At 71.7% G+C, this 443931-nt stretch carries 453 protein-coding genes, 6 tRNA genes, 3 pseudogenes and 1 riboswitch (2 of these 463 running past the window's edge); of the genes and pseudogenes, 304 read left to right on the forward strand and 158 right to left on the reverse strand.

Annotated elements, in window-relative coordinates:
• Both QSJ60_RS04510 and hutH read right to left on the reverse strand, forming a co-directional pair.
• On the reverse strand, positions 1-219 hold the 5' end (the start) of the coding sequence (locus QSJ60_RS04510) for a peptidoglycan DD-metalloendopeptidase family protein (RefSeq protein WP_285462775.1). The gene continues 1263 nt to the left of window position 1, outside the view; only the first 219 of its 1482 coding nucleotides appear in the window; its start codon is at positions 217-219; its stop codon lies beyond the left edge, outside the window.
• A 233-nt stretch (positions 220-452) separates the two neighbouring features.
• Complete coding sequence (gene hutH, locus QSJ60_RS04515; protein ID WP_230763683.1) at positions 453-2015, reverse strand: histidine ammonia-lyase; 1563 nt, start codon at positions 2013-2015, stop codon at positions 453-455.
• Between the two features lie 150 nt (positions 2016-2165).
• Here hutH and QSJ60_RS04520 point away from each other — a divergent pair, with 150 nt between their 5' ends.
• The 3 genes from QSJ60_RS04520 to QSJ60_RS04530 all read left to right on the forward strand — a co-directional run bounded on the left by QSJ60_RS04520 (position 2166) and on the right by QSJ60_RS04530 (position 5893).
• Positions 2166-2948, forward strand: a complete 783-nt coding sequence (locus QSJ60_RS04520; protein WP_230763685.1) for an IclR family transcriptional regulator — start codon at positions 2166-2168, stop codon at positions 2946-2948.
• Positions 2949-3038: 90 nt separating this feature from the next.
• Positions 3039-3698 carry a DedA family protein gene (locus QSJ60_RS04525; RefSeq protein ID WP_230763687.1) on the forward strand — a complete coding sequence of 220 codons (660 nt, stop codon included), beginning with the start codon at positions 3039-3041 and terminating at the stop codon, positions 3696-3698.
• Positions 3699-3994: 296 nt separating this feature from the next.
• Entirely contained in the window at positions 3995-5893 is a 1899-nt protein-coding gene (locus tag QSJ60_RS04530) for a hypothetical protein (protein ID WP_285462776.1), read from the forward strand.
• A gap of 73 nt (positions 5894-5966) precedes the next feature.
• Here QSJ60_RS04530 and QSJ60_RS04535 read toward each other — a convergent pair whose 3' ends face one another.
• Positions 5967-6545 carry an antibiotic biosynthesis monooxygenase gene (locus QSJ60_RS04535; RefSeq protein ID WP_189083354.1) on the reverse strand — a complete coding sequence of 193 codons (579 nt, stop codon included), beginning with the start codon at positions 6543-6545 and terminating at the stop codon, positions 5967-5969.
• Between the two features lie 300 nt (positions 6546-6845).
• On the opposite strand from QSJ60_RS04535, the gene QSJ60_RS04540 reads away from it, so the two are divergent.
• Positions 6846-7043 (forward strand): hypothetical protein, encoded by a 198-nt coding sequence (locus QSJ60_RS04540; protein ID WP_285462777.1) that lies wholly within the window; start codon positions 6846-6848, stop codon positions 7041-7043.
• 20 nt (positions 7044-7063) lie between these two features.
• Here QSJ60_RS04540 and QSJ60_RS04545 read toward each other — a convergent pair whose 3' ends face one another.
• The 5 genes from QSJ60_RS04545 to QSJ60_RS04565 are packed head-to-tail and all read right to left on the reverse strand — an operon-like array spanning position 7064 to position 10734.
• The gene (locus QSJ60_RS04545) at positions 7064-7300 is read right to left on the reverse strand and encodes a helix-turn-helix domain-containing protein (protein WP_230763693.1); all 237 of its coding nucleotides are present in this window, start codon (positions 7298-7300) and stop codon (positions 7064-7066) included.
• Entirely contained in the window at positions 7300-7929 is a 630-nt protein-coding gene (locus tag QSJ60_RS04550) for a hypothetical protein (RefSeq protein WP_230763695.1), read from the reverse strand. Before QSJ60_RS04550 ends, QSJ60_RS04545 begins: the two co-directional genes overlap by 1 nt.
• 49 nt (positions 7930-7978) lie before the next feature.
• Complete coding sequence (locus QSJ60_RS04555; protein ID WP_285462778.1) at positions 7979-8881, reverse strand: arginase family protein; 903 nt, start codon at positions 8879-8881, stop codon at positions 7979-7981.
• A gap of 34 nt (positions 8882-8915) precedes the next feature.
• Positions 8916-10031 carry a sensor histidine kinase gene (locus QSJ60_RS04560; protein WP_352230681.1) on the reverse strand — a complete coding sequence of 372 codons (1116 nt, stop codon included), beginning with the start codon at positions 10029-10031 and terminating at the stop codon, positions 8916-8918.
• Positions 10024-10734 (reverse strand): response regulator transcription factor, encoded by a 711-nt coding sequence (locus QSJ60_RS04565; RefSeq protein WP_230763701.1) that lies wholly within the window; start codon positions 10732-10734, stop codon positions 10024-10026. Before QSJ60_RS04565 ends, QSJ60_RS04560 begins: the two co-directional genes overlap by 8 nt.
• Positions 10735-10821: 87 nt before the next feature.
• On the opposite strand from QSJ60_RS04565, the gene QSJ60_RS04570 reads away from it, so the two are divergent.
• The 3 genes from QSJ60_RS04570 to QSJ60_RS04580 are packed head-to-tail and all read left to right on the forward strand — an operon-like array spanning position 10822 to position 12135.
• Positions 10822-11280: a VanZ family protein gene (locus QSJ60_RS04570; RefSeq protein ID WP_230763703.1), complete on the forward strand. Its 459-nt coding sequence runs from the start codon at positions 10822-10824 to the stop codon at positions 11278-11280.
• Between the two features lie 31 nt (positions 11281-11311).
• Complete coding sequence (locus QSJ60_RS04575; RefSeq protein WP_285462780.1) at positions 11312-11662, forward strand: hypothetical protein; 351 nt, start codon at positions 11312-11314, stop codon at positions 11660-11662.
• A 2-nt stretch (positions 11663-11664) separates the two neighbouring features.
• Positions 11665-12135, forward strand: coding sequence for a hypothetical protein (locus QSJ60_RS04580; RefSeq protein ID WP_230763705.1), 471 nt, complete (start codon positions 11665-11667; stop codon positions 12133-12135).
• 45 nt (positions 12136-12180) lie between these two features.
• On the opposite strand, the gene QSJ60_RS04585 is transcribed toward QSJ60_RS04580, so the two are convergent.
• Both QSJ60_RS04585 and QSJ60_RS04590 read right to left on the reverse strand, forming a co-directional pair.
• Positions 12181-12801, reverse strand: a complete 621-nt coding sequence (locus tag QSJ60_RS04585) for a TetR/AcrR family transcriptional regulator (RefSeq protein WP_230763707.1) — start codon at positions 12799-12801, stop codon at positions 12181-12183.
• A complete protein-coding gene (locus QSJ60_RS04590) occupies positions 12801-13295 on the reverse strand; it encodes a hypothetical protein (protein ID WP_230763709.1) in 495 nt (164 codons plus the stop codon). Before QSJ60_RS04590 ends, QSJ60_RS04585 begins: the two co-directional genes overlap by 1 nt.
• A 106-nt stretch (positions 13296-13401) precedes the next feature.
• Here QSJ60_RS04590 and QSJ60_RS04595 point away from each other — a divergent pair, with 106 nt between their 5' ends.
• Complete coding sequence (locus tag QSJ60_RS04595; RefSeq protein WP_285462781.1) at positions 13402-13839, forward strand: iron chaperone; 438 nt, start codon at positions 13402-13404, stop codon at positions 13837-13839.
• 60 nt (positions 13840-13899) lie between these two features.
• Here the strand turns inward: QSJ60_RS04595 and QSJ60_RS04600 are convergent, their stop codons facing one another.
• A complete protein-coding gene (locus tag QSJ60_RS04600) occupies positions 13900-15492 on the reverse strand; it encodes a purine-cytosine permease family protein (protein ID WP_285462782.1) in 1593 nt (530 codons plus the stop codon).
• Between the two features lie 135 nt (positions 15493-15627).
• Here QSJ60_RS04600 and QSJ60_RS04605 point away from each other — a divergent pair, with 135 nt between their 5' ends.
• From QSJ60_RS04605 to QSJ60_RS04620, 4 genes are all read left to right on the forward strand, one after another.
• Positions 15628-16152 (forward strand): RidA family protein, encoded by a 525-nt coding sequence (locus tag QSJ60_RS04605; protein WP_189083370.1) that lies wholly within the window; start codon positions 15628-15630, stop codon positions 16150-16152.
• Between the two features lie 32 nt (positions 16153-16184).
• Positions 16185-16913 carry a FadR/GntR family transcriptional regulator gene (locus QSJ60_RS04610; protein WP_189083371.1) on the forward strand — a complete coding sequence of 243 codons (729 nt, stop codon included), beginning with the start codon at positions 16185-16187 and terminating at the stop codon, positions 16911-16913.
• A 93-nt stretch (positions 16914-17006) separates the two neighbouring features.
• Positions 17007-17414 (forward strand): DUF4383 domain-containing protein, encoded by a 408-nt coding sequence (locus QSJ60_RS04615; protein WP_189083372.1) that lies wholly within the window; start codon positions 17007-17009, stop codon positions 17412-17414.
• Positions 17415-17421: 7 nt separating this feature from the next.
• Complete coding sequence (locus tag QSJ60_RS04620; RefSeq protein WP_285462783.1) at positions 17422-17979, forward strand: hypothetical protein; 558 nt, start codon at positions 17422-17424, stop codon at positions 17977-17979.
• 15 nt (positions 17980-17994) lie between these two features.
• Here the strand turns inward: QSJ60_RS04620 and QSJ60_RS04625 are convergent, their stop codons facing one another.
• The gene (locus QSJ60_RS04625; protein WP_230763713.1) at positions 17995-19623 is read right to left on the reverse strand and encodes an MFS transporter; all 1629 of its coding nucleotides are present in this window, start codon (positions 19621-19623) and stop codon (positions 17995-17997) included.
• Entirely contained in the window at positions 19620-20720 is a 1101-nt protein-coding gene (gene glsA, locus QSJ60_RS04630; RefSeq protein ID WP_285462784.1) for a glutaminase A, read from the reverse strand. The genes QSJ60_RS04625 and glsA overlap by 4 nt, the downstream gene beginning before the upstream one ends.
• A gap of 142 nt (positions 20721-20862) precedes the next feature.
• On the opposite strand from glsA, the gene QSJ60_RS04635 reads away from it, so the two are divergent.
• Positions 20863-21996, forward strand: coding sequence for a hypothetical protein (locus QSJ60_RS04635; RefSeq protein ID WP_285462785.1), 1134 nt, complete (start codon positions 20863-20865; stop codon positions 21994-21996).
• 188 nt (positions 21997-22184) lie between these two features.
• Here the strand turns inward: QSJ60_RS04635 and QSJ60_RS04640 are convergent, their stop codons facing one another.
• Genes QSJ60_RS04640 through QSJ60_RS04670 form a run of 7 tightly spaced genes read right to left on the reverse strand, consistent with a single transcriptional unit; the run spans position 22185 to position 29759 of the window.
• Complete coding sequence (locus tag QSJ60_RS04640; RefSeq protein WP_285462786.1) at positions 22185-23222, reverse strand: LacI family DNA-binding transcriptional regulator; 1038 nt, start codon at positions 23220-23222, stop codon at positions 22185-22187.
• 42 nt (positions 23223-23264) lie between these two features.
• Entirely contained in the window at positions 23265-24545 is a 1281-nt protein-coding gene (locus QSJ60_RS04645) for an amidohydrolase family protein (RefSeq protein WP_285462787.1), read from the reverse strand.
• Positions 24535-25290, reverse strand: a complete 756-nt coding sequence (gene allE / locus QSJ60_RS04650) for a (S)-ureidoglycine aminohydrolase (RefSeq protein ID WP_285462788.1) — start codon at positions 25288-25290, stop codon at positions 24535-24537. Before allE ends, QSJ60_RS04645 begins: the two co-directional genes overlap by 11 nt.
• Entirely contained in the window at positions 25287-26372 is a 1086-nt protein-coding gene (locus QSJ60_RS04655; RefSeq protein WP_285462789.1) for an aminopeptidase, read from the reverse strand. The genes allE and QSJ60_RS04655 overlap by 4 nt, the downstream gene beginning before the upstream one ends.
• Positions 26369-27754: a dihydroorotase gene (locus tag QSJ60_RS04660; protein ID WP_285462790.1), complete on the reverse strand. Its 1386-nt coding sequence runs from the start codon at positions 27752-27754 to the stop codon at positions 26369-26371. The genes QSJ60_RS04655 and QSJ60_RS04660 overlap by 4 nt, the downstream gene beginning before the upstream one ends.
• Positions 27751-29073, reverse strand: coding sequence for an amidohydrolase family protein (locus QSJ60_RS04665; RefSeq protein WP_285462791.1), 1323 nt, complete (start codon positions 29071-29073; stop codon positions 27751-27753). The genes QSJ60_RS04660 and QSJ60_RS04665 overlap by 4 nt, the downstream gene beginning before the upstream one ends.
• On the reverse strand, positions 29070-29759 hold the full coding sequence (locus QSJ60_RS04670) for a pyroglutamyl-peptidase I (protein ID WP_285462792.1): 690 nt from the start codon (positions 29757-29759) through the stop codon (positions 29070-29072). Before QSJ60_RS04670 ends, QSJ60_RS04665 begins: the two co-directional genes overlap by 4 nt.
• A gap of 260 nt (positions 29760-30019) precedes the next feature.
• On the opposite strand from QSJ60_RS04670, the gene QSJ60_RS04675 reads away from it, so the two are divergent.
• The 6 genes from QSJ60_RS04675 to QSJ60_RS04700 are packed head-to-tail and all read left to right on the forward strand — an operon-like array spanning position 30020 to position 36812.
• Positions 30020-31657 carry an ABC transporter substrate-binding protein gene (locus QSJ60_RS04675; RefSeq protein ID WP_285462793.1) on the forward strand — a complete coding sequence of 546 codons (1638 nt, stop codon included), beginning with the start codon at positions 30020-30022 and terminating at the stop codon, positions 31655-31657.
• Complete coding sequence (locus QSJ60_RS04680) at positions 31654-32610, forward strand: ABC transporter permease (protein WP_285462794.1); 957 nt, start codon at positions 31654-31656, stop codon at positions 32608-32610. Before QSJ60_RS04675 ends, QSJ60_RS04680 begins: the two co-directional genes overlap by 4 nt.
• Positions 32607-33485, forward strand: coding sequence for an ABC transporter permease (locus tag QSJ60_RS04685; protein WP_285462795.1), 879 nt, complete (start codon positions 32607-32609; stop codon positions 33483-33485). The genes QSJ60_RS04680 and QSJ60_RS04685 overlap by 4 nt, the downstream gene beginning before the upstream one ends.
• Positions 33482-34327 (forward strand): ABC transporter ATP-binding protein, encoded by an 846-nt coding sequence (locus QSJ60_RS04690; RefSeq protein WP_285462796.1) that lies wholly within the window; start codon positions 33482-33484, stop codon positions 34325-34327. Before QSJ60_RS04685 ends, QSJ60_RS04690 begins: the two co-directional genes overlap by 4 nt.
• The gene (locus tag QSJ60_RS04695) at positions 34324-35139 is read left to right on the forward strand and encodes an ABC transporter ATP-binding protein (protein WP_285462797.1); all 816 of its coding nucleotides are present in this window, start codon (positions 34324-34326) and stop codon (positions 35137-35139) included. Before QSJ60_RS04690 ends, QSJ60_RS04695 begins: the two co-directional genes overlap by 4 nt.
• Positions 35140-35177: 38 nt before the next feature.
• Positions 35178-36812: an ABC transporter substrate-binding protein gene (locus QSJ60_RS04700; protein ID WP_285462798.1), complete on the forward strand. Its 1635-nt coding sequence runs from the start codon at positions 35178-35180 to the stop codon at positions 36810-36812.
• A 179-nt stretch (positions 36813-36991) separates the two neighbouring features.
• Here the strand turns inward: QSJ60_RS04700 and QSJ60_RS04705 are convergent, their stop codons facing one another.
• Both QSJ60_RS04705 and QSJ60_RS04710 read right to left on the reverse strand, forming a co-directional pair.
• Positions 36992-38035 (reverse strand): alpha/beta hydrolase, encoded by a 1044-nt coding sequence (locus QSJ60_RS04705; RefSeq protein WP_285462799.1) that lies wholly within the window; start codon positions 38033-38035, stop codon positions 36992-36994.
• A gap of 13 nt (positions 38036-38048) precedes the next feature.
• The gene (locus QSJ60_RS04710) at positions 38049-38588 is read right to left on the reverse strand and encodes a GNAT family N-acetyltransferase (RefSeq protein ID WP_285462800.1); all 540 of its coding nucleotides are present in this window, start codon (positions 38586-38588) and stop codon (positions 38049-38051) included.
• 279 nt (positions 38589-38867) lie between these two features.
• Between QSJ60_RS04710 and QSJ60_RS04715 the strand changes: the two genes are divergently transcribed.
• Positions 38868-41192: a DEAD/DEAH box helicase gene (locus QSJ60_RS04715; RefSeq protein ID WP_502871378.1), complete on the forward strand. Its 2325-nt coding sequence runs from the start codon at positions 38868-38870 to the stop codon at positions 41190-41192.
• 130 nt (positions 41193-41322) lie between these two features.
• Positions 41323-42429 carry a hypothetical protein gene (locus QSJ60_RS04720; protein WP_285462801.1) on the forward strand — a complete coding sequence of 369 codons (1107 nt, stop codon included), beginning with the start codon at positions 41323-41325 and terminating at the stop codon, positions 42427-42429.
• A gap of 57 nt (positions 42430-42486) precedes the next feature.
• Here the strand turns inward: QSJ60_RS04720 and QSJ60_RS04725 are convergent, their stop codons facing one another.
• Entirely contained in the window at positions 42487-44619 is a 2133-nt protein-coding gene (locus QSJ60_RS04725) for a RecQ family ATP-dependent DNA helicase (RefSeq protein ID WP_285462802.1), read from the reverse strand.
• Positions 44620-44931: 312 nt separating this feature from the next.
• On the opposite strand from QSJ60_RS04725, the gene QSJ60_RS04730 reads away from it, so the two are divergent.
• From QSJ60_RS04730 to paaZ, 5 genes are all read left to right on the forward strand, one after another.
• Entirely contained in the window at positions 44932-46251 is a 1320-nt protein-coding gene (locus QSJ60_RS04730; RefSeq protein ID WP_285462803.1) for an MFS transporter, read from the forward strand.
• 162 nt (positions 46252-46413) lie between these two features.
• On the forward strand, positions 46414-47610 hold the full coding sequence (locus QSJ60_RS04735) for a thiolase family protein (RefSeq protein WP_285462804.1): 1197 nt from the start codon (positions 46414-46416) through the stop codon (positions 47608-47610).
• Positions 47607-48356 (forward strand): enoyl-CoA hydratase/isomerase family protein, encoded by a 750-nt coding sequence (locus tag QSJ60_RS04740; protein WP_285462805.1) that lies wholly within the window; start codon positions 47607-47609, stop codon positions 48354-48356. Before QSJ60_RS04735 ends, QSJ60_RS04740 begins: the two co-directional genes overlap by 4 nt.
• 32 nt (positions 48357-48388) lie before the next feature.
• Positions 48389-49279, forward strand: a complete 891-nt coding sequence (locus QSJ60_RS04745) for a 3-hydroxyacyl-CoA dehydrogenase family protein (RefSeq protein WP_285465256.1) — start codon at positions 48389-48391, stop codon at positions 49277-49279.
• Positions 49280-49305: 26 nt separating this feature from the next.
• Complete coding sequence (paaZ, locus tag QSJ60_RS04750) at positions 49306-51402, forward strand: phenylacetic acid degradation bifunctional protein PaaZ (RefSeq protein WP_285465257.1); 2097 nt, start codon at positions 49306-49308, stop codon at positions 51400-51402.
• A gap of 17 nt (positions 51403-51419) precedes the next feature.
• Here paaZ and QSJ60_RS04755 read toward each other — a convergent pair whose 3' ends face one another.
• Positions 51420-51944, reverse strand: a complete 525-nt coding sequence (locus tag QSJ60_RS04755; RefSeq protein WP_285462806.1) for a CGNR zinc finger domain-containing protein — start codon at positions 51942-51944, stop codon at positions 51420-51422.
• Between the two features lie 25 nt (positions 51945-51969).
• Here QSJ60_RS04755 and QSJ60_RS04760 point away from each other — a divergent pair, with 25 nt between their 5' ends.
• The 4 genes from QSJ60_RS04760 (at position 51970) to QSJ60_RS04775 (ending at position 56710) form a co-directional block, all read left to right on the forward strand.
• On the forward strand, positions 51970-52167 hold the full coding sequence (locus QSJ60_RS04760) for a hypothetical protein (protein ID WP_230763760.1): 198 nt from the start codon (positions 51970-51972) through the stop codon (positions 52165-52167).
• A gap of 512 nt (positions 52168-52679) precedes the next feature.
• A complete protein-coding gene (locus tag QSJ60_RS04765; RefSeq protein WP_285462807.1) occupies positions 52680-55748 on the forward strand; it encodes a DUF5979 domain-containing protein in 3069 nt (1022 codons plus the stop codon).
• Positions 55749-55930: 182 nt separating this feature from the next.
• Positions 55931-56389, forward strand: coding sequence for a DUF2871 domain-containing protein (locus QSJ60_RS04770; protein WP_285462808.1), 459 nt, complete (start codon positions 55931-55933; stop codon positions 56387-56389).
• A gap of 120 nt (positions 56390-56509) precedes the next feature.
• A complete protein-coding gene (locus QSJ60_RS04775; RefSeq protein ID WP_285462809.1) occupies positions 56510-56710 on the forward strand; it encodes a hypothetical protein in 201 nt (66 codons plus the stop codon).
• Between the two features lie 80 nt (positions 56711-56790).
• On the opposite strand, the gene QSJ60_RS04780 is transcribed toward QSJ60_RS04775, so the two are convergent.
• The 3 genes from QSJ60_RS04780 to paaI form a co-directional block, all read right to left on the reverse strand.
• On the reverse strand, positions 56791-57420 hold the full coding sequence (locus QSJ60_RS04780) for a TetR/AcrR family transcriptional regulator (RefSeq protein WP_285462810.1): 630 nt from the start codon (positions 57418-57420) through the stop codon (positions 56791-56793).
• Between the two features lie 44 nt (positions 57421-57464).
• On the reverse strand, positions 57465-58760 hold the full coding sequence (paaK, locus tag QSJ60_RS04785) for a phenylacetate--CoA ligase PaaK (protein WP_230764186.1): 1296 nt from the start codon (positions 58758-58760) through the stop codon (positions 57465-57467).
• Positions 58761-58866: 106 nt separating this feature from the next.
• Positions 58867-59283, reverse strand: a complete 417-nt coding sequence (paaI, locus tag QSJ60_RS04790) for a hydroxyphenylacetyl-CoA thioesterase PaaI (protein ID WP_189083406.1) — start codon at positions 59281-59283, stop codon at positions 58867-58869.
• Between the two features lie 156 nt (positions 59284-59439).
• Here paaI and paaA point away from each other — a divergent pair, with 156 nt between their 5' ends.
• From paaA to QSJ60_RS04820, 6 genes are all read left to right on the forward strand, one after another.
• On the forward strand, positions 59440-60447 hold the full coding sequence (gene paaA / locus QSJ60_RS04795; protein WP_285462811.1) for a 1,2-phenylacetyl-CoA epoxidase subunit PaaA: 1008 nt from the start codon (positions 59440-59442) through the stop codon (positions 60445-60447).
• On the forward strand, positions 60447-60785 hold the full coding sequence (paaB, locus tag QSJ60_RS04800; protein WP_285462812.1) for a 1,2-phenylacetyl-CoA epoxidase subunit PaaB: 339 nt from the start codon (positions 60447-60449) through the stop codon (positions 60783-60785). Before paaA ends, paaB begins: the two co-directional genes overlap by 1 nt.
• Entirely contained in the window at positions 60782-61648 is an 867-nt protein-coding gene (gene paaC, locus QSJ60_RS04805) for a 1,2-phenylacetyl-CoA epoxidase subunit PaaC (RefSeq protein ID WP_285462813.1), read from the forward strand. The genes paaB and paaC overlap by 4 nt, the downstream gene beginning before the upstream one ends.
• Before the next feature lie 89 nt (positions 61649-61737).
• Positions 61738-62238 (forward strand): 1,2-phenylacetyl-CoA epoxidase subunit PaaD, encoded by a 501-nt coding sequence (gene paaD / locus QSJ60_RS04810; protein ID WP_230763776.1) that lies wholly within the window; start codon positions 61738-61740, stop codon positions 62236-62238.
• Positions 62238-63467 (forward strand): 1,2-phenylacetyl-CoA epoxidase subunit PaaE, encoded by a 1230-nt coding sequence (gene paaE / locus QSJ60_RS04815; protein WP_285462814.1) that lies wholly within the window; start codon positions 62238-62240, stop codon positions 63465-63467. The genes paaD and paaE overlap by 1 nt, the downstream gene beginning before the upstream one ends.
• A gap of 53 nt (positions 63468-63520) precedes the next feature.
• Positions 63521-64306 (forward strand): enoyl-CoA hydratase/isomerase family protein, encoded by a 786-nt coding sequence (locus QSJ60_RS04820; protein WP_285462815.1) that lies wholly within the window; start codon positions 63521-63523, stop codon positions 64304-64306.
• A 35-nt stretch (positions 64307-64341) separates the two neighbouring features.
• Here the strand turns inward: QSJ60_RS04820 and QSJ60_RS04825 are convergent, their stop codons facing one another.
• Entirely contained in the window at positions 64342-65385 is a 1044-nt protein-coding gene (locus tag QSJ60_RS04825) for an ADP-ribosylglycohydrolase family protein (protein ID WP_285462816.1), read from the reverse strand.
• Positions 65375-66382 carry an ADP-ribosylglycohydrolase family protein gene (locus QSJ60_RS04830; RefSeq protein WP_285462817.1) on the reverse strand — a complete coding sequence of 336 codons (1008 nt, stop codon included), beginning with the start codon at positions 66380-66382 and terminating at the stop codon, positions 65375-65377. The genes QSJ60_RS04825 and QSJ60_RS04830 overlap by 11 nt, the downstream gene beginning before the upstream one ends.
• Positions 66383-66541: 159 nt before the next feature.
• On the opposite strand from QSJ60_RS04830, the gene QSJ60_RS04835 reads away from it, so the two are divergent.
• The 4 genes from QSJ60_RS04835 to QSJ60_RS04850 are packed head-to-tail and all read left to right on the forward strand — an operon-like array spanning position 66542 to position 70757.
• On the forward strand, positions 66542-67567 hold the full coding sequence (locus QSJ60_RS04835) for a LacI family DNA-binding transcriptional regulator (protein WP_285462818.1): 1026 nt from the start codon (positions 66542-66544) through the stop codon (positions 67565-67567).
• A gap of 3 nt (positions 67568-67570) precedes the next feature.
• Positions 67571-68920: an ABC transporter substrate-binding protein gene (locus QSJ60_RS04840; protein ID WP_285462819.1), complete on the forward strand. Its 1350-nt coding sequence runs from the start codon at positions 67571-67573 to the stop codon at positions 68918-68920.
• Positions 68917-69840, forward strand: a complete 924-nt coding sequence (locus tag QSJ60_RS04845; RefSeq protein WP_285462820.1) for a carbohydrate ABC transporter permease — start codon at positions 68917-68919, stop codon at positions 69838-69840. The genes QSJ60_RS04840 and QSJ60_RS04845 overlap by 4 nt, the downstream gene beginning before the upstream one ends.
• Complete coding sequence (locus tag QSJ60_RS04850; RefSeq protein WP_285465258.1) at positions 69837-70757, forward strand: carbohydrate ABC transporter permease; 921 nt, start codon at positions 69837-69839, stop codon at positions 70755-70757. Before QSJ60_RS04845 ends, QSJ60_RS04850 begins: the two co-directional genes overlap by 4 nt.
• Positions 70758-70791: 34 nt before the next feature.
• On the opposite strand, the gene mnhG is transcribed toward QSJ60_RS04850, so the two are convergent.
• From mnhG to QSJ60_RS04880, 6 genes are read right to left on the reverse strand one after another with little or no spacing between them, the layout of a single operon-like run.
• Positions 70792-71139 carry a monovalent cation/H(+) antiporter subunit G gene (mnhG, locus tag QSJ60_RS04855; RefSeq protein ID WP_285462821.1) on the reverse strand — a complete coding sequence of 116 codons (348 nt, stop codon included), beginning with the start codon at positions 71137-71139 and terminating at the stop codon, positions 70792-70794.
• Positions 71136-71408, reverse strand: coding sequence for an MrpF/PhaF family protein (locus QSJ60_RS04860; RefSeq protein WP_189083415.1), 273 nt, complete (start codon positions 71406-71408; stop codon positions 71136-71138). Before QSJ60_RS04860 ends, mnhG begins: the two co-directional genes overlap by 4 nt.
• Positions 71405-72034, reverse strand: a complete 630-nt coding sequence (locus tag QSJ60_RS04865; RefSeq protein WP_230763790.1) for a Na+/H+ antiporter subunit E — start codon at positions 72032-72034, stop codon at positions 71405-71407. Before QSJ60_RS04865 ends, QSJ60_RS04860 begins: the two co-directional genes overlap by 4 nt.
• Positions 72031-73623, reverse strand: a complete 1593-nt coding sequence (locus QSJ60_RS04870) for a Na+/H+ antiporter subunit D (RefSeq protein WP_285462822.1) — start codon at positions 73621-73623, stop codon at positions 72031-72033. Before QSJ60_RS04870 ends, QSJ60_RS04865 begins: the two co-directional genes overlap by 4 nt.
• Positions 73620-74105, reverse strand: a complete 486-nt coding sequence (locus tag QSJ60_RS04875; protein WP_285462823.1) for a sodium:proton antiporter — start codon at positions 74103-74105, stop codon at positions 73620-73622. Before QSJ60_RS04875 ends, QSJ60_RS04870 begins: the two co-directional genes overlap by 4 nt.
• Positions 74102-77065 (reverse strand): Na+/H+ antiporter subunit A, encoded by a 2964-nt coding sequence (locus QSJ60_RS04880; RefSeq protein WP_285462824.1) that lies wholly within the window; start codon positions 77063-77065, stop codon positions 74102-74104. Before QSJ60_RS04880 ends, QSJ60_RS04875 begins: the two co-directional genes overlap by 4 nt.
• Before the next feature lie 111 nt (positions 77066-77176).
• On the opposite strand from QSJ60_RS04880, the gene QSJ60_RS04885 reads away from it, so the two are divergent.
• Together QSJ60_RS04885 and QSJ60_RS04890 are read left to right on the forward strand one after the other, a co-directional pair.
• A complete protein-coding gene (locus QSJ60_RS04885; RefSeq protein ID WP_189083420.1) occupies positions 77177-78397 on the forward strand; it encodes an ATP-binding protein in 1221 nt (406 codons plus the stop codon).
• An 87-nt stretch (positions 78398-78484) separates the two neighbouring features.
• On the forward strand, positions 78485-79336 hold the full coding sequence (locus QSJ60_RS04890; RefSeq protein ID WP_285462825.1) for a sulfurtransferase: 852 nt from the start codon (positions 78485-78487) through the stop codon (positions 79334-79336).
• Positions 79337-79415: 79 nt separating this feature from the next.
• Here the strand turns inward: QSJ60_RS04890 and QSJ60_RS04895 are convergent, their stop codons facing one another.
• From QSJ60_RS04895 to QSJ60_RS04910, 4 genes are read right to left on the reverse strand one after another with little or no spacing between them, the layout of a single operon-like run.
• A complete protein-coding gene (locus tag QSJ60_RS04895) occupies positions 79416-79799 on the reverse strand; it encodes a hypothetical protein (protein WP_285462826.1) in 384 nt (127 codons plus the stop codon).
• Positions 79800-79827: 28 nt separating this feature from the next.
• Positions 79828-80256 carry a cupin domain-containing protein gene (locus QSJ60_RS04900; protein WP_285462827.1) on the reverse strand — a complete coding sequence of 143 codons (429 nt, stop codon included), beginning with the start codon at positions 80254-80256 and terminating at the stop codon, positions 79828-79830.
• The gene (locus QSJ60_RS04905; protein ID WP_285462828.1) at positions 80249-80830 is read right to left on the reverse strand and encodes a TetR/AcrR family transcriptional regulator; all 582 of its coding nucleotides are present in this window, start codon (positions 80828-80830) and stop codon (positions 80249-80251) included. The genes QSJ60_RS04900 and QSJ60_RS04905 overlap by 8 nt, the downstream gene beginning before the upstream one ends.
• A gap of 40 nt (positions 80831-80870) precedes the next feature.
• Positions 80871-81686 (reverse strand): class I SAM-dependent methyltransferase, encoded by an 816-nt coding sequence (locus tag QSJ60_RS04910; protein ID WP_285462829.1) that lies wholly within the window; start codon positions 81684-81686, stop codon positions 80871-80873.
• A gap of 118 nt (positions 81687-81804) precedes the next feature.
• Between QSJ60_RS04910 and QSJ60_RS04915 the strand changes: the two genes are divergently transcribed.
• Positions 81805-82179, forward strand: a complete 375-nt coding sequence (locus QSJ60_RS04915; RefSeq protein ID WP_230763803.1) for a hypothetical protein — start codon at positions 81805-81807, stop codon at positions 82177-82179.
• Positions 82180-82192: 13 nt separating this feature from the next.
• Here the strand turns inward: QSJ60_RS04915 and QSJ60_RS04920 are convergent, their stop codons facing one another.
• Positions 82193-82852: a hypothetical protein gene (locus QSJ60_RS04920; RefSeq protein ID WP_285462830.1), complete on the reverse strand. Its 660-nt coding sequence runs from the start codon at positions 82850-82852 to the stop codon at positions 82193-82195.
• A 133-nt stretch (positions 82853-82985) separates the two neighbouring features.
• Here QSJ60_RS04920 and QSJ60_RS04925 point away from each other — a divergent pair, with 133 nt between their 5' ends.
• On the forward strand, positions 82986-84590 hold the full coding sequence (locus tag QSJ60_RS04925) for a hypothetical protein (RefSeq protein ID WP_285462831.1): 1605 nt from the start codon (positions 82986-82988) through the stop codon (positions 84588-84590).
• A gap of 199 nt (positions 84591-84789) precedes the next feature.
• Positions 84790-85776 carry an FKBP-type peptidyl-prolyl cis-trans isomerase gene (locus QSJ60_RS04930; RefSeq protein ID WP_285462832.1) on the forward strand — a complete coding sequence of 329 codons (987 nt, stop codon included), beginning with the start codon at positions 84790-84792 and terminating at the stop codon, positions 85774-85776.
• Between the two features lie 68 nt (positions 85777-85844).
• Here QSJ60_RS04930 and QSJ60_RS04935 read toward each other — a convergent pair whose 3' ends face one another.
• Entirely contained in the window at positions 85845-86657 is an 813-nt protein-coding gene (locus tag QSJ60_RS04935) for an energy-coupling factor transporter transmembrane component T family protein (RefSeq protein ID WP_230763811.1), read from the reverse strand.
• Complete coding sequence (locus QSJ60_RS04940) at positions 86654-88384, reverse strand: ABC transporter ATP-binding protein (protein WP_285462833.1); 1731 nt, start codon at positions 88382-88384, stop codon at positions 86654-86656. The genes QSJ60_RS04935 and QSJ60_RS04940 overlap by 4 nt, the downstream gene beginning before the upstream one ends.
• 130 nt (positions 88385-88514) lie before the next feature.
• Here QSJ60_RS04940 and QSJ60_RS04945 point away from each other — a divergent pair, with 130 nt between their 5' ends.
• The gene (locus QSJ60_RS04945) at positions 88515-88931 is read left to right on the forward strand and encodes a transferase (RefSeq protein ID WP_189083430.1); all 417 of its coding nucleotides are present in this window, start codon (positions 88515-88517) and stop codon (positions 88929-88931) included.
• A gap of 91 nt (positions 88932-89022) precedes the next feature.
• Here QSJ60_RS04945 and QSJ60_RS04950 read toward each other — a convergent pair whose 3' ends face one another.
• From QSJ60_RS04950 to QSJ60_RS04965, 4 genes are read right to left on the reverse strand one after another with little or no spacing between them, the layout of a single operon-like run.
• Positions 89023-90210 carry an ABC transporter permease gene (locus tag QSJ60_RS04950; RefSeq protein WP_285462834.1) on the reverse strand — a complete coding sequence of 396 codons (1188 nt, stop codon included), beginning with the start codon at positions 90208-90210 and terminating at the stop codon, positions 89023-89025.
• Positions 90207-90932 carry an ABC transporter ATP-binding protein gene (locus tag QSJ60_RS04955; RefSeq protein ID WP_285462835.1) on the reverse strand — a complete coding sequence of 242 codons (726 nt, stop codon included), beginning with the start codon at positions 90930-90932 and terminating at the stop codon, positions 90207-90209. Before QSJ60_RS04955 ends, QSJ60_RS04950 begins: the two co-directional genes overlap by 4 nt.
• A complete protein-coding gene (locus QSJ60_RS04960; RefSeq protein WP_285462836.1) occupies positions 90929-91981 on the reverse strand; it encodes a peptidoglycan-binding protein in 1053 nt (350 codons plus the stop codon). The genes QSJ60_RS04955 and QSJ60_RS04960 overlap by 4 nt, the downstream gene beginning before the upstream one ends.
• Complete coding sequence (locus tag QSJ60_RS04965) at positions 91978-92523, reverse strand: hypothetical protein (RefSeq protein WP_285462837.1); 546 nt, start codon at positions 92521-92523, stop codon at positions 91978-91980. Before QSJ60_RS04965 ends, QSJ60_RS04960 begins: the two co-directional genes overlap by 4 nt.
• A 140-nt stretch (positions 92524-92663) precedes the next feature.
• Between QSJ60_RS04965 and QSJ60_RS04970 the strand changes: the two genes are divergently transcribed.
• Positions 92664-93347, forward strand: a complete 684-nt coding sequence (locus QSJ60_RS04970; RefSeq protein ID WP_230763821.1) for a response regulator transcription factor — start codon at positions 92664-92666, stop codon at positions 93345-93347.
• The gene (locus QSJ60_RS04975) at positions 93340-94551 is read left to right on the forward strand and encodes a sensor histidine kinase (protein WP_285462838.1); all 1212 of its coding nucleotides are present in this window, start codon (positions 93340-93342) and stop codon (positions 94549-94551) included. The genes QSJ60_RS04970 and QSJ60_RS04975 overlap by 8 nt, the downstream gene beginning before the upstream one ends.
• A gap of 18 nt (positions 94552-94569) precedes the next feature.
• On the opposite strand, the gene QSJ60_RS04980 is transcribed toward QSJ60_RS04975, so the two are convergent.
• Positions 94570-95619, reverse strand: a complete 1050-nt coding sequence (locus QSJ60_RS04980) for an LLM class flavin-dependent oxidoreductase (RefSeq protein ID WP_285462839.1) — start codon at positions 95617-95619, stop codon at positions 94570-94572.
• 158 nt (positions 95620-95777) lie between these two features.
• Between QSJ60_RS04980 and QSJ60_RS04985 the strand changes: the two genes are divergently transcribed.
• Complete coding sequence (locus QSJ60_RS04985) at positions 95778-96980, forward strand: hypothetical protein (RefSeq protein WP_285462840.1); 1203 nt, start codon at positions 95778-95780, stop codon at positions 96978-96980.
• Between the two features lie 75 nt (positions 96981-97055).
• On the opposite strand, the gene QSJ60_RS04990 is transcribed toward QSJ60_RS04985, so the two are convergent.
• On the reverse strand, positions 97056-97436 hold the full coding sequence (locus QSJ60_RS04990) for a hypothetical protein (protein ID WP_230763825.1): 381 nt from the start codon (positions 97434-97436) through the stop codon (positions 97056-97058).
• A gap of 92 nt (positions 97437-97528) precedes the next feature.
• Between QSJ60_RS04990 and QSJ60_RS04995 the strand changes: the two genes are divergently transcribed.
• The gene (locus tag QSJ60_RS04995) at positions 97529-98530 is read left to right on the forward strand and encodes an LLM class F420-dependent oxidoreductase (protein ID WP_285462841.1); all 1002 of its coding nucleotides are present in this window, start codon (positions 97529-97531) and stop codon (positions 98528-98530) included.
• Between the two features lie 9 nt (positions 98531-98539).
• Here QSJ60_RS04995 and QSJ60_RS05000 read toward each other — a convergent pair whose 3' ends face one another.
• Entirely contained in the window at positions 98540-98806 is a 267-nt protein-coding gene (locus QSJ60_RS05000) for a glutaredoxin family protein (protein WP_373292238.1), read from the reverse strand.
• 66 nt (positions 98807-98872) lie between these two features.
• On the opposite strand from QSJ60_RS05000, the gene QSJ60_RS05005 reads away from it, so the two are divergent.
• Positions 98873-99310, forward strand: coding sequence for a YdeI/OmpD-associated family protein (locus QSJ60_RS05005; RefSeq protein WP_285462842.1), 438 nt, complete (start codon positions 98873-98875; stop codon positions 99308-99310).
• Positions 99311-99384: 74 nt separating this feature from the next.
• Here the strand turns inward: QSJ60_RS05005 and QSJ60_RS05010 are convergent, their stop codons facing one another.
• On the reverse strand, positions 99385-102942 hold the full coding sequence (locus QSJ60_RS05010) for a TM0106 family RecB-like putative nuclease (protein WP_285462843.1): 3558 nt from the start codon (positions 102940-102942) through the stop codon (positions 99385-99387).
• A 72-nt stretch (positions 102943-103014) separates the two neighbouring features.
• On the opposite strand from QSJ60_RS05010, the gene QSJ60_RS05015 reads away from it, so the two are divergent.
• Complete coding sequence (locus QSJ60_RS05015; protein ID WP_285462844.1) at positions 103015-103407, forward strand: MmcQ/YjbR family DNA-binding protein; 393 nt, start codon at positions 103015-103017, stop codon at positions 103405-103407.
• Positions 103408-103444: 37 nt separating this feature from the next.
• Here the strand turns inward: QSJ60_RS05015 and QSJ60_RS05020 are convergent, their stop codons facing one another.
• On the reverse strand, positions 103445-104077 hold the full coding sequence (locus tag QSJ60_RS05020) for a TetR/AcrR family transcriptional regulator (protein WP_230763830.1): 633 nt from the start codon (positions 104075-104077) through the stop codon (positions 103445-103447).
• Positions 104078-104197: 120 nt separating this feature from the next.
• On the opposite strand from QSJ60_RS05020, the gene QSJ60_RS05025 reads away from it, so the two are divergent.
• From QSJ60_RS05025 to QSJ60_RS05035, 3 genes are all read left to right on the forward strand, one after another.
• Positions 104198-105241 (forward strand): agmatine deiminase family protein, encoded by a 1044-nt coding sequence (locus QSJ60_RS05025; RefSeq protein ID WP_230763831.1) that lies wholly within the window; start codon positions 104198-104200, stop codon positions 105239-105241.
• Entirely contained in the window at positions 105238-106968 is a 1731-nt protein-coding gene (locus QSJ60_RS05030; protein ID WP_285462845.1) for an amidase, read from the forward strand. Before QSJ60_RS05025 ends, QSJ60_RS05030 begins: the two co-directional genes overlap by 4 nt.
• Before the next feature lie 61 nt (positions 106969-107029).
• Complete coding sequence (locus tag QSJ60_RS05035; protein WP_230763835.1) at positions 107030-107974, forward strand: NADP-dependent oxidoreductase; 945 nt, start codon at positions 107030-107032, stop codon at positions 107972-107974.
• A gap of 78 nt (positions 107975-108052) precedes the next feature.
• Here the strand turns inward: QSJ60_RS05035 and QSJ60_RS05040 are convergent, their stop codons facing one another.
• From QSJ60_RS05040 to QSJ60_RS05055, 4 genes are read right to left on the reverse strand one after another with little or no spacing between them, the layout of a single operon-like run.
• The gene (locus QSJ60_RS05040) at positions 108053-108781 is read right to left on the reverse strand and encodes an alpha/beta hydrolase family protein (RefSeq protein ID WP_285462846.1); all 729 of its coding nucleotides are present in this window, start codon (positions 108779-108781) and stop codon (positions 108053-108055) included.
• A gap of 37 nt (positions 108782-108818) precedes the next feature.
• Positions 108819-109934 carry a DUF2207 domain-containing protein gene (locus QSJ60_RS05045; RefSeq protein ID WP_285462847.1) on the reverse strand — a complete coding sequence of 372 codons (1116 nt, stop codon included), beginning with the start codon at positions 109932-109934 and terminating at the stop codon, positions 108819-108821.
• A 45-nt stretch (positions 109935-109979) separates the two neighbouring features.
• The gene (locus QSJ60_RS05050) at positions 109980-112862 is read right to left on the reverse strand and encodes an aminotransferase class III-fold pyridoxal phosphate-dependent enzyme (protein WP_285462848.1); all 2883 of its coding nucleotides are present in this window, start codon (positions 112860-112862) and stop codon (positions 109980-109982) included.
• 22 nt (positions 112863-112884) lie between these two features.
• On the reverse strand, positions 112885-113427 hold the full coding sequence (locus QSJ60_RS05055) for a hypothetical protein (RefSeq protein WP_230763842.1): 543 nt from the start codon (positions 113425-113427) through the stop codon (positions 112885-112887).
• A gap of 78 nt (positions 113428-113505) precedes the next feature.
• Here QSJ60_RS05055 and QSJ60_RS05060 point away from each other — a divergent pair, with 78 nt between their 5' ends.
• The gene (locus tag QSJ60_RS05060; RefSeq protein WP_285462849.1) at positions 113506-113763 is read left to right on the forward strand and encodes a hypothetical protein; all 258 of its coding nucleotides are present in this window, start codon (positions 113506-113508) and stop codon (positions 113761-113763) included.
• 76 nt (positions 113764-113839) lie between these two features.
• On the opposite strand, the gene QSJ60_RS05065 is transcribed toward QSJ60_RS05060, so the two are convergent.
• From QSJ60_RS05065 to QSJ60_RS05075, 3 genes are all read right to left on the reverse strand, one after another.
• A complete protein-coding gene (locus QSJ60_RS05065; RefSeq protein ID WP_285462850.1) occupies positions 113840-115432 on the reverse strand; it encodes a molybdopterin-dependent oxidoreductase in 1593 nt (530 codons plus the stop codon).
• Between the two features lie 150 nt (positions 115433-115582).
• Positions 115583-116620 carry an FUSC family protein gene (locus QSJ60_RS05070; RefSeq protein WP_285462851.1) on the reverse strand — a complete coding sequence of 346 codons (1038 nt, stop codon included), beginning with the start codon at positions 116618-116620 and terminating at the stop codon, positions 115583-115585.
• Positions 116621-116629: 9 nt separating this feature from the next.
• A complete protein-coding gene (locus QSJ60_RS05075) occupies positions 116630-118453 on the reverse strand; it encodes a BCCT family transporter (protein ID WP_230763850.1) in 1824 nt (607 codons plus the stop codon).
• Between the two features lie 35 nt (positions 118454-118488).
• Between QSJ60_RS05075 and QSJ60_RS05080 the strand changes: the two genes are divergently transcribed.
• The gene (locus tag QSJ60_RS05080) at positions 118489-119424 is read left to right on the forward strand and encodes a 5'-3' exonuclease (protein ID WP_285462852.1); all 936 of its coding nucleotides are present in this window, start codon (positions 118489-118491) and stop codon (positions 119422-119424) included.
• A 5-nt stretch (positions 119425-119429) separates the two neighbouring features.
• Here the strand turns inward: QSJ60_RS05080 and msrA are convergent, their stop codons facing one another.
• On the reverse strand, positions 119430-119978 hold the full coding sequence (gene msrA, locus QSJ60_RS05085; protein ID WP_285462853.1) for a peptide-methionine (S)-S-oxide reductase MsrA: 549 nt from the start codon (positions 119976-119978) through the stop codon (positions 119430-119432).
• A gap of 137 nt (positions 119979-120115) precedes the next feature.
• Between msrA and QSJ60_RS05090 the strand changes: the two genes are divergently transcribed.
• From QSJ60_RS05090 to gap, 3 genes are all read left to right on the forward strand, one after another.
• Entirely contained in the window at positions 120116-120487 is a 372-nt protein-coding gene (locus QSJ60_RS05090) for a hypothetical protein (RefSeq protein ID WP_285462854.1), read from the forward strand.
• Between the two features lie 69 nt (positions 120488-120556).
• Positions 120557-121498 (forward strand): GlxA family transcriptional regulator, encoded by a 942-nt coding sequence (locus QSJ60_RS05095; RefSeq protein WP_269060706.1) that lies wholly within the window; start codon positions 120557-120559, stop codon positions 121496-121498.
• Positions 121499-121619: 121 nt separating this feature from the next.
• A complete protein-coding gene (gap, locus tag QSJ60_RS05100) occupies positions 121620-122621 on the forward strand; it encodes a type I glyceraldehyde-3-phosphate dehydrogenase (RefSeq protein WP_285462855.1) in 1002 nt (333 codons plus the stop codon).
• A 223-nt stretch (positions 122622-122844) separates the two neighbouring features.
• On the opposite strand, the gene QSJ60_RS05105 is transcribed toward gap, so the two are convergent.
• The 13 genes from QSJ60_RS05105 to QSJ60_RS05165 form a co-directional block, all read right to left on the reverse strand.
• Positions 122845-124026 (reverse strand): DUF2510 domain-containing protein, encoded by a 1182-nt coding sequence (locus tag QSJ60_RS05105; RefSeq protein ID WP_285462856.1) that lies wholly within the window; start codon positions 124024-124026, stop codon positions 122845-122847.
• The gene (locus tag QSJ60_RS05110) at positions 124023-126332 is read right to left on the reverse strand and encodes a bifunctional hydroxymethylpyrimidine kinase/phosphomethylpyrimidine kinase (RefSeq protein ID WP_285462857.1); all 2310 of its coding nucleotides are present in this window, start codon (positions 126330-126332) and stop codon (positions 124023-124025) included. Before QSJ60_RS05110 ends, QSJ60_RS05105 begins: the two co-directional genes overlap by 4 nt.
• The gene (thiM, locus tag QSJ60_RS05115) at positions 126329-127189 is read right to left on the reverse strand and encodes a hydroxyethylthiazole kinase (protein ID WP_285462858.1); all 861 of its coding nucleotides are present in this window, start codon (positions 127187-127189) and stop codon (positions 126329-126331) included. The genes QSJ60_RS05110 and thiM overlap by 4 nt, the downstream gene beginning before the upstream one ends.
• Positions 127180-127275, reverse strand: a riboswitch (TPP riboswitch). Its footprint overlaps the gene before it by 10 nt.
• Positions 127276-127425: 150 nt before the next feature.
• A complete protein-coding gene (locus tag QSJ60_RS05120; RefSeq protein ID WP_285462859.1) occupies positions 127426-129336 on the reverse strand; it encodes a hypothetical protein in 1911 nt (636 codons plus the stop codon).
• A 47-nt stretch (positions 129337-129383) separates the two neighbouring features.
• Positions 129384-130316 carry a fibronectin type III domain-containing protein gene (locus tag QSJ60_RS05125; protein WP_285462860.1) on the reverse strand — a complete coding sequence of 311 codons (933 nt, stop codon included), beginning with the start codon at positions 130314-130316 and terminating at the stop codon, positions 129384-129386.
• Positions 130313-131746 carry a dicarboxylate/amino acid:cation symporter gene (locus tag QSJ60_RS05130; protein WP_285462861.1) on the reverse strand — a complete coding sequence of 478 codons (1434 nt, stop codon included), beginning with the start codon at positions 131744-131746 and terminating at the stop codon, positions 130313-130315. The genes QSJ60_RS05125 and QSJ60_RS05130 overlap by 4 nt, the downstream gene beginning before the upstream one ends.
• Positions 131747-132102: 356 nt before the next feature.
• On the reverse strand, positions 132103-133593 hold the full coding sequence (locus QSJ60_RS05135) for an amidohydrolase (RefSeq protein ID WP_285462862.1): 1491 nt from the start codon (positions 133591-133593) through the stop codon (positions 132103-132105).
• The gene (locus QSJ60_RS05140) at positions 133590-135269 is read right to left on the reverse strand and encodes an amidohydrolase (protein ID WP_285462863.1); all 1680 of its coding nucleotides are present in this window, start codon (positions 135267-135269) and stop codon (positions 133590-133592) included. Before QSJ60_RS05140 ends, QSJ60_RS05135 begins: the two co-directional genes overlap by 4 nt.
• On the reverse strand, positions 135266-137041 hold the full coding sequence (locus tag QSJ60_RS05145) for a dipeptide ABC transporter ATP-binding protein (RefSeq protein WP_285462864.1): 1776 nt from the start codon (positions 137039-137041) through the stop codon (positions 135266-135268). Before QSJ60_RS05145 ends, QSJ60_RS05140 begins: the two co-directional genes overlap by 4 nt.
• The gene (locus QSJ60_RS05150) at positions 137038-138021 is read right to left on the reverse strand and encodes an ABC transporter permease (protein WP_285462865.1); all 984 of its coding nucleotides are present in this window, start codon (positions 138019-138021) and stop codon (positions 137038-137040) included. The genes QSJ60_RS05145 and QSJ60_RS05150 overlap by 4 nt, the downstream gene beginning before the upstream one ends.
• A 3-nt stretch (positions 138022-138024) precedes the next feature.
• A complete protein-coding gene (locus QSJ60_RS05155; RefSeq protein ID WP_189083467.1) occupies positions 138025-138975 on the reverse strand; it encodes an ABC transporter permease in 951 nt (316 codons plus the stop codon).
• 88 nt (positions 138976-139063) lie between these two features.
• The gene (locus QSJ60_RS05160) at positions 139064-140671 is read right to left on the reverse strand and encodes an ABC transporter substrate-binding protein (protein WP_230763879.1); all 1608 of its coding nucleotides are present in this window, start codon (positions 140669-140671) and stop codon (positions 139064-139066) included.
• Entirely contained in the window at positions 140656-141996 is a 1341-nt protein-coding gene (locus tag QSJ60_RS05165) for a cyanophycinase (RefSeq protein WP_285462866.1), read from the reverse strand. The genes QSJ60_RS05160 and QSJ60_RS05165 overlap by 16 nt, the downstream gene beginning before the upstream one ends.
• A 233-nt stretch (positions 141997-142229) precedes the next feature.
• On the opposite strand from QSJ60_RS05165, the gene QSJ60_RS05170 reads away from it, so the two are divergent.
• The 3 genes from QSJ60_RS05170 (at position 142230) to QSJ60_RS05180 (ending at position 146166) form a co-directional block, all read left to right on the forward strand.
• A complete protein-coding gene (locus QSJ60_RS05170; RefSeq protein ID WP_285462867.1) occupies positions 142230-143132 on the forward strand; it encodes a MurR/RpiR family transcriptional regulator in 903 nt (300 codons plus the stop codon).
• Between the two features lie 139 nt (positions 143133-143271).
• A complete protein-coding gene (locus QSJ60_RS05175) occupies positions 143272-144441 on the forward strand; it encodes a M20/M25/M40 family metallo-hydrolase (protein ID WP_285462868.1) in 1170 nt (389 codons plus the stop codon).
• Positions 144442-144999: 558 nt separating this feature from the next.
• Complete coding sequence (locus QSJ60_RS05180) at positions 145000-146166, forward strand: RtcB family protein (RefSeq protein ID WP_285462869.1); 1167 nt, start codon at positions 145000-145002, stop codon at positions 146164-146166.
• 109 nt (positions 146167-146275) lie between these two features.
• Here the strand turns inward: QSJ60_RS05180 and QSJ60_RS05185 are convergent, their stop codons facing one another.
• The gene (locus tag QSJ60_RS05185) at positions 146276-146812 is read right to left on the reverse strand and encodes a cupin domain-containing protein (protein WP_230763890.1); all 537 of its coding nucleotides are present in this window, start codon (positions 146810-146812) and stop codon (positions 146276-146278) included.
• 203 nt (positions 146813-147015) lie between these two features.
• Here QSJ60_RS05185 and QSJ60_RS05190 point away from each other — a divergent pair, with 203 nt between their 5' ends.
• The 14 genes from QSJ60_RS05190 to QSJ60_RS05255 all read left to right on the forward strand — a co-directional run bounded on the left by QSJ60_RS05190 (position 147016) and on the right by QSJ60_RS05255 (position 161548).
• Positions 147016-148608 (forward strand): ABC transporter substrate-binding protein, encoded by a 1593-nt coding sequence (locus QSJ60_RS05190; protein WP_285462870.1) that lies wholly within the window; start codon positions 147016-147018, stop codon positions 148606-148608.
• A gap of 123 nt (positions 148609-148731) precedes the next feature.
• The gene (locus QSJ60_RS05195; RefSeq protein ID WP_285462871.1) at positions 148732-149754 is read left to right on the forward strand and encodes an ABC transporter permease; all 1023 of its coding nucleotides are present in this window, start codon (positions 148732-148734) and stop codon (positions 149752-149754) included.
• On the forward strand, positions 149751-150659 hold the full coding sequence (locus QSJ60_RS05200; protein ID WP_189083476.1) for an ABC transporter permease: 909 nt from the start codon (positions 149751-149753) through the stop codon (positions 150657-150659). Before QSJ60_RS05195 ends, QSJ60_RS05200 begins: the two co-directional genes overlap by 4 nt.
• A complete protein-coding gene (locus tag QSJ60_RS05205) occupies positions 150656-151486 on the forward strand; it encodes an ABC transporter ATP-binding protein (protein ID WP_285462872.1) in 831 nt (276 codons plus the stop codon). Before QSJ60_RS05200 ends, QSJ60_RS05205 begins: the two co-directional genes overlap by 4 nt.
• Entirely contained in the window at positions 151483-152340 is an 858-nt protein-coding gene (locus QSJ60_RS05210; protein ID WP_285462873.1) for an ABC transporter ATP-binding protein, read from the forward strand. The genes QSJ60_RS05205 and QSJ60_RS05210 overlap by 4 nt, the downstream gene beginning before the upstream one ends.
• Positions 152337-153575, forward strand: coding sequence for an amidohydrolase family protein (locus QSJ60_RS05215; RefSeq protein WP_285462874.1), 1239 nt, complete (start codon positions 152337-152339; stop codon positions 153573-153575). Before QSJ60_RS05210 ends, QSJ60_RS05215 begins: the two co-directional genes overlap by 4 nt.
• The gene (locus QSJ60_RS05220) at positions 153572-155293 is read left to right on the forward strand and encodes a DUF885 domain-containing protein (protein ID WP_285462875.1); all 1722 of its coding nucleotides are present in this window, start codon (positions 153572-153574) and stop codon (positions 155291-155293) included. Before QSJ60_RS05215 ends, QSJ60_RS05220 begins: the two co-directional genes overlap by 4 nt.
• Complete coding sequence (locus tag QSJ60_RS05225; protein WP_285462876.1) at positions 155290-155688, forward strand: nuclear transport factor 2 family protein; 399 nt, start codon at positions 155290-155292, stop codon at positions 155686-155688. Before QSJ60_RS05220 ends, QSJ60_RS05225 begins: the two co-directional genes overlap by 4 nt.
• A gap of 13 nt (positions 155689-155701) precedes the next feature.
• The gene (locus QSJ60_RS05230) at positions 155702-156631 is read left to right on the forward strand and encodes a dihydrodipicolinate synthase family protein (protein WP_285462877.1); all 930 of its coding nucleotides are present in this window, start codon (positions 155702-155704) and stop codon (positions 156629-156631) included.
• Positions 156628-157833 (forward strand): NAD(P)/FAD-dependent oxidoreductase, encoded by a 1206-nt coding sequence (locus tag QSJ60_RS05235; protein WP_285462878.1) that lies wholly within the window; start codon positions 156628-156630, stop codon positions 157831-157833. Before QSJ60_RS05230 ends, QSJ60_RS05235 begins: the two co-directional genes overlap by 4 nt.
• A complete protein-coding gene (locus tag QSJ60_RS05240) occupies positions 157820-158119 on the forward strand; it encodes a (2Fe-2S)-binding protein (protein WP_230763905.1) in 300 nt (99 codons plus the stop codon). Before QSJ60_RS05235 ends, QSJ60_RS05240 begins: the two co-directional genes overlap by 14 nt.
• Positions 158116-159624 (forward strand): NAD(P)/FAD-dependent oxidoreductase, encoded by a 1509-nt coding sequence (locus QSJ60_RS05245; protein ID WP_285462879.1) that lies wholly within the window; start codon positions 158116-158118, stop codon positions 159622-159624. Before QSJ60_RS05240 ends, QSJ60_RS05245 begins: the two co-directional genes overlap by 4 nt.
• A gap of 371 nt (positions 159625-159995) precedes the next feature.
• Positions 159996-160907, forward strand: a complete 912-nt coding sequence (locus tag QSJ60_RS05250; RefSeq protein ID WP_230763907.1) for a DMT family transporter — start codon at positions 159996-159998, stop codon at positions 160905-160907.
• Positions 160904-161548, forward strand: coding sequence for an NADPH-dependent F420 reductase (locus QSJ60_RS05255; protein WP_285462880.1), 645 nt, complete (start codon positions 160904-160906; stop codon positions 161546-161548). The genes QSJ60_RS05250 and QSJ60_RS05255 overlap by 4 nt, the downstream gene beginning before the upstream one ends.
• Positions 161549-161572: 24 nt before the next feature.
• Here QSJ60_RS05255 and QSJ60_RS05260 read toward each other — a convergent pair whose 3' ends face one another.
• The 3 genes from QSJ60_RS05260 to QSJ60_RS05270 are packed head-to-tail and all read right to left on the reverse strand — an operon-like array spanning position 161573 to position 164178.
• A complete protein-coding gene (locus tag QSJ60_RS05260; RefSeq protein WP_285462881.1) occupies positions 161573-162997 on the reverse strand; it encodes an NHL repeat-containing protein in 1425 nt (474 codons plus the stop codon).
• A 57-nt stretch (positions 162998-163054) separates the two neighbouring features.
• Positions 163055-163858, reverse strand: a complete 804-nt coding sequence (locus QSJ60_RS05265) for an alpha/beta hydrolase family protein (protein ID WP_285462882.1) — start codon at positions 163856-163858, stop codon at positions 163055-163057.
• A 32-nt stretch (positions 163859-163890) separates the two neighbouring features.
• Complete coding sequence (locus QSJ60_RS05270; protein ID WP_243570554.1) at positions 163891-164178, reverse strand: DUF1905 domain-containing protein; 288 nt, start codon at positions 164176-164178, stop codon at positions 163891-163893.
• A gap of 153 nt (positions 164179-164331) precedes the next feature.
• Here QSJ60_RS05270 and QSJ60_RS19065 point away from each other — a divergent pair.
• Together QSJ60_RS19065 and QSJ60_RS05275 are read left to right on the forward strand one after the other, a co-directional pair.
• Positions 164332-164412 (forward strand): annotated as a pseudogene (locus QSJ60_RS19065) (DUF2510 domain-containing protein); the annotation flags it as partial.
• 81 nt (positions 164413-164493) lie between these two features.
• Positions 164494-165255, forward strand: a complete 762-nt coding sequence (locus tag QSJ60_RS05275; protein ID WP_502871399.1) for a G5 domain-containing protein — start codon at positions 164494-164496, stop codon at positions 165253-165255.
• A gap of 6 nt (positions 165256-165261) precedes the next feature.
• Here QSJ60_RS05275 and QSJ60_RS05280 read toward each other — a convergent pair whose 3' ends face one another.
• A complete protein-coding gene (locus QSJ60_RS05280) occupies positions 165262-166371 on the reverse strand; it encodes a hypothetical protein (protein WP_285462884.1) in 1110 nt (369 codons plus the stop codon).
• Positions 166372-166455: 84 nt separating this feature from the next.
• Between QSJ60_RS05280 and QSJ60_RS05285 the strand changes: the two genes are divergently transcribed.
• Positions 166456-166968, forward strand: coding sequence for a methylated-DNA--[protein]-cysteine S-methyltransferase (locus QSJ60_RS05285; RefSeq protein WP_230763918.1), 513 nt, complete (start codon positions 166456-166458; stop codon positions 166966-166968).
• Between the two features lie 123 nt (positions 166969-167091).
• Complete coding sequence (locus QSJ60_RS05290) at positions 167092-167526, forward strand: Hsp20/alpha crystallin family protein (protein WP_189083493.1); 435 nt, start codon at positions 167092-167094, stop codon at positions 167524-167526.
• Between the two features lie 69 nt (positions 167527-167595).
• Here the strand turns inward: QSJ60_RS05290 and pbp4b are convergent, their stop codons facing one another.
• The 3 genes from pbp4b to QSJ60_RS05305 all read right to left on the reverse strand — a co-directional run bounded on the left by pbp4b (position 167596) and on the right by QSJ60_RS05305 (position 172517).
• Entirely contained in the window at positions 167596-170226 is a 2631-nt protein-coding gene (pbp4b, locus tag QSJ60_RS05295; protein WP_285465261.1) for a penicillin binding protein PBP4B, read from the reverse strand.
• A gap of 217 nt (positions 170227-170443) precedes the next feature.
• Entirely contained in the window at positions 170444-171310 is an 867-nt protein-coding gene (locus QSJ60_RS05300) for a MurR/RpiR family transcriptional regulator (protein WP_189083495.1), read from the reverse strand.
• A gap of 148 nt (positions 171311-171458) precedes the next feature.
• Positions 171459-172517: a serine hydrolase domain-containing protein gene (locus QSJ60_RS05305; protein WP_230763920.1), complete on the reverse strand. Its 1059-nt coding sequence runs from the start codon at positions 172515-172517 to the stop codon at positions 171459-171461.
• Between the two features lie 94 nt (positions 172518-172611).
• On the opposite strand from QSJ60_RS05305, the gene QSJ60_RS05310 reads away from it, so the two are divergent.
• Genes QSJ60_RS05310 through QSJ60_RS05330 form a run of 5 tightly spaced genes read left to right on the forward strand, consistent with a single transcriptional unit; the run spans position 172612 to position 177746 of the window.
• Positions 172612-173547 (forward strand): N-acetylmuramic acid 6-phosphate etherase, encoded by a 936-nt coding sequence (locus QSJ60_RS05310; protein ID WP_285462885.1) that lies wholly within the window; start codon positions 172612-172614, stop codon positions 173545-173547.
• A 44-nt stretch (positions 173548-173591) separates the two neighbouring features.
• Complete coding sequence (locus QSJ60_RS05315) at positions 173592-174878, forward strand: ABC transporter substrate-binding protein (RefSeq protein ID WP_230763924.1); 1287 nt, start codon at positions 173592-173594, stop codon at positions 174876-174878.
• A 41-nt stretch (positions 174879-174919) separates the two neighbouring features.
• Positions 174920-175873 (forward strand): carbohydrate ABC transporter permease, encoded by a 954-nt coding sequence (locus QSJ60_RS05320; protein ID WP_230763926.1) that lies wholly within the window; start codon positions 174920-174922, stop codon positions 175871-175873.
• Positions 175873-176784 carry a carbohydrate ABC transporter permease gene (locus QSJ60_RS05325; protein WP_189083499.1) on the forward strand — a complete coding sequence of 304 codons (912 nt, stop codon included), beginning with the start codon at positions 175873-175875 and terminating at the stop codon, positions 176782-176784. Before QSJ60_RS05320 ends, QSJ60_RS05325 begins: the two co-directional genes overlap by 1 nt.
• Positions 176781-177746, forward strand: coding sequence for a BadF/BadG/BcrA/BcrD ATPase family protein (locus tag QSJ60_RS05330; protein ID WP_285462886.1), 966 nt, complete (start codon positions 176781-176783; stop codon positions 177744-177746). Before QSJ60_RS05325 ends, QSJ60_RS05330 begins: the two co-directional genes overlap by 4 nt.
• A gap of 67 nt (positions 177747-177813) precedes the next feature.
• Here the strand turns inward: QSJ60_RS05330 and QSJ60_RS05335 are convergent, their stop codons facing one another.
• Positions 177814-178386, reverse strand: coding sequence for a MarR family winged helix-turn-helix transcriptional regulator (locus QSJ60_RS05335; protein ID WP_285462887.1), 573 nt, complete (start codon positions 178384-178386; stop codon positions 177814-177816).
• 189 nt (positions 178387-178575) lie between these two features.
• Here QSJ60_RS05335 and QSJ60_RS05340 point away from each other — a divergent pair, with 189 nt between their 5' ends.
• Genes QSJ60_RS05340 through QSJ60_RS05355 form a run of 4 tightly spaced genes read left to right on the forward strand, consistent with a single transcriptional unit; the run spans position 178576 to position 182065 of the window.
• Positions 178576-179436 carry an ABC transporter substrate-binding protein gene (locus tag QSJ60_RS05340; RefSeq protein ID WP_285462888.1) on the forward strand — a complete coding sequence of 287 codons (861 nt, stop codon included), beginning with the start codon at positions 178576-178578 and terminating at the stop codon, positions 179434-179436.
• Positions 179420-180319, forward strand: a complete 900-nt coding sequence (locus QSJ60_RS05345) for an amino acid ABC transporter permease (RefSeq protein ID WP_285462889.1) — start codon at positions 179420-179422, stop codon at positions 180317-180319. The genes QSJ60_RS05340 and QSJ60_RS05345 overlap by 17 nt, the downstream gene beginning before the upstream one ends.
• Entirely contained in the window at positions 180306-181094 is a 789-nt protein-coding gene (locus QSJ60_RS05350; RefSeq protein WP_285462890.1) for an amino acid ABC transporter ATP-binding protein, read from the forward strand. Before QSJ60_RS05345 ends, QSJ60_RS05350 begins: the two co-directional genes overlap by 14 nt.
• Positions 181095-181105: 11 nt before the next feature.
• The gene (locus QSJ60_RS05355; RefSeq protein WP_285462891.1) at positions 181106-182065 is read left to right on the forward strand and encodes an aldo/keto reductase; all 960 of its coding nucleotides are present in this window, start codon (positions 181106-181108) and stop codon (positions 182063-182065) included.
• An 83-nt stretch (positions 182066-182148) separates the two neighbouring features.
• Here QSJ60_RS05355 and QSJ60_RS05360 read toward each other — a convergent pair whose 3' ends face one another.
• Positions 182149-183009: an SDR family oxidoreductase gene (locus QSJ60_RS05360; RefSeq protein WP_285462892.1), complete on the reverse strand. Its 861-nt coding sequence runs from the start codon at positions 183007-183009 to the stop codon at positions 182149-182151.
• Positions 183010-183119: 110 nt separating this feature from the next.
• Between QSJ60_RS05360 and QSJ60_RS05365 the strand changes: the two genes are divergently transcribed.
• Positions 183120-183488, forward strand: coding sequence for a winged helix-turn-helix transcriptional regulator (locus QSJ60_RS05365; RefSeq protein WP_285462893.1), 369 nt, complete (start codon positions 183120-183122; stop codon positions 183486-183488).
• A gap of 190 nt (positions 183489-183678) precedes the next feature.
• On the opposite strand, the gene QSJ60_RS05370 is transcribed toward QSJ60_RS05365, so the two are convergent.
• A complete protein-coding gene (locus QSJ60_RS05370) occupies positions 183679-184227 on the reverse strand; it encodes a TetR family transcriptional regulator (protein ID WP_285462894.1) in 549 nt (182 codons plus the stop codon).
• 80 nt (positions 184228-184307) lie between these two features.
• Between QSJ60_RS05370 and QSJ60_RS05375 the strand changes: the two genes are divergently transcribed.
• Positions 184308-184814, forward strand: a complete 507-nt coding sequence (locus QSJ60_RS05375) for an FBP domain-containing protein (RefSeq protein ID WP_285462895.1) — start codon at positions 184308-184310, stop codon at positions 184812-184814.
• Positions 184815-184946: 132 nt separating this feature from the next.
• Positions 184947-188084, forward strand: coding sequence for a DEAD/DEAH box helicase (locus QSJ60_RS05380; RefSeq protein ID WP_285462896.1), 3138 nt, complete (start codon positions 184947-184949; stop codon positions 188082-188084).
• Between the two features lie 81 nt (positions 188085-188165).
• On the opposite strand, the gene QSJ60_RS05385 is transcribed toward QSJ60_RS05380, so the two are convergent.
• Positions 188166-189521 (reverse strand): MFS transporter, encoded by a 1356-nt coding sequence (locus QSJ60_RS05385; protein WP_285462897.1) that lies wholly within the window; start codon positions 189519-189521, stop codon positions 188166-188168.
• Positions 189515-189988, reverse strand: a complete 474-nt coding sequence (locus QSJ60_RS05390; protein WP_285462898.1) for a TIGR03618 family F420-dependent PPOX class oxidoreductase — start codon at positions 189986-189988, stop codon at positions 189515-189517. Before QSJ60_RS05390 ends, QSJ60_RS05385 begins: the two co-directional genes overlap by 7 nt.
• A gap of 141 nt (positions 189989-190129) precedes the next feature.
• Between QSJ60_RS05390 and QSJ60_RS05395 the strand changes: the two genes are divergently transcribed.
• Both QSJ60_RS05395 and QSJ60_RS05400 read left to right on the forward strand, forming a co-directional pair.
• A complete protein-coding gene (locus QSJ60_RS05395; protein WP_285462899.1) occupies positions 190130-190597 on the forward strand; it encodes a MarR family winged helix-turn-helix transcriptional regulator in 468 nt (155 codons plus the stop codon).
• A gap of 73 nt (positions 190598-190670) precedes the next feature.
• A complete protein-coding gene (locus QSJ60_RS05400) occupies positions 190671-191525 on the forward strand; it encodes a 3-hydroxyacyl-CoA dehydrogenase (protein WP_308084723.1) in 855 nt (284 codons plus the stop codon).
• Positions 191526-191603: 78 nt separating this feature from the next.
• On the opposite strand, the gene QSJ60_RS05405 is transcribed toward QSJ60_RS05400, so the two are convergent.
• Together QSJ60_RS05405 and QSJ60_RS05410 are read right to left on the reverse strand one after the other, a co-directional pair.
• The gene (locus QSJ60_RS05405; protein WP_285462900.1) at positions 191604-193742 is read right to left on the reverse strand and encodes an ABC transporter ATP-binding protein; all 2139 of its coding nucleotides are present in this window, start codon (positions 193740-193742) and stop codon (positions 191604-191606) included.
• Positions 193739-195472 carry an ABC transporter ATP-binding protein gene (locus tag QSJ60_RS05410; RefSeq protein WP_285462901.1) on the reverse strand — a complete coding sequence of 578 codons (1734 nt, stop codon included), beginning with the start codon at positions 195470-195472 and terminating at the stop codon, positions 193739-193741. The genes QSJ60_RS05405 and QSJ60_RS05410 overlap by 4 nt, the downstream gene beginning before the upstream one ends.
• 290 nt (positions 195473-195762) lie before the next feature.
• On the opposite strand from QSJ60_RS05410, the gene metH reads away from it, so the two are divergent.
• Positions 195763-199446 carry a methionine synthase gene (gene metH / locus QSJ60_RS05415; RefSeq protein WP_285465263.1) on the forward strand — a complete coding sequence of 1228 codons (3684 nt, stop codon included), beginning with the start codon at positions 195763-195765 and terminating at the stop codon, positions 199444-199446.
• 133 nt (positions 199447-199579) lie between these two features.
• Here metH and QSJ60_RS05420 read toward each other — a convergent pair whose 3' ends face one another.
• Genes QSJ60_RS05420 through QSJ60_RS05430 form a run of 3 tightly spaced genes read right to left on the reverse strand, consistent with a single transcriptional unit; the run spans position 199580 to position 202967 of the window.
• Positions 199580-200353 carry an ECF transporter S component gene (locus QSJ60_RS05420; protein WP_285462902.1) on the reverse strand — a complete coding sequence of 258 codons (774 nt, stop codon included), beginning with the start codon at positions 200351-200353 and terminating at the stop codon, positions 199580-199582.
• Complete coding sequence (locus QSJ60_RS05425) at positions 200350-202392, reverse strand: ATP-binding cassette domain-containing protein (protein ID WP_285462903.1); 2043 nt, start codon at positions 202390-202392, stop codon at positions 200350-200352. Before QSJ60_RS05425 ends, QSJ60_RS05420 begins: the two co-directional genes overlap by 4 nt.
• A gap of 35 nt (positions 202393-202427) precedes the next feature.
• Positions 202428-202967 carry a hypothetical protein gene (locus tag QSJ60_RS05430; RefSeq protein ID WP_285462904.1) on the reverse strand — a complete coding sequence of 180 codons (540 nt, stop codon included), beginning with the start codon at positions 202965-202967 and terminating at the stop codon, positions 202428-202430.
• 118 nt (positions 202968-203085) lie between these two features.
• On the opposite strand from QSJ60_RS05430, the gene QSJ60_RS05435 reads away from it, so the two are divergent.
• The 4 genes from QSJ60_RS05435 to QSJ60_RS05450 all read left to right on the forward strand — a co-directional run bounded on the left by QSJ60_RS05435 (position 203086) and on the right by QSJ60_RS05450 (position 205516).
• Entirely contained in the window at positions 203086-203649 is a 564-nt protein-coding gene (locus QSJ60_RS05435) for a hypothetical protein (protein WP_285462905.1), read from the forward strand.
• 20 nt (positions 203650-203669) lie between these two features.
• The gene (locus QSJ60_RS05440; RefSeq protein WP_285462906.1) at positions 203670-204440 is read left to right on the forward strand and encodes a hypothetical protein; all 771 of its coding nucleotides are present in this window, start codon (positions 203670-203672) and stop codon (positions 204438-204440) included.
• Positions 204441-204742: 302 nt separating this feature from the next.
• Positions 204743-204946 (forward strand): transcription antiterminator/RNA stability regulator CspE, encoded by a 204-nt coding sequence (gene cspE, locus QSJ60_RS05445; RefSeq protein WP_189083548.1) that lies wholly within the window; start codon positions 204743-204745, stop codon positions 204944-204946.
• Between the two features lie 165 nt (positions 204947-205111).
• Positions 205112-205516, forward strand: a complete 405-nt coding sequence (locus QSJ60_RS05450) for a TFIIB-type zinc ribbon-containing protein (protein ID WP_285462907.1) — start codon at positions 205112-205114, stop codon at positions 205514-205516.
• A gap of 116 nt (positions 205517-205632) precedes the next feature.
• On the opposite strand, the gene QSJ60_RS05455 is transcribed toward QSJ60_RS05450, so the two are convergent.
• On the reverse strand, positions 205633-206052 hold the full coding sequence (locus QSJ60_RS05455; RefSeq protein ID WP_230763978.1) for a VOC family protein: 420 nt from the start codon (positions 206050-206052) through the stop codon (positions 205633-205635).
• Between the two features lie 201 nt (positions 206053-206253).
• Here QSJ60_RS05455 and QSJ60_RS05460 point away from each other — a divergent pair, with 201 nt between their 5' ends.
• The 7 genes from QSJ60_RS05460 (at position 206254) to QSJ60_RS05490 (ending at position 210935) form a co-directional block, all read left to right on the forward strand.
• Entirely contained in the window at positions 206254-206688 is a 435-nt protein-coding gene (locus QSJ60_RS05460) for an ArsR/SmtB family transcription factor (RefSeq protein WP_285462908.1), read from the forward strand.
• A complete protein-coding gene (locus QSJ60_RS05465; RefSeq protein ID WP_285462909.1) occupies positions 206685-207155 on the forward strand; it encodes an SRPBCC family protein in 471 nt (156 codons plus the stop codon). Before QSJ60_RS05460 ends, QSJ60_RS05465 begins: the two co-directional genes overlap by 4 nt.
• Before the next feature lie 166 nt (positions 207156-207321).
• Positions 207322-207729, forward strand: coding sequence for a hypothetical protein (locus tag QSJ60_RS05470; RefSeq protein ID WP_285462910.1), 408 nt, complete (start codon positions 207322-207324; stop codon positions 207727-207729).
• Between the two features lie 177 nt (positions 207730-207906).
• Positions 207907-209091, forward strand: coding sequence for a carboxylate-amine ligase (locus QSJ60_RS05475; protein WP_285462911.1), 1185 nt, complete (start codon positions 207907-207909; stop codon positions 209089-209091).
• A 76-nt stretch (positions 209092-209167) separates the two neighbouring features.
• Positions 209168-209455 carry a hypothetical protein gene (locus tag QSJ60_RS05480; RefSeq protein ID WP_189083555.1) on the forward strand — a complete coding sequence of 96 codons (288 nt, stop codon included), beginning with the start codon at positions 209168-209170 and terminating at the stop codon, positions 209453-209455.
• Positions 209455-209976: a DUF6328 family protein gene (locus QSJ60_RS05485; protein ID WP_189083556.1), complete on the forward strand. Its 522-nt coding sequence runs from the start codon at positions 209455-209457 to the stop codon at positions 209974-209976. The genes QSJ60_RS05480 and QSJ60_RS05485 overlap by 1 nt, the downstream gene beginning before the upstream one ends.
• 35 nt (positions 209977-210011) lie before the next feature.
• A complete protein-coding gene (locus QSJ60_RS05490; protein ID WP_285462912.1) occupies positions 210012-210935 on the forward strand; it encodes an AEC family transporter in 924 nt (307 codons plus the stop codon).
• 42 nt (positions 210936-210977) lie between these two features.
• Here QSJ60_RS05490 and QSJ60_RS05495 read toward each other — a convergent pair whose 3' ends face one another.
• The gene (locus QSJ60_RS05495) at positions 210978-213002 is read right to left on the reverse strand and encodes a hypothetical protein (protein ID WP_285462913.1); all 2025 of its coding nucleotides are present in this window, start codon (positions 213000-213002) and stop codon (positions 210978-210980) included.
• 381 nt (positions 213003-213383) lie between these two features.
• On the opposite strand from QSJ60_RS05495, the gene QSJ60_RS05500 reads away from it, so the two are divergent.
• From QSJ60_RS05500 to QSJ60_RS05510, 3 genes are all read left to right on the forward strand, one after another.
• A complete protein-coding gene (locus QSJ60_RS05500) occupies positions 213384-215864 on the forward strand; it encodes a DEAD/DEAH box helicase (RefSeq protein WP_285465265.1) in 2481 nt (826 codons plus the stop codon).
• 238 nt (positions 215865-216102) lie between these two features.
• On the forward strand, positions 216103-216552 hold the full coding sequence (locus QSJ60_RS05505; protein ID WP_230763995.1) for a hypothetical protein: 450 nt from the start codon (positions 216103-216105) through the stop codon (positions 216550-216552).
• A 372-nt stretch (positions 216553-216924) separates the two neighbouring features.
• Positions 216925-218235 carry an HNH endonuclease signature motif containing protein gene (locus QSJ60_RS05510; protein WP_285462914.1) on the forward strand — a complete coding sequence of 437 codons (1311 nt, stop codon included), beginning with the start codon at positions 216925-216927 and terminating at the stop codon, positions 218233-218235.
• A gap of 13 nt (positions 218236-218248) precedes the next feature.
• On the opposite strand, the gene QSJ60_RS05515 is transcribed toward QSJ60_RS05510, so the two are convergent.
• The gene (locus QSJ60_RS05515; protein ID WP_285462915.1) at positions 218249-219217 is read right to left on the reverse strand and encodes a GNAT family N-acetyltransferase; all 969 of its coding nucleotides are present in this window, start codon (positions 219215-219217) and stop codon (positions 218249-218251) included.
• 278 nt (positions 219218-219495) lie between these two features.
• Between QSJ60_RS05515 and QSJ60_RS05520 the strand changes: the two genes are divergently transcribed.
• Complete coding sequence (locus QSJ60_RS05520) at positions 219496-223506, forward strand: ExeM/NucH family extracellular endonuclease (RefSeq protein WP_285462916.1); 4011 nt, start codon at positions 219496-219498, stop codon at positions 223504-223506.
• A 9-nt stretch (positions 223507-223515) separates the two neighbouring features.
• On the opposite strand, the gene QSJ60_RS05525 is transcribed toward QSJ60_RS05520, so the two are convergent.
• The 6 genes from QSJ60_RS05525 to QSJ60_RS05550 are packed head-to-tail and all read right to left on the reverse strand — an operon-like array spanning position 223516 to position 229821.
• Complete coding sequence (locus QSJ60_RS05525) at positions 223516-224358, reverse strand: ATP-binding cassette domain-containing protein (RefSeq protein ID WP_285462917.1); 843 nt, start codon at positions 224356-224358, stop codon at positions 223516-223518.
• A gap of 32 nt (positions 224359-224390) precedes the next feature.
• Positions 224391-225179, reverse strand: a complete 789-nt coding sequence (locus tag QSJ60_RS05530) for an ABC transporter ATP-binding protein (RefSeq protein ID WP_285462918.1) — start codon at positions 225177-225179, stop codon at positions 224391-224393.
• Positions 225176-226030 (reverse strand): ABC transporter permease, encoded by an 855-nt coding sequence (locus QSJ60_RS05535; RefSeq protein ID WP_285462919.1) that lies wholly within the window; start codon positions 226028-226030, stop codon positions 225176-225178. Before QSJ60_RS05535 ends, QSJ60_RS05530 begins: the two co-directional genes overlap by 4 nt.
• Complete coding sequence (locus tag QSJ60_RS05540; RefSeq protein ID WP_279399772.1) at positions 226027-226977, reverse strand: ABC transporter permease; 951 nt, start codon at positions 226975-226977, stop codon at positions 226027-226029. The genes QSJ60_RS05535 and QSJ60_RS05540 overlap by 4 nt, the downstream gene beginning before the upstream one ends.
• A 1-nt stretch (position 226978) precedes the next feature.
• Complete coding sequence (locus QSJ60_RS05545) at positions 226979-228628, reverse strand: ABC transporter substrate-binding protein (protein ID WP_285462920.1); 1650 nt, start codon at positions 228626-228628, stop codon at positions 226979-226981.
• A complete protein-coding gene (locus QSJ60_RS05550) occupies positions 228625-229821 on the reverse strand; it encodes a C45 family autoproteolytic acyltransferase/hydrolase (RefSeq protein ID WP_285462921.1) in 1197 nt (398 codons plus the stop codon). The genes QSJ60_RS05545 and QSJ60_RS05550 overlap by 4 nt, the downstream gene beginning before the upstream one ends.
• 83 nt (positions 229822-229904) lie before the next feature.
• On the opposite strand from QSJ60_RS05550, the gene QSJ60_RS05555 reads away from it, so the two are divergent.
• The 6 genes from QSJ60_RS05555 (at position 229905) to QSJ60_RS05580 (ending at position 238282) form a co-directional block, all read left to right on the forward strand.
• Positions 229905-230807 (forward strand): MurR/RpiR family transcriptional regulator, encoded by a 903-nt coding sequence (locus tag QSJ60_RS05555; protein WP_285462922.1) that lies wholly within the window; start codon positions 229905-229907, stop codon positions 230805-230807.
• Positions 230808-230868: 61 nt separating this feature from the next.
• Positions 230869-232872, forward strand: a complete 2004-nt coding sequence (gene recQ, locus QSJ60_RS05560; RefSeq protein WP_285462923.1) for a DNA helicase RecQ — start codon at positions 230869-230871, stop codon at positions 232870-232872.
• Between the two features lie 76 nt (positions 232873-232948).
• Complete coding sequence (locus QSJ60_RS05565) at positions 232949-234751, forward strand: glycoside hydrolase family 3 protein (protein WP_285462924.1); 1803 nt, start codon at positions 232949-232951, stop codon at positions 234749-234751.
• 83 nt (positions 234752-234834) lie between these two features.
• Entirely contained in the window at positions 234835-235233 is a 399-nt protein-coding gene (locus QSJ60_RS05570; protein WP_230764019.1) for a DUF7144 family membrane protein, read from the forward strand.
• Positions 235234-235427: 194 nt separating this feature from the next.
• Positions 235428-237494, forward strand: coding sequence for an acyl-CoA dehydrogenase family protein (locus QSJ60_RS05575; RefSeq protein WP_285462925.1), 2067 nt, complete (start codon positions 235428-235430; stop codon positions 237492-237494).
• 23 nt (positions 237495-237517) lie between these two features.
• Positions 237518-238282, forward strand: coding sequence for an alpha/beta hydrolase (locus QSJ60_RS05580; protein WP_285462926.1), 765 nt, complete (start codon positions 237518-237520; stop codon positions 238280-238282).
• Here QSJ60_RS05580 and QSJ60_RS05585 read toward each other — a convergent pair.
• Both QSJ60_RS05585 and QSJ60_RS05590 read right to left on the reverse strand, forming a co-directional pair.
• Positions 238260-238436 (reverse strand): HPP family protein, encoded by a 177-nt coding sequence (locus QSJ60_RS05585; protein ID WP_230764025.1) that lies wholly within the window; start codon positions 238434-238436, stop codon positions 238260-238262. The genes QSJ60_RS05580 and QSJ60_RS05585 overlap by 23 nt on opposite strands.
• Positions 238437-238461: 25 nt before the next feature.
• The gene (locus tag QSJ60_RS05590; RefSeq protein WP_285462927.1) at positions 238462-239472 is read right to left on the reverse strand and encodes a malate dehydrogenase; all 1011 of its coding nucleotides are present in this window, start codon (positions 239470-239472) and stop codon (positions 238462-238464) included.
• 126 nt (positions 239473-239598) lie between these two features.
• On the opposite strand from QSJ60_RS05590, the pseudogene pip reads away from it, so the two are divergent.
• From pip to QSJ60_RS05605, 3 genes and pseudogenes are all read left to right on the forward strand, one after another.
• Positions 239599-240549 (forward strand): annotated as a pseudogene (gene pip, locus QSJ60_RS05595) (prolyl aminopeptidase); the annotation flags it as partial.
• 189 nt (positions 240550-240738) lie between these two features.
• Positions 240739-241632: a KPN_02809 family neutral zinc metallopeptidase gene (gene ypfJ, locus QSJ60_RS05600; protein ID WP_285462928.1), complete on the forward strand. Its 894-nt coding sequence runs from the start codon at positions 240739-240741 to the stop codon at positions 241630-241632.
• Positions 241633-241741: 109 nt separating this feature from the next.
• The gene (locus QSJ60_RS05605; protein ID WP_189083580.1) at positions 241742-241945 is read left to right on the forward strand and encodes a hypothetical protein; all 204 of its coding nucleotides are present in this window, start codon (positions 241742-241744) and stop codon (positions 241943-241945) included.
• A 94-nt stretch (positions 241946-242039) separates the two neighbouring features.
• Here the strand turns inward: QSJ60_RS05605 and QSJ60_RS05610 are convergent, their stop codons facing one another.
• Positions 242040-242282: a hypothetical protein gene (locus tag QSJ60_RS05610; protein WP_230764031.1), complete on the reverse strand. Its 243-nt coding sequence runs from the start codon at positions 242280-242282 to the stop codon at positions 242040-242042.
• Between the two features lie 137 nt (positions 242283-242419).
• On the opposite strand from QSJ60_RS05610, the gene QSJ60_RS05615 reads away from it, so the two are divergent.
• Positions 242420-244894 (forward strand): HAD-IC family P-type ATPase, encoded by a 2475-nt coding sequence (locus QSJ60_RS05615; RefSeq protein ID WP_285462929.1) that lies wholly within the window; start codon positions 242420-242422, stop codon positions 244892-244894.
• Here QSJ60_RS05615 and QSJ60_RS05620 read toward each other — a convergent pair.
• Positions 244878-246317 carry an MFS transporter gene (locus QSJ60_RS05620; protein ID WP_285462930.1) on the reverse strand — a complete coding sequence of 480 codons (1440 nt, stop codon included), beginning with the start codon at positions 246315-246317 and terminating at the stop codon, positions 244878-244880. The two genes, QSJ60_RS05615 and QSJ60_RS05620, sit on opposite strands and share 17 nt — an antisense overlap.
• 136 nt (positions 246318-246453) lie before the next feature.
• Here QSJ60_RS05620 and QSJ60_RS05625 point away from each other — a divergent pair, with 136 nt between their 5' ends.
• From QSJ60_RS05625 to QSJ60_RS05640, 4 genes are all read left to right on the forward strand, one after another.
• The gene (locus tag QSJ60_RS05625; RefSeq protein ID WP_285462931.1) at positions 246454-247125 is read left to right on the forward strand and encodes a DUF2510 domain-containing protein; all 672 of its coding nucleotides are present in this window, start codon (positions 246454-246456) and stop codon (positions 247123-247125) included.
• 10 nt (positions 247126-247135) lie between these two features.
• Complete coding sequence (locus QSJ60_RS05630; RefSeq protein WP_285462932.1) at positions 247136-247522, forward strand: hypothetical protein; 387 nt, start codon at positions 247136-247138, stop codon at positions 247520-247522.
• 214 nt (positions 247523-247736) lie between these two features.
• Positions 247737-249149 carry an APC family permease gene (locus tag QSJ60_RS05635; protein ID WP_285462933.1) on the forward strand — a complete coding sequence of 471 codons (1413 nt, stop codon included), beginning with the start codon at positions 247737-247739 and terminating at the stop codon, positions 249147-249149.
• 50 nt (positions 249150-249199) lie between these two features.
• Positions 249200-250996 carry an amidohydrolase gene (locus tag QSJ60_RS05640; protein WP_285462934.1) on the forward strand — a complete coding sequence of 599 codons (1797 nt, stop codon included), beginning with the start codon at positions 249200-249202 and terminating at the stop codon, positions 250994-250996.
• A gap of 20 nt (positions 250997-251016) precedes the next feature.
• Here QSJ60_RS05640 and QSJ60_RS05645 read toward each other — a convergent pair whose 3' ends face one another.
• From QSJ60_RS05645 to QSJ60_RS05660, 4 genes are read right to left on the reverse strand one after another with little or no spacing between them, the layout of a single operon-like run.
• Positions 251017-251610, reverse strand: coding sequence for a TetR/AcrR family transcriptional regulator (locus QSJ60_RS05645; protein ID WP_285462935.1), 594 nt, complete (start codon positions 251608-251610; stop codon positions 251017-251019).
• Positions 251600-252244 (reverse strand): TetR/AcrR family transcriptional regulator, encoded by a 645-nt coding sequence (locus QSJ60_RS05650; RefSeq protein ID WP_285462936.1) that lies wholly within the window; start codon positions 252242-252244, stop codon positions 251600-251602. The genes QSJ60_RS05645 and QSJ60_RS05650 overlap by 11 nt, the downstream gene beginning before the upstream one ends.
• 57 nt (positions 252245-252301) lie before the next feature.
• Entirely contained in the window at positions 252302-252673 is a 372-nt protein-coding gene (locus QSJ60_RS05655; RefSeq protein ID WP_285462937.1) for a hypothetical protein, read from the reverse strand.
• Positions 252670-252948 carry a hypothetical protein gene (locus QSJ60_RS05660; RefSeq protein ID WP_285462938.1) on the reverse strand — a complete coding sequence of 93 codons (279 nt, stop codon included), beginning with the start codon at positions 252946-252948 and terminating at the stop codon, positions 252670-252672. Before QSJ60_RS05660 ends, QSJ60_RS05655 begins: the two co-directional genes overlap by 4 nt.
• A gap of 109 nt (positions 252949-253057) precedes the next feature.
• On the opposite strand from QSJ60_RS05660, the gene QSJ60_RS05665 reads away from it, so the two are divergent.
• Together QSJ60_RS05665 and QSJ60_RS05670 are read left to right on the forward strand one after the other, a co-directional pair.
• Positions 253058-253636 (forward strand): hypothetical protein, encoded by a 579-nt coding sequence (locus QSJ60_RS05665; RefSeq protein WP_285462939.1) that lies wholly within the window; start codon positions 253058-253060, stop codon positions 253634-253636.
• A 258-nt stretch (positions 253637-253894) separates the two neighbouring features.
• Positions 253895-255103: a site-specific integrase gene (locus QSJ60_RS05670; RefSeq protein WP_285462940.1), complete on the forward strand. Its 1209-nt coding sequence runs from the start codon at positions 253895-253897 to the stop codon at positions 255101-255103.
• Here QSJ60_RS05670 and QSJ60_RS19070 read toward each other — a convergent pair.
• A complete protein-coding gene (locus QSJ60_RS19070; protein ID WP_352230682.1) occupies positions 255069-255308 on the reverse strand; it encodes a helix-turn-helix domain-containing protein in 240 nt (79 codons plus the stop codon). The genes QSJ60_RS05670 and QSJ60_RS19070 overlap by 35 nt on opposite strands.
• Before the next feature lie 245 nt (positions 255309-255553).
• Positions 255554-255811 (reverse strand): hypothetical protein, encoded by a 258-nt coding sequence (locus QSJ60_RS05675; RefSeq protein ID WP_285462941.1) that lies wholly within the window; start codon positions 255809-255811, stop codon positions 255554-255556.
• Between the two features lie 155 nt (positions 255812-255966).
• Here QSJ60_RS05675 and QSJ60_RS05680 point away from each other — a divergent pair, with 155 nt between their 5' ends.
• The 6 genes from QSJ60_RS05680 (at position 255967) to QSJ60_RS05705 (ending at position 259245) form a co-directional block, all read left to right on the forward strand.
• Complete coding sequence (locus QSJ60_RS05680; protein ID WP_285462942.1) at positions 255967-256098, forward strand: helix-turn-helix domain-containing protein; 132 nt, start codon at positions 255967-255969, stop codon at positions 256096-256098.
• Complete coding sequence (locus QSJ60_RS05685; protein ID WP_285462943.1) at positions 256095-256289, forward strand: hypothetical protein; 195 nt, start codon at positions 256095-256097, stop codon at positions 256287-256289. Before QSJ60_RS05680 ends, QSJ60_RS05685 begins: the two co-directional genes overlap by 4 nt.
• Before the next feature lie 470 nt (positions 256290-256759).
• The gene (locus tag QSJ60_RS05690; protein ID WP_285462944.1) at positions 256760-257404 is read left to right on the forward strand and encodes a hypothetical protein; all 645 of its coding nucleotides are present in this window, start codon (positions 256760-256762) and stop codon (positions 257402-257404) included.
• On the forward strand, positions 257401-257952 hold the full coding sequence (locus tag QSJ60_RS05695) for a hypothetical protein (protein ID WP_285462945.1): 552 nt from the start codon (positions 257401-257403) through the stop codon (positions 257950-257952). The genes QSJ60_RS05690 and QSJ60_RS05695 overlap by 4 nt, the downstream gene beginning before the upstream one ends.
• 115 nt (positions 257953-258067) lie before the next feature.
• Complete coding sequence (locus QSJ60_RS05700; protein WP_285462946.1) at positions 258068-258238, forward strand: hypothetical protein; 171 nt, start codon at positions 258068-258070, stop codon at positions 258236-258238.
• Positions 258238-259245, forward strand: coding sequence for a DUF7666 domain-containing protein (locus tag QSJ60_RS05705; protein ID WP_285462947.1), 1008 nt, complete (start codon positions 258238-258240; stop codon positions 259243-259245). The genes QSJ60_RS05700 and QSJ60_RS05705 overlap by 1 nt, the downstream gene beginning before the upstream one ends.
• A 1134-nt stretch (positions 259246-260379) precedes the next feature.
• Here the strand turns inward: QSJ60_RS05705 and QSJ60_RS05710 are convergent.
• Positions 260380-260802: a hypothetical protein gene (locus tag QSJ60_RS05710; RefSeq protein WP_285462948.1), complete on the reverse strand. Its 423-nt coding sequence runs from the start codon at positions 260800-260802 to the stop codon at positions 260380-260382.
• Positions 260803-260844: 42 nt separating this feature from the next.
• On the opposite strand from QSJ60_RS05710, the gene QSJ60_RS05715 reads away from it, so the two are divergent.
• The 48 genes from QSJ60_RS05715 (at position 260845) to QSJ60_RS05940 (ending at position 286370) form a co-directional block, all read left to right on the forward strand.
• The gene (locus tag QSJ60_RS05715; RefSeq protein ID WP_285462949.1) at positions 260845-261033 is read left to right on the forward strand and encodes a hypothetical protein; all 189 of its coding nucleotides are present in this window, start codon (positions 260845-260847) and stop codon (positions 261031-261033) included.
• Positions 261030-261248, forward strand: a complete 219-nt coding sequence (locus QSJ60_RS05720) for a hypothetical protein (RefSeq protein ID WP_285462950.1) — start codon at positions 261030-261032, stop codon at positions 261246-261248. Before QSJ60_RS05715 ends, QSJ60_RS05720 begins: the two co-directional genes overlap by 4 nt.
• A complete protein-coding gene (locus QSJ60_RS05725; RefSeq protein ID WP_285462951.1) occupies positions 261245-261421 on the forward strand; it encodes a hypothetical protein in 177 nt (58 codons plus the stop codon). The genes QSJ60_RS05720 and QSJ60_RS05725 overlap by 4 nt, the downstream gene beginning before the upstream one ends.
• A 163-nt stretch (positions 261422-261584) precedes the next feature.
• Positions 261585-261779 carry a hypothetical protein gene (locus tag QSJ60_RS05730; RefSeq protein WP_285462952.1) on the forward strand — a complete coding sequence of 65 codons (195 nt, stop codon included), beginning with the start codon at positions 261585-261587 and terminating at the stop codon, positions 261777-261779.
• On the forward strand, positions 261776-262030 hold the full coding sequence (locus QSJ60_RS05735; RefSeq protein ID WP_285462953.1) for a hypothetical protein: 255 nt from the start codon (positions 261776-261778) through the stop codon (positions 262028-262030). Before QSJ60_RS05730 ends, QSJ60_RS05735 begins: the two co-directional genes overlap by 4 nt.
• Positions 262030-262362: a hypothetical protein gene (locus tag QSJ60_RS05740; protein WP_285462954.1), complete on the forward strand. Its 333-nt coding sequence runs from the start codon at positions 262030-262032 to the stop codon at positions 262360-262362. The genes QSJ60_RS05735 and QSJ60_RS05740 overlap by 1 nt, the downstream gene beginning before the upstream one ends.
• Positions 262363-262635: 273 nt before the next feature.
• Entirely contained in the window at positions 262636-263139 is a 504-nt protein-coding gene (locus QSJ60_RS05745) for a hypothetical protein (protein ID WP_285462955.1), read from the forward strand.
• Positions 263132-263890, forward strand: coding sequence for a recombinase RecT (locus QSJ60_RS05750; RefSeq protein WP_285462956.1), 759 nt, complete (start codon positions 263132-263134; stop codon positions 263888-263890). The genes QSJ60_RS05745 and QSJ60_RS05750 overlap by 8 nt, the downstream gene beginning before the upstream one ends.
• Before the next feature lie 23 nt (positions 263891-263913).
• A complete protein-coding gene (locus tag QSJ60_RS19075; protein ID WP_352230701.1) occupies positions 263914-264123 on the forward strand; it encodes a WhiB family transcriptional regulator in 210 nt (69 codons plus the stop codon).
• Positions 264120-264491, forward strand: a complete 372-nt coding sequence (locus QSJ60_RS05755; RefSeq protein WP_285462958.1) for a hypothetical protein — start codon at positions 264120-264122, stop codon at positions 264489-264491. Before QSJ60_RS19075 ends, QSJ60_RS05755 begins: the two co-directional genes overlap by 4 nt.
• Before the next feature lie 23 nt (positions 264492-264514).
• Positions 264515-265138, forward strand: coding sequence for a DNA-methyltransferase (locus QSJ60_RS05760; RefSeq protein WP_285462959.1), 624 nt, complete (start codon positions 264515-264517; stop codon positions 265136-265138).
• Positions 265139-265252: 114 nt separating this feature from the next.
• Positions 265253-265963, forward strand: coding sequence for a hypothetical protein (locus QSJ60_RS05765; protein ID WP_285462960.1), 711 nt, complete (start codon positions 265253-265255; stop codon positions 265961-265963).
• Positions 265964-266511: 548 nt separating this feature from the next.
• Positions 266512-266802 (forward strand): hypothetical protein, encoded by a 291-nt coding sequence (locus QSJ60_RS05770; RefSeq protein ID WP_285462961.1) that lies wholly within the window; start codon positions 266512-266514, stop codon positions 266800-266802.
• Positions 266799-267245, forward strand: coding sequence for a single-stranded DNA-binding protein (locus QSJ60_RS05775; RefSeq protein WP_285462962.1), 447 nt, complete (start codon positions 266799-266801; stop codon positions 267243-267245). The genes QSJ60_RS05770 and QSJ60_RS05775 overlap by 4 nt, the downstream gene beginning before the upstream one ends.
• Before the next feature lie 12 nt (positions 267246-267257).
• Positions 267258-268187, forward strand: coding sequence for a DNA-methyltransferase (locus QSJ60_RS05780; protein WP_285462963.1), 930 nt, complete (start codon positions 267258-267260; stop codon positions 268185-268187).
• Positions 268180-268551 carry a hypothetical protein gene (locus tag QSJ60_RS05785; RefSeq protein WP_285462964.1) on the forward strand — a complete coding sequence of 124 codons (372 nt, stop codon included), beginning with the start codon at positions 268180-268182 and terminating at the stop codon, positions 268549-268551. The genes QSJ60_RS05780 and QSJ60_RS05785 overlap by 8 nt, the downstream gene beginning before the upstream one ends.
• Positions 268548-268793, forward strand: a complete 246-nt coding sequence (locus tag QSJ60_RS05790) for a hypothetical protein (RefSeq protein ID WP_285462965.1) — start codon at positions 268548-268550, stop codon at positions 268791-268793. Before QSJ60_RS05785 ends, QSJ60_RS05790 begins: the two co-directional genes overlap by 4 nt.
• Positions 268790-269167, forward strand: coding sequence for a DUF7736 domain-containing protein (locus QSJ60_RS05795; protein WP_285462966.1), 378 nt, complete (start codon positions 268790-268792; stop codon positions 269165-269167). Before QSJ60_RS05790 ends, QSJ60_RS05795 begins: the two co-directional genes overlap by 4 nt.
• A 109-nt stretch (positions 269168-269276) precedes the next feature.
• Entirely contained in the window at positions 269277-269645 is a 369-nt protein-coding gene (locus tag QSJ60_RS05800) for a hypothetical protein (RefSeq protein ID WP_285462967.1), read from the forward strand.
• 384 nt (positions 269646-270029) lie between these two features.
• Positions 270030-270155, forward strand: coding sequence for a hypothetical protein (locus QSJ60_RS05805; RefSeq protein ID WP_285462968.1), 126 nt, complete (start codon positions 270030-270032; stop codon positions 270153-270155).
• A 163-nt stretch (positions 270156-270318) separates the two neighbouring features.
• Entirely contained in the window at positions 270319-270498 is a 180-nt protein-coding gene (locus tag QSJ60_RS05810; protein WP_285462969.1) for a hypothetical protein, read from the forward strand.
• Positions 270495-270839: a hypothetical protein gene (locus QSJ60_RS05815; RefSeq protein WP_285462970.1), complete on the forward strand. Its 345-nt coding sequence runs from the start codon at positions 270495-270497 to the stop codon at positions 270837-270839. Before QSJ60_RS05810 ends, QSJ60_RS05815 begins: the two co-directional genes overlap by 4 nt.
• Positions 270836-271417: a DUF7340 domain-containing protein gene (locus tag QSJ60_RS05820; protein WP_285462971.1), complete on the forward strand. Its 582-nt coding sequence runs from the start codon at positions 270836-270838 to the stop codon at positions 271415-271417. The genes QSJ60_RS05815 and QSJ60_RS05820 overlap by 4 nt, the downstream gene beginning before the upstream one ends.
• A gap of 322 nt (positions 271418-271739) precedes the next feature.
• Positions 271740-272024, forward strand: coding sequence for an HNH endonuclease (locus QSJ60_RS19080; protein ID WP_352230703.1), 285 nt, complete (start codon positions 271740-271742; stop codon positions 272022-272024).
• A 666-nt stretch (positions 272025-272690) separates the two neighbouring features.
• A tRNA-Asp gene (locus QSJ60_RS05825) sits at positions 272691-272764 on the forward strand.
• Between the two features lie 45 nt (positions 272765-272809).
• Positions 272810-273412 (forward strand): hypothetical protein, encoded by a 603-nt coding sequence (locus tag QSJ60_RS05830; protein WP_285462972.1) that lies wholly within the window; start codon positions 272810-272812, stop codon positions 273410-273412.
• Between the two features lie 7 nt (positions 273413-273419).
• Positions 273420-273497: transfer RNA gene (locus QSJ60_RS05835), tRNA-Leu, on the forward strand.
• 98 nt (positions 273498-273595) lie between these two features.
• The gene (locus tag QSJ60_RS05840; protein WP_285462973.1) at positions 273596-273817 is read left to right on the forward strand and encodes a hypothetical protein; all 222 of its coding nucleotides are present in this window, start codon (positions 273596-273598) and stop codon (positions 273815-273817) included.
• Positions 273801-274589, forward strand: coding sequence for a ribonuclease H-like domain-containing protein (locus tag QSJ60_RS05845; RefSeq protein WP_285462974.1), 789 nt, complete (start codon positions 273801-273803; stop codon positions 274587-274589). Before QSJ60_RS05840 ends, QSJ60_RS05845 begins: the two co-directional genes overlap by 17 nt.
• Positions 274590-274680: 91 nt before the next feature.
• Positions 274681-275079 carry a DUF7455 domain-containing protein gene (locus QSJ60_RS19135; protein ID WP_502871379.1) on the forward strand — a complete coding sequence of 133 codons (399 nt, stop codon included), beginning with the start codon at positions 274681-274683 and terminating at the stop codon, positions 275077-275079.
• 117 nt (positions 275080-275196) lie between these two features.
• Positions 275197-275391 (forward strand): hypothetical protein, encoded by a 195-nt coding sequence (locus tag QSJ60_RS05855; protein WP_285462976.1) that lies wholly within the window; start codon positions 275197-275199, stop codon positions 275389-275391.
• Between the two features lie 516 nt (positions 275392-275907).
• Positions 275908-276147, forward strand: a complete 240-nt coding sequence (locus tag QSJ60_RS05860; protein ID WP_285462977.1) for a hypothetical protein — start codon at positions 275908-275910, stop codon at positions 276145-276147.
• Between the two features lie 3 nt (positions 276148-276150).
• A complete protein-coding gene (locus tag QSJ60_RS05865; protein ID WP_285462978.1) occupies positions 276151-276297 on the forward strand; it encodes a hypothetical protein in 147 nt (48 codons plus the stop codon).
• A gap of 772 nt (positions 276298-277069) precedes the next feature.
• The gene (locus QSJ60_RS05870; protein WP_285462979.1) at positions 277070-277342 is read left to right on the forward strand and encodes an HNH endonuclease signature motif containing protein; all 273 of its coding nucleotides are present in this window, start codon (positions 277070-277072) and stop codon (positions 277340-277342) included.
• 93 nt (positions 277343-277435) lie between these two features.
• Complete coding sequence (locus tag QSJ60_RS05875; RefSeq protein WP_285462980.1) at positions 277436-277738, forward strand: hypothetical protein; 303 nt, start codon at positions 277436-277438, stop codon at positions 277736-277738.
• The gene (locus tag QSJ60_RS05880; protein ID WP_285462981.1) at positions 277710-278363 is read left to right on the forward strand and encodes a hypothetical protein; all 654 of its coding nucleotides are present in this window, start codon (positions 277710-277712) and stop codon (positions 278361-278363) included. The genes QSJ60_RS05875 and QSJ60_RS05880 overlap by 29 nt, the downstream gene beginning before the upstream one ends.
• Before the next feature lie 151 nt (positions 278364-278514).
• Positions 278515-279177, forward strand: a complete 663-nt coding sequence (locus QSJ60_RS05885; RefSeq protein WP_285462982.1) for a hypothetical protein — start codon at positions 278515-278517, stop codon at positions 279175-279177.
• Positions 279174-280583 carry a phage portal protein gene (locus QSJ60_RS05890; RefSeq protein ID WP_285462983.1) on the forward strand — a complete coding sequence of 470 codons (1410 nt, stop codon included), beginning with the start codon at positions 279174-279176 and terminating at the stop codon, positions 280581-280583. Before QSJ60_RS05885 ends, QSJ60_RS05890 begins: the two co-directional genes overlap by 4 nt.
• The gene (locus QSJ60_RS05895; RefSeq protein ID WP_285462984.1) at positions 280567-281259 is read left to right on the forward strand and encodes a VG15 protein; all 693 of its coding nucleotides are present in this window, start codon (positions 280567-280569) and stop codon (positions 281257-281259) included. The genes QSJ60_RS05890 and QSJ60_RS05895 overlap by 17 nt, the downstream gene beginning before the upstream one ends.
• 75 nt (positions 281260-281334) lie before the next feature.
• Positions 281335-281826, forward strand: coding sequence for a hypothetical protein (locus QSJ60_RS05900; protein WP_285462985.1), 492 nt, complete (start codon positions 281335-281337; stop codon positions 281824-281826).
• Between the two features lie 19 nt (positions 281827-281845).
• A complete protein-coding gene (locus QSJ60_RS05905; protein WP_285462986.1) occupies positions 281846-282763 on the forward strand; it encodes a phage major capsid protein in 918 nt (305 codons plus the stop codon).
• A 57-nt stretch (positions 282764-282820) separates the two neighbouring features.
• Positions 282821-282958, forward strand: a complete 138-nt coding sequence (locus tag QSJ60_RS05910; RefSeq protein WP_285462987.1) for a hypothetical protein — start codon at positions 282821-282823, stop codon at positions 282956-282958.
• A gap of 87 nt (positions 282959-283045) precedes the next feature.
• On the forward strand, positions 283046-283459 hold the full coding sequence (locus QSJ60_RS05915; RefSeq protein WP_285462988.1) for a hypothetical protein: 414 nt from the start codon (positions 283046-283048) through the stop codon (positions 283457-283459).
• A complete protein-coding gene (locus tag QSJ60_RS05920) occupies positions 283459-283869 on the forward strand; it encodes a DUF6093 family protein (RefSeq protein WP_285462989.1) in 411 nt (136 codons plus the stop codon). The genes QSJ60_RS05915 and QSJ60_RS05920 overlap by 1 nt, the downstream gene beginning before the upstream one ends.
• 172 nt (positions 283870-284041) lie before the next feature.
• Positions 284042-284440, forward strand: a complete 399-nt coding sequence (locus QSJ60_RS05925) for a hypothetical protein (protein WP_285462990.1) — start codon at positions 284042-284044, stop codon at positions 284438-284440.
• A gap of 516 nt (positions 284441-284956) precedes the next feature.
• The gene (locus tag QSJ60_RS05930) at positions 284957-285463 is read left to right on the forward strand and encodes a phage tail tube protein (protein WP_285462991.1); all 507 of its coding nucleotides are present in this window, start codon (positions 284957-284959) and stop codon (positions 285461-285463) included.
• Between the two features lie 80 nt (positions 285464-285543).
• Positions 285544-285999 (forward strand): hypothetical protein, encoded by a 456-nt coding sequence (locus QSJ60_RS05935; protein WP_285462992.1) that lies wholly within the window; start codon positions 285544-285546, stop codon positions 285997-285999.
• 188 nt (positions 286000-286187) lie between these two features.
• The gene (locus QSJ60_RS05940; protein ID WP_285462993.1) at positions 286188-286370 is read left to right on the forward strand and encodes a hypothetical protein; all 183 of its coding nucleotides are present in this window, start codon (positions 286188-286190) and stop codon (positions 286368-286370) included.
• On the opposite strand, the gene QSJ60_RS05945 is transcribed toward QSJ60_RS05940, so the two are convergent.
• Complete coding sequence (locus QSJ60_RS05945) at positions 286359-286574, reverse strand: hypothetical protein (protein WP_285462994.1); 216 nt, start codon at positions 286572-286574, stop codon at positions 286359-286361. The two genes, QSJ60_RS05940 and QSJ60_RS05945, sit on opposite strands and share 12 nt — an antisense overlap.
• Before the next feature lie 64 nt (positions 286575-286638).
• Here QSJ60_RS05945 and QSJ60_RS05950 point away from each other — a divergent pair, with 64 nt between their 5' ends.
• The 6 genes from QSJ60_RS05950 (at position 286639) to QSJ60_RS05975 (ending at position 294333) form a co-directional block, all read left to right on the forward strand.
• Positions 286639-289512, forward strand: coding sequence for a phage tail tape measure protein (locus QSJ60_RS05950; protein ID WP_285462995.1), 2874 nt, complete (start codon positions 286639-286641; stop codon positions 289510-289512).
• Positions 289512-290360, forward strand: a complete 849-nt coding sequence (locus tag QSJ60_RS05955; RefSeq protein WP_285462996.1) for a hypothetical protein — start codon at positions 289512-289514, stop codon at positions 290358-290360. Before QSJ60_RS05950 ends, QSJ60_RS05955 begins: the two co-directional genes overlap by 1 nt.
• Before the next feature lie 62 nt (positions 290361-290422).
• Positions 290423-291559, forward strand: a complete 1137-nt coding sequence (locus tag QSJ60_RS05960; RefSeq protein ID WP_285462997.1) for a hypothetical protein — start codon at positions 290423-290425, stop codon at positions 291557-291559.
• Positions 291560-291568: 9 nt separating this feature from the next.
• Complete coding sequence (locus QSJ60_RS05965) at positions 291569-292408, forward strand: M23 family metallopeptidase (protein WP_285462998.1); 840 nt, start codon at positions 291569-291571, stop codon at positions 292406-292408.
• Positions 292409-292417: 9 nt separating this feature from the next.
• Positions 292418-293620, forward strand: a complete 1203-nt coding sequence (locus QSJ60_RS05970; protein WP_285462999.1) for a hypothetical protein — start codon at positions 292418-292420, stop codon at positions 293618-293620.
• The gene (locus QSJ60_RS05975; protein WP_285463000.1) at positions 293620-294333 is read left to right on the forward strand and encodes a hypothetical protein; all 714 of its coding nucleotides are present in this window, start codon (positions 293620-293622) and stop codon (positions 294331-294333) included. The genes QSJ60_RS05970 and QSJ60_RS05975 overlap by 1 nt, the downstream gene beginning before the upstream one ends.
• A gap of 4 nt (positions 294334-294337) precedes the next feature.
• Here the strand turns inward: QSJ60_RS05975 and QSJ60_RS05980 are convergent, their stop codons facing one another.
• A complete protein-coding gene (locus tag QSJ60_RS05980) occupies positions 294338-294826 on the reverse strand; it encodes a hypothetical protein (RefSeq protein WP_285463001.1) in 489 nt (162 codons plus the stop codon).
• 62 nt (positions 294827-294888) lie between these two features.
• Between QSJ60_RS05980 and QSJ60_RS05985 the strand changes: the two genes are divergently transcribed.
• The 4 genes from QSJ60_RS05985 to QSJ60_RS06000 are packed head-to-tail and all read left to right on the forward strand — an operon-like array spanning position 294889 to position 296003.
• Positions 294889-295185: a hypothetical protein gene (locus QSJ60_RS05985; protein ID WP_285463002.1), complete on the forward strand. Its 297-nt coding sequence runs from the start codon at positions 294889-294891 to the stop codon at positions 295183-295185.
• A gap of 11 nt (positions 295186-295196) precedes the next feature.
• Positions 295197-295481 carry a hypothetical protein gene (locus QSJ60_RS05990; protein ID WP_285463003.1) on the forward strand — a complete coding sequence of 95 codons (285 nt, stop codon included), beginning with the start codon at positions 295197-295199 and terminating at the stop codon, positions 295479-295481.
• A gap of 33 nt (positions 295482-295514) precedes the next feature.
• Positions 295515-295769, forward strand: coding sequence for a toxin HicA (locus tag QSJ60_RS05995; RefSeq protein WP_285463004.1), 255 nt, complete (start codon positions 295515-295517; stop codon positions 295767-295769).
• 21 nt (positions 295770-295790) lie between these two features.
• The gene (locus tag QSJ60_RS06000; RefSeq protein WP_285463005.1) at positions 295791-296003 is read left to right on the forward strand and encodes an antitoxin HicB; all 213 of its coding nucleotides are present in this window, start codon (positions 295791-295793) and stop codon (positions 296001-296003) included.
• 44 nt (positions 296004-296047) lie between these two features.
• Here QSJ60_RS06000 and QSJ60_RS06005 read toward each other — a convergent pair whose 3' ends face one another.
• The 5 genes from QSJ60_RS06005 to QSJ60_RS06025 form a co-directional block, all read right to left on the reverse strand.
• Entirely contained in the window at positions 296048-296347 is a 300-nt protein-coding gene (locus tag QSJ60_RS06005) for a hypothetical protein (RefSeq protein ID WP_285463007.1), read from the reverse strand.
• Between the two features lie 34 nt (positions 296348-296381).
• Entirely contained in the window at positions 296382-296669 is a 288-nt protein-coding gene (locus QSJ60_RS06010) for a hypothetical protein (protein ID WP_285463008.1), read from the reverse strand.
• Between the two features lie 110 nt (positions 296670-296779).
• Positions 296780-296852, reverse strand: a tRNA-Phe gene (locus QSJ60_RS06015).
• Positions 296853-296929: 77 nt separating this feature from the next.
• A tRNA-Asp gene (locus tag QSJ60_RS06020) sits at positions 296930-297003 on the reverse strand.
• Between the two features lie 37 nt (positions 297004-297040).
• Positions 297041-297113: transfer RNA gene (locus tag QSJ60_RS06025), tRNA-Glu, on the reverse strand.
• A 253-nt stretch (positions 297114-297366) separates the two neighbouring features.
• Here QSJ60_RS06025 and QSJ60_RS06030 point away from each other — a divergent pair.
• Both QSJ60_RS06030 and QSJ60_RS06035 read left to right on the forward strand, forming a co-directional pair.
• Positions 297367-298647 (forward strand): M23 family metallopeptidase, encoded by a 1281-nt coding sequence (locus QSJ60_RS06030; protein ID WP_285463009.1) that lies wholly within the window; start codon positions 297367-297369, stop codon positions 298645-298647.
• A complete protein-coding gene (locus QSJ60_RS06035; protein ID WP_285463010.1) occupies positions 298640-299947 on the forward strand; it encodes a C40 family peptidase in 1308 nt (435 codons plus the stop codon). Before QSJ60_RS06030 ends, QSJ60_RS06035 begins: the two co-directional genes overlap by 8 nt.
• Positions 299948-300019: 72 nt before the next feature.
• Here QSJ60_RS06035 and ppa read toward each other — a convergent pair whose 3' ends face one another.
• Positions 300020-300505 carry an inorganic diphosphatase gene (gene ppa / locus QSJ60_RS06040; protein WP_189083594.1) on the reverse strand — a complete coding sequence of 162 codons (486 nt, stop codon included), beginning with the start codon at positions 300503-300505 and terminating at the stop codon, positions 300020-300022.
• Positions 300506-300566: 61 nt separating this feature from the next.
• On the opposite strand from ppa, the gene tilS reads away from it, so the two are divergent.
• From tilS to QSJ60_RS06110, 14 genes are all read left to right on the forward strand, one after another.
• The gene (gene tilS / locus QSJ60_RS06045; RefSeq protein ID WP_285463011.1) at positions 300567-301625 is read left to right on the forward strand and encodes a tRNA lysidine(34) synthetase TilS; all 1059 of its coding nucleotides are present in this window, start codon (positions 300567-300569) and stop codon (positions 301623-301625) included.
• 42 nt (positions 301626-301667) lie between these two features.
• Positions 301668-302219: a hypoxanthine phosphoribosyltransferase gene (gene hpt, locus QSJ60_RS06050; protein ID WP_189083596.1), complete on the forward strand. Its 552-nt coding sequence runs from the start codon at positions 301668-301670 to the stop codon at positions 302217-302219.
• A 105-nt stretch (positions 302220-302324) separates the two neighbouring features.
• Positions 302325-304343 (forward strand): ATP-dependent zinc metalloprotease FtsH, encoded by a 2019-nt coding sequence (gene ftsH, locus QSJ60_RS06055; protein WP_230764063.1) that lies wholly within the window; start codon positions 302325-302327, stop codon positions 304341-304343.
• 17 nt (positions 304344-304360) lie between these two features.
• Positions 304361-304984, forward strand: a complete 624-nt coding sequence (folE, locus tag QSJ60_RS06060) for a GTP cyclohydrolase I (RefSeq protein ID WP_285463012.1) — start codon at positions 304361-304363, stop codon at positions 304982-304984.
• A gap of 10 nt (positions 304985-304994) precedes the next feature.
• Positions 304995-305807: a dihydropteroate synthase gene (folP, locus tag QSJ60_RS06065; RefSeq protein WP_285465267.1), complete on the forward strand. Its 813-nt coding sequence runs from the start codon at positions 304995-304997 to the stop codon at positions 305805-305807.
• Positions 305791-306180: a dihydroneopterin aldolase gene (folB, locus tag QSJ60_RS06070; RefSeq protein ID WP_189083599.1), complete on the forward strand. Its 390-nt coding sequence runs from the start codon at positions 305791-305793 to the stop codon at positions 306178-306180. Before folP ends, folB begins: the two co-directional genes overlap by 17 nt.
• Positions 306177-306662 (forward strand): 2-amino-4-hydroxy-6-hydroxymethyldihydropteridine diphosphokinase, encoded by a 486-nt coding sequence (folK, locus tag QSJ60_RS06075; RefSeq protein WP_285463013.1) that lies wholly within the window; start codon positions 306177-306179, stop codon positions 306660-306662. Before folB ends, folK begins: the two co-directional genes overlap by 4 nt.
• Positions 306659-307123 carry a DUF3180 domain-containing protein gene (locus QSJ60_RS06080; protein WP_189083601.1) on the forward strand — a complete coding sequence of 155 codons (465 nt, stop codon included), beginning with the start codon at positions 306659-306661 and terminating at the stop codon, positions 307121-307123. The genes folK and QSJ60_RS06080 overlap by 4 nt, the downstream gene beginning before the upstream one ends.
• Positions 307116-307655 carry a PH domain-containing protein gene (locus tag QSJ60_RS06085; protein WP_230764069.1) on the forward strand — a complete coding sequence of 180 codons (540 nt, stop codon included), beginning with the start codon at positions 307116-307118 and terminating at the stop codon, positions 307653-307655. The genes QSJ60_RS06080 and QSJ60_RS06085 overlap by 8 nt, the downstream gene beginning before the upstream one ends.
• Positions 307652-309349 (forward strand): PH domain-containing protein, encoded by a 1698-nt coding sequence (locus QSJ60_RS06090; RefSeq protein WP_285463014.1) that lies wholly within the window; start codon positions 307652-307654, stop codon positions 309347-309349. The genes QSJ60_RS06085 and QSJ60_RS06090 overlap by 4 nt, the downstream gene beginning before the upstream one ends.
• On the forward strand, positions 309342-310100 hold the full coding sequence (locus QSJ60_RS06095; protein ID WP_230764073.1) for a Rossmann-like and DUF2520 domain-containing protein: 759 nt from the start codon (positions 309342-309344) through the stop codon (positions 310098-310100). Before QSJ60_RS06090 ends, QSJ60_RS06095 begins: the two co-directional genes overlap by 8 nt.
• Entirely contained in the window at positions 310097-310969 is an 873-nt protein-coding gene (panC, locus tag QSJ60_RS06100; RefSeq protein ID WP_285463016.1) for a pantoate--beta-alanine ligase, read from the forward strand. Before QSJ60_RS06095 ends, panC begins: the two co-directional genes overlap by 4 nt.
• Before the next feature lie 70 nt (positions 310970-311039).
• Positions 311040-312557, forward strand: a complete 1518-nt coding sequence (gene lysS, locus QSJ60_RS06105) for a lysine--tRNA ligase (protein WP_285463017.1) — start codon at positions 311040-311042, stop codon at positions 312555-312557.
• 2 nt (positions 312558-312559) lie between these two features.
• Positions 312560-312694 carry a hypothetical protein gene (locus tag QSJ60_RS06110; RefSeq protein WP_285463018.1) on the forward strand — a complete coding sequence of 45 codons (135 nt, stop codon included), beginning with the start codon at positions 312560-312562 and terminating at the stop codon, positions 312692-312694.
• Between the two features lie 138 nt (positions 312695-312832).
• Here QSJ60_RS06110 and QSJ60_RS06115 read toward each other — a convergent pair whose 3' ends face one another.
• From QSJ60_RS06115 to QSJ60_RS06135, 5 genes are read right to left on the reverse strand one after another with little or no spacing between them, the layout of a single operon-like run.
• Positions 312833-313912, reverse strand: coding sequence for a peptidase C39 family protein (locus tag QSJ60_RS06115; RefSeq protein WP_285463019.1), 1080 nt, complete (start codon positions 313910-313912; stop codon positions 312833-312835).
• Complete coding sequence (locus QSJ60_RS06120) at positions 313909-315549, reverse strand: ATP-binding cassette domain-containing protein (protein WP_285463020.1); 1641 nt, start codon at positions 315547-315549, stop codon at positions 313909-313911. The genes QSJ60_RS06115 and QSJ60_RS06120 overlap by 4 nt, the downstream gene beginning before the upstream one ends.
• Positions 315546-316403 (reverse strand): ABC transporter permease, encoded by an 858-nt coding sequence (locus tag QSJ60_RS06125; RefSeq protein WP_285463021.1) that lies wholly within the window; start codon positions 316401-316403, stop codon positions 315546-315548. The genes QSJ60_RS06120 and QSJ60_RS06125 overlap by 4 nt, the downstream gene beginning before the upstream one ends.
• The gene (locus QSJ60_RS06130) at positions 316400-317392 is read right to left on the reverse strand and encodes an ABC transporter permease (protein WP_285463023.1); all 993 of its coding nucleotides are present in this window, start codon (positions 317390-317392) and stop codon (positions 316400-316402) included. Before QSJ60_RS06130 ends, QSJ60_RS06125 begins: the two co-directional genes overlap by 4 nt.
• On the reverse strand, positions 317389-320040 hold the full coding sequence (locus QSJ60_RS06135) for an ABC transporter substrate-binding protein (RefSeq protein ID WP_285463024.1): 2652 nt from the start codon (positions 320038-320040) through the stop codon (positions 317389-317391). Before QSJ60_RS06135 ends, QSJ60_RS06130 begins: the two co-directional genes overlap by 4 nt.
• Positions 320041-320173: 133 nt before the next feature.
• On the opposite strand from QSJ60_RS06135, the gene QSJ60_RS06140 reads away from it, so the two are divergent.
• The 4 genes from QSJ60_RS06140 to QSJ60_RS06155 all read left to right on the forward strand — a co-directional run bounded on the left by QSJ60_RS06140 (position 320174) and on the right by QSJ60_RS06155 (position 325910).
• A complete protein-coding gene (locus QSJ60_RS06140) occupies positions 320174-320890 on the forward strand; it encodes a DUF1684 domain-containing protein (RefSeq protein WP_285463025.1) in 717 nt (238 codons plus the stop codon).
• 66 nt (positions 320891-320956) lie between these two features.
• Positions 320957-321133, forward strand: a complete 177-nt coding sequence (locus QSJ60_RS06145; protein ID WP_189083612.1) for a hypothetical protein — start codon at positions 320957-320959, stop codon at positions 321131-321133.
• 9 nt (positions 321134-321142) lie between these two features.
• Positions 321143-322612, forward strand: coding sequence for a cardiolipin synthase (cls, locus tag QSJ60_RS06150; protein WP_285465269.1), 1470 nt, complete (start codon positions 321143-321145; stop codon positions 322610-322612).
• Between the two features lie 214 nt (positions 322613-322826).
• Positions 322827-325910, forward strand: coding sequence for a M14 family zinc carboxypeptidase (locus QSJ60_RS06155; RefSeq protein WP_285463026.1), 3084 nt, complete (start codon positions 322827-322829; stop codon positions 325908-325910).
• Between the two features lie 109 nt (positions 325911-326019).
• Here QSJ60_RS06155 and QSJ60_RS06160 read toward each other — a convergent pair whose 3' ends face one another.
• On the reverse strand, positions 326020-327069 hold the full coding sequence (locus tag QSJ60_RS06160) for a pirin family protein (RefSeq protein ID WP_285463027.1): 1050 nt from the start codon (positions 327067-327069) through the stop codon (positions 326020-326022).
• A 91-nt stretch (positions 327070-327160) separates the two neighbouring features.
• On the opposite strand from QSJ60_RS06160, the gene QSJ60_RS06165 reads away from it, so the two are divergent.
• The 4 genes from QSJ60_RS06165 (at position 327161) to QSJ60_RS06180 (ending at position 331622) form a co-directional block, all read left to right on the forward strand.
• The gene (locus tag QSJ60_RS06165) at positions 327161-327607 is read left to right on the forward strand and encodes a hypothetical protein (RefSeq protein WP_189083615.1); all 447 of its coding nucleotides are present in this window, start codon (positions 327161-327163) and stop codon (positions 327605-327607) included.
• A gap of 164 nt (positions 327608-327771) precedes the next feature.
• Complete coding sequence (locus QSJ60_RS06170) at positions 327772-330300, forward strand: ATP-dependent Clp protease ATP-binding subunit (protein WP_285463028.1); 2529 nt, start codon at positions 327772-327774, stop codon at positions 330298-330300.
• Positions 330301-330403: 103 nt separating this feature from the next.
• The gene (locus QSJ60_RS06175) at positions 330404-330907 is read left to right on the forward strand and encodes an amino-acid N-acetyltransferase (protein WP_285463029.1); all 504 of its coding nucleotides are present in this window, start codon (positions 330404-330406) and stop codon (positions 330905-330907) included.
• A 73-nt stretch (positions 330908-330980) separates the two neighbouring features.
• Positions 330981-331622, forward strand: coding sequence for a hypothetical protein (locus QSJ60_RS06180; protein ID WP_285463030.1), 642 nt, complete (start codon positions 330981-330983; stop codon positions 331620-331622).
• A gap of 11 nt (positions 331623-331633) precedes the next feature.
• Here QSJ60_RS06180 and QSJ60_RS06185 read toward each other — a convergent pair whose 3' ends face one another.
• Together QSJ60_RS06185 and QSJ60_RS06190 are read right to left on the reverse strand one after the other, a co-directional pair.
• Positions 331634-331885: an SHOCT domain-containing protein gene (locus tag QSJ60_RS06185; RefSeq protein ID WP_285463031.1), complete on the reverse strand. Its 252-nt coding sequence runs from the start codon at positions 331883-331885 to the stop codon at positions 331634-331636.
• A 23-nt stretch (positions 331886-331908) separates the two neighbouring features.
• Positions 331909-332568 (reverse strand): pentapeptide repeat-containing protein, encoded by a 660-nt coding sequence (locus QSJ60_RS06190; RefSeq protein WP_285463032.1) that lies wholly within the window; start codon positions 332566-332568, stop codon positions 331909-331911.
• A gap of 69 nt (positions 332569-332637) precedes the next feature.
• On the opposite strand from QSJ60_RS06190, the gene QSJ60_RS06195 reads away from it, so the two are divergent.
• Positions 332638-333045 carry a dehydrogenase gene (locus QSJ60_RS06195; RefSeq protein ID WP_285463033.1) on the forward strand — a complete coding sequence of 136 codons (408 nt, stop codon included), beginning with the start codon at positions 332638-332640 and terminating at the stop codon, positions 333043-333045.
• A gap of 28 nt (positions 333046-333073) precedes the next feature.
• Here the strand turns inward: QSJ60_RS06195 and radA are convergent, their stop codons facing one another.
• Positions 333074-334438, reverse strand: a complete 1365-nt coding sequence (gene radA, locus QSJ60_RS06200; protein ID WP_271202664.1) for a DNA repair protein RadA — start codon at positions 334436-334438, stop codon at positions 333074-333076.
• A 9-nt stretch (positions 334439-334447) separates the two neighbouring features.
• Positions 334448-335218, reverse strand: a complete 771-nt coding sequence (locus QSJ60_RS06205; RefSeq protein WP_285463034.1) for an SGNH/GDSL hydrolase family protein — start codon at positions 335216-335218, stop codon at positions 334448-334450.
• A 94-nt stretch (positions 335219-335312) separates the two neighbouring features.
• Between QSJ60_RS06205 and QSJ60_RS06210 the strand changes: the two genes are divergently transcribed.
• A tRNA-Ser gene (locus tag QSJ60_RS06210) sits at positions 335313-335403 on the forward strand.
• A 108-nt stretch (positions 335404-335511) separates the two neighbouring features.
• Here the strand turns inward: QSJ60_RS06210 and QSJ60_RS06215 are convergent.
• Positions 335512-336168, reverse strand: coding sequence for a response regulator transcription factor (locus tag QSJ60_RS06215; protein ID WP_285463035.1), 657 nt, complete (start codon positions 336166-336168; stop codon positions 335512-335514).
• A 327-nt stretch (positions 336169-336495) separates the two neighbouring features.
• On the opposite strand from QSJ60_RS06215, the gene QSJ60_RS06220 reads away from it, so the two are divergent.
• From QSJ60_RS06220 to QSJ60_RS06245, 7 genes and pseudogenes are all read left to right on the forward strand, one after another.
• Positions 336496-336912: a hypothetical protein gene (locus QSJ60_RS06220; RefSeq protein WP_285463036.1), complete on the forward strand. Its 417-nt coding sequence runs from the start codon at positions 336496-336498 to the stop codon at positions 336910-336912.
• A gap of 134 nt (positions 336913-337046) precedes the next feature.
• Entirely contained in the window at positions 337047-337796 is a 750-nt protein-coding gene (locus QSJ60_RS06225; RefSeq protein WP_285463037.1) for a hypothetical protein, read from the forward strand.
• Positions 337793-339190, forward strand: a complete 1398-nt coding sequence (locus tag QSJ60_RS06230; RefSeq protein WP_285463038.1) for a hypothetical protein — start codon at positions 337793-337795, stop codon at positions 339188-339190. Before QSJ60_RS06225 ends, QSJ60_RS06230 begins: the two co-directional genes overlap by 4 nt.
• A 28-nt stretch (positions 339191-339218) precedes the next feature.
• Positions 339219-339365 (forward strand): annotated as a pseudogene (locus QSJ60_RS19085) (ATP-binding cassette domain-containing protein); the annotation flags it as partial.
• A 106-nt stretch (positions 339366-339471) separates the two neighbouring features.
• Positions 339472-339870: an ATP-binding cassette domain-containing protein gene (locus tag QSJ60_RS06235; RefSeq protein WP_285463039.1), complete on the forward strand. Its 399-nt coding sequence runs from the start codon at positions 339472-339474 to the stop codon at positions 339868-339870.
• A gap of 235 nt (positions 339871-340105) precedes the next feature.
• Entirely contained in the window at positions 340106-340555 is a 450-nt protein-coding gene (locus tag QSJ60_RS06240) for a hypothetical protein (RefSeq protein WP_285463040.1), read from the forward strand.
• 32 nt (positions 340556-340587) lie between these two features.
• The gene (locus QSJ60_RS06245; RefSeq protein WP_285463041.1) at positions 340588-341373 is read left to right on the forward strand and encodes a TetR/AcrR family transcriptional regulator; all 786 of its coding nucleotides are present in this window, start codon (positions 340588-340590) and stop codon (positions 341371-341373) included.
• Here QSJ60_RS06245 and QSJ60_RS06250 read toward each other — a convergent pair.
• Positions 341370-341750 carry a DUF7882 family protein gene (locus tag QSJ60_RS06250; RefSeq protein ID WP_285463042.1) on the reverse strand — a complete coding sequence of 127 codons (381 nt, stop codon included), beginning with the start codon at positions 341748-341750 and terminating at the stop codon, positions 341370-341372. The genes QSJ60_RS06245 and QSJ60_RS06250 overlap by 4 nt on opposite strands.
• A 162-nt stretch (positions 341751-341912) precedes the next feature.
• Here QSJ60_RS06250 and QSJ60_RS06255 point away from each other — a divergent pair, with 162 nt between their 5' ends.
• The 5 genes from QSJ60_RS06255 to QSJ60_RS06275 all read left to right on the forward strand — a co-directional run bounded on the left by QSJ60_RS06255 (position 341913) and on the right by QSJ60_RS06275 (position 345794).
• Complete coding sequence (locus QSJ60_RS06255; protein WP_285463043.1) at positions 341913-342401, forward strand: CinA family protein; 489 nt, start codon at positions 341913-341915, stop codon at positions 342399-342401.
• Between the two features lie 544 nt (positions 342402-342945).
• Entirely contained in the window at positions 342946-343149 is a 204-nt protein-coding gene (locus QSJ60_RS06260) for a cold-shock protein (RefSeq protein ID WP_189083631.1), read from the forward strand.
• 170 nt (positions 343150-343319) lie between these two features.
• Positions 343320-344423 (forward strand): fatty acid desaturase family protein, encoded by a 1104-nt coding sequence (locus QSJ60_RS06265; RefSeq protein WP_285463044.1) that lies wholly within the window; start codon positions 343320-343322, stop codon positions 344421-344423.
• Between the two features lie 82 nt (positions 344424-344505).
• Complete coding sequence (locus QSJ60_RS06270; protein ID WP_230764144.1) at positions 344506-345498, forward strand: DUF389 domain-containing protein; 993 nt, start codon at positions 344506-344508, stop codon at positions 345496-345498.
• A 104-nt stretch (positions 345499-345602) separates the two neighbouring features.
• On the forward strand, positions 345603-345794 hold the full coding sequence (locus tag QSJ60_RS06275; protein ID WP_230764146.1) for a hypothetical protein: 192 nt from the start codon (positions 345603-345605) through the stop codon (positions 345792-345794).
• Between the two features lie 18 nt (positions 345795-345812).
• Here QSJ60_RS06275 and QSJ60_RS06280 read toward each other — a convergent pair whose 3' ends face one another.
• Both QSJ60_RS06280 and QSJ60_RS06285 read right to left on the reverse strand, forming a co-directional pair.
• A complete protein-coding gene (locus tag QSJ60_RS06280; RefSeq protein WP_285463045.1) occupies positions 345813-346187 on the reverse strand; it encodes a nuclear transport factor 2 family protein in 375 nt (124 codons plus the stop codon).
• Positions 346188-346242: 55 nt separating this feature from the next.
• Entirely contained in the window at positions 346243-347631 is a 1389-nt protein-coding gene (locus QSJ60_RS06285; RefSeq protein WP_285463046.1) for an NAD(P)/FAD-dependent oxidoreductase, read from the reverse strand.
• Positions 347632-347723: 92 nt separating this feature from the next.
• Between QSJ60_RS06285 and QSJ60_RS06290 the strand changes: the two genes are divergently transcribed.
• From QSJ60_RS06290 to QSJ60_RS06305, 4 genes are read left to right on the forward strand one after another with little or no spacing between them, the layout of a single operon-like run.
• The gene (locus QSJ60_RS06290) at positions 347724-348287 is read left to right on the forward strand and encodes a helix-turn-helix domain-containing protein (RefSeq protein ID WP_189083636.1); all 564 of its coding nucleotides are present in this window, start codon (positions 347724-347726) and stop codon (positions 348285-348287) included.
• A 26-nt stretch (positions 348288-348313) separates the two neighbouring features.
• Entirely contained in the window at positions 348314-350314 is a 2001-nt protein-coding gene (locus QSJ60_RS06295) for a hydantoinase/oxoprolinase family protein (protein WP_285463047.1), read from the forward strand.
• Entirely contained in the window at positions 350311-351954 is a 1644-nt protein-coding gene (locus QSJ60_RS06300; RefSeq protein ID WP_285463048.1) for a hydantoinase B/oxoprolinase family protein, read from the forward strand. Before QSJ60_RS06295 ends, QSJ60_RS06300 begins: the two co-directional genes overlap by 4 nt.
• Positions 351951-353294: an MFS transporter gene (locus tag QSJ60_RS06305; protein ID WP_285463049.1), complete on the forward strand. Its 1344-nt coding sequence runs from the start codon at positions 351951-351953 to the stop codon at positions 353292-353294. The genes QSJ60_RS06300 and QSJ60_RS06305 overlap by 4 nt, the downstream gene beginning before the upstream one ends.
• Before the next feature lie 76 nt (positions 353295-353370).
• Here the strand turns inward: QSJ60_RS06305 and QSJ60_RS06310 are convergent, their stop codons facing one another.
• A complete protein-coding gene (locus QSJ60_RS06310; RefSeq protein ID WP_285463050.1) occupies positions 353371-353826 on the reverse strand; it encodes a VOC family protein in 456 nt (151 codons plus the stop codon).
• Between the two features lie 102 nt (positions 353827-353928).
• Here QSJ60_RS06310 and QSJ60_RS06315 point away from each other — a divergent pair, with 102 nt between their 5' ends.
• On the forward strand, positions 353929-354969 hold the full coding sequence (locus QSJ60_RS06315; RefSeq protein ID WP_285463051.1) for a helix-turn-helix transcriptional regulator: 1041 nt from the start codon (positions 353929-353931) through the stop codon (positions 354967-354969).
• Here the strand turns inward: QSJ60_RS06315 and QSJ60_RS06320 are convergent.
• From QSJ60_RS06320 to QSJ60_RS06335, 4 genes are all read right to left on the reverse strand, one after another.
• The gene (locus tag QSJ60_RS06320; protein ID WP_285463052.1) at positions 354914-355663 is read right to left on the reverse strand and encodes a GntR family transcriptional regulator; all 750 of its coding nucleotides are present in this window, start codon (positions 355661-355663) and stop codon (positions 354914-354916) included. The genes QSJ60_RS06315 and QSJ60_RS06320 overlap by 56 nt on opposite strands.
• Before the next feature lie 82 nt (positions 355664-355745).
• Positions 355746-356576 carry a carbohydrate ABC transporter permease gene (locus tag QSJ60_RS06325; RefSeq protein ID WP_230764158.1) on the reverse strand — a complete coding sequence of 277 codons (831 nt, stop codon included), beginning with the start codon at positions 356574-356576 and terminating at the stop codon, positions 355746-355748.
• Positions 356573-357535: a carbohydrate ABC transporter permease gene (locus QSJ60_RS06330; RefSeq protein ID WP_285463053.1), complete on the reverse strand. Its 963-nt coding sequence runs from the start codon at positions 357533-357535 to the stop codon at positions 356573-356575. The genes QSJ60_RS06325 and QSJ60_RS06330 overlap by 4 nt, the downstream gene beginning before the upstream one ends.
• Positions 357536-357594: 59 nt before the next feature.
• On the reverse strand, positions 357595-358941 hold the full coding sequence (locus QSJ60_RS06335) for an ABC transporter substrate-binding protein (RefSeq protein WP_230764162.1): 1347 nt from the start codon (positions 358939-358941) through the stop codon (positions 357595-357597).
• Positions 358942-359183: 242 nt separating this feature from the next.
• On the opposite strand from QSJ60_RS06335, the gene iolC reads away from it, so the two are divergent.
• The 12 genes from iolC (at position 359184) to QSJ60_RS06395 (ending at position 373300) form a co-directional block, all read left to right on the forward strand.
• Complete coding sequence (gene iolC, locus QSJ60_RS06340) at positions 359184-360161, forward strand: 5-dehydro-2-deoxygluconokinase (protein ID WP_285463054.1); 978 nt, start codon at positions 359184-359186, stop codon at positions 360159-360161.
• Positions 360154-361086 (forward strand): Cgl0159 family (beta/alpha)8-fold protein, encoded by a 933-nt coding sequence (locus QSJ60_RS06345; RefSeq protein ID WP_285463055.1) that lies wholly within the window; start codon positions 360154-360156, stop codon positions 361084-361086. The genes iolC and QSJ60_RS06345 overlap by 8 nt, the downstream gene beginning before the upstream one ends.
• Entirely contained in the window at positions 361083-362000 is a 918-nt protein-coding gene (iolB, locus tag QSJ60_RS06350) for a 5-deoxy-glucuronate isomerase (RefSeq protein ID WP_285463056.1), read from the forward strand. The genes QSJ60_RS06345 and iolB overlap by 4 nt, the downstream gene beginning before the upstream one ends.
• Positions 361997-363904 (forward strand): 3D-(3,5/4)-trihydroxycyclohexane-1,2-dione acylhydrolase (decyclizing), encoded by a 1908-nt coding sequence (iolD, locus tag QSJ60_RS06355; protein WP_285463058.1) that lies wholly within the window; start codon positions 361997-361999, stop codon positions 363902-363904. Before iolB ends, iolD begins: the two co-directional genes overlap by 4 nt.
• A 53-nt stretch (positions 363905-363957) precedes the next feature.
• Positions 363958-364755, forward strand: coding sequence for a 6-phosphogluconolactonase (locus QSJ60_RS06360; RefSeq protein WP_285463059.1), 798 nt, complete (start codon positions 363958-363960; stop codon positions 364753-364755).
• Between the two features lie 109 nt (positions 364756-364864).
• Positions 364865-366334 carry a CehA/McbA family metallohydrolase gene (locus QSJ60_RS06365; protein ID WP_285463061.1) on the forward strand — a complete coding sequence of 490 codons (1470 nt, stop codon included), beginning with the start codon at positions 364865-364867 and terminating at the stop codon, positions 366332-366334.
• The gene (locus tag QSJ60_RS06370) at positions 366331-367368 is read left to right on the forward strand and encodes an extracellular solute-binding protein (RefSeq protein WP_285463062.1); all 1038 of its coding nucleotides are present in this window, start codon (positions 366331-366333) and stop codon (positions 367366-367368) included. Before QSJ60_RS06365 ends, QSJ60_RS06370 begins: the two co-directional genes overlap by 4 nt.
• 57 nt (positions 367369-367425) lie before the next feature.
• Positions 367426-369159, forward strand: coding sequence for an ABC transporter permease (locus QSJ60_RS06375; protein ID WP_230764176.1), 1734 nt, complete (start codon positions 367426-367428; stop codon positions 369157-369159).
• 16 nt (positions 369160-369175) lie between these two features.
• Complete coding sequence (locus tag QSJ60_RS06380) at positions 369176-370303, forward strand: ABC transporter ATP-binding protein (RefSeq protein ID WP_230764178.1); 1128 nt, start codon at positions 369176-369178, stop codon at positions 370301-370303.
• A 26-nt stretch (positions 370304-370329) separates the two neighbouring features.
• Positions 370330-371223: a TIM barrel protein gene (locus tag QSJ60_RS06385; RefSeq protein ID WP_230764180.1), complete on the forward strand. Its 894-nt coding sequence runs from the start codon at positions 370330-370332 to the stop codon at positions 371221-371223.
• The gene (locus QSJ60_RS06390; protein ID WP_285463063.1) at positions 371220-372182 is read left to right on the forward strand and encodes an ROK family protein; all 963 of its coding nucleotides are present in this window, start codon (positions 371220-371222) and stop codon (positions 372180-372182) included. Before QSJ60_RS06385 ends, QSJ60_RS06390 begins: the two co-directional genes overlap by 4 nt.
• Positions 372179-373300: a Gfo/Idh/MocA family protein gene (locus QSJ60_RS06395; RefSeq protein ID WP_285463064.1), complete on the forward strand. Its 1122-nt coding sequence runs from the start codon at positions 372179-372181 to the stop codon at positions 373298-373300. Before QSJ60_RS06390 ends, QSJ60_RS06395 begins: the two co-directional genes overlap by 4 nt.
• Positions 373301-373468: 168 nt before the next feature.
• Here the strand turns inward: QSJ60_RS06395 and QSJ60_RS06400 are convergent, their stop codons facing one another.
• From QSJ60_RS06400 to QSJ60_RS06410, 3 genes are all read right to left on the reverse strand, one after another.
• On the reverse strand, positions 373469-374191 hold the full coding sequence (locus QSJ60_RS06400; RefSeq protein ID WP_229781620.1) for a GntR family transcriptional regulator: 723 nt from the start codon (positions 374189-374191) through the stop codon (positions 373469-373471).
• Positions 374192-374392: 201 nt separating this feature from the next.
• Positions 374393-375802 (reverse strand): APC family permease, encoded by a 1410-nt coding sequence (locus tag QSJ60_RS06405; protein WP_285463065.1) that lies wholly within the window; start codon positions 375800-375802, stop codon positions 374393-374395.
• Positions 375799-376665, reverse strand: a complete 867-nt coding sequence (locus tag QSJ60_RS06410) for a carbon-nitrogen hydrolase family protein (protein ID WP_230764211.1) — start codon at positions 376663-376665, stop codon at positions 375799-375801. The genes QSJ60_RS06405 and QSJ60_RS06410 overlap by 4 nt, the downstream gene beginning before the upstream one ends.
• A gap of 87 nt (positions 376666-376752) precedes the next feature.
• Between QSJ60_RS06410 and QSJ60_RS06415 the strand changes: the two genes are divergently transcribed.
• The 4 genes from QSJ60_RS06415 (at position 376753) to QSJ60_RS06430 (ending at position 379161) form a co-directional block, all read left to right on the forward strand.
• Positions 376753-377376: a TetR/AcrR family transcriptional regulator gene (locus QSJ60_RS06415; RefSeq protein ID WP_285463066.1), complete on the forward strand. Its 624-nt coding sequence runs from the start codon at positions 376753-376755 to the stop codon at positions 377374-377376.
• On the forward strand, positions 377373-377930 hold the full coding sequence (locus tag QSJ60_RS06420; protein WP_230764215.1) for a GNAT family N-acetyltransferase: 558 nt from the start codon (positions 377373-377375) through the stop codon (positions 377928-377930). Before QSJ60_RS06415 ends, QSJ60_RS06420 begins: the two co-directional genes overlap by 4 nt.
• A gap of 54 nt (positions 377931-377984) precedes the next feature.
• A complete protein-coding gene (locus QSJ60_RS06425) occupies positions 377985-378278 on the forward strand; it encodes a DUF6412 domain-containing protein (protein WP_230764217.1) in 294 nt (97 codons plus the stop codon).
• Between the two features lie 100 nt (positions 378279-378378).
• Positions 378379-379161 carry a YidC/Oxa1 family membrane protein insertase gene (locus tag QSJ60_RS06430; RefSeq protein ID WP_230764220.1) on the forward strand — a complete coding sequence of 261 codons (783 nt, stop codon included), beginning with the start codon at positions 378379-378381 and terminating at the stop codon, positions 379159-379161.
• A 58-nt stretch (positions 379162-379219) separates the two neighbouring features.
• On the opposite strand, the gene QSJ60_RS06435 is transcribed toward QSJ60_RS06430, so the two are convergent.
• Both QSJ60_RS06435 and QSJ60_RS06440 read right to left on the reverse strand, forming a co-directional pair.
• Positions 379220-379960 carry a glutamine amidotransferase gene (locus QSJ60_RS06435; protein WP_230764223.1) on the reverse strand — a complete coding sequence of 247 codons (741 nt, stop codon included), beginning with the start codon at positions 379958-379960 and terminating at the stop codon, positions 379220-379222.
• A 52-nt stretch (positions 379961-380012) separates the two neighbouring features.
• Positions 380013-380753, reverse strand: a complete 741-nt coding sequence (locus QSJ60_RS06440; protein ID WP_285463067.1) for a LysR family transcriptional regulator substrate-binding protein — start codon at positions 380751-380753, stop codon at positions 380013-380015.
• A gap of 72 nt (positions 380754-380825) precedes the next feature.
• Here QSJ60_RS06440 and QSJ60_RS06445 point away from each other — a divergent pair, with 72 nt between their 5' ends.
• Positions 380826-381200: a DUF5997 family protein gene (locus QSJ60_RS06445; RefSeq protein ID WP_189085035.1), complete on the forward strand. Its 375-nt coding sequence runs from the start codon at positions 380826-380828 to the stop codon at positions 381198-381200.
• A 7-nt stretch (positions 381201-381207) separates the two neighbouring features.
• Here the strand turns inward: QSJ60_RS06445 and QSJ60_RS06450 are convergent, their stop codons facing one another.
• Positions 381208-381870 (reverse strand): alpha/beta hydrolase, encoded by a 663-nt coding sequence (locus QSJ60_RS06450; protein WP_285463068.1) that lies wholly within the window; start codon positions 381868-381870, stop codon positions 381208-381210.
• Between the two features lie 44 nt (positions 381871-381914).
• Here QSJ60_RS06450 and QSJ60_RS06455 point away from each other — a divergent pair, with 44 nt between their 5' ends.
• The 3 genes from QSJ60_RS06455 to QSJ60_RS06465 all read left to right on the forward strand — a co-directional run bounded on the left by QSJ60_RS06455 (position 381915) and on the right by QSJ60_RS06465 (position 384391).
• Positions 381915-382496, forward strand: a complete 582-nt coding sequence (locus tag QSJ60_RS06455; protein WP_189083670.1) for an NUDIX hydrolase family protein — start codon at positions 381915-381917, stop codon at positions 382494-382496.
• Positions 382497-382651: 155 nt separating this feature from the next.
• Positions 382652-383407: a dienelactone hydrolase family protein gene (locus QSJ60_RS06460; protein ID WP_285463069.1), complete on the forward strand. Its 756-nt coding sequence runs from the start codon at positions 382652-382654 to the stop codon at positions 383405-383407.
• An 81-nt stretch (positions 383408-383488) separates the two neighbouring features.
• A complete protein-coding gene (locus QSJ60_RS06465) occupies positions 383489-384391 on the forward strand; it encodes a TerC family protein (protein WP_285463070.1) in 903 nt (300 codons plus the stop codon).
• 64 nt (positions 384392-384455) lie between these two features.
• Here QSJ60_RS06465 and QSJ60_RS06470 read toward each other — a convergent pair whose 3' ends face one another.
• The 4 genes from QSJ60_RS06470 to QSJ60_RS06485 form a co-directional block, all read right to left on the reverse strand.
• Positions 384456-385406 (reverse strand): nucleoside hydrolase, encoded by a 951-nt coding sequence (locus QSJ60_RS06470; protein WP_285463071.1) that lies wholly within the window; start codon positions 385404-385406, stop codon positions 384456-384458.
• A gap of 44 nt (positions 385407-385450) precedes the next feature.
• Positions 385451-385954 (reverse strand): GNAT family N-acetyltransferase, encoded by a 504-nt coding sequence (locus QSJ60_RS06475; RefSeq protein WP_189083674.1) that lies wholly within the window; start codon positions 385952-385954, stop codon positions 385451-385453.
• Between the two features lie 86 nt (positions 385955-386040).
• Positions 386041-387675, reverse strand: coding sequence for a DEAD/DEAH box helicase (locus QSJ60_RS06480; RefSeq protein ID WP_285463072.1), 1635 nt, complete (start codon positions 387673-387675; stop codon positions 386041-386043).
• 225 nt (positions 387676-387900) lie between these two features.
• The gene (locus QSJ60_RS06485; RefSeq protein ID WP_230768815.1) at positions 387901-388410 is read right to left on the reverse strand and encodes a hypothetical protein; all 510 of its coding nucleotides are present in this window, start codon (positions 388408-388410) and stop codon (positions 387901-387903) included.
• Between the two features lie 59 nt (positions 388411-388469).
• Here QSJ60_RS06485 and QSJ60_RS06490 point away from each other — a divergent pair, with 59 nt between their 5' ends.
• Entirely contained in the window at positions 388470-389744 is a 1275-nt protein-coding gene (locus QSJ60_RS06490; protein ID WP_285463073.1) for an ATP-binding protein, read from the forward strand.
• 53 nt (positions 389745-389797) lie between these two features.
• Positions 389798-390574, forward strand: coding sequence for a 2-phosphosulfolactate phosphatase (locus QSJ60_RS06495; protein ID WP_285463074.1), 777 nt, complete (start codon positions 389798-389800; stop codon positions 390572-390574).
• 6 nt (positions 390575-390580) lie between these two features.
• Here QSJ60_RS06495 and QSJ60_RS06500 read toward each other — a convergent pair whose 3' ends face one another.
• The 3 genes from QSJ60_RS06500 to QSJ60_RS06510 form a co-directional block, all read right to left on the reverse strand.
• On the reverse strand, positions 390581-391192 hold the full coding sequence (locus QSJ60_RS06500; RefSeq protein ID WP_230764721.1) for a CGNR zinc finger domain-containing protein: 612 nt from the start codon (positions 391190-391192) through the stop codon (positions 390581-390583).
• 75 nt (positions 391193-391267) lie between these two features.
• Positions 391268-391765 carry a SprT-like domain-containing protein gene (locus QSJ60_RS06505; RefSeq protein ID WP_189083680.1) on the reverse strand — a complete coding sequence of 166 codons (498 nt, stop codon included), beginning with the start codon at positions 391763-391765 and terminating at the stop codon, positions 391268-391270.
• A gap of 57 nt (positions 391766-391822) precedes the next feature.
• Positions 391823-392986, reverse strand: a complete 1164-nt coding sequence (locus QSJ60_RS06510) for a PQQ-dependent sugar dehydrogenase (protein ID WP_285463076.1) — start codon at positions 392984-392986, stop codon at positions 391823-391825.
• Positions 392987-393092: 106 nt separating this feature from the next.
• Between QSJ60_RS06510 and QSJ60_RS06515 the strand changes: the two genes are divergently transcribed.
• Genes QSJ60_RS06515 through QSJ60_RS06525 form a run of 3 tightly spaced genes read left to right on the forward strand, consistent with a single transcriptional unit; the run spans position 393093 to position 395388 of the window.
• Positions 393093-393854 (forward strand): LamB/YcsF family protein, encoded by a 762-nt coding sequence (locus QSJ60_RS06515; RefSeq protein ID WP_285465272.1) that lies wholly within the window; start codon positions 393093-393095, stop codon positions 393852-393854.
• Entirely contained in the window at positions 393851-394528 is a 678-nt protein-coding gene (locus QSJ60_RS06520) for a 5-oxoprolinase subunit B family protein (RefSeq protein ID WP_285463077.1), read from the forward strand. The genes QSJ60_RS06515 and QSJ60_RS06520 overlap by 4 nt, the downstream gene beginning before the upstream one ends.
• The gene (locus tag QSJ60_RS06525; RefSeq protein ID WP_285463078.1) at positions 394525-395388 is read left to right on the forward strand and encodes a 5-oxoprolinase subunit C family protein; all 864 of its coding nucleotides are present in this window, start codon (positions 394525-394527) and stop codon (positions 395386-395388) included. Before QSJ60_RS06520 ends, QSJ60_RS06525 begins: the two co-directional genes overlap by 4 nt.
• A gap of 36 nt (positions 395389-395424) precedes the next feature.
• On the opposite strand, the gene QSJ60_RS06530 is transcribed toward QSJ60_RS06525, so the two are convergent.
• From QSJ60_RS06530 to QSJ60_RS06540, 3 genes are read right to left on the reverse strand one after another with little or no spacing between them, the layout of a single operon-like run.
• The gene (locus tag QSJ60_RS06530; protein WP_285463079.1) at positions 395425-396291 is read right to left on the reverse strand and encodes a spermidine synthase; all 867 of its coding nucleotides are present in this window, start codon (positions 396289-396291) and stop codon (positions 395425-395427) included.
• Between the two features lie 49 nt (positions 396292-396340).
• Positions 396341-397102, reverse strand: coding sequence for a spermidine synthase (locus QSJ60_RS06535; RefSeq protein WP_285463080.1), 762 nt, complete (start codon positions 397100-397102; stop codon positions 396341-396343).
• 13 nt (positions 397103-397115) lie between these two features.
• Positions 397116-398006 carry a hypothetical protein gene (locus QSJ60_RS06540; RefSeq protein WP_285463081.1) on the reverse strand — a complete coding sequence of 297 codons (891 nt, stop codon included), beginning with the start codon at positions 398004-398006 and terminating at the stop codon, positions 397116-397118.
• A gap of 337 nt (positions 398007-398343) precedes the next feature.
• Between QSJ60_RS06540 and rpoB the strand changes: the two genes are divergently transcribed.
• The 3 genes from rpoB (at position 398344) to QSJ60_RS06555 (ending at position 406966) form a co-directional block, all read left to right on the forward strand.
• Positions 398344-401835: a DNA-directed RNA polymerase subunit beta gene (rpoB, locus tag QSJ60_RS06545; protein ID WP_189083685.1), complete on the forward strand. Its 3492-nt coding sequence runs from the start codon at positions 398344-398346 to the stop codon at positions 401833-401835.
• Between the two features lie 41 nt (positions 401836-401876).
• Positions 401877-405773, forward strand: coding sequence for a DNA-directed RNA polymerase subunit beta' (gene rpoC, locus QSJ60_RS06550; protein ID WP_189083686.1), 3897 nt, complete (start codon positions 401877-401879; stop codon positions 405771-405773).
• Between the two features lie 137 nt (positions 405774-405910).
• Positions 405911-406966, forward strand: a complete 1056-nt coding sequence (locus QSJ60_RS06555; protein ID WP_285463082.1) for a hypothetical protein — start codon at positions 405911-405913, stop codon at positions 406964-406966.
• A gap of 36 nt (positions 406967-407002) precedes the next feature.
• Here QSJ60_RS06555 and QSJ60_RS06560 read toward each other — a convergent pair whose 3' ends face one another.
• Both QSJ60_RS06560 and QSJ60_RS06565 read right to left on the reverse strand, forming a co-directional pair.
• Positions 407003-407770 carry a hypothetical protein gene (locus tag QSJ60_RS06560; protein ID WP_285463083.1) on the reverse strand — a complete coding sequence of 256 codons (768 nt, stop codon included), beginning with the start codon at positions 407768-407770 and terminating at the stop codon, positions 407003-407005.
• Positions 407767-408384, reverse strand: a complete 618-nt coding sequence (locus tag QSJ60_RS06565; RefSeq protein ID WP_189083689.1) for a hypothetical protein — start codon at positions 408382-408384, stop codon at positions 407767-407769. The genes QSJ60_RS06560 and QSJ60_RS06565 overlap by 4 nt, the downstream gene beginning before the upstream one ends.
• 52 nt (positions 408385-408436) lie before the next feature.
• Between QSJ60_RS06565 and QSJ60_RS06570 the strand changes: the two genes are divergently transcribed.
• The 3 genes from QSJ60_RS06570 (at position 408437) to QSJ60_RS06580 (ending at position 414589) form a co-directional block, all read left to right on the forward strand.
• The gene (locus tag QSJ60_RS06570) at positions 408437-409546 is read left to right on the forward strand and encodes a hypothetical protein (RefSeq protein ID WP_285463084.1); all 1110 of its coding nucleotides are present in this window, start codon (positions 408437-408439) and stop codon (positions 409544-409546) included.
• 22 nt (positions 409547-409568) lie between these two features.
• Positions 409569-413900, forward strand: a complete 4332-nt coding sequence (locus tag QSJ60_RS06575) for an FtsK/SpoIIIE domain-containing protein (protein ID WP_285463085.1) — start codon at positions 409569-409571, stop codon at positions 413898-413900.
• A gap of 80 nt (positions 413901-413980) precedes the next feature.
• Positions 413981-414589, forward strand: coding sequence for an FHA domain-containing protein (locus QSJ60_RS06580; RefSeq protein WP_230764743.1), 609 nt, complete (start codon positions 413981-413983; stop codon positions 414587-414589).
• 9 nt (positions 414590-414598) lie between these two features.
• Here QSJ60_RS06580 and QSJ60_RS06585 read toward each other — a convergent pair whose 3' ends face one another.
• Both QSJ60_RS06585 and QSJ60_RS06590 read right to left on the reverse strand, forming a co-directional pair.
• Entirely contained in the window at positions 414599-415342 is a 744-nt protein-coding gene (locus QSJ60_RS06585) for a hypothetical protein (RefSeq protein ID WP_285463086.1), read from the reverse strand.
• Positions 415342-415959 (reverse strand): hypothetical protein, encoded by a 618-nt coding sequence (locus QSJ60_RS06590; RefSeq protein ID WP_230764746.1) that lies wholly within the window; start codon positions 415957-415959, stop codon positions 415342-415344. Before QSJ60_RS06590 ends, QSJ60_RS06585 begins: the two co-directional genes overlap by 1 nt.
• Before the next feature lie 174 nt (positions 415960-416133).
• Here QSJ60_RS06590 and QSJ60_RS06595 point away from each other — a divergent pair, with 174 nt between their 5' ends.
• The 19 genes from QSJ60_RS06595 to QSJ60_RS06685 all read left to right on the forward strand — a co-directional run bounded on the left by QSJ60_RS06595 (position 416134) and on the right by QSJ60_RS06685 (position 433667).
• On the forward strand, positions 416134-416427 hold the full coding sequence (locus QSJ60_RS06595) for a WXG100 family type VII secretion target (RefSeq protein ID WP_056010942.1): 294 nt from the start codon (positions 416134-416136) through the stop codon (positions 416425-416427).
• A 64-nt stretch (positions 416428-416491) separates the two neighbouring features.
• The gene (locus tag QSJ60_RS06600) at positions 416492-417136 is read left to right on the forward strand and encodes a WXG100 family type VII secretion target (RefSeq protein WP_189083695.1); all 645 of its coding nucleotides are present in this window, start codon (positions 416492-416494) and stop codon (positions 417134-417136) included.
• A complete protein-coding gene (locus QSJ60_RS06605; protein WP_189083696.1) occupies positions 417133-417444 on the forward strand; it encodes a WXG100 family type VII secretion target in 312 nt (103 codons plus the stop codon). Before QSJ60_RS06600 ends, QSJ60_RS06605 begins: the two co-directional genes overlap by 4 nt.
• Before the next feature lie 73 nt (positions 417445-417517).
• The gene (locus QSJ60_RS06610; protein WP_285463087.1) at positions 417518-420304 is read left to right on the forward strand and encodes a hypothetical protein; all 2787 of its coding nucleotides are present in this window, start codon (positions 417518-417520) and stop codon (positions 420302-420304) included.
• Positions 420301-422886, forward strand: coding sequence for a polymorphic toxin type 15 domain-containing protein (locus QSJ60_RS06615; RefSeq protein ID WP_285463088.1), 2586 nt, complete (start codon positions 420301-420303; stop codon positions 422884-422886). The genes QSJ60_RS06610 and QSJ60_RS06615 overlap by 4 nt, the downstream gene beginning before the upstream one ends.
• A gap of 10 nt (positions 422887-422896) precedes the next feature.
• Complete coding sequence (locus QSJ60_RS06620) at positions 422897-423187, forward strand: hypothetical protein (RefSeq protein ID WP_230764749.1); 291 nt, start codon at positions 422897-422899, stop codon at positions 423185-423187.
• 31 nt (positions 423188-423218) lie between these two features.
• On the forward strand, positions 423219-423590 hold the full coding sequence (locus QSJ60_RS06625) for a hypothetical protein (protein WP_230764751.1): 372 nt from the start codon (positions 423219-423221) through the stop codon (positions 423588-423590).
• A 316-nt stretch (positions 423591-423906) separates the two neighbouring features.
• A complete protein-coding gene (locus tag QSJ60_RS06630) occupies positions 423907-424260 on the forward strand; it encodes a hypothetical protein (RefSeq protein ID WP_285463089.1) in 354 nt (117 codons plus the stop codon).
• Between the two features lies 1 nt (position 424261).
• Positions 424262-424528, forward strand: coding sequence for a hypothetical protein (locus QSJ60_RS06635; protein WP_285463090.1), 267 nt, complete (start codon positions 424262-424264; stop codon positions 424526-424528).
• Between the two features lie 33 nt (positions 424529-424561).
• Positions 424562-424918, forward strand: coding sequence for a hypothetical protein (locus QSJ60_RS06640; RefSeq protein WP_285463092.1), 357 nt, complete (start codon positions 424562-424564; stop codon positions 424916-424918).
• 197 nt (positions 424919-425115) lie between these two features.
• Positions 425116-425973, forward strand: coding sequence for a T6SS immunity protein Tdi1 domain-containing protein (locus tag QSJ60_RS06645; RefSeq protein ID WP_285463093.1), 858 nt, complete (start codon positions 425116-425118; stop codon positions 425971-425973).
• The gene (locus tag QSJ60_RS06650) at positions 425973-426311 is read left to right on the forward strand and encodes a hypothetical protein (RefSeq protein WP_189083704.1); all 339 of its coding nucleotides are present in this window, start codon (positions 425973-425975) and stop codon (positions 426309-426311) included. The genes QSJ60_RS06645 and QSJ60_RS06650 overlap by 1 nt, the downstream gene beginning before the upstream one ends.
• A gap of 69 nt (positions 426312-426380) precedes the next feature.
• On the forward strand, positions 426381-426857 hold the full coding sequence (locus QSJ60_RS06655; protein ID WP_285463095.1) for a DUF6121 family protein: 477 nt from the start codon (positions 426381-426383) through the stop codon (positions 426855-426857).
• A 78-nt stretch (positions 426858-426935) separates the two neighbouring features.
• Positions 426936-427586, forward strand: coding sequence for a spermidine/putrescine ABC transporter substrate-binding protein (locus QSJ60_RS06660; protein WP_285463096.1), 651 nt, complete (start codon positions 426936-426938; stop codon positions 427584-427586).
• A gap of 237 nt (positions 427587-427823) precedes the next feature.
• Positions 427824-428198: a 30S ribosomal protein S12 gene (rpsL, locus tag QSJ60_RS06665; RefSeq protein WP_022889720.1), complete on the forward strand. Its 375-nt coding sequence runs from the start codon at positions 427824-427826 to the stop codon at positions 428196-428198.
• Positions 428198-428668, forward strand: a complete 471-nt coding sequence (gene rpsG, locus QSJ60_RS06670) for a 30S ribosomal protein S7 (protein WP_285463097.1) — start codon at positions 428198-428200, stop codon at positions 428666-428668. The genes rpsL and rpsG overlap by 1 nt, the downstream gene beginning before the upstream one ends.
• Positions 428669-428840: 172 nt before the next feature.
• Positions 428841-430955 (forward strand): elongation factor G, encoded by a 2115-nt coding sequence (fusA, locus tag QSJ60_RS06675; protein WP_285463098.1) that lies wholly within the window; start codon positions 428841-428843, stop codon positions 430953-430955.
• A gap of 131 nt (positions 430956-431086) precedes the next feature.
• A complete protein-coding gene (gene tuf / locus QSJ60_RS06680) occupies positions 431087-432280 on the forward strand; it encodes an elongation factor Tu (RefSeq protein WP_189083708.1) in 1194 nt (397 codons plus the stop codon).
• A 151-nt stretch (positions 432281-432431) separates the two neighbouring features.
• A complete protein-coding gene (locus QSJ60_RS06685) occupies positions 432432-433667 on the forward strand; it encodes an acyltransferase family protein (protein WP_285463099.1) in 1236 nt (411 codons plus the stop codon).
• Between the two features lie 17 nt (positions 433668-433684).
• Here the strand turns inward: QSJ60_RS06685 and QSJ60_RS06690 are convergent, their stop codons facing one another.
• Positions 433685-434143, reverse strand: a complete 459-nt coding sequence (locus tag QSJ60_RS06690; RefSeq protein ID WP_285463100.1) for an OsmC family protein — start codon at positions 434141-434143, stop codon at positions 433685-433687.
• Positions 434144-434658: 515 nt separating this feature from the next.
• Here QSJ60_RS06690 and rpsJ point away from each other — a divergent pair.
• The 20 genes from rpsJ to rplO form a co-directional block, all read left to right on the forward strand.
• A complete protein-coding gene (gene rpsJ / locus QSJ60_RS06695; RefSeq protein ID WP_087135818.1) occupies positions 434659-434967 on the forward strand; it encodes a 30S ribosomal protein S10 in 309 nt (102 codons plus the stop codon).
• Positions 434968-434975: 8 nt separating this feature from the next.
• The gene (gene rplC, locus QSJ60_RS06700; RefSeq protein WP_189083711.1) at positions 434976-435632 is read left to right on the forward strand and encodes a 50S ribosomal protein L3; all 657 of its coding nucleotides are present in this window, start codon (positions 434976-434978) and stop codon (positions 435630-435632) included.
• 3 nt (positions 435633-435635) lie between these two features.
• Positions 435636-436295 carry a 50S ribosomal protein L4 gene (gene rplD / locus QSJ60_RS06705; RefSeq protein WP_189083712.1) on the forward strand — a complete coding sequence of 220 codons (660 nt, stop codon included), beginning with the start codon at positions 435636-435638 and terminating at the stop codon, positions 436293-436295.
• Positions 436292-436597, forward strand: a complete 306-nt coding sequence (rplW, locus tag QSJ60_RS06710; protein WP_189083713.1) for a 50S ribosomal protein L23 — start codon at positions 436292-436294, stop codon at positions 436595-436597. The genes rplD and rplW overlap by 4 nt, the downstream gene beginning before the upstream one ends.
• A gap of 15 nt (positions 436598-436612) precedes the next feature.
• Positions 436613-437452 carry a 50S ribosomal protein L2 gene (rplB, locus tag QSJ60_RS06715; protein ID WP_189083714.1) on the forward strand — a complete coding sequence of 280 codons (840 nt, stop codon included), beginning with the start codon at positions 436613-436615 and terminating at the stop codon, positions 437450-437452.
• Between the two features lie 12 nt (positions 437453-437464).
• A complete protein-coding gene (gene rpsS / locus QSJ60_RS06720) occupies positions 437465-437746 on the forward strand; it encodes a 30S ribosomal protein S19 (protein ID WP_022889728.1) in 282 nt (93 codons plus the stop codon).
• A 25-nt stretch (positions 437747-437771) separates the two neighbouring features.
• Entirely contained in the window at positions 437772-438137 is a 366-nt protein-coding gene (gene rplV, locus QSJ60_RS06725; protein ID WP_189083715.1) for a 50S ribosomal protein L22, read from the forward strand.
• A complete protein-coding gene (gene rpsC, locus QSJ60_RS06730; protein ID WP_189083716.1) occupies positions 438137-438892 on the forward strand; it encodes a 30S ribosomal protein S3 in 756 nt (251 codons plus the stop codon). The genes rplV and rpsC overlap by 1 nt, the downstream gene beginning before the upstream one ends.
• Positions 438893-438894: 2 nt before the next feature.
• Positions 438895-439314, forward strand: a complete 420-nt coding sequence (rplP, locus tag QSJ60_RS06735) for a 50S ribosomal protein L16 (protein ID WP_189083717.1) — start codon at positions 438895-438897, stop codon at positions 439312-439314.
• Positions 439314-439634, forward strand: coding sequence for a 50S ribosomal protein L29 (gene rpmC, locus QSJ60_RS06740; protein ID WP_189083718.1), 321 nt, complete (start codon positions 439314-439316; stop codon positions 439632-439634). The genes rplP and rpmC overlap by 1 nt, the downstream gene beginning before the upstream one ends.
• Positions 439635-439636: 2 nt before the next feature.
• Positions 439637-439939: a 30S ribosomal protein S17 gene (rpsQ, locus tag QSJ60_RS06745; protein WP_189083719.1), complete on the forward strand. Its 303-nt coding sequence runs from the start codon at positions 439637-439639 to the stop codon at positions 439937-439939.
• Positions 439940-439971: 32 nt separating this feature from the next.
• Complete coding sequence (rplN, locus tag QSJ60_RS06750) at positions 439972-440340, forward strand: 50S ribosomal protein L14 (RefSeq protein ID WP_189083720.1); 369 nt, start codon at positions 439972-439974, stop codon at positions 440338-440340.
• Positions 440341-440343: 3 nt separating this feature from the next.
• Positions 440344-440703 (forward strand): 50S ribosomal protein L24, encoded by a 360-nt coding sequence (gene rplX / locus QSJ60_RS06755; RefSeq protein WP_189083721.1) that lies wholly within the window; start codon positions 440344-440346, stop codon positions 440701-440703.
• A complete protein-coding gene (gene rplE / locus QSJ60_RS06760; protein ID WP_189083722.1) occupies positions 440703-441287 on the forward strand; it encodes a 50S ribosomal protein L5 in 585 nt (194 codons plus the stop codon). The genes rplX and rplE overlap by 1 nt, the downstream gene beginning before the upstream one ends.
• A 165-nt stretch (positions 441288-441452) precedes the next feature.
• Positions 441453-441851: a 30S ribosomal protein S8 gene (gene rpsH / locus QSJ60_RS06765; protein ID WP_189083723.1), complete on the forward strand. Its 399-nt coding sequence runs from the start codon at positions 441453-441455 to the stop codon at positions 441849-441851.
• 4 nt (positions 441852-441855) lie between these two features.
• Positions 441856-442392, forward strand: a complete 537-nt coding sequence (gene rplF / locus QSJ60_RS06770; protein WP_189083724.1) for a 50S ribosomal protein L6 — start codon at positions 441856-441858, stop codon at positions 442390-442392.
• A gap of 2 nt (positions 442393-442394) precedes the next feature.
• Positions 442395-442754, forward strand: a complete 360-nt coding sequence (rplR, locus tag QSJ60_RS06775; RefSeq protein ID WP_189083725.1) for a 50S ribosomal protein L18 — start codon at positions 442395-442397, stop codon at positions 442752-442754.
• Entirely contained in the window at positions 442751-443455 is a 705-nt protein-coding gene (gene rpsE, locus QSJ60_RS06780) for a 30S ribosomal protein S5 (RefSeq protein ID WP_372458675.1), read from the forward strand. Before rplR ends, rpsE begins: the two co-directional genes overlap by 4 nt.
• The gene (gene rpmD, locus QSJ60_RS06785; RefSeq protein WP_067948559.1) at positions 443455-443640 is read left to right on the forward strand and encodes a 50S ribosomal protein L30; all 186 of its coding nucleotides are present in this window, start codon (positions 443455-443457) and stop codon (positions 443638-443640) included. The genes rpsE and rpmD overlap by 1 nt, the downstream gene beginning before the upstream one ends.
• Positions 443640-443931 carry the 5' portion of a 50S ribosomal protein L15 gene (gene rplO, locus QSJ60_RS06790; RefSeq protein ID WP_285463102.1) on the forward strand. It continues 371 nt past the right edge of the window, so the window shows 292 of its 663 coding nt (coding positions 1-292); the start codon lies at positions 443640-443642; the stop codon falls past the right edge of the window. The genes rpmD and rplO overlap by 1 nt, the downstream gene beginning before the upstream one ends.

Here is a 443931-nt window from a genome sequence, read left to right on the forward strand (position 1 = left end):
GTCCGGCGGCTCCGTCGCGCCGGGCTCCGGCGGGGGGTCGCTCGGCGGGGGGTCGCTCGGCGGGGGTTCGCTCGGGGCGGGCTCGCTCAGCGTGCTCGCGTCCGCGGCCGGGGCGGGCGCGGAGACCGCGGCGGGGTCGGTGCCTGGGTCGGCGACCGGGGCGCCATCGTCGGCATAGGCCGAGGTGGTGCCGGTGACGCCGAGCAGTACGGCAGTCACGGCGGTGGCCGCAGCGAGTCCGGCGCGCCGGGGGCTCAGGGCCCGGCGTCCAGGGTGCGGCGCTTCGTCCAGTGTTGGCTTCATCGACATTCCAAGGGTGTCGGTTTCGGGTACCGACGCGCTCAGTCTGGCACCGCATCCCTGCGGGCACAACGTTCATTCAGTGAGCCATTGTCACCTTTTCGGGGCGGTTTTCGCCCCTCCTTCGGCGTGTCGGACCCGCCCCGCCAGCCTCAGCGCAGCGGCGTCTCCGCGGCCGCGGAGGCCCGCGCGAGCACCTCGCCGGAGGCCACGAGCTCGGTCAGGCGCTCGATCTCCGGAGCGAGGAAGCGGTCCTCGCCGGGCACCGACCCCTCGCCCGCGATGAGCTCCACGATCGCGCCCGTGACGGGTCCGGGCTGCAGCGGCGCCCGCAGTTGCAGCCCGCGCCCGGCGGTCATGATCTCGATCGCGAGCACTCGAGTGAGGCCGTCGATCGCGCGCCGCAGCTTGCGCGCCGCGGCCCAGCCCATCGACACGTGGTCCTCCTGCATGGCGGAGGAGGGGATCGAGTCGACCGAGGCCGGCACGGCCAGCCGCTTCAGCTCCGAGACGATGCCCGCCGCCGTGTACTGCGCGATCATGAGGCCCGAATCGACGCCGACCTCGTGCGCGAGGAACGGCGGCAGGCCCTGGTTGCGCGCCCGATCGAGGAAGCGGTCGGTGCGGCGCTCGCTCATCGAGGCCACGTCCGCCGCGGCGATCGCGAGGAAGTCGAGCACGTACGCGACGGGCGCGCCGTGGAAGTTGCCGTTCGACTCGACCCGGCCGTCCGTCGTGAGCACGGGGTTGTCGACGGCGCTCGCGAGCTCGGCGTCGGCGACGGATGCCGCGTGCGCGACGGTGTCGCGGGCGGCGCCGTGCACCTGGGGTGCGCAGCGCAGCGAGTAGGCGTCCTGCACGCGGCCGTCCTCGGGTCCGGCGTGGCTGGCGACGATCGGCGAGCCGGCGAGCGCGGTCCGGAAGTTCGCGGCCGCGAGCGCCTGCCCCCGCTGCGGGCGGAGCGTCTGCAGGTCGGCGGCGAAGACGGCGTCGGTGCCCATGAGTCCCTCGACGCTCATCGAGGCGGCGAGGTCGGCGGTGGTCAGGAGCAGCCGCAGGTCGGTGATGGCGAGGGCGAGCATGCCGAGCATGCCGTCGGTGCCGTTGATGAGCGCGAGGCCCTCCTTCTCGCCGAGCTGGAGGGGGCTGATGCCCTCCGCGGCGAGGGCGGCCCCGGCATCCACCAGCTCGCCGTCCGCCGTGCGCACCTCGCCCTCGCCCATCGCGACGAGCGCGCAGTGCGCGAGCGGCGCGAGGTCGCCGGAGCAGCCGAGCGAACCGTACTCGCGCACGACGGGGGTGATCCCGGCGTTCAGGATCGCGGCGTAGGTCTCGACGGTCGCGCGGCGGACGCCGGTGCGGCCCGTCATCAGTGTGGAGAGGCGCAGCAGCATGAGCGCGCGCACGACCTCGCGCTCGACCTCGGCGCCCGAGCCGGCGGCGTGCGAGCGAACCAGGCTCGCCTGCAGCTGTGCGCGGCGGTCGGCGGCGATGAACGTCGTCGCGAGTGCGCCGAAGCCGGTGGAGATGCCGTAGTGCGGGTTCGGGTCGGCGGCGAGGCCGTCGACGATGGCTCGGCTGCGCTCGACCTCCTCGAGTGCGGCGGGGTCGAGCGCGACGGGGGCGCCGTGGCGGGCGACGGCGACGACCTCCTCGATCGAGAGGCCGGGGATGCCGACGGTGACCGTGCTGGTGGAGGGCGCGCTCGTGCTCATGCTTCGATTCCAGCGGCTCGGGCGCCTCGGCGGGAGCGGCTGGAGGAGGCATCCGTCTGCGATCCCAGACGAAGCGCGCTACGCTCGCCTCCGAACCCCGACTTGCCCGACTTTCATGAAAGTCGGGCAACTCGAAGACGGAGGAGACGGATGGCGAAGGCGAAGGTGCCCGCGGCGGATCAGACGCTCGCGATCCTCAGTCACCTCGCGCACCAGCGCGGCCCGGTGCCGGCCGCGACGATCGCCGCCGCGCTCGAGCTGCCCCGCTCGACGGTCTACCACCTGCTCGCGGTCATGCAGGAGCGCGGCTTCGTCGTGCACCTGCCCGAGGAACGCCGCTACGGGCTCGGCGTCGCCGCCTTCGAACTCTCGAGCGGATTCAGCCGGCAGCAGCCGCTCGCGCGCCTCGGTGGCCCGCTCGTCGCCGGCCTCGTCGACCGACTCGGCGAGAGCGGGCACCTCGCGGTGCTGCACGGGCGCGACGTGCTCTACCTCGTCGAGGAGCGCGCTCCGCGCCGGCCCTCGCTCGTCACCGATGTGGGTGTGCGGCTGCCCGCCTACCTCACCGCCACCGGGCGGGCGATGCTCGCCGCCCTGCCGCCCGCGCAGCTCCGCGCGCTCTACCCGGACCGCGCCGCCTTCGCCTGGCGCGGCGACCCGGACGCCGCGGGGGAGTGGCGCGCCTCGCGGCTGAAGCAGCTGCTGCACGAGGTGCGCGAGACCGGCTGGGCGGCCGAGGCCGGCGAGGTCACCCCGGGTCTCGCCTCGGTCGGCGTCGCGGTGCTCGATCACGTCGGCTGGCCCGCGGCGGCCATCGCGGTGACCTACCCGGATGACTCGCCCCGCACGCTGCCCGCGGCGGAGATCGCGGGCGCGGTGCGCGCGGCCGCCGACGAGCTCGGTCGGCGGATCGGTGCGGCCCGCGGGCGCTGACGCGGCATCCGGACCCGATCTCAGCTCGCGTTCATCCGCGTCGCGTAGCGTGGCCCAACGCCGGGCACGATCACGACGACGGGAGCCGCCATGACCGCCCTGACGACCACCGACCACGGATTCACCGGACTCACCGGGTTCGCCGCCGACGTGCTGAACGCCCTCGGCGACGTCGGCGTCGGCGTGCTCGTCTTCCTCGAGGTGCTGATTCCGCCGATCCCGAGCGAGGTGATCCTGCCGTTCGCGGGCTACCTGAGCCAGGCCGGCGAGCTGAACCTCGGCTGGCTCATCGTCTGGAGCACGGCGGCCTCCCTCGCCGGTGCGCTCGTGCTGTACGGTCTCGGCGCCGCGATCGGCCTCGAGCGGGCCATCCGCTGGATCGCGTGGACGCGGCTCGTGAGCCTCTCCGACCTGGAGCGCGGCGCCGAGTGGTTCCATCGCTTCGGCAAGTGGTCGGTGCTCGTCGGGCGACTGATCCCCGGCGTGCGCAGCCTCATCTCGCTTCCAGCGGGCGCGGACCGCATGCCGCTCGTGGTCTTCTCGCTGTTCACCGTGCTCGGGTCCGGCCTCTGGAACACGCTGCTGATCGGGGTCGGCGCGGCCCTCGGCACGCAGCACCACCTCCTCGAGCAGTGGCTCGAATACCTGGACCTCGTGGTGTACACGGCCATCGCGGCGGCGCTCGTCGTGCTCATCGTGCGCCGCATCCGCGAGGCCCGGCGCGTGAAGCGGATCACCACCGACGCCTGACCCCTGTTCGAGGGGCAAATGTCGCATCCGGTCCTCCAAAGGGTGGACACGAAACGGATGAAGCCATCATGCTTGGACTTCGTGCCCACGGGCACGTTGCGGACCCGAACGCAGTACCCGATCCACCCGAACCTCCCCCGGTCCCGTCGCGCCTGACCCGCGCGGCAGGGCCGTGCGAAGCCGTACCCGCGCGCTTCCGAATCGGGTCCGCCTCACGCCGAGGACCCGATGGAGATCCCGACCCGATGAAGAGAACCGGTGCGCGCTCCGCGCTGCCCACATCCCGTCAACGCCCCATGCGCCGCCTCCTCGCGGCGATCGCCGCTTTCGCACTCGGCGCCGGCCTCGCCGTCGTCGGCGCTGCCGCACCCGCCAGCGCGCACACCGGCGATCTGCTCGCGAAGGCCGTCTGCAACACCGCCACCGGCCAGTACGACGTGACGTACACGCTGAAGCTCACGAACGTCGGCAGCACCCTGACCGGCACCACGAAGTGGCGCGTCGGAACCCCCTCCTTCGAGGGCACGCCCAAGAACGCCAACGGCATGGACCGCGGGCCGATCACCTCGCAGGGCAACACGACCCTGACGCTCGGCACCGAGAGCCTGCCCGGCACCACGAAGGGCGGCGGCCCCTGGGTCTACGCCTACACGAGCTGGACCGACGGCTACGGCCAGGGATCCGACGGCCGCATCGAGGGGCTGAAGGGCGACTGCACGGCCCCCGAGCCCACGCAGATCCCGGTGCCCGTGCAGCCGTCGATCGTTGACGCCTGCGGCACTTCGGGCGACTACGTCGTCGAGCCCCGTGCCACCGAGGGCGTCACCTGGTCGATCTCGCCGGTGGTCGCGGGCAAGGCGAAGGCCACCGCGACCGCGAAGCCCGGCTACGTGTTCAGCGACGGCAAGGTCGTGAAGAGCTGGGACTTCGAGTTCACGAACGTGCCCTGCATCGTCGAGATCCCCGTGCCGCCGAAGCCCGGCGCCACCGAGGCCTGCGGCGTCGACGGTGACGGCGTCCTGCTGCCCGAGGACAGCGACACCGTGAGCTGGAAGCTCGAGGGCGACCCGAAGACCGGCACGGCGACCGCCGTCGCGACGGCGGCGAAGGGGTACGCCTTCCCCGGCGGCGCCACCGAGCACCGCTACGACTACACCTTCACGAACGAGCCCTGCCCCGTGATCGTGCCCGAGCCGGTCAAGCCGGAGATCGTCGATCTCTGCGACGTGGACCGCGACGAGGTGCTGCTGCCCGAGGAGACCGAGCAGCTGGTCTGGCACCTCGAGGGCGAGCCCTCGAGCGGTTCCGTCACCGCCGTCGCCGTGACGAAGGGCACCCACGTCTTCGAGGACGGCACCACCGAGCGCCGCTTCCCGCTCACGTTCACGAATGACCCGTGCCCGATCGAGCTGCCCGTGCCGGTGAAGCCCGCCGCCGTCGACCTCTGCGGCGTCGACGACGACCGGATCGTGGTGCCCGCCGACACCGACACCGTGAGCTGGGCCATCGAGGGCGACGCCACGACCGGCTCGGCCGTCGCCGTGGCGACCGCCGCCGAGGGGCACGTCTTCGAGAGCGGCGAGAGCACCGAGCGATTCGTCTTCGAGTTCGACCAGACGGAGTGCGTGCCGCCGACGCTCGCCGGCTCGACCGCCGCGGCCCTCTGCGTCGCCAACGTGCCGTGGATCGACTTCGACGTCGTGCTCACCGACCCCGACCAGCAGTCGACCGGGCACACCGCGTACCTCGTGCTGAGCGACGGCACGAACACTGAGAAGGTCGAGCTCGGCCCGCTCGGCGAGGACGGCTCGGTCGACGGCCGCGTGCTGTGGCCCGGCGCCGCGATCGACGAGGCCGGCAACCCGACCGCGTGGCCGGGCTGGAAGCAGCTGCCGAACGGCCGCTGGGTCGTCACCGAGGAGAACTTCGGCTGGACGCACTCGCTCACCTCGGCGTACATCGAGGTGAACCCCGAGCTCTCGATCGACCTCGAGTACCCGCCGGCCGTCGTCGGCTGCGGCCCCGCGTCGAAGCCCGCCGGCACGCCGGGCACCCCCGTCGCCGCAGGTGACGGGCAGGGCCTCGCGAGCACCGGCTTCGCCGGCGGCCCGGCGATCGCGATCGCGGGCGGCCTCGTGCTGGCCGGCGCCCTGGCGCTCGCCGTGCAGCTGATGCTGCGTCGCAAGCGCGCGTAGCGGCATCCGCCCGATGAGGGGTCCGGCGCGAGCCGGGCCCCTTTTCGTGCGCGCACCACCGCGTGCTTCGGGATCAGCCCCGGGGCGTCAGCCAGCGGCGCAGCGAACGGGTGACGAAGGGCAGCACCCAGTAGGTCATGATCGGCGTGAGCACGAGCGTCGTCACGAGCACCCGCAGCCAGAGCGGCAGCTCACCCCAGCCGGGCACCGGCGTCATCAGGTACGAGAACACCAGGTTCACGGGGAAGAAGCCGAGCCAGATCGTCACGGCCTGCTTCCAGCGCGGCGGGGCGGGCGGCGCCTCCATCGGTTCCGCATCGACGGCGGGGATGGATCCGGTGGCGGGCTCGTCGAACCATCCCTCGATCCCGGTGCGGCGCTTCGAGCGTTCGCTGCGCACGAAGCCTTCGCCCATCGAGAGCCACCAGGCTCGCTCGGGCGAGCGTTCCCACGCCTCGAGCGTCTCCTCGCTCGTGAAGCGGTAGAGCATGTGCCAGACCTGGGAGTCCCCGCCGGCTCGGACCCAGCCGGAGCCGAGGAAGCCGGGATGCTTGTTCGCGAGGTTCACGCCGGTCTGCACCCAGGCGGTGGCCTCGGAGATGCGGGCGGGGTCGACCTCGCGGCGGATCGACACGGTGATGGGCTCTGACATGGGACCTCGGGGGTGGTGAGTTCTCGTGGCGCGCCGCTGGCGGCGCGGGCGACGACGAACCGCTCGTGACGGTCGCGTGGCCGTCAGCGAGTGTAGCCGGGCCAGGTTTCGGGGTCGTTTCATGTGCGAGCAGGCCCGGCGGGACTACATCCCAGGGACGATGCGGTTCATCCGGGCGGCGGACGACCGGGGCCGCCGTTCGGTGGAGTCTGGATGGGCGGGACCGGGTCCGCACGTGTCGAGCCGGTCCGCGCGATGCGGGCGCCGCCCGCGTCGATCAGCTGAGAGGCCAGGCAGCACATGAGCGCGACGTCATCCATCCCCCGCATCCAGGTGGGCACGAACCGGTCCACCGGATTCCTCCAGGGCGCGCTCCGTGTCTCGGGGGTGGTGGCGCTCGGAAGCGTCGCCGTCCTGCTCACCGGGGCCGTGATCGTCAACATGTCCCTGGTCTGGCTCCTGCCCCTCGCCGCCTGGGGTGCCGACCTCGTCAGGTAGGGGCGGCTCCGATCGACCGCTCACTCCCGCGGCCGCAGCACCAGCAGCTCCCCGATCTCGCAGTCGAGCGCTCGGCAGATCGCCTGCAGCGTCGAGAAGCGGATGGCCCGGGCCCGATCGTTCTTCAGCACGCTGAGGTTCACGACCGTCACGCCGACGATCTCGGCGAGCCTAGTGAGGGTCAGCCCGCGCTCCTCGAGCAGCTCGTCGAGCCGGCAGTGCACGTCCGTGCTGTCCTCGATCTCGGCCGGTGCCATCAGACCAGGCCCTCGGTGTCGCGCTGCAGGCGTTCGCCGATCGAGAAGACGGTGCCGAGGAGGGCCACGGCGAACGCCCACAGCACGAGGGCGAAGGGGTTGACGCTCATGATCACGTTGTCGAAGGTGCGGTCGCTGAGCACGGCGAACCCGCCGTTCGCCGCCATGTTGCCGAAGAAGGGCACGGCGACGAAGCCGCCGAGCCCGACGAACCCCGCGGTGACGACCAGCACGGTGTTGGTGCGGCAGAAGACGACGCCGCGGGCGACGTTCCGAATGAGCCAGACCAGGGCGGCGACGCCGACGATGACCGCGACCATCAGCACGAGCTGCTGGATGACGATGGCCCACTGCGACGCGGCCGGGAGCGCGGGAACCGTGAGCACGGCCTGATCCAGGGCGACGGTCACGGGTGCGCCGTCGGGGCCGATGGGAGCTTCGGCGGGGGTGCCTGCGAAGGTCGCCAGCACGGCGACGTCCCGGTTCGGCAGCACTTCGATGATGCGCCCGACGGCCGACGAGGTGACCCAGGCCGCGATGACCGCCCCGGCCGCCGCGAAGAGCCAGAGACTCACCGCGTCGGCGAGCTTGATGGCGTGGGCCGTGTTGGGGGTGATGTTCGTTCGCATGGCAGCAGCATACCGATATTCGATAATAATGGAAATCGATATGGTGGCGTCAGCGCCGCAGGGCGGAGCCGAGCCCGCCGAACCCCTCGGCCACCACGTCGGCCAGGAGTCGCGCGTAGCGCCCGTCGGGGTCGAGCTCGGGGTCGAACACCGTCACGGAGGCGCCGATCGCGGCGGGGGCGAGCTCGGCGAGCAGCGCGGTCAGCGTCTCGACGTCGAGCCCGCCGGGGTCGGGGCTGTCGACCGCCGGCATGACGCTCGGGTCGAGCAGATCGACGTCGAGCTGCAGCCAATACCCGGCGCCGGCGGTCGCCCGGATGCGCTCGGCGAGCCACGACACCGGCCGGGTGAGGGCCTCGGCGGCGGACACGACGAGCCCGACCGTGCGACGGGCCTCGTCAGCGTGCTCGTCGTCGTCGCGGTGGCCGAGGTGCGCGGTGCGAGCCGCGTCGAAGTAGGGGCCGGCGCCGTCGAGGTCGGCGATCGCGGGCCAGTGCAGTCCGACCGCGGCGGCGAGGTCTTCTCCGGCCACGCTGGCGCACGCCTCGCTGTTTCCGGGATGCCGGAAGTCGGTGTGCCCGTCGAGGTGCACGAGTCCGGTGCCGCCGCGGCGGGCCAGCGCGAGCCCCGCGCCGAGGAGGATGCTGCAGTCGCCGCCGATGACGAGGGGCGCGTCACCCGCGTCGAGCACCTCGTCGAGGCGCTGTGCGAGCCGCCGCGAGTGCTCGACCAGGGCGTGCTCGTTGCGCACGTGGCCGGCCGCTCGGATCGCATCGTCGTCGACGTAGGGCTGCGGGCGGACCTCGCCGGCGTCGCGGCCGCCGGCTGCGACGAGGCGATCGAGCAGTCCCGCCTCGCGCAGCGCGGCGGGCGCCCGCCACGCCCCGGGCACCGCCCCCGGCCGCGGCGGACGGAGGCCGAGGCTGCTCGGGGCTTCCACGAGGGCGATCATGCGCCCAGCGTGCCATCCGCGTCCGACACGGCGGCTACGGGCGGTATTCCTCGCGCCGCGTGGAGTCGGGGACCTCGGATGCGGCCGGCAGCCGCACGCTCACCCGCAGGCCGCCGCGCGGGCCGGGCTCGACGACGAGCACGCCGTCGTGCGCGCTCACGATGCTCTGCACGATCGCGAGCCCGAGTCCCACCCCGGCGTGATCGCCGCGGATCCGCTCCGCGCCGCGCTGGAAAGGCTCGGTCAGCGTCGCGACGACGTGGGGCGCGAGCGCGGGCCCGGTGTTCTCGACGACGAGCACGGCGCGGCCCGGCGCCGCGACCGTCGCGACCGTCACCTCGCCGCCCTCGGGCAGGTTGTGCACGATCGCGTTGTGCACGAGGTTCGTGGTGAGCTGCAGCAGCAGGGCGGGCGAGCCGAGGGCGGCGACGACGTCGCCCGATGCCTCGACGGCGACCCCGCGCCGCTCCGCGAGCGGCAGCAACGTCTCGACCGACTCCTCGGCGAGCAGCGAGAGGTCGACCGGCTCGCGGTGGAACGCCCGCCGATCTGCCCGGCTGAGCAGCAGCAGCGCCTCGGTGAGCTCGATCGCCCGGCCGTTCACGAGCCGGAGCCGTTCGACGAGCGCCTGGTCGGAGCCGGGATCGTCGCGGGCGACCTCGAGCATCGTCTGCGTGATGGCGAGCGGCGTGCGCAGCTCGTGCGAGGCGTTCGCGGCGAAGCGCTGCTGCTCGGCGATGTGCGCCTCGAGTCGGGCCAGCATCGCGTCGAAGCTGTCGGCGAGCTCGCGGAACTCGTCGCTCCGGCCCTCCAGCTCGATCCGGTGCGAGAGCGAGCCCTCCGCGGTCTTGCGGGTCGCGTTCGTGATGCGGGTGAGCGGCGCGAGCATCCGACCGGCGAGGAACCAGCCGCCCAGCAGGCCGAAGCCCAGCAGGAACAGCAGCGCCCAGGCCGCCGCCGGGGTGAAAGCCCGCACGAGGTCGTCGCGACCGGGCGTGAAGCCGTCCATCGTCACCGCGGCCTGCGCGGGAACGTAGCGCAGCAGGAACAGCCAGACGACGGCGAGCAGCAGCAGCATCGCGAGCAGGAGGAAGCCGGCGTAGCTGAGGGTCAGCTTCCAGCGGACGGAGAGGCCCGGCCGCCTAGCCACCCGCGCCCCCGGCATCCGCTCGCCCGCGCTCCGCGCCGCCCTCGCCGGTGTCGATCCGGTAGCCGACGCCAGGCACCGTCGCGATCACCCAGGGCGTGCCGAGACGCTTGCGCAGCGCGGACACCGTGATGCGCACCGCGTTCGTGAACGGATCGGCGTTCTCGTCCCACGCGCGTTCGAGCAGTTCCTCGGCGCTGATCACGCCGCCCTCGGCGGCGACGAGCACCTCGAGCACGGCGAACTGCTTGCGGGTGAGCGCCACGTAGCGGCCGTCCCGGTAGACCTCGCGGCGGAACGGGTCGAGCCGGAGCCCGGCGAGCTCCCGCACGGGCGGGCGCACCTGGCTGCGCCGCCGGTCGAGGGCCCGCAGCCGCAGCACCAGCTCGCGCAGCTCGAACGGCTTCGTCAGGTAGTCGTCGGCGCCCAGCTCGAACCCCGAGGCCTTGTCGTCGATGCGGTCGGCGGCGGTGAGCATGAGGATCGGCATCCCGACGCCCGAGGCGACGATGCTCGCCGCGACCTCGTCGCCGCTCGGGCCTGGGATGTCGCGGTCGAGCACGGCGATGTCGTAGCTGTTGATCGACAGCAGCTCGAGGGCGGTGTCGCCGTCGCCGGCCACGTCGGCGGCGATCGCCTCCCGGCGGAGCCCCGTGCGGATGGCCTCGGCCATCAGGGGTTCGTCCTCGACGATCAGCACGCGCATGACACCGATGGTACGAGGCGGGTCGTATCGCCGGCGTATGCGGAAGGGCATACGCCGGGGCAACACGCCCGCGCGTGGAATGGGAGCATGACCACCACGACGACGCCCACGGCCCGGCGGGGAGGGGCCGCCCCGGTGCTCGGCGTGCTCTTCGGGGTGTACCTCGTGCTCCTCGTCTGGCTCGTGCTGTGGAAGCTGCAGCTGCCCTGGGAGGCGTTCCCGGTGCAGCGGAGCCTGAAGCTCGTGCCCTTCGTCGCCGCCGAGGGCTACGGCGCGAGCGCGGTGCGCGAGGTCGCGGGCAACGTTGCCGTCTTCGTGCCGTTCGGGTTCGGGTTCGCGCTGCTGCGGCCGGGGTGGGCCTGGTGGCGCATCGCGTCGCTGGCGGCGGCGGTGAGCGCGAGCCTGGAGCTCGCGCAGTTCGCGCTCGCGGTCGGCAGCACGGATGCCACGGACGTGATCACGAACACCGCGGGTGCCGCCGCGGGGGTCCTGCTGGCTCGGTCGTTCGGCCGCAACCCCCTTGCTGACGCCTCCCGGAAGACGTAGACAGAAGGTGACCGGGGAGGAGGACCCATTCATGACGATCCGGTTGAACGAGACGGCCCTGCGCCACGCCCGCTCGCTCGTGCGCGACGGTCAGGTGGTGCGCGACGAACGCGACGCCTGGAGCGAGGATGCGCCGACCGCCGACGAGGAGAACGCCTTCGTCGAGCGCGAGGGATGGACGGAGTACCGGCACTGGCACCTCGGCGTGGACGACGACGAGAACGACGAGACGAAGGGGGCGTACTCCTTCCCCTACGGCGACTTCCGCCGGGTGCACCGCTGCGCGGTCATCTCGCTCGAGAGCCGCGCGGGGCAGTACGACCACGACGACATCCGCGACGCCGCCCGGGCGCTGCTCGAGCTGATCGACGCGGAGGGCTGAGGATGGCGACGGTCACCGAGCGCCGCGACCGGCGGCGTGCGAAGGCGGCGCTCGCGCACGCGAAGTCCGCCGAGAAGGAGGCGAAGCGCCTGGCCGACGGACTGCCGCCGGGGCGGGCGAAGCAGCGTCTGGAGGCGATCGTGGCGCAATCGCGGGCGACGCGACGCGCGGCCAAGGCGGACCGCAAGCGCGCCCCGCGCCGGGCGGCGCGGACCGCGGCGCGGGCCACGGCCGGACTGGATGCCTGGTCGCGCCGGGTCGTGCCCTCGACGGTGCGCCGGGGCGCCGCGGCCGAGCCGGGGGCTGCGATCACGGATGCGGCCGCCGCGGCGAAGCGCCGGGCCGCCCTGCTGAAGCAGCGGCGCAAGCAGGCCGACCGGGTGCGCAAGTGGGCGAAGAGCGCCGCCGCGCACACGGTGGTGCAGGCCGTGACGACGCCGGAGGAGCCTGCGCCGCGGAAGCGTCGGAGGTAGTCGGCCGCGGATCGGCGGCGGAAGCCGTTCAGCCGATCGCGCCGTTCAGCCGATCGCGCCGGGCGAGCCGATCGCGCCGGGCGAACCGGGAGAGCCGGGCGAACCGGGCGAACCCCAGAGCCGGGCGAGCAGCGCGGGCATGCGCTCGGCGGCGACGCGAGCCCGGCCGGGGTCGGCGAGCGCGTAGCGGTCGAGGGCGTCGAGCAGTCCCTGCGTCGCGGCGAGCAGCAGTTGCGGTTCGTCCGGGACGGTCACGAGTTCGAGCCGTCGGGCGTCGGCGACGACCTCGGCCGTCCAGGGGTTGGGCTCCGACCCTCCGCTCGCGGAGGCGAGCAGGGCGCGGTCGTCGGGATGCGCGGCCAGATGGCCGAGGAGGCGTTCGTTCGCCGCAGCGAGTTCGCGCCAGAACGCCCGGGCCTCGGGCTGCGGGAGCCACGGCCCCAGCGCTGCGGCGATGCGAGCCGAGGCATCCGCGACGACCGCGTCGTAGAGGTCCGCCTTGCCGTCGAAGTAGTGGTAGGCGGACGCCTTCGAGATACCGGCATCGGCGATGATGCGGTTGTACGAGGCGCCGTCGTGCCCGTCGCGCGCGAAGTGGGCGCGGGCCACGCCGAGGATGCGGGCCTGATCGGCCGGGGCGAGACGCTGGAATCTCGGCAGCGGCATCAGCGCAGCCGCCGGGAGATCGAGAGCGTGAGCACCCACTGAGCCAACCACAGCAGGATGGCGAGCGCACCCCCGGCCTGTCCTGCCTCGCCGGGCAGCAGTGAGACGATCTGGAGCGCGCACCAGCCGTAGCCGAGCAGGCGCCACCAGCCCAGCGCCCTCGTGCCGGTGCGCGGGGCGACGGCGTCGGCCACTCGGCGGATGATGAAGAAGTCCTCGACGAAGTTCGCCGGGATGGCGAACATCCACCAGACGGATGCCCCGGAGCCCGCGCCGGCCCGGCGGACGAGCCGCTGCAGCGTGAGGCAGTAGAGCGCGACGAGCGCGAGGAAGCCCCCGATGACCGCCGCGTTCCCTGGGAAGGGGACGAGGGCGATCTCGCCGATCAGGCCGGGCCCCCAGCCGGGCACCCAGAGCGGCGCGCTCAGCAGCACGACGACGAGGGCGGTGCCGAGGACGCGGATGGTGAGGTGCGGGAGCGCCGTGCGGGTCATGGGCCCAAGTGTACTGACAGTGTGTACCGGTAGTACACTATTGGTGCAGATCTGCGGGAGTAGCCTCGGACGCGCGGGCGGGGGCCCGCGGGGAGGAGTGCCGCTGATGGCGAAGGACGAGGCATCCGGGCTGAGCGCGGAGGAGCGCGCGGCGGTCAAGCAGCGCGCGAAGGAGCTGCGCGAGCAGGAGAAGGCGGGCAAGAGCCGGGCCGCGGGCGAGGCGGCGGTGCGCGAGGCGATCGCCGCGCTCGAGCCCGAGGACCGGGAGCTGGCCGAGGGGCTCGACCGCGTCGTGCACGAGGTCGCGCCGGAGCTCGTGCCGAAGACGTACTACGGCATGCCGGGCTACGCGAACGGCGAGGGCAAGATCGTCGTCTTCCTGCAGCCGGCGAAGAAGTTCAAGACGCGATACGCGACGATCGGCTTCGAGGATCGGGCGAAGCTCGACGACGGCGACATCTGGCCCGTCGGCTTCGCGGTCCGCGCGTGGACGGACGCCGTCGAACGCGAGGTCACCGAGCTCGTCCGCCGCGCCCTCGGCTGACCACGCGGCCGGGCGGGATCCACGGATCCCGCCGGGCCACGTCGGCGGGCGCTCGGGCGTCTAGCCCGCGGCCGTGAGCGCGGCGTGCTCGCGCCGGCTCGCCTGCAGGTACGCCGTGCTCAGCACGCCGCACGCGGCGCAGATCGGCGGCTGTCCCTCGGCGCTCGGGTCCCGGTCCATCTCGACGGCGACGTAGCTGTGGTCGCAGACGTGGCAGCGCACGCGGGCCTCCCATGGGTCGTCGACCTCGCTCCGCGGGTCGTGCGCCCGGCGGAGCAGCCCGCCGCGGCCGGTGCGGTCCACGACGGCGGCGAGCACCACCGCGAGCACGAGCGTGATGGGCGTCGACCAGGCGGCGCCGAAGGCCCCGCCGAACTGGTACAGCAGGATGCCGAGCAGCGAGGTCGCGACCCAGACGGCGCCGTTCCAGGTGAAGCGGCGGACGCGCCCGGCGCGGAACTCCTCGATGTCGCGCGTGTTCCAGGTGCGCACGAGGTGCACGAGCGCCACGCCGACCCACGAGGCGATGAAGGCGCCCTGCCAGGCGAGGGCGACGAGCAGGTAGCTGACGACGTCGGTGAGCATGAACACATAGGTGATCGCGCCGCAGAACAGCACCGCGACGACGCGCGGCACGCGCACCCGGAACAGCCGGAAGACGAGCGCCTCCGTGTTCGTCGAGGCGACGTAGAAGTTCGCCGTGTTGATGCGCGCCTGGGTCACCCAGACGAGGAAGAGCCCCCAGCCGCCGAGCAGGCTCACCATGGTGTTGCCGACGAGCTCGGAGGAGACGGCGCCGTCGAGGCCGGCGCTGTAGGCGATGAAGATGCCGATGAGGCCGTTCGCCAGGTACACGAAGGCGTAGAAGACCGGGCCGAACACGGCGATGCCGTTCGAGCGCGCCTGCTCGGGCTTGCCGAAGCGGGCGAAGTCGACGGTGAACATCATGAGCACGAGCACGCCGAGGTAGACGAAGAAGGCGTACAGCCAGCCCGGGGCGGCGAAGTCGGCGCCCCCCTGCGGCGGGTGCGCGAGCCAGCCCGAGGAGTCGTTGCGCATGGCGAGCATGACGACGACGACCATGAGGCCGATCCAGTAGACGGGCAGCAGGATGGCGTTGTACTTGTCCATCCAGCGGCGGATGCCGCCCATGACGAGCGGCAGGTTGATCGCGACCGCGATGGCGCTCCAGAGCGCGAGCGACAGCTGCGGGAACGCGACGTGGAAGGCGTTCGCGATCATCGAGGACTCGAACACCGCGTAGTAGATCGCGGTGGCCGCCAGCACGAGGGCGCCGAGCAGCGAGCCGGAGGTGCCGAAGATGCGCTGCGACATGAGGGCGACCGTGAGGCCCGTGCGCGCGGCGTAGCGGCTGAACGCGTAGCCGAGCGCCCCGAACGCGGCGCAGGCGAGCACGATGCCGATGAGCGCGTCGGTCGTGCCGACGGTCGCGGCGAGCGTGGCGGCGGTCACGAGGTAGAACATGCCGCTTACGAGGGCGTAGAAGGACATCGCGAGGGATGGCCGGGGCATCCGCCAGGAGAGCGGCACGACGTGGGTCGTGTAGTCCTCGGTGGCAGCCTCCTTGACGACCTTGGGGTCGTCGTGGTGCTGCACGTCGAGCGGGGCGAGAGCAGGGAGTTGAGTCGTCATCGAGCTCCTCCGGACGTCGGGGTCTGATGGTCAGACCAGTTGGGGGATCGGAACTAGTATGGTCTGATGGTCGGACCAGTGCAATACTGATCCGCGCAGCGCCGGGAATCCGGCGAAACCGGACAAGGAGGTCACATGACGGACACGCAGGACCAGGCCGCCGCCGCAGCCGAGACCCCGGAGCAGCGCGTCGCGCGGCTCGGGCTCGAGATCCCCGACTTCGCCAAGGAGGGGTACTACGGCGCCGACGTCTACGGCTCGATGAAGCCGCACCACATCTCGGGGAACATCCTCTTCCTGAGCGGCCACACCCCCGACCAGCCCGACGGCACGGTGCGCTACCCGGGCCGCCTCGGCGACACGCTCACCGTCGAGGAGGGCTACGAGGCCGCACGGCTCACCGCGCTCAACTGCCTCGGCGGCATCCGCCTCGCCCTCGGCTCCCTCGACCGCGTCGAGGCCGTCGTCCGCTCGCTCTGCTTCGTCGTGTCGACGCCCGAGTTCACCGAGGTGCACCGCGTCTCCTCGGGCTACAGCGACCTCTTCGCCGAGGTCTTCGGCCCCGTCGCCGGCCTCGGCGGCCGCGCGACGATCGGCGTCACGAGCCTCGCCGGCGGATCCTCCTTCGAGAACTGGGTCACCGTGGAGATAAAGTCGTAGCACTCGGGAGGGGCGCGCGACGGGAGGCCGAGGTGGATCTCAAGGTCTCGCGCGACGCCGGTGCGCCGGAGAAGCTCGCGAACCGGCTGCTCGAACTCATCGAGTCCGGTGAGCTCAAGCCGGGCGACAAGCTGCCGAGCGAGCGCGAGCTCGCCGAGCTCGGCGGCGTCGCCCGCAGCACCGTGCGCGAGGCGCTCTCGGCCCTCGAGATGCGCGGGCTCGTGAGTCGCCGACCCGGACGGGGCAGCGTCGTCGAGGCCGTCGCCCGGCCCAAGCTCGCCGACTCGCTGCGCGGTGTGCTGCCGCCCAGCGAGCGGCTGCTCGCCGAGGTGATGGACCTCCGCGGGGTGGTCGAGCCGCCGCTCGCCGAGCGGGCGGCGCTCCGGGCGGATGCCTCGGGCCTCGCCGCGCTCGACCGGGTGCTCGCCGCCGCGGAGGAGGAGCTCGGCCGGCCCGAGCCCTCCGCCGCCCGCCTCGTCGCCCTCGACCTGGAGTTCCACACCACGGTCGCGACGCTCGCGCAGAACGCGATGCTCGTCGAGCTCATCGACGTCGTGAACGAGTGGACCGCACCCTCGCGCGACGAAACGCTGCAGAGCCTCGAGAGGATGCTGCGCTCGCACCGGGCGCACGGCCGCATCGCGGACGCCATCCGCGCGGGCGACCCCGCCGCCGCCCATGAGGCGATGGCCGCCCACCTCGGGCAGATCGCCGAGGTCATCGCGGCGCCGCAGCCGGGCGCCGAGGCACTACCGGCCTGAGCGCCGAGGCATCCGAATCTCCTCCAATCCGGTGCCGCGACGGTTCCGAATCCCCATTGACGGCCCGCACGGGCCCGTGATCAAGGAGGAACCATGCGAAACTCACCGAACCGCATCGTCGCCACGGTGTTCGGCGCGGTCTATCTGCTCGTCGGACTGCTCGGCTTCGCGGTCACGGGCGGCGTCTCGTTCGTCGCGACCGAGGGCGGGCTGCTGCTCGGCATCTTCGCGGTCAACCCGCTGCACAACATCGCGCACCTCCTGATCGGCGCGGCGCTGCTCGTCGCCGGCCTCATGAGTGCGCGGGCTGCCAAAACGGTGAACACGATCGTGGGCGCCGCCTACCTGCTGCTCGGCATCGTCGGGTTCTTCCTCGCGGGCACCGCGGCGAACATCCTCGCGCTGAACACGCCCGACCACTTCCTGCACCTCGCGAGCGCGCTCGTGCTGCTCGGCGTCGGCCTCGGGGCCGAGCGCGGCGGCCGGCTGGCGACGGCCTGAGGCCGCCGTGCTCCCCGCCGCGCTCCGCAGCTGGCCGGCGCTCGCCGCGCTCGGCGCCGGGCTCGTCCTCGCGGCGCTCGCCGCGGGGGCGACCGGCCCGGTCGCCGTCGCCGTGCTCGCTGCAGCGGGGCTCGCGGCGCTCGCCTGGGCCTTCGCCGCACTCCGGGCGGGCGGCCCGGTGCTGCCGCGCACGACGCTCGCCGTCGGCCTGACGGTCGTCGTCGGGCTCGCGCTCGTCGTGGGGGCGGGCGCGGCGCCTCAGCTTGGCCTCGCCGGGCTGCCGACGATCGCGGCGGCGGGCTTCGCGCTCGTCGTCGCGGTCGGGGCGGCTGCGCGGCTGCGCGGCGCACACGCTCCGGGCGAGGGGCCCGATGAGACCCGGGATGCCGCGCCGGCATCCGCATCCCCGGCCGCACCAGCGGCCACCCGGACGCGGCATCCCGTGGCAGCCACCCTCGGTCTCGTCGCGGGCGCGGCGCTCGTCGCCGCCCTCGCGACCCCGGCCCTCGCCGGCACCGAGCCGGGCGAGCTCGCCGTCCCGCACGGCGAGCTGCACCAGCACTGACGGCGCGGTTCCCGGCTACTCGCCCGCGGGCGAAGGGTCGGGGATCTCCTCCGGCTTGTACCGCGGCAGCCGCGAGGCCGGCAGCGCCGCCGCCAGGCTGAGACCCGCGAGCACGAGGAAGCCCATGCGGAGGGTGCGCAGCCGCTCCTCCTCGTTGATCGCGACCGCCGCATCGATCTGCTCCGGGCTCGCGTCGGTCTCGGCGAACTTCTCGCGCAGCTCGTCGTTGCTGATGAAGTTCACCTGATCGAGGTCGACCTGGGCGACGAGCTCGTCCGGCAGCTCCGGATGCTCCGTCACGGCCTGCGTGAAGTTCAGGCTCAGCATCGTGACGAGCAGCGCGCCCATCACGGCCGTGCCGACCGCGGAGGCGAGGTTCTGCGTCGTGCCGCGGATCGAGCCGACATCGCCCGCGAGCTCCTTCGGCGCGGCCGTCACGAGCACGTTGAACACGAGCGTGACGAGCGCCCCCTGCCCGATGCCGAACACGACGAGGCCGAGGATCGTCGGCAGCGTCTCCCAGTTGTTCGTCACGACGAAGGCGAGCCAGACGAGCGCGACCGTCGTGAGCCCGAAGGAGAACAGGCCGATCACGCGCGGGCTGTAGCGGCGGTAGAACCGCACGATGAGCGTCGCCGTGACGAAGACCGTCAGGTTGAACGGCATCATCGCGAGCGAGGTGTCGAAGGGCGTGCGCCCCTGCACCACCTGGATGTACGTCGGCACCGTGAAGTTCACCGCCGCCTCCATCGCGACGATGATGAACATCGCGTACACGGCGGCGCGCTCGCGGGCGCTGCCGAGCACCGAGAGGTCGACGAGCGGCACGCGGCCGAGCCGCATCCGGCGCCTCGTCCACAGGAAGAACGCCTGCCCGAGCACGAGACCCAGCACCACGAAGACCGGGGCGGGCGAGAGGCCGAGCACGTCGAACGGCGCCCCCGGCTCGGCGAGCACGATGCCCCAGGCGTTCAGGTTGTTGAAGCCGAGCGTGAGCAGCACGATCGCCCCGCCGATGAGAGCGGACGCGACGAGGTCGATGCGGACCGAGGCATCCCCCTTGTCCGAGCGCAGCCCGAAGCTCAGCGCGAAGACCGCGACGGCCAGGCCGAGGGTGATCATGAACACCGGCCGCCAGCCGACGAGGGTGCCGAGCGTGCCGCCGATGAGGAACGCGCTGATGCCCGAGAAGGCGCGCGCCGAGCCGAGCGAGCCGACCGCCGTCGCCTGCTGGGCGCCGCGGTAGTTCTCCGCGATGAGGGCGACGAGGGACGGCACGATGATGGCGGCGGATGCCCCGGCCAGCACCTGACCCGTGATCGCCCAGCCGATCGTCGGCGACAGGATCATCAGCACCGAGGACACCCCGAACACGACGACGACGCAGCGGAAGATGAGCACCCAGCCGATCCGCTGGCCGAGCTTCGCGCCGGTCATCACGAGGGCCGCGACGGCGAGTCCGTAGACGACGATCGTCGAACTCGCGACCGTGGGCGGCACGCCGAAGTCCTCGACCATGCCGCCCAGCGAGATCGGCAGCGCGGCGACGTTGAACGACATCAGCACCTGGGCGAGGAACAGCCCGATCATTGGCGCCCAGGAGCGGCGCTCCTCGGCGCGGGGTGCGGCGGTCTGCGCGGTCATGCGCGGCTCCCTTCGGTGGGCGATGCGGATGCCTCGGGCTGCGCGGATGCCTCGGACAGCGCGGATGCCTCGGACAGCGCGGATGCCTCGGACAACGCGGATGCCGCGGCGGGCGCGGGCGTCGAGGCGAAGAGGTTCAAGCCGAGCGCGCGGGAGAGGTAGGCGCAGGCGCGCTGCCCGCGCACGCTGTTGCCGGCCGGGTCGAGGCGGGGCGAGTAAGCGCCCACGGCGCCCTTCCCCGGGGCGACGGCGACGATGCCGCCCGCCACGCCCGACTTCGCCGGCAGCCCGATCTCGAACAGCCACTCGCCGGAGCGCTCGTACATGCCGCACGAGGCGAGCAGCGCGAGCGTGTCGCGGCACACCTCCGCGGAGACGACGCGCTCGCCTGTCACCGGGTTCACGCCGCCGTCGGCGAGCGTCGCCCCCATCACGGCGAGATCCTCGGCCGTCACCGACAGGGCGCACTGCTTCGTGTACACGTCGACGACGGCGAGCGGGTCGGCATCCAGCCGTCCGTAGCTCTGCAGCAGCCGTCCGATCGCCTGGTTGCGCTGGTTCGTCAGGACCTCTGAGCGGTACACCTCGCCGTCGAGCGTGAGCTCGCGGCCCGCGAAACGGGACAGCCCGGTGCGCACGAGCTCCCACTGCTCGGCGGGCGTCGCGGCCGGCACGAGGGCCGTCGTCGCGATCGCCCCCGCGTTCACCATCGGGTTCATCGGACTGCCGCCGTTCAGCTCGATCGCCATGACCGAGTTGAACGGCAGCCCCGTGTTGTTCACGCCCACGATCTCGTGCACGGCCTCGTGCCCGATCGCCTCGCAGACGAGCGCGAACACGAACGCCTTCGAGATCGACTGGATCGAGAACGCCACCCCGGCGTCGCCCGCCCGGTGCACCGCGCCGTCGACCTGCGCGACGACGAGACCGAAGTGCGCCGGATCCGCCTCGGCGAGGATCGGGATGTAGTCGGCGACCACCCCCTCGTCGAGCCCGGCGTAGCGGCGGTGCGCGGCCGCCACCGTCTCGCCGAGCCGAGCCGGGAGCCCGCCCGTCGATGCGTGCTGGGCGACGTCCGCCACATCGGCTTCGAACATGCACCCTCCCCCCAGAGGCGTCGCTCGGAGTCTAGACCCGTGGAGCCCTCGTCCGGCAGTACCCGTGGCCCGGGGATCGCCCGCCTCGCTACGCTGCATCCAGGCGCGATCGTGGGGGATGGCGGAACGAGGCGGGAGACGCGTGAACGACGGCATCAAGTGGGGACTGCCGGTGCTCGGGGCCGCGGCCCTCGGCACGCTCGGGCTCGTCCTCGGCACGACCGCGCTCGCCGAGGCCGTCAGCGCGCAGGCCGTGGTCGCCGGGGCGGCCGCCGAGTCCCGCGCGGAGGCGGCGCTCGGCGATCTGCACGGCGCGACGACGCTCGCGGAAGGGCAGGTGCTCGAGGGCGAGGCGCTCGCCGGCGCGCTCGTGGACGGGCTCGGCGATCCGGCGCTCGCCGAGGCGCTGACGGCGGACGTCGCATCCGCCCGCGAGCTCATCGACGCCGCCGGACTCGAGCTGCCCGAGCAGCCCGCCTACGACCGGGGGCCGCTCACGCCGATCTGGACGAGCCTCGCCGAGGCCGTCGCGACGCAGGAGCGCACCGGACGGCTCGTCGAACTGCAGCGGGAGGCCGAGTCGGGTCTCGGCGGGCTCGAGGACGCCGAGGCGCAGCTCGCCGCGGCGCGCGCCGCGCTCTACGCCGACGCGGCCGCCGATGCGCAGGCCGTGCTCGACGCGAGCCCCGTCGCGAGCTACGAGTCGCGCGTTCCGGCGATGCACGCGATCGCCCAGGACGGCGACTCCTGGTACGTCGAGCAGGACGACAGCGCCGAGGGGTACCAACAGCTCGCCGCCGCCGTGGCGGCCGTGCAGGCGTCGCAGACGGCGGAGGCCGCGCGGCGGGCGGCTCCCGAGTACGCGAGCCGCGGGCCGATCGAGGAGTTCGCCCGCTCCATCGCGCACGGCGTGCACCTCGACTTCGCGTGGGACCACGTCGTCAACGGGCTCTCGAGCGAGGAGTGGTACTCGGGCACGGCCCAGTACTGGTACGCCGACGGAGGCTGGGCGAAGATCAACCTCAGCTACTCGATCGACTGGAGCTACGCCGACGATGTGAACGCCAAGGCGGTCGTCGTGCACGAGGTCGGGCACACGCAGGTCGTGCGGCCCGAGTGCACGCCGATCTTCGAGAGCGAGGTGTTCGGCGGCGACGACGAGATGTGGGCGACCGCATGGGCCATCGCCGCGGGCTACGACGTGCCCGGCTCCGGCATCGAGGCGTACGGGCGGCCGAGCGACCAGCAGATCGCCGAGGCCGGCCGCTGCGTGTAGCCGTGGTTCGGTTCGTTCGCTGAGCTCGTCGAAGCGGTGGTTCGCTGAGTTCGGTTGGTTCGCTGAGCTTGTCGAAGCGAGCCGAGTCCGCTTCGACAGGCTCAGCGAACCAACGTGGAGTTCGCTTCGACAAGCTCAGCGAACCAATGTGGAGGTCGCTTCGACGAGCTCAGCGAACCAACTCGGGCTCAGCGGGCCATCCGCACCGTGCTGCCGCGGACGCGGAGCACGGCGTCGGAGAGCAGCGGGCCCTCGATCGGCTCGCCCTCGATGCGGCGCAGCAGCATGCCGACCGCGAGCTCGGCCTGCCGGTCGGGCTGCAGGTCGATCGCGGTGAGCGGCGGGTCGTGCCGCTCCGAGCCGGGGCTGTCGATGCCGACGGCGACGAGCACGTCCTCGGGGATGCGCACCTCGGCGTCCCGGGCCGCCCGCAGCACGCCCTCGCGGTACTGCTCGGCCGTCGCGATGACGGCGTCGGGCCGCTCGCGCCCGCGCAGCAGGGCGAGGGTCGATTCGTAGGGGTCGTTGTGCGCGTGGTCGAGCGGGATGAGACGCACGAGCTCCGGCATCCCGTGCTCGACGGCCCAGTCGCGGTACGCCGCCGCGCTCTCCTCCGCCCACGACCAGCTCGCGTCGGCGCTGATCAGCGCGATCCGCTCCGCGCCCTGCTCGTGCAGGTGGTCGAGCAGGGTGCGCATGTTCTCGCCGTGGTCGCTCGTGACCGCGTAGGGCCACTCGGGGCGCGCGGCATCCCGCTCGACCGTGACGACCGGGGTGCCGAGCCGTTCGAGCGCGGCGAGCCGCTCGTCGTTGCGCACGGGGTCGCAGAGCACGACCCCGTCGGCGCCGATGAGGCGCCAGCCGTCCTCGCTCGTCACCGTCGGCGGCGTGAGGGTGAGCGCGTACCCGGCCTCGAAGGCCTTCGTCGCCGCCGCGCGCGCCGCAGTCATGTAGAAGTCGAGGTCGAGCATCGGCACGGCGCCCTCGTCGACCGAGGGGAGTGCGAAGGCGATCGTGCCGGTGCGGCCGAGCCGGAAGGCGAGCGCCGCCCGGCTCGGCCGGTAGCCGAGCTCGGTGGCTGTGCGCTGCACGCGATCCCGGGTCGACTGGCGGAGCTTGCCGCTGCCATTGAGCGCGGCCGAGACCGTGCTCGTGGACAGGCCGAGCTCACGGGCGACGTCGTGGATGGTGACGCGCTTCGTCGCCGGCTGATCACGCTCCGTCATGGACCTCGACCTCTCCGTCGGCACCAGGCGCGGGGAACGCCATCAACTGTAGACGAGCTCGGTGCTGACGCGGCGCGCCGCGACGAGCGCGCCGCGCCGCACCGTCCAGCGCGATCCCGCCTCGTTGCGGAGCGCGTGCAGGCGGTCGCCCGCGGCGAGCACGACGAAGGAGGCCTCCGCACCCGCCTCGAGCCGCGGCGCCGGTCGGCCGACGGCGGCGCGGGCCGAGCTCGTCACCATCCGCCAGGCGTCGTCCACGCCCTCGCCCGCCCGGTCGGCGAGCGGCAGCGCGTGCCAGGCGAAGCGGGCCCGTTCGAGCGGGTCGAGGGTGCCGAGCGACTCCCAGTTGTCCTCGTGGTTGCCGGTGCCGATCGTCACGGTGATGCCCGCGTCGAGCAGCTCGTTCGGCCGCGAGACGCCCCGGTACGGGTACGAGCTCTGCAGGTTCGAGGGGCACACGGTGATGGCGATGCCGGCCTCGGCGACCTTCTCGATGACCCGGGCGGCGTCGTCGTCGGGGTACGTCTCGAGCGCCCCGACGTGGTTCGCGTTGACGAGCCCCTGCATGCCGTAGGCGATCGTGAGCTCGGCGAGCGGTTCGAGCAGGCGCTCGCTCGGGTCGGTGAAGTAGTCGACGTTGATGTCGATCGGGCGGCCGAAGCGCTCGGCGAGCTCGAAGACGAGCCGCAGGTGGGTGAGCCGCGCCTCCTCGTCGGCCTCGTTGTTGGGCCAACCGCCGACGCGGTCGGCGCCCATCGCGAGGGCCTCGGCGACGAGCCCGTAGGCGCGCGCGTCGCCGACCATCCCCTCCTGCGGGAACGCCGTGACGACGGTCTCGATCACGCCGTCGCAGTCGGCGCGGGCCCGCAGCACGCCCTCGACGGAGGCGAGCCCGGTGACCGAGTCGATGTCGGCCTGCCCGGCGAGGAGGCCGATGCCCTCGAGGGCCGAGGCGCGGAGGAAGCGGCCCGCCCGCTCGGCGACGTCGTCGACCGTGAACGCCGCCTTGAGGTCGCGCTGGCGCTGCATGAGCACGGGGCGCGGGCCGTGCGCGACGAGCCCGAGCTCGGCGATCCGCTGCCGGCTGTAGACCTTGTCGGGGTGGCTGTGCGGCTCGACGAACGGAGTCGTCACGAGTCCGCCATCGGCGTCGATCACCTCCGTCGCGGCGACGCCGGCACCGGCATCCGGTCCGATCGCGGCGATCGCACCGTCGCGGACGACGACGTCCACGACGGCGTCGGCGGGCGCCCCGGCGCCCGCGGCGTCCCGGTCGAACCGGGCCCCGCGCACGAGGAGGTCGGCGGTCGTCTCAGAAGCCATCGCGGTTCACGTCCTTGTAGAGCAGGTAGGCGGATGCCTCGGGGCCGGTCGCCGTGAAGGCCTGCGTGCAGTACGGCGCCATGTAGATGAAGTCGCCCTGCTGCACGTCGACGTGCTCGCCGTCGAGGTGGTACACGCCGCCGCCCTCGAGGAGGTAGAGGCCGTGCTCCTGGTGGTGGATCTCGACCATGCGGAACCGGGCGCCGCCCTGGAAGCGCATGACGTTCATCGCGAGGTCGAAGCGCTCGTCGTCGGGCAGCAGCTGCCCGTAGCTGCCGTCGATGCCGTCGTCGTCGATGCCGACGATGTCGCCGAGCCGGCCGGAGACCACGGGCGGCGCCTCGACGCCGTCGACGGCGAGGTGGCGCTTCTTCACCCAGAGCGCGCGGGATGCCGCGACGGCCTCGAGCTCGAAGCTGCGCCCCTCGGGGAGGAAGAGGTAGCCGCCGTCCTCGAGCAGCCACTCCTCGCCGGCGGAGCGCACGCGGAGCGCGCCGTCGAGCGCGATGAGGAAGTTCTCGAAGCCCACGCCCTGGGGCAGGGTGCTCGCGGCGCCGGCCTCGAGCTGCAGCAGGTACTGGCCGAAGCGGGCGGGGCTGCCCTGCGGCGCGGCGAGCACGGTCGCCGCGTACGGCGGCAGGCCGGGCAGTGTGTTCTCGACCATCGTGTCGGGCGTCATCAGGTAGTAGCGGTCGCCGACGCGGCCGCGGCTCGCGCTCAGGTAGTCGTTGCGGTAGCTGGTCACTCGTGGCTCCAATCGGCCGGGACGGGGTCGGGGTAGCGGCCGTCGACGAGGAGCGGGGCCCCGTCGACGGTGATCGTGGGGCGTTCGACGACGAGATCGACGTGCACCTCGGAGTGCCAGTGCGCCCCGGTGTAGTCGCCGAAGGGGTGGCCGAACGCGATGTGGCAGCCGGGCACGTTCTCGTCGAAGAGGAGGTTCCCGCTGAGGGCGGTGCAGGCGCGGTTGGTGCCCACGGCGAACTCGCCGATGCGGCCGGCGTGCTCGTCGCGGTCGAACCACTCGCGGAGTCGGGCGGCGAGCCCCGCGTCGGGGTGCTCGAGGCCCACCAGCCGTCCGCCCCGGACCTCGAAGCGCACGGGCTCGGCGAGCAGCCCGGTCGAGGCGTTGAAGGGGTAGCCGAGGACGCTCGCCGCGATGACGCCGTCGGCGCCGGTCGGCGAGCAGAAGACCTCGCCCTGAGGCAGCCGTCCGCCCTCGCCGGGGGCGTGGTAGAGCCCGGTGAACGCGGTCCAGGGCCGGGCCGGATCGAGGGCGAAGCGGATCTCGGTGCCGAGGGCGTTCCGCACCTCGGCCGTCGCCGCGCCCGTGAGCCGTCCGCGGACGAGCTCGCTGAAGCGGGCGACCTCGCGGTAGTCGGCGGTGAGGCCGATGCCGAGGCTCGGCCGGTCGAGCGCGGTGAGCTGGGCGTGCCGGGCGCCGACGCCGTCGAGCAGCGCCCAGAAGCGCTCGTCCCACGCGAGCCGGTCGTCGCCGTCGCGCGCGGCGAACGCGGTGACGCTCGGGCGCTCGCCCGTGATGGCTGCGGCGATCGCGGCGAAGGCGGCGGGGTAGTCGTCGTCGAGCCCCGGCACGAGGAGCAGCCGGCTGTCGGCGGCGACCCGGGAGGCCGCGGCGACGATGCGCTCGGCGAGCCCGCGGGTCGGCTCGTCGGCGATGACGAGCACCCGGTCGTTCGCGCCGACGGCGAGGCAGGTGTCGATGAGCTCGCGCGCCCCGCGGTCGAGGTCCGCGTCGCTGACGGGCGGCAATGCGCTCGGGCGCTGGAGCCCGGTCGCGGCGCTGCTCGCGGCCGGCCCGCTCACGCGGAGCTCCGGGCGGGGGCGGGCACCGCGAGCGGCACGAAGGCGCCGGGGCCGTGGTCGGTGACGAGCCCGCCGTCGAGCACGACGAACTCGCCTCGGGCGATCGTTGCCCGCACCCGGACGGTGCTCGGCCGGCCCTCGTACGGCGACCAGCGGTCGGGGCCGAACTGCCCGGCCGACTGCACCGCTCGGGCCTCGCCGAGCTGGAGCACCGCGAGGTCGGCGTCGGCGCCGGGGACGATCCGCCCCTTCGCGGGCGCGGCGCCGCAGCGTTCGGCGGGCCGGCTCGTGATGAGGGCGAGCGCGTCGGGGAGCGTCCACCCGCGGCGCAGCGCCTCGTCCAGAAAGAGGGGAGCGAACTCGCGGGCGCTCTGGATGCCGAACGGGCCGCCGAGCGCGTCGTGCTCGGCGACGGCCTTGTCGGTGACGGAGTAGACGCAGTGATCCGAGACCACGGCGTCGATCGCGCCGTCGCGGAGCCGCTGCCACATCCCCTCCACCTCGGGACGGGCCCGGAGCGGCGGCGCGCAGAGGGCCGTCCAGCCGAGCCGCAGGAAGTCGTCGGCGTCGAGCAGCAGATGGTGCGCGGTGACCTCGCAGCTCGCGGTCACGCCGCGCTCCCGCGCCGCGGTGACGAGGTCGACGGCCTCGGGCAGCGAGAGGTGCACGAAGTGCACGGCCCCGCCGGTCTCCTCGGCGATCGCGAGCACCCGGCGCACGGCCTCGAGCTCGAGCTCCGGGCTGCGCGCGGCGAGCACGGCGGCGTAGTCGGTGCGGCCGGCGGCGCGCTCGGCGGCGATCGCGGCGCTCAGCCCCTCGCGGTCCTCCGCGTGCACGAGCACGAGCCCGCCGTGGCGGGCGGTCTCGGCGAGTCCCTGGCGGAGGTCGTCGTCGCTCGCCGAGGGGTAGTCCATGTCGTTCTCGGGCAGGAAGGCCTTGTAGCCGGGGGCGCCGAGCTCGCGCTGCCCGCCGAGCTCGCCGAGCCCGGGGCCGGTGAGCGCGCCCCAGAGCCCGAAGTCGACGATCGCTCCCTGCGCCCCGAGCTCCGACTTGGCCGCGTAGCGGGCGGCGGTCGTCGTCGGCGGGGTCGTGAAGGGGTGCTCGATGACGAAGGTGCAGCCGCCGAGCGCGGCGTTCGCCGTGCCGATCCGGTAGTCGGCGGCGAGGTCGTCGCCCGGGTTGTCGAAGTGCACGTGCAGGTCGACGAAGCCGGGGGAGACGACGTCGTCGCCGGCGTCGAACACCCGCTCGGCGTCGGCCTCGCGGTCGGCCCCGCGGCGCACGGCCGTGATGCGGCCGCCGTCGACGAGCACGGTCGCGGGGACGAGCTCGTCGCCGACGAGCACGCGCTCGCCGACGATCGCGAGAGCGGCCCGGCTCATGCGCGGACCCCGTCGGCGGGGCGGATGCCGGCATCCGCGACGGACTCGTCGACGCTCCGCCTGGCGACGACCCGTCCGGCCTTGATCGTGGTGAGCGGGCCGCCCGGGCGGCGCAGCGCCTCGAGGCGGTCGTGTGCGCCGAGGAGCACGAGGTCGGCGGTCATCCCGGGCGTCACGTCCGGGGCGCGCCAGGCCTCGGCATCCGCCCGCGTGCGATCGTCGAGGGCGTGCGCCGCACCGGAGGCGACCATGTGCCAGACGAGGTCGACGTCGTCGTCGCCGTAGCCGCCGCCGACGAGGGTCATGTAGGCGCGGTCGAGCGGGCTCAGCGTGCCGAGCGGGTACCAGCCGTCGTTGAGGTTGTCGCTGCCGACGACGAGCTCGGCGCCGGCGCGGCGCAGCTCGTGCGGGCGGGAGAGTCCGCGCGGGCCGCCGTCGACGAGGTTCAGCGGGATGATCGCGACGCGCACGTCGGCTTCGGCGACCCGGGCGGCGACGCGGCCCGCGTCCTCGTCGGAGTAGCGCTCGATACCGCAGCAGTGGCTCGCGAGCACGCGGCCCTGGTAGCCGCGGGCGATGGTCTCGTCGGCGACGACCTCGAGCATCCGCTCACGCTCGTCGAGCCAGCAGTCGGCGTGGATGTCGACGTCGACGTCGAACTCCTCGGCGAGCTCGAAGACGGTGCGGACGTGCGCGCGCTGCGCGGCATCCCCGTCCTCGACGTTCGGCCAGCCGCCGACGAGGTCGGCACCCGAGCGGAGAGCCTCGCGCAGCAGGGGCAGGGCGCCGGGGTCGCGGCCGAGCCCCTCCTGCGGGAACGCGACGAGGTCGACGTCGAGGATGCCGCGCACCTCCTCGCGGGCCTGCAGCACGCCCTCGAAGCCGCGGAGCCCGGCGATCGAGTCGATGTCGATGTTCGCCCGGAGCCGGGTGACGCCGTTCGCGACGGCGAGCTCGAACGCCCGGCGGGCCCTGCGGGCGACCCGCTCGGGCGTGAAGCCGGCCTTGATGCGGCTGGAGCGGGCGAAGTGGTCGAGCCCGGATGCCTCGGCCGGGTCGAGCTCGGAGAGGCTGAACGACTTGTCGGGGTGCAGGTGCGGTTCGACGAAAGCGCGGGCGAGGAGTCCGCCGGCGGCGTCGAGCCGCTCGGCGCCGGCACGGTCGGCCCACTCGGCGAGAGCGGCGGCGCCGATGGAGCCGCTCGGCTCGATCGAGGCGACCGCGCCGTCGCGGAGCAGCACGTCGTGGGCGCCGGGGCGGCCGTGCAGGGCGGCGCCGGCGATGAGGAGGGCGGGGCCGGTCGTCGTCATGGCGCTCACCACTCCCACTCGTTCGCGGGGACGTCGAGGTCGGCGTCGGTGTGCGCGATCGCGGCCTCGGCGGCGATGCGCACGGCCTCCGCCTGGAGCCGGAGGTCCATGCTCGGGCCGTTGCTGCCGATGCGGGCCACGTGGCCCGGGGTGTCCGGCAGGTGGATGAACCCGGCCCGGGTGGGCAGGCCGCGCTCGGCCGCGAGGTGGAGCGCCGTGTACATCACGGCGTTGCAGCCGTGCGTGGACGCCGAGTTGGAGAGCAGGGCGGGGATGCCGCGCTCGCGGATCGCGTGCGTGATCGCCTTGATCGGCACGGTGGCCAGATAGGCGGTGGGGCCGTCGGCGTAGACGGGGTCGCCGGCCGGGCGGAAGCCGTCGTCGTCGGCGAACTGGAAGTCCTGCACGTTCGCGGCGAGGCGCTCGACCGAGACGGTGCTGCGGCCGGAGAACACCCCGGTGGAGAGGATGGCGGCGGGCGGCGTCGCGGCCTCGTCGAGGATCGGCGCGAGCGCCTCGGCGGGGTGGCGGTGCCAGGCGAGGCTCCGGCCGACCAGCAGGTGCCCGGCCACGGTCTCCCCGTCGAGCTCGGCGGCGAGCTCGGAACTCGGGTTGACGGCATAGCGCAGGTCGGTGCGTTCGGCGGTGTCGCCGAACGCGCCGTTGCCGGTGATCAGAATCCACGGTTGGCTCACGTCTCGCTCCTTCGCATCACGGATTCGACGTGCCGGGAAGCCACCGGACCACGTCGTCGCCGGACCTCACGGTAGCCCATGCCGAGACGAAAAGGAACGTTACATCCGAAAAAAAGAACGTTCCATTCGCTTGACAGCGATCCAGCCCGCCGTGTTTACTCATCGGCAGACGGCCCCCATCGGCCACCGCAGGCGGAACCCCCCGACCGCAACCGGAACGCCGTCGATCGCACGTACCCACGACGAGGTGAGGAGCAGTGATGAGGCGCACAGCCAAGGCCGCACGACGGGCCATGATCGCGGGAGGCGCCGCGGCCGTCGTGGTGCTCGCCGGGTGCGCGTCGCCCGCGGCACCCGAACGGAGCAGCGCGGCCGTCGAGGTCGTCGAGCTCACCCCGGCCCCCGCAGGCGAGCTCGACCGCATCGCCTGGGCCGTCTCGAGCGAGCCGGCCTCGCTCGACTGGATCTACAACGCCGACAACACGACCGGCTCGATCCTCGCGAACGTCTGCGAGGGCCTGCTCCGGCTCGCCCCCGACCTCTCGCTCGAGCCCGCGCTCGCCGAGTCGTTCGAGCACCCCGACGCGACGACCTGGGTCTACACCCTCCGCGACAGCGTGACCTTCCACGACGGCTCGCCGCTCACCGCCGAGGACGTCGTGTTCAGCCTTCAGCGCCACCTCGACCCCGCCGCCGGCTCGTTCTGGTCCGGTGCGTTCGCGAACGTCGCGTCGATCACCGCGACCGGTCCGCTCGAGGTCACCGTCACGCTGAGTGCGCCCGACGAGCTGTTCAACGCGTACATGTCGAGCCCCGCCGGCGTCGTCGAGCGCGCGGCCACCGTGCAGGAGCTCGGCGAGACGTACGGCACCCCGCAGGGCGGCGTGAACTGCATCGGCCCGTACGAGTTCGAGCGCTGGGACTCCGGCCAGTCGATCACCCTCGTGCGCGACGACGACTACTTCGACCCCGAGCTGCGGGCGAAGACCGAGACCGTCGAGTTCGACATCGTGCGCGACCCCGCCGCGGTCGTGAACGGGCTGCTCTCCGGCTCGCTCGACGGCACCTGGGAGGTCGCGCCCTCCGCGATCACCCGCCTCTCCGGCAGCGGCGTCGGCACCGTCTACTACGGGCCGAGCACCCAGGGCTACAACGCGATCGTGATGGACCCGACCGGCCCGCTCGCCGACCCCGTCGTGCGCGAGGCGCTGTCGATGGTCATCGACCGCCAGGCCATCATCGACGTCGCGATCGCCGGCGCCGGGCAGGAGCAGCGCGCCCCCGCGGTGCCGGGCACCTGGGGCTACGAGCGCGACGCGTTCCAGTCGGCCTGGGACGGGATCGAGTCGGCCACGCTCGATCTCGACGCCGCGAAGGAGCTGCTCGCCACCACCACGGCCCCGACCGAGCCCATCGTGCTCGCCACGACGAGCGCCGAGGCGCAGACGCCCGTGATCGGCGCCGAGATCCAGTCGGCCGCCGCGAAGATCGGGCTCGACGTCGAGATCAGCTCGGTGCCGGTCGACCAGTACTACGCCGTCTACACCGACGCCGAGGCGCGGAAGGGCATCGACCTCTACCTCACCGCGTGGGGCACCGACTTCGCCGACCCGCTGCAGATGTACCGCTACTTCGAGACGGGCAACTTCTACAACTTCTTCGGCTTCTCGAACCCCGACTACGACGCCCTCATCGCGCAGGCGGGCACCCAGTCCGACCCCGCCGAGCGCGCGGCATCCATCATCGAGGCGCAGCGGATCGTCGTCGACGAGTCGCTCTGGATCCCGCTCTACGCGCCCTACAACACGATGTTCCTGAACGCCCGCGCGACCGGCGCCCCGGCCTCGTACGTGCAGCTGCACTCGCCGTGGGCGGCGATGATCGGGGCGGCCGGATGAGCGGCTGGCTGCTCCCGCTCGCCCGGCGCGTCGGCTCACTCGCCCTCGTCCTCCTCGCGACCTCCTTCATCGTCTTCGGCGCCATGTACCTCGCGCCCGGCTCGCCCGAGTCCTTCCTCGTGCGCGGCAACTCGGTGACGGCGGAGACGCTGCAGGCCATCCGCGACCAGTACCACCTCGACGAGCCGTTCCTGTCGCAGTACGTGCTGTGGCTCGGCGGCGTCGTGCAGGGCGACTTCGGCCTCTCCATCCAGTTCCGCCAGCCGGTCTCCGAGCTCATCGCGAGCCGGGTGCCGACGACGGCCCTGCTCGTCGGCTACGCCGCGGTGCTGATCCTCGTGGTCGGCGTGCTCGTCGGGGTGCTCGCCGCGGTCAAGCGCGGCGGCGTCGACGGCACGGCGATCGTCGTCAGCACCGTCGCGATGGCCACCCCGTCCTTCGTCGTCGCGATGGCGCTCACCTCGCTGTTCGCCGTGACCCTCGGCTGGTTCCCCGCGTTCGGGGCGGGGGAGGGCTTCGGCGACCGGCTCTGGCACCTGACCCTGCCGGCGGTCGCCCTCGCGCTCTCCTCCGCCGCGCTCGTGCTGAGAACCACGCGCACCTCGATGATCGGCGCGCTCGGCAAGGAGTACGTCGAGACCGCCCGGGTGCGCGGCTTCTCGTCCTCGCGCGTCATCTGGGGGCAGGCGTTCCGCGGCGGCATCGTGCCCGTCGTGACCCTTGCCGGCCTCGTCATCTCGGGCCTGCTCGTGACGACCACGATCGTCGAGACGGTGTTCGGCCTGAACGGCATCGGTTCGCTCCTCGTGCAGGCCGTCAACGTGAAGGACTTCCCCGTCGTGCAGGCCGTCATCCTCATCATCGTCGCCGTGTTCGTGCTCTCGAACCTCGTCGTCGACCTGCTCTACCCGGTGCTCGAACCCCGCGCCCGGGCGAAGGGAGGCGCGAGGTGACGCTCCCCACCACCGAGACGCGCTCGACGCATCTGCTCACCCGCCGCTCGTGGCTCGCCATCCGCCATCGCGGCAACGCGCTCACGCTCGCCGCCGTCATCGCGCTCGGCGTGCTCGTGCTCGTCGCGATCCTCGCGCCCGTCATCGCACCGTACGATCCCAACCAGGTCTCCCTCATCGACGCGCTGCAGCCGCCGTCGGCCGCGCACCTGCTCGGCACCGACGAGGCCGGCCGCGACGTGCTCTCCCGGGTCATCTGGGGCGCCCGCATCTCCCTCCTCGGACCGCTCGGCGTCGTGCTCGGCTCCACGCTCATCGGCGTCACCGTGGGGGTGCTCTCGGCCTGGCGCGGCGGCTGGGTCGACGCGACCGCCTCCCGCTTCGTCGAGATCCTGTTCGCCTTCCCTGGCGTGCTGCTCGCCATCCTGATTGTCGCAGTCTTCGGTCCGGGCCTCGCCTCGACCGTGGCCGCGCTCGCCGTCGCGTACATCCCGTACATGGCGCGCACGACGCGGAGCGTGGCGCTCGCCGAGCGGCAGACGCCCTACATCCGGGCGCTCGAGCTGCAGGGCATGTCGGCCTGGCGGATCACCTCGCTGCACCTCGTGCCGAACATCGCCCCGTTCGTGCTCGCGCAGGCCTCGCTCTGCTTCGGCTACGCGATGATCGACCTCGCGGGCCTCTCCTTCCTCGGGTTCGGCGTGCAGCCGCCCGAGGCGGACTGGGGCGCCATGGTCGCCGCCGGGCAGGCCGCGCTGATCCAGGGCTCGCCCGCTCCGGCGCTCGCGCCGGGCGCGGTCATCGTCATCGCCGTCGTCAGCTTCAGCCTGCTGGGCGAGGGCATCGCGGAGCGTGTGAGGAGGACGAGCGCATGAGCGGCTCGAACCAGCAGGTGGATGGCCCGGTGCTCGCGGTCGAGGACCTCCGGCTCGACGTCGGCCAGGGCGAGGCCGCGGTGCGGATCCTCGACGGCGTCGGCATCTCGTGCGCCGAGGGCGAGATCGTCGGCCTCGTCGGCGAGTCCGGCTCGGGCAAGTCGATGACGCTGCGCACCGCGGTCGGCCTCTCGCCGAAGGGCGCGAGGATCACCGGTTCGGTGCGGGTCGCCGGACGCGAGCTCGTCGGCGCCGGCCGCCGCGAGGTGCTCCAGGTACGCCGGGAGATCGCCGCCATGATCTTCCAGGACCCCCGCGCCCACGTGAACCCCTACCAGCGCATCGGCGCGTTCGTCGCCGACGGGCTGCGCCGCACCCGCGGCTGGAGCCGCGCCCGCGCCGCGCAGCAGGTCGTCTCCCTCCTCGACGAGGTCGGCCTGCCCGACCCCGGGACGCTGGCCGAGCGCTACCCGCACGAGCTCTCCGGCGGCATGCTGCAGCGCGTGATGATCGCCTCGGCGCTCTCCACCGAGCCGCGGCTGCTCCTCGCCGACGAGTCCACCACCGCGCTCGACGTCACCACCCAGGCCGAGATCATGGGCCTCCTGCGGCGGCTCCGCGAGGAGCGCGGGCTCGCGATCGTCTTCGTCACGCACGACCTCGACCTGGCCGCGGCGAGCTGCGACCGCATCCACGTCATGCAGTCCGGCGTCGTCGTCGAGCAGGGCCCCGCCCTCGACGTCTTCGAGCGGCCCGAGCACCCGTACACCCGCAGGCTCCTCGACGCGATGCCCTCCCGGCTCGACGCCGAGGCGCCGACGCCGATCGGAGGCGCCGCATGAGCATCCTCACCGTCGAGAGCCTGAGCAAGACGTACGACCACGGTCGGGTGAAGGCCGTCACCGACGTCTCCTTCGAGCTGGCCGCGGGCGGATCGCTCGGCGTCGTCGGCGAGTCCGGCTCCGGCAAGACGACGCTCTCCCGGCTCATCACCGGCATCGAGCAGCCCGACGCCGGCCGCATCGTCGTCGCCGGTACCGAGCTCGAGGCCCGCACCTCCCGGCGCGCCCGCCACGAGCGGGCCGGCATCATGCAGTTGGTCTTCCAGGACCCCTACCAGAGCCTCGACCCCCGGCAGACGCCGGAGGAGGCGATCGACGAGATCATCTCGCTGCACACCGCGCTCCGCGGCGCCGCGCGCACGGCCCGCCGGCGCGAGGTGCTCGACCAGGTCGACCTGCCCGAGCGCGCCCGCCGCGCCCTGCCCCGCGAGCTCTCGGGCGGGCAGCGGCAGCGCGTCGCGATCGCGCGGGCGCTCGCGGCATCCCCGCGCCTCCTGCTCCTCGACGAGGCGACGAGCGCGCTCGACGTCTCGGTGCAGGCGCAGATCCTCCGGCTGCTGGCGCGGATCCGCGCCGACACCGGCGTCGCCATCGTCTTCGTCAGCCACGACCTCGAGGTCGTCCGCTCGATCACCGAGGAGCTCATCGTGATGTTCCGCGGCGAGGTCGTCGAGTCCGGCGAGACGAGCCGGGTGCTGCGCGATCCGCAGCACCCGTACACGCGCCTGCTCCTCAGCAGCGTGCCCAGACCCGGATGGGACCCCGATCAGGTCTCCCGGGACCGCCGCACCTTCCTCCGTCAGCTCGCGTGACGGCCCGTCCGTCCCGCATCCCCCGCAAGGAGAGATCAATGCCGATGTCCCGCCGCACGCCGCGACTGCTCGGGGGCGCCGCCGCCCTCGCCGCCGCCGTGCTCCTCGCCGGCTGCACCGCAGCCGGCCCGTCCCCCTCGAACGGGACGAAGCCCGAGCTCACCGAGTCGCTGCCCGCCCCGAGCACCGAGGTCGAGCGCCTCGACTGGGCGCTCTACGCCGAGCCGTCCTCGCTCGACCCCATCTACCCGAACGACTTCCCGCCGATGGAGGTGCTCTCGAACGTCTGCGAGAGCCTCATGCGCATCGCGCCGGACTTCACGATCGAGCCCGCGCTCGCCGAGTCGTTCGAGCAGCCCGACCCGCTGACGCTCGTCTACACGCTGCGCGACGGGGTGACCTTTCACAGCGGTGCGCCGCTCACCGCCGACGATGTGGTCTACAGCCTGAACCGCGCGCGCAGCGACGAGCTCGGCTCGTTCCACACCGCCGTGTACGCGAACGTCGCCGACATCGTCGCGACCGCGCCGAACCAGGTGACGATCACGCTCACCGCCCCCGACCAGACCCTCTCGCAGGCGCTCGCCACCGGCGCCGGTCGCATCGTGAACCGCGGGTCGACCGAGGCCCAGGGCACCGAGTTCGGCACTCCCGGCTCCGACGTCGACTGCACGGGCCCGTACTCGCTCGCCGCCTGGCGGGCCGGCGAGGCGATCACCCTCGAGCGCTACGACGGCTACTGGGACGACTCGCTGCCCTCGCTCGTCGCCGAGGTCGACTTCTCCTTCGTGCGCGACCCCGCGGCCCGGCTGAACGCGCTGCTCTCGGGCGAGGTCGACGGCACCTGGGGCGTCCCCGCCTCGGGCTTCGCCCGGCTGCAGGGCGGCGGGCAGGGCACGCTCGCCTTCGGCCGCACCTCCGGCAGCTACGTCGCGATGGTGACCTCGCTCGAGGGCGCGCTCGCCGACCCGCGCATCCGGCAGGCGCTCGCGATGAGCATCGACCGCGAGGGCATCATCGCCGCGGCGGTCGCCGGCGCGGCCGACCCACTCGACGCGCCCGCCTCGCCCGGCACCTGGGGCTTCGCCCGCGAAGACTTCGAGCGGGCGTACCAGGAGATCGCGGACGCGACCGGCGGGCTCGAGGAGGCGAAGGCCCTCGTCGCCGAGGCCGGCGCCCCGAGCGAGACGCTCACCATCGCGGTGACGAACTCGCAGGCCGAGATGCCGATCATCGGGGCCGAGGTGCAGCGCGCCGCGCAGGCGATCGGGCTCGAGGCGGAGCTCACCTCGCTGCCCGCCGACGGCTACAACGCGCTCTACAGCGACCCGGCCGCCCGCGACGGCATCGACCTCATCTTCTCGCTCTGGCAGACCGACTTTCCGGACCCCACGCAGATCTACCAGTACCTGGAGAGCGACAACTTCTTCAACCTCTCCGGATGGTCGAACGCCGACTTCGACCAGGCGATCGACGCCTCCCGGGCGAGCTCCGACGATGCCGAGCGGGCCGCCTCGCTCATCGCGGCCCAGTCGATCGAGATCGACGACCCGACCTGGCTGCCGATCTACACCCCGTACAACGCGGTGTTCCTCGGGAAGGGCCTGACCGGGGCGCCGACCGCCGCCGTGCAGCTCAACTACCCCTGGGCGGCGATGATCGGCGGCGAGTAGGACTCTGGTTCGCTGAGCTCGTCGAAGCGAGGAGTCCGCTTCGACGGGGCTCAGCGGACCGTCCCATCCTGGTTCGCTGAGCCTGTCGAAGCGATCGCCGCCGCTTCGACGGGGCTCAGCGGACCCTCCCATCCTGGTTCGCTGAGCCTGTCGAAGCGAGGAGTCCGCTTCGACGGGGCTCAGCGGACCACCGGCCCCAGCGCCGCGTGCAGGAACGCCGCCACCCGCGCGCGCATCGGCGCGTCGAGGATGCCGATCGAGTGGGCCGACCCCGGCACCACGAGCGATTCGACGGGAACCCCGGCCGCCTGCAGCGCCGCGACGAACGCGGTCTGCTGGCCGAGCGGGATCGCCTCGGCATCCGACTGGGCGACGAACATCGGCGGGTCGCTCGGATCCAGGTGCGTCGCCGCGGATGCCTCGGCCGCCGCCTCGCACGCAGCGGCCCCCGGTTCGCAGCCGAGGTAGTCGGTCACGATCGAGCGCAGCCACGGGGACGCGCCGTCGGCGTCGAGCGCGCGCCCGGTGAGTCCGAGCGGGCCGGACAGCTCGGCGACGGCCGCCACCCGTGAGCCGGTGTCGAGCGGCCCGTCGCCGTGGGTGCCGAGCAGGGCGGCCAGGCTGCCGCCGGCCGAACCGCCGAAGGCGCCGATGCGGCCTGGGTCGATGCCGTACTCCGCGAGCTGCTCGGGCTCGCGCAGCCACTCCACCGCGAGCGCCACGTCGTCGAGCTGCGCGGGGAACACCGCGTCGGGCACGAGCCGGTAGTTCACCGAGACGGCCACGAAGCCCTCGCTCGCGAGCCAGAGGCAGACGTTGCGCCAGTCCGCGTTCGCCTTGTCGCCGCGCGCCCAGCTGCCGCCGTGGATCGAGACGACCGCGGGCAGCGCGCCCGCCGCGCCATCCGTTCCGGCGTCAGTCGTCGCGGCCGCACGCGCGGGGCGGCACACGTCGAGCGTGAGCAGCGTGCCGTCCTCGCGCGCGCCGTACGGGAGATCCTCGTCGACGACGAGATCGCTCGGAGCCTCGAAGGTGCGGATGCCGATCGGCACGACGCTCGCGAGCTCGCTGCGGGACTCGGCGGCGTCGGGGTCGATGGGCTGCAGCGGCAGGTGGAAGCCGGAGAGCACGCCCGTCACGGCGACGCCGGCGAGGGCGGCAGCGGCGACCAGCACCAGACGCGTGCGCCCGCCGCGACCGCCGGAGGAACGAGTGCGGGTCACGGGGGCTCCGGGTTCAGGGGTGCAGTGATGCTACCTCTGCGTGGGCCGAACGCGAAGTCAGCGCCTTCGCCATGCAGACGCTGTACTCCTCGCCGAGGTAGGGACCGAACAGCGGCACGGGCCGGTAGCCGTGCTTCGCGTACAGCGCCTGCGCGGGCAGGTGCCGGGTGCCGGTCTCGAGCACGATCTCCCGCACGCCTCGGCTCGCGGCATCCGCCTCGATCGCCTCGAGCAGGCGCCCGGCGACGCCGAGCCCCCTGGCGCGCTCGTCGACGAACATGCGCTTGAGCTCGCCCCGCCCGGCGAAGTAGGCCGCGTGCTCGTCGTCCGCGTGACCGCCCACGACGAGCGCCGCGATGCCGAGCGCGGCACCCGACTCGTCGCGGGCGACGAAGAGCCGGATGCCCGGCTGCTCGAGCTGGCCGACGTCGAGCAGGAAGCACGCCTCGGGCGGGTAGCCGAGCGAGAAGGAGTACTCGCTGCTGCCGGCGAGGAGGCGCTCGACCTCCGGCTGGCGGGGCGGTTCGATGCGGACGGTCACGGTGCTGGTCACGCGGCGAGGCTACGCGGCGCGTGTTTCCGCGGGATTTCGGCGCCCGGTGCGGATGCCCGGCGCTTTCCCAGCGGCGATCGGGTATCGTTGGCGGGTCGGTTCTGGACACCGCGCTGTGCGCGGATGGGTTTGTGAGTCCTGAGGGCCGGTTCCGCAGCATCAGGCTGTGGATAGTCACCGTATGTGAACGGCCCCGGTCGACGATGCTCCCGGGTTCTCGGTGCGCCGCGCCACGCGGCGGCACCGCCATGTACTCGAATACAACCCAGGAAGCACCACATGCCGAAGAACAAGAAGCCCGCGGGCGGACGAGCCCACGACTTCGACCCCTCGTACGCGAAGAGCAGCCGCGCCGGTCGCCCGGCCGGCAGCGGCAAGCCCGGCTCGCGCAGCCCCGGCCACCGCGGCTACCGCCCCGAGGAGACGTCCGAGCGCAAGCCGCGCTGGTCGCGCGACGAGCGCACCGCGAGCGGCCGCGCCCCGCACCGCTCCGAGCGAGATGACCGTCAGGGCCGTTCGTACGACCGTGACGAGCGCGCTCCGCGTTCCTTCGACCGGGATGACCGCCCGCGTCGTTCCTTCGACCGGGATGACCGTGCGCCGCGTTCGTTCGATCGGGATGATCGTGCGCCGCGTCGTTCGTTCGATCGTGATGATCGTGCGCCGCGTCGTTCGTTCGATCGTGATGATCGTGCGCCGCGTCGTTCGTTCGACCGGGACGACCGTGCGCCGCGTCGTTTCGATCGGGATGACCGCGCTCCGCGTTCGTTCGATCGGGACGAGCGTCCGCGCCGGTTCGATCGGGATGACCGTGCGCCGCGTCGTTCGTTCGACCGGGATGATCGTGCACCGCGCCGCTTCGACCGGGACGACCGTCCGCGTCGGGACGACCGTCCGGCTCGTTCGTTCGATCGTGATGAGCGTGCGCCGCGTCGTTCGTTCGACCGGGATGATCGTGCGCCGCGCCGCTTCGACCGTGATGGCGCTTCGACGGGCTCAGCGAACCAGCGTGGCCCGCGTCGGGACGACCGTCCGGCTCGTTCGTTCGATCATGACGAGCGGGCGCCCCGTCGCTTCGATCGTGACGACCGCGGCCCGCGTCGCTCGTTCGATCGTGATGGCGCTTCGACGAGCTCAGCGAACGAGCGCGGTTCGCGCCGCGACTTCGACCGTCCCGGATTCCGCGACTCGGAGCGCCGGCCTTCGGCGTTCTACCCGGCGAAGGACGAGCGCAGCCGCTTCACCCCCGAGGACGACGTCGTGCTCGAGCGTCTCGAGGCCCAGGCCATCCAGGCCGACGCGGTCGACGGGATCGGCTTCGGCGAGCTCGGCCTCGGCGGCAACATCGTCCGCGCCCTGAAGGAGCTCGGCGCCGAGTCGCCGTTCCCGATCCAGGCGGCGACGATCCCCGTCGTGCTCGAGGGGCGCGACGTGCTCGGCCGCGGCCGCACCGGCTCCGGCAAGACGATCGCCTTCGGCGCACCCACCGTCGAGCGGCTCATGCAGCTCTGGGCCGAGCAGCAGCGCGATGTCGAGAACGGCCCCGACGGCCGCCGCAAGCGCCAGATGGGTCGCGCGCCCCGCGCCCTGATCCTCGCCCCGACGCGCGAGCTCGCCCTCCAGATCGACCGCACCGTGCAGCCGATCGCCCAGTCCGTCGGGCTCTTCACCACGCAGGTCTACGGCGGCGTGCCTCAGGCCCGCCAGGTGGGCGCCCTCCGTCGTGGCGTCGACATCGTCATCGGCACGCCCGGCCGCATCGAGGACCTGCTCGCGCAGGGGCACCTCGACCTCTCCGACATCCGCATCACGGTGCTCGACGAGGCCGACCACATGTGCGACCTCGGCTTCCTCGAGCCCGTGCAGCGCATCCTCCGCCAGACCCGCGACGGCGGCCAGAAGCTGCTGTTCTCGGCGACCCTCGACACCGGGGTGGCCGCGCTCGTCGAGGAGTTCCTCGTCGACCCGGCCGTGCACGAGGTCGCCGGTGAGGACCAGGCCTCCGGCACGATCGAGCACCGCGTCTTCGTGATCGACAACCGCGACAAGCGCGATATCGTCGCCCAGCTCGCCGACCGCGACGGCAAGACCCTCGTGTTCTCGCGCACCCGCGCGTTCGCCGAGGATCTCACCGAGCACCTCGAGGATGCCGGCGTCCGCGCCGTCGCCCTGCACGGCGACCTGAACCAGTCACGCCGTACCCGCAACCTGCAGCAGCTCACGAGCGGCCGCGTCGACGTGCTCGTCGCGACGGACGTCGCGGCCCGAGGCATCCACGTCGACGACATCGACCTGGTCATCCAGGCCGACGCGCCCGACGAGTACAAGACCTACCTGCACCGCTCGGGCCGCACCGGCCGCGCCGGTCGCACCGGCCGGGTCGTGACCCTCATCCCGCGCAACCGCCAGCGTCGCATGAACGAGCTGCTCGACCGCGCCGAGATCGAGGTCGACTTCGAGGACGTGCGCCTCGGCGACGAGCTGCTCTTCGACCTCGGACCGGTCGACGTCGCGGCGCCGGCCGAAGCCGCTGCTGCGGAGGCATCCCACGCGGACGCCGAGCAGGCCGCCGACGCCGAGCCGGTGGCGACCGCCGCCGAGTAGTCGCGACGGTCGCGCCCGCGACCCCGCATCGAGAGAATCCGTCCGTCGCCCACCGGGGCGCCGGGCGGATTCTTCCGTTTCCGGGGCGCCCCTGACCCGCTCCGAGCGCGCGGGCCGCTACCGTGGCGACATGCGCTCAGTTGTCGTGCTCCCGGCCGTCGCGGCCGTCGCCCTCCTCCTCGCCGGATGCGCAGCGCCCGCGCCGACGCCGACCACCTCGGCCCCGAGCGAAACGCCCGAGTCGACGACCATCGCAGGCCCCCTCGACTGTGATGCGCTCGTGCCCGCCGATGTCGTCGCTGCGGCGATGAGCCCGGCGGGCGACGCGAGGCCGCAGCCCGAGGCGGCGATCCAGGGCAATGCCGCACTCGGCGCCATCGAGCTGGCCGCGGCCGGCGGACTCGGCTGCTCCTGGCGCATCGGCCCCGCTCCGAGTGACATTTTCGGCGGCAGCGGCGAGGTCGCGTACTTGAGCGTCGAGGTGCTGCCCGGCGCTGCTGGGCAGTGGCAGCCCGCCTGGTTCGGGGATTCGCCCTCGACCGACACCGTCGAGGTCGCGGGCGTCACCGCCTCGCGGGGCGCGGGGGAGACCGGCTGGGAGCTCACGGCTCCGGTCGGCGAGGCGTGGGTCATGGTCCGCCTGACGGCACCCGGGCTGGTGACGGGCGGGTCCGTCTACGGCGAGTACGACGCCGAGCAGATGAACGGGCGGCTCGTCTCCGTGGGCGAGGCGGCGTTCCCCGTGCTCGCCGGGGCGAGCGCCGAGCAGCTCGACTGGCCGCGCGCCGCCGGACAGCGGCAGAGCGACGCGGTCTGCACCGGCGGTCTCGATCCCCAGGGCATCGGGATGGCCCTCGGGGCGGCCTCGATCGAGGCGAGCGCCGTCGATCCGACCTCGTCGGCGCCGACCAGCTTCCGCGACGCGGTCGCGGCGGCCTCTCGGGCGTACCGCTGCGAGTACACCGTCGACGGCATCCCCGGTCCGGCGATCGACGCGGTGATCGGTGCCGGTGAGCAGTTCGAACTCATGTCGGAGGCCGACCTCTCCGGGGTGTACGAACCGCTCGATCTGAGCGGCTCGCCGAGCTTCGCGGACGGGGATGCCGCCTTCGTGGTGCGCGTCTCGGACGGCCCGGCGACGACGGTGCTGCTCAAGGCCGGCGACTCGGTGTACCGGGTGCAGAGCCACGACGCCCCGGCCGCCATCGCGGAAGCGGTGCTCGAGCAGATCCGCTGAGCCGGCGCCAGAAGACCCTCGCTGGCGCGCCGGCACCCGGGCGTGCGCAGTCGTGACTCAGCCGCGGAGCGCGAGCACGAAGGGGAGCACCTCGCCGGCGCCGGCCTCGCGCAGCGTGCGGGCGGCGACCGTGAGGGTCCACCGGCTGTCGGCCTGGTCGTCGACGAGCAGCACCGGGCCGTCGGGCAATTCGAGGCCGTCGGCGGAGAACCGCCCCCACACGCCCGCCAGCCGGAACGCGCTGTTGCCGCCGGGCTCGCCGCTCGGGCCGCTGCCGACGGGCTGCAGCGCGCCGAGGTAGGGCAGCCGGCCGATCTCGGCGAGCCCGCGGGCGAGCGAGTCGACGAGCTGCGGGCGCGAGCGCGAGGGCATCGCGACGACGGCAGCCGGGCGCTCGGCCCAGCCCCAGCCCGCGAGCACGCGCACGCAGGCGTCGAGCACGCGCGGCGGCACGGGCTGGTCGGGGGCGCCCGCGGCGAAGAGCTCGCGCAGCACGCCGCCCCAGCCGAGGTCGGTGAGGCGCGCGAGCGCCCGCCCCTCGGCGGCCCTGGCTTCGACGGGGATGCGGCCCTTCACGGGTACGCCGAGGGAGTCGGCGCCGGTGGGCCACTGGGCGCGCGGCTCGATCGGGACGCCCACGCGGTCGAGCGCGCCGCGGGCGGCCGCGGTCGCCTCCTGCCCGATCGCGGCGGGGTACCACGGCCCGGCGCAGGTGTCGCAGCGGCCGCACGGGGTCGCCGTGTCGTCGTCGAGGCTGCGCTGCAGGTAGGCCATGCGGCATTCGGTCGTGCGCTCGTACTCGAGCATGTGCTGCTGCTCGGCGACCCGCTCGGCGGCGATGCGGCGGTACCGTTCGGCGTCGTAGACCCAGGGCTCGCCGGTCGCGACCCAGCCGCCCTGCACTCGGCGCACCGCGCCGTCGACGTCGAGCACCTTGAGCAGCAGCTCGAGCGGGGTGCGCCGGATGTCGACCATCGCCTCGAGCGCCGGCGTCGACACGGGCTGCTCGCCGAGCGCGGCGATGACGCGGCTCGCGCGCTCCTCGTCGGGCATGGACGCGGTGGCGAAGTAGTGCCAGATGTCGCGGTCTTCGACGCCGGGGAGGAGCAGCACGTCGGCGTTGTCGGTCGCACGCCCGGCGCGGCCCACCTGCTGGTAGTACGCCACCGGCGAGGAGGGGGCGCCGAGATGCAGCACGAAGCCGAGGTCGGGCTTGTCGAAGCCCATACCGAGCGCGCTCGTGGCGACGAGCGCCTTCACCTCGTTGCGCTTCAGCATGCCCTCGGACTCGGCGCGCTCGTCGGGGTCGGTCTGCCCGGTGTAGGCGCGCACCTCGTGGCCGTGCTCGCGCAGCAGCCTGGCGGTGTCGACGGCCGCGGCGACCGTGAGCGTGTAGATGATGCCCGAGCCCGGCAGCTCGTCGAGGTGGCCGAGGAGCCACGCGAGCCGGCTCGGCGAGTCGGGCAGCTCGAGCACCCCCAGGCGCAGCGAGGCGCGGGCGAGCGGCCCGCGGATGGTCAGCACCTCGGCCGCGGCATCCGCCCCGCCCGTCGTGAGCCGGCCCGAGTCGTCGGCGACCGTCGCGCCCAACTGCTCGGCGACGTCGGCCACGACGCGACTGTTGGCGGTCGCCGTGGTGGCGAGCACCGGCACCCCCGCGGGCATGCGGGCGATGAGCTCGCGCAGGCGCCGGTAGTCGGGGCGGAAGTCGTGCCCCCAGTCGCTGATGCAGTGCGCCTCGTCGATGACGAGGAGGCCGATGCGCTCGACGAGCCCGGGCAGCTGGGTCTCGCGGAACGCGGGGTTGTTCAGCCGTTCGGGGGAGACGAGCAGCACGTCGACCTCGTCGGCGGCGAGGCGCTGCTCGACCTCGCGCCACTCGTGCGCGTTGGTGGAGTTGATGGCGACGGCGCGGACGCCGGCGCGCTCGGCCGCGGCGATCTGGTCGCGCATGAGGGCGATGAGCGGCGAGACGAGCAGGGTGGGCCCGGCGCCAGCGCGGCGGAGCAGCAGCGTCGACACGAAGTACACGGCGGACTTGCCCCAGCCGGTGCGCTGCACGACGAGCGCGCGGCGGCGCTCCTCGACGAGCGCGCTGATGGCCTCGAACTGGCCGTCGTGGAAGTCGACGTCGTCGCGGCCGACGAGCTCGCGGAGGGCGTCGAGGGCGGCGGAGCGCAGTTCGGTCATGGCGTCCAGCCTGCCCGATCCCGCTGACAGCCGATTCAGTCGGCGGGGCCGGGCGCGAATGCGGTCAGTATTTGCGGGTGCCCGCCCGCCGCGACCCGCAAATACTGCCGTCATGCCGGTGGTTGCGCGCGAGGACGGGGCGGATGGCGCGGCAGCGGGCCGGGCGGCCGCTCTTCCAGGAACCAGGACGGATGCGCTACGCTCGGGATTCCTAACCGAACAATCGGTCAGGAAATGTCCCCATGATCATGCCAGGGGTCCCTGCCCGGCATCCCCCGTGCCGGCCCCGCCCGAACGAACAACGGAGTTCGCATGTCGACAGCTGTCACCGATCCCGCTCGCGCCGAGCGGATGTCCCCCGAGGAGCGGAAGGTGCTCGCGGGCACCCTCGTCGGCACCTCGATCGAGTGGTACGACTTCTTCATCTACGCCCAGGCGGCCGGCCTCGTGCTCGCGCCGCTCTTCCTCGCCCCGGTCGCGGAGTCGAACCCGGGCCTCGCCCAGGTGCTCTCCTTCGCGACCATCGGCATCTCCTTCCTCTTCCGCCCGCTCGGGGCCATCGTCGCCGGCTACCTCGGCGACAAGCTCGGCCGCAAGAAGATGCTCGTCTTCACGCTCATCATGATGGGCCTGTCGACCTCGCTCATCGGCGTGCTGCCGACGTACGCGGCGATCGGCATCGCGGCGCCGATCCTGCTCATCCTGCTGCGCATCCTGCAGGGCTTCTCCGCCGGTGGCGAGTGGGGCGGCGCCGCGCTCATGGCCGTCGAGCACGCCCCGAACGGCAAGCGCGGCTTCTTCGGCGCGTTCCCGCAGATCGGCGTGCCCGTCGGCATGATCCTCGCGACCTTCACGCTCTGGCTGCTGACGAGCTCGATGTCGCCCGAGGCGTTCCTCGAGTGGGGCTGGCGCGTGCCGTTCCTGCTCTCGATCGTGCTCATCATCGTCGGCTACGTCATCCGCCGCGCCGTCGAGGAGAGCCCGGTCTTCGAGGAGCTGCTGCGCCGCCGCAAGGAGTCCTCGGCGCCGCTCGGACAGCTCTTCCGCCGCAACACCAAGCAGGTGCTGCTCACGGCGGTCATCTTCATCGCGAACAACGCCGCGGGGTACCTCCTCATCGCGTACTTCGCGACCTATGCCGTCGCGGCGCTCGGCATGGACCGTCCCACCGTGCTGCTCGCCACGACGCTCGCCTCGTTCGGCTGGCTGATCTTCACCCTCTGGGGCGGTCGCCTGTCCGACCGGCTCGGGCGGGTGCGCACGTTCCAGATCGGCTACGTGTTCCTCGCGCTGTGGGCGGTGCCGATGTGGTTCCTCATCGACACCGGCAACATCGTCTGGTACTTCGTCGCCCTGTTCGTCATGACGTTCGGGCTCGGGCTGTCGTACGGCCCGCAGGCGGCGCTCTACGCCGAGATGTTCCCGGCGAGCGTGCGGTACTCGGGCGTCTCGATCGGCTACGCGCTGGGGGCCATCCTGGGCGGCGCGTTCGCGCCCATGATCGCCGAGGCGCTGATGAACGCCTTCCACGCCTCGTGGACCATCGGCCTTTATATCGCGATCGCGGCGATCATCTCGCTCATCGGCGTCTCGCTCGTGAAGGAGACGAAGGGCGTCGACCTGCTCGACTGACCCTCCCACCGACTTGCCCGACTTTCATGAAAGTCGGGCAAGTCGGTTTCGGGGGTGGGCGTGCGGGCCGGCGGCGGGCATGCCATAATTACTTTCCGAACGCTCGGTCAGGAAATCGACCAGGCGAACCGCCGTCGCAGACAACGCAGTCAGGAGACCCGCATGGCCGAGGCCTACCTCGTCGGAGGCGTGCGCACGCCCGTCGGACGCTACGGCGGCGCGCTGGCCGGCGTCCGCCCCGACGACCTCGCCGCCCTCGTCGTCCGCGAAGCGGTCGCCCGGGCCGGCATCGGCGCCGACCAGGCGGGCGAGCTCGACGAGGTGATCCTCGGCGCCGCCAACCAGGCCGGCGAGGACAACCGCAACGTCGCCAGGATGGCCGTGCTGCTCGCGGGCCTGCCCGATGAGGTCCCCGGCATCACCGTGAACCGCCTGTGCGCCTCCGGCATGTCGGCGGTCACGATGGCCGCGCAGGCGATCCGGGCGGGCGACGCGGAACTCGTCGTCGCCGGCGGCGTCGAGTCGATGACCCGTGCGCCCTGGGTGCAGCAGAAGCCCGAGCGACCCTGGGCCAAGCCCGGCGCCGCCTACGACACCTCGATCGGCTGGCGCTTCCCGAACCCCGAGCTGCTCGCCCGCGACAAGGCCACCTACGCGATGCCCGAGACGGCCGAGGAGGTCGCGCGCGTCGACGGCATCACCCGGGAGGAGGCGGATGCCTTCGCCCTCCGTTCGCAGCAGCGCGCCGCCGCGGCCATCGCCGCCGGACGCTTCGAGGCCGAGATCGTCGGCGTCGCCACCCGGGCCGGCGAGGTGCTCGTCGACGAGGGGCCGCGGCCGGAGACGACGCTCGAGGCGCTTGCCGGCCTGCGCCCCGTCGTCGCCGGTGGCTCGGTCGTCACCGCGGGCAACTCGAGCTCGCTGAACGACGGCGCCTCGGCGATCGTCGTGGCGAGCGGCGCCGCCGTCGAACGCTACGGCCTCGTGCCGCGCGCCCGCATCGTCGTCGGCACGAGCGCCGGGCTCGCCCCCGAGATCATGGGCCTCGGACCCGTGCCCGCGACCGAGAAGGCGCTCGAGCGCTCCGGGATCGACCTCGACGAGATCGGCTCGATCGAGCTCAACGAGGCGTTCGCGACCCAGTCGATCGCGTGCATCCGCCGGCTCGGCCTCGACGAGGCGCGCGTGAACGCCGACGGCGGCGCGATCGCGCTGGGCCATCCGCTCGGCTCCTCCGGCTCGCGCCTGCTCGTCACGCTCCTCGGCCGGATGGAGCGCGAGGGCTCCCGCTACGGCCTGGCCACCATGTGCGTGGGCGTCGGCCAGGGCACCGCGGTCATCCTGGAGGCGGTGCGATGAGCGCCGCCAGTGGCCGCGTGCTCCGCATCGAGCGCCTCGACGACCGGGTCGTCGCGACTCTCGACCGCCCCGAGAAGCGCAACGCGATCGACCAGGCCATGATCGACGAGCTGCACGAGCTCTGCGCCGAGCTGGAGGCCGAGCCGCGCATCCTCATCCTGACCGGCGCGGGCGGCGTCTTCGCCTCGGGCGCCGACATCGCCGAGCTGCGCGAGCGGCGCGCCGACGACGCCAGGAAGGGCATCAACGCGCACGCCTTCATCCGCGTCGCCGAGCTGCCGATGCCCGTCATCGCCGCCCTCGACGGCTACGCCCTCGGCGGCGGGGCCGAGCTGGCCTACGCCGCCGACCTGCGGCTCGGCACGCCGGCGCTGAAGATCGGCAACCCCGAGACGGGGCTCGGCATCCTCGCGGCGGCCGGCGCGAGCTGGCGGCTGCGCGAGATCGTCGGCGACGCGCGCGCCATGGAGCTGCTGCTCACCGGCCGCGCCGTCGGCGCCGAGGAGGCCCTCGCGATCGGCCTGATCACGGCGGTGCATCCGCCCGAGGAGCTGCTGCCCGCCGCGCACGCGCTCGCCGACCGCATCGCCCGCAACGACCGCGCGGCGACGATCGCGACGAAGCGCGTGTTCCGTGCGCCGCGCGCGGCGCACCCCGCCGTCGACCTCGAGGAGCAGGCGGCACTGTTCGAGAGCCCGGAGAAGTTCCGGCGGATGACCGAGTTCCTGGAACGGCGGAAGGGATGAGCGCGGCGGAACGGATGAGCGCAGCGGGGCGGATGCCGGAGGCACCACAGGTGCGGGAGGGCGGCGTGGGCGGCGCCCCCGCCGCGGTCGGAGTGCTCGGCGGCGGCCGGATGGGCGCGGGCATCGCGCACGCCTTCCTGCTCGCCGGGTCCCGGGTCACGGTCGTCGAGCGCGACGCCGAGGCGGCGGAGGCCGCCGGCCGAAGGGTGCGCGACGCCGTCGCCGTCTCGATCGAACGCGGCACCGCCGACGAGGCCGCCGGCGCGTACGACGCGCGCTTCGCGACGAGCACCGAGGTGGGCGACTTCGCCGCGTGCGAGCTCGTCGTCGAGGCGGTCCCCGAGGAGCTCGCCCTGAAGGCCGACGCCCTCACCCGCGTCGAGGCCGTGCTGTCGCCCGACGCGGCCCTCGCGACGAACACCTCCTCGATCTCGATCGACGAGCTCGCGGCGCTCCTCGACCGCCCGCATCGCTTCCTCGGCATGCACTTCTTCAACCCGGTGCCGGCGTCGGCGCTCGTCGAGCTCGTGCGCGGCCACTCGACCGACGCCACGCTCGCCGTCGAGGCGCAGTCGTGGGTGCAGGCGATCGGCAAGACCCCGATCGTCGTCGCCGACGCGCCGGGCTTCGCGTCCTCCCGTCTCGGCGTCGCGCTGGGGCTTGAGGCGATCCGCATGCTCGAGGCCGGGGTCGCCTCCGCCGAGGACATCGACCGGGCGATGACGCTCGGCTACAAGCATCCTGTCGGCCCGCTCCGGCTCACCGACCTCGTCGGGCTCGACGTGCGGCTCGGCATCGCCGAGTACCTCGCGAGCACGCTCGGCGAGCGCTTCGAACCGCCGGCGCTGCTGCGGCGGATGGTCGCCGAGGGCCGGCTCGGCCGCAAGAGTGGCGAGGGCTTCTACCTGTGGGATGCGCCGTGAGCGCGCAGACGAGCGAGAGGAACACGATGAGCGAGACCCTGACGGACGCGGCGCTGCCGAGCTACGTGCGGGATGCCTGGTGGAGCCCGGATGCCTCGGCCGCGACGAGCGAGGTGCGCGACGCCGCGACCGGCGAGCTCGTCGCCCGCGTCTCGACCGAGGGGCTCGACCTCGCCGGTGCGCTCGAGCACGCCCGCACGGTGGGGCAGGCCAGCCTCGGCGAACTCACCTTCCACCAGCGCGCGGTGCTGCTGAAGCGCATGGCGCTCGCGCTCACCGAGCGCAAGGCCGAGCTGTACGAACTGTCGAGCCGCACCGGCGCCACGAAGCAGGATTCCTGGGTCGACATCGACGGCGGCATCGGGGTGCTCTTCACCTACTCGAGCAAGGGCCGGCGCGAGATGCCGAACGCGAAGGTCTACGTCGACGGCGCGGTCGAGCAGCTCTCGAAGGACGGCACATTCCTCGGGCGGCATGTGTACACCAGGCTGCCTGGCGTGGCCGTGCAGATCAACGCCTTCAACTTCCCGGTGTGGGGCTCGCTCGAGAAGTTCGCCCCCGCCTTCCTCGCCGGCGTGCCGACACTCGTGAAGCCCGCGACCCCGAGCGGCTACCTCGCCGTCGCGATGGTGCGGATCCTCGTGGAGTCGGGCCTGCTGCCCGCCGGCTCGCTGCAGCTCGTCGCGGGCAGCGTGCCCGGGCTCTTCGACGAGCTGCGGCTCGGCGACCTCGTCGCGTTCACCGGCTCCGCCTCGACGGCGGAGCGGCTGCGCGCCCACGACTCCGTGCAGACGGGCGGGGTGCGCTTCACGAGCGAGACCGACTCGATCAACGCCTCCGTGCTCGGCACCGACGCCACCGCCGGCACGCCCGAGTTCGACGCCTACGTCAAGCAGCTCGTCGTCGAACTCACCACCAAGGCGGGGCAGAAGTGCACCGCCATCCGGCGGGCGATCGTGCCCGAGGCATCCGTCGACGACGTCATCGCCGCGGTGCGCGACCGCATCGCCGAGCGCGTCGTCGTCGGCGACCCGCGCGCCGAGGGGGTCACGATGGGCCCGCTCGCCTCGACCGAGCAGCGCGACGAGGTGCTGCGGCAGCTCGCCAAGCTCGAGGCCGCGGGCGGCGAGCGCGTGATCGGCGAACCGGGGGAGCCCGAGGTGCTGCGCGCCGACGGCACGCGCGGCACCCTGCCGGAGGGCGCCTTCGTGGTGCCCACGCTGCTGCGCTTCGCGGATGCCGACAGCCCCGCGTTGCACGAGGTCGAGGCCTTCGGACCGGTGTCCTCGATCGTCGGCTACCGCTCGCTCGCCGAGGCGGCCGAGCTCGTCGCGCGCGGCGGCGGCTCGCTCGTGACGAGCATCGCGACGCACGACCCGGAGGTGGCGGTCGCGCTCGCCGGCACGGTCGCGGCCTACAACGGGCGGCTGCTGTTCCTCGATCGCGACGACGCCCGCACCTCGACGGGGCACGGCTCGCCACTGCCGAACCTCGTGCACGGCGGCCCCGGGCGGGCCGGCGGCGGCGAGGAGCTCGGCGGCATCCGCGCCGTGCTGCACCACATGCAGCGCACCGCCGTGCAGGGCTCGCCCGAGATGCTCACCGCGCTCACGGGCGTCTGGCACGCCGGGGCATCCGCCCGACCGTACGCGGCGAGCGGCGAGCGGCACCCGTTCCGCAAGTCGCTCGCGGAGCTGCGCATCGGCGACCAGGTGCAGAGCCCCGCGCGCACGGTCACGCTCGACGACATCGAGACGTTCGCGGCGTTCACTGGCGACACCTTCTACGCCCACATGGACGAGACCTCGGCGGCGGCGAACCCGTTCTTCCCGGGGCGGGTCGCGCACGGCTACCTGCTCGTGTCGTGGGCGGCAGGCTTGTTCGTGGACCCCGAGCCGGGCCCGGTGCTCGCGAACTCGGGGCTCGAGAACCTGCGCTTCGTGACGCCGGTGTCGCCGGGCGACGAGATCCGTGTGGAACTCACGGCGAAGCAGATCACGCCGCGGGAGACCGACGAGTACGGCGAGGTGCGCTGGGACGCCGTGCTGCGCAACCAGCGCGACGAGCTCGTCGCGAGCTACGACGTGCTGACCCTCGTCGCGAAGGAGCCGGCGGCCGCGTAGGGCGCACGCGGGCGCCGTCAGCCCCTGGCGTTCCGCTCGCGGTGCCGGCGGACGGCGGCACGGTTCGCGCAGCGCACCGAGCAGTAGCGCTGGCGTCCGTTGCGGGTGACGTCGACGACGACGTTCGCGCACGGGGACGCCGCGCAGCGGCCGAGTCGGTCCATGCCCCGCGTCGTGAGGTGCAGGGCGGTGCCGACCGAGATCACCGCGGCGAGCACCTCGGGGAGGGTCTGCAGGTCGTCGCGGTAGTGCAGGTGCCAGCCCTCGCCGTCGTGGTCGGTGAGGCGGGGGTAGGCGGCGACGGCCGCCATCCGGGCGTTCAGGATGGCGGCGCGCTCGGGATCGCTCGTGGCATCCACGACCTCGAGCCAGCCGTCGATGACGCGGCGGGTGCCGGCGTGGTCATCGGCGTGCACCGGGAACGTCATCGTCATGCCGAACTCGCGCGTCCGCGCCTCGATGCCCGCCCGGTCGTCGGGCCAGTCACCGGCGAGTGAGGCCGCGAGCAGGACCGCGTACTCGCCGTAAGGGTTGAGATGCATAACGGCATTACATCATCGTGGGATCATGACCGGAAGCCCCGCCACTCGACCGGCCCCCGCGCCGGTGATCGCGCACGAGCACGGCTGGCTCGTCGAGTCCGCGCACCGCACCTCCGAGGGGATCGTGCAGTACGTGCGCTGCGCCGAGTGCGGCGTGCGCCGGGTGGATGTCGCGGCCGTCCCGGTCGTCGTCCCCGCCGCCGCGAGCCGCGAGCTCGGCTGACGGGGCGCTTCGACATCGGGACCGCTTCGACAGGCTCAGCGAACCAAGGACGGCACTTCGACAGGCTCAGCGAACCACTGGTCCGCTGAGCTCGTCGAAGCGGGTCCCGCCGCATGGCTCGCTGAGCCCGTCGAAGCGGGTCCCGCCGCATGGCTCGCTGAGCTCGTCGAAGCGCCGAAAAAATGTTCAGTCGAACCGGCGTCATGATCCGGCCGGTCCGCCATCTCTCAAGTGGCGGCACTGACGGCCGCCCGTCCTGACCCGACAGGACGCCCGGTCCGCGCCCGAACGCGAACCGGCGCTCGCATTGCGTGCGGACGTGCCCGGCACGTCCGCACGCAGGCGCGTGTTTCGCACGCGCTCCTTCAGTGCACCCTCCCGACGGGTCGCCGATCGGTCGTCCCCGGACCGCTCGGACGGACGTACCCGAAGGAAGGAATGCAGTCTTGTCGAGCCTCGTGCGTGCGGCCAGCCCCGGTCGCCACCGCGGAGCGAGGACAGCCATCGCGGCTGTGCTCAGCCTCCTCCTCGCCGTCGCGGCGAACGTCTTCGTCGCGGTTCCCGCGGCGAACGCCGCGAGCGGCACCCCCATCTCCATCGACGACGTCCGATTCGAGACCTCCAAGATCCCGGACGGCAGCCGTCAGGAGCTCACCGTCGACTGGAGCGTGCCCGGCGAGGCATCCAACCCGGTCGCGGTCGTCGTGGACCTGCCCGACGGCCTGCGCGGCTTCGCCGACCGCTTCCCGATGCTCGACCCGGACGGCGCGGCCGCGGGCGAGTGCGTCGTCGACGCCGAGCGGATCACCTGCACGGTCGATCCGGCGTACATCGAGGGTCACGAGCTCGAGATGCGGGGCTCGTTCACCTTCCTCGCCGACGTGTGGCTCGAGAACATCGAGACCGTCGAGCACGTCTTCGACTTCGGCACGGTGCAGACGCCCGTGACCGTCGACCCGAACCCGAACCGCTGCACCGAGAACTGCGAGTTCGGCGGCTGGGACGCCTGGAAGAGCGGCTCGTACCAGAACCTCGAGGACACCATCTCGTGGTGGGTCGGCGTGCCCAGCGGTCCCGACGGCATCCCCGCCGGGCAGCGCGTCGCCGTCGAGGACGTCCTCGACACGACCGTGTTCGAGCTCGTCGGCGAGCCCCGTGTGCTCGAGGCCCGCTCGCTCGCCTACGACTCGCTCGGCCGCCAGTCACCCCAGTTCGCGTGGAAGCCGGCCTCGGAGTACACCGTCTCGGGCGACGGGCTCCGCGTCGAGTTCACCTCCGTCGCCGGCCTCGGCGCCGACGCCCCCGAGGGCCAGCAGGGCATCACCGGCTCCGTGTACGAGGTCGTCTGGACCGTGAAGGTGCTCGACCTCGGGAAGGCGAAGAACTACACGAACACCGCCAACTGGGAGATCGAGGGCGAGCGCAGCGGCACCACGACCGGCACCGCGACCCGCTACTCGGGCTCCGGCACCGTCGTCGGCACGAACTTCGGCAAGTTCCGGCTCACCAAGGAGCTCGCGGGCGACACCTCGCTCGCACCGGCCTTCACCGTGAACTACACGAGCGAACTCGACGGCGTCGTCACCGAGCAGAAGCCGATCACGATCCACGCGGGCGAGTCGTTCCTGAGCGACGAGCTGTTCCGCGGCACGACGATCACGCTCGACGAGCTGAAGCCCGCCGAGCCCGCGAACGTCGACTGGGCGGACCCCGTGTTCGTCCTCCCCGACGGCACCCGCACCGACCGCGTCGAGCTCACCCTCGACGGGACGCAGGGCAAGCTGGGGCAGGTCACCGACATCCGCCTGGAGAACGGCGCGACCCTTCAGCGCGCCTCGCTCGGCGCCGCGAAGACCGTCGTGAACCCCGACGGCATGCGGATCCCCGAGGACGTGAGCTTCACCCTGAACTACCGCTGGGCGGCGAACGCCGAACTCGGCATCCCCGCCGGCGGCGGAGCGGTGCAGCTGCCCGTCGACGGCACCCGGGTCGAGATCCCGGAGCTGCCGGTCGGGGCGGTCGTCGACTTCTCCGAGAGCGCCCCCGCCGCGGTGCCGGGCGCGAGCTGGCAGGATCCCGTCATCGAGCCGGCCCGCGTCACCGTGGGCGCCGACTCGGCCGAGGTGCAGGTGCGGGTGACGAACACGCTCACCCGCGACCTCGGCTCCTTCGACATCCTGAAGCGCCTCGACGGGGCCGGCTCCGGCCTCGTCGACGACCCGACGTTCACCGTGCAGTGGTCGTACCCGGCCGATCCGGCGAACGGCGTGTACGAGGCCGGCCGCGGCACCGTCGACGTCACCGCCGGCGGCGAGCCGGTCGCCGTCGAGGGGCTGCCCGCGGGCGCGGTCGTGACGCTCGAGGAGCTGCTCGACCCCGTCGAGGGCGGCACCTGGCAGGAGCCCGTCTTCAGCCAGCAGACGTTCACGATCGTGAAGGGCACCCGCATCTCGGTCGACCTCGACAACGAGCTCGCGCTGAACACCGGCGGGTTCTCGGTCGTGAAGCGCCTCGAGGGCAGCGGCGCCGGGCTCGTGCCCGCGAGCGACGCGTTCACGGTGCGCTACGAGTACGACGCGGGCATCGGCTTCGGCGCGGGCTCCGGCGAACTCGTCGTGCGCGCCGACGGGCAGGCCGTCGCGAGCGGTCCGCTGCCCTACGGCGCCGTCCTGCGGCTCACCGAGCTGGAGCCGGCGCCCGTCGTCGGCGCCACCTGGGCCGAGGGGGCCGTCTTCTCACCCGAGACCGTCACGATCGGCGACGGCACGACGGTCGAGGTGAGCCTGACGAACACGATCACCCGGGACGTCGGATCGATCGAGCTCCGCAAGCAGCTCGAGGGCACGGGCGCGCACCTCGTCGGCGCCGACCGCGAGTACCGCTTCACCTACGAGTACCCGGCGGGCGCAGCCTGGGACGCGGTCGGCCCGACCGAGTTCGCCGTGCCCGGCGACGGCAGCGCCGTCAGGATCGACGACCTCCCGGCGGGGGCCGTCGTGACGATCCGCGAGCTCGAGCCCGAGGCCGTCGAGGGCGGCAGCTGGGGCGCGCCGCGCTTCTCGGAGTCGAACGTGGTGACGGTCGGGAAGGATGCCTCGACCGAGGTGCTCGTCGTGAACACGCTCGAGCTGAACGCCGGCTCCTTCGCCGTGCGCAAGCAGCTCGACGGCACCGGCGCCGGGCTGCTGCCTCGCGGCACCGAGTTCACCGTGCGGTACAGCTACCCCGCCGGACCGGGCTTCGAGGCCGGATCGGGCGTGCTGACCGTCACGGCCGGGGGCGTCGCGACAAGCGAGCCGATCCCGTACGGCGCCCGGGTGAGCCTCAGCGAGGTGACCCCGGCCGCAGTGGACGGCGCCGAGTGGACGAGCGCCCGCTTCAGCGCGGACTCGCTCGTGATCGGTGACGGCACGGTCGCCGAGATCGTGCTGACGAACACGCTCGAGCGCACCGGCGGCGAGGACCTCGCCTCGACGGGCGTCGACGGGGTCGGCGCTGCGGTCCTCGGCGGCGGCCTCGCGCTGCTCCTCGGGCTCGCGCTCCTCGTCGGAGGCATCCTGCGCCGTCGACGCGCTGCCTAACCCGGTCCCAGCACCCGAGTTGCCCGACTTTCATGGAAGTCGGGCAACTCGGGGTTCGGGCTCGGGGGGCTGGGGCTGCGCAGCCGTGAACGTTCGATGGATGCGGCGGACGGCGCCTCGGAGCAGACTGCACCTGAGCGTGCCCGTGTGCCCGGCGCGCCCGTGAACCGGAAGGACGCCCCATGAACCGCCTCTTCACCGCCGCCGTCGTCTACCTCGTGCTCGGGCTCGGCTCCGGGCTGTTCTACCGCGAGTTCACGAAGGCGAACGACTTCGTCGAGGGCGGCGCGACGCAGCTCTCGGTGGTGCACACGCACCTGCTGACGCTCGGCTTCCTCGCGATGCTCATCGTGCTCGCCCTGGAGAAGGCGTTCACGCTGAGCGCCTCGCCGCTGTTCGGCTGGTTCTTCTGGGTCTACAACGCCGGCGTGCTGCTCACGAGCGCGATGATGGTCTGGCACGGCTCGCTGACCGTGCTCGGCCAGGAGTCGAACGCCGCGATCGCCGGCATCGCCGGGCTCGGTCACATCGTCGTCACGGCGGGGCTGGTGCTGCTCATGATGGCGCTGCGGAAGGGCATCGTCGCGGCGAAGGCCGTTCCGGCCGGCGGTGCGGATGCCCCGTCTGAGGCATCCGTCTGAGGCATCCGCCTGAGGGGCGCGGACGATCTGAGGCGCCCGTGCCCCAGGAATAGGGCGATCCTCCGATGCCGGGCGCCCACCTCAGCGCCGAGGCTGAGTGTCGACGAACAAGGAGTCGACATGCACATCTCGGAGACGGCGTTCCCCCACCTCGTGGCGGCGGCGGACGAGCGGATGGTCCGTGAACTCGAACAGCGTCGGGTGGCCGCCGAGCGGCAGGCCGAGGCGCAGCCGGGGCAGCAGCCCGTCGCAGACGGGGCCGCCCGGCCTCGGCGCGGCTGGCTGCGGCGCCACCCGGCCCGACGCGCCCTCGGCGCATGACGTCAGTATTTGCGGGTGGCGGCGTCTCCGCACCCGCAAATACTGACGTCGTGCCGGTAGGGGAAGCGGGCGGGTCGGGCTCAGCCGAGCAGTTCCTCGACGCGGTTCGAGGTGGGCATGCGCAGGCCGTCGAGCGCGATCGCGATGACGTCGTCGGCGAGGCCGTCGGCGTTCTCGCGACCGCCGGGCCGGTACCACTCGACGATCGAGTTGATCATGCCGAAGGCGAGCCGCGAGACCACGCTCGCGTCGATGTCGCTGCGCAGCGAGCCCTCGCGCTGAGCCTCGGCGACGAGCGCCGTCACCCGCTTGTCGAAGTCGCGCCGACGGGCGAGGGCGCGCCGCTCGACCTCGGTGTTGCCGCGCACCCGCAGCAGCAGCGTCACCGAGGGCAGCTGCTCGACGAGCACGTGCACGGCGCCGCGCAGCACCCGGTCGAGCCGGTCGGCGGCGCGATCGGCCGTGACGGCGGCGTCGGCGACGACCGACTCGAGCCCGCTGAGCGCGGTGTCGAGCGCCTGCTCGAGGATCTCGTCCTTCGACGCGAAGTGGTGGTAGATCGCCGACTTCGAGAGGCCGAGCCGCTCGGCGAGCACGCCCATCGAGGTGGCGTCGTAGCCGTACTCGTTGAACGCGGTGACGGCGACGTCGAGGATGCCCTGCCGGTCGTACCCCGGGCGCCCGCGACGCATGCTCTGGTTCTCGGTCATCGGCATCAGTCTCTCACCAGGGCGCTGCCCCGAGGCATCCGTACTCAGCGCAGGTCGTAGACCCGCTGGTACTTGCCCTCGCTGCGGGGCAGCGCGCCGGGCTCCTCCAGCCGCACGGCGACCGTCGAGCCGATGTGCACCTTGATCCGCTCGGCGAGCACGACCGCGGCCGCCTCGCACGTCTCGACCGACAGCGCGGGATGCCGTTCGATGCGGACGGTGAGGGCGTCCATGCGCCCCTCCCGGCTCAGCTCGAGCACGAAGTGCGGCGTGAGCTGCTCGATGCCGAGCACGAGCTCCTCGATCTGCGTCGGGAACAGGTTCACCCCGCGCAGGATGATCATGTCGTCGTTGCGGCCGGTGATCTTCTCCATCCGCCGCATGCCGGGGCGTGCGGTGCCGGGCAGCAGCCGGGTGAGGTCGCGGGTGCGGTAGCGGATGACGGGGAACGCCTCTTTCGTGAGCGAGGTGAACACCAGCTCGCCGCGCTCGCCGTCGGGCAGCGGTGCGCCCGTGTCGCCGTCGATGATCTCGGGCAGGAAGTGGTCCTCCCAGAGGTGCGGGCCGTCCTTCGTTTCCAGGCACTCGTTGCCGACGCCGGGTCCCATCACCTCACTGAGCCCGTAGATGTCGAGCGCGTCGAGGCCGAGGCGCTGCTCGAGCTCGTGCCGCATCTCGTTCGTCCACGGCTCGGCGCCGAGCACGGCGACCTTGAGCGAGGTCTCGCGCGGGTCGATGCCCTGCTCAGCCATGCAGTCGGCGATGGTGAGCAGGTAGCTCGGCGTGCAGAGGATGGCGTCGGGCTCGAAGTCCACGATGAGCTGCACCTGGCGCGCGGTCTGCCCGCCCGACATCGGGATCACGGTCGCGCCGAGCGCCTCGATGCCGGCGTGCGCGCCGAGTCCGCCGGTGAAGAGCCCGTAGCCGTACGCGTTGTGCACCTTCATGCCGGGACGGATGCCGCTCGCCCGCAGCGAGCGGGCGACGAGCGAGCCCCAGCGTTCGAGGTCGCCCTTCGTGTAGCCGACGACGGTGGGCCGGCCGGTCGTGCCGCTCGAGGCGTGGATGCGGGCGACTTCGGCCATCGGCACGGCGAACATCCCGAAGGGGTAGGTCTCGCGCAGATCGGCCTTCGTGGTGAAGGGCAGGCGGGCGACGTCGGCGAGCGAGCGGATGTCGCGCGGGTGCACGCCGGCCTCGTCGAACTTGCGCGTGTAGAGCGGCACCCGCTCGTAGGCGTGCGCGACGGTGCGCTGCAGCCGCTCGAGCTGCAGCGCCTCGATGCCGGCGCGGTCGAGCCGCTCCTCGGGGTCGAGCTCGCCGGCGGCGGGGGCGTGCAGCCCGGAGACGGAGGCGGGGCGGGGGATGGTCGTCGTCGACACTGGGTGGCTCCTGAGGGTGGGAGGTGCGGATGCTGGATGCGGTGGCGGGTCCGGCGGGCCGGGCTCAGAACGTCCGGTTGGTCGAGATGGAGCGGCCGCGGAACTCCGCGACGGCCTCGCCGTGCTCGTCGACGACCGACACGTCGTAGAGCCCGGTGCGGCCCGAGCGGGTGCGGCGCACCGCGGTGGCGGTGAGCGTCTGGCCGGGCACCGTGGACTTCAGGAAGGCGATGTCGGCGCCGGCGGCGACCGTGACCCGCTCGTCCTCGTTGCAGGAGATGGCGAAGGCCGTGTCGGCGAGGGCGAACACGATGCCGCCGTGCGTGATGCCGAAGCCGTTCGTCATCTCCTCGCGCACGACCATGCTGACGACCGCGTGGCCGGGGTCGTCGCGCTCGACGACGAGGCCGAGCCAGGCGGCGGCCCGGTCGCGCTGCATCATCTCGCGGTTGATCGCGGGCTCGGTCGCGGCATCCGTCATCTGGCACTCCTCGTCGAGTTCAGCGCGCCGTTGCTGCGGCGTCTGGATCGACTATATACTAACTGAACGATCGGTTGGTAATATCGGATGCCACGAGCGCCCGCGCTCGCCACGGCCACCCGCATCCGGCCGTCCGCAGAGACACAGGAGTCGACGATGACCGCACCAGCAGAGCTCCGCCGAGCGAGCGAACCGGCCGAGCCCACCGCCGACGAGCTCGCCGGGCAGGCCGCCTTCGACGAGCTCATCGCCGCCGACTCCCGCATCGAGCCCCGCGACTGGATGCCCGAGGCGTACCGCAAGACGCTCATCCGGCAGATCAGCCAGCACGCACACTCCGAGATCATCGGCATGCAGCCCGAGTCGAACTGGATCAGCCGCGCGCCGAGCCTGAAGCGCAAGGCGATCCTGATGGCCAAGGTGCAGGACGAGGCCGGCCACGGCCTCTACCTCTACTCGGCCGCGCAGACCCTCGGCATCGGCCGCGAGGAGATGATGCGCCAGCTCATCGAGGGACGCGCCCGCTACTCCTCGATCTTCAACTACACGACCCCGACGTGGGCCGACATGGGGGCCATCGGCTGGCTCGTCGACGGTGCCGCGATCTGCAACCAGGTGCCGCTCTGCCGTGCCTCCTACGGGCCCTACGGCCGGGCGATGGTGCGCATCTGCAAGGAGGAGTCGTTCCACCAGCGGCAGGGGTTCGAGATCCTGCTCGAGCTCATGCAGGGCACCGAGGCGCAGCGCGAGATGGCGCAGGACGCCGTGAACCGCTGGTACTGGCCGAGCCTCATGATGTTCGGACCGCCCGACGACGAGTCGCCGAACTCGGCGCAGTCCATGGCGTGGAACATCAAGCGCTTCTCCAACGACGAGCTGCGCCAGCGCTTCGTCGGCATGCTCGTGCCGCAGGCCGAGGTGCTCGGCGTCACGCTGCCCGACCCGGAGCTGGCCTGGAACGAGGAGCGCCAGGCCTACGACATGAGCGAGATCGACTGGACCGAGTTCCACGAGGTGCTCGCCGGCCGTGGACCCGCGAACGCCGAGCGGCTGCGCCGCCGCCGCGAGGCGCACGAGGCGGGCGCGTGGGTGCGCGAGGCCGCGGCCGAGTACGCGCGCAAGCAGGCGGACCGCGCCGCCGAGCTCGCCGGGGCGGTGGCCTGATGTCGACGCCGGGCGCTTCGACGGGCTCAGCGGGCCAGGCGGGCTCAGCGGGTCAGGCTCGCGAGTGGCCGCTCTGGGAGGTCTTCGTCCGCGCCGGCCGCGGCCTCAGCCACGTGCACGTCGGCTCGCTGCACGCGCCCGACGCCGAGCTCGCCGTGCGCAACGCCCGCGACCTCTACACCCGCCGCGGCGAGGGGGTCTCGATCTGGGTCGTGCCCGCCGATGCCGTCACGACGAGCGACCCCGACGCGAAGGGCGCCTTCTTCGAGAGCCCCGCGGGCAAGAACTACCGGCACGCCGTCTACTACACGAAGAGCGAGGGGGTGAAGCACCTGTGAGCCGCCAGCCCGACGTGCACGGCGACGTCTCGGTCGAGCGGCTCGCGCTCGCCGAGGAGCTGGCCGGCACCGGCTCGGCGTCCGGCCCCGGCGACGGCGCTCGAATCGCGCCGCCCGAGACGGCCGAGTACGCGCTCCGCCTCGGCGACGACGCCCTCGTGCTCGCGCAGCGGCTCGGCGACTGGATCACCCGCGCCCCCGAGCTCGAGGAGGACGTCGCCCTCGGCAACATCGCCCTCGACCTCATCGGCCACGCCCGCTCGCTGCTGCACTACGCCGGCACCGCCTCGGGCCGGAGCGAGGACGACCTCGCCTACTGGCGCGACGAACCCGAGTGGCGCAACGCCTGGCTGTTCGAGCAGCCGAACGGCGACTTCGCGTGCACGATCGCGAGGCAGCTGCTCGCCTCGTGCTACTGGTTCGAGCTCTACACGGCGCTCTCGGCATCCGCCGATCCGACCCTCGCCGCCGTCGGCGCGAAGGCGGTCAAGGAGGTCGACTACCACCGCGACCACGCCGCGCAGTGGACGCTGCGGCTCGCGGGCGGCACCGAGGAGTCGCGCCGCCGCATGATCCAGGGCGTGGCCGACGTCTGGCCCTACCTCGACGAGCTGTTCGAGGACGACGAGCTCGTCAGCCGGCTCGCCGCCGACGGCGTCGCCGTGCTGCCCTCCTCGCTGCGGACCGGCGCGGAGGCGGCGATCGCGCAGGTCTTCGCCGAGGCGGAGCTCGAGCCGCCCGCCGGGCGCACCGCGTTCACCGCCTCGGGCGGCGGCCGCCGGGGGAAGCACACCGAGCACCTGGGGCCGCTCCTCGCCGAGCTGCAGGTCCTCGCCCGCCAGCACCCGGGGGCGTCGTGGTGACCGCCGCGCGGGCCGTCCCTCCTCTCGACTTGCCCGACTTTCATGAAAGTCGGGCAAGTCGAGATGGGGGCGAGGCGGTCGCGCGGCCGGTGCCGAGCGACCCGGCGGCGCGCCGGGCGTGGGACGTCGCCGCGACCGTCACCGACCCCGAGATCCCGGTGCTCACGATCGAGGACCTCGGCGTGCTCCGCTCGGTCGAGCTCGCCGCGGACGGGGCGGTCGAGGTGCGGCTCACCCCCACCTACAGCGGATGCCCCGCCCTCGACGCCATGCGCGACGACGTGCTGCTCGCCCTGACCGCGGCGGGCTACGCCGAGGTGCGCGTCGAGCTCGTGCTCGCCCCCGCCTGGACCACCGACTGGATGAGCGACGCCGGCCGCGAGAAGCTGCGCCGCTACGGCATCCAGCCACCCTCCGGCCGCGCCGCCGCGCGCGATGCCGGACCGGTGCGGCTCGCCCTCGCCGTGAAGTGCCCCCGCTGCGACTCGCTGCACACCCGCGAGCTCGCCCGCTTCGGCTCGACCTCGTGCAAGGCGCTCTACGAGTGCCTGGACTGCCTCGAGCCCTTCGACTACTTCAAGGTGCTCTGATGGCCGCGCGCAACCTCGGATCGACGACCCAGGCGACCGGCGCCACGGCGGCGCCCGGCCAGGACCTCGCGACGGCGTCGGCGCTGCTGCGCTCGGCCGTCGGCGGCGAGGCGCCCACGAAGCGCCCGCGCGCCCGCTTCCACCGCCTCACGGTCGCCGAGGTGCGCCGGCTCACGGCGGATGCCGTCGAGGTGACCTTCGCGGTGCCCGCAGAGCTCGCCGGGGAGTACGACTACCTCCCGGGCCAGTACGTCGCCCTCCGCAAGGAGCTCGACGGCTTCGAGCGCCGGCGCAGCTACTCGCTCTGCCGTCCGCCGGAACCCGCCGCCGACGGCCGCGGTACGAGCATCTCCGTCGCGATCAAGCGCGACCTCGGCGGCGTCTTCTCGAGCTGGGCGAACAGCGAGCTGGCGGCGGGCGACGAGCTCGACGTGATGAGCCCGCAGGGCACCTTCACCTCGACGCTCGCGGAGCTCGACGGCAAGCACGTCGTCGGTATCGCCGCGGGCAGCGGCATCACCCCGCTGATGGCGCTCGCGCACGCGGTGCTCGCCCGTTCGGCCGACGCGACGTTCGAGCTCGTCTACACGAACCGCTCGACGCTCGACGTGATGTTCCTGGAGGAGCTCGCCGAGCTGAAGGACCGCTACCCGGCCCGCCTGGCGCTCCACCACGTGCTCTCCCGCGAGCAGCGCACCGCGCCGCTCCTGTCGGGCCGCATCGACGCGGAGAAGCTCGACGCGATGCTCGAGCACCTGATCCGGCCGGAGACCGTCGACGAGTGGTTCCTCTGCGGGCCGCTCGAGCTCGTGCAGCTCGCGCGCGACGCCCTGGAGGCGAAGGGCGTGCCGGCCGCGCGGGTGCGCTACGAGCTGTTCACCACCGACGCCGACCGCGGGGCGGAGCCGCGCAGCGGGCGCCCGGTCGAGATCGTCGCGGGCGAGCAGACGATCACGATCGAGTTCACCCTCGACGGGCAGTCGTCCACGGTGGAGAGCCCGGTGGCCGCGAACGAGAGCATCCTGAACGCGGCGCTCCGCGTGCGGCCCGACGTGCCGTTCGCCTGCGCCGGCGGCGTCTGCGGCACCTGCCGGGCGCGGGTGGTCGACGGCAGCGTGCAGATGACCGAGAACTACGCGCTCGAGCCCGAGGAGCTGGAGCGCGGCTACGTGCTCACGTGCCAGTCGCACGTGCAGGGCGAGCGGGTGACGGTGGACTATGACGTGTGAGCCGGCCGGCGCGGCCGGCGCGCTCGGTGCGCTCGGTGCGTGAGGGGGGACGGATGATCCGCTTCGAGGTCGACGGCGGGGTGGCCGAGCTCGTGCTCGACGCCCCCGACAAGCTCAACGCGCTCGACGAGGGCGCGCTCGGCGAGTTCGCGGCGGCGCTCGCCGAGGCCGAGCGGCTCGCCGATGCGGGGGAGCTGCGCGCGCTCGTGCTGCGCGGCGAGGGCCGGGCGTTCTGCGCCGGGCGCGACATCTCCCGCGTCGACCCCCGCGAGGACGACGTCGAGGGCTACCTCGGCGGGCTCGTCGAACCGCTGCTGCAGCGCCTCGCCGGGCTCCCGGTGCCGACCTTCGCCGTCGCGCACGGCGCGTGCCTCGGCGTCGGGCTGGGCCTGCTGATCGCGAGCGACATCGTCTACGTCGCCGACACCGCGAAGTTCGGCTCGCCGTTCGCCGCGCTCGGTGCGACGCTCGACTCCGGCGGGCACGCGCTGTTCTTCGAACGGCTCGGCGCGCACCGCACCATGGACCTCATCGTCACCGGCCGCCTGATGACGGGGGAGGAGGCGGTCGCCGCCGGCCTCTTCTCGCGGGTGTTCCCGGCCGAGGAGGTGCTCGGTGCGACCCGCGAGGCCGCCCGCGCCGCGGCATCCGGGGCGACCCTCGCCTTCGTCGCCTCGAAGCGGCTCATCGCCGCCCTCCGCGACGAGCGGCTCGGGCTCTGGGCCTCGATGGCCGAGGAGAACCGGGCGCAGGCCGCGCTCTGCGACACCGCCGACTACCGGGAGGGCTTCGCGGCGTTCCAGCAGAAGCGCCGCCCGGAGTTCACCGGCCGCGCCTGACGGCGTGCCGGGCGGCGCTCTCCCCGCCCGGCGGGTCAGCCGGCGGCGCGGTCGGCGACGGATGCCTCGAGTTCGGCCGCCACGGCCGACACCCGCTCCCCGGCGAGGGCCGGATAGCAGACGCCCTCGACGCGGTCCACCGCGGCGGGCCACGTCTCGCCGAACACCCCGGCTCCGTGCGCCGCGCCGAGCAGGGCGCCCACGAAGGCCGGCACGCTGTCGGACTCGCGGGCAAACAGGGTCGCGTTCGCGAGCGCCTGCTCGGGCCGCTCGCCGTCGGCGCGCAGCAGCAGGAAGGCGATCGGCAGCGTCTCGGGCGCGGTGCCCGGCTGGCTGTAGCGGCGCGGGTTCAGCTCGGCGAGCAGGCGCGGCAGCTCCAGGAGCACCGAGGCCGGGGCGAGCCGGGCCGCGGCCCGGAACCCCTCGGCGAGCCAGGAGTCCTCGGGCACGAGCGCCTCGGCGTCGTCGAGCGCCTGCCCGATCGGCGCGCCGACGGCGAGCGCCGAGACTGCGGAGGCCATGCAGGCCGCGGCCCACACGCCGTCGCGGGCGTGCGTGATCGAGGCCCACTCGGTCGCGGCTTCGGCCGCGGCGGCCGGGTCGCCCGCGTGGAACAGGCCCCAGACGACGCCGGCGGCGACCGCGCTGTCCGAGGCATCCGCCGGACCGTCGTTGCCGGTCACCGGGGGGACGAGTCCGCGCTCGGCGTTGATGATGGCCGAGCGCTCGGCGATGCCGGTCCAGACGTCGTCGCCCGCCGTCAGGCGGCGCCACTCGGCGAAGCGGCGCGCCGAGGCATCCGCCGCCTCGGCCGTCGTGAGCGCGACACGAGCGGCGAGCACGGCGGTCTCGGTGTCGTCGGTGGGGGCGAGCCGCGCGCCGTCGACCGTCGTCGCGTCGAAGGGCAGCAGGGGCTTGGCGACCCGGGCCTCGTCGAGCTCGGCCGAGCCCGCCCAGAGCCGGCCGCGCACCCAGGGCGAGCGCACGGCGCGGTGGTAGTCGGCGGCGAGCCCGACGGCGTCGCCGACGGCGAGTCCGAGGAGGGCGCCGTGGATGCGGTCTGCGCGGTCAGCCGACACTGGTGGTCCTTTCGTCAGCAGGAGCGGCAGCGGCGGGGGAGCGTTCGAAGAGCCCGTCGGCGAGCTCGAGCAGCTCGGTGCCCGCGGTCGCGAGGATGCAGCGGCCGTGCACGCGCACGACCTGCTCGCGCCACTCGACGGGCATCGCCTCGAAGCCGCACATCGCCCCGGCCAGTGCCCCGTTCATGGCGGCGATCGTGTCCGAGTCGCGGCCGATGTTCACGGAGGCGATGACGGCGTCGACGAAGTCGCCCTTCGCCGCCTCGTAGAGGCCCATCGCGAGGGCGAGGGCCTCGGGGGCGGCGTCGGCCCAGGGGTAGTGGAAGAGCGAGATCTCGCGGTAGAGCTCCGGCGCGGCATCCTCGGCCCGGTCGTAGCGGGCGCCGATGGCGAGCGCGCGGGCGACGAGGCGCCCGGTCCACGAGTCGGCGGGCAGTGCCGCGACGACCGCGTCGACGACCTCGCGGTGCGAGTCGGCGACGAGCGCGGTGGCGACGCCGGCGGCGACGGCCTCGGCGGCGTAGACGCCGTCGACGGCGTGGCTGACGCTCGCGTCGATGCGGGCGAGGCGGCGCGCCTCGGCGGGGTCGCCGGCGGCGAGGATGCCGATGGGCGCGACGCGCATGGCGGCGCCGTCGCTCCACCGCTCGTAGTTGCGCAGGCCCGTGGCCGGTGGGCGGAGGCCCGCGGCGAGGTTCGCGATCGCGACCATCTCGCTGAAGCCCGCGCCCGCGAAGCCGCCCTGCTGCTCGGCGACGGCGGCCGTCCAGGTGGCGGCGACGTCGTCGGCGGTGAGTTCGAAGCCGTGCGCGAGGAGCGACTGGCCGGTGAGCACCGCGTACTCGGTGTCGTCGGTGCCGGCGGCGTCGGGCAGCAGCCCGGTGACCCGGCCGAAGCGCCGGGCGATCTCCTCGATGGTCATGCCCTCGGTGGGCGCGCCCATGGCATCGCCGATGGCGAGACCGATGAGCGCCCCGCGAGCTCGATCGCGGCTCATCCGTTTCCACATCGTTTTGCGTGCATGCTGGCCACTATAGGCGACCGGCTCGCGCTGTCTAGTCCCGGATTTCTCGGGCGCATTGACAAGCTGGCGAAGATGACGGATGCTTGCTCTCGTCAAACACGCAAAACGTTATGCGGACAGGGAGGTCGGCACGTGACGCAGAAGTCCGGCATCGCCGCGGTCGCCGAGACCGCCGGGGTCAGCGTGTCCACCGTCTCGCAAGTGCTGAGCGGCAACCGCCCCGTGAGCGAGGCGACGCGCGCCAAGGTGAACGCCGCGATCGCCGAGCTCGGCTACACGCCGCACCCCGGCGCCCGGAGCCTCCGCAGCCGCCGCACCGAGTCGATCGCCCTGCTCGTGCCCGACATCACGAACCCCTTCTACCCGCTCGTCGCCGTCGGCATGCAGGACGTGCTGCTGCCCGCCGGCTACCTGCTCTCCATCCTCGACGCCGGCAGCCAGTCGGGCACCGGGCGCCTGCTCGGCCACGTGCTCGAGCGCCGCTTCGACGGCATCGCGCTGCACATCGACGGGCTGTCCGACGCCGACCGGGCGCGGCTCGCCGAGTCGGGCACCCGCGTCGTGGCCCTCGGCCGAGACATCGGCATCGAGGGCAGCGACTACGTCGAGTCCGACGACGCCGGCGGCTTCGCGAAGCTCGGCGCGCACCTGCTCGGCACCGGCCGCCGCCGCATCGGCTTCATCGGCGGCGAGGAGGAGTCCGACCCCTCGCGCCTGCGCCTCGGCGGGCTCCGCCAGGCGTTCGCCGGCGCCGGTCTCGACTACGACGACGCGGCCACCGTCTTCACGAGCTTCACCCGCGACGGCGGCCGCGACGGCGTCGCCGCCCTCTACGAGCGCCGCACCGACTGGGACGCGATCGTCTGCGCGAACGACCTCATCGCGATCGGCGCGATGGACGAACTGCGCCGGCGCGGTCTCAGCATCCCCGACGACGTCGCCGTCACCGGCTACGACGACATCGACGCCGCCGCGCTCGTGCACCCCAGTCTCACCACCATGGAGAACCCCGCCCGCGAGATCGGTCGCACCGCCGCCCGACTCCTGCTCACCCGGCTCGCCGGCGACGGCGACGATGCCCCGACGCAGCACATCACGCTGTCGACGCGGCTCGTCGTGCGCGACTCCACGACCTCCCCCATCCCCCAGGAAAGGTAAGCAATGCACCAGAAGTCGAAGCGTTGGGGCGCCGCAGTGGCCCTCATCGCCGCCGGCGGCCTCCTCGCCGGCTGCGCCTCGTCCGGCTCGTCCGGCGACGTCACCTACTGGTCGGCCTTCGTCTCGAAGGACACCGAGCGCTACTACCAGGAGCACTACGTCGACGCGTTCAACGAGCAGTCCGACGACGCCAAGGTGAAGATGGAGGTGAAGCAGCTGCAGAACCTGGGCTCGCTCACCGACACGGCCGTCTCCGCCGGTCGCGGCGCCGACGTCGTCTACTCGGCGGGCCCCTCGAGCGCCCTCGGCTTCGCCTCGGCGAAGCGCATCGACGCGCTCGACGACTACGCCGCCGAGTACGGCTGGGCCGACAAGCTCCAGCCCTGGGCCTACCAGGCGAGCCAGGTCGACGGCACCCTCTACTCGGTGCCGGTCGAGTACGGCTCGATCGTCATGTACTACAACCCCGGCGTCTTCGAGGAGCACGGCTGGACCGTGCCGACCACGCTCGCCGAGTTCGAGCAGGTCGCCACCGAGGCCCAGGCCGCCGGCATGATGCCGGTCGGCGCGGGCAACAGCGGCTACCAGGCGCAGAGCGAGTGGTACCTCTCGGCCTTCCTGAACATGGCCGTCGGGCCCGAGAAGCTCTACCAGGCGCTCACCGGCGAGGCGAAGTTCACCGACCCCGAGTTCGTCGACGCGATCACGCTGTTCCAGCAGCAGATCGACAAGAAGTGGTGGGGCGGCGGCAAGGACCGCTGGTTCACGAACACCGACACCGACCTGTTCACCGGCCTCGCCGACGGCACCGTCGCGATGTACATCACCGGCACCTGGTCGTTCGGCGACGCGGGCCGCTACTTCGGCGAGGCCGCGGGCAACGACGCCGAGTGGGACTGGGCGCCGCTGCCCTCGCTGAGCGACGACGTCGCCCCCGGCGTCTACCCCATGGCGATCGGCACCTCGCTCTCGGTCAACTCCGCGTCGAAGCAGGCGGATGCCGCGGCCGAGTACATCGACTTCGTCATCGACGACCCGGCGCGCTCGTACGACTACCTCGCCGCGACCGGCCAGAACCCGCCGCCGCTCAGCGACCTCGCGTCGATGCCAGACACGGTCGACGAGCGCTCCGCCCGCCTCTACACCGAGGCCCCCGAGAGCGGGAACCTCGGCTACGCGAGCTGGACGTTCTTCCCCGCGGCGACCGACACCTACCTGTGGTCGGAGTTTGACAAGATCATCACGGGCGACCTCACCCCGCAGGCCTACCTCGAGGGGCTGCAGAAGGTCTTCGACGGCGAGCTCGCCGCCGGCAAGGTGATCACCCCCTTCGAGCCGGTTCCGGGCGCGTGACCTCCGCGACCGCCAGGATCGGGGCGGGGCCGGCCGTGCGCCGGCCCCGCCGCCGGCGTCGCCTCGTGGCGTGGCTCTTCATCGCGCCGCTCGCGATCGTCAATCTGCTCGTGATCGGCGGTCCGGGGCTCTCCTCCCTGCTGTTCTCCTTCACCGACTGGGACGGCCTCGGCCAGGCCAACTTCGTCGGCATCGACAATTACGTCGAACTGTTCCAGAGCCCGAACGTGCTGGCCGCGATCTGGCACAACCTGCTCTGGACGCTCTTCTTCCTGATCGTGCCGATCAGCATGGCCCTGCTCGGGGCGTTCCTGCTCTCGCGGCTCCGCCGCGGCCAGGTGCTGTTCCGCACCCTCTACTTCATCCCCTACGTGCTCGCGACGATCGTCTCGGCGACGATCTGGCGGCAGATCCTGAGCCCGGATGCCGGCATCGGCGCCGCCCTCGCGAACCTCGGCTTCGACGGCCTCGCCGGCGTGAACTTCCTCGGCGACCCGAGCCTCGCGCTCGGCTCCGTCGCGTTCGTGAACAACTGGCAGTGGTGGGGCTTCCTGCTCGTGCTGTTCCTCGCCGCGATGCAGGGGGTCAACCCGGCGCTCTACGAGGCGGCCCGGCTCGACGGCGCGAACGCGTGGCGGGAGTTCTGGCACATCACGCTGCCCGGCATCCGCCCGACCCTGATGTTCCTCGTGCTGATGACCGTCATCTGGTCGTTCCTCGTCTTCGACTACGTCTACATCCTGACCCAGGGCGGCCCGGCCGGATCGAGCGACGTGCTCGCGACGGTGCTCTACCGCACGGCGTTCTCGGAGCAGCGCGCGGGCTACGCCTCGGCCATGGCGATGCTGCTCTCCTCGATCAGCGCGGTCGTCGTCGCCGGCTACCTCATCCTCCGCAAGAAGCTCGATTGGGACGTGTGATCCGCGTGCAGACCGACACCCTCACCGCCCCCGCCACCTCGCGGCGCGCGGCTCGCGCCGCGGCGCGGCCCCCGCGCCGCGCCGGCTTCCGCCCGGACCACCGCCCCCGACGGCCGTTCAGCGTGCTCATCCTCGTGGTGCTCGCGTTCTACGCGACCGGCCCGCTCGCCGTATTCGTCTTCAACTCGCTGAAATCGCCCGCCGAGATCAGCCGCTCGCCGATCGGCCTGCCGAGCGAGTGGCGCAGGGAGAACTTCGCCACCGCCTTCGAGGACGCGAACATGGGCCAGGGGCTCCTGAACAGCGCGATCATCGCGGTCAGCACGGCGCTCGGCGTCTGCGTGATCGCGAGCATGGCGGCGTACGCGATGACCCGGCTCGACCTGCCCGGCAAGGGCGCGTGGATCCTCTACATCCTGGTGTCCACCTCGGTGCCGATCCAGCTGTTCCTCGTGCCGCTGCTGTCCTGGTGGTCGACGCTCGGGCTCTACAACACGCAGTTCGGCCTCATCGTCATCTACTGGGCGGTGTACTCGCCGTTCGCGACGATGCTGCTGCGCTCGTTCCTGCTGACCATCCCGAAGGAGTACGAGGAGGCGGCCCGCCTCGACGGCGCGGGCGAGTGGCGCCTGTTCACCCGGGTGATGGTGCCGATGATCTGGCCGGGCATGCTGACCGTCGCGCTCGTCGCCGGGCTGCAGGCGTACAACGAGTTCCTGCTCGCGGTGACGTTCATCCAGGACAGCCAGCTCCTGCCGGTGTCGCTCTCGCTGTACTCGTTCCAGCAGTCCTACGCCGTCGACTGGTCGCTCGTGAGCGCGGCCGGGCTCATCATGGCCGCGCCGGTGATCGTGGTGTTCCTGCTGCTGCAGCGCCGCTTCATCGAGGGCTACACGCAGGGCGGGCTCGCGAACTAGCGGGCGCCCTGCGCCGCGCGCGGCCGCCGCGCGCTCAGTCCTTCGCGTGCTCCTCGATGTCGCGGCCGAGCTCGTCCTCGATGAGCACGTCGCGGCGCACGTGGTCGGTGCGGTAAGCGCTGCGGCCGAGCATGTGCGCGGTCATCGGCTGGGTGAGCAGCTGGAACGTCATGATCAGGATGACGGTCGTGAGCACGCCCCAGGTCGGCACCCGCAGCACGATCGCGAGCAGCACCGCGGCGAGGCCGAACACCTGCGGCTTCGTGGCGGCGTGCAGCCGCGTGAGTACGTCGGGGAAGCGGACGATGCCGATGCCGGCCGCCATCGACAGGAACGCGCTCACGAGCACGAGCAGGCCGACGGCGAGGTCCGCGGCGTTCACGAGGCGTCCTGCTTCGCCATGAAGCGGGCGATCGAGATCGAGCCGACGACCGCGAACATCGCGAGCACGAGCAGCACCACGAGGGTGTCGGTGTGCCGGTTGATCGCCATCTCGGCGCCGAGGGCGCAGATCGCGATCGCGAGCAGCACATCGGTCGCGAGGGCCCGGTCGAGGATCGAGGGGCCGCGGATGATCCGGTAGACCGCCGCGATCGCGCCGATGCCGAACATCAGCCCGGCGATGATGGAGACGATGGTGAGGAAGGTCATGCGTCCTCCTTCGGGGTGTGGTCGTGCGGGGCCTCGGCCGGCGCGTGCCCGGCGCGCTCGGCCCGGCGGGCCTTGCGGGCGAGCCGCACGTCGACGGCCTGCTGGTGCGTGCCCATCGCGAGCACGATGCGCTCCTCGGTACCGAGCACCTGGCGCTTCACGCGCTCGACGTCGTCGTGGGTGCGGGTGCCGAGCGCGTGCAGGTAGAGCAGGCCGCGTTCGCGGTCGATGTCGACGACGACGGTGCCGGGCACGACGGAGATCGCCTCGGCGGTCAGCGTGGTGACGAGGTCGCTGCGGGTGAGCAGCTGCACGGCGATGATCGCGTTCGACGGCTTCCACCACGGGGCGACCGCGAGGAACGCGACCTGCAGCGAGGCGAACACGACGTCGAACATCATGCGGAGGCCCAGCAGCAGCCCGCGCCACGGGTTGAAACGGCCCGAGAGCAGCACCGGGGGCAGGTACAGCGCGCGCGTGACGGTGACGGCGAGCACGACGCCGCTCACGACGGTGAGCACGTCGATGTGGTCCCACAGCATGACCCAGAGCAGCACGAGCGCGATGAGCAGCGGCAGCTGCCGCCAGACCGCGCCCCAGCGCGACACGTCGTGGGCCTGGCTCATCGCACGCCTCCCGGGAAGACGAGGCCGATGTACACGCTCGGGTCGACGAGGTCGGCCGCGGTGCGCCCGGCGAGATCGAAGAGCGGACCGGCGAAGACGGTCAGCAGCACGGTGATGGCGACGAGCGCGGTCGTGACGACGACCATCGGCACCGGGATGGTGCGGGTCGCGACGGCCGTGTCGCCGCTGCCCTCCCACTCGAGCACCGAGTTCAGCAGGGGCGAGTCGTAGCCCTCGACCTCGTCGCGGTCGCGCCAGAACGCCATGTTCCAGAAGCGGGTGAGCGCGTACAGCGTGATGAGCGAGGTCGCGGCGCCCGCGGCGATCACCGTCCAGGTGAGCCACGCCGGCCCGCCGACGGACTCCGGCGCGCCCTCGGCGCCCGCGATGAACAGGCCGAGCTTGCCGAGGAAGCCCGAGAACGGCGGGATGCCGCCGAGGTTCAGCGCCGGGATGAAGAACAGGACCGCGAGCAGCGGCGAGGCCTTGAGGAGGCCCGCGAGCCGGTTGATGGAGGTGGAGCCGCCGAAGCGCTCGATGAGCCCGGTGGTGAGGAACAGCGCCGTCTGCACGGTGATGTGGTGCACGACGTAGTAGATGGTGGCGGCGAGGCCGAGCTCGGTCGCGAGCCCGATGCCGAAGATCATGTAGCCGATGTGGCTGACCAGGGTGAAGGAGAGCAGGCGTTTGATGTCGGCCTGGGTGAGCGCGCCGAGGATGCCGACGAGCATGGTGAGCCCGCCGATGACGAGCAGCAGCGTCGAGACGTCGCTCTCCTGGAAGATCACCGTCTCGGTGCGGATGATCGCGTAGACGCCGACCTTCGTGAGCAGGCCCGCGAACACGGCGGTGACGGGCGCCGGCGCGGTCGGGTACGAGTCGGGCAGCCAGAACGACAGGGGGAACACCGCCGCCTTGATGCCGAAGGCGAGCAGCAGCAGCAGGTGCAGGATGAGCTGCACGCTGTCGGGCAGCTCGGCGATGCGCACCGAGAGCTGGGCGATGTTCGCCGTGCCGGTCGCGCCGTAGATGAGCGCGATGGCCGAGAGGAAGAACAGCGAGGAGACGAGACTGACGAGGATGTAGGTGACGCCCGCGCGGATGCGCTCACCGGTGCCGCCGAGGGTGAGCAGCACGTAGCTCGCCGACAACAGGATCTCGAAGCCCACGTAGAGGTTGAACAGGTCGCCCGCGATGAAGGCGTTGAAGACGCCCGCCGACAGGATCAGGTAGGCCGGGTGGAAGATCGACACCGGGGTCTCGCGATGGCGGTCGGCGACGCCCTGGCTCACCGCGTACACGAGCACGCCGAGCAGCACGATCGCCGAGATGAGCAGCATGATCGCGGCGAGCCGGTCGACGACGAGCGAGATGCCGAAGGGCGGCTCCCAGCCGCCGACCTGCACGACGACGCCGGCTCCGCTCGCGTCGACCGTGGCGAGCAGCACCGCCGAGATGACGGCGACGGCGGCGAGCACGCTCGCCGAGACGGCCATCTGGGCGCGCCGGTGCCGGCCGAGCACGAGGGTGACGGCGGCGCCGAGCAGCGGCAGCAGCACGACGAGGGGCACGAGGATCGCGGGGTTCACGGGCGCACCTCCTCATCGGGCCGTTCGGGGGACTGCTCGAACTCCTCGTCGCTCGCGTCGATGAGCTCCTGGATGGCGAGGTCGTCGGCCGCGGAGCTGCGGATGAGGCCCTCGGCCTCCTCGACCTCCTCTTCGAGATCGTCCTCGTCGTCGACCAGGTCGCCCTTCTCGCCCAGCCGGGCCAGCCACCAGGAGCGGTAGATGAGCGCGAGCATGAACGCCGTGATGCCGAGGTTGATCACGATCGCGGTGAGCACGAAGGCCTGCGGCACCGGGTCGGAGATGCCGTCGGCGGTGACGCCGTCGGACAGGAGGGGCGCGAGGCCGGGCGCGCCGCTCATCAGGAAGATGAGGATGTTCACGGCGTTGCCGACGAGCAGGAAGCCGATGAGCACGCGGGTGAGGCTGCGCTCGAGCATGATCGTGATGCCGGCGCCGAAGAGCACGGCCATCAGCACCACGAGGGTCAGCGAGGCGGTCATGCGCGCACCTCCGTCTCGGCGCCGTTCTGCTCGAGTTCGTTCTCCTCCTGCTGGCGGTCGACCTCGGCCCCCAGCGAGCGCAGGATGTCGAGCACGAGCCCGACGACGACGAGGTAGACGCCGATGTCGAAGAGCGTCGAGGTGCCGATCGAGATGGTGCCGAGCAGCGGCACCTCGGTCTCGAACCAGCTCGACTCGAAGACGGCGAGCCCGAAGAAGAGCGAGGAGGTCGCGGTGCCGGCCGCGAGCAGCAGGCCGGTGCCGAGCAGGTGGCCCGCGTCGACCGGCGCCGCCTCGCCGAGCTCGTACCGCCCGCCCGCGAGGTACCGGGCGACGAGCGCGAGGCCGGCGAGCAGGCCGCCCGCGAAGCCGCCGCCGGGCGCGTTGTGGCCCACGAACAGCAGGAACACCGAGACGACGATCGCCGGGTGGAAGAGCAGCCGCACGAGCACCTCGATGAGGATCGAGCGCCGTCGCGGCGACAGCGTGCGGCCGGCCAGCAGCCAGGTCTGGCGGGTGGCCGCGGCTTCGGCCGCGGCGTCCGACTCGCCCTCGACGTCGGCGAGGCGCGGACGCGCGCCGCCGATGCTCGACGCCGTCTCGGGGACCGGGCGGAGCCGGTTGCGGCGGTCGGGCCGCTCGTCGAGGCGGGGCGCGCCGCCCGTGCGGCCGGAGACGAAGATGAGGCTCGCGACGCCCGTGGCGACCGCGACGAGCACCGAGATCTCGCCGAGGGTGTCCCAGGCGCGCAGGTCGACAAGCATGACGTTCACGATGTTCGTGCCGTGCGCCTCGAGCGCCCGCTCGGCGAGGCCATCGACGATGTCGGGCGCGGTGCGCGCGCCGAGCGCGATGAAGCCGATGACGCCCATGACGATGCCGGCGAGCGCGCCGATGAGGGCGCGGCCGAGGCGGTGGACGGGCGGATGCGTCGTCGCGATCTGTTTCGGCAGCCGGCGCATGACGAGCACGAAGACGACGAGCACGATCGTCTCGACGAGCGCCTGCGTGAGCGCGAGGTCGGGAGCGCCCGACATGCCGAAGATGAGCACGAGGCCGTAGCCGGTGACGCTCACGAGCAGGACCGCCGTCATGCGCTGCTTCACGATCGCCGCGGCGATCGCCGCGATGCCCATCACGAGCGCGAGGAACGGCTGCGCCGGGTAGTCCCACAGCCGCACACTGCCGGGCCAGGCGGTGTTGACGAGCGCCGAGACGCCGAGCCCGCCGATGAACACGAGCACGATCATGCCGAGGTAGCCGGGGAGGCCCCGGTACTGGATGGCGGTCGTGACGGCGGCCGCGAAACGGTCGATCGCCGAGACGACGCCGAGGTAGCCGCGGCCGGAGTCGATGAGCGGGGGCAGCGAGGCCTGCATGCGGGCGACCTTGGCTCGGCCCCAGACGAGGAGCGCGCCGAGCGCGAAGACGGCGAGCGAGAGCCAGAGCGCGGGCTCGAGGCCGTGCCAGAGGGCGAGGTGGTACTCCTCCGGGCCGGGGAGTTCGTCGGCGTAGCTCGTGTAGAGCGGCTCGATGAGCGTGATCGTGAAGGCGGCGACGAGGCTCGCGGCGGCGAGCACCGCGGGGCTCGCCGCGACCATCGCGGGCTCGCGGTGCAGCGGCGTCGGTGCGCAGTTCGGCCGGGTCCAGAACGCGCCCCACACGAAGCGCACGCTGTAGGCGACGGTGAGCACCGAGCCGAGGAAGGCGAGCACGAGGGCGAGCCAGCCCCAGCCGGCCGCGGGGCCGCCGTCGGCGGTCGCGGTGCCCGCCTCGAGCAGCGAGGTGAACACGCCCTCCTTCGCGACGAAGCCGAGCAGCGGCGGCACGCCGGCCATGGAGGCGGCAGCGACGAAGCCGATCGTCGCGACCACCGGCATCCGCCGGCCGAGCCCGGAGAGCTTGCGCCAATCGCGCGTGCCGGCCGCGTGATCGACGATGCCGACGACGAGGAACAGCGCCGACTTGAACAGCGCGTGCGCGGTGAGCAGCGCGACGCCGGCGAGGGCCGCGTCGCGGGTGCCGAAGCCGGTGACGAGCACGAGGAAGCCGAGCTGGCTCACGGTGCCGTGCGCGAGCAGCAGCTTGAGGTCGTACTGCCGCAGCGCGCGCCAGCCGCCGACGAGCATGGTGAGGCCGCCGAGGGCGATGACGATCGGATGCCACACCTCGAGGTCGGCGTAGCCGGGCGCGAGGCGGGCGACGAGGTAGACGCCGGCCTTCACCATCGCCGCGGCGTGCAGGTACGCCGAGACCGGGGTGGGCGCGGCCATCGCCGCGGGCAGCCAGAAGTTGAACGGCACGAGCGCGCTCTTGGAGATGGCCCCGATGAGCACGAGGGCGATGCCCCACTCGCCGGCGACCCCGGTGACCGGGTTCGCGACGAGCTCGGCGATCGAGGTGGTGCCGCCCTCGACGGTCAGCAGCACGAGGCCGACGAGCATGGCGAGACCGCCGAAGGTCGTCACGGTGAGCGCCTGCAGCGCGGCACCGCGGCTCTCGCGACGGCCGGTGTAGTGGCCGATGAGCAGGTAGGAGAGGACGCTCGTCGCCTCCCAGAACATGAACATCACGTAGACGTCGTCGGAGGTGACGAGGCCGAGCATGACGCCGGCGAAGGCGAGGAGCAGGGCGGCGAAGCGGCCGAGCGCGGGCTCGTCGTCGCGGAAGTACCAGGTGCAGTACGCCAGCACGAGCGCGCCGACGCCCGTGACGACGAGCGAGAGCAGCAGGGCGAGCCCGTCGAGGCGGAAGGCCAGGGCGACGTCGAGCGCCTGGATCCACTCGACCCGCTCGGTGACGACGCCCCCGGCGACGATCTCGGGGAGCAGCGTGAGCAGCCAGCCGAACACGGCGGCGGGGAGCAGGGCGATGACGAGGAAGACCCGCCGGCCGATCAGCCTCGTCAACAGGGGCGTCAGCAGGGAGAGGGCGCCGAACACGACGAGGCTGAAGAGCATTCACCCTCCTCACGTCGCAATCGTCCGGGCTCCAGCGTACCTGATGGCTCCGAGGTTTATCCAGTTTTATTCATTCTGGATAAACCGGCCCAAACTCACTAAGATGCCTCCATGGACAGCGTCAGCAATCCGTACACTCCGAATGCGGGGGCGGCGCCCGAGGTCATGGTCGGCCGCGACGAGCAACTCGAGGCGTTCCGGGTGCTCCTCCAGCGGCTCGAACGGCATCGCACCGAGCAGTCGATGATCATCACGGGGCTCCGCGGCGTCGGCAAGACCGTCCTGCTCGGCCGCTTCGGCGAGCTCGCCCGCGCGGCGCACTGGGAGGTCGTCGAGTTCGAGGCCAGCCGCCACGACGAGACCCGCTTCCGTCAGCTGATGTTCTCCCAGCTGAAGTCCACGCTGCTCCGCCTCTCGCCGCGCGCACGCTGGACGGCGTGCGGCCGGCGTGCCGCCGAGGTGCTGAGCGCCTTCGCCCTGCCCGTCGTGAAGCACGGCGCGTTCGGGCTCTCCTGGGACGTGACGCCCGCCGAGGGCGCCGGCGACCACGGCGACCTCGGCATGGATCTCACCGACGTGCTGCTCGCCTTCGGCGAGGCCGCCGACGAGCAGGGGCACGGCATCGTGCTGCTCGTCGACGAGGTGCAGTTCCTCGCCCGCACGCAGCTCGAAGCCCTCATCCAGGCGGTGCACAAGACGGTGCAGCGCAAGCTGCCGGTCGCCTTCGTCGGCGCCGGTCTGCCGCAGACCGTCGAGCTCGCCGGCGACGTCAAGGCGTACGCCGAGCGGCTGTTCAGCTTCTCGCACCTCGGCGCGCTCGGCGGCGACGACGCCCGTCGGGCGCTGGCCGAGCCCGCCCGCCTCGAGGGCGTCGAGTTCGACGAGGACGCCCTCGATCTCGCCCTCGAGCTGACCCACGGCTACCCCTGCTTCCTGCAGGAGCTCGGCGCGCAGGTCTGGAGCGTCGCCGAGGCGCCGCAGGTGCGCCGCGCCGACGTCGCGCTCGCCCGGGAGGCGTACGAGGCGAAGCTCGACGGCGCCTTCTTCCGGGTGCGGCTCGACCGGGCGACGCCGCTGCAGACGGCGTACCTCCGGGCGATGGCCGAACTCGGGCCCGAGCCGCAGAAGGCGGGCGACGTCGCCCGGGTCATGCACCGCGAATCGACCCAGGTCGGTCCGACGCGCGCCGAGCTCATCGACCTCGGGCTGCTCTACACGCCCGAGCACGGCTACGCGGCGTTCACCGCGCCCGACTTCGACGCGTTCATGAAGCGCGCCATGCCCGAGCTCGTGGTGCCCGAGGTGCAGCGCCGCCCCCGCAAGGCCGACTGACCGAACCGCTGAACCAGACTTGCCCGACTTTCATGAAAGTCGGGCAACCCTGGTTCAAGAGCGGGCGGGGGAAGGCAAGCTGGAGGCATGTCGATCCTCATCACCGCCGAGGAGCTCGCCGAACGGCTCGCCGACGAGGCATCCCGCCCCGTTGTGCTGGACGTGCGCTGGAGCCTCGCCGCCCCCGACGGCCGCCCCGCCTACCTCGCCGGCCACGTGCCGGGTGCGGTCTACGTCGACCTCGAGACGGAGCTGACGGCCCCGCCCTCGCCCGCCGCCGGGCGGCATCCGCTCCCCGACGAGGCCGCCTTCATCGCGGCCATGCGCCGCTGGGGTGTGCGCGAGGGCGACGCCGTGGTCGTCATGGACGACCTCGGCAACCAGTCGGCCGCCCGCGCCTGGTGGCTGCTGCGCCATGCCGGCGTCGCCGACGTCCGCATGCTCGACGGCGGCCTCGCCGCGTGGCGCGCCGCGGGCGGAACGCTCGAGACCGGCGACGTCGAGGCAGAGCCGGGCGACGCGACGGCGCACTTCGGGGCGATGCCGGTCATCGACGCGGATGCCGCGGCCGCCCTCCCCGAGCACGGGGTGCTCCTCGATGCGCGCGCCGCCGAACGGTACCGGGGCGAGGTCGAGCCGATCGACCCGGCTGCGGGCCACATCCCCGGCGCGCGCTCCGCGCCGAGCGCCGGCAACCTCGACGCCGACGGGCGCTTCCTGCCGCCCGAGGCGCTCCGCGAGCGCTTCGCCGCGCTCGGCGCCGACGGCGAGCGGCCCGTCGCGGTGTACTGCGGCTCCGGCGTCACCGCCTCCCACGGCGTCGCGGCGCTCGCGCTCGCCGGCGTCGCCGCCGCCCTCTACCCGGGCTCCTGGAGCCAGTGGTCGAACGACCCGGCCCGGCCCGTCGCGACGGGGGACGAACCGGAACAGCGAGAGTGAGGCCGAGCCGGACTGGAAAGTAACTCCAGGATCGTTCTGGATCGAGTCGTCCGTTTTCCCGACTCCAGATGTCCCCCATTCAGGTGGCAGGCTCCGCAGGCGGTGTGGTGGTGGGCCTTCTGCCCGACACCACAGCCACCAGCACCGCTGCCGCAAGGCTGGCGAGGGCGAGCACGAACACCGTGTTCGGCACCGGAAACACTCGGTGAGCGACGACGGATCCTGTCGGAAGCTCCCATTCGCAGGAGACGCCCACCGGAATCCAGAAATCCGTCTGAATGGGAGCCTGCTCACCGACCTGAACGCCCACAGTCGGATCCGCAGCCACGGGGAAGCAGCCCTGATTCTCGTGCCACAGGGAGTACTGGGCAGTGAGCTGTCCGAGAACCGCCAGCAGCGCTGCGGTGATGACCAGCGCGACCAGCAGCCTCAGCCGGCCTCGCCCAATTCGGATCGCGGTCACTCCCGCATGCTACCGAGCACCGCCCGGCTCACCACGGCGAGGGGCGGTCGGGGTCGCGCCGGCCGTCGTCGGGGGTGCGGGGGAGCGGTTCGCCGCCGCCGCGGATGCAGAGCCAGCGCAGCTCGCCCTCGCTGTCGGGGTGCGCCCGCCAGGTGCGCCACACGTCCTGGCCGACTCGGACGACGCTGCCGGGGCCGACGTCGACGACGTCGTCGTCGAGTCCCATCTGGCCGGTGCCGGCGAGGAAGACGTAGAGCTCCTCGATGCGGGCGTGGGTGTGCCAGTAGCCCGCCTCCTCGCCGGGTTCGAGCGCGTTCGCCGAGAGGCCCAGGTATTGCATGGCCAGTTCGTGGTCGACGATGCGGCGCCCGTCGCGGGATCGTGCGGCGTCGAAGCCGCCGTAATGCGATCGCCACGCGTCGAGCGCGCCGATCTCGAGCACCTCGTAGTCACTCATGCCTGCTCCGTTCTTCGTGTCCGGTCGGTGCGGGCTCCAGCAGCTCGAGGAGCCCGCGCACGGCGGCGCGCATCGCGGCGTCGTCGCCGAGCGCGCGGGACAGCACGTAGCCGCCCTGGATGACGGCGACCGCGGTCGTCGCCCGGTCGCGGGCCGCGGCGGCGTCGAGCCCCTGCTCCGTGAACGCCCGCGCGACGAGCTCGATGAGCTCCGCGAAGTAGCGGGACACCTCGCCCCGCAGCGCCTCGTCGCCCATGACGACGGGGTCGGCCGTGAGCCGGCCGACGCGGCAGCCGGCGGTCGCCGCGCGCGGCCGTTCGAGGTAGTCGGCGATGCGACGCTGGGGTTCGTCGGCGCCGTCGAGCGTTGCGGCGGCCGAGCCGAGCGTGTCGTCGACGGTCTGCGCGACGGCGGCGGCGGCCAGATCCCGCTTCGATGGGAAGTGGTGGTACAGGCTGCCCTGCCCGACGCCGCTGCGGGCGAGTACCTCGCGCGGGGTCGTCGCCGCGACGCCGTTCGCCGCGTACAGCTCCTGCGCGGCCTCGATGAGGATGCGTCGTGCCTCGGTGGTCATGCCCCGAGCATGCCATACCTAGAGGTAGGTATGCCACTCGTCAGGTCGGGCGGACCCCCACGGCCGTGATCGTCGAGGCATCCACCTGGTCGATGCCGCGCTCCGCGAGCAGTGCGGTGAAGCGCTCGCGCACCCGGCGCCTGGCCTTCTTGCCGAGGCCGTCGAGGAGGCTCCGCCGCCCCGTGCCGAGCACGAGCCGCCAGGCGAGGTCGTCGTCGAGGGCGAGATGACGCGGCACCGCGTCGGCGCGCACCCGCTCCAGCCCGAGCTCGTGCAGCCAGCCCGCCACCGCGCCGGTCGTGCCGGGCGTGCGGTCCGCCTCCTGCGGCGCGTCGGGCGAGCCGCCGCCGACCTCCGCGACGGCATCCGCGAGTGCCTGCCGGAACGAGTGGAACGCGCCGTGCTGCCACACCGTGATCGCGACCCGGCCGCCTGGGCGCGCCCGCCCGATCAGGGCGCGCGTGCCGTCGTCGAGCTCGTCGAAGAAGAACACCCCGAGCACGCACTGCACGAGGTCGTAGCCGGCCGGCTCCCACTCCCGCACATCGCCGACGTGCAGCCGCAGCCGCGGCAGCCCGCCCGCCGCTTCGGCGCGGGTGCGCGCGAGCTCGATCATCGGAGCGGCGGCGTCGACCGCGTCGACGATCCCCTCGGGGCCGACGAGCTCGGCGGTCGGCACGGCGGAGGCGCCGGTGCCGCAGCAGGCGTCGAGCACGGTCTCGCCGAACTGCGGCGCACTGCGCGCGATCGCGGACAGCGAGATCGGCTGCCAGAGCTCGTCATCGATCGCGAGGACGGCGTCGGCGTGCCTGACGAAGCGCCGGACGGCGTCGGGTTGCTGCTGCTCGTCCCCCATCCGACTATTCTGGCCCCCTTCCGGGCGTCCTGCGCAACGATTCGGGCGGCGAGCGGCTTTGGCTCGTCGGATCGGCGCTACTCCCGGTGTTCCGGTCAACGGGGTTACGTTGACCTGCATGACGCAGACCGATCCATCGTCGACTCCCGCTCCGACGCCGCCTCGAGCGGAGCAGTCGGCGCTCAATCTGCAGGGCCTCGCCTGCCTCATCCTGCTCGTGGTGGAGGGCGCCGTCATCCTGGTCACGCCGCTCCTCTTCCGGCTCGCGTCGTCCCGCATCGGGTTCGAGGTGGTGTCGAACTCGATCCTCGTCGCCACGATCCTGCTCGCGGCCCTGCTCGTGCTGCTCGGCGCCGTCGGCGCGCGACCGGGCGCCGCTCCGCGCCTGCGCTGGGCGGCCATCGGCGGGCTCGTCAGCGGGGCGTTCACCCTCGTGATTCAGCTCGGGAGTTTCCTGCTGAACTGGCTCCTCTTCAACGTCGCCGCGCTGTGAGGCGGGGCGCCAGCTAACGAAGCTCGGCCAGCTGGAGCGCGAGAATCGCGCGGACCTCGTCCACGAGCTCGGCCGTGGTGGTGCCGGATCCTGGGGAGAGCTGCGCGACCACGATGCCCTGCGCGTATGACGCCCACACGAGGTCGAGATCGTCGCGCACCTGATGGAGTCCCGACCAGTCGTCGAGCGTGAACGGGTGCTGCCGGACCGAGCCGTCCGGGCTCTCGCCGACGCAGGAGGTGAACTGGTGGGCGAGTGCGTCGAGCGCCGTCTGCCGTTCGTCGGTCTCGAGCGGCACAACCGCGACGACGAGGGTCGGGGTCGGAGTCGCCCCGCCCGGTGCCTGGAAGGTTCGGGCGACTCGCGACGCACGCTCCGTCAGGGAGAGGACTTCCCAGGCGCTCGCCCGACAGTCACCCCCGTAGGCATGGCCGTCGGGCGCGCCGACGAAGCCCGCGAAGCGCGAGCCCTCCCAGCTCGGGGCGACGGCGGCGACGGCGTCTGCCGTGAGGGCGCCGCTCTCGTCGGTGTTCGATGCAGGCGCCGTCGCCGGGACGCTGGCGGCGTGCGTCGCCGGGGTGCTCGGGTGGTCCGAGGGTGCCGGCACGCAGCCGGCGAGCAGCGCGGTCGCCGCGAGCGCACCCCCGAGGAGAAGCGGAACGCGGCGACCCATGTCCCGCATCCTGACAGAACCCGCTGGACGCCCGCAAGGATGTCGACGTGACGGAATGTCACAGCCGGAGTGCGGGTGAGGACCAGATCTGCCGCCTTCTGAGGCCTAGATCGCTTGGTATCCTGTACGCATCATGCGGAGGGTGGATGTGCTGAGACGGAGCTTCGCCATCACGCTCGTCGCGCTGGCAACCGCCGGTGCGCTGAGCGGATGCACGCCGAGCGGCCCCGACGAAGCCGCCGAACGCGCGGCCGCTGCGTATGCGGCAGAGCTCCAGGACTGGTCGGATGAACTCGCGGAGGCGGTGCCGAGGGCGAAGACGTGGACGCAGAGCGAGATCGACGCGGATGCGGCGAGCGGTGGCGAGGGCGGGCTCCCGGAGGAGGTCGGCCTCGGCGGACTGCTCGACGAGGCGCCCGTGCTTCAGGAGTTCAATGCCTCCGTGGTCGAGCGCACTCCCGTGTACCGCGAAGTCGTCGCAGTGTCCGAGCGGGTGGACGTCGTGCTGGCCGAGCTTCGGAGCCTCGAGCCCGCCGAGGTCAAACAGCTCAGGGCCGCGGGCGCAGCAACCTCCCTCGTGGCGTTCGAGCTCTACGACGCTACGTTCGGCGGGCCTGCGCTCGGGCGGCTCGAGGCGTACTCGGCGTCGCTCGACGCGGGAACCATCACCGATGAGGCTCGCACGCTGCTTCGCGAGTCCGACGCCGCGTTCGCCAGGGAGCGCATCGGGTTCCTCGACGCCGCGATCGAGGCGATGCGGGGGACCGGACGGGGATCGGATGATCCGCTCATCCCCGACTCGTCGATCGGGCACTCCGTCGGCGCCTTCGTCATCGACTGGTACGAGGAGGACCGCGCCTTCGAGGAGCGCGCCCTCGCCGAGATCGAGAGCTGGGAGCTGTTGCCCGAGCGGTACGGCGAGTTCTGGGGCTTCGAAGATCTCTCGTCCATTTTTCGCGTCTCCGTCGACCGCGCCGACGAGCTCCGCCGGGCCCATGCTGCGACGATCTCGACCCTCGCAGCAGACGCCGGGTCCGGCGGCCCGGCGAGCGCGTTCGCGGGCGACGCCTACCGCGCCATCCTGCTCGACGGCTACCTGCCCTGGGGGGATGACTCGGAGGGGGCGGCCCACGCGGTCGACCGACTCTGGATGCTGTGGCGCATCCGCGAACTCGACGGCACCGCGGACGCGGAGTACGACGCCGCGCGCGCCGCACTGCTCGAGGAGCTGAACCGCGGGATCCCCGACGGAACGGTGCGGGACCATCGCCCCGGCTCCGCGCGTGTGCTCGGCGCGGTCGAGGCGCTGGTGGAGGGAGCCGAAAACGCGCCCGACGACCGCGAGGCCGGCTGGGACCCCCTGCTCGCCCGGCTCGCCGAGTCGGTCTCGTTCGCCGAACGGCTGCGCGAGGGCCCGCCCATGATGGGCGAGGTCGCCGACGGCTACGACGCGATGCTCGCAGAGGTCGCTGCGGCTCGCGGGGAACTCGTGGAGCTCCGCGACGCTCCCGACCCCGAGCAATCGGAGCTCGCGGCCGACTCTGAGCTGAGCGTCGCCTTCATCCGCTTCGACGGGGACCTGCAGGAGCGACTCGTGCCGATCCTGAGCCCGAGCCTCTCGCTTCTCGACGACGACGCCCGGTTCTCGGCGCGACTCGCCGAGCTCATCGAGGCGACTCGCCCGGCTGCGGCGGACGAGGCGGGGGATCCGAGCGACGGGCCGGCCAGGCGGGAGTGAGGCGTTCGGCCCGGCAGCGCACGAGATCGCCCGCCGGCTGCGGCACCGCTGACCCGAGCGGCAGCGCTGACCCGGCCCACCCCGCTCGCGCACTCGTTCAGCGAATCGAAAGGCGCATGCGGCAGACTGGGCGACAGCGCCCGCAGGCCCGCACCGCCTGGAGGCCGCGCTCCGATCCCGCATCACGAATCGAGACCCCATGAACCGCGCCCTGCGCCGCACCGCGCCCATCGCGCTCGCCGCCGCCTCCGCCCTCGTGCTCGCCGGATGCGCCGGCAGCGCCGACGCCCCGGCCTCGTCGAGCGATCCCGCCGCCACCGCGGCCGACTGCTTCGAAGCGAAGCCGGGCGCCGAGAGCGACGCCGTGAAGGTGTCGGGCGACTTCGGCGGCACGCCGACCGCAGAGTTCACCACCCCGCTCGCCGCCGAGGAGCTGCAGACCACCGTCGCGATCAAGGGCGACGGCGACAAGACCGAGTCCGGCGTGAGCGCGAACGTCATGCTCACCATGTTCAACGGCACGAGCGGCGAGCAGATCGTCTCGCAGGAGGTGCCGCTCGCGATGGGCGACACGAGCCTGCTCGAGGCGTTCCGCTCGGCCATCGACTGCCAGCCGTACGGCACCCGCACCGTCACCGTGGCGCCCGCCGCCTCGCTCTACGGCGAGACCGGCAACGAGTCGCTCGGCGTCGCCGTCGACGACACCGTCGTGATCGTCGCCGACGTCGTCGAGGAGTACGTCGAGCCGACCCCCGAGCCGCTGCCGACCCCGGCCGAGTGGACCACGAACGTGCCCGAGGTCACCTTCAACGGCGACAAGACGCCGACGGTCGTCATCCCGAAGACGGATGCCTCGGCCGAGCTCGAGCTGAAGGTGCTCGAGCCCGGCGACGGCAAGACCGTGGCCGACGGCGACCAGGTGACCGTGCAGTACGCGGGCCTCACCTGGGACGACGGCCAGGTCTTCGACGACAGCTACTCGCGCGGTGAGCCGGCGACGTTCTCCACCTCGGGCGTGATCCCGGGCTTCGGCGCGGCGCTCGTCGGGCAGAAGGTCGGCACGAAGCTCATCGTGACCATCCCGCCGGCCCTCGGCTACGGCGCGGAGCCGAGCGACTCGAACGAGCTCGCCGGCCGCACCCTCGTCTTCGTCGTCGAGATCGTCGACACCGCCTCGGCGGGCTGATCCCGCGCCGCTGAACTTCGACGGCTGAGGCCCGGGCGCGTCGCCCGGGCCTCGGCCGTGTCAGCGGCTCAGGCCACCGCCGTCTCGACCGCCCACCAGAGGAGCGCCGAGACGAGCCAGAAGCCGAGCACGAACACCGTGTCGCGGCGGCGCCAGCGGCTGATCGTGCGCTCGGTGCGCGAGTCGTGGGCGCCGAAGGCGCGGGCGTCCATCGCGAGGGCGACGCGCTCGGCGTGCCGGATGGCGCTCGCGAGCAACGGGACGGCGAGGCCGACGGTGCCGCGCAGCCAGGCGATCGGGCCGCGCCCGCGGTCGACCCCGCGCACCCGGCGGGCCGCCCGGATGACCTCGAGCTCGTGGCCGAAGCGCGGCACGAAGCGCATCGCCGCGAGCGCCGTGTAGCCGAGCCGGTACGGCACCCGCAGCTGCCGCACGAGCGCCCGCACGAGCTCGGCACCCGTCGTCGTGAGCCCGGAGACGAACGCGAGCAGGATGATCGCGGCGATCCGCAGCGCCGTCGCGAGCCCGACGAGGTACATCGACCCGGTGAAGCGCCACTCGCCGAGCTGGGCGAGCACGAGCTCGGAGCCGGCCGCATCCGCCGGCAGTGTGGCCGGATCGACCCAGATGCCGAAGCTCACGCCCAGCAGCGCCGCGAACGCCGGCACGCCGAGCAGGATCACGAGGACCCAGCGCAGGCCGAGCCGCGCCCCGACGAGCAGCACGAGCGCCGCGAACACCGCGAAGGCGAGCGGCAGCGGCACGCCGCGGGTGAGGACGAGCGCGATCATGACGGGCACGGGACCCGCGAGCTTGGCGAGCGCGTTGAGCGAGCGCAGCGGGCCGCCGCGCGCGACCGTCGTCTCGCCGAGCGCGCTCATGCGCGGCCGCCCGGGGCGGGGAGCTGCGCCCAGCGGGTGACGGCGCGCCACTCCGGGTGGTTCGCGAGCCCGCGGGTGGCGCGGGCGAGCGGCGGATGCCGGAGGCCGGCCTGCTCGATCAGGGGACCGGCGAGCACCTCGGCGGTGGGCCCGACGCCGAGCAGCCGCCCCTCCGCCATGACGGCGACGCGGCTCGCGTGGTCGGCGACGAGCTGCAGGTCGTGGGTCGCGGCGATCACGGTCGTGCCCGCGTCGTTCAGCTCGCGCAGCAGCGCGACGAGCTCGCCCGCCCGCTCGCGGTCCTGGCCGAAGGTCGGCTCGTCGAGCATGAGCAGCGGCGCACCGGCGATGAGCGCGGTGCCGACGGAGAGGCGGCGCTTCTGCCCGCCGGAGAGCAGGAACGGATGCCTCGTCGCGGCCTCGGCGAGGCCGAACCGCTCGAGCATCGACGCGACCGACGCCGCCCGCTCCGAGGCGGGCACGCCCTGGAGCTCGAGCGCCTGCTCCAGCTCGCCCGCGACGGTCCCGGCGACGAACTGGTGCTCGGGGTTCTGGAAGACGTAGCCGATCGCGCGGCTGCGGCTCGCGGCATCCGCCGTCGCCGGATCGATGCCGGCCGCCTCGATGCGCCCCGCCGCGGGCGCGAGCACCCCGGCGAGCGCCTGCAGCAGGCTCGACTTGCCGGCGCCGTTCACGCCGACGACGGCGAGGAAGTCGCCCGCAGGCACCTCGAGCTCGACCTCGTGCACGACGAGCGGGCCGCGCCGACCGCCCCGGCGCACCGCGACGCCGCCGGCCGTGACCACGGGCGGAACGGCCGGCGCTCCGGCTGCCGCGGGCGTCGGTGCCGGGTCGCGTGGCGCCGGCAGCGTCGGCGCGGCGTCGAGGGCGGCGCCGAGCTCGGCCGGGGTGATCGGCAGCGGCTCGATGGCGACGCCGGCCTCGCGCAGGCGCAGCGCGGCGAGCGTGGAGACCGGCAGCCACACGCCGAGCGCGGCGAGCTCCTCGGCACGGCCGGTGAGCACCTCGCGGGTGGGGCCGTCGGCGACCAAGCGGCCGTCGGCGTCGAGCACGACGACCCGGTCGACGAGGTCGGCGGCGGCGTCGAGGTTGTGCTCGACGAGCACGATCGCGTGGTCGCGGTCGGAGGCGAGCTCGCGCAGCACCGCGTACACCTCGTCGATGCCCGCGGGGTCGAGGTTCGCCGTGGGCTCGTCGAGCACGAGCACGGGGGAGCCCATCGCGAGGGCCGCCGCGATCGCGAGCCGCTGCCGCCCGCCGCCGGAGAGCCGCGCCGGATCGTCGGCGCGCCGCTCCCAGAGACCGACGAGCTTCAGCGCCCGCTCGGCGCGCTCGAGCACCTCGTCGACCGGCAGGCGCAGGTTCTCGGGGCCGAAGCAGACCTCGTCGAGCAGGGTGTTCGTGACGACCTGGGCGTCCGGGTCCTGGAAGACCATCGCGACCCGCTCGGACAGCTCGCCCACGCGGTGCTCCCGGGTGTCGAGGCCGCCGACGAGCACCCGGCCGTCGAGCTCGGCCGGCACCGAGTGCGGCACGAGCCCGTTCAGGGCGAGCGCGAGCGTCGACTTGCCGCACCCCGAAGGGCCGAGCAGCAGCACCACCTCGCCGGGCCGCACCGCGAGGTCGACGCCGTCGGGCGTCGCGCGCTCGGCACCCTCGTGCCGGATGCGGACGCCCTGGAGCTGCAGCAGCGGGGCGTCGGGCATGAGGCAAGCCTAACCTCGTGGGCCGGGCGGATGCCGAGAGCCCGGTCAGGCCGGGAATACCCCGCCGCCTACCGGTGTTGTGTCTATGTTCGGGGCGGAGAGTCCGTCCTGGCAGTGAAGGAGGCGGAACGTGGGCATCAGCTACGTCGAATTCGAAGACGAGCACGGGGTTCTGCGCCGCTACCGCAAGCACGCGAACGGACGCGGCCTGGTCGCGACCACCGCGAAGGTCGACCCGACGGCCTACGTCGATCCGACCGCCTACGTCGATCCGGGGGCCGTCGTGCAGCGCGGCGCCTCGATCGAGCACGGCGGCTGGGTCGAGGCCGATGCGATCGTCGCCGAGCGCGCGGTCATCGGAGTGAACGCCCGCATCGGGCACGGCGCCGTCGTCGGCCGCAGCGCGGTCGTCGGTCCGTACGCGACGGTGGGCCCGGACGCGAAGGTGCACAACGGCGCCCGCGTCCCCCGTGACACGTCCGTCGCCGAGGGAACCGAGTACCGGCCCTCGAGCGACGACCTGCGCCGGCTCGGCCTCGCGGCCTGACCCGGCCCGTCCGGCCCGGCCACCCCCTGGCCGGGCCGGACTCCCACCCCCCTTTTTTCTCCCCTTCCCTCGTCCCGCCGTAGCGGGAGGCTCAGTGGCCGAGCGCGGCCGTCGGCGAAGTGCGCGCCGCTCTGAGCGCCGGCAGCACCCCCGCGAGCGCCCCGACCGCGACGGTCACGACGACCCCGGCGAGCGGCACCTCCAGCGGCATCGCGACGAGCCATCCGTTCGAGCGGGCGACGATCGCCGTCACCAGCCAGCCGAGGCCGACGCCGAGCACGCCGCCGAGCGCCGCGAGCAGCATGGCCTCCACGAGGAACTGCGCGCGGATGTGGCCCCGCGTCGCGCCGAGCGCGCGGCGCAGCCCGATCTCCCGGCGCCGCTCCAGCACGGTGATGACCATCGTGTTCGCGACGCCGATGCCGCCGACGAGCAGCGCGATCGACCCGACGCCGATCAGCAGGCCGGTGAAGGCCTGGTCGATCAGCTGCTTCGCGGCGAGCGCGTCGGACGGGCGGCTCACCTTCACCTCCTCGGGCGCCTCCGGGTTCGCGGTCGCGGGGAGGAGCGCGCGCACCTCGGCGACGGCGTCCTCGGCCGAGCGCTCGTAGATGGCCGTCGGCGCACCGGTGAACCCGAACAGCGCCGCCGCGCGCTCCCCGGTCACGAGCGCGGCGGTGTCGAGCTCCGGGGTGAGCGGCGACGGATCGAGGATGCCGACCACGGTGAACTCCCGCCCGCCGAGCCAGAGCTGCGTGCCGGCGCTGTGCACCCCGAGCCGCTCGGCCGCTTTCGCGCCCAGCACCACGGTGTCGAGCGAGGCGGGCACCTCGGCGAGCCAGCGCCCGCGCGCGAGCGAGCTGCCGGTGGCCTCCAGGAGCGCGGCGTCCGCCGCCGCCACCGAGAGGCCCCCGGTCTCGCCGCGCGGGATCATCGCGCTGCGGTAGACGTGCACCTTGTCGAGCGTCGCCGTCCACGCGGCGGACTCCACCCCGTCGAGGCGGAGGATCCGCCCGGTGGCCTCCTCGGGCAGCTCGCTCGCCTTGCCGAACAGGTCGTCGCCCGCGGTGACGGTGAGCAGATTCGTGCCGAGCGCGGCGAGCTGCTGCTGCACGAGCGCGCGGCTCGAGGCCGAGAGCCCGACGACGGCGACCATCGCCGCGATGCCGATCGCGATGCCGAGCGCCGAGAGCGCCGCCCGCAGCGGGTGCGCGCGCACGCCGTGCGCGCCGAGCGCGACGAGGTCGGCGGTGCGGAGCCGGGACCTGGGCGCGCTCACGCCGCCGCCCCCGAGTCCCTGCGATCCCCGGAGTCCGTGCGATCGCCGATGGATGCCTCGTCGAGGCGGCCGTCGCGGATGCCGATGCGACGCGGCAGCCCGGCGGCGAGCTCGCGGTCGTGCGTGATCACGACGACGGTCGTGCCGGCCGCGTGCAGCTCGCGCAGGATGCCGACGACCGTCGCGCCGGAGCGGCTGTCGAGGCTGCCCGTCGGCTCATCGGCGAGCAGCACCGCCGGGTCGCCGACGATCGCGCGGGCGATCGCGACGCGCTGGCGCTCGCCGCCGGACAGCTGCCGCGGCAGATGCCGGGCGCGGTGCGAGAGGCCCACGCGGTCGAGCGCCTCGGCGGCGCGCTCTCGGCGGACGCTCGCGCGCACGCCGGAGTACAGCAGCCCCGTCGCGACGTTCTCGAGCGCGGTCACCCCGTCGGCGAGGTGGAACTGCTGGAACACGAAGCCGATCGTGCGCGCCCGCAGGGCGCTCAACGCGGCATCCCCCAGCTCGCCGACGTCGATGCCGTCGACCCGCACGGTCCCCGCGGTCGGGCGGTCGAGCGTGCCCATCAGGTTCAGCAGCGTCGACTTGCCCGAGCCGCTCGGCCCGACGATCGCAGCGAGCTCGCCGCGGCGGATGACGAGGTCGACCCGGTCGAGCGCGAGGGTCGGCGGCGAACCGTACTCCCGGCTCGCGCCGACGAGCTCCAGGACCGGGGCGCTCATGCGCTCACCGCCACCCGATCGCCGGCCTCGAGCTCGCCCGAGATCACCTCGACCATGCCGCTCGCGAAGGAGCCGAGCTCCACCTCGACGCGCTTCAGCCCCTTCGCGGTGACGACGTCGACCGCGGAGCCCCCGCCCGGCACCGCGAGCAGCGCGGTCACGGGCACCAGCATCACCTCGCTCGCGAGGACGTGGCTGAACGTCGCCGTCACCTTCACCTCGCCGAACTCGGCGGCTGCGGCGGGGTCGTCGAGACTCAGCCGCACCGGCAGCTTCATGGCGGTGCCGCCCATGCCGTCGTCGCGCTGCACGGGCGAGCCGACGGACTGCACGGTCGCCGTGGTCGTCGCCCCGCCCGGCAGGCGGAGCTCCACCGTGCCGCCGACGGGCGCGGTGCTCGACAGCGTCGGGTCGAGGTCGAGGGCGACCTCGCGCGCCGTGCCGGTCACCTCGAGCGCGCTCCCGCCGGACGGCCCGCCGACGGATGCCTCGAGCGCACGCACCCGGACGTCGCCGTCCGAGAACACGACGCGGCCGAGCTCGATCGAGCCGGTCTCCTCGAGTCCGAGCGACTCCTGCCACTCCTCGATCGCGGAGGCGGTGCGCCAGGTGAACTCCTCGTCGGGCTCGCGGTCGAAGAAGCCGAGGGCGGCGAGGTTCTCCTCGAGCTGGCGCACGTCGGCGCCGTCGCTCATGCCCTCGCCGAAGGCCCGCCAGGCCGGCAGCGCGCCCTGGAACAGCACGACCGGGGTGTCGTCGACCCGCAGCAGCACGCCGCCGCGGCCGATCACGTCGCCGACCTTCGGCAGCGAGGTCACCGTGCCCGGCAGCGTCGAGGCGAGCTTGCGCGAGCCGCCGTAGCCGAGCTCGCCGGTGACCCGGGCCGTCTCGACGAGGTCGCCGACGGTGACCTCGGCCGACTCCGGTGCCTGGGCGTCCGCGCCGGCGTCCGCCTCAGCCTGCGGGTCGGGGCGCAGCATCCAGATCCCCGCCGCGACGACCGCGGCGGCCGCGACGCCCGCGACCGGCAGCAGCCAGCGGCGTCTCATTCGCCCGATCCGAATCCGGCGACCTCGCTGCAGCGGTCGAGGTCGGCCTCGTCGAAGTCGCTCGCGCCCCTCATGGCCATGGCCGACATGCCGTTCTCGCTCGGCGGCTCGGGGTCGGCGTAGTCGTAGCCGGCCTCGCGCATGCACTTCGCGAAGACGAGCTGCTGCTCGTACAGCTCCTGGGCGGTCGGGGCGTCGGGGTCGACCGGCGGATCGCCGACCTCGCCCCGGCAGTCCTCGTCGGCGGCCTGGAACGCGTCGAAGTCGATCGTCCCCGCGTCGAGCGTCATGGCCTCGCCGTCGCCGCTGTCGTCGCCGGCCTCGGCGGGCTTCGGCAGCTCGACGCCGGCCTTCTTCATGCAGGCGTCGTACTTCAGACGCCAGTCGTCGTACTGCTGCTCGAACGTGCTGTTCTCGAGCGCGCCGCCGTTCTCGGCCGCGCCGTCGCCGCCGGGTGCGGCGCTGCAGGCGCTGAGCAGCGTCGCGAAGGCGACGAGGGACGCGGCGCCGAGCAGGCGCAGGGCGGTGGGTGCGGTGGGCATGTCGGGGTCCTCCCGGTCGTGGCCCGCCGGATCGCGGGCATCCCCAGCTGATCCGAAGCCCGGTCATAGCGGCGTCAAGGACTCCGCTGACGTTTTCCATACCTCCCGGCTGCTTCCATGGTCGCCGGAGGGATGATTCGATGCGCGTACTGGTGGCCGAAGACGAGACGATGCTCGCCGAAGCGATCCGGGCGGGACTGGCGCAGCACGCCATCGCCGCGGATCTCGCCGGCGACGGCGAGGCGGCGCTCGCCGCGATCGAGGTGAACGACTACGACGCCGTCGTGCTCGACCGGGACCTGCCGGTGCTGCACGGCGACGAGGTCTGCGCCGAGCTCGCCGCGCGCACGAACCGGCCCGCGATCCTCATGCTCACCGCGGCCCGCCGGCTCGAGGAACGGGTCGACGGCCTCGCGCTCGGCGCCGACGACTACCTGCTGAAGCCGTTCGAGTTCCCCGAGCTCGTCGCGAGGCTGCGCGCGCTCACCCGGCGGCGCTTCGAGGCGCGGCCGCCCGTGCTGCGCGCTGGCGACGTGCGCCTCGATCCGGTGCGGCACGAGGTGTTCCGCGGGCCGCGCGTCGTGCGGCTGTCCCGCAAGGAGTTCGCCGTGCTCGAGGTGCTGCTGCGCGAGCCCGGCACGGTGCGCAGCGCCGAGTACCTGCTGGAGAAGGCGTGGGACGAGCACGCCAACCCCTTCACGAACTCCGTGAAGGTCACGATCAGCACGCTCCGCCGCAAGCTCGGCGAGCCCTGGGCCATCCGCACGGTGCCCGGCGTGGGCTATGTGATCGGCGAACCGGTCGAGGCCGACCGCCGTGGCTGAGGTGCGGCCGTTCCGGCTCACCATCCGGGCGCGGCTCGCGCTCACCTACTCGGGGCTCCTCGTCGGCTCGAGCGCGCTCCTGCTCGGCTTCATCTACTTCGCGCTCGGCGTACTGCCGAGCTACGCCTTCTCCTCCGACTCGGTCGCCCTCGTCGGCGGCACGGCCGTGCAGGTGTTGCCGCGCGAGCCGGCGCAGCCCGACTGGCTGTGGGCCGACGACGTCAGCTACGACGCGGGCTTCGCCGCGACCGCGACGACGCCCGGCATCGTCGTCGCATCGCGCGACGATCTGCAACAGCTCTACCTCTGGGTCGCGGCCGGCATGCTCGTGCTGCTCGCGGCGGGCGGGAGCTGGGCGGGCTGGGCCCTCGCCGGCCGCGTGCTGCAACCCCTGCACGACATCGGGGTCGCCGCCCGCCGGGCCGCCCGCGGCCGCTTCGACCACCGGCTGGCGCTCGCGGGACCCCGGGACGAGGTCACCGACCTCGCCGACACCTTCGACGACATGCTCGGCGAACTGCAGAGCGCCTTCCACGCGCACCGGCGCTTCGCCGCGAACGCCTCGCACGAGCTGCAGACCCCGCTCGCGACCACGCGGACGATGCTCGACGTCGCGCTCGGCGCCCACCCCGACGGCGCGGAGCGGGCGCTGCTCGAACGCCTCCGGCTCGTGAACGAGCGCAGCATCGCCGCCGTCGAGGCGCTGCTCGACCTCTCGCAGCTCGAACGCGGCGGCCCGATCGAGACCGCCCCGGTGCGGCTCGACCGGCTCGTGTCCGAGGTGCTCGCCGAGCTCGTGCCGGAAGCCGAGGCCGCCGGCATCCGCGTGCGCAGCGAGCTCGCCCCGGCGACGGCCGTCGCCTCCGCGCCGCTCCTGCGCCAGCTCGCGCTGAACCTCGTGCAGAACGCGATCCGCCACAACGAGCCGGGCGGCGAGGTCGTCGTCGAAACGGGACCGGTGGATGCCTCGCCGGCGCGGCTGCGCGTCGCGAACACCGGCCCCGTCGTGCCCCCGGAGGCCGTCGCGGCCCTCACCGAGCCGTTCTTCCGCGCGCCGGGGCGGGTCGCCACCGGCGGCGTGCAGGGCCGTGGGCTCGGCCTCTCGATCGTCGCGGCGATCGCCGAGCGGCACGACGCCGAGCTCGGGCTCGTCGCCCGCGACGGCGGCGGCCTCGAGGTGGAACTGCGCTTCCCCCGGCCCTGAGCGGCAGGCCCCGGCGGGCTACGCCGCGAGCGCCTCCGCCAGCAGGGTGAGCGACTGCTCCCGGCCGGGGGCGGCGTCGCGCGGCTCGTCCGCACGGGCGCCCGCCACGGGCGACACCATGATCTCCTCGACCCCGTGCCGGGTGGCGAGCGTGCGCAGCTCGGCGGCCGCGGCATCCGCGTCGCCGATGATCCAGCGGTGCCGCATCGCGTCGATGAGCTGCTCGGCGTCGGAGTCGCGGGGAGCTGCGAGCGCCTGGTCGACGGTCTCGAGCGGGCGCATCGGCCGGCTCAGCCGGAGCCTCGCCATCGCCCGCAGCTGGGGGAGCGCACGCTCCGCCGCCTCCTCGGCCGTCGGCGCGACGACGACGTTCGCCGTGAGGAACGTCTCCGGCTCGGGATGCGCCTCGCTCGGCCGGTAGCCGCTTCGGTACAGCTCGAGCGCCCGCTCCAGCCCCTCGCCCGAGAAGTGGTTCGCGAACACGTACGGCAACCCGAGCTCGGCCGCGAGCTTCGCCGAGTAGTCGCTCGAGCCGAGCAGCCACAGCGTCGGCACCTCGGTCGCCGCCGGCGTCGCCTGGATCGCGTACTCCCGGCCGCTCGTGAGCCGCAGCGTCGCGCCGTCGGGGGAGAGCAGCGCCAGGATGTCGGCGATGTGGTCGGGGAACCGGTCGACGTCGGCCGTCGGGCCCGAGATGCGCAGCAGCTGCGTGATCACCGGATCGCTGCCGGGCGCGCGGCCGATGCCGAGGTCGATGCGGCCCGGGGCGAGCGCCTCGAGGGCCGCGAACTGCTCGGCGACGACGAGCGGCGCATGGTTCGGCAGCATCACGCCGCCCGAGCCGACCCGGATGCGCTCGGTGCTCGCCGCGGCCGCCGCGATCAGCACGGGCGGGGTCGTCGAGGCCACCGAGGGCATGTTGTGGTGCTCCGCGAACCAGTACCGCTCGTAGCCGGCGCGGTCCGCGAGCCGGGCGAGCGCGATGGAGGCACGCACCGCCTCCGCACTCGTCTGGCCGTCGCGGACGGGAATGAGGTCGAGGACGGAGAGCTTCGGCGTCGTGGTCATCACTCGTGCCAACGCCGGGAGCGCCAGCCGCTATTCCAGCGGCCGATCCTGAACATGCCATCCGGATGCCGCAGCTGGGGGTGTTGCCGAGCGGTGCGCCTTCCTATGGTGGGGAGGGAGCGACATCGCCGTCGCTCACGATCCTCGAGGGGGTACGGATGACGGTCCACTACGAACTGCCCACGGCCGCGGATTTCTCGGTGCTGGCGGGGGCGCATCACCCGGCGGTCACGATCTACGCCTCGACCTCACCCGTGGTGAGCGAGCGCGAACGCGCCGAGGTGGCGGTCAAGAGCGGCTTCGACGAGGCGCTCGAGCACCTGAAGGGCGCCGGCGCCGACACCGCCGAGCTCGACGCGATCCGCGCCGAGCGCGACCGGATCCTCGGCGACCAGCAGCTCTGGGGCGGCCTCGCCCGCTCGCTCGCGCTGTTCGTCTCGCCGGACGTGAGCGAGGTGTTCGTGCTGCCGAACCGGCTCGACGACGCCGTGCACGTCGGCTCCCACTTCACGCTCGGGCAGTTGCTGCGTGCGCCGAGCCAGGACCAGGAGGCCTTCGCCATCACCATCTCGGCGAGCGAGTGGGCGCTCTGGCACGCGACCCCGACCGATCGCGCCGTGAAGCTCCCGATCGACCAGCAGGGCACCGCGAACCTCGACGAGGCCACCAACCGCGAGCCCGGCGAGGACAAGCCCCGGGGCTCGAACCGCGGCACCGCGAGCCAGTTCGGCGGCGCCAGCCGCCTGCTCGGCGACGAGGGCCGCAAGACCCTCCTCGACCAGTACTCGAAGCGCGTCATCGAGGTCGCCCGGCGGGAGCTGCTCGAACGCGACCCCGACGAGCGGGTGCCCGCCTTCGTGTTCGCCGCCGAGCCGCTGCTCAGCCTCTTCCTCCAGAACACCAGGAACTCGCGCCGCGTCGTCGCGGTGCCCGGTTCGCCCGACCGGCTCGGCGCGGCCGAGCTCGACGAGATCCTCCGCCGCGAACTCGGCCGGCTCAATGTGCGCGAGGCGGAGCGGGCGCTCCGCGCGCTCGCCGAGGGCAGTGCCGGACGGGTCGAGCGCGACCTCGCGGCGATCGCGAGGGAGGCGGCCGACGGCGCCGTCGAGACCTTCTGGTTCGACTTCACCACCTCGGTCAACGGCACCCTCGACCGGGAGTCCGGCGCGATCGAGTTCGCCACCGACCACGGGGCCGGCGAGGCGCTGGCCGACGGCACCCCGGCGGGCGACCTGCTGCCGCAGCTCGCTCTGCTCGTCGTCGCGAAGGGCGGCAAGGTCGTCACCGTTCGGGCCAGCGAGCTCGACGGCGGCGTCTGGTCGGCGCCCGCGATGGCGGAGCTGCGCTTCGCCCTCGCCTGAGCGCGCACCTCGCGCACCGCGCGGAACGGCGGGATGCCTCGGCCGAGGCATCCCGCCGTTCGCGTCGCCCGGGGCTCAGCCCCGGATCAGCTCGCCCGCGGCCGCCTGGTCGGGTGCAGGCTCGGCGACGGCCACGGCGAGCGGTTCCCGCCCGGGGAGGTGGATGACGATCTCGGTCGCGGCGGAGTCCTCGACGAAGGCCTCCACCCAGGTAACGGTGTCGGAACGGAGGACCGCGTCGTCGGGTGGGGTCTCGCGCACGGCCAGCCAGAGCGCATCGGGGTGCGGCACGACCCCACCGTTCACGGGGACGAGCTCGAGGGTCCAGCCGGGGCTCGGGCAGAGTCCCGAACCGGCGATGCGGATCAGGCGCGAGCCGCAGGAGCGCACGGCCGTCGCCCGGAAGCGGGCCGCGCGGTAGTCGCAGAACAGCACGGGGGAGGTGGGCCGGGTCATGCCGCAGACGGTAGCGCCGGCCGAGGCGGCGCGGCCTCAGTGCGAGCGCTGAACCGGCCTCAGGGTGGGGTCGCCCGCGTACGATCGTGACCATGCGCTTCGGAATGTTCGTCCCCCAGGGCTGGCGTCACGACCTCGTCGGCATCGACCCCCGCGAGCAGTGGGGCGTGATGCGCTCCCTCGCCGAGTTTGCCGACCGCGAGGGGTCGCCGTGGGAGGCGATCTGGGTCTACGACCACTTCCACACCGTGCCGGTGCCGAGCGAGCACGAGGCGACGCACGAGGCGTGGTCGCTGATGGCCGCCTTCGCGGCGTCGACCTCGCGCGTACGGCTCGGTCAGATGTGCACCTGCATGAGCTACCGGAACCCCGCCTATCTCGCGAAGGTCGCGGCGACCGTCGACCTCGTCTCGGGCGGACGCGTCGAGATGGGCATCGGCGCCGGCTGGTACGAGCACGAGTGGCGCGCGTACGGCTACGGCTTCCCCGAGGTGCCCGAGCGACTCGCTCGGCTCCGCGAGGGGGTCGAGATCCTGCACCAGGCGTGGACGTCGGGCAGCGCGACGCTCGACGGCGAGCACTACCAGGTGGACGGCGCGATCGTGCAGCCGCAGCCGCTGCAGGAGGGCGGCATCCCCATGTGGATCGCCGGCGGCGGCGAGAAGGTGACGCTCCGCATCGCGGCGAAGTACGCGAGCGCGACGAACTTCTACGGCAGCCCCGAGGAGTTCAGCCACAAGAGCGAGGTGCTGCGCGGGCACTGCGAGCGGCTCGGCCGTCCATTCGAGGAGATCACCCGCTCGGCGAACTTCAACACCGTCGTCGGCGTCGACGAGGCCGACGTGGAGCGCCGCCTCGACGCCGTGCACGCGCGCCTCGCCGGCTCGGCGGGCGAGGCGGCCGCCGAGAAGTTCATCGCCGACTTCCGGGCGGATGCCGCGATCGCCGTCGGCACGGTCGACGCCGTGGTGGAGCGGCTCCGGGACATGCGCGAGCGCGGCCTCGGCTACGCGATCCACTACTTCCCGGAGGCGGCCTACGACCGCAGCGGGCTGGAGCTCTTCGAGCGCGAGGTCATCCCCGCGCTGCGCTGAGGGCCTCGGCTACGCGCCGACGGCGTCGAGCTTCGCGCCGAGCTCGGCGTCGGTGGGCTCGGTGAAATGGGTGCCGTCCGGGAAGACGACGACGGGGATGTTCGTGCGACCGGAGATCGACTTCGCCGTCTCGGCCGCCTCGACGTGCACCTCGAGGTCGACGTACTCGTAGTCGACGCCGCGTCGGTCGAGGAGGGCCTTCGAGCGACGGCAGTCACCGCACCAGGCGGCGCCGTACATGGTGATCCGGTCGGGGTTCGCAGCAGTTGCAGTCACATCGATACTGTACGCATTACCTGGCTGGGGTATTCCCGAGCGTCGTGGGGCGAGGAGACTAGCGGCATGCGATTCGAGACGACGATGTCCCAGCTGGGCAACAACACGGGCATCGAGGTGCCGCCCGAGGTGATCGAGGCGCTCGGCGGCGGCAAGCGGCCGCCCGTGCTCGTGCGGGTGAACGGCTACGAGTACCGCAGCACGGTGGGAGTGATGGGCGGGCGCTCGCTCATCCCGTTCAGCTCGGACAAGCGGAGGGAGACCGGCATCGGCGGTGGCGACGCCATCGAGGTCGAGGTGGAGCTGGACACGGCGCCGCGCACCGTCGAGGTGCCCGCGGACTTCCAGGCCGCGCTCGAAGCGGCCCCGGGTGCCGTGGCGGCGTTCGAGGCGCTGGCGCCGAGTCACAAGAAGGCGCACGTCACCGCCATCGAGCAGGCCAAGGCGGCGGAGACCCGGCAGCGCCGCATCGACGCCGCGGTGACGAAGCTCGTCGGGGGCTGAGCCCGGCCGGGCACCTCGTTCAGGCGCGGCCGACGCTGCTGCACCGACCGAGCCGTGCCGACGCCGCTGCTGGCTCAGGCGCGGCCGACGAGGCGCAGGAAGCCGCTGAGCTGGGCCACCCCCTCGGCTCGGTGCGGGAGCCCGTCGAGCAGCCCGGGCGAGTAGACGAGGTACGCCGCCCACTTCGCCCGCGAGATCGCGACGTTCAACCGGTTCTTCAGCAGGAGGAACTCGAGCCCGCGCGGGGCCGAACGGGCGGAGGACGCCGCGAGCGACACGATCGCGATCACCGCCTCCTGCCCCTGGAACTTGTCGACCGTGCCCACCGGCACCTCGTGCAGGCCGGCGGCGTCGAGCGCCTCCCGCACGACGCCGAGCTGCGCGTTGTACGGGGTGACGACGATGAGGTCGGCGGGTTCGAGCGGCCGGGGCGCGGCGCGGACCGGACCGTCGGCGGAGTCGTCCGCGTCGTGCCACTCGCGCCCGAGCAGCGAGCGGGCGAGCTCGACGACCGCGCGCGCCTCTTCCGGCGAGTGCGTCGAGTTGCCCTCGTGCTCGACCGGGATGGGTGTGAGGCCGGGCGCGACGCCGTCGAGCGAGCGGCTCGCGGCGACGGGGTGCGACTGCAGCTCGCCCTCGTAGGAGAGCCGCGACACGGGGGCCGCGACGGCCGGGTGCATGCGCCGGCTCTCGGCGAGGAAGTAGCCGAACTCGGCCGGGAGTACGTCGTGGCCGTCGGCGACCCAGCCGAGGGCCGAGGCGTCCACCGGCTCCGGGTGCAGCGCCTGGCTCACCTGCGGGAGCTGCTGCGGGTCGCCGAGCAGCAGCAGATTGCGGGCCGCGACCGAGACCGCGATCGTGGAGGCGAGCGAGAACTGGCCCGCCTCGTCGATGACGAGCAGGTCGAGCGACCCGCGCGGGATGCGGCGCACGTTGCAGAAGTCCCACGCGGTGCCGCCGACGACATGGCCGTCGGGCCGTTCCGAGACGAACGCGGTGAGCTCGTCTTTCCGGGCGAACGCGGTGAACGCGCGCAGGCCCGCCTCGGCCGGGTCCTTCACGGCCTTGCCGACGAGCCCCGCGTCGAGGCCCGCGCCGACGATCGCCTCGAGCAGGTGCTCGACGACGGTGTGCGACTGCGCGACGACGCCGATGCGCCAGCCGTGCTCGCGCACGAGCCTGGCGATGACGTGGGCGGCGAGGTAGGTCTTGCCGGTGCCCGGCGGGCCCTGCACGGCGAGGTAGGAGTGCTCGAGCCGGCGCACCGAGTCGACGACGGCGGCGAGGTAGTCGTGCGCGGCGCCGACCGGCGCGAGCGAGCCCGTGGTGCGCGGCGGGCGCCGGCGCAGCACGTCCATCGCCGGGGTGCGGGGGAGCACCGGGTCGAGCGTCGGGATCGCCGCCGCCCACTCGGCGATGGCGTCGCGCAGGGCATCGGCCCGCGGGGGAGCGCCGGGCGCGATCGCGACCGGGAGGTCGCGCCAGGTGCGCCCCGGCTGACCGCGCTCCTCGACTCGCACCCCGGCGTCGCCGGCCTCGACCACGACGGCGTTCGACCAGGCCCGCTGCCCGGGGCGGGCGGATTGGGCGTCGAACGGCGCCGGCCAGTCGTAGAGGAGGAAGACCTCGGCACCCGGGCTGAACCGCGAGCCGGGGGCGACATGCCCGTCGAGCAGCAGCTCGCGGCGGGCGCTCTGCCAGCGCGGCTCCTCGTACCAGTTGCCGAGCGCACGCGACCGCGCCGGATCGACGACGAGCACGTCGCGATGGTCTTCCCAGCTCTCGACGGGCTGGTCGCAGCGCAGGTAGTGCGACCACCAGAAGCTCTTGGCCTCGCGGGCGTGGTAGTCGATCGCGGCGGAGGCGAGTGCGAGCGCCTCGGTGTCGGCGTCGCGCCGGACGCCGTCGAGGGTCGGGCGGGCCGCCTCGCGCTGCTGCACCATGGCCCGCAGGCGCAGCGCGAGCGGCGAGGCCTCGTAGATGCGGCCGGGTGCCCGGTCGGCGAGCAGCGCGCCGGGCACGGGGGCGACGCCGGCCCCTCGGCCCAGCTCGAGCAGCCAGTCCCGCAGCCGCAGCGTGGAGACGCAGTCGTAGCGGTTGTAGTCGGCGAGGTCGGCGAGGATGCGGGCGGCCTCGGCCGCGGCATCCGCATCGCCCCCGAGCTGCGCCGCCGCCTGCAGCTCGCTCGCCCGCACGTACTCGGTGATGGAGTCGGCGCCCGACTTGACGTCGGCCTCGCGCAGCTCGGCGCCCATGTAGAGCGGCTCGAGCTTCTTGATGGAGTATGAGCGGCTGCCCACCCGCACCGCGCGCTTCACGATCGGGTAGAGGTCGACGAGCACGCCGTCGGCGAGGAGCTGGTCGACCTCGGCCTCGCCCACGCCGTGCCGGGCGGCGATGGCGGTCAGATGCGTGCGCTCGTAGCTCGCGTAGTGGAAGATGTGCAGCCCCGGGTGCGCCTGGCGGCGCAGCTTCACGAGCTCGAGGAATCGCACGAGCGCCTCGCGCTCTTCGGCGAAGGAGTGCGCCCAGAAGGCCGTGTACTGCTCGCCGGTGTCGACCATGCCCCAGAGGTAGTCGAGGTTCCACTTCGTGCCGTCGCCCTCGGTGTAGAGCGGGTCGCCCTCGAAGTCGAAGAACAGGTCGCCGGGGCTCGGCTCGGGGATCGCGGCGATCGCGCGGGCCTCGCGGAGCTGCACGGGCGGCGCGAGCGGCGGATCGCCCTCGCGCCAGGCGCCGGACGCCTCGGCCGCCGCCAGCTCGGACTCGGCCCGCAGCTGCAGGCGCGCCTGGGCGCGCAGGTTCTCGAGCGTCGCCTCGGCGAGATGCGGCACGGGGCCGGACGACGCGGCGAGCGCGTCGATCGTCGTGATGCCCGCGGCTGCGAGGGGCTCGCGCTGCGTGGTGCGGAGGCCGCCGACCATCAGCACGTCGCGGTTGGCCTGCACCTCGAGCTCGCAGGTGGGGCAGCGCCCGTCGTGCGTGTAGCGCGGATCGCCCCAGGCGACCGCGGCGGTGTCGGCCTCGCGCTCGGCGACGATGCGGCGCAGGCGGGCGAGCCGCGCACGGTAGACCGGAAGGATGTCGCGGAGGGAGTGCGCGCTCACCGAGCCGTCGCCGAGGAGCAGCTCGACGGTGTCGTCGACCGGCACGTCGAGGCGGGCGAGCTGCTCGGCGTAGGCCCCGAGCTGGAGCAGCGCCGTGACGCGGGCGTGCCGGGCGAGCTTGGAGTCCTGCACCCGGTAGGCGCCGTCGGGCCGGCGCACGATGAAGTCGGCGAAGCCGATGAAGTCGGGCTCGGCGAACGTCGCCTGGAACACGACGGGCGCGCCGGCGGCGAACGCGGCGTTCGTGGCGGCGACCGCGGCGGCCACCTGCTCGAGGTCGCGCACGTCGGGCCGCTCGATCTCGACGACGCCCTCGCCGAACTCGGCCCGGTACCGCTCGAGCACCCGCAGCTCGTGCGCGTCGCCCAGCTCGCCGGCGCGGCGCAGCATGGGGTCGTCGAGCGGCGCGAACAGCGCGTCGCGGCCGAGCTTCTGGTCGAGCTCCCGCAGGAAGGCGAACTCGCAGTCGCTCGCCTTCTTGAGGTCGCTCGCGCTCGTCACGACGGAGCCGTTCAGCAGGTACATCGGGCTCCTTCGTTCGGGATGCCTCCACGCTAGCCGGTGCGTCCGACACGTCATCGGCGTAGGGTGTGCGCCATGGCCGACTGGGACGATCTGCGCCGTCTCGCGCTCGCCCTGCCCGACACGAGCGAGGGCACGAGCTGGGGCTCGGCGCACTGGCGGGTGCACGGGAGGGGCTTCGTCTGGGAGCGCCCGCTCCGCAAGACCGACCTGGCGGAGCTCGGACTCGACGAGCAGCCCGGGCCGATCATGGGCGCGCGGGTGGAGGACGAGGCGGTGAAGCTGGCGCTCGTCGAGGAGGACCCCGCGGTGTTCTTCACCATCCACCACTTCGACGGCTGGGCGGCGATCCTCGCGCGCCTCGACCGCATCTCCGATCGGCGCCTCGAGGAGCTCGTCGAGGAGGCGTGGTTGCTGATGGCGCCGCCGAAGCTCGGCCGCGAGTGGCTCGACGCCCACCCGGACTGAGCGGTGGGCGCGAGCCTGCGGGCGGCGCCCGCGGCGCCTACGCGCCGGGCTCGTCGAGGGCGCCGCGGGGCAGCCCGAGCATGCCCTCGACGGCGTGGCTGATGAGCGAGCCGCGATCGCTCGTGTCGCCCCAGCGCACGAGCGCCTGCGCGTTCAGGCCGTCGACCATGCCGAGCAGCTGCCAGGCGACCGCGGCGGGGTCCTCGGTGTCGAACTCGCCGGCGGCGACCCCGGCGGAGATGACGTCCTGGATGACGCCCTGCCAGGCATCCATCTGCGCGCGCACCTCGGCCGCGAGCGTCTCGTTGCGCCGGCCGAGCGCCCACGCCTCGACCCAGACGAGCGTCACGTCGTCGCGGCTGCCGTCGAGGATCGTGCGCACGAGCGCGCCGAGCTGCGCGCGCGGTCCCGGCATGCCGTCGAGCAGCGCCTCGATCTCGGCGATCTCCGCCGTGACGACGGAACCGAAGGTGCGGGCGATGAGCACGTCCATGCTCGGCACGTAGTGGGCGACGAGCGCGGGGGCGACCCCGGCACGCGCCCCGACCGCGCGCAGCGTCACCGCGGAGAGGCCGGCTTCGAGCGCGAGCTCGCGCGCGGCGTTCGCGATGGAGAGCGCCCGTTCGGCGGGCGACATCCTGGGGGCGCGCTGGCGCATCGGCGTTGACATGGTTCCCTCATTCTAGGTACTCTCGACCTGGATATTGATCATTTGGTCAATAGAATCTGCGAACCTAGACGTGATGCCGCGGCTCCCGAGGCATCCCGACCTCGAAGTGGAGGCTCCCCGATGAGCTGGCGCATGCCCTCTGAGACCGCACCGCACGACCGCACCTGGATGGCGTTTCCGCGCGAGGGGCTCACCCTCGGCGAGGGCGAGGCCTTCCGCCAGACGGGGTACGACGCGTGGACGGCCGTCGCGCACGCCGTCGCGGAGTTCGAGCCGGTCACGATGGTCGTCGACCCGAGCGAGATCGCGCGCGCTCGCCGCATGCTGAGCTCCGAGATCGAACTCCTCGAGGCGCCGCTCGACGAGTTCTGGATGCGCGACTTCGGCCCCACCTTCGTGCTCGACGACGAGCGCCCGGGCGTGCTCGGCGCCGTCGACTGGATCTTCAACGGCTGGGGCGCGCCCGAGTGGGCCGAGTGGCGCAAGTCGGCCGAGATCGCGCGCTTCGCCGCGGCGCACGCCGGCGCCGAGCTCGTCAGCTCCGTGCTCGTGAACGAGGGCGGCGGCATCCACGTCGACGGCGAGGGCACCGTGCTCGTCACCGAGACCGTGCAGCTCGACCCGCGCCGCAACCCCTTCGCCGACCGGGCCCGCGTCGAGGCCGAGCTCGCCCGCACGATCGGGGCGACGAAGGTCGTCTGGCTGCCCCGCGGCCTCACCCGCGACTACGACGAGTTCGGCACCAACGGCCACGTCGACATCGTCGCGACGATCACGGCGCCGGGCACCGTGCTGCTGCACGCGCAGCAGAACCCCGAGCACCCCGACTTCGAGGTCTCGCGCGAGATCCGCCGGGTGCTCGAAGCGGCGACGGATGCCGCGGGCCGCAGCTTCGAGGTCGTCGACCTCCCCGCCCCCGAGACGCTGCGCGACGAGGAGGGCTTCGTCGACTACAGCTACGTCAACCACCTCGTCGTGAACGACGGCATCATCGCGTGCGGCTTCGGCGAGGAGGCGGCCGACGCCCGCGCCCGCGAGATCCTCGAGGCCGCCTACCCCGGCCGCCGGGCCGTCACCGTCGACTCTCGGCCGATCTTCGCCCGGGGCGGCGGCATCCACTGCATCACGCAGCAGCAGCCCACGGTCGAGGGGGTCGCCCGATGAGCGGCTTCGACGTCGTCGAGGCGCCGATCGCCCGACTCCGCGCCGCCCTCGAGTCCGGCGAGACCACCTCGGTCGAGCTGCTCGACGCCTACCTCGCCCGCATCGCCGCCTACGACGCCCCCGGCACCCCGACGGCGCTCAACGCGCTCGTCGTGATGAACCCGGCCGCCCGCGCCGACGCCGAGGCCTCCGACGCCCGCCGCGCCCGCGACGAGACGCTCGGTCCGCTCGACGGCATCCCCTACACCGCGAAGGACAGCTACCTCGCGCAGGGGCTCACCGCCGCGGCGGGCAGCCCGGCCTTCGAGCACCTCGTCGCGCAGCGCGACGCGTTCACCATCCAGCGGCTGCGCGACGCCGGCGCGGTGCTGATCGGCCTGACGAACATGCCGCCGATGGCGAACGGCGGCATGCAGCGCGGCGTCTACGGCCGCGCCGAGAGCCCGTACAACGCCGAGTTCCTGACCGCCGCCTTCGGCTCCGGCTCGTCCAACGGCTCGGGCACGGCGACCGCGGCCTCCTTCGGGGCGTTCGGCCTCGGCGAGGAGACCTGGTCGAGCGGCCGGGGGCCGGCGACGAACAACGCCCTCTGCGCCTACACGCCCTCCCGCGGCGTGATCTCGGTGCGCGGCAACTGGCCGCTCGTGCCGACGATGGACGTCGTCGTGCCGCATACCCGCACTATGGCCGACCTCTTCGAGCTGCTCGACGTGATCGTCGCCGACGACCCCGACACGCGCGGCGACTTCTGGCGCGCGCAGCCGTGGGTGCGCATCCCGGCGGCGTCCGAGGTGCGTCCCGCGTCGTACCCCGCCCTCCTGCCGAGCGACGCGGAGGCCGCACGCGCCGGGCTCGCCGGCAAGCGCATCGGCGTGCCCCGGATGTACGTCAACGCCGACCCCGAGGCGGGCACGAACCCCGACGGCGGCATCGGCGGACCGACCGGCCAGCGCATCGAGACGCGCGCCTCGGTGATGGAGCTGTGGGAGGCCGCGCGCCGCGACCTCGAGGCCGCCGGCGCCGAGGTGGTGCTCGTCGACTTCCCCGTCGTCACGAACTACGAGGGCGACCGGCCCGGCGCACCGACCGTGAAGACCCGCGGTCTCGTCTCCGAGGCGTTCCTCCAGCGCGAGATCCTCGACCTCTCCGCCTGGGCGTGGGAGGACTTCCTGCAGGCCAACGGCGACCCGGCGCTGCGCACCCTGGTCGGCGTCGACGGCGCGCAGATCTTCCCGCACCCCGAGGGTGCGCTGCCCGACCGGGTCGACGGCTTCGACGACGACATCGCGGCGTACCCCGAGCAGGTGCGCGAGCACCCGTACGCGTCGTTCACGGAGATCCCCGAGCTCGAGTCGGGCGTCCGCGGGCTCGAGGAGACCCGCCGCATCGACCTCGAGGAGTGGATGGACGGCCTCGGTCTCGACGCGGTCGCGTTCCCGGCCGTCGCCGACGTCGGCCCCGCCGACATGGACGTGAACGAGGCCTCGGCCGAGCTGGGCTGGCGCAACGGCGTCTGGGTCGCGAACGGCAATCTCGTGCCGCGCCACCTCGGGATCCCGACGGTGACCGTGCCGATGGGCACCATGGCCGACATCGGCATGCCGGTCGGCCTCACCCTCGCCGGGCGCGCGTACGACGACACCGCGCTGCTCGCGCTCGCCGCGGCCTTCGAGGCGACGGGCGACCGCCGCACCGAGCCGCCGCGCACCCCGCGTCTGGCGGGGTAGCGGCCGGGTAGCCCGGCGTCATCCGCGACCGCCGTGCGCCCGGCCTGCCTAGGCTGGGCGCATGGCTTTCGCGATCGAGTACGAGGAGTTCGGCGGACCCGAGGTGCTGCGGTACCGGGAGGTCCCGGCGGTCGAAGCGGGTCCGGGCGAGGTGGTCGTCTCCGTGCGCGCGATCGGGGTGAACCCGATCGACGCCAAGGTGCGCCGCGCGTTCCGGCCGAGCGGGCCGATCACGACGCCGCGCCGGCCGGGGGCGGATGCCTCGGGCGTCATCACCGCCGTCGGCGAGGGCGTGGCCGCCTGGCAGCCGGGCGACGAGGTCATCGTCGCCTGGGCCGCCCGCACCTACGCGAGCGAGGTCGCCGTGCACGCCGCCCTGCTCACGCCGAAGCCCGCCGAGATCTCCTTCGAGCAGGCTGCGGCGCTCGGCATCCCGGTCGGTACCGCCCACCAGGCGCTCGTCTCCCTCGACGTCTCCGCCGGTGAGACCGTGCTCGTGCACGCCGGCGCGGGAGCGGTCGGCCAGGCCGCCATCCAGCTCGCCCGCCGGGTCGGCGCCCGCGTCATCGCGACGGCGAGTGAACGCAATCACGAGCGGCTGCGCGAGCTGGGGGCCGAACCCGTGACGTACGGTGACGGGCTCGCCGAGCGCGTCCAGGCGCTCGCCCCCGGCGGCGTCGACGCCGCCCTCGACCTCGTCGGCACCGACGAGGCGATTGCCGTCTCGAAGCGCTTCGTGGGCGACCCGGCCCGCATCGGCACCATCGTGCTCGGGCCGCAGGCGGCGGAACTCGGCATCCGCGCCTGGAGCGGCGGCAGCCCGATCCCGCTCACGCCGGAGGAGCTCGGACTGCGCGCGGACGCCGTGCCGCTCGCCGCGCTGCTCCTCGCCGCCGGGCGCTTCGACGTCGAGATCGCGCAGCTGCTTCCCCTCTCGGAGGCCGCCGAGGCGCACCGGCTCAGCGAGACCGGGCACGTGCGCGGCAAGCTCATCCTCGTGCCGTAGCGCGCCCGGTCCGCTCGCGAGCTCGCGCGAATCGCCACCGTCCGGCGCCGGCGCGCGCCGTCCTCGCGACGTCGCAGCTCAGGCGAGCCGGGGACGGACGAAGTCGGCGACGAGCGGGGCGAGCTCCGCAGCGATCTCGGCGGGCGCGCGCTTCCTCCCCTTCACCTCGAAGGAGTGCCCGGCGCCGTCGAGCCACTCGAGCACGGCCGTCGGGCCGATGCGGGCGACGACCTCGTCGAGCTCGGAGTTCGGCGTCGCGAACGGGTCGTTCGTGCCCTGCAGGAACAGCATCGGCGTCGTCACGCCGTAGAGATGCGCGTCACGGAGCTGGCCCGCCTTGCCCGGCGCGTGCAGCGGATAGCCGAGGTAGACGAGCCCGTCGACCGGCATCCCCTCGGCCACCGCCATGGAGGCCATCCGCCCGCCGTACGACTTGCCCGCCGCCCAGATCCGCTCCTCGGCGGCACCGGCGTCGGCGGCGAGTCCATGGGCTGTCTCGACCGCCGTCCGCCACGCGGCGATCGCCGCGGCTGGCCGTCCGGGCATCCGCCGTCCGGCCTCGACGTACGCGAAGTTGAAGCGCAGGGTCGCGAAGCCGAGGCGGGTGAGCGCCCGGGTGAAGCCCGACATGAACGGATGCGCCATGCCGGCCCCGGCCCCGTGCGCGACGACGACCATGGCGAGCGCGTCGTCCGGTCGCGTCGCGACCGCCGAGACCGGGGTCCCGTCGACGTCGATCCGCAGTTCGTGCTCGGCGACCGAGGTCTCGGTCGGCTCCGGCTCCTGCTCGGGCTCCTGCTTGGTCATCTCGGCTCCTCTCGCGGTGCGGGGGCGGTCACTGGGCTCACGGGTTGAGCGCGTCGAAGAAGGCGCCCGCGTCCGCGATCACCTCGCCGCCGGCGTCGCGCAGCTCGCCGAGGGAGGCGAGCAGTTCGCCGGCGCCGCCCGCGAGCTCGATGAGCTGGGCGAGCTCGGCCGTGAGCTCGCCGAGCGCGGCCAGCGTCTCGCCGTTCGAAGCGCCCGGAGCGTTCGCGGCCTCGGCGGCCTCGAGCTTCAGCTTCGCCGCCCACTCCCGCTCGACGCCGAACACGACGGCGTACGGCAGGAGTCGTTCGTGCAGGTGGAAGCGCACCAGGGCGTCGCCGCCGGGGGCGTTCAGCTCGCCGCCCGCCGCCGGTGCCGCCGCCGGGGCGCTGTCTGCCGACTCCGGCACGAGCTGTGCGCCGCGCGGCGACTGCAGCTCCCGCAGACGATCCGTCTCTACGGCCACGAGGTACTGGCGCAGCCCGTCGAGGTGCTCCCGCTTCGGACGCGCCGCGGGCAGGTACTTCCGCCAGGACGCGGGGGTAATGATCACGGTGAGGATCGTCGCCGTGGTCGCGACGAGCGTCACGCAGAGCGCGAGCCAGTCGTTCGCGACGAGGGTGAAGACGATGAGCACCGCCTCCGAGAGCATGCCGAGGTACGCGAGCACCGTGAGCGTCGTGCCCGGCCAGCTGATGCGGCGGGTGGCGACGAGCCCCTCCCGGGCGAGCGAGTCCTCCGTGAAGCGCAGCAGCGCCTTGATCCGCAGGCCGAGGGCCCGGCGCTCGGCGGAGAAGCGGCGCAGCCGTCCCGGCACGTGGTCGGGGCCGACGAGCGCCTCGAGCACGGCGTACTCCTCGGGCGTGAAGCGGGCGCCGGGCACGATGACGACGCCGATCGGCGCCCGGTCGCCGGCCGAGGCATCCGCCACCAGCCGGATCTTGCGCCGAACCGCCAGATCGATCAGGGCCGCGGGCACCGCGCGGCGGTCGGCGTCGGCGAGGAGCGCGTCGCGGAGCACCGTCGACGCGCGGTCGGGAAGGTACTGCACGACGGGCGAGACCGCCGGCTGCCTGGAGACCAGCCGCACCGCGACGCCGAACGCCAGGATGACGATCGCCGGCACGAGCGCGACGGAGACGACGAGGGGCAGCACGGGCTCAGTCTAGGGATGACGCGGGGCGGGCGACGTCGCGGCGCGTCACCAACCCTCCGCGAGCACCCGGTCGAGCATCGCGACGAAGAAGTCGCAGCTCTCCCTGGTGATGACGAGCGGCGGCTTCGTCTTCAGCACGTTCTGGTGGTCGCCGGTCGGCTGCATCACGACGCCGAGCTCGAGCAGGCGGTCGCAGATCGCCGCGGTCTCCTCGGTCGCGGGCTCCAGGGTCTCACGGTCGCGCACGAACTCGACGCCGAGGTAGAGGCCGAGCCCGTGCACGGTGCCGATGAGCGGATGCCGGGTCTGCAGCTCCTCGAGGAGGCCCTTGAGGTACGCGCCGGTCTCGGCCGCGTGCTGCTGCAGCCCCTCCTCGGCGTAGCCGTCGAGCACGGCGAGGCCGGCGACCGAGGACGCCGGGCTCCCGCCCGTGGAGCTGAAGAAGTAGCCCTGCGTGCGGAACCGCGCCGCGATCTCGCGGCTCGTGATGACGGCGCCGAGGGGGTGGCCGTTGCCCATCGCCTTCGCGACGGCGACGACGTCGGGCACGACGCCCTGCTGCTCGAAGCCCCAGAACCACTCGCCGAGCCGCCCGTAGCCGGCCTGCACCTCGTCGGCGATCGCGAGGCCGCCCTCGGCGCGCACGGCGGAGTAGACCTCGGCGAGGTAGCCGTCGGGCAGCGGGATGCCGCCGGCGTTGCCGGTGAAGGTCTCTGCGATGAACGCGGCGGGCGGGCGGCCCGAGGCGGCGAGCTCGCGGATCGCGGCGGCGGCCTCCGGCGCGTAGCGGGCGGCGTCGGCGCCGCGGTAGCGCCCGCGGTACGGGTTCGGCGCCTCGATCGGGTGCACCCAGTCCGGGCGGGTGGCGAGCGCGTTCGGATTGTCGGCGATCGAGGTCGAGACGGCGTCCGAGCCGTACGTCCAGCCGTGGTAGGACTCGAGGACGCTGACGACGTCGCGCCGGCCGGTGGCGGCGAGGGCGACGCGGATGGCGAGGTCGGCGGCCTCCGATCCCGAGTTCACGAGGAACACGGTGTCGAGCGGCTCGGGCAGGAGCGCGGCGAGCCGCTCCGAGAACTCCACGACCGCCGCGTAGTGGAAGCGCGAGTTCGTGTTCAGCCGGCGCAGCTGCCGGGCGACGGCGTCGGCGACGCCCGGGTGCCCGTGCCCGAGCGGCGTGACGTTGTTCACCATGTCGAGGTAGACGCGGCCGTCGGTGCCGACGAGGTGTTCGCGCCAGCCGCGTTCGATCTGCGGCGGGGCGTCGTAGTAGTGCTCCTGCACCTCGGCGAAGGAGGCCTCGCGGCGGGCGAGGAGCGACGGGGCGGTGCGTGCGCCCGGTGCGGTCGCGGATGGAGTGGCCGGGTCAGCGAGCCCGAGGATCGGCGCGGGGTCGTCGGTGACGGCGAGCCAGCCCGCGGCGTACTCGGGGCGCACGAGGTGCGGCGCGTCGGGGCGGCCGAGGCGGGCGCGCACGCGGGTGCGCGCGGGCGCGATCCACTCGCCGTCGGCCTCCTGCAGTGCACCGTCGAGGATCAGATGCTCGGATGCCTCGAGGCGGGTCTGCTCGGCGAACCACACGTCGACGCCGAGCGGGATCGTCGCGGCCGACTCCGCCGAGCGGCGGATGCTCGCGGTCAGCCGCGGCACGGCGCGGGGCAGCCAGGCGGCGGATGCCCCGGCGTCGAGCGCGCGGGCGGCGAGCCGTTCCTCGAGCTCGACGCCGTCGAGCCACGCGCCGGCGTCGACCTCGTCGGCGAACACGGAGACGTCGAGCCGCGCGACGCCGGGGCGTTCGCCCGCCGCGGTCGTCGTGGTCGCCGCGCCGCCGCCGTCCTCGGCGAGGGCGTCGGCGATGACGGCCGTCATGACCGCGAGGGGCACCGACGTGGCGCGCTCGAAGATGCGCCACTCGCGGGCGATGCCCGCGGCCGCGTACGCGTTCTCGCCGCCGTCGAGCTGCACTTGATGCTCGCCGCTCACGACGAGCACCGCGGCCCGCAGCACCACGATCGGCCAGATCGCGGCGATCTCGGCTTCGCTGAGCGGGCGACGGGCGTGGAAGGCGCGCACGGCGGGCAGCACCGACACGGGCTCCGCCCCGTCGTGGTGCAGCACCGAGGAGATCGAGATCGCGAGCTCGGCGACCGCCCAACTGCGGGTCACGTCGCCGAAGTCGATCATGCCGTCAGGGCGGCGGATGCCGCGCTCGGTGCGGCACACGACGTTGTCGTCGGTGAGGTCGAGGTGCACGGCCTGCATCGGCAGCGTGTCGGCGAGCGGCGCGAGCACGGCCCAGGCCTCCGCCGTCGCGTCCTCGACGAGGGCGCGCCGCGAGGCATCCGGGTGGTGGGCTGCGAGGAGCGCGACGACGCGGTCCGCGACCCGCGGGTCCCATTGCAGCACTCGGTCGAGCCCCGCGTGGTCGAAGTCCGCGAGCGCCAGCACCGAGCTCGCGGCGAGCTCGCCGAGCCCGGCGACGACCGCGGGGGCGAGGTACGCGTCGCCGGTGAGGGTGCCGCCCTCGAGGAAGCGCAGCAGGCGGAGGTCGAGGCCGCCCTCGCTCGTCTCGGCGCGGGCGTGCAGCGGAGCGCCCTCCGCGTCGCGGAGCGTCGTCGCGATGCGGAGGGCCGGGGATGCCTCGGCGATCCGGGCCGCGGCCGCGTCCTGGGCGGCGAGCTCCTCCGCGCCGAAGGCGGGGTTCGTGATCTTCACGACGCCGATCGGGGTGCCGGTCGAGGCATCCGGCGAGCCGTCGCCGACGGCGCGGGCGAGGAAGTTCTGGTCCTGCTGGCTGCCGAGCGGCTCGAGCGCGAGCGCGATCCCCCAGTGCTCCCGGGCGATGGCCGCGACCTCGGCGGCGGGCAGGTTCGGGGCGGGGAGTTCGCCGGCGCTGAAGAAGTCGAAGCCGCGGGGCGCGTCGGGCATGGGGTCGTTCGTCCGTTCCATGTCAGTGGATGAGGGCTTTCGCGACGATGATCACGACGCCGAACGCGGCGGTCGTGAGCGAACCGAGCACGCGGATGGGCCACGGGGCGCCTCGGCGCTGGAAGGCGATGAAGCCGAGCACGGCGAGCACCGCGACGCACGTCCACAGGGCCACCCAGATGGTGGCCCGGTCGTCGATGACGCGGGCGGCGCCGAAGAGCAGGATGCTCGAGGGGATGAGGGCGGACAGCAGCAGTCCGAGCGAGCGGCGGAAGGCGGCGCGGAACGACTCGCGGATGCCGACGATGCGGTCGTGCGCGAGGCCGTGCCCGGCGACCGTGCCGGCGTAGAGGTGGGCGAGCCAGAACACGACGACCGTGATCATGACCGTGGTGAAGACGGTGAACGAGGTCGCGCCGTGCACGCCCGAGACAGCGATCAGGCCGGCGACGAGGATGACGCCGTAGACGGCCTCCTCGGTGGCGAAGCTCGCGCGCAGGAGGCGGCTCGTCGGCGACTCCGGGGTCGGCCGGCCGGCGGCGGGAGCGGGCGTCGATGCGGGCACGCTGCCAGCCTAGGGCTCCGCCGGCGACGCGCCGGTGCGCTCCGGACGATGTCGGAGGCCGCGCGTACCGTGTGTGCCATGACGAACCGCACGATGAGCCTCGAATCCGACCCCGCCGCCGGCACCGCGCCCGCCCGGGCCGTCGACGAGCGCTGCCCGCGGTGCGACTCGCACGCGGTGCACGTGATCCTCTACGGCCCGCTCGACCTCGAGGTCGAGGCCGCCGCCGACCCCGACACCGGGCTCGACGGCTTCAGCTTCGACGACGCGCCCATCTTCGACTGCCGCGAGTGCGGCTTCGAGTGGGGCCTCGCCGTCCGAGAACTGCTCGGTTGAGGGCCGCACCCCGAGGGGCGTGGCCGGCGCACCGCGGCGGTTCAGCGCACCTCGCGTGTTCAGCGCACCTCGCGTGTCAGCGCACTTCGACGGTGCGGCGGTCGAGGCCGGTCGCGCCGTCGGGGGCGGGCGGGCGGCGCTCGGCGGTCTGCACGGTGCCGTCCGATCCGACGGCGCGCACCTGCAGTTCGTGGGAGCCCGGTGAGGCATCCCAGGCCCAGCGCCACTGCACCCAGGTGTCGTCCGAGATAGCGTTCGCGAGCTCGGCCTCCTGCCAGGCGCCGCCGTCGACGCGCACCTCGACCCGCTCGACGCCGACGTGCTGGTACCAGGCCACGCCCGCGACGACGACGGTGCCGGTCGCGACCGGCTCGCGCGGCACGTCGATGCGGCTGGACAGCTTCACCGGGCCGCGCTCGCTCCAGCCGCGGTCGGTCCAGTACGCCCGGGCCCGGTCGAAGCGCGTCACCTCGAGCTCGGTCACCCACTTCGTGGCCGAGACGTAGCCGTAGAGTCCGGGCACGACAAGTCGCACGGGGAAGCCGTGCTCGGCGGGCAGCGGCGCGCCGTTCATCCCGATCGCGAGCAGCGCGGCTCGCCCGTCGCGCAGCACCTCGAGCGGGGTGCCCGCCGTGAACCCGTCGATGCTGCGGGAGAGCACCATGTCGGCGTCCGCCGAGACGCCGGCGCGGTCGAGCAGCGCGGCGATCGGGTAGCCCAGCCAGGTGGCGTTGCCGATGAGCGAACCGCCGACTTCGTTCGAGACGCAGGCGAGCGTGACGGCATGCTCCTCGAGCGGCAGGGCGAGCAGCTCGTCCCAGCCGAGCGTCACCTCCCGCTCGACCTGCCCGTGCACCCGCAGCTGCCAGTCGGCGGGATCGATGACCGGCACCTGCAGCGCCGTGTCGATGCGGTAGAAGTCCTCGTTCGGTGTGATCAGCGGAGTGAGTCCGTCGACGTCGAAGGCGGCGCCGGCGGGGATCGCCGGGGCGGGCGTCGCCGGCGCGGGCAGTCGGATCGCGTCGCGCGCGGCGCTCGCGACCCTCGCGCCGGCCCGCAGCGTCCACCCGCCGATCCCGGCGAGCACGCCGAGCGCCGCGGAGCCGGCGGCCCAGGCGAGGAAACGGCGGCGGTCGGGCCCGGTCGGCAGGGTGGATGCCTCGGCATCCGCGGTCGCGCCGTCGCTCGCCGGGGCCGCGGGGTCCGGGGGCACTGCCGGGGCCGCGCGCGCCGCGAGGCGCACGAGCCGCCGCAGCAGCACGACGGCGACGAGCGCGCTGACGAGCGGTGGCGCGAGGTCGAGCGGTGAGAACTGCGCGCGGGTAGCGGTCGCGACGACGCCGGCGGCACCCGCCGCGACGACGAGCAGCGTGCCGATCGGAGGACGGATCGCCTCGAGCACGCCCGCGGCGGCGGCGAGCAGCGCGAGCACGAGCGCGATGCCGACGATGAGCGCGAGTTTGTCGGCGGTGCCGAAGAGGGCGATCGCGGCATCCTTCGCCCAGGCCGGGGCGAGATCCACCGCGAGGCTGCCGACGTCGGTGATGGGCCCGCCGCTCGGGGCGACGAACGCGGCGACGAGCTCGCCTGAACCGAGGCCCGCTCCGACCGCGACGAGTCCCGCGAGCGCCGCGTCACGGCGTCGCGCCGTTCGAACGGCCCCGGTCACCCCGTCAGCCTACGCTCGCACTCCGGAACTGGGCCTCGCCTGCACCGCTCGGTGGGCATGACGTCAGTTTTTACGGGTGCGGAGCCGCGCCGACCCGCAAATACTGACTTCGTGCGGGTTGGGGCGGGATCGGGGGTGCGGGACGGGCGCTCAGCCCTCGTCGAGCAGCTCCGCGTGGATCCGGCGCAGATCCTCCATGAGCGAGCCGATGAGGATCCAATGCCCCGAGCGCGGCGCCGTCACGACGAGCGGAGCGGTGAGTGCCGGCACCGCCGAGGTCATCGGAGCCGGCTCCGGCTCGATCTCCGCGAGGTGCACCGCGAGCCGAACGTCGTGCGCTGCGCGGCGCAGCTGCTCCGCGATCGCCTGCACCGCGGGCTCCTCCGAGAGCGCCGGGTCGTAGTGGTCGAGGGTCGCCCGGGTCATCCCGATCACCTGCGTCACGATCGGGCTCAGCTTCTCGATCAGCGCCCGCAGTTCGCGCAGTTCGTCGCGGTGCGCCGAGCGCCGCGGGTTCAGGGTGAGCGACTCCTCACCGGCCGCGATGGATGCCTCCGCGGCATCCCGCATCGGCCGCATGAGCCGCGCCTCGAGCATGAGCTGCTGCATCGCGTGCGACGACTGCGGCGACTCGAGGGCCGCCGCGAGGCGGCTGAGGCTCGCTGCGAGCTCCCCGCCGAGGAGGGCGAGGTCGCGGCGCGCCGGACCGACGAGCACCGGCGGCACGATGAGCGCGTTCACGACGATGCCGATCGCCGCGCCGATCAGGGTCTCGAAGATGCGGTCGATCGCGTACTCCGGACTCGACGAGCCGAGCGCCAGCACGAGCATCGCGCTGATCGCGACCTGATTGCCGGTGCCGGGCGTCACCTTCAGCGCCCAGGCGACGAGCATCGCCACCACGATCGCGACGAGCACCACCCAGCTCGCCGAGCCGAACACGAGGCCGAGCGCCGAGGCGATCACGACACCGGCGATGACGCCGATGCTGCGTTCGATCGCCTTCGCGAACGACTGGTTGACGCTCGGCTGGACGACGAGCAGCGCGGCGATCGCGGCGAACACGGGCAGCTGCCCCTGCACGATCCAGCCGGCGACGAGCCACGCCGCGATGGTCGCCACCGCCGACTTCGCCACCTGCAGCAGCGACGCCCGCTTCGCGGCCCGGAACGCGGCGGTCATGCCCATGCGACCACGCTACTGCGGCGTGCCCCTCGGCTCGTCCTCGCCGTGCTCGGGGATCTCCGGATCGTCGAGCACGGCCAGCTCGTCGCGGTCGACGAGCTCGTCGACGTCGGCGCCTGGCACGCCGAGCTCGTCGCGCCGCTCCGCCTCGAGCGCGGTCGCCGAGAGCCGCCGCTCCGACGCCGGGGCATCCGCCAGGCCGAAGCGCCGCCGCAGCGAGCGCACCCAGCGCGGCTGGGCGCCGAGCGGCGCGCCCTCGCCGGGCTCCGCCTCGAGGCCGTACACCTCGCCGATCCGATCGATGAAGGCCGCGCGCTGCGCCCGCTCGTACGCCCGCCGCTCCCGGCGGAACGCGATGATCGTCGACCAGCAGATCAGCAGCATCACGATGCTGAACGGCAGCGCGATGATGATCGCCGCGGTCTGCAACGCGGTGAGCCCGCCGCTCAGCAGCAGCGCGATCGCGAGCAGCGCCGTGATCGCGGTGAAGAAGGTGCGGATCCAGCGCTTCGGGTTCAGCTGCCCGCCCGTCGCGATCATGCCCATGACGAGCGCGCCCGAATCAGCGGAGGTGACGAAGAAGATCGCGATCAGGATGATGACGCCGATCGTCACGATCTGCGTGCCCGGCACGTACTCGAGCAGCTGGAACAGCGCCCCCTGCACGTCGACCGTGCCGTCGGGCCGGGTGAGCGCGCCCGGGGTCTGCAGCTCGATCGCGAGCGCCGAGCCGCCGAGCACTGCGAACCACAGGATGCCGAGCAGCGTCGGCACGATGATGACGCCCATGACGAACTCGCGCACGGTGCGGCCCTTCGAGACGCGCGCGATGAAGATGCCGACGAACGGCGCCCACGAGATCCACCAGCCCCAGTAGAACGACGTCCACGACGCCTGCCACTGCTCGCCCGCCTCGCCCTGGAACGCGCTCGTGTTGAACGAGAGGCCGACGAAGTTCTGGATGTAGTTGCCGATGGACTGCACGAACTCGCGCAGCAGGAACTCGCTCTGCCCGAACACGAGCAGGTACAGCACGAGCAGCCCGGCGAGCACGAGGTTCGCCGTCGACAGCCACTTCATGCCCTTCGTGACGCCCGACAGCACCGAGAACAGCACGAACACCGAGATCACCAGGATGATGATCACTTGGGTGAACTCGTCCGGCTCGGCGAAGCCGGCCGCGTGCAGGCCGGCGCTGATCTGCAGCACGCCGAGGCCGAGCGAGGTCGCGACGCCGAAGAGCGTGCCGACGAGGGCGATTACGTCGATCGCGTGCCCCCAGCCGCCCTCGACGCGCTTGCCGAGGAGCGGCTCGAGCGTCCACCGGATCGAGATCGGTCGGCGGCGCCGGTGGATGGCGTACGCGAGCGCCAGTCCGATCACGACGTAGATCGCCCAGGCGTGGATGCCCCAGTGCAGGTACGTCTGGCTGAGCGCCGACTGGGCGAGCTGCTCCGGGGTACCGGTGACGCCGGGTCGCGGCGAGACGAAGTGGCTGAGCGGCTCGCTCACGCCGTAGAAGACGAGGCCGATGCCCATGCCCGCGGCGAAGAGCAGCGACAGCCACGCCGGGAAGGAGAACTCCGGCTCGTCGTCGTCCCGGCCGAGCTTGATGTCGCCGAAGCGACTGAAGCCGAAGAACAGGCTGACCGCGACGAAGAACGCGGCAATGAGCACGTAGTACCAGTTGAAGGTGTTCACGATGCCGGACTGGATGGCGCCGAACACCGTCTCGGCGGCGTCGGGGGCGACGAGGGCGAACACCACGAAGGCGACGATCACGACCGCCGCGGGCCAGAACACCCAGCGCTGAACAGGCGGAAGTCGTTTCTCCATGCGTCAAAGGTAGCGAGGCGTGGCAGGATCGGCGCATGACCGACCGCATGATGCTCCTCGACACCGCGTCGCTCTACTTCCGCGCCTTCTTCGGCGTGCCCGACTCGATCGTTTCGCCCGACGGCACCCCGGTGAACGCCGTGCGCGGCCTCGGCGACATGATCGCGCGGCTCACCACGGACTACGAGGCGACGCACCTCGTTGCCTGCTGGGACGACGACTGGCGGCCGGCCTGGCGGGTCGAGCGCATCCCGAGCTACAAGGCGCACCGGGTGGTCGAGGCGGTGCCGGGCGGCGTCGACGTCGAGGAGACGCCGCCGGGGCTCGTCGCGCAGATCCCGCGGATCCGCGAGCTCCTCGACGTGCTCGGCATCGCCGTGGTCGGCGCGCCGGAGGCCGAGGCGGATGACGTCATCGGCACGCTCGCGACGGGCGCGCCCATGCCCGTCGACATCGTCACGGGCGACCGCGACCTCTTCCAGCTCGTCGACGACGCCGCCGGCGTTCGGCTCATCAACACCGCGCGCGGCATGAGCAAGCTCGAGGTCGTCACCGAGGCGACGGTCGTCGGCAAGTACGGGGTGCTGCCGCAGCAGTACGCGGACTTCGCGACGCTGCGCGGGGATGCCTCGGACGGGCTGCCGGGCGTCGCCGGCGTCGGCGAGAAGACCGCCGCGGGCCTGCTGCAGACCTTCGGCACCCTCGACGGGGTGCTCGCCGCGGCGGAGGCGGGGGAGCCCGGCATGTCGGCCGGGGTGCGGGCGAAGCTCGCCGCGGCGGCCGACTACCTCGCCGTGGCGCCCGAGGTCGTGCGAGTGCGGCGGGAGCTGCCGCTCGGCTTCGAGCCGGACGCGGCGAAGCTCCGGCCGCTGGACGCCGCCGCCCGCGAGCGGCTCGAGCAGCTCGGCGCCGAGTGGAACCTCGGCGGCACGGTCGGCCGGCTCGACGCCGCGCTCGACCGCACCGCCTGAGCCGGTTACTCCGCCGCGCTCGCCTGCTCGCGCTTCGGCAGCACCCAGCCGGGCCGCGCGAAGTGGCAGGTGTAGCCGTTGGGGATGCGCTCCAGATAGTCCTGGTGCTCGGGCTCGGCCTCCCAGAACGGGCCGCTCGGCTCGATCGTCGTGACCGCGTCGCCCGGCCAGAGGCCCGAGGCATCCACGTCGGCGATCGTCTCCCTGGCGACCTGCTCCTGCTCGGGGCTCGTCGGGAAGATGGCCGAGCGGTAGCTCGTGCCGAGGTCGTTGCCCTGGCGGTTCAGGGTCGTCGGGTCGTGGATCTGGAAGAAGAACTCCAGCTGCTCGCGGAAGCTCGTCTTCGCGGGGTCGTAGACGATCTCGATCGCCTCGGCGTGGCCCGGGTGGTTGCGGTACGTCGCGTGGTCGTTCTGCCCGCCCGTGTAGCCGACGCGGGTGCTGATGACGCCGGGGCGGCGGCGGATGAGGTCCTGCATGCCCCAGAAGCAGCCGCCGGCGAGCACCGCGGTCTCGGTGCCGGGGATGGTGGTGATGGCGCCGGTGTCGGTCATGTCCGCTCCTTCGTTCTCGTGGGCTCGCGGTCGCACGGGCCCACAGAGAAGAACGTAAGCGGCGGCCAGGGTGTTCCGCGAGTCCGGCGGTCTCCCGCGACCGCCGGATCACGGGGGGCGGCGGATAGGCTGAGGCGATGGAGCGCAGCATCGCGGTGAACTATCCGGCGGCCATCCCGGTCGGGCACGTCGTGGAGCTCACCCGGTTCGCCGATCCGCGCCCCGAGCGCAAGCGGCGGGGCGTCGGTGACTCCCAGGCGTACACGGTGCCCGTGCTGCAGGACCTCGACACCGGCATTCGCTACATGAACCACGCGCACGCCTCGATCGGCGGCAACGGCGGCAACAGCTTCGTCGCCAATCGCTACCCTTTCGAGCCCCTCGCCGAGCTCGAGCCGGCGGAGGTGTGGCGCGGACGGGTGCTCGCCTGCACGCTCGTGATGGTCGAAGGGCTCGAGAACCAGCACACGGTGCTGCGGCTCGCCCCGCTCGAGGAGGACGGGCGCTGAGGATGCCGCACGCCGGCGCCGCGGCGATCGGCTTGCGGTCCGTGGCATCCTAGCCAGGTGACCACTTCCCTGCACCGGATCGCGGTGCTCGTGCTCGAGGGCGCGAAGCCCCTCGACGTCGGTATCCCCGCGCAGGTCTTCACGACCCGGGCGAGCATGCCGTACGAGGTGCACGTCTGCGGTGCAGCGCCCGGACTCGTGACGGGCGGCGACGGGCTCTCCTACCACGTGGCGCACGGCCTCGAGGCGCTCGAGTGGGCCGACACCGTGTTCATCCCCGGCTACCGGCACCCCGACCGCGAGCCGCCGCCCGCCGTCGTCGTCGAGGCGCTGCGGGCCGCCCACGAGCGCGGGGCCCGGCTCGCCGCGATCTCGACGGGGGCGTTCGCGCTCGCCGCGACGGGCCTGCTCGACGGCCGCCGGGCCACGACGCACTGGCACTACACGCAGGCGCTGCGGGCGCGGCATCCGCTCGTCCGGGTGGACGCGAACGTGCTGTTCGTCGACGAGGGCAGCGTGCTCACCTCGGCGGGTGCCGCGAGCGGCATCGACCTGTGCCTGCACCTCGTGCGCCGGGATCTCGGCGTCGGCGTCGCGAACCACGCCGCCCGCCGACTCGTCGCCGCGCCCTACCGCAGCGGCGGGCAGGCGCAGTACGTGCCGCGGAGCCTCCCCGAGGAGCTCGGGCCGGTGTTCGCTGCGACCCGGCAGTGGGCGCTGGAGCGGCTCGGCGAACCGCTGACGCTCGGCGACCTCGCCCGCAACGCGAACGTCTCGCCGCGCACCTTCTCGCGTCGCTTCGTCGAGGACACCGGCTACACGCCGATGCAGTGGGTGCTGCGGGCGCGCGTGGACGTCGCACGCGAGCTGCTCGAACGCACCGAGCTCGGGGTGGAGCAGGTCGCCGCCCAGGTCGGGCTCGGCACCGGGGCGAACCTGCGGCTGCACTTCCAGCGAATCCTCGGCACCTCGCCGAGCGGGTACCGGGAGACGTTCGCCCGGGGGGAGTGAGGCGGGGGAGGGCGGCCCGGCGGCGGCTGGGTGGCCGGCTGGGAGCGGGCTGGCGCGATCCTTTCGGACGCTGGCGTGCGAGCCACTGCTTCACGGGGCATCACGCGACGATGCTGGAGGCATGACCACTCGCATCGCCATCAACGGATTCGGCCGGATCGGCCGCAACGTGCTGCGCGCGATCGTCGAGCGCGGCGCCGACTTCGAGGTCGTCGCGATCAACGACCTCACCGCCCCGGCCACGCTCGCCCACCTGCTGAAGTACGACAGCACCCTCGGCCGCTTCGACCGCGAGGTGTCCGTCGAGGGCGAGGCGCTCGTCGTCGACGGCGCCCGAATCCGCGTGCTCGCCGAGCGCGAGCCCGCGAAGCTGCCCTGGGGCGAGCTGGACGTCGAACTCGTGCTCGAGTCGACCGGCCGCTTCACCTCCGCCGACGCCGCCCGCGCCCACCTCGAGGCCGGCGCGAAGCGCGTGCTCGTCTCGGCGCCCTCCGACGGGGCCGACGCGACGATCGCCTTCGGCGTCAACCACACCGACTACGACCCGGCGTCGCACACGATCGTCTCGAACGCCTCGTGCACGACGAACGCCCTCGCGCCCCTCGCGCACGTGCTCGACGAGCTCGCCGGCATCGAGCACGGCTTCATGACCACCGTGCACGCCTACACGCAGGAGCAGAACCTGCAGGACGGCCCGCACCGCGACCTGCGCCGCGCCCGCGCCGCCGGCGTGAACATCGTGCCGACCTCGACCGGCGCCGCGAAGGCCATCGGCCTCGTGCTGCCTGGCCTCGACGGCAAGCTGCAGGGCGACTCGATCCGGGTGCCCGTTCCCGTCGGCTCCATCGTCGAACTGAACACCACCGTCGCGAAGGACGTCACCCTCGACGAGGTGCTCGCCGCCTACCGCGCCGCCGCCGAGGGGCCGCTGCGCGGCATCCTCGAGTACACCGAGGACCCGATCGTATCGAGCGACATCGAGGGCAACCCGCACTCCTCGATCTTCGACGCGGCCCTCACCCGGGTGCACGGCCGCCACGTGAAGGTCGTCGCCTGGTACGACAACGAGTGGGGCTTCTCCAACCGCGTCGTCGACTCGCTCGGGCTGCTCGCCGGCGCCTGAGCCCGCGGGGCGGGGATGACGACCTCGCCCCCACCGGCTTCCCGGGCCGCGCGCGACCTTCCCGCGCGCGCGTCCCGGGCGAGGCCGGATGCGTATCGACCGGTGTGGAGCCCGCTCGGTGCGCGTCCGACTTCGCCGGAGCCGGAGCCGGAGCCGGAGCCGGAGCGCAGAACGGGCCGGATCTCCTCGTGGAGGTCCGGCCCGTTCCGCGCGTGAGGCGCGACTACTCGGTCGTGAACACCGCGTCGTCGTAGTCGAAGCCCGGGGAGATCGTGTACGTGAGCGAGCTCGGGTCGGCCACCGACCAGGCCTCCACCCACGTGAGCGTCGCGCCCGGCTCGAGCGTCTCGGTCGGCGGCAGGCTGATCTCGCCCTGCGGGCCGTCGAAGTCGAAGATCGAGCTGCCGTACTCGCCGGCCGACACCAGCTCGCCGAAGGCGAAGACATCGACGGGCGCGCTGGACGTGTTCTTCAGCGTGACGGTGAAGTACACGTTGTCGGGGTACGTGGCCCCCGCGGCCAGCTCGGTCGGCGTGTACGGTGCCGGTGCCGAGACCGTGAGCTCGACGCCGTCGTCGTAGACGAAGGTCTCGCCGAAGCCGCTCGCGTCGGCCGGCGGATCGGAGGGCAGGTACTCCTCCTCGCTCGATTCGGGCCAGGACGGATCCGACACGTACGGGTCGCTGGTCACGAGGCCCGTGAAGAGCGACACGAGCAGCACGACGCCCGCGATGATCCCGCCGAGCACCGACAGGCCCAGGGCGACGAAGCCCGGCCACTTCTGCTGCCCGGACATGAAGAACGACACGATCGAGAGGATGAACGCGATCACGAGCAGCACGACGCCGATGAGCGTCACGAAGGGGATGCAGACGCCGATGACGCCGAGCACGGAGACGCCGAGGGCGACGAGTCCGAGCACGTTCGCCTTCTTCGGGGCGACCGGGGTGTAGCTCCCGTACGGGGCGGGCTGGGCGCCGTAGGGCTGCTGTCCGTACGCCTGCTGGCCGTAGGGCTGCTGTCCGGACGGCTGCTGTCCGTACGCCGGCTGGGCGCCGTACGCCGGCTGGGCGCCGTACGGCTGCTGTCCGTACGGGGGCTGCGCCCCCGGGAACGCCGGATTGGCCTCGACCGGGTACACGGCCGTCGGCTGCGCCCCCGCCGGGGTCGCCTCGACCGGCGGCACCGCGGTCGCTTCCGGCGCGCTCGCCTCGGCCGGCTGGGGCGCGATCACCTCGGTCGTCGCGGCGGACGCCTCGGGGGCCGGTTCGGCAACGGGTTCTGCGGCGGGCGCGGGCTCGGGCAGCGGGGCGAAGTGCTCGGTCCAGGCCGCGCCGTCCCAGTAGCGAAGACGGCCGGAGCCGTCGTCGTACCAGCCGGCGGGCGCGGTGTTCGGGTCGGTCATGCTCCGATCGTGGCAGAAAGGCCGCGTGTCCCGCATCCTGGGGGTGCCGAAGCGTCATCCGACGACGCCTCGAGCGGGGCCGCGAAGAACGCCAGCTCGAACTCCGCCGAGCGGCGGAACGCCCGACGCATCCGCTCCCGCACCTCCGGGGTCGCGGCTGCCGCGACCCCGGTGACGAGCTCGATCGCCCGCCGCGTCGACACGGCGAACGACGGCTCCGCGTACATCGCGAGCCAATCCGCGTAGGGATGCTCCGGCGAGCCGGGCTCCGGGCCGAACGCCCCGGCGAGCAGCCGACGGCCGAGGTCGTCGTAGATCCAGTAGCAGGGCAGCACCGCCGCGACGAGCTCGGGGTAGCCGCCGCGCGCCCCGCTCGCGAGCAGGTGGTCGAGGTAGCCGAGGTTCACGGCGTTCGGCTCGACCGGCGTGGGCGCGGCGCCCGCCCCTCCGGCCAGATCCCGCTCGTGCCGGGCGAGCTCGCCGGTCAGGCACTCGCGGGAGCCGGCGGCCCAGAACGCCTGGTCCGAGGCATCCGGGGCGAGCCGCGCCGCCTCGGCGAGCGCGCGGGCGTACTCGCGCAGGTAGTGGGCGTCCTGCGCGAGGTACCCGTCGAACGCGGCGCGCGGCAGGCTGCCGTCGGCGAGCCGGCGGATGAACGGCAGCTCGTCGATCGCCCGGCGCAGCTCGGCGATGCCGGCCCACCACTCGGTCTCGAGCTCGGCGGGCGTGGGCGCGGTGTCGAGGCCACCGCGGGACCAGAGCCCGGCGAAGTGGTGCACCGGGCCGTGCCCGCTGCCCACCGCCAGCGATTCCCCGTGGCGCAGGGACTCGCGCAGCCATCGTCGCGCTTCGGCGACGGCGGGCTCCCACGCCCCGTGGCGCGCGCGCAGCGTCGCGATCGCCGAGGAGAGCGAGCAGCCCGTGCCGTGCGTCGCGCGCGTCGCGATGCGCTCGCCGGAGAACTCGACGATCTCCGCGCGCGCCGCGCCCGCCCGGGCGTCGACGAGCGCGTCGGGAGCCTCGGCGCCGCCGAGGTGGCCGCCCTTCGCGAGCACGAGTACCCCGGTCCGGGCGGACAGCGCGGTCGCCTGCTCCAGGGCGCTCGGCCAATCGGCGGCGGGGCCGTCGGCGCCCGCGAGCACGGCGAGCTCCGCGAGGTTGGGCGTCACGAGGTCGGCGAGCGGCAGCAGCTCGCGCAGGGCGGCCTCCGCCTCGGGGTCGAGCAGGCGGTCGCCGCTCGTCGAGACCATCACGGGATCGAGCACGACGAGGGGCGGGCGCACCCGGTCGAGCCACCTCGCGACGGTGCGGATGAGCTCCGCGTTCGCGAGCATGCCGAGCTTGACGGCGTCGACGGCGATGTCGTCGGAGAGCGCGTCGAGCTGGGCCAGCAGCGAGGCGGCGGGCGGCACGTGCACGCTGCGCACCCCACGGGTGTTCTGCGCGGTGAGCGCCGTGATCGCGGCCATCCCGTAGCCGCCGACCGCCGCGATCGACTTCAGATCGGCCTGGATCCCGGCGCCGCCGGACGGGTCGCTCCCCGCGATGCTCAGCACGCGCGGCACCCGGGTCGCCCGCGGCGGGCTCGGCCGCCGGACGTCGTGCGGCTCGCGCACGGCGTGCGGCGTCGCCCCGTCGCGCCACGCGGCGGCGAAGTCGGCCGCGGCCCGTCGGGCGTCCGGCGCCGCGCAGATCGCCGAGACGATGGCGAGCCCGGCCGCGCCGACGGCCCGCAGCGGTGCGGCATCCTCCACACGGACGCCGCCGATCGCGACGCAGGGCACCGGCGCGCCCACGGCATCCCGCGCGGCCGCCTGCAGGCCGGCGAAGCCCGCGATGCCGAGGGCCGGGGGATGGTCCGGCTTCGTCGAGGTCGGGCGCAGCACGCCCACGCCGAGGTAGTCCACCGTGCCCGCGGGCAGGGCGGCGACCGCGGCGAGGTGGGCGGGCGTGTTCGCGGTGAGCCCGACGATCGCGTCCGGGCCGAGCTCGGCCCGCGCGCGCAGCGCGGTCGCGTCACCCTGCCCCAGGTGCACGCCGTCGACGCGGAGGCCCGCCGCGCGCGCCTGCAGCACGAGCTCGAGCCGGTCGTTCACGACGAGCGGCACCCGGCCCGAGATGGCCTCGTCGAGCCGGCCGAGCAGGGCGAGCAGCTCCTCGTCGCTCGCGTGCTTATCGCGCAGCTGCACGATCGTCGCACCTCCCGCGACGGCCGCCTCGACGGTCGCGGCGACCCCGCGCTCGCCGCAGAGCGCGGCGTCGGTCACGAGGTACAGCGAGAGGTCGAGGGCGCGCCGCGCGCTCACGCGGCGGCCCCGAGCGGCGCGCCTGTCGAGACGCGGGCGAGCGCGCGGAGCTCGGATGCCTCGACCGCGGCGAGCGCGTCGAGGAACCGCACGGCGAAGCTGCCCGGACCGGCAGCGCCGCCGGCGGCGCGCTCGGCGGCCACCGTGTACGCGAGGTGCGCGGCGGCGACGGCCTCGAGGGGCCTGATCGCGGTTGCGCGCGCGGCGCCGAGGAACGCCGCGACGACCGCACCGAGGGCGCAGCCGCCGCCCGTGACGCGGGTGAGGAGCGCGTCGCCGTTCGCGAGGCGCACCGTGATGCTGCCGTCGGTCACGAGGTCGACCGGCCCGGAGACGGCGACGACGGCGCCCGTGCGGCGGGCCAGGGCCGCGGCGGGCCCGGCTGCGGCATCCGTCTCGTCGGCGGCGTCGACGCCGCGTCCGCCCGCGCCGACGCCGGCGAGGGCGAGGATCTCGGAGGCGTTGCCGCGGATCGCGGCCGGGCGCAGCTCGGCGAGGTCGTGCGCGAGCTCCGTGCGGATCGGCAGCGCGCCGATCGCCACCGGGTCGAGCACCCAGGGCGTGCCGGCCTGGCGGGCGGCGGCGACCGCCTCCCGCGCGGCGGCGCGCTGCTCGGGCTGCGGCGTGCCGAGGTTCACGAGCAGGCCGCTCGCGACCGTCGCGAACGGCCCGGCTTCGCCGACGAGGTCGACCATGGCCGGGGCCGCGCCGATCGCGAGCAGGGCGTTCGCCGTGAAGTTCGTGACGACGGCGTTCGTGATGCAGTGCACCAGCGGCGTCGTCGATCGCACGAGGTCGAGCAGCTCGCCGCTCGTGTCGATGAGGTGGGCAGGGTCGATGGCGGCGTGCGTCTGCATCGCGACATCCCTTCGCTAGTCCGAACTAGATCAGGTTCGACGGGTGTGTTCTCAGCCGCGGTCGTGCGGCACCCCGTGTCACTGTGGGCGAGCCTACCCCGGCTCTGCGAAGACGTCACTTCCTGGTTCCCTGAGCCGGTCGAAGGGAGGCGATGCGCCCGGACGCGCTTCGACGAGCTCAGCGGACCAGGGTTCCCTGAGCTCGTCGAAGGGAGAGCGACGCGCGCGCCGGGGTATCAGCGGACCAGGCCCGCCCGGTCCCTGCGGCGGCGCGCGATGAGGAACGTCGCGACGCCGGCCGCGAGCAGTCCGAGGGCCGACCAGCCGAGCACGTCGACGAGCCCGGTGCCGGTCGAGGCGAGCCCCGAGGCATCCGCCCCGGCCCGCACCGAGCCGCTCCCGTCGCCGCCGGTGCCCGCACCGGTCCCGCCACCGGTGCCGCCACCGGTGGCCGCCGCGGTGATCGTGACGGGCACCGAGGCGACCGTGACGCCGTTGATCAGCACGACGACGGTGTGCGCACCCGCCGGCGTCGACCCCGGGATCGTCGCGGCGAGACGGAACGCCCCGCTCGCGTCGGTCGAGACGGTGCCGAGCTGCTGCGGCTCCGAGTGCAGCTCGACCGAGAAGCCCGCGGTGCCGGTCGCGAGGCCGGAGCCCACGACGGACACGGTGCCGCCCGGGCGCAGCTGCCCGGTGATGGCGACGGTGCCCTTCACCGTCGTCGGGTCGGTGGGCTCGGGGTCGACCGGGCCCGGGCCGCCGGTGCCGTCGCCCGTGCCGACCTTCGCGAAGAAGGCGTCGAGCTGGGCGATCGCCTCGTCGGCGAAGGCGAGCTGCTCGGCGAGCTTCACCGGGTCAGGCGAGGTGGCGAAGCGGCCCTCGCGGTCGTTCACGTACCACCACTCGGTCATGTACTCCTTGAAGCTGCCGTCGCCGTTGTCGCGGATCCACTCCCGCACGACCGGGGCGGCCTGCCCGTCGACCGTGCGCCCGCGCTGGTACTCGAACACGTACGGGACCTGGAGCTTCTTCGCGGTGACGAGCCCCGCGGCGGCGTCGCCGCCCGGACGGTAGTCGACCTGCCCGCTCACTCCGGGCACGTACTGCGTCTTGAGGTTCGGCAGGTACGTGGTCACGAGGTCGCCGTAGAGGTGCGCGTACTCCGAGTTCGTGTCGCGGATGTGCAGGTCGTTCGCCGAGGCCCCGTCGAGTCGCAGGTCGAAGAAGTAGACCCGCTCGACCCCGTTCGCGACGGCCTGGCGGTTGACGTCCTTCACGACGGCGCGGGTGTTGTGGCACCACGTCCCGCCGAAGAACAGCACGTAGTCGCCGTCGCTGTCGAGCAGGTGCACGAGCTCCGGGTAGGTGATGTTCTGGATGCGCCAGTCGGCGTCGGCCTCGTCGATGATCGTGTTCGGGCCGTAGGCCTCGCCGCCGCGGTACTGGGCGAGGTGCTTCGCGTCGACGACGTCGTCGTAGAACGCGAACTGGCTGAGCGCGTCGATCGCGCTCCCGTCGCCGATCACCGCCGCGACCTCCGCCTGGTACGCGGCGCGTGCCGACGGGTCGGCGAGCGCGCCGGCCGCCACTGGGGCGGTGAGTGCGCTCACGATCCGGTCCTCGGCGCCGCCGTCGGTGTGCGCGCGGTCGTAGACGAAGAAGTACGGGTCGGCGGCCCCGCCGAACGGCGTCTGCACGTCCTTCCCGAGGTACTGCGACACGAGCCGGGACCACAGCGGGGCGACGTCCGGGTTCGTTGTGGTGCGCACGTCGAGCGCGTCGCCGTCGAGCCTCGGGTCGAAGGCGTAGACGCGCTCGACGCCGGCCGCCTTCGCCGCCGCGTCGATGGAGGCGATCGTCTCCGTGGTGCGGGCGTCGCCGGGGCCGCCGATGAGGAACGCGAAGCGGCCGGGCTGGTTCAGCAGCCACTCGAAGCGCTCGAAGGTCACGGTCTCGATGGGGGTGTCCTCGAGCCCGTAGGTGTCGGCGAGGTAGTCGACGGTGTCGATCGCGGCGCCGCCGCTCGCCGGGGCCGCGGCGGCGGGAGCGGCGGCCACGGCCGTGCCGACGAGGCCGGCTCCCGCGAGGGCGATGGTCGCGGCAACGGCCGCGAGACGCGGTCGTCGTCGGCTGTGCTGGGGCATTTGGAGGTCCTTTCGTGGGGGGTGGGATGCGGGGTGGGGCGGGCGGGTCAGCGGGCGGCGTCGGCGGGGCCGTCCGAAGCGGATGCCTCGGCGGCCTCGGGCCCGGCGGCGTTCGTCGATGCGGCGCTCGTCGCGGCAGCGGGCCGCGAGCGCAGCCTGCGGACGAGGAGGGCGAGCGCGCCGACGCCGACGAGCACGACCAGGAGGCCGGCCCCGGCGAGCCAGCCCGGGACCCCGTCGCTCGTGTTCGCCGTCGCCGTGGCCTTCGCGGTCGCCGTCGCGGTGGCCGGCTCCTCGATGACGACGGGCTTCGAGCTCGCCGAGGCGGTGCCCGACCCGATCGCGTTCACGGCCACGACGGTCGCGGTGTACTTGCCGGCGGCGAGCTTCGCGAAGGTATAGCTCGTCTCGGTCCCGGTGAGGGGGATCGCCGTCCCGCCGTTCAGCGAGATCAGGTACCCGGTGAGCGGCGAGCCGCCGTCTGCGGGCGCCGTCCACGTGACCGTGAGCGACGTGCCCTTCGCGGCGAGCTTCGGGGCGGCCGGGGCCACGGGCGCGGTAGCCGCCACGGCCGCGGGCTGCGGCGCGCCGCCGTCCACCGGGGCGACGCCGTCGCCGCCGCCGCCTTCGCTCGAGGTCTCACCGGACGATCCGCCCGAGCTGCCGCCCGACGAACCGCCCGAGGGTGCCGGTGCGGCCGGCGCCGGCTGCTGCGGCTGGGGCTGTGGCTCCGGCTTCGGTGCGGGGCCGCTGCCGCCGCCGGAGATCGCGGGCGGCGGGTCCTCCTGGGTGCTGTCGTACGGGTAGCCGCCGAGCCCCTCGCAGGCGGTCAGGTCGAAGTTGATGGAGCACAGATCGCAGACGTCTCCCGCGGCGTTCGCGGGCGAGGCCCACACCAGCAGGAACGTGGGCACCGAGATCGCGAGCGCGATCGCGGCGGCGAGGCTGCGGAGCCGGCTGGGACGGCGGTGGTGGGTCATCGGGCGAGTCCTTCGGAGGTCGGGCCGTCGAGGCGGCGGGTGGATGCGGCGGAGGCCGCTGCGGTGGCGGGGTCGGCGGCCGTGTCCCGGTCGCCGTCGTCGGCGACCTCGCGGCGGCCCGCGATGACCTCGTCGTCGAGGGCGCCGGCCCGGCGGGCGACGATCGCCGAGGCCGTCGCGGCCGCGGTGACGTTCGCCATGGTGCTGGCGGTGCCGGCGACGGCGCTGATCGGGATGAGCAGCACGAGCACCTCGATCGGCAGCCCCACCGCGGTGAGCACGGCCGTCGCGGTGATGATCGCGGTGCCGGGTACGCCGGCGGTGCCGAGCGAGACGAGCAGCCCGAGCACGACGAGCACGACGTAGTCGAGCGGCGTGTACTGGATGCCGAGCGCGTGCACGCTGAACACCGCGACGAGGGTCGGCCAGATGCCCGCGCATCCCGGCATCCCGATCGTCGTCCCGATGGGCGCGGTGAAGCCGGCGACCTCCGGGGAGACGCCGATCCGCCGGGAGAGCGTCGCGATCGTGAGCGGCAGGGTGCCGATGCTCGACTGCGTCGTGAACGCGGTGTACTGCGGCGGCGTGATCAGCCGGAAGAAGCGGAACGGATTGAGGTCGGCGAACACGCGCACGAGCACGCCGTTCACGAGGTACGCGTCCACGAAGCAGGCGACGAGCGCGACCACGAGCACGCCGAGGAGCGAAGCCGCGGTCTCGAGCCTGGCGACCGCGGTCGAGGTGGTCGAGGCGACGAGCGCCAGTACCGCGTACGGGGTGAGCGCGATGATGAAGCCCACCGCCTTGAAGAACACGCGGCGCGAGGCATCCACGACGTCCTTGAAGGCCCGCACCTTCTCCGGCTTGCGGTCCGCGACGAGCAGGTAGGAGACGGCGATCAGGATGGTGAACAGGATGAGGCCGATGAGGTTGTTCGCCCCGAGATCGTTCGAGAGGTTCGAGGGGAAGAGCCCGACGATGACCTGGTCGAGGGGGCGGAGCAGGCCCGTGAGCGAGCCGCCGTCCACCCCGGAGAGCTCGAGCTGCGCCCCGCGGCCGACGCCCGTCGCGAGCGCGAGCCCGAGGGTGAGCAGGATCGCCAGCAGGTTCGTGAGCAGCAGCCAGAACACCGAGCTGAGCCCGATCGTGCGCAGCTTCGCGATGCTGCCGAGCGAGGTCACGCTCGACAGCACCGACACGATGATGAGCGGGGCCACGAAGGCCGTGATGACGTTGATGTAGATCGTGCCGATCACGTCGACGTACGCGAGGTGGCCCTGGAACAGCAGCCCGGCGGCGACCCCGACGACGAGCGCGACGACCGTCAGCAGCGTGAAGCCCGCCCCGCGCCGGCGCAGCAGGAACAGGCCGGCGAAGAGCGCGGCGACGACGCCCGTGGCGGCGAGCGCGAGCCAGTCGGGTTCAGCCATGACGGCGTCCCGATCGGTGGGAGGGAGCGGTGCGGAACAGGTGCATGACCAGCGACGCTATGGCCCCCGGCGGATGCCTCGCGCCGGCGAGTCGCCCGGTGTACGCACGTTACGGCGAGGGTATGCCGATGACGGGATATGACGGCCGGCCCAGCGCCAACGTGTCGCCGGATGACGCCGTGTTGCCGTGTGCGGCGCCTGGTTCCCTGCGCTTGTCGAAGGGAACGTGTCCGCGCTTCGACAGGCTCAGCGGACCACGTTTGGTTCCCTGAGCTTGTCGAAGGGATCGGGGCTCGCTTCGACAGGCTCAGCGAACCAGCGAACCCAGCGGACCAGCGGACCGGCGGCTCAGCGGCTCAGCGCGCGAGATGCGTCGGTACACCGCCCACGAGGGTCGCCGCGACCGTGATCCCGGCGAGGGAGCCGGGTTCGATCACGAGCGGGTCGGCGTCGAGCAGCACGAGGTCGGCCGGGTCGCCCGGCCCCGGGCGCAGCGGGCCGCGCATCGAGGCGGCGAGGGCGAGCTCGACGGGGAGCCGCTCCTCCGGCGACCACGGCGGCTCGCCGGTGCGGCCGCGCAGCACCGCCGCCTGCACGGCGAGCCACGGATCGAGGGGTGCGACCGGGGCGTCGGAGCCGAGCACGAGGCGGCCCCCTGCCCGGTGCAGCGATGCGAAGCGGTAGGCGCGGTGCTCGCGGCCCGCCCAGAGCCGGCCGGCGTTCTCGCGGTCGTCGAGGAGGTGCGCCGGCTGCACGCTGGCGGTGACGCCGAGGCGGGCGAAGCGCTCGAGGTCGGCGTCGGCGAGCAACTGGGCGTGCTCGATCCGTCCGGTGGTGCCGGTGCGTTCGAAGGCGTCGAGCACCTCGGTGTTCGCCCGGTCGCCGATCGCGTGCACGGCGAGGTCGAGTCCGGCCGCGCTCGCGCGGCGGAGCAGCGCCTCGAGCGCGGCCGCGGGCCACAGGGGGCGGCCGTGTCCGCCGTCGGGGTACGGCTCGCAGCACCAGGCGGTGGCGGTGCCGAGCGAGCCGTCGGTGATGACCTTCAGCGGACCGACCGTGATCAGCCCGGCCGAGCCGATCGGGTCGCCGCTGCGCAGGCCGAGCGCGATCGCCCGTTCGAGTTCGTGCGGGTAGATCGCCGTCTCGACGCGGAGGGAGCGGAATCCGGATGCCTCGCGCCGCCCCCAGTCCGAGATGCCCCAGCGCATCTCGAAGTCGACGACGCCGACGACGCCACGGCGGGCGGCCGCGGTGCCGGCGTCGACGACTCGCCCGTCGAGCTCCCCGTCGCTGCCGGAATCGAGCTCGCGGAGGAGGGCGAAGCAGGCGTCCTCGACGAGGTGGCCGTCGCCGGTCTCGGGCAGGCCGTGCCGGCGGAGGGCCGCGGAGTTCAGCCAGGCGCCGTGCAGGTCGGCGGTGATCAGCACGACCGGGATCGAGCCGGCGGCCTCGTCGAGGAGCTGCCGCGACATCCGCCCGGTCCACTCGTCGCCGCGGGCGCGCATCGCGACGATCCCGCCCGTCGCGCCACGGGCGTCGGCGTCGGCGGCCGCCGCTGCCACCCGGTCGAGGGCGCGCCGCGCGTCGGCGAGCTCGCCGAGGTCGAGGCGCGCCGACTGGGCCGCCCACTGCCCGAAGTGCACGTGCTCGTCCCAGAGCCCGGAGGTGAGGAAGCGGCCCTCCGCGTCGATCGAGTCGGCCGTCGCGGGCGTGCTGCCGGCAGGGGTGACGGCGGCGATCCGGGCCTCACCTGGACGCCCGCCGGCCTGGAGGGTCACATCGAGCAGCTCCGGGCGGCCGAGCAGTCGCACCGAGCGAAGCTGCGTGACCGCTGCGACACCCGTCACGCCGGCGCCCCGCCGCTCCCGGCCTCCCCACCCGAGCGGTGGCTCACCCGCCCGCCGACGACGGTGAGCAGCACCTCCGTCTCGGCGAAGCGCTCGGGCTCGCTCGTGAGCGGATCGTCGCGGAACACCGCGAGGTCGGCGATCGCCCCGGGGACGACGGCGCCGTCGCCCGGGCGGTCGATCGAGGTCCAGGCGTTGCGGGTCATGGCGACGAGCGTACGCGCCGGCGAGAGCGCCTGATGCGGGTCGACGGCGGGCCGGTCGGAGCCGTGCCGGCGCCGGGTCACGTTCGCGGCGAACACGCGGCGTCCGTCGAACTCCTCGACGGGCCAGTCGGAGCCGAGCACGACGAGCGCGCCGGCGGCGTCGAGGTCGGCGATCCGCCAGCCGTGCGCGGCACGCTCCGAGCCGCGGCCGAGGAGCGTCGTCCACATGTCCTGGCCGTCGGGCCGCTGCGCGAACGCGTGGATGGGTTGCACGCTCGCCGGCACGCCGAGCTCCGCGAAGCGGGGCAGGAGCCGGTCGGGGATCGTCTCGAGGTGCTCGATGCGGTGCGTGACCCGCGGCGCATGCGCCGGGATGGCGGCGACGGCGTCGAGCACGAACTCGACCGCGCGATCGCCGATCGCATGCGTGGCGGTCGGCACCCCGCGCTCGGCGAGGGCGTGCAGCGCGCGGGTGAAGGTCTCGGACGGCACCCAGTACGGCTGCAGTCCGCCGCCGGCGGTGTCGGCGTCGAACAGCCAGGCCGAGCCGTTGTCGATGCTGCCGTCGAGCATGAACTTCACGCCCTCGACCTGCCAGCGCCGCCCGCCGACGCCCTGCAGTTCGACGAGGCGGTCGAGCGTCTGCTCCCAGGGATCGGTGGCCCGCCAGATCGGCGAGACCCGCACGCGCACCGGGAGCTCGCCCGCCGCCTCGATGGCGCGCAGCACGTCGAGGTCGCCGGGTTCCATGTTGAGCTGGTGCAGCGAGGTGTAGCCGCTCGCCGCGAATTCGGCGAGCTTGTCGCGCACCGCCGCGACGCGCTCCTCGAACGGCATGCGAGGGTAGAGCTCGGTGACGAGCATCTCGGCGTCGGACTCGACGAGATAGCCGGTCGGGCGGCCCGCCGCGTCGACCTCGATGGAGGCGTTGTTGCCGAAGTCGCGCGGTCCGTCGATGCCGGCGAGTTCGAGGGCGCGCGGGCTCGCGATGATCGCGTGGCCGTCGAACAGCAGCAGATAGCCGGGGCGTCCGCCGAAGGCCTCGGCGAAGGGGGCGTTCGTCAGCTCGCCGCCGACGAAGAGGTCGAAGGAGAGCCCGAAGCCGCGGATCCACTCCTCGGGGCCGCGCTCGGCGGCGAAGGCGGCGAGGCGTTCGGCGACCTCCTCGACGGAGGTGCAGTCGTGCAGCAGCAGCGCCCGGTGCCGGGACTCCGCGCCGGAGAGCGGGTGCACGTGCCCGTCCACGAAGCCGGCCGTGATGGTCGCGTCGCCGAGTTCGACGAGCTCGGCATCCCTCGTGTCCCAGGCCGCGGCCTCGGCCCGTGAGCCGACGGCGACGATGCGCTGCCCGCTGACCGCGACCGCCTGCGGCGGCGCCTCGCTCGCCGAGCCCTCCGGCTCGTGGCCGGTGCGGACGAGGCCGCCGAGGAGCACGAGCTCGGCCCGGACGGCGGGGTCGGCGGCGGTCATGCGATCGCCTCCGCGTCGAGCAGGGGATGGCCCGGGTCCTCGGCCCGGCGCCGCAGTCGCTGCACCTCGGGGTCGGGCACGGGCACTGCGGCGATGAGCTGCTGGGTGTACGGATGCTGCGGGGCGTGCAGCACCTGCTCGGTCGCCCCGAGCTCGACGAGTTCGCCGCCCTGCAGCACGCCGACGCGGTCGGCGAGGAGCTCGACGACGGCGAGGTCGTGGCTGATGAACAGCGCGGCGAAGCCGAGTTCGCGCTGCAGGGACGTGAAGATGTCGAGCACGCGCGCCTGCACCGAGACGTCGAGGGCGGAGGTGGGCTCGTCGGCGATCACGAGCTCCGGATCGAGGGCGAGCGCCCTGGCGAGGCCCACCCGCTGCCGCTGCCCGCCGGAGAGCTCGAAGGGGTACCGGCGCGCGTAGGAGCCGGGGAGCTCGACGGCGTCGAGCAGCTCCGCCGCGCGGGCGCGGTGCGCCGAGCGGCCGCCGGGAACATGGTGGATGCGCATCGGCTCGATGACGCAGTCCTCGATCGTCATGAAGGAGTTGAACGACGCCGCCGGATCCTGGAAGACGAAGCCGATGCGGCGGCGGAGCTCGCGCAGGCGTCGCCGCGGCAGGCCGCGCAGCTCGGCGCCGAGCACCTCCAGGCGGCCGGCGGCGACGGTCTCGAGCCCGCCGATGGCGCGGCCGATCGTCGATTTGCCCGAACCGGACTCGCCGACGAGCCCGACGACCTCGCCGCGGGCGATCTGCAGCGAGACCCCGCGTACGGCGCGCACGGGCTTGGTGCCGAAGCCGCTGCGGTACTCGACGTCGACGCCGTCGAGCAGCACGGCGGGGGCGGGCGCGGCCGGCGCGGCCGACGCAGCCGGTGAGACCGGGGTGCCGGAGTCGGCCGACGCTGCGGTCGAGGTCGTGGCGGCGGATGCCGCCGACGGGGCGGATGCCGGCGAGGCATCCGGCTCGTCGCGTCCGCCGCCGAGCCGCGGGACCGCGGCGAGCAGCTGCCTCGTGTACGCCTCGCGCGGCGAACGGAACAGCTCGTCGACCGGGGCGACCTCGACGAGCTCGCCGCGGTACATGACCGCGACCCGGTCGGCGATGTCGGCGACGACGCCCATGTTGTGCGTGATCAGCACGATCGAGGCGCCGAAGTCGTCGCGGCACTCGCGGAGCAGCTCGAGGATCTCGGCCTGCACCGTCACGTCGAGCGCCGTCGTGGGCTCGTCGGCGATGATGACCGACGGTCGCAGGGCCAGCGCCATCGCGATCACGATGCGCTGCTTCTGGCCGCCCGAGAACTGGTGCGGGTAGTCGCCGAGGCGTCGCTCGGGGTCGGGGATGCCGACCGCGCGCAGCATCTCGACCGTGCGCCTGCGGCGCTCGGCCGGCTCGGTCACCCCGTGCGCGCGCAGGCCCTCCTCGAGCTGCCAGCCGATCGGGAAGACCGGGTTCAGTGCGGTCGAGGGCTCCTGGAAGATCATGGCCGCCTCGCCGCCGCGGATCGAGCGGAGCGCCTCGGGCGCGGCCTGCAGCACGTCGGCGCCGCCGAGCAGCACCCGGCCGCCGGTGCGCGTCCGCGGCGGCAGCAGGCCGAGCGCGGCCCTGGCCGTCAGCGTCTTGCCCGACCCCGACTCCCCGACGATCGCGAGGATCTCGCCCCGCTGCAGCTCGAGCGTGACGCCGCGCACCGCGTGCACGGTGCCCTGCGGGGTGTCGATGTCGAGCGTGAGCTCCTCGAAGCGGAGCGGCGCGGTGGACTCGCCGGTCATCGCTTCACCTCCTGACGGAATCGGCCGGGCGTGACGACGGCCGCCATGCGGGCGAAGACGCCCGGCTTGCCGACGAGGGCGCGCGAGCGCTGGTCGACGAGGTCGCGCAGTCCGTCGCCGATGAGGTTCAGCGCGAGCACGGTCACGATCAGGAAGCCGCTCGTGATGAGGATCATCTGCGGCGCCTGCATCAGCACCGACTTGCCGTCGTAGAGGATGTTGCCCCAGCTCGCCTGCGGGGCCGGCACGCCGGCGCCGAGGAAGCTCATCGCCGCCTCGGTGATGACCGACTCCGCGAAGGTGAACGTCGACTGCACGACGAGCACCGAGAGCGTGTTCGGCAGGATGTGGCGCCACATCAGATGCAGCATGCCGGCGCCCTGCATGGTGCTCGCGGTGACGAACGTCTCCGACGTGACCGCGAGCGCCCGGGAGCGGACGAGCCGGGCGATGCCGGGCGTGTAGACGATGGTGAGGGCGATCACGAGGTTCGTGACGCTCGGCCCGAGCGCCGCGGTGAGGGCGACGGCGAGCAGGATGGCGGGAATCGCCATCAGGCCGTCGCAGATGCGCATGAGCACCTGGTCGAGCACGCTGTTGAAGACGGCGGCGATGCCGATGATCGCGCCGAGCACGCCGCTGACGAGGGCGACGACGAAGCCGACGAGGAGCGAGGTCGAGGCGCCGGAGACGATGCGGGCGAACAGGTCGCGGCCGAAGTTGTCGGTGCCGAAGGGATGCGCGGCGGAGGGCGGCGCGAGGCGGTTCGCGGGGTCGACCGCGTAGGGGTCGAGGTGCAGCAGCGGCGGCAGCACGTAGGAGACGACGAAGATCACGAGGACGACGACGATGCCGGTCATCAGCCCGGTGTTGCCGAGCATCCGGCGCCACAGCGAGTCGCGGGCGGCGACGGGCTGCATGGCGAGCACCGTGGTGCTGGGCGCGGCGGTGTTCGTGGTCGCGAGGGAGTTCGGGGCCATCGCTCAGGCCTTTCCGACGCGGACCCGCGGGTCGACGATGCCGTAGAGCAGGTCGATGAGCAGGTTCGTGAGCAGGTAGATGAGGGTGACGAAGAGGATGACGCCCTGGATGACGGGGTAGTCGCGGCGGGCGATCGAGGTGACGAGCAGCTGTCCGAGGCCCGGGATGTTGAAGATCGTCTCGGTGACCGCGGCCCCCGTGACGAGCCCCCCGAGCGAGAGGCCGATGATCGTGAGCACCGGCAGGCTCGCGTTCTTCAGGGTGTGGCTGAACAGCAGCCGACCCTCGGCGACGCCGCGGGAGCGGGCCGCGTCGATGTAGTCGGCGTTCAGCACGTCGAGCACGGCGGCCCGGGTGGTGCGGGTGATCAGGGCGGCCGTGATCGCGCCGAGCGCGATGCCCGGCATGATCAGGGTGCGGATGCCGCCGGCGAAGTCCTCGAAGGGGTTCACGTAGCCGGAGATGGGCAGCCAGCGCAGCATCAGGCCGAACACGACCATGAGGGCGAGGGCGAGCACGAAGCTCGGCACCGTCATGCCGATCAGCGTGAAGCCCATCACCGAGCGGTCGAGGCGACCGCCGCGGAACCGTGCGGCGAGGGTGCCGAACGGCACCGAGAGCACGATGGCGACGATGATCGCGATGACGGCGAGCTGGATGGTCGGCACGGCGTTGTCGCCGATCGCCTCCGTCACGCTCTTGCGCAGGAAGTAGGAGTCGCCGAAGTCGCCGGTGAGCACGCCGCCGACCCAGCCGAGGTACTGCTCGACGAGGGGCCGGTCGAGGCCCATGCTCTCGCGGAGCGCGGCGACCTGCTCGTTCGTCGCGTTCTGCCCCAGGATGGCGCGGGCCGGGTCGCCGGGCGTCAGGTGGATGAGCGAGAAGATCACCACCGAGACGACGAAGAGGACGGGCAGCAGGCTGAGCAGCCGCCGGAAGATGAATCTGAGCATCGGGTCTCCGGGGACGAGGGGAGCGGGGGATGGGGCGGGCGGGGCGGAGCTTCGCGCTCCGACCCGCCCGCCCCGGGCGTTCAGCCGATCACTTCCAGCTGGCGTTCCACCACACGAAGTGCGAGTTGAACACCGGCAGCTCGAGATCCTTGCTCGCGGCGTACACATTGTGCGCGTCGCCGAGGCGGGTGAGCGGGCGGTACGTCTCGATGTACTGCTGCATCTCGTCGAAGATCAGGGTCGCGTCGTCCTGCGTCGGCGCCGCGCGGAAGCGCGCGAGCAGATCGTGCAGCTCCGGGGTGTCGTAGTAGCCCGCGCGGTTCGGCAGGAAGCCGACGGTCTGCGTCGGGTCGGTGACGGTGCCCTGCGGGATGATCGTGAGGTCCCACTCGTCGCGGCCCTCCTTGTACTTGTCGAAGTACGAGGCCCACTCGAGCGCCTCGAGCTTGACGTCGACCCCGATGCCCTTGAGCTGCTCGGCCACGACGACCGCGGCGTTGTAGGCCTCGGTGTAGTCGCGGGTGACGAGCAGCGTGACGGGCTCGCCGGCGTAGCCGCCCTCGGCGAGGAGCGCCTTCGCCGCCGCGGTGTCGGCCGAGTTGAACTCGGCCTTGCCGACCTCGGTGTCCCAGATCGCCTGCTGCGGTTCGGTCATGTTGTGGTGCACGAGGTCGTAGAGCTCCTCGGAGCCGACCGAGGCGAGCATGATCGGGTCGCGGTCGAGCGCCGTGTTGACCGCCTGCCGGTTGACGACGTTCTCGAACGGGCCGCCGGCGCGGTCGCTGTAGACGAGGTTGATCGGGCCGATCGTGTAGGTGCCGAGGACGAGGTTCGGGTCCTCCTGGAACTGCGTCAGCCCGTCGAACGGCAGCTCGGGGGTGACGTCGTACTGGCCCGACTGCATGCCCATGGTGCGGGTCGCGGCATCCGGCACGAAGCTGAAGACGACCTCGTTCAGGACGGCGTCCTTCGCCCCGGCGCGACCGCTCGACGGGGCGTCGACCGACTGGTAATCGTCCCACTTCTCGATGACGATCCGCTGGTCGGCGTCCCACTCCTTGAGCGTGTACGGGCCGGTGCCGACGATGTCCTGCACGGGCTCGTCGCCGAACTCCTCGATGACCTCCGAGGGCATGATCGCCGGGTACGAGGTGCCGATGTCGGACAGGTACAGCAGGTGCAGGAAGCTCGCGGTGGGCACCGTGAGCTTCACGGTGTAGTCGTCGACCTCGGTCCACTCGGAGCCGTCGAACGCGCCGTCGGCGGCGATCGAGACCCGCGTCCAGCGGTTCATCGAATCGACGACGTCGCTCGCGGTGAGCTCGGACCCGTCGTGGAACTTCACGCCCTCGCGCAGGACGAAGGTGTACTCGAGGCCGTCGTCGCTGCGCTCGAACGACTCGGCGAGCATCGGCTGCGGCACGAGGTTCTCGTCGGTGACGACGAGGGTCTCGTAGATCGAGCCGGTGATCTCGCCCATGATCGACTCGGTCGAGATCTGCGGGTCGAGCGTCGACGGCTGCGCGGGCGTCACGACGTTGACGACGTCCTTCGCGGCGTCGCCGCCGTCGCCGGACGCCGCGCAGCCGCTCAGCACGAGCGCGCCGGACGCGACGATCGCGGAGACGGCGCTCGCACGGCGGAGGCTCCGACGGCGGCGGGGGATGCCGGATGCTCCGGTCACGGGTGTGGGCATGATGCGCCTTCCTCTGTGGTGGTGGGGACTGCTGTGGTGGTGGGGATCACTGCGGGGATGAGCTCGCCTGCGGGCGGCGCCGCGACGGGCACCGGGGCGATCGAGACGAGCAGCTCGCCGAAGCCGCCGTCGGCGGTCCAGACGGTGCGCTCGTCGCGGTGCAGGGTGGTGCGGTAGCGCGGCTCGGACTCGGCGGTGTCGCCGTGCGCGGTGCGCGCCCCGGAGGCGAGGAGCTGCGTGGCGAGCCGGACGAGCGCTCGCGAGCCGTCGGCCGCCCAGGCGTCCTCGATCGGCTCGGGCGCGGCGGCCTCGCCGGGACCGGACCGCATCGCGCCCGCGCGCTCGACTCGGCCGGCGCCGAAATCGATGGCGTCGCCGCGGAGGAGCCGGCTCCAGCGCACCCCGGCGACCGCGTCGCCTCGGGCATCCGCCCCGGCGGCCTGCTCCCTCTCGGCGACGTCGACGAGATGCACGCCGCGCTCGCCGATGACCTCGCCGCGGCGGGTGGCGCGGTCGTACACGAGCGCCGTGTGCTCGTCGACGCCGACGAGCGAATCGCGGCCGAGCGCACGGGCGAGGCGGATGGCCCGGGGCAGCCGGCCCCACTCGGCGAAGTGCGAGTCGAGGAGCGCCTCGGGGAAGAGGCCGAGGCCCCCGGCCGGCACGTAGCGCAGCCGCTCGTCGTCGGCGTAGCCGGCTTCGGCGCCGAGGCGCCAGCTCTCGTGCACGCCGCCGCCAGAGACCATGCCGGCGCCCTGCTGCACCGCGAGCCCCGCGCTCGTGCCCGCGACGACGCCGCCGCGCGCGAGCACCCCGCGGATCGCAGTGAGCACGCGGGTGTCGCGCCGCTCGCCGAAGGGCGGTTCGCCGGCGAGGGCGGCGACGCCGGTGCTGCGGTGCAGTGCGAGCACGTAGTGCGTCTGGTCGCCGCCGCCGAGGAACACGCCGTCGCACGAGTCGACGAGGGCGGCGAGCTCGGCGCGCTCCGCGTGCTCGGCGAGGTAGCGCTGCCCGGGGAACCGGGGCGCCGCGGCGACGCCGACGGGGATGGGCACGCCCTCGGCGCCGTGCCGGGCGAAGAGCGCGGCGTAGTAGCGCCCGTCGGCGGCGTCGTGCTCGACGCCGGGGTCGTTCGTCGCCTCGTCGTCGGCGGAGCGGGCGGGCTCGGACGCCGTCGTGAGGATCGCGATGCGCGGCGGGCGGGCGGACGCGGGGCTCGCGCTCGCCGCGAGCTGCACGATGCGGTCGAGGATGCCCGGATGCTCGTCGAGCGCGCCGCCGATCAGCACGAGGGTGCCGCGGTCGGCGTCGTGGGTGGCGGTCACGGTACTCCTCTCCGAGTACGGGATCGGGCTCCGGCGGGGGCCGGATGCGCGGTGCAAGTATTTCACATCACGATAGAATGTCCAGAATCGAAATGGACATTTCAGTCGCTCGCCGCCCCGGCGGCCGGCTGGCCCGTTGCTAGACTCGCGACGTCCGATGTCGCGGTCGACCGGGTTCGCCATCGCCGGCCGGGGCTCGGCGACGGAGATGCGTCGCAGACCGAAGGACCCAGATGAACCCCGATTCCCCTCGATCCGCCGCCGTCGCACCGGGCGATCTCGCCGAGGAGTCGGTCGCCGCACGCATCCGCGAGCGCATGGGCGACTGCAGCCCGGCCGAGCGCAAGGTCGCGCGCACGCTGCTCGCCGCCTATCCGGTCGCGGGCTTCGAGACGGTCGCGGGCCTCGCCGACCTCGCCGCGGTGAGCGGCGCCACCGTGGTGCGCTTCGCGACCCGGCTCGGCTACCGCGGCTTCCCCGACTTCCAGCGCGCGCTCCGGCACGAGCTCGAGCAGCGCAGCGCCTCGCCCGCCTCGCTCTACGAGCGGATCGGTGCGGCGGGCGCCTCGGCATCCAGCGATCTCGCCTCGCTCGGCGACGCCCCGGCCGACGACGTCCGCGCCACGTTCGCGGGCCTGTCCGAGCACGACTTCGCGACCACCGTCGACGCGATCGCGAACCCGAAGCACCGCGTCTGGCTCGCCGGCGGGCGCTACAGCGGCTTCCTCGCCGAGTACCTTCAGGCGAGCCTGCAGCAGCTGCGCCCAGCGGTCCAGATGGTGCCGCGCATGGCGAGCCTGCGCGCCGCGACCATGTCGGGCTTCGACGCGAAGGACGTGCTCGTCGTGTTCGACTTCCGCCGCTACGAGGCCGAGACCCGCCGGCTCGTGCAGCACGCGAAGGCGCGCAAGGCGACCGTGGTGCTCGTGACCGACCGCTGGGTGTCGCCGTGCGCCGGCGACGCCGACACCGTGCTGTCGAGCCTCGCCTCCGAACGCGGCCCGTTCGACTCGGTCGTGCCCGTCATGGCGCTCATCGAGGCGATCTTCGAGGCGGTGCTGACCCGCCTCGGGCCGCCCGCGCGGGAGCGGATGGAGCGCATCGAGCGCACCGTGCAGGAGCTCGAGCTGCTCTGAGCGGCACCCCCCTCCGCGAGTTGCCCGACTTGCGTGGAGGTCGGACACGTCGGGCGCCCGGCTCGGAAACGAGTGTTTCTGTTCGTGTATGGTCGTCGGTGATCTGCAACGGACGTTGCAGGCACCGAACGGAGGCCCCGTGCTCGCTGCCGAACTGCTCCGCCGCGCCGAAGACGCCCGGGCGGCGTACATCCGCGATCTCGCGGAGCTCGTCGGCATCGACTCCGGCTCGCTCGACCCGGAGGGGGTCGACCGCGTCGGCGACGTGGTCGCCGGCCGCCTCGCCGAGCTCGGCTTCGCCGTCGAGCGCCGCGCCTCCGTCGACCCGCGCTACGGCGCCACAGTCATCGGCCGACGCCGCGGCGCCGGCGTCGCGCGCATCCTGCTGTTCGCCCACCTCGACACGGTCTTCGAGCGCGGGGATGCCGCGGCGCGGCCGTTCTCGATCGACGACGCCGGGCACGCGCACGGGCCGGGCGTCACCGATGACAAGGCCGGCGTCGTCGCGGCCCTGCACGCCGCCGCGCACCTGATCGATGCCGGGGCCGAACGCTACGGCGAGCTCGTGCTCGCCTTCACTCCCGACGAGGAGATCGGTTCGCCCGCCGGCGGCCCGGTGCTCCAGGAGCTCGCCGCAGGCGTGGATGCTGCCTTCAGCCTCGAGTGCGCGCGCGAGAACGGCGATCTCGTCGTCGGGCGCAAGGGCGTCGCCGACCTCGAGCTCGTCGTGCACGGCGTCGCCGCCCACTCCGGCATCGAGCCGGAGCGGGGCGCGCACGCCGCCCTCGAGGCCGCCCACCTCACCGTCTTCCTGCAGGCGCTTGCCGACCCCGCCGAGCAGCTGACCGTCAATGTCGGCGTGCTCCGAGCCGGCGAGCGCACGAACATCGTGCCCGACCGGGCGACCATGCACGTCGAGATGCGGGCGACGCGCACCGCGGTCATCGAGGGGGCGCTCGCGGCGCTCAGGGAGCGGGCGGCCGGCCCGCTCGTCGAGGGCACCCGCGTCGAGGTGCGCGTCGTCGACCAGTGCGCGCCGCTCGAGGAGACCGAGGCGGGGCGCGAGCTCGGCGAACTGGCGCTCAGGCTCGCGCGCGAACTGGGGTTCGAGCCGGGGCTCGCCCGCACCGGCGGGGTGTCCGACGCGAACCGGGTCGCCGCCCTCGGCGTGCCGACGCTCGACGGCCTCGGCCCCGTCGGCGGCGGCGATCACAGCCCGAGCGAATGGCTCGACCTCGCGAGCGTGCCGCAGCGCGTCGCACTCCTCGCCGCGCTCGTCGACGCGAGCGCCGCCCGCTCGGCCCTCTGAGCCATCCTGGTTCCCTGAGCCGGTCGAAGGGTCCGCTGGTTCCCTGAGCCGGTCGAAGGGTCCGCTGGTTCCCTGAGCCTGTCGAAGGGAACGCCGCCGCGCTTCGACGGGCTCAGCGAACCAATGGCCGCGCTTCGACGGGCTCAGCGAACCAAGGCCGCGCTTCGACGGGCTCAGCGAACCAAGGCGGGCTCAGCGAGCCATCCGTCCTTGACCTCCACCGCCCCGGCCCGCTAGGGTTCCAAGGCTGCGCGATCGCGCGGCATCCCCGGAGTCTGGAAGCAGGTGGAATCGTGAGCGTGTCTCTGCAGCGCACCTTCACGCCCGCCTTCGCCGAGCCCGCGAACGCGGGGCGCCAGCAGCGCCCCGAAGCGAAGCTCGAGCAGGCTCTCGAGCCGGCACCCTGACGCCAGCGAATCCATCGCCACCGTCACCCCGTGCCGCTTCGAGGCCCGGGGTGATTCCGTCTGCGCGCGACGGTGGACCCTCGGGCCCGAGGACCCACCAGAGCGGGGCCCGCCACCGCGGGCTCCGGGAACGCAGACAGGAATCATCATCATGGAGAGACTCTCCGATCGGCTCGTCTCCTGGGCGAGCCTGCTCGACGAGCAGACCGTCGCGCAGGCGCGCACCTCGTCGACGATGCCGTTCATCCACCCGCACCTGGCCCTGATGCCCGACGCCCACCTGGGCCTCGGCGCGACGGTCGGCTCGGTCATCCCGACGCTCGGGGCGATCATCCCCGCGGCGGTCGGCGTCGACATCGGCTGCGGCATGATCGCCGTGCGGACCCAGTTCCACGCGAGCGAGCTGCCCGCCGACCGGCGGGAGCTGCGGGAGCAGATCGAGCGGGCCATCCCGCTGTCCGCCGGCAAGTACAACCGCAAGGTCGTCGCGACGGCTGAGCCCCGGGTCGCCGAGCTCGAGGAGCTCGCGGAGCGGAGCGGCTTCGACCCGGCCTCCTACGCGGGGAACTGGCGGGAGCAGCTCGGCTCCCTCGGCAGCGGCAACCACTTCATCGAGGTCTCGCTCGACGAGGTCGACCGGGTGTGGCTGTTCCTGCACTCCGGCAGCCGGGGCGTCGGCAACAAGATCGCCCAGCGGCACATCGGCATCGCCAGGCGGCTCGCGAAGCAATGGTGGATCGAGCTGCCCGACCCCGACCTCGCCTACCTCGTCGAGGGCACGCCGGAGTTCACCCGGTACATCGCCGAGCTCCGCTGGGCGCAGCACTTCGCGCTGCTCAACCGGGAGGAGATGATGGACCGGGTCATCCGGCAGGTGTCCGAGTGGACCGGCGTGCCGGTGGAGGAGCAGGAGCGGATCAACTGCCACCACAACTTCACCGAGAGCGAGGAGCACTTCGGCAAGCGGGTGTGGGTGTCGCGGAAGGGGGCGATCCAGGCCGACGTCGGCCGGCCGGGCCTCATCCCGGGCTCGATGGGCACCGCCTCGTACGTCGTGGAGGGGCTCGGCGATCCGATGTCGCTGAACTCCTCGCCGCACGGCGCGGGCCGGGAGTACTCGCGGTCGAAGGCCAGGAAGACCTTCACCCACGAGCAGCTCCGGGAGGCGATGGCGGGCATCGAGTTCCGGGATACGGACGCCTTCATCGATGAGATCCCGCAGGCCTACAAGCCGATCGACCGGGTGATGGCGGATGCCTCGTCGCTCGTCGCGGTGCGGCACACGCTGCGGCAGATCGTGAACGTGAAGGGCGATTGAACGTGGTTCCCTGAGCCTGCATTGGTTCCCTGAGCTTGTCGAAGGGAACGCCGCTTCGACGAGCTCAGCGGGCCAGCGGCGCTTCGACAGGCTCAGCGGGCCAGACGGACTACGGGGACGGCGGCGTCACCGCGATCACGATCGTGGTGACGCCGTCGCTCTCGTTCACGTAGCGGTGCGGTTCGCGCGAGTCGAACGTGACGGACTCGCCGGTCGCGAGGGTCACCCGCTCGGCGCCGAGCTCGACGGTCAGCTCGCCGGAGATGACGTAGGCGCACTCGGTCGAGGGGTGGCCCCACAGTCGGGGCGAGGTCGCCTGCCCCGGCGGGATCTCGGCGCGCAGCACCTCGAGGTCGCCGCGGCCCGGGGTGAGCCGCTCGTAGGCGAAGCTCGCGTCGGCGACGCCGAGGCTGTGCCGTTCGCCGGGCCGGCTGATGTGGATGGCGGGCGCGTCGGGGTCGCTGAAGAGGGTCGCGATGGATGCCTCGAACACCTCGGCGAGCTTGCGCACCGAGCCGAGACTCGGGTCGGCGGCGCCGTTCTCGATCTGGCTCAGCATGCTGACCGACAAGCCCGTCCGCTCGGAGAGCTCGCGGAGGGTCAGGCCCTTGGCCTGGCGCAGGGCCTTCAATCGGTCACCGAGCACGCTGAGTCATCCTTCCTGTGCGTCCCCCGTCTGGGTGTGACGGGCGGCCGCGTTTTGACATGTGAGTCCGCACGTGTTTAATGTGCTTGAATTCATGGTACCTGGATTGAACATCATCCACACGACACCGGGCACTGACTGGCAGCGAGGCTGAGCGCTCCTCCAACTCCTTCGTCACCGTCGCCGACCGGGGAAAGAAGCACATGAGATCCCTCACAGCCAAGCTCGCCGTGCCCGCCGGCGCCGTCGCCTTGACGCTCGCGCTCGCCGGATGCGCCGGAGGCAACAGCACCTCCAACGCGGGCGACCAGACGCTCACCGTCGACACCTCATTCGTCGTGAAGACACTCGACCCCGGCACAGTGTACGAGCAGACGGGCAACATCGCCGTGCACGCGCTCTACGACACCCTGGTGACGTACGAGGGTTCGGACGTCACGACCCTCCAGCCCGAGCTCGCCGAGAGCTGGGAGCAGTCGAGCGACGGCACCACCTGGACCTTCACCCTCCGCGACGACGCGGTCTTCTCGGACGGCGCCGCCGTCACCGCCGAGGACGCCGTCTTCAGCCTCAACCGCCTGAAGAACCTGCAGGGCTCCGCCTCGCAGACCGTGCAGGGCCTGGACTTCGCCGCCGAAGGGGACGACACGGTCGTCGTCACCTCCGCGACGCCGAACCCCGACGTCCCGGTCATCCTCGCGATGCCCGCGGCGAGCGTGCTGAACTCGGCCGAGGCCAAGAAGCTCGGCGCGACCGACGCCGAGGACGCTGCCACGAGCGACCAGATCGGCACCCAGCTCGACACCGCGAGCCTCGGCAGCGGCCCCTACGTGCTGAAGAGCTACGACCCGAGCACGAAGATCGTGCTCACCGCGAACCCGAAGTACTGGGGCGAGCAGCCGGCCTACAGCCGCGTCGTCATCCAGAACGTCGACGTGCAGAACCAGAAGCTCACCATCTCGAAGGCCAAGGGCGACGAGATCGCGCTCGACCTCTCGGGCCCGCAGGCCGCCGAGCTGTCCGACGACCTCCAAGTCTCCGGCGTCGCCGACACCTCGTACTTCCTGAGCCTCAACCAGGACCCGGCCGTCTCGGCCGTCACCTCGAACCCGGCGTTCGTGAAGGCCCTGCGCCTGACCGTCGACGGCGAGGGCCTCGCGAAGCTCTTCGGCGAGGGGGCGACCCCCGCGGCCGGCCTCGTGCCGCCCGCCTTCGCCGGCGCGCTCGACGAGTCGGAGAACCCGGTCCAGGACATCGACGGCGCGAAGAAGCTGCTCGCCGACGCGGGCCTCAGCGACGTGAAGGTGGCGCTCGTCTACCCGGCGATCACCTACCGCGGCGTCGACCTCGGCACCATCGTCACGAAGGTGCAGCAGGACGCCAAGAAGGCCGGCATCGAGATCGAGCTCACCCCGCAGCCGATCAACGTGTTCCTGCAGTCGCAGTCCGAGGGCAAGAACGAGATCAACTTCTCGCCGAACAGCCTGAACTACCCGGCCTCGTCGTCGCTCGTGAACAACATGGCCCCCGGCGCCTCGACCTCGCTGCGCACCGGCTGGACCCTGGAGCGCGCCGACCAGTCGGCGATCGACGCCAGCAACGCCGTGACCGCGGAGCTCACCCCCGAGGGGCGCAACGAGGCCATGATCGAGTGGCAGCACGTGATGAACGAGGTCTCGCCTTACATCGCCCTGGCGAACAACGCCGGCATCGTCGTCGCGACGAGCGATCTGACCGGCGCGGACTACACGCCCGCCGGCTGGACGGTCGACCTCGCGGCGATCGCCGGCAAGTAGCCGGAACGGACCGCGGGCGCCCCTGCTCTCTTCCTGTCAGGGGCGCCCGCTTCCCCCGTCGCGCATGCGACCCCGTCGCGCGAGCGACCACCCGTCGCCACCGCGACCCGAGACGGAGCTTCGATGCCACCCCTCCTCAAGATGATCGGCAAACGCCTGCTGAGCGCCCTCGTGCTGCTCTGGGGCGTCACGGTCGTGACCTTCCTGCTCGTGAACGTCGTCCCCGGCGACGCCGCCGCGGCGAACCTCTCGCAGCAGGCCTACGACGACCCGGAGATCCGGGCCGCCTTCGAGGCCAAGTGGGGCCTCGACCAGCCGATCTGGGTGCAGTACGTGCGCTACCTCGGCAACATCCTGCAGGGGGACCTCGGCACCTCGCAGCAGACGCACCGCCCGGTCGCCGAGGACCTCGGCCAGTACGTGCCGGCGACGATCGAGATCGCGCTGCCGGCCATGGCCCTCGCCATCGTGATCGCGGTCGGCCTCGGCATGCTCGCCGCGATGCGCAAAAACCGCCCGACCGACACCGGCATCCGCAGCGCCGCGCTCGTCGGCCTCTCCACCCCGCCGTTCTGGCTCGCGCTCGTCGCGCTCTACGTCTTCTTCTACCTGCTCGGCTGGGTGCCCAACGGCGGCCGGCTCAGCAACATCTACGACCCGCCGCCCGCGGTCACCGGCATGTACACCGTCGACGCGGCCATCGCCGGGCAGTGGGACGTCTTTGGCGACGCGCTCTGGCACCTCGTGCTGCCGGTCGGCATCCTCACCGCGCTCACCGTGTCGGGCCTGCTCCGCTTCGTGCGCTCGGCCATGATCGAGGTGCTGGATGCCGAGTACATCCGTTCGGCGATCGCGAAAGGCCTGCCGCGCCGCGTCATCACCTGGCGGCACGTGTTCCGCGCGGGCCTCCTGCCCGTGCTCACCGTCTCGGGCCTCATGCTCGCCTCGCTGCTCGGCGGCGCCGTGCTCGTCGAGCAGGTGCTGTCCTGGCCGGGCCTGGGCCAGTACGCCTACAAGAGCGCGATCTCGCTCGACCTGCAGGCGATCCTCGGCGTGACGCTGTTCATCGCGGTCGTCTACACCCTCATCAACCTCCTCGTCGACGTGCTCTACAGCGTCATCGACCCGAGGATCGGAGCGAAATGACCATCCTGCCCTCCGACCGGGTCGCCGTCTCGCGCGCCTCGCGCTTCCGGCGCGACCGCCTGCGCGTCGGCGGCAGCCTCGGCACGGGGTCGTTCTGGCGACCGCTCACCGTGGTCTCCCTCGGCATCATCGTGCTCTGGTGCCTGCTCGCGGCCTTCGCGCCGTGGGTGGCGCCCTACGACCCGCTCGAGACCGTCGGCGACAACCTGCAGCCGCCGTCGGGCGCGCACTGGATGGGCACCGACGACCTCGGCCGCGACGTGCTCAGCCGGCTCATCTGGGGCTCGCGCCTCTCGCTGCCGCTCGCGGTCGCCATCGTCGCGTGCTCGCTCCTCGTCGGCGGCATCGTCGGCCTCGCCGCCGGCTACTTCGGCAAGGCCGTCGACAACGTCGCGATGCGGCTCGCCGACCTCGTGCTCGCGTTCCCGCAGATCATCCTCGCGATGGCGGTCGCCGCGGCCTTCGGCCCGAGCGTCGGCAACGCGGTGCTCGCCCTCGTCATCGTGTCGTGGCCGCTCTACGCGCGCATCATCCGCAGCTCGGTGCTGAGCGTCCGCGAGCAGGAGTACGTCGTCGCCGGCCGGATGCTCGGACTGCCGACGCTGCGCTCGATCGTGAAGGACGTCATCCCGAACAGCGCCGGGCCCGCCCTCGTCATGTCGACGATCGAGCTCGGCAACGCCATCCTGATGCTCGCCGCCCTGTCGTTCCTCGGCCTCGGCCCGCGGCCGCCGGCCGCCGAGTGGGGCGCGATGATCGCGCTCGGCTCGCAGAACCTCGGCAACTGGTGGGTGAGCCTGTTCCCCGGCCTCGCCATCCTCACGATCGTGATGGCCTTCAACCTCCTGGGCGACGCAATCCAGGACCACCTCGACCCACGGTCGCGGAATGCGAGGACGCGATGACGACCGCAGCCGACCCCCTGCTCTCCATCGAGGGCCTCTCGGTGACCATGCCGACCCCCTCGGGGCCGGTCGAGCTCGTGCACCGCACCGACATCGAGATCGGCGAGGGCGAGATCGTCGGCCTCGCCGGCGAGAGCGGCTCGGGCAAGACGATGACCGCCTCGGCGATCATGGGCATCCTGCCGCCCGGCGCGCGCGCCGGCGGGCGGATCATGTTCGAGGGCCGCGATCTGCTCTCGCTGAGCCGTGCCGAGCTCGACACGGTGCGCGGCAACCGCATCGCCATCGTGTTCCAGGACCCCTCGGCGGCGCTGCACCCGCTGCTCACGATCGGCACGCAGCTCACCGAGCACCTGGTCCACCACAAGGGCGTCACGAAGAAGCAGGCGAACGCCCGCGCGGTCGAGCTGCTCGACCTCGTGCGCATCCGCGACCCGCACCACGCGGTGAAGGCGTTCCCGCACCAGTTCTCGGGCGGCATGCGTCAGCGCGCCGCGATCGCGATCGCGCTCGCCTGCGAGCCGCGGCTGCTCATCGCCGACGAGCCGACGACGGCGCTCGACGTGACGGTGCAGGCCGGCATCCTGCGGCTCTTCGACCGGCTCGCCCGGGAGACCGGGGTCTCGATGCTGTTCATCACCCACGACCTCGGCGTCATGAACTCGATCGCCGACCGCACCTACGTGTTCAAGGACGGCACCGTCGTCGAGTCGGGGGTCACCACCACCATCCTGAACGAGCCGAGCCACGAGTACACGAAGGCGCTCATCGCCTCGCGCGCGCAGTCGCTCGCCGAGGAGCGCGTGCAGCAGGAGGCCCGCCCATGACCGCCAACGTGCTCGAGCTCGAGGACATCGTCGTCACCCACCGCCGCAGCGGCGGCCCGGCGGTGCAGGCCGTCCGCGGCGTCTCGCTGACCGTCGCGCCCGGCCAGGTCGTCGGGCTCGTCGGCGAATCGGGCTGCGGCAAGTCGTCGCTCGCCCGGGTCGCCTGCGGCATCCACGCCCCCACCTCGGGCGCCGTGCGCTTCGAGGGCGCGCCGCTGGAACCGCTCCGGATGCGGCAGCGGCCCGCCGCCGACCGCAAGCTGCAGATGGTGTTCCAGAACCCGTACGCCTCGCTGAGCCCGCGCCGCACGATCGCGAGCCAGCTGCTCGACGGCGTGACTGAGCCGATCCCGCGCGAGCAGCGGGCCGCGGAGGTCGCGCGGCTGCTGGAGCTCGTCGGCCTCGACGCGGCGGCGGGCAGCCGCTACCCCTCGCAGTTCTCCGGCGGGCAGCGGCAGCGGCTCGCGATCGCCCGCGCCCTCGCCGCGAAGCCGAGCCTCGTCGTGGCCGACGAGCCGGTGACGGCGCTCGACGCCTTCTCCTCGGCGCAGATCGTGCAGCTGCTGCAGTCGCTCGTGCGCGAGCTCGGCATGGGCATGCTCTTCATCTCGCACGACCTCTCGCTCGTGCGGGCCATTGCCGACGAGACCGCGGTGATGTACGCGGGCGAGATCGTCGAGCGCGGCCCGAGCGAGCAGCTCTGGGAGCGGCCGACGCATCCCTACACGAAGACCCTCATCGCCGCGATCCCCGAGATCGGACCCGTCAAGAAGCTGCCGGGCCTCGACGAGGACGTCGCCGAGCCCGCAGCGGCCGGCGTCGACGCGGCAGCCACGAACGGAGCATCAGCATGACCAGTGCGACCACCGCCCCCACCCTCCTCGTCGGGGCCCGGATCTTCACCGGCACGGATGCCGAGCTCCTCGACGGCTCGGCCGTGCTCGTCTCCGCCGACGGCCGGATCGAGGCCGTCGGCCCCGAGGCGGAGCTCCGCGCCCTCCCGGCGGCGGCCGGCGCGCGGGAGCTCGACCTCACGGGGCGCGTGCTGAGCCCGGGCCTCGTGAACATGCACGTGCACCTCGGCCTCGCCCTGCCCGGCACCGCGGGCGCCGCGATCGCGAGCAAGTCGGACCCCGACCTGCTCCTCGTGATGGCCGACGGCGCGAAGCGCACGCTGCAGGCGGGCGTCACGACGACCCGCCTCGTCGGCGAGAGCCGCTACCTCGACTTCGCGCTGCGCCGCGGCATCGACGCGGGCATCGTGCCGGGCCCGCGCATCTTCACCGCCGGCCACGCGCTCTGCTGCACGGGCGGCCACGGCTGGGACTCCGACGCCCTCGAGGGCGACGGCGCCGACGAGCTGCGCCGGCTCGCCCGGCTGCAGATCCGGCACGGGGCCGACCTCATCAAGGTCTGCATCTCGGGCGGCATCGCCGGCGAGCACGAGCAGATCGACACCCCGCAGCTCACCGACGAGGAGATGGCCTCGATCATCCAGGTCGCCCACGACTGGGGCCGCAAGGTCACCGCGCACGTCGGGCCGTCCGAGACGCTGCGCCGCGCGATCGAGCTCGGCCTCGACTGCGTCGAGCACGGCTACCAGCTCACGCGCGAGATCACCGAGCTCATGGCCGAGCGGGGCGTCTGGTACGTGCCGACCATCACGGTGAGCCGCTGCGAGGAGTTCTTCGATGCACAGGGCGTGCCCGCCTGGATGAAGGAGCGCGCCCTCGGTGCGGGTCCCCGGCACTGGGAGAGCCTGCAGCACGCCATCGCGAGCGGCGTGCCGATCGCGATGGGCACGGACATGCCGCCGGCCGCCGACTTCGACGGCACGACCGCCACGGTCCGCGAGATGGAGTTCATGGTGGAGGCCGGGATGACGGACCTCGACGTCATGCGCTCCGCGACCGGGCGGGCGGCGGAGCTCCTCGGCGCGCCCGGCATCGGGGTCGTCGAGCCCGGCGCCCACGCCGACTTCATCGTCACGGACGAGGACCCGACGCGCGACGTCTCCGCGCTGCGCGGCATCGACTGGGTCATGAAGGACGGCGTCGTCGTGCGCGACGACCGGGCCGGCGCCCGATGACGGATCGCGCCACCGTCCGCTCCGTCGCCGACGCGCACCTCGCCGCGCTCGCCGAGCACGAGCCCGCCGCGGCGCAGGCGCTCGGCCGCGACGCCGCCGCGCGCCTCGCGGACTACGGCCCCGAGTGGGCGGAGGAGCGCCGGGCGCTGCTCGGCCGCACCGCCGCCGCACTGGCCGCGCTGCCCGCCGAGGAGCGCGCCGCCGACGCCGCCCTCGACGCCGCGCTCGCGGAGCGTGCGGCGAGCGAGGGGGAGCTCTTCGACACGGGCTTCACCGCGCGGCTGCTGGCCCCGCTCGCGTCACCCGTGCAGGAGATCCGGGAGCGCTTCGACGACGTCACCGTCACGGACGACGAGGCGGGCGACGCGGTCATCGAGCGGCTCGCCGCGGTCGAGCCCGCCCTCGGCGAGCTCCGTCGGCGCCTCGAGTGGGCGCGCGACGCCGGCCGCGCCGGCCGGTTCAGCGGCTCGGGGGTCGCGGCGGCGCGTCAGCTCGAGGTCGTCGCCGGGCAGATCGACAGCTGGATCGACCCGGCCGGCCTCGACTACTTCTCCCGCATCTCGGCGGCGCCCCTGAGCGGGTCGCGCGCCGCGGCCCTCGCGCGCGCCGGCGAGCGGGCGACGCGCGCCTTCGGCGAGCTGAGCGGATGGCTCCGCACCGAGCTGCTGCCGAGCGCGCCCGTCGAGGACGCCGTCGGCGAGCACGTCTACCGGCAGATCGCGCAGAGCTTCCTCGGCACCCGGCTCGACCTCGACGAGGTCTACGACTACGGCTGGTCCGAGCTCGAGCGGCTCCTCGGCGAGGCCCGGCGCCTCGCCGCGATCGTGCTGGGCACCGGCTCCGACGGCAGCGGCTCCGACGGCACCGAGGCGGTGCGCGCCGCGGCACGCCTGCTCGACGCCGACCCGCGGTACCGGGTCGCGGGGCACGAGCGCATCGTCGCCTGGCTGCAGGAGCGCCTCGAGGACACCTTCGCCCGCGTCGACGGCGTCGCCTTCGACCTGCCCCGGGCCATCCGCGACGTCGACGTGGTCGTGCCGACCGCCGCGAGCGGCGTCGTCTACTACACGCCCGGCGCGCCCGACGGCTCCGTGCGCAGCAAGATCGTCTGGACCATCCCCGAGGGCGCCGAGGGGATCGGCACCTGGCAGGAGGTCACGAGCTTCCACCACGAGGGCGTGCCCGGGCACCACCTCGAGCACACGATCAACCGCAGCAATGCGGGCCTGCACCCGTGGCAGCGCTACCTGTGCGAGATCCACGGCTACGCCGAGGGCTGGGCGCACTACTCCGAGCAGCTGTCCGACTCCATCGGCCTGCTGCGCGACCCCGCCGAGCAGCTCGGGATGGTGCTCGGCCAGATCTGGCGCGCGGTGCGGATCGTCGTCGACCTCGGCCTGCACACCGGCCGCGAGCTGCGGCCGAACCCGCTCGGCGCGACCGGTCGGTGGACGCCCGAGCTCGGCCGCCGCTTCCTCACCGAGCTCGCCCTCGTCGACCCCAGGACGGCCGGCTTCGAGGTCGACCGCTACCTCGCCTGGCCGGGGCAGGCGCTCGCCTTCAAGGTCGGCGCGAAGCTCTGGACCGAGGCGCGGGCCCGCGCCGAGGCATCCGGGATCACCGCCAAGGACTTCCACCACCGAGCGCTGTCCTACGGCCCCATGGGCCTCGGACCGCTCCAGCACCTGCTCACCACCGAATCGACGGACCGACCATGACCTCTGCCCCCCTCGACGACTTCGTCGTCGCCCTCTACCGCGAACTCGGCGACCGCGCCGCCTTCGACGCCCGCCTCGACCCCGCGGTGACCGTGTGGGAGACGCCGTGGCCGACCCTCATGCGCGGCATCGCCGAGCTCGACGAACTGCGCGGCCCCGCCGTCGCGCCCGAGGACCGCGCCGAGCCGCTGCCCGAGGTGCGCCCCGTCGAGATCGTCAGCGACGACTTCGGCGACGGCACCGGCCTCGTGCGCTACGTGCTCGAGGTGCGCGACCCGGCCGACGGCCGACTGCTCGAACGGGTGCGGGTCACCGACGTGCTCCGCCACGGCGACGAGGGCTGGCGCATCGTGCACCACCACGCGCAGGACCTGCCCGCCGACGGCGCGAACTGAGAGGACGACAGACATGGATCGCACGAGCGTCGACTGGCACGGCTACATCCCGGCCATCACGACCCCGTTCACCCGGGACGGCGACTTCGACGTCGCCGCCTTCGAGGGGCAGATGGGCTGGCTCGCCGACGAGGGCATGCACGGCGTCATCCTCGCCGGGACCTCGGGTGAGTGGTTCAGCCTGAACGAGGCCGAGCGGGCCGAGCTGTTCGCGCAGGGCGCCCGGCTCGGCGCCGGCATGCGCGTGCTCGGCGGCTGCAACGCCTTCACCGCGGCCGAGGCGATCCGGCATGCCCGCGCCGCCGAGCGCGCCGGGCTCGACGGCATCCTGCTCACCCCGCCGCCGTACCTCGTGCCCAGCCGCGCCGAGATCGTCGAGTTCTACCGCGAGGTCGCCGCCGGCACCGAGCTGCCGATCTGCGTCTACAACTGGCCCCGCGGCTGCATCGTCGACCTCGACGTCGACACCCTCGGCGAGCTCGCCGAGATCGACAACGTCGTGGCGATCAAGAACTCCACGGGGAACTTCGCCGGCTTCCTCGCGGGCCTCTACGCCCTCGGCGACCGGGTGCGCTACTTCGGCATCCCGACGAGCGAGCTCGGCGCCGACCTCGCCGCCCTCGGCCGCGGCGACGGCCTGATGGGCTCCGGCGCCCCGCTCGGCCGCGATCACCCCGACTTCTGGAACGCGCTCGCCGCCGGCGAGCGCGAGCGCGCCATCGAGCTCGGCGCCCGCGACCGCGTCGTCATGACCCGGTGGTTCGGCCCCGACTACGGTGCGAAGTTCGGCAACCAGCAGGCGATCATGAAGACGGCGCTGCGCCTCCGCGGCGTCTCGGCCGGCTACGTCCGGCGCCCCCTCCTCGAGCTCGACGACGCGCAGGTCTCGATCGTCCGCTCGACCCTCGAGGACCTGGGGATCGCGACCGTTCCACTCTCGTGAGCGAGCGCTACGACAGCATCGTCGTCGGCGGCGGACTGCTCGGCGCCGCGCTCGCCTGGATGCTCGCCCGCGAGGGCGCCCGGGTGGCGCTCCTCGAGCGCGACCAGCTGAACCAGCACGCCTCCGGCCAGAACGCGGGCAGCCTGCACTTCCAGCTCGAGTACCGCATGGTCGAGCACGGCTGGGAGTCGGCGCGCACCGCCGCCGAGGCGATGCCGCTGCACCTCGAGGCCGCCCGCGAGTGGGCGGCGCTCGGCGACGAGCTCGGCGAATCGCTCGGCGTCGCCCAGCAGGGCGGTTTCATGCTCGCCGAGACGGCCGAGCAGGTGGAGGTGCTGCGGCGCAAGACCGCGCTGGAGCAGGAGTGGGGCCTCGACGTGCGCCTCCTCGACGGCGACGAGGCCCGCCGCCTCGCCCCGTACCTCTCCGACTCGGTGCTCGCCGCCGCGTTCTGCCCGCTCGAGGGCAAGGCCGACACCCGCATCGCCGGCCCGGCGCTCGCCCGCGGCGCGCTGCGGCTCGGCGCCGAGGTGCGCACCCGCACCGAGGTCGTCGACCTGGTGCCCGCCGCCACCGGCTGGGCGGTGCATGCGGTCGAGCGCAGCGAGGCGGGGGAGCGGATGCTCCGCCTGGAGGCCGACACGGTGATGCTCGCCGCCGGGGTCTGGACCACTCGGCTCGGGCAGCTCCTCGACGTCTCGCTGCCGACCATCCCGCTCGCGCTCATGATGAGCGTCAGTGCCCCGACCGCGCCCTTCGTGCCGCACCTCGTGCAGCACGCCGGCACGAAGCTCTCCCTCAAGCAGACCGGCAACGGCACCGTGCTCATCGGCGGCGGCTGGCCCGCTCGCCTGCCCCTCGCCGCGGACGGGACCCCCGATCTGGAGAGCCGGCCGACGCTGCTGCAGTCCTCCCTCGTCGGCAACGCCGCCGCCGCGATCGGCGTCGTGCCGCGAACCGCCTCGCTGCCGATCGTGCGCAGCTGGGTCGGCACGACGACCGTGACCCCCGACCAGCTGCCGCTCGTCGGCCAGGTGCCCGGTCGACCCGGGGTGTTCGTCGCGACGGGCGGCTCGGCCTTCACCCTCGGGCCGAGCTTCGCCCGCTCGCTCATCGCCCTCGCCGACGGGCGGCCGCCCGGGATCGATCTGCACCCCTACGACCCCGCACGATTCGAAAGGCTGAGCCATGCCCGACGCTGAGGCCACGAGCGGGCGCGCCGCGCGCCTGCCCTCGGAGCGCGGCGCGCCCGCGGAGATCACCGTCGACGGCCGCCCCGTCGGCTGCTTCGCCGGCGAGACCGTCGCCACGGCGATGCTCGCCGCCGGGGTGCCCGCGTTCTCGCACCGCAACGGCGAGCCGCGCATCCCGCTCTGCAACATGGGCACCTGCTTCGAGTGCGGCGTGACCGTCGACGGCGTGCCGCTCACCCGCTCGTGCCTCACCACCGTGCGCGACGGCATGCGCGTCGAGACGAGCGAGCGATGAGCCCCGGCCACGACCTCGTCGTCGTCGGCGCCGGTCCCGCGGGTGCCGCGGCCGCGCTCGCCGCCGCCGACGCCGGCCTCGACGTGCTCGTCGTCGACGAGCAGCGCGCCGCGGGCGGGCAGATCTTCCGCACCACGCCGCCGGAGTTCGGGGCCCGCCGGAAGCTGCCGACCGGCTACCCCTGGGCCGGCGAGCTCCTCGACCGCGCGCGCTCGCACCCGCGCATCGCCTGGCGGCACGGCGCGACCGTGTTCGGCATCCTGCCGGTCACGGCGGATGCCTCGTCGGCGGATGGCGCGGATGGCGCGGATGCCGTGGATGCCGTGGATGCCTCGACCGGGCCCGCCCCGGCGGGCTTCGACGTGCTGACGAGCGATCCGGCCGATCCCGCCGGCTCCGGGCGCGTGCGCGCGCGGCGGGTGCTCATCGCCGCCGGCGCCTACGACATGCCCGTCGCGATCCCCGGTTGGACGCTGCCCGGCGTGATGATGGCGGGCGCGGTGCAGGGCTTCCTGAAGTCGCAGCGGCTGCGCGTCGCCGACCGCGTCGTGCTCGCCGGCTCCCACCCGCTCCTCCTCATCGTCGCCGACCAGCTGCTCGCGGCCGGGGCGCGGATCGAAGAGGTCGCGATCGCCCGAGGCATCCCCTCTCCCCTCGAGCTGCTGCGGGCGCTGCCCGCCGTGCCCGGGCACGTGCGCCTCCTCGGCGAGCTCGCCGGCTGCGTGCTGCGGCTGCTGCGGGCCGGCGTGCGGATCTCGACCGGCACCGTGCCGACCGAGGTGCTCGGCGACGGCCGCGTGCAGGGCGTGCGACTCGCCCGTGCCGACCGCGGCTGGCGCCAGACCGGCCCGGCGCGCACCGTCGAGGCGGACGCGCTCGTGCTCGGCTACGGCTTCCACCCCTCGACCGAGCTCGCCCGCCAGCTCGGCTGCGGACTCGACTGGGACTCGGCGCAGGGCGGCTGGATCGTGCGCCACGACGCGCAGCTCGAGACGACCGTCCCGGGCGTGCACGTCGCGGGGGAGCCGAGCGGCGTCGCCGGGGCCGAGCAGTCCCGGGCGGAGGGCGAGCTCGCCGGCCTCACGATCGCCGCGGCCCTCGGCCGCCCCGTGCCCGAGCGAGCGCTCGCCAGCGCCCGGCGGCGCATCCGCTCGGCCGCGCGCTTCTCCGGCGTGGTGCAGCGGATGTTCGCCCCGCGCCGCGAGGCCCTACTCGAGCTCGCGACGCCCGCGACGGAGATCTGCCGCTGCGAGACGGTGACGCGGGCCACGATCGACGGCTTCCTGGACGAGAACCCCTTCGCCGGCACCGCGGATGCCGTGAAGCTCGCCTGCCGCAGCGGCATGGGCCCGTGCCAGGGGCGGTACTGCGAGTCCGCCGTCGCCGGCCTCGTCGCGAAGGCGCGCGGCACCGGCGTCGGCGAGGCCGGCCGCTTCGCCGCGCACATCCCGGTGAAGCCGGTGCCGCTGCAGGCCTACGTCGCCTTCGCCGACGACGCGGACTGAGCTCGGCGACCCATCCCGTGGTTCCCTGAGCCCGTCGAAGGGAACTCGCCCCCGCTTCGACAGGCTCAGCGACCCATCCCGTGGTTCCCTGAGCCCGTCGAAGGGAACTGCGCCCCGTCCCGCTTCGACAGGCTCAGCGACCCATCCCGTGGTTCCCTGAGCCCGTCGAAGGGAACTGCGCCCCGTCCCGCTTCGACAGGCTCAGCGACCCATCCACCACGGCAAGCCGTCAGTATTTGCGGGTGCCGGCGCCGACGCACCCGCAAATACTGACGGCAAGCCGGCCGGACCCCGCCCGAGGTGGCCGGATGTCGCGGGAGGACGGCAGCCACGGCCGCGCGCTCGGGCCCGCGACGCAGCAGAATGGGCGGGTGACTCGCCGGGGGATCATCCTGTTCGCCGCGCTCGGGATCGCGTGGGGCATCCCCTACCTCTTCATCAAGGTGGCGGTGTCGGAACTCGACCCCGGCATGGTGGTGCTCGCGCGCTCGGGGCTCGCGGCCATCCTGCTGCTGCCGCTCGCGCTCTTCCGCCACCAGGTCTGGCCCGTGCTGAAGCGGTGGAAGCCGATGCTCGCGTACACGCTCGTCGAGATCGTGTTCCCCTGGTACTTCCTGAGCTCCGCCGAGCAGCACCTGCCGAGCTCGACCGCGGGACTCCTGCTCGCGGCCGTCCCGCTCGCGGGCGTCGCGATCGCCTTCCTGATGGGCCGCCCGGAGCGCCTGTCCGGAGTGAACTGGCTCGGCATCCTGCTCGGCATGCTCGGCGTCGCCGCGCTCGTCGGCCTCGATGTCGCGGGCTCAGACCTCTTCGCCGTCGCGGAGATGGGCGTCGTGGTGGTGGGCTACGCGCTCGGCCCCGCCATCCTGGCCCGCTGGATGTCGGATCTGCCGGGCGTCGGCATCGTCGCCGTCTCGCTCGCGGGGGCGGCCGTCGTGTTCGTGCCGTTCGTGCTGCTCACCGGCGGGGTGCCGACGAGCTGGCCCTCGACGGAGGTCGTCGTCGCGGTGCTCGTGCTCGCGGTGGTCTGCAGCGCGCTCGCGTTCCTGCTGATGGTCGGCCTCATCGCCGAGATCGGCCCGGTGAAGGCGACGACGATCACCTACGTGAACCCCGCGGTCGCGATCGTCGCGGGCGTGCTCGTGCTCGGCGAGCGGGTCACGGTGTGGACGGTGGTCGGCTTCGTCCTCGTGCTGCTCGGCTCCTATCTCGTGACCCGACATCGGCAGGATGCCTCGATCGGGGAAGCAATCGCGCCGCCGGAGCGTTCCACCTCTGCATGACGACCCTCGGAATCATCGGCGCAGGACACATCGGCAGTCAGATCGCGCGAGCGGCGGTGGCGAACGGCTACGAGGTCGTGATCGCCAACTCGCGCGGCCCGGAGACGCTCGCCGAGCTCGTGGCCGAACTCGGCCCGCAGGCGCGCGCGGCCACCGCGGAGGAGGCCGCCGCGGCGGCGGACCTCGCGGTGGTGACCGTGCCGTTCAAGGCGTACCCGGCGGTGCCGGTCGAGCCGCTCGCCGGCAAGATCGTGATCGACACGAACAACTACTACTGGGAGCGCGACGGGCACGTCCCCGCCCTCGACGAGGGGCGCGACACCGTGAGCGGCATGCTCCAGGCGCACCTGCCATCGAGCCGGGTCGCGAAGGGCTTCAACCACATCACCGCCGCCGACATCACCACCGAGGGGCGCCCGGCCGGTGCGCCGGAGCGTCGCGCGCTCGCCACCGCGAGCGATTACGAGGATGCCGCGGCCGCCGTCGCCCGGATCTACGACGAGTTCGGCTACGACACCGTGAACGTCGGGCCGCTCGCCGAGAGCTGGCGGGTCGAGCGCGATCAGCCCGCGTACTCGGCCGGCGCGCAGAGCCGTGAGGAGCTCGTCGCGAACCTCGCGAAGGCCGAGCGCGCCGCGTAGGCGCGCCCCGGGCGCCGCCGCGCCTCAGTCGCGCTGCTCGGCGGCGAGGATGACGAGCGGTGATGTCGGGAACGCGATCGTCTGGGTGCTCGCGTAGACGAGCACGACGGCATCGTCGACGACCCGCGCGGTGAACCCGGTCTCGCCGAAGAGTCCCGACGGGATCTCCCAGCTCTCGGTGCTCTCGCCCGTCTCCGGGTCGATGCGGTTCAGCGCGGTGTCGCCGTTCACGAGGCCGATGCTCAGCGCGTACAGCTCGCCGTCGGTGCCGACGCTCACGTCCTGCAGGGTCGCCGTGAACGGCGCCGGCGGCGTGGTGCGCCAGCGCTCCTCGCCGCTGACGAGGTCGTAGCCGACGAGGTCGAGCGAGCCGCCGTCGGGATCCTTCGCGCCGGTGACGAGCAGATCTCCGACGACCTCGTAGGCGCCGTGCCCGCTCGTGAGCCCCGCGGCGAAGTCGACCCCCGTGCTCGGTGAGATCGGCGCCGGCATCCGCCCGGTCTCGGGGTCGAGGCGGCCGAGCACCGCGCCGCCGTCGGCGAGCTCGGCGATGGCGAGCACGCCCGGTTCGCGGTCGTCGACGAAGAGGAACGGGTCGGCTGCGTCGAGCTCGCCGACGCCGAGCGCGGCGTTGCCGTCGATGGTGTCGCCGAACTTCCAGACCACCTCGGCTTCGGCGCCGTCGACGCGGATGCCGTACACGTCGGAGGCGGGCGCGTCGCCGATCAGTTCGCCGTGCAGCAGGGTGGTGACGAGTAGGCCGGTTCCGGGATCGACGGCGAGCGAGCTGACGTGCGCGCGCCCGCTGTCGTCGCTGAAGGCCCCCAGCTCGGAGGAATCGAGGACGCCCTCGGGCTCGCCCGTCTTCGGGTCGAGGAAGCCGAGCCCGTGGTACGCGGTGACGAACCACAGCCGGCCGTCGACGGCCGCGGTGCCGGTGACCTGCTCGTAGCTCTTGGTGCCCTGGTATTCCGCCGTCACGAACTCGAAGCCGTCGACCGCCTCACCGCTCTCGAGGTCGTAGACGACGAAGCGCGAGCAGGGCCCGCCGCCCTCGATGCCGGTGAGCAGCACGAGCCGCTCCTCGGAGAGGAAGTACGGCTCGCCGCACGGGCCCCAGTCGGCCGGGCCGCCGGAAACGGACCAGGCCTCGTCGAGGGTGGCCCGGTCGAACACGGTGAGCGTGCCCGCCGGCGCGGAGGCGACGGCGATCCAGCGTTCGGAGATCGAGACGCCCGGCTGCATGATCGGACTCGTGCTGCGGTCGACCTCGCTGACCTGCGGCGCCTGGTACACCACATCGAGTTCGCCCGCCGGGAGCGGCGGGGTCGCGGCCGCGCTCGGCGGCGCGCTCGGGGTCTGCGTCGGGCTCGGCGGGGCGGTGCACGCCGTGAGTGCGGAGAGCGCGAGCGCGCACGAGGCGAGCGCGGCGGTGCGAAGCTTCGACATGATGTCCCCCGTCTGGCATCCCCAGTGCTGGCGGCTCCACTGTAGTCGTTTCGGGGATCAGCGGGCGAGCGCCGACCGCAGCCAGCCGGTCACGATCTCGTCGTAGGCGCGGGCGGCGGCGGTCTGCGGCGCGGGTTCGTCGCCCGGCCACTCGGCGAGGCCGTGCTCGACGCCGGGCACGTAGCGCACCTCGGCGAGCTCGAGCCGGTCGAATGCGCGAACCGCGTCGAGGAACGGCGCCTCGTCGGCGTCGCCTTCGACGATGAGCAGCGAGGTGCCGAGCCCGCGGAGCTCGTCGGCACGGGCCACGAAGTCCATGCGGGCGGCGACGGCGCTCGAGGCATCCGTCCAGCGGTAGGGTTCGGGCAGGAACTCGGCCATCGCGTCGACCATGGGCCGCAGCCGCAGCATCGGGTTCACGAGCACCGTGGCGCGGAGGCCGAGGGCCGCGCCGTGGGTCACGGCGACCTCGGCGGCGACCGACGCGCCCGCGGAGCCGCCGAGGACGACGAGGGGCGCCTCGCGGTCGGCGCCGAGCCGTTCGCGGAGCTCGGCGAGCGCGCCCGGGAACTCGTCGTTCGCCTGCTCGTGCATGGGCCCGAAGAAGTCGGTGACCAGATCGATGCCGCTGCCGAGCAGCGCCTCGAAGCCGTCGTGCACGGCGCGCGCCCCGCTGAGCGGCAGGCCGAGGTAGAGCACGTGCGCGTCGAGGCCGGCGAGCGGCAGCGCCGCGGCCATGGCGGCGGGCGTGTTCGGCGGGTCGAGCAGGTGCCAGGCCGCCACGACGGGGGCGTCGGGATGCCTCGCCGCGCGTGCCGTGTAGGGCACTCCGCCGCTCGTCGTGCCCGAGATCTCGCTCATGGGGCGACGCTACCCGCGGCCGCCGACACTCCTCAACCGTCGTGCACGTCGAGCGAGACGAGCACGGTGTCGCCCTCGCCCACCTGCTCGGCGCGGAGCACCGCCCGCTTCAGCGGTAGCACGTAGACCCCGCCGCTCGGGAAGATCGAGGTGCTCCAGGTGCTGCCGCCGAGCGAGACCGTGACCTTGACGGCCCCGAAGCCGCGGGGCATGCGCGGTTGCTCGGAGATGTCGGCGCTCGGTTCGGGCGGTACGTCGACGAAGAACCAGTTGCGCCGGGCCGCCCACTCGTAGATCTCGGCCTCGAATCGGATGCGCATGCGCCGAGCGTAGCGCCCGCCGCCGACGTCGAGGTCGGCTGCACCCGCCGCGCGACTCGCGCGCCGCGGCCCGCGGAGAGCACTGTCCCCTTTATTGGGTCACGACATCGCCTGCGCCGAATTCTATGGTCATCGGGAACCCGAGGGAGCACGATGGAGACACCACCACCCGGATGGTACGACGACGGCACTGGCGGAACGCGTTGGTGGGACGGAACCCGATGGACCGAGGCCCGCTCGACGGGCCCGGGACTGGGCCCCGCGACCTCGGGTGCCGCGACCGCTGAGGCGGCCGGGCCGTCCCGGACGACGAAGATCGTGCTGCTGGTGGTCGCCGCCGTGGTCGGACTCTGGCTGTTGATGCAGGGCTGGCCGGGTGTCCTCTTGGTGCTCGGGCTAGCGGCGGCCGCGTTCGCGGTTCAGTCGCTCCGTGGGCGAGGGGCGCTCGGGCTGCGGATCGCCAATCACCGCACCGCGGCGATTCTCCTCGTCTCGGGAATCCTCGTCGCCGGAGCGGGCGGGGTCGCGTACGGTGCCAGCAGAACGCCGGCCCCGCAGTTCGCTTCGTCTGTGGGCGCAGCCGCGACCGAGTCGCCGAAGCGCTCCATGTCGCCCGCCCCGACGACCCGCCGGGAGGTTTCGGTGATCGAGGAGCGCACGGTCGTCCCGTTCTCCTCGTCCACGGTCGACGACCCGAACCTCGACAGCGGCCTGTCGAGCGTCGCCGTGGTCGGCGTCGACGGCGAGAAGGTTACGAAGATCAGGGTCACCACCGAGGACGGTGTCGAGGTGAAGCGCGAGGTCGTCGAAGAGACGATCACGGTGCAACCGGTGAACGAGGTGATCTCGAACGGGACGCGCGTGCCGCCGCCGGCTCCGGTCGAGCCGGTGCCGTTCGCGGACGCGGGCGGGTGCGACCCCAACTACGAAGGGGCCTGCGTCCCCATCGCCTCCGACGTCGACTGCGCCGGCGGCAGCGGAAACGGGCCGGCGTACGTCGACGGGCCAGTCTGGGTCGTCGGCTCGGACATCTACGATCTCGATCGAGACGGCGACGGGGTGGCCTGCGACACCTGACGCGCCCTACTGCGCGGCGGCGAGGATCTCCCGGTGCAGGGCGAGCAGCCCGGCGGTGCGCTCGGCGGGCCCGCGGCCGAAGCCGCACTCGGTGCCGATGCCGAACTCGGTGACGCCCGCGGCGGCGAACGCCTCGCGCGCGGGGGCGAGGCGGGCAAGTGCGCCGTCGACCCCGTCCTCGTGGTGCACGAGCCCCAGGAACGGCGTCGTCGCGGTGGGCAGCGCCCAGCCTGCGAGCGGGGCCGCGTAGGCGGCATCCGTCCGCTCGATCGGCACCGGCAGGTGCACCCAGTCGATGCGCCGGGAGACGGCGGTGCCGAGCGCGTTGGCGACGGCGACGAGGCGGCCGGCGTCCTGCGGCTCGACGAAGTGCTTCTCGCCGACGTCGCCGTAGCAGAGGTGGAAGCCGAGCTCGGCGCCCGCCGGCACGGCGTCGGCGAGCTCGGCGGCGAGGCGCGCGACCTCGGTTGCGAGCGCGTCGGCGCCGCGGTCGTCGGCTGCGCCGTCCGCGGCCGCGAAGAAGGCCTCGAGCGGACCGCCGCCGAGGCTGATGCCCTCGAGGTAGGCGAACTCGGTGGCGAGGTCGAGCTGCACCGCGAGGTCCTCGGCGGGGATCGCCGCCGCGATCGCGCGCAGCTCCCCGACGAGCGCCGCGGCGTAGGCCGGATACACGGCGGCGCGATCGTCCGGCGCCACGAAGCTCGTCACCGGCGCGAGCGGCGAGGGCAGGCAGACCTGGAAGCGGGTGCCGTCGGGGATGACGCCCGCCTCCCGCAGCCGCACGAACTCGGCGTGGCTCTCGATCGCGGCGGCCGCGTAGCCGAGCGGGCCGAACGACAGCTCCTCGGCCGGCACCGTGCCGTCGAGCAGGAGCGGCCGCAGGTCGAAGCCGGCGACGACGATCGGGTCGATGGGCGCGCGCACGAGCCCGGCGACGCGGTCGAACGCGGCGCCCTGGAAGAGGATCCAGTGGAAGCGCTCGCCCACCTCGCCGTCGGGGATGCGGGGCAGCGCCGCGCCGAGCTCGCCCGCCGCCAGGCGGAAGACAGTCTCGGCGGTGGGCTGGTTGACGGATCCGACGAGGTGCGCGCCGGCGACGCGGGGGAGCTGAGGCATCCGATCAGCCTAGTCCGGCGCAGAGGTCCGAAATCCGCTGTCCGATGCGGCTCCCGCCCGCCGCGGCGCGGCGAGAATGGGGGCATGACCCGCCGCCATGCCACCCTGCCGACCGCGCTCGGCGAGCTGCTCGTCGTCGCGGACTCGGGCGGGATCGCCGGACTCTACTTCCCGGCGCACTGGCACCCGCCGGCCGCGGGCTCGCTGGGGGCGTCGGCGGATGCCTCGGCCGACCCGCTGCTCACGGAGCTCGCGCGGCAGCTCGACGACTACCTCGCCGGGCACCGCCGCGACTTCGACGTGCCGATGGATCCGGCGGGCGACGAGTTCGAGCACCGGGTGTGGGCGATGTTGCGGGAGATCCCGTTCGGCGAGACCACGACGTACGGCGAGCTCGCGCTCCGGCTCGGCGACCGGAACCTGGCCCGCATGGTGGGGCGCGCGGTCGGCCACAATCCGATCAGCATCCTGGTGCCGTGCCACCGGGTCGTCGGCGCCGACGGCTCGCTCACGGGCTATGCGGGCGGGCTGGAGCGCAAGCGGACGCTGCTCGAGCTCGAGGGCGCCGAGGTGGTGGCGCAGCGGCGGCTGTTCTGAGCCCTCGCAGCGTTGGCACTCTCCTGGGTCGAGTGCTAATCTGGCTGTGTTGAGTCGATGCGACTCAACTCTGAAACCTCGGGCCGCTCACCCGCGGCCCGCACCGAGTGAGAGGAGACGCTCATGGCACTGACCTGGGACCCGTTCCGCGACCTCGACCGGCTCGCGGCCACCATGCTCGACTCGCGGCAGGGGCCGCGCATGATGCCGATCGATCTGCACCGCGACGGCGATCACTACGTGCTCTCCGCCGATCTCCCCGGCGTCGACCCGGGCTCGATCGACATCGACATCGACGGCCAGCTGCTGACCATCCGCGCCGAGCGCACGCTGCGCGGCGACGAGGGCGTGAAGTGGCTCGCGCACGAGCGGCCGAGCGGCTCGTTCCTCCGCCAGCTGAGCGTCGGCGAGGGGATCGACACCGCGTCGATCAGCGCCCACTACGACAACGGCGTGCTGAGCGTGCTGCTTCCTGTTTCCGAGCGGGCGAAGCCGCGCAAGGTCGAGGTGCGTCAGGCCGCCGGCGCGGACGCGCCCAAGGAGGTCGCGGCGAGCTGAGCCGCGGCGAGACGGAGAACGGGGCGGTGCGCACGGCGCACCGCCCCGTTCCGGTTCCTGGCCGTCGGGCTATCGCGTCGCGCGGCGGCGACGGATGCCGAGACCGGCGAGGAGTGCGCCGAGCGCGAGCACGAGCGCACCGAGTCCGGCCCAGAGTCCGGCCGTAATGCCGGTCTCCGCGAGGTCGCCGGACGACGAGTCGCCGCCCTGGCCGGTGCCCGGCCCGCCCGTTCCGGGCTGACCCGTCCCCGGCTCGCCCGTGCCGGGACCGCCGGTGCCCGGCTCCTCGGCCGCCCGCACCGTCACCGTCGCTTGGGCGGTGAGCGGCTCGGCACCGTCGGCGGCCACCAGCCAGGCCGGTCGCTGCAGCTCGCCCGTGGCGGCGTAGTCGCCCGCGCGGGCTCCGTCGTATCCCGCGAGCGACCAGGCGACGGGCAGCTCGTGGTCGGCCCCGTCCTCGTCGCGGACGACGACGGTCGCGGGCAGCGCGGCGAGCGCATCGGCCTCGCTCGTGCCGTGATTCACGGTCACCGGGTCCACGGCGGCGACCGTCCGCTCGGCGGTGAAGTCGGGCTCGTCGCCCACGAGGGCGCGGTACACCATCGCCGAGACCGGCGCGAGGTCGGACACGTCGTAGTCCGCCCCGGCGAAGCCGTTCGGCGGGCTGACGACCGGCGAGTGCCGCATGTTCGTGAGGATCGTGATCGTCATCTGGTGCAGCGGGTCGATCACGGTGAGCGTGCCCGTCCACCCCTGGTGACCGTAGGTGCTGCGGCTCGGGCCCCAGTTGAAGTAGTAGTACGCGGCCGCGTTCTGCGAGTGCAGGCGCCAGCCGAGCCCGATGGTCGAGGCCCCGAGCCCGGAGGGGCTCACCGCGAAGGGCTGCACGAAGGCATCCGCCACGTCCGTCGGGAAGTACTCGCGACCGTCGTAGACGCCGCCGTTCAGCATCAGCTGCGTGAGCACGGCCATGTCGCCCGCGGTCGAGAACAGCCCGGCGTGGCCGGCGACGCCGCCCATCGAGTAGAACGCCTTCTCGTCGTGCACCTCGCCGCGCAGGGTCTCGTGGCGCATCGGCACCGGGGTGCCGTCGCCCTGCACGCCGAACGACACGTTGCCGTCGCGGGTGTTGCCGTTGAGCTCGGTCGCGGCGATGCGGGCCGGGTCGACGCCGGCCTCGAGCGGGCGGAAGCCCGTGTCGGCGAGCCCGAGCGGGCTATAGAACTCCTGCTCCAGGTAGACGTCGAGGCGCTGGCCCGTGATCTGCTCGACGAGCAGGCCGAGGATCATGTAGTCGACGTCGCTGTACGCGAAGACCGTGCGCGGGGTGTAGCGCAGCGGCGTCCGCGAGATCGCGTCGATGATGCCGGCGCGCTGGTCGGGGTCGTCGTTCTGGTACCAGAGGCCGCCGGCGGAGGCGAGGTTCGGGTACTCGGGGTCGGGGATCATGCCGCCGACGTGGTGCAGGATGTCCCGGATCGTGACGGTCTCCTTGCCGGTGTAGACGGCGGGGATGCCGCCGGGGCCGCCGACCGTCCACTTGCCCGTGTACTCGGAGTTCGCGTCGGTGAAGTCCTCCCAGCCGGGAAAGCTCTGCAGGGTGCGGTCGAGGTCGAGCCGGCCCTCGCCGACGAGGCGCTGGATGGCGTAGTTCGTCGCGTACATCTTGCTGTTCGAGGCGAGGTCGAAGATCGTGTCGCTCGTCGCGGGGGTCCACTCCGATTCCGGCAGCAGGGCCGCGGGCACGGTCTCGCCGTCGGGGCCGGTGCTGGTCGAGTACTTCTCGGCGAAGCCCCAGGCGTCGTCCTTCACGAGGCGTCCGTCCTTGGTGACGGAGACGGCGACGGCGGGACCACCGGCGTCGACCTGGCGCTGCACGAAGGCGTCGAGTTCGGCGAGCTTCGCCTCGTCGAAGCCCACGCTCGCGGGGGCCGCCTCGACGAGCCGGTCGTGCGCGACGCGCTGCGGCTCGAGCAGGTACGTGCCGTTCGGGTGCACGAGGGTGCCGAGCTGCAGGGTGCGCTCGATGGCGCCGAGCGAGAGGTAGTACTCGCCGCCGTCGCGGAAGCCCTCGACGTCGTCGAAGACGAGCTCCGTGTAGGCGTTCAGCATGTTCCCCGTGACGTTCGAGCCGATGCGGTTCGTGTCGACGGCGATCTCGAAGTAGTCGCGGCCGCGGTACAGGGTCAGGATGTCGAGGCTGCCGGTCGGCGAACCGTCGAAGCGGTAGCCGTTCTTGCCGTACTGGTAGCGGAGGTCGACGAGCTCGGCGAGGGCGCTCACCGGCAGGTAGGCGCGGCGGTCCTGCACGCGGAGCTTCGCGGGGTCGATCTCGATCGGCGCGCCGTAGACGCGGGGGTCGCCGTCGACGAGCCAGACCTCGGCGCTGCCGCCCTCGGCCTGGACGTAGCGCAGGTCGTCGGCGAAGGCCGAGTCGCCCGTGACGCGCAGCCCGACGGTGCCGTCGATCGGCGCGTCGAAGGCGAAGCTCGTGACCTCGCCGTAGGCGTCGGCGCCGACCTCGGTCGAGCTGGGGGCGGTGCCGTCGAGCAGCTGCGCGGTGACGGCGCCGGACGGGGCGGCGGTGGCGTCGCTGTAGTGCACGACGAGGCCGGGCGGCGCGGCGGCCTGGGCCGCGGGTGCGTCGACGAGCAGGGCGAGGGCGAGCGAGCTCGCCGCGACGACGGCGAGCCGTCTCATGATCTTCACGTTGAATGCTCCAGTGCGTTCTGACGGGAATCGTGTCGGCGGGTACGCCGCATCGGCGCCCGGCCGGAGGGCTCGGGATCGGAGCCGGGGGAGTCGGTCGGGGGCGTTGATGGAAGAAATTATCAGAACTGATCGGATTGGTGAAGTATTTTTTCAGAAGTCCGATCCGCTGCGGTCGCGCCCCGCCCGGCCCCAGCGGGCCGGCCGTTCAGCCGTCGAGCCGGTGCGCCTGCACGGCCTCGTAGGTGAGTCGCAGCAGCTCGCCCGCCCGGTCGATCTCGCCCTGGAGCAGCCGGACGACGAGGAAGTCGACGATCGCCATCTGCGCGAGCCGGCTCGACATGGCCCCGGTGCGGTACCGGGACTCCCTGGCGCTCGTCACGAGCAGCCGGTCGGCCGCCGCGGCGAGGGGTGAGTCGGGGTAGTTCGTGATCGCGACGGTCGTCGCGCCGCGGCTGCGGGCGAGCGCGAGCATCTGGTTCGGCTCGAGGGTCTGCCCCGAGTGCGAGATGCCGATCGCGACACTGCCCGGGCCGGTCAGGGCGAAGGAGGTGAGGGCGAGGTGCGCGTCGGTCCAGCAGAAGCTCGGGATGCCGATCCGGTGCAGCTTCAGCTGCAGGTCCTGGGCGGTGAGCCCGCTCGAGCCGGCGCCGAAGATGTCGATCCGCGGGGCCGTGCGCAGCGCGGCCACCACCGCGTCGAGGGCGTCGAGGTCGATGCCGCGCGCGGTCTCCTCGATCGCCCTCGCCTCCTGGTAGGCGACCTTCGTGACGACGTCGAGGGCGGAGTCCGAGGCGTCGATCTCGGCGTCGTCGACGCGGAACAGCTCGCGCGCGGCCTCCTCGCGGCTGTTCGCGGCGGCGATCGCGATGCGGAACTCCTTGTAGCCGGCGTAGCCGACGGCCCGGCAGAAGCGGGCGACGGAGGCGGGGGAGGTATCGGCGAGCTCGGCGAGCCGGGTAATCGTGGACTCCACGACGACGGCCGGACGCTCGAGCACGAGCTCCGCGATGTGCCGCTCGGACTTGGACAGCTGCGGCATCCGTTGGCGGAGGGCGACGAACACGTCGGTCATGAGCGGCCTCCCACGGCGTCGGCGGCGCCCGAGCGGCGTCGCGGCCGGCGGGATGTGCGCCCACCGCGGGGCACCGGCCTGGAGTCGAATACTACCGATCCCGGCCCCGTGCGGCCGGGCACACGCGGGCGGCCGCCGAGCGGGGCGCTCATCGCCCGGCCGCCTCGGCGACGCGGGCGCGGAGCGTGTGGATCGCGTCGGAGTCCCGCGAGGGGTGCACCCGGTTCACGAGCAGCACGAGCGAGCGGCGGCCGCCGGGCTCGGTCGCGAAGGCGGTGCCGGTGAAGCCGGTGTGGCCCGCGGTCGACGGGCCGAGCCCGCGCATCCAGCCCTCGTCGAGCCGAGGCCCGAGGGCCTGGCCGAACCCCGGGTCGTCCGGCAGCGCGGCCGGCCGGGTCATGGCCTCGACCACCGCCGGTGCGAGACCCTGTCCGGCGTCCGCCGTGCCGCCGGTGCGCAGCGCCTCGGCGAAGCGCAGCAGGTCGGCCGAGGTGCCGAAGAGCCCGGCGTTGCCGCTCACCCCGCCGATGGCCGCCGCGGTCTCGTCGTGCACCTCCCCGTGCACGAGCCCGCGCCCGGGCTGCCACTCGGTCGCGGCGATCCGCTCGCGCAGCTCGGGCGCCGGTCGGAAGCCGGTCTCGCGCATGCCGAGCGGGTCGAGCACCCGGCGCTGCACCACGGCGTCGAGCGGGGCGGCGGCGAGCGCCTCGGCGGCGAGGCCGGCCCAGATGAAGCCGATGCAGGAGTACCGGTGGGTGGACCCGGCCGGCGCGACGGGCCGCGCCCCGGCGCGGAACCGCGCGGCGCCGGGGTCGGGGGCGCGGTCGGGCCACTCGGGCGCGAAGCCCGCGGTGTGCGAGAGCAGCCGGGCGAGCGGGACCGTGCGGAGCGCCGGTTCGCGGAACTCGGGCAGCAGCTCCGCCGCCGGCAGCGCGGCGTCGAGCCCGCGGGCGTCGAGCTCGGCGAGCAGGGCGGCCGCGACGATCGGCTTCGTCACCGAGGCGAGGTCGAAGTGGGTGGATGCGCCGACGGCGGCATGCTCGCCGGTGCTCGCGATGCCGGGGGCGTCCCAGCGGCGCACGGTCCCCGCGTGGTGCTCGAGCTGCGGCACGCCGTCCACGGCGAGGATCGCGGAGGCGGCCGAGCCGATGCCGCGGCGGAGGGCGTCGTCGACGAGCCCCTCGATGGTGACGGTTTCGCAACGCATATGAAAAAAATAATCCCTGAACTTCCCAAACGCGACACTTTTGTACATACTGAGTCGGAACCAGCCCGCCGAAGTGAAGGATTCAGCACCGCTGATGAGCACCAACGACCTCCTGCTCGATCGCCGAAACGACGGCGAGCGCCCGCTCTCGCCCACCGAGGAGCGGCTCGAGGCCTCGTCCGAGCTCGACGCGAAGTCGAGCCTCGAGGTGCTCCGCCTGCTGAACGCGGAAGACCGCGTCGCCGTCGAGGCCGTCGCCGCCGTGCTGCCCGAGCTCGCCGAGCTCGTCGACCTCGCCGCCGAGCGCTTCCGTCGCGGCGGCACCATCCACTACTTCGGCGCCGGCACCTCCGGGCGGCTCGGCGTGCTCGACGCCGCCGAACTCCTGCCCACCTTCAACCTCGAAGCCGGACGCGTCGTCGCGCACATCGCCGGCGGCCCGGCCGCCCTCGTGAACGCCGTCGAGGACGCCGAGGACTCCGAGGCCGAGGGGCGCCTCGCCGCCGCCGGCGTCGGACCCGACGACGTCGCCATCGGCCTCGCCGCGAGCGGCAACACCCCCTACGTCGGCGGCGCGCTCGCCGCGGCCCGCGCCGCCGGGGCCCGCACCGCGCTCATCTCCAGCAACCCGCACGCGGCCCTCGCCCCGCTGGCCGACGTCTACCTCGTGCTCGCCACCGGCGCCGAGGTGCTCACCGGCTCGACCCGGCTGAAGGCCGCGACCGCCGAGAAGCTCGTCCTGAACGGCTTCTCCACCGCGCTCATGGTCGCCGTCGGACGCACGTGGTCGAATCTCATGGTCGACGTCGTCGCGACGAATGACAAGCTCCGGCTGCGCACCGTGCGCATCCTCGAGCAGGCCACCGGCCTCGACCGCGACGCCGCCCTCGAGCAGCTCGCCGCGGCCGGGGGCGAGCTGAAGACCGCGATCGTCGCGGCCAACGGCGGCCTCGCCGTCGACGAGGCCCGGCGGCTGCTCGCCGCGCACGGCGGCGCGGTCCGAGACGCGCTCGCCGCGGCATCCCACTGACCTGCACCATCCCCCATGCACCACCACAACGAAGGAGAATCACGATGAGGCGACGTATCCTTGCGAGCGCGGCCCTCCTGGCCGGCTCCGCCCTCCTGCTCAGCGCGTGCGCGCCGAGCGGATCGAGCGGCGGCGAGCAGGCGACGGGCGACGACGTCACGCTGAAGGTCTGGTCCTGGCGCACCGAAGACGTCGAGGCGTACAACAAGATCTTCGACGTGTTCGAGGAGGAGCACCCCGGCATCACCGTCGAGTTCGAGGCGTTCCAGAACACCGAGTACAACCAGATCCTGACCACCGGCCTCGCCGGCAGCGACGGCCCCGACGTGCCCATGGTGCGCGCCTACGGACAGCTGCAGCCGAACGTCGAGGCCGGCCAGCTCGAGCCCATCGACGGCGACGTCGACGGACTCGACGCGATCGCCCCGAGCGTCATCGCCGGAGCGAAGGGCAAGGCCGACGGCAAGACCTACGCCGTCCCGCTCGCCACGCAGACGCTGCAGATGTTCTACAACAAGCAGATCTTCAAGGAGCAGGGCCTCGAGGTGCCCACCACCTGGGCCGAGTTCATCGACGTCCAGGAGAAGCTCCTCGCCGCCGGGATCACCCCGATGGCGCTCGGCGCGAAGGACGACTGGATCCTGCCGATCTTCGCCGACATCGTGGGCAGCGCCCGCTACGGCGGCTCGGAGTTCGAGCAGAAGGTGCTCTCCGGCGAGACCGACTTCAACGACCCCGACTACGTCGCGTCGCTCGGCATCATCACGGAGCTGCAGAAGTACCTCACCCCCGACGTCGTCGGCGTGAGCTACACCGACAGCCAGATCCAGTTCACCTCGGGCCAGGCCGCGCAGTTCCCCGGCGGCTCCTTCGAGATCGCCACCTTCCGCAACCAGGCGCCCGACCTCGAGTTCGGCTCGTACCAGGTGCCGGTCCCGGACGGCGCGGTCCTCGACGCCCCCGTCTCGCCCGCGTACGCCGACGGCAACTTCGCGATCAACGCCAAGTCGAAGAACAAGGAGGCGGCCCTCGAGCTGCTGAACTGGTTCGCGACGCCCGAGTTCGGCCAGCTCGTCGCTGACGAGCTGAACCAGTTTTCCGCGATCCCCGGCGTCGAGTACGAGGATGCCGTGATGAAGGAGGCGTGGGCAAACTACGAGGACGGCCAGGCGCCCTACCTCCTGCTCGTCGACTTCCGGTACGGTGAGCCGCTCGGCACCGCCGTGCTCGGCACCGAGGTGCAGAAGATGTTCCTGGGGCAGACCGACGCCGCCGGCGCCGCCGCCGCGCTCCAGACCGGCATCTCGCAGTGGTTCACGCCCGGCGAGTGACCGCCTTCCCGAGTACCGCCCGATAGCGAGGAACGAAGACCATGTCCGCCACCAGCATGACCACGGCGCCCCGCCGCCGAGGGAACACGGGCATCGCCCTGACCCGACGGACGGGCATGGTCTTCGTCCTCCCGGCGCTGATCCTCTTCGGAGTGTTCATCGCCTACCCGCTGCTCACCGCGCTCAGCTACTCGTTCTTCGGGTGGACGGGCATCGTGCGCGGCGACTTCGTGGGCGTCGAGAACTACCTGACGCTGTTCACGAAGCTGCCCTACAGCGAGGACATCCCGAACGCCTTCGTGCACAACGTGCTGCTCTTCGTCGGCGCGATGCTCTTCCAGAACACGGTCGGCCTCGGACTGGCGACCCTGCTGCACCGGGTGCGCCGCTTCAAGCGCTTCTTCCAGACGATGTACACGCTGCCGTACCTCGTCTCGCCGCTCGTCATCGGCTACCTGTGGTCGCTGATGCTCTCGCCGCTCTTCGGCCCGGTGAACGCGGTGCTCCGCACGATCGGCCTCGGCGAGATCGCCCAGCCCTGGCTCGGCAACCCGCAGACCGCGATCTGGGTCGTCGTCTTCGTCACCGCCTGGCAGTGGATCGGCTTCCCCGTGCTGCTGTACGGCGCCGCACTCGGCGGCATCCCCGAGGAGATCGAGGAGGCGGCCTCGCTCGACGGCGCGAGCTCCTGGCAGCGCTTCCGCTCGATCACGCTGCCGATGCTCGTCCCTGCGATCGGCACGGTCAGCGTGCTGACCTTCATCGGTGCGATGGAGGCCTTCCCGATCCCGTACGCCCTCGGCGGCTCGCAGGGCAACCCGGCCGGCGCGACCGACGTGCTCAGCCTGCTGTTCTACCGCACGGCCTTCGAGTCCGGCTCCTCGAACGCGATCGGCACGAGCTCGGCCATCGCGACCCTGCTGTTCCTCTTCATCTTCGGCATCTCGATGCTGATCACCTGGCTCATGCGCCGGGCCGAACGGAAGCTCTTCTGATGACCGCGACGATCTCCCCCAGCACCGCCGACGCGGCACCCGGCGAGCGCCCACCCGCCCGGCGGCGCCCCGCCGCCCCGCGCCGCCGCCAGAAGGTCACGGCCGGCGGCGTCGCCTCGAGCACCTTCCTCTGGCTGTACGCCGCGATCTCGATCGCCCCGCTGCTGCTCATGCTCTCGAACTCGCTGCGCACGACGCAGGACATGGCGAAGCATCCGCTCGGGCTACCGCTTCCGCCGAACTTCACGAGCTACCAGAAGGCGTGGATCACCGCGTCCTTCGACACCTACTTCTTCAACTCGATCTTCGTGACGGTGGCGTCGGTGCTGCTGTCGACGGCGGTGTCGCTGCTCGCGGCGTACGCGTTCGCCCGCACGAAGTCGAAGCTGTTCGCGACGCTCGAGGGGCTCTTCCTCTCCGGGTTGATGCTGCCCGTGTACCTCGCGATCCTGCCGCTGTTCTTCATGCTCGACGCGGCCGGCCTCATTTCGAACCTCGGCGGCCTGATCCTCGTCTACGGCGCCCTCGGCATCCCGTTCTCGACCTTCGTGCTCGCGAGCTTCTTCCGGCAGCTGCCGATCGAGCTCGACGAGGCCGCCCGCCTCGACGGCGCGGGGCCGTTCATGACCTTCTGGCGGGTGCACCTGCCGCTCGTGCGCCCGGCGATCGCGACGGTCATCGTGTTCCGCTTCGTACCGGTGTGGAACGACTTCTTCTACCCCCTGATCCTGATCCGCGACCAGTCGGCGTACACGTTGCCGGTCGGCATCACGCGCTTCTTCGGCGAGTACCAGACCGACTGGGCGACGCTTTTCGCGGGCCTCACGCTCGCGACGATCCCGCTCGTCGTGCTGTTCCTGCTCGCGACGAAGCAGATCGTCTCGGGCCTCACCGCCGGCATGAGCAAGTGACCCTGCGGCTCGGCATCGACCTCGGCGGCTCCGGGAGTCGCCTCGCCGTCGTCGGCGGCGCCGGGCCGCGGCGCGAGCTCGCCGGGGAGCGGGTCGGGGTGACCGGCGCGGGCAGCTCGGCGCCGGCGACCGCGCTCGGACTGCTCCGCCTGGCGCGGGAGCGGTGGCCCAAGGAGCTCGCCGCGGTCGAGGGGCTCGGCCTCGGCTCCACCGGGCTCGGCACGCTCGTCGCCGACCCGGCCGCCCTCGCCGGGGCGCTCCGCGCGGAGCTCGAGTCCGCTCGGCCCGCGGACGCCTCGGCGCCCGCCGTGGCCGTCGCGATCGACGCCGTCACCGCCCACCTCGGCGCGCTCGGCGGCGAGTCGGGCGCGATCGTCGCCCTCGGCACCGGAGCGATCGCCTTCGGTTCCGACGGGCACGGGATCTGGCACCGCGTGGACGGCTGGGGTCACCTGCTCGGCGACCGCGGCGGCGGCGCGTGGATCGGACGGCGCGGCCTCGAGGCCGCCCTGCTCGCGTACGACGGAGTGGATGCCTCGGGCGCCGCCCTGCTCGCGGCCGCGCGCGCCCGCTTCGGGGAACCGCTCGGTTGGCCGGCGCAGCTCTACACCCGGGACGACCGGGCGGGGGTGCTCGCGGGCTTCGTTCCCGATGTCGTCGCGCTCGCCGCCGACGGCGACGGGGCCGCGCTGGCGATCGTGTCCCAGGCGGGGGCGGAAGCCGCTCGGAGCGCCGCCGCGGCGCTCGTGCCCGGAGTCGCGCCGCTGGTCGCGACGACCGGCGGACTGTTCGGCGCCGGCGGGGCGCTCGTGGAGCGCTTCGGGGCGACGCTCGCCACGCTGCGCCCCGACGCGGAGGTGCGGGCGCCGCTCGGCGATCCGCTCGACGGCGCGCTGCTGCTCGCCGAGCGGGCGGCGCAGGGTGAGCTCGTCGCCCGCGCGCCGTCGCTCTGGCTCGGCTGAGCAGTCAGGGCGCGCTTCCGTCGCCGGCCGCCCCGCGGCGGCGGCCCCGCGGCATCCGCCGCTCGCGTCAGCTCCGCCGACGCGCCTCGCTGACGCTCGCCGCGAGACGAGAGAGGCCGCGCTTGATCGCCTCGGCCTCCTCGGGATCGAGGTGCTGGTACCAGAAGGACTCCCGCGCGTTGTAGTCGCGATACACCTCGTCGCAGGCGCGCGTGCCCTCGTCCGTCGCCGAGATGACGATGCTTCGACCGTCCTCGGCGGAGGGCGAGCGGTCGACGAGGCCGTCGGCCTCGAGCCGTTTCAGCAGCGCCGAGACCGCCGCGCGGCTCATCCCCGTGAGCTCGGTCACGCGCAGCAGCGTCGACGGTCCCACGGTGGTGAGCACGAGCAGCACGCGGAGCGCGGCCGAGCTCATCCGCTGCTCGAGCTCACCGCGGATGTCGTAGACGATGAGCTCGAACGCCCGGTGCAGGGTCATGAAGAACTCAGCGGCCTCGAGGTCGAGCCACGGGCGCTGCGCGCCCGCGTTCTTCGCGAAGTGGTCGACGAACGACCAGTAGTCCACCTCGCCGTCCGGTGCGGAATCGAAGTGCGGGGCGGGCGAGCGCCCCGCCGCGGGCCGGTCGTCCGGGCCGGTCACGAGTCGTCCCCGTGCTGCGCTGCGGTCAGGATGCGCCCCTCTCCTCTGCTGGCTGACGGCCCGCGACGCACGTCGACGTGCGGGCGATTCCCCGATCATACCCACTCGCGAGGAAATTAGTTCACATATTGACTAACGCGTCGCGACGTGGATATGGTCGCCTCACACCGCCTCTCGAAAGGACGAGCAATGAAGCTTTCCCCCCGTCGCTCCACTGCGCTCGGCGGCGCACTCGTGGCCGTCGCCCTCGGTCTCACCGGCTGCGCGCAACCGGCCGCCGACGCCGCCGATCCGCTGGCCGGACTCCTCGCCGAACCCGGCGTGCTGATCACCGCCGACAGCGGCAGCGTGAAGCCGCTGAAGTACACCGAGGGCGGCAGCGGCGAGATGAAGGGCGTCATCCCCGACCTCACCAGGGAGTACGCGAAGCGCCTCGGCCTCGACGTCCGGTTCGAGAAGGTGTCCTCCGACGCCGTCATCCCCGGGGTGCTCGCCAACCGCTACGACGTGGCGCTCGCCGCCGGCGACTTCGCCGAGCGTCGCAAGACGCTCGACTTCGTGGACATCGTCGAGGGCGGCGTCGTCCTCGTGGTCCAGCTCGGCAACCCGGCCGGAGTCGGCGGGCGCGACGACCTGTGCGGTCGCAGCCTCGCGATCGTCAAGGGCAGCATCCAGCAGGGGTATGCCGACGAGGAGCAGCAGGCGTGCGCCGCCGCGGGCAAGCCGGCCATCGACATCCAGGGTTACGCCGACGGGCCCACCGCGACCCTCGCCCTGCAGAGCGGGCGTGTCGACGTCGAATGGTCGGACCTCGCGGTCGCGAACCAGCTGGTCAAGGACAGCCCGGAGGAGTTCGAGCTCGCCGGCGAGCCCGAGCTGCTCGCACCGTACGGCGTGGGCATCCCCAAGGAGAAGCCGGAGCTGACCGAGGCGATCCACCGGGTCCTCGCCGAGATGAAGGCCGACGGCACCTACGATCGGATCCTCGCCGAGTGGGGGCAGGAGAGCCTCGCGCTCGAGGAGATCGAGATCAATGGCTCGGACTTCTGAGTCGCTCGCGGCGCCGGCGTCCGCCGCCGGCGCCGCGGCCGGTGCGCGGCGCGAATATCGCTTCGCGAGGCCGGTCCGCTGGAGCTGGTGGATCTCGGGCGCGGTCTCGGTGCTCGTGCTCCTCGGCGTCGTCGACTTCCTCGTCAACGGTCGCAACTGGCAGTGGGACGTCGTGGCCGAGTACCTCTTCCACCCCGACATCCTCGCGGGCCTCGGCAACACGATCATCCTCACGGTGACGTGCGCCGTCACCGGGCTGCTCATGGGCGGCGTCGTCGCCTACCTCCGGATGTCCGGGAACCCGGTCTTCCGGGCGATCGGAGCGGTGTACATCTGGCTGATCAGGGCCATCCCGGCGCTCGTGCTGCTGCTCTTCATCTTCTTCCTCGCCGCACTGCTGCCGCAGATCCCGATCGGGCTCCCGTTCCTCCCGCCGTTCGCGACGCTGCCCACCAACACCCTCATCTCCCAGTCGACCGCGGCGATCCTCGGGCTCACGCTGATCCAGGGCGCCTACATCGGCGAGATCTATCGCGGCGGCATCCTCTCGGTGCCGCGCGGCCAGCTCGAGGCGGCCCGCTCGATGGGCATGACCCACTGGCAGGCCATGCGCCGGATCATTGCCCCGCAGTCGATCCGGGTCGTCATCCCGCCGCTCGGCAACGAGATGATCACCCTCTTCAAGAACACCTCGCTCGTGTTCGTGATCGGGTACACCGAGCTCCTCACGACCGTGCAGCTCATCTACGGCGAGACCTACCAGACCATCCCGCTGCTCGTCGTGGCGTGCATCTGGTACCTCGCCCTCACCAGCATCGCGATGCTCGGCCAGCGCCAGCTCGAGAAGCGATTCGGAAAGGGGTTCCGCGGTGTCGACGACTGAGACCGTGCGTGCGCCGCTCGTTCGGGCGCGCGATGTCGAGAAGCGCTTCGGCGAGCACACCGTGCTCGCCGGCATCGACCTCGAGCTGCAGGAGGGCCAGGTCATCAGCCTGCTCGGCCCCTCTGGCTCGGGCAAGAGCACCTTCCTGCGCTGCATCAACCTGCTCGAGCAGATCGACTCGGGGGAGATCCGCTACCGCGACGAGGTGCTCGGCTTCGAGCTGCGCGACGGGGTCTACCACCCGCTCGCCGAGAAGCGGAAGAGCCGGCAGCGCGTCCACTTCGGCATGGTCTTCCAGCAGTTCAACCTGTTCCCGCACCTCACCGCGCTCGAGAACGTCTGCGAGGGTCTGCGCGTCGTGCAGCGGCAGTCGAAGGCGGAGGCCGAGGAGCGCGGCCGCTTCCTGCTCGACCGGGTCGGCCTGGCCGACAAAGCCGGGCAGTACCCGGCCATGCTCTCGGGCGGGCAGCAGCAGCGGGTCGCGATCGCGAGAGCGCTCGCCCCGCGACCGGCGGTGATGCTCTTCGACGAGCCCACCTCCGCGCTCGACCCGGAACTCGTCGGGGAGGTGCTCGACGTGATGCGCGAGCTCGCCGACGCCGGGATGACGATGCTCATCGTCACCCACGAGATGAACTTCGCCCGCGAGGTGAGCGACGCGGTGGCCCTGCTCGACCAGGGCCGGATCGTCGAGTTCGGCCCGCCCGATCAGGTGCTCACCGAGCCGCAGTCCGAGCGGGCGAAGGCCTTCGTCAACGCCATGAAGAGAAAGTGAACGACACGAACATGCGAACCATCGGCACCACCGGCATCGAGGTCAGCGAGCTCTCGCTGGGTTCCTGGAACACCTACTCACGACTGAGCTTCGAGGCGAACGTGGCGCTCGTCGACCACGCCTTCCGCAGCGGCATCCGCTTCTTCGACGTTGCCTACTACCGGGACAAGCCGCACACCGAGGTGCTCTTCGGGCGGATGCTGCAGGAGGCCGCCTTCGACCGGGAGGACATCGTCCTCGCCGAGAAGGTCTGGTTCTTCGACTACCCGGAGCGCTCGCTCGCGGCGCAGCTGGACGCCTCGCTGCGCCGCCTCGCGGTGGAGCAGGTCGACGTCATCATCGTCGAGCACCCGCGCGAGGGCATGGACGTCGCGGCGCTCGCCGAGGAGGCGGCCGGGCTCGTCACCTCCGGCCGGGCCCGGGTCTGGGGCGGGCTCAACTGGCGGCCGGAGCTCATCCACCGGGCCTGGACGCACTGCCGCGAGCGCGGGCTGCCGACGCCCGAGCTCGTCCAGCTGAAGTACTCGCTCGTGCGGCAGAACGTGGTCGACGGCCCGGACTACGCGCGGGTGCTGGCCGAGACCGGCATCAGCGTGCACGCCTCGGACAGCCTCGAGGGCGGCATCCTCACCGGCACCCTCGCGCCGGTGCGCAAGATCGGCCTCGACATCGGCGGGATCCGCGAGGAGATCCGCGCCCGGGTGCCCGCGATCCAGGCGGCGGCCGCCGAGCTCGGCGTGACGGCGGCGGAGTTCGCGATCGCCTTCGCCGTGTCGAAGCCGGAGGTGTGCTCGCTGCTGTTCGGCGCGACCCGGCCCGAGCAGATCGATGCGAACCTCCGAGGCGTCGAGCTCGCGGCGAACCGTGGGGAGGAGGTGCGCCGGCTCGCGGCCGGGCTCGGCATCGACGCGCACGAGATCGACCCGCCCTACGCCCACGCGGCTCCGCTCACCGAGGAGTTCGTGGCCTGAGCCTCCGCGGGAGGCATCCGCTGCGATGCGAGGAGGGGCGGCGCCGATCGGCGCCGCCCCTCCTGGTTCGTCCGTCGGTCGGCTCAGGCGGAGATTGCCTGACGGAGGCCGTCGACGAGCGAGGTCGTCGGGCGGCCGATGAGGCGCGCGAGGGTGCCGTCGGCATTCGCGAGGACGCCGCGGCGGATGCCGTCGTCGATGCCCGCGACGAAACCGGCCGTGCCCGCGTCGAGGCCGGCCGCCTCGAGGGCGGCGACGTGCTCCTCGCTCGAGACGGGCGTGTACGCGACCTCGCGGCCGGTGAGCTCGGATGCCGCGGCGGCGAGCTCCTCGTAGCCCCAGGCGTGCTCGCCCGAGAAGTCGTAGACGGCGCCGAGGTGGCCGTCCTCGGTCAGCAGCGCCGCGAGCCCCGCGGCGAGGTCGGCCCGGGTGGCGCTCGCGACCTTGCCGTCGCCGACGCTCGCGAGGATCGTGCCCGACTCGGCGGCCTGCTGCACGTCGCCGACGTAGTTCTCGGTGTACCAGTTGTGCCGGGCGATGACGGCGGGCACGCCGGACGCGGCGATCGCCTCCTCGGTGGCCTTGTGGTCGGGCGCGAGCACGAACTCGGCGGTGGTCGCGTTCGGCACGCTCGTGTAGACGAGCTTCGCGACCCCGGCGGCCTTCGCGGCGTCGATGACGTTGCGGTGACCGGCGGCGCGGGCGCCGGGGGCGCTCCCCGAGATGAGCAGCACGGTGTCCACACCCTCGAGCGCGGCGGAGATGGTCTCGGGACGGTCGTAGTCGAGCACGGCGGTGCGGACGCCCCGCTCGGCGGCCGACTGCAGCTTCGCGGTGTCGCGGGCGGTGGCGACGAGCTCGGCCGGGGCGACCCCGCGCTCGAGCAGGGCGTCGACGACGAGGCGGCCGAGCTGGCCGGAGGCGGCGGTGACGAGGATGGTCATGCGATGGTCCTTTCGGGAGCGCCGGCCCCTCCGGCGTCACCAGGGCCAACCGGATGCCTCGGCCCGCGCATTCCTTCTGGCGGGTACCCACTTTCCGGTAAGGTACCCACATGCAGGTAAGTCTTGCGGATCTGCGCATCGAGCGCCCGAAGATCTTCACCCACGGCTGCCCGACCCGGGTCGTGCTCGACCACGTCATGAGCCGCTGGGGCGTGCTCGTGCTGCTCGCGCTCAGCGAGGGCACGCTGCGCTGGGGCGAACTGCGCCGCGAGGTCGACGGCATCAGCGAGAAGATGCTCGCCTCGACGCTGCGCACGCTCGAGGCCGACGGCATCGTCGTGCGCACCTCCTACCCCGAGGTGCCGCCGCGCGTGGAGTACTCGCTGAGCCCGCTCGGCGAGGAGCTCATGCAGCGCATGCTGCCGCTGGTCGGCTGGGTCGCCGAGCACGCCGAGGGCATCGTCGAGCAGCAGGGCTGACGCGCCGCCTCCCCGCCTCCGCCTCCCCGCCCCATCCCTCTGTGCCCCCGCCCCACCTCCCCACCCCATCCCTGGGCATGACGTCACTATTTGCGGGTGCCGAGGCCTGCGCACCCGCAAATAGTGACGTCATGCCGGAGTTGGAGGGCGCAGGTGGTTGGAGGGCGCAGGCGGTGGATGGCACAGGCGCTCAGTCGACGGCGAGCTCCCGGTCGACGGCGGCAGCCATGAGGGCGCCGGGGTCGGGAATCAGGCCCGGATCGATCCGCTGCGCTCCGGCGACGCCGAAGGCGATCAGCAGCAGTCGGCTCGCGGCGGCCGTCCGGTCGCCCGTGCCGGGGATGCGCTCGGCGAGCGAGCGTTCGAGCGCGCGGTAGCTCTCCGCGAAGGCCCCGGCGAAGCGGTCGTCGCTCTGGGCGTGGCGCCAGGCATCCGCCCATCGCGCGAGCCCGGCGAGGTCGCCGTCGGCGAAGGGGGAGAAGAACGCGTCCACCGCGGCGCGGCCCGGGGTCGGCGCCTCGAGTTCGTAGGCGGTGCGCTCGCGCTCGACGTAGGCGAGCCAGGCCTCGGCCGCGAGCTCGGAGGTGCTCGCGAAGCGGTGGTGCACGAGCCCGGGGGAGACGCCGGCCTCGCTCGCGACCGCGCGCGAGGTGACGGCGCCGAGGCCGTCGCACTCGAGCACGCGGACGGCGGCGCGCAGCAGCTCCGCGCGTCGTTCGTCGTGCGAAAGGTAGCTCACCCTCGAATTGTACACGCGCCCAAAACTGCTCTAGCGTCGAATTGGGCAAGTGCCCAAATTGAGTGGAGAGGAGCGTGCTCATGCGCGCCATGACCCCAGCGGAGATCCGCGGGTCGATCCGGAACGCCGATGACCGCGTGCGCCGCACCATGCTGCTGCCGCGCGCGCTCGGGGAACTCGACTGGTCGGTGCGCGACGTGCTCGCCTGGCGCGACCCCCGCGCGCGCCACCGGGGCTACCTCGTGCGCTGGGCGGCCGCGCCGTCCGGCGGGGCGAGCCCCGAGGGGCTGCTGCTCACGATCGCGCGCCCTCCCGGCCGGCCGGACCGGGCCGTCATGTGCACCTTCTGCCGGTTCACCGCCCGCTTCGAGGAGGTGGCGCTGTTCACCGCGCCTCGCGCCGGTGCGGCCGGGCTGCGCGGGGACACCGTCGGCGTGCTGGCCTGCGAGGACCTCGCCTGTCACGCCCGGGTGCGGCAGGCGCCGCTGCGCGGACCGCTCGATCCGCCCGTCGAGGAGATCGTCGCGGCCAGGGTCGCGGGCCTCGCCGAGCGCATCGACGCCTTCTTCGCCGACGTGCTCGGCTGAGTCATCCTGCGCCCGGCGATGGGCGGGGCGCCCGATAGATGCCTCGGCGCGCGGGCAGAGTCGCGCATCGAGGCATCCGACGTGCACCTCGCGCCGCGCCCGCGCGTCGGCGGGAGCTGCGAGCATGGTGGGGTGACTGCGCCGCCGACCGATCCCGCCGACTGGCGCGCGGCGCTCGACGGACTCGTGCCGCCTGCCGAGCCCGGGATGCGCGGCCGGCCCGTCGCGCCGGCCGAGGAACGCGGAGCGCCCGGTCAGGCCCGGCAGACGCCCACCCCGCTCGCACTCCAGTTCGAGCTGCGGCACCGACTCGAGCAGCGCCCCGGGCAGTGGCGCGGACCGAAGGACGAGCCGGCTACCCGCCTCGCCCAGGTCGACCGACTCGCCGCCCGGCCGGTGACCAGAGGCGCGCGCGGGGCCTGGGTGAAACAGGGGCTCACCTGGCAGAACATCGCCTACCAGGGTGAAGCGGGCGGCTTCGACCCGGTGCACGCCCGCTGGTTCGCCCAGTTCGCCCTGCTGAAGGGCGGCAACCCGGGGGTCTACAACCCGTACGGTTCCGACTGGATCACGCTCGACGAGTACGAGAGCCCCGTGCTCTGGGCGCTGCTCGCCGAGGCGATGCGGCTCGGCATCCCGCTCGTGGGCGGCGAGGCGACCCCGACCGTGCGCGTGCTCGGGGCCGCAGAGCTCGGCTTCGACGCGAGCGCCGACGACGGCGGGCTGAGCCTCGCCCCGGTCGCGCGCTTCGCCGGGCGCCGGGAGCCGGCACCGGTGCCGCTCGGCGGCGTGCGGCTGATCGGAAGGCACGGCCTGTACCGGGCCGCCTTCGAGCGGGGCGCGATCGAGCTGGCCCCGCTCGCCGCCGCGCCGTCGGCCGCCCAGCTCGCATTGCTCGACCGGCCCGACGCCGTCCGGGTGCCCGCTGCCGAGCTCGCGGAGTTCACGCGCACCCACTACTTCGCACTCGCGCAGGCGGTGCCGGTCGCGAGCGCCGACGGCAGCTTCGAGCCGCCGCCCGCGCCGCCCGCCGAGCTCGTGCTGCAGCTGCGCTACGAGACGGGCGACGTCGTGCGCGCCGCCTGGACCTGGCGCTTCGCCGACGGTCGCGTCGCCGAGGCGAGCGCCGACGACGCGGAGGACGGCGAGGGCGGGGCGGATGTCGAGCGCGACCCCGACCTCGTCGCCCGCGTGCTCGACGTGCTGGGCTGGGTGCCGTTCGAGGCGGTCGTGCTGCGCGGCATCGACGCCGCGCGTTTCGTCGCCGAGCGGCTGCCCGAGCTCGAGCGCCTCGCCGAGACGCGGCGGCTCGTCATCGAAGAGCGCGGTGAGCGGCCCGACTACCGCGAGCTGCTCGACCCGCCCGAGCTGCGCGTCACGATGGTCGAGTCGCCCAAGACCGACTGGCTCGACCTCGGGGTCGTCGTCACCGTGAACGGCAAGCCGGTGCCGTTCCTGCCGCTGTTCCGCGCGCTCGCGCAGGGGCGCAAGCGCCTGCTCCTCGTCGACCGCAGCTACCTCTCGCTCGAGCTGCCCGTCTTCGACGAGCTCCGCGCGCTCATCGCCGAAGCCGAGGGGCTGGTCGAGTGGGAGGCGGGCCTCAGGATGCCGCGCGAGCAGGCGCTCGCGCTCTACGCGGACTTCGAGGATCTCGCCGAGTTCGAGGGGCCCGCGCTCGCCTGGCGCGCGCTCGTCGCCGCGGTCGGGACGCACTCGGATGGCGCGGATGCCTCGGCCGCGTCGGCCCCGGTCGAGCCGCCCGCCGGCTTCGCCCTGCCGCTCCGGCCGTACCAGCTCGAGGGCTTCCGCTGGCTGGCCCGGATGCGCGCGGCGGGGCTCGGCGCGGTCCTCGCGGACGACATGGGGCTCGGCAAGACGGCGCAGGCACTCGCGCTCATCGCCCACGCCGCGCACGAGGGGTCCGGTCCGTTCCTCGTCGTCGCGCCCACGTCGGTGGCGTCGAACTGGGTCGCCGAGGCGGCGCGCTTCGTGCCCGGCCTCCGGGTCGCGCGGCTCACGACGACCGAGCGCGCGGGGCGGCCGGGCATCGCCGAGGCGGCGGCCTCGGCGGAACTCGTGGTGACGAGCTACGCGGTGCTCCGGCTCGAGGCGGCGCGCTTCACCGAGGTGGACTGGGGCGGGCTCGTGCTCGACGAGGCCCAGTTCGTGAAGAACCCGAAGACGCGGGTGCACGAGGCGGCCCGGGGCATCCGCGCGCCCTTCGTGCTGGCCCTCACCGGCACGCCGATCGAGAACCACCTCGGCGAGCTGTGGGCGATCCTGCGCCTCGTCGCCCCCGGCCTCTTCCCGAGCCGGCGCGGCTTCGACGAGCGCTACCGCCGCCCGATCGAAGACGACGGCAACACCGAACGCCTCGCGAAGCTCCGCCGCCGCATCCGGCCGTTCCTGCTGCGCCGCACGAAGGAGCTCGTCGCGCCCGAGCTGCCCGAGAAGCAGGAGCAGACGGTCGCCGTCGAGCTCTCGGCCGCCCACCGCCGGATCTACGACGCGACGCTGCAGCGCGAACGGCAGAAGCTGCTCGATCTCGTGAAGGACGAGAGCGGCCGCTTCATCCTGTACCGCTCGCTCACCCTGCTGCGCATGCTGGCGCTCGACCCCGGGCTCATCGACCCCGCGCACGACGGTCTCGGCTCGGCGAAGCTCGACGCGCTGCTCGAGCAGCTCGAGGAGCTCATCGCCGAGGGGCACCGGGCGATCGTCTTCAGCCAGTTCACCTCGTTCCTCGCGCGCGCCGCGGCGCGGCTCGATGCGGCCGGCATCCCCTTCGCGCTGCTCGACGGCTCGACGCCGGTGGCGCGGCGGGATGCCGAGGCGGCCCGGTTCCGGGCGGGGGAGGCGCAGGTCTTCCTGATCAGCCTCAAGGCGGGCGGCTTCGGACTGAACCTCGTCGAGGCGGACTACGTGTTCCTGCTCGACCCGTGGTGGAACCCCGCGAGCGAGCAGCAGGCCATCGACCGCGCGCACCGCATCGGCCGCACCGAGCGGGTGATGGTCTACCGGCTCGTCGCCGCCGACACGATCGAGGAGAAGGTGCTCGCCCTGCAGGCCCGCAAGAGCGAGCTCGTGGCCGGCGTGCTCGGAGCGGGAGCGGCGGAGGCCGGTGGGGCGGGGGCGGCGGAGGCCGGCACGGCTGAGGCCGACGCTGACCCGGCCAAGGCATCCGAGTCCGACGGGCTCGCCCCTGACGACGTCGACTTCGCCGAGGCGCGGTTCAGCGCGGAGGAGCTGCGCGCGCTCCTCGACGGCTGAATCGGCCGTCTCGTCTCGCCGTTCGCCGCAAGACGTCGGTTTCTGCGGGTGCCGAGCGCTCGCGACCCGCGAAGACTGACGTCATGACCCGAGGCCGGCGTCCGGGTCGGGGCGCGGGCCGCGCCGGCGTCGGGGTTCCTCGATGCCGAGGTGCACCCGGGTGCGCCTGCGCTCGATGACGATCATGAGCGCGCCGAGCCCCCAGAGCGGCAGCTGCGTGAGGAACGCGATCTTGAACGCCTCGAGCGAGTAGTCCTCCGGCGTGCCCGCACCCTGCAGATCCATCGCGAGGCCGATCAGGAAGATCGCGATGAGCGCCGCGATGAACCCGCCGCCGTTCACGATGCCGTTCGCCGTGCTGAGGCGGTGGCTCGGGTTGAAGGTGCGCGCGTGGTCGAAGGCGATCATCGAGGCCGGGCCGCCCGTCGCGAGGGCGAGTGCGAGCCCGAACAGCAACCACAGCGGCGTCTGTCCCGGCCACACGATCACGGCGGTCCAGACGAGGGCCTGGATGCCGACGATCGGCAGCACCAGCAGGCGGGAGCGGCGCATCGGATGCCGGCTCGAGAGCAGCCCGATCACGGGGCCGACGATCATGCCGAACACGACGAAGACGCTGATGATGAGCGAGGCGGTCGCGGGGCTCAGGCCCTCGCCGCTCGTGAGGAACGGGAATCCCCAGAGCATGACGAAGGCGGTGCCGGCGAACGGCGTGGTGAAGTGCGACCAGAACGCCAGCCGGGTCGCCGGGTGGCCCCAGCTCTCGCGGAAGCCCTCGCGCAGGTCGGCGGCCGAGGTGACGACGCGGATCGCGCCCGTCTCGGTGTTCACCGCGATGTCGGCGGCACGGCCGGGCGGACGGTTGCGGATGACCCCGAAGGTCAGCACGGCGAAGAGCACGCCGAGCCCGGCGAGGCTGCCGAACGCCACCGACCAGCTCGTCGCGTGCAGCAGGGCGGCCATCGGCAGCAGCGCGAGCAACTGCCCGAGCTGGCCGACGATGCCCGTCATCTGCACGATGAACGGGGAGCGCTGATCGGGGAACCACGTCGCGACGACGCGCAGCACGCTCGGGAAGATCGCCGCATCGCCCGCGCCGAGCAGCATGCGCGCGAAGATCGCGATGCCCACGTTCGGCGCGAACGCCATCACGAGCTGGCCCGCGGCCATCAGCAGCATGCCGATCGTGATGATCGGCCGGGCGCCGTAACGGTCGAGCAGCAGGCCGACGGGGATCTGCATGAGCCCGTAGACCGCGAGCTGGATGACGGCGAACATCGACAGCGTCGAGGCATCCGCCTGGAAGCGCTCCGCGGCATCGACGCCGACGGCGGAGAGCGAGGTGCGGTTCGTGACCGAGACGATGTACGCGGCGACACCGACGGCCCAGACGACCCAGATGCGCCAGGGCGCTGCGGCGGCGACGCGGGTCACCATCCGATGAGCTTCGTGGGGCGCACCCGGAGCACGGTGGAGTAGTCGCCCGTCATCCGGTCGAGCGACCAGCCGAGCCGCTCGAGCCCGGCGCGGTACTTCGCGAGGTAGGGCTCGCGCAGCCGCTCGATCCACTCGGCGGCGGACTCCTCGCTCAGCTCGGCGAGCCCCTGGAAGACGGTAACGTCTTCGCCCTCGGCGTCGGTCTCGAAGTGCACGAGCACCTTCGGGTCGCGGCGCACGTTGCGCGTCTTCACCGAGCCGGGCTGCACGAGCACCTGGATCGTGTCGCCCTCCCAGAGGAACCACACCGGCACCGCGTGCGGGAAGCCGTGCTGGTCGATCGTGCCGAGCCAGGCGACCTCCTCGTTGCCGAGCCGTGCGATCGCCCGGGCGTGAACGGGGTTCGCGGGGTCGAAGTGGAAGGGGGCCGGCGGCTCGGGGGACGGTGCGGGCGGTGAAGCTGACATCTGGTGGTGACCTCCGCGTCAAGCCTCGCAGTCCGGCCCGGGCGAGGCAAGCGAGGAGCGGTGGCCGCGCCAGTCCGGTGTTGCGGAATGCAACGGGCGGGCGTAGCGTTGCATATAGCAACAGCAGATCCGGAGGTCGCGATGGTCGAAGCAGTCGGGCGCACCGCCGACGCACGCACGCGCAGCACGGATGCCGCCGCCATCCTGAGCGCGCTCATCGTCATCTCCCGTCGCGGCGTCGCCGACGCGCGGACCGCGCGCATCCGGCTCTCGATGACCGAGCAGTCGATCCTCGGTTACCTCGTCGAGCACCCGGGTGCCCGCTCCACCGACATTGCGCAGGCGTTCCGGCTGAACCGCTCGACCGTGTCCCGGCAGCTCGCCGGCCTCGTGCGGCTCGGCGTCGTGCGCGAACTCACCGACGCCTCGGGGCGCGGCACCCCGCTCGAACTCACCGAGGACGGCTGGGCCGCCTACCACGAGGCGATCGGCATCCTGCAGGGCGTCGTGGACCGCCACCTGAGCGACTGGAGCGATGACGAGGTGGCGCGCTTCGCGCGCGACCTGCAGCGCTTCAACCGTGACGCCGAGGGCGAGACCCGCCCCTGACGTCGCCCGAGCGGGCGGCCCGCCCCTGCTCGAGCAGCTCCACCAGAAGCTCCACAAGAGAAGAGGAATGACCATGCAACACATCACCGTGCTCGGCACCGGAGTGCTCGGCTCGCAGATCGCGTTCCAGACCGCGTACCACGGCTTCGACGTGGTGGCCTATGACGTCGACGAGCCCGCGCTCGCCGCGGCGGAGGAGCGCTTCGCCAAGCTCGCCGAGACCTACCGCGCCGAGGGCGTGGCCGGTGCCGCCGAAGGCAAGGCTGAGGAGGCGCTCGCGCGCATCCGCACGAGCCACGTGCTCGCCGAGGCCGTCGCCGACGCGGACCTCGTGATCGAGGCCGTGCCCGAGAACCCCGACATCAAGAAGTCCGTCTACGAGGAGCTCGGCCGGGTCGCTCCCGCCCGCACGATCTTCGCGACGAACTCCTCGACGCTGCTGCCGAGCGCCCTCGCGCCGTTCACCGGGCGGCCGGAGCAGTTCCTGGCGCTGCACTTCGCGAACCGCGTCTGGGCGCACAACACCGCTGAGGTGATGGGCACCGAGCAGACCGACCCGGCCGTGTACCGCGCGGTCGTCGAGTTCGCTGGGCAGATCGGCATGGTCCCGATCGAGATCAAGAAGGAGAAGGCCGGCTACCTGCTGAACTCGCTGCTCGTGCCGTTCCTGCAGGCCGCCGGCGAGCTGCTCGTCGACGGCATCGCCGAGCCGGAGGCGATCGACCAGACCTGGCGCATCGGCACCGGCGCCCCGATGGGGCCGTTCCAGATCTACGACATCGTCGGCCTGACCACGGCGTACAACATCTCGATGATGGGCGACGAGAAGCAGCGCGCCTTCGCGGCACTCATCAAGGAGCGCTACATCGACCAGGGCAAGCTCGGCGTCGCCACCGGAGAGGGCTTCTACACCTACCCTGCAGCCTGAGCCGACGGCGACTCCGGCGAACGACAGAACGCCCGCCCCTCCAGTCGGAGAGGCGGGCGTTCCGCATACAGCGAGCGACTAGCTCGTCTCGGCGGAACCCGCCGAGCGCTGGGCCGAGGCCGGAGCCCCGCCCTGGACCTCGGCGGTCTCGCCGCCCTCGCCGTCGACCGACTCGTCGTCGGCGTCGCCCGTGACGACGGTGCCGTCGCCGAGCGCCGCCTCGGCGTCGAGGTCGGTGGCCGCCTGCTCGAACTGCGAGTTGTAGAGGCGGTAGTACGCGCCCTTCTTCTCGATCAGCTGCTCGTGGTTGCCCTGCTCGACGATGTCGCCGTGCTCCATCACGAGGATGAGGTCGGCGTCGCGGATCGTCGAGAGCCGGTGCGCGATCACGAAGGAGGTGCGTCCCTCGCGGAGCGCCGCCATCGCGTTCTGCAGCAGCAGCTCGGTGCGGGTGTCGACGGAGCTCGTCGCCTCGTCGAGGATGAGCACCGAGGGTTGCGACACGAAGGCGCGGGCGATCGTGATGAGCTGCTTCTCGCCGGCGGACACGTTGGCGGCGTCCTCGTCGAGCACGGTGTCGTACCCGTCGGGCAGCGAGTGCACGAAGCGGTCGACATAGGTGGCCTTCGCTGCCGCGACGATCTCGTCGTCGCTCGCCGACTGCCGGCCGTAGCGAATGTTCTCGCGGATGGTGCCGGCGAACAGCCACGGGTCCTGCAGCACCATGCCGGTGCGGGCGCGGACGTCGTGCCGGGTGAGCTCGGCGATGTCCTGACCGTTCAGCAGGATGCGGCCGCCGTTCAGCTCGTAGAACCGCATGATGAGGTTCACGAGCGTCGTCTTGCCGGCGCCCGTCGGCCCCACGATCGCGACCGTCTGCCCGGGTTCGACCCGGAACGAGAGGTCGCGGATGAGCGGCCGGTCGGGGTGGTACGCGAACGAGACGTGCTCGAACTCGATCGTGCCGTCGCCGACGGCCGGAGCGGGCGCATCGGCCGCGTCGGCCTCCTGCTCGTCCTGGTCGAGCAGCTCGAAGACGCGCTCGGCCGAGGCCGTGCCCGACTGCACCACGGCGGCCATGCCGCCGAGCTCCGAGAGGGGCTGCGTGAACTGCTGCGAGTACTGGATGAACGCCTGCACGTCGCCGAGCCGCAGCTGGCCGCCGGCCACCATGAGCCCGCCGAGCACCGCGATGCCGACGTAGGTCAGGTTCCCGATGAACATCATGCCGGGCATCATGATGTTCGAGAGGAACTGCGCCTTGAACGAGGCCCGGTAGAGCTCCTCGTTCTCGGCCTTGAACGCCTCGAGGCTCGACTGCTCGCGACCGAACACCTTGACGAGCGCGTGGCCCGAGAACGACTCCTCGACGCGGGCGTTCAACCGGCCGACCTTGCGCCACTGGATGCCGAAGGCCTTCTGCGACTTCGGGCCGATGATGCCGAAGATCACGGCCATGAGCGGCAGGGACACGAGGGCGACGAGCGAGAGCTGCCACGAGATCGAGAACATCATGATGAGCACGCCGACCACGGTGAGCACCGCGGTGAGCGCTCCGGAGAGCGACTGCTGCATCATCTGGGTGATGTTGTCGATGTCGTTCGTCACGCGCGAGATCAGCTCGCCGCGCTGCACCTTGTCGAAGTAGCTGAGTGGCAGGCGGTTGATCTTCGCCTCGACCTCTTCGCGGAGGCGCCACATGGTGCGCACCATGATGACGTTGATCACGTAGCCCTGGAGCCAGGTGAGCACCGCCGCCGCGAAGTACAGGCCGAGCACGAGGATGATGACCTGGCTGAGGCGCACGAAGTCGATGCCCTCGCCGGGGACGACCCCGGCCGCGGCGACGATGTTCGCGATCTCCTCCTGGCCGGCCGCCCGGAGCTGCTCGACGGCCTGCTCGGTCGTCGTTCCCGCCGGGAGCTGCGAGCCGATGACGCCGGCGAAGACGAGGTTCGTCGCCTCGCCGAGCACCTTCGGGCCGAGCACGGTGAGCACCACGCCGACCGCGCCGAGGAGCGAGACCAGGGCGAAGGCGTACTTGTGCGGGGCCAGGAGGCCGAGGAGCCGGCCGAAGGACTGGCGGAAGTTCTTCGCCTTGCCGGGCGCGACCGCCCCCGACCAGTCGTCGGCGGAGATGCGGGCCTGCTCGGCGAGCTCGAGTTCGAGCTTCTCCTCCTCGCTGAGCTCCGGCTGCTGCGGGGTCGTGCGGGTCATCGTGCGGCCTCCACTCCGAGCTGGGATTCGACGATCTCGCGATACGTCTGGCACGTCTCGAGGAGCTCGGCGTGCGTGCCGACGCCCACCATGCCGCCGTCGTCGAGGACGACGATGCGGTCGGCGTCGGTGATCGTGGAGACGCGCTGCGCGACCACGATCTTGGTGACCTCGGGGAGCTCCCGCCAGAGCGCCTGGCGGAGCCTCGCGTCGGTCGTGAGGTCGAGCGCCGAGAACGAGTCGTCGAAGACGAGGATCTCGGGCGCGTGCACGATCGCGCGGGCGATCGCGAGCCGCTGCCGCTGCCCGCCCGACACGTTCGTGCCGCCCTGCGCGATGCGGGCGTCGAGCCCGCCCGGCATCTCCTCGACGAAGTCACGGCCCTGCGCGATTTCGAGCGCGTGCCAGAGCTCCTCGTCGGTGGCGTCCTCGCGGCCGAAGCGCAGGTTCGAGCCGACGGTGCCGCTGAACAGGAAGGGACGCTGCGGCACGAGGCCGATCGTCTGCCAGAGCGCGTCGAGGTCGGCGCGGCGCACGTCGACGCCGTTCACGACGACCTCGCCGCTCGTCACGTCGAAGAGCCGCGGGATGAGTGAGATGAGCGTCGTCTTGCCGGCGCCGGTGGAGCCGACGATGGCGACGGTCTCGCCGCGGGCGGCGCTGAAGGAGATGCCCTCGAGCACGGGGTGCTCGGCTCCGGGGTAGGTGAACGCCGCGTCGCGGAAGGTCACCGTGCCGGTCTCGGCGAACTCGCTCACGGCGTTCGCCGGGCGCTCGAGCGAGGTGTCGGCGTGCAGCACCTCGCCGATGCGGTCGGCCGAGACCGCCGCGCGCGGGATCATCATCGTCATGAAGCTCGCCATGAGCACGCCGCCGAGGATGATGCCGATGTACTGCATGAAGGCGAGGAGCGTGCCGATCTGCACGCCGCCCTGGTCGACCTCGATCGCGCCGAACCAGATCACCGCGATGGTGGTGACGTTCAGGATCAGCATGAAGAGGGGGAAGAGCAGCACGAAGAGCGAGCCGACCTTGCGGCCGACGATCATGATGTCGGTGTTCGCCTCGCGGAAGCGCTCCTCCTCGATCGGCTCGCGCACGAAGGCGCGGATGACGCGGATGCCGGTGAGCTGCTCGCGCATGACGCGGTTCACGCCGTCGAGCTTGCGCTGGTAGGAGCGGAACAGCGGCACCATGCGGCCGATGACGAGCGCGGCGAGCACGAGAAGGGTCGGCACCGCGACCCCGATGATCCAGCTGAGCCCGACGTCCTGCTGGAGCGCCATGATGATGCCGCCGATCGCGAGCAGCGGTGCCGTCACGAGGAACGTCGCCGCCATCATCGCGAGCATCTGCACCTGCTGCACGTCGTTCGTGTTGCGGGTGATGAGCGAGCCGGGGCCGAACTTCGACACCTCGCGCTCGGAGAAGCTCGAGACGCGCTCGAAGACGTCGTTGCGGATGTCGCGGCCGAGCTGCATGGCGGCACGGGCGGCGAAGTACGTGGCGATGATCGAGCACAGGATCTGGCCCAGGGAGATCGTGAGCATGAAGGTGCCCGTCGACCAGATGTACGCGGTGTCGCCGCGGGACACGCCCTCGTCGACGATGTCGGCGTTCAGGCGCGGGAGGTAGAGGCTCGCGAGGGCGGAGAGGAACTGGAACACCAGCACCCCCAGCAGGAGCCATTTGTATGGTTTGAGGTATCTGACGAGCAGCTTTGCAAGCACGGGAGACTCCGGGGTTCGATCGTGTCGGTGCGGAGGGACGCTCCATTGTGCAGCGCCCCGCCGACATCCGCGTACGCGGTCCGCGAACGCGAGGAAAATCACGATATATCGCGTTCGACGAGGAGTCACGATATATCGTGTTTAGAAATCCCGCAACCGCCGCTCGGGGGAGGCGGCGTCGTCCCGGGGTACCATCTCCGTTCCGACCGGCATCCCAGCGCCGGCGCAGCACGGCGACGCATCCGCGCCCGGCGTCGGACCGTCCGATTAGACTCGCCCGCGTGACCGGCCTGACCACCGCCCCGGGCGCGCGAGCGCCGCGTTTCCCCCTCGATGTCGAGGCGGTGCCCCGCACGGTGCGCGCCGAGGCGCTGCTCGACGCGCTGCGCGCGCGGGTCGTGATCGCCGACGGCGCGATGGGCACCATGCTGCAGCAGCACGAGCTCTCCCTCGACGTCGACTTCGAGGGCCACGAGGGGTGCAACGAGATCCTGAACGCGACCCGCCCCGACGTCATCGGCGGCATCCACGACGCCTATCTCGCCGTCGGCATCGACGCCGTCGAGACGAACACCTTCGGCGCGAACTGGTCGAACCTCTCCGACTACGGCATCGACGACCGCATCGCCGAGCTCGCCGAGTCGGGGGCCCGCATCGCCCGCGAGCGCGTCGAAGCCGCCGAGCGCGCCGACGGCCGCCTCCGCTGGGTGCTCGGCTCGATGGGCCCCGGCACGAAGCTGCCGAGCCTCGGCCACACCACGTACGAGCACCTCAAGCAGACGTTCGCCCTGCAGGCCGAAGGCCTCATCGACGGCGGGGCCGACGCCTTCCTCGTCGAGACCTCGCAGGACCTGCTGCAGACGAAGGCCGCGGTGAACGGCTGCAAGCAGGCGATCGTCGCCCGCGGCATCCGCCTGCCGATCCTCGTCGAGGTGACCGTCGAGACCACCGGCACCATGCTCATGGGCTCCGAGATCGGCGCCGCGCTCACCGCCCTCGAACCCCTCGGCGTCGACGCGATCGGCCTGAACTGCGCCACCGGCCCGGCCGAGATGAGCGAGCACCTCCGCCACCTCGCCAAGCACTCGCCCGTGCCGGTCGCCTGCATGCCGAACGCCGGCCTGCCCGTGCTCGGCGCCGACGGCGCGCACTACCCGCTCACGCCGACCGAGCTCGCGACGGCGCACGAGCAGTTCGTGCGCGAGTTCGGCCTCGCCCTCGTCGGCGGCTGCTGCGGCACGACGCCCGAGCACCTCGCGGCGGTCGTCGCGCGGCTCCGCTCCGACGCCCCGACGGGCGCCGCCACCGCAGCGGATGCCTCGGCGCCGGTCGTCGGCGAGGCATCCCGTCGCCCGCGCATCGAGCCCGGCGTCGCCTCGCTCTACCAGCACGTCCCCTTCGACCAGGACGCCGCGTACCTCGCGATCGGCGAGCGCACCAACGCGAACGGCTCGAAGGCCTTCCGCGAGGCCATGCTCGAGGGCCGCTACGAGGACTGCGTCGAGATCGCGAAGCAGCAGACCCGCGTCGGCGCCCACCTCCTCGACGTGTGCGTCGACTACGTCGGCCGCGACGGCGTCGCCGACATCCGCGAGATCGTCTCCCGGCTCGCGAGCGCCTCGACCCTGCCGCTCGTCGTCGACTCCACCGAGCCCGCCGTGATCGCCGCCGGCCTGGAGCTCATCGGCGGCCGGCCCGTGGTGAACTCGGTCAACTACGAGGACGGCGACGGCCCCACCTCCCGCTTCGGCCGCATCATGCCGCTCGTGAAGGAGCACGGCGCCGCCGTCGTCGCCCTCACCATCGACGAGCAGGGGCAGGCGCGCACCGCCGACGACAAGGTGCGCATCGCCACCCGCCTCGTCGAGGAGCTCACGGGGGAGTGGGGGCTGCACGAGCACGACATCGTGCTCGACGCGCTCACCTTCCCGATCGCCACCGGTCAGGAGGAGACCCGGCGCGACGCGATCGAGACGATCGAGGCGATCCGCCGCCTGCACGAGACGTACCCGGGGCTGCACTTCACCCTCGGCGTCTCCAACGTCTCCTTCGGGTTGAACCCGGCCGCGCGCAGCGTACTCAACTCCGTCTTCCTGCACGAAGCGGTCGAAGCGGGCCTCGACTCCGGCATCATCGACGCCGCGAAGATCGTGCCGCTCGCCTCGCTCTCGCCCGAGCAGCGCGAAGTCGCCCTCGACCTCGTCTGGGACCGCCGCGCCTTCGACGCCGAGGGCAACGTCACCTACGACCCGCTCGCCCGCATGCTCGACCTCTTCGCCGGCGTCGACACCGCCGCGCTCCGCGACCAGCGCGCCGCCGAGCTCGCCGCGCTGCCCGTCGGCGAACGCCTCGAACGCCGCATCGTCGACGGCGAGGGCAAGGGGCTCGAAGCCGACCTCCAGCTCGCGCTCGCCGACGGCATGACGGCGCTCGGCATCATCAACGACCACCTGCTCGAGGGCATGAAGGTCGTCGGCGAGCGCTTCGGCGCGGGCGAGATGCAGCTGCCCTTCGTGCTGCAGTCCGCCGAGGTCATGAAGAACGCGGTCGCCCTGCTCGAACCGCACATGGAGAAGGCGAATGCCGCGGGCAAGGGCCGCATCGTCCTCGCCACCGTGCGCGGCGACGTGCACGACATCGGCAAGAACCTCGTCGACATCATCCTGACGAACAACGGCTACGAGGTGATCAACCTCGGCATCAAGCAGCCCATCGCGGACATCATCGCCGCCGCCGAGCAGCACGACGCCGACGTCATCGGCATGTCCGGGCTGCTCGTGAAGTCCACGGTCGTGATGAAGGAGAACCTCGAAGAGCTGAACGCCCGAGGTTTCGCGAAGCGCTGGCCCGTCATCCTCGGCGGGGCGGCCCTCACCCGCACCTACGTCGAGGACGACCTCGCCGGCCTCTTCGACGGCGAGGTCCGCTACGCCCGCGACGCCTTCGAGGGCCTCGCCCTGATGGAGCCGCTCGTGCGCATCGCCCGCGGCGCCGACCCCGCCGAGGTGGGGCTGCCTGCGCTGAAGAAGCGCATTCACTCCGCCGGCTCGCGGCTGACGCTCACCGAGCCCGATGCGATGCCCGCGCGCTCCGACGTCGCGCGCGACAATGCCGTGCCCGCCCCGCCGTTCTGGGGCACTCGCATCGTGCGCGGCATCGCGCTCGCCGACTACGCCGCGTTCCTCGACGAGCGGGCGACCTTCCTCGGCCAGTGGGGCCTGAAGCCCGGACGCGGCGAGGGCGGCGCGAGTTACGAGGAGCTGGTCGAGCGCGAGGGGCGGCCGAGGCTCCGGTACTGGCTCGACCGCATCCTCGCCGAGGGCATGCTCGACGCCTCGGTCGCGTACGGCTTCTTCCCCGTCGTCTCCGAGGGCGACGACGTCGTAGTCCTGCACCACGGCGACGATCCGCAGGGCGTGCTGGGGCATCCGGGGCTGCTCGCGCCCGACGGCGGCTCCGGCGGCGTGCTCGGCGCGGATCGTCTGCGCTTCCACTTCCCCCGGCAGCGCCGCGACCGGCACCTGTGCCTCGCCGACTTCGTGCGGTCACGGGAGTCCGGCGAGGTCGACGTGCTGCCCGTGCAGCTCGTCACCGCGGGCGCGAGCATCGACGCGGTCACCGCGAAGCTCTTCGCCGAGAACCGCTACCGCGACTACTACGAGCTGAACGGCCTCGTCATGCAGCTCACCGAGGCGCTCGCCGAGTTCTGGCACGCGCGCATCCGGGCGGAGCTCGGCTTCGCCGCCGAAGACCCGGCGGATGCCGCGGGCCTCTTCAAGCTCGAATACCGGGGTGCGAGGTTCTCGCTCGGCTATCCCGCGTGTCCCGATATGGAGGACCGCCGCAAGGTCGTCGAGCTGCTGCGCCCCGAGCGCATGGGCGTCGAGCTCAGCGAGGAGCTGCAGTTGCACCCCGAGCAGTCGACGGATGCCTTCGTCTTCCACCACCCCGAGGCGAAGTACTTCTCCGTCTGACTGGTTCCCTGAGCTCGTCGAAGGGTTGGTTCCCTGAGCTCGTCGAAGGGCGCTTCGACGAGCTCAGTGAACCACTGGGGCGCCTCGACAGGCTCAGCGAACCAGGCTCAGCGACCCACGCGGCGCACCGCGCTCAGCGCAGCGCGTCGCGCGGCAGCTTCGCCCGGCGCAGCGCCGCCAGCACGGCCGGGCCGGCCACCGCCAGACCGATGACCGTCGTGATGGCGCGCAGCGTGTCCCAGCTCGCCGTCGAGGTGATGAGCGAGTACAGCAGGAAGCTGCCGAGGTTCTCGCCGAGCGTCGCGCCCGGCTCGTACGAGATGCCCGCGCCGGTGCCGACGGCGAACGGCCAGTACCAGAAGTTCATGACGAGCCCGAAGGCGTACGAGGCGAGCACGCCGTAGCCCGCGAGCATGGCGATCTCGGCGAGCTTCGCCCGCGGTCCGCGGAGGCGGGGGAGGAGCCCGGCCCCGGCACCGACCCAGCCGCAGGCGAACATCTGGAACGGCGTCCACGGCCCGAAGCCGCCCTGCAGCGTCGAGGACAGCAGGATGACGAACACGCCGAGCAGGAAGCCGAACCGCGCCCCGTACGCCCGGCCGGCGAGGATCAACAGCACGAACACCGCCTCGATCCCGCCGACGCCGGTGCCGACGACCCGCACCGCGGCCCCGACGGCCGTGAGCGTGCCGAGCAATGCGAGCACCTTCGCCGAGCGCACGCTGCCGTCGAGCACGAACACCAGGGTCACTGCGGCGAGCGGCGCGAGGGCGAGGGCGACGATGGGCACCGCGCCCTGCGCCTCCGTGGGCACCGCCGGAGCGAACAGCGGCCAGGCGAAGGCGGTCGCGGCGAGCAGGTGCCCGCCCCAGACGAGCGGGGTCTGCACCCGGGGGCTCCACTTCACGAGTGCACCGCCGTCCGCAGGGCGCCGGCGCCGAGCCGGCCGTCGCGCATCTCGACGGTGCGCTCGGCGAGCTCGCTCGCGAACGCGTGGTCGTGGGTGGCGATCGCGACCGCGCGGCCTTCTCCGGCGGCGGTCCGGAGCGCTGCCGCCACGAGCGATCTGGCCCGGGCGTCGAGGCCGCGGGTCGGCTCGTCGATGAGCAGCACCGAGGCATCCGCCGCCAGCTGGATCGCGATCGCGAGGCAGCGCCGTTCGCCGGTCGAGAGGTCGCGCGGATGGCTCGCCAGCAGTCGCGCGGCGGTGGCGCTGCCTCCGCCGGTGCCGCCGTCGGCGCCGAGGAAGGCGAGGAAGCGGGCGCGCGTCGTCCCGCTCGGTGCGCCGGCTTCGCGGTCGGCCCGTCGGCACTCCTCCTCGGCGCTCGTCGCGCACAGCAGGTCGTCGGATGTCTCGGGCACGAGCGCGACCGCCGCGCGCCTGGCACGCCGGCGCAGCCGGGCGACGTCGATGCCGTTCACGCGGACCGCGCCGGTCGCCTTCGGCAGCGCGAGGGCGAGCAGCAGGGTGGACTTGCCGGCGCCGTTCGGCCCGGCGAGCGCCACGATCTCGCCGGCGCAGAGATCGATGGATGCCTCGTCGACCGCGACCCGGCCGCCGAGCACGACGTGGATGCCGCGGGCTTCGAGTCGCGCCTCGCCGCCAGATCGGGCAGCCCTCGTCGCGGCGCCCGTCGTAGCCGCAGCGCGGTCGTCGCTCGAGGCATCCTCGCCCGCCGGTGCGAGCCCCGCGCCGGTCGCGACGCGGACGACCCGGCCGTCGCGGAGCTCGAAGCGGGCGTCGGCGACGGCGGCGAGCTCGCCGACGCGGTGCTCGGCGACGACGACGCAGACGCCGTGCTCGTGGGCGAGGGAGCCGAGCAGGGTGCGGATCCGCAGCCGCGCCTCGCGGTCGAGGTCGGCGAGCGGTTCGTCGACGAGGAGGATGCGCGGGCGTTCGACGAGCGCGGCGGCGATCGCGACGAGCGTCGCCTCGCCGGCGGAGAGCGCCCGGATGTCGCGTCCGAGCAGCGCCGTCACGCCGACGCGTGCCGCGGCCTCGGCCACGCGGGCCGCGACGATCGAGGCGACGACGCCGCGTGCGGTCGGGGCGAAGCCGATCTCGTCGGCGACGGTCTCGCTCGCGAAGCCGATCCGGGGGTTCTGCAGCACGACGCCGATGAAGCCGGCGGTCTCCCGAGGCGGCACCGTACGGCGGTCGACGCCGCCGACGCGGGCGAAGCCGTGCAGCTCGCCGTCGTCGAAGTGGGTATGCAGGCCGCTCAGCGCGTGCAGCATCGTCGACTTGCCGGAGCCGGTCGGACCGCTCACGAGCACGAGGCTGCCGGCGGGGACGACGAACTCCTCGACGGCGAGCGTCCAGCCCTCGACGGGCGCACCGGGGTCGGCGTCCGCGGCATCCGCGCACGCCCCGTAGGCGAGCACGACGTCGCGGAACTCGATCGGGGTCGCCCTCCCGGCATCCACCGAGCGCTGCGCGCCGAAGCCGCGCACCTCCATCGCGGCCGCGATCGCGACGGCGCGTTCGACGGTGCGCTCGAGCAGGGGGACGAGCAGGGCGGCGGCGCCGCGGGATCCGCGGAGCTTCCGGGCGAGCGCAACCTGGCGGACGGCGTCGCCGAGCGCGGGGACCGTCGCCCAGGCGATGACGAGGGTGCGCGCCGCGCCGCGAAGGGGGCCGCCCCGCGCCCCGCGGGCGAACAGCTTCGACAGGTCGACGCAGGCATTGACCGCCCCGAAGGTGAAGATCACGGCCGCGATGGGCAGGGCGCTCTCGACCGAGTTCCAGAGGCCGCCGCTCGTGATCGGGCCGAGCATCGTGACGTGCGCGAACGGCGCGGGCAGGCGCACCACGGGCAGATCGACGAGCACGGTCCCGCTGCCGTCGACCCCGTGGAAGAGGATGCGGTACAGCACGCGCACGACGATGAATCCGATCGCGAGGATCGCGGCGTGCCGCAGCGGTGCGGCTCGGAATCGGAACACGGCGTGGCTCGTGGAAGTCGAAGGCGCCGGCGCGATCACTCCGCGGGGGCGGCCGGTTCGTCGTTCAGCGTGAAGAGGAGCTCGACGGCGTCGCCGGGCTGCAGTTCGAGGGTGCTGAGGCCCTCCTGCGCGTAGCCCCACTCGCCGCCGGCCGGCTTGTGCCAGAGCGCCCAGTAGGCGAACGCGGCCGGCATCGACTCGCAGCTCTCGTAGTATTCGCTGCCGTCCGCGGCCGGGATCGCGAGGTCCTGCTGGGGCACGCCGTTCACCCGGCACACGACCTGGTCGCCGTACTGCGCGGTCCCCTCGGTCTCCACGCCGGCACGGGCGAGCGCGTCGGCCGCGATCATCGGATCTTCGGTGACCACGCAGCTGTCGATCGAGGCGTCGTCGGCGAGCTCGAGGTCGCCGGTGTCGACGACGACGGTGATGCCGCCGCAGGTCCCGGTCGCGGGCTCGGTGGCTGCGGCGTCGGTGGCGGAGGGCGAGGGGGCGGGCTGCCCGGTGCAACCGGCGAGCGCGAGCGCCGTCAGGGCGGCCGCGGCGAGCAGGGAGGCGCGGATGGGGGAGGTCACGCTCCAAGCGTAGGGGCGGCAGAGGTCGGATGTCGCGCTGCGACGCGCAGGGATGCGGTGGATGCGGGCCTGTGGACAGTCGGCCGCCCCGGCGCGCGGTGTCGCCTAGCGTGCAGGGATGCCTCGAACTCGCCGAACCGTCGTCGCCGCCGCCGCGGTGGCCTTCGGGCTGGTCGCCGCGCTCGCCGGGTGCGACGCAGGGCCGGTCGACCCGACCTCGTCGCCACCCCCGTCGCCGGCGCCGCCGATTTTCGCGAGCGATGAAGAGGCCCTCGCCGCCGCCGAAGCGGCGTATGCAGCATATGCGGCGGCATCTGCGGCAATCGGTTCGGAGGGTGGTGCCGGAGTGGAACGGCTTCGTGAGCTAGTTGACATTGAGCTGTATGAGCAGTCGGTCCAGGAGTTTCAACAATTCGAGCAACTGGGGCTTCGTTCAGAAGGAGCCTCGACCGTCAAGAACGTAGTGATCGCGGACAACCGCACCATGGGCGATCAGGTGTTTCTGAGTGCATATCTCTGTCGGGACGTCTCCGAAGTCCGCATCCTCGGTCCGGCTGGCGACGATGTAACTCCGCAGGATCGCGATGACCTGCAGCCGTTGCTCGTGGCCTTTCAGGGCAATCGGGAGCGGCTGGTGATCTCGCAGATCGAGTCTTGGGAGGACAAAGCACTTTGCGAATAGCGGTCCGTGCGATCTGTGCCATGTCGCTCCTCGCCCTTGCGAGCACGTCGGGAGGAGGAGACTGGTCAGAGCTCGCTGGCTGGATTGGCAGTGAGGCTGGCGGACGTGAAGCGGTCAACATCGCTGCGGAAATCGAGTCAGGCGGGGAGCCGGCCGAACCGCTCCGACTCTGGGACGAAGCGAGCGACACCCCGTCGCCCGCAACCACCCCACCCCCGCCGATGAACTGCAGCCCGATGAACCCGGCGATCTGCGCGGTTCCGCAGAGCGAGGAGCCGCCGCCGTCGGATCCGGCGCAGCCCGAGCCGACGTTGACCCTTCGCGACGTCGCCTCGTTCAGCCCGGGCCCGTCGGGGCTCGCGAGCGAGCCGTCGGGTTGGGCGATCGTGGGGCGGCCGGTGAACCTCATCGCCGAAGCGGGCCCGGTGACGCGGGCGGGCGCGCTGCTCGGCAGGCCCGTCGAGGTCGCGTTCACCCCGGTCTCCTTCGAGTGGACCGCATCGAGCGGCGAGCGCGTCGTGGCCGGTTCTGCGGGACACAGCTGGAACGAGCTCGGCCTGCCTGCGCTCTCCAGCACCGACACCTCGCTCCGTTTCGAGCAGCCGGGGCGCGCCACTGTTCGGCTGTCCGTGCAGTACTCGGCCGAGTACCGCTTCGCGGGATCCGGATGGCGCGGCATCCCCGGCACGCTGTCGGTCGAGGCCGGCGAGCTGGAGTTCCTCGTGGGCACGTTCCGAACCGTCCTCACCGATGGCGACTGTCGGGCGAACCCCGACGGACCGGGCTGTTGATCGATGTCACACTCCGACACACAGCCGAATCCTGTGCCGATTCGTGATGTGGAGAGTCTTCCGATCGAAGACACAGGTGGGCTATGTTAGCCAGTACTCCAACCCAGCGGGCGTCCGCCCGTGCCTCCATGTTGATTGCCCGGGGGCGGATCCATCCGTGCGGCATGACCCGATTCGAGTGCGGCCGCCAGCAGCGTTCCGCCTCGGCCCCCGCGGGGCATCCGCGGAGCGCGACGACCGGTCCGGTCGCCTGCGCAGGGCGGGCACGAGCCGCCCATAGGCACGAACGAAGGAAACACAGCATGGCAACCGGAACCGTCAAGTGGTTCAACGCCGAAAAGGGCTACGGCTTCATCTCCCCGGACGACGGCAGCGCTGACGTCTTCGCGCACTTCAGCGCGATCGACGGCAACGGCTACCGCTCGCTCGACGAGGGGCAGAAGGTCGAGTTCGACGTCGCGCAGGGTCAGAAGGGCCCGCAGGCGGAGAAGATCCGCGCGATCTGATCTCGGCACCGAACGATCTGGACGCCGCGGGGTGGATTCCCCGCGGCGTTCGTCGTTCCCGGCTGCGAAGCCCGAGCGCCCCAGCGTCAGCACAGCTTGGGCCAATACGCTCACGGGAATCGGATCGCCCGGTCCGGCGACACGCACCTGGGAGGAATCAGTCTGATGCAGTGCCCCGTTGACGGCGCCGTGCTCGTGATGAGCGAGCGCAGCGGAATCGAGATCGACTACTGCCCCACCTGCCGCGGCGTCTGGCTCGACCGCGGCGAGCTCGACAAGATCCTCGAGCGCGCCGGCCGCGAACTGGGCGCGCAGGCCGCGCCGCAGCAGGCCACGCACCAGCCGGCGCCGCCGCAGCAGCCCCAGTACCAGCAGCCCCAGTACCAGCAGCCTCAGTACCAGCAGCCCGCCCAGCAGGGTGGCCAGAACCCGATGGACCTGCTGCGCCAGATGACGGGCCAGGGGCAGGGCTACGATCAGCGGGGCTCCGACTATGACCGCCGCGGCTACGACCAGGGCCACTACCGCAAGAAGAAGAAGGAGAACTGGCTCTCCGAGCTCTTCGACTGAGCGAGTCCGCGCGAGAGGGTCGTTTTTCCGACGCTGAGACGCCCGGTTGGGGCGGCGGATGTCGGGAAACGACCCTTTCGCGTCAGCGAACGCGCCTGCGCTGCGCTGCGCCGGCGCTACGCCTGCGCGCTGCCCGAGATGTTCACGACCCAGCTGATCCCGAAACGGTCGACCAGCATGCCGAACGCGTCGCCCCAGGGCGCGACGACGAGCGGTTCGACGACCGTGCCGCCGTCGACGAGCCGGTCGTAGTAGCCGCGGAGCACCGCGTCGTCGTCGCCCGACACGGACACGGCGAACCCCGCGGCGGGCCGGTACTCCAGGTGCGAGGGCGTGTCGGCGGCCATGATCGTGACGCCGTGGTCGCCGTCGATCTGGCCGTGCATGATCTTGTCGGCGTCGGCCGGATCGTCTGATTGGCCGAAGTCGGCGAACGTCGACATGTTCAGCGTGCCGCCGAACACCGAGTGATAGAACTCGAGCGCCTGCCGGGCGTCGTGGTGAAAGTGCAGATACGGGTTCAGTGTGACGGTCATCGCTGCTCCTTCGATCGGATCGGACTTCGCGCCGATTCTGCTCCCCTCGTGGGACGCACGCGAGGGGCGCGTGCGAATTCGGGCCGAAGAGTTCGGAAGATCGCTTGACGTGCAGGATGCCTCGGCGTATCTTAATCAACAACAAGGTTGATCAACAAAAAGGTTGATCAAGCGAGCCGGATCAACGAGAGGAGGCACGAGATGATCCTGGACCCGACGTCCGACGACCGCCTCGACCGCGCCTTCCTCGCCCTCGCCGACCCGGTGCGCCGCCGCATCGTCGCCCGCCTGAGCCGCGGGCCGGCGACGGTCAACGAGCTCGCCGAGCCGTTCTCCATCAGCAAGCAGGCGGTGTCGAAGCACATCCAGGTGCTCGAGCACGCCGGGCTCGTCACGCGCTCGCGCGACGCGCAACGCCGGCCCGTGCACCTCGACCCCGCCGCCCTCGAAGCCCTCACCGCGTGGATCGACCGCTACCGGCTGATCCACGAGCAGCGGTTCCGTTCGCTCGACGCGCTGCTCGCCGACGACTCGCCAACGGGCGGGTCGACTCCACACACGCGGGATGCCTCGGCCGAGGCATCCGACCAGGGCGCCGGCTCCGCCGGCCCCGCACCTGAATCGAGACCATCATGACGAACCCCGTCACCATCACCGCTCCGGAGGGCCTGCCCTTCATCGACATCGTGCGCGAGTTCGACGCTCCGGTCGAGCGCCTCTTCCGCGCGCACCGCGAGCCCGAGCTCGTGAAGCAATGGCTCGGGCCGAACGGCTACGAGATGCAGATCGAGCAGTGGGACTTCGTGAGCCACGGCGGCTACCGCTACGTGCACGTCGACGGGCAGGGCGAGCGGTACGCGTTCCACGGCAGCTTCCACTCCGTGCGCGAGAACGAGCTCGCCGTGCAGACCTTCGAGTTCGAGGGCTACCCCGACATCGTCGCCATCGAGACGATCCGGTTCGAGGACCTCGGCGACGGCCGCACCCGGCTCGTCATCCACTCGGTCTACCCGAGCGTCGAGTCCCGCGACGGCATGATCGCGAGCGACATGGAGCGCGGCCTCACCGAGGGCTACGCCCGCCTCGACGACGTCGTCGCCTGACCCGTCGGAGCAGCGCCGCTGGGGCCCCTGAAGGCGTCTCAGCGGCGCACTCGTCTCCGCTTCAGCGGTACCCGGCACCCCCGTTCGCGTCACCCGGCGACCAACCTCGCTCAGGGCATTGCGCGCCGCCCCCCGACGGGGTCATCATGTCCCGGGGAGGGTTGCGATGGGGTGGGACTCGAACGCGGAGCGATCGGCGGTGCGCCTCGTCGGAGCGCCGCCTCCGCCGCCAGGCGAGTTCGGCGTCGCAGAGGATGCCTCGGTGTCCGTGCTCGGACGACTCCCCGTGGATTCCCTCGTCGACGCGCTCGCCGATTCGCCCAGGGTGGTCCCCTGGGAGGCCGACGTGGTCGTCGCGGTCGTCGACGACGAGCGATCGCTGCACGGCCTGCCGGGATGGCTCCGCGAGTGCGGCGTGGTCGCCCCGGTCTGGGTCGTGCACGGCGGCGTGCAGGGCCCGGCGCCCGGTGCCGACGCGGTGCGCGGCGTCATGCGCGACGCCGGCTACGGGGCGCTCGCGGTGAGCCGCGTCACCGCGGCCTGGTCGGCGACGCGCTTCGCGATGCCCGCCTGAGCCGGCGCGCGCGGAGACCGAGCGGTCGCCGGAGCCGGAGTGTTCGCCCGGCCGCGTGATCGCGCGCGATCGCATGCGGCGCGCATCCCGTCAAGCCCGTGCGGCGAGGACGGAGGCGGGGTAGACCGGACGGTGGGGGTCCATCGCCGCGGCTCCCGTGACCGAACGGAGTCGCCGATGACCGGGTTCGACCCAGTGCCCACGGAGGCCCCCGCGTGGACGGCGCCCCCGGCGCCGCGGCTCGGCATCGAGGAGGAGTTCGCCCTCGTCGTGCCACGCACCCTCGAGCCCGCGAACGCTGCGGCGGCCGTCCGCGAGCGGCTGGACGAGGTGAGCCTGCCCGGATCCCCCCGCATCGAGGGGGAATTCCTCGCGCATCAGCTCGAGTACGCCACCCCGGTCTGCGACGACGCGAGGGCCGCGGCGCCCCTCCTGCTGCGCGCCCGGCGCGAGCTCGCCGCCGCGGCCGCCGGACTCGGCCTCGGGGTCGCCTCGAGCGGCACGCTGCTGCACGAGGCGGACTCGCCGGAGCCCGCCGACGGCGCCAGGTACCGTCGCATCGCGGCCGACATCCGCGGCATCCTCGACGACCATCAGGTCTGCGGCATGCACGTCCACCTCGGCTACGACGACCCTGAGCAGCGGGTCGAGGCGCTGAACCGCCTGCGCGGCTGGGTGCCGCTGCTGACTGCGCTCGCCGCCAACTCGCCGTTCTGGCGCGGCCGCGACACCGGCTTCGCCAGCTGGCGCACCATTCTCCTGCGGCGCTGGATCTCGATCGGGGTGCCGGCACCGTTCGCCGACTTCGCTGACTACACGGGCCGCCGCGCGCAGGTGCTCGCCGCCGTCGGCGACGACGACGCGGCCCTCGTCACCTGGACGGTGCGTCTCTCGCACCACCTGCCCACGATCGAGCTGCGCTTCGGCGACGCGCAGCTCGAGGTGCGTGACACGGTCGCGATCTGCGGCTTCGTCCGGCTCATCGCGGCGCGGATGATGCGGATGCCGCAGCCGCCGCCCGCGATCGACTCCGATGTCCTGAACACGGCGGTGTGGACGGCGGCGCGCGACGGGCATGCCGCGCGCGTCCCGCATCCGCTCGGCGAGGGCGTCGCCCCGCTCCCGGCGCTCGTGGAGTGGGCGCTCGACTGGTGCGGATCGCCGGGCTCCGTGGCGCGCGACATCCGCTCCCTTTTGGCCCGGGGATCGGGGGCCGAGCGGCAGCGCCGCGCCTACGTCTCCGGCGGGCTGGCCGCGCTCGGCGCGACCGTCGCCGCCCACCACGGGCCGCTCCGCACGTCCGGGCTAGCACCGGCCACCGATGGGGTCAAGCCCGATGCGGCCGAGGCGGCGGTGGAGTAGCTTCATTCTGCCGAGGGCGGCGTGGCGCGTCGTGCTCGGATCGGGGAACACCACATCGGGGAACAAGGGGAGCGACATGACCATCGAGGCACCGCAGCCCATCAGCGCGAGACGCGCAGAGCTTCCGACCATCGGCGCGAGGCGCGCCGAGCTTCCACCCATCGGCATCTGGTGGCCGATGCTCGAGCCCACCCTGCAGCGCGAGATCCTGGAGCACCCCAGCGCCCCGCTGCGCCGAGCGGTGGTCCGCCGGATCTACGAGCTCTGCGAGCTCGAACGATTCCCGATGCGCGACTTCGTGCGGCTGAACGAGAACGAGCGCGCCTACCTCGCCGGCTGGACGCACACCGCGGCCTGGGAGTGATGACGGCCCATCCGAGCGGCGCCGGAACCGATCCGGATGTCGACGCCGATCCAGCCGACGGCCGTTCCGAGACGGCCACCGAGCGGTACGACCGCAACTGGAACGAGCTCCTGCAAGAGCTCAGGGCGGTGCAGACGGGGACGCAGATCCTCTCGGGGTTCCTGCTCGCGGTCGCCTTCCAGCCGCGCTTCGAAGAGCTCGATCCCTACGCCCACACGCTCTACCTCTGCCTCGTCATCGCCGCGGGCCTCGCGACGCTGCTGGGGCTCGCGCCCGTGATGCTGCATCGCGCGCTGTTCCGGCAGCACGCGAAGCAGCGCCTCGTGCGCACGGCCAACCGCCTGCTGATCGCCCAGATCGCCGTCGTGTCCTTCATCGCCGCGGGCGTCACGGGGCTCATCTTCGATGTCGCCGCCGGCCGCGAGATCGGGGTGCTCGCGCTCTGCATCGCGGCGGTCGTCGTCGTCGGATTCTGGTCGATCATGACGTGGACGGGATGGCGCGCACGGCTCGACCCGTAGGCTCGGCGTGTGGATGACCCGACGGGACCGGCCGCATGATCGGCGTGCTCACCGGCTTCGTCGTCATCGCGCTCGCCGTCGTCGTCGGCTGGATCACCGCGCGGTCGGGCCTGTTCGGGCCCGAGGCCCGGCCGGTGCTCGCGAAGCTCACGTTCAACGTGCTCGCGCCGTTCCTGCTGTTCTCGGTGCTCGCGACCGCGAACGTCCGGCAGCTGTTCTCGACCCTGCTGCCGGTCTCCGCGATCGCGGCCGCGACGATGATGCTCCTGTTCGGCCTCGTATCGATGCTCCTGCTCCGCCGCCGGCTCGCCGACACGGTGATCGGTTCGCTCGCCTCCGGCTACGTCAACGGCAACAACATCGGCATCCCGATCGCGGTGTACATGCTCGGCGACGCGGCGCTCTCGGTGCCGATCGTGCTGCTGCAGCTCCTGCTCTTCGCGCCGGTCGCCCTCGCAGTGCTCGGCGCGGTCGTCGAGCAGCGCACCTCGGTCGCCGCGATCGTGCGGGGCACCCTCACCAACCCGATCATCGTGGGTTCGCTCGCGGGAGTGCTCGTCGCCGTCAGCGGCATCGAGCTGCCGCCGATCGTGCTCGACCCGATCGAGCTCATCGGGCACGCGGCCGTGCCGCTCATGCTCATCTCCTACGGGATGTCGCTGCACGGCCGACGCCTGCTCGCGCCGGGCGGGGCCCGCGTCGAGGTGTTCATCGCGGCCGGGCTGAAGCTCCTCGCCATGCCGGTCGTGGCGTGGGCGCTCGGCCGCTTCGCCTTCGGCCTCGACGACGCCGCCCTCTACGCGGTCACGGTGCTCGCGGCGCTGCCGACCGCGCAGAACGTCTTCAACTACGCGCAGCGCTACGAGACCGCGGAAGTGCTCGCGCGCGACACGATCTTCGTGACCACGGTGGGTGCGGTGCCGGTGCTCACGGTCATCGCGCTGCTGCTCGGCACCTGAGGCTCAGCCGGCCTCGTCGTCGCCCGATTCTCAGCCCGAGTCTCAGCCCCGCCAGCCGTGGAGCACGCGGGCCCAGAACCGCGACCACGCCGTCGTCGGCGTGAGGAGGCGACGGCGCGCGGCGAGCTCGTCCCGGTAGGCGGAGCTCGCGAGCGCCCGGCCGATCGTCATCGGCGGCGGCAGCTCGGCGGTCGCGCTCGCGCCCGGGGCGACGCGGCGGGCGGGGACGACCACCGGCGAGGGGGCGAAGCGCGGCTCGGCGATGACGAACGCGGCGACGAGCCCGATGCCGAGCCCCCAGGTCCACAGCGCCGTCGCGGGAAGCGGCGGCGTCGTCCAGGCGGCGATCGCGCACCAGACGGTGACCGCGGCGGCCGCGACGTAGCCGACGCGGGGGAGCGCGGTCAGCACGAGCCACCGCCGCGCCTCCATGGGGCAGCGCTGCCAGACGAGCGAGCGCTGGGTGAATCCGTTCAGCAGCTGGTTCAGCCAGATCAGCAGGGCCGCGACGAGGGCGGCCGCGATGAGCCATCCCCAGTCCGTCAGTCGGCCGTCGTCGACGAGCCAGGCGAGCGAGCTCAGGGCGTCCTCCGCCGGCGCGCCCGTGAAGACGCCGGCGACGGCGCCGACCGCGAGGGCGACGGTCCGGACGAGCCACGCGAAGGCGGCGGATGCGGCGGGCAGCCCGGGCAGGATCGCGGCCGTGACGAGGGCCGCGAGCAGGTTGGTGCCGAGCGACTTCTTGTCGATCACGGCGAGCCGGTTCTCGAGGTACTCCACCTCGGCGGGCCGGGCGGCGAGCGCGGGGCCGAGCAGGTGCCTGGCGGTCGGATCGACGACCTGCACGACGTTGCGGGAGTACTCGCTGTGATCGAGGAACGGCTGGCTCGTGTTGTGCACCGCGTGCTCCTCGGGGCCGAGCGCGGCGTCGCCCGGTCTGGGGAAGTACGCGGCGCGCCACCGTTCGCGCGCCGCGCGCCGGCTGTCGGCGATCGGCCCGGCGGAGAAGGGGTCCCAGACGGCCCAGTGGTTCGCCCAGGCGACCGGGCGCTCGGGAGATGCGCCGATCCAGTTGGCGACGGGTGCGTAGCGGTCGCTGCGGCCGCGCCAGTTCTCGCGGCCGAGCAGCACGACGGCCGCGCCGACGGTGGTCAGCCGGCGCACATTGAACGTCGCGGGGTCGAGCTCCTCGAACAGTGCGAACGTCGCCACTGCGGCGCCCTGCGAATGCGCGAAGAGGTGCACGTCCCCGTCGTCGCCGACGAGCTCGCGGGCCCGGGCGAGAGCGTCGCGCACGACGAGCCGCATCGCGGAGGCCCGCACCGGCCGTTCCTTCCACGCCGCCACGTCGCCGATCGAGCCGACCAAGGCGTCGAGCACGCCCTGGGCGAGTTCCTTGAACCAGGGGATCAGCAGCAGCGGGCTGAGCAACGGCAGGACCGGGGTGAGCATCACGCCGAGCAGGACCACGCCGAGCCAGACGGCCGCGAACACCACGGTGAGCACCGCGACCCGGACGACGTCGACGATCGCGGTGAGGGCGCGGCCGAGCAGCAGTCGATCGTGCGGCGGGCGCTGATGCTCGACGAGCGTCAGCCAGGGCAGCATGACGAGGGTCTGCCGGAAGAGCCCGAGCATGCGGGTGAGCGCGCGCCACATGAACGGCACCGCCCAGCGGAACACCTGCGCGCGCGACATCGGCACGAAGGACTCCGACCAGCGCGCCTCGACGATCGCGATGCGGCGCAGGGTGGTCTCGGCATCCACCACGGCGCCGTCCTCGACCCGACCGGTGCCCCGCGTCGGGAACGCGACCGTCGCCGTCACGATCGGCACCTCGCCCGTGAGCTCCGAGTCGACGATCGTCACCCCGTGCTCGTCGCGGCCGCCGATGATGCGGTCGCGGGCGATCCAGTCCATCCGCTCGAGGAGCGGCTCGGCCCACTCGAGCAGGATCTGGCTCGTGTACGCGCTGCCCATCCCGTGCACGACGACGAGCGCGCTGTCGAACGCGCCGGGCTCCGGCGACTTCGCCGACTCGCGGCCGGCGTCTTCGGCGATGAGCATCGCGGTCTCCTCTCGGGCAGGCGGGCTGAGCGAACGCTACTGGCGGGGCGGATGAACCGGCAAGCACGTCGCCCCGGGCGCCGCCTCAGGGGCGACTTCAGGGCCACCCCTGAGGCGGCGCGCTCGCGGCCGGCCATAGCGTGAGCAGTGGACCGCACCCCGCCGTGACTGCAGGGGGAACTGATTCCGGCGGGTGCGTCCGCTGAGAGCCGGCCCGATCGCGACCCGAACCGCGGTCATGGGCCGGCTCCCCCCGTTCCGGCACGGAGGGGGCCAAGCCGGGACGGGGCAGCGCCGTCCGGCCACCGGTCGTCGTGACAGACTCGACGGGTGACCGACGCGCTCCTCGACCTCGTCCCGCGGCCCTACGACGCGGACGCGATGTACGACGCCTTCGTCGGCTGGGCCGAGTCGCGCGGCTTCGCGCTCTACCCCGCGCAGGACGAGGCGGTCATCGAGATCGTGTCCGGCGCGAACGTCATCCTCTCCACGCCCACCGGGACCGGCAAGTCCCTCGTCGCGGTCGCGGCGCACGCGACCGCGGTCGCGAAGGGCGGGCGCAGCTACTACACGGCGCCGATCAAGGCGCTCGTCTCCGAGAAGTTCTTCCAGCTCGTCGACGTGTTCGGCGCGGCGAACGTCGGCATGGTCACCGGCGACAGCTCGGTGAACGCCGACGCGCCGATCGTGTGCTGCACAGCGGAGATCCTCGCGAACCTCGCGCTCCGCCGCGGCGCGGAGGCCGACGTCGACCAGGTCGTGATGGACGAGTTCCACTACTACGGCGACCCCGAGCGCGGCTGGGCCTGGCAGGTGCCGCTGCTGCTGCTCACGAAGGCGCAGTTCGTGCTCATGTCGGCGACGCTCGGCGACGTCACGGCGATCGCCGAGGACCTGTCGGCGCGCACCGCCCGGCCGACCGCCGAGGTCACCGGCGTCGAACGTCCGGTGCCGCTCAGCTTCTCGTACGCGAAGACGCCCGTGCAGGAGACGGTCGAGGAGCTGCTCGAGACCCGGCAGGCGCCCGTCTACATCGTGCACTTCTCGCAGGCCCAGGCGATGGAACGGGCGCAGGCGCTCTCGTCGATCCGCGTCGTCACCCGCGAGCAACGGGACGAGATCGCCGAGGCGATCGGCGGCTTCCGCTTCACGACGAGCTTCGGCAAGACGCTGTCGCGGCTCGTGAGATCGGGCATCGGCGTGCACCACGCCGGGATGCTCCCGCGCTACCGCCGCCTCGTCGAGACCCTCGCTCAGCGCGGGCTCCTGCGCGTCATCTGCGGCACCGACACGCTCGGCGTCGGCATCAACGTGCCCATTCGCAGCGTGCTCATCACCGCGCTCGCCAAGTACGACGGCCAGCGCATGCGGCACCTGAGCGCCCGCGAGTTCCACCAGATCGCGGGGCGCGCGGGGCGCGCCGGCTACGACACCGCCGGCACCGTCGTCGTGCTCGCGCCCGAGCACGAGATCGAGAACGAGCAGGCCGTGCGCAAGGCCGGCGACGATCCGAAGAAGCTCAAGAAGGTCGTGCGCAAGAAGCCGCCCGCCGGGCAGATCAGCTGGGGCGAGGGTGCCTTCGAGCGGCTCGTCGCCGCGCAGCCGGAGCCGCTCGTGCCGCAACTGCAGCTCACCGCCGCGATGCTCATCAACGTCATCGCCCGCGGCGGCGACGTCGCCGCCAACGTCGCCGCGCTCGTCTTCGACAATCACCAGCCCCGGGCTCGTCGCTTCGAGCTCGCGCGTCGTGCCCTCGGCATCCTGCGCACCCTGCGGGACGCCGGGGTCGTGACGCTCTCGCCCGATGCCGACGGGACGGCCCTCGGCGTCGAGATCCGCCTCGAGGTGGAACTCCAGCCGAACTTCGCCCTGAACCAGCCCCTCTCGCCGTTCGCGCTCGCCGCGATAGAACTGCTCGACGCCGAGACGAGCGAGCAGGGCACCGGCCACTACGCCCTCGACGTGGTCTCGATCATCGAGTCGACGCTCGACGACCCGCGGCCGATCCTCTCGCAGCAGGAGTTCCGCGCGCGCGGCGAGGCCGTCGCGGCGATGAAGCAAGAGGGGATCGAGTACGAGGAGCGGATGGCGCGCCTCGAGGACGTCACGTGGCCGAAGCCGCTCGAGGAGCTGCTCACGCACGCCTTCGAACGCTTCGCGGCGAGCCAGCCCTGGGTGCGCGACTTCGAGCTGCGGCCGAAGACCGTGGTGCGGGACATGTTCGAGCGCAGCATGTCGTTCGGGGAATACGTCGCGCTGTACCAGCTCGCCCGGAGCGAGGGGCTCGTGCTGCGGTACCTCTCCGACGCGTTCCGCGCTATCCGGCAGACCGTGCCGGAGGAGGCGAAGAACGAGGAGCTGCTCGACCTCATCGAATGGCTCGGCGAGCTCGTGCGCCAGGTGGACTCGAGCCTCGTCGACGAGTGGGCCGAACTGATCGACCCCGCCGCGCACCTGCCCGAGGACGAGGCGCCCGTCGTGCCGCCCGCGCCGCCCTCGGTCGTCACGAACCGGCGGGCGTTCACGGTGCTCGTGCGGAACGAGCTGTTCCGGCGCGTGCAGCTCGCCGCCCTCGATCGGGAGGAGGAGCTCGTCGAGCTCGACCCCGACGCCGGCTGGCCGGACGCCCTCGACGCCTACTACGCCGAGCACGATGCCATCGGCACCGGACCCGCCGCGCGCTCGCCTCGACTCGTCACGATCGACGAATCGGATGCCTCGGCCGGGATCTGGCGCGCCGAGCAGACCGTTGACGACCCCGCGGGCCACCACGACTGGCGGATTCGCGCCGTCGTCGATCTCGAGGCGTCGGCCGAAGCAGGCACGGCCGTGCTCGGCGACGTGGCGTTCGTGCGGTTGTAGGCGTGCGGTCGAGCGTGGGCGCGGGCGCGGGCGTGCAGCCGTGCCTGGGGGTGCGGTCGTGCATGGGCGTGTGGTCGTGCCTGGGGGTGCGGCCGTGCATGGCCGTGCAGCCGTCCCCGGGCGTGCAGCCGTACCTGCGGCTGGAGCCTTGACTGGGCGTGCATCACGGCTTGCCGTTCGCTGCACAGTCCCGCGCTCGGCCTTTCATCCGTCCTTCGTTCGCGCCTAGCGTCAGGACATGGCGCGCATCGACGAACTCCTGAACACGACCCTCCCGCTGCTCGACGTCGTCTGGACCGACGAAGGCGAAGCCGCCGGAATCCCCGACCCGGACAACATCGGCGAGGGGTTCGAGCTCGTCGGCCGACTGACGCAGGCCGAGAGCACGATTCACATGACGCACGTCTGGATCACCGAGGTCGATCAGGAGACGCCGTGGGTGCGCGAGCACGTGCACGACTACGACGAGGTGCTCACTTGGACGGGCAGCGACCCCGAGAACCCCCGGGATCTCGGCGCCGAGATCTATCTCGAGATCGAGGGTGAGCGCCGCATCATCACGACGTCCGGCTCCGCCTTCATCCCCGCGGGCGTCAAGCACTGTCCGCTCGGATTCATCCGCGTCGACCGCCCGTTCACGTTCAGTGCGTTGTCGCTCGCGCCGGAGTACGCCTCGCGCCAGGGGTAGGCGGTGGGCGCGCCCTTCCCTTGGCTCGGCTGGGGGAGTTCTGCATGTTCGGGGCCCTTCTCTCAGCTGTCTGGATGGTGTCCGGGGCGGCGTCGCGCGGTGATCGGTCGCTTCGTCACCCCGGTGCGTGCGAGACAGCCTCGCTGACTCGCTCGCCCGCGCCTAGCCCGAAGTGGCGCGATCTCGAAGTGGCGCGATCGTCGAACAGAGCTTCGAATCTCGTGGCCGGTTTGGGACGATGGAGGCATGACGAACTCCAGCACCGCTCCGGCGGCACTCGCCGCGTTCAGTGCGGCCGCCTCCGCCGTCGAGGCGGTGTGGCAGGGTGCGCTCACGCGTGCGAGCTCGCAGCCCGAGGGCGATGTGCGAGCGATGAGCGACGACGGATTGGTGCGGGTGGCCGAGGCGATCGCGGGCCTTTCCCGGCTCGCGGAGTCGCTGCAGGCGAGGGTGGCGGCCGAGCTCGACGATCGCTGCAGCGGCATCGCCGGCGACGACCTCGCGAAGGCGCGAGGCTTCACCACGCCCGAGCGGCTGATCGCACACCTCACTGCTGGTCGATACGTCGAGGCGGCCCGGCTCGTCGCGGTCGGCCGCGCCACGGCTACGCGCTCCTCCTTCACGGCCGAGCTGCTGCCGCCGAAGCGGCCTTCGCTGGCGCGTGCGCTTCACGACGGTGTCGTGGGTATCGAGGCGGCCGACGTGATCCGGCGGTTCCTCGACCGGGTCGAAGTGCGAGCCGACCCCGAGGAGCTCGCGGCATCCGAGGCGTTTCTCGTCGAGCGTGCCCCGGTCGTCGGGGTCGACGGCCTGGGCCTGCTCGTGAAGCGGCTCGAAGCGCGGCTCGATCCCGATGGCGTCAAGCCGCGCGAAGACGAGCTGCGCGCCAGGCGCGGGCTCCGCATCTGGCAGGACCGAGCGGGCATGGTCAATGTGCGCGGCGCATTCGACCCAGTGAGCGGCGCCCTCGTGAAGTCCGCGATCGACGCGCTCGTCAGCGCCGAGCTGCACCGCGCGCGCGACGCCCGGGCTCCACGGCCAGCCGAGACGGAGGGCGATCAGGCGACGTCGGAGACACGCACGGTCGCGCAGCTGAATGCCGATGCGCTCACTGATCTCGCCCGCCACGCCCTGGGCTGCTCCAACGTTCCGACGCTCCGCTCCGTGACGGTCGTGGTCCGTGCCGATGCCGAGGCGCTCGCCGCCGGGCGGGGTGCCGCATCCATCGACGGCATCGAGCAGCCGGTCTCATTGGAAACGGTCCGAGAGCTCATCAGCTCGGCGGGCATCTCGCCCATGCTGATCGGTCGAGGGGAACTGCCCCTCAAGCTCGGCCGCTCCGCCAGACTCTTCACACCCGCGCAGAAAGTCGCACTCGCCGAGCGTGACGGCGGATGCGCCTGGCCCGGATGCATGCGGCCGCCGAGCCATACTGAAGCGCACCACATCGCGTGGTGGAACCGCGACAGCGGACCGACCGACCTCGACAACGGCATCCTGCTCTGCAGCCACCACCATCATCGGGTGCACGACGACGGCTGGATCATCCGAGTCCGCGACGGGCGCAGCTGGTTCGTTCCACCCGCGCACCTCGACCCCGAACAGAGACCAAGGCTGGGCAATCGCGCAGTGGTGCCTGTGTTCAGTCGCCGTCGGCCAATGCGTGCATCGGCGGTGGCGTGAGATGCGTGCGGGGCTAGCTCGTCTCGGCGGCCGCGGCGGGGAGCGATGCGAAGACTGCCGGGCGACGCTGCCACTCCGTCACGATCGGGCGGTACCCATTCCGCGACCAGAAGGGCCCGGAGCGCGGGTTGGCGACCGCATAGCTGAGCACGACATACGGCGTGCCGGCCGCGTCCAGCGCATCGTGCGCGAGCTGCAGGAACGCCGCGCCGACACCCGCGCCACGCTCGGTCTCGTCGAGGTACATCACGACGAGATACTGTCCGCCGGTCGCGGCGAGCAGCCGCGAATCCGGTTCCGGCGAGTCGGCGTCGGGCACGACGTGGATGAACCCGGCGACCTCGCCGTCCCGTTCGAGCACCCACGTCGTGTCCGGTGCTCGCCGCAGTCGCTCGCGATAGGCGGTCGCGAATCCGGCGCCGGCGTTCTCGCGCATCGTGACGCCGGCGAAGTGCGCGTCGAGGGCGAGCAGTCGAGCGTCGAGCTCGCCGAGGCGGTCGGCATCGTCGAGTCTGGCGAGCCGCACGAGCGCCCCGTCGAGCGGCGCGGGCAGACTCGGGGCCTGCCGGGCGCCGCCATGGGGACGGAACCGCACCGCACGTACGCCGGTCGGTCCGAAGCCGCGGGCGTAGAGCGCGTTCACGAGTGCGATGTCCCTGGTCGGCAGCGAGATCCTGGCGCTGCTGTCGAAGTCGCCCGGCACCTCAGACGAGGCGATGCGCGCCAACCAGGCGTCGAGCACCTGCTCGACGGCCGCGGTGCGCTCAGCGTCGGGACCGGAGCTCCGCAGCTCGAGCGAGTGCTGCCGCAAGGCGCCCCAGACCGCATCCGGCGAGTCGGCTTCGAGGCTGCTGAATCGGGCGAGCGCCTCTGCCGACCCGGCTCCGACCGTGGCCGAGAGGGCGCCCGGTGCGGTCGGATCGATCGGCTCGGATGCCGCGAGCGCGGGATCGAGCAGCCGGATTCGGTCGTCGTGGTCCACCCGGTCAGCGTAGGGGTGGTCGCCGATCCGCGGGTTGACTCTCCGAGCACCGGGCTTGGTCGCGGCGGCACACCGCCGGCTGAGTGCGCATCCGAGCGCCCCATCCGGGGGCCACCGCTCATTTGCGCGCGTGGGCGTGAACGAGACGTGAAATCACTGGGAGCGCCGCATGAAATCAAGCAAGTCGGGGGTGGATCGCCTCTTGGCAGCGTCGCCGGGCGCTCCTAAGCTCTGGTCCAGTGCGTCCCCCGAGCGGGGGCGACTCGGAGGGAGAACTCATGCAACGCCGCACCATCCGCAGGTGGCCGGCTGTCGCGGTCGTCGCCGCCGGCACGCTCGCCACAGGCCTGCTCGCCGCGACACCGGCTCAGGCAGCCGAGGTCACGCATTCCATCGCCGAGGTGCAGGGGACCGGCGCCGCCACCCCGCTGCCCTCGAACGCCGATGTCACCGTCGAGGGCGTGATCACCGCCGATCACCGCACCGGTGGCTATCGCGGCATCTACATCCAGACGCAGGGGTCCGGCGGCGTCGACGACGCGACGCCCGGGGCGTCCGACGCCGTCTTCGTGTACCTCGGCAACGCCGCGGCGACGACGCCCGGCGCGATCGGCGACCTCGTGCGCGTCACCGGCAAGCCGAACGAGTTCAGCGGGCAGACGCAGATCTCGGTCGCGAACGCCGCCGCCGTCGAGCTCGTGCAGGCCGGTGTCGGCGTCCCGGAGGCGACCCCGCTGCCCGACGATGTGCGCGGCGCCGCCCGCGAGGCGTACGAGGGCATGTACGTCGCACCGAGCGGCGAGTACCGCCTCGTCTCGAGCCACTCCCTCTACAGCTTCGGCGAGCTCTGGCTGAACGCCGGCGAGGAGCTGCCGGTCAAGAGCACTGAGCAGGTCGACGCGACCGACCCGGCCAACGCGACGATCGCACAGGCGAACCGCGACTCGCGGCTCCTGCTCGACGACGGCTGGTCGACGCGCGTCGACAACTCGGCCCACCCGAACGACCAGCCGTACTTCACGGCCGACACCGTCGTGCGCAACGGCGACCGCGTCGTCTTCCCCGACACCGGCTACGTGCTCGGCTACGGCTTCAACGAGTGGCGCCTCCAGCCGACGACTCCGATCGACTCGACGAGCGACGCCTCGCTGAAGCCGACCTTCGAGTCGCTGAACCCGCGTCCCGAGACGGCCCCCGAGGTGGGCGGCGACGTGCAGGTCGGGGCGTTCAACGTCTACAACTACTTCACGACCTTCACCTCGGTGAACTCGCAGGCGCGCGGCGCGGCCGACGCCGAGGAGTTCGCGATCCAGAAGTCGAAGATCGTCGCGGCGATCTCGGGTCTCGGCGCCGACGTCGTCGCGCTGCAGGAGATCGAGAACTCCGTCAAGCTCGGCGAGGCGCCCGACGAGGCGCTCGCCGATCTCGTGGCCGGCCTCAACGAGGCCGCGGGCGCCGAGGTCTGGTCGTACGTGCCGACCCCGGCCGCGCTGCACGACGCCGCGATCACCGACTTCATCACGAGTGCGATCATCTACCGCAACGACCTGGTGAGCCCCGTCGGCGACAGCCTCACGGTCGTTGACGAGACGGTGTGGGACATCGCCCGCGAGCCGATCGCCCAGGCGTTCCGCCTCGACAGCGGCAAGGTGTTCTCGGTCGTCGCGAACCACTTCAAGTCGAAGAGCCCGCCCTCGGGCAACCCGCCCGAGCCGGCCGACGGCCAGGGCTTCTTCAACGCCGAGCGCGTCGAGCAGGCGCAGTCGCTCCTCGCCTTCACCGACACGGTGGCCGAAGCATCCGGCAGCGACGCGATGTTCCTCATCGGCGACTTCAACTCCTACGCCCACGAGGACCCGATCGACGTCTTCACGGGCGCCGGCTGGACCGACCTCGTGCCGTCGCAGACCGAGCAGTTCACGTACTCGTTCAACGGTGAGCTCGGCTCGCTCGACCACGTGCTGGCGAGCCCCTCGGTCGCGTCCGAGGTCACGGGCGTCGGGGTGTGGAACATCAACTCGCCCGAGTGGGGCGACCGCGGGTACGCCTTCGGCGCGACCGAGGCCGGCACGCCGTACCGCTCGAGCGACCACGACCCGATCGTGCTCGGCCTCTCGGCCGAGGTCGCCCCGGTGGACATCGACATCGTGACGATCAACGACTTCCACGGTCGCATCGAGCAGTCGGCTCCGGCCGCGGGGGCCGCGGTCCTCGCCGGCGCCGTCGAGCAGGTGCGCGCGGAGAACCCGAACACGATCTTCGCGGCGGCGGGCGACCTCATCGGCGCCTCGACGTTCACCTCGTTCATCCAGGACGACAACCCGACGATCGACGCGCTGAACGCCGCGGGCCTCGATGTGAGCGCCGCGGGCAACCATGAGTTCGACCAGGGCTGGGAAGACCTGCGCGACCGGGTGCAGAGCCGGGCCGACTGGGAGTACATCTCGTCCAACGTGTTCCTGAAGGGCAGCGACGACACGGCCCTCGCGCCGTACTACACCGAGACGCTCGACGGCGTGACCGTCGGCTTCATCGGCGCGGTCACCGAGGAGCTCGACTCGCTCGTCAGCCCGGCCGGCATCGCCGACCTCGAGGTCCGCGGCGTCGTCGACTCCGTCAACGCGGTCGCCGAGCAGCTGAAGGACGGCGACCCCGCCAACGGTGAGGCCGACGTGCTCGTGCTGCTCGTGCACGAGGGCGCGACGACGACGGACATCGCGAGCCTCAGCGACGGTTCGGCGTTCGCCAAGATCGTGCAGGGCGTCGACCCCTCGGTCGCGGCCATCGTCTCGGCGCACACCCACCTCCCGTACAACCACGTCGTCGACGGCCGCCCGGTCGTCTCGGCCGGTCAGTACGGCGAGCGCTTCGGGCTGATGAAGCTGCAGGTCGACCCGGTGACGAAGGAGCTGCTCTCGATCTCGAACGAGCTGAAGCCCCTCATGAACGGCACGACGCCGCTGTACCCGGCGGTGCCGGCCGTGCAGTCGATCGTCGACGAGGCCAAGAAGGTCGCCGATCAGCTCGGCAAGCAGAAGGTCGGTGACATCACGGGCGACTTCAACCGGGCCCGCCAGCCTGGCACCGACGCCCAGGGCAACCCGACGCTCGTCGAGAACCGCGGCGGCGAGTCGACGCTCGGCAACTTCGTCGCCGACGTGCAGCTGTGGGCGGCCAAGCAGGACGCCAAGGCCGACATCGCCTTCATGAACCCCGGCGGCCTGCGCACCGACCTCGTCTACAAGGGCACGAGCGCCGAGGACCCCGACGGCAACCTCACCTACAAGGAGGCGGCCGGCGTGCAGCCGTTCGCCAACACGCTGGTGACGCTCGACCTCACGGGCGAGCAGGTCAAGCAGGTCCTCGAGGAGCAGTGGCAGCCCGCGGGCTCGTCGCGGCCGTTCCTGAAGCTCGGCGTCAACAAGGAGCTCCAGGTCGTCTACGACCCGACCGCCGCGGCCGGTTCCCGCGTCACCCAGGTGACGCTGAACGGCACGGCGATCGACCCGGCGGCGACGTACCGGGTGGTGGCGAACTCGTTCCTCGCCTCGGGCGGAGACAACTTCTTCACCCTCGGCAAGGGCGCGAACAAGGCCGACACCGGCCGCGTCGACCTGCAGTCCATGGTCGACTGGTTCGCGGCGAACGGCACGGCGACGCCGGATGCGGCGCAGCGCTCGGTCGGCCTCGTGCTGCCGGCCCCGGCCGACGGCCAGGCCTACGCCCCGGGCGAATCGCTCAGCCTGCAGCTCAGCTCGCTCGACTTCTCGACGAGCGAGCCCGCGGCCGGCGAGGTCACCGTGTCCCTCGGCGACGCGGTGCTCGGCACGGCGACCGTCGACCGCACGGTCGTGCCCACGAGCGATGAGGGCGGTCGCGCGACCGTCGACATCGTCATCCCCGAGGGCGTCGAGGGCGCGCAGTCGCTCACGATCGCCGTCGCCGCCACCGGCACGAGCGTCACGGTGCCGATCACGGTGCAGGCGGCCCCCGACCTCGTCGACACGGCGATCGTCGGGCTGCCCTCGAAGCTGCTGTTCAAGTCGAACTCGACGATCCGCTGGGTCGGCCTCGTCGTGACCGGCGACGGCAGCCGCCCGGCGGGCACGGTCACGATCAGCGACGGCCAGACGGTCATCGCCACGGTCGAGATCACCGCGAAGGACCGCGGCCGGGTCGACGTGAAGCTGCCGAAGCTCGGCCGAGGCCTGCACGTGCTGCAGGCCTCGTTCGCCGGCGACGGCTACGAGAGCTCCAGCTCCTTCAAGGTGCCGGTGCTCGCCTACTAGCGAGGCGCGTCATCGCGCGGCGTCGAACTCCCGGCGCCGCGCGATGACCTCGTGCGGGTCCCAACCCGGCCCGGGGACGGACGAGACGAGCAGGCGGGTGTACGGGTGCTCCGGAGCGCGGAACACCGCGGACGCCGCGCCCTCCTCGACCACGTCGCCCCGGTAGAGCACGAGCACGCGGTCGGCGATCTCGTCGACGACGGCGAGGTCGTGGCTCACGAACAGCACCGCGATGCCCTCATCGCGACGGATCTCGTCGACGAGCTCGAGGATCTGCGCCTGCACTGAGACGTCGAGGGCGGAGACCGCCTCGTCGAGCACCAGCAGCGTCGGCGACACCGCGAGCGCCCGCGCGATGGCGACCCGCTGCCGCTGACCGCCGCTCAACTGGTGGGGTCGCAGGCCGCCCTGCTCCGCGGTGAGCCGCACGCGGTCGAGGAGTTCGCCGGCCCGCCGCCGCGCCCCCGCGCGGTCTGCCAGGCCGTGCAGCCGCATCGCGGCGACCAGGGCCTGCTGCACGCTCAGCCGGCGGTCGAGTGAGCCGTACGGGTCCTGGAAGACCATCTGCGCCTGCCGGGCCCGGGCCAGCCGGGCCGCCCGGCCTCGCGCCGGGGCGAAGCGATCCGCGCCGGCGATCCGCAGCGACCCGGCATCCGCGCGCTCCAGCCCGACCAGCATCCGGGCGATCGTCGACTTGCCCGATCCGGACTCGCCGACGAGGCCGAGCACCTCGCCCGCGGCGATCCGGAACGACACGTCGTTCGCGGCGACGACCGGCTCCTGGCCCTTCGGCATCCGGAACGCCCGACGCAGGCCCGCAGCCTCCACGAGCGCGGGCACGGGCGCCGGCATGGACGCAGTCGCTGGCGTGGACATCGACGCGCTCATCGGCGGTGCTCCTCGAGCTTGGGCGCCGCCTGCAGCAGCGAACGGGTGTACGGGTGGGTGGCTCCCGTGAACAGGGCGGCCCCGCCGAGCTCCTCGACGACCTCTCCCCGCAGCATCACGAGCACTCGGTCGCAGAACGCCGCCGCGAGGTGCAGGTCGTGCGTGATGAACAGCATGCCGAGCTCGCGCTCCCGCTGTTGATCGCGGAGGATCGCGAGCACCTCGGCCTGCGTCGTGACGTCGAGCGCGCTCGTCGCCTCGTCGGCGAGGATCAGCCGCGGCCGGGTCGTGAGCGCCGCCGCGATGACGACGCGCTGCAGCATCCCGCCCGAGAGCTCGTGCGGGAACTGCCGCAGGCGGTGCTCCGGACGGGTGATGCCGACCGCTCCGAGCAGCTCCACCCCGATGCGGCGGGCTTCGGCCCGCGGCATCCCGTGCACCTTCACGAGCCGTTCGGCGAGCGAGTCGCCGATGCGGCGCACGGGGTTGAGCGCGCCGCGCGGGTCCTGCTGGATGAGGCCGACCTCCTCGGCCCGGATGCGTCGGAGCTCGGCGTCGCCCGCGCCGAACACGTCGCGACCGGCGATCCGCACCCGGCCCTGCACGCTGGCCGTCGGCGGCAGCAGCCGGAGGGCGGCGCGCACCGTGCTCGACTTGCCCGAGCCCGACTCGCCGACCAGCCCGACCGTCTCGCCCGGCGCCACCGTCAGGGAGACGCCGTGCAGGATGGTCGCCGGGCCGTAGGCGAGGTCAAGGCCGTCGATCGTGAGCAGCTCGGCGGTCATGCGCGGGCCCCCAGTCGTTCCGACAGGCGCACGCCCACGATGTTCACGGCCACGACGACCGCGGCGATCGCGAGGCCGGGCACGAGGGTCGGCGCGAAGTGGCCGAGCACGATGCCGTCCTGTCCCTCCTGCACCATGAGGCCCCATTCCGAGCTCGGCGGCTGCGCGCCGAAGCCGAGGTAACTGAGCGTCGCGAGGCTCATCAGCCCCTCGCCGAAGAGCACGACGAGGTAGCCGAGCAGCGCCGGGGTCATGTTCGGCAGCACGCGCCGCACCGCGATGTGCACGGCGGACGCGCCCTGCACGCGGTACGCGTCGACGTAGGGGCGGGCGAGCTCGGAGAGCGCGATGCTCCGGGTGAACTTCGCGATCACCGGGGCGTACGCGAGTGCGAGGGCGACGACGGCCGTCCACGGCCCCTTGCCGAACACGGCGATCACGAGCACGACGAACAGCAGGCCGGGGAACGCGAACATCACGTCGGTGATGCGCGCGAGCAGCACGTCGACCCAGCCGCCGTTCCACGCCGCGACGAGGCCGATGGCGACGCCGATGACGGTCGCCCCGGTGAGCAGCGCGAGCGGCCCGATCAGGCTCTCCCTGGTGCCGAGCAGGAGCCGCGAGAAGAGGTCGCGGCCCAGCTGGTCGGTGCCGAGCAGGTGCGCCGGGCTCGGCGAGCCCCAGATGGCGGTGAAGTCGATGGCGTCGGGCGGGTACGGCGCGAGCAGCGGAGCGAAGGCCGCGACGAGCACGACGAGGCCGAGGAAGGCGAGCGACACCGCGTACAGCGGGTCGCGGCGCCTGGCGAGGCCGTCGCGGCGCAGCAGCGCGCCGGTGGCGGTGGTGGTCATGAGGTCTTCACCCGGGTTCCGATGCGAGGGTCGAGCAGCGGCAGCAGCAGGTCGACGATGGTCGTCACGACCATGTACGCGACGACCATGTAGAGCAGCACCGCCTGCACGACGGGGAAGTCGTGGGAGTTGATCGCGTCGACGAGCAGCGAGCCGATGCCGCTGATGCCGAAGACGCTCTCGACCACCACGGTGCCGGCGAGCATGCTCGCGATCACGAGGGCGACCATGGTCACGATCGGTCCCCAGGCGTTGCGCAGCACGTGCCGCACGACGACCATCCCGCCGGCCATGCCGGTCGCGCGCGCGGCCTCGACGTGCTCCGAGTCGAACTGCTCCACCATCGACTGCCGCGTCACGCGGCTGACGATCGCGAGGGAGCCGATCGAGAGCGCGATCGCCGGCAGGGTGAGATGGCGGATGCCGTCCACGAAGCCGTCGCCCGCCCCGGCGACCGGGAACCAGCCGAGCTGCACGGAGAAGACCGAGACGAGCACGATGCCGATCACGAAAGAGGGGAACGACGCGGCGAGCGTGGTGGCGCCGACGATCGCGGAGTCCGCCGCGCGGCCGCGGCGCACCGCCGCCCACACGCCGAGCCCGATGCCGACGACCGTGAAGAGCACGGCCGCGTAGGCCACGAGGCCGAGCGTCGCGGGGAGCCGGCTCGCCATGATCCCGGCGACGGGCTGGTGGTACTGGAACGAGGTGCCGAGGTCGCCGCCGAAGACACCGCTCAGCCACAGCCAGTACTGCACGAACAGCGGCTGGTCGAGGTGGTACTCGGCGCGGACGGCGGCGATCCGCTCCGGCGTCAGATTCTCGGGGTTGCCGATGAGGAAGGTCACCGGGTCCCCGGGGGCCGCGTACATGGCCGCGAAGATGATGAACGAGGCCACCACCAGCGTCAGGGCCATGCCCGCGACCCGCCTCAGGGCTGCGAGCACGTCAGCCCTCGGTCGTTCCGAGGTCGGCGGCCCACGGGTAGTACAGGTAGGCGGCCGAGGCGGGGACCCCGGTGAGCTCCGCGCGCAGGGCGACGGTCGACGGGCTCTGCGCGATCGAGATCCACGGCGTGGCCTCGACCCAGCGGCGCTGCAGCTCGATGGCGAGCTCCGCGCGCTCGGCGTCGTCGGTCGCGGCGAACGCCTCCTTGACGAGCGCGTCGTACTCGGGGTCGCTGAAGCCGACGAAGTTCACCGTCGCGGTCGAGGCGCCGTTCTTGTAGAAGCCCACCGGGTCGTTCTTCGAGATGTAGTACTCGTCCGAGAAGAGGTCGGCCTGGCCGCGCACGGCCTCGTCCGAGTAGAAGTCGCCGTACTGCGCCGAGGGCACCGTGACGATCTCGGCATCCAGGCCGATCTGCTTCGCCGCGGCGACGAGCGCGTTCGAGACGACGTTGCGCACCGAGCCGCCGTCGCTCGCGACGAGGATCGGCTCGTCGGGCGCGCCGGCCTCGGCGACGAGCGCCTTCGCGCGCTCGAGATCGGCGGCGTCCGGGCTCGCCGGGGCGCCCTCGAGCTCGTCGTACGCGGCCTGGAACGCCTCGGTCTCGTAGCCCCAGGCGCCCTGCCCGATGGGCGTCTTCCACGGCTGGGCGAGCCCGCCGAACGCGGCGGTCGTGATGCCGCTGCGGTCGATCGCGAGCGAGAGCGCCTGACGGATGCGCTCGTCGGCGAGCGGGCCGCGCTCGGTGGCGAGCAGCACCCACGCGTTCGTGGAGGGGCCCTGCGCGAGCGAGACGTCGGCGACCTGCTGCAGCGGGATCGCCGAGGCGGGGGAGTCGAGGTAGGAGCCGTCGGCCTCGCCCGCGGTCAACGCGTTCACCACGGCGGACTGGTCTGCCCAGCGGAATACGACCTCGCCGGTGAGCACCTCGCGCGAGTCGTCCCAGTAGTCGGCCGCGCGCTCGATGGTGAGGCTCGAGCCGGGCTTCCACTCCCCGAGCGTGTACGGGCCGGTGCAGGCATCCGGTGTGCCGGGCGAGCCGAAGGCGTCGCCCTGGGCCTCGACGACCCGGGGGTTCAGCACCATGCCGCCGTTGCCGGCCATCGCCTGGATGAAGATGGCGTCGCGCTGCGCCATGGTGACGGTGATCTCGCGCTCGCCGGTCTGCTCCATCGAGACGACGTTCGCGTACTCGTCGGACTCGTCGGCGCCCTCGGCGGCGTGCCGCTGCATGCTCCAGAGCACGTCGGCCGCGGTCATCGGGCTGCCGTCGTGGAAGGTCACGCCGTCGCGGATGGTGAACACGACGTGCGTGTCGTCGACCCACTCGGCCGACTCGGCGAGGTGCGGCACCGTCGTGAGGTCGGGCTGCACGGCCATCAGCCGCTCGCAGACGTTCGCGAAGACCGTGTTCTCGGCGGCGCCGCTGTCGATGTCGAAGTCGAAGGTTGCCGGCTCCGAGGGGAGCATCCAGGTGACCGAGTCGACCGGCCCGCTCGCGGCGGGGGTGGTGGGGCCGAACGGCAGCTCGACGGCGGGCGCCTCGCTCGTCGACGGCCCGGCGGCGGTGCAGCCGGCCAGCAGGATCGCGGCGGCGCCGGTCGCGAGGGCGGTGCCGGCGAGCCGGCGTCGGGGGAAGGGGGTGTTCATCGGAGTGCCTCCATTGGCGGGGTGTGAACGGGGGTGTGGCGGGACCCTGGTCCGTCGAAGGCGTTCCAGGGGAGCTTCTCATAGGGGTGGTCGCACGGCGTGCCGGCGGTGACGAAGTAGTCGCCGGTGGTGAGGTCGACGCAGCTCGACAGCAGCGTCGACCACTGCCGTACGGCGGGGCGCCGCTCGTCCGGGTGGGTGCACACGGACTCCGGGTAGCCGAGGTGGTCGCTCATGGCGGTGCGGATGCCGGCGAGCGCGGCGTCGCGGTCGGCGGCGTGCCGCACGCGCTCGAGCCCGGCCCGGGCCCGGGGCACCCGGAACAGCGAGTCCGCCGAGACGGGCCGGTACCGGCCCGCGAGCTGCGGCGGCACCAGCGCCTGGTAGTGGTTGCCGTGCACGAGGAGCCCGTCGACGGGGTAGACCCAGTCGACGCCGCTCGGGGTGATCTCGAGGTCGATCGAGAAGCCCGAGCGGTCGGTGAGCAGCGCGTTGCTCGCGATGTGCGCCGGCGTGCGCACGAGCGTGTTGATCGCGTCGGGCAGCTCGCTCTGGTTGAGCGTCATCCGGCGGATGAAGGTCTGCGGCAGCCCGACGGCGCCGTCGAAGCGGCCGCCGAGGCCGTTCGCGTTGAGCGCGAGCCCGGCGGAGTTCACGCCGTGCCGGCCGATCTGCCCGGCCTCGAGCTGCATGATGAGCGTCGGCAGCGGGTCCTGCACGACCCGCACGATGACGACGGTGTCGCGGGTGCCGGTGCGCCAGTCCCAGTTCTGGCCGGCGTACTGGTGGCCGTCGCCGGAGGCGCCGGCGGTGAGGGAGAAGCTGGTGCAGCCGTCGCTCGCGTCGCGTTCCTCGCTGGAATCCTCGTCGCGCGCCGGGCGGGTGCCGCCCTGGTCGTAGATGATCTCGCCGCGGAGGTTCAGGACCATGAGGTCGAGCAGGTCCCGGCCGGCGCCGGCGGCGATCCCCTCGAGCTCGGCGACGAGCTCGGGCGCTGCCTCGGTGCAGCGCGGCACCCACGCGGCGGCGCGGCGCCTGGCCTCGGCCCAGCCGAGTCCCGCCTGCTGTCCGAACGCCTCCTCGTAGTAGGCGACGGCCGCGTCGATGAGGTCGGCGGCCCCCTCGCCGTACTGGCGGCCCCGCTCCGCGGGGGTGCCGCTGATCTCGAGGGTGCGGATGCTGGTGCTCGTCATGGACGGCGTCGTCCTCCCGTGCCGGATACCATGGCACCGGCGTCAGTCTTGGAATGGGTGTTACGAGTTAGGATGCTCGCGGAATGAACGATACACACAACCCGCAGTTCGTAACAAGTGATACGCGCAACCCCGGCGTGATCGAGCTGCGCTCGCGCGTCCGCGACGCGTGGGACGGCCTCTCCAAGGCGGAACGGGCGGTCAGCGGACTCCTCGCGGGGAGCACCGCCGAGCGCATCCTCTTCGCCACCGCCGCCGAGCTCGGCAGCGAGACCGGCACGAGCAACGCCACCGTCATCCGCACCCTGCAGAAGCTCGGCTACGCGGGGCTCGCCGAGGTGAAGCGCCAGGTCGCCGCCCCGTTCACCGAGGAGGTCGCGCCCGAGGAGCGCGTCCGGCAGCGACTCGACCGCGCGGGCGAGGACGTCGGGCGCATCGTCGGCAGCGTCTGGAACGAGGCGAGCGACCAGCTCGAGCTCGCCCGGCACGCGCTCGAGGTCGAGGAGGTCACCGCGGCGGCCTCGCTCCTCGCCCGGGCGGGGCGCATCTACTGCTACGGCGTCGGCGCCTCCTCGATCGCGGCCGCCCACCTCGTGCTCCGGCTCGGCCGTGCCGGCCGCGCCGCCACGCACCTCGACGCCGACGGGTTCCGGCTCGCCGACGGGCTGCTGCCGCTCCGCGCGGGCGACGTGGCCGTAGTCTTCGCCCCCGGCCGGGTGAACCCCGAGGTCGAGACGATCATCGGCCGCTGCCGGGAGGTCGGCGCCCAGTGCGTCCTCGTCACCGACGAGCTGCACGAGCGGCTTGCGCCGAAGGTCGCCGTCTCGCTGCACGCGCCGCACACCCCGACCGGCCTCACCGCCGAGGTGCTCGCCTCGATCCTCGTCGGCGACGTGCTCGCGCAGGTGGTCTCGGCGATGTCGCCCGAGCTCGCGGTCGAGACCTCGCACGCGCTCACCGTGCTGCGCTCGCGCCTCGGCTACTGACGGTTCGGGGCGCGGTGGATGGCCCGGGGCGGCGTCGGCGGCCGCCGGTAGACTCGGGGCGATGACTCAGCACGGCGCGCCCGACGGGATCGAGGAGGTCCCCTGGGACCCCGACGAGTTCCTCCCGCCCGACGATGAGTGGGCCCCGCCGCCCCCGGCCGACGCCCCGCCGTCGACGCAGCACCCCAGCCGGCCCCAGAGCCCCGGCCAACCCCAGAGCGGCCGTGCCGCGCCCGCGAAGTTCGACTCGGCGCTCGACGCGCTCCGCACCGTGTTCGGCTACGACGACTTCCGCGGCGACCAGGCCGCGATCATCGAGCAGCTCGCCGGCGGCGGCGACGCCGTGGTGCTCATGCCCACCGGCGGCGGCAAGAGCCTCTGCTACCAGATCCCGGCGCTCCTGCGCGAGGGCACCGGCATCGTCGTCTCCCCGCTGATCGCGCTCATGCACGACCAGGTCGACGCGCTCCAGCGCAACGGCGTCCGGGCCGCGTACCTCAACTCGAGCCAGGCGCCGGCCGAGCGCGCCGAGGTCGAGCGCGCCTACCTCGCGGGCGAGCTCGACCTGCTCTACATCGCCCCCGAGCGGCTGAACAGCGAGGGCGCCAAGCGCTTTCTCGCGCGCGGCAGCATCTCGCTCTTCGCGATCGACGAGGCGCACTGCGTCGCCCAGTGGGGGCACGACTTCCGGCCCGACTACCTCGCCCTCGCCGAACTCGCCGAGCGCTGGCCCGAGGTGCCGCGCATCGCGCTCACCGCCACCGCGACCGAGGCGACGCACCGCGAGATCACCGAGCGGCTCTCGCTCGGCGACGCGAAGCACTTCGTCGCGAGCTTCGACCGGCCGAACATCCAGTACCGCATCGCCCCGAAGCTCGAGCTGCGCAAGCAGCTGCTCGACTTCGTCCGCACCGAGGGCGTCGACGCCGACGGCCGCCCGGTCGCGGGCATCGTCTACGCGCTGAGCCGGGCGAGCACCGAGAAGATCGCCGCCTTCCTCGCGGCGAACGGCGTCGACGCGATGCCGTACCACGCGGGCCTCGACCCCGAGCTGCGCCGCCGCACGCAGGACCGCTTCCTCCGTGAGGACGGCGTCGTCGTGGTCGCGACGATCGCCTTCGGCATGGGCATCGACAAGCCCGACGTGCGCTTCGTCGCGCACGTCGACCTGCCGAAGTCCGTCGAGGGCTACTACCAGGAGACCGGCCGCGCCGGCCGCGACGGGCTGCCGTCCACGACCTGGCTCGCCTACGGCCTGCAAGACGTGGTGCAGCAGCGCCGCATGATCGACGAGAGCCCGGGCGACCTCGCCCACCGGCGCCGGCTCGCCTCGCACCTCGACGCGATGCTCGCGCTCTGCGAGACGGTGCAGTGCCGCCGCCAGAACCTGCTCGCCTACTTCGGCGAGCAGAGCGAGCCGTGCCGCAACTGCGACACCTGCCTCGAGCCGCCCGCCTCGTGGGACGGCACGGTCGTCGCCCAGAAGTTCCTGTCCACCGTGGTCCGCCTGCAGCGCGAGCGCGGTCAGCGCTACGGCGCCGGGCACCTCATCGACATCCTGCGCGGCAAGCGCACTCCGCGGGTCGAGCAGTACGGCCACGACTCGCTCGCGACCTGGGGCATCGGGCAGGAGCTCAGCGAGCAGCAGTGGCGCGGCGTGGTGCGCCAGCTCCTCGCGCAGGGGCTCGCGCAGACCGTCGGCGAGTACGGTGTGATCGGCCTGAGCGAGGCGTCCGCCGAGGTGCTCGCGGGTGCGCGTCAGGTGCACTTCCGCACCGAGCCCGAGCGCCCCGGCCGCAGTCGCGGCGAACGCCGGGCGGCCCCGGCCGCGGCCGATCTCGAGCCGGCGCAGGCCGAGCTCTTCGAGGCGCTCCGCGCCTGGCGGGCCGGAGTGGCGCGCGAGCAGGGCGTGCCCGCGTACATCGTCTTCGGCGACGCGACGCTCCGTGCGGTCGCCGTCGCGCGGCCCGGCAGCCTGGCCGAGCTCGACGGCATCACGGGTATCGGCGCCAAGAAGCGCGAGGCGTACGGAGAGGGGCTGATCCAGGTCGTCCGAGCGGCCTGACGAGGCGAGACTCGAAAACCTAGCGCCATTCGGTTTATGCTGGCTGCACCGAGCCCGAGCATGAAGGAGTGCAGGCATGACCGACCAGCAGCAGACGACTCTCGACACCCGCTACCGCGACGCGAGCCTCCCGGTCGCCGAACGGGTCGAGATCCTCCTCGCGCAGATGACGCTCGAGGAGAAGGCCGGGCTCTTCTTTCAGACGATGATCGGCATCGGCGAGGGCGGCACGCTCTCCGAGGGTGATGCGACGTTCGGCCTGCCCGCCACCACGGACTACGTGCTCGACCGCCACATGACCCACTTCAACGTGCTCCAGGCACCCGCCGACGCGGGCCAGATCGCCGAGTGGCACAACCGCCTCCAGGAGCTCGCCGCCTCGACGCGGCTCGGCATCCCGGTCACCATCTCGACCGACCCCCGCCACTCGTACACCGACAACCCGCTCGCCGGCCTCCTCGCGGGCGCCTTCTCGGTCTGGCCCGAGACGATGGGCCTCGCGGCGATCGGCGACGAGGAGCTCGTCGAACGCTTCGCCGACATCGCCCGCCAGGAGTACACGGCCGTCGGCATCCGCGTCGCCCTGCACCCGCAGATCGACCTCGCCACCGAGCCGCGCTGGTCGCGCGCCCTGCAGACCTTCGGCGAGGACGTCGAGCTCGCGAGCCGCCTCGGCGCCGCGTACATCCGCGGCTTCCAGGGCGAGACGCTCGGTCCCGACTCGGTCGCGACGATGACGAAGCACTTCCCGGGCGGCGGCCCGCAGCTCGGCGGCGAGGACCCGCACTTCGCGCACGGCCGCGAGCAGGTCTACCCGGGCGGCCAGTTCGAGCTGCACCTCAAGCCCTTCGAGGCGGCCTTCGAGGCGGGCACGAGCCAGATCATGCCGTACTACGGCATGCCCGTCGGCACCGAGTACGAGGAGGTCGGCTTCGGCTTCAACAAGTCGGTCATCACCGGCCTGCTCCGCGAGCGCTACGGCTTCGACGGCATCGTCTGCACCGACTGGGGCCTCATCAGCGACTCCGAGATCATGGGCGCGCCGTTCCCGGCGCGCGCCTGGGGCGTGGAGCACCTCGCGCCGCGCGAGCGGATGAAGAAGGTCATCGACGCCGGCTGCGACCAGTTCGGCGGCGAGGCGGTGCCCGAGCTCCTCGTCGCGCTCGTGCGCGACGGCGAGCTCAGCGAGGAACGGCTGGATGTCTCGGCCCGCCGCCTGCTGCGGGAGAAGTTCGTGCTCGGCCTGTTCGATCGGCCGTTCGTCGACGTCGACCGCGCCCGCGAGCTCGTCGGCCGCGCGGACTTCGTCGCGGCGGGCCAGGCGGCCCAGCGTGCGGCGATCGCGCTGCTCGTGAACCGCGAGCGCGAGCTCGGCGGGGCGCCGGCCGCCCCCGTGCTGCCGTTCGCGCGCGGGCTGAAGCTCTACGTCGAGGGCATCGACGCCGAGATCGCGGGGGAGTACGGCACGGTCGTGGCGAGCCCCGCCGAGGCCGACGTCGCGGTGCTCCGCCTGCAGGCGCCCTACGAGGAGCGCCCCACCTTCTTCGAGAACTTCTTCCACTCCGGCTCGCTCGACTTTCCCGCCGACGTCGTCGCGCACGTCCGCGAGGTCGCGGCGGCGGTACCGACGGTGGTCGACGTCTTCCTCGACCGGCCGGCCATCCTCACCCCCTTCGTCGACGAGCTCGCGGCGCTCACCGGCAACTGGGGCGCGAGCCCGCGCGCCGTGCTCGACGTGCTGACGGGGGCCGCCGAGCCGAAGGGTCGGCTACCGTTCGACCTGCCGTCGAGCATGGCGGCGGTCGAGGCGAACCGGCCGGACGTGCCCTTCGACACGGCCGACCCGCTGTTCCGTCACGGCCACGGGCTCGACTACTGAATCAGGGTCTCGCCTGCTGACCGGTCTCGTCGCTACGATCGGGCCAGGCGCCGCATCGGGCGGCGGGATCCGGGGGGATCGACATGGGACAGGTCAAACGGCCCGGCGGGGTCACGCTCGTCGCGGTGCTGACGTGGATCTCGGGCTTGCTCGACATCATCGGCGGAACGCTGCTGCTCTTCCAGACGAGCGTGGCCTCGACGGCCGAGGCATTCGGCGGCGCGAGCGGCCTCATCGCCTCGGCGATCGTGTCGATCCTCATCGGCGCCATCGTGATCGTCGTCGCGAACGGGCTGCTCCGCGGCAGCCCGGTCTCGCGCATGGTGATCACCGTGATCGAGGTGCTCTCGATCATCGCGTCGATCTTCTTCGCGATCGCCTATCCGGCGGGCGCCATCGGCGAGTACTTCTCGGCGGCGATCGCCGTGATCGTCATCGCGCTGCTCTGGACCGGGCGGGCGAACGCCTTCTTCCGCGGCTGACGCGCCGGCCGACGACTCCCGGCGCTTGTCGAACATCCAACGGGCGCGGATGCCTCGTTTGTAGACATTGCACAGCAGTCGACGACGCTCGGCCGGGCCCGCTTGTCGCCGGTCGACCGAGCGTTTCGGGTGCCGCGGGGCCGGTCGTAGCGTGAGGGGACACCCACGAAGCGAAGTCGGAGGCGAGACCGAAGATGGTTGACACTGCAGCGCGCACCGAGGCGAAGCCCGCCACCCCCGCCGCCCGTTCCGGCGCGGCGCCGAAGGTCGACGTCGCCGCCCTCGGCCGGCAGCTGCTCGGCACCTGGGCCGACATCCGCCTCGCCTCCCGCGAGCGCGCGGCGATGCCGGAGCTGCAGCGCATCGAGGGCCAGACGATGGCCGAGCACCGCGAGCGCGTGCTGGGCCAGCTGAAGCTGCTCGTCGAGCAGGGCGCCGTGCACCGGGCCTTCCCGAAGGCGCTCGGCGGCGAGGACGACCACGGCGGCAACATCGCCGCCTTCGAGGAGCTCGTCATCGCCGACCCGAGCCTCCAGATCAAGTCGGGCGTGCAGTGGGGCCTCTTCGGCGCCGCCGTGCTGCACCTCGGCACGAAGCCGCACCACGAGAAGTTCCTGCCGGCGATCATGTCGCTCGAGGTGCCCGGCGCCTTCGCGATGACCGAGATCGGCCACGGCTCCGACGTCGCCGCGATCGCGACGACCGCCACCTACGACCCCGAGACCGAGGAGTTCGTCATCCACACGCCGTTCCGTGCGGCGTGGAAGGAGTACCTCGGCAACGCGGGCCTGCACGGCAAGCACGCGACCGTGTTCGCGCAGCTCATCACGAACGGCGTGAACCACGGCGTGCACTGCTTCTACGTGCCGATCCGCGACGACGAGGGCAACTTCCTGCCCGGCGTCGGCGGTGAGGACGACGGGCTGAAGGGCGGCCTGAACGGCATCGACAACGGCCGCCTGCACTTCACGAACGTGCGGATCCCGCGCGAGAACCTGCTGAACCGCTACGGTGACGTGGCCGCCGACGGCAGCTACTCCTCGCCCATCCAGAGCCCGGGCCGTCGCTTCTTCACGATGCTCGGCACCCTCGTGCAGGGCCGGGTCTCGCTCGACGGCGCCGCGACCGTCGCGAGCGCGATGGGCCTCACCATCGCGATCACCTACGGTAACCAGCGCCGCCAGTTCACCGCCTCGAGCGATACCGAGGAAGAGGTGCTGCTCGACTACCAGCGCCACCAGCGCCGGCTGCTGCCGCGGCTCGCGACGACGTACGCGCAGTACTTCGCGCACGACGAGTTCCTCGTGAAGTTCGACGCCGTGTTCAGCGGCGCCGCCGACAGCGACGACGACCGCCAGGACCTCGAGACCATCGCGGCCGCACTGAAGCCGCTGTCGACCTGGCACGCCCTCGACACCCTGCAGGAGGCGCGCGAGGCGTGCGGCGGCGCCGGCTTCATCGCCGAGAACCGCATCACGGGCCTCCGCCACGACCTCGACATCTACGTCACCTTCGAGGGCGACAACAACGTGCTGCTGCAGCTCGTCGCGAAGCGCCTGCTCACCGACTTCTCGAAGCAGTTTAAGAACGCCGACGCCGGTGCCATGGCCCGCTACGTCGTCTCGCAGACAGCCGAGCGGGCCTACCACGGCACGGGCCTGCGCCGCCTCGGCCAGACCATCGCGGACTTCGGCTCGACCGCGCGCTCGGTCAGCGAGCTCCGCGACGAGGCATCCCAGCGCGAGCTCCTCACCGACCGCGTGGAGACAATGATCGCCGAGATCGCCGGCCGCCTGCGCGACGCGCGCAAGCTGCCGAAGGCCGACGCGGCCGCCGCGTTCAACCGCAACCAGAACGAGCTCATCGAGGCGGCGCGCGCCCACGGCGAGCTGCTGCAGTGGGAGGCGTTCACCCGGGCGCTCGCCCGCGTCGAGGACGAGGGCACGAAGCAGGTGCTCACGTGGGTGCGCGACCTGTTCGGCCTCGGGCTCCTCGAGAAGCACCTCGCCTGGTACCTGATGAACGGCCGGCTCTCGCCGCAGCGCGCGCAGGCCGTCGGCGCCTACATCGACCGGCTCGTCGAGCGCCTGCGCCCGCACGCGCAGGACCTCGTCGACGCCTTCGGCTTCCGCCCCGAGCACCTCCGCGCGACGATCGCGACGGGCATCGAGCAGGAGCGGCAGGACGAGGCGCGCGCCTGGTTCGAGGAGCAGCGCCGCGCCGGCACCCTGCCCGTGCCGGAGAAGTCCGCCAAGAAGTAGCGCGCGAGACGTAGGCTTCGGGCATGCGCCGACTCGTCCGGATCCTCGTCTCGATCGTCGGCGTCCTCGCCCTGCTCGGCGTGCAGTTCCTCGCCTATGCGCACACGGTCATGCAGGGCGAGCGCCCCGCGGCGCTCGCGGCGTGGCAGGACGACGCTGTCACGATCACCTCCGCCGAGGCGGGCATCGTGATCGAGCCGGTCGAGCCGGGCATCGGGTCCGCGAGCGGGCAGGGCCTCGTCTTCATCCCGGGCGCGAAGGTCGACCCCTACGCGTACCTGTTCAAGCTCTCCGGCGTCGTCGAGGAGACCGGGCTCACGGTCGTCATCACGAAGCCGACGCTGAACCTCGCCTTCTTCGACACCCGGCCGCTCGCCACCTTCACGGCGCTCGCGCCCGACGTCGACGCCTGGTGGGTGGGCGGGCACTCGCTCGGCGGCGTGCGCGCCTGCCAGCTCGCGGGCGACGCGGATGCCTCGGGCGACGCCGAGGTGCTCGGCGTCATGCTGTTCGGCTCCTACTGCGCCAACGACCTCTCGGGCTCGGAGCTCGCGGCGCTCAGCGTCTCGGGCTCGAACGACGGTCTCTCGACGCCGGCCAAGATCGAGGGCGCGAGCGGGCTGCTGCCGACCGGCGCCGAGTTCGTCGAGCTCGAGGGCGTCAACCACGCCGACTTCGGCGACTACGGCGTGCAGCCGGGCGACGGCGAGTCGACCGTCGACGATGCGGAGGTGCGGCGCGAGATCGCCGCGGCGGTGGCGGCGTTCAGTCGTTCGGCGGGCGCATGATCGCGCCGGTGGCGAGGCCCACGAGGAGTCCAGCGGGCAGCCACAGCCAGAAGCCGGTCCAGAGGCTCACCCCGACGCCGACGAGCGCCCCCACGATGATGCCGACGATGAGCTGCTTGCGGCGGGCGGGGGAGAGCGGAGCGCGATCGGCCATGCTGCCAGCCTAGGCGGCGCGGGCGTCAGATCAGGCCGAGCGAGCGCACCTGCTCGCGCTCGTCCACGAGTTCGGCGACGGAGGCGTCGATGCGGTGCCGGGCGAACTCGTCGATCGCGAGGCCCTGCACGATGCGCCAGGCCCCGTCGACCGACTCCACCGGGAAGGAGGAGACGAGCCCCTCCGGCACCCCGTAGGAGCCGTCGGACACGACCGCCGCGCTCGTCCAGCCGTCGGGGGTGCCCTGCACCCAGTCGCGGACGTGGTCGATCGTGGCCGCCGCGGCCGAGGCGACCGAGGAGGAGCCGCGCACCTCGATGATCTCCGCGCCGCGCTTGGCGACCCGGGGGATGAACTCGCCCGCGAGCCACTCCCGGTACCCCTCGTGCCCGAGCCGGGCGGAGAGCAGCGCGGGGATCGCGTCGCCGGCCGCCGTGGCGTGCGCGAGGTCGGGGAACTGCGAGGCCGAGTGGTTGCCCCAGATGGTGACGCCGCGGATCTCGGCGACCGGGGTGTCGGTCGCGACCGCGAGCTGGCCGAGCGCGCGGTTGTGGTCGAGGCGGGTGAGCGCGGTGAAGCGCTCGGCCGGCACATCGGGCGCGTGCGCCGAGGCGATGAGCGCGTTCGTGTTGGCCGGGTTGCCGACCACGACGACGCGGATGTCGTCCGCCGCCGCCGCGTTGATCGCCGCCCCCTGCGGTCCGAAGATGCCGCCGTTGGCCTGCAGCAGCTCGGCGCGCTCCATCCCCGCCGTGCGCGGCCGGGCGCCGACGAGCAGGCCGATGTTCGCGCCGGAGAACGCGGCGTGCGCGTCGTCGGTGACCTCGACGCCGGCGAGCAGCGGGAACGCCGAGTCCTGCAGCTCGAGCGCGGCGCCCTCGGCCGCCCGGAGCCCCTGGGGGATCTCGAGCAGGTGCAAGCGCACCGGCGTCTCTGGCCCGAGCAGGGCGCCCGAGGCGATGCGGAACAGGAGGGCGTATCCGATCTGGCCGCCGGCCCCGGTGAGGGTGACGGTGACCGGCTTCTTCGCTGCCATGCCTCGAGCCTACGCCCGCCGCGCGGCTGGCATCCTGAGCAACGCTCGCCGTCGGGCGGGTTCAATCGGTCAGACCAATCGGCGCGGCGCGCGCGCGAGGCATCCCGACGCGGATACCGTGGCCCCATGCGTGAGTTGTACCCGGAGATCGAACCGCTCGAGACCGGCATGCTCGATGTCGGCGACGGTCATCACATCTACTGGGAGGTCTCGGGGAACCGGGCCGGCAAGCCCGTGGTGTTCCTGCACGGCGGGCCGGGCGGCGCCACCAAGCCGGCGCACCGGCGCCTCTTCGACCCCGAGAAGTACCGCATCGTGCTCTTCGACCAGCGCGGCTGCGGGCTGTCCATCCCGCACGCCTCCGAGCCCGGCGCGAGCCTCGCGACGAACACCACCTGGCACCTCATCGCCGACATCGAGCGGCTGCGCGCGCACCTCGGCATCGACCGCTGGCAGGTCTTCGGCGGCTCCTGGGGGAGCGCGCTCGGCCTCGCCTACGCCGAGACCCACCCCGAGCGGGTGACCGAGCTCGTGCTGCGCGGCATCTTCACGCTCCGCCGCGCGGAGCTCGACTGGTTCTACGAGGGCGGTGCGGCGGCGCTGCTGCCCGACCGCTGGCGCGAGTTCGTCGAGCCCGTGCCGTACGGCGAGCGCTCGCACCTCATCGAGGCCTACGGCCGGCTGCTCAGCGACCCCGACCCCGCCGTGCACCAGCCGGCCGCGATCGCCTGGGCGCGCTGGGAGGCCGCCGCGATCACCCTGCTCCCGCAGCCCGAGAACCTCGAGGCCTACGGCTCGCCCGAATTCGCGACGGCCTTCGCCCGTATCGAGAACCACTACTTCCGGCACGGCGGCTGGTGGGAGGAGGGCCAGCTCATCCGCGACGCGGTGCGCCTGCGGGACATCCCCGCCGTGATCGTGCAGGGCCGCTACGACCTCTGCACGCCGATGATGACCGCGTGGGACCTGCACGTCGCGTGGCCCGAGGCGGAGCTGCGGATCATCGACGACGCCGGCCACGCCTTCGACGAGCCCGGCATCCTCGACGCGCTCATCGAGGCGACCGACCGCTTCGCGGCCGACGTCGAGTCGGAGGAGCCGGTCGACGACGACGCGGATGAGGCCGACACCGTGGATGACGCCGCAGACGACGACACCGCAGACAACGACACGACCGACGACGACGCAGACGACGCCGACGACAGCAGCGAGCTCGACGACCCGGACATCGAGACGGGACGCCCCGAGGCGGAGTAGCGTCGCAGCATGACCTTCGACCCGAACGCCGACATCAGCGGCGGCAAGGCCTCCAAGCGGGGCCGGACCACCGGCATCGCGGTCGCCGGCGGCGGCGGCGTGCTCATCGTCCTCTTCCTCGTCTCGCAGCTGCTCGGCGTCGACCTCACGGGCCTCGCGGGCGGCGCGGGCGGAGCCGGGCAGCAGCAGGAGGTCGTCGAGGACTCGAGCCTCGACACCTGCCTGACCGGGCAGGACGCGAACGAGCGGGTCGAGTGCCGGATGAAGGGCGCCTCGGCCTCGCTCGAGACGTACTGGGAGGCGGAGGCGCCCGAGATCGGCGTCGCCTACCGCGCCCCGAACGATCTCGTGATGTTCGACCAGGCGGTCTCGACGGCGTGCGGCCAGGCGTCCTCGGCGACGGGGCCGTTCTACTGCCCGCCCGACGAGACGATCTACCTCGACGTCACCTTCTACGACGAGCTGCGCACCCGCTTCGGCGCGCAGGGCGGCCCGCTCGCCGAGATGTACGTCATCGCGCACGAGTGGGGCCACCACGTGCAGAACATCGCCGGCGTGCTCGAGTCGACCCGCGACGGCCAGACCGGGCCGAGCTCGAACGCGGTGCGCGTCGAGCTGCAGGCGGACTGCTTCGCCGGCGCCTGGGCGGCCGCGGCCTCGAGCACGAAGGACGACGACGGGGTCGCGTTCCTGAAGCCGATCACGCCCGCCGAGTACCGCTCCGCCCTCGATGCGGCGGCCGCGGTCGGCGACGACCACATCCAGCAGTCGATGCAGGGCCAGGTCACGCCGCACACCTTCACCCACGGCACGAGCGAGCAGCGCATCCGCTGGTTCGAGACGGGCTTCGACGGCGGCGCGGGCGCCTGCAACACCTTCGACGTCGCGGGCGGCTCGCTCTAGTCCCGGGGGGTCGCCGTGGATTTCGTGCGACCCGCGTCATGATCCGCCCCGGCCCGCGTCTCTTCCATGACGGCCGACAGGTCGTCAGCGTGAGCGATTGGGATGGGACATGCGACGACGCACGCCACCGGTGCAGCACCGGGAGTTCTTCCGGGCCGTGAATTCCGAGGAGGTCATCGCCTGCCTGTGCACCTGCACGCGGGCGGCCGACCACTGGTACGGGGCGCCGATCGGCGCCCCGGCGCTGACCGCCGAGGAACTCCTCGGCACGGTCGATCGCGAGCCGGTCGGCGAGGCCGCGGCGCGCGCCTGAGCGTCGGGCGGCGGGACGGGACGGTGTCCCGGCCGCGCCGTCCCGCCACCCGGGCATATTGTTACACAATCTGTGGAAGGCGGCGAGCCCCGGCTCAGCCGCCCGAGGGCGCGTCCCCGACCGCGGTGACCACGGCGTCGACGTCGTGCTCGGTGGCGGGCAGGCCCGCCTGCTCGAGGCGCTCGGCCACCATCCGCCGCACGTCGTCGACGTTGCCGAGCAGCGCGTCGCCCCGCACCTGCTCGATCACGCCCTCGAGCTTCCGGCCGCGGTCGGCGTCGTCGTGACCCTCCTGGATCGGTTCGGACTGGGTGTGCTGCTCGTCTCGTGCGTCCATGGCCCGATGATCGCACCGCGGCCGGGCGCGCCCCAGGGCCTTGACACGCGCCGCGCACCCCTCGCGCCGGGCGGCGGCGCTGTGCCAGACTCGACCCCGTCGGCCGGGGCCCCACGGCCGGGGGAACGGGGGATGCGGTGGACGACGCGACGCGACTCGGGGCCACGCAGCTCGGAGCCACGCAGCTCGAAGCGACCGACCCCGTCCGCGGCCTGAGCCGGGCCGAGGCCGCGCGCCGCGCCGCGGCGGGGCTCGCGAACATCGCGACGGATGCCTCGAGCCGGAGCCTGTGGAGCATCCTCCGCGCGAACGTCTTCACCCTCTTCAACGGCATCGTCGTCGGCGGCTTCGCCCTGCTCTTCGCGCTCGGCCGCTGGCAGGACGCCCTGTTCGGCTTCGCCGCGATCGCGAACGCCGCGATCGGCGTCACCCAGGAATACCGCGCCAAGCGGGCGCTCGACCGCCTCGCCCTCCTGCACGCCCCGAAGGCGCGGGTCGTCCGCGACGGCGAGGAGCAGGAGCTCGCCGTGCGCGAGGTCGTGCTCGGCGACCTCCTCGTGCTCCGCGCGGGCGACCAGGTCACCGCCGACGGCGTCGTGCTCGACGGGCTCCGCCTCGAGGCCGACGAGTCGCTCCTCACGGGCGAGTCCGACCCGGTCGACAAACTGCCGGGCGACCGGGTGCTCTCGGGCTCGATCATCGTCGCCGGCCAGGGCTCGGCCGAGGTCACGGCGGTCGGCGACCGGGCGTTCGCGGCGACGCTGACCGCCGAGGCGAAGCGGTTCTCCCTCGTCGCCTCCGAGCTGCGCAGCTCCGTCGACCGCATCCTGAAGTGGATCACCTGGGCGATCTTCCCGATCATGATCGTCGTCGTGAACGCGAACATGCAGGCCGCGGGCGGCTGGCAGCACGCGATCGAGAGCGGGGCGTGGCGGGATGCCGCGACGGCCTCGGTCGCGGCGGTGATCGCGATGATCCCGCTCGGCCTCGTGCTCATGACGAGCATCGCCTTCGCGGTGGGCGCCGTGAAGCTCGGCTCGCACAAGGTGCTCGTGCAGGAGCTGCCCGCGGTCGAGGGCCTCGCCCGCGTCGATCTCATCTGCCTCGACAAGACCGGCACGATCACGACGGGCGACGTGCGCTTCGACGGGGTGCACGAGCTCGGCGAAGCCCGGCCCGCTCACTGGGAGCGCGTGCTCGCCTGGCACGGCGCGGAGCCCGAGGCGAACGCGACGGCCCGCTGCCTGGCCGAGCGCTTCCCCGACGACGAGGGGCTCGCCCCCGCGGAGCGCATCGAGTTCTCCTCCGGACGCAAGTGGAGCGCGGTGTCCTTCGCCGACGGCGCCGCCGGCACCTGGGTGTTCGGCGCCCCGGAGTTCGTCCTGGCCGACGGCGCCGGGCCCGAGCACGGTGCGGCCCTGGCGCAGGGGCGCGAGCTCGCCGCGAGCGGTCGGCGCACGCTGCTGCTCGCGCACGCGCCCGAGCCGCTCGACGCCGGCCTCGTCGAGCAGGCCGCGCTGCCGGGCGGGCTCGTGCCGGTCGCCCTGCTCACCTTCCGCGAGGTGGTGCGCGACGACGCGGCATCCACGCTCCGCTACTTCGGGCAGGAGGGGGTCGAGGTCCGCGTGATCTCCGGCGACAGTCCGCTCACCGTCGCCGCCGTCGCCCGCGAGGTCGGCCTCGACGCGGGCGAGGGCTTCGACGCCCGCGAGCTGCCGGACGACCCGGCCGAGCTCGGCCGGGTGCTCGACGAGCACCGCGTCTTCGGCCGGGTCACCCCGGTGCAGAAGCGGGCGATGGTGCACGCGCTGAAGGAGCGCGGCCACACCGTCGCGATGACCGGCGACGGCGTGAACGACGCGCTCGCGATCAAGGACGCCGACATGGGCATCGCGATGGAGTCGGGCTCGGCCGCGACGAAGGCGGTCGCCCGCATCGTGCTCCTCGACAACCGCTTCTCCCACCTGCCGGGCGTCGTCGCCGAGGGACGGCGGGTCATCGCGAACATCGAGCGGGTGTCGATGCTCTTCCTCTCGAAGACTGCGTACGCGATCACGATGTCGGTGCTGTTCGGCATCCTGCTCTGGGCGTTCCCGCTGCTGCCGCGCCAGCTCTCCGTGACCGACGGCCTCACCATCGGCATCCCCGCCTTCCTGCTCGCGCTGCTGCCGAACTCCCGGCGCTACGTGCCCGGCTTCCTGCGCCGCTCGCTGTCGTTCGCGATCCCGGCGGGGCTCGTGGTCGCGGCGGCGATCACCGCGGTCTCCGGGATCGCCCGCGCGACGGGGGACGCCGAGGACGCCGTGCGCACGGCGTCGATGGTGACGCTCGCGCTCATCGGGCTGTGGATCCTCGGCGTCCTGTCGCGCCCGTTCACCTGGATCAAGGCGGGCGTGGTGCTCGCGATGGTGGTCGGGCTCGCGCTCGTGCTCGTGGTGCCGATCGCGCAGCAGTTCCTCGAGCTCGCCATGCCGGGGCGCGAGACGCTCACCGCGATGGCCTGGGCGGTGCCAGTCGCCTGGGTGCTGATCGAGGGGATCGGCTTCTGGCACCGCCGCCGGTTCGGCGCGGCCTCCGAGCTCGAGGTGAAGCGGGTCAGGCGCCGGGGCTGAGCTCCGCCGCCTCCGGCTGCTCCGCTCCGGCAGGGCCGCCGCCCCCTCCGCGCAGGAACAGCACCGCCGCGAGGAAGCCGACCGCCGCGACGATCGCGGCCCCGAGGAACGCCGCCGCGTAGCCCGAGGTCAGCCCCGCGGCATCCGTCCCGCTCGTCGCCGCGGCGCCGACCGCGGTGAGGATCGCGAGGCCGACCGCCGAGCCGATCTGGTAGCTCGTGTTCACGAGGCCGGAGGCGACGCCCGCCTCCTCCGGGCGCGCGGCGCTGATCGCGGTGCCGAGCGACGGCACGAAGGCGAGCGCCATGCCGAACGCCGCGACGAGCGAGGCCGGCAGCACGTCGACCGCGTACGCGCCGTCCGGGCGCACGAGGGCGAGCCAGCCGAGCCCGACGGCGAGCAGCACGAAGCCCCACACGATGAGCGGCTTCGCCCCGAACCGCGCCTGCAGCCGCGGCGCGAGCGCCACCATGACGACGACGATGAGCGCGGTCATCGGCAGGAGCGCGGCACCCGAGGCGAACGCGCCGGCGCCGAGCACCTGCTGCAGGTACAGGTTCAGGAAGAACCACATCGGCACCCACGCGGCGCCGAGGAGGAGCTGCGCGAGGTTCGCGCCGCCGAGCTGCGGGGCGCGGAAGATGCCGAGGCGGAGCAGCGGCGTGCGCCGGCGGGCCTGGATGACGAAGAAGAGGGCGAGGAGCACGGCGCCGACGATGAGGCCGATGATGGTCTCGGGCCCGCCCCAGCCGGCCTCGGGCGCGCGGACGACGGCGTACACGATCGCCGCGAGGCCGAGCGTCGCGGTGATCGCCCCGCCGAGGTCGACCGAGCCGCGTCCGCCGGGCACGGCGGGCAGCGCCGCGGGCGTGAGCGCGATGACGAGGACGGCGATCGGCACCGTGACGTAGAAGACCCAGGGCCAGCTCGCGTACTCGGTGAGCACGCCGCCGAGGAAGACGCCCGCGGTGCCGCCGATGGGGGCGGCCGCGCCGTAGACGGCGAAGGCACGGGGGAGCTCCGGGGTGCCGCCGAAGAGCGCCATCAGCAGCGAGAGCGCGGCCGGGGCGATCAGCGCGGCGCCCGCGCCCTGCACGGCACGGCCGACGATCTCGGTCACCGCGTCGGGGGCGGCGCCGGCGAGGATCGAGCCGATCGCGAGGATGACCCAGCCCGCGATGAAGACGCGGCGGGCGCCGAGCACGTCGGCGAGGCGTCCGCCGAGGAGGAGCAGGCCACCGAAGGCGACGACGTAGGCGTTGAACACCCACGACAGCGACTCGGGGGAGAAGCCGAGGGCGGCCTGCATGTCGGGCAGGGCGACGCCGATGATCGAGGTGTCCATGATGACGACGAACTGGGCCGCGGCGATGAGCGCGAGGCCGAGGCCGCGGCGCCCGCCGGATCTGCTGCTGGGTGACATCGTTCTGCTCCGTTTCGGATGAGGCTCGGGGCATCCGGTTGTTAATACCCCTAGGGGGTATAGATATAGTGGAGCGTGGCTGCGGCGTCAAGTCGCGTGACGTCGTTAGCATGGCGGGAGAGAGACGGGAGCCTCGATGACGGACGCGCACGGCCAGCAGATCGCCCCTGGGTGGTACCCCGACCCCGCCGGAAGCGGCGGACAGCGATGGTGGGACGGGATCGGCTGGACCGAGCACGTCGCGCCGGCGGCGGCCCCGGCGGCTCCAGCAGCCCCCGTCGCGGCGGCCGGCCCCGCGCCGTACCAGCCGTACGGCACGCCCGTCCACCGCGTCCCGGACGGCACGCCCACCGGCACCGTCTGGATCTGGCTCGTCGTGCTCCTGCCGCTCGTGCCGCTCGTGGCGCTCTTCTTCTGGGACGTGCGCGGCTATCTCGAGGCCTCGATGGCGAACCCCTACGGGGGGACGACCGCGATCTTCCTCGACCCGGGGTACCTCGCCCTGATGGTGCTCGGCTGGGTCACCTACGGCCTGTCGGTCTGGTTCTCGTACCTCGACTACGCCGCCCTCGGCAAGCTCGGCTACGCGCGCCGATTCCACTGGGCGTGGACCTTCCTCTCCGCCCTCGTCTACGTCATCGGGCGGTCCGTGTTCGTGCGCCGCGAGGCCGGCGGCCGCGGCATGGCCCCGCTCTGGGTCGTCATCGCCGTGAACGTGACGAGCTTCGTCGTCGTGATGATCTGGACGGTCTGGCTCATCACGCAGGTCATCGACTTCGCGCGCTCCGTCCCCATGACCGGCTACTGAGATGCGCCGGATGGCACGGGTCGACGGGGCGGCGGTCGGGCGGTGGAGCCTCCGCCTGGACGCCGTCTACTGCGCCCTCCTCGGCGCTGCCGTGGCGCTCTTCGCGGGCCCCATCGCGGAGTCGCTCCGCCTCCCGATCCCGCTCGTCGCGGCGATCGGCGTCGCCGTCGTGGTCTGGGCCGGCCTCGTCGCGTGGATGCTCGTGCGGCTCCCGCTGCGCCGCGCCCTGCGCTTCGTGATGCTCGCGAATGTGGGCGCCGCGCTCGCCGTGGGGGCCGTCTCGCTCGCCGCCGCGACCGTGTTCGTCGTGCTCGCGGTGCTCGCGGTCGCCGTCGACGTCGCCCTTTTCGCAGTCAGTCAGGCGGTCGCGCTGCGGGGGCTCCCCGCGGCCGGGTAGCCCGCCGCTCGTTCAGCGGTTCACGACGCCCCCGCATCCGATCGGATGCGGGGGCGTTCGCATGCCCGCGCAGATCCGCTCGTAACGGTTTGAAAACGTCACTAGGAAATTATGTTGTGCGTTTCAATAACTCCCCCTAGGCTCGCAGACGTTCACGCCGCCGGCCCCGCCGCGGCACCCGCGACGGGGCGACGGATGCCTCGGTGACACAAGGATGTGCGCAGTGACAGCACCGACCCTCAAGCGCTCGCTCGGCATGTGGGCCATCGTCGGACTCGGCCTCGGCTACATGGCCCCCGTGACGGTGTTCGACACCTTCGGCATCGTGAGCGAGGAGACGGACGGCGTGGTGCCCTTGGCCTACCTCGTCGGCCTCGTGGTGCTGCTGTTCACCGCCGTCAGCTACGGCGCGATGGTGCGCGCGTTCCCCGCCGCCGGCTCCGCGTACACCTACACGCGCGAGGCGATCCATCCGGCGCTCGGCTTCCTCGTCGGCTGGGCCTCGCTGCTCGACTACCTGCTGCTTCCCGTCGTGAACGCGGTGATCATCCGGCTCTACATGGAGCAGTTCTTCCCCGAGGTGCCCGGGGCGGTCTGGGTGGTCGGCGTCGCGGCCCTCCTCATCGGCCTGAACGTCGTGAGCGTGAAGGCGACGTCGCGGGTGAATGGCGTGCTGCTCATCGCCGCGCTCGCCGGCATCGCGGCGTTCCTCGTGCTCGCGGGCCTGCAGATCTCGAAGGGCATGGGCACCGGCACGCTGTTCTCGCTGCAGCCCATCTGGCACGACGGGGTGCAGCTGTCGGCCGTGCTGGCCGGCACCACGATCGTGGCCTTCTCCTTCATCGGCTTCGACGCGGTCACCATGTACGCCGAGGAGGCGAAGCACCCGAACGCGGTGCCGCGGGCCGTCATGCTGACCGTGCTGATCGGCGGGGCGATCTTCTTCGCCGGCGCCTGGTTCGCCCAGTCCGCTTTCCCGACGCTCGACGCCTTCGAGTACACCGACGACACGCTGCCCGAGCTCGCGCTCTTCGTCGGCGGCCAGGTCTTCCAGCTCCTCTTCGTGGCCGTCGCCTTCGCCGCGGCCGTCGCCTCGGGGCTGTCCTCGCATGCCAGCGTCTCGCGGCTGCTCTACGTGATGGGCCGCAACGGCGTGCTCGCCCCGAAGCGCTGGTTCGGCTCGGTGAGCCCGCGCTTCCGCACGCCGGTGTTCACGACCGTGCTCGCGGGCCTCGTGGTGCTGCTCGCGATCACGCCCACGCTCGACCTCATCTCCTCGGTCATCAACTTCGGCGCGCTCATCGCCTTCACCTTCGTGAACCTCGCCGTCATCGCCCACTACGCGATCCGCCTGGGCCGCCGGCGCACGCCCGCCGACGTCGTCCGCTTCATCGTGCTGCCGCTCCTCGGCGCGGCCGGCACGGGTCTGCTCTGGGTGCACCTGAGCGCGGACGCCATGGTGCTCGGCGCCATCTGGACCGGCGTCGGTCTCGTCATCCTCTTCGCCCTCACCCGCGGCTTCCGCCGCCCCGTCGCCGAGCTCGGCATCGACGAGGCCGACAGCACCGACGGGCCGGATGCCGACGAGGCATCCGAACCCGAGGTGCCGACCGTGCCGACGCGCTAGCCGTCCGAACGCGTCCGACCCCGCAAATCCACCCCCAGAAAGGAACGCGAATGCGCAACCCCACCCGCACCAGGCGTCTCGTGGCGATCGGCACCGCGGCCGTCGTCACCGGACTCCTCGCCGCGTGCACCCCGGCCTCCGACGCGGACGCCGCAGACACCGTGCTGACGAACGGCTTCGTCTGGACCGTCGACGCCGAGAACAGCGTGCAGCAGGCCGTCGCCATCACCGACGGCGAGATCGTCTACGTCGGCGACGACGCCGGCGCGAAGCAGCTCATCGGCGAGCGCACCGAGGTGATCGACCTCGACGGCAAGATGGTCATGCCGGGCATGCAGGACGCCCACGTGCACACCTTCCTCGGCGGCGACAAGCTCGCGGCCTGCAACCTGAACTTCGAGTCGCTCACGATCCCGGAGTTCCAGGACAAGATCCAGGGATGCCTCGACGAGGAGGGCGACACCGACAAGCCCCTCATCGTCGAGACCTGGTACCGCCAGGCGATGCAGCCGCAGGGCGTCACGGTCGACAAGAGCGTGCTCGACGCGCTCGACACCGACCGCGCCGTGCTCGTCTACACGACCGACGGGCACTCGGTGCTGCTGAACTCCGCGGCGCTCGAGGCCGCGGGCATCACCTCGGAGCACTCGGGCCCGCCGCACATCGAGGTGGACGCGAACGGGGTCCCGAACGGCATCCTCGAGGAGGGCGCGGCGTTCATGGCGCGCGGCAAGATCGTGCCGCCGCGCACGCTCGACGAGAGCGTCGCCTCGGCGTCGGCCGCGATGTCGGCGCTGTCCGCCGTCGGCGTCACCGCGTACATGGACCAGCTCTCGGGCGAGGACGTCGCCTCGGCGATGACCGAGCTGCGCGAGCGCGGCGAGCTCACGACGCGCGTGTTCCTCGCGCCGAACATCTCGCCGGAGCTCGGCAAGACCGACCCGCGCGCCGCGGTCGACGAGGTGCTCGCCTACCGCGAGCAGTGGTCGACGGATGCCTCGGCCCAGGAGCCGGGCATCGCGGTGAACAACGTCGCCGAGTTCGGTCTCGACGGCGTGCTGCAGGCGCCCGCGCTGACCGCGTCGTTCCTCGAGCCGTACTACGTGAACGTCGGCACCGAGGAGGCGCCCGACTGGCAACCCGGCACCGACGCAGGACCCGAGCCGACGTACACGGCCGAGCAGATGGGCGCGATCGTCGCGCTGCTCCTCGACGAGGACATCACCCCGGAGCCGCACGCGATCGGCGACCGCGCGGTGCGCACCGCCCTCGACGCCTTCGAGATCGCTCGCGCCCAGTCCGACTCGGACACGCCGCTCGCCATCGCGCACGCGGAGTCGGTGCATCCCGACGACCTCGCGCGCTTCGCCGAGCTCGACGTGCTGCCCGCTATGGGCCTGCAGTGGGCGAAGCCCGCGTTCGATTCGATCGACGCCGCGCAGGACACCCTCGGCCCGGAGCGCTTCGCCCGCACCGAACCGATCGGCAGCCTCGCCGACGCAGGGGCGCAGGTCGCGAACGGCAGCGACTGGCCGGTCGACCCGCTGAACCCCTTCGCCTCGCTGCAGATCTCGATGACGCGCGAGAACCCCGAGGGCGGTGACCGTTTCCCCGGCAAGCTCGGCGAGGACCGCGGGCTGACCATCGAGGAGGCGATCCGCGCGATGACGATCAACCCGGCCCGCATCATGCACGGCGACGCCACGAGCGGATCGATCGAGGTCGGCAAGTACGCGGACCTCATCGTGCTCGACCGCAACCTCACCGAGATCCCGGTCGACGAGATCGTCGACACGAAGGTCGAGCTCACCCTGCTCGGCGGCAAGGCCGTCTACGGGAAGCTCTGAGCCGCCTGATCACACCCTGATCACGCCCGCCGGATCGTCGACAGCACCACGTCGAGGGTCCGGCGGGCGTCGTCCGGCGAGATCAGGCCCGCGAGCCAGCGCTGGCTGAGCCCCTCGACCAGTGCGGTGAGGAGCTCGGCCACGGCCTGCGGCGGCGCGGCCGTCACGATCGAGCCGTCGGCGAGGCCGCGCAGGATGCCGATGGTGACCTGCTCGTTCCACCGCTCGGTCGCCCGCCGCACCGCCTCGGCGAGCTCGGGGTCCTCGATGGGCAGCGCGGTTACCTCGTTCCAGATGAGGTTGAGGTCGCGCACCTCAGGGGAGTCGTCGAACTCGGCGTGCAGCGCGCCGCGCAGCGCCTCGTAGCCGCTCGCCTCGCGGTCGAGGTGCAGCAGGTTCACCGAGGGCGCCCGCTCCGCGGCGTACTGGAAGACGCCGCGCACGAGCGCCTGCCGGTTCGGGAAGTGGTAGTAGGTCAGCTGCGGGGTGACGCCGGCGAGCGCCGTGATGTCCTTGACCACGAAGGCGTCGAGCCCGCGCTCGCCGATCACCTGCGCCGCAGCGGCGAGGATGCGGTCCCGTTTGGAGGCGGGCTTCTGCGTCTCAGTCGGCATCCGACGCCCCGCCTGCGAGGACCGCGCTCGTGGCCAGGCCGAGCAGCTCGAGCCCGCGCTCGGCCGGCAACAGTGAGGAGCGAACGCGCTGCTGCAGGCCATCGACGAGGGCGGTGAGGGCCGTCGCCGCCTCGGCCGCAGCCTCGAGGTGCGTCTCGGCGAGCCCCGGCACGGCCGCGGTGACGAGGCGGGTCATGCCGCCGTTCCAGCCGGTGAGCGTCTGGGCCAGGGCCGGGCGGATGGCCGGGTCGAACGCCGCCGCCCGCATCGCCTCGGCGTACACGCGGTCCTGCCTGGCGGCCTCCGCGTCGACGCCGATGTGCTGGCTCAGCGCCGCGCGCAGCCGCTCGGCCGGTGGCAGCTCCGTCGAGGGGCGACGGTACGCGTAGTTGGCGAGGGCCTCCGCGAGCGCCGCCCGGATCAGATCCTGCCGGTTCTCGAAGTGGTAGTAGAGGAGGCCGAGCGACACGTCGGCGGACTCCGCGACCGCCTCGACGGTGACGCCGCGCACCCCGTGTTCGCTCAGCAGTTCGGTCGCCGCCCCGAGGATCGCGGCACGCGTCGACGCGGCCTTCGAGGGCTTCGGCGCCTGCGGCGTCTGCGGTGACGCCGGGGGCTGCTGGGCTGCGGGCACGAGTCCGATTCTACGGGCGTGGTGCGGACGGCGGATGCCGGGAGGGCCCCCGCTCGCTCAGGCGAACAGCAGCGACACGAGGACCGGAACCACAATCGCGGCGACGGGCGCTGCGGCGAACATGACGATGGTCGCGACGAGCGCGAACCGGGCGTCCGAGCGGCCGAGGCCACCGAGCCGGCCGGCGCCGGCGAGCCCCTTCACGGCGAACACGATCGTGGTGATGGTGAGCGCCAGATACGGGAGGAACCCGATCCACACGACGATCAGCCCGATCGTCTGGAAAGTCGGCGACGGGACGAACGTGAGAGCGATCGGCACGAGCCAGAACACGGCTCCGACCGCGATCGTCCACGGCACGAGCCTTCTCGCGGTCGCCGCGGCACGGTTGGACGGCGGGGCCCAGGCGGCCTGCAGAGTCGCGGTCACGCTCGACCCGACCGTTCGAGCTTGCGGGTGCGGGCACTGCCCAGCGCCCAGCCGGCGGCGAAGGCGCCCAGGCCCACCGCGACCACGAGCAGCACGATGCCCCAGATGCGCGCGGGCGGCACCGGCGACAATCCGCCGACGAAGCCGAAGTCGCGGCTGGGCTGATAGGCGAACCATCCGAACGAGGCGCTCGAAGCCGGGAGCAGAATGAGCACGACCCCGACTATGGCAAGGACTCCGGCGCCGACGCCCATCGCTATGAGTCCGATCTTCATCGCTGCTCCTTCACGCGTGGCGGATCCTGGACAGCGTAGCGGGGCTTGCTTGCGACGCGAGGTCAACGACCGAGCCGCAAAACGTCTGCCTGGCGCGGCGTCTGCGGCGATGCACGAGCGGCAGATCGATCGAATTGGGCCAGTACTCGACGTGGAAGCCCGGTCCGAGTTCGAGCTGGAGTCGCTCGGTGAGCGACTGACCTATGGCGACGAACTCCTCGACTGCTCGTTCGCTCACGAACCCGCCGTTCCGACGCGCCGATGCAACCGCAGCGGGCGCGGCCGACGCTATCGTCGAACGGAGCACTGCGGGACGGGGGAGTGCCGGAGCGGACGGAATGCGATGAGCAGCGCGGAGTTGGAGGTGCGGTTTCGCGCGGCGATGAGTGCCGTGGCCGAAGCGGTGCTCAACCGGGGAGAGCGGCGCACCTATGACGTCGTCATGGACGGTGTCGGTCAGTTCATCGATGAGTACTTTGACTGTGTGCACGGCGGGGCCGCGTACCGCCTGTGGATGGAGATAGGCGATCTCGCGGACGACCCGAAGGGGCCGCTGTCCGAGGAACGAACGGACGAGATCGGCCGGATGGTGGCATCGGAGTGGCTGGCGATCGATCTGGCCTCGCCGTTCGCGGTCGACGCGTACTTCGCGCGCTGGGAATCGCCGGAGCCGTGGATCGTCGGGTGATGAGCCACGGCTCGTCTCAGCCATGATCTCGGCCGAAACAAGAAAACCCCCGCTCTCGCGGGGTTTCGCTGTGGCTCCGACCGGCATCGATCCGGTGACCTTTCGATTTTCAGTCTGATTCACCAATCGCCTGGTCCCTTGATTTTCCGGCGATCTGACCATCTGGACGAGTACGGGCGAACATGAAACAATGCACACACGTGCACGGAAGTGCACGGCCCCGGGTGAACTTGGGGTGGAGTTGGGTGAAGGAGTTCCATGCTTGAGATTGATCAGCGAATGCGGAAGCAGCTCCCCCTTGGGGTCGCCGCTTGGGTGAACAAGGAAGGCTACTTCATCGGCCGCATCGAGTTGCCCACGACGGCAGCCGGCGCTCGTCGTCGTCGAGAGTTTCGATCCAAGGATTGGGGGAAGTTCCTTGGCAAGGCCAAGTCGCTCTACTCTCAGTTCCGCGATTCAGGCGACCTCGCAACCTCCAGCCCGACCGTTCGCGATTGGATGACTGCATGGCTTGATGACATCGCGGCCAAGCGAGTCAGGCCCAAGACTCTCGCCGGATACCGGTCAGTAGTCAACAAGCAGATCATCGAGGCGATCGGCAACGTTCGCTTGGAGAAGCTAACCCCGGCGCACGTGCGCCGGGTTCATGATCACATCACGGGCAACGGTGGCTCATCTACCTATGCTCTGAACGCCCACAGGATCCTCTCTAAGGCGCTCGAAGATGCCATCCGAGAGGGGAAGCTCTACCGAAACCCCGCAACCATGCTGGACGCGCCGCGGAAGGCCCGGCGTCGCCTTGAAGCGTTCACTGTGGACGAGGCTGTGGCGATCGTGAAGCGCTGCGCGCCCGCCTTTGAAAATGAGCCGTACGATCCGGAGCCCGCCCGCTGGGCAACGTACCTTCTGACGGGCGCGCGTCGGGGTGAGATCCTTGGACTCGAATGGGATCGGGTCGGAGACGAGCTCGACCTATCGTGGCAGCTTCAGCGGATCAGAGACGTTGCGAATGCTCCCGCCGACTTTGAGTATCGCGAGATCGGGAACGGCCTGTATTGGACTCGGCCGAAGTCGCTTGCTGGGTGGAGGATGATTCCCCTGGTGGACCCGCTCGCGTACATCTTGAACGAACACCGGAAGCGGTCGTCACCGAACCCGTGGGGGCTCGTTTTTGCGAATAAGGGAAAGCCCATCGACCCTGACACCGAGACAAAGCGGTGGCCGACTGCGCGGGAGGCGATGGGGGTTGAAAAGGGGGTGCGTTTGCATGATCTCCGCCACACGACCGTGGACCTGCTTTATGAGGCCGGCGTGGCAGAGGACATCATCATGGAAATCGTCGGCCACTCTGTGCGGACGGTCACGAGGGGCTATAAGTCTCGCGGGAACCAGGTGCGGAGGGTCGAGGCGATGCGGCAGTTGTCTCAGTACTTCAGCGGCGTCGCGCCGAGTCCGCTTCATGAATGACAGCTGTGACCTTGAGGCCAAGCGCTGAGCAGATGGCGTCTAGCTGATCGATTGAGAACACCGATTTTCCGGTGAACACGTTGGAGATGTGCGGCTGGGAGACGCCGGATTTTCGGGATAGCTCTGCTTGCGAGACGTAAGTCTCCTCGGCGTAATTCCGGACGACCGTCGCCACTAACGTGGCGAGTCGCTGGGGTTCCGGCACGAGCCAGACGCTACAGCTGAGGGGTGGCCCCCGTTGTGGTAGCTAGCGGTTCTATTACGAATCGCATAGAGTCCGCCAGAACTTCGGCCACCCTACCAGTGTCGGAGGGCTTGTTTATGGTTCCAGCCATAGGGGTAGTGGCGGGAGCACTCGGGAAAATTGGGGTTGAAATGACTGTTATTGAGCGGTTCACGCTGGGGCAGATTCGAGCGGCGGGAATCGCGCAAGGGGACCCGGGGCTGCTGCTAGGCGTCATCGAGGGTCGCGACGATGCGACCTACTTCGCGTGCCGCTTCCTCGCGACTGAGTCCGAGGATTGTGTGAAGTGTCCGGAACGCGCCGAATGTCATGGTGCGTTCCCCGTCAAGGTAGTAGTTCACGGTACGGAGCGTGATCTTTAGTCCCTGAGCGTTCGCGCGACGCGTGAGCTCTGCCTTGGACATTCCACTCTTCTCGAGTGCGTTTGCAAGAACGATGCTCGCGGCACGGTCGTCGTTGGTCATTTGAAGGGCGCTCACACATCTTGTGTAGTACATACGTGCACGGTTCCGCTAGTTGAACGTTGCGGTTCAGGGATAACCCTTGGCGGAAGTTCGGGGCACACACAATTTCTAATCAGTGCTTGACAGTGCATGTACGTGCACGTTATCGTGTCCGTATGAACACGATGACGGCGAAGGAGCTGGCGGAGAAGCTGGCCAATCCTTACAAGTTCTCTGTCGGGGAACTCGCGGCCATCGCTCGAGCGTTCTCGGTTCAGCCGGCGGACCTCATTGGGGTGATGGCGTGAGCAGGATCGCGTATGACCTTGCAGGCGCGGCGGAGCAGGCTTCGCTGTCGGTTCGTTCGATCAAGGAAGCCATCGACAGCGATGGTCTTGAGGTTCACTACGCAGGCAAGAAGCGGACGAAGCCTCTGATTCATCATGACGACCTGTCGGAGTACATCAAGAAGCTCCCGACGATTCGAGGAACCACCTGAGCGCCTGACGCTCCGCTGATCTTCCCCGCCTGCTGGGTGGGGCCGGTGCTTAGCGCACCCAAAAACGACATAGCAACCCGGACGGCGAACCAGTCGTCAATGCGCCGGGAAGCGGGACAACAGAGATCACCGGGGCGAAGAGCCTGTGGTGCGTGGGTTGAGTAGCTGGGCGTCGTGGTGGGCGGGCTCCAGGTTCCTCACGGGGTAGTCCGTTGACTTGGCGGTCGCGGATGAACTTACCGAATTGTGCATGGCCGGATCAATAGGGGCTTCCCCTTAAGGTCCGGTGGCGCGGATGGAGCGTTGTAAGCGGGACGAATGTCCCCATCGTTGAACGCGCTTCCTGCTGATGGATCGGCGTAAGAGGGCTTCGGGCCCCAGCGGTGAAGGCGGGGTATCGACTTGGTGGTCGATGGTGGCGTTGCTGGCAGGCACAGACGTTCGAGCCGTCTGAACGCGCGGAGGCTGTGATGACTGATCTGGTGTTGATGGATGAAGTTCGGGCGCGCCGGTTGACGGAGCGCATTCGTCTGGTCGCGGCGAACGTGGCCGAGAACGTGGAGACGCTTCGGCAGTTGGTTTCGGAGGCGAAAGGCAGCAATGTTCATCAGGTCCTGGGGTATCCGTCGTGGACGGCGTACCTCAAGGACGTGTTCGGGGACGAGCCGTTGCGCCTGGCGCGGGATGTTCGGCAGGAGCTCGTCGCCGAGCTCAGCGCGCAGGGGATGAGCACACGGGCGATTGCCCCAATCGTCGGCGTCTCGCCGCGCCAGATCACAACGGACATTCGGGACGCAGAAGGTGTGAACAACTTCACACCTGGACCGCAGACCATGATGCAGGTCGATCCGGACACGGGCGAGGTGGAAGACATCCCGGCCCGACACGTTACCGGTCTCGACGGCAAAGAGTATGCCGTCCCGGTTCAGAAGAAGCCTCCGCGCGATGCCTCCAGCCACGCGTTCCATGAAGCTGACCTGATCAATTCGTTCTCCGCGATTATCCGCACAACATTCACGCCGGATCATGTCGCGCAACTCTCGGATGCCGCCAGGGCTCGCCTGGTGCTTCTGCTCAGCAATGCCATTTCAACCCTGGAAGGAAGCAGCAAATGAACACCGACATCAAGAACCTGAGCGGCTACGTCAGGGTTCGGATCAAGCCGCAGGAGGCTCGGCCGCGGTGGATGCAGAAGGCTCTCCAGAAGGCACTCGAGGGCGGGCAGGGGGCACCTAACGAGCTCCGGTTCGCGTGCCGTATCGCGCAGGACGTGAATGACACGTTCGAGTCGGTGGAGTTGGGTGACGGGACGAAGCTCACCCTCAATCCGAAGGGGAAGGCCCAGTTCGGTCGCAACGCGAAGGGTCACCCGTATCTCACTGTCGGTGTGATCTGGTCGGAGAATGGCGCGCCGTATCGGCTGCACTGGGAGGCGGAGGGCGTTCCGCTCAAGATGCAGCAGGTTGCGGTGAAGCACGACGAGGGCCGGAAGGTTGGAGCTACGACGGTCGCGTTGAAGTTCAGTGACGCGGTGGTTGCTCGGGTTCGGCACGACCTCGACAAGAAGGGGCGCGCGCTTCCTCGGAAGCCGCACCGTGGCGGGTCGTCGTACCCGCCTCGTTCTCACGACCGGATCTGCGCCGCAGACCTGCCGCAGTCCTAACCACGGACGCCGTTTGAGGCCAGTGACCCATCCGGGTTGCTGGCCTTCTTCTTTGTCTTGGTGTACCTGCTTCACCCGAAGTTGTGGGTGCACCTCTTCTTGTTGGGAGGGCGTCATGGGTGACGACTTCAACGCCGGGTACCTGACGGGTTGGGCGGAGTGTGCGGCGGAGCTTCTGCGTCGGCGTACGCGCCTGTTTCATCCGACTGGCCATGCGGTGGATGCGGTGTTGGTGAATCACGTTCGTGAGCTGGCAGTGCTGCCAGAGAAAGCAAAGGTGCAGTAATGGCCGTCACGGTCACCAGTCAGAAGGAACTCGACAAGGCACTCAAGAACAGTGAGCCGGTGATCTACATCGACTCGCCCGCGGGTGTGTGGTTGCGGGTCGAGAGTTCGGGTTCGTCCCGTGTCGAGGCGCGGGGTTCGTCCAGTGTCGAGGCGTGGGATTCGTCCAGTGTCGTGGCGCGGGGTTCGTCCAGTGTCGTGGCGTGGGGTTCGTCCCGTGTCGTGGCGCGGGGTTCGTCCAGTGTCGTGGCGCGGGGTTCGTCCAGTGTCGTGGCGTGGGGTTCGTCCCGTGTCGTGGCGTGGGGTTCGTCCCGTGTCGAGGCGCGGGGTTCGTCCAGTGTCGTGGCGTGGGGTTCGTCCCGTGTCGTGGCGTGGGGTTCGTCCCGTGTCGAGGCGTGGGATTCGTCCCGTGTCGTGGCGTGGGATTCGTCCCGTGTCGTGGCGCGGGGTTCGTCCCGTGTCGAGGCGCGGGGTTCGTCCCGTGTCGAGGCGCGGGGTTCGTCCCGTGTCGAGGCGCGGGGTTCGTCCCGTGTCGAGGCGTGGGATTCGTCCCGTGTCGTGGCGTCAAAGTACGTTGCCATCCACCTCCACTCCAAGAAGGTCGCTCTCAGCGGCGACGGTGTCGTCATCGATGTCAGCAACATCGACACCCACACCACGGACGACTTCCTCGCGTTCCACGGGGTGAAGGTGCAGGACGGTGAAGCGATCCTCTACAAGGCAGTGGACGCGGACTTGTTCGCCGGCCACGGCTACACCAAGACGCAGTACCCACTCGGAGCCACGGTGACCGCCCCGGATTGGCGTCCCTCGCAGGCGTGCGGAAACGGGCTCCACTTCGGCTACCGGCCCGCGGTTGCGCGCAGCTACTACAACGGCGGTGGTGCCCCTCGGTTCCTTGAGGTTGCGGTGCGGGTGGACGGTCTCGTTGCCCTCGGGGACAAGGCGAAGGCGGAGTCGTGTCGGGTGCTGCGTGAAGTGGATATCCACGGGGATGAGGTGCAGTGATGGGTGAGCGTGTTCGGCTCGGCTCTGTCGCGGTGACGTCTGAACGTACGTACACGTCCTTTCGTATAACGGTCGATGGCCCGGCCACGCGACATCACCCTGCTCCGCGGTACATCTACTCCGACGACAAGCGCCGCAACTTCGCCACGCTTTTCGTGGACGACGAGACCGGGATTGTGACCACGGATGTGGGTGCGTTTGAGAAGTGGTTGGGAGCCCGCTGATGTCTGGTTGGGGTGGTGATGACCGGCATGGGGAGAACGGGTTGTTGACGTTCGCTCCGGCGACTGTGGCGGTGGTGGATCGTGTGCGGCCAGACAGGTGTTGGAGCGGTGTGGGGCGTTGGACCTCGCAGAAATGATCGGGGTGTAGCCGTGACGCCGATGGAGTCGGTTGAGGCTGAGGCGTTCGCGAACCTTCACTACACGCGACTGTTGGAGAAGGTTCCGGAGCCTCCGTGCGAGTTCAACCACACGTCCACCACCTGTACCGGGTCGGTCACTCACCGTGCACGGTCGTGTGAGGAGGCGTTGAACATGTGCCAGGCCGGTCGCGCCTCGGTAGAGCAGACGCTGAGCTGGGCGCTGTCCACCTGCCGATTCTGCAAGAAGCCCACGCGCGACTGCTGGCGAATCTGGCCCGTGTGATGTACGCGCCTGACTGGTACCGGACTGTGGTGGATGTTGAGGACGCGTACTGCATGCGATGCGACTGGATTGCGGACGCCCCTATTGAGGGCGTCTATGACGGGTGGGATCACTCGTTGACGTGGGGTTGCCCGGCATGCGGCCGTGAAGAGGTTGAGGAGTTGGGATGAGTTGCGTTTGCGGGTTGCTGATGGTTCCGCACAACCGGGCGGGGGAGTTGTTCCGTTGCCCGAACTGTGACGTGCTCCAACCGCAGGAGATCGCCGAGCATCCGAAGCCTCGCGTAACGACGAGGGAGGACCGCTTGTTCGGTGCGGCTTGGGAGCGGAAGAAGCGCGAGATCTACGGGGCCGGCGCGTGACGTCGTGTCCGGGGTGCGGGTGGGAAACAACAGAGGAGCTGCAATGAACGACCGCCAAATGCTTGCTGAGATCGCCGGTCGGATTGCTGCCGCCGCACTGGTGAAGTGCGACGAGTGTGGCGATCTCTACTGGTCGCGGATGTCGAATCCCGTCCGAGTGTGCTCGATGTGCAGCGGCGGTGTCCCCGAACCCGACGTGGAAGGGAGCGAGCGATGATCGATGGCATTCCGGTCATCAGTAGCGAGTACGTGAAGATCGGCCACCCTCTGCGATTCGCCGACCCAGGCATGAAGCGCCTCCAGGTATTCGCGCACCCGCTCGACGCCATCGCAATGAAGCACGTGGCGGACCCGCTGGCTCGCCTCGACGAAGCGATGACGTGGATCGTCGGCAGGGCGCACCGGCAACTCGACTCGCTGGCGCACCACCTCGCCCCGGAACCCGACGTGGAAGGGAGCGAGCGTGGCTGAGGCGGCGCGCTGGGTGTGCTCGTCGTGCTCGAACGGGCGGCACATCTGCGACTGGATCAACCTCGACATGACGCGCATCTGCGACTGTCTCACCTGCATCTGGCCCAGAGGAGGTACCTGATGATCCGTACTCCTGATGAGATCCGGGCTGACCTTGACGCGCTACTGCAAACGCAGAGCGCGTTTCTCGTATCCGCCGCCAACCTTCACCGGTCGGCACACGACCTTGAGAAACACGCCATCACCCTCGGGGAACAGATCCGGGCGGTTGAGGAAGAACTACTAGCCGCGAACGGAGCAGCAACATGAAGATGACTAGCGCCAGTCTCCGCGCCCTTCGCAGAGCGGCGGAGGAGCAGCGGGACGCCTACGCGAAGATGATCGAGCTCAACAAGGGAGTCGGCGGGCTCGCCGCAGAGCACCCTGAGATGTTCGACGCAATGGACGCATGGGACGACCTCACCGAGAACGACTTCGCGGACATGGTCCTCGAGCTTCTCGATTTGATTGAGGATCTGCGATGACCGGCCGTGTGACGAAGTGGGATGTCATCGCAACCACCATCGGGCTCGCCGCAACCGTGGGCACGCTCGCGGGGTGTGCGTACCAGCTCTGGCCCCTCAAGGTCATCAGCATGTTCGTCCTCGCGACCGCGTTCGTGCTCGTCGTCTGGTACCAGCTCGGAGACGGCCGATGACCCGCAACCGGAAATCCGCGAAGAACGCCGGCACCGCATTCGACTCTCAATCGCAACCCACCTCGCAACCCACATCGACGACCGCATCGAACGCCGCGTCAAACACGGCGCCCACGACCGCGGCGACATCTCCGGCCTCCGAGTCCTCGGCAACCGGGTCGTCGTGGAATGCAAGGAGTACGGCGGACGCCTCCTCCCCGGCGAGTGGATCAACGAAGCACACACCGAAATGGGAAACGACGACGCCACCGCAGGAATCGTGATCGCGAAACGCCGCGGCACCACGAAACCCGGTGAGCAGTGGGTACTCATGACCACCGATGATCTGGTGGCACTCATCACAGGAGAACGACCATGAGCATGTCACAGAGAATCGCGGAGATTGAAGACGAGCGCGAAGGGCGAGTCATTCCGCCCTGGAGGTACTGGCTCGTCGCCATCGTCGGTGCCGTTTGTTTCGCCGCGGCCAGGGTGTTCGGCGTAGTGGAAGGGCAGGCCGAAGAAGGAACGACGGGCTGGGCCTACTGGGTCCACCTCGGGATTTGGATGGTCTTCTTCGTCGTCTACCAGGCAAGTATCCACCGGTACCGCAGAAGGGCGCTGGTCTGATGAACCCGGCAGAGAAGATCCAAGCCGCAATCGACAAGCTTGAAGGTCTGCGAGATCAAGGTTGGCCCGGCAAGTGGCAATACGTCAACGGCGCGATCGAGACCGATGAGGGCTTCGAGCTGTTTCAGCACCACGACGCTGAGTATTGGGGTACTGGCCGTGTGGCGCTGGATGTAGATCACGCCGTTCCCCAGGCCGAGCTGATCGTCACCCTGCACCGCACGATCGACGCGCAGCTCGCGATCCTGCATCGGGGCATATCGGACGCCGCTCCGGAACGTGAAGTCGCAGAGCTGCTGGCCGACGCGATCCTCGGTGACTCCGATGCGTAGACCAGTCACCCTCCAAGACGCACAAGGCGACGAAATCACCGGCTACTACCACCCCGCCACCCAATCCGACTATCCCGGCACCGTGACCGTCAACGGCACCCGCTGGTTCGAACCGGAATGGGTGCGACAAGGGTGGCGAATTATCCACTGGGGGGACTGGGAGACATGATCGATCGCGTCCTCTGCGACGGCCGCAACCGAACCGAATGGGAGCAAGCCCGTTACTCCGTCATCGGAGCGTCAGACGCAGCCCGACTCTCGAAGATCGAGTCAGTGCACCTGTACCTGACGGCGAAGCTCAAGCGCGACGTGTTCTCAGGCAACGTGTTCACCGAGAACGGGTACCGATTCGAGCCGATGATCCTCGGTTGGGGTGGCTACAACCACAACGTGGCACTCATCCACGCGCCCGACGAAACCGGGTTCGCCGCCACCCCAGACGGCATCCACCCGTCCGGAAACGCCGGTGCCGAAGTGAAGATCAAACACGTCACCGTCGACAAGCGGACCAAAGGCCCCACCCTCCCCGAATGGCGGCAGATGGCATGGCAGTTCCGCGTCATCCCCGAGTTCGAACACATCGACTGGATGTGGGGCGACATCGACAAGAACGGCGACGGCGAAGACCTCATCGACGACGAACCCCGCTTCATCCGCGTCTACCGAGACGACCCCAAGATCCTCGACCTACAACAACAGGTCGAACCCATCGCAACCGAACTCTTGAGCCGCCTACGGGCGGCTCTCGCATTTGAGAAGGAGCTGGCCCTTGTCTAGCGAGATCGTCCTCGTACCCCAGTCCGCAAACCCGCAAATGTGGTCGCTCGAGCAAGCCGCGCTCATGGAGTTCGCCGGCCTCGTCAAGACCACGGGCGGGCAGAAGCAATACGCCCCCGTGAGCGTCGCGCAGGCGTTTATCGCCGCAGTCCAGCGTTCCGGCCTAGACCCCTTCGCCAGGCAGATCTACGCCGCTGAGATCGGCGGGAAGTGGACCATCCTCGGCGCGATCGATGGGTTCCGCGCTGTGGCTGCCGCATCAGGTGAGTACGCCGGGCGGACCCCAATCGAGTACACCGCGGACGGTGAAACGTGGGTGCAGGCGTGGCTCTCAGACGATGCCCCCGCCGCTGCTCGTGTGGGGGTGAAGCGGAAGGGCTTCGACGACTACGCCTACACCGTCGTCACGTGGAAAGAGTTCGGCCGCACAACCGGGCAATGGAATAACCAGCCCGCACACATGCTCGGCGTCCGTGTCCTCTCCCACGCGCTGCGAGACGCGTTCCCGCAGATCCTCGGTGGAATCTACACCCCCGAGGACTTCGACCACCAGGCCGACGCGATCGTCATCGAACCGTCCGAAGACTGGGGCGAACTCATCAACACCGCGACCGACAAGGAAACCCTCGCGGACATCGTCAATCGGGCAAAGAACCGAAACGAACTCAACGACGATCTCCGAACCGCTGCGCTCGTCCGACACGGACAGATCAACCGCGGCGAGATCGAGGAGCCCGAGGCGGAGTCATGAACCCACCCGAATGGCACCCATGGATGGACGACGCCGCGTGCGCGGAACTCCCACCCGATGACTGGTTCCCCGACAACGGCAACCACTGGGGCAACGAACGCGCAATCAAGATCTGCGAGGACTGCCCGGTGCGGGCCATGTGCGCCGAGTACGGAATGGAAGAGCGGTACGGCGTTTGGGGTGGGCTCAGCCCCCGAGCTCGAGCAGCAATCCGCAGGGAGCGTGCAGCGTGATCCCGAAGAAGCTGGTTGCCCTCGTACTCGACCGTGACCGCGGCCGGTGCGTGTTGAACCTCCCAAGGTGTCTCGGCGCCGCGTCGGTTGCGGATCATCGTGCGAATCGGGGGAGTGGCGGGTCGAAGGTGTTGGACGACGCCCGCGCCCTGATCGCCGCGTGTGGGCTCTGCAACAGCGACAAAGCTGACGCGTCGGGTGAGACACGGGCTGAGTTGATCCGTCGTGGCGTGATTGTCGAGAAGGCGGCGACGAATCATCAGACGGTGGTGCGTTGCGCGTACACCCCAGTCGAGTACCCGGATGGTGCCCGCCTGTATTTGCTGAGCGACGGTCGTCGCGTACCCGAAGGTGAGGTGCCCTTTTGAAGCCGTACTACGAAGACCAATTCGTGACCCTGTACAACGGGGACTGCCTTGAGGTGACCGAATGGCTGTCTGCCGACACGCTCGTGACTGACCCCCCCTATGGGATGGGGTATTACCTCCACAGTCGTGCCGGGAAGAACGCCGCCATCGAGGTTGCGGGCGATCAAGACACGACTGCCCGAGATGCCGCACTTGCGCTCTGGGGTAAACGCCCTGCCTTGGTCTTCGGGTCATGGCGCAACGCAAAACCTAAGTGCGATCAAGTCTTGATTTGGGACAAGGGAGACGAGGCTTCGCTGGGTCATCCCGTGTTCTTCTCTGCGTTCGAAGAGGTCTATGTCATCGGTACCGGTTGGACGGGACCACGCCGATCCAACGTGATCCGGGCTAACGGGCTCGCCCGCGGCGGGGCTGAGCGAAAGGGGTTGGGGCACCCGACGCCGAAGCCTGTCGGACTCATGGAATTGCTCGTTTCTTATGCGCCGGGAGCTGTCATCGCTGATCCGTTTGCGGGCTCCGGAGCAACGCTCCTGGGCGCGCGCAACATCGGGCGAAAGGCGATTGGGGTCGAACTCGAAGAGCGCTATTGCGAACTGATCGCGAAGCGTCTCGCGCAGCAGGCATTCGATTTCGGGAATATCGCATGATTCCGGTTCTGCCGTGTCCGTGGTGTGAGGGGGAGACGGCCCCAAGTGAGGTGTTTTGTGTCCCGTGTGTGCAGGTTGCGCGGGAGTACATGGCAATGGTGAGGAGGTGAGTATGTGACGAAGAAGGATGACCGGCTGTTCGCCCCGTTCTCGATCGAGCTGGACGAGCACCCGAAGTTCGTCGGCCTCTCAGACGCTGCGTTTCGCGCGTTCTTTGAGGCCGTCTTCTATTCTCGGCGGCGTCTCACCGATGGGTTCTTGGATGAGCGTGTTGTGCTTCGGCGTTGGGGCGCCGAAGTAGCTGCGGAGCTCACTTCGAATGATCCGGAGCGGCCGTCGTGGGTGCGGGTGGACAACGGGTGGAGGATTCACGACTTCGAGTTGCATCACCCGTTGCGCGCGTACATCGAGGAGAAGCGGGCTGCGATTTCTGCCAAACGGAGCGAGGCGGGAAAGCAAGGCGCAGCAAAGCGATGGCAAAAGGATGGCAAGGCTCAGGCATCCGATAGCTCAGAGACAGAGACAGAGACAACAACACCTAAAGGTGTTGTGCGCGCTTCGCGCCGCAAACCAGAGATCCCGATGCCGGATGACTGGACCCCGAAACCCGCCCATGTCGCCTACGCCGCTGAGCGAGGTGTGGACGGTCGCCATGAAGAGGGGCAGTTCCGGGCGTGGGCTGCGTCGAAGGATGCGCGGTACCGGGATTGGGATGCTGCGTTCCGTGGCTGGTTGGGGCGGGCGAATCCGTCGAAGGCGACTCCGACGCAACGGGCTCAGCGAACTGTGATGCTCGCAACCGAACTACAGGAGATCGAACAATGAGTGCTCTTACGGAAGCAATGCAGGAGTACGCGAACGCGATCCGAGGCGACTGGTCAGACTTCGACGGTCGCTCCGAGCGGAACGTAATCGAATCGTGGATCGAGGAGATCAACACCCCGACCGATACGACCCTTGAGCAGTGGCGCGATCAGCTCGGACTCTGCCCGGATGGAAACGGCCACTGGGCCGGGCTCAGGTGGGGGCACTGTCGCCGCGAGGATTGCCCGACGCAGGTGGCTCGTGAACAGGTCTGAGTGCGCGAAGGTGTTGGCGAAGATCCAGTTGGGTGATAACCGTCAGGTGGATCAGCTCGTGTTGGACGAGTGGTTCGACACGATCGGGCACCTGAACTTTGAGGACGCGATCGCTGGGGTGAGGTTGCACCGGCAGGAGTCGACGGCGTATCTGATGGCGGCGCATGTGATTGCGAACGCTGGGCGGGTGCGTCGTGACCGTCTCCCGTTGACGGCTTTGGAGTCGGCGGGTCGTGAGTGTGCGGTGCATGTGGGTTACCCGTTGCCGTGCCACAGATGCCAGGAGGAGGGGACGTGAGTATCCGCGACGAACTCCGTGCGCAGGCGATGGCGTACTTCGCGTCACCGGCTGGCATGCGGATGAGTGAGAACCCTGCCGGGTCGGTCCTTGCACCCGTGTGGGCGGTCGACCAGTCCGATGCCGTGGCCCGTCACCACTATTGGCGGTTCGCGTTGGGTGCGTCGGATGAGCATGCGATCGCTGGTTGGGCGTTCGTGATGTCGGGACGTGAACGGGCGGCCCGGAAGGCGGCGAGAGAACTTGAGGTCGCGCACGCGGCCCTGAACAGGAAGAAGACAGCATGACCGCAACGACAACGATTGTTGGAAACACGACGGCCGACGTCGAGCTCCGGTACACCGCGAACGGCACCGCCGTGGCGAACTTCACCGTGGCGTCGACGGAGAAGGTCTTCGACCGGCAGGCCAACGAGTGGAAGGACGGCAAGAAGCTGTTCATGCGCTGCACCGCATGGCGCGACCTTGCGGAGCACATCGCCAACTCGATCTCGAAGGGAACCCGAGTCGTAGTTGTCGGGAAGATCGCGACGCGTGAGTTCGAGGACCGCGAGGGAAACAAGCGCACCACGATTGAGTTGGAGGTCGACGAGATCGGCCCGTCGCTTCGGTACGCGACCGCCCAGGTTACTCGTGCGCAGGCGAATCGTGGTGCGCCCGAGCCGGCGGCTGAGCCTGTGGACTCGTGGTCGCTGCTGAACGGCGACTATAGCGACTCCACCCCTTTCTGAGAGGATCAGCGCATGAGCATGTCCGTAACACCATTGAAGCGACCTGCGTTCTCGGTCATCGAACACGACTCAGCGCGGGACTACGGACTACTCGGTCACAGCTCGGCACTGATACAAGGTGACGCAGTAGCAGTCCTGAAATCCATGCCTGAGAAATCGGCGCAGATTGTCGTGACATCCCCGCCATATTGGTCGCTCCGTGACTACGGCATTGACGGACAGGTGGGACTTGAAGCATCGGTCTACGACTTCATCAACAACCTCGCGTCGCTGTTCGATGAGGTCAATCGCGTCCTCCGAGACGATGGGACTCTCTGGCTCAACATCGGCGATTCCTACACCTCTGGTGGTCGCACTTGGCGCGCGCCCGATAAAAAGAATGTCGCCCGAGCGATGCAGACTCGCCCTGACACACCTGAAGGGCTGAAACCGAAGGACCTGATCGGCGTCCCTTGGCGACTTGCGTTCGCCCTCCAGGAGCGCGGGTGGTACCTGCGCCAGGAGATCATTTGGAACAAGCCCAACGCGCAGCCCGAGTCTGTCAGGGACCGCCCGACCCGATCGCACGAAAACGTGTTCCTATTCAGCAAATCTGAGCGCTACAAGTACGACGTTGACGCGGTTCGAGGCCCAAATGATCGCCGACTGCGATCCGTGTGGGACATCAAGACCCAGTTCCATCGGGAGGCCAGCGGCCACTTCGCCACGTTCCCGCCAAGCCTGGTTGATCCCTGCGTGCTAATCGGGAGCGAGCAAGGAGATCTAGTTCTCGACCCGTTCTGTGGGTCCGGGACCACGGCACTGTCGGCAGGAAACCTCCACCGCCGATTCGCCGGGATTGAACTCAATCCGGACTACATGGAGATTGCCAGAGCGAGACTGTTGAAGAACGGCTTCGTTGAGAACCCCGGATCTGACTTCGTGGGCGTTGCGCATGGCTAACTTCACGTTCCCCCCGCCCGCCCGCCAGATCTACATTCATGCCTTTCTGGACCGCGCCCGTGCAACGACGCTCCACGCCGCGGTAAGTGACGCGGCCTCAGCAGTCAACCCAACTCAACTCCGAGACGAGATCACAAGATTCGTCCCAGCAACTGGGCTGCAGGAGCTTCAGGGATCGGGCGCACGCGACGAGCTCGAAGAGGCTCTGATCACCGCTTCCGAGGATGGGTACCTGTCTGGCTCTGTGGCTTTCCGTCGAGCGGCCAACGGCGCCCTATTGGGGGATCTCTACTCCGATGACGGCGGTGTTGAAGCTACGTATGAGGTTGAGGTGTTTGTGGGCCGGAAGGTGGTGGCGTCGTGACTGAGGAAGCACGAGAAGCGGCGATCGACCGTGCGCGGCGGCTCGCGGAACATCACGGGATCAAGTTCTGGACCGATGCGATGTTCGAGGTGATCGCGGCGGCGGAGGCGTCCTACGCGGCGGGTGTTCGTGAGGGCATCCGGCAGGCGCGTGAAGCGGTCGTTGCGGTGAACGGCCGCGGGATGGACAACTATCTGGGCAGGGCGCTTGAGGCAATCGACGCTTTGGAGGCGGAGAAGTGAGCGAGACGCGAGAGTTCCACATCGGAGACGTACTGTCCGCAGCTACCGGGCGGCTCGTATCACCCCGCCACATTGACGGTGTCTACGACATCCTCGGGTACATGGTCGGGGAGAAGCTGTTCACCCACCAATTGCCTCGAGTATCACGCGAGGTTGAGCCGGTACTGCGGGAGCAGCACCCTGACCTGTGTGCGGTGACCATCCCGGACGACCTGAACTCTGAGGCGAAGGTGCTGGCATGGTTGGCGACCCTGTACCCGGTGTTTGGTGAGACGGTTGCGGTCGCCCGCATTGACGAGGCCGACCACACCAGCATCGACCCAATCGCGGAGCTCAAGATGATGCGGCCGGACGTGAAGATCATCTCAGTCTGAGTCCGCATCCTTTGTTGGGGCCGGTGACCTTCGGGTTGCCGGCCCTCTTTGTGTTTTGACCCTGGGAGGGGGATTCGTTTTGGGAACCGGTAAGTACCCGGAAGAGATCGTGGAGAAAGTCGCGAAGGCGATGGCGATCTACGGCGACTACGACGGTTGCTTCGAGCGGCTCGAGGAATGGGCTGCTGCGACCGACGAGCAGCGTGACCTCGGTGAGGTCGAAGAGCCGATGGATTCCGATGTGGAAGACGCCGAATGGTGGCGTAGGCGTGCCCGGGCAGGCTTGGACGCTCTCGGCCTCACCGCGACCGAGGAGTGGGGGATGCAACATCCCCGCGCCGGATACACCTACTCGGGCTATGTGGACGAGCAGCACATGCGCACAGACCGGGCGCGGTTGTCGGACAGTCAGGAATGGCCCACTGTTCGCCGCACCGTGCTTCGCGCTGAGACCCCGTGGGAGGTGGTGAACCAGTGAGCGGCTACATACCCACAGCACAGTTGGCGATCCAGGCAGCAGCCGAGCGAGAGGGAGCACTAGCGAGACTCTTCGCGCTTGGCGCGGACGGCCGCATGCTCGAGGCGCTCGGCACTTTGGTCGCAGCAGGCATGACGCCGACCGAGGTTGAGACCATCGCCCAAATCTATGTTCGGGGCGGTTTCAGCGGTGCCGCGGGGCGGCGATGGTTGGGGCTGCTGCAGAGGTGAGACAAGAGGCGACCCACCGTGGCTGAACAGTGGATGCCCTCAATCACTCGACCGCCTGCGCCTGGGTTCCACTGGGAGCTTGAGTTCCCGGATGGTGACTGGCGGGGCGGCGTCATCTACTGGGCACGGAAGAACAAACGAGAGGAGACGGACTGTGGCTAGGCGAACGATGCTCGAGCAGGAGATCTACGAGCAGATGATCGAGCAGGGGGTCGACGAGATGACCGCGGACATCGTTGCGAGCGAGGTCGCGGATGACATGGAAGGGGGCGAGCGATGAAGTACGTCCGTCGCATCTGGCATCGGCTGTTCGGGTACCCGCCGCTCGTGTGCCGTTCGTGCGGTTATCGGGTGCCGTTCCTCGGTGACCGCACCGAGCGGGCATACAGAGCCTTCGACCACTGGGAGGCCAACCATGAACCCGACGTGGAAGGGGGCGAGCGATGAAGCTCGAAGAAGCTGTCGGGCGGGAGGTTGACTGGTTCGGAGTGCCGGCGCTCGTCGTCGGTGGCTGGGCGCAGCCGACGTATGCCCTGCAACTCAGCGATGGCACTCGAGTGACTGTCGGGCAAGACAAAGTCCGCTTCCTCGCTGAACCCGACGAACGAGAGGAAGACCGATGAAGCTCGGAGAGATCACCCTGCGCATCCCGGTGCGACTGGACTACGAGAGCGACGATCGCGAGTACGCCGTCGGTGGCTGGTACTTCGTCGTTGCTGAAGACCCTGAACTCGTCGCGAGCACCCTCGACAACGACGCAATGGTCATGCTCGCCAAAGAGTTGCGGGACGGCGACTTCTGGGCTGACGCTGCCCTTCACCGGTTCGTCGATCCGTCGATCGCCGACGCGCTCACGGACACCGAGATGCGCGAACTCGGCGATCGGATCAACAATCGCTGGGTCGGGTACCACTACACCCCTGAACCCGACGGTTTCGGGTCTACCCCGGAAGGAGACACATGAACAGGCTCGTGGAACGACTCACGCGAACCCACAAGGTCGCCGTACTCCGCGACGACGGCACCCGAACGTACGTCATCGAAGAAGCCCTCATCGAACAGTTGAGGGCTTCTATCGTTTCCGGGAACGCGAAGTCCGGCACCGCGGGGAACAAGCAGAAGCTCCCGATGGATGCTGGCGCTTTCGACCTGTACGAGGAGATCAAGGCGGAAGCGAACGGGGCGTGGGAGGACGTGTCGGGCGGTCGCGCATCGAACCCGGACGCGGTCGAGACGATCATCGCCCTGTGGGCGGCAGCGGTCGGTCTTGACGCGGAACCCTCGCTTATCGACTGGGAACGCCGGATCGAGGATCTGCTGTCGCCCCCATCGGTAGCTGAGATCGATGCACCGTGCGTGTCCTGTGGGGTGCGTGACGTACCGCGAGAGGGGCCGGACGGGATCGTGCTGGTGCGTGCGCTGCGGTTCATCCGCGACCGCGTCACGAACGAAACCCTCGAAGCGCGGTGTCTCGCCTGCGGGGAGTCGTGGGCGCCGAATCAGTTCCTCTGGCTCGCTCGAGCAATCGCCGCGGGTGCCTAGCGGGGATGGCTCGATTGTGCTAAGGTGTGAGTGCTCCGGATTATTGTCTAAATTTTCCGGAGTTCGTTGTTTAACGAAGAAGCTCCGGCGAGGTGGCGACCTCCCGGAGCATGACCAACTCGGATGAGGAGTTGATGTGTCTCATTCTACTCATGCCCTCGTGCATACCAACTCGGACAAGTACCGCGTTGCGGCGAGTGACCCGAAAGCGCTGGCACGGATTCTGCGCAAGGTTCGCTACGAGGGGGACTGTTGGATCTGGACCGGTGCAGTCAATCAACGCGGATACGCTGTGGCGACATCGAACAAGCAGTCAGTGTATGTGCATCGTCTCACGCACTGGATTGTTCAGGGGGTGGTCAAAGACGGCTATGTCCTTGACCACCTCTGCCGCAATCCATCCTGCGTAAACCCTCTGCACACCGAACCCGTGACAAGCGCGGAGAACACCAAGCGTGGGAACGGCGGAGCCGCCCGGTCTGAATGCCCCTATGGACACGGGTACGACTCATCTAACACGCGAATCACTATCGACAGGAACGGCTACCCGCACCGCCAGTGCGTTACTTGCACAACTCTGCGGAACGCGGCCCGACGCGGTTCCTAGGACTTTCCTCGGCAACCTTCGGCACTTCACGCACAAGCCAGCCAGTACGGCTGAGCCTCTTCTGAAACAGCGAAGTCGTGTCCCGGGGAATCATCGACCGTGCACCCAACGGTGTGGCGGCTATCGAGGCTTCGGCCGCTGAGCCAGCGTATGCAAATCAGCGGCCCTCATCGTCGCGGCGTGGTCACATTGTGGCACGGTCGCAGACACCGGTTACGGGCAGACACCCCGGCAGTGCGGTACGGCGCCGCCAACCACAAAGCCGTTCAGCGTATCCGCGAACCATTTGCCGGTTCTGGTCGTGGACGTAGTTAGGCCGGCTGAGCAGTTTCATGCAGTGGTCTGCCAGGTGAACCCAAGTCAAACCGCCGCACCGCCGCGAGCGGGGACATACCTGAGCCTCAGGCATACAGGGCGTCCCCGCTTCGCGTGCACGGGACTAGATATGGTCGGCTGGCGTTCCATCCGCTACGAGTGGAAGACGAACGTCACATCCCGGATCGTGACCGGGTGGTTCCACGACGCGAGACAGGCTCGGCCTAACCAACCAGCCGCCACGTCTCGCGCACAACTGGGATGGGACAGCTCCCCCGGGCGCATCAGTTGGTGACTGCGCTGCTACCGGCCCCCACCTAGAGCCCGTGGGCTAAACCGCGACGGGCGTCTGCTTCGGTAGCTCAATTGGTTAGAGCATCCGCCTGTCGAGCGGAAGGTTGCGGGTTCAAGTCCCGTCCGTCGCGCGCAACTCCATAGAGAAACCCCGCGAGGTTGCAGCCTCCGGGGTCATGACCGATTCGTTGGAGGAATCGATAGTGGAAATCGTAGCAGGGCTGCCTCGTGCTGAATACAACCGCAGGTACTTGAACGATCGGTACGCCGCCCAGAAGCAGCTGATGTTCGACTATCTCGGGGGCGTTTGCATTGTTTGTGGCACGAACGATGACCTTGAGATCGATCACCGCGATTGGTGCAAGAAGACCAAGGAAGCTGGCCGCCTTTGGCCGTTGAAGCGATATGGCGAGATGTTCGCAGAGCTCGACAAATGCCAGCTGCTCTGTTCGGAGCATCATCTCCAGAAGTCCAAGTCCGACTGGGTCGAGCAGAACGCGCTCAAGGACTTCACCCACGGAACGGTGTACGGGTGGATGAAGCGCAAGTGTGACTGCGGCGAGTGCCAGCGGGCAAAGCGTGCGTGGAATCGAATCCGGAACGCCAAGAGGCGCGACGCCACCCGAGCCTCTGGTGGAGGGCCACGCGGTGAGTATCGGCGACCCGCCAAGTGTGGGGAAGTTCTTATGTATCGCCGTGGATGCCGGTGCACCGACTGCAAGGGCGCTGCAGCCAAGTACGAACGGTTGAGGCTGGCCGCAAAGGCTGCCACGGCTTGATGGTTTCCCGCGCGTAGTCCAACGGGTAGGAGACATCGCCCTCAAGAGGCGAACAGTGTGCGTTCGAATCGCACCGCGCGGACCAAAACTGAACACGTCCGAGCCAGGTAACTGCTGAGGCGGACACCAAGACCCTCAACTCCAAATGGATCTGATCGCTAACCCCGGAAAGGGAAGCAGACAATGTCGCTCGCAGAGCGTTTGCAGGAAGCACGAGAGAAGACCAAGCCCCGATTCGAACAATGGATCGACACCCTCGACGACGAGGACCGAGAAGCCCTCTTCGAAGCAGCAGCAAGCGGCATGTCCTCAACGGCGATCACGATCGCGATCCGGGCAGCCGGCGGTTCCGTCTCGAAGGAGACGATTGACGTCTGGAGACGGACCATTGGGAAAGCTGGCTAAGGCCCTCGCCCCCGAGGCGAAGAACATCCGCATCCTCACGATCGATATCGAGACCCGCCCCATGCTGGTCTACTCGTGGGGGCTGTGGAACCAGAACCACTCCATCGACCACATCGCAGACCACGGCGGCCTGCTCTGCTTCGCCGCGAAGTGGGTCGGCGAGAAGGGCGTGTTGTTCTTCTCAGAGTGGGAAGACGGGCGCGACCGGATGGTGCAGGCCGCACACGACCTGCTGTCAGAAGCCGACGTCGTCATCTCGTACAACGGTGACCGGTTCGACGTGAAGAAACTCAATAACGAGTTCCTGCTGTCGGGCATGGCACCGCCTCGACCGTTCAAGTCGATCGACCTGATGAAGTCGAACAAGGCACGCTTCGATCTCCCGTCTCGGAAGCTTGACTATCTCGTGCAGCGCACGGGTGTGGGGCGGAAAACGAAGCACACCGGGTTCCAGTTGTGGTTGGACTGCATGGCGCGTGAGCCGAAAGCGCTCGCGTTGATGCGCCGCTACAACGAGCAGGACGTCCGCATCACGGAGAAGGCGTACCTACGTCTGCTGCCGTGGCTGACGAACGCCCCGCACCTGGGGATGTTCATGCGTGACGAGTCGTTCGTGTGCCCGTACTGCGGGACGAAGATCGGGTCGGAGCTCGTGGGGCTTGCGCACACGAACGTGCAGTCCTACGACCTGTTCCAGTGCCGTCGCTGCCAGGGCTGGTCCCGCGGTCTGCACCGCAAGCAGGATCCGACCCGCACGAGGGCGTTGCGGTGAAGCCTCATGGGTGACACGGCCACCGATAAGCGTTGTGGCCTTTCTGGTTGGGTGTTCCTTCCCTGGTTGGGGGTAGTCGCATGGATTCTCAGTGCCCGGGCATGGCGGCCTAGTCCTCGACCACACCGAACGCTGCGATAAGCGTTCCTGTGGTGCGAAGGCTTGGCGTCGCGCCTACCTCGACGCGTCCCGGTACGTGCAGTTCTGCGCGCATCACGCGAACGAACAACCCGAAACCGTTGTGGTTGGACGCGTGCGCCCACCACTTCCGGGAAGCTCCCGCATCACTGCTGATGCAGTCGATGTACCACCTGGACGAAACCGAATACGTGTTGGAGGCGGACTGATGGAACGCGCAGGCGATCCGGAAACGATGCTGCTTGAGCTTGAGGCGATGCGTTGGCGGATCGATGACGCCGAACGCGCCTTTGCCGGTGAGGGCGACTGGTTGCTCGAGTCGGCTGACGAATCGGTTGTTGGAGATGACTAGGTACCGTGTGCAGCTCGTCGTCGAAGCCACATCACCCGCGGACGCGTTGATGGTGTTCCTCTACCCGGACGGTGAACCATCACCTGCGACTATCCACGAAGCATCGGTGGTGACGGAATGACGACCGTTCACGTCTACCCCCGTGGGGATCTCATCGAGCACAACACCGACAGCGACGACTGCACCTGCGGCCCTGACATTGAACCGGTGTTCCGTGACGACGGCTCCAACGGGTGGTTGATCGTGCATCACTCGCTCGATGGCCGCGAGATCGGCAAACCCACCACGACGGCACCCATGCCCGACGACTAGCACCAGTGGAGTTGCCGTGATCACAGGGCAGGTTGGGATCGTTCCGGCAACGAACAACTTCGGTTCATGGATCGTGGTGTGGGTCACCCGCAGCAGCTACACGCATGTTGTGGTCGCCGTGAACGAGCACGTGTGCCTGTCCCTCGAACCCGGCCGTGAAGGTGGAAGACTCCGACCCGTCACCGACTACCCGAACGTGGTCTGGTCCCGATTCCGCTACACCCCACGCCAACGCCGCGCCATGGTCGTGTACGCACGCAACCGGGCCGGCGAACCTTATGGATGGTTCGACTACCTCATAACCGGGGTCATGCTCGTTCTACGTCGCCCCCTCCCACGGTGGGCGAGGAAGCACATCAGCCGCAACGGACGCACCGTCTGCTCACAGATGGCGTACCAGGCACTCAAGGCTTCTGGTGTCCGCCTCCCGGATGGGGGGTTCGAACCATCAGCCGCGGTCGCGACACCGGGCGACTTCGGCCGCTACTACGTACAACAAGGATGGGCAACAGAACCATGACCGAGCAGATCGAAGTCGGCGAGCTCCGCGCACGCGACCTTGGCCGGCGCGTTCTCATCACAGACGGCGACACGGTCGTCGAGGGAACACTCGAGGGATTCTGGGTGGATCACAACTTCAAGCGTGAACCGAAGTTCACCCACCTCGAAGTGACGACGGAGTCCGGAGAATTCAAGCTCAAGAACCCGCCGCTGGACTACGTGATCCAGATCGCGCCGGAGCAGGCGGGCGAATGAACCATGGACAGGGATCAGCTCAACGATGAGCTCCACAACGCTGTAGAAGAACTCGTGACCGCCGTCGAGTGGACCGCATACCCACACGACACCACCCCGGACACGTTGACCGTTGAAGCAGCAGCCGATCACCTCGCGGAGAAACTGTGAACCGATTCCTCGACTGGTGCATGGACCTGGACGGAGGGACGTGGCGATTCGCCCTCGGGCTCGTCACTATTTGCGGGGCCACGTGCCTGGCCCTCTGGCTCCTGCTCGACGTTCCCCTTCGAATCATTGAGGCGGTAGCGGCGTCATGAAGTACGTGGAGATCGACGAGTTCCCGCACGGGCTGTCGTGCCCCAGCTGCGGGCGAGTCCTCCAAGCGGCAGAGCCATACAAGTCCACACCCATCAACGAGTGGTGCGACATCATCACCTGCATGTACTGCTGAAAGGGCAACGATGCCGACGACATGGAAGCGCGTGGTCCCCGCCTTTCCCGTGAACAGGACCGTCAGGACCGAGATCCCTGACCCCGACGAGAGCGGCCTCGTCGCGATCCACGTTGACGCGCTCTCCGAACTCATGGGCTTGGCTGGCTGGGAGCAGGACGATGTACAGGTGTGAGCTTTGCCAGGCCGAGTACGCGTCTGTTTCCGCCATGCTCACCTGCAACGAACAATGCGAACGCGAAACCCGAAACACGAGACAGTGGTTCCGCGAATACAACCCACACCGCAAGGAGTAGGGCATGTTCCAACACCATGGCAGCGACGCCCCCGAAGGAACCCTGGCCCACGCCGGCTACCGGCTCTACCTAGCCGACCTCCGGTTCAAGGCGATCCTCTTCCAAGTCACAGGCGCACGCCGACTGATCCGCTGGTTCACAGCGCGCACACGATCCGCCACCTAGACCACCACCACAAAACGAGGGGGCCAGCATGAGCGCCCCCCGCAACACAACCCAGCGTGACAAAGACAGAGCACGCATCCGCAAGACCAAAGCCAACTGCGGCATCTGCGGCAACCCAATCGACTACACCCTGCAATGGCCGCACCCCATGTGCTTCGTCGTCGACCACATCACACCCCTCAAGCGCGGCGGAGCTGACCACATCAGCAACAAACAAGCAGCACACAACCAGTGCAACAGCAAGAAACGCGCAAGAGACTTCGCACCAATCGTGCGCCGCTCCGGATCACTCACAAGGTAGGGGAGGGCCACCCCCACCACCCTGCACGTCGTACCTCCGGGGCTAGGCCATATCTCTCCCCGAGCTTTTTCCACCGAGAGGGTTGGTGATCGCATGGCGCGTTCGAACCCTCTGCGGGCGGTGAAACCGGGCGAGAAGGCCCCTGCACCGGCTCATGTGAAGACGGTGACGGAGGCTGCGAAGTCTGGGACGACGCGTGAGTTGTTGGTGGCGACGCGGGATCGGATTGCGGTTGCTGTTGAGAACCCGAATACGCCTGCTCGTGATTTGGCGGCGTTGACGAAGCGGCTGATGGAGACGCAGCGAGAGATCGAGGCGATTGACGCTCGCGATCGTGAGGAGGCCGGCGCCAATGTCGAAGTCTCCGATGGTGAGTTCGACGCCTCGGCTGTCTGAGTTCGCGAAGGCGTTCAAGTTCCCGTCTGGGATTGTGAAGACGGTGTGGCCTCGGGTTGAGGCGAAGGGTGCTGAGCTCGGTCTTGGGTTCGACTGGTGGCAGTCGCAGTTGGGCACGGTGTGTCTGGGGTACGGCGAGAGCGGTAAGTACGTTGCCACGGTCGGTGGAATCGGTCTCTCGATTCCTCGTCAGGTGGGCAAGACCTACTTTGTGTTGGCGATGATCTTGATTCTGTGTGTGTTGTTCCCGGGCATGCAGGTTGTGTGGACGGCGCATCATCTCCGCACGTCTACGAAGACGTTTACGACGCTGCGGGGTCTGTGTCGGCGGAAGAAGATTGCGCCGCTGATTCGCGCGATGCGTTCGGCGAATGGTGAGCAGCAGGTCGAGTTCCACAACGGGTCGATGATCATGTTCGGCGCCCGCTCGCAGGGCTTCGGCCGTGGTTTCGACGAGATCGACATCGAGGTCTTCGACGAGGCTCAGATCCTCGATACGAAGGCGCTCGAGGACATGATTGCGGCGACGAACCAGGCGCGGAATCCGCACGGTGCGCTGCTCTTCTTCATGGGGACGCCGCCGCGCCCGTCTGACCCGTCCGAGGCTCGAGGCACGTCGGGCTGATGCTCTTGCGGGCACTGCGAAGAAGGCGGTCTGGCTCGAGATCGGTGCGGACCCGAAGTCTGACCCGAACGATGAGTCGCAGTGGGCGCTGATGAATCCGTCGTATCCGACGCGCACCCCGCACGAGTCGATGGAACGCCTTCGAGAGAACTTGAAGGATGACGACTCTTGGAACCGTGAGGGTCGCGGCATCTGGGATGCGGTCGGATCGAACCGGGTCATCGACGAGAAGTCGTGGTCTGAGGTCGCTGATCCGGCTTCTATGGCGATCGAACGACTGACGCTCGCTATCGATGTGCCTCCCGATCGTTCTGTGGCGTCTGTGGCGCTGGCAGGGCAGCGGGCGGATGGTCGTTGGCACGTCGAGCTCGATGATCAGCGCAAGGGCGTCGACTGGGTCATTCCATGGATCAAGTCGCGCGCTGAGAAGAACCGGCTTCATTCGGTGGTGGTTGATGAGGTCGCTGGTCTCACTGAGGAGCGTCGTGGTCGCAACTATCTGATCGGCACTGATGTTGAGGTGACTCTTGCTGGTGCTGAGGGGCGCCACATGGCGATTGCGTGCGCGAAGTTCTTTGACAGCGTGATCGATGGTTCGTTGCGTCACACGGATCAGCCACAGGTGAACGTGGCCCTGTCTGTGGCGACGAAGCGGCCGATTCCTTCTGGTGGTTGGGCGTGGAATCGGAAGGATGCCGCGTCGGACATCACCCCGATTGTTTCTATGACTCTTGCCCTGTGGGGCGCTCAGAACGAAAACGTGAAGCGCCCTGTGCGGCGTTCTGGATCTGGTAGGACGGCGGTGGTCATGTGACGGAGAAGCTGTTCGTTCCGGGTTTGAATGATGACGAGACGGTGACTCTGAATCTGCTTGTTGAGCAGTTGGCGGAGAAGTCGAAGCGGAATCGGTTGCGGTCGTCGTTCTATGACGGGAAGAAGGCGGTCAAGCAGGTTGCGGGTGGTTCGATTCCCCCGCAGTACACGAAGCTCGCTACGGCGCTCGGGTGGGCTGCGAAGGGTGTGGATGGCCTTGCTCGTCGATGCAACATTGACGGGTTCGTGTGGGCTGACGGTGATCTTGAGTCGTTGGGCATGCAGGAACTTGAGGATTCAAACTTCCTGCTGTCTGAGCTGTCGCAGGGCCGCACGGATTCCCTGATTCATGGCACGTCGTTCCTGATCACCACGCGCGGGTTGGGTGACGAGCCGAAGGCGTTGGTGCATGCGAAGGACGCGCGGAACGCTACCGGTGAGTGGAACGTGCGGAAGCGTCGGTTGGACAACCTGCTTTCGATTACGTCTCGCGATGATGACAAGATCACCGGTTTCGTTCTGTATCTCGATGGCGTGACGATTACCGCGGATCGGCCGAGCGGTGTCTGGGAGGTGTCGCGGTCAGAGCACCCGTGGCATGTGCCGGCTGAGCCGTTGATCTATAAGCCTCGGTCGTCGAGGCGGTTCGGGCGATCGCGAATCACGCGTGCGGTGATGTCCCATCAGATGTCGGCATTGCGGGCGCTGGTGCGCCTTGAAGCGCACATGGACATCTATGCGATCGCGAAGCTCGTCCTGTTGGGTGCCAACGAGTCGGTTTTCAAGAACGCTGATGGGTCGTACAAGGACTCTTGGCAGGTTGTCATGGGGCGCGTGTTTGGCCTGCCCGATGATGAGGACGCGCACGAGTCGTTGGCGCGCGCCGACGTGAAGCAGTTGTCGGCGCAGTCGCCTGAGCCGCACCTGGCGGATCTGAATGCGCTGGCGAAGCTGATGGCCCGGGAGACGGACCTTCCCGATTCGGACTTCGCGTTGACAGACATGTCCAATCCGACTTCGGCGGACGCCTACAACGCGTCTCGGGAGAATCTGATTGCTGAGGCGGAGGGGGCGTCGGAGGACTGGTCGGTGCCGATTCGTCGGACGGTGACCCGGGCTCTAGCGATCCAGAACGACCTCGAGGAGGTGCCTGCGTCTTGGCGTGGGATTCAGCCGGCGTGGCGTTCGCCGATCTACTTGTCGAAATCACAGCAGGCAGACGCGGGCGCGAAGCAGCTCTCGTTGGTTCCCTGGCTGGCCGAGACTCCGGTGGGGTTGAAGATGCTGGGGTTGTCGCAGCAGGACATTGATCTTGCGATGGCAGAAAAGCGGAAGCAGGCGGGCCGCGCGTTGGTCGCGTCGATTGTCAAGCCTGCGGAGGTTCCTGCTGATGGTGACAGCGAATGAGTCTCGGGCAGCGTTTGAGGCGGTGACGGACGCGGCGGTGGAAACTGCCGCGGTGTTCCTTGCCTCTACCTCCGGCTCCGCTGCTGCACGTCGGGCTGCGCTGCTCGACGGCGTGCCGGAGCTCATCTCGTACTTCTCTGACGGTACGGCCGCGTTGGCGGTCGACTTCTACGAGGAGGAACGAGAGCGGGCTGGGGTTGAAGCCCCGTTCGCGGCCCTGCTCGCCAACGAGGACCGCACGGTGAAGGTGCGACGAGGGATTGCATGGGCGGCTGACCCGTTGTTCTCGGACGACAATGCCGCGGCTGGCGCGCGTCTTGCCGAGGTTGTGCAGCTGGAGACCGCGAGAGCTTACCGGGAGACGATTCTCGCGAATCGCAGACATGACCCCGCCTCAGTCGGCTGGACGCGTATCCCCAACCCCGGGGCGTGCCGATTCTGCCGGTTCCTCGCGGCGAAGGGCGCCATCTACAAGCGAGACACGGCCAGGTTTGCGGCACATCCAACGTGTAAGTGCTCCGCGGCTCCGGTGTTCAAGGGCGGCGAGCAGGGCCCTGAGGCGTCCGTGGAGCAGTACATGGCGTCCCGCCGTCGACGCACACCGCAACAGCAAGCGGCGCTGCGCAATTGGCTCGACTACTTCGAGGAGACCGGCAGCTTGAGGCTGCCGGCGTGATCTTCCACCCCAGGGTGGTCCGTACGCGACGGTTTCGCGGTCTGAACGTTCGACGGAACAGAAACGGGGAGAACCATGAGCGAAGCCACTTCTACGGGTGCCGAGACGGCGACCGAGTCCGGTGGTGAAGGACAGGAACAGACGTTCACGCAGGCTGATGTTGACCGCATTGTGAAGGAGCGTGTGACCCGAGAGCGGGCGAAGTTCTCGGACTACGACGCGCTCAAGTCACAGGCAGAGGGTGCGAAGACCCTTGAGCAGCAGGTGGCGGATCTGCGCGGCGAGCTCGATTCCACGAAGGCGGAGTCGCTGCGCGCCCGGGTCGCCGCTGAGCACGGCATCAGCACGAAGAAGGGGCCGAATGGCGAACCTTCCGACGCTGACTTGTTCCTCACTGGTTCGACTGAGGAAACCCTTCTCGCGCAGGCTTCACGTCTCGCAGCGCGTGAAGCAGACCGCAAGAAGCAAGGCAACGTTGCACCCAAGGAGGGTGCGACTTCTACGACTGCTGGCCCCGAGCAGGAAGCCCGCGACTTTGTCGGGGATCTGTTCGGCGGCGGCGACTGAAACGTCCTAGGAGGACACCATGGCAGTACTCGCTACGTCGGGTCTGACCCTCCCGAAGAACATCGCTGAGGGTCTTTGGAAGAAGGCACAGACGGGGTCCGCGATTGCGTCCCTCTCTGGCGCCGAGCCGCAGAAGTTCGGTGAGGTCACCCACATGACTCTCACTGGCCGCCCTCGTGCGGAGCTCGTCGGTGAAGGTGCAGACAAGAACGACACCAACGCAACCTTTGGCACGAAGGTTGTCACGCCGCACAAGTTCCAGGTGACGATGCGGTTCAACGAGGAGGTCCAGTGGGCCGATGAGGACTACCAGCTTGGCGTTCTCACCACCCTTGCGGACGAGGGGGGCCAGGCGCTCGCTCGCGCCCTCGACCTTGGCGGTTTCCACGGCATCAACCCCCGTGCAGGCACGGTCAGCTCTAGCATTGTTGCGGGCGACCGGATCGCGTCGACCACGAACTCCGTGGAGATCACGACTGCGACTCTCACCACCCCGGACATCGTGATCGAGCAGGCCGCGGGCCTGGTCATCTCTGACGGGTACGTGCCGAACGGTATCGCCTTCGACCCGACCTACTCGTGGACGGTCGCGACTGCCCGATACGAGGACGGCCGGAAGAAGTACCCGGAGCTCGGTTTCGGCGCCAACATCACTTCCTTCGAGGGACTGAAGGCGTACTCGTCGAGCACCGTCTCGGGCCTCCCGGAGGCGTCGGCGAACACCAACGTGAAGGCCATCATCGGCCAGTGGGACGCGTTCCGCTGGGGCGTCCAGCGTCGCCTCCCGGTCGAGCTGATCAAGTTCGGTGACCCGGACGGTCTGGGCGACCTCAAGCGTAAGAACCAGATCGCTCTCCGCCTCGAGGTTGTGTACGGCTGGGGCGTAATGGATCTCGACGCGTTCGCGACCGTCAAGGACGCTGTCGCCAACGTCTAACCCGTGACGCGGGAGGGGCGGTTAGGCCCCTCCCGCCGATCTGACTAGGAGTGCCAAGTGGGCAAGTTCATCAACACGACCACCCAAGTAGTGGTGTCTGTGGCTGACGAAAAGGACGACCGCTTCACCGATGGGTGGGAGCGATACGATCCGGCCGCAAAGCGTGGCCCGGGTCGTCCGAAGAAGTCTGAGTAAGCGGAGGGGGCGGTCATGTCGACTACGACGGTGACTCCAGCGAAGATCGCGATCGCGGTTGGTGTGGCCGCCCCCGAGGCGGGGTCTGTGACTGAGCAGCAGTGGCAGATGTGGATTGATGATGCGGTCATGCTCATCGATACGCGCGCTGCGACGTTGAACGTCACGGCCCCGCTGGATCAGGCGAAGCTGGATTATGTCGTCCGTGAGGCGGTTGTTGCGCATGTGAAGCGTCCGGAGGATGCGACGCAGGTGACGGTGTCGGTGGATGATGCTGCAACGTCGAAGACGTACAAGTCGGGTAAGGGGCGGGTGACGATCCTTGACGAGTGGTGGCTGCTGCTCGGGTTGACGGACCCTGCTGGGGCGTTCGCGTTCGACATGGTCCCGTCGGGGTCTCCGCACCTGCCGTGGTGTTCATTGGCGTTTGGTGCGGTGTATTGCTCGTGTGGGGTGGACATCGCCGGGGTGCCGATCTTCGAGGGCGCGGAGGACTGCTGATGCTGGGAGACGATGTCCGCGCAGCCCTGCCGGGGCTACAGGCTCACGCTGAGTCGTTGATGATGGACACCGTTCGGGTGCGGCGGCGCGGCGAGCCGGACCCGCCTGATCCTGACCCGGTAACGGGGGAATACTCCTTCTCTTACACGCTGATCTACGAGGGCAAGTGCCGCCTCATTCTTAGGTCCGGAGTGGTCAGGGTGGTTGACGCCGCATCGCAGTTGGTCACGGTGCAGGAGCCCCGTCTGGACGTACCGGTCGCCGGCACCTCTGCCATCGAGCCAGGCGACGAGTTCGAGATGTTGTCTTCGGTTGATCCGGGCCTGGTTGGTGTGTCTGGTGTGGTGGCTGGTCGGTTTGATCAGTCGTTGGCGTCGGCTCGTCGGTTGCCGGTGAAGGTGGGGAACTGATGCCCGACAAGCGGGTCATCGTCACCCTCACGGTGAAACGGGCGGGGATGTGCCCTGTCTGCTTCCTGCCATCCGTGGATCGCTACGCCACGAAACGGCTTGTAGAAACCGGCGTGATCGTGCATGAGCGTCTCCGGTGCTGCGGGTGCGGTGAGGTGCGGGAGGCGCTCTGATGGCTGATGGGATCTCGTTTGATTTCTCTGAGTTCGACAAGCTGCTCGCGGATTTGGATGCTGCACCGGGGAAGACTGCGGAGAACGTGATTCGTCATCTGGATCAGATGGGGAAGAAGGTTCAGGACGACTGGCGTGAACCGTTGAAGGGGTCGTCTACGGTGCCGGCTGGTGCTGGTGCGGTGACGTATGACATTCGTGGTTCGGCGTCGGTGTTGTTGGGGAAGTCGGCGGTTGAGGCTGAGGTGGGTCCGGTTCTTCGGGGTCAGGGTCCGATCGTTGGCATGCTCGAGGACGGCACCCCGAATACGGGTCCGCGTGGGTTCGGTTTGCAGGCGTTGAAGAAGAACGAGGACGCTTTCGTGGACGGGATTCAGAAGGCGGGTGATGTGCTGTGAGTGGTGCTGCTCATCATTCGGCGGTGTTTGCCCGGTTGGATGCTGACCCGAATCTGACGGTGTTCGACTTGGGGCAAGTGCCGACTTCGAATCCGCCGATGAAGTATGCGGTGGTGGTGTCGTCTCCGGGGGATTGGTCGCAGTCTCGGTTTACGGGGAAGAAGACGCGGCTGACGACTACGCATTGGGTGTATTGCGTTGGGACGTTGCCTCGTGAGGCGTTGTGGGTTGGCGACCGGACGACCGCCCAACTGTTGGACGTGCAGTTGTCGATCGCTGGGCGGAACGTGTTCAAACCGTCTGAGTGGTCGGCTGGTCCGGTGCGGAATGACCTGGATGGGTTGTTTCCGTTGCCGTTCGCGGTGATCTCGTTCGATCTGGTTTCTGAGCCCGCGTAACCGTTCCCTGTTTCTTGAAGCCTCGGCATGTGTGCCGGGGCTTTTGTTGTGCCCGCAATCCCGCGGGACACCCGGTCCTGCGGGTTCTCCGACAGGACTCATATCCGAAGGAGAAGACATGGCTATTGAAGCTGTTCCCGCATCTACCCAGTCCGATGGCCGGTGGCGGATTACGAATGTCCCGTCCGGCAGCAACGCGAAGTCGGTCGCGATCCTCAACGGCGTCACGGCGAAGCCGATCACGTACGGCATTGCGAATGGTGGTTGGAACCACACGAAGACGCAGGCGACGGTCGAGGACAAGCGTCTGACGCTGATTCAGGATCTCGCCCGCCCTGGTCGCGTGACGGAAACGCTCGAGGTGACTGTGGTCGCTTCGGCGGACCCGGATTCGGCGGACCAGATTCTGCAGGGTCTCGCCACTTCGGGTGCTGAGTCGCAGTTCGTTGCCCGCAAGGCGGTCGACAACGCGGCCACGCATGCGGTCGGCCAGAAGGCGGACCTTCTGACGGGTGTTGTTGGCATCCGTCGGCCGCAGGCGCCGACTGAGAACGGTGTGGACACCGCGATCTACTCGGTGTTCCTGACGAAGCCGACTGAGGACCAGGTGGCTCTCGTCGCGTAGCTGACTGCCGGGGTGGGGTGTCCCCACGACCTCACCCCGGCTCATTCATTCGTGGGGTTCTTCAACTGTGGGAGTGATTCGTGGGTATCAAGGAAGACCTCGCTGCGGCGAAGGCGCATGTTTCTGACCGGGTGAAGACGCCGGCGATCCCGTGTGTGGTGAATGGTGTGGTTCACGAGCTCGTGTTCTACCGGGCTGAGCCGGAGCAGTGGTCGTTGGCGACGAGCATCAACCCGCCGCGACAGTATGAGGGTCCGGACGGGGAGCACCATTTCGTGGCGCTTGACCGGCGCAACGGGTACAACGTTGCGGGCGTCGCTCGTGCCATCTCCGCAGCCTGTGGGCGTGTGCTTCAAGACGGCGAAGAGGTCGAGCTGTCTGCGGAGGAGTGGGCGGACCTTTGGCGGCTGCTGCCGCCCTCGACTGCTCGCACGGTTGAGGCGAACGTGTGGTCGCTGCATGAGCATGACACTGAGCAGGAGATCGCCCGCGCAAAAAAAGCCTCACAGCGGCGGTCGCGGAAGAAGTCCAGCTAGCTCGCGAGCTTGGTGTTTCGTATCGCCGTTGGCGTGGTTGGGAGCCGGCCGAGGTCACCACGTATGAGTACGACGATGCGGGCCGGTTGATGCGGGCGGTGACGGTTCGGGAGTCCGAGTTCGACGACCATGAGCGGGCTCTACTGATCGCATCGAAGCGTCGCGTCGTCGGCTCGCACGGCATCCCAATGGATGAAGCAACCGACCCCGCGAATCAGTTCGCATTCGAGGGTGACGAGCGGCCGATCGTGGACTACGCCGAGAAGGCTCGCGCGGACAAGCGCGATGCCTTCTACAAGCAGTGGGACACGAAGAACAACCCGGTGAACCGCAACGGCCACCTCTGGGGCGTCAAGCGGTCATCGCCCTAGCGCCATCAGCGCTTTGATACCGGCCACCACAAGGGCAACAACCACAGCTAGCCACACGATCAAGGTCGCAGTGGAGAAGCCGCTCATAAGGGTGAAGACGATCGCCGCGAGGAAGAGCACCGCGGCAACGATCAGCGCGTTCGCCCACCCGGGACGGACTGGCTTGGCTGCCCGGTACGCCTCCCATTGTGGATCGTTCGTCATGCCCTGACCGTACCGCATTCACCACCCGTCGCAACCGGGTCACCCCTGAATTGGAGGCGACGGTATGTCTGATCGCGTTACGAAGGTCCGGCTCTCTGCGACGGTCGCTGAGTACGTCTCCGGGATGGAGAAGGCGGCCAAAGCGACCCGCGATGTGACTTCCGAGACCCAGAAGCTTGAAGCTCAGAAGGAAGTCCTCGACGCAGTCGGCAAGGGTGCACTTGCAGTCGGTGCGATGGCGGCAGCCGGGGTGGCGCTGGCGGTTGCCAAGTTCGCCGAGTTTGACGCTCAGATGTCGGCCGTCCAGGCCGCCACGCACGAATCAGCGTCGAACATGGCCGCTTTGCGCGATGCGGCGCTGGAGGCTGGGGCCGACACTGTCTTCTCCGCTACTGAGGCGGCGCAGGCCGTTGAGGAGCTTGGTAAGGCCGGCGTCGAGACGAAGGATGTTCTCGGCGGTGGGTTGAAGGGGGCGCTCGACCTCGCGGCGGCGGGCCAGATCAACGTTGCTGATGCTGCGGAGACTGCGGCGTCTGCGATGACCCAGTTCGGTCTCGCTGGCAAGGATGTCCCGCACATCGCTGACCTTCTCGCGGCTGGTGCGGGCAAGGCGCAGGGTTCGGTCGGGGATCTCTCTGCAGCCCTGAACCAGTCGGGTCTCGTCGCGTCTCAGATGGGCCTTTCCATCGAGGAGACGGTGGGGACGCTGGCAGCGTTCGCCTCGGCGGGTCTTGTCGGCTCTGACGCCGGTACGTCGCTCCGCGCGATGCTGCTGCGCCTCGCGAATCCGACCGATGAGGCGAAGGCGGCGCTCGATGAGCTCGGGATCTCGCTCTACAACGCCAGCGGTGAATTCGTCGGTACCCAGAGCCTTGCAGGTCAGCTCGAGCAGAAGCTCTCGGGCCTGACGGAGGCGCAGAAGAATCAGACGCTGGCTCTCGTGTTCGGGCAGGACGCGATTCGTGGCGCGAACATTCTCATGCGTGAGTCGTCGCGAGGCATCGAGGAGTGGACCGACAAGGTCAACGATTCCGGCTACGCCGCGGAGACCGCTGAGCTGCGGATGAACAACCTCTCGGGCGACATCGAGAAGCTCGGCGGCGCCTTCGACACCGCGCTGATCAAGAGCGGGTCTGCGGCGAACGACTCACTCCGTTCTCTGGTGCAGACCGCCACGGCGGCGGTCGATGCGTTCGGCGAAGCCCCCGATGGGGTGCAGCAGGCGACGTTGTTGATTGGCGGCCTTACTGCCGCTGTCGGCCTCGCGGGTGGTACTTTCCTGCTGGCGGTTCCAAAGGTTGCGGCCTTCAAGGCGTCGTTGGCCGCGATGGGGGCTGCCGGTCAGCGTGCGAGCGCGACCATGGGGACTCTGTCGAAGACGGCTGGTGTTCTTGTTGCACTTGAACTGGCCACTGCCGTACGTGGCTGGTCGAACTCAATGACCGGTGCGACCAAGAGCGCTCGTGCACTCGAGGAGCAGTTGGAGAAGACGAAGGCGATCTCCTCGGAGGTGAAGTCGGCACTGGACTCTGGGGAGTTCCGGCTTGAGGGCCTTTCGGCGGCGAAGGGCAATCTGCAAGCACTGACGGGCGACATGTCCGACTTCAACAACGTGCTGGCTGATTTCTACAACGGCCCGGGTGGGACCGTGTTCGAGTTCGCAACATTGTGGAGCGCCGACACCTCACTCGGGCGCGCGAAGTCCAACATCACGGAGCTGGATCAGGCGCTTGCCGGGTTGGTCTCGTCTGGCAACGCGGAGAAGGCTGCGGCTGCCTGGGAAGAGCTCGTCTCGATGACGGACGGGTCCGAGTCGTCTCTGCGGAAGCTCAAGGACATGTTTCCGCAGTACATGGATGCTCAGGATGGCGCATCCGAGTCGACGGAGGCGGCTACTAAGGCGACGGTCGACTACGCGGATGCGGTGGAACAGGCATCGGCGGCGAGCCAGGCATGGCGCGACGAGGTTGCTGCGGCTGATGGTTCGTTCATCTCTCTGACGGGCGCGTATGACTCGGTGATTCAGAAGAATCAGGAGTACGCGCAGGCAACAGCGGACGCGACGGACGACGCGGGCGACTCGTGGAGTGACTACTACGACGGTGTCTCGGTCGTGTTCTCTGACTACCTGGCGGAGCTTGAGGCTCAGGTGCAGGCGCAGGAGGACTGGGAATCCAACATGATCCTCCTCGCCGGCAAGGTGTCGCAGGGCACATTGGATGAGCTGGCGAAGATGGGGCCGGAGGCGGCACCGCTCGTGGCTCAGATGGTCAACGCGTCGGATGACGAGCTGGCGAAGATGGACGAGTTGTTCGCGCAGCGGTCGCAGGAGGCGACTGGGGCGTTTGCGACGAAGCTCGACGAGTCGCAGACGGTGATCAAGGCGGCGTCGGGTCAGCTTGGCGCTGAGGCGGCGGCGGAGATTGCGCAGAAGCTCGCTTCGGGAACGTCGACGGTTGAGCAGATCGTCAAGGAGTACGGGTTGAAGATCGAGGGCATGCGCCCTCAGGTCAAGATCGGTACCGAGGAGGCGCAGGCCAACCTTGACGCGTTCTTCGAATCGAACAACGGGCGCACCGTGTTCCTGAACTCGCGTGTGGCTACCGGCCCGGGCGGTACGGGCGGGCAGGTGTTCGGCTCCGCGGTGGGCAACATGTTCGCCTACGACAATGGCGGGTTTGCTACCGGGTTCTATTCGGGCGGGACGCCGTTGTACAAGTTTGCTGAGCCTGAGACGCGGTGGGAGGCGTTCATCTCCGGGAAGCAGGGGATGGAGGAACGCAACCGGGGCATTGCTCTGGAGGCGTACCGCCGTCTCGGTGGGGAGATGGGTTCGGTGACGAACAACTACCGCTTCGACGTTCGCACGATTGATCAGGATCCGTTGACTCAGGCGCGTGTGCTGGGTCGTGAGTTCTCGAGGGCGGTGGCTGGCTGATGGCAGTGGTCAACTTCGAGGGCATCACGTTTGATGGTGCGTCGTATGACGCTGGGTTCGGGTTGGCGGATTTGCCGGGTTGGTATGACGGCGCCCCTGTGCGGGATGAGGGGCGCCGTCGTCCGACTTCGAACGGCAACTTTGGTGTTGACCGGTTTTACCGGGACGCCCGGGTGATCTCGGTTCAGGGTTCGTGGACTGGGTCTTCTGTTGAGGATGCGTATGAGGCGCGTGCCCGTATCGAGGGGATTCAGGCGGATGGTCGGCCGTCACGGTTTGAGGTGGTTGATCATTTCGGGACTCGGTGGGTGACGGCACGGTTGGCGTCGGCGCCGCAGTGTTCGGCGGAGTTGTTTTCGCCGCGGTTCACGTACGCGTTTGATGTGATCGCGGATGATCCTCGGAAGTACGGCGAAGAGGTCGTCTCGATGACCGGGCTTCCAACTGCTGGGACTGGGTATGTGTGGCCGGCTGTGTGGCCTGCTGACTGGGGTTCTGGTGGCGATCCGGGGCGTGTGGATGTTGTGAATCCGGGTTTGGCGGCGACTCATCCGGTGCTTGAAGTGACTGGTGGGTTGTCGGGCGGGGTCGAGCTGGTTGAGGTGGTGACTGGTTCGTTTCTGCGGTTGGAGCGTGTGATCCCGTTGGGGTCGACGGTGTTCTTCAACACGCGTACGGCTCGGGTGTATTTGGATGCTCCCGCGAATGACATCAGTTCGTTCCTGACGCGTCGCGATTGGGGCGGGTTCGCGGTCCCTGCCGGCGGGACTCGCACGGTCCAGTTCAACGCGCTCGGGTCAGTGACGGGCGCCCCGAAGTTGACGGCACGGTACGCCCCGGCCTTCTAGCGGTTGACACCGCTTTCACCTTTCTGCACCCCACAGGGTGCATTTCTGTTTGGAGGGCCGGAATGGCGCAGACGTACTCATACCCGGGACCGACTGGTCTCACTACGACGACTGATGCCAGGAAGAACTTCGCTGGTCTGATCGCGACGAGCACTGGTGGTGTGGCTCGGGCGGGCATCTTCCCATCGCACGCCAACGCGCTGGTCACGTCCCGAAGCGATCTGAACGTGAACATTGCTGCGTTCACAGGCTGCGCTGTCCAGTTCGGTGGCCCGATCTTGCTCGCGAACGATGGCACGGTGCAGTTGCCTTCGCCGCTGGTGTCTCCGGTGTCGGGCACGAACTACTACGTCGTGTACGTGAAGCAGAACGAGTCGGCCTCGCCTGGCACCGACGGGAACACCAACCGAATCCTTGGGACCACGTTGTCGACGTCGTCCTTGACGGCGGCGCGCGCCTTGCTGCCAACTGGTGCGCTCGAGCTCGCAACGGTTGAGATGCCGACTGGGAAGACAGCGACGAACCAGTCCGGTGTTGTGATTACGCAGACGCACCAGTACACCGCGACTCAGGGTGCGGTGGTGTGGTTGCGGAACGCGACTGAGCAGGGCGCGTGGTCGCCGGCTGATGGGTCGGTGGCGTTCCGGTTGGATACGCAGACGATGATGCTGCGGTCGGGTGGGTCGTGGGGGCTGGTCAACACCGGCCTGAATCTGATTACGGCGTCGAGTTTCAGTGCGGTGTCACAGGTGCTGCTCGATGGGGTGTTCTCATCTGCGTTCGACAACTACCTGATCGAGTTCGACGAGTCCGCGGGGTCGTCACACAACCTGAAAGCGGAACTCCGGGTCGGTGGCTCAAGCCGCACGGCATCGTATTGGGCGCAGATCTTCTACGGGGGCGGGTCGTCAGCGACGGCCGCCGCGCAGAACAACGTGTCGTCGTGGCAGTTGACGGGTGCCGGTGGTCACCTGCATGCGCTGCGGCTTGAGATTCACAAGCCCGCGGATGCCGGCGTGCGCACCTCCGGGTTCCTTGACGGGACCGCGACTGATCTTGGTGGTCCGACGCTGGGCCGCAACGCGACCGGTCTTTGGTTCGGAACTACGGAGGCGCACGACGGACTCCGCATTCTGCCGCTGTCCGCGGGGCCGACGATGACCGGCACCGTCCGCGTCTACGGCTACTACTCCGGCTAAGGGGGCGTCATGGCTTGGCAGGAAGCGTATTCACGGCTTGGGAATCGGTTCGGGGTGCTCCCCAATTCGGAGTTCTACGGGCCGCAGGGGCACCGAGGGCAGGACTACACCGGCCTTGGTCGTGGTGCTGCGATCCCAGCGTATGAGTCGGGTGTGATCGCCGCAGCCGGGTACTCGTCGATCCTTGGCTACTACATCGTGCAGCGGCTGGGCGACGGCCTGTATGCGGGGTGGGCACACACGATCGGCGGTTCTCGGTTGCCAGTCGGTGCGTCAGTGGGGGCAGGGCAGACGATCGCGCAGGTAGCCGGCAGCGGCGATAGCCCCGGGTCCGCGTGGGCTGGGGCTCACATCCACACCACTCTCGGGCCGAACGTGTCGAGCATCTACTCCGGCACCGTCTACAACCCGGCCCCTCGTATCGCGGCTGCTCTCGGCAGCACCACGAGCGGCGGGGGCTATTCACCGATCGGAGATGAGTTCGACATGGCATCACTTGAAGACCTCCAGCGAATCGTCAACGGCGCCGTCCAGGAAGCTCGTAACGACATCAGCTGGATCAACAACGGCAAGAACAACCCGAACTCGCTGCAGTCGATCCGGGCAGCTATGGATGGGACCAGGGCTGACGTGGACTACATCCACCAGCGCTCGCCGTACTCGCTCAAGGCGATCATCGAAGCGATCAAGGGCGGGAAGGTCCAGCTCACCGACGCTCAGGCCGAGGAGTTCAACGAGTACGTCGGTGGTCTTTTGGTCGCGGCGCTCGAGTCGAACAAGCAGGCCGTGCTCGCCGCGCTCGCCGACCTTCCTGCCGCGGTACGGGCGGACATCAAGGCGGCCCTGTAGGAGGTTCCGATGCTGCGATGGTTTCTCGCTGACCTTCGAACCGGGCGTCAGATCCTCGACCTCCAGGTCATGTCGGGAACATGGCAGCGGTTCCTCAACGCGCCGGAGCAGATCGAGTGCACCCTGAACATGCGCGACCCGGACACGATCGCTTTGCGCCCGAAGGTGTCGGCCGCAGTCGGTCGGGCTGTGCTTGCGGTCGCGAACGATGATGTGGTGTTGGCGGCAGGCCCGATCTGGGTTCACGATTACGACCGCTCAGCCGGGACGCTCCAGTTGAAGGCGAAGGGGTTGTGGTCGTACTACGACCACCGCCACATCCTCCCGGTGCTTGCGGGGACAACGCCGGTTACACAGTTCACGATCCCGGATAACACGGCTGCGGGGAAGACGAAGCCGAACCCTGCCGTGGGGACGTACCTGAACGGGTTGGAGCTCGGGACGATCGCGAAGCGGCTTGTGCAGCAGGCTCACGCGTGGACGGCTGGGGCGGTGCCGGTGGTGTTCGAAGCGGACCGCCCGTCAGCGTCGGACGAGTTCCACGAACGCAACTTCGAGGGGGCCGAGTTCAAGAACCTCGGGACCGTGTTGAAGCAACTGTCTGAGGTTGAGGGCGGACCAGATATCCGGTTCATGCCGCGCCTCACTGCGGACCGGTTGGGTATCGAGTGGGTGTTGCAGACCGGGACGGAAGCGAACCCGCTTCTTGCTGGCACTGCGCAGCATTCGTGGAACGTGTCGGTCCCGGATTCTCCGGTGTCGAACTTCAACATCACGGTCGACGGGTCGAACCTTGCCGGGTTGGCGTGGGCGAACGCGGGCCGTTCCGCTGACGAGGTTGTGGTGGCTCGAGCGTCCGATTCGTGGTTGGTGGATCGCGGGTGGGCGTTGTTCGAGTCTTTGGACTCCACCCATTCGTCGGTGTCGGTTCAGGCGACGTTGGATGCGTACGCGAAAGAGAACGTGGCGATAGGTCGCGGCCCGGTGGAGGAGTGGTCATTCACTGTGGAAGCGAACACGTCACCAATGCTTGGCGAGTACTGGGAGGGCGACTGGTGCGTTGTCGAGCTCGCGCCGTACGACGCAGAGCAGGACACCGGGGGAGATCCGTACGAGTTCGAGGGTGCATCGACCCGCCGTCGCATCACTGGGATTTCGGGTGATGAGCGCGGGCTGACGATTGATGTGACGACGGCGCCGGAGGTGAGCTGATGGGGAACCGATATGCGACGCCGGCCGGGGATGGTCTTGGTCCCCTGATTCGCGATCTGGACGAGTTGAAGCGGCGGCTCTTGGAACTTGAGCAGCCAACGGGCACGTCGATGAACTCCCTCGTGCAGCAGGTGCAGGAAGCCATCGCGAACATCAACGCGACCGTCACCGCGGCGATCGCCGCAAACAGCTACACGAAGACGCAGATCGATAGCAAGATCGCCTCTCCGGGCAACATCAGTCCGGTGAACGTGACCGCGTCCGGTGGTGGGAGCTTCGCCGCGAGCTTGTCGTCGGTCGGTGCATACAACACCGATGTTTCCGCGATGGCCGGAGCCAGGCAATCCGTGTGGCAGCACAACTCGGGCGTCTACGGCTACGCCCCGTCAACTATTGAGAGCAAGGCGAACCTTGGCCCCGTGCCTTTCACGGCGGCAGACGTGCTCGCCGTACAGCCATGGATGTACCAGTACCGGGCGCAAATGGCTATCCGCGACGACGCAGAGAATCCCTACTATGACCCCGACTATGTGGTCCCTTGGGAGATCGGGCTAATGGCGGAGCACCTAATCGCCCACAATATGGAGTGCTTCGTGGTGCTTCAGGACGACGGAGTCACCCCAAAGACGATCGACTACATGTTGTTCGGTGCGATCGCGCCCCTGGTCGTGCTCGCAGACATGGAATCGCGACTCCGGTCGGCCGGAATCTGACCAGTTACTCCTCGCGGCGGGCGCTATTGCCAGCACACGGAACCTCGGTTCCGTCGTCGAGAACCTGACAGATTGGGGAGTGGCATCCGAGCGCGGGGTCGTCGATGTACCCGGCAGGGCACGATGAATCCACGGCTGGCTCTTCGCCTGACCCTTCAGAACCCCCTCCGTCGTAGGCAGGTTCTTCGGTGGCGGCCTGTTCGATTGCGGCTTGCTGTTCTGCTGCAACGCGAGCTGTCTCAGCCGCGACAGCAGCCTGCTCGGCCGCGACTCGTGCGGCCTCAGCCTCACGGGCGGCCTTGTCAGCCACGGCAGTTTCGATTGCGGCGCCGCGGTCGAACGATCCGGCAGTCCCGAACCCGACCGTGCGAACCACGGCGGGCTCGGTGGGGGAGCCGCTAAGGGCGGAAACGCCACCAGCGGCGAGCGCGACGATTCCCGCGGTCACGCCTACAGCTACGGCGCCCGTCAGAACCTTCCCCCACACGTTCATGTTTCGAAATGTACTCCTGACCACCGACTTTCGGGTCAGGGTAGACCCGGATTGGGGACACGATGGCCGATAGTTCGATCCCCCTATGGGTCAGCAACGCGCTCTACTTGGGCGGCGGTGGCCTGATCGCATGGTTGACGTTGTTCATGACCGGGCGGCGGGATCGGAAGTCGGGCGAGAACGCCCTGATTGACCAGCTCCAGGAGGAGCTGAACCGGTATCGGGCTGCGACGGATAAGCGGCTCGAGCGTCTTGAGCGGGAGAACACCGCGTATCGCAGGTTCGTGTTCGCCCTCATCGACCACGCCAACGCGCACGGCATCCAGCCGTTGCCTTGGCCTGACGAACTTCCTCGATAGGAGAAATGAAGATGACGAGTGCAAAGGCTTGGGTTTCGGCGATCTTCGCCGGCCTGTCTGCTGGTCTGGCGTCGCTGGCCGTGGTGCTGGTGGGCGACATGACGTTGGCGGATCTGACGCAGGGCCAGTGGTTGGCGGTCGCGATCGCAGTGGTGTCCGCGTTTGGCGGTGCGTTCGGGTTGACGTACTCCGTCACCAACAAAGCCGCGGCGCCTCCGCGAGTCACGCTCACTGCAAATGTCGCTGAGTACGTCAGAGCCGACGGAGTAGTCGGGCAGGTGCCGCCGAGCACCTGACTAGGAGCCCTCCTCCTCAGTATGCTCTGGCACATGAGTTTCGACGTGGAGCGCACACTTGAGCAGATGCGGCGCTCTCCGTCCAACGTGCGATTCACCGACTTGTGCAAGGTTTGCGAACACTACTTCGGGAAGCCAATCAAGAGCAGGAGCGGTACTAGCCACGTCAGATACAAGACTCCTTGGCAAGGCGACCCTCGCATCAACATCCAGGACTTCAAAGGCAAAGCCAAGGAATATCAGGTAAAACAGGTGCTAGAAGCGGTCGCAAGGGCGCAGAATGGATAGTGAAAGCGGGGAGGTTTGAAGATGGTTCACACCGCAGATGAATACGACATCCGTGTGGAGCTTCACTACGGCGACTTCACCGCACTCGTTTACGAGTTCCCGTCACTGTCATGGATTGCGGAAACTGAAGACGAAGCACGCGCCGGAATGCGGCAGCTTCTCACTGAGATCATCCAGGAGATGCTCGTAAGCGGCGAGGCCATCCCGGCCCCCGGCGCTCTTCTCGCACGCTGACTTCTTGCATTGAGCCCCCATCCTCTTCGGAGGTGGGGGCTCTTTCAGCGTTTCCGCTTGTAGTCGACTTCCTTCTCCCACCCAATCCGAGCGGCCGGTTGACCCGACTTCACGAACTCCCCATGCAACCGTTCACACGCGGCCCGCAGCGTCCGCTCGTAGCCGGGGGAGGAGATGTCACCCGTCTTGGGTCGGAACTGCATCCGGTAGCAGACGGCCCCGTTGCGGCGCAGGATCGTGATGCGCCCGTACTCCCACCCCAGCGTGTCGGCGAGCACCCACACGCCTGGTTCGCGTTCCTCGGCCGCGAGGATGGGGTGCCACTTCGGGTGCTGCTCGACCATAGAATCGAACATACCTTCGAGTGGGCGCGCGGGTCTACTTCACCGCGCGACTCAAGAGCACGTACCCGTCAGGCACCAACGCCTCAAGCGCCACATTCGCGGACACGTAGTCCGCGCCGTCAGCTTGGATCTCTTCAACACGCGCCGGGCGGATCAGGCCCCGCGCTGTCGTGACTCCGGACTTCATGGAGAAATGCGCCTGCACCAGCTCGTGCCCTTCCGGTACGACGGCCTCGAGCGCTTCGTACGCGGAGCCTCGGTCGTGCCCTTCCGCGACGATCTCGGTTGTGGCGGTGGGGCGGATGGTTCCAACGAGACGCATGGTCCGATCGTACGGTGAAACGAAAACACCCCAAGGGGGATGAATCCTCTTGGGGTGTAGTTCCGGGTGTACCTATCGGCTAGTCTCTAGGTAGTTCCTTGTATTTCCAGTGGCTCCGACCGGCATCGATCCGGTGACCTTTCGATTTTCAGTCGAACGCTCTACCAACTGAGCTACAGAGCCTCGGGGCATCCGCTGAAACGGTGCCTCGATAAGGAGAAAGCCCCTTCTCTCGAAAGGGAAAGGGCTTGTCGCCTGAGCGACCCTGACGGGACTTGAACCCGCGACCTCCGCCGTGACAGGGCGGCACGCTAACCAACTGCGCCACAGGGCCTCGTAATGAGACTATTCAATTGTAAAACCTTCGAGAGTGACCCCAACGGGATTCGAACCCGTGCTGCCGCCGTGAAAGGGCGGTGTCCTAGGCCACTAAACGATGGGGCCGGGTGGGAGTGCTTGCGCTCTCCCGCCGACAGCCAAGCATACGGGTTTCCCGCCGAGATTCCAAAACGAGGCCGGCGGTGGTTCCGAGGGCCCGTCATCGCCGCTTGGACATGCCCGCCGAAATGCCGTTCGCCCCGGGAATCCATGCCTATCGTGGCTCTGATCGCCTCAAGCTGAGCTTGAACCAGAAGCTCGACCCAGAAGCTCGAATACATTACGGCGCGGGGGCCCGAGCCCGCGTGGACGGGGAACCATGTACCGAACCACAGTCAACCGCCCGACGACGACCCGCCGACGCCCGGCGCGGCTGCGCCGTGCCCTTGCGACCCTGCTCGCGGCGGGCCTCGCGGTGACCGGCACGGTCATCGGCGCGAGCCCAGCGGCCGCCGCCGACTACCCGACCTGGGACGAGCTGCAGGCGGCGAAGGCCGACACGGCCGCCGCGGCATCCGCCGTCGACCAGATCACGGCGCTCATCGCGCAGCTGGAGCAGAACGTCGCCGCGACGCGCGCCGAGGCGGAGAAGCGGATGGGCGAGTTCCTCGACGCCCAGCAGCGCTACGACGACGCCGCCCGCAAGGCCGGCGAGATCGAGGCCCTCGCCGAGCAGACCGCCGCAGAGGCGGCCGAGGCGAAGAAGAACGCCGGCCAGGTGGCGGCGCAGCTCTACCGGTCGGGCGGCGGCGACCTCAGCGTCGACCTGTTCCTCGAGTCGGGGGACGAGGTCGCGACCGACGCCCTGCTCTCGAAGCTCGGCAACATGGAGAAGATGGTCGAGCGCACCTCCGAGGTCTACCGGAGCGCGCAGTCCAAGTCGAACGACGCCGACTCGCTCGGCCAGCAGGCGGAGGTCGCCCGGGCCGAGCGCGAGAAGCTCCGCATCGCCGCCGAGGAGGCGCTCGCCGCCGCCCAGGCCGCGCAGGCCGCCGCGGAAGCGGCGCTCTCCGAGTCCGAGGCGAAGAAGGTCGAGCTCGTCCAGCAGCTCAAGTTCATGAAGGACGCGGAAGCGAAGACCACCGCCGCGTACCAGGAGGGCGAGCGGATCCGCAAGGAAGAGGAGGAGAAGCGTCGCCGCGAGGCGATGGCGGCCGGCGCGCCCGGCACCGTCGCGAGCTCCGGCTGGGCCCGTCCCGCCTCCGGCTACATCTCCGACGGCTACGGCGCCCGCCCGATCATCTGCGGCGGCGGCTACTGCTCGAGCGGCTTCCACTACGCCTACGACATCGCCACCGGCTGCGGCGCCCCCATCTACGCGGCGAACAGCGGCACCGTCTCGGTCGCCGGCTGGAGCGGCAGCTACGGCAACTACGTGAAGATCAACCACGGCGGCGGCATCTCGACCGGCTACGCGCACATCCGCGAGGGCGGCATCCTCGTCGGCTCCGGCCAGTGGGTCGAGGCGGGCCAGCAGATCGCGTGGAGCGGCACGACCGGCGCATCGACCGGCTGCCACCTGCACTTCGAGGTCTGGGACGGCTGGGACCGCATCAACCCGGGTCCGTTCATGTCCGCACGAGGAGTCTCCCTTGGCTGAGAATCGCACCCGCCCGGTCTCCCGGGTGAAGCCCGCGACCGTGTTCTCCGCGGTCGCCGTCGGCGCCGTGACCGCCTCCATCGGCGTGCCCGGCGCCCCGGCGTTCGCCGTCGACTACCCCTCCTGGGGCGAGATCGAGCAGGCGAAGCAGAACGAGCAGACGAAGCAGGCGGAGATCGCCCGTCTCGGTGAACTGCTCGCCGGCCTCCAGGCCTCGGCCGACGCGGCGATGCGCGACTCCCAGATCGCCGCCGAGGCGTACCGGCAGACGGTCGTGAAGCGCGACGAGGCGGTCGACCGGGAGGCGTCGCTCGGCAAGCAGGCCGACGCCGCCGAAGCGGTCGCCGAGATCTCCAAGATGCGCGCGGGGCTCATCGCCGCGCACCTCGCGAAATCGGCCGGCAACGACCTGACGACCTCCCTCGTGTTCTCGGGCGACAGCGCCGAACTGCTGAAGCAGCTCGGCATGGCTTCGAAGCTCGGTGAGCAGTCGACCTCCGTGTACGAGCAGGCGCTCGCCGACCGCAACGCGGCCGACTCGCTGCGCGAGCAGGCCGACGCCGCCGCGAAGGAGCGGAAGAAGCTCGCCGACGAGGCGAAGAGCCAGTACGACGAGGCGCAGGCGAAGGCGGATGCCGCGGCGGCCGTGCTGGCGGAGCAGGAGACCCGTTCGGCGGAGCTGTACGCGCAGCTCGCCCGCCTGAAGGACACCACTGCGGAGCTCGAGCGCGAACGCGCAGAGGGCGTCGCCCGCGAGGCGGCCGAGCAGGCGACCCGCCCGCAGCAGCCGTCCCCGGGCGGCGGGAACCCGGGCGGGGGCAACCCCGGCGGCGGCAACCCCGGCGGCGGGAATCCCGGCGGCGGCAACCCGGGCGGCGGCAATCCCGGCGGGGGCAACCCCGGCGGCGGCACCACGAACCCGCCGAACACGAGCGCCGTCGAATCGGCGATCTGGTACGCGCAGCAGCAGCTGGGCGAGCCCTACGACCTCGGCGGCGCGGGCCCGGACCGCTGGGACTGCTCCGGCCTCACGAAGATGGCCTACGGCTACGCGGGGATCTACATCGGCACCCACTCGGCGACGAACCAGTACTACACGCTCGCGAACCAGGGGAAGGCGGTCTCGCTCGGCAGCATCCAGCGCGGCGACCTGCTCTTCTGGGGATCCGGCGGCGACTACTACCACGTCGCCATCTACCTCGGCGGCGGACGCATCCTGGAAGCGCCCGACTACGGCAAGAACGTGCGCGAGTGGCCGATCTGGGGCAGCCCCTCGGCCGCGGCGCGCCCGACCGGCTGACCGCGACGCACCACGAGAGACGCGAGAAGGGGGCGAGCCGTGCGGCTCGCCCCCTTCGTCAAAAGGCTCGGCTCAGTGACCAGGGAAGGCCTCGATCGCCTTCTGGATGAGCGCCTCGGCCTCGGCCGCGTTCGCCCAGCCCTCGGTCTTGACCCACTTGCCGGGCTCGAGGTCCTTGTAGTGCTCGAAGAAGTGCTCGATCTCCTTCTTCGTGTACTCGGGGATGGTGTCGACGTCCTGGATGTGGTTCCAGCGCGGGTCGCCCGCGGGCACCGCGATGACCTTCGCGTCGCCGCCGCCGTCGTCGGTCATGTGGAACACGCCGACCGGGCGCACCTTCACGCCGACGCCCGGGAACAGCGGGTACTCGAGCAGCACGAGCACGTCCAGCGGGTCGCCGTCGTCGCCCAGGGTGTTCTCGAAGAAGCCGTAGTCGGTGGGGTAGACGAAGCCCGTGTAGAGCACGCGGTCGAGGAAGACCCGGCCCGTCTCGTGGTCGACCTCGTACTTGTTGCGGCTCCCCTTGGGGATCTCGATGACGGCGTTGTACTCGCCCATGTGCTCTCCTTGTGTGAAGTCCCGCCGGGCACGTGGCGCGCGGCGGAATAAGGTTACCTCGATGCCTTCAGACGACCGCACGGCGGAGCGCCGGCCCCGCCTCACCCCGCCGATCGCCGACGCCCGCCGCGCCGTGCGCGCCGTGCTCGAGCCCGTCGATCCCGCCGAGACGGGCGGGGTCGCGCCGCTCGCGCTCGTCGCGCTCTCCGGCGGTGCGGACTCCCTGGCGCTCGCGGCGGCGACCGCCTTCGAGGCGCCGCGGGCGGGATGGCTCGCCGGCGCCGTCGTCGTCGATCACGGCCTGCAGGCGGGCTCCGCCGAGGTCGCCGAGCGCGCCGCGGCCCAGGCTCGGGAGCTCGGGCTCGACCCCGTGCTCGTGCGCCGGGTCGAGGTGTCGGCCGGCGGAGACGGCCCCGAGGCATCCGCCCGCGCCGCCCGCTACGCCGCGCTCGACGCGGCCGCCGCGGAGACCGGGGCGGCCGTCGTGCTGCTCGGCCACACCCTCGACGACCAGGCCGAGACGGTGCTGCTGGGCCTCGCCCGCGGCGCCGGCGGCGCGAGCCTCATGGGGATGCCTCAGCGCGCCGGCCGCTACGTGCGTCCGCTGCTGGGCCTCCGCCGCCAGACGACGCGGCAGGCCTGCCTCGACGCGGGGCTCGAGGTCTGGGACGACCCGCACAACACCGACCCCGGCTACGCCCGGGTGCGGGTGCGCGAGCGCGTGCTGCCCGTGCTCGAGGCCGAGCTCGGACCGGGCATCGCCGAGGCGCTCGCCCGCACCGCCGAGCAGCTCCGCGAGGACGAGGCGGCCTTCGACGAGCAGCTCGAGGAGTTCATCGAGGAGATCTGCGAGCCCGCCGAGGCCGGCATCGCCGTCTCCGCCGCGGTGCTCGCCGCCAATCCCGCCGCCCTCCGCCAGCGCATCATCCGGCACGTCGTCGGCAGCGAGTTCGGCGTCGCCCTGAGCCGGGTGCAGACGCTCGAGGTCGCCCGGCTCGTCACGGACTGGCACGGGCAGGGCCCGGTCGCCCTGCCCGGCGGGGCCGTCGCGACCCGTGCGGGGGCGCACGTCGTGTTCTCGGCGACCGGGGCGACCGAGATCCTGCCGCACGATCACTGATCCGGGCGCGGAGCGGGGCGCGGCGTCGCCTAGGATCGTTCCATGCACGCGAGCGACATCGAGGGCGACCTCACCGAAGTCCTGGTGACCGAATCCGAGATCCACGCGAAGCTCGCTGAGCTCGCCCGGCGCATCGAGGCCGACTACGAGGGGCGCGACCTGCTGCTCGTCGGCGTGCTGAAGGGCGCGGTCATGGTCATGGCCGATCTCGCGCGCGAGCTGCGCCCGCACCTGAACATGGACTGGATGGCCGTGTCGAGCTACGGCACCGGCACCCAGTCCTCGGGCGTCGTGAAGATCCTGAAGGACCTCGACACCGACCTCACCGGCCGCGACGTGCTCATCGTCGAGGACATCATCGACTCGGGCCTCACGCTCAGCTGGCTGCTCGAGAACCTCCGCTCGCGCGGCGCCGCGTCCGTCGAGGTCTGCGCCCTGCTGCGCAAGCCCGACGCCGCAAAGGTCGAGGTCGACGTGCGCTACCTCGGCTTCGACATCCCGAACCAGTTCGTCGTCGGCTACGGCCTCGACTACGCCGAGCGCTACCGCAACCTGCGCGACGTCGCGATCCTCGCGCCGCACGTCTACAGCTAGCGCAGCCCTCAGCGGCAGTGCCCATGGTCCGCTTCGGGACTGCTGCGCAGCCCTCAGCGAACATACGGCCAGCGATCAGCGGGTGAACGGTAGCCTGGCAGCACCATGAACATGAAGAAGATCCTGCGCGGACCGGTCATCTACATCCTGATCGCCGCGATCGTGGTGTGGATCGGTGCGAGCCTCATCACGGCTTCCGGCTTCAAAGAGGTGTCTACGCAGGAGGGCCTCGAGCTCCTGAAGGACGGCAAGGTCGCCGCCGCGAAGATCGTCGACGGCGAGAACCGGGTCGACCTCACCCTCGCGAAGGCCGACGAGAAGCTCGGCACGCAGGTGCAGTTCTACTACGTCACGCCTCGCGGCGCCGACGTGATCGCGGCCGTCGACGACGCGAACCCCAAGGACGGCTTCAACGACGAGGTGCCGCAGCCGAACTGGTTCCTCTCGATGCTCGGCATCCTGCTGCCGCTGCTGCTCATCGGCCTCTTCTTCTGGATCATGCTCTCGGGCATGCAGGGCGGCGGAAACCGCGTCATGCAGTTCGGCAAGTCGAAGGCGAAGCTCGTCTCGAAGGAGAGCCCGAAGGTCACCTTCGACGACGTCGCGGGCGCCGACGAGGCCATCGAGGAGCTCCACGAGATCAAGGAGTTCCTGAAGGAGCCGGCGAAGTTCCAGGCGGTGGGCGCGCGCATCCCCAAGGGCGTGCTGCTGTACGGCCCTCCCGGCACCGGCAAGACCCTGCTCGCGCGCGCCGTCGCCGGCGAGGCGGGCGTGCCGTTCTACTCGATCTCGGGCTCCGACTTCGTCGAGATGTTCGTCGGCGTCGGCGCGAGCCGCGTGCGCGACCTCTTCGACCAGGCCAAGCAGAATGCCCCGGCCATCATCTTCGTCGACGAGATCGACGCCGTCGGCCGCCACCGCGGCGCCGGCATGGGCGGCGGCCACGACGAGCGCGAGCAGACGCTGAACCAGCTGCTCGTCGAGATGGACGGCTTCGACCCCAAGACCAACGTCATCCTCATCGCGGCGACGAACCGCCCCGACATTCTCGACCCGGCGCTGCTGCGCCCCGGCCGCTTCGACCGCCAGATCGGCGTCGATGCGCCCGACCTCAAGGGCCGGCAGAAGATCCTCGAGGTGCACTCGAAGGGCAAGCCGCTCGCGAAGGGCGTCGACCTCGAGGTGCTCGCCCGCAAGACCCCGGGCTTCACCGGCGCCGACCTCGCGAACGTGCTGAACGAGGCGGCCCTGCTCACGGCCCGCTCGAACGCGCAGCTCATCGACAACCGCGCCCTCGACGAGGCCGTCGACCGCGTGATCGCCGGCCCGCAGCGCCGCACCCGCGTGATGAAGGACAAGGAGAAGCTCATCACGGCCTACCACGAGGGCGGCCACGCCCTCGCGGCGGCGGCGATGAACTACACCGACCCGGTCACGAAGATCACGATCCTGCCCCGCGGCCGCGCCCTCGGCTACACGATGGTGCTCCCGCTGGAGGACAAGTACTCGGTCACCCGCAACGAGCTGCTCGACCAGCTCACCTACGCCATGGGCGGCCGCGTCGCCGAGGAGATCGTGTTCCACGACCCCTCGACCGGCGCGTCGAACGACATCGAGAAGGCCACGGCGACCGCCCGCAAGATGGTCACCGAGTACGGCATGTCGGCGAACGTCGGCGCGGTCAAGCTCGGCCAGTCCTCGGGCGAGATGTTCCTCGGCCGCGACATGGGCCACCAGCGCGACTACTCCGAGGGCATCGCCGAGAAGGTCGACGCCGAGGTGCGCGCGCTCATCGAGCAGGCGCACGACGAGGCGTGGCAGGTGCTGAACGACAACCGCGACATCCTCGACAAGCTGGCGGCCGAGCTCCTCGAGCAGGAGACTCTCGACCACAACCAGATCGCCGAGATCTTCAAGGACGTGCGCAAGCTGCCCGAGCGCCCCCTGTGGCTCTCGAGTGACAAGCGCCCCGTGTCCGACGTGCCGCCGATCGCGTTCCCCACCGAGAAGATGCCGATCGACGCCGGTCTCGTCGACGGCGGCATCGACTCCGATGTCACGCCCGAGGAGCCCGCGGCCGAGCCGAAGGCGCCGCGGTCGAACCCGCGGCCGGCGACGGCCTGAGCCGTGACGGGGCGGGGATGACGACACCCGGCGTCGACCAGGAGCGCATCGCGCGCGCCGTGCGCGAGATCCTGCTCGCGATCGGCGAGGACCCCTCGCGGCCCGGGCTCGCCCGCACCCCGCAGCGGGTGGCCGAGGCGTACGCGGAGTTCTTCGGCGGCCTCGCCGTCGACCCGCTCGTGCACCTCGCCGACGCGGTGCCGCTCGACGCCGGCATCCGGCGGGCGAAGGGCGGGGCGGATGCCGACACCCCGACGACCTCGGACGCGGTGGTGCTGCGCGACCTCGACTTCCGCTCGGTGTGCGAGCACCACCTGCTGCCCTTCGTCGGCACGGCGCACGTCGCGTACCTGCCCGGCGACCGCGTGGTCGGCCTCGGCCGCATCCCGGCCGTCGTCGACACGCTCGCGAGCCGCCCGCAGCTGCAGGAGCGCCTCGCGGAGGAGATCGCCGACGCCCTCGAGACCGGTCTCGAGCCGAAGGGCGTGCTCGTCGTGCTCGACGCGCAGCACCGCTGCGTGACGACCCGCGGCTCCCGGCAGGAGCGCAGCTCGACGGTGACCATCGCGAGCCGCGGCGCGCTCGCCGAGCCCGCGGCCCGGGCCGAGATCGTCGCCCTCATCGGGGCCCGGCGTGACTGACGAGCCCACCATGCCGGCGACGCCGCTCGTGATGGGCGTCGTGAACGTGACGCCCGACTCCTTCAGCGACGGCGGCCGCTGGTTCGACCCCGAGCGGGCGATCGCGCACGGCCTCGAGCTCGCCGCGGCCGGAGCCGAGCTGCTCGACGTCGGCGGCGAGTCCACCCGGCCGGGCGCCGCGCGGGTCGAGCCCGCGGAGGAGCTCCGCCGGGTCATCCCCGTCGTCACCGAGCTCGCCGCCCGCGGACACCGGGTGAGCGTCGACACGATGCGCGCCGCGACGGCGGAGGCCGCCGTGGCGGCCGGCGCCGAGCTCATCAACGACGTCTCCGCCGGGCTCGCCGACGAGGCCATGGCCGAGATCGCCGCTGCGAGCGGCGCCCGCTACGTCGCCATGCACTGGCGCGGGCACTCCGACCGCATGGAGGGGCTCGCCGAGTACGACGACGTCGTGCGCGAGGTGCGCGACGAGCTCGCCGCCCGGGTCGACGTGCTCGTCGCCGCGGGCGTCGCCCCCGAGCGGATCGTGCTCGACCCCGGGCTCGGCTTCGCCAAGCGCGCCGAGCACAACTGGCAGCTGCTCGCCGGGCTCGGCGAGCTGCAGGCGCTCGGTTTCCCCGTGCTCGTCGGTGCGTCCCGCAAGCGATTCCTCGGCGGGCTGCTGCCCGAGGGCGCCCCCGTCGAGGCGAGGGACCTGCCGACGGCGGTCGTGAGCGTGCTCTCGGCGCAGGCCGGGGCCTGGGCGGTGCGCGTGCACGACGTCGCAGCGACCCGGCTCGCCCTCGACGTCCTCGGAGCATGGCAGCATGGAGCACGTGGTTGACGCGCGCACCGGGGGAGACCGGATCACCCTGACCGGGCTGCGCGTGTTCGCGCATCACGGGGTCTTCGACTTCGAGCGCGCCGACGGCCAGGAGTTCGTGATCGACGTGACCGTGTTCGTCGACCTCGCGGCGGCCGCCCGCGGCGACGAGCTGGCCCGCACCGTGCACTACGGCGAGCTCGCCGAGGCGGTCGTGCAGGGCGTCGAACGCGACCCCGTCGACCTCATCGAGACCGTCGCCGAGCGGGTCGCGCGCATCGCCCTCGGCTTCGAGGCGGCCGAGGCCGTCGAGGTGACGGTGCACAAGCCCCAGGCACCCATCCGCGTGCCCTTCGACGACGTCGCCGTCACGATCACGAGGAGCCGCTCGTGACCCGCGCCGTCGTCGCGTTCGGCGCGAACCTCGGCGACCGGGAGGCCACGATCGCCCAGGCCGTCGCGGAGCTCGCCGACACCCCCGGCGTCGAACTCGTCGCGGTCTCGCCCGTCTACGAGACCCCGGCCATCAAGCTCTCGGGTGTCGACCACGACGCCCCCGGCTACCTGAACGGCGTGCTGCTGCTCGAGACCGAGCTCGAGCCGCTCGCCCTCCTCGACGCGCTGCAGCGGGTCGAGCAGGCCCACGGCCGGGTGCGCGAGGAGCGCTGGGGCGACCGCACGCTCGACCTCGACCTGATCGACCACGGCGGCGCGCGGCTCATCGACGCCCGGCTCGAGCTGCCGCACCCGAGGGCCTGGCAGCGCGCCTTCGTGCTGCAGCCGTGGCTCGACGTCGACCCCGACGCGGTCGTCGCGGGGCGCGGCACGGTGGCCGAGCTCCGCGCCGCGGCCGACGACGAGGTGCGCCGCCGATGAAGCGCACCCACGCCCCCGTCGTCGTCGCGTTCGTGGCCGCCGGCCTCGTGCTCGGCTACCTCGGCGACCTCGCGATCGTCTCCGCGGGCGGCAACGCCCTCGTCCCGCCGGTCTCGCTGCCGATCACCCTCGTCGGCGTCGGCGCGGTCGTGGTGGCGCTCGCCTGGCCGATCCGCCGTGCGGTGAAGGGCACCGGACGCCGGGTCGACCCGTTCCGCGCGATGCGCGTCGCCGTGCTCGCGAAGGCGTGCAGCCTGAGCGGCGCCCTCGTCGCCGGCCTCGGCCTCGGCATCACGCTCTTCCTGCTGAGCCGCACCGTGGTGCCCCAGGCGGGCACCGTCTGGCTCGCCGCGGCCACGGCGATCGGCGCCGTCCTGCTGCTCGCCGCCGGCCTCGTCGCCGAGCACTTCTGCACGCTTCCGCCCGACGACCCCGAGGATGAAGAGCCCGCCCATGCCTGAGCAGACGGACCACCCCGAGCAGCCTGTCCAGCCTGTCGCCCCCGAGCAGCCCGAGCACCGCTTCACGCCGGACGCCGAGTGGCGCCGGGTCTCGCCGAAGTACCTCGTCGTCGAGGTGATCGGCTCGATCATCACGACCGCGATCATCGTGGCCGCGCTGCTCGTCGCCTTCTCGCTCTGGGGCCTGTGGTGGGCGCCGTGGGCCGCGGGCGCCGTGGCGCTCGTCGCGATCGTCGCGATCGCCTTCGAGCCCCGCCGCGTGCGCTCGATCGGCTACCGCCTGCGCGAAGACGATCTGCTGTTCCGCCGCGGCATCATGTTCCAGCGCCAGGTCGCGGTGCCCTACGGCCGCATGCAGCTCGTCGACATCACCCGCGGGCCCGTCGCCCGTGCGCTCGGCCTCGCCGACCTGAAGTTCGTGACCGCGGCCGCCGCCACAGCGGTCACCGTCCCCGGCATCCCCGAGGCGGAGGCCGACCGCCTGCGCGACGAGCTCGTCGCGCTCGCCGAGTCCCGGCGGGCGGGCCTGTGAGCGGAGCCGCCCCCGCCAAGCCCGTCGTCGACCTCGCCGACGGCGAGTGGCACCGGCTGCACCCGGCGAGCCCGCTGCTGCGCGGCGGTCTGGTGTTCATCGCGATCGCGGGCTTCGTCATCGCGAACCTGCGCGAGCGGGTCGTCGAGTTCTTCCTCGTGGTGTTCGCCCCCGGCCAGCTCGACGACGGCTTCGGCGAGTGGAGCGACGAGAACGACTGGGGCCGCGACCCGATCGGCGGCATCGTCGCGAACAACCTCGTCGGCTGGGCGCTGCTCGCGGTGCTGCTCGTCGTCGTGCTCGTCATCGCGGGCTTCTGGCTGTCCTGGCGGATGCACACCTTCCGCGTCACGCCCGAGGCGGTCGAGGTGCGCAGCGGCATCCTGTTCCGCTCGCACCGCAGCGCCCGGCTCGACCGCATCCAGGGCATCAACATCACCCGACCGGTGTTCGCCCGCCTGTTCGGCGCCGCGAAGCTCGAGGTGCAGGTCGCCGGGCAGTCGGGCAACATGCAGCTCGCCTACCTCGGCTCCTCGCTCACCGACGGCCTGCGCCGCGACATCCTGCGCCTCGCCTCCGGCGCCCGCGCGACGAAGAGCGGCCCGGCCCCCGCGGTCGCGCTCCCCGCGGTCGCGTCCGGCGAAGCGGTCGCCGAGCCGCTGCCCGGCGCCGCGCCGGCGGCCGGGCTCGCGTCTGCGCCCGGTGCCGCGCCCGCCACGATCGGCTCGCGCGCCGGCGCGATCGTCGGCCAGCGCGTCGACGAGTTCCTCGCGCCCGAGCTCGACCCCGAGCTCGCCCCGCCGGAGTCGGTCGTGCACATCCCCGTCGGGCGCATCGTCGGTTCGACGCTGCTCGGCGGTGCCGCGTTCTGGATGCTCGTCGTCGCGGGCGTCGTCGTGGCCGGCATCCTCACCCGCCAGCTCTGGCTGCTCTTCAGCTTCGTGCCCGCGGCGATCGGTCTCGTGAGCTACCTCTGGTCGCGCATCACGAAGTCGCTGCGCTACTCGATCGCGGGTACGCCCGACGGCGTGCGGGTCGGCTACGGCCTGCTGTCGACGGCGAACCACACGATTCCCCCCGGCCGCGTCCACGCGGTCGAGGCGACGCAGTGGATCTTCTGGCGCCCCTTCGGCTGGTGGTCGGTGCGCATCAACGTCGCCGGGCAGTCGGTCACGAACGGCTCGGAGGCGGCGCAGCGCACCCAGGTGCTCCCGGTCGGCACGGCCGAGGACGTGCAGCGCGTCATCGCCCTGCTGCTACCCGAGGCGGCCTCGGGCGGCCCGGTCGCGGCGCAGATCGGCAGCGGGCTCACCGGGCGCGCGGGCCAGGACGGCGACGGCTTCTCGGCCACGCCGAAGCGGGGGGCCTGGTTGCACCCGTTCTCGTGGCGTCGCATCGGCTGGGCGGCGGCCGACGGCATCGCCCTGCTCCGTCGCGGCTCGCTCGTGCGCCGGCTCGTGCTCGTGCCGCTCGCGCGCATGCAGTCGGTCGCGCTCTCGGCCGGGCCGGTACGACGGGGGCTCGGGCTCGCCGAGCTCCGCCTGCACACCGTCGTCGGTCCCGTCGTGCCGAGCCTGCCCGTCATCGAGCGCGAGGCCGGCGAGGCGCTCTTCGCGCACCTCGCCGACGAGGCCGTCGAGCGCGCGAACGAGGACCGCTCGCAGCACTGGGGACGGGAGACGGCGGATGCCTGAGCGGGCCGGACGGCTCGGAGTCGGCACCATCGGGGCCGGCCGGGTCGGCGCCGTGCTCGCCGCCGCCCTCGGCGGCGCAGGGCACGCGCTCACCGGCGTCACCGCCGTCTCGGATTCGAGCCGGGACCGCGCCGACGCGATGCTGCCGGGTGTCCCCGTGCTGACCACTCCCGAGGTGGTGCGCCGCAGCGAGCTCGTGCTGCTCGCGGTGCCCGCGGCCGAGCTGCCCGCGCTCGTCGAGGGCCTCGCCGCGACGGGCGACTGGCAGCCGGGGCAGCTCGTGCTGCACACGGCCGCCGAGTACGGCGCCGGGGTGCTCGATCCGGCCCGCCGGGCCGGTGCCATCCCGCTCGCCGTGCACCCCGTGATGAGCTTCACCGGCACGAGCATCGACCTCGCCCGGCTCGCCGGGGCGTGGTTCGCCGTCACCGCGCCCGCGCCCGTGCTGCCGATCGCGCAGGCCCTCGTCGTGGAGATGGGCGGCGAGCCCTTCGTCGTCGAGGAATCGGCGCGCCCGGCCTACGCCGAGGCGATCGACACGGCCGTCTCGTTCTCCTCGGCGATCGTCGACCAGGCGAGCGGCATCCTCGGCGGGCTCGGCGTGAGCCGCCCCGGCGCGGTGCTCGCGCCGCTCGTGCGCAGCGCCGTCGAGAACGCCCTGGCGCGGCACGACGAGGGACCGGGTCTCGACGGCCCGACGGGGCTCGACGAGCCCCGGGAAGACGACGGCCCGCTTGGAGGACGCTGGTGAACGACACGACGCCCGCCGCGCCGCCGGCCGTGGTCGGCACGATCGCCGAGCTCCGGCGCCGCGTCGCCGAGGCACGGGCCGGCGGGGCATCCGTCGCGTTCGTGCCGACCATGGGCGCGCTGCACGACGGCCATCTCGCCCTCGTCGCGCGCGCCCGCGAGCTCGCCGAGCTCGTCGTCGTCTCGATCTTCGTGAACCCGCTGCAGTTCGGGCCGAACGAGGACCTCGAGCGCTACCCGCGCACCCTCGACGCGGACGTCGCCGCGCTCCGCGGAAGCGGCGCGGCGCTCGTGTTCGCCCCCGCCGTCGACGAGATGTACCCCGACGGCCCGAACCAGACGCGCATCGTCGCGGGCGAGGTCGGCGGGCTCTACGAGGGCGCGTCGCGGCCCGGGCACTTCGACGGCATGCTCACGGTCGTCGCGAAGCTCTGCAACATCGTGCAGCCCGACGTCGCCGTGTTCGGCCAGAAGGACGCCCAGCAGGTGTACCTCGTGCGCCGCATGGTGCGCGAGCTCGACCTCCCCCTCGCGATCGAGGTCGTCGAGACGGTGCGCGAGGCCGACGGCCTCGCCCTCTCCAGCCGCAACCGCTTCCTCGCCGAGCCGGAGCGGCGCACCGCGCTCGTGCTCTCCGAGGCGCTCGCCGCGGCCGCCGACGCGGCGCCGGAGGGCGCCCCGGAAGCGCTCGCCGAGGCCGTCGCCGCGTTCGGCGATCACGACGGCGCCGAGCTCGACTACTTCGTCATCGTCGACCCCGACACCTTCCTGCCGGTCGCCGACGACGCCACGGGCCCGGCCCTCGCCCTCGTCGCCGCGCGGGTCGGCGCCACCCGCTTGATCGACAACCGGCGCGTCGTGCTCGGCTGAGCGCAAGTAGGCTGGTGGTCGCACGATTCCGAGCGCGCACCGCGATCCGCGAGAACCACGAGAGAGAAGCATGGCCGACGAGACGCCGAACCAGCCCACCGAACCCACGGCCGAGGAGATCTCGGAGCAGAAGGCCGTGCGGCTCCAGAAGCGCGCGCGGCTGATCGACGAGGCGAGCGACCTCGGCGGCGGCGCCTACCCGGTGCGCCTGCCCATCACGACCACGATCCCCGAGGTCCGCGACCGATTCGTCGGCCTCGGCGTCGACGAGACCTCCGGCGAGACTGTCGGGGTCGCCGGTCGGGTCGTGCACCTCCGCAACACGGGCAAGCTCTGCTTCGCGGCGCTGCAGTCCGGCGACGGCAGCCGCATCCAGGCGATGGTCTCCCTCGCCGAGGTCGGCGAGGAGTCGCTCGCCGCGTGGAAGGAGCTCGTCGACCTCGGCGACCACCTCTTCGTCTCCGGCGAGGTCATCACGAGCCGCCGCGGCGAGCTCTCGATCATGGTGAAGGAGTGGCGCATCGCGGCGAAGGCCGTGCTGCCGCTGCCGAACCTGCACAACGAGCTCGGCGAGGAGACGCGGGTGCGCTCGCGCTACCTCGACCTCATCGCCCGCGAGCAGGCCCGCAAGAACGTCATCGACCGGGCGAAGGTCAACGCGAGCCTCCGGCAGACCTTCACGGGCCTCGGCTTCATCGAGGTCGAGACGCCGATGCTGCAGGTCATGCACGGCGGGGCCTCGGCCCGCCCGTTCGTCACGCACTCGAACGCTTTCGACACCGAGCTGTACCTGCGCATCGCGCCGGAGCTGTACCTGAAGCGCGCCGTCGTCGGCGGCATCGAGCGGGTCTACGAGATCAACCGCAACTTCCGCAACGAGGGCGCCGACTCCACCCACAGCCCCGAGTTCGGGATGCTCGAGGCGTACGAGGCCTACGGCGACTACACGACGATCGCCGACCTCACGCAGAAGCTGATCCAGGATGCCGCGGCCGCCGTGTCCGGCTCGCACGTCGTGACCTGGGCCGACGGCACCGAGTACGACCTCGGCGGCGAGTGGGACCGCATCTCGATGTACGGCTCGCTCTCCGAGGCGATCGGCGAGGAGATCACGCCCGAGACGCCGATGTCGCGCCTCGAGGAGCTCGCCGAGGCGGCGGGCATCGAGATCGACCACCCCATCCCCGGCAAGTTCGTCGAGGAGCTGTGGGAGCACCACGTGAAGGGCGGGCTTGTGCGGCCGACCTTCGTGATGGACTTCCCCGAGGACACCTCGCCGCTCGTGCGCGGGCACCGCTCCATCCCGGGCGTCGTCGAGAAGTGGGACCTGTACGTGCGCGGCTTCGAGCTCGCCACCGGCTACTCGGAGCTCGTCGACCCGGTCATCCAGCGCGAGCGCTTCGTCGCCCAGGCGACCCTCGCCGCCGGCGGCGACCCCGAGGCGATGCAGCTCGACGAGGAGTTCCTGCGGGCGCTCGAGTTCGGCATGCCGCCGTCGGGCGGCATGGGCATGGGCATCGACCGCCTGCTGATGGCGATCACGGGCCTCGGCATCCGCGAGACCATCCTCTTCCCGCTGGTGAAGTGACCATGAGCGCCGATCGCCCCGACCGGGACCCGGATCGTCCGTCGAACTCGCGGATCATGATCTGGGTCGTGGTCGGGGCGATCGCGCTCTACTTCATCGGCTCGGGCGTCTGGGGCCTGCTGAGCAACGGCCGCTGAGCCGTTCTGGTTCGCTGAGCTTGCTCTCGTTCGCTGAGCTTGCCCTGGTTCGCTGAGCTTGCCCTGGTTCGCTGAGCTTGTCCTGGTTCGCTGAGCTGGTCGAAGCGCCCTTCGACCGGCTCAGGGAACCACCGCAGATCAGCCCCGGTCGACGAAGACGACGCCGCGGTAGCCGGCCTCGCCCCAGGCGACCATGCGGTCGAGGTCGGCGTGCGCGATCGGCAGCTCGTGGGTGTCGACCCAGCTCTCGCCGAGCTCGGAGCTGATCCACGGGTCCTCGATCACGACGACCTCCTCGTCGGCGGCGTGCGCGAGCACCCAGTGCGGGCCGGTCTCGCCGTGCATCGGCGCCTCGTCGATGAGGAGGAGCGCGAGCTCACCGCCGGCGACCCGCCGGGCGATCTCCGCGACGGCGACGCGCTCGCGCACGACGGGCACGCCGACCGCGTCCGCCTGCCGCTGCGACTCCGACTGCAGCTCGGCGCGGAAGTCGCGCTCGAAGCCGGAGTACGCCTCGATCAGCACCGGACCGTCGTGGTCGAGATGCACCTCGACGCGACGCTCCGGCGGCAGGGTGTCGCGCATGACGACGCCGAGCCCGAGCGGCTCGATCGCGGGGTAGTTGCTCGCCCGCCGCCAGAAGGCGAGCTCGAGGTCGCGGTCGGCGACGGAGGGTTCGGGGGCCGCGTCGGCGGCGAAGCCGCCGGCACCGGCGAGCTCCGCCGCGAGCAGTCCGGTGACCGCACCGCACGTGTACATCGTCGTCTGCGCGTAGTACGGCGCCTCGGCGTGCGGGAGCTCCCGCAGCCAGCGCACGTAGCCGCGGCTGCCGAGGGTGCCGGCCGCGGAAGGGTGCGGGGCGTGCAGCTCGGCAAAGCCGCGCTCGCGGGCGAAGTCCGGCAGTTCCTGGCCGAGGGGCACCTCCCACTTCACGGCGGCGTCGCCGTTCGCGCTCGCACGGTCGACGAGCTCGTCGACGAGCCCGGCCGCGGCGGGGGCATCCGCCTCGCTCCGCCACCACACGTCGACGATCTTCACCGCCGCGGTCGCGCCCCGGCGCGAGCTGAGCACGGCGGCGACCGCGGCGCCGTCGGCGTCGCGGGCGAGGTCGAGCCGCGGTGCGTACGCCTCGCGGGGCAGCTCCCAGCGGGCCGCGCGGGCGGGCCCGAGCGCCGTGCGCAGCTCGTCGTCGAGCCGGGGGGAGAGGGTGGTGGTCATGCCGGGATGGTCCTTCCGTCGGTGCTGTGGTCGTGACTGTGCGTGTGGTCGTGACGGGGCGGGCGGTCGCGGTGCGCGGCGGCGACGAGGAGCTTCGTGTACTCCTCGACCGGCGCGTCGAGCACCCGGGCGCAGGGGCCGCGCTCGACGACGCGGCCCTGCCAGACGACCGTGACGGTGTCGGCGATCCGCCGCACCACCGCGAGGTCGTGCGAGATGAACAGGATGGCGACGCCGAGCTCCTCGCGGAGCCGGCCGAGCAGCTCGAGGATCTGCGCCTGCACCTGCACGTCGAGCGCGGAGACGGACTCGTCGCAGATGAGCAGCCGCGGCCGGGGCGCGAGGGCCCGCGCGATGGCGACGCGCTGCCGCTGCCCGCCGGAGAGCTGCGCGGGGCGCTTCGCCGCGGCATCCGCGGGCAGGCCGACCGTCTCCAGCAGCCCGGGTACCTCCGCGGCGGCGCGGCCGCCCACGGCGAGCGCCTCCCGCAGGATCTGCCCGATCGTCATCATCGGGTTCAGCGAGGAATACGGGTCCTGGAACACGATCTGCATCTGCCCGGGCGTCCGCGAGCGGCGGCCCGGGGCGAGCATCGCGCCGTCGAAGGCGATCGTGCCGCCGTCCTCCCGCTCGAGGCCCGCGATGCAGCGGGCGAGCGTCGACTTGCCGGAGCCGGACTCGCCCACGATGCCGACGATCTCCCCGGCCGCGACGTCGAGGTCGACGCCGTCGAGCACCGTGCGCTCGCCGAAGCGCTTCACGACGCCTGCGGCGCGCACGAGCGGCGCCGCGTCGACGGCGGATGCCTCGGCGGGCCCGGATGCCTCGGCGAGGCCGGATGCCTCGGCGGGCACGGCCGCGTCGAGCGCGAGCGCGGGGTCGGCGGCGATGAGCGCCTTCGTGTACTGATGCTCGGGCGCCGAGAGCACCCGGGCGGTGGCGCCCCGCTCGACGACCTCGCCGTGCCGCATGACGAGCACCTCGTCGGTGCGGCCGCGGACGAGGCCGAGATCGTGCGAGATGAGCAGCATCGCCATGCCCCGCTCGTGCTGCAGCTCGCGCAGCAGGTCGAGGATCTCGGCCTGGTTCGAGGCGTCGAGCGCGGTCGTGGGCTCGTCGGCGATGAGGAGCCGCGGGTCGCTCGCGAGGGCCGCCGCGATCGCGACCCGCTGGCGCATGCCGCCCGAGAGCTCGTGCGGGTGCGCGCGGGCGACCCGGGCGGGCAGGTTCACCTCGTCGAGCCGGCGGGCGACCTCGGCGTCGAGCGCGCGGGCCGGGAGCCGCCGACCCGCCTTCGCCTCGAGCGTCCACGCGATCTGCGGCCCGCAGCGGTGCACGGGGGACAGGCTCGTGAACGGGTCCTGCAGGAGGAGCGAGACCTCGCGCCCGCGCACGGCCCGCCACGAGGCATCCGTCTGCTCGAGCCGGTGCTCGCGGCCGTCGATGCCGAGCGTCCCCGCGGCGCGGAAGCCCGGCGGCAGCAGCCCGACGAGGCTCTTCGCCGTCAGCGTCTTGCCCGAGCCGGACTCGCCGATGAGGGCGAGCGAGGCGGCCGGCGCGATGGCGAAGGAGAGCGGCTCGACCATGCGGCCCGCGGGGCCCTCGATGCCGTCGATGGCGACGTCGATGCCCGTCATGCCAGGCCTCCGCTCCGGGTGAGGCGCTGGCCGAGCCAGTCGCCGACGAGGTTCACGGCGCAGGCGACCGCGATGATGAGCACGGCGGGCACGATCACCGCGGCCGGGTTGTCGAACATGATCGACCGGCTGTCGGTGAGCTGGCGGCCCCAGTCCGCCGTGCCGGGCGGCACGCCCACGCCGAGGAACGACAGCGAGGAGAACGCGACGAGCGCGAATGCGACGTTCAGCATCGCGTTCGTGATCACGAGCGAGGAGACGTTCGGCAGGATGTGCCGGAACATCACCCGCCAGCGCGACAGCGAGAGCATCTGCGCGGCCTCGATGTAGGGGCGCGCGCTCTGCTCGAGCACGCCGGCCCGCACGATGCGGATGTCCGACGGCGAGAAGAGCAGCACGAGCAGGGCCACCGTCGTCCAGTAGCCGCCGCCGAAGACGCCCGACACGACGATCGCGGCGAGCAGCACGGGCAGGGCGAGGAGCAGATCGGTCCAGCGGCTGATCACGAAGTCGAGCGGGCCGCGCTCGTAGCCGGCGAGGGTGCCGAGCAGGATGCCGAACAGCATCGAGCCGACCGCGACGCAGACGGGCCCGACGAGGGCCGACGCCGCGCCCGCGACGGTGAGGGCGAGGATGTCCCGGCCGAGCTCGTCGGTGCCGAGCGGGTGGCCCGGGCTGCCGGCCGGCATCAGGCTCGAGAGAATGTCCTGCTTCGTGGCCTCCGGGTAGAGCACCGGCCCCAGCACGACCGCGAGGAACGCGGCGGCGAGCACGACGAGGCAGACGACGACGGTCACGGGCACGCCGCGGCGACGGCGGAAGCCGACGCCGACGGCGCCGAGCGAGGCGCTCATGCGGTGCCTCCCTTCGCGCGGACGCGCGGATCGAGCAGCAGGTAGGCGAGGTCGGCGAGGAGCGCGATCACGGCGATGACGAGCGCGACGAGCAGGGTGAGCGCCTGCACCACGGCGAGGTCCTTGAACAGCACCGAGTCCTGCAGGAGGGTGCCGAGGCCCGGCAGCGCGTACGTCGTCTCGGCGAGCACGGTACCGCCGACGAGGAAGGTGAGCAGCAGGCTCGCGCCCGTGACGATGGGGATCGCCGCGTTCCGGAGCGCGAGCCGGCGCACGCGCCCCTCGGGGATGCCGCGCGCCCTGGCGCTCGTCACGTAGTCGGCGTCGAGCTCGCGGAGCATCGCCGTGCGGGTCAGCTTCAGCACGATGGCGCCGAGGCCCGCGGCGAGCGTGATCGCGGGCAGGATCAGGTGGTACAGCGTGTCGAGGGGGCCACGGCCGCCGCCGTACACGGGGAAGATCGGCAGGTAGTAGGCGAACACGTAGAGCAGCAGCAGGCCGACCGCGAAGGTCGGGGCGCTCAGGCCGATGACGCCGAGCGCGGTGCCGATGCGGTCGAGCACGCCGCCGGCGCGGACGGCGCTCTGCACGCCGAGCGGGATGCCGGTGCCGATCGCCGCGACGAAGGCGAGGCCGCAGAGCGCGAGCGTCAGGCCGAGCCGCGAGCCGATCGCGTCGGCGACGGAGGTCTGCAGCCGGATGGACTGGCCGAAGTCGCCCGTCAGCACGCCGCCGAGCCAGCGCAGGTACTGCACCGGCAGCGGGTCGTCGAGGTGGTACTGCTCGCGGATCGCGGCGACCGCCTCGGGCGAGGCCGGGCGGGTGCCGAGGAGGGTCTTCACGAGGTCGCCGGGGGCGAGGTGCAGCATCGAGAAGACGACGATCGAGAGCACGAACAGGATCGCGACGGTGCCGAGCACGCGCACCGCGAGCATCCGGCCGATGGGCCGGAGTCGCGATGCGCGCGCCGTGGGGAGGGTCTCGGTCACAGCTCGGCGCGGTAGAGCCGGGTCGGCCAGGACGAGATGAACGCGAAGGAGCTGTAGTCGTCGAAGCCGAGGTCCTTCGCGAAGGCGGTCGCCGACTGGCCCCACCAGAGCGGGACGTTCACGACGTCCTCGGCCTGCAGCGTCTCGACCTGCACGAGCAGCTCCGCGCGGGCGACCGGGTCGGACTCGGCGCCAGCCTGGGCCAGCAGTTCGTCGATCTCGGGGTTGCTGTACGCCGAGGGGTTGCCCGGTCCGAGCAGGTAGCTCGGCACCTCGGCGGGGTCGCCGAGCGTGGAGAAGTACCACATCAGGCCGACGCCGTAGCTCGACGAGGCGTCGAGGCTCGCGAGCCACTCCTCGATCGGCACCTCGCGGACGTTCAGGGTGACGCCGATGGAGGCGAGGTTCTCGGCGAGCGACTGCGCGGCGGTGCCGAGCTGCGGGCCGGTCGAGGGGGTGAGCAGCTCCGCCTCGAAGCCGTCGGGGTGGCCGGACTCGGCGAGGGCGGCCTTGGCCGCGTCGAGGTCGAAGTCGTACTGCGGGATCTCGGCGAGCACCTTGCGCGCCTCGTCGGCGTCGTACGCCTTGCCGAGCGACTCGGGCGTCATGATCGCGGTCGCGGCCTCGCCGTGCCCGCGGAGGAGCTTGTCGACGACGGCGTCGCGGTCGACGGCGTGCGCGAAGGCCTCGCGCACCTTGGGGTCGTCGAAGGGCGGCAGCGAGGTGTTGAAGTACAGCCCGACGTAGGAGAGGTCGTTCACGTACTCGACCCGCATGGTGTCGAGCTTCTCCCACTGGCTCGCCTGCGCGAGCGGCACGTTGAACGCGACGTCGACGTCGCCGGACTGCGCGGCGAGGAGGCGCGTCGACTCGTCGGGGATGAACTCGACCGTGATCGACTTCACCTTCGGCAGTTCGCCCCACCAGGTGTCGACGCGCTCGAGCTGCACGTGCGAGTCGGGCACGAACTCGGTGACCTGGTACGGGCCGGTGCCGAGCAGCAGCGAGTCCGCGGTGCCGACCTTGCCCGCGTGCTGCTCCCAGAACGCCTGCGAGCTGATGAACGCGGCGCCGCCCGAGCTCATGTTCGCGGCGAAGGCGGCGTCGGGCGCGGTGAGGGTGATCGTCACCTCCTGCTCGTCGGTCTTCTCGATCGTGTCGACCCCGGCGAGGTAGTAGGCGAGGCCGGGAGAGACGGTCTCGTCGCGCGCCTGCTCGAGGCTGTACACGACGTCGTCGGCGGTGACCGGCGTGCCGTCCTGGAACTCGGCGTCGTCGCGCAGCTCGTAGACGTAGGTCACGTCGTCGGTCTGCTCCCAGGACTCGGCGAGCCCGGGCTGCACGCGGCCCTGCGCGTCGACCGAGACGAGGCCCTCCTGCGCGATCGAGGCGATGTAGTAGTTCAGGATGCCGGCCTCCTGGCCGACGTAGAGGTTCGACAGCGAGCCGGGCAGGGCGACCGTGATGTGGTCGATCTCCTCGCCCGTGTCGGCGCCGGTGCCGGGGTCGGGGGCGCCGGTCGCGCAGGCGGCCAGCAGCAGCACGCCGGCCGCTGCGGCGCCCGCGCGCGCGGCGCGGGAACGCGGGGAAACGGACATGGGGGATTCCTCCTCGAGAGGTCGGGGGAGCGGAGCGAGGGCGATGGGTTGCGCGAAGCGCGCGCGGTGCCCGTGCGAGCGGCGGCGGGCGTCGGCGAGTGCCTCGACCTCGAGTCCGCTCGGACGGCGTGCGGCGAGCATGCGGAGGCTCGCCGCGACGGCGGGGATGGCGCTCGCCTCGGCGAGCGTCAGGGCGACGGTGCGGGTGGAGCACGCGGGGTGCAGCCCGAGGGCGCGCACGCCGGGCGGGGGCGCGGTCACGAAGGCCCGCTCGGGCAGGAACGCGACGCCGAGGCCGCCGGCCGCGAGGGCGAGGGCGGCGTCCGGGCGGGAGACGCGGAGGTCGCCCGGTGCCTCGTCGCGACCGAGGAGCTCGGCGACGAGCGCCGAGCGGGTGCCGTCTCCGAAGATCCAGGGCAGCCCGGTGAGGGCGGATGCCTCGACGCGCGCGTCGAGGGCGCCGGCCTCCGCGGCGGGCACCGCGGCGATGAGCTCCTCGGCGTAGAGGAACGTCGGCCGGAGGCCCGCCCGGCGGAGTCGCGCGCCGCGCTCGCCGGAGTCGCTCGTGATGACGGCGATGTCGGCCCGGCCGGAGCGGACGAGCTCGACCGCCGCTTCGGTGCCGGCTTCGATGAGGCTGGCCTCGACGCCGGGGAGCTCAGCCGCGATGCGGGCGAGCGCGGGCGCGATGGTCGTGGCGACGGCCTCGGCGGGGGCGGCGATGCGCACGGTGCCGACCCGGTGGCCGAGGGCCCGGGCGAGCTCGGTGGCCGCGGCGGTGAGGCTCGCGTCGATGCGCGGGGCGTGGGTCGCGAGCAGGGCGCCGATCGGGGTGAGCGCCGCCGAACGGGCGGTGCGGGCGACGAGCGCGGTGCCGAGCCGCGTCTCGAGCCGCTGCACGTGCTGGGTGATGGTCGGCTGGCTGTAGCCGAGCGAGCGGGCGGCCGCGCTGATGGACCCGGTGCGGTCGATCGCGACCAGGATTCGCAGCGAGTGCACGTCGAGCGCACGGGTCAGCGCGTCGATTTCGACGAAGCCATCATCGTCCATAGGGGCAGGCTATAGATGTTCATGTTTCGATGGCGTAACAATATGTAGGCGGGCGTCACCGGGCGTCGCCGACGAGCTGCCACGATGAGCTGGCACGATGAGTTCGGCACACGACGAGACACAGCGAGGTGGCATGGATCTGCGGGCGGCGCACGAGGACTGGGTGCGGGAGCGCGAGGAGCGCGTCTGGGGCGAGCGGGGCATCGCGAGCCTCTCGGCCACGCACTGGCTCTGGAGCGAGCCGCTCGAGCTCGAGGGGCTCCCCGGCCGGTGGTGCGCGCGCGACGGCGTCGTCGTCGGCGAGGCGATCGACGGTCTCGACGGCGAGCTCCGGCTCGCCCCCGGCGAGGAGACCGAGCTCGCGGGCGTGCTCCTCCGCGGCTTCGAGCGCGACGGCTCGCTCGCGCTCCGGGTGCTCGACGCCGGCGCCGCAGCGCGGCGCGGCGTGTCCCGCATCGCGCGGTTCCCGCTCGACCCCGCGGCCCGCGTGCCCGGCGTGGTCCGGCGCCGCACGAGCGAGCAGCCGACGACCTCGGTCGACGGGCACCGGGCGACGGGCGAGTTCGACGCGATCGTCGAGCTGCAGCTCGACGGCGAGGCGGTCGCCCTCGCCGTGCAGGAGGACGACGGCTGGTACTTCGCGGCCTTCTCCGACGCGACGAGCGGCGCGGAGAGCCATCCCTTCCGCTTCCTCCGCTTCCCGGTCCCGGAGGGCGAGCACGCGGTCGTCGACTTCAACCGCGCCTACCTGCCGCCGTGCGCGTTCTCCGACCACTACGTCTGCGTGCTGCCGGTGCCGGGCAACCGCTGGTCGGTGCCGGTCCGGGCCGGCGAGCGCGTCGTCGAGTGAATCGGCGAGGCGGATTCCCCGGCTGAGGCGGGATTTCCCGGCCGATCCGTATATCCTGATGGGGCTATGGACGACTTCTGGGCGAATGCGATCTGGTCGCTGGCGCCGACCGTGCTCATCGGACTCATCTTCTGGTTCGTGATGCGGGCGCTCATGCGCGCCGATCGCAACGAGCGCAAGGCCTACGCCCGCATCGAAGCCGAAGAGCGCGCGAAGCGGGCGCGCGAGCGCCACGCCGGCTAGGCGTCCGTGATCACGGGGGAGCAGGTGGCGCTGATCGCCGCCGGCATCGTCATCCTGATCGATCTCGTCGTGCGCGTCGTCGCCGTCATCGTCGTCCCCCGCAACCGCCGGCCCACCGCCGGCATGGCCTGGCTCCTCGCCATCTTCTTCATCCCGATCCTCGGGGTGCTCTTCTTCCTGCTCATCGGCAACCCCAAGCTGCCGCGCGGGCGCCGCAAGCGGCAGGCCGAGGTCGACCGCTTCATCCGCGAGTCCACCCACGGCGTCGAGCGCGCGAGCGACCCGTCCGGCTGGCCCGACTGGTTCGCGGGCGTCGTGCGGCTCAATCGCAACCTCGGCGCGATGCCGCTGATCGGCTCCAACAGCGCCCACCTCATCGGCGACTACGAGGGTTCGCTCGCGGCCATGACCGACGCCGTCCACGACGCGAAGCGCTACGTGCACGTCGAGTTCTACATCTTCGCCTACGACCGCACCACGGCCGCCTTCTTCGACGCCCTCGGCGCGGCCGTCGCCCGCGGCGTCGAGGTGCGGGTGCTGCTCGACCACATCGCCTCCGCCCGGGTCGCCGGCTACCGGCAGACCCTCCGCAAGCTCGACGAGCTGGGCGTGCGGTGGCAGCTCATGCTCCCCGTGCAGCCGTGGCGCTGGAAGTACCAGCGACCCGACCTCCGGAACCACCGCAAGATCCTCGTCGTCGACGGCGAGGTCGGCTTCCTCGGCTCGCAGAACGTCATCGACCGCAGCTACAACAAGAAGAGCAACCAGCGCCGCGGGCTCAAGTGGAAGGAGCTCGTCGCGCGCCTCGAGGGTCCGATCGTCTCCGGCCTCGACGCGATCTTCGCGACCGACTGGTACCTCGAGACCGATGAGCCGCCGCAGCGCGACGAGTTCGACGGGGCGTTCTCGCAGCCGGGCGAGGCGCAGGCGCTCGACTGCCAGGTCGTGCCCTCCGGCCCGGGCTTCCCGAACGAGAACAACCTCAAGCTCTTCCTCGCGCTGCTCTACGCCGCCCGCGAGAAGCTCATCATCACCTCGCCGTACTTCGTGCCCGACGAGGCCATGCTCCGCGCGATCAGCGGCGCCACCCAGCGCGGCGTGCACGTCGAGCTCTTCGTCTCCGAGATCGGCGATCAGGCCCTCGTCTACCACGCGCAGCGCTCCTACTACGAGGCGCTGCTGCGGGCGGGCGTGCGCATCTACATGTACAAGGCGCCGTACATCCTGCACGCCAAGCATTTCACCGTCGACGACGAGGTCGCCGTCATCGGTTCCTCGAACATGGACATCCGCTCCTTCGAGCTCAACGCCGAGGTGTCCCTGCTCGTGCGCGGCTCGTCCTTCGTGCGCGAGATGCGGCAGATCGAGGACGGCTACCGTCGCGACAGCCGCGAGCTCACCCTCGACGAGTGGATGAAGCAGCCGCTGCGCTCGACCGTGCTCGACAACCTCGCACGGCTCACCTCGGCGCTGCAGTAGTTCGTCGCGACGGCCGGATTCGCGCAACTTCGCACACTTCGAGCGAGAAACGCGCACGAATATTGCGATACGCGCCTCCAATCGCATGGTCGCTGCGTGCCAGACTCGAAGCGCGTCCGTTTCTTGATCATCCCCAAGACGTGGCGCCGCCGGCATCCGTCGACCCGGATGCGGCAGCTCTCTGTGACCTCCGCCGAAGACGAACTGGAGAACAATGTCGTTCCATCAGCTTGCCTCCGGGGTCGGGGTGGCCGCGCTCGTCGCGACCACCCTGTTCTCCGGGTCCCTCCCTGCGCAGGCGGCACCGACGCCGCCGAGTCCGAGCGCACTGCCCATCACCACGCCGATCTCCTCGCTCGTGGCGCCCCCGGCGTCGTACCCCTCCCAGGTCGAGCTCCCGCTCGTCGCCGAGCTGCCGAGCGACGCCTCGATCGCCCGCGGCGCCGTGCCGTACCACGCGATCGCACCCAAGCTGAATGCGCTCCAGGCGCAGAGCGATCGCATCTCGGTGCAGGTCGTCGGGCAGTCGGTGCAGGGCCGCGACATCCACCTCGTGACCATCACCGCGCCCGAGACCGCCGAGCAGACGGCGCAGCAGGCCGCCTGGCGCGACGAGATCAAGCACGATGCCGAGGCGGCCGCCGCCGACGCCGAGCTGATGGCCGGCTACAAGGTGCCGATCTGGTTCAACGCGAACATCCACGGCAACGAGTGGGAGGGCACCGACGGCGTCCTGCCCTACATCGAGAAGCTCGCCACCGCGCCGATCGAGGAGCTCGGGGGGCTGCTCGACCGCTACCGCATCTACTTCACCGTGACGAACAACCCCGACGGGCGGGCGCTCGGTCAGCGTGCGAACGCGGACGGCTTCGACGCCAACCGCGACATGATCACCGGCGCCACCCCGGAGGCGCGCATCATCCGCGACCTCGTCGGCGTCATCCAGCCGACCTTCTACGTCGACCTGCACGGCTACACGAGCGTGCTCCAGATCGAGCCCTGCGGACCGCCGCACGGTGAGAACTACGAGTACGACCTCTTCCTGCCGCACGCGTACGAGGCCGCGCTCGAGATCGAGCAGGCCGTGGTCGCCGCGAACATCGAGGGGAACACCTACCTCGGCGCCGACGGCCGCCCGACGCTCGAGAACACCGGGAAGATCAAGATCCCCTACCGCGACGTGCGCGAGGGCTGGGACGACTGGCCCCCGATCTTCACGCCGCAGTTCATCGCCTACCAGGGCGCGATCACGAACACCGTCGAGCTGCCGCTCGGCCGCACCAACAACACCGAGACGAACCAGGCGAACACCCGCGTGAACGTCGAGGTCGCGAAGGTCGTGATCGAGACCGCCGTCGACTACGCCGCCGGCAACTCGACCGCGCTGCTCGAGAACCAGATCGAGATCTTCCGCCGCGGCGACGCGGGCGAGCCGCTCCGGACCATCCCGGTCGGCGCCGACCCGACCACCATCCCCGGCCCGGACCAGTGGGCCGAGATCTGGAGCGAGGCCGACCAGTTCACGGCCGAGCTGCCTCGCGCCTACGTGATCCCGATGGGCGCCGGCCAGCGCTCCGACACCGACGCCGCGCGCCTCGTCGACCAGCTCATCGCGAACGGCGTCGACGTCTCCCGCGCCACCGCCGCCTTCACGGTGGAGGGCACTGAGGTCGCCGCAGGCAGCTACGTCGTGGACATGCACCAACCGCTGCGCGGCATGGCGAACGTGCTCCTCGCGGACGGATCGGACATCTCCGAGCGCACCTCGGACATGTACGACATCTCCGCGTGGAGCCTCGCCCTGCTGTGGGGCGCGGACGTGCTGACCGTCGGCTCGACGAACGACGCCGCGCTGCCGGTGGCCGTCGAGCCGGTCGATGCGGCCGCGCCGACCGGCGCCGTGCCCGAGGGCGCGTACCTCGAGCTCGCCACCGCGGGCGCCGCCGAGTACCAGGCGGTCAACGCCCTGCTCGACGCGGGCGTCGCGGTCTCGGCCTTCGAGAACGGCGACGTCATCGTCCGCGGCAGCGACCGGGCCGCGGCCCAGGTGGTCGCCGACGCGTACGGCGTCGCGTTCACCGCGTCCGACGGGATGCGCCTGCGCACCGAGGCGAGCCGCGGGCTCGACCGGCTGACGGTCGCCTACTCGGGCAACCAGGACGACCGGGTCACCCTCCAGCGCCTCGGGTTCACCGACATCCGGCTCGTGACGGCGGCGACCATCGCCTCCGGCGAGGCGGATCTGTCGCAGGCCGACGTGCTCTGGGTGGGCGGCAACCTCGCCTTCACGGGCGGCAACGCGGGCGGAGCCGACCGGGTCGCGGAGTTCCTCGCGGCCGGCAAGGGCGTCGCGGGCAAGGGCACCGCGATCGCGAACTTCGCGAACCAGTTCGGGCTTGTCACGGTGACCGCCACGAGCGGCACGAACGGCTCCAACGGCATCGTCCGTGTGGCGAACGCCGAGGGCGGCCTGCTCGCGACGCATCCGCAGGACACCGCCTTTGTCTACCCCGCCGTCTGGTACACGGGGCTCGGCGAGAACGCGAGCGTCGAGCAGACGTACGCGGGCGAGTCGACCTTCGTCGCCGGGCACTGGCGGGCGACCGCGGGCCGCGGAGCGGCGGATGCCGCGAACCAGGCCTCCGTCGTCACGGCGACGGGCCCGAGCGGATCGCGCGTCGTGCTGTTCGGCACCTCGGTGAACTTCCGCACCCACCCCGTCGGGTCCTACCCCGACATCGCCCGCAGCCTGTTCTGGGTCGGCGGCGACGGGGCGGCGGTCGTCGCGCCGGTCACGGCGGAGGACCTCGTCGAGGAGGCGCGCGGTCCCGTGCGCGTCCCGGCCGAGGCCGAGCCGGGCGAGACGATCCGGGTGACCGTCGGCGCCGCCCTCGACGGCGCGGTCGTGCAGACGGTGCTGTTCTCCGAGCCGATGCCGCTCGGCGAGGCCACCGTCGACGGCGACGGCTACGGGGCGACGATCCCGACGAGCGCGCCGCTCGGCGCCCACCGTCTCGCGGTGATCGCCGCGGACGGCACCCTCATCGGCTGGGACGATCTCGCGATCGTCGCGCCCGAGACCGAGGGCCCGGGCGGCGAGAACGGCGGCGAGAACGGCGGTGAGAGCGGCGGCGGCCAGAACGGCTCCGGCACGGGCTCGTCGACCGCCGGCGACCTCGCCGACACCGGCGCCTCCGTCGCGCTGCCGATCGGCATCGCCGCCGGCGTGCTCCTCCTCGGAGCCGCGGCGCTCGTGATCCAGCGGCTGCGTCGCCGCGGGGCGGGCACCGCGGAGTGACCCTCGGGGGCGCGACGCGCGCCCCCGAACGAGGCCGTCGCCGGCCGGGGCATCCCGGTCGGCGGCGGCCTTCGTCGTTCCCGCGCCGTTCAGCCCCGGCGCCGCGCCGTCAGCTCCGCGGCTTGAGCCGGACGGTCGGCAGCTCGGGGGCCGGCAGGGCGTCGCCCGGGTAGCCGGCGACCGTGCCGAAGCGCCCGTCGGGGTTGTCCCGGCCGATCACCTCGGCCTGCCACTGCCGGCGGAACTCGGCGACCTCCTCGTGGCTGCGGCCGATGAAGTTCCACCACATCACGAGCTCCTCGCCGAAGGGCGTGCCGCCGAGCATCACGACGCGCACCGGCTCGGCCCCGGCCCGGAGCCGCACACCCTCGTGCCGGGGCGGCAGGTAGCCGAGCTCGGCGCGCTCGAGCGTGGCCGTGTGCCCGGCGACGGCGAGCGGGTCGCCGCCGACCATCGCCTCGAGGTCCTCGTCCTCGGTCGCGGCGATCGCGAGGTGCACGGGACCGCGGTCGACGAGGATGCCGTGCTCGAAGCCGGCGTCGAGCTCGATCCAGGCCTCGCCGCCGGCCGGGAGGTCGATCTGCGCGGCGACGAGCGGGGTGAACACCGTGACGGCGGCCTCGTCGTCGAGCCCGGGCAGGGTGCCGACGAAGACGCGCACGACGGCGTCGTCGACGCTCGCCTCGCCCACCTCGGCGTGCTCGAAGAAGGGCGCCACGTCGCGCGAGCCGTCGGGCAGGGCGACCCAGAGCTGCACCCCGTGCAGGGTCGTGGTCGCCGGCGTGGACACCTCGGAGTGCGAGATGCCGTGGCCCGCGGTCATCAGGTTCACCGCGCCCGGCCGCACGAGCGCGTGGCTGCCGGTCGAGTCGCGGTGCTCGATCTCGCCCTGGAACAGCCAGCTCACCGTCTGCAGTCCCGTGTGCGGGTGCGGCGGCACGACCATGCCGCCGGTCTCGGCCACGTCGTCGGGCCCGTAGTGGTCGGCGAAGCACCACGCGCCGATCGTCGTGCGGCCCCGCTGCGGCAGGGTGCGCCGCACCGGCATGGCGCGCGGGCCGCCGAGCGGGACGTCGCGCGGGCGGAGCACCTCGATCGCGGCCCCGGCGCCCTCAGCGTGGCATCGCAGTTCGACCGGGTCGCGCTCGAGGTTGCTCATGCGAGGCATCCTATGCCCGCCGGATGAGCGGTCCGGCGAGCCCCCAGTGGGCCGCTTCAACCCGGTTCTGGTTAGCCGATAGAATCGGCCTATGGTTTCTTCCACGGGCATCCGTCGTGCGTCGCTGGCCGCTGCTGCGCTGGCATCGGTCTTCCTCCTGTCGGCGTGCGCGCCGGGCACGAGCCCGGTCGAGAACTTCCCGGGCCTGCCCGAGGCCGAGCACGGCGAGTCCGGCCACGAGACCGGCGGCGACGAGAGCGCGCTGCAGGCGCAGTGGCTCGAGCTCGGCGGCAAGCTCGCCGTCACCACCTTCGGCTCCTCGACCTGCCCGGTCGTCGGTACCGACATCAAGGTGCTGAAGCCGGCCGGCGAGGGCAACACGGTCGAGATCGTCGTGCCCGAGCCCGACGCGACCACGCCCTGCACCATGGACTACGTGCCGCACACCACCGTCTTCTGGACCCCGATGAACGTCACCACGACCGAGAAGCTCACGGTGCTCCTCGGCGACGAGAAGTTCGTCCTCCCCATCAAGTAGGGATCCGGGCCACCCGACGGGCCGTCGGCGCTGCGTGCGCCGGCGGCCCGTCGTCGTTCGTCAAGTCCGGTGCGCCCACGGCGAACAGCGCCCCGCGAGCCATCCGCCTTGTTTACGCTCGTTGTATCGATGCCCACACAGCCGGCGTCGACGAGGAGTTGATGATGTTCGAGAGATTCACCGACCGCGCCCGCCGTGTCGTCGTCCTGGCCCAAGAAGAGGCCAAGATGCTGAACCACAACTACATCGGCACCGAGCACATCCTGCTCGGCCTCATCCACGAGGGCGAGGGCGTCGCCGCGAAGGCGCTCGAGTCGCTCGGCATCTCGCTCGACGCCGTGCGCGAGCAGGTGCAGGACATCATCGGCCAGGGCCAGCAGCAGCCCACCGGGCACATCCCCTTCACGCCGCGTGCGAAGAAGGTGCTCGAGCTCTCGCTGCGCGAGGCGCTGCAGCTCGGCCACAACTACATCGGCACCGAGCACATCCTGCTCGGCCTCATCCGCGAGGGCGAGGGCGTCGCCGCCCAGGTGCTCGTGAAGCTGGGCGCCGACCTCAACCGCGTGCGCCAGCAGGTCATCCAGCTCCTCTCCGGCTACCAGGGCAAGGAGCAGGTGCAGGTCGGTGCGAACGAGCAGCAGCAGGCCCAGGGCGGCTCGCAGATCCTCGACCAGTTCGGCCGCAACCTCACGCAGGCCGCCCGCGAGGGCAAGCTCGATCCGGTGATCGGGCGCGAGAAGGAGATCGAGCGGGTCATGCAGATCCTCTCCCGCCGCTCCAAGAACAACCCCGTCCTCATCGGCGAGCCCGGCGTCGGCAAGACCGCCGTCGTCGAGGGCCTCGCGCAGGCGATCGTCAAGGGCGAGGTGCCCGAGACGCTGAAGGACAAGCAGCTCTACTCGCTCGACCTCGGCTCGCTCATCGCGGGCAGCCGCTACCGCGGCGACTTCGAGGAGCGCCTGAAGAAGGTCACGAAGGAGATCCGCACCCGCGGCGACATCATCGTCTTCATCGACGAGATCCACACGCTCGTGGGCGCCGGTGCGGCCGAGGGCGCCATCGACGCGGCCTCGATCCTGAAGCCGCTGCTCGCCCGCGGCGAGCTGCAGACCATCGGCGCGACGACGCTCGACGAGTACCGCAAGCACTTCGAGAAGGACGCGGCCCTCGAGCGCCGCTTCCAGCCGATCCAGGTGAACGAGCCGAGCCTGCCGCACGCCATCAACATCCTGAAGGGCCTGCGCGACCGCTACGAGGCGCACCACAAGGTGTCCATCACTGACGGCGCGATCGTCGCCGCGGCGAACCTCGCCGACCGCTACATCTCCGACCGCTTCCTGCCCGACAAGGCGATCGACCTGATCGACGAGGCCGGCGCCCGCCTGCGCCTCTCGATCCTGTCGAGCCCGCCCGAGCTCCGCGAGTTCGACGAGAAGATCGCGACCGTGCGCTCCGCGAAGGAGACCGCGATCGAGGAGCAGGACTTCGAGAAGGCGGCCTCGCTCCGCGACGAGGAGAAGAACCTCCTCGGCGAGCGGCTGCGCCTCGAGAAGCAGTGGAAGTCGGGCGACGTCAAGACCACCGCGGTCGTCGACGAGGGCCTGATCGCCGAGGTGCTCGCCCAGGCCACCGGCATCCCGGTGTTCAAGCTCACCGAGGAGGAGTCGAGCCGTCTCGTCTTCATGGAGAAGGCGCTGCACGAGCGCGTCATCGGCCAGGAGGACGCGATCGCCGCGCTCAGCCGCACGATCCGCCGCACCCGAGCCGGCCTCAAGGACCCGAAGCGCCCCTCGGGCTCGTTCATCTTCGCCGGCCCCACGGGCGTCGGCAAGACCGAGCTCGCCAAGGCGCTCGCCGAGTTCCTCTTCGACGACGAGGCGGCGATGATCTCGCTCGACATGTCGGAGTACGGCGAGAAGCACACGGTCTCGCGCCTGTTCGGCGCCCCTCCCGGCTTCGTCGGCTTCGAGGAGGGCGGCCAGCTCACCGAGAAGGTGCGGCGCAAGCCGTTCTCCGTCGTGCTCTTCGACGAGATCGAGAAGGCGCACCCCGACATCTTCAACTCGCTCCTGCAGATCCTCGAGGAGGGTCGTCTCACCGACGGTCAGGGTCGCGTCGTCGACTTCAAGAACACCGTCATCATCATGACGACGAACCTCGGCACGAAGGACATCTCGGGCGGCCCCGTCGGCTTCCAGATGGAGGGCGACTCGCGCACGGGCTACGACCTCATGCGCGCGAAGGTCAACGAGGAGCTGAAGAAGCACTTCAAGCCGGAGTTCCTGAACCGCGTCGACGACATCATCGTCTTCCCGCAGCTCTCGAAGGCCGAGCTCAAGCAGATCGTCGACCTCTTCATCAAGCGGCTCGGCGACCGCATGCTCGACCGCGACATGACGATCGAGCTCACCTCCGAGGCGAAGGACCGCCTGATCGAGGTCGGCTTCGACCCGGCGCTCGGCGCCCGCCCGCTGCGCCGTGCGGTGCAGCGCGAGGTGGAGGACCGCCTCTCCGAGAAGATCCTGCACGGCGAGCTCAACCCGGGCGACCACGTGAAGGTCGACTTCCAGGACGGCGAGTTCGTCTTCGTGACGACGCAGCGGGCCCTGCCCGCGAACGTCGGCGTGAACACCAACGCGGCGATCGGCACCGGCTCGGCGACGCCCGACCTGGCGGCCGCCTCCGGCGAGTAGTCCCCGCCGGCCGACTCCGGATGCCCCGTGCTCGACGAGCACGGGGCATCCGCCGTTTCGGTCCGTTTTCCGTCGGCGAGCCGCGCGGTCCTACGATTGGGCGATGACCGACTTCACGGTGCGCCGGGCGCGCACGAGCGATGTGCCGAGGATCATCGACGTTGTGGAGCCGTTCGTCAGCCGACGAATCCTGCTCGGCAAGGAGCGGGTCGACCTGTACGGCGCGATCCAGGAGTTCCGGATCGCCGAGGACGCCGATGGCCGCGTCATCGGCGCCGGCGCCCTGCACGTGATCTGGGAGGACCTCGGCGAGGTGCGCACCCTCGCGGTCGCCGAGGAGTGGCTCGGCCGCGGCGTCGGGCGCGCGCTGCTCGACGCGCTCGAGCGCGACGCCCGCGAGCTCGGCCTGTCGCGGCTGTTCTGCCTGACTTTCGAGGTCGGCTTCTTCGGCCGGAACGGCTTCGAGGACATGGGCGAGGAGACCGTCGACCCCGAGGTGTACGCCGAGCTCGTGCGCTCGCACGACGAGGGCGTCGCGGAGTTCCTCGACCTCGCCCGCGTGAAGCAGAACACCCTCGGCAACACGCGCATGCTGAAGCACCTCTGAGCCCAGCTGGGGGATGCCTCGGCGCGCCGCGTGCCTTCCGCCCGCCCCGCGCCGCTGGACGTACCCTGTGGCCATGTCGACGAACCCTGCACCGAACGGGCGGCTCTCGCCCGCGGTGTACCGGCGTCGCCGGCTGATGGTGCTGCTCGGCGTCGTCGCGGTGATCGTCGCGATCGTGCTCGTCATCGTGCGCCCGGGCTCCAGCCAGGGCGACGAGAAGACGGCCCCGCCGGCGGCGAAGACGACGGATGCCCCGGCCAGCACGGCCCCGGAGACGGTCATCCCGACCGAGGAGACCGCCGCCGACGGCGCCCCGTGCGACCCCTCGCAGGTGCTCGTCGAGGCGGTCACCGACATGGGGCAGTACCAGGCGGGCGAGCAGCCGCAGCTGTCCGTGTCGATCACGAACACGGGCAAGAACGTCTGCGTCTTGAACGCCGGCACCGCCGCGCAGGAGTTCACCATCAGCAGCGGCGACGAGGTCTACTGGCGGTCGAGCGACTGCCAGAGCGACGCGATCGACGCGCAGGTCTCGCTCACGCCGGGAACCCCGGTCAGCTCGGCCGTGCCGATCGTCTGGGACCGCACCCGCTCCTCGACCGACACCTGCACGGGCGCGCGCGAGGCCGTGCCGGCCGACGGCGCCTCGTACCACCTCGAGGTCACCGTGGACGGGATCGCGTCGGCCGAGACGAAGCAGTTCCTGCTGTACTGAGCTGGCGGACGCTACAGCTCGCCGAGGATGCGCGCGCGGGTCTGCTCGTACTCCGTCGGGCTGATGCGGCCCTCGTCACGCAGCCGGTCGAGCTGCGCCAGGCGCTCAGCGGGGCTCGCGGTCGGGGCGACCGGTGATGCCGGGGGTGCGCTGGTGCGCGAGACGCGCACGACGACGAGCACGATGACCGCGACGATGGCGAGGGGCACGAGGACCATGCCGAGGACGATGAGCGCGTGCCAGCCGTCGAATCCCATGAACATGGCACGAGCCTAACGCCGGAGAGTCAGCGGTCCTCGATGCGCAGGCCGAGCTGGGCGGCGAAGTGCTCGGCGAGGCCGGCGGCCTGCTGCGAGTCGATCGTGGCGCCGGCGAGGCCCTCGAGGCTGCGGATGGCGCGGATGTCGAGCCCGCGCAGATCGACGTCCTGCATGGTCGTGCGGGTGACGACGAGCTCGCCGACCGTGCAGTCCTCGAAGGCGACCCGGGCGAGGGTGGCCTCGCCGAGGTCGAGCTCGTCGAAGCTGCAGCCCTGGAAGCGGACGTCGCGCAGCTGGGCGGCCCGCAGGTTGACCCAGCCGAGCTTGGACTGCTCGACGACGAGCGAGTGCAGCTCGGCGTCGTAGAGCTCGGCGGAGCCGATGCGGGAGCCCTCGATGCGCACGTCGCGGAACGTCGCGCGCGCCGCGGAGAAGACCGGGGCGTTGAGCCGCTCGATGCGTGTCTCGAGGAAGCGGGCGGCGCGGAAGGAGGCCTCGTGCGCGTGCCAGCCGACGAGCTCGCACTCGGAGAACGTCGCGCCGGAGAAGTCGCCGCCGTCGACCTCGGCGTCGACGAAGCGGAGCCCCTCGACGGTGCGCTGCGGCCCGAGTTCGCCGGGATCGCCGGGCTGGAGGTCGTCGAGGCGGAGCGGGTCGATCTGGGGCGCACGGGTGGGCTTGGGCATGGCTGCACGCTATCGGCCGCGACCGACATCCCGGCCGGTCACGCGTCCGCGCGCGGCTACGCTGGAGGCATGGCAGGCACGGGCAAGAAGAAGGCCAAGGAACCCCTGGAGTTCCGTTCGCAGGCGCTCGCGGAGGCGCTCGAACGGCAGGACATGGCGGCGGTCGCCCTCGCCCTGCGCCACGGCAACACCGTCGTGCCGCTCGTGAAGCCCGGCCCGCGCGACCGCCCGCTCGACGGCGGCGAAGTGTGGACCTACCGCGACCCGAAGACCGGCGAGGTCGCGCTGCTGCTGTTCAGCGATGCGGCGAACAAGCCGGCGAACCTGCCGCCCGCGGTGGGGCTGCAGAGCCCGGGCTGGCTGCGCAGCTTCCTGAAGCGCTACGAGTCGACGATCACCACGGTGTTCCTCGACATCGCCGGTCCGCACCCGATGCAGGCGCCGCCGGGCGAGCTGCTGCGGGCGCTCGAGGCGTAGCCCCGGGCCCTCGCATTCGGGGGAGCGCTCAGAACGCGGCGTCGAGCTCGCGCTCGCGGGCGCCCTTGGCGGCCAGCATCGCGCGTTCGACGGCGGCGCGCACACTGCCCGCCTCGACGTCGAGGATCGACGTGTAGCCGAGCCGACGCGCCTCGGTGGCGCGCTGCGTCGCCGCCGCGACGGGGCGCACCTCGCCGGCGAGACTGATCTCGCCGAAGGCGGCGAGCTCGTGCGGCACGGCACGGTCGCGCATCGCCGAGGCGATGGCCACGGCGATGGCGAGGTCGGCGCCCGGCTCGACGAGGCGCACCCCGCCGACGGTGGACACGTAGACGTCGTGCTCGCCGAGCGACTTGAGCCCAGCCCGCCGCTCGAGCACGGCGAGGATCATGGCGACCCGCGAGGGGTCGACGCCGTTCACCACGCGACGCGGCTGCGGCGCCTTCGTCGCGACGACGAGCGCCTGCACTTCGACCGGCAGCGCCCGGCGGCCCTCGAGGGCCACGGTGACGCAGGTGCCGCTCACCGAGGTGCGGGCGCGGCTGAGGAACAGGCCCGACGGATCGGGCACCTCGGCGATGCCGTCGCCGGTCATCTCGAAGCAGCCGACCTCGTCGGTTGGGCCGAAGCGGTTCTTGAGCGCCCGGACGAAGCGCAACGAGGTCTGCCGGTCGCCCTCGAAGTGGCATACGACGTCGACGAGGTGCTCGAGCAGGCGGGGCCCGGCGATCGTGCCGTCTTTCGTGACGTGACCGACGAGCAGCAGCGGCAGATCGCGCTCCTTCGCGACGCGAATGAGGGTGGAGGCCACCTCGCGCACCTGGCTCGGCTGCCCCGGCAGGCCGTCGACGAGGGAGCTCGCGACCGTCTGCACCGAGTCGACGATGAGCAGTTCGGGGGAGACCTCGTCGATCTGCCCGAGCACCGTGGCGAGATCGGCCTCGGCGGCGAGGTAGAGCTCGTCGTGCAGGGCGCCCGTGCGGCCCGCGCGCAACCGCACCTGGGCGGCCGATTCCTCGGCGCTGACGTAGAGCACGCGGCGGCCGCCCGCGGCGACCCGGGCGGCGACCTCGAGCAGGAGCGTCGACTTGCCGACTCCGGGCTCACCGGAGAGCAGGATGGCGGCGCCCGCGACGATGCCGCCGCCGAGCACCCGGTCGAACTCGCCGATGCCGCTGGGCCGGTGGCTCGTGGCCGCGACCTCGATGTGGGCGATGGGCCGCGCGGCCTGCGACGGCGCGATGGCGGCAGCCTTGACGGTGCGGGTGATGCCGGTGGGCGCCGCGGCCTCGACGACGGTGCCCCACTGCTGGCACTCGGCGCAGCGGCCGACCCATTTGGCGGTGCTCCACCCGCACTCGGTGCAGCGGAAGGCGGTGCTCGTTCGGGCCATGCCCAGAGCCTAGCCGCGGCCCCCGACACGCCCCCGCAGTTCGGCCAGGCGCGAGATCACCGCGGGCCGGAACGCACCCGCCCAGACCCGGTAGCCGCGGTCGTTCGGGTGGAACCAGTCCTTCGCGAAGCCGGTCAGGATGCCGCGCACGCCCTGCCGCCTCGTCGCCTCGTGCAGGGGCACGACGGCGAGTCCCCGCGCCGCGGCCTCGCGGCGGAGGATCGCGTTCGCCTCGGCGACCTTGCGCTCGTTCGCGGGGAAGTAGAAGCACGGCAGATCCGCCACGACGGCGTGCTCGGGGACCGCGTCGAACACGGCGCGGATGCCCTCGGCGAAGGCCGCGGCATCCCAGTCGGCGATGTCGTTCGCGCCGATCGCGACGGTGACGACGTCGGGGCGCAGCTTGCCGAAGCGGGGGAGCTGGTCGCGCACCGCGAGCCCGACGGTCGCTCCGGAGACGCTGAGGTTCACGACCCGCACCGTGCGCCCGCTGCGGCTGCGGAGCTCGTCGGCGAGCAGGCCGACGTAGCCGAGATCGGGACGGCTCGCGCCGATGCCCTGGGCGGCGCTGTCGCCGATCGCGACGTAGAGCAGCTCGCCGCGGGTCTTCGCGAGCTCGCGCCACCACTTCGAGTGCACGGGGAGCGTCTCGTTCAGCACCGCGGACTGCTCGCGCCGGCGCTCGCCGAAGGCGCGCCAGCCGAGGGCGCCGGCGGCCGCGGCGGCGCCGACGCCTCCCGCGACGAGCGCGATGGCGGCGAGACGGTGCGGAGCGGGCATGCGATGAAACTATGGGTGTCCGCTGAACGTCTGCTGAGCCATCCGCCGTCCGTCCGTTTTGGCCAGCCGGGCGGGATCGTCTACTATCGATCCCGGTGACGTGTCCGAGCGGCCGAAGGTGCAACTCTCGAAAAGTTGTGTAGGGTAACCCCCTACCGTGGGTTCAAATCCCACCGTCACCGCCAGCGAAAACCCCCGATCTCTCGTGAGATCGGGGGTTTTCTGCGTCACTGGTGCGCGAGGTTGCCGGCGCCGTCCCGCTCGCATTTGCGCTCGCGTTGGAGCTTCGCGTGTCACGCGCCGCGGGACACGCCGCGCCGACGGCGCGCCACGATCGACGTCTCCTGCTCCCCGATGAGCCCGAGTGCGCGGGCGCGATTCACCGCGTCGATGCGCGAGCTCGCCTCGACCACCCGGAAGGCGCGGAAGAGGTGCCGTTTGACCGTACCTTCGGAGAGCCCCAGGGCGGAGGCGATCTGCCGGTTGCTCAGCCCGTCTGCGACGCCGGTGAGCACCTCGCACTGGCGCGGCGTCAACGTCGCCGCCTTCGCCCCTGGAACCGGATGCGTCCGTGCGCGGGCACGCTGCGCCGGAGCGAGCGCGTCGAGCATGTCGAGCAGCTCGTCGTCGCCGGCGTTCGAGGAGACGACGAGGCCGAGCCGGCTGCGGGCGATGCGCTTCGCGATCGACGGATCGCCACCGCAATCGACGCCCAGGATCCTGATGCCCGGCCTCGCTCGAAGGATGCGATGGAGCGTCGTCGGCTCGTCGAGCCCCTCCACGTCGAGATCGAGGACGAGCAATTGCGGATGTTGGGCGTGGAGCAGCGCGGGCAGTTCCTCGACGGTGCGGAGCGTGCCGACGACAAGCGCGACGCGGCTGCTCGTGAGGAGTTCGCGGAGCCCGCGCACGAGAAGCGCTCGCGGCGAGACGATAACGGCGTGAATCACCGGCGCCACTGACTCCTCTCGTTCCCCGGGGTGCGGAGAACAGCCTCGCTCATCCGCCTCGGGGCTGAACGGAACGCTCCACAGGCCTGATCTCAGCCGTGTGTCTTTGGACACATTGGTGCGGCGGCGCAGAGCGGAGCGGTTCGTATGGCGTGCGTGGGTCCTTGCCCCGACGGCTGCGGATGCGCGGGGAGTCGCGTCGCCGAGGCGGTGTCCCGAGCGCCGTCAGCCGCCCGAACACGCTCCATTGACCTCGTCGCCGCAGCTTCGTAGCTTCGTCCGGAACTGGGTCGATCGATCCAGATCCTGGAGAGTTCGGAGGAGAAGATGCGCAAATTGAATCGTCTTCGCGGCGGCATCGCAGTGGTGGCGGGAGTCGGGCTCGTGCTGGGCGGCGCGGTCGCCGCAGAGGCCGGGACGTCCTACGCCGACTTCAATGTCGTCGTCCCGCAGTTTCAAGCTCCCTACCTGGGCGTGGGCTCGCAGACGAAGTCCGGCTCGAATGTCGCGGGGGACATCTCCATCACGAGCGTCGGATCCTCGTACACCGTCGACGCGACGCTGTGCATCGCCTACGGCGTGAACTGTTCCGTCGGGACCAAGGTGCTCGGACTGAACGACAGCACCTCCGCCAAACTGCCCAATCGGATCGGATCGGGCGTCGCGGGCACCCAGCCGGTGCTGCAGATCGGCTCCTGGAACGTGGTGAGTGTGCAGGTCATCGGTCGGTGGCGGAGCAACTAGGCGGGATGTCGGGACCCCGCGGGATGCGATTCGGCGGCGCCGTCTCGCCTCGAGCCGGGTGGCGGTCGATGTCCGAGGCGCGTCGCATCGTCGCGGGGGAGCTTCGGCGAGCGGCCCCGGTGAGCATCGTGCTGGTGCCGATTCTGCTGGTGGGCGCCCAACTGGGGTTCGGGGCGATGAAGCTCGACGGCGCCGTGTTCCGCGACGAGCTCGACCTGTTCGGGCAGGCGATGATGTCGCCGCTGGCCCCGCTGCTGCCGATGATCGCCGTGCTCTCGGGGAGCCGATCCCTTCTGGCCTCGGTGAGGTCGCGCTTCGTGTTCTCCGCGCGGACACGCGTCGGGCCGCGAGCGCTGGTGAACGCGTTCCTCACGAGCGGGGCCGCGACTGCGTTCGTTCCCGTCTTCATCGGCACGGCGGTCGTCGGCGGGCTGGTGTTCTTCGGCGCTCCGGCGATCGTTCCCGAGCTGATCGACCCGTCGGTGTACGGAATCACGCCGGACGAGCTCGCCCGGGATGCCGCCGAGCGGGTGAGCCTGTCGCAACTCCTCGCCGGCGGTGCACTCTCGTATGTGCTCGGCTACAGCCTCTGGGTCGGGGTGGCCTCCGCCGTGTTCGCCACCATGGGGAACGTCCTCATCCTCGTGCTGCCGTCGCCGCTCCTCGGCTTCTTCCTGCCGTTCGGGGTGTACCTGGCGCACTCGGTTGCCGCCGGGCTGCTCGACCGGCCGGAGTGGGGCGCGCTGTTCGCGGTGTACCCATTCGGCCTCGTGCAGCAGCCGATCGGTGCGGCGCTCGCCCCGATCGGGATCATCGCCCTCTTCGTGGGCGGCGCGTGGCTGGCCACCTCGCTCCGAGCGTCCCATCTCGTGAGCCTGAGGTGAGTCGAACGACGACAGCCGCGGTCGCGGTCACCGCGGGGACGGGTGCTGCGCTGTACGGCGCCTTCGTGCGCGCGGCCTTCGACGGGACCGAGCTCGGGTACTGGGACGTCGCGCTGCAGATTCTCCAGGACCGGCAGCTGTACACGCTCGTCCTGCTTCCCGCGTGGATTGCCGGATGCCTCGTCGACCTGCGATTCCTCGACCGCCGCGCGGTTCGGATCCGGCTCGGCTCCCTGCGTTCGCTGTGGTGGCGGGCGATGCGCGACGGGCTGCCACGCGTCGCGCCGACCCTGCTGGCGATGAACCTCGGGGCTGCGATGGCGGCGTGGGGACTCCCACTCGCCGCTCGGGCGCCCGAGGGGTTCGTGACGGCCGCGTACCGCTCGTCGGGCCTCGTGCCGCTCGCCGCCTGGGCCGGTTCGATGGCGGTCCTCGCGCTGGGCCTGCTCGTCATCTGTGGGGCGGTCGCGGCGGTCGGTGCAGCGTTCGGGGCGCGTTTGGCGATACCGGCCGGCATCGGCTTCGGAGCCTTCGTGCTGGCGAGCTTTCAGTTCGGCTGGCCGGCGCGGACGGTCCTCGAGCCGCTGATCGCGATCGGGCCGATGCTCGACGAGCCGTCGCTGAGCTGGCGGGCACCGCTCTGGGCCGCGGCGCTGCTGTGCGGCAGTCTCGCCGTCGTGCTCGGCCGCGAGTGGTGGACGCGAGGGGGGCGTTCCGCCGATCTCGGAGCTTCGACGTGGGTCGGGAGCGCGGCGGTCGGCGCGGCCGGGCTGGCGGTCCTGCGCGCCGAGCTCCTCGGGCTGAGCTCCGAGGCCGCGGTGGTCGAGGCGTTCTTCGGCCCGGGCGGCTCGGTGCTTCAGCGACTGACCGCCTTGATCCTCGTCGTCGGCGTGGCCGCCGCGCGGGCCTTCGAGGTGCTCGCCCGTGCAGACGGGCTGGCGATGGCCCGGCGGATCAGGCACGGAACCGCCGCGCGCGAGTACCTGGCGGAGCTGCGCGGCTCAGCGCGTCCCGTCGGGATCGTCGCCCTCGGCGTCTTCGTGTCGGGTGCGCTCGTCCTGCTGTTGGGGGATGCGCCGGAGGAGCCGGTGCGGGTCGGCGGTCTGTTGCTCGCGGTCGTGGCGAGCGGCGCCGCGACCACGATGCTCGTCTGCGCCATCCTCCTCACCGTCGTCACGCTGAGCCCGACGCCCGTCGCGCTCGCCGGGGCCATCACGGCGGTCGTCGCGTTGATCTGGCTGTTCCCCGCGACGCTCTGGAACCCGTTGGCGCTGTCCGGAGCCTGGTCCGTCATCGACGGGCGCAGTGTGTGGGCGACGGCCGCGGTGCTGGCGGTCGCGTTCGCCGTCCTGGCCCTGATCGGCGTCGCAATCATCCGCTGGCGTCGCACCTGAAACCCACACGATGAACGGAGACCCATCCATGGCGATCGTCGCACTCCGCGGAGTGTCCAAGTCATTCCGCGGCACCGAGCTGTTCCGCGGTGTCGACCTCGATGTGGAACCGGGCACGACCACGGCGGTGACCGGGCCGAACGGCGCCGGCAAATCGGTGCTCCTGATGCTGATGTGCGGCTTCGCCCAGCCGACGACCGGCTCCGTCGAGATCGACGCTCGGTATCTGAGCGAGGGGCGCACCTTTCCGGAGCGCTTCGGGGTGCATCAACGGGCCCGCGGTGCTGCCCGGCCTGAGTGCGGAGGACAACCTGATCAGGCTCGCGGCGATCCGCGGCGAGGTCGGTCGGACCGAGGTGCGTGCCACCCTCGCAAGGGTCGGGCTGCACGCGGGCCGGAAGCGCGCGCGGACGTTCTCCCTCGGCATGCGGCAACGGCTGTCGCTCGCGCAGGCCCTCCTCGAGCGTCCAGCGGTGCTGCTCCTCGACGAGCCCTTCAACGCCCTGGACGCCGGCGGGGTCGAGCTCGTGCGCAGCATCCTGCGTGAGGAACGGGCCCGGGGTACGGCGATCGTCTTCACGAGTCACCAACCGGCGGACGTCGAAGCGCTCGCGGACCGGGTCTTCGAATTCCGGGGCGGCTCGCTCGTCGAGCGGGCGAATCGGGCCGAGCGCGGCTGACGAGTCCTGCGCGGGCTCGGCCCCGCGCCTCATCGTCGGGGTGCCGCCACGACAGGGTCGGCGCAGCGAGCCGGGTGCTTCGCGAGCGTCACGCGCGGGGCGTCGCCGAGTGGGCGCCTGCGCGACCCGTCGAGTACCCGAACTTCCGCACCGACGGAATAACTGGGTACACTGTACGCGTTTCAACGGATCGCGCACTGAGAACGCGACCTGGACCGGAAAGAGAGCACCACGCATGACGACCACAGAAACGCACGAGATCGCCGCTGCCGCCGCAGGCGGCGACGCGACCGCCGAGCAGCTCGCCGAGGTGCTCGCCTGGTTCGACCGCTACGACGAGCGGGTCGCCGCCAGCGACCTGAACGGCATGGCGGACCTCGCCGCCTTCCCGATCAACGAAGTCACCGACGACGCCGACGGCTACGGCATCGCCTCGGCCTGCGACCGGGAACGGTACTTGGCGCAGATGCGCGAGGTGGTCGGCGCGAACTCCGCCGAACTGACGATGCACTCGACGAGGCATCCGATCTTCCTCTCGCCGGCGCTCTGCTTCGTCGTCACCGACGCCAGCTTCGAGCTCGGCGGGCGCACCCAGCAGATGCGCTACGGCGATCTGCTGGTGCGCACGGCCGAAGGCTGGCGCTTCCAGACGATGGTGGCGGGCGGATGGCACGAGCAGATGTGACCCGCTGATCGGCGCCGGGGGAGAATGGCCGTATGCCCGACGACCGCACCGGCACGAGCGCCGGTGATCCCGCCGCGTCGATCCGCCTGCTCTGGCGCGCCCGACTCGCCCGGCCGGCGGCCCGGCCGGGTCCGCGCCCGACCTTGAGCGTCGATCGGGTGGTCGAGGCGGCCATCGAGCTCGCCGACGCCGAGGGGATGACTGCGCTCACCATGCGCCGGCTGGCCGAGCGGCTCGCGACGAAGCCGATGAGCCTGTACCGCTATGTGCCCGGCCGCGCCGAGCTCGTCGACCTCATGCTCGACCGCGTGTACGAGGGGATGCCCCGGACGCCGTACGGCGGCGCCGACTGGCGCGCGCGAGTCCGGGTGCTCGCCGACGCGAACCGGGCGCTCTACCTGGCGCACCCGTGGGCCGCCGAGCTGTCGACGCTCCGCCCGCCGCTCGGACCGGGGCAGCTCGCCAAGTACGAGCACGAGCTGGGCGCGTTCGCAGGATCCGGGCTCTCGGACCTGGCGATCGACGACGCGCTCACCCTCGTGCTGTCGTTCGTGCGGGCCAATGCCGCGGACGCCCTCGCCGCCGAACGAAGCCGCGCGGCCAGCGGCCTCGACGATCGCGGCTGGTGGGCGGTCGCCGGCCCGATCCTCTCCGAACTCGTCACGGACGACGCGTATCCGCTCGCGTCCCGGATCGGCTCGGCCGCGGGCGAGCCGCGGGGGAGTGCCCACGACCCCGAGCACGCCTACGAGTTCGGGCTCGAGGTCATCCTGTCGTCGCTCGGAGCCTGGGCCGCCGGGGCCTCTGACGCTGGCTAGTCCTGTGCCGGCTCCACGTCCTGCACGTCCGCGCCGACACGGACGGGCTGGCTCGTGTCGACCGGGATGGGCTCGGGGTCCAGGTGCTCCGGCACGAGCTCGATGCCGCCCGTGCTGTTCGCCGAGCGCATGAGGTCCTCGAGCCACCGGGCGTTGAGCTCGGGGCGCTCAGGCTCGGTGAAGACGAAGCGCAGCGGGATGGCCGGGTGCAGCCAGAGCGTCTCGCGCCCGCGCGGCTCGTCGTCGGGGTGCCGCCAGGACAGGGTGAAGCTCTCGTTGCGGCGCAGCTTGGTGGTCAGGACGATCTTCAGGTGCGCGAGGGCGCGATCCTCGATCCCGATCGGGGTCTGCGAATCCCCGTAGTACAGCGTTCCCATGGTGCCGACCGTACCGTTTTTCTCCAGTTGTATTGAAGTCGCTCGCTCGCGGCTGCGCGTGCCGTCCTGCTCGCTGCGCATTGCGGCTGCCGGGTGCCCGCGCGAGGGGGTTGACGCGATCCGATCCCGTGCGGGACGGTGCTGGGGAACGGGAGGAGCGGAATGCCGGAACGGAACGGAACGGACGACGAGATCGAGCAGCTGGCGCAGGCGGTCGCCGCGGAGGCCGGTCGGCGCGGGCTGCGCATCGGGGCGGCGGAATCGCTGACGAGCGGCGCGATCGCGGTCGCGCTCGGCAAGGCGGATGACGCGAGCGAATGGTTCGCGGGATCGATCGTGGCGTACGAGGCATCCGTGAAGTTCGAGTTGCTCGGGGTGGCGCCCGGGCCGGTCGTCACCGCCCGGGCGGCCGAGCAGATGGCGACCGGCGCCCGCGAGCGGCTCGGCGCCGATGCCGCCGTCGCGGTGACGGGGGTGGGCGGCCCAGGTGAGGAGGAGGGGCGGCCGGCGGGCACCGTCTACGTCGCGGTCGCCCTCGACGGCGAGGCGGACATCGGCGAGCACCACTTCGACGGCGATCCCGCCGAGGTCGTCGCGGCGACCGTCCGCGCTGCGCTCGCTGCGCTGCTGCACCGCCTGCGCGAGGGGTGACCGGCCGCGCCACTGGATCTCTCAGTCGGATCGCGTACACTGGGACGCAGTGATGCACCGTGCAGCCGAACCGGTCGTCACGCCCGAGTGCCCGTCATCTTCGAGCACCGTCGCGTTCCACGCGTCCCGATTCCACCACCGCGCTTGGAGCGCATCCTCAGCTTCCCGCAGCCGCTGACGTCGACGTCACGCCGGCCGCCGTATCGAAACGATCGTTCTCATCTCTCTGCTCTTCACCAGTTCGTCCCCTCGCTTGCACTGGCGGCAAGCCGATCACGACGTGCACAGCGCCACGCGTGACGGCGAGTACGCCGGGCACGTCGTGGCCGACGGCGACGCCTTCCTCGTCTCCGACGCGATCGGCCGCGCCGTGGCCCGCTGCGACTCGCTCGATGCGGCCTTCCTCGCCCTCGAAGCGGCGTCCCCTGCAGGCATCCACTCCGCCGGCGATCACCTCGCCCGGCGCACCAAAGCCCCGCGGCGGCGCCGTCGCCGCGGATTCACGGATCACACCCGTGGTCCCAGACAACGAAGGAATGACGTCATGGCCACCGGCATCGTCAAATGGTTCAACACGGAAAAGGGCTTCGGCTTCATCGCTCCCGACGACGGCTCCGCCGACGTGTTCGCGCACTTCAGCGCGATCACCGGCAGCGGCTATCGCGAGCTGACCGAGAACCAGCGCGTCGAGTTCGACGTGGAGCAGGGTCAGAAGGGCCTCCAGGCCACGAACATCCGCGGCCTCTGAGGCTCTCGGCCGGCCCCGCCCGAGGCGGGGCCGGCCGTCCACTCCCAGCACAGTCACGGGAGGTATGCAGGCAGCGGCATGGTCCGCCGCCTAGCGTGGGAACAGCGATGGGCACCCGCCTTTGGCTCCACGGCCGAAGACTCGCGGCCCAGCACAGACAGGCAGCCCCCATGCCGACCATCCCCATCGTCCAGGAGGCCGTGCTCGGCCCCGTCCGACAGACCTACGCCCGAGCCGGCGACTTCCCGCCGATCGCCCGGGCCTACAGCCAGCTCTCCCAGATCGTCCGCGAGACCGGGCTCCTCCGCCGCACGCCGTGGTTCTACGGCCTCGTCGGCGCGGCCATCGCGCTCGCCTTCGGCGGAGCGGTCGCCGGCTTCGTCCTGCTCGGCGACAGCTGGTACCAGCTGCTCATCGCCGGAGCGCTCGGCGTGCTGTTCACGCAGCTGGCGTTCCTCGCGCACGAGGCGGCGCACCGACAGATCCTCGCCTCCGGGCCGGCCAACGACCGGCTCGCGAGGGTGCTCGCCGGCCTCGTCGGCATGAGCTACGGCTGGTGGGACAGCAAACACAGCCGGCACCACGCCAACCCGAACCGCGTCGGCAAGGACCCCGACATCGAGGTCGACACGATCTCCTTCCTCGACGAGGATGCCGCGAACGCCCGTGGCCTGCGCCGCCTCCTCACCCGCAAGCAGGGCTGGTGGTTCTTCCCGCTGCTGACGCTCGAAGGCCTCAACCTGCACTACCAGAGCCTCCGCTACCTCTTCGGCCGCGGCCCGGTGCCCGGCCGCTGGACCGAGCTCGCCATCATCGCCGCGCGTCTCGCGGTCGTGCTCGTGCCCGTGTTCCTCGTGCTGCCGCTCGGGATGGCGTTCGCCTTCGTCGGCGTGCAGCTCGCCGTGTTCGGCGTGTACATGGGGGCCTCCTTCGCGCCGAACCACAAGGGCATGCCGGTGATCGCCCCCGACGCGAAGCTCGACTTCTTCCAGAAGCAGGTGCGCACCTCGCGCAACATCCGCGGCGGCTGGTGGGCGACCTGGCTCTACGGTGGTCTCAACTACCAGGTCGAGCACCACCTCTTCCCGAGCATGTCCCGGATGCACCTCGCCCAGACCCGGGAGATCGTGCGCGAGTACTGCCGGACGCACGACGTGCCGTACACCGAGACGTCGATGTGGCGCTCGTACGCGATCGTGATCGCCTACCTCAACCGAGTCGGGCTCGCCGCCCGCGACCCCTTCGACTGCCCGGTGGCCGCGCGGTACCGATAGGGCGCCGCGCCGTTCGCCTCTTGTGCCGGCGTGCGCGGCTCCGCGATACTCGGAGCCAATCGCCGGGGGGACGGGGGTGGCGGTGAACAGCGTCGCCGAGATGCGTGAGGCGGTGTTCTTCGACGGCCAGGAGGCCGGTCGCAAGGCCAGCCGGTTCTGGCTGCTGCTCGGCTTGTCGGCGGTGATCGCCGCCGCGGGGCTCGTCGGTGATTCCGCGGCCACGGTGATCGGCGCGATGATCGTCGCCCCGCTGATGACCCCGATCCTCGGCACCGTGCTTGCGACGGTGATCGGCGACCGGCGCAACCTCGTCCGCTCCTGGGCGTTCGTCCTGGGCGGCGCCGCGGCGGCGATCGCCGTGGGCTACCTCGTCGGCCTGCTCGTGGCCGCGCCGGTCGTCGCCTCGACCGACGGCGAGATCGCGAGCCGGGTGAGCCCCGGGCTCATCGCGATGCTCGCCGCCCTGGCCACCGGAGCCGTCGGCGCCATCGCGCTCGTGCGGCGGGACGTGTCGGACACGCTCCCCGGCGTCGCCATCGCGATCTCGCTGGTTCCGCCGCTCGCGACCGTCGGGCTGACGCTCGAGTCCGGTGCGCCGGACGAGGCGCTCGGCGCGCTGCTGCTGTTCGCCACGAACGTGGCGGCCATCATCGCGACGGGCGTCATCGTGCTCGCCGGGTACCGGATCGCGGGGGCGGGCCAGCTCGTCGAACGGGTGCGGCCGGCGGCGGGCGCGGCGGATGGTCCGAAGCACTCCAACGGGCGGGCGATCGCCGTGACCCTGGTGACGCTGGCGCTCATCGCGGTGCCGCTGACGGCGACCTCCGTGCGCTTCACGCAGCAGGAGCTGCTCCAGTACGCGGTCCGGCAGGCCGCCGAGCCCTGGGCGGCGGCGAACGACCTCGTCATCGAACGGCTCGACTCCGACGGCGAGCGCGCGAGGCTCCAGGTCTCGGGGCGGCCGCCGGCTCCGGACACCGCCGAGCTCGCGACGGCGCTCGAGGCGGCGGGCGTCGATCTCGCGCAGGTGACCGTCGAGTTCATCCCCACCTCCGAACTGCCGTTGACCGGCTGACGTCCGTCGAACGCGGCCGCTCGTCCGCCGCTCTGGGGGAGTTCCCGGGTGGATGTCGGACACTGGAAGGACTCGGGGACCGGGGCTGACGGGGAGGCGCGACGATGGGCATCAGACGACGTCGCGATGCGCCGCCGCCGACGAACCCCGAGGACGACCCGTACCTCGCCTACCTGATCTGGAAGGGCGAGCAGCCCGCGGCCTCGCCCGAGCCCGAGACGCCGCCGAAGCGCGGCTGGTGGCGCCGCGTGCTCGGCCGGCGCGATCCGGACGGCGGCTCGCGGCGCGAGTCGTGAGGCGCTGCCCGCCGGGGCTCAGTGCGTGATGGTCGTCTGCTGGTAGAGCGCCAGCCGGGGCCGCCCGTCGCGGAGTGCGTACACGCTCGTCATCAGCGCGGTGAACGGTTCGGCATCGCCATCGCGCGTCGCCTGCGCCCGGTAGACGAGCGCCGCCGAGTCGTCGCTGATCGGTACGAGCCGAGGCTCGGTGAGCTCGTACTCGGCCCAGGGCGGCGCCCCGTCGAGCGAGGTGGCGACCGCGTCGCGGTCGAGGACCATGCCGTTCACGAGCACCATCACGGCTTCCGCCGTCATCAGTCCGCCGTAGAAACGCCCGCCGCGCGCGCTGCAGAGCGCGTTCCAGCCGTCGTGCTCGAGGGCGAGCAGGGTCTCGAGGGTGAGTACCGTCATGCGGCGGAATCTACGCGATCCTCGCGGGCGCCGGGAGGGCTTGACCGCGGGACCGTCAGCGCCCGGCGATGACGTCCGCGACCTTCGCGATCACGGAGGTGCGCGGGCTCGAGGAACGCTGCTCGACCCAGTCGGCCACGGAGTACGCGCGGTAGAGGCCGTTCGCCCCGATCCAGCGGAGCGGCTCCGGCTCCCAGCGCCGGGGGCGCTGCCTGACCCACGGGATGCGGGCGATCGGGTCCTCGCTGCCGGTGAGGAGCGCGGCCGCCGCGTCGGCCGCGAGCCGCGCCGCCGTCACCCCCTGGCCGGCGTAGCCGCCGAGCTGGAGGATGCCGCTGCCGGAGTCCCAGTCGATGAACGGCGTCCAGTCGCGGGGCACGCCGAGCACCCCGCACCAGGCGTACTCCGCCTCGGCGCCGAGGCCGGGGAAGAGGTCCTCGACGATCGCCTCGAGCGCCCGGACCGTGCCGCGGTCGACCTGGCCGCGATCGTCGAAGCCGGAGCCGAAGCGGTACGGCTTGCCGCGCCCGCCGATGATGATGCGGCCGTCGGGCGTGCGCTGGCCGTAGAAGTAGGTGTGCGCGGAGCCGGACAGCCCGGCCGCCAGGTCCCAGCCGATCCGCGCCCACTCGGCGTCGTCGAGCCGACGGGTCGCGATCATGGCGCTGTTCAGCGGTAGCATCTCGCGACCGCGACCGGCGAGGGCGGCGGTGTAGCCCTCGGTGGCGAGGACGATCCGCTTCGCACGCAGCTCGAGCGCGCCGACACGGACCGCGCCGGGTTCGACGGCGGTGACGCGGGAGCGCTCGTAGAGGCGGATGCCGGCCGCCCGCGCCCGCTCGAACACTCCGCGCAGCAGCAGGAACGGGTCGACGCGCACGCAGTCGGGGGAGACGAGGGCCCCGACGGCGTCGTGGATGTCGATGCGCTCGCGCAGTGCGTCGCCGTCGACGAGGCGCACGTGCTCCTCGCCGAGGCCCCACGAGCGATGGCCGGCGAGGCTCGACTGCAGGCGGGCGAGTTCGGGGGCGGTGCGGGCGACCTGGATCCAGCCTCCGCGCTCGGCGCCGATGTCGACGCCCTCGGCGGCGAACTCGTCGACGACGGTCTCCATGGTCTCGAGCAGGCGTCGCTCCACGTCGAGCACGGCCTCGCGGCCGCTGCCGCGCGCGAGCACGCGGCGCATCCCGACGGGCTTCGAGGAGAGCCATCCGCCGTTGCGACCGGATGCGCCGAAGCCGAACTGCTCGGCCTCGAGCACCGCGAGGTCGAGCGAGGGGTCGGCCGCGTGCAGGGCGAGGGCGGTCCAGAGGCCCGTGTACCCGCCGCCCACGATCACGACATCGGCGGTCCCGGATTCGCGCAGCGGATCGGCTCGGATGGGTTCGTTCCGGTTCGCCCAGAAGCCGAATTCACCGTTGATCACGTGGGGTCCGCCCTTCACATACCTCGTCGTTGCCCCTCGACTGTAAAGTTTTCTGAACCAATATTCAAGTCTTCTTGCGTGGGTGTGAACTCTGCTGTACGTTCGTGGCCATGCCGGAGAACGAGCTCCCGAACACCCACACCGTCGGCGAACGCCTGCGCTCACGCCGACGGGTGCTGCGCAAGACCCTCGCGAGCGTCTCGACCGAGGCGAACATCAGCGAGAGCTTCCTGAGCCAGCTCGAGCGCGACCGGGCGAGCGCGAGCATCGCCACCCTGCAACGCATCTGCGCCGCCCTCGAGATGCCCGTCGGCGACCTCTTCAACGAGCGCCGCCAGCTCTCCGTGCACCGGCACGCCTCGGCGAACTTCAACCCCTACGGCATCGGCGCGCGCAAAGTGCGCATCACGCCGACCACGAACACCCAGCTCGAATCGTTCATCGGCGAGTTCGACGCGCACGGCACGACCGGCGACGAGCTCTACGCCCACGGCGACTCCGAGGAGACCCTGCTCGTCGTGAGCGGCCGGCTCGAGGTCACCATCGGCACCGAGACCCACGTGCTCGGCCCGCTCGACAGCATCTCCTACGCGTCGTCGACGCCGCACCGGGCGCGCGAGGCCGACGGCGGCCGCGCGGTCGCCGTGTGGCTCATGTCGCCGCCGAGCTACTGACCCCCACAGAAAGCAAGAGGAACACCATGCGCATCGGAATCGAATGCGGCGGCACCTTCACGGATGTCGTCGTCGTCGATGACGTCGGACGGATCGTCGCGACGAACAAGGTCTTCTCCACCCCCGAGGACCCCTCGCTCGCCGTGCTCGAGGGCCTCGGCGGCCTTCCCGACGAGCTCGTCGACGGGGCCGAGCTGCTGCACGGCAGCACGGTCGCCACCAACGCCCTGCTCGAGCGGAAGGGCGGCCCGATCGGCCTCATCACCACGAAGGGCTTCCGCGACCTCGTCTTCCTGCAGCGCCAGGACCGCACCCGGATGTACGACCTCGGCTACACCAAGCCCGAGCCGCTCGTCGCCCGCCGCCACATCGTCGAGGTCGACGAGCGCGTGTCGGCCGAGGGCGAGGTGCTCCGCGGCCTCGACGAGGAGGGCGTCGCCCGCGCCGTCGCGACGCTCGTCGAGGCCGGCGTCTCCGCGATCGCGGTCTGCCTGCTGCACGCCTACGCCAACCCCGAGCACGAGCGCCGCATCGCCGCGGCCATCGAGGCCGCCGGGCTCGGCCTGCCGGTCTCGCTCAGCCACGAGGTCGTGCGCGAGTTCCGTGAGTACGAGCGCACGACGACGACCGTGGTCGACGCCTTCATCCGCCCCCGGGTCGGGGCGTACCTCGAGAACCTGCGCGCGCACGTCGCCGAGCGGAGCATCCGTTCGATGGCGGTCATGCAGTCCAACGGCGGCATCGTCCCGCCCGAGGCGGCCATCTCCCGGCCGGTCACGATGCTGCTCAGCGGGCCCGCCGCCGGGGTGAGCGGGGCGGTCACGATCGCCTCCGCGGCCGGCGTCGACCGCATCGTCACCATGGACATGGGCGGCACCAGCACCGACGTCTCCTTCGTCGAGGGCGAGGAGCCCGAGCTCGCGACGGGGACCGTCGTCGACGGGCTGCCGCTGCGCGTGCCGCTCGTCGACATCCACACCGTCGGCGCGGGCGGCGGGAGCATCGTGCACATCGACGCCGGCGGGCTGCTCTCGGTCGGCCCGGAGAGCGCCGGCGCCGACCCCGGCCCGGCGTGCTACGGCCGCGGCGGCAGCCGACCCACGATCACCGACGCGAACCTCCTCGTCGGCGCCATGCCCGCCGGGGCCCGGCTCGCCGGCCGCTTCGAGCTCGACCGGGACGCCGCGCGCGCCGCCTTCGAGCCGCTCGCCGCCGCCCTCGGGCGCTCCGTCGAGCAGGTCGCCGCCGACGCGCTGCAGCTCGCCGACGTCACGATGGCCGGCGCGATCCGCGAGGTCTCGCTCGAGCGCGGGCACGAGCTGGACGGCGCCGCGCTCATCGCCTACGGCGGGGCGGGCGCGCTGCACGCCGCCTCGGTCGCCGAGGAGCTCGGCATCGACCGGGTGCTCGTCCCGCCGCACGCGGGGCTCACCTCCGCCTACGGCCTGCTCACGGCCTCCTTCAAGCGCGACTTCTCGGTCACCTGGTTCCAGCCCGACCTCGCCGCAGTCTCCGCCGCCGAGCTCGCGGCCGCCTGCCGCGAGATCGAGGCCGCCGCGCGCGCCGAGATCGCCGCGACCGGCGTCGCCGCCGACGGGCTCGTCGCGAGCTGGCTCGCCGACATCCGCTACCGCGGCCAGGGCTTCGAACTCGCGGTGCCGTTCACGCCGGGCGACGAGGCGCGCGAGCTGCTCGCCGGCTTCCACGCCGCGCACCACCGCCAGTTCGGCCACTCGAGCGAACAGCGCGCCGCGCAGCTCGTCACGGTGCGCCTTCGGCTCACCGGCGAGAAGCCGCCCGTCGCCGCGGTGCAGACCGCCGCGAACGACACTCCGGCGGGCACGACCTCGATCCTCGTCGACGGCGAGCGCCGGGACGCCCCGGTGCTGCACCGCGGCGGCATGTCCGCCCCGGTGCAGGGGCCCGCGGTCGTCGCCGACGACACCTCGACCACGCTCGTGCCCGCCGGCTGGCTGGCGGAGATCGATGAGCACGGAAACCTCCTCCTGGAACGGAGCGCCGCATGACCCAGCAGCACCAACTCGGCCTCTTCAAGTCGGCCTTCGAGTCGCTCACCCGCGAGATGGCGGTGAACCTCCGCCGCGCCGCGTTCTCCTCGATCGTGCGCGAGGCGCGCGACTTCTCGGTCGCCCTCGCCGACCGCCGCGGCGCGATCGTCGCGCAGGCGGAGTGCATCCCGATCATGACCGCGGGCGTCGCCATCGCCCTGCAGCACGCGCTCGCCGAGCTCGACGTCGACGCCCTCACCGAGGACGACGCGATCCTCTACAACGACCCGTACAAGGGCGGGCAGCACCTGCAGGACATCTACCTGTTCAACCCGATCTTCCTCGACGGCTCGCTCGTCGGCTTCGCCGCGACCACGGCGCACCACGTCGACGTCGGCGGCGCCTACGCCGGCCTCAGCGCTGACGCCACCGAGATCTACCAGGAGGGGCTGCGCCTGCCCGTCTCGACCTTCTCGCTCAGCCGGGACTGGGGCGAGCGCGGCTTCGTGCGGCGCATCATCGAGGCGACCGTGCGGGTGCCCGACCTCGTCATCGGCGACCTCGAGGCGCAGCTCGCCGCGAACCGCATCGCTCAGCAGCGCTTCGCCGAGATCGCGGCGCGGTACGGGCTCGAGCCGACGCTCGCGGCGATGGACGAGCTGCAGGACTACGCCGAGCGCCGCTTCCGCAGCGCGATCCGGGCGATCCCCGACGGCGAGTACCGCGCGGCGGACTTCGTCGACGGTTCCCCCTGGGGCGCCGGCGACATCCCCGTCGAGGTCGTGCTGACGGTCGCCGGCGACGAGATCGTCGTCGACCTGCGCGGCAGCGGGCCGCAGGTGGTCGGCAACGTGAACTGCCCGTACGCCTCGACGGTGTCCGCGGTGCAGAGCGCGATCCGCTGCATGATCAGCGACACCGACATCCCGTTCAACGAGGGCTGCAACCGGCCGATCACCGTGCTCACCGAGTACGGCTCGATCCTGAACCCGGCACCGCCGGCCGCCGTGCGCGCCCGGCTCACGCCGGCGAGCCGCGTCTTCAACGTCGTCGTGAGCGCGATGGGTCAGGCGGTGCCTGAGGCCGCGGTCGCCACCGGCTTCGACACGACGACCGCCTTCGCGATCAGCCACCTCGCCGCGACGGGCGACTACCAGGTCGTCGTCGAGATCCTCGGTGGCGGCTGGGGCGGATGCCAGGGGCACGACGGCGCCGACGCGCTCGACAATCCCATCTCGAACTGCGCCAACGCGCCCATCGAGTCGCTCGAGACCGACTACTCGCACTTCGCGATCACCGAGTACTCGCTCGTCGAGTCGAGCGGCGGCGACGGCGAGCACCGCGGCGGCCTCGGCATCCGCCGGGTCTACGAGGCACTCGCCGACGGTGTGCAGATCGCCGGCTACGCCGACCGGCACCGCAGCGGCGCGCCCGGCCTCGCCGGCGGCGAACCGGGCGCGGTCGGCCGCTTCCGGCTGACGCGGGCCGACGGCCGCGTCGAGCCGATCACCGCCGTGTTCAGCGGCACGCTCGACCGCGGAGACCGGATCGAGGTGCTGACCGGAGGCGGCGGCGGCATCGGCGATCCCGGCTCCCGTTCGGCGCGCGCCCGAGAATCCGACACCACCGATGGCTATGCGAAGGAGCATCAGCAATGAGCACCACCTCCCCCACCACCTCCCAACCCACCTCGATGCGCCGCGTCGCCGCGGCGGCCGTGATCGGCACCTCGATCGAGTGGTACGACTTCTTCGTCTACGCGCAGGCCGCGGCCCTGGCGCTGAACGTCGTCTTCTTCCCCGAGGTCTCGCCGCTCACGGGCGTCCTGATCCTCTTCGCGACGATGGGCGTCGGTTTCGTCGCCCGCCCGCTCGGCGCGATCATCTTCGGCCACATCGGCGACCGCATCGGCCGCAAGAAGACGCTGATCATCACCCTCCTGATGATGGGCGTCGCGACGTTCGCGATGGGCCTGCTGCCGGGCTACGACGCCTGGGGCGCGGCCGCGCCGGTGCTCCTCGTCGCCCTGCGGCTCTGCCAGGGCCTCGCGGCGGGCGGCGAGTGGGGCGGCGCAGCCCTCATCGGCGTCGAGCACGCGCCGCCGGAGAAGAAGGCGCTGTTCGGCTCCTTCGCCCAGCTCGGCTCCCCGATCGGCCTCGTGCTCGCGACCTCGATGACCCTCGCGGTGAACGCCGCGTTCGGTCAGGAGGCGATGCAGGAGTGGGCCTGGCGCATTCCGTTCCTCGCCTCGATCGTGCTCATCCCGATCGGCTTCATCATCCGCTCGAAGGTCGCGGAGAGCCCCGAGTTCGCCGCCCTCTCGAAGCAGGAGCGCAGCGGCTCCGTGCCGATCGTGAAACTGTTCCGCTTCCAGACCCCGCACCTGCTCGTCGGCATCGGCTCCTTCGCCGCCGTGTTCCTCACCTACTACCTGATGACGAGCTTCATGCTCGTGTACGCGACGGACTCCGTCGGGCTGTCCTCGGCGGTGTCGCTGCCGGCGAACCTCATCGCGGCGGTGGTCGAGGGCGTGTTCATCGTGATCGCCGCGGTGCTCAGCGTGCGGATCGGCACGAAGCGCATCAACGTCGTGTCCGCCGTCGCGCTGCTGCTCTGGGCGTTCCCCTCGTTCTACCTGGCCGCGGCGGTGCCGCCGTGGGGCCTGTACGTCTCGGTCGGCGTTTCGATGGTGTTCGTCGGCGCGGCGTACGGCGTGCTCGCCTCCGACGTGGCTCGGCTGTTCACCACCGACACCCGCTACACGGGCGCCTCGCTCTCGTACCACCTGGCCGCGGTCATCGGCGGCGGCCTGGCGCCGATCGCGGCGACGGCGATCCTCGAGGCGACCGGCGGCGACGTCTTCTTCATCGCGCTGATCCCCGCGGTCACCGCCGCCGTGATGATCGTCTGCGTGCTGATCCTGCCGCGCCTGCAGCAGCCCGACGTGGCCGGCGAGGGCGAGGCGACGACCGCCGACGGCGAGCTCGTCCGCGCCTGACGCGCACCCGCCCGTACGAGCGGCACGACGGCCCCGGCCCGCGACGATCGCGGGCCGGGGCCGTTCGGCGTGCCGCTCAGCCCGCGACGTCGATCACCCAGGTGACGCCGAAGCGGTCGGCGAGCATGCCGAAGCCCGGCGACCAGGCCGAGGCCGCGAGCGGTTCGACGATCGTCGCCCCCTCGGCGAGTCCGTCCCAGGCGCGCTCCGCCTCGGCGAGCGAGGCGGCCCGGAGCGACAGGAAGAAGGGGCGGTCCGTGAGGGTCGCGCCGTGCTCGCGCCGGGTCGCGGTGGGGGAGGCATCCGCCGGCCCGGCATCGCCGGGCACGTCGTAGGCCATAACGCGGAAGCCGTCGGGGCTCGTGACGCTGCCGAAGACGATCCGCTCGGCGTCGGGGGCGCCGGCGGGCATGCCGAGCTCGCCGTAGCTGGTGAGCGCGAGCTCGCCGCCGAACACGCGGTGGTAGTGCTCGAGCGCCGCGCGGGCGCGGCCGTCGCGGAAGTTCAGGTGGGTGGTGGTGACGAGGCTCATCGCCGTTCCTCTCGGTCGTGGCGGCTCGGTCGGGCCGCCTACGGCCAGTGTTCCCGCAGTCGAGGACACGGAATGTCCGCGACCTGGCGCAGACTGGATGGCATGACGGATGGCTCGGCGCGCATGCTCTCGCTGCTCTCCCTGCTGCAGGCGAGACGAGAGTGGCCGGCCGCCGAGCTGGCCGGGCGGCTCGAGGTCAGCACCCGCACGATCCGCCGCGACGTCGAGCGGCTGCGCGAGCTCGGCTACCGGGTGGCCGCGACGATGGGCCCCGACGGCGGCTACCGGCTCGCCGCGGGGGAGGAGCTGCCGCCGCTCCGCTTCGACGACGAACAGGCCGTCGCCCTCGCGATCGCGCTGAGCTCGGTCGCGGGCGGCGGCGCGGCGATCGAGGAGGCGGCCGAACGGGCGCTCGCCACGGTGCGGCAGGTGCTGCCCTCGCGGCTCCGGCACCGCGTCGACGGGCTGCGCTTCGCGCACGAGCCGAGCGCCGTGCGCACGGACCCCGAGGTGATCCTCGCCGTCAGCGAGGCGGTGCGAGAACGCCGGGTGCTGCGCTTCGACTACCGGCGCGGCGACGGTGTCGAGGCCGACGGCGGCCCGTCGCGCCGCGTCGAGCCGCACGAGCTCGTCGCCCGTGACGGCCGCTGGTACCTCGTCGCCTTCGACCTGGAGCGGGAGGACTGGCGGGTGTACCGGCTCGACCGGATGGCGCCGCGCGCGCCGCACGGGGCCCGCTTCGCGCCGCGACGGATCCCGCACGGCGATGCGCTGGCGTTCCTGACCGCGCGCTTCCGCGGGGCGGTGGAGCGCCGCGACGTGGCCGCGGGCAGCGCGAACGCGGGCAGCGGGGCCACGTCGGCGTGGCCCTGCATCGGCGAGGCGGTGGTGCGCGCCGAGGCATCCGAGCTCGCGCCCTGGCTGGAACCGGGCGAGCTGATCGAGGCGGCCGACGGCCGTTGCCGGCTGGCGCTCGGCTCCTGGTCGTGGGCGGGTGTGCTCGCGCGCCTGCTGCAGTTCGAGCGGCCGTTCGAGCTGCTCGGCCCGCCCGAACTCCTGGGGGCGGCCGACGCAGCCGCCGCGAGGCTCAGTTCGGCCGGTAGAGCGTCGCCTGGAACTCGTACGCGTCGTGCCGGTAGGTGACCCGGCCGAGCAGCACCGGCGTGCCGGAGAGCTCCGAGGCGGTCTCCTCGCCGACGAGCACCGGGGCGCCCGCTGCGATGCCGAGCGCGGCGGCGATCGCCTCGTCGGCGGCCTCGGCGCGCACCGTGTAGTCGCTGCGCACCACGCGCAGTCCGCACACCGATTCGAGCGTGCCGTAGAGGGAGGCGTCCTCGAGCATCTCGGGCTCGAGCCCCACCGCCCGCTGCGCCGGGATGATCGACACGTCGTAGCAGATCGGCACCTCGTCGAGGGTGCGCACCCGGTGCACCTCGAGCACGGGGGAGGCCGGGGCGAGGGCGAGACTGCCCGCCTCGCCGAGGCTCGCGGGGCGCACCTCGCTGCGGTGCACCCGCGCCCCGGGACGCAGCCCACGGGCGAGCGCCATCTCGGTGAACGACTGCAGGGCGACCCGCTCCGCCATGTGCGGGGCCGTGACGAACCAGCCGCGCCAGGGGGAGCTCTCGAGCAGCCCGTCGCGCTCGAGCGAGGCGAGGGCGTCGCGCAGCACGACTCGGCTGACCGAGACCCGTTCGGCGAGCTCGCGCTCGCCGGGCAGCTTCTGCCCCGGCTCGAAGACGCCCGCCTCGATGAGCTCGCGGATCGCGTCCCTGGCCCGGGCCGCGGTGCGCCCGAGCTGGCGCGGCGCCGCCGTCGCGGTCGCGTGTTCGCTCATCGTGGCCGCCTCCCCGCCCCGATTCTCCTGAGCGGGTGGCCACCGGTCAAGCCGGGCCGGCGCGTGCAGCCGGGCACCCCGCTCACTCCTTCACCGCCCCGGCCACGACGCCCGTGATGAAGCGGCGCTGGAAGATCGCGTAGACGACGAGGATCGGCAGCGCGACGATGACGGCCGCGGCCGCCGTCACCGAGGGGTCGAAGTTGCGCGTGCTGCCCGCGAAGAAGGAGAGGGCCAGCGGCGCGGTCTGCACGTCGGGGTTCTGCGGCACGAGCACGAGCGCCATCAGGAACTCGTTCCACGTGTAGAGGAAGAGCAGCGTGCCGAGGGTCGCGATCGCGGGCGCGGAGACCGGCACGTACACGCGCCAGAGCGTCGCCCAGCGGCCGGCCCCGTCGATCGAGGCCGCCTCGCCGAGCGATCGCGGCACGTTCGCGTAGGCGGTGCGCATCCACAGCACGCCGAGCGAGACCGAGGTGGCGATCTGCGGCAGGATGAGCGCCCAGTACGTGTTCAGCAGGCCCATGCCCTCGAGCAGGTAGTAGAGCGGCACGATGATGCCCTCGTACGGCATCACGAGGCCGACGAGCAGGATGCCGAGCAGCACGAAGCGCCCGGGGAAGCGCATGGTGGAGAACGCGTAGCCGGCGAGCACCGAGACGAGGCTCGCCCCGAGCACGACCGCGACGGCCACGACGAGCGAGGACCAGAGCGCCTGCCCGAAGCCGCCCCGCGTCCACGCGGTCGCGAAGTTCTCGAGCGTGAGGCTCGACGGCAGGCCGCCCCCGCCCGTGCGCTCGCCGGACGGCGTGAGCGCGAGCAGGACGATGGAGAGGAAGGGGAGCAGCGCGAGCAGCGCGCCGACGATGAGCAGCAGGTGACCCATGAGCTGCTCGGAGCGGCGGATCCTCATCGGGTCCCTCCTCGGGGTGCGGCGTCGTCGCGGTCGCGGGTGAGCCACATCACCGCGCCGACGATGGCGAAGATGAGCAGCGTCAGCACGACGGCGATGGCCGAGGCGCGGCCGACCTGGTGGGTGACGAAGGCCTCGCGGTAGATGAAGTAGGAGGGCACCGTGGTCGAGGTGCCCGGGCCGCCGGCGGTGGTGTTCCAGACGATGTCGAAGTTGCGCAGCGCCGCGGTGATCATCAGCACGAGCGCGACCTGGATCTCGCCGCGGAGCGCGGGGAGGGTGACCGCGAAGAACTCGCGCACGGGCCCGGCGCCGTCGAGGCGGGCGGCCTCGAACTGCTCGGCGGGGATGTTCTGCAGGCCGCTCACGAACAGCACGAAGGCGAGGCCGAACATCACCCAGGTGCCGATGATGCCGACCGAGGGCAGCGCCGTGGTGAAGTCGCCGAGCCAGGTGCGGGTGAGCCCGTCGAGCCCGATCGCGCGCAGCGCGGTGTTCAGCGGCCCGGTCTCGGCGAAGATCCAGCGCCAGGAGATCGCGACGACGACGGTCGAGAGGATGTACGGCACGAACAGCAGCGCGCGGAACGCGGCGAGGCCGCGCACCCGGATGCGGGCGATCGCGCCGACGAAGACGAGGGCGAGCGCGGTCGGCAGGAGGGCGTAGAAGACCACGAAGACGAGGGAGTGCAGCGTCGCCTGCCAGATCTGCGGATCGGCGAGCACGTCGGCGAAGTTGTCGACGCCGACCCATTCGCTCGCGGTGATGCCGTCCCAGTCGAACAGCGCGATCCAGATCGACTCCACGACGGGGCGGACGAGGAAGACCAGGTAGAACGCGAAGGCGGGGACGAGGTAGAGGTACGCGTCCCAGTCATAGCGGCGGAGGAGCGGCCGGCGGCGCGGGGCGCTGCCGGTGGCCCGGGCGGGGCCCGGGCGCGGGGGCGAGAGGGTCGTCATCGAGGAGTCTCCGGGTGGATGCCGGGGGCGGGCCGCGATCGGCCCGCCCCCGGTCGCGGTCAGTCGGTGTGGAAGTCGACCCAGTCGGACTGCACGCGCTCGAGCAGCGCGTCGGCGCTCTCTCGTCCGGCGAGCACCTCCTGCAGGCCGCCCGTGAAGGTGTCGAACATCGTGTCGGTCGCCCAGTCGTACCAGTAGAGCGGGCCCGCACCGTCGAGCTGGGTGGCGGAGGCGTCGAGCAGCGCCGCGAACATCGCGTCGTCGCCCGCGGCCTCGACCGGCTGGATCGGCACCCGGTGGGTGCCGGCGAGGAGCTCGGCGGACTCGGGGGAGTTCACCATGCCGACGAAGGCGATCGCCGCGAGGGTCGCATCCGACTTGGAGCTCACGTGCCACGGCATGCCGAAGGAGCCGCTGGAGGCGTAGTCGCCGTCGGAGAGGCCGGGGGTGAAGTCGAAGGCGGCGCCGTCGGAGATCGCGCCGGCGTACCAGTTGCCGCCGATGAAGAAGACGCCCTCGCCCGAGGCGAACGCCGCCGCGGCGTCGTCGGGGCTCGTGCCGTCGTAGCCGGCGGAGACGTAGCCCTTCGCGACCCACTCGGCAAAGCGGTCGAGCGCCTCGCGGTTGGAGTCGACGGCGAAGTCGGCGTCCTTCGCGCCGGTGATCCACGCGCGGGTGTCGGCCGCCGGGGTGAGCGCGCCCTGCAGGATCGAGAAGGTCTGCATCGCGGAGGCCTTGTCGGCGTTGCCGAGCACGAGCGGGGTCTGCCCGGCGGCCTTGGCGGCGGCGAACGCCGCCTCGAGCTCGTCGAGGGTCGTCGGGGTGCCGAGGCCGAGCGTGGCGAGCTTCTCGCGGTTCGAGAACAGCCCGACCATCTGGTTGTCGGGCGACATGCCGTACACCGCGCCCTCGCCGAACGCGGAGCCGTCCTCGGACCACTGCAGCTGGGTGATGGCGTCGCCGGCGGCGTCGCGGTAGTCGTAGGCGTCGGCGACGTCGTCGAGCGGGCGGATGAGGCCGGCCTTCACGAGCGCGCCGTCGGTGGCCCAGCCCTGGTTGCCCTGGGCGACGTCGGGGGCGTCCGCCGAGTTCATCGCGTTCAGGACCGTCGCGGTGAGGTCGTTGAAGCTCTTGAACTGGATGTCGACGGTGACGTTCGGGAACTCCGCCTCGTAGGCGGGCACGAGCTGGTCCATGAAGTCCTGCTCGCCCTGGTCGGCCCAGACGCTGAGCGTGACCTCGCCGAGCTCGGCGACCTGCTCCGGGGTGACGGGGGCGGTGATCTCCTCGACCGGGGCGGCGGGCGCGGTGCGGGAGCCGCCGGGCGCGCTGCACGCGGCGAGCCCCAGGGCGAGTGCGGTGACCGCGGCGGCGGCACCGGTGAGACGCATTCGACGGGTGGGCATGAGTGGTCCTTTCCGGAGCGGCAGCGATGCCGCTCGCGGGGTGGTCGGCATCGCTGCCGAATCGGGGGAACGCCCGTGCGTCTCCGGCTGTCGCCTTCGGTGCCGCGGACGTCGTCATCGTGTCATGATGAGACCAATTAGTCCAGTTTCAGGACCAGTGGTCAGTTTGCTGATTCAACCATCCGTAATTCATGTTACTTTGTCAAGACAAAGTTCCCCCTCGAAACCGGAGCGCCAGCCGTATGAACCCCACCCCCGACGCCGCCCTCGACGTCCTGACCATCGGCCGGGTCGGCGTCGACCTGTACCCGCTGCAGGACGCGACCCCGCTCGAGGAGGTGTCGACCTTCGGCAAGTACCTCGGCGGCAGCGCGACGAACGTCGCCGTCGCGGCGGCCCGGCACGGCCTCGCCTCCGCCGTGGTCACCCGCACCGGCGACGACCCCTTCGGCCGCTTCGTGGGTCAGGAGCTCACCCGCCTCGGCGTCGACGCCCGCTTCGTCGCGCCCCTGTCCGGCCGCAAGACGCCGATCACGTTCTGCGAGATCTACCCGCCCGACGACTTCCCGCTGTACTTCTACCGCGACCCGATCGCGCCCGACCTCCTCATCGAGGCCGCCGAGCTCGACCTCGACGCGATCCGCGACGCCCGCGTCTACTGGGCGACGGCGACGGGGCTCTCCGAGGAGCCGAGCCGCGCGGCGCACCTCGCCGCCTGGACCGCTCGCGGCCGCGCGCCGCTCACCGTGCTCGACCTCGACTACCGCGCGGTCTTCTGGGAGCACGAGCAGCTCGCCCGCGAGCAGGTGTCCGCCGCGCTCGAGCACGTCACGGTCGCCGTCGGCAACCTCGAGGAGTGCGACATCGCCGTGGGCGAGCGCGACCCGCAGCGGGCCGCCGACGCGCTCCTCGACCGCGGCGTCGAGCTCGCCGTGGTCAAGCAGGGGCCGCGCGGCGTCCTCGCGAAGACCCGTGACGAGACGGTCGAGGTGCCGCCGCACCTCGTCTCGGTCGTGAACGGCCTCGGTGCGGGCGACGGCTTCGGCGGCGCGCTGTGCCGCGGGCTGCTCGCGGGCGAGTCGCTCGACCGGGTCATCCGCTTCGCCAATGCCGCCGGCGCCATCGTCGCCGGCCGCCGCGAGTGCTCGACCGCCATGCCGACGACCGCCGAGGTCGAGACCGCGCTCGCCGCGGCCGCCGAGGGGAGCCGGGATGCCTGAGCCGACCATCGCCGCCGAGCCCGCCGCGGGCGGGCTGCCGCCCGAGTCCTACGCGGCGCTCCGCGAGGCGCGCGCCGCCGACCCCGACGCCATCGCCCGCGCGCTCGACGCGCGCCGCTCGCGCCAGCTCCTCCGCGGCGACCGCCGGCTGTTCATCGTCGCGGCCGACCACCCGGCCCGCGGCGCCCTCGGCGTCCGCGACGACGACTTCGCCATGGCCGACCGCTACCGTCTGCTCGACCGGCTCGCGATCGCCCTCCGCCACCCCGGCGTCGACGGCGTGCTCGGCACCCCGGACGTCATCGAGGACCTCGCCCTGCTCGGCCTCCTCGACGACAAGATCGTCGTCGGCTCGATGAATCGGGGCGGCCTGCGCGGCGCGACGTTCGAGATGGACGACCGCTACACGGGCTACGACGTGCCGACCATGGTGCGCTCGCGGCTCGACTTCGGCAAGCTCCTGGTGCGGGTGAACCTCGACGACCGGGCCACCGCGCCGACCCTGCAGGCCACCGCCGAGGCGGTCGGCCAGGCCGCTGCCGCGCGCCTCCCGATCATGCTCGAGCCCTTCATGAGCTCCTGGCGCGACGGGCGCATCGTCAACGATCTGAGCGCGGAGGCCGTGATCACCTCGATGGCGATCGCCTCCGGGCTCGGCACCAGCTCGGCGTACTCCTGGCTGAAGCTGCCCGTGGTGCCCGAGATGGAGCGCGTGATGGCGGCCTCGACGCTGCCGACCCTGCTGCTCGGCGGCGACCCGCGCGAGCGCCCCGACGAGACCTACTCTTCGTGGGCCGACGCGCTCGAACTGCCGGGCGTGCACGGGCTCGTCGTCGGCCGCACCCTGCTCTACCCGCCGGACGGCGACGTGCACCGGGCCATCGACACCGCGGCCCGCCTCGTGCACCCCGGAGGCCTGGCATGAGCGCGCGCTGGCTGCACCGCCGAGGCGAGCTCGCCGACGGGCCCTGGGAGGCCGTCGTCGACGACCGCGTCGAGGGCTGGAGCTGGACGGGCCTCCGGGTGGCCGAGCTCGCCGCCGACGCCGCGCTGGCTCTCCCCGCCGGCGGGCTCGAGCGCCTCGTCGTGCCGCTCGCCGGCGCTTTCGCGCTCGAACTGGAACACGCCGACGGGCGGCGCGAGCACCTCGAACTGCGCGGCCGCGCCTCGGTCTTCGCCGGGCCGAGCGACGTCGCCTACCTCGGCGTCGGCACCGCCGCGACGCTCAGTGGCTCCGGCCGGGTGGCCGTCGCCGAGGCGCCGAGCGACGAGCGGCACCCCTCCCGGCGGATCTCCGCCGAGGAGGTGCCCGTCGAACTCCGCGGCGCCGGGCGCTCGAGCCGGCAGGTGCACAACGTCGGTACGCCGGAGGCGCTCGCGGCCGGCCGCTTCATCGTCTGCGAGGTGATCACCCCGGCCGAGAACTGGTCGTCATACCCGCCGCACAAGCACGACGAGCACGTGCCGGGCGCCGAGTCGCAGCTCGAGGAGATCTACTACTTCGAGGCGGCCGTGACCCGCGGCGCCGAGGCCCCGGCCGGCGCCCGGCCGTTCGGGCTGTTCTCCACCTCGAGCTCCCCGGCCGGTGACATCGAGATCGACGGCCGGGTGGGCACGGGCGACATCGCCCTCGTGCCCTTCGGCTACCACGGGCCGGCCGTCGCCGCGCCCGGCTACGACCTGTACTACCTGAACGTCATGGCCGGCCCCGGGCCGGAGCGCGCCTGGCGGATCAGCGACGACCCCGCGCACGCGTGGGTGCGCGACAGCTGGGCGGGCCAGGAGCTCGACCCGCGACTGCCGTACCTCGCGCCCGCCTCGGAAGGAGCACGACCATGACCGCACGCAACGCCACCCGGCGGATGACCGTGAGCCAGGCCCTCGTCGAGTTCCTGGCCAATCAGTGGACCGTCGACGGCGACGTCCGCGAACGCACGATCGCCGGCACCTTCGGCATCTTCGGCCACGGCAACATCGCCGGCGTCGCGCAGGCGCTGAAGCAGCTCGCCCGCGAGGACCCGGCCCGCATGCCGTACCACCAGGCGCGCAACGAGCAGGCGATGGTGCACCAGGCCGTCGGCTACGCCCGGATGCACCGCCGGCGCGCGACCTTCGCCTGCACCGCCTCGGTAGGCCCCGGCGCGACGAACATGCTGACGGGCGCGGCGCTCGCCACCACCAACCGGCTGCCCGTGCTGCTGCTGCCCTCGGACACCTTCGCGACGCGCGTCGCCGACCCGGTGCTGCAGCAGCTCGAGCTGCCGCACGACGCGACCGTGTCGGTGAACGACGCGTTCCGCCCGCTCTCGCGCTTCTTCGACCGGGTGAGCCGCCCCGAGCAGCTCTTCTCGGCCGCGCTCGGCGCGATGCGCGTGCTGACCGACCCGGTCGAGACCGGCGCGGTGACGATCTCGCTGCCGGAGGACGTGCAGGCCGAGCTCATCGACGTGCCGCTCGAGTTCCTCCGCGAGCGGGAGTGGCACGTGCGCCGCCCGCAGCCCGAGCCGGGCGAGCTCGCCCGCGCCGTGGCGGCCATCCGCGGCGCCGCGGCCCCGCTCATCGTGGCCGGCGGCGGTGTGCTCTACTCCGACGCGGCCGAGGAGCTGCGCCGCTTCGCCGAGGCGACGGGCATCGCGGTCGCGACGACGCAGGCCGGTGTCGGCGCCCTGCCGTGGGACCACCCGCTCGCCGCGGGCTCGATCGGCGCGACCGGCACCACGACCGCCAACCGGCTCGCCGCCGAGGCCGACCTGGTGATCGGCATCGGCACGAGGTACAGCGACTTCACGACCGCGTCGCGTTCGGCGTTCCAGCACCCCGGGGTGCGCTTCGTGAACCTCAACGTCGCGAGCTTCGATGCGATGAAGCACGGCACCGAGCTGCCCCTCGTCGCCGACGCCAGGGCCGGCCTCGCCGCGCTCGGCGCCGAGCTGACGGGCTACGCCACGTCCGCGGGGTACCGCGGTGCGCTCGCCGAGGGCAAGGCGGCCTGGGACGGCGTGGTGGATGCCGCGTTCGCCCCGAGCGGCCGACCGCGGCCCGCGCAGTCCGAGATCATCGGGGCGGTGCAGGCGGCGAGCGATCCCCGCGACGTCGTCGTCTGCGCCGCCGGCTCGCTGCCGGGCGACCTGCACAAGCTCTGGCGGGTGCGCGACGACCTCGGCTACCACGTCGAGTACGCGTACTCCTGCATGGGCTACGAGATCGCGGGCGGCCTCGGCGTGCGTCGCGGCGCGCCCGACCGCGACGTGATCGTCATGGTCGGCGACGGCTCGTACCTGATGATGCACACGGAGATCGTCACGGCGGTCGCCGAGGGGCTGAAGGTCATCATCGTGCTGATCCAGAACCACGGCTACGCCTCGATCGGCGCGCTCAGCGACACGGTCGGCACCGACCGCTACGGCACGCGGTACCGCTATCAGGATGCCGAGGCGAACGACGTCGACCCGGAGCGCGCGCTGCCCGTGGACCTCGCGGCGAACGCGGCGAGCCTCGGCATCGACGTCGTCCGCATCGAGCCGGGCGCCGACGTCGTCGCGCAGCTGGGCGAGGCGGTGCGGGCGGCGAAGGCCTCGCCGACCGCGACGCTCATCCACGTCGAGAGCGATCCGCTCATCCCCGCGCCGGACGGCGGCGGCTGGTGGGACGTGCCCGTCGCGGCCGTCTCGGAGCTGTCGAGCACGCAGCGCGCCCGTGCGGCGTACGAGGCGGCCCGCGAGGCGCAGCGCCCGCTCGTCTGAGCCCGCGCGATCGAATCATCGGGGCGCCCGGCGCCCCAGTCGAGAGGAGAACCATGTCCACCGTCCCCGTGACCCGGGTGCTGGCCGACGCCGAGGCCGTCGCCGAGTTCGTCGCCGAGCGCATCGCCGACGGCATCGAGCGCGCCCGCGAGGCCGGCGCCGACTACGTGCTCGGCTGCCCGAGCGGCCGCACGCCGCTGCCGACGTACCGCGCGCTCGCGCGCCTGGTCCGCGAGCGCGGGCTCGCCATCTCGCACGTGCGCATCGCCCTGATGGACGACTACGTGGTCGAGACCGAGTCGGGCTTCCGCAACGTCGACCTCGAGGCGCACAACAGCTGCCGCCGCTTCGTCCGCGACGAGGTGGTCGGCCCGCTGAACGCGGCCGCGGCCGACGCGGGGATGCCGGAGGACCGGCTGCTCCAGCCGGATCCGGCGAACCCCGAGGCCTACGACGAACTGCTCCGCGAGGCGGGCGGCATCGACTGCTTCCTGCTCGCGAGCGGCGCCGGCGACGGGCACGTGGCGTTCAACCCGCCCGGTTCGGCCCGCGACAGCGGCAGCCGGATCGTGCGGCTGGCCGAGCAGACCCGCATCGACAACCTCGGCACCTTCCCCGAGTTCGGCTCGCTCGACGCGGTGCCGAGCCACGGGCTGACGGTCGGCATCGGCACGATCGCGGAGCTCTCCCGCAGCGCGGTGATGATCATCACGACGGCGGAGAAGCGCGAGGCGTTCGAGCGCATCTCCACCGCTGCGGCGTACGACCCGGAGTGGCCCGCGACCGTCGTCGCGGAGTGCGCCGACGCGCTCGTCGTGGCGGATCGCGCGGCTGCCGGCGTGCGCGAGTAAGCGGTGCGCCATCCCGTGCGATGACTTTGTATTGTCAAATTGACATTCTGACATCACTGGTCGAGGATGGGACTGCGCTTGCGCACCTCCCCCGATTCAAGGACGCATCATGACCGCACCCTCTGCCGATCGACCCGGCACCGTGCTGCTCGACGTCGCCGACGTGCTGCGGCAGCCGCTGCCCGGCGAGTACCTCGATCGGGTCGTCGACGTGCCCGCGGGCACGGGGGAGCTGCGGGTCGAGCTCGACTACGACAAGGTCACCGACCGCTTCCAGCTCTACGCCGCGCTCATCGACCCGAACGGCGTGTTCCGCGGGCATGTGCAGTGCCCCGGCGGCCCGGGCCCGCGCGAGCTGCGCTTCACCGTCGGCGAGCGGTCCGCGAGCCCCGGCGCCATCGCGGGGCCCATCCCGGCCGGATCCTGGACCCTCCGGATCGACCTCGACCGCTTCCGCGAGGACGGCGCGTATGCGCTGCGGCTCATCGCGGTGCCGGGGGAGCCGGGCGCTCCGGCGCCCGACGCCGAGGGGCGGACCGAGGCATCCGCCGCGCCGGCCTCCGGCGCCGAGCCCGCGAGCGCGCCGAGCTGGCTCCGCGGCGAGCTGCACTGCCACTCGGTGCACAGCGACGGGCGCGACGGGGTCGACGCCATCGTCGCCGAGGCGCGCCACCGCGGCTTCGACTTCCTCGCGCTCAGCGACCACTTCACCTGGAGCCACTGGGGGCCGCTCGCCGAGGCCGCGAACGCGGCCGGCGGGCCGATCGTGCTGCCCTCGATCGAGGTCACCACGCACCGCGGCCACGGCAACGCCCACGGCCTGCGCGAGTGGGTCGACGTGTACGTCGACGGGCCCGAGCGGGGCGCGGGCGAGCTCGTCCGCGAGGTCCACGCGCAGGGCGGGCTGTTCGGGGTCAACCACCCGTTCAGCGGCCAGCAGGCCTGGCGGCGCGCCGACGTGCCGTGGGCCGAGGTCGACCTGCTCGAGGTCGTGAACCAGGGGCAGGACGCCAACAACGACGCCGCCATCGGCCTGTGGGACCGGCTGCTCGCCGAGGGCCACGACATCGCCCCCGTCGCCGGCACCGACTGCCACGAGCTCGGCGACCCTGCCCAGCGCCTCGGCCAGGTGGTCACCGCCGTGCGGGTCGCCGAGCGCAGCGCCGGGGGCCTGCTCGACGGGCTCCGCCGCGCCGCCACCGTCGTCACCCGCGGCGCGGAGCTCGAGCTGCGGTTGCGCAGCGAGGGCCGCGAGGCGGGCCTCGGCGAGCACCTCGAGCTCGGGGCGGGTCCCGTCGAGCTCGAGATCGACTTCCGCATCGATGTGCCCTGCGCCCTGTTCGTGCTGCGCGACGGCCTGATGTGGTTCCAGGGCGACGTCGAGCCCGCTGAGTCGCGGCTCGTCGTCGTCGACGAGGAGCCCGTCGCCGCGGCGTACCGCGTGGAGCTGCACCGCCGCTCCGACGACCCGCGGCACTGGGCGTCCGCCTGGCGCTCGCACGAGTCCTTCGAAGCCCTCACGAGCTTCGTCCGCACTGTCCATCGCACCACCAGTCACACGCACGAAGGAGAATCATGAAGCACGGCAGGAAGTTCGCCGCGGTCGGCATCGCCGCCGTCTCGGCGTCGCTCGTCCTCAGCGGCTGCAGCGCCATCGTCGGCGGCCAGCCCACGGGCGGCGACGACTCGGCCGAGTCCGGCACCGTCGTCGTCTACGCGGCGCACGGCCCCGAGGTGACCGACCCCATCATCGCCGCGTTCGAGAAGGCGTACCCCGACATCTCGGTCTCGCTCACCGCGAGCCCCGGCACGGGCGAGCTCATCAGCCGCGTCGAGAGCGAGATGAAGAACCCGCTCGGCGACGTCGCCTGGGGCGGCTCGAGCGAGAACTACGCGGCCGCGTCCGAGGGCGCCTTCGCCGCGGTCGAGCTCGAGAACGACGAGGCCACCGTCGTCACCGACCCCGAGCACAAGTGGCACGCCACCGACGCGCTCTTCCAGGCGATCGCGGTGAACACCGAGCGCGTCACCGACGCGTCGAGCTACCCCGAGAGCTTCGAGGACCTGGCCGACCCGAAGTGGCGCGAGGCGGGCCAGATCGCCTTCGCGAACCCGCGCTCCTCGGGCACCTCGTACTCGCTGCTCGCGGCCATGGTGACCGCGCACGACTGGGACTTCCTCGACGGCTTCCTGCCGAACGCGAAGGTCGTCGACGGCAGCTCGCAGATGTTCGACGGCGTGCGCACCGGCGAGTACGCGCTCGGCTTCATCAACGAGGACCTCGGCGCGACCTGGGTCGCCGAGGGCGCCCCGCTCGAGCTCATCTACCCGAGCGACGTCGTGTCGAACCAGATCGGCGTCGCCGCCGTGATCGAGGGCGCGAAGCACCCGAAGGCCGCTGAGACCTTCGTGAACTACCTCATGTCGAAGGAGGCGCAGCAGCTCATGGTCGACGAGGTCGGCCGCCGCTCGGCGCGCACCGACGTCGCCCCGCCCGCGGGGCTGCCCGCCGCCGACGAGCTGAACCTCGCCGCTCCGGACCCCAAGGTCTTCGCGACCGACAAGGACGCCGTGCTCGCCCGCTTCGACGAGAAGCTCGCGAGCGCCAAGTAATCCATCCCCGAGGCCGGGTCGACGCGACGCGTCGGCCCGGCCGGAAACGGTGCCACCATGCCTAGCAACGACCTGCGGGAACGCGTCGAACCGCTCGAGGAGACGCTCGCGCCGCCCGCACCCGTCCCCGTCAAGCGCCGCGCGAGCCGTCGTCCCGGCGTCTGGCTCCTCGTCGCGCTCGGGCTGCTCCTGCTGCTCGCCTCGACGATCGTGCTCCCGCAGCTGCGGCTCGTCGGCGAGGCGTTCACGGACGACGGCGGCTTCTCGTTCGCGAACTTCATCGAGTTCTTCACGACGCCGAGGTTCCAGGAAGCCATCCTGAACTCCCTCGTCGTCGCGGTCGTCGCGGGCGTCCTCGCCTGCGCCGTCGCCGTGCCGGCGGCCTACGTGCTCGCGCAGTTCGACCTGCCGGGCCGCAACGGCTTCCTCACCCTCGCCACGATGGCGACGGTGTCGCCGCCGTTCCTCGGCGCCTACGCGTGGGTGCTGCTGCTCGGCCGCGGTGGCATCCTCACCACCCAGCTGCGGGCGTGGGGCATCGAGCTGCCGTTCGACACCATCATCGGCCCCGGCGGCATCGTCTGGGTGACGGTCTGGGCCACCCAGGCCCTCGTGTTCCTGCTCGCCTACGACGCGTTCCGGGCGATCGACCCGAGCCTCGACGAGGCCTCCTCGAGCGTCGGCGCCGGCCCCTGGCGCACCCGCCTGCGGATCGTGCTGCCGATGGCGGTGCCGGCCCTCGTGACCGGCTTCTACATGTCGAGCATGAAGATCTTCACCGACTTCGGCACGCCGCTCATCATCGGCGGCGGCACCCCCATGCTGCCGACGGCCGTGTACTACGAGTTCCTCTCCGAGGTCTCGACGAACCCCGCCATCGCCTCGGCGGGCAGCCTCGTCATGCTCGGCGTCGCCTGCATCGCCCTCGCCCTGCAGCAGTGGGCGCTGCGCCGCCGCACCTACGCCTCGGTGTCGAGCCGCCGGCGGCCGCTGCAGCCGGTGCGCGGCGTGAAGAAGGGCCTCATGATCGCCTACCTCGGCGTCGTCTTCGGCCTCTCCTTCGTGCCGCACCTCGTCGTCGTCGGCACGAGCCTGCTCACCTGGAAGGCGGGCATCCTGAAGTGGATCCCCACCTTCGACAACTACGTGCGGCTCTTCGACGAGAACCTCGAGGTCATCCTGATGAGCCTGCTGCTCGCGGGCATCGCCTGCGTGCTGTGCGTCATCGTCGCCGTGCTCGTCGCGTACCTCACCGTGCGCCGCCGCTACGCCGTGGTCAGCCCCGCGCTGAACGTCATCACGATGGTGCCCTACATCATCCCGGGCACGGTGCTCGCGATCGGCCTCATCCTCGCCTTCGGCAGCGGCCCGCTGATCCTCACCGGCACGGCGACGATCCTCGTGCTGGCCTACTTCATCCGCCGCATCCCCTACGTCACGAAGTCGATCGAGGCCGCGCTCACCCAGGTGCACCCGGCCCTCGAGGAGGCGGCCATGAGCGTCGGCGCGAAGCCCATGCGCGCCTTCCGGCAGATCACCGTGCCGCTCGTTCGGCCCGCGATCGTGTCCGGCGGCACCGTCGGCTTCCTGCAGATGGTCACCGAGCTGAGCGCGACGGTGATGCTGTACTCGGTGCCGTTCATCACGATGACCGTGGTCATCTTCACGAACGCGATGCAGCCGGCGAGCCCCTTCGGCGTCGCCTCCGCCATGACCGTCGTGCTGATGCTGGCCGTCTACATCCCGCTGTACTTCGTGCGGCGCAAGTTCGCCTCGGTCACGAGCGTCTAAAGAAAGCGAGAGAGCAATGGAACGTGGCAACGGAGTCGCCGTCGGCGTCGAGGCCATCAGCAAGGAGTTCCCGGGGCACGTCGCGCTGAAGGGCGTCGACCTCGAGATCGAGGCGCGCTCGTTCACGACGCTGCTCGGCCCCTCGGGCTGCGGCAAGACGACGCTGCTGCGCATCCTCGCGGGCTTCGAGACCGCGACGAGCGGCCGGGTCACCTTCGACGGGCGCGACATCGCGCGGATGCCGTCGTGGAAGCGCAACATCGGCTTCGTCTTCCAGAACTACGCGCTCTGGCCGCACATGAGCATCCGGGACAACATCGCCTACGGGCTGAAGCTGCGCAAGCTCGGCAAGGAGCAGATCGCGGAGCGGGTCGCCGAGTCGCTGCGGATGGTCGGCCTCGACGGCCGCGCCGAGGCGTTCCCGGGCCAGCTCTCCGGCGGGCAGCAGCAGCGCGTCGCCATCGCCCGCGCCCTCGCGCTCCGGCCGAACGTGCTGCTCCTCGACGAGCCGCTGTCGAACCTCGACGCGAAGATGCGCATCGGCATGCGTCAGGAGCTGCTGCGCCTGCAGCGCGAGGTCGGCATCACCGCGGTTTACGTGACGCACGACCAGGAGGAGGCGCTCGAGATGAGCGACCAGGTCGCGGTCATGCACGACGGCCGCATCGACCAGGTCGGCTCGCCGCAGGCGATCTACGAGACCCCGGAGACGGCGTTCGTCGCCTCCTTCATCGGCCACGTGACGCTCCTCGGCGGCGTGAGCGACGGGGCGGGCGGCTTCCGCCCCGACCTGCCGATCGCCGGCGCCCTGCCCGCGTTCAGCGGCGCGCTCCCGAACGGCCGGGCGCAGCTCGTGCTCCGGCCCGAGGACCTCGACCTCGTCGACGACGTCGAGCACGCGCACCTCCGCGGCACCCTCGTGCGTTCGAGCTATCACGGCCGCGGCTACCGTTCGGCGCTCCGTCTGGCCGACGGCACGATGTGCGAGGTCGACCACCGCCGTCCGGTGGCGGCCGGTACGGGCGAGGAGGCCGGCATCCGCGTCGGCGCCGCCGCCCTCGTCCCCGAGTCGGACGACTACTATCGCGAAGCGGCGCCCGAGGCCGAGGCGGCCGAGGAGCTCGTCGCCGCGCCGGCCGCGTGAGCGACCGCAGGAAGAAGGAGCAGCAGATGCGCATCGGTTCGGCCCCCGTCAGCTTCGGCATCCACGGCGGGGCGGATGTCTCCAAGCTCGCCGCGACCCCGCGCGAGCTCGTCGCGGCGATGGCCGCCGCCGGCTACACCGGCTCCGAGCTCGGCCCGCCCGGGTTCTTCGGCACCCCCGAGGAGACCGCGACCCTGTTCGCCGACCACGGCCTCGCCGTGCTCGGCGCCTACGTGCCGCTGCACCTGAGCCAGCCCGACGAGGTCATGGCGGCCGACCTCGAGGGCATGCGCCGCACGCTCGAGGAGCTCGCCGCGGCCGGCGGCGAGGGGCTCGCCATCCTCGCCGACGAGGGCGACGAGGCGATCATCGCGCACCCGTTCCGCCCGAACGCCGAGCGCGGCCTCGACGCCGCGCAGTGGGACCTCGCACTCGAGCGTCTGGCGTCGGCCGAGGAACTGGCCCGCCAGGCGGGCCTGCGCACGAGCTTCCACCCGCACTTCGGCACCTACGTGGAGCAGGCCCCCGAGATCGACGTGCTGCTCCAGCGCACCGGCATCGGCCTCTGCCTCGACACCGGCCACTTCGTGCTCGGCGGCGCCGACCCCGTCGCCTATCTGCGCGAGTGGGGCCACCGCGTGAACCACGTGCACGTGAAGGACGTGCGCCCCGCCGTGCTCGAGGCCGCGAAGGCCTCGGGGAACGAGCGCATCGACGACTGGTGGGACGAGGTCTCGGTGCCGCTCGGCACCGGCGACGGCCCGCTCGAGGAGTTCCTCGCCGAGATCCGCCGCAGCGACTACGACGGCTGGCTCGTCGTCGAGCAGGACGGCGCGCCCGCGACCGCCGAGACCTGGGACCGTATCGTCGGCGACCAGCGGCACAACCACGACTGGATCGCCGAGCGGCTCGGCCGATGACCGAGGCCGTGCTCGCCCTCGACGTCGGGGGCACGAAGGCGCACGGCGCGCTCGTCGACCGCGAGTTCCGGCTGCTCGACGAGGGCTTCGCGCGGACCGCCGGGCGCGACCCCGGCCTCGCGGCGACGCTCGACCTCGCCGCCGAGCTGCTCGAGCGGGCCCGGATCGCCGGCACGACGGTGCGCGCCGTCGTCGCCGGCTTCCCCGAGTACGTCTCGAACGAGGGCGTCGTGACCGCGCACGAGGTGCTCGACTGGACCGTGCAGCCCGGCGAGGCGCTCGCCGCGCTCGCGGGCGGCGTGCCGGTGCGCATCGCGAGCGACGTGAAGGCGGGCGCGCTCGGCGAGCTCGCCCTCGGCCGCGGGCGGGAGCACGACGGCTTCGTCTACGTGTCCCTCGGCACCGGCATCTCGACCGCGATCGTGCTCGACCGCACCCTCCACGAGGGCGTGCGCGGCGAGGCGATCGGCTTCGGCGAGTGGTCGGTGCCCGCCGAGCTCGACCCCGAGTGGCGCGGCAACCTCGAGGGCTTCGCCTCCGGCTCCGGCATCGCGGCCCGCTACCTCGCCCGCACCGGCACCGAGCTCGCCGAGGGCGGCGCGCGCGGCGTGCTCGAGGCGGATGCCTCGGGCGACCCCGTCGCCGCCGAGATCGTCGACACCGCCGCCGTCGCGATCGGGCGCGCCGTCGCGCAGCTCGTCTCGCTGCTCGACCCGCCCGCGATCGTGCTGGCGGGCGGCCTCGGCTCCGCGGACACGCGGCTGGCCCGAGGCATCCGCGCCGAGTACGAGCGCGTCGCGTCGCGCCGGCCGTCCCCGCCGCCGCTGCTGCCGAGCGGCGTGCCCGCCAACCCCGGACTCCTGGGCGCCGCCGCGCTCGCCTGGGAGCTCGCCACCGCCTCCGAGGCCGCACCGCCGCCCGCGGCCGGCCCGGCATCACGAGAAGAGAGAACCGCATGACCGCACCCGTCCGCATCGCCGTGATCGGCGCAGGCACCATCACCCAGTCGGTGCACCTGCCGAGCCTCGCGCGCGCCGGCTACGAGATCGCCGTCGTCTGCGACCTGTCGCCGTCGCGCGTCGCCGAGGTCACCGGGCGCACCGGCATCCGCGGCACCACCTCCCCGGCCGAGGCGATCGCCGCGCCCGAGGTCGAGGCGGTGCTCATCGCCACCCCCGGCTCGCACGCGCAGCTCGCGCTCGCCGCCATCCGCGCCGGCAAGCACGTGCTCGCCGAGAAGCCGCTCGCGCTCACCATCGCCGAGATCGAGGAGCTCGAGGCGGCGGCCGCGGAGGCCGGCGTCGTCGCCCAGGTCGGCTACATGAAGATGTACGACCCGCTCACCGAACGGGCGCGCGCGGAGCTCGCCGAGCTCGACGACGTGCGCCTGGTGCGCATCACCGTCGCCCATCCCGACGACCTGCCGCAGGTCGACCACCTGCGGATGACGCCGCCGCAGCCCGACGCCGACCTCGCCGAGATCGAGCGGGCGCAGGCGTACGAGGCCGAGCAGTCGGCGATCGCCCTGCCCGGCGCCTCGGAGGCGGTGCAGCGCTACTACCGGAACGTGCTGAACGGCTCGGTCGTGCACGAGCTGAGCCTGCTGCGCGCCCTCGGCCTGGAGCTGCCCGAGACGTGGACCGCCGAGGCGTTCCCCACGCTCGAGGGCAGCGCACCGGCCTCGCTCATCGCGACCGCCGCCGTCGGCGACGTGCGCTACGTGCTGAGCTGGAACTGGCTGCCCGAGTACCCCGAGTACGACGAGGAGCTGAAGGTGCTCGCCTCGAACGGCCGACTCGAGTACCACCTCGCGAAGCCGTACCTGCTCGAGGAGCGCAGCCGCCTCCGCGTCGAGCGGAACGTCGGGCTCGAGCGCCGCGACACGAGCTACGCCGACGGCTACGAGACGGGCTTCCTGCGCCAGCTCGACGCCTTCGCCCGCTCCATCCGCCACGACGAGCCGGTCGTCTCCGACTTCGCCGGGGCCAAGCGCGACGTGCGCAGCCTGCAGGCGCTCGCGAAGGCCGTCGCGGCCGCCCGCGGCGAGACCGTCCGCACGGAGTCCGACGCGGCCTGAGCCAGTCCCTCGAACGACGAGTTGCCCGACTTTCATGGAAGTCGGGCAACTCGTCGTTCGGCTGGTTCGCTGAGCCCGTCGAAGCGGCTGGTTCGCTGAGCCTGTCGAAGCGTCCCCTCGACGAGCTCGGGGAACCAGCCCTGGTTCGCTGAGCTCGTCGAAGCGGCCCTATTTCTGCACGAGCGTCACGTCGAAGGAGTAGAGGTCGGGGCGGTAGCAGTGCGTACCGAGCTCCACCGCGCGCCCGGAGTCGTCGAAGACGGTCCGTGAGGCGGTGAGCACCGGGGCGCCGTCCTCGAGCTCCAGCAGCTCGCTCTCGTCGGCGCTCGCGCGGCGGGCGCCGATGCGCTGCCGGGCGACCCGCATGGTCGTGCCGCGGGAGCGCAGCACCTGGTAGAGCCCGTAGCTCTGCAGCGCCGCCGTGTCGAGATCGAGGTAGTCGGCGGGCAGCACGTTGTCGAGCACCGCGACCGGCACCCCGTCGGCGGAGCGCAGCCGGCGCAGGTGCAGCGTGTCGCTGCCGAGCGGCACGGCGAGCGCCTCGGCGACCGCCGCGCTCGCCGGCAGCGTCTCGCGGGAGAGCAGCGCGGTCGTGGGCACCTGGCCGCCGCGGATGAGATCGTCGAAGAGGCTCGTGAGTTCGAGGCCGCGCGTCACCTGCCCCTGCACGACCTGCGTTCCGATGCCGCGCCGGCGGACGAGCAGGCCCTTGTCGACGACCTCCTGGATGGCCCGGCGGATCGTCGGACGGGAGATGCCGAGCCGCTCACTGAGGGCGATCTCGTTCTCGATGCGCGACCCGGCGGGCAGGGCGTGCGAGGTGATCGCCGATTCGATGCGCTCGGCGACCTGGTAATACAGCGGAACCGGGCTCGAGCGATCGAGGTCCATGAACAGCTCGGGCGGGAACGGGGCGTCGCCCACCGTCGTCGTCTCTGCCACGTCATCCTCCGAGCCTGGATATGTCAAGACAAATATAGATGCTCGGAGCGGCATCCGCCCGGGTTTTCCGCGGCGGGGCGGGTGGGGCAGGCGGAGTGGACGGAGCGGGGCGGGTGGTGCCGGCCGCCCACCACACCGCCCCGCCGGCGCCTACGGGGCGGTGACCGCCTCGGGGTCGGCCTTCGCCGGGGCGAGATCGCCCGTCTCGTCCTCGAGGCGCGGCACGGGGCGCCGGAAGCCGCGGGTCGCGACGGCGAGCACCACCACGCCGAGCACGAGCCACGCGCCGCCGATGAGGAAGGCGGTGTCGTGCAGCTGCGAGAACAGCGCCAGATCGATCGCGGCGCCCGCGATCGGCACGAGCGAGAGCAGGCTCGAGGCCCAGCCGGAGCGCTGCGCGCGCGTGCGCCAGATCCAGGCCAGGAAGGCGGCGTTCACCAGGGCGAAGGCGAGGAAGGCGCCGAAGTTGATGAGGGCGGTGGCCTGGGCGATGTCGAGCAGCATGCCGATCATCCCGATGCCGGCGATGAGCAGAATGTTGACCCACGGCACCCGGAACGCGTTCAGCCGCCCGAAGAGCCCGCGCGGCAGCACCCCGTCGCGGCCGATGACGTAGAGCAGCCGGCTCGACGTCGCCTGGATGGCGAGGCCCGAGCCGAAGGCGGCGATGATGCCGACGAGGTTGATCACGTTCGCGAGCGACTCGCCGCCCGCCGCGACGAGCAGCGAGTAGCCGGCGATGTCCGGGTTGTCGAAGTCGCCGCCCGGGTGCGCGAGCTGCATCACGAAGGAGACGCCGACGAAGATCGCGCCGCCGATGAGCACGACGAGGATGATCCCGAGCGGGATGTTGCGGCGCGGGTTCCTGGTCTCCTCGCTGAGCGTCGACACGGCGTCGAAGCCGAGGAACGAGTAGGCGGCGACGGCCGCCGCCGCCGCGACGGCGAGGATCGAGGCATCCGCTCCCCAGAACGCGTCCGCGGGTGCGGCCGCTGGGCTCGAGCCGCTCACCACGAAGCCGATGATGACGGCCGTGGTCGTCGCGACGAGCGCCATCGCCGCGATGGTGAGCCAGGTGTTCACCCGGTCGGCGAGCGTGATGCCGAGCAGGTTCACGATGGTGGTGGGCACGATGTTCACGAGCACCCACACCCAGAGCGGCACGCTCGGGAACTGCGCGTTGAGGTACACCGACTGGATGAGCCAGGCCACCATCGGCAGGAACAGGTAGTCGAGCAGGATCACCCAGCCCGCGAGGAAGCCCGCGTGCCGACCGAGCAGCCGGCCGACGTAGCTGTACGAGGAGCCGGAGCTCGGGTAGGCGCGGGCGAGCATCGCGTACGACACCGCGGTGAGGCCCATGGCGACGGTCGCGACGAGGTACGCGGTCGGGGCCGCGCCGCCGCTCGTCGACGACACCACGCCAAACGTCGAGGTGACGATGCCGGGCGCCATGTACGCCAGGCCGAAGAACACGACACCGGCGAGGCCGAGGCGGCGCAGCAGCCGGCGGGGGTCGGGCGCCGCGGCGGGCGTCGAGGTGGGGGATGGGGCGGTCACGGGCGGTTCTCCTTCGAACGGGGGTGCCAGCTCGACGGCTCGATGCGGCCGCCGTAGAGGGGGAGGGCGACGGGAGCGTCGCCCTCGTGGAACTGTGACCAGGGTCGGGAGACCCCGGCGGTGCCGCGATCGCGGGTGAGCTCGGTAAGGCCGAAGTCGACGACGACGGTCAGCACCTCCTCGGATGCGTCGGGCGAGGCGGCCCGCACCGAGCCGGTGGGGTCGACGACGAGGGACCGGCCGCGGCCGGTGGGCGCGGCCGCGTTGACGGAGGCGATCCACAGCTGGTTCATGACGGCGTTGCCGCGCACGATCGCGAGCTCCTGCTCGCGGTCGCTCGTCGCGGTCTGCACGAGGTTCAGGATGACGTCGGCTCCGAGCCAGGCGAGGTGGCGCGCGTGCTCGGGGAACCAGATGTCGTAGCAGATGGAGAGCCCCATCCGCCCGATCCCCGGAAGCTCGAACACCTCGAAGCGGTCGCCGGGCGCCGCGGTCTCGAGGGGGCGCCACGGGAAGATCTTGCGGTAGCCGGCGACGCGCTCCCCGCTCGGCGCGAACACGAGCGCCGTGTTGTGCACGGCGCCCGTCTCGCCGCGTTCGTAGATCGTTCCTGGAGCGAGCCAGACGCCCAGCTCTCGGGCGAGTCCGCCGAGCGCGGCGAGGCGGGGGTCGCCGAGCGGGCGGGCGGATGCCTCGATGCCTTCGGCGGTGTCGGCCGGGTCGAGGTGCAACTCGGGGAACGCCCAGAACTCGGCCGTCGGATTGCGTCGCACGAGCGCTCGCAGGCGCTCGCCGAACTCCTCGAGCTCGAACCGGGGCGCCGCCGCAAGCTGGGCGAGCGCGACCGTCAGACTCCGCGTCATCGCAGACCTCCATTTATTCATCAAAGTTTGAAGAATGAATATACGGGCTGTCAAGCGTTCGTCAAAAGAACGTGGAAGAATTACGGGATGGCGCGACCACGGAACCAGGCGCAGCGACGGAGCGAGCTCGTCGCCGTGACCTCCAGGCTGCTCATCGAGCGGGGCGCCGCGGCCGCACGGCTCACCGACATCGCCGACGCCGCGAAGCTCACGCCCGCCTCGGTGTCGTACTACTACCCGGAGCTCCCCGCGCTCTACGCCGAGACCTACGAGACCGCGGCGCTCGAGTACATCGCCCGGCGCCGCGAACGCGTCGCGCTCGCCGAGGACGCGCCGGCCCGCCTCGCCGAGTGCCTGCGGCTCGGCATCCCGATCGCGGGCGAACCGTCGTTCGACGCGACCGTGCTCCTCATCGAGCTCGGCGCCCAGTGCGTGCGCGACCAGGGCTTCGAGGCCCCGGCGACCGAGTTTGAGCGGGCCCAGCTCGAGCTCTTCGAGGAGATCGTGCGCGACGGTCTCGACGCCGGCGACTTCCGCACCGAGCTCCCGCCCGCGCGCGTCGCCCGCCTGCTGCTCGCCGCGGAGGACGGGCTCGCCGGGCCGGTGATCACCGGTCGGCTCACGAGCGGCGAGGCGCTCGAGACCATCCTGAGCCTCGGAGCGGCGCTCCTCGGAGCCGCGCTGCCGGTGCCCGCGGGGGTCGCCCGATGATCACCCCCATCGAACTCGACGGCGGCATCCAGCTGCGGGCGATCGCTGCCGGAGACGGGGCCGCGCTCGCCGCGGCCTACGCGCGCAACCGGGCGCACCTCGCCCCCTGGGAGCCGGAGCGCACGCCCGAGTTCTTCAGCGCCTCCGTGCAGGAGCGCGAAGCGGTCGCGAGCGTGCGCCGGCTCGCTGAGGGCACCGCCATCCCGCTCGTGCTCGTCGAGCGCGGCGACGACGCGGATGGCGAGCGCATCGTCGGTCGGGTGAACCTGAGCGACCTCGTGCGCGGCGTCTTCCAGAACGCGCACCTCGGCTACTGGATCGACGCCGAGCGGCAGGGCCGCGGACTCGCGACCGCCGCCGTGGGCGGCGCGCTGCACTTCGCCCGCCGCGCCGGCCTGCACCGGGTGCAGGCCGGAACCCTCGTGCACAACGCCGCCTCGCAGACGGTGCTCGAACGCAACGGCTTCACGCGCATCGGGCTCGCCCCGCGGTACCTCCGCATCGCGGGGGAGTGGCAGGACCACGTGCTCTTCCAGCGTCTTCTCGACGACTGAGGCCGCCGGCCTGGTACCGTCGAGGCAGCGCCCGCACGGGCGCGGGAGGACCCCATGATCGAGCTGCTGACGAACCTGCTGCGCTTCCTCGCGGCCGCGTTCGAGCTCGGCGCGGCCGCGAACGGCCAGCTGAGCGTGCTGCTCCTCGGCGTCGTCGGCGCCGCGGCGGTCGCCGTCGTCGTGCTCTCGGTCCGCGCGCTGCCCGCGCTCGTCGCGGCCGATCCGGCGGGCGCGGCCACGAGGCTCCGGCAGACTGCCGACCCCTGGCGACTCCTCTCGCAGTCCGACCCCGACGCCCCCGGGCGGGCGCGTCCCAGGGCGCCGGGACTGGCGGTCTCGGCCGCCTGACCCGCACGCCACCGCGCCCCGGCGCGAGCTGCGGCCCCGCGGCCAGACGGAACCCCGTTCCGCGCGCGACGATCGTCGCGCCGACCGCTAGGACGCCTCAGTGGACCTCTACGCCTTTCCGCCCATCGCCGCCGTCATCGACGGCGCCTACACCCTGCTCATGGGGCTCGCCGGACTCCTCGAGCCCCTCCTCGGCGGCGCCGCCGCCGCGGCCTCCGTCGTGCTCGTCACCCTCCTCGTGCGCGCCGCGCTCATCCCTGTCGGCGTCGCGCTCGCGAAGGGCGAGCAGACCCGCGCCAGGATCGCGCCCAAGCTGCAGGAGCTGCAGCGGAAGCACGCGAACAATCCGGAGCGGCTGCAGCGCGAGTTCCGCGCCCTCTACGCCGAGGAGGGCACGAGCCCCTTCGCAGGCTGCCTGCCGATGCTCGTGCAGGCGCCCGTCGTCGGCATCATCTACGCGCTGTTCATCCTGCCGGTGGTGAACGGGCACCCGAACCTGCTGCTCGACCAGACGCTCCTCGGCGTCCCGCTGGGGCACAGCCTCGTCGGCACGATCGCGGCCGGTGCGCCGCAGCCGCTCGAGCTGCTCGTCTTCGCCGGCCTCGTCGTCGCGATCGCCGCGGTCGGCTTCCTGACGCTGCGAGCGGCGCGCCCCGGCGGCCCCCTCGCGGTGCCCCGGCCGGCCACGAGCGCCGCGCCGGCGCCCGCCGCGCCCGGCGCTCCGGCGATGCCGGACCTGTCGAAGGCGCTCCTGCCGCTGCACTTCCTCACTGCGGGCATCGCGATGTTCGTGCCGCTCGCCGCGGGGCTGTACCTGCTGACGACGGTCGCCTGGACGCTCGTGCAGCGGCTCGTGCTGCGCCGCCGCTACCCGCTCGGCTGACCCACCTGCCCGACTTGCCCAACTTTCATGAAAGTCGGGCAAGTCGGAGTGGGAGCGCTCAGGCCGGGTCGGCGGCGAGCTCGACGAAGCGCCGCAGCAGGCGCTGCGGCTCGGTGACGGATGCCGCGCCGAGCCGCAGCTCGACCTCGCGCAGCTCGCTCGCCGGGAAGTAGCCGTGGTGCCGGTACACCCGAGCCCTCGCGACGAAGTCGGCCGTCGACACCTCGGGGTGGAACTGCGTCGCGTAGACGTGCTCGCCGACGCGGTACAGCTGCACGGGGCATCCGGCCGAGCCGGCGAGGAGCACCGCCTCGCCGGGCAGCTGCTCCGTCGCCTCCTTGTGGCCGACGAGCGCGTCGAAGCGCTCGGGGAGCACGCCCGCGAGCCGGTCGGCGCGGCCGGCCTCGGTGAGCGCGAGCTCGACGGCGGCGGCGTCCTCGCCGAAGCGCGTGCCGACCGTGCCGCCGAGCAGCCGGGTGAGCACGCCGATGCCGTAGCAGGTGAACATGACGTGCCGGTCGCCCGCGAGCGCCCACTCGGCGAGCCGGGCGAGATCGTCCTCGACGCGGCGCTGCATCGCGCCCTTGCGCTCTTCAGGGGTGGTCACGTTGAACGGGCTGCCGCCGACGACGATGCCCGCGAAGTCGCCGAGCACGAGCTGCGACAGCGGCTCCACGTCGAGGCGGAGGTGCTCGAGCCGCGCAGCGTCGAGACCCATGGCCCGTCGCACGGCCTCGTACTCGGGGCCGACCGCCTCGGCCTCGGGCCGCGCCGAGAGGAAGAGGAAGGGCCGGGTCATGCCGTCCATCGTCTCCCGGAAGGCCGGGTGGGCGCCACTCGGTGACGAGGGCTCAGCGCTTGCGCCCGCGGTTCTGGCGGCCGCGCCCCGAGGCCCCGCGCCCGGAACCGCCGCCACGGCCGGACCCGCCGCGCCCGGTCGTTCCGCGGCCCTGGCCGCCGCCGCGCCCCGCGCCGGGCTTCCCGGCGGTGCCGGCCCCGCCGCGCCCGCGCTCGCGGTGTCGCTCGGAGCCGCCGCGCTCCGCCGGGGCCTCGCCCTCCGCGCCGCGCGAGCTGCGCGCGGTGCGGCCGCGCACGACGCCGACGAACTCCTGCACCGTCTCGTCGTCGCGCTCGACGCGCCAGACGAGCGCGATGCGGGTGGTCGGCGCGCCCTCGAGCGGCAGCGCGACGACGTCGCGCCGGTGGTGCAAACGGGCGATCGCGTGCGGCACGACGGCGTAGCCCGTGCCCGCGGCGACGAGCTCGATGGTCATGGCCGGGTCGGGCTGCACGGGGGCGAGCGGCTCGCCTTCGAGTTCGGCGAGGGAGAGCGCCTCGGCGTCGGCGAAGGGATGCCCCTTCTCGAGCACGACGACCGGCTGCTCCTCCCAGAGCGGGATGACGTGCAGGCCGGCGTCGTCGACGGGCAGCCGCACGAAGGCGAGGTCGACCTCGCCGGCGAGCAGCCGGTCGAGCTGCGCTGGCTCGTCGACCCGCGCGGCCTCGAGCGGGAGCTCCGGGTGCCGCTCGGCCCACGCGCGCAGCCACTTCGCCGGGCTCACCCCGGCGACGTAGTCGAGTCGCAGCGTCATCCGTCTCAGGCTACCGTCGGCTACGGTTGCAGGGTGAGCGAGAACCAGCCGAGCCGCGCCAAGGCGCAGACCATGAAGCCCGAGACCGCGGCGAAGAAGCTCGGCATCCTGCTGTCGGCGGCGCCCGCCGAGTTCCAGGAGGGCGTCGTCTCCCGCGACGAGCTGGCCGCGCTGCAGGCCGACCCGCCGGAGTGGCTGCGCACCCTCCGCGCCGAGGGCCCGCACCCGCGCGGCGTCGTCGCCGCCAAGCTCGGGGTCTCGAACTCCGGCCTCGCCCGCGGCGGCGTGACCGACCCGCTGACGACCGCCGAGATCAAGGCGCTGCTCGCCGCACCGCCCGCCTGGCTCGTGCAGGAGCGGGCCACGCAGGCCGCCGTGCGCGCCGAGAAGGCCCGCATCGCCGACCGCGATCGCGAGCGCGCCGCGCGCGCCGCCGAGCAGGACTGAGCGCGGCTCACTCCGACGGCGTGGGCTCGTACCGCGCGCCGACGAAGGCCGTGAGGTCGGCGAGCTCCCGCTCGGAGACCGAGTGCGCGAGGCCCTCGTAGATCCGCGAGTCGAGCGCGCTGTGTCCGGGCAGCCAGGCGGCCGTGCGGGCGACGGCCGAGGCGGGGATGACCGCATCCTCCGTTCCGCGCCCCCAGAACACCGGGCGCGCCAGCTCGGCGAGGCGTGCGTCGCCGTCGCGGACGCCCGGCATCGCGAAGCCGGCCAGGATGGCGGCGAAGGCGAAGCGCTCCGGGGCGCGGCGCAGCAGTTCGAGGCTCATCGCCCCGCCCTGCGAGAAGCCGATGAGGCCGATGGACGGCGCGTCGCCCGCGTTCCGGTCGAGCCAGCCGATCACGGCGTCGACCGCCTCCTCGGCGGCGGCGAGCTTCGCCGGATCGTCGTCGTCGAGCCGCCCGGCCGCGTCGAAGATCTCGAACCAGGCGTAGCCGTGGCCGGCGTCGAGCGGGGCGCGGAGCGACGCGATCACGGGATCGAGCGGCAGGTACGGGGCGAGCCCGAACAGGTCGCCCTCGTTCGAGTTGTAGCCGTGCAGCAGCACGAGCAGTGGGCGCCCCGCCCGGTCGTCGCCGGAGGCCGACCAGAGCACCGCCTCGTCATCGATCCGCATCGTCCGAGCGTACGCCGGGCGGCCGGGTGGGGCAGAATCGACGCATGAGCGTGCGCACCCCGGACCCCGACTGGACCCCGGGCGACGAGCCCGACGTCCCGCAGCCCACGAACCCCGGCTGGCTGAGCGACCTCGAGCTCGCCGAGGTGCGCGGCCGCCTCCCGCTGCTGTACGTCGAGGCGCTGCCGGTGCGCGTCGACGGCCTCGGCCAGGTCACCGAGGTCGGCCTGCTGCTGCGGGCGAACACGGTCGGCGAGATGACCCGCACGCTCGTCTCCGGGCGGGTGATGTACGGCGAGACGCTGCGCGACGCGCTGTTCCGCCACCTCGAGAAGGATCTCGGGCCGATGGCCTTCCCGCTGCTGCCCGCGAGCCCGGTGCCCGCGACCGTCGCCGAGTACTTCCCGATGCCGGGCATCACGCCGTTCACCGACGAGCGGCAGCACGCCGTCTCGCTCGTCTACGTCGTGCCGGTCACGGGCACCTGCGAGCCGCGGCAGGACGCGCTCGAGGTGAGCTGGATGCCGCCCGAGGAGGCGGCGAGCCGCGCCGTCGGCGACGAGCTCGAGGGCGGCCGCGGGGTGCTCGTGCGCCAGGCGCTCGCCTCGGTCGGCGCGCTGCGCTGAGCGGCGGCCGGGCTGCTAGCCTGAACCGTCCGTGCAGCGAGCCGAGGAGGTGGGACCCGTGAACGAATCCACGTCGGTGCTCCCCAGCGGAGTCACGGTCGGGCGATAAGTCGTCCCGGAGCGCCGCGAATCCGCCGCACTCCGAAAGGCACGACATGCACTTCACCTCCACGCACCTGCTCGACGACGGCCTCGTCGAGCGCACCTTCGCCCTGGGCGACGTCCCCGGCATCCTCTGGACGCCGCCGACCGCCTCGCCGTCCGCCCCGGTCCCGCTCATCCTGCTGGGGCAGCCGGGCGGGATCGGGATGGCGCGGATGCATCCGCGCCTCGCCGCCCGCGCCCGCAGCGCGGCCGAGCAGGGCTTCGCCTCGGCCACCATCGAGCTGCCCGGGGCGGGCGACCGCACCCCGCTGCCGGGCGCCGCGGAGGCGCGGGCCGAGCTCGGCCGCGCGATCGCCGGCGGCGTCCCGCCCACCGAGGACGTCGTCGACCGGCTCATCCTGCCGCTCGTCGATCGCGCCGTCCCCGAGTGGCGGGCCGCGCTCGACGAACTGCTCGGGCTCCCCGAGCTCGCCGAGCCGGTCGGCTTCTCCGGCGGCGTCATCGCGATCGGGGTGCGGCTCGCCGCGACCGAACCGCGCATCCGGGCTGCCGGCCTGTTCGCCGGCAGCTACGTGCCCCGCGCGACCCTGGCGGAGGCGCGAGAGGTCACCATCCCGCTGCACGTGCTCCTGCAGTGGGACGACGAGGGCAACGATCGCGCGGCGGCCCTCGAGCTCTTCGACGCCTTCGGCTCCGCGGAGAAGACCTTGCAGGCCAACCTCGGTGGCCACACCGGGGTCCCCGCCCACGCCGGCGAGGACGCCGCCCGCTTCTTCGCCAGGCACCTCGGGCCCGGGGCCGACTGAACCGAGACGACTGAACTGCGGCGGGAGCCGAGCGGCGGGCTGCGCGGAATCCGCGCAGCCCGCCGTGGTATTCATGTCCACATGGAGTTCTCGCTCGAGTTCACGCCCGACCTGATCGCCGTCTTCCTGACGCTCTTCGTGCTCGAGGTGGTCCTCGGCGTCGACAACGTCATCTTCATCTCGATCCTCGCTTCGAAGCTGCCGGTCGAGCAGCAGGCGAAGGCCCGCAACCTCGGCCTCACCCTCGCGATGCTCATGCGCGTGCTGCTCGTGCTCTTCGCGGGCTGGATCATCACGCTGAAGACCGACCTCTTCGAGATCGCCGGCATCGGCTTCTCGGGCCGCGACCTCATCCTCATCGCCGGCGGACTCTTCCTCGTGTACAAGGCCGTGCACGAGATCCACCAGAAGCTCGAGGGCGCCGAGGAGCACACCGCGGGCTCGGCGGCGCGCGCGAGCTTCGGCTCGGTGATCGCCCAGATCCTCGTGCTCGACCTGGTCTTCTCGCTCGACTCCGTGATCACCGCCGTCGGCATGACCGAGAACCTCGTCGTCATCATCACGGTCGTGGTGCTGTCGTTCGGCATCATGCTCTTCGCCGCGCGGTTCATCTTCGCCTTCGTGAACGCGCACCCCACGGTGAAGATGCTCGCGCTCGCGTTCCTGCTGCTCATCGGCGTGTTCCTCATCGCCGACGGCTTCGGCGTGAAGATCGACAAGGCGCTCATCTACGGCCCGATGGCGTTCGCGATCTTCGTCGAGGCGCTGAACCTCATCGCCGCGGGCCGGCGGGCCAAGCGGCTCGCCCAGCAGCGCGACCCGGTGCGCCTGCACACCGCGTTCCCCGTCGAGAACGAGGAGATCGCGGTGCACGCGGCGACCTCTGCGGCGCCGGGCAGCGGCGCGGTCGGCCTCTCCGGCAAGCCGGTCGAGGGCGAACTCGCCGAGGGCGACGGGCACCAGGAACCCCGCGGCCTCGGCTGAGCCGGACCTCAGACGGCGGATGCCGCGTCGGCACGTGCCGACGCGGCATCCGCCGTCCTGCGGCTCAGCCGAGCACGGTGTCGAGGAAGAGCGCCGCGACCCGCTCCGCGTCGACGCCGAGCGCGACCTCGGCGGTCGTCCACTCGCCGGCGAGGCCGTGCACGACGTCCTCGCCCGGGAACTCGCGGAGGTCGACGAGCGTCTGCCCGCGGCTATAGCCGGCGAGCTCGACCCGCACCGGGCGCTGCTCGGTGCGGAGGGCCTCGGGGTCGACGAGCGCGCACACGGCCCCGGCGTCGCCGATGAGGCCCGTGTACTGGGCGCGCTCGTCCTCGCTGAGGGCGATGCGGTGGCCGAGCAGGGCGCCGATGACGCGGCCGACGGAGTGCTCACCCGCCTCGAGCTCGGCGGCGCGGTCCTGCGCGACCGAGACCCGGTTGAAGACGTCGAGGCCGTACATGTAGCACGGCACGCCGGAGTCGAGCACGATCGCCGCGGCCTCCGGGTCGTGCCAGACGTTGAACTCCGCGACCGCGGTCGCGTTGCCGACGCTCGCCGAGCCGCCCATGAAGACGATCCGCTCGAGGTTCGCGGCGACCTCCGGGTGGGTGCGCAGCAGCAGTGCGAGGTTCGTCTGCGGCGCGAGCGCGACGAGCGTCACCGGCGTCGGGTGCTCGAGGATGGTGCGGCGCAGCAGCTCGACCGCGCTCTGCTCGACCGCGCGGCGAGCGGTCTCGGGCAGCACGAGCCCGCCGAGGCCGTCGGCGCCGTGCACGTGGGAGGCGGAGCGGGCGGGCTCCAGCAGCGGCCGCACGGCGCCCGCGGCGACCGGAACGTCACCGGCCCCGGCGACGTCGAGGATGCGCAGGGTGTTGTCGACGACCTGCTCGAGCGAGGCGTTGCCCGCGACGCAGGAGACGGCGAGCACGTCGATCTCGGGGTGCGCGACGGCGAAGAGGAGGGCGAGGGCGTCGTCGACACCGGTGTCGACGTCGAGGATCACGGGAATCGGCATGCCGAGAAGCCTAAGCCCGTCGGGGGGTCCGTGACGCGCGCGGCTCAGCGCACGAAGCGCACCTCGTCGATCTCCTCGCCGAGGAACGGCTGACGCTGCGTCGCCCCGTCGAGCACGAAGCCGTTGCGCTCGTAGAAGCGGTGCGCGCGCGGGTTGTCGGCCGCGACCCAGAGGTAGACGGGCTCGTCGCCGACGGCCGCGTCGAAGAGCTTCTTGCCGATGCCCGTGCCGTGGTACGCGTCGAGCACGTAGATGAAGTTCAGCTCGCGCTCGCGCGGGGCGTCCTCGTCGCGGGCCGGGCCGGAGCCGACGAAGCCGACGATCTCACCGTCGACGAGCGCCGCGAACTGGCGGTACTCCTCGCCGCGGGACGCCATGTGGCTCCACAGCTCGGCCATGCGGCGGGGCGAGAGGTTCTCGAGCGCCGCCTTCGAGATCAGGTGGTCGTAGGTCTCGTGCCAGCAGGTCGCGTGCACGCGACCGAGGGCCTCGACATCCGAATCGCGGATGGGGCGGACGACGACCTGTGCAACAACCTCGGTGCTCATGCACCTGAGAGTAGGCCAGCACGGCCGCACGACGAAATCGGGCGGCGACGGAGCACCGTCACCGCCCGATCATCGGGGAAGGCGGGTCAGCCCTGCGCGCGGCGGTTCGTGCGGGCGCCCCGCGAGGAGCCGCCCACGAGGCTGCCGACGCGCAGCGGCTGCGGGCCGCGCGCGCTCTTCGCCGTGCCGCCCTGGCCGCGGCCGGAGCCTGCGGCCCGGCCGCCCGAGGTGCTCGACGAGCCGCGCTCGCCGCCGCGCCCGGAGCCCTGCGACGAGGCCGTCCGCGACGCGGCATCCGCCCCGCCCTGACCGCGACCGCTGCCGCCGCGACGACGGCGCGAACCGCCGCCCTCGCCGCTGCGCTCGGTGCGCTCGGCGTCGCCGCGGGGCGCGCCGCCGCGCCCGCCGCGGCCACGACCGCCCTCGCGGGGCTCGCCGCCCTCCGCACCGCCGGTGCGTCGGGCGCGCTTGCGCTGGGCGTTCGCGCCCTGCGAGGTGCCGCCGCCGCCCTGCGGCTTCGCCTGGCGCGGGGCCGGCTTCACGTAGGGCGCGACGTCGCCGACGAGCGCGACGACCTCCGGGGAGGCCGGCGTGGCCGGCTTCGGGGTGACGGTGATCGCCGCCTTGCGGAGCAGCTGCTTCAGGTCCTGCAGCTGGCTCGGCAGGGCGATCGTGACGACGTCGCCCTCGTTGCCGGCGCGCGCGGTGCGGCCCGAGCGGTGCAGGTACGCCTTGTGCTCGACGGGCGGGTCGACGTGCACCACGAGCTCGACTTCGTCGACGTGCACGCCGCGCGCTGCGACATCCGTCGCGACCATCACGCGCACCGAGCCGTCGCCGAAGGCGGCGAGGTTGCGGTCGCGCTGCGGCTGCGAGAGGTTGCCGTGCAGGTCGACGGCGGGGATGCCGGACTCGGTCAGCTTCTTCGCGAGCTTCTTGGCCTGGTGCTTCGTGCGCATGAAGAGCATGCGGCGGCCGGTGCCGCTCGCGAGGGACTTCACGAGCTCGAACTTCGTGTCCTGGTCCTCGGTGAGGTAGACGTGGTGGGTCATCGCGGCGACGGGCGAGTTCGCCTCGTCGACGGAGTGCAGCACCTCGTTCTGCAGGTAGCGCTTCACGAGCTTGTCGACCCCGTTGTCGAGGGTCGCCGAGAAGAGCAGGCGCTGTCCGCCGCGCGGCGTCTTGTCGAGGATGCGGGTAACGACCGGCAGGAAGCCGAGGTCGGCCATGTGGTCGGCCTCGTCGAGCACGGTGATCTCGACGGCGTCGAGGTGCACGAAGCCCTGCTGCATGAGGTCTTCGAGACGGCCGGGCGCGGCCACGACGATGTCGACGCCGGCGCGCAGCGCCTCGACCTGGCGCTTCTGGTTGATGCCGCCGAAGATCGTCGTCACCTTCAGGCCGTAGGCCTCGGCGAGGGGCTCGATCGTGCGGGCGATCTGGGTGACGAGCTCGCGCGTCGGCGCGAGCACGAGGCCGAGGGGGCGGCCGGCGCGGCGCGAGCCGCCGGCGAGCACGGTGCCGAGGCGGGCGACCATCGGCAGCGCGAAGGCGATCGTCTTGCCCGAGCCGGTGCGGCCGCGGCCGAGCACGTCGCGCCCGGCGAGGGTGTCCGGCAGGGAGTCGGCCTGGATCGGGGTGGGAGTGGTCTTGCCGTCGGCGGCGAGGATCTCGACGAGCGGCGCGGGCACGCCGAGCGTGCGGAAATCGGGGGTGGTCATGCGTGCCTTTCGGGCATGGCCCACGGGCGGGAGCGCGCACGGGCGTCGCGCTTCGTGCGGCACGCCGTGGCGGTTCGACCCGTCGGTGGGTGAGTGGCGAAGGCGCCGGTCGGCGCATCCGTTCGCCGTACGAATGAGTCATCGGGGCGGCCTGAGCCGGCCCGGAAGCGTTCTACGACGCGGGGCGCGCAAGGCGCGCCACACCCACAGTCTAGCCGATGCCGCTCATTCGGCCGATTCGGGCTCGTGCGCCCAGCTCGGCGCGAGGGCCCGCAGGCGCGCGCCGCGCCACTGCCAGAACGCCCACACCGGGTACCAGGCGAGGGCGTCGCCGAGCGCCGATCCCGAGCTCACCCGCAGCTGGTCGCGGTACCGGGTGCGCCCGCCGGGCGCAGGAGAGACGGCCATCCGGTGGTCCCAGCTGCGGAACGCCGCGAACGGGCCGGAGGTGGCGCCGCCGCCGTCCCGCAGCATCCGCACTTCGGGCGGCAGGCCGTCGCGCTCGCCCTCGAGGAAGCGCAGATCGACCACCTCCTCGCCCGCCGGCCAGCGGCGCAGCGCGAGCGGCTGCACCCGGTGCGGCCCCTCCGACCACGTGGTCGGCAGCCCGCCCGGCTCGAGGGAGCGGAAATCGAGCCAGGGCGCCACGACCTCCCGCAGCACCGCGGGGCTCCGCAGGGCCCGCCAGGCGGCGTCCGGGTCGCAGTCGAGGGTGAGCTTCAGCAGCACGCGCATGCCCGAGAGGCTACGCGGCCACTCGGCCGCCGTCGAGGCGCGCGCCGTAGACTCCGGCCATGGCCGATGGACTCTGGTGGCTGCCCTCCCTCCTCGTCTTCGGCGGCGCCGCGGTCGCGTTCGTCGCCGCGATCGTCGGAGTGCGCCGGCTCGGCCGCCGTCGCGAGCTCGCCGACCTCGAGGGGGGCCGCGCCGCGGAGGTGCGGGCGAAGCAGCTCATCGTCGAGACCGACGAGCGGGTGCGCGAGGCGCGCCGCGAGATCGCGTTCGCCGAGGCGCAGTTCGGCGCCGAAGCCGCCCGCCCGATGCGCGAGGCGAGCGAACGGGCGGAGCGCTGGCTGCGCGAGGCCTTCCTGCTGCAGCAGCGGCTCGACGACGCGGAGCCCGACACGGCCGCCGAACGACGGAGCTGGAGCGAGCGCATCGCCGGGCTGTGCACCTCGGCGCTCGGCGCGCTCGACCAGGCCGAACAGGCGCTCGGCGCCCGCCGGGCCGCCGAACGGGGCGCGGGCGCGACCCTCGCCGAGCTTCCGGAGACGGCCGCCAGGCTCGGACGACGCCGAGCGGATGCCGCGGCCGCCCTGGACCGGCTCGGCACCCGGTTCCGGCCCACCGCCCTCGTCGGCGGGCGCGCCGCCCTCGATCGCGTCGACCTTGCGCTCGCCGCGGCCGGCGCCGCCCTCGCCGCCACCGGGCAGGCGGCCGGCGCGGGCGACGCCGAGCGCGCCGCGCGGATCGCCGCGGACCTCGACCGGGCCGCCGCCGACCTCGACGCGATCGACCGGCTCGAGCTCGAGCTCGCCGGCGCGGAGCGCGCCGCGGAGCAGGGGATGCGCCGCCTCGACGCCGAGCTCGTCGACGCCCGGCGCCAGCGCGACGCGCTGAGCGAGCCCGAGGACGCCCGCGTGCTCGGCGAGGCCATCGCGGGCGTCGCCGAGCTGATGGGCGGCGCGGCCGCCGCACCCGCCGCCGCCGAGCTGCCCGATCCCTTCGCCGAGCGCGACCGGCTCGACGCCGCCCTCGACCGCCTCGAAGCGGCGCGGGCCGAGGCACGCACCGCGCAGGCGCGGCTCGACGGCGCCCGTTCGGCGCTCGGCGGCGCGCTCGCGATCGCCGAGAGCCAGCTGGGCGTCGCCCGCGCCCTCGTCGAACGCGGGCGCGGCCTCGTCGGCGCGGGGGCGCGCACCCGGCTCGCCGAGGCGGAGCGCCAGCTCGTCATCGCCCGGCAGGAGCCCGATCCGGTCGCCGCCCTCGACGCCGCCCGGCGTGCCGCGGCGCGGGCAGCGGACGCCGAGGCGCTCGCCTCCTGGGACGCCGGCGCCGGGCGGCGCTGACGCACGAGGACGCACGGGCGGGCCATCCCTCCCGCGTCCACTAGCCTGGCCCGGTGCAGCCTGACGCCCCCTTCGCCCAGTCCAAGTACCAGGTCCGGTTCGAGTGGGGCGCCGAGGGCCTCGAGCGCCTCGCCCCCGCCGACGTCGTCGTGCTCGTCGACGCGCTCTCCTTCACGACCGCGGTCGTCGCGGCCGCCGAGCACGGCCTCGCCGCGGCGCCCTGGCCGAAGGGCGAGCCCGGCGCCGAGGCGTTCGCCGGGGGCCTCGGCGACGGCACCGGCCTGAGCGCCCCCGCCGCCTTCCTCGCCGGCCTCGCCACCGGGCAGGAGCTGCCCGCCCGTCCCGGCGCGACCGTCGTGCTCGCCTCGCCGAACGGGGCGACCCTGGCGCGCGGCTTCGCCGTGCGAGCCCAGGCGGGCGGCGCCGACGTCCCCGTCGTGCTCGCCGCCTCGCTGCGCAACCGCACGGCGGTCGCCCGGCGCATCCTCGCTCTGCAGGAGGAGCGCGGTCGACGTCTCAGCGTCGCCGTCCTCGCCGCGGGCGAACGGGGCGGCGACGGGGTGCGCTTCGCCGTCGAGGATCAACTCGCCGGCGGCGCGGTCGTCGACGCCCTCGTCGCGCTCGGCATCGACCACACTTCGCCGGAGGCCGCCGTCGCCTGCGCCGCCTTCGAGGGCCTGCGCCGTGCCGTCGGCCACCTGCAGAGCGCGAGCGGCAGCGGGGTCGAGCTCCTCGGCCGGGGCGCCGGCGCTGGCGTCGCCGCGGCGGCGCAGACCGATGTCACCGAGCTCGTGCCCGAGCTCCGCGGCGAGGTGTTCCGCGTCGGCTGAGCCCGCTCAGCCCGCCGCGACGGGCCGCTTGCGCGCGCGGTGGGCGCGCACCTTCGCCCGGTTGCCGCAGCGCTGCATCGAGCACCAGCGGCGGCTGCCCGCCCGCGAGGTGTCGAGGAAGACGATGTCGCAGTCGTCGCCGGCGCAGACGCGGATGCGCTCGGCGTTCGCCGCCCCCAGGAGGTCGACCGCGTCGCGGGCGATCGTCGACAGCGCCTGAGCGACGAGCTGCACCGAACGGCCCGCCTGACGCGAGCCGCCCGCGAGCGACGGCGGGATGTCAGGGGTCGCCGCGTAGAGGTTCACGATGTCGACGTCGTCGCTCCGGCGCTCGCCGCCGTGCGCCGCGGCGAGTGCGAGCCGGGTGATCGCGTCGCGGAGCGCCGTGGCGTCGAAGAGGTCGCGGGTGCGGGCATCGCCGATCGCCATCGGGAAGCGCTCGCGCAGCCAGCCGGCGAGGTCGTCGGGGGAGTGCAGCAGCTCCTCGGCGAGCGAGGCGCCGATCGGGCCCGTGCACGCGAAGTCGAGGGCGAGCGAGCCGGAGTCGAACCACCAGCGGAGCCCGTCGCCGGAGACGACCCACTGGCCGACGGGGATCTGCACGGTGGAGACGGGCATGCTGCGCTTTCGGGATGGGGAGGTGCGGGGCGCCGCTCGGGCGCGCTGTCCATTCTGCCCGACGTGCGGGCGGGTTCAGCCGGCCGCGGCGCTCGCGGCGCGGCGGCGCATCGCCGGCGTGATGTCGCGGCGATGCCATTCGATGAGGTTCGCCCGGTCGAAGCCGCGCCGGCAGAGCCCGCAGCTGAGCGGCCGCTCGGGACGGCGGTACCGGTAGTGCACGTGCCCCGCCGGGCAGCGGCCGACCCAGGGCGCGAGCTCGTCGGCGATCTCGCCGTCGTGGGTGCGGCGGCCGACGTAGCCGAGCTCGGCCGCGGTCTTCGCCCACTTCGGGCCGTGCCCCGCGCGCGGGCCGGCGAGCGCGTGCGCGACCTCGTGCAGCAGGATCTGGTGGATCTCGTCGTCGTCGTAGCGGGCGGCCAGGTAGCGCGACACCGAGATGTGCTTCGCCGTGTAATTGCAGAGGCCCGCGCGCTTCTTCGCATTGTCGAAGCCGAAGCTCCACTGGGCGGGATCGAGGTGCAGGGCGATGAGCGCCTCGGCCCACCGCCTGACCCGTTCGAGTTCCGCCATGGGACAGAGAATAGCGCCGCCCACCGGCACCGAGCCCGCGCCGGCGTCGGCGTCCGCTCAGCCCGTGAGGCCGACGAGCAGCAGCCGGTCGTCGCCCGCGCGGGGGTCGCCGCGGCCGTCGGTGTTGTTCGTCAGCACCCAGAGCCCGCCGCCCGGCGCCGCGACGACGTCGCGCAGCCGCCCGTGCTCGCCCGCGAACCAGGCCTCCGCCGTCGGCGCCGCCGCGCTCGCCGGGGCGACCGCCCACAGCCGTTCGCCGCGGAGCGCCGCCAGGAACAGCGCGTCCCCGGCGGAGGCCAGCCCGCTCGGGCTCGCCTCCGACGTCGGCCACTGCAGCACCGGGTCGACGAAGGCCGGGTCGCCCGCGACGCCCTCCACGACGGGCCAGCCGTAGTCGCCGCCCGGCTGGATGAGGTTGAGCTCGTCCCAGGTGTTCTGGCCGAACTCCGCCGCCCACAGCCGGCCCGAGGCATCCCAGGCGATGCCCTGCGGATTGCGGTGGCCGAGGCTCCAGACGTGCGTGCCGAAGGGGTTGCCTGGCGCGGGTGCGCCGTCCGGCGTCATCCGCAGGATCTTGCCGGCGAGCGAGCCGCGGTCGCGCGCCGCGTCGCGCAGCCCGGCGTCGCCCGTCGTCGCGTAGAGGAAGCCGTCGGGGCCGAAGGCGAGCCGGCCGCCGTTGTGGTTGCCGGCCTTCGGGATGCCGGTGAGCACCGGCTGCGGGGCGCCGAGGGCGATCGCGCCGGGCTCGCCGGTCACCGGCATCCGCACGATCCGGTTGTCCTCGGGACCGGTGAACATCGCGTAGAGGGATGCCTCGCGCGCGCCGCCGCCCGGCAGCTGGGCGAGGCCCAGCAGGCCGCCCTCGCCGCCCGGGGCGACGCCCGGCACCTCGGCGACCACTCGGGTGGGGCCGCCGGGCAGCAGCTCGACGATGCGGCCGAGGTCGCGCTCGCTCACGAGCACCGCGCCGTTCGGCAGGGCGACGACCGACCACGGCGCGTCGAGGCCCGTCGCGAGCTCGCGGACCGAGCCGTCGGGCCGGAGCACCGGCGGCGGCGCGGGCGGCGGGGAGGGGGCCGGGCTGGTCGCGGCGGGCGTCCCTGGGACGCTCGGCGGCGGGCTCGTCGGCGCGGCGTCGCCCGGGGCGCAGGCGGTGAACGCGAGGAGCGCGAGGGCCGCGACCGCGACGGGGCCGCTCATGCGGCGGGTGCGGTTCGGCATCCTGCCCCCGTTCCTCGTCAACGTCGTCGGCTCCAGTCTGCGCGCCGCGCACCCGCGCGGCAACGCCCGCCGCGCGACGCCGCACGCGGCGCGGCAGAATGGGGGCATGGCGGCGGCGATCGATCTGAACTGCGACCTCGGCGAGTCGTTCGGGGCGTGGCGGCTCGGCGACGACGAGACGATGTTCGGCCTCGTGACGAGCGCGAACGTCGCGTGCGGCTTCCACGCCGGCGACCCCGTCACGATGCGTCGGAGCGTCGGGCTCGCCGCCCGGCACGGCGTCGCCCTCGGCGCGCACCCCGGCTACCGCGACCTCGCGGGCTTCGGCCGGCGCGCGCTCGACGCCGCGCCCGAGGAACTCGCGGCCGAGCTCCTCTACCAGCTCGGCGCGCTCGACGGCCTCGCGCGCGCCGCCGGCGTCCGCGTCCGCTACGTCAAGGCGCACGGGGCGCTCTACCACCGGCTGGGCGCCGACGAGCGCGCCGCCGCCGCGTTCGCCGAGGCCCTCGCCGCCTACGATCCCGCGCTGCCCGTGCTCGGTGCGCCCGGCGGAGCGATCGAGCGGGCGGCGCAGGCGGCCGGCCTCCGCTTCGCCCGCGAGGCGTTCGCCGACCGCGGCTACGGCGCCGACGGCCTGCTGCTGCCGCGCGGGGCCGAGGGCGCGCTCGTCACCGACCCCGAGGAGGTCGCCGCCCGCGCTGTCGCCCTCGCCACGACCGGGGCGGTGCCGCTCGCGGACGGCGGCGTGCTCGAACTCGCCCCCGACTCGATCTGCCTGCACGGCGACACCCCCGGCGCGCCCGAGCTCGCCCGGCGTGTGCGGGCGGCGCTCGAGGCGGCCGGCGTCCAACTGCGGGCGTTCGCATGACCGTGCGACTGCTGCCGAGCGGACCCGACGCGATCCTCGTCGAGTGCGGCTCGCAGGCCGAGGTGCTCGCGCTGCACGAGGCGCTCGCCGCCGAGCCGCCCGCGGGGCTCGTCGAACTCGTGCCGGCCGCGCGCACCGTGCTCGTCAGCGTCGATCACCGGGCGCTGCCGCTCGAGACGGCGGCGAGCTGGGTGCGGCGCGCGGCGCAGCGGAGCCCGGCCGACGGCGCCCCGGCGGGCCCGTCCTCCGCCACGGTTCTCCCCGAACGCGCCGCGCCGGTCGTCCTCGACGTCAGCTACGACGGCGAGGACCTCGACGACACCGCGCAGCTGCTCGGCATCGGGCCGGCCGAGCTCGTCGCCCGCCACCTCGCCGCCGAGTGGCGGGTCGCGTTCATCGGCTTCGCTCCGGGCTTCGCCTACCTCGTGAGCGACGACTGGCCCTACCGCGTGCCCCGGCTCGACGCCCCGCGCACGCGCGTGCCCACCGGATCGCTCGCGCTCGCCGACGGCTACACCGGGGCCTACCCGCGGGAGAGCCCGGGCGGCTGGCGGCTCATCGGCCGCACGGAGGCGGTGCTCTGGGACGAGCTGGCCGAGCCGCCGGCCCGGCTCGCCCCCGGGGCGCGGGTGCGGTTCCGCGAGTCCGGCTCGCGGATCGGGGCGGACTCGTGACCGCGCTCCGCATCGTCGCGCCCGGCGCATCCTGCCTCGTCGAGGACCTCGGCCGGCCGGGCCTCGCCCGCCTCGGCGTCGGGCGCTCGGGCGCCGCCGACCGCGGCGCGCTCGCGCTCGCGAACCGGCTCGTCGGCAACGCCGAGGGGGCGGCGGGCCTCGAGGTGCTGCTCGGCGGCTTCCGCGCGGTCGCGGAGGCGGATGCCTGGATCGCCGTCACGGGCGCGCGCGGCCCCATCCTCGTCGACGGCGTCGAGGCGCCGCCGGCCGTCGCCGTGCGGATGCCGGCCGGCGCCGAGCTGGAGCTGCGGCCCGCCGAGCACGGCCTCCGCTATCTCGTCGGGGTGCGCGGCGGGATCGCGGCGCCCGAGGTGCTCGGCTCGCGCTCCCGCGACACGCTCGCCGGGCTCGGCCCCGCCCCGGTCGCGGCGGGCGACCGCCTGCCGATCGGCCCGGAGCCCGAGGCGCAGGTCGCGCTGCTCGACCGCGAGGCGGCGTTCGCCCCGGTGGACGGGCCCGTCGTGCTCGAACTCGTGCCGGGCCCGCGCGCCGACTGGTTCACCGACGCGGCCCGGGCGCTCCTCTTCGACGCGGAGTGGCGCACCTCGGCCGCGGCCGACCGGGTCGGCACCCGGCTCGAGGGGCCGGCGCTCGAGCGGCTCGTGGCCGGCGAGCTCGCGAGCGAGGCGACCGTTCCCGGCTCGATCCAGGTCTCGACCTCGGGGCAGCCGACGATCCTCGGGCCCGACCGGCCGGTGACGGGCGGCTACCCGGTGATCGCGATCGTCGCGCCCGCCTCGCTCGACCGCGTCGCTCAGCTCCGCCCCGGCCAGCCCGTGCGCTTCCGCCACGCCCGCTGACTCGCCGGGACCTCGCCGCGACTCGGGCGGGACGCGCTACTTGGCGAGGAAGACGGAGCGGGCCGGCGGCGGGCTCGGCACCGCCGTGGCATCCGTCACCACCGACGCGCCCGCGACGAAGCGGCGCAGCTCCTCGCCGTCGACGAGCTTGGCGGGGGCCGGATCGCTCGCGAGCCGGCGCGGCAGCTCGGCGAAGGGCAGCTCGGCGTCGCTCGCGTACATGACGACATTGCCGAAGCGGCGCCCCTTCAGCATCGAGGCGTCGGCGGCGATCGCGACGTGGGCGAAGACGTGGCCGAGGGTCGCCGCCTGGGCCCGGGCGAAGCCGAGCCCGGCCCCGTCGGCGACGTTCACCGCGACGATGCCGCCGGGCGCGAGCCGGGGCTGCAGCAGGCCGTAGAACTCGGCGCTCGTCACGTGCGCGGGCGTGCGCGCGCCCGAGAAGATGTCGACGACGGCGAGGTCGACGGCGCCGTCGAGCCCGGCGGGCAGCTTCTGCAGCACCGCGCGCGCATCGCCGTGGCGAACCCGCAGCTGGGCGCCGCGGGGGAGCGGCAGCACCTCGCGCACGAGCTCGACGAGCTCCGACTCGAGCTCGATCACCTGCTGCCGGGAGCCCGGGCGGGTCGCGATGACGTAGCGGGGCAGGGTGAGCGCCCCGCCGCCGAGGTGCAGCGCGGTGATCGGCTCGCCCTCGGCGCGGACGAGGTCGATCGCGTGCCCGATGCGGCGCACGTACTCGAAGCCGAGCCACTCGGGCCGTTCGAGCTCGACGTGCGACTGCGGGGTGCCGTCGACGTAGAGCGTCCAGGAGCCGGGCGTGCTGCGGGACTCCTCGAGCTTCGCGAGGTGGCCGCTCGCGGAGAGGCGGCGTTCGAGCGGCGGATCGGCGTGGTGCGGCACGCCCCCAACGGTACCCCGCGCCCCTGTCCGATGCGCCGGGCGGGCGCGCTCAGCAGGCGCCGAAGAGCACCGCGTCGAGGCGGTTCCGTTCCAGCACGGCGGCGGGGTGGGGGCCGTGCAGCGCGAGGCGCTCCGCGACGAGGGGCGGGATGCCGGCGGGGCCGGCGACGAGGACCGCGTTCCCCTCCTCGGCGCCCGCCAGTACCCCCGCGTCGCCCGCGACGAGCAGCTCGGTGCCCGGCCGCGCCCTGGCGATCGCCCGCGCCTGCTCACGCAGCCGGCCGAGGCCGGCGGCGTCGGCGACGTTCGCGATGAGCAGCGGCGGCCCGTCGGCGGGGTCCAGCAGGGCGAGCAGCTCGCGCTGGAAGGCGGCGTCGGCGACGAAGGCGGGCGGATCGAGCCGGGTGTACAGGTCGAGCACGACGAGGTCGAAGCCCGCGCCCGCCTCCCGCAGCGCCGGCACGGCGTGGGCGGCGTCGGCGACGCGGGTCTCGACGCCCGCGGGGGCGGGCAGCCGCTCGAGCACGAGGTCGAGGAGCTCCGCGTCGAGCTCGACCACGAGCTGCGCGGAGCCCGGCCGGGTCGCCGCCACGTAGCGCGGGATGGTCAGCGCCCCGCCGCCGAGGTGCAGCGCCCGCAGCGGCGCGCCGGGCGTCGCCATCGCGTCGATGACGTGGCCGATGCGGCGCACGTACTCGAAGAACAGCCGGCCGGGGTCCTCGGCGTCGACGTGGGACTGGGCGGTGCCGTCGACGAGCAGGGTCCAGCCGTGGCTGCTGAAGACGTCGGGTTCGAACTCGATGCGCGTCATGCCGGCGGGCCGCTCAGCGATCGGCGTCGTCGTGGGGCGTCGCGTCGCGTCGCGCCTCGAAGGCGTCGAGCGCCTCGGCGAGGAGGGCGTCTCGCTCGAGCCCGCTCGCGGCGGCGAGGGCGGCGATGCGGGCGTCGAGCGCCGTCGGGGCCTGGGGCGCGGGCGGGACGGATGCCCCGACGGGCGCTGCGGCCGGCGCGGCCGGCCCGGTCGGCCGGTCGCGGATCAGGAGCCCCACGACCGGCAGCACGACGGTGCCGAGCGCGTCGACGATCGCGATCACGCCGAACCAGCGCCAGTACGCGTCCCAGCCGGTGTCGCCGGGGATGGCGCCGTCGCTCAGGATCGGCAGGATGAGCACGAGCGCGACGAGGGCGATCGCGGCGACCGTGATCGCCATGGCGGTGCGCACGAAGGGGTGCCGGCGGCCGGCGAGGAGGAGCAGCAGGTTCGCGTGCGCGAGGCTCAGGGCGAGGATGCCGGTCACGCCGAACCAGCGCCAGAGCTCGCCGGAGCCGCCCGACCAGGAGTCCCACGGCGTCCAGATCAGCACGAGGCCGATGACGAGCGCGATCGCGCTGACGGCGAGGCCGACGAAGCCGACGACCCGCACCGGGCGTCCCGCGACGGCGAGGTGGCAGAGCGCGACGGTGCTGAAGCCGGCGACGAGGAGGGTGGTCGTGAGGACGCGCCCCTGCACCTCGCCGAAGTCGCCGGTGAGCAGCACCACGATGCCGACGACCGCCGTGAGGGAGATCGAGACGACGAGCGCCACGAAGGCGGCGCGGCGGGCCCCGCGGACCCCGGGCGGGCGGTGCGCCTCGGGATGCTGCGCCGGCTCCTGGGCGGAGGGTGCGGCGGCCGGCGCGGCGGGCTGGCTGGGAACGGCACCTGGCTCGGTCATGGCACCTCCTCGTGCCGGTCAGTCTAGGGATCGCGACGGGCGCGATGCGGGAGGATCGGCCCGGAATCCCGGGCGAGCCGGGCCGTGCGAGGAGCCATCCGGACCCCGCGCCGCGCGTTTATACCGGAGATCCACGACGAAATCAAGAATCCGGCTGGACATGGCGCGTCTTGTCGCATATGCTTGACCTTTGCGCTCCCAGACCCACTCTGCCTTCATATTGCGGTCGGCTCCGTGTAGTCCGTGATCTCGCGATCACCGACTCCCGCACACGTCTCGGGGCAACTCTCCACTTGTGACAATGAACCGGGCCGACGGGCCCATGGAGGTCATTTCCTTGGCTGCTGCGCGCAACGCGACCACGCCCACCCCCAAGAACGGACGCGAGGCAAGTCGCCTCTCGTTCGCGAAGGTCACCGACACCCTCACCGTCCCCGACCTGCTCGCCCTGCAGACCGAGAGCTTCGACTGGCTCGTCGGCAACGACGCGTGGAAGGCGCGCGTCGAGCAGGCCATCGCAGACGGTCGGACGGATCTGCCCGAGGCCACCGGCCTCGAGGAGATCTTCGAGGAGATCTCCCCGATCGAGGACCTCGGCGAGACCATGCAGCTCTCGTTCACCAACCCTGAGCTCGAGCCGCCGAAGTACACGATCGACGAGTGCAAGGAGAAGGGCAAGACCTACTCCGCGCCGCTCTACGTGAACGCCGAGTTCATGAACCACCTCACGGGCGAGATCAAGACCCAGACGGTGTTCATGGGCGACTTCCCGCTGATGACCGCCCGCGGCACCTTCGTGATCAACGGCACCGAGCGCGTCGTCGTCTCGCAGCTCGTCCGCTCGCCCGGCGTGTACTTCGAGCGCACCCCCGACAAGACGAGCGACAAGGACATCTACTCCGCTCGCGTCATCCCGAGCCGCGGCGCCTGGCTCGAGTTCGAGATCGACAAGCGCGACCAGGTCGGCGTCCGCATCGACCGCAAGCGCAAGCAGTCGGTCACGGTCTTCCTGAAGGCCCTCGGCCTCACCTCCGAGGAGATCCTCGAGCAGTTCGCCGGCTACGAGTCGATCGCCCTCACCCTCGAGAAGGACAACATCCTCACGAAGGAAGAGGCGCTCAAGGACATCTACCGCAAGCTCCGTCCGGGAGAGCAGGTCGCCGCCGAGGCCGCCCGCGCGCTCCTCGACAACTTCTACTTCAACCCGAAGCGCTACGACCTCGCGAAGGTCGGCCGGTACAAGATCAACCAGAAGCTCGGCCTCGAGGCCCCGCTGACGGACTCGGTCCTGACCGTCGACGACATCGTCGCGACGATCAAGTACCTCGTCGCGCTGCACGAGGGTCGCGAGACCCTGCCGGGTCGCCGCGGCGGCAAGGCGGTCGACATCCGCCTCGACGTCGACGACATCGACAACTTCGGCAACCGTCGCATCCGCGCCGTGGGCGAGCTCATCCAGAACCAGGTGCGCACCGGCCTCAGCCGCATGGAGCGCGTCGTCCGCGAACGCATGACGACGCAGGACATCGAGGCGATCACCCCGCAGACCCTGATCAACGTGCGACCCGTCGTCGCCGCGATCAAGGAGTTCTTCGGCACCTCGCAGCTGTCGCAGTTCATGGACCAGAACAACCCGCTGGCCGGCCTCACCCACAAGCGCCGCCTCTCGGCGCTCGGCCCCGGCGGCCTCTCGCGCGACCGCGCGGGCGTCGAGGTCCGCGACGTGCACCCCTCGCACTACGGCCGCATGTGCCCGATCGAGACCCCGGAAGGCCCGAACATCGGCCTGATCGGCTCGCTCGCCTCGTTCGCGCGGATCAACTCGTTCGGCTTCATCGAGACGCCGTACCGCCGCGTCGAGAACGGCAAGGTCAGCAACCACATCGACTACCTGACCGCGTCGGAGGAGGACGACTTCATCGTCGCCCAGGCCAACGCGCCGCTGAAGGCCGACGGCTCGTTCGTCGAGGACCGCGTGCTCGCCCGCAAGAAGGGCGGCGAGGTCGACCTGTTCCCGGCCGCCGAGATCGGCTACATGGATGTCTCGCCGCGCCAGATGGTCTCGGTGGGTACCTCCCTCATCCCGTTCCTCGAGCACGACGACGCGAACCGCGCCCTCATGGGTGCGAACATGCAGCGCCAGGCCGTGCCGCTGCTGCGCAGCGACTCGCCGCTCGTCGGCACCGGCATGGAGGGCTACGCGGCCGTCGACGCCGGTGACGTCATCACCGCCGACCGTGCGGGCGTCGTCGCCGAGGTCTCGGCCGACTCCGTCACGGTGCAGCTCGACGAGGGCGGCACGCAGACCTACTACCTGCGCAAGTTCGACCGCTCGAACCAGGGCACCTCGTACAACAACCGCGTCGTGGTCTCGGCCGGCGAGCGCGTCGAGGTCGGCGAGGTCATCGCCGACGGCCCCGCCACCGACAACGGCGAGCTCGCGCTCGGCAAGAACCTCCTCGTGGCGTTCATGCCGTGGGAGGGCCACAACTTCGAGGACGCGATCATCCTCAGCCAGAACCTGGTGAAGGACGACGTCCTCTCCTCGATCCACATCGAGGAGTACGAGGTCGACGCCCGCGACACCAAGCTCGGCAAGGAGGAGATCACCCGCGATCTCCCGAACGTCAGCCCCGACCTGCTCGCCGACCTCGACGAGCGCGGCATCATCCGCATCGGCGCCGAGGTCCGCCCCGGCGACATCCTCGTCGGCAAGGTCACGCCGAAGGGCGAGACCGAGCTCAGCGCCGAGGAGCGCCTGCTCCGCGCGATCTTCAACGAGAAGAGCCGCGAGGTCCGCGACACCTCCCTGAAGGTGCCCCACGGCGAGCAGGGCACCATCATCGGCGTCAAGGTGTTCGACTCGCAGGACGGCGACGACGAGCTCGGCTCGGGCGTCAACCAGCGCGTGGTCGTGTACATCGCCCAGAAGCGCAAGATCACCGAGGGCGACAAGCTCGCCGGCCGCCACGGCAACAAGGGCGTCATCTCGAAGATCCTGCCGGTCGAGGACATGCCGTTCCTCGCGGACGGCACGCCGGTCGACGTCGTGCTGAACCCGCTCGGCATCCCGGGTCGAATGAACTTCGGCCAGGTGCTCGAGACCCACCTCGGCTGGGTCGCGAAGCAGGGCTGGAAGGTCGACGGCAGCCCGGAGTGGGCGAAGACCCTGCCCGAGGCCGCCCGCGAGGCCGCCCCCGGCACGAAGGTCGCCACCCCGGTGTTCGACGGCGCCCACGAGGAGGAGATCGCCGGTCTCCTCGACTCGACGCTGCCGAACCGCGACGGCGAGCGCCTCATCGATTCCTCGGGCAAGACCCAGCTGCTCGACGGTCGCTCGGGCGAGCCGTTCCCGTACCCCGTGTCGGTCGGCTACATGTACATCCTGAAGCTGCACCACCTCGTGGACGACAAGATCCACGCCCGCTCCACCGGCCCCTACTCGATGATCACGCAGCAGCCGCTGGGTGGTAAGGCGCAGTTCGGCGGCCAGCGCTTCGGCGAGATGGAGGTGTGGGCGCTCGAGGCGTACGGCGCCGCTTACGCCCTCCAGGAGCTCCTCACGATCAAGTCCGACGACATCCTCGGCCGCGTCAAGGTCTACGAGGCGATCGTCAAGGGCGAGAACATCCAGGAGCCCGGCATCCCCGAGTCGTTCAAGGTGCTCATGAAGGAGATGCAGTCGCTCTGCCTGAACGTCGAGGTGCTCTCGGCCGACGGCACCGCGGTCTCGCTCCGCGACACCGATGACGAGGCCTTCCGCGCAGCGGAGGAGCTCGGCATCAACATCTCCGCGCGCTTCGAGTCGTCGAACATCGACGAGATCTGAACCGCCAGGTACGAAACGACTTCAGGAATCTAGGAGAGAAATTGCTCGACGCAACGACGTTCGATGAGCTTCGTATCGGCCTGGCCACCGCAGAGGACATCCGCAAGTGGTCCCACGGCGAGGTCAAGAAGCCGGAGACCATCAACTACCGCACGCTGAAGCCCGAGAAGGACGGGCTCTTCGGCGAGCAGATCTTCGGGCCGTCCCGTGACTGGGAGTGCGCCTGCGGCAAGTACAAGCGCGTCCGCTTCAAGGGCATCGTCTGCGAGCGGTGCGGGGTCGAGGTCACCAAGAGCTCGGTCCGCCGCGAGCGGATGGGCCACATCGAGCTCGCCGCCCCGGTGACGCACATCTGGTACTTCAAGGGCGTCCCCTCGCGCCTCGGCTACCTGCTCGACATGGCGCCGAAGGACCTCGAGAAGGTCATCTACTTCGCCGCCTACATGGTGATCGATGTCGACGAGGACGGCCGTCACGCCGACATGCCCGGCCTCGAGAACGAGCTCCGGCTCGAGATCAAGACCATCGGCGACCAGCGCGACGCCCGTATCGCGACGCTCATGGCGCGCAAGGAGGAGGAGCTCGCGCAGCTCGAGGCCGACGGCGCCAAGTCCGACGTCCGCAAGCGCGCCGAGGCCGCCGCCGACAAGGAGATGACGCAGGTCCGCAAGTCGGCCGACGAGCAGATCGCGCACCTCGAGCGCGTCTGGGAGGACTTCCGCACGCTGAAGGTCGGCGAGCTGAAGCCCGAGGACTCGGTCTTCCACGAGCTGCAGGACCGCTTCGGCATGTACTTCGAGGCCTACATGGGCGCCGAGGCCATCAAGAAGCGCCTGCTCTCGTTCGACCTCGCGGCCGAGGCGGAGGACCTGCACCTGCAGATCGCCGAGGGCAAGGGTCAGAAGAAGATCCGCGCCATCAAGCGCCTCAAGGTCGTCAACTCGTTCCTGCAGACCGGCAGCTCGCCGGCGGCGATGGTGCTCGACGTGGTGCCGGTGATCCCGCCGGAGCTGCGCCCGATGGTCCAGCTCGACGGTGGCCGCTTCGCGACCTCCGACCTGAACGACCTGTACCGCCGCGTCATCAACCGGAACAACCGTCTCCGCCGCCTGCTCGACCTCGGCGCCCCCGAGATCATCGTGAACAACGAGAAGCGCATGCTGCAGGAGGCCGTCGACGCCCTGTTCGACAACGGCCGCCGCGGCCGCCCGGTCACGGGTACCGGCAACCGCGCCCTGAAGTCCCTCAGCGACATGCTGAAGGGCAAGCAGGGTCGCTTCCGCCAGAACCTGCTCGGCAAGCGCGTCGACTACTCGGGCCGTTCGGTCATCGTCGTCGGCCCGCAGCTGAAGCTGCACCAGTGCGGTCTGCCCAAGCAGATGGCGCTGGAGCTCTTCAAGCCGTTCGTGATCAAGCGCCTCATCGACCTGAGCCACGCGCAGAACATCAAGGCCGCCAAGCGCATGGTCGAGCGTTCGCGCCCGCAGGTGTGGGACGTGCTCGAGGAGATCATCCGCGAGCGCCCCGTGCTGCTGAACCGTGCGCCCACGCTGCACCGTCTCGGCATCCAGGCGTTCGAGCCGCAGCTCGTCGAGGGCAAGGCCATCCAGCTCCACCCGCTCGTCTGCGCCGCCTTCAACGCGGACTTCGACGGCGACCAGATGGCCGTGCACCTGCCGCTGTCGGTCGAGGCTCAGGCCGAGGCCCGCGTGCTCATGCTCGCGTCGAACAACATCCTGAAGCCGTCGGACGGCCGTCCGGTGACCCTGCCCTCGCAGGACATGATCATCGGCCTGCACCACCTGACGACCGAGAAGCCGGGCGCCCCCGGCGAGGGCCGCGCGTTCTCGTCGATCGCCGAGGCGATCCTCGCGTTCGACCAGAACCGTCCGGGCGACATCAAGCTCGACCTCGGCGCGGTCGTGAAGATCCGCCTCGAGGGCCTGCACTTCGGTGAGGGCCAGGAGCCGGAGGGCTTCGAGCCGGGCAAGTCGTTCCTGCTGGAGACCACCCTCGGTCGCGCGATCTTCAACGAGGCGCTGCCGGTGGACTACCCGTACTTCAACAAGCAGGCCGGCAAGGGCCAGATCTCGGCGATCGTCAACGACCTCGCCGAGCGCTACCCGAAGACGGAGGTCGCCGCGACCCTCGACCGCATCAAGGACGCCGGCTTCCGCTGGGCGACCCGCTCGGGCGTGACGGTCGCGCTCTCGGACATCATCACGCCGCCGAGCAAGGGCGAGATCGTGGCGAAGTACGAGAAGCAGGCCGCCAAGGTGCAGTCGCAGTTCGAGAAGGGTCTCACGACCGACCTCGAGCGTCGCCAGGAGCTCATCCAGATCTGGACCAAGGCCACCGACGAGGTCGCCAAGGCCATGCAGGAGAGCTTCCCGACCGACAACACCATCAACCGCATGGTGACCTCGGGCGCCCGTGGTAACTGGCTGCAGGTGCGCAACATCGCCGGCATGCGAGGCCTGGTGAACAACCCGAAGGGTGAGATCATCCCTCGCCCGATCATCTCCTCGTACCGCGAGGGCCTCTCGGTCGCCGAGTACTTCATCGCGACCCACGGCGCCCGCAAGGGTCTGGCCGACACGGCGCTCCGCACCGCGGACTCCGGCTACCTGACCCGTCGTCTCGTCGACGTCTCGCAGGACGTCATCATCCGCGAGGACGACTGCGGCACCGGCAAGGGCCTCGAACTGCCGATCGGCCTCACCGACGCCTCGGGCGAGCTCGTGCGCGACCCGAACGTGGAGAACTCCGTGTTCGCCCGCTCGCTCGCGGCCGACGCCGTGAGCGCCAAGGGCGAGGTCGTCGCCGAGGCCGGCGAGGACGTGGGCGACGTGCTCATCGACAAGCTGATCGCGGCGGGCGTCGAGTCCATCAAGGTCCGCTCGGTGCTCACCTGCGAGTCCGCGGTCGGCGTCTGCGCGAAGTGCTACGGCCGTTCGCTCGCGACCGGCAAGCTCGTCGACATCGGCGAGGCCGTCGGCATCATCGCCGCCCAGTCGATCGGTGAGCCGGGCACCCAGCTCACGATGCGTACCTTCCACACCGGTGGTTCGGCCTCGGCCGACGACATCACGCAGGGTCTGCCCCGCGTGCAGGAGCTCTTCGAGGCCCGCACCCCCAAGGGCGCGTCGCCGATCGTCGAGGCCCCCGGCCGCATCACGATCGACGAGACCGACAAGCAGCGCAAGGTCATCCTGACGCCCGACAACGGCGACGAGCCGATCACGTACAACGTGCTCAAGCGCTCGACGCTGCTCGTCGAGGACGGGCAGCACGTCGAGCTCGGCCAGCAGCTCATCGTCGGCACGGTCGACCCGAAGGAGGTCCTCCGGGTCAAGGGCGTGCGCGAGGTGCAGAAGCACCTGGTGAACGGCGTGCAGGACGTGTACCGCTCGCAGGGCGTGCCGATCCACGACAAGCACATCGAGGTCATCGTGCGTCAGATGCTGCGCAAGGTCACCGTCGTCGACCACGGCGACACCGAGCTGCTGCCCGGCGAGCTCGTCGACCGGTCGAAGTACAACTCGATCAACCGTGCGGCGCTCACCGAGGGCAAGAAGACCGCCTCGGCGCGTCAGGAGGTCATGGGTATCACCAAGGCCTCGCTGGCGACCGAGTCGTGGCTGTCGGCCGCGTCCTTCCAGGAGACGACCCGCGTGCTCACGCAGGCCGCCATGGAGGGCAAGAGCGACCCGCTGGTCGGCCTCAAGGAGAACGTGATCATCGGCAAGCTGATCCCCGCCGGCACGGGCCTTGCGAAGTACCGCAACGTCACGGTCGAGGCGACGGAGGAGGCGAAGGCGGAGCGCTACCCGAACCGCATCTTCGCCGACGACGCGTCGTTCAACGAGGGCGACCTCAGCTTCGTCGACTTCGACGCGTTCTCGAGCGACGACTTCACGCCCGGCAACTACAGCTGAGCGTGAGTCGCTGACCCGAAGGGCCCCGGAGGAATCCGGGGCCCTTCGGCGTCTCCCGCGCGCTTCCACGGGCAGGCGGCGCCTCGGCGCTAGCATGAGCCGAATCGGTCACACGGGGTGCCCGGAGGGAGCGGACCATGACGAGCACGACGCCCGGAGACGACGAGCCGACGCGCGAGCGCGACGACGCGGCGGCGAACGCCGACCTCACGCCCGCAGCGCACGACGCGGACACCGAGCACCCCACCGCGGTGCTGCCCGAGCCCGTCGCGGCGCCCGGTGCGGATGCCTCGGCGCCCGCCTCGCCCGCGGAGCCCGCCTCCGCCTCGCCCGCGGACGACGCACCGGTGCACGACGCCGCCCCGGCCGAGGAGTCCGCGACCGCGGCGCTCGGCGAGGCCCCCGGCGTCATCGAGCAGCCCGAGCCGGCGAACGACGAGCTCGACGCCAACGCCAGGCTCGACGCGGCCGTGCAGCGCGCGGCCGTCGTCAGCGATTACACCGCCGAGGACGTGCCCGAGCCGGTCGCGGCCGACACGGTCCGCCGCGAGACGTACGTCCCGGCGGGCGCCGCGGCCGGCGCCGCCGCCGGCGCGGCCACCCTCGCGCCCGAGCCCGGCTACCCGGCCGGCCCGCAGACCGTCTATGTGCAGGCCCCCGAGCCGCCGAAGGCCAAGGGCAACCGCGGCTTCGGCATCCTCGTCGCCCTCATCGGCACGGTCCTCTTCGCGGCGCTGTACCTGGGCGCGGCGTACCTGCTGCTGCTCAGCCAGGGCGACGCCGGATCGGCGACCGAGCAGCTCACCCAGTTCGCCGCCAAGCAGCTGTTCTGGGTGCCCGTGGCGGTGTTCTTCCTCGGCTTCGCGCTGCTCGCCGCGATCGTGAACAAGGGCGGCTGGTGGACCTACGCGGTCTTCGGCCTGCTCGTCGCGGCGGCCGTGTACTTCTCCTACGTGGGCGGGGCGCTCTGGTCGGTCGCGTGGACGATCACCCCGAGCGACGTGCCCGGCTTCGTGGCGCAGCGCTGGCTCGATCCCTTCGCGATCGTGGCGGCCGTCATCGCCCGGGAGATCCCGATCTGGCTGGGCGGCTGGATCGCGGCTCGGGGGCGCAAGGTGACCGAGCGCAACCGCCTCGCCCTCGAGGCCTACGACCGCGAGATCGCCGCGGGGCCGCAGGCGCAGCTGCGCTGACGCCGCTGCGAGGCCCGCGCGGCGCGGTCGCGCGGGCTACTCGCAGCCCAGCTCGGCGGCCGCAGGGCCGAGCTCGAGCTCGGCACCCCAGTCGGCGAAGGCGAGCTCCGCGTCGCCGTCCGTCTCGGCGAGCGTGAGCGCCCGGGGGAGGGGCGGGCCGTAGCGCTCGACGACGAGCACCCCGGCGCGGCTGTCGCTCGCCCCGATCTGCACCGCGAGGGTCTCGCCGTCGCCGCTCGGGGCGGTGACCGAGAGCTCAGCGCCGGAGAGGATCGCCTCGAGCAGGGCCTCGGGGTCGGTGAACGGCGCCCACTGCGCGACCGCCGGGTCGGTGCCGACCGTGCACACGCCGTCGACGAGCTCGGGCCGCCCGCTCGCCGCGGCGAAGGCGGCGTCGCCGCGTACCGCGGTGCGACCCTCGTCGACGAGCATCGAGGTCGAGACGCCGTCGGCGGCGAGGTCCGCGCGGAACGCGCCCGCCCGGCCCGCGTAGTCGACCGTGATCGTGCGGCCCGGCAGCAGTTCGCCGTCCTCGGACGCGACGAACTCGTGCACCGTGCCGGTCACCGCGACCGAGCCGCCGCCGCGCACCGCGTCGAGGACCCGATCGGCGAGCTCGTTCGAGGGGACGAGCCACAACCCGTTGCCGCTCGCGCCGTCGAAGGACTCCGTGTCGATGCCGGGCGGCGCGGTCGGCAGCGGGGGCGTCGCGGCGCAGCCGGCGAGCAGCAGCGGCGCGGCGAGCAGCAGGGCGGTGCGGATGCCTCGGCGCCCCGTCTGCCGTGCGCCGTCGGCCCGGCTCATGAGGAGGCGTCCGCCGCGCAGACGCTGGCGCCGCGCTGCCCGGAGAGCGTCGCGGCGTCGAGCGAGACCTCGCCCTCGGTGCCGCCGGGACGGACGACGAAGCAGCTGCGGTCGTCGGCGAGCCCGGCGGCCGCGGGGATCCACGCCTCGGTGCCGCGCACGAGCCCGCTCAGGTCGGTCTGGGCGCCGTCGCCGTCGACGACGAAGAGCTGGTAGTCGGCGTCGGGCCCGGACCAGTCGAGCCGCAGGTTGCCGGACTCGACCGAGGCGCTGAGCCCCTCGACGCGCACGCTCGAGTCGGTGGCCATGGAGACGATCCACCAGGCGAGGGCGCCGGCGAGTGCGAGGAAGGTGAGCCCGACCGAGACGAGGAACGCCGGGTGCAGCCACCAGCGCCGCGTGCGCGGCGGAGCCTCGGCGAGCTCGGGGAGCACCGAGGAGCCGCTGCCGAGGGCGCGCGCGCCGCCGGAGACGCGCGCCGCGTTCGTCGGCTGGCCGAGCGCGGCCGGCCCTGCGGCGGGCGGCGGCGTGCGGTCGGTCATCTCGGCTCCCTCGGGGTCGAACGGCTCGGCGGCGCGCAGCGGGCCCGGCCCGGCCGCGCGACCGCGTACCATGCTATATCGGTGCGCCTGCCCCGAACGGGGCACGCGCAGGAGGGGGACCGGAGTGGGCAGCACGCGACGACGGCTCGGCGCCGCCGCGCTGTCGATGCTGCTCGCCGTGCTCGGCTCCGTCGCGATCGCCGCGCCCGCCGGAGCCGCAGGGTCCGCGCCCGGGCCGGGCGCGGGGGACGTCGCGATCCCGTACCTCGGCAGCACCACCATCGACATCGCGGCGCCGTGGCGCATCACCGACTGCCAGACGCCCGTGCAGGCGAGCCCCCTCGTCGTCGGCTGCGACGAGCGCAGCATCTCCCTCGCCGCCCCCGAGTACGACCCGGATGCCGCAGCCGTCGTCGTCCCCGTCCCGCTCACCGACGGCCGCATCACGACGATCGCCGAGTACCGGGTGAGCCTCGAGGCCCCGGAGACGCCGAGCGCCGAGCCGGCCCGCGCGGTCCGCCCGACGGCGGCGGGCACGCTGCTCCGGCTGCCGATCTCCGAGCTCGGCATCGAGTGCGCCGTCTGCGACGCGGGCGGACGCCTGCGCGCGGTCGCCGTGCACCCCGCCGAGGCCGGCTCGCTCTGGGCGACGCCGACGCACCTCGTCTTCCGGGCCGCGCAGGGGTACGCCGGCCCCGCCGAGCTCGTCTACCGCTTCGCCGACGACTACGGCGCCTGGTCGCCGGAGGGCGTGATCCAGGCATCCGTCCTCCGTTCCACGGGCGCCCCGCTCGTGACGAGCGACCTCGTCGTCGCCCTCGAGGAGGGCGGGGCCGAGCTCTCGCTCGAGCAGCTCGGCTTCGTGCTCGGCGACGACGAGCTCGTGCTCGTCGGCTGCGGCACCGCGATCCGCGGCCAGCTGCGCTGCGACGCCGACGGCTCGATCGAGTACCGCGGCGACGGCGCCGCCGACCAGTTCGCCGTGCAGCTCGCGACCGCCGGCGGCGAGCAGGCGCTCGCCTCGGTCACGCTCGTGCCTGCCGCCGAGGGCGAGGGGGCGGATGCCGCCTCCGACTCCCTGCGGCCCGGCACCGCGCCGATCGCGAAGCCGAAGCAGGGCAAGCAGGGCGTCGCGAGCGCGATCGTCCCGCGCCGGCCCGTCGAAGACCACCACGGGGCGGGCGGTCTGCTCGCCCCGCTCCTCGCCACCCTCGACCGTGTGGGGGCCCGATGACCAGTCGCTGGAGGCGCACGCCATGAGCCTGAGACTCACGATCGATCGCACCGCGAGCCCCGATGCCGCGGGCAGCTGGGCCCTCGACGTCGACGAGGCGACGACGGTCGGCGAGGTGGCCGAGTCGCTCGGCCTGCCGAGCGAGGCGCTCGACCCGCTCGCGGGCGCCGCCGCGCCCCTCGCGGAGAGCACGCTGCTCTCCGGGGCGACCCTGCCGGCCGCCGCCGACACCTCGCTGCAGCCGGGCACGCTCCGCCTCGAGCTCGTCGGCGGCCCGTTCGCGGGCGAGACGGCCGCGGTGGCCAGGGGCGGCGTCGTGACCGTCGGCAGCGCGGCCGGCGCGACGCTCGCGATCGCGGACCCGGCGCTGCAGCCGAGCCACGCGACGTTCCGCATCGCCGACGGCGTGGCGGCCGACGGCCGGCCCGCCCCGCTCGGCGCGTCCGTCGAGCCCGCCCCCGGCGCGGCCGTCTGGGTGAACGGGCAGCCCGTGGAGGGGCCGACCGAGATCGTCCCCGCCGACCTCGTCCAGCTCGGTAGCACCGTCGTCCGCCTCGGCATCGTGCCGGCCGCCGACGCCGACCTGACCCGCGACGCCCTCGGCGACCGCGGCTTCAACCGCCCCTCGCGCATCCGCCCCGCCGCCGAGCAGCCCGTCGTGCCGCTGCCCGGCGACCGCCCGGAGGACCCGGACCAGTCGCCGCTGCCGTGGCTCTCGGCGATCATCCCCGTCGTCCTCGGCGTGACCATGGCGGTCGTCTTCGGCCGCCCCATCATGCTCCTGATGGCCGCGGCGAGCCCCATCATGGTCGTCGGCTCCTTCCTCACCAATCGCAAGCTCGCGAAGAAGAAGGGCGTGAAGACCGAGCAGCAGTGGATCGAGGAGGTCCGCGTCGCCGAGCGCCGCATCGACGAGCTCGCGAAGCGGCAGCGGATCGAGCGCTGGTACCGGCTGCCCGACCCCGTCGTCATCCTCGACATCGCCACCCGCCCGCTGTCCCGGCTCTGGGAGCGGCGCCGCAGCGACGTCGACGCGCTCTCGATGCGCGTGGGCGTCGCCGAGGTCGCGCTCGACGTGCGCTTCGAGGGCGGCGGGCGCGATCGCGGCGAAGCCCGCCGCGTCGGCGTCTCGCCGGCCCCCGTCGCCGCCGAGCTGCGCGCGGGCCCCCTCGGCATCGCCGGGCCGCAGGACGCCGTACGGTCGGTGGCACGCTCCGTGGTCGCCAGCTGGGTGACCCTGCGCTCGCCGCGCGACGCCGAGCTCGTCGTCGTCTGCCCCGACGACGCCGCACCCGACTGGTCGTGGGTGCAGTGGCTCCCGCACGCCGCGGGCGGCGGCGCGGCGGCCGCGATCGGCAACACCGACGACACCCGGCGCGAGCGGGTGCGCGAGCTCGGCGTGCTGCTCGAGCAGCGGATGCGGCAGTCCGGGCAGCGCGGCGCCGAACCGCCGAGCGACGTGCTCGTGGTCGTCGACGGCGCGCGCGAGTACCGCATGCTGCCGGGCATGGTGCCCCTCCTCGAGCACGGGGCGAGCCACGGCATCCACGTCGTCGCGCTCGACTCCGAGCGCGCGAGGCTCCCCGAGGAGGCGAAGAGCGTCGTCGCGATCGACCACGGCGACCCCGCCATGGCGCGCGTCGAGACCGGCGCGGAGTACTGGCCGATCGTGCTCGTCGACGGGATGTCGACCGCGCACTGCGAACGGCTCGCCCGCAGCCTCTGCTCGCTGCGCCACGTGAGCGGCGTCGGCGACGACGCGATGCTGCCCACCGCGGTGCGCTTCGCCGAGCTGATGAAGCTCGACCTCGACGACCCCGAGCCGCTCGTGCGGCGCTGGTCGACGCATCCCCGCAACACCTTCGTCGTCGTCGGCGCGACGGGCGAGGGCGAGTTCGCGATCGACATCTCCCGCGACGGCCCGCACGCGCTCGTCGCCGGCACCACCGGTTCCGGCAAGTCCGAATTCCTGCAGGCGCTCGTCGTGAGCCTCGCGATGGCGAACCGCCCCGACGCCCTGAACTTCGTGCTCGTCGACTACAAGGGCGGCTCGGCCTTCGCCGACTGCGAGCGGCTGCCGCACACCGTCGGCATGGTCACGAACCTCGACGCCCGCGAGACCGAGCGTGCACTCGCCTCGCTCGACGCCGAGCTCAAGCGCCGCGAGAAGGTGCTCCGCGACATGAATGCGAAGGACGTGGACTCCGCGTGGGCGAAGGACGCCGACACGGCCGCTCGTCGCGGCCTCGCCCGGCTGATGATCGTCATCGACGAGTTCGCCGAGCTCCGCACCGAGCTGCCGGAGTTCATCGACGGCCTCGTCCGCATCGCCCGGGTCGGCCGCTCGCTCGGCGTGAACCTCGTGCTCGCGACGCAGCGGCCCTCCGGCGTCGTGACGCCCGAGATGCAGTCGAACATCAACCTGCGCGTCGCGCTGCGGGTCACCGACCGGGCCGACTCGGCCGACATCCTCGGCTCGGGCGAGGCCTCGCTGATCAGCGCCTCGACGCCCGGCCGGGGCTACGTGCGCACCGGTCCGGCCTCGGCGCCGGCGCCCTTCCAGACCGCGCGCGTGGCCGGCATCCGCCCCGGCGTGCAGCGCCAGGTGAAGGTGCTGCCGCGCAAGGCGCCGCTCGAGTGGGACGAGCTCGGCTACCCCGTGCGCTACCCCAAGCCGGTCTCGACGCAGGCGCAGAACACCGACCACGACGACACGGACCTGCGCGCGATCGTGAACCTCATCACGGCGGCGACGGTGCAGCTCGGCGTGCCGAAGAACCCCTCGCCGTGGCTCATGCCGCTGCCGACGGTGCTGCCGCTGGAGAAGTTCCAGGACGAGGCCATCCCCGAGCAGTCGATCGTGCTCGGCCTCGAAGACGTGCCCGGCGAGCAGTCGCAGCGCAGCCTCACCTGGCGCGTCGACGAGGGCTCGCACGTGCTCTTCCTCGGCGGGGCCATGTCGGGCCGTACGACGGCGCTGCGCACCGTGCTCGGCCAGCTGGTGCAGGAGTTCTCGCCCGCCGATCTGCACCTCTACGTCATCGACTTCGGCAACGGCGCGCTGCTGCCCCTCGTCGACGCGCCGCACACCGGCGCCGTCGTCACGCAGCTCGACGCCGACCGACTGCCCCGGCTCGTGCAGCGGCTGCTCGAGGAGCTCGGCCGCCGCCAGGCGGTGCTCTCGGCCGCGGGCGTCGGGCACATCTCCGAGCAGCGCGCCCAGTCCACGCCGGAGACCCGCCTGCCCTACGCGGTCGTCGCGGTCGACGGCTGGGAGCGGATGCTCTCGACGATGAACCCCGACCAGCTCGTCACCTTCCGCGACCAGTTCATGCGGGTGCTCCGCGAGGGGCCGGCGGTGGGCGTGCGGGTGCTCCTCACCGGCGACCGCGGCATCACGGGTGACAAGGTCGTCGCGTTCATCGACGAGCAGTACGTGCTGCCGATGCGCGACATCGCCGACTACCGCACCGCCGGCATCCTCGCCCGCGACATCCCGCTCGACCTGGCCCCCGGCCGGGTGCTGTTCGGCGCCGCGGGCGCCGAGGCGCAGCTCGCCGTGCTGAGCCGCGACACGAGCGGCGAGGCGCAGACCACGGCGCTCCGCCGCATCGTCGAGCAGGTGCGCGACCACTACGACCAGTTCCCGCAGCTGCAGGCCCTGCCGTCGCCGTTCCGCGTCGACCCGTTGCCCGGCCACTACGCCCTGACCGCCGCGTACGAGCTGCCGCTCGGCGACTCGGGCCCGGCCGACGGCCCGGTCGTCGCCGTGGGCGGCGACCAGCTGTCCCGGTTCACCCTCGACTGGCCCGCCGACGGCGGCTTCCTCGTCACCGGTGCGCGCAAGTCCGGCCGCTCCTCGGCGCTCGCCGCGATCGTGCACCAGCTGGCGTGGCGCAAGATCCCGCTCGTCGTCGTGTCGACCCGCGACTCGATCCTCACCGAGGTGGCCGCGGCGCACAGCATCCCGGTCGTGCAGGGCGGCGATCTCACGCCCGCCGAGCTCGACCCGATCCTCGACGCCGCCGGCGAGCACGTCACCGTCGTCGTCGACGACGCCGAGCAGTACAAGAACGCGCCGCTCGAGCACGCGCTGACGGGCGCGAAGCACCGGGCGACGTTCATCGTCGCGGCCGACTCCGAATCGCTCTCCACTCTGTTCGGCGGCCCCGTCGTCGAGGCGAAACGCTCGCGGCGCGCCCTGCTGCTCCGGCCGGAGTCGACGATCATGGGCACGCAGGCGATCGGCACGCCCGTGCCGAAGTTCATGCTCGGCCGGGGCACGCCCGGCACGGCGGTCCTCACGACGCCCGGCGGCTGGCTGCCGGTGCGAGTGCCGGACATTCGGCAGTAGGCGCCCTCCGGCGCACGTAGACTGGCCGGGCTGGACCCGGGGGAATCGGGCCCGAGCCCGTCGAGAAGGGGATGATCCGAGTGGCCTCTGCCCGCTGCGCGTACTGCGATGCGACGCTGGAGCCGAACAGCATGTACTGCCTCTCGTGCGGTCAGCTGATCCCGCAGGCCCAGAGCGCGCCGCCCGTGCCCGCGCCGTTCGCCGGCGCCAAGCCTGCGCCGAGCGCGGCCCCGGTCGTGCAGGCGCCCGCGCAGGCGGCTCCCGTCGAGCCCGTGCCGCTGCCGCGCTCCCTGCCGTGGCAGCAGACCCCGCGGGTCGAGACGATGCCGGCGCCGCCGACCGCGGCGCCCGCCGCCGTCGAGCGCGTCGAGCTGCTGTTCTCCACCGGTCAGCGCGTCGTCGTCGAGGGCGCCGCGGTCGTCGGCCGCAAGCCCGCGGACACCGCGCTCGCGATGGGCGCCCGCGCCGTCGAGGTGCTCGACGACACCCGCTCGGTGTCGCGCGTGCACCTCTTCCTCGAGGTCTCCGGCGGCGGCATCACGGTCGGCGACGCCGGCTCGGCGAACGGCTCGCGCCTCGAGCGCGGCGGCCGCGAGATCGAGCTCGAGAGCGCCGGCACCCGAGTGCCCGCCGTCATCGGCGACACGGTCTGGCTGGGCGACCTGAGCTTCGTCATCCAGGCGGCGTAGCGCTCCGGCTCAGTCGCGCTCGGCGCTCGGCCACGCCGGGTCGAGCAGCGGGCCCTTCCAGGCGGTGAACGGCAGCGCCTGCTCGAAGAGCGCGTGCGGGATGCCCCGGGCGGATGCCTCGCCGAGCAGCAGCTGCACCGCGGTCGCGGCGACCTCGTCGGCGAGCACGGCGTCCATCAGCAGCGGCACGAGCCCGCGCCTCGCGCCGTCGGGCCAGCGGCCGTAGAGGCCGACGCGGGAGGCCGCGCCCCGATCGCTCATCCGGGCGCGCAGCGCCTTGCCGTCGCGCACGCCGAGCTCGCAGAGCAGGGTGCCGTTGCCGGCCTTCAGGGCGAGCCCGCCGGCCGGGCCGAAGATCGGCACCGAGCGGAGCCGCGCCGTGCGCGGGCGGTCGTTCAGCACGCCGACGAAGGCGAGCTCCGACCACGGGATCTCGGGCAGGCCCGCGGTCGAGACGCCCGTGTCGGTGACCACGAGCACGGGGGCGCCGGGGGCGAGCAGCAGGCGCAGCATCCGCCCCCGCAGCAGGCTCGTGACGAGCAGGCCGCAGGCGGCGAGCCCGAAGACGACGACGAGGCCGATCGTGAACCAGCTGCCGAAGCCCGTGAGCGCGAGTGCGACGACGCCCGCGGCGGCGAGCCCGATGAGCGCCCAGCCCGTCACGATGAACCGGCGGTTCCACCGCGGCACCGAGACCGCCTTGACGGGGTCGGGCTGCGCGACGAAGCGCACCGGACCGGCTGGGGCGGACATCAGCCGCGGAGGAACGGGTCGACGACGCCGGAGGCCGAGGGGCGCACGAGGTCGCCCGTGCCGAGCCGCTTCAGCTGCACGTAGGCCCGGTCGTGCAGGGTGATGAGCGGCAGCCCCGTCGCCCCGGGCTCCTTGCCGAGCCGCACCGTGACGTAGGCCGTGCGGTCCGGCACGGCGAGGTAGATGGAGAGGCGGATGTCGCCCTTCTTGTGATTCGGCACGGGCAGGTAGACCGCCGGGTCGCCGGTCGCGAAACGCGCGTGCAGCGCCTCCGCCTCCGCCCGGCCGCCCGCGGCCAGGAAGTGCCGGCCGGACAGCGCGGTGCCGGTGTCGACGCGGATCCAGCGGTGCGCGCCGCCGATCGCGAACCAGGCGAAGAGCAGCGCGAAGAACGCCGCCACGACGACGAGGGTCGGGGCGACGACGCCGCGCAGGCCCGAGCGGCGGCCGGTCATCTCGCTCGCGTCGTCGCGGATCGCGCCGAAGTTCACGAGCACGAGGACGAGCGCGACGAGCGCGACGCCGGCGAGCACGGCGAACACGACGGTCCGGGCCGTCGAGCGGGCGTAACGGAACGACTCCGGCAGGGCGGCGAGGGTGGCGTCGGAGGGGCGCACGGCGGGCCTTTCGCGTGGAGAACAGCGGCGAGAACGACTGTACCCAGTCCGGGGGCGCGGCGGACGGGGAGTTCTCCCCATCGGAATCTGCGCCGACTCCGGGTAACGTGAGGCACGCGCCGGGAACGGACATCCCCGTCCGGCCCCCGACACCAGCCAAATCTGGAGGAAACCATGGCGGAGATCCGCGTCACTTCCGACTCCCTCGCCGGGGTCGCCGGTCAGCTCTCGAGCGGCTCGCAGTCGATCGAGTCGCAGCTGTCCAACCTCAAGTCCCTCGTCGAGGGCCTCATCTCGGGCGACTGGTCGGGCACCGCGTCGCAGAGCTTCAACGAGCTGTACTCGCAGTGGGACCAGGCCGGTCTCCAGCTGAAGGAGTCGCTGCAGGGCATCAGCGATCTGCTGAACCAGGCCGCGCTGTCCTACGAGGACAGCGAGAACGCCATCGCCGGCACGTTCAACGGCTGACATCCGTCGCTGACGGCTCCGCGGGCATCCGCCCGCGGAGCCAATCCGGTCGGGAGGGAACCCTGTGGTCCAGTTCAGAGTCCGCGCCTCGGCGCTCAGCGAGGTCGCCGCGCTGCTCGGCACCGTGCTCGCGACGTTCGACACGAACCTGTCGACCGTCGACGCGCAGGTCAAGCGCACGGTCGACGTGACGTGGAAGGGCGACGACGCCGAGAGCTTCTCCGAAGGCTGGGCCACGTTCATGACCACGGCCGGCTTCGTCCGGCAGTCGCTCGCGGCGCTCCAGGCCGGACTCATCGCCGCCGACGGCTCGTACACGCAGAACGAGTCGGGCGTGCAGCGCTCCTTCACCGGCCGGGCGCCCGCGCTCGCCGCGATGCGCTCCGGCACCGGGGAGCTCGGCAAGCGGGTCGCGAGCGGTGAGGAGAAGGCCGAGGACATGGCCGAGTTCTTCGGTCGCGACTACGCGGGCGACGACGAGGTCGAGCAGTTCGGCGGCGGGGCCCTCGGGCCGCGCAAGACGAGCGGGCAGGCCACGGGCGGCGGCTCCGGCGACACCGACGGCGACGGCGACGACGACTCGATCGGCGAGGGCGTGTTCCGCCTCGGCGCCGACGGCGAGCCGGCGATCACCGCGCAGGTCGCGCCGGTCGAGATCGGAGAGGTGCCGGTCGTCGGCACCGCTGACGCGGAAGGAACGGGCGCATGAGCGAGCAGCAGGCCGACACGACCGAGCTGAAGGCGCTCGCCGACATGCTGGGCGAGCTCGTCACGTACTGCTCCGCGCTGAAGCAGGGCGCGAGCGGCTTCGCCTACATGCTGCCGGCCGAATGGCAGGGCCCGGCCATGGCGAACTTCATCGGCATGTTCGAGAAGTGGCAGCTCGGCGCCGAGGCCATGACCCAGGCCGCCGAAGGCCTGCAGGACCAGGTCTCCGGCGCCCACCAGGCCTACACGGAGACCATCGAGACCCTCGACGGCGCCTGGAGCAACCTCGCCAACGGCCTGAGCGGCTGAGCCGGCGCGGCGCGCTCCGCGTGCCCCGATCAGCCCCAGACATCCACCATCCGATCCCACCGGGAGTGCACTCATGACGCAGGTCCGCCTCGACGCCGCACGGCTCGCCGCCGACGGCACCGCGCTGTTCTCGATCGCGAGCTCGGCCTCCCAGGCGGCGCGCGCCTGCGAGTCGGCCCTCGGCGGCACGGGCGGGATGGCCGGCGACGACGAGTCGGCCGAGGTCTTCGCGCACGGTCAGGACGGCGAGCCCGGCTACGACACCTACGCGGTCGACCTGCTGAAGGCCGTGCAGGGCATGTCCAACGCCCTGCGCATCGTCGACGCGGCGCTCGGCAACACGGGTCGCGCCTACGACGGGGCGCAGCTCGTCGGCGCCTTCAAGCCCGCCTCCTCCTCGAGCATCCCCGAGGAGACGGCCGTCGTGAACGACCCGCACGCCTCGGTGCCCACGGCGCTGGGCAAGGGCCCGGAGGGCCCGCTCGGCGAGTTCGGCGACTTCCTGAAGGACGCCCTCGCCACCCTCGGCGTCGTCCTGCCCTCGGCCGACCGGGGCAAGCTCTCGACCGCGCAGCAGGCGTGGAGCAGCCTCGCGCAGGCGATGACGTCCGCGAAGTCCGAGGTCGGTTCCGCCTTCGTGAACGTGTCGTCGATGACGCTGCCGCCGTCGCAGGCGAGCAACATCCGCCGCTGCCAGACCTCGCTCGGCAGCTCCTTCGGCAAGCTCTCCGAGAGCGCGAACTCGATGGCCGGCTTCGCGCAGGGCATGATCGACGCCGTCGACAAGGCCTGGGAGGAGATCGGCTGGTTCATCGCGCAGATGGCCATCGAGATCGCCCTCGAGATCGGCATCGGCGCCCTCCTCGGCGCCGTGACCTTCGGCGCCGGCGCGGCCGCCATGGCCGCGAAGATCATGCTCACCGTGACGCGCTGGGCGATCAAGATCGCCGCGCTCTGCCAGAAGCTCCGCCGCCTCATCATGGCGGCCCTCCGCATCGCCCGCATGGCGGTGCGCGGCGGCATCCGCGTCGCCCGCGAGGCGCTCTCCGCCGGGCTCGCGAGCGCGATCACGACCGCCTCCTTCAACCAGGTGCGCGGCGCGCTCGACCCGAACTACCAGCCGCAGAACGTGCTGAACGCGGCCCTCGCCTCGGCGGCGGGCGGCGCGGCCGGCGGCACCGTCTCCGGCGCCGCCGGGCGGCTCACGAACCGCATCAACCCGGGCGCCATGCAGCGCGTCACGCACATCGCGGTCGAGACCGGCGGCGGCGCGGTCGACGGGCTCGCCTCGGGCCTCGCCGAGTCCGGACTGAACGGCACGCCGTTCTCGCCGCTCAGCTCGATCGCGGCTGGCGCCCTCCTCGGCGGTGCGCTGGCGGGCCGCCCCGGTGGCCACGGCGGACCCTCGAGCCCCTCGGCGCCGGGCGGTCCCGGCAACGGTTCGACGCTGCCGGCGGTCACCGTCCCCGGCGCCGACTCGCCGACCCCCGGCGGCGGCAATCAGACCACCGCGACGGCCGGCAACGGCGGCGGCGCGGTCGACGTCCCGAACGACGCGCCGACGCCCGGCGCCGGCGACGCCGGCACCTCGGCCGGCGACGGCGGTGGCGGGGTCGACATCCCGAGCGACGGCCCGACACCCGGCGGCGGAGACGCGGGCGGCGGCGCCGGTGACGGCGGCGGCTCGATCGACCTCCCGACGGACGCCCCGTCGGCTCCCGGCGACCTCGGCGGTGGCGCGGGCGACGGCGGCGGCTCGGTCGACGTGCCGACCGCGGGCGGCGACGGCGGCGGCACCCCCGGACACGCGGACGGCGGCACCCCCGGTGCCGTGGATGCCGGCACGCCGGGTCACGCGGATGGCGGCACCCCCGGTGCCGTGGACGGCGGCACGCCTGGTCACGCGGATGCGGGGACTCCGGGTCAGGCGGACGCGGGCACCCCGGGTCACGCGGATGCGGGGACCCCGGGTCACGCGGACGCGGGCACGCCTGGTCACGCGGATGCGGGGACGCCTGGTCACGCGGATGCGGGGACTCCGGGTCAGGCGGATGCGGGGACCCCGGGTCACGCGGATGCGGGCACGCCGAGCACGGTGGACGCCGGCACGCCCGGCAGCGTCGATGCCACGACTCCCGGCACGGCTGATGCAGGCACCCCGGGCACCGCTGACGCGGGCGCGCCCGGCACGGCGGACGCCGGCACCCCGGGACCGCTGACGCCCCCGCGGCTGACGCTCCCACGGCGGACGCTCCCGCGGCCGACGGCTCGACCGGCGACGGCCAGGGCAACGGCGCACCCGGCGCCGCGGCGGCCGGCTCGGCCGCGACGGCGAAGCCCGGTGACGCAGGCTCCGTCGACAGCAGCGCTCCGGCGCACGCCGACGGCACGGACGGCGGCCAGGCCGCCGGCACCCAGCCCGAGGCGGACGGCACGCAGCCCGACGCCGACAGCGCACCCGCCGACGGCGAGGGCGGCACCGACGGCGACGCCGACGGGATCGCCCCCGAAGAGGCCGCGGCCGCCGGTGGCGCCGCGGCGGCGGCCGGCGCGGCGACCCTGCTCGGCAAGCCCTCCCTCTTCTCCAAGCCCTCGCTCTTCTCCCCGAACGGCAACGGCGGCAAGCCCGAAGCTCCGAGCGCCGACGGCTCGAACGGACACGGCGCCCCCGACGGCAGCACGAACGTCGACGGCTCGCAGCCGGATGCCCCGGCAGCCGACGGCGGCGACGGCACCGGCCAGGCCGGCGACGGCTCCGGCAAGGCGGGCGACGGCTCGCAGCCCGAGGGCCAGCAGCCGGACCAGGCCCCGTCGAACAACAGCTCCGAGCGCTCGATCGACGAGATCGACCAGGCGTTGAACGAGATCAACCCGAACTTCGACCCCTCGGACCCCGCCAACGGATACGCGACGAACTGCGGCAACACCTCGGCGAACCTGAACGACTTCCTGAACGGCAAGGACAGCGCCGAGGCATCCACCGGCACCCTCAGCACGCCGGACATGGAGGCCCGCACGGGCAACCCGCAGACCACCGTGACGCCGGAGCAGATCGAGTCGACGCTGCGGGCGATGGGTCCGGGCTCGCACTGCGTCGTCGGCATCGACCGCGCGGGCGACGCCGGGCACTGGTTCAACGCCTACTTCGACGGCGACACGGTCTGGTCGCTCGACGCGCAGAACGGCACGCGCTCGCCGTGGCCGCCGCACGAGCCGAACGCGACGAACTGGGATGCCTCGGTGCGCCCGGAGGACGTGGTGAATCCGGACGGCACGAAGCCGAGCGACGCCAAGCCCGACGCGAACGCGCCCCAGGCCCCGACGACGCCGGACGCCGCGAACCCGAACGCGAGCGCGCCGACCGCGCCGACCGCGCCGGAGGCGGGAACGAGCTCGCCCGCCGAGGCCTCGCCCACGACGCACCAGGCGCCCGACGGCACCGCGCCCGACGGCACCGATGCAGACCGCGACGGCCGTCGTTGGCCGAAGTGGACCCCGCCCGTCGACCGCGTCGACCCGAGCCACCCCTCGGACGGCTCGGCGGGCCCGGGCACGACCTACAACGGCTACGACATCCCCGAGCTCACCCCGGAGATCCGCGAGCAGCTCGACGCACTCGCCGCGCAGCCGGACTCGCCCATCGTGCGGAACGAGGACGGCTCCTACTCGCTGAAGGACCCGATCGAGGTCGACGCCTTCAACCGGCAGGACGCGAAGCACGACTGGGACGAGTACCAGCGCCAGGTCGGCATGCAGCAGCAGGGCCTGAACGCGCTCACGATCGCCGAGTGGCGGCACAACGTCGACTTCTACGAGCAGTACAACCGTGTTGCGAAGAGCGAGCAGAACGCCGCGATCACGGCCCTGAAGGCCGCGGGCGTCCCGCACAGCAACCCCGCGGTGCTGCACGGGCCCGACCAGGTCGCCGGCGGCCGCGCCGACCGCTTCGACGGAGCGGGCGACCTCGGCATCAACAGCTCGCTCGGCAGCCAGTGGCAGCACCGGATCGACGACCTCCGTCAGGACGTCGCCGACGCGATGATCGACATCGACCCCGCCCTGCACGCGCACATCAAGCTGAACGTCGAGCTCGGCGCCCACCACGTCGACACCGGCGCATCCGCCTCGCAGGCGACGCTCACCGCCGCTCGTCCGCACATCGGGGCACCGAGCTCGGCGACGGCCCCCGCACGCGTCGGAGCGGCGGGATCCGGCGACGTTCACGCCGACGGCACCCGCACGGGCGCCGCGGACGGGACGAGTCGGGGCGAGCCGACGGCGACCGATCCCGACCGCGGCACGAGCGAGTCGGCGGCTTCCGACGCGCACGAGCCCGCCGACGCCAACGAGCCCGCGGCAGCGCCGGAGCCGTCCGGCGCGGACGGCACCCCCGACGACGCCGCGGCTCCGGCTGACTCCAGCGGGCCCGAAGGCCCGGACGGCGACGCCGCCACGGCGACGCCTGAGCCCGCGGTGCCGGACACGATCCACCACCAGGTGCTGGACGATGCGTTCCCGCACCTTGCCGGTCCGGAGGCCCGTGTCCAGGCCGTCCACATCGTGAACGGGCTCGGCTACACGGTCGACCAGGGGCGATTCCTGAACAACTGCCACTACGTCGTGAACGCGCTCGAGCTGCGCTTCCGCGGCTACGACGTGATCGCGAGCCCGACCGTGCAGGGGGCCAACATCGACCCGGCCAGCGGCAACGTCACCGCGACGTACGAGGGCCGCTTCCCGATGAGCATCGCCGCCGACTGGGTGCAGGCCGACGGATCGCCACGGGACTTCCAGCAGATCGGTGCACTCGGCTCGACGCCGATGGAGGCGCTCGAGTCGCTGACCGCTTCGTGGCCGGTCGGTGGCCGCGGCTTCGTGAACGGATACTGGAAGACCGGCGGCGGACACATCTTCACGATCGTGAAGGAGCCCGACGGCATCAAGCTCTACGACGGCCAGATCAACCAGATCGACGCCTCCGGCTACCTCGACACCATGCACTTCAACCGCACCTCAGAGGCGCCTTGGAAGGACCTCTCGGTGTTCCGCGTCGACGATCTGGTCCCGACCGCCGAGGTGATCAAGACGTCGAAGCCGTGGTCCCAGCCGGAGTACCAGCTCATGCTCGAGTGGAAGGACGCGGCGACCCCCGCCGACCGTCCGCAGGTGATGATCGACCGTGAGGTCGTCGCGAACGCCCGGTGGCAGGCCCGCAACGACGAGCTGATCGCCGAACGGATCGTCCGGCTGCAGGATCCCGCGATCACTCCGGGTGAGGCGGCGAAGCTGCAGGGGGAGATCCACGCGCTCCAGGTGCAGAACCACCGGCTCGGGGCGGGGGCGGTGCAGTTCTCCCTGGAGTTGAAGACCCCGCCGCCCGCCGCGGATGCGAATGGGCCGAGCGCGGCCGGGCCGGCTGGCGTCGGCTCCGAGAAGGCGTGAGACTGGGAGCATGGTGACCATTCAGGACGCACGTCGGCTGCTCGAGCAGTACTTCGCCGAGCACCCGCCCGCGCTCTCGGGAGAGCTCTACATCGCGCCGGAGTGGTTCGAGGACGAGCGCGACTACCTGCCCGTCTGGGGGGCGAAGGAGTTCCTCGTCGACGGTCTCGAGCCCTATGCGCGGTACGACAACCTCGCGATCTTCGTCGACAAGGCGTCGGGCGCCGTGCGCCAGGAGTACCACACGCCGAACTTCGAGAAGATCCGGCGGATGACGCCGGTCGAGGCGCCGGCCCAGTGAACCGCGGTCCGAGACGCCCGAAGGCGATCGCATGCTGAACACTTCGACCGAGCGCTTCCTCGCGCAGGCCGGCGCCCTCCCGGCGGAGCAGCTGGCGAGCGCCTTCGACCGTGCGGTCCGGCTCCGGCGGGCGGGCGGCAAGGAGGCGAGCCGGGCGGCGAAGCCGTCGGCGGCGGTGAACTCCGAACTCGAGCACACCGTCCGAGAGCTGCTGCTGCCCCGCTCCGAGGAGCTGAACGCGGCGCGCGCCGGACTGCATGCCGACGCGAAGAGCGCGATCGTGATCGCCGGCCGCGCGGTCCAGCAGGCCGCGCAGCTCACGCCCGAGCAGTACGAGATCCTGCTCACCCCGTTCACTGAACTCGGGGTCGAGGTGCCAGCACACCCCGACGCTGCGAGGTGACCCGGTCGAGGGGGTCGTTTTCCGGCAGGCGCTTCGTGCGACCGCCAACCGCCCGTCGGAATCTGACCCCCTCGGGGCTGCGGGTCCTGCCGGTCGCGTAGCGTCGCGAGCCGCTGCGGTGAACGCGGATGTGCTGGGACGCAGCGAGATGCTCCGCGAGTGGTTGCGTGCCCAGGGGCTGGCCGGTGACGAGCCCGGCGAAGTTCGTCCCCCCACTCCCTTTCTGAGCTAGGCGTAGCCCCGAGCGGGTTCGTTCTATTGGGAATTGCGGAGAGCCTGAAGCCGATGGGAATCGAAACCGAGAAGTGGAGTAGCCATGCTTGATCAGGTGAACTTCGTCGACGAGGCGGTGGGGCACCCGCCCGCGGAGCTCGAGGCGGCGTTCGACCGCCTCGTCGATCTACGCCCCGAGGGCGCCGAGGAAGCGAGTCGGGCGGCGGTTCCATCGGCGAGCGAGAATTCGGCGCTGGATCATCGGATTCGTGCCGTGCTGCTGCCGCGTGCCGACGAACTCGACGCGCATCTGACCGGGCTCCACTCCGACGCACGTGCTGCGATCTCGACGACGGCGCGCGCGATCCTGAAACGGGGCACGCTGACGGCGCTGCAGTACGCGGTGCTCGTCGAACCGTTCGTGGGGCGTGCGCACGTTCCGGCGCAGGGCGAGTAGCGTGCTGGAAGCGCGCGGGTACCTCGTGTACGACGGTGATCAGCTCGCGCTCGAACTCCGCGAGGGGGCCGGGGTCCTCGTGAGCCTCTCCGCGCCGCCGCCGATGCCCGGAAGCGCTCCGGTGACCCACCCCTTCGCGAGTGCGACGTTCCGAATGGCTGCGAACGAGGGGGAGCTGGGCGCACTGCTTCGGACTGCCTCGGATCTCGGGGCGTTCCTCGACCAGGTCGAGGCCCGAGGCTACCGAGTCGAGCGGTCCGGCTCGTAAGCCCTCTTCGTGGAGGGACGTTAGGCTCAGACGGTGGCGAGTCCTGACCTGGCGTCCCTCGACGCGTTTCTTGCCCGAGTCGTCGAGCTCTCCCCGGCGCAGTTCGATGCGGTGCGGGCAGCCGGTCGCGCCCTCGGTCCGGCCCGTCGGATCGCCGCCCGGAAGGCCGCGAAACTCTCGGCGTCCGAGTTCAGCGCACTCGACACGCGAGTGCGCGATCGTCTGCAGCCGCGCTCTGCGGAGCTGATGGCGTTCGGCGACGGTGCGCTCGCGGCCGCGGTGGCAGACACACTGTTCGCCGCCCACGCGAAGGCGTTCGGCGAGCGTCTCTCCGTCGAGGAGCGGGAGATCCTCCTGCAGCCGTTCGCCGCGGTGCTCGAGGTCGACTGAGCGGCGTCGGGGTGCCAGCACACCCCGACGCCGCATGGTGACCGTCACCGCGCATCATGGGGAGCCCTCCCCATGGCCCGCGGGCTCAGCCTCGGTAGACTTCCGGAGGTGACCGGCCGCGCGCGTTCTCGCCGCGGCAGGCGCCCCGAGGCATCCCGCGCGCCGCACCGGTGCGCGCCGACCAGAGGAAGGCCCGCATGACGAGGTTCCGGAGCTTCGACCCGGTCGCCCCCATCTCCGACGAGACGATCGCCGCCTTCGCGGGCCGCGTGCCGGCCGAGGTCGCCGAGCTCTGGCGCACCCAGGGCGCCGGCTTCGTCGGCGACGGCTACTTCCGCTTCGTCGATCCGGCGCGCGCGGCCGAGATGCTCGAGGGCGTCTTCGGGCTCCCCGAGGGCAGCACCGTGCTCTTCACCACCGCGCTCGGCGACCTCGTGGTGCACGTGAACGGCCTGTACCTCGTCGTCAAGTCCCGCTGGGGCGCGATCGACCTCCTCGAGGGGGCGGGCTTCGACGAGCTCGTCGCCCTGATCGAGGACCCGGCCCAGCGCGACGTCGCCTGGGAGTGGCAGCCCTACCCCGCCGCGCGCGACCGCGACGGCGTGCCGGGCTTCGAGGAGTGCTACGGCTTCGTGCCGCTGCTCGCCCTCGGCGGCTCGCCCGACCCGGCCCGCCTGCAGCGCGCGGGTCTGTACGAGCACCTCGCGGTGATCGCGCAGCTCGCGGGCCAGCCCGAGGTGCGCCGGCACCTGCAGACGGCGGGCGCCGACGGCGCGGATGCCTCGGGCACGGACCGCCTCGTCGCCGTGGGCCGTGCGCTCTTCGCGAAGCTCGCGCCCGACGCCGAGCTGAACGTCGTCGAGCTGCCCGACGGCCTCGGCGTCTGCCTCGTGCACGCCGTGCGCGGCGGCGGCAAGATCTACGTCGCCCCCGACGAGACGGTGCTCTTCGTCGGCTCGGCGGTCGACTTCGAGGCGGGCCTCGGCGCCTTCCGCGACGGCGTGCGCACCCCGCTCGAGAAGTTCGAGCTCGACCGGCCGGCGGGCGGCAACTGATGGCCGACGCCCTCGCCGAGCGCTGCGAGCGCCTGCGCCAGCCCGTCACCGAGCTCGTCGCGATCAGCATGTCCGCCGCCTACCGGGCGCAGGACCAGCCCGAGCTGCTGCGCGCCATCGGCGTCGTGCGCGGCATCCTCGCCGAGGACCCGGCGGCGCTGCCCGAGGGTGCGCTCCGCGACTGGATCCCCACCGCGCTCCGCAACCTCGAGCAGATGCGCGAGGCCGTCGAGCGCGGCGACGCGGCGAAGTCCTACGCGATCCTCACCGACAAGACCGACGGCTTCATCCGCCTCGCCTACGGCTGTGCCGGCTTCCCCGGCTGGGAGCAGGGCTGAGCGGAGCGGATGCCTCGCTCCGGCGCAACCCCGCGGCGGCGAGCCGGGCGGGCGCGTAGCCTCGAAGGCATGGAGCAGCGCACACGTGACGCCTGGGTGGTCGCCGGATTCGCGGCGGCGCTCGATCTCGCCCTCGTGGTGTGCGGCTTCGGCTTCGTGAGCCTGCTCGCCGACCTCGAGGTGGTCGGCGACCGCGACGTCGGCGTGCTCGTGGCCCCGGTCGCGGTCGGCGCCTCGGTGCTGACCGTGCTCCTCGTGCTGGGCCTGCGGCTCCGCCGGCCGGAGCGGATGGCCGCGACCGTCGTGCTCGCGGCGCTCGGCTCGTGGCTCGCCTTCGTCGTCGTCGCCGCGATCGGCCGGATCGTCTCCTCGACGGGGGATCCGGGGGAGGGGCTGCGCTTCGCGGTCGTGCTCGGGCTCGGCTGGTTCGGGCTCCTCATCCCGGTCTGCGCGGCGCTCACCGGCGCGGTCGCCGTGCTGGTGGCGCGCGGCCGGCGCGGCGGCATGGAGCGCCCGCGCTGGCCCTGGGAGGGCGACGCGGAGTAACCGGGTCGGGCGGTTGCGGCGCGCCAATCGACCGTCGAATCGGCGCAGCGGGGCGGCAGCGGCGCTATCGTGAAGCCCGTGCAGGGTTCGATCGAGGCTCGGGTGAGCTCCGAGGTCGACCGCTGGCTGCAATGGCTGCCGCGGTGGCGACCCGGCACGCACCGTGCCCGCGTGCGGCTCTGCCAGAAGTGCTTCGGCTCGCCGATCCTGGCCGCCGCCGGACTCGACGTGGACGTGCCGCACCCCGTGCAGCACGCGTTCTCGATGCGGATGAAGACGGTCATCGACGACGCCGTCGACGACTACACGGCGCGGAACCTCCCGCTGCTGCACCGCGAGATCCGCCTCGCCGAGGAGCGGAAAGCCCGCCGCCCGTACCGGGCGGGGGAAGGCCTCGACCCCGAGTACCTCGGCCTCGAGCTCGACCCGGAGCCGGTGCCGGACCAGCCCTTCCTGTTCACCCTCGCCGGGCTCGAGGCCGACACGGCCGCCGCGGCCGCGGAGCCGGCCCCGCGCCCGTTCACCCCGGAGGAGAAGGAGGCGCTCCGCGAGGAGGTGCGTCTCGCGGACGACTTCGCGAAGCAGCTCGGCCGGCGCATCTGCGTGGAGCTCGCCCAGCACCGCCGCCGCATCGGCAGCGCCGTCGAGCGCCTCGTGGAGCCGCAGGTCGCCGAGCTCCTCGCGGACCTCGAGCGCGAGCTCGACGCCCCGGGATGGCCGGGCGCCTGAGCGTGCGCCCTGCGCGAACGCGGGCGCTGCCGGCCTCGCTCATTTGACCGGGACGTGACGCCGCATTACGATTGATCGGGTGTGCGCGCTCGCGCGTGCATGTCCGGGTGCCTGCGGACATCCGCGGTTCACCCCCACGGCATACCCACCACGAAGACGACGCAGTTCTGCGGCGTCGGCGGGTCTGATGTGAAATCCATCACCGCTGTCACCGTGCAGCAGCAATTAGGAGAAGCAGTGCCAACCATTCAGCAGTTGGTCCGCAAGGGTCGCTCGCCGAAGGTCACCAAGACCAAGGCTCCCGCCCTGAAGGCCAACCCCCAGCAGCGCGGCGTGTGCACGCGTGTGTACACCACCACCCCCAAGAAGCCGAACTCGGCGCTCCGCAAGGTCGCCCGTGTGAAGCTCTCGAACGGCACCGAGGTCACCGCCTACATCCCCGGCGAGGGCCACAACCTGCAGGAGCACTCGATGGTGCTCGTGCGCGGCGGCCGTGTGAAGGACCTGCCCGGCGTGCGCTACAAGATCATCCGCGGCGCGCTCGACACGCAGGCCGTGAAGAACCGCAAGCAGGCTCGTAGCCGCTACGGCGCGAAGATGGAGAAGAAGTAATGCCTCGCAAGGGTCCCGCTCCGAAGCGCCCCGTCGTCGCCGACCCGGTGTACGGCTCGCCGGTCGTCAGCCAGCTCGTCAACAAGATCCTGATCGACGGCAAGAAGGACCTCGCGCAGCGCATCGTCTACGAGGCGCTCGAGAACGTCGCCAGCAAGTCCGGTCAGGACGCGGTCGCCACCCTGAAGAAGGCGCTCGACAACGTGCGCCCGACCCTCGAGGTGCGTTCGCGCCGCGTCGGCGGCTCGACCTACCAGGTCCCCGTCGAGGTGAAGCCGCACCGCGCCAACACGCTCGCCCTGCGCTGGCTCACGAGCTACGCCAAGGCCCGTCGTGAGAAGACCATGACCGAGCGTCTCACCAACGAGATCCTCGACGCCTCGAACGGCCTGGGTGCCGCGGTCAAGCGCCGCGAGGACACCCACAAGATGGCCGAGTCGAACCGCGCCTTCGCCCACTACCGCTGGTAGTCGACGGCGGGTGCCGCTCGCGTTCCGCGGCGGCACCCGTACGGCCCGCTACCGCTGGTAGTAGGCCGGGCGGATGCCCCGGCTGGTCCCCTGAGCCTGTCGACGGGCTCCAGACCAGGCATCCGCCCGCCCCAGACCTTCCGTTCCGCACCACCCATCCGGAGGAACCCCCGTGGCACAAGACGTGCTCACCGACCTGAGCAAGGTCCGCAACATCGGCATCATGGCGCACATCGATGCCGGCAAGACCACCACCACCGAGCGCATCCTGTTCTACACGGGCGTGAACCACAAGCTCGGCGAGACCCACGACGGCGCCTCGACGACCGACTGGATGGAGCAGGAGAAGGAGCGCGGCATCACCATCACGTCCGCCGCGGTCACCTGCTTCTGGAACAAGAACCAGATCAACATCATCGACACCCCCGGCCACGTCGACTTCACGGTCGAGGTCGAGCGCTCGCTCCGCGTGCTCGACGGCGCCGTCGCCGTATTCGACGGCAAGGAGGGCGTCGAGCCCCAGTCCGAGACGGTGTGGCGTCAGGCCGACAAGTACAACGTCCCGCGCATCTGCTTCGTCAACAAGATGGACAAGCTCGGTGCGGACTTCTACTTCACCGTCGACACCATCGTCAGCCGCCTGGGCGCCAAGCCGCTCGTGCTGCAGCTGCCGATCGGCGCCGAGAACGACTTCATCGGGGTCGTCGACCTGATCGAGATGCGCGCCCTCGTGTGGCCCGGCGACGCCAAGGGCGACGTGACCATGGGCGCCAAGTACGAGGTCCAGGAGATCCCCGCCGATCTGAAGGACAAGGCCGACGAGTACCGTCAGGTCCTGCTCGAGACCGTCGCCGAGACCGACGACGCGCTGCTCGAGAAGTTCTTCGGCGGCGAGGAGCTGACGGTCGCCGAGATCAAGGGCGCCATCCGCAAGATGGTCGTCAACTCGGAGATCTACCCCGTGCTCTGCGGCTCGGCGTTCAAGAACCGCGGCGTCCAGCCGATGCTCGACGCGGTCGTCGACTACCTGCCGTCGCCGCTCGACGTCCCCGCCATCGAGGGTCGCAACCCGCGCAACGAGGACGAGGTCATCGAGCGCCACCCCGACGCGAAGGACCCGTTCGCGGCTCTCGCGTTCAAGGTCGCGGTGCACCCCTTCTTCGGCCGCCTCACCTACGTGCGCGTCTACTCGGGTCACCTCGACTCGGGCGCCCAGGTCGTCAACTCGACCAAGGGCAAGAAGGAGCGCATCGGCAAGATCTTCCAGATGCACGCCAACAAGGAGAACCCGGTCGAATCGCTGACCGCGGGCAACATCTACGCGGTCATCGGTCTGAAGGACACCACGACCGGCGACACCCTGTGCGACCCGGACAACCAGGTCGTCCTCGAGTCGATGACGTTCCCGGAGCCGGTCATCGAGGTCGCCATCGAGCCGAAGACCAAGGCCGACCAGGAGAAGCTCGGCACGGCCATCCAGAAGCTGGCCGAGGAGGACCCGACCTTCCGCACCGAGCTCAACCCCGAGACGGGTCAGACCGTCATCAAGGGCATGGGCGAGCTGCACCTCGACATCCTCGTGGACCGCATGAAGCGCGAGTTCAAGGTCGAGGCGAACGTCGGCAAGCCGCAGGTGGCCTACCGCGAGACGATCCGCCGCGAGGTGGAGCGCCACGACTACACCCACAAGAAGCAGACGGGTGGCTCGGGCCAGTTCGCGAAGATCCAGTTCAAGCTGGAGCCGCTCGAGGTCGAGGGTGACAAGACGTACGAGTTCGTGAACGCCGTCACCGGTGGTCGCGTCCCGCGCGAGTACATCCCCTCGGTCGACGCCGGCTTCCAGGACGCCATGCAGTACGGCATCCTCGCCGGCTTCCCGATGGTGGGCGTGAAGGCCACCCTCGTGGACGGCGCGGCCCACGACGTCGACTCCTCGGAGATGGCGTTCAAGATCGCCGGTTCGATGGGCTTCAAGGAAGCCGCGAAGAAGGCGAACCCCGTGCTGCTCGAACCGCTGATGAGCGTCGAGGTCCGTACTCCCGAGGAGTACATGGGCGACGTCATCGGCGACCTGAACTCGCGCCGCGGCCAGATCCAGTCCATGGAGGACGCCGCCGGTGTGAAGGTCGTGCGTGCGCACGTCCCGCTCTCGGAGATGTTCGGATACATCGGTGACCTGCGGTCGAAGACCTCGGGCCGCGCGGTGTACTCGATGGAGTTCGAGAGCTATGCGGAGGTCCCGAAGGCGGTTGCCGACGAGATCGTCCAGAAGAACAAGGGCGAGTAACTCCTCCACGGAGTTCGGCACCCTGCCCGCACGACCCACCCGGGTCGCGTAACATATCAACACAACCCCGCAACCCACCGAGCGCAATCCGGCGCCCGTTGAAGTTGCACGATGTCCTGAGGAGGACCACAGTGGCGAAGGCCAAGTTCGAGCGGACCAAGCCGCACGTCAACATCGGCACGATCGGTCACGTCGACCACGGCAAGACGACGCTCACCGCCGCGATCTCGAAGGTGCTCGCCGACAAGTTCCCGTCGGCCACCAACGTGCAGCGCGACTTCGCGTCGATCGACTCGGCTCCCGAGGAGCGCCAGCGCGGCATCACGATCAACATCTCGCACGTCGAGTACGAGACGCCGAAGCGCCACTACGCGCACGTCGACGCCCCGGGTCACGCTGACTACATCAAGAACATGATCACCGGTGCCGCTCAGATGGACGGCGCGATCCTCGTGGTCGCGGCGACCGACGGCCCGATGGCTCAGACCCGCGAGCACGTGCTGCTCGCGAAGCAGGTCGGCGTGCCGTACCTGCTCGTGGCGCTCAACAAGAGCGACATGGTCGACGACGAGGAGATCCTGGAGCTCGTCGAGCTCGAGGTCCGCGAGCTGCTTTCGTCGCAGGGCTTCCCCGGCGACGACGCTCCGGTCGTCCGCGTCTCGGGCCTGAAGGCGCTCGAGGGCGACGAGAAGTGGGTCCAGTCGGTCCTCGACCTCATGGAGGCCGTCGACGAGTCGATCCCCGACCCGGTGCGCGACAAGGACAAGCCGTTCCTCATGCCGGTCGAGGACGTCTTCACGATCACCGGTCGTGGCACGGTCGTCACGGGCCGCGCCGAGCGCGGCACGCTGAAGATCAACTCCGAGGTCGAGATCGTCGGCATCCGCCCGACGCAGAAGACCACGGTCACGGGCATCGAGATGTTCCACAAGCAGCTCGACGAGGCCTGGGCCGGCGAGAACTGCGGTCTCCTGCTCCGCGGCACCAAGCGCGAGGACGTCGAGCGCGGCCAGGTCGTCGTGGCGCCCGGCTCGGTCACCCCCCACACCAACTTCGAGGGCACTGCCTACATCCTCTCGAAGGACGAGGGCGGCCGTCACAACCCGTTCTACGCGAACTACCGTCCGCAGTTCTACTTCCGCACCACCGACGTCACCGGCGTCATCACGCTGCCCGAGGGCACCGAGATGGTCATGCCCGGCGACACCACCGACATGACGGTCGAGCTCATCCAGCCGATCGCCATGGAGGAGGGCCTCGGCTTCGCCATCCGCGAGGGTGGCCGCACCGTCGGCGCCGGTACCGTCACGAAGATCCTCAAGTAAGGACCTTCGCGACTGCGACCTGAGAGGGGTCGGGCCTTCGGGCCCGGCCCCTTTCGTCGTCCCCCGCGAACGGGAAGGGAAAGCTGAAGAGCTCCAGGGAGCCCGCCGCCCCCTCTGGCGGGACGCGGACGCCCGACGTAGCGTGGGAGCGATGGCTTCCCCCACACCGCCATTCGTACGATCCGCGATCCGACCGGAGGTCCAGGCGCTCCGGGCCCTCGCGGTGGGCGCCGTGGTGCTCCACCACGGCTGGCCCGCCGTCGCCCCTGCCGGCTACATGGGCGTCGACGTGTTCTTCGTGGTCTCCGGCTTCCTCATCACCGGCATGCTCGTGCGCGAGGCGGAGGCGGAGGGCCGGGTCTCGCTCACCCGCTTCTACCTGCGCCGCGCGCGCCGCATCCTGCCCGCGGCCGTCGCCGTGCTCGTCGTCGTCTCGGCGCTCACGATCGCCGTCGTGCCGATGGAGGAGTGGCGGCGCTGGTTCCGGCACATCGTGGCGAGCGCGCTCTACTTCGAGAACTGGCAGCTCGCGATCGACTCGCAGATCCCGCGCCGCGCGGACCTGGAGTCGACGCCGGTGCAGCATTTCTGGTCGCTCTCGGTCGAGGAGCAGTTCTACCTCGTCTGGCCGCTGCTCGTCATCCTCGCCTTCGCCCTCGCGATGAAGCTGGGGCGCTCGGGCCGCGCGCTGACGGTCGGCATCCTCGGCGCGGTCACGGCCGCCTCCTTCGCGCACTCGATCCTGCTGACGGCGGCCGACGCGAACCTCGCGTACTTCGGGACCTTCGCGAGGGCGTGGGAGTTCGGCGCCGGCGCGCTCCTCGCGCTCTGGCTCTCGCGGCGGCGGGCCGCCGAGGCGGCGCCGCGGCCCTGGACGCCGCAGCTGCGGGCTGCGGTCTCCTGGGCGGGACTCCTCGCCATCCTCGTGCCGATCGCCCTGTTCCGCGAGCCGGAGGTGTTCCCCGGCTTCGTGGTCCTCGCGCCCGTGCTCGGCACGGTCGCCGTGATCTGGGCGGGGATGCCGGAGCCGGCCTGGTCGCCGGCCAGGCTCGCCGCCTGGCGTCCGGTGCAGTGGACGGGCGACGTGTCCTACTCGCTGTACCTCTGGCACTGGCCGATCTTCATGTTCGCGCCGTACCTCACCGGGGTGCCGAGCCCGCCGTGGCTGATGGCGCTGCTCGTGGCGCTCGCTCTCGCCGTCTCCGCCGGGTCGAAGCGCTGGATCGAGGACCCCTTCCGCCGGGCGCGTGGCCGGGTGCTCGCCCGGCCCACGCTCGTGCTCGGCGGCATCGCGACCGCGGTGGCGGTCATCGTGGGGGCGGGCGTCGCGATGCCCGGGATCGCGGCCGACGAGCGCGGCCGGGCCTGCGAGGCCCCGCAGCGGTGAGGCCGGGCGGGCCGGGGTCAGCCGACGCGGGTGCCGTCGATCTCGGTGCTCACGTCGATCGCGCCCTCGACGCTGCGCCCGACGGTGCAGGCCTTCTCGATGGCCCGCGCCATGATGTCGATGAGCTTGGCGCGCTCCGCGTCCTCGAGGCCGGAGAGGTCGAGCACGAGCTCCTCGGCGATCGCCTCGTAGCGATTGGATGCCTCCTCCGACTGACCGTGCGCCCACACCGTGAGCGCGAAGTCGTCGCCGAGCCGCCGGGCGGCGACGCGATCGGCGGAGAGGCCGACGCAGCCCGCGAGGGCGAGCTTCAGCAGCTCGCCCGGGGTGAAGTGCGTGCCGTCGAGCTCCGGCGCCCCGATCTCGACCGTCGCGCCGCGGGCGTTCCGGCCGAGGTATCGGCGCGAGGATCGGCGGGTGGCCGAGACGCTGCCCGGCCCTTCCTGGGTGCTCGGCTGCACGGTCGGATCGGTCATCGGGGGCCTCCCAGCGTCGTCGGTCGTTCCCTCCCATCATGCCCCGTGAAGGCCTGGGAATCCGGGGGAGGAGCCGCTGCAGCCGGGAGCCTCCTGGGAGTCGGGCGAGCGCGACACGCCCGGGTTGCACGGACCCGCCGGATATGGCAAACTCGTTGAGTTCAACATTTCGAACGGCATGCTGCTGCGCGCCGTCCGAATCACTGCCAGGCAGTGCATAGCCCCCGGGTCCGCGAGGACCTCCGGCGTCAGGCTAGGCCGCGGGCAGCAGGACACGACAACCTCCATCATCGAGACCCGGGGCGACCTGTGTCTCCGGCCGGGCGCGAGCCCGGGCGGACGGAGGTGGCTCGAGGTCGAGCGTGTCGAGGCCATCGCAGCTGTTCGCAGCGAGCGGGGTGCCTTCGACAGGCTCGATGATCAGGCCGTTGACAGCAGAACAGTGGTGACAAGAACCACGCGGCGTCCAATGCCCTCGGAAGGGGTACGACGCCTTGACAGAGAGAGAGTTCGACATGGCGGGACAGAAGATCCGCATTCGACTGAAGTCGTATGACCACGAGGTCATCGACACCTCGGCGCGCAAGATCGTCGACACGGTGACCCGCGCGGGCGCCACGGTCGTCGGCCCCGTGCCGCTTCCGACCGAGAAGAACGTGGTGTGCGTCATCCGCTCGCCCCACAAGTACAAGGACAGCCGCGAGCACTTCGAGATGCGCACCCACAAGCGTGTGATCGACATCGTGGACCCGACGCCCAAGGCCGTCGACTCGCTCATGCGTCTCGACCTCCCGGCCGACGTCAACATCGAGATCAAGCTCTGAGGTTCGAAATGTCCACCGCTACCAAGAACGTGAAGGGTCTGCTCGGCACCAAGCTCGGCATGACCCAGGTCTGGGACGAGAACAACAAGGTCGTCCCGGTGACCGTCATCCAGATCGACCCCAACGTGGTCACCCAGATCCGCACCCCCGAGAAGGACGGCTACACCGCCGTGCAGATCGCGGCCGGTCAGATCGACCCGCGCAAGGTCACCCAGCCGCTGCAGGGCCACTTCCAGGCCGCCGGCGTCACCCCCCGCCGTCACGTCACGGAGATCCGCACCGCGGACGCCGCGTCGTACGAGGCGGGCCAGGAGCTCACCGTCGAGGGCACCTTCGAGGCCGGCCAGCTGGTCGACGTCGTCGGCACCTCGAAGGGCAAGGGCTTCGCCGGTGTCATGAAGCGCCACAACTTCAAGGGCGTCTCCGCTTCGCACGGTGCCCACCGCAACCACCGCAAGCCCGGTTCGATCGGTGCTTCGTCGACCCCGAGCCGTGTCTTCAAGGGCATGCGCATGGCCGGTCGCATGGGTGGCGAGCGCGTGACCGTGCTCAACCTCCGCGTGCACGCCGTCGACGCCGAGAAGGGCCTGCTGCTCGTCAAGGGCGCCGTCCCCGGTGCGCGCGGCCGTCTCGTGTTCGTCCGTAACGCTGTGAAGGGGGCGTAGTCCATGGCTACCGCCAACACCATCGACGTCCTCGACGTCACCGGCAAGAAGACCGGCACCGTCGAGCTCCCCGCCGAGCTCTTCGACGTGCAGACCAACGTGCCGCTCATCCACCAGGTCGTCGTCGCGCAGCGCGCCGCCGCCCGCCAGGGCACGCACAAGACCAAGAACCGCGGCGAGGTGTCGGGTTCGGGTCGCAAGCCGTTCAAGCAGAAGGGCACCGGCCGTTCGCGCCAGGGCTCGGTTCGCGCCCCGGAGCACACCGGTGGTGGCGTCGTGCACGGCCCGACCCCGCGCGACTACTCGCAGCGCACCCCCAAGAAGATGATCGCGGCCGCCCTGCTCGGCTCGCTCTCCGACCGCGCCCGCGGCGGCCGCATCCACGCGGTCGAGGGCTTCGCGGCCGGCGACGTGGCCAAGACGAAGGACGCCGTGGCGCTGCTCGGCAAGATCGCCCCGGCGAAGCACTTCCTCGTCGTCCTCGCCCGTGGCGAGGAGCTCTCGGAGCGCGCCGTCCGCAACATCCCGGCCGTGCACGTGATCGTCGCCGACCAGCTGAACGCGTACGACGTGCTCGTCTCCGACGACATCGTCTTCAGCACGGCCGCGCTCGAGGCGTTCATCGCCGCGAAGCAGGCCAAGAAGGAAGAGGTCTCCGCATGAGCTCCGCCGCTTTCAACAAGAACCCGCGCGACATCATCATCGCGCCGGTCGTCTCGGAGAAGAGCTACGGCCTGATCGACGAGGGCAAGTACACGTTCATCGTGGACCCCCGCTCGAACAAGACCGAGATCAAGCTCGCCATCGAGAAGATCTTCAACGTGCAGGTCGCGTCGATCAACACCCTGAACCGTCAGGGCAAGACCCGCCGCACCCGGTTCGGGATCGGCAAGCGCAAGGACACCAAGCGCGCGATCGTCACCCTCAAGTCCGGTTCCATCGACATCTTCACGGCTGTCGGCTGAGGAGCGTAGAAAACAATGGCTATTCGTAAGTACAAGCCCACGACCCCGGGTCGTCGCGGTTCTTCGGTCTCGGACTTCGCCGAGATCACCCGTTCGACGCCCGAGAAGTCGCTGCTGCGCCCGCTCTCCAAGACCGGTGGCCGCAACAACCAGGGCCGCATCACCACCCGCCACATCGGCGGTGGCCACAAGCGCCAGTACCGCGTCATCGACTTCCGTCGCAACGACAAGGACGGCGTGCCCGCCAAGGTCGCGCACATCGAGTACGACCCGAACCGCACCGCGCGCATCGCGCTGCTGCACTTCGCGGACGGCACCAAGCGCTACATCCTGGCGCCGGCGAAGCTCCGTCAGGGCGACCTGATCGAGTCGGGCCCCGCGGCCGACATCAAGCCCGGCAACAACCTGCCGCTGCGCAACATCCCCACCGGTACGGTCGTCCACGCGATCGAGCTCCGTCCCGGCGGCGGCGCGAAGATGGCCCGTTCGGCGGGCGCCTCGGTGCGTCTCGTCGCGAAGGACGGCCCCTACGCCCAGCTGCGTCTGCCCTCGGGCGAGATCCGCAACGTCGATGCGCGCTGCCGCGCGACCATCGGCGAGGTCGGCAACGCCGAGCAGTCCAACATCAACTGGGGCAAGGCCGGCCGCAAGCGCTGGAAGGGCGTCCGCCCGACCGTCCGCGGTGTCGCCATGAACCCGGTCGACCACCCGCACGGTGGTGGTGAGGGCAAGACCTCCGGTGGTCGCCACCCGGTCAGCCCGTGGGGTCAGCCCGAGGGACGCACTCGTCGCCCCAACAAGGAAAGCGACAAGCTCATCGTCCGTCGTCGCACCGTCGGCAAGAAGCGCAAGTAGGAGTAAGAGAAGATGCCTCGCAGTCTTAAGAAGGGCCCCTTCGTCGACGAGCACCTGCTTCGCAAGGTCGTCGTCCAGAACGAAGCCGGCAGCAAGAACGTCATCAAGACGTGGTCGCGCCGCTCGATGATCATCCCGGCCATGCTCGGGCACACGATCGCCGTGCACGACGGCCGCAAGCACATCCCGGTGTTCGTCACCGAGACCATGGTGGGTCACAAGCTCGGCGAGTTCGCGCCCACCCGCACCTTCCGTGGACACGTGAAGGACGACAAGAAGGGCCGCCGCCGCTAGTCGCGGTGGTGTGAAGGAGGAAGAAATGGTGGAGTCGATCGCCCGCGTGCGACACATCCGCGTCACCCCCATGAAGGCTCGCCGCGTCGTCAACCTGATCCGCGGCAAGCAGGCTCAGGAGGCCCTGGCCATCCTGAAGTTCGCGCCCCAGAGCGCGAGCGAGCCGGTGTACAAGCTCGTCGCCTCGGCCATCGCGAACGCTCGCGTCAAGGCCGATGCCACGAACACCTACCTGGACGAGCAGGACCTGTACGTCGCGCGTGCATTCGTCGACGAGGGCACCACCCTCAAGCGTTTCCAGCCGCGTGCGCAGGGCCGTGCCTTCCGCATCAACAAGCGAACGAGCCACATCACCGTCGTGCTCGCCACGCCCGAGGAGGGTACGAAGTAATGGGTCAGAAGGTCAACCCGTACGGCTTCCGTCTGGGCATCACCACCGACCACGTGTCGCGGTGGTTCTCCGACTCGAACAAGCCCGGTCAGCGCTACGCCGACTACCTCGCCGAGGACGTCCGCATCCGTCAGATGCTGACCACCTCGCTCGACCGCGCGGGTGTCTCGCGCATCGAGATCGAGCGCACCCGCGACCGCGTCCGCGTGGACATCCACACGGCCCGCCCGGGTATCGTCATCGGCCGCCGCGGCGCCGAGGCCGAGCGCATCCGCGCCGACCTCGAGAAGCTCACCGGCAAGCAGATCCAGCTCAACATCCTCGAGGTCAAGAACCCCGAGGCCGACGCCCAGCTCGTCGCGCAGGGCATCGCCGAGCAGCTCTCGGCTCGTGTGGCGTTCCGCCGCGCGATGCGCAAGGGCCTGCAGGGCGCGCAGCGCGCCGGCGCCAAGGGCGTCCGGATCCAGGTCTCCGGCCGCCTCGGCGGCGCCGAGATGAGCCGCTCGGAGTTCTACCGCGAGGGTCGTGTGCCGCTGCACACGCTGCGCGCGAACATCGACTACGGCTTCTACGAGGCCAAGACCACCTTCGGCCGCATCGGCGTGAAGGTCTGGATCTACAAGGGCGACATCACGAACAAGGAGCTCGCGCGCGAGCAGGCGGCCCAGAAGCCGTCTCGCGGCGACCGCGACCGTCCCCGCCGCGACCGCGCCCCCAAGGCTGCGGAGCCGGCGGCAGCAGGAGTTGAGGCGTAACCATGTTGATTCCCCGTCGAGTCAAGTACCGCAAGCAGCACCACCCCAAGCGCGACGGCGCCGCCACGGGCGGCACCAAGGTCAGCTTCGGTGAGTACGGCATCCAGGCCATCACCCCCGCCTACGTGACCAACCGTCAGATCGAGTCCGCTCGTATCGCCATGACGCGTCACATCAAGCGTGGCGGCAAGGTGTGGATCAACATCTACCCGGACCGTCCGCTCACGAAGAAGCCGGCCGAGACCCGCATGGGTTCCGGTAAGGGTTCGCCCGAGTGGTGGGTCGCCAACGTCAAGCCGGGTCGCGTCCTGTTCGAGGTCTCGGGCGTCTCCGAGGAGCTCGCGCGCGAGGCCATGACCCGTGCCATCCACAAGCTGCCCCTCAAGGCACGCATCATCAAGCGCGAGGAGGGCGACGCGTAATGTCCGTCGGAACCAAGGGGCTCGAGACCGTCGAGCTCGACACCTTCGAAGACGAGCGTCTCGTCGACGAGCTGAAGAAGGCCAAGGAAGAGCTGTTCAACCTGCGCTTCCAGTCGGCCACCGGCCAGCTCGAGAGCCACGGCCGCCTCCGCGCGGTCAAGCGCGACATCGCCCGTATCTACACGGTGATCCGCGAGCGCGAGCTCGGCATCCGGGCCACCCCCGCTCCGGTCGAGGTCCCCGCCAAGGCCGAGAAGAAGACCAAGAAGGCCAAGGCCGCTGACGAGGCCGCCGACGCCGCAGAGACGAAGGAGGCCTGATCATGGCTGAGACCAAGAAGGCCGCCACGGCCGAGGTCGCCGAGACGGCCGAGCAGCGCCCGTACCGCAAGGTGCGCCGCGGCTACGTCGTCAGCGACAAGATGGACAAGACCATCGTCGTCGAGGTCGAGGACCGCGTGAAGCACCCGCTGTACGGCAAGGTCATGCGCCGCACCTCGAAGGTCAAGGCGCACGACGAGCAGAACACCGCCGGCATCGGCGACCTGGTCGTCATCTCCGAGACCCGGCCGCTCAGCGCCACCAAGCGCTGGCGCCTCGTCGAGATCGTCGAGAAGGCCAAGTAAGCCTCCTGGCTTGCTTATAGAAGGAGTTCGAAGTGCTTCAGCAAGAATCACGACTCAAGGTGGCGGATAACACCGGCGCCAAGGAGCTGCTCACGATCCGTGTCCTCGGTGGGTCCAAGCGCCGGTACGCCGGCCTCGGCGACATCATCGTCGCGACCGTCAAGGACGCGATCCCCGGCGGGAACGTGAAGAAGGGCGACGTGGTCAAGGCCGTCATCGTCCGCACCCGCAAGGAGACCCGTCGTCCCGACGGCTCCTACATCAAGTTCGACGAGAACGCCGCGGTGATCCTCAAGAACGACGGCGAGCCGCGCGGCACCCGTATCTTCGGCCCGGTGGGCCGCGAGCTGCGCGACAAGAAGTTCATGAAGATCATCTCGCTGGCTCCGGAGGTGCTCTAACCCATGGCGAACATCAAGAAGGGCGACCTGGTCCAGGTCATCTCCGGCCGTAGCCAGGCCCGCGGCGGAGACCGCGGCAAGCAGGGCAAGGTCATCGAGGTGCTGGTCGACCAGAACCGCGTCGTCGTCGAGGGCGTCAACTACGTCACGAAGCACGTGCGGGTCGGCCAGACCCAGCGCGGCTCGAAGACCGGCGGCATCGAGACCCACGAGGCCCCGATCCACGTCTCGAACGTCGCGATCGTCGACCCCGAGACCAAGAAGCCGACCCGCGTCGGCTTCCGCAACGAAACCGTGACGAAGGACGGGGTCACCAAGACCGTCCGCGTTCGTTACGCCAAGAAGTCAGGTAAGGACCTCTGATGACTGAGACTGCCGTGGCGGCTGGCAAAATCCAGCCCCGCCTGAAGCAGAAGTACCGCGAGGAGATCTCGAAGGGCCTCCAGGAGCAGTTCGGCTACACGAACGTGCACCAGGTCCCGGGTCTCGTCAAGATCGTCGTCAACATGGGTGTCGGCGAGGCCGCGCGCGATGGCAAGGTCATCGACGGCGCGATCGCCGACCTCACGAAGATCACCGGTCAGAAGCCGCAGGTCACGAAGGCCCGCAAGTCCATCGCGCAGTTCAAGCTGCGCGAGGGCCAGCAGATCGGCGCGCACGTCACGCTGCGCGGCGACCGCATGTGGGAGTTCCTCGACCGCCTCCTGTCGCTGGCGCTCCCGCGCATCCGCGACTTCCGCGGCCTGAGCGACCGTCAGTTCGACGGCAACGGCAACTACACCTTCGGTCTCTCGGAGCAGAGCGTGTTCCACGAGATCGACCAGGACAAGATCGACCGCGTTCGCGGCATGGACATCACCGTGGTGACCACCGCCAAGAACGACGACGAGGGTCGCGCGCTGCTCAAGTCGCTCGGCTTCCCGTTCAAGCAGGTCGAGAACGCGTAGTAGACTCTACGAGTTTGTGCATGAGCCGGCACCGCTCCCCGAGCCAGTCGAGGGGAGCGGCGCCGGCACAGGCATTCGACGGTTCGCAACCGCGAACCGCACCACCACAGGTCAGTCCCCGTGTACCGGGTCCTGAAACCTGGTGAACGTTAGGAACACATCGCCATGACGATGACCGACCCGGTCGCTGACATGCTGACCCGTCTGCGGAACGCCAATTCCGCCCACCACGACGCGGTGTCGATGCCCCACTCCAAGCTGAAGGGCCACATCGCCGAGATCCTCAAGAACGAGGGCTACATCGCGGACTTCGAGGTGACCGACGCCCGCGTCGGCAAGACCCTCACGTTGAACCTCAAGTTCGGCCCGAACCGCGAGCGCTCGATCGCCGGCATCAAGCGCGTCTCCAAGCCCGGTCTCCGCGTGTACGCGAAGTCGACCGAGCTCCCCAAGGTCCTCGGTGGCCTGGGCGTCGCGATCCTGTCCACTTCCAGCGGTCTGCTCACCGACCGCCAGGCCGAGAAGAAGGGCGTGGGTGGGGAAGTCCTCGCCTACGTGTGGTAAGTCCATGTCACGAATCGGACGACTCCCCATCGACATCCCCGCCGGTGTCGAGGTGAAGATCGACGGCTCCGCCGTCACCGTCAAGGGCCCGAAGGGCGAGCTCTCGCTCACCGTCGCGAGCCCCATCGAGGCCAAGGTCGATGGCAACCAGATCATCGTCACCCGCCCGGACGACGAGCGCGAGTCGCGTTCGCTCCACGGCCTCACCCGCACGCTCATCGCCAACGACATCGTCGGCGTGACCCAGGGCTACTCGAAGGGTCTCGAGATCGTCGGCACCGGTTACCGCGTGGCGCAGAAGGGCAGCGCGATCGAGTTCGCGCTCGGATTCTCGCACCCGGTCCTCGTCGAGGCGCCCGCCGGCATCACCTTCGCGGTCGAGGGCAACACCAAGATCACCGTGTCGGGGATCTCGAAGCAGGCCGTCGGCGAGACCGCGGCCAACATCCGCAAGATCAAGAAGCCCGAGCCGTACAAGGGCAAGGGCATCCGCTACGCCGGCGAGGTCGTGCGTCGCAAGGCCGGAAAGGCTGGTAAGTAACCATGGCCGTGAAGAGCAAGTCGGCTGCGCGCTCGCGCCGCCACACCCGCCTTCGCAAGAAGATCGTCGGCACCGAGCAGCGTCCGCGCCTCGTCGTGACCCGCTCGGCCCGCCACGTCTTCGTGCAGGTCGTCGACGACGCCCAGGGCCGCACCGTGGCCTCCGCGTCGACCATGGAGGCCGACCTCCGCGCGTTCGACGGTGACAAGACCGCCAAGGCGAAGAAGGTCGGCGAGCTCGTCGCCGAGCGCGCCAAGCAGGCCGGCATCGCCGAGGTCGTCTTCGACCGCGGCGGCAACAAGTACGCCGGTCGTGTCGCGGCGATCGCCGATGGAGCGCGAGAGGCAGGGCTGAACCTGTGAGTGAGAACACTGTGAAGGAGACCGAGGTGGCCGCTGAGGCACCCGTCGAGACCGCTGCCGGTACCGAGCAGCAGCCCGAGCGCCGCGAGCGCGACGGCCGCCGTGGCGGCCGCGACCGCGGCCAGGGCGGTCGTGACCGCGGTGGCCGCGACGCCGAGAAGAGCCAGTTCCTCGAGCGCGTCGTCACCATCAACCGCGTGTCGAAGGTCGTCAAGGGCGGCCGTCGCTTCAGCTTCACCGCGCTCGTCGTGGTGGGCGATGGCAACGGACTCGTCGGCGTCGGCTACGGCAAGGCGCGCGAGGTCCCGACGGCCATCTCGAAGGGCGTCGAGGAGGCGAAGAAGAACTTCTTCCGCGTCCCGCGCGTCGGCAGCACCATCCCGCACCCCGTGCAGGGTGAGGCGGCCGCCGGTGTCGTCCTCCTGCGTCCGGCTTCGCCCGGTACCGGTGTCATCGCCGGTGGTCCGGTCCGCGCCGTGCTCGAGTGCGCCGGCATCCACGACGTGCTGTCGAAGTCGCTCGGCTCGTCGAACACCATCAACATCGTGCACGCCACCGTCGAGTCGCTGAAGCAGCTCGAGGAGCCGCGCGCCGTCGCCGCCCGTCGTGGTCTCGACTACGACGAGGTCGCGCCCGCCCGTCTGCTGCGTGCCGAGGCCCAGGCGGCCGAGGCCGCCGCAGCAGCGAAGGCAGGTGCCTGATGGCCAAGCAGCTCAAGGTGACCCAGATCAAGTCCAAGGTGAGCGAGAAGCAGTACCAGCGCGACACGCTCCGGAGCCTCGGACTGAAGCGCATCGGCGACTCCGTCGTCCGCGAGGACACGCCGCAGAACCGCGGCTACGTCAAGACGGTCGCCCACCTCGTGAAGGTTGAGGAGATTGACTAATGGCTGACGAGAAGAACGTCGCCGAGGAGACCCCGAAGAAGGCTCCCGCGAAGAAGGCGCCGGCCACGGCCGCCGCCGAGAAGGCCCCGGCCGCCAAGGCCCCGGCCAAGAAGGCCGCTGCGGCCAAGGCCGACACCGTCGAGAAGGCTCCGGCCGAGAAGGCGCCCGCCAAGAAGGCTCCGGCCAAGAAGGCGGCCCCGAAGGCCGACGTCGTCGAGGCTCGCGAGCAGGTCCTGAAGGTGCACCACCTTCGTCCGGCTCCCGGCGCCAAGAAGGACAAGACCCGCGTGG

The organism is Agromyces sp. NBRC 114283, assembly GCF_030268405.1.
Lineage (GTDB): Bacteria > Actinomycetota > Actinomycetes > Actinomycetales > Microbacteriaceae > Agromyces > Agromyces mediolanus.

Coding starts and splice junctions, on each gene's coding strand:
- hutH (WP_230763683.1), bottom strand. CDS start 2,015: ATGAGCACGAGCGCGCCCTCCACCAGCACGGTCACCGTCGGCATCCCC.
- QSJ60_RS04520 (WP_230763685.1), top strand. CDS start 2,166: ATGGCGAAGGCGAAGGTGCCCGCGGCGGATCAGACGCTCGCGATCCTC.
- QSJ60_RS04525 (WP_230763687.1), top strand. CDS start 3,039: ATGACCGCCCTGACGACCACCGACCACGGATTCACCGGACTCACCGGG.
- QSJ60_RS04530 (WP_285462776.1), top strand. CDS start 3,995: ATGCGCCGCCTCCTCGCGGCGATCGCCGCTTTCGCACTCGGCGCCGGC.
- QSJ60_RS04535 (WP_189083354.1), bottom strand. CDS start 6,545: ATGTCAGAGCCCATCACCGTGTCGATCCGCCGCGAGGTCGACCCCGCC.
- QSJ60_RS04540 (WP_285462777.1), top strand. CDS start 6,846: ATGAGCGCGACGTCATCCATCCCCCGCATCCAGGTGGGCACGAACCGG.
- QSJ60_RS04545 (WP_230763693.1), bottom strand. CDS start 7,300: ATGGCACCGGCCGAGATCGAGGACAGCACGGACGTGCACTGCCGGCTC.
- QSJ60_RS04550 (WP_230763695.1), bottom strand. CDS start 7,929: ATGCGAACGAACATCACCCCCAACACGGCCCACGCCATCAAGCTCGCC.
- QSJ60_RS04555 (WP_285462778.1), bottom strand. CDS start 8,881: ATGATCGCCCTCGTGGAAGCCCCGAGCAGCCTCGGCCTCCGTCCGCCG.
- QSJ60_RS04565 (WP_230763701.1), bottom strand. CDS start 10,734: ATGCGCGTGCTGATCGTCGAGGACGAACCCCTGATGGCCGAGGCCATC.
- QSJ60_RS04570 (WP_230763703.1), top strand. CDS start 10,822: ATGACCACCACGACGACGCCCACGGCCCGGCGGGGAGGGGCCGCCCCG.
- QSJ60_RS04575 (WP_285462780.1), top strand. CDS start 11,312: ATGACGATCCGGTTGAACGAGACGGCCCTGCGCCACGCCCGCTCGCTC.
- QSJ60_RS04580 (WP_230763705.1), top strand. CDS start 11,665: ATGGCGACGGTCACCGAGCGCCGCGACCGGCGGCGTGCGAAGGCGGCG.
- QSJ60_RS04585 (WP_230763707.1), bottom strand. CDS start 12,801: ATGCCGCTGCCGAGATTCCAGCGTCTCGCCCCGGCCGATCAGGCCCGC.
- QSJ60_RS04590 (WP_230763709.1), bottom strand. CDS start 13,295: ATGACCCGCACGGCGCTCCCGCACCTCACCATCCGCGTCCTCGGCACC.
- QSJ60_RS04595 (WP_285462781.1), top strand. CDS start 13,402: ATGGCGAAGGACGAGGCATCCGGGCTGAGCGCGGAGGAGCGCGCGGCG.
- QSJ60_RS04600 (WP_285462782.1), bottom strand. CDS start 15,492: ATGACGACTCAACTCCCTGCTCTCGCCCCGCTCGACGTGCAGCACCAC.
- QSJ60_RS04605 (WP_189083370.1), top strand. CDS start 15,628: ATGACGGACACGCAGGACCAGGCCGCCGCCGCAGCCGAGACCCCGGAG.
- QSJ60_RS04615 (WP_189083372.1), top strand. CDS start 17,007: ATGCGAAACTCACCGAACCGCATCGTCGCCACGGTGTTCGGCGCGGTC.
- QSJ60_RS04625 (WP_230763713.1), bottom strand. CDS start 19,623: ATGACCGCGCAGACCGCCGCACCCCGCGCCGAGGAGCGCCGCTCCTGG.
- glsA (WP_285462784.1), bottom strand. CDS start 20,720: ATGTTCGAAGCCGATGTGGCGGACGTCGCCCAGCACGCATCGACGGGC.
- QSJ60_RS04640 (WP_285462786.1), bottom strand. CDS start 23,222: ATGACGGAGCGTGATCAGCCGGCGACGAAGCGCGTCACCATCCACGAC.
- QSJ60_RS04645 (WP_285462787.1), bottom strand. CDS start 24,545: ATGGCTTCTGAGACGACCGCCGACCTCCTCGTGCGCGGGGCCCGGTTC.
- QSJ60_RS04660 (WP_285462790.1), bottom strand. CDS start 27,754: ATGAGCCGGGCCGCTCTCGCGATCGTCGGCGAGCGCGTGCTCGTCGGC.
- QSJ60_RS04675 (WP_285462793.1), top strand. CDS start 30,020: ATGAGGCGCACAGCCAAGGCCGCACGACGGGCCATGATCGCGGGAGGC.
- QSJ60_RS04680 (WP_285462794.1), top strand. CDS start 31,654: ATGAGCGGCTGGCTGCTCCCGCTCGCCCGGCGCGTCGGCTCACTCGCC.
- QSJ60_RS04690 (WP_285462796.1), top strand. CDS start 33,482: ATGAGCGGCTCGAACCAGCAGGTGGATGGCCCGGTGCTCGCGGTCGAG.
- QSJ60_RS04695 (WP_285462797.1), top strand. CDS start 34,324: ATGAGCATCCTCACCGTCGAGAGCCTGAGCAAGACGTACGACCACGGT.
- QSJ60_RS04700 (WP_285462798.1), top strand. CDS start 35,178: ATGCCGATGTCCCGCCGCACGCCGCGACTGCTCGGGGGCGCCGCCGCC.
- QSJ60_RS04715 (WP_502871378.1), top strand. CDS start 38,868: ATGCCGAAGAACAAGAAGCCCGCGGGCGGACGAGCCCACGACTTCGAC.
- QSJ60_RS04720 (WP_285462801.1), top strand. CDS start 41,323: ATGCGCTCAGTTGTCGTGCTCCCGGCCGTCGCGGCCGTCGCCCTCCTC.
- QSJ60_RS04725 (WP_285462802.1), bottom strand. CDS start 44,619: ATGACCGAACTGCGCTCCGCCGCCCTCGACGCCCTCCGCGAGCTCGTC.
- QSJ60_RS04730 (WP_285462803.1), top strand. CDS start 44,932: ATGTCGACAGCTGTCACCGATCCCGCTCGCGCCGAGCGGATGTCCCCC.
- QSJ60_RS04735 (WP_285462804.1), top strand. CDS start 46,414: ATGGCCGAGGCCTACCTCGTCGGAGGCGTGCGCACGCCCGTCGGACGC.
- QSJ60_RS04740 (WP_285462805.1), top strand. CDS start 47,607: ATGAGCGCCGCCAGTGGCCGCGTGCTCCGCATCGAGCGCCTCGACGAC.
- QSJ60_RS04745 (WP_285465256.1), top strand. CDS start 48,389: ATGCCGGAGGCACCACAGGTGCGGGAGGGCGGCGTGGGCGGCGCCCCC.
- paaZ (WP_285465257.1), top strand. CDS start 49,306: ATGAGCGAGACCCTGACGGACGCGGCGCTGCCGAGCTACGTGCGGGAT.
- QSJ60_RS04755 (WP_285462806.1), bottom strand. CDS start 51,944: ATGCATCTCAACCCTTACGGCGAGTACGCGGTCCTGCTCGCGGCCTCA.
- QSJ60_RS04760 (WP_230763760.1), top strand. CDS start 51,970: ATGACCGGAAGCCCCGCCACTCGACCGGCCCCCGCGCCGGTGATCGCG.
- QSJ60_RS04770 (WP_285462808.1), top strand. CDS start 55,931: ATGAACCGCCTCTTCACCGCCGCCGTCGTCTACCTCGTGCTCGGGCTC.
- QSJ60_RS04775 (WP_285462809.1), top strand. CDS start 56,510: ATGCACATCTCGGAGACGGCGTTCCCCCACCTCGTGGCGGCGGCGGAC.
- QSJ60_RS04780 (WP_285462810.1), bottom strand. CDS start 57,420: ATGACCGAGAACCAGAGCATGCGTCGCGGGCGCCCGGGGTACGACCGG.
- paaI (WP_189083406.1), bottom strand. CDS start 59,283: ATGACGGATGCCGCGACCGAGCCCGCGATCAACCGCGAGATGATGCAG.
- paaA (WP_285462811.1), top strand. CDS start 59,440: ATGACCGCACCAGCAGAGCTCCGCCGAGCGAGCGAACCGGCCGAGCCC.
- paaB (WP_285462812.1), top strand. CDS start 60,447: ATGTCGACGCCGGGCGCTTCGACGGGCTCAGCGGGCCAGGCGGGCTCA.
- paaE (WP_285462814.1), top strand. CDS start 62,238: ATGGCCGCGCGCAACCTCGGATCGACGACCCAGGCGACCGGCGCCACG.
- QSJ60_RS04820 (WP_285462815.1), top strand. CDS start 63,521: ATGATCCGCTTCGAGGTCGACGGCGGGGTGGCCGAGCTCGTGCTCGAC.
- QSJ60_RS04830 (WP_285462817.1), bottom strand. CDS start 66,382: ATGAGCCGCGATCGAGCTCGCGGGGCGCTCATCGGTCTCGCCATCGGC.
- QSJ60_RS04840 (WP_285462819.1), top strand. CDS start 67,571: ATGCACCAGAAGTCGAAGCGTTGGGGCGCCGCAGTGGCCCTCATCGCC.
- QSJ60_RS04860 (WP_189083415.1), bottom strand. CDS start 71,408: ATGACCTTCCTCACCATCGTCTCCATCATCGCCGGGCTGATGTTCGGC.
- QSJ60_RS04865 (WP_230763790.1), bottom strand. CDS start 72,034: ATGAGCCAGGCCCACGACGTGTCGCGCTGGGGCGCGGTCTGGCGGCAG.
- QSJ60_RS04875 (WP_285462823.1), bottom strand. CDS start 74,105: ATGACCGCCTCGCTGACCCTCGTGGTGCTGATGGCCGTGCTCTTCGGC.
- QSJ60_RS04880 (WP_285462824.1), bottom strand. CDS start 77,065: ATGCTCTTCAGCCTCGTCGTGTTCGGCGCCCTCTCCCTGCTGACGCCC.
- QSJ60_RS04885 (WP_189083420.1), top strand. CDS start 77,177: ATGGACAGCGTCAGCAATCCGTACACTCCGAATGCGGGGGCGGCGCCC.
- QSJ60_RS04890 (WP_285462825.1), top strand. CDS start 78,485: ATGTCGATCCTCATCACCGCCGAGGAGCTCGCCGAACGGCTCGCCGAC.
- QSJ60_RS04900 (WP_285462827.1), bottom strand. CDS start 80,256: ATGAGTGACTACGAGGTGCTCGAGATCGGCGCGCTCGACGCGTGGCGA.
- QSJ60_RS04905 (WP_285462828.1), bottom strand. CDS start 80,830: ATGACCACCGAGGCACGACGCATCCTCATCGAGGCCGCGCAGGAGCTG.
- QSJ60_RS04910 (WP_285462829.1), bottom strand. CDS start 81,686: ATGGGGGACGAGCAGCAGCAACCCGACGCCGTCCGGCGCTTCGTCAGG.
- QSJ60_RS04915 (WP_230763803.1), top strand. CDS start 81,805: ATGACGCAGACCGATCCATCGTCGACTCCCGCTCCGACGCCGCCTCGA.
- QSJ60_RS04920 (WP_285462830.1), bottom strand. CDS start 82,852: ATGGGTCGCCGCGTTCCGCTTCTCCTCGGGGGTGCGCTCGCGGCGACC.
- QSJ60_RS04925 (WP_285462831.1), top strand. CDS start 82,986: ATGCGGAGGGTGGATGTGCTGAGACGGAGCTTCGCCATCACGCTCGTC.
- QSJ60_RS04930 (WP_285462832.1), top strand. CDS start 84,790: ATGAACCGCGCCCTGCGCCGCACCGCGCCCATCGCGCTCGCCGCCGCC.
- QSJ60_RS04935 (WP_230763811.1), bottom strand. CDS start 86,657: ATGAGCGCGCTCGGCGAGACGACGGTCGCGCGCGGCGGCCCGCTGCGC.
- QSJ60_RS04940 (WP_285462833.1), bottom strand. CDS start 88,384: ATGCCCGACGCCCCGCTGCTGCAGCTCCAGGGCGTCCGCATCCGGCAC.
- QSJ60_RS04955 (WP_285462835.1), bottom strand. CDS start 90,932: ATGAGCGCCCCGGTCCTGGAGCTCGTCGGCGCGAGCCGGGAGTACGGT.
- QSJ60_RS04960 (WP_285462836.1), bottom strand. CDS start 91,981: ATGAGACGCCGCTGGCTGCTGCCGGTCGCGGGCGTCGCGGCCGCCGCG.
- QSJ60_RS04965 (WP_285462837.1), bottom strand. CDS start 92,523: ATGCCCACCGCACCCACCGCCCTGCGCCTGCTCGGCGCCGCGTCCCTC.
- QSJ60_RS04970 (WP_230763821.1), top strand. CDS start 92,664: ATGCGCGTACTGGTGGCCGAAGACGAGACGATGCTCGCCGAAGCGATC.
- QSJ60_RS04980 (WP_285462839.1), bottom strand. CDS start 95,619: ATGACCACGACGCCGAAGCTCTCCGTCCTCGACCTCATTCCCGTCCGC.
- QSJ60_RS04985 (WP_285462840.1), top strand. CDS start 95,778: ATGACGGTCCACTACGAACTGCCCACGGCCGCGGATTTCTCGGTGCTG.
- QSJ60_RS04990 (WP_230763825.1), bottom strand. CDS start 97,436: ATGACCCGGCCCACCTCCCCCGTGCTGTTCTGCGACTACCGCGCGGCC.
- QSJ60_RS04995 (WP_285462841.1), top strand. CDS start 97,529: ATGCGCTTCGGAATGTTCGTCCCCCAGGGCTGGCGTCACGACCTCGTC.
- QSJ60_RS05005 (WP_285462842.1), top strand. CDS start 98,873: ATGCGATTCGAGACGACGATGTCCCAGCTGGGCAACAACACGGGCATC.
- QSJ60_RS05010 (WP_285462843.1), bottom strand. CDS start 102,942: ATGTACCTGCTGAACGGCTCCGTCGTGACGAGCGCGAGCGACCTCAAG.
- QSJ60_RS05015 (WP_285462844.1), top strand. CDS start 103,015: ATGGCCGACTGGGACGATCTGCGCCGTCTCGCGCTCGCCCTGCCCGAC.
- QSJ60_RS05020 (WP_230763830.1), bottom strand. CDS start 104,077: ATGTCAACGCCGATGCGCCAGCGCGCCCCCAGGATGTCGCCCGCCGAA.
- QSJ60_RS05025 (WP_230763831.1), top strand. CDS start 104,198: ATGAGCTGGCGCATGCCCTCTGAGACCGCACCGCACGACCGCACCTGG.
- QSJ60_RS05030 (WP_285462845.1), top strand. CDS start 105,238: ATGAGCGGCTTCGACGTCGTCGAGGCGCCGATCGCCCGACTCCGCGCC.
- QSJ60_RS05035 (WP_230763835.1), top strand. CDS start 107,030: ATGGCTTTCGCGATCGAGTACGAGGAGTTCGGCGGACCCGAGGTGCTG.
- QSJ60_RS05040 (WP_285462846.1), bottom strand. CDS start 108,781: ATGACCAAGCAGGAGCCCGAGCAGGAGCCGGAGCCGACCGAGACCTCG.
- QSJ60_RS05050 (WP_285462848.1), bottom strand. CDS start 112,862: ATGCCCGACGCGCCCCGCGGCTTCGACTTCTTCAGCGCCGGCGAACTC.
- QSJ60_RS05060 (WP_285462849.1), top strand. CDS start 113,506: ATGACGAACCGCACGATGAGCCTCGAATCCGACCCCGCCGCCGGCACC.
- QSJ60_RS05070 (WP_285462851.1), bottom strand. CDS start 116,620: ATGGGCATGACCGCCGCGTTCCGGGCCGCGAAGCGGGCGTCGCTGCTG.
- QSJ60_RS05075 (WP_230763850.1), bottom strand. CDS start 118,453: ATGGAGAAACGACTTCCGCCTGTTCAGCGCTGGGTGTTCTGGCCCGCG.
- QSJ60_RS05080 (WP_285462852.1), top strand. CDS start 118,489: ATGACCGACCGCATGATGCTCCTCGACACCGCGTCGCTCTACTTCCGC.
- msrA (WP_285462853.1), bottom strand. CDS start 119,978: ATGACCGACACCGGCGCCATCACCACCATCCCCGGCACCGAGACCGCG.
- QSJ60_RS05090 (WP_285462854.1), top strand. CDS start 120,116: ATGGAGCGCAGCATCGCGGTGAACTATCCGGCGGCCATCCCGGTCGGG.
- gap (WP_285462855.1), top strand. CDS start 121,620: ATGACCACTCGCATCGCCATCAACGGATTCGGCCGGATCGGCCGCAAC.
- QSJ60_RS05105 (WP_285462856.1), bottom strand. CDS start 124,026: ATGACCGACCCGAACACCGCGCCCGCCGGCTGGTACGACGACGGCTCC.
- thiM (WP_285462858.1), bottom strand. CDS start 127,189: ATGCAGACGCACGCCGCCATCGACCCTGCCCACCTCATCGACACGAGC.
- QSJ60_RS05120 (WP_285462859.1), bottom strand. CDS start 129,336: ATGCCCCAGCACAGCCGACGACGACCGCGTCTCGCGGCCGTTGCCGCG.
- QSJ60_RS05125 (WP_285462860.1), bottom strand. CDS start 130,316: ATGACCCACCACCGCCGTCCCAGCCGGCTCCGCAGCCTCGCCGCCGCG.
- QSJ60_RS05130 (WP_285462861.1), bottom strand. CDS start 131,746: ATGGCTGAACCCGACTGGCTCGCGCTCGCCGCCACGGGCGTCGTCGCC.
- QSJ60_RS05140 (WP_285462863.1), bottom strand. CDS start 135,269: ATGACCGCCGCCGACCCCGCCGTCCGGGCCGAGCTCGTGCTCCTCGGC.
- QSJ60_RS05145 (WP_285462864.1), bottom strand. CDS start 137,041: ATGACCGGCGAGTCCACCGCGCCGCTCCGCTTCGAGGAGCTCACGCTC.
- QSJ60_RS05150 (WP_285462865.1), bottom strand. CDS start 138,021: ATGGCCCCGAACTCCCTCGCGACCACGAACACCGCCGCGCCCAGCACC.
- QSJ60_RS05155 (WP_189083467.1), bottom strand. CDS start 138,975: ATGCTCAGATTCATCTTCCGGCGGCTGCTCAGCCTGCTGCCCGTCCTC.
- QSJ60_RS05160 (WP_230763879.1), bottom strand. CDS start 140,671: ATGCCCACACCCGTGACCGGAGCATCCGGCATCCCCCGCCGCCGTCGG.
- QSJ60_RS05170 (WP_285462867.1), top strand. CDS start 142,230: ATGAACCCCGATTCCCCTCGATCCGCCGCCGTCGCACCGGGCGATCTC.
- QSJ60_RS05180 (WP_285462869.1), top strand. CDS start 145,000: ATGGAGAGACTCTCCGATCGGCTCGTCTCCTGGGCGAGCCTGCTCGAC.
- QSJ60_RS05190 (WP_285462870.1), top strand. CDS start 147,016: ATGAGATCCCTCACAGCCAAGCTCGCCGTGCCCGCCGGCGCCGTCGCC.
- QSJ60_RS05195 (WP_285462871.1), top strand. CDS start 148,732: ATGCCACCCCTCCTCAAGATGATCGGCAAACGCCTGCTGAGCGCCCTC.
- QSJ60_RS05200 (WP_189083476.1), top strand. CDS start 149,751: ATGACCATCCTGCCCTCCGACCGGGTCGCCGTCTCGCGCGCCTCGCGC.
- QSJ60_RS05205 (WP_285462872.1), top strand. CDS start 150,656: ATGACGACCGCAGCCGACCCCCTGCTCTCCATCGAGGGCCTCTCGGTG.
- QSJ60_RS05210 (WP_285462873.1), top strand. CDS start 151,483: ATGACCGCCAACGTGCTCGAGCTCGAGGACATCGTCGTCACCCACCGC.
- QSJ60_RS05215 (WP_285462874.1), top strand. CDS start 152,337: ATGACCAGTGCGACCACCGCCCCCACCCTCCTCGTCGGGGCCCGGATC.
- QSJ60_RS05220 (WP_285462875.1), top strand. CDS start 153,572: ATGACGGATCGCGCCACCGTCCGCTCCGTCGCCGACGCGCACCTCGCC.
- QSJ60_RS05225 (WP_285462876.1), top strand. CDS start 155,290: ATGACCTCTGCCCCCCTCGACGACTTCGTCGTCGCCCTCTACCGCGAA.
- QSJ60_RS05230 (WP_285462877.1), top strand. CDS start 155,702: ATGGATCGCACGAGCGTCGACTGGCACGGCTACATCCCGGCCATCACG.
- QSJ60_RS05240 (WP_230763905.1), top strand. CDS start 157,820: ATGCCCGACGCTGAGGCCACGAGCGGGCGCGCCGCGCGCCTGCCCTCG.
- QSJ60_RS05245 (WP_285462879.1), top strand. CDS start 158,116: ATGAGCCCCGGCCACGACCTCGTCGTCGTCGGCGCCGGTCCCGCGGGT.
- QSJ60_RS05255 (WP_285462880.1), top strand. CDS start 160,904: ATGACGACCCTCGGAATCATCGGCGCAGGACACATCGGCAGTCAGATC.
- QSJ60_RS05260 (WP_285462881.1), bottom strand. CDS start 162,997: ATGTCGAAGCTTCGCACCGCCGCGCTCGCCTCGTGCGCGCTCGCGCTC.
- QSJ60_RS05265 (WP_285462882.1), bottom strand. CDS start 163,858: ATGAGCGAGATCTCGGGCACGACGAGCGGCGGAGTGCCCTACACGGCA.
- QSJ60_RS05270 (WP_243570554.1), bottom strand. CDS start 164,178: ATGCGCATCCGATTCGAGGCCGAGATCTACGAGTGGGCGGCCCGGCGC.
- QSJ60_RS05280 (WP_285462884.1), bottom strand. CDS start 166,371: ATGCCTCAGCTCCCCCGCGTCGCCGGCGCGCACCTCGTCGGATCCGTC.
- QSJ60_RS05285 (WP_230763918.1), top strand. CDS start 166,456: ATGACCCGCCGCCATGCCACCCTGCCGACCGCGCTCGGCGAGCTGCTC.
- QSJ60_RS05290 (WP_189083493.1), top strand. CDS start 167,092: ATGGCACTGACCTGGGACCCGTTCCGCGACCTCGACCGGCTCGCGGCC.
- pbp4b (WP_285465261.1), bottom strand. CDS start 170,226: ATGAGACGGCTCGCCGTCGTCGCGGCGAGCTCGCTCGCCCTCGCCCTG.
- QSJ60_RS05300 (WP_189083495.1), bottom strand. CDS start 171,310: ATGACCGACGTGTTCGTCGCCCTCCGCCAACGGATGCCGCAGCTGTCC.
- QSJ60_RS05305 (WP_230763920.1), bottom strand. CDS start 172,517: ATGCGTTGCGAAACCGTCACCATCGAGGGGCTCGTCGACGACGCCCTC.
- QSJ60_RS05310 (WP_285462885.1), top strand. CDS start 172,612: ATGAGCACCAACGACCTCCTGCTCGATCGCCGAAACGACGGCGAGCGC.
- QSJ60_RS05315 (WP_230763924.1), top strand. CDS start 173,592: ATGAGGCGACGTATCCTTGCGAGCGCGGCCCTCCTGGCCGGCTCCGCC.
- QSJ60_RS05320 (WP_230763926.1), top strand. CDS start 174,920: ATGTCCGCCACCAGCATGACCACGGCGCCCCGCCGCCGAGGGAACACG.
- QSJ60_RS05325 (WP_189083499.1), top strand. CDS start 175,873: ATGACCGCGACGATCTCCCCCAGCACCGCCGACGCGGCACCCGGCGAG.
- QSJ60_RS05340 (WP_285462888.1), top strand. CDS start 178,576: ATGAAGCTTTCCCCCCGTCGCTCCACTGCGCTCGGCGGCGCACTCGTG.
- QSJ60_RS05345 (WP_285462889.1), top strand. CDS start 179,420: ATGGCTCGGACTTCTGAGTCGCTCGCGGCGCCGGCGTCCGCCGCCGGC.
- QSJ60_RS05355 (WP_285462891.1), top strand. CDS start 181,106: ATGCGAACCATCGGCACCACCGGCATCGAGGTCAGCGAGCTCTCGCTG.
- QSJ60_RS05360 (WP_285462892.1), bottom strand. CDS start 183,009: ATGACCATCCTCGTCACCGCCGCCTCCGGCCAGCTCGGCCGCCTCGTC.
- QSJ60_RS05365 (WP_285462893.1), top strand. CDS start 183,120: ATGCAGGTAAGTCTTGCGGATCTGCGCATCGAGCGCCCGAAGATCTTC.
- QSJ60_RS05375 (WP_285462895.1), top strand. CDS start 184,308: ATGCGCGCCATGACCCCAGCGGAGATCCGCGGGTCGATCCGGAACGCC.
- QSJ60_RS05385 (WP_285462897.1), bottom strand. CDS start 189,521: ATGGTGACCCGCGTCGCCGCCGCAGCGCCCTGGCGCATCTGGGTCGTC.
- QSJ60_RS05390 (WP_285462898.1), bottom strand. CDS start 189,988: ATGTCAGCTTCACCGCCCGCACCGTCCCCCGAGCCGCCGGCCCCCTTC.
- QSJ60_RS05395 (WP_285462899.1), top strand. CDS start 190,130: ATGGTCGAAGCAGTCGGGCGCACCGCCGACGCACGCACGCGCAGCACG.
- QSJ60_RS05400 (WP_308084723.1), top strand. CDS start 190,671: ATGCAACACATCACCGTGCTCGGCACCGGAGTGCTCGGCTCGCAGATC.
- QSJ60_RS05405 (WP_285462900.1), bottom strand. CDS start 193,742: ATGACCCGCACGACCCCGCAGCAGCCGGAGCTCAGCGAGGAGGAGAAG.
- QSJ60_RS05435 (WP_285462905.1), top strand. CDS start 203,086: ATGCCTCGAACTCGCCGAACCGTCGTCGCCGCCGCCGCGGTGGCCTTC.
- QSJ60_RS05440 (WP_285462906.1), top strand. CDS start 203,670: ATGTCGCTCCTCGCCCTTGCGAGCACGTCGGGAGGAGGAGACTGGTCA.
- cspE (WP_189083548.1), top strand. CDS start 204,743: ATGGCAACCGGAACCGTCAAGTGGTTCAACGCCGAAAAGGGCTACGGC.
- QSJ60_RS05450 (WP_285462907.1), top strand. CDS start 205,112: ATGCAGTGCCCCGTTGACGGCGCCGTGCTCGTGATGAGCGAGCGCAGC.
- QSJ60_RS05455 (WP_230763978.1), bottom strand. CDS start 206,052: ATGACCGTCACACTGAACCCGTATCTGCACTTTCACCACGACGCCCGG.
- QSJ60_RS05460 (WP_285462908.1), top strand. CDS start 206,254: ATGATCCTGGACCCGACGTCCGACGACCGCCTCGACCGCGCCTTCCTC.
- QSJ60_RS05465 (WP_285462909.1), top strand. CDS start 206,685: ATGACGAACCCCGTCACCATCACCGCTCCGGAGGGCCTGCCCTTCATC.
- QSJ60_RS05470 (WP_285462910.1), top strand. CDS start 207,322: ATGGGGTGGGACTCGAACGCGGAGCGATCGGCGGTGCGCCTCGTCGGA.
- QSJ60_RS05475 (WP_285462911.1), top strand. CDS start 207,907: ATGACCGGGTTCGACCCAGTGCCCACGGAGGCCCCCGCGTGGACGGCG.
- QSJ60_RS05480 (WP_189083555.1), top strand. CDS start 209,168: ATGACCATCGAGGCACCGCAGCCCATCAGCGCGAGACGCGCAGAGCTT.
- QSJ60_RS05485 (WP_189083556.1), top strand. CDS start 209,455: ATGACGGCCCATCCGAGCGGCGCCGGAACCGATCCGGATGTCGACGCC.
- QSJ60_RS05490 (WP_285462912.1), top strand. CDS start 210,012: ATGATCGGCGTGCTCACCGGCTTCGTCGTCATCGCGCTCGCCGTCGTC.
- QSJ60_RS05495 (WP_285462913.1), bottom strand. CDS start 213,002: ATGCTCATCGCCGAAGACGCCGGCCGCGAGTCGGCGAAGTCGCCGGAG.
- QSJ60_RS05500 (WP_285465265.1), top strand. CDS start 213,384: ATGTACGACGCCTTCGTCGGCTGGGCCGAGTCGCGCGGCTTCGCGCTC.
- QSJ60_RS05505 (WP_230763995.1), top strand. CDS start 216,103: ATGGCGCGCATCGACGAACTCCTGAACACGACCCTCCCGCTGCTCGAC.
- QSJ60_RS05510 (WP_285462914.1), top strand. CDS start 216,925: ATGAGCGACGACGGATTGGTGCGGGTGGCCGAGGCGATCGCGGGCCTT.
- QSJ60_RS05520 (WP_285462916.1), top strand. CDS start 219,496: ATGCAACGCCGCACCATCCGCAGGTGGCCGGCTGTCGCGGTCGTCGCC.
- QSJ60_RS05525 (WP_285462917.1), bottom strand. CDS start 224,358: ATGCCGGCGCCCGTGCCCGCGCTCGTGGAGGCTGCGGGCCTGCGTCGG.
- QSJ60_RS05530 (WP_285462918.1), bottom strand. CDS start 225,179: ATGACCGCCGAGCTGCTCACGATCGACGGCCTTGACCTCGCCTACGGC.
- QSJ60_RS05535 (WP_285462919.1), bottom strand. CDS start 226,030: ATGACCACCACCGCCACCGGCGCGCTGCTGCGCCGCGACGGCCTCGCC.
- QSJ60_RS05545 (WP_285462920.1), bottom strand. CDS start 228,628: ATGAACACCCCCTTCCCCCGACGCCGGCTCGCCGGCACCGCCCTCGCG.
- QSJ60_RS05550 (WP_285462921.1), bottom strand. CDS start 229,821: ATGACGAGCACCAGCATCCGCACCCTCGAGATCAGCGGCACCCCCGCG.
- QSJ60_RS05555 (WP_285462922.1), top strand. CDS start 229,905: ATGAACGATACACACAACCCGCAGTTCGTAACAAGTGATACGCGCAAC.
- recQ (WP_285462923.1), top strand. CDS start 230,869: ATGACTCAGCACGGCGCGCCCGACGGGATCGAGGAGGTCCCCTGGGAC.
- QSJ60_RS05565 (WP_285462924.1), top strand. CDS start 232,949: ATGACCGACCAGCAGCAGACGACTCTCGACACCCGCTACCGCGACGCG.
- QSJ60_RS05570 (WP_230764019.1), top strand. CDS start 234,835: ATGGGACAGGTCAAACGGCCCGGCGGGGTCACGCTCGTCGCGGTGCTG.
- QSJ60_RS05575 (WP_285462925.1), top strand. CDS start 235,428: ATGGTTGACACTGCAGCGCGCACCGAGGCGAAGCCCGCCACCCCCGCC.
- QSJ60_RS05580 (WP_285462926.1), top strand. CDS start 237,518: ATGCGCCGACTCGTCCGGATCCTCGTCTCGATCGTCGGCGTCCTCGCC.
- QSJ60_RS05585 (WP_230764025.1), bottom strand. CDS start 238,436: ATGGCCGATCGCGCTCCGCTCTCCCCCGCCCGCCGCAAGCAGCTCATC.
- QSJ60_RS05590 (WP_285462927.1), bottom strand. CDS start 239,472: ATGGCAGCGAAGAAGCCGGTCACCGTCACCCTCACCGGGGCCGGCGGC.
- ypfJ (WP_285462928.1), top strand. CDS start 240,739: ATGACCTTCGACCCGAACGCCGACATCAGCGGCGGCAAGGCCTCCAAG.
- QSJ60_RS05605 (WP_189083580.1), top strand. CDS start 241,742: ATGCGACGACGCACGCCACCGGTGCAGCACCGGGAGTTCTTCCGGGCC.
- QSJ60_RS05610 (WP_230764031.1), bottom strand. CDS start 242,282: ATGGACGCACGAGACGAGCAGCACACCCAGTCCGAACCGATCCAGGAG.
- QSJ60_RS05620 (WP_285462930.1), bottom strand. CDS start 246,317: ATGTCACCCAGCAGCAGATCCGGCGGGCGCCGCGGCCTCGGCCTCGCG.
- QSJ60_RS05625 (WP_285462931.1), top strand. CDS start 246,454: ATGACGGACGCGCACGGCCAGCAGATCGCCCCTGGGTGGTACCCCGAC.
- QSJ60_RS05630 (WP_285462932.1), top strand. CDS start 247,136: ATGGCACGGGTCGACGGGGCGGCGGTCGGGCGGTGGAGCCTCCGCCTG.
- QSJ60_RS05635 (WP_285462933.1), top strand. CDS start 247,737: ATGTGCGCAGTGACAGCACCGACCCTCAAGCGCTCGCTCGGCATGTGG.
- QSJ60_RS05640 (WP_285462934.1), top strand. CDS start 249,200: ATGCGCAACCCCACCCGCACCAGGCGTCTCGTGGCGATCGGCACCGCG.
- QSJ60_RS05645 (WP_285462935.1), bottom strand. CDS start 251,610: ATGCCGACTGAGACGCAGAAGCCCGCCTCCAAACGGGACCGCATCCTC.
- QSJ60_RS05660 (WP_285462938.1), bottom strand. CDS start 252,948: ATGAAGATCGGACTCATAGCGATGGGCGTCGGCGCCGGAGTCCTTGCC.
- QSJ60_RS05665 (WP_285462939.1), top strand. CDS start 253,058: ATGCACGAGCGGCAGATCGATCGAATTGGGCCAGTACTCGACGTGGAA.
- QSJ60_RS05670 (WP_285462940.1), top strand. CDS start 253,895: ATGCTTGAGATTGATCAGCGAATGCGGAAGCAGCTCCCCCTTGGGGTC.
- QSJ60_RS05675 (WP_285462941.1), bottom strand. CDS start 255,811: ATGACCAACGACGACCGTGCCGCGAGCATCGTTCTTGCAAACGCACTC.
- QSJ60_RS05680 (WP_285462942.1), top strand. CDS start 255,967: ATGAACACGATGACGGCGAAGGAGCTGGCGGAGAAGCTGGCCAATCCT.
- QSJ60_RS05690 (WP_285462944.1), top strand. CDS start 256,760: ATGACTGATCTGGTGTTGATGGATGAAGTTCGGGCGCGCCGGTTGACG.
- QSJ60_RS05695 (WP_285462945.1), top strand. CDS start 257,401: ATGAACACCGACATCAAGAACCTGAGCGGCTACGTCAGGGTTCGGATC.
- QSJ60_RS05700 (WP_285462946.1), top strand. CDS start 258,068: ATGGGTGACGACTTCAACGCCGGGTACCTGACGGGTTGGGCGGAGTGT.
- QSJ60_RS05705 (WP_285462947.1), top strand. CDS start 258,238: ATGGCCGTCACGGTCACCAGTCAGAAGGAACTCGACAAGGCACTCAAG.
- QSJ60_RS05710 (WP_285462948.1), bottom strand. CDS start 260,802: ATGCGCGTCATGTCGAGGTTGATCCAGTCGCAGATGTGCCGCCCGTTC.
- QSJ60_RS05715 (WP_285462949.1), top strand. CDS start 260,845: ATGATCCGTACTCCTGATGAGATCCGGGCTGACCTTGACGCGCTACTG.
- QSJ60_RS05720 (WP_285462950.1), top strand. CDS start 261,030: ATGAAGATGACTAGCGCCAGTCTCCGCGCCCTTCGCAGAGCGGCGGAG.
- QSJ60_RS05725 (WP_285462951.1), top strand. CDS start 261,245: ATGACCGGCCGTGTGACGAAGTGGGATGTCATCGCAACCACCATCGGG.
- QSJ60_RS05735 (WP_285462953.1), top strand. CDS start 261,776: ATGAGCATGTCACAGAGAATCGCGGAGATTGAAGACGAGCGCGAAGGG.
- QSJ60_RS05740 (WP_285462954.1), top strand. CDS start 262,030: ATGAACCCGGCAGAGAAGATCCAAGCCGCAATCGACAAGCTTGAAGGT.
- QSJ60_RS19075 (WP_352230701.1), top strand. CDS start 263,914: ATGGACGACGCCGCGTGCGCGGAACTCCCACCCGATGACTGGTTCCCC.
- QSJ60_RS05775 (WP_285462962.1), top strand. CDS start 266,799: ATGACCGCAACGACAACGATTGTTGGAAACACGACGGCCGACGTCGAG.
- QSJ60_RS05780 (WP_285462963.1), top strand. CDS start 267,258: ATGAGCATGTCCGTAACACCATTGAAGCGACCTGCGTTCTCGGTCATC.
- QSJ60_RS05785 (WP_285462964.1), top strand. CDS start 268,180: ATGGCTAACTTCACGTTCCCCCCGCCCGCCCGCCAGATCTACATTCAT.
- QSJ60_RS05810 (WP_285462969.1), top strand. CDS start 270,319: ATGAAGCTCGAAGAAGCTGTCGGGCGGGAGGTTGACTGGTTCGGAGTG.
- QSJ60_RS05815 (WP_285462970.1), top strand. CDS start 270,495: ATGAAGCTCGGAGAGATCACCCTGCGCATCCCGGTGCGACTGGACTAC.
- QSJ60_RS05820 (WP_285462971.1), top strand. CDS start 270,836: ATGAACAGGCTCGTGGAACGACTCACGCGAACCCACAAGGTCGCCGTA.
- QSJ60_RS05830 (WP_285462972.1), top strand. CDS start 272,810: ATGACCGATTCGTTGGAGGAATCGATAGTGGAAATCGTAGCAGGGCTG.
- QSJ60_RS05840 (WP_285462973.1), top strand. CDS start 273,596: ATGTCGCTCGCAGAGCGTTTGCAGGAAGCACGAGAGAAGACCAAGCCC.
- QSJ60_RS05855 (WP_285462976.1), top strand. CDS start 275,197: ATGACGACCGTTCACGTCTACCCCCGTGGGGATCTCATCGAGCACAAC.
- QSJ60_RS05860 (WP_285462977.1), top strand. CDS start 275,908: ATGACCGAGCAGATCGAAGTCGGCGAGCTCCGCGCACGCGACCTTGGC.
- QSJ60_RS05865 (WP_285462978.1), top strand. CDS start 276,151: ATGGACAGGGATCAGCTCAACGATGAGCTCCACAACGCTGTAGAAGAA.
- QSJ60_RS05870 (WP_285462979.1), top strand. CDS start 277,070: ATGAGCGCCCCCCGCAACACAACCCAGCGTGACAAAGACAGAGCACGC.
- QSJ60_RS05875 (WP_285462980.1), top strand. CDS start 277,436: ATGGCGCGTTCGAACCCTCTGCGGGCGGTGAAACCGGGCGAGAAGGCC.
- QSJ60_RS05880 (WP_285462981.1), top strand. CDS start 277,710: ATGGTGAGTTCGACGCCTCGGCTGTCTGAGTTCGCGAAGGCGTTCAAG.
- QSJ60_RS05895 (WP_285462984.1), top strand. CDS start 280,567: ATGGTGACAGCGAATGAGTCTCGGGCAGCGTTTGAGGCGGTGACGGAC.
- QSJ60_RS05900 (WP_285462985.1), top strand. CDS start 281,335: ATGAGCGAAGCCACTTCTACGGGTGCCGAGACGGCGACCGAGTCCGGT.
- QSJ60_RS05905 (WP_285462986.1), top strand. CDS start 281,846: ATGGCAGTACTCGCTACGTCGGGTCTGACCCTCCCGAAGAACATCGCT.
- QSJ60_RS05920 (WP_285462989.1), top strand. CDS start 283,459: ATGCTGGGAGACGATGTCCGCGCAGCCCTGCCGGGGCTACAGGCTCAC.
- QSJ60_RS05925 (WP_285462990.1), top strand. CDS start 284,042: ATGGCTGATGGGATCTCGTTTGATTTCTCTGAGTTCGACAAGCTGCTC.
- QSJ60_RS05930 (WP_285462991.1), top strand. CDS start 284,957: ATGGCTATTGAAGCTGTTCCCGCATCTACCCAGTCCGATGGCCGGTGG.
- QSJ60_RS05940 (WP_285462993.1), top strand. CDS start 286,188: ATGGATGAAGCAACCGACCCCGCGAATCAGTTCGCATTCGAGGGTGAC.
- QSJ60_RS05945 (WP_285462994.1), bottom strand. CDS start 286,574: ATGACGAACGATCCACAATGGGAGGCGTACCGGGCAGCCAAGCCAGTC.
- QSJ60_RS05950 (WP_285462995.1), top strand. CDS start 286,639: ATGTCTGATCGCGTTACGAAGGTCCGGCTCTCTGCGACGGTCGCTGAG.
- QSJ60_RS05955 (WP_285462996.1), top strand. CDS start 289,512: ATGGCAGTGGTCAACTTCGAGGGCATCACGTTTGATGGTGCGTCGTAT.
- QSJ60_RS05960 (WP_285462997.1), top strand. CDS start 290,423: ATGGCGCAGACGTACTCATACCCGGGACCGACTGGTCTCACTACGACG.
- QSJ60_RS05965 (WP_285462998.1), top strand. CDS start 291,569: ATGGCTTGGCAGGAAGCGTATTCACGGCTTGGGAATCGGTTCGGGGTG.
- QSJ60_RS05970 (WP_285462999.1), top strand. CDS start 292,418: ATGCTGCGATGGTTTCTCGCTGACCTTCGAACCGGGCGTCAGATCCTC.
- QSJ60_RS05975 (WP_285463000.1), top strand. CDS start 293,620: ATGGGGAACCGATATGCGACGCCGGCCGGGGATGGTCTTGGTCCCCTG.
- QSJ60_RS05980 (WP_285463001.1), bottom strand. CDS start 294,826: ATGAACGTGTGGGGGAAGGTTCTGACGGGCGCCGTAGCTGTAGGCGTG.
- QSJ60_RS05985 (WP_285463002.1), top strand. CDS start 294,889: ATGGCCGATAGTTCGATCCCCCTATGGGTCAGCAACGCGCTCTACTTG.
- QSJ60_RS05990 (WP_285463003.1), top strand. CDS start 295,197: ATGACGAGTGCAAAGGCTTGGGTTTCGGCGATCTTCGCCGGCCTGTCT.
- QSJ60_RS05995 (WP_285463004.1), top strand. CDS start 295,515: ATGAGTTTCGACGTGGAGCGCACACTTGAGCAGATGCGGCGCTCTCCG.
- QSJ60_RS06000 (WP_285463005.1), top strand. CDS start 295,791: ATGGTTCACACCGCAGATGAATACGACATCCGTGTGGAGCTTCACTAC.
- QSJ60_RS06005 (WP_285463007.1), bottom strand. CDS start 296,347: ATGGTCGAGCAGCACCCGAAGTGGCACCCCATCCTCGCGGCCGAGGAA.
- QSJ60_RS06010 (WP_285463008.1), bottom strand. CDS start 296,669: ATGCGTCTCGTTGGAACCATCCGCCCCACCGCCACAACCGAGATCGTC.
- QSJ60_RS06030 (WP_285463009.1), top strand. CDS start 297,367: ATGTACCGAACCACAGTCAACCGCCCGACGACGACCCGCCGACGCCCG.
- ppa (WP_189083594.1), bottom strand. CDS start 300,505: ATGGGCGAGTACAACGCCGTCATCGAGATCCCCAAGGGGAGCCGCAAC.
- tilS (WP_285463011.1), top strand. CDS start 300,567: ATGCCTTCAGACGACCGCACGGCGGAGCGCCGGCCCCGCCTCACCCCG.
- hpt (WP_189083596.1), top strand. CDS start 301,668: ATGCACGCGAGCGACATCGAGGGCGACCTCACCGAAGTCCTGGTGACC.
- ftsH (WP_230764063.1), top strand. CDS start 302,325: ATGAACATGAAGAAGATCCTGCGCGGACCGGTCATCTACATCCTGATC.
- folE (WP_285463012.1), top strand. CDS start 304,361: ATGACGACACCCGGCGTCGACCAGGAGCGCATCGCGCGCGCCGTGCGC.
- folP (WP_285465267.1), top strand. CDS start 304,995: ATGCCGGCGACGCCGCTCGTGATGGGCGTCGTGAACGTGACGCCCGAC.
- folB (WP_189083599.1), top strand. CDS start 305,791: ATGGAGCACGTGGTTGACGCGCGCACCGGGGGAGACCGGATCACCCTG.
- QSJ60_RS06080 (WP_189083601.1), top strand. CDS start 306,659: ATGAAGCGCACCCACGCCCCCGTCGTCGTCGCGTTCGTGGCCGCCGGC.
- QSJ60_RS06085 (WP_230764069.1), top strand. CDS start 307,116: ATGCCTGAGCAGACGGACCACCCCGAGCAGCCTGTCCAGCCTGTCGCC.
- QSJ60_RS06095 (WP_230764073.1), top strand. CDS start 309,342: ATGCCTGAGCGGGCCGGACGGCTCGGAGTCGGCACCATCGGGGCCGGC.
- lysS (WP_285463017.1), top strand. CDS start 311,040: ATGGCCGACGAGACGCCGAACCAGCCCACCGAACCCACGGCCGAGGAG.
- QSJ60_RS06110 (WP_285463018.1), top strand. CDS start 312,560: ATGAGCGCCGATCGCCCCGACCGGGACCCGGATCGTCCGTCGAACTCG.
- QSJ60_RS06115 (WP_285463019.1), bottom strand. CDS start 313,912: ATGACCACCACCCTCTCCCCCCGGCTCGACGACGAGCTGCGCACGGCG.
- QSJ60_RS06120 (WP_285463020.1), bottom strand. CDS start 315,549: ATGACGGGCATCGACGTCGCCATCGACGGCATCGAGGGCCCCGCGGGC.
- QSJ60_RS06125 (WP_285463021.1), bottom strand. CDS start 316,403: ATGAGCGCCTCGCTCGGCGCCGTCGGCGTCGGCTTCCGCCGTCGCCGC.
- QSJ60_RS06135 (WP_285463024.1), bottom strand. CDS start 320,040: ATGGACGATGATGGCTTCGTCGAAATCGACGCGCTGACCCGTGCGCTC.
- QSJ60_RS06140 (WP_285463025.1), top strand. CDS start 320,174: ATGGATCTGCGGGCGGCGCACGAGGACTGGGTGCGGGAGCGCGAGGAG.
- QSJ60_RS06145 (WP_189083612.1), top strand. CDS start 320,957: ATGGACGACTTCTGGGCGAATGCGATCTGGTCGCTGGCGCCGACCGTG.
- QSJ60_RS06155 (WP_285463026.1), top strand. CDS start 322,827: ATGTCGTTCCATCAGCTTGCCTCCGGGGTCGGGGTGGCCGCGCTCGTC.
- QSJ60_RS06160 (WP_285463027.1), bottom strand. CDS start 327,069: ATGAGCAACCTCGAGCGCGACCCGGTCGAACTGCGATGCCACGCTGAG.
- QSJ60_RS06165 (WP_189083615.1), top strand. CDS start 327,161: ATGGTTTCTTCCACGGGCATCCGTCGTGCGTCGCTGGCCGCTGCTGCG.
- QSJ60_RS06170 (WP_285463028.1), top strand. CDS start 327,772: ATGTTCGAGAGATTCACCGACCGCGCCCGCCGTGTCGTCGTCCTGGCC.
- QSJ60_RS06175 (WP_285463029.1), top strand. CDS start 330,404: ATGACCGACTTCACGGTGCGCCGGGCGCGCACGAGCGATGTGCCGAGG.
- QSJ60_RS06180 (WP_285463030.1), top strand. CDS start 330,981: ATGTCGACGAACCCTGCACCGAACGGGCGGCTCTCGCCCGCGGTGTAC.
- QSJ60_RS06185 (WP_285463031.1), bottom strand. CDS start 331,885: ATGTTCATGGGATTCGACGGCTGGCACGCGCTCATCGTCCTCGGCATG.
- QSJ60_RS06190 (WP_285463032.1), bottom strand. CDS start 332,568: ATGCCCAAGCCCACCCGTGCGCCCCAGATCGACCCGCTCCGCCTCGAC.
- QSJ60_RS06195 (WP_285463033.1), top strand. CDS start 332,638: ATGGCAGGCACGGGCAAGAAGAAGGCCAAGGAACCCCTGGAGTTCCGT.
- radA (WP_271202664.1), bottom strand. CDS start 334,438: ATGGCCCGAACGAGCACCGCCTTCCGCTGCACCGAGTGCGGGTGGAGC.
- QSJ60_RS06205 (WP_285463034.1), bottom strand. CDS start 335,218: ATGCCCGCTCCGCACCGTCTCGCCGCCATCGCGCTCGTCGCGGGAGGC.
- QSJ60_RS06220 (WP_285463036.1), top strand. CDS start 336,496: ATGCGCAAATTGAATCGTCTTCGCGGCGGCATCGCAGTGGTGGCGGGA.
- QSJ60_RS06240 (WP_285463040.1), top strand. CDS start 340,106: ATGACGACCACAGAAACGCACGAGATCGCCGCTGCCGCCGCAGGCGGC.
- QSJ60_RS06245 (WP_285463041.1), top strand. CDS start 340,588: ATGCCCGACGACCGCACCGGCACGAGCGCCGGTGATCCCGCCGCGTCG.
- QSJ60_RS06250 (WP_285463042.1), bottom strand. CDS start 341,750: ATGGGAACGCTGTACTACGGGGATTCGCAGACCCCGATCGGGATCGAG.
- QSJ60_RS06255 (WP_285463043.1), top strand. CDS start 341,913: ATGCCGGAACGGAACGGAACGGACGACGAGATCGAGCAGCTGGCGCAG.
- QSJ60_RS06260 (WP_189083631.1), top strand. CDS start 342,946: ATGGCCACCGGCATCGTCAAATGGTTCAACACGGAAAAGGGCTTCGGC.
- QSJ60_RS06265 (WP_285463044.1), top strand. CDS start 343,320: ATGCCGACCATCCCCATCGTCCAGGAGGCCGTGCTCGGCCCCGTCCGA.
- QSJ60_RS06275 (WP_230764146.1), top strand. CDS start 345,603: ATGGGCATCAGACGACGTCGCGATGCGCCGCCGCCGACGAACCCCGAG.
- QSJ60_RS06280 (WP_285463045.1), bottom strand. CDS start 346,187: ATGACGGTACTCACCCTCGAGACCCTGCTCGCCCTCGAGCACGACGGC.
- QSJ60_RS06290 (WP_189083636.1), top strand. CDS start 347,724: ATGCCGGAGAACGAGCTCCCGAACACCCACACCGTCGGCGAACGCCTG.
- QSJ60_RS06295 (WP_285463047.1), top strand. CDS start 348,314: ATGCGCATCGGAATCGAATGCGGCGGCACCTTCACGGATGTCGTCGTC.
- QSJ60_RS06300 (WP_285463048.1), top strand. CDS start 350,311: ATGACCCAGCAGCACCAACTCGGCCTCTTCAAGTCGGCCTTCGAGTCG.
- QSJ60_RS06305 (WP_285463049.1), top strand. CDS start 351,951: ATGAGCACCACCTCCCCCACCACCTCCCAACCCACCTCGATGCGCCGC.
- QSJ60_RS06310 (WP_285463050.1), bottom strand. CDS start 353,826: ATGAGCCTCGTCACCACCACCCACCTGAACTTCCGCGACGGCCGCGCC.
- QSJ60_RS06315 (WP_285463051.1), top strand. CDS start 353,929: ATGACGGATGGCTCGGCGCGCATGCTCTCGCTGCTCTCCCTGCTGCAG.
- QSJ60_RS06320 (WP_285463052.1), bottom strand. CDS start 355,663: ATGAGCGAACACGCGACCGCGACGGCGGCGCCGCGCCAGCTCGGGCGC.
- QSJ60_RS06325 (WP_230764158.1), bottom strand. CDS start 356,576: ATGAGGATCCGCCGCTCCGAGCAGCTCATGGGTCACCTGCTGCTCATC.
- QSJ60_RS06330 (WP_285463053.1), bottom strand. CDS start 357,535: ATGACGACCCTCTCGCCCCCGCGCCCGGGCCCCGCCCGGGCCACCGGC.
- QSJ60_RS06335 (WP_230764162.1), bottom strand. CDS start 358,941: ATGCCCACCCGTCGAATGCGTCTCACCGGTGCCGCCGCCGCGGTCACC.
- iolC (WP_285463054.1), top strand. CDS start 359,184: ATGAACCCCACCCCCGACGCCGCCCTCGACGTCCTGACCATCGGCCGG.
- QSJ60_RS06345 (WP_285463055.1), top strand. CDS start 360,154: ATGCCTGAGCCGACCATCGCCGCCGAGCCCGCCGCGGGCGGGCTGCCG.
- iolB (WP_285463056.1), top strand. CDS start 361,083: ATGAGCGCGCGCTGGCTGCACCGCCGAGGCGAGCTCGCCGACGGGCCC.
- iolD (WP_285463058.1), top strand. CDS start 361,997: ATGACCGCACGCAACGCCACCCGGCGGATGACCGTGAGCCAGGCCCTC.
- QSJ60_RS06360 (WP_285463059.1), top strand. CDS start 363,958: ATGTCCACCGTCCCCGTGACCCGGGTGCTGGCCGACGCCGAGGCCGTC.
- QSJ60_RS06365 (WP_285463061.1), top strand. CDS start 364,865: ATGACCGCACCCTCTGCCGATCGACCCGGCACCGTGCTGCTCGACGTC.
- QSJ60_RS06370 (WP_285463062.1), top strand. CDS start 366,331: ATGAAGCACGGCAGGAAGTTCGCCGCGGTCGGCATCGCCGCCGTCTCG.
- QSJ60_RS06375 (WP_230764176.1), top strand. CDS start 367,426: ATGCCTAGCAACGACCTGCGGGAACGCGTCGAACCGCTCGAGGAGACG.
- QSJ60_RS06380 (WP_230764178.1), top strand. CDS start 369,176: ATGGAACGTGGCAACGGAGTCGCCGTCGGCGTCGAGGCCATCAGCAAG.
- QSJ60_RS06385 (WP_230764180.1), top strand. CDS start 370,330: ATGCGCATCGGTTCGGCCCCCGTCAGCTTCGGCATCCACGGCGGGGCG.
- QSJ60_RS06390 (WP_285463063.1), top strand. CDS start 371,220: ATGACCGAGGCCGTGCTCGCCCTCGACGTCGGGGGCACGAAGGCGCAC.
- QSJ60_RS06395 (WP_285463064.1), top strand. CDS start 372,179: ATGACCGCACCCGTCCGCATCGCCGTGATCGGCGCAGGCACCATCACC.
- QSJ60_RS06400 (WP_229781620.1), bottom strand. CDS start 374,191: ATGGACCTCGATCGCTCGAGCCCGGTTCCGCTGTATTACCAGGTCGCC.
- QSJ60_RS06410 (WP_230764211.1), bottom strand. CDS start 376,665: ATGACGCGGAGTCTGACGGTCGCGCTCGCCCAGCTTGCGGCGGCGCCC.
- QSJ60_RS06415 (WP_285463066.1), top strand. CDS start 376,753: ATGGCGCGACCACGGAACCAGGCGCAGCGACGGAGCGAGCTCGTCGCC.
- QSJ60_RS06420 (WP_230764215.1), top strand. CDS start 377,373: ATGATCACCCCCATCGAACTCGACGGCGGCATCCAGCTGCGGGCGATC.
- QSJ60_RS06425 (WP_230764217.1), top strand. CDS start 377,985: ATGATCGAGCTGCTGACGAACCTGCTGCGCTTCCTCGCGGCCGCGTTC.
- QSJ60_RS06435 (WP_230764223.1), bottom strand. CDS start 379,960: ATGACCCGGCCCTTCCTCTTCCTCTCGGCGCGGCCCGAGGCCGAGGCG.
- QSJ60_RS06440 (WP_285463067.1), bottom strand. CDS start 380,753: ATGACGCTGCGACTCGACTACGTCGCCGGGGTGAGCCCGGCGAAGTGG.
- QSJ60_RS06445 (WP_189085035.1), top strand. CDS start 380,826: ATGAAGCCCGAGACCGCGGCGAAGAAGCTCGGCATCCTGCTGTCGGCG.
- QSJ60_RS06450 (WP_285463068.1), bottom strand. CDS start 381,870: ATGCGGATCGATGACGAGGCGGTGCTCTGGTCGGCCTCCGGCGACGAC.
- QSJ60_RS06455 (WP_189083670.1), top strand. CDS start 381,915: ATGAGCGTGCGCACCCCGGACCCCGACTGGACCCCGGGCGACGAGCCC.
- QSJ60_RS06460 (WP_285463069.1), top strand. CDS start 382,652: ATGCACTTCACCTCCACGCACCTGCTCGACGACGGCCTCGTCGAGCGC.
- QSJ60_RS06465 (WP_285463070.1), top strand. CDS start 383,489: ATGGAGTTCTCGCTCGAGTTCACGCCCGACCTGATCGCCGTCTTCCTG.
- QSJ60_RS06470 (WP_285463071.1), bottom strand. CDS start 385,406: ATGCCGATTCCCGTGATCCTCGACGTCGACACCGGTGTCGACGACGCC.
- QSJ60_RS06475 (WP_189083674.1), bottom strand. CDS start 385,954: ATGAGCACCGAGGTTGTTGCACAGGTCGTCGTCCGCCCCATCCGCGAT.
- QSJ60_RS06480 (WP_285463072.1), bottom strand. CDS start 387,675: ATGACCACCCCCGATTTCCGCACGCTCGGCGTGCCCGCGCCGCTCGTC.
- QSJ60_RS06485 (WP_230768815.1), bottom strand. CDS start 388,410: ATGCGCGTGCTGCTGAAGCTCACCCTCGACTGCGACCCGGACGCCGCC.
- QSJ60_RS06490 (WP_285463073.1), top strand. CDS start 388,470: ATGGCCGATGGACTCTGGTGGCTGCCCTCCCTCCTCGTCTTCGGCGGC.
- QSJ60_RS06500 (WP_230764721.1), bottom strand. CDS start 391,192: ATGCCCGTCTCCACCGTGCAGATCCCCGTCGGCCAGTGGGTCGTCTCC.
- QSJ60_RS06505 (WP_189083680.1), bottom strand. CDS start 391,765: ATGGCGGAACTCGAACGGGTCAGGCGGTGGGCCGAGGCGCTCATCGCC.
- QSJ60_RS06510 (WP_285463076.1), bottom strand. CDS start 392,986: ATGCCGAACCGCACCCGCCGCATGAGCGGCCCCGTCGCGGTCGCGGCC.
- QSJ60_RS06515 (WP_285465272.1), top strand. CDS start 393,093: ATGGCGGCGGCGATCGATCTGAACTGCGACCTCGGCGAGTCGTTCGGG.
- QSJ60_RS06520 (WP_285463077.1), top strand. CDS start 393,851: ATGACCGTGCGACTGCTGCCGAGCGGACCCGACGCGATCCTCGTCGAG.
- QSJ60_RS06535 (WP_285463080.1), bottom strand. CDS start 397,102: ATGACGCGCATCGAGTTCGAACCCGACGTCTTCAGCAGCCACGGCTGG.
- QSJ60_RS06540 (WP_285463081.1), bottom strand. CDS start 398,006: ATGACCGAGCCAGGTGCCGTTCCCAGCCAGCCCGCCGCGCCGGCCGCC.
- QSJ60_RS06555 (WP_285463082.1), top strand. CDS start 405,911: ATGACGAGCACGACGCCCGGAGACGACGAGCCGACGCGCGAGCGCGAC.
- QSJ60_RS06560 (WP_285463083.1), bottom strand. CDS start 407,770: ATGAGCCGGGCCGACGGCGCACGGCAGACGGGGCGCCGAGGCATCCGC.
- QSJ60_RS06565 (WP_189083689.1), bottom strand. CDS start 408,384: ATGGTACGCGGTCGCGCGGCCGGGCCGGGCCCGCTGCGCGCCGCCGAG.
- QSJ60_RS06575 (WP_285463085.1), top strand. CDS start 409,569: ATGAGCCTGAGACTCACGATCGATCGCACCGCGAGCCCCGATGCCGCG.
- QSJ60_RS06585 (WP_285463086.1), bottom strand. CDS start 415,342: ATGTCCGCCCCAGCCGGTCCGGTGCGCTTCGTCGCGCAGCCCGACCCC.
- QSJ60_RS06595 (WP_056010942.1), top strand. CDS start 416,134: ATGGCGGAGATCCGCGTCACTTCCGACTCCCTCGCCGGGGTCGCCGGT.
- QSJ60_RS06605 (WP_189083696.1), top strand. CDS start 417,133: ATGAGCGAGCAGCAGGCCGACACGACCGAGCTGAAGGCGCTCGCCGAC.
- QSJ60_RS06610 (WP_285463087.1), top strand. CDS start 417,518: ATGACGCAGGTCCGCCTCGACGCCGCACGGCTCGCCGCCGACGGCACC.
- QSJ60_RS06620 (WP_230764749.1), top strand. CDS start 422,897: ATGGTGACCATTCAGGACGCACGTCGGCTGCTCGAGCAGTACTTCGCC.
- QSJ60_RS06625 (WP_230764751.1), top strand. CDS start 423,219: ATGCTGAACACTTCGACCGAGCGCTTCCTCGCGCAGGCCGGCGCCCTC.
- QSJ60_RS06630 (WP_285463089.1), top strand. CDS start 423,907: ATGCTTGATCAGGTGAACTTCGTCGACGAGGCGGTGGGGCACCCGCCC.
- QSJ60_RS06645 (WP_285463093.1), top strand. CDS start 425,116: ATGACGAGGTTCCGGAGCTTCGACCCGGTCGCCCCCATCTCCGACGAG.
- QSJ60_RS06650 (WP_189083704.1), top strand. CDS start 425,973: ATGGCCGACGCCCTCGCCGAGCGCTGCGAGCGCCTGCGCCAGCCCGTC.
- QSJ60_RS06655 (WP_285463095.1), top strand. CDS start 426,381: ATGGAGCAGCGCACACGTGACGCCTGGGTGGTCGCCGGATTCGCGGCG.
- rpsG (WP_285463097.1), top strand. CDS start 428,198: ATGCCTCGCAAGGGTCCCGCTCCGAAGCGCCCCGTCGTCGCCGACCCG.
- QSJ60_RS06685 (WP_285463099.1), top strand. CDS start 432,432: ATGGCTTCCCCCACACCGCCATTCGTACGATCCGCGATCCGACCGGAG.
- QSJ60_RS06690 (WP_285463100.1), bottom strand. CDS start 434,143: ATGACCGATCCGACCGTGCAGCCGAGCACCCAGGAAGGGCCGGGCAGC.
- rpsJ (WP_087135818.1), top strand. CDS start 434,659: ATGGCGGGACAGAAGATCCGCATTCGACTGAAGTCGTATGACCACGAG.
- rplC (WP_189083711.1), top strand. CDS start 434,976: ATGTCCACCGCTACCAAGAACGTGAAGGGTCTGCTCGGCACCAAGCTC.
- rplD (WP_189083712.1), top strand. CDS start 435,636: ATGGCTACCGCCAACACCATCGACGTCCTCGACGTCACCGGCAAGAAG.
- rplW (WP_189083713.1), top strand. CDS start 436,292: ATGAGCTCCGCCGCTTTCAACAAGAACCCGCGCGACATCATCATCGCG.
- rplB (WP_189083714.1), top strand. CDS start 436,613: ATGGCTATTCGTAAGTACAAGCCCACGACCCCGGGTCGTCGCGGTTCT.
- rpsS (WP_022889728.1), top strand. CDS start 437,465: ATGCCTCGCAGTCTTAAGAAGGGCCCCTTCGTCGACGAGCACCTGCTT.
- rplV (WP_189083715.1), top strand. CDS start 437,772: ATGGTGGAGTCGATCGCCCGCGTGCGACACATCCGCGTCACCCCCATG.
- rpsC (WP_189083716.1), top strand. CDS start 438,137: ATGGGTCAGAAGGTCAACCCGTACGGCTTCCGTCTGGGCATCACCACC.
- rplP (WP_189083717.1), top strand. CDS start 438,895: ATGTTGATTCCCCGTCGAGTCAAGTACCGCAAGCAGCACCACCCCAAG.
- rpmC (WP_189083718.1), top strand. CDS start 439,314: ATGTCCGTCGGAACCAAGGGGCTCGAGACCGTCGAGCTCGACACCTTC.
- rpsQ (WP_189083719.1), top strand. CDS start 439,637: ATGGCTGAGACCAAGAAGGCCGCCACGGCCGAGGTCGCCGAGACGGCC.
- rplX (WP_189083721.1), top strand. CDS start 440,344: ATGGCGAACATCAAGAAGGGCGACCTGGTCCAGGTCATCTCCGGCCGT.
- rplE (WP_189083722.1), top strand. CDS start 440,703: ATGACTGAGACTGCCGTGGCGGCTGGCAAAATCCAGCCCCGCCTGAAG.
- rpsH (WP_189083723.1), top strand. CDS start 441,453: ATGACGATGACCGACCCGGTCGCTGACATGCTGACCCGTCTGCGGAAC.
- rplF (WP_189083724.1), top strand. CDS start 441,856: ATGTCACGAATCGGACGACTCCCCATCGACATCCCCGCCGGTGTCGAG.
- rplR (WP_189083725.1), top strand. CDS start 442,395: ATGGCCGTGAAGAGCAAGTCGGCTGCGCGCTCGCGCCGCCACACCCGC.
- rpmD (WP_067948559.1), top strand. CDS start 443,455: ATGGCCAAGCAGCTCAAGGTGACCCAGATCAAGTCCAAGGTGAGCGAG.